We start from the raw sequence: 449,940 nt of genomic DNA, 5'->3' as shown, positions 1-449,940 counted from the left end.
GCTCGAACACCTTGTCAGTGAAGTGCCGGAACTTGAACAGCGGCTGCACCGCCAGACACAGCGGGAATTGGCCGAGGCGCGTGAATGGATGCTGATGCTGGGGCGCAAATCCGCTACGGAACGGGTTGCCAGCTTCCTGCATTTCATCGCCTTGCACAGTGACCCGGAACACCCAGCCAGCGGGAAAGCCATGCAGTTTGAAATTCCGCTGAAGCGCAGCGACATCGCGGATTTTCTCGGCCTTACCATCGAGACGGTGAGCCGCCAGTTCACCAAGCTGCGGCAGATCGGCGCAATCCGGCTGATCACCAACCGCGTCGTGGAAGTGCCGGATCTCGAACGCCTGCGCGAGATTTCCGAAAGCGGCTGAAGACCTAGTGCTGGGGCTCGCTCATCTGCCGCACCAGCGGCATGATGTGTTCGCGCTCGAAAGCGATGTGCCGCCGCTGGCTTTCAAAGAACCCTCTCAGCATCCATGCGAGGGCTTCTGCCTGATGCCGGTCCCGCGTCGTCACATAGTTGCGCGTGGCATGATAAATGTCCTGCGCGAAGTCGCTGTCGCCCAGATGTTCCATCTCCAGCCGGCGAATCGATTGAACCAGTGATTCTGCGCCCCCGTGCGCGGCCAGAAGCGAGGGGAAAAGCACCTTCTCTTCAAAATCATGCGCCGCTTCGATGACGGAAAGAAGACGGCGCGTGGTCTCCAGGCTGGCGCTTGTGTGGGGCAGCAACGGCAGGGCGTCGGCAATATGTTCAAGCTCGTTGCAAATCGCCGTCTTGCGCTCGAGATGACAGGAAAAAACAACAGCCAGCGGTTGCCCGCCTGTTGACGGACAATGTAAATCGCCGGCTCCGGGTTTGCTTCGGGAATTGGTCATCGCGTGCTGTGTGTGTGGCGCATGGTGGCCCATTCAAAACCGCATCTTCCTGATCCAGGCCCCAAACGTCCTTGATCCTGATCAATGCCGCACCGCGTCAAAGCTGCGAATACGCCACAAGAAAGCCATGTGTTATGCATGGCGCACAGATCCGCTTGAGAGGGGTTTTCCATGAAAAACGGGGGCGCAGCGTTATCGGTTGCCGTAGGCGCCTTTCTGGCGCTGCTGGGCGCCGCGATGGGCGAAGACGCGCTCTTCCGCGCGCATATGCTCATCGCCACGATTGTGCTGGCGATTGCGGCGGTGATCCTGCTGCGGCGCGTCAAGTTTGCACCGGCAGGCGGTGTACTTGCCGAGCCCGATACGTCGGGCTACATGGACGAAGTTGTCCGCTACGGCGTGATCGCCACGGTGTTCTGGGGTGTCGTCGGCTTCCTCGTGGGCGTGGTCATCGCCTGCCAGCTTGCCTGGCCTCTCCTCAACATCGAGCCATGGTTCAATTTCGGCCGTCTCCGCCCGCTTCATACGTCGGCGGTGATTTTTGCGTTCGGCGGCAACGCGCTGCTCTGTACCTCCTTTTATGTCGTGCAACGGACAACGCGCGCCAGGCTGTGGGGCGGAAACCTCGCGTGGTTCGTGTTCTGGGGCTATCAGTTCTTCATCGTCATGGCGGCGACCGGCTATCTGCTGGGCATCACCCAGGGCCGTGAATATGCCGAGCCGGAATGGTACGTCGACCTCTGGCTGACGATCGTCTGGGTCTGCTACCTCTTGGTGTTTCTCGGCACGCTGGTGAAGCGCAAGGAACCCCACATTTATGTGGCCAACTGGTTCTACCTGTCCTTCATCGTCACCATCGCCATGCTGCATGTGGTGAACAATCTGGCGGTGCCGGTGTCGTTCCTGGGCTCCAAGAGCTACTCGGTGTTCTCGGGCGTGCAGGACGCGCTGACCCAGTGGTGGTACGGCCACAACGCGGTGGGCTTCTTCCTCACTGCGGGCTTCCTCGGCATGATGTATTACTTCGTCCCAAAGCAGGCCAACCGCCCGGTCTATTCCTACCGGCTGTCGATCATCCACTTCTGGGCACTGATCTTTCTCTATATCTGGGCAGGACCGCATCACCTTCACTACACCGCTCTGCCCGACTGGGCGCAGACACTCGGCATGGTGTTCTCGATCATGCTGTGGATGCCCTCATGGGGCGGCATGATCAACGGCGTCATGACGCTTTCGGGAGCGTGGGACAAGCTCCGCACCGATCCCATTCTCCGCATGATGGTGATGTCGCTCGCCTTCTATGGCATGTCGACCTTCGAAGGCCCGATGATGTCTGTGAAGTCGGTCAACGCGCTTAGTCACTATACCGACTGGACCATCGGCCACGTGCACTCCGGCGCCCTTGGCTGGGTTGGCATGATCAGCTTCGGCGCGGTCTACCATCTCACCCCCAAGCTGTGGAACCGCGAGCGGCTCTATAGCCTCAGGCTGGTCAACTGGCACTTCTGGCTCGCCACCATCGGCATCGTGATCTACGCGTCTGTGATGTGGGTGTCGGGCATCATGCAGGGCCTGATGTGGCGGGAATACAATGACCAGGGCTTCCTTGTGTATTCCTTCGCCGAAACCGTTGGCGCCATGCATCCCTATTATGTGGGCCGCATGTTTGGCGGGCTTCTCTACCTTCTGGGCGGGCTGGTGATGGCCTACAATATCTACCGCACCATCCGCGGCGACATCCGTGAGGAAATCCCCATGGGCGCCGAAGCCCCGACCCTGCAACCGGCTGAATAAGGGACCACGGCAATGGCTTCCGAATCCATTCTCACAGGCCACCAGAAGATCGAGCGCAACGTCTCGCTGCTTCTCGTCTTCTCCCTGCTCGTCGTCACGGTGGGCGGCCTGGTGGAAATCGCCCCGCTGTTCTGGCTGCAGAACACTATCGAGACCGTGAAAGGCATGCGCCCCTACACGCCGCTCGAACTGGCGGGCCGCAACATCTACATCCGCGAGGGCTGCTATCTCTGCCACTCGCAGATGATCCGCCCGTTCCGCGATGAAGTGCAGCGTTACGGCCATTATTCGCTGGCGGCCGAGTCGATGTACGACCATCCGTTCCAGTGGGGCTCCAAGCGCACCGGGCCTGATCTGGCCCGCGTGGGTGCGCGCTATTCCAACGAATGGCACGTGCAGCACCTTACCGATCCGCGCTCGGTGGTCCCTGAGTCGGTGATGCCTCCCTATGGCTTCCTCGCCCAGAATGATCTCGACGCCAATGACATCGCACTCCATCTCAAAGCCAACGAGGACGTCGGTGTTCCGTATACGGATGATGACGTGAAGAACGCGCTCGCCGATCTCAAGGCGCAGGCCGATCCCAACGCCGACACCACCGATCTCCTCAAGCGCTATCCCAAGGCGGTGACGGGTGACTTCGACGGCAATCCCGAACGGCTTACCGAAATGGATGCCCTCATTGCCTATCTGCAGATGCTGGGCACGCTGGTTGACTTCTCGACCTATCAACCCACGCAGGATGACCGGTGATGGACCTCGATTATCACACGATGCGCGCTTTCGCGGACAGCTGGGGGCTTCTGGCCATGGCGCTGTTCTTTGTTGCCGTCCTTTTGTGGGTGATCCGGCCGGGCGCCGGGGCATCCGCCAGGGACGCTTCCGAAATTCCCTTCAGGGAGGAGTGAGCGATGTCTGACGCTCAGAAAGTTGACCCCGTTTCGGGGATCGAAACCACCGGCCACAGCTGGGATGGCATCGAGGAACTGAACAACCCGCTTCCACGGTGGTGGCTGTGGACCTTTTATGCGACGATCCTGTTCGCGATCGGCTATACCATTCTTTATCCGGCCTGGCCCGGGATTCACGGCGCGACCAAGGGCCTGTTTGGCTGGTCGAGCCGCGCCGACCTGCGCTCCGAGATGACGGCGGCCGACGCCGCCAACGCGGCGCTCGTCGAGAAGATCAAGTCGTCCGATATCAAGACCATTCTTGGCGACGACAATCTTCGCACTTTCGCGGTGGCGGCCGGCGGCTCTATTTTCAAGGTGCGTTGCGTGACCTGCCATGGTTCTGGCGCGCAAGGCGGCCCCGGCTATCCCAACCTGAATGACAATTCCTGGCTCTGGGGTGGCACGCCGGAAGACATTCTCCAAACCATTACCCATGGCGTGCGTTTTGCGTCGGATGCCGATACGCGCAGCCCGCCGCCGATGCCGGCCTTCGGCAAGGACGGCATGCTGGATCAGACGAAGATCGTGCAGGTGGCGAATTTCGTGCGCAAGATTTCCGGACAGACGTTCGATGAAGCGCAGGCAACGCCGGGGGCTGAAGTGTTCGCGCAGAATTGCGCCTCCTGCCATGGCGACAAGGGCGAGGGCAAGGCCGAGTTCGGCGCGCCGCAGCTCAATGACGCGATCTGGCTCTATGGCGGCACGCTCGCCGACATCGAACACCAGGTCAACAATCCCCGGCTTGGCGTCATGCCGGCGTGGGGACCGCAGCTTGGTGACGTCGCCGTGAAGGAGCTGGCTGCCTATGTGCACTCGTTGGGCGGGGGCCAGTAGCCTCCGGAGGTGAAGAGCGTAATGTCTGTCGAACAGGTTGAGCAACAGGATGTGAAGGCCGTGAACCGGGGCGCGAAAGCCTCCGGTCCGGCGCTTTACAAGAGGCGCGAGAAGATTTTCCCGCGCAAGGTTTCGGGCCATTTCCGAAATCTCAAGTGGCTCATCATGGCGGTGACGCTGGCGATCTACTACATCACGCCATGGCTGCGCTGGGGTCGCGGGCCTTTTGCGCCCGATCAGGCGGTTCTCGTCGACATCGCGCGCCGTCGCTTCTATGCCTTTTCCATCGAAATCTGGCCGCAGGAATTTTTCTATGTGGCGGGCCTTCTCGTCATGGCGGGCATCGGCCTCTTCCTCGTCACCTCGGTGGTGGGCCGCGCCTGGTGCGGTTATACCTGCCCGCAAACGGTGTGGACCGATCTGTTCATCGCGGTTGAAAGCTTTTTTGAAGGCGACCGCAACGCCCGCATCAAACTCGACAAGGCGCCGTGGACATTGCACAAGATCGCCGTCCGGGTTGCCAAGCACCTGACCTGGCTTGTGATCGCGGTGGCGACGGGCGGCGCATGGATTTTCTATTTCACCGACGCGCCGACGCTGCTCAAGGAGTTCGTGACGGGGCAGGCGCCGTTCATCGCCTATGCGACCGTCGGCATCCTGACGGCGACGACCTACATTTTCGGTGGGCTGATGCGCGAACAGGTGTGCATCTATATGTGCCCCTGGCCGCGCATCCAGGCGGCGATGCTGGATGAGGACTCGCTCGTCGTCACCTATAATGACTGGCGCGGCGAACCCAGAAGCCATGGCTCCAAGAAAACGCTGGCGCAGGGCATCGCTGCAGGTGACTGCGTGGATTGCAACGCCTGCGTGGCCGTCTGCCCGACCGGCATCGACATCCGCGAGGGACAGCAGCTTGAATGCATCACCTGTGCGCTGTGCATCGACGCCTGCAACCAGGTGATGGACAAGCTCGACAGGCCGCGCGGGCTCATTTCCTATTCCACGCTGCGTGACTACAACCACAACATGGCGCTGGCCCGCGATCCGGCCAGCAAGGCCATCGTTCCTTCGCGCGTGCGGGACGCCGCCGGCGCCTTCGTGTCGGGCGTGCGCCATTTCAACTGGCATATTTTCTTTCGCCCCCGCACGCTGATCTATGTGGGCTTGTGGAGCCTGATCGGCATCGGCATGCTGTTCATGCTGCTGACGCGCGACCGCCTGCAGCTCAACGTGCTGCATGACCGCAATCCGCTTTCCGTACTTATGTCCGATGGCTCGATCCGCAACGGCTATACCGTCAAGCTCCTCAACATGATGCCCGAACCGCGCGTCATCACCCTGTCGCTGGAAGGCCTGCCGGGCGGCACGATGACGGTGGCGGAAATGCCGGAGATCCAGGGAAAGAGCGCCGACATCAACGTCGATCCCGACAAGCTGAAGGCCATGCATCTCTTCGTCACCCAGCCAAAGCAGCTTCAGCTTCCCGGGCAGACGCCGTTCCGCATTGTGGTGCGTGACAGGCAATCGGGAGAGAGCGATAATTACAATGCCCAGTTTGAAGTTCCGGGAGGTTCGCCATGAGTGACTCACTGCAAGCGACGCCGCTGACCGGCCGGAAAGTGGCGGCGATCTTCGTGGCATTCTTCGGCGTAGTCATCGCCGTCAACACCGTGCTGGCCGTGATGGCGGAGCGCAGCTGGACGGGCCTCGTGGTCGAGAACTCCTATGTGGCGAGCCAGACCTTCGACAAGGATACGGCGGAGCTTCAGAAGTCCCTCGACATGAAGATCGCCCATATGCTGCATTTTGATGGCAGCGCGCTTGATCTTAAGCTCACACAGCCGGATGGAACGCCCTTCGCGGTCGAGAATGTCAAACTGTCGCTCGGCCGCCCTGCCGACAATGAAGATGATCAGGTGATTTCGCTCACCCGCATCGATCCCGGCCAGTATCAGGGCAAGGCCAGCCTCAAGCGGGGCGTGTGGGAAGGTGAGATATCGGCCAGCATGGCGGATGGCGACACCTGGCGGAAGCCCGTACGGCTGATCGTGGGCGGCCCATAAATGAGCTGCTGCGTCGGATCGGCGGTTGGAGAAACTGCGGCCGGTGCAGCGCAGGTGCAGCCGCTGCAGCGTCTCAATGATCTCAAGGCCGGTTCGCGCGCGCTGGCTGATGGCGCCACGCTCTACACACTTACAGTTCCGGCCATTCACTGCGGCCAGTGCATCACCACCATCGAGAGCGCGCTGGCGGATGTGCCGGGCGTCGTCTCGGCCCGGGCCAATCTCTCGCTACGGCGCGTGCTGGTGAAACTTGGCGCCAGCGCCGAATCCCCCGAGGCCGTGGTGGAGGCTCTCGATGAGCTGGGTTATCCGCCGATGGCGGCCATCGAGGATGATGGCCGGGCGGATGCCGAATTCAAGTCACTGGTGCGGGCGCTGGCGGTGGCGGGTTTTGCCGCCGCCAATATCATGCTGCTGTCGGTTTCCGTCTGGTCGGGCAGCGATGGGGCGACGCGTGATGTCTTTCACTATCTCTCCGCACTGATCGCCATTCCGACGGTGGCCTATGCCGGCCGGCCCTTCTTCCGCTCCGCCGCCTCAGCCCTGGCGCACCGGCGCATGAACATGGATGTGCCGATTTCGCTGGGCGTGCTGCTCGCCACCGGCATGTCGCTCTATGAAACACTGAAAGGCGGCCATCACGCCTATTTCGATGCGGCGGTGTCCCTACTGTTTTTCCTGCTGATCGGCCGCACGCTGGATCAGCTTATGCGGGCCAAGGCGCGCGATGCGGTGGGGCGTTTGGCCCGCCTGGCCGCCAAGGGCGCCATGGTGATCGCCGATGACGGCACAACCGCCTATCAGCCCGTTGACCAGATCGCGCCCGGCATGATGGTGCGCGTGGCGGCTGGCGAGCGCCTGCCGGTCGATGGCATCGTCGCCGAGGGCGAAAGCGATGTGGACCGTTCGCTGGTCACCGGCGAAAGCGAGCCCGTCGCGGTGCGCGCGGGCGCCAGCCTCGAAGCGGGCACGCTCAATCTCAGCGGCGTTCTCGATCTCCGCGCCACGCGCAAATCGGATCAATCCTTCCTCGCCGAAGTGATGCAGATGATGCAGGCTGCGGAGACAGGCCGCAGCGCCTATGTGCGCATGGCCGATCGCATGGCCAGACTCTATGCGCCGATGGTGCATGTGATGGCGCTGGCCGCCTTCCTGTTCTGGATGGTCTGGACATGGGGTGACTGGCATGTGTCGCTCACCGTCGCCATTTCGGTGCTGATCATCACCTGCCCCTGCGCGCTGGGCCTTGCGGTTCCGGTGGCGCATGTGGTGGCGGCGTCACGGCTCTTCGCATCGGGCGTATTGATGAAAGATGGCTCGGCGCTGGAGCGGCTGGCGGACATCGACCACGCGGTGTTCGACAAGACGGGCACGCTCACGGGCCCGGTGGCGTCGATCCACACCAATACGATCCCCAAGGGCAGGCTGTCGGCCATTGCCAAGGCGCTGGCCCTGCGCAGCATTCATCCCGCCGCGCGCAGCCTCGCGGCCAGCCTTGATGGCGCTCCGGCTGAGGGGCTCGCCTATCTGCATGAAGTGCCGGGCCATGGCGTTGAAGCGGTGAGCGACGGGTCACGTGTCCGCCTGGGCCGCAAGGCCTGGGTTGCGGAGATTGTGTCGGGCGCTGTGGCAGATATAGGCTCGGGCCTGGGCTTCGCCATGGACGGCACGCCGCTGTTTTCCGTTGACCTTAAGGAGACGCTGCGGCCGGGCGTGCGCGAGACGGTGCAACGCTTCAGGGCAGCGGGGATCGAGAGTGAGATTTTGTCCGGCGATGCGCGTGAAGCGGTTTCCCGCGTGGCCGATGCGGCTGGCATCACCAGCTTCACGGCCGGCGTGAAGCCGGGTGAGAAGCTCCATCACCTGCAGGAGATTGCCACTGAAGGCCATCGCGCGCTGATGGTGGGTGATGGGCTGAATGATGCGCCAGCGCTTGCCGCCGCGCATGTCTCCATGGCGCCTGCGGGCGCTTCCGACATTGGCCGCATGGCCGCCGATTTCGTGTTCACGCGCGATGATCTCCTGCCGGTGTGGCATGCCCATGTGATCGCCACACGGGCCCGGCGCATCGTGAAGGAGAATTTCGCCCTCGCCATCGTCTATAACGCCATCGCTGTTCCGCTGGCGCTGGCGGGGTTGATGAGCCCGTTCATCGCGGCGCTGGCCATGTCATCCTCCTCCATTCTCGTGGTGGGAAACAGCCTCAGGCTCAGGCTGATCCGCAGCCCCGCCGCCGCCTCCGCACCTGCGCTGCCTGACGAAGCCGTGCAACAGCCGCTTAAGGCCGCCGCATGACCAGCCTCGTCGTTCTCATTCCCGTGGCGCTCGGCCTCGGCCTTCTGGGGCTGGGCGCGTTTTTCTGGAGCCTCAGGTCGGGCCAGTATGAAGATATGGATGGCGCGGCGGCGCGGATTCTCGAGGATGAGAAGCGCAAGGACTAGCCCTGCGGTTTCCGCACTGGAGTGCCGGGCCTGCTGAGGCTATGCCTGCGCCATGGCAGATACTTCTTTCGATTATATCGTGGTGGGCGCGGGCACGGCGGGATGCCTGCTCGCCAACCGCCTCAGCCGCGATCCCAAAACCCGCGTGCTGCTTCTGGAAGCGGGCAAACGCGACAATTATCCGTGGATTCACATTCCCGTCGGCTATCTCTATTGCATCGGCAATCCGCGCACCGACTGGATGTTCAACACCGAAGCCGAGAAGGGCCTCAATGGCCGGTCGCTCCGCTATCCCCGGGGCAAGACGCTGGGCGGTTGCTCCTCCATCAACGGCATGATCTATATGCGGGGGCAAGCGCGCGACTATGACGGCTGGGCCGGGATGACGGGCGACGAAAGCTGGTCATGGGCCAATGTGCTACCGCTCTTCAAGGCGCATGAGGATCATTACAAGCTCGATGGTGGCGCCGATCCGAAAACGGGAGACAATTCGCGCTTCTCCGACCTGCATGGCCATGGCGGGGAATGGCGGATCGAGAAGCAGCGCCTGTGCTGGGATATTCTGGAAGCCTTCTCGGCGGCAGCCGTGGAAGCCGGTGTTCCGCGTACGGATGATTTCAATACCGGCGACAATGAAGGTATCGGCTATTTCGAGGTGAACCAGCGGTCGGGCTGGCGCTGGAATACCGCCAAGGCTTTCCTCCGCCCCGCCAGTGGCAGGCCCAATCTCACAGTATGGACGGAAGCGCAGGCCGAGAAGCTGTTGTTTGAAACAGGCCCAGATGGCGTCTTGCGTTGTTCTGGCGTCGCCGTGCGCCGGGCGGGGCAGCGTGTGGAGGCCAAGGCTACGCGCGAGGTGGTCCTTTCGGCGGGCGCCATCGGTTCGCCGCAGCTTTTGCAGCTCTCGGGCATAGGGCCTGCTGCGCTGCTCCGGCAGCATGGCATCGGCGTGATGCGGGACATGCCGGTGGGCGAGAACCTTCAGGATCACCTGCAAATCCGCGCCGTGTTCAAGGTGACGGGCACCAAGACCCTCAATGCCATCGCCAATACGCTGTTCGGCAAGGCGTCGATCGGCCTTGAATATGCGCTGAAGCGCACCGGCCCGATGAGCATGTCGCCCTCGCAGCTCGGCGCGTTCACAAGGTCCGATGCGGGGAAGGCGCATGCCAATTTGCAATATCATGTGCAGCCGCTGAGCCTCGATGCCTTTGGCCAGCCGCTGCACAGCTTTCCCGCCTTCACGGCCAGCGTCTGCAATCTCAACCCCACGAGCCGGGGCAGCGTGCGCATCCGGTCGCCGCGGCCTGAAGATGCGCCGATGATCGCCCCCAATTATCTGTCCACGGAGGAAGACCGCAAGGTTGCCGCCGACAGCCTCAGGCAGGTGCGGCGCATCGTGGCGCAGCCGGCGCTGGCGCGCTTCAAGCCGGAGGAATGGAAACCCGGCGTTCAATATCAAAGCGACGATGAACTGGCGCGGCTGGCGGGCGACATCGCCAGCACCATCTTCCATCCCGTCGGCACGACGCGCATGGGGCGCGGCGATGATCCGGCGGCGGTGGTCGACAGCCGCTTGCGCGTGAAGGGCGTCAAGGGTTTGCGGGTGGCCGATGCTGGCGTCATGCCGCTCATCACCAGCGGCAACACCAATTCGCCCACGCTGATGATCGCCGAGAAGGCGGCGGCAATGATCCTGGCGGATGCGTCAGGTTGACAGGATCAGGCGGCGGAGGAGTGTGCCCGTGCTCGAGTCCGGCATGCCCAGATCGCGCATCGCGCTCATGTGGTTGAGGCCGGGCAACAGCACAGCCGCCACATCCACACCCTGTCCTGCCAGATGGGCGCGGAAGGCTGACGCCTGCGCGTGGAAAGGCGGCGTTTCGTGCGCGCCTGTGGCGATAATCACCTGACTCGCCACAGATTGTTTCAGCTTCAGGGGAGAAAGCGTTGCCGCCTCTTCATCGGTGATGCCGATAAGGGGCGCGAGAAATGACGCTTGCAGCGGCTTCAAGTCATAGAGTCCGCTGAGCAGGAAGGCGGCCTTGACCGGGCTTCCAACAGCGAGAGTGAAGCAGCCAAGATGGCCGCCAGCGGAATGGCCGCTGACCGAGAGGCGCGCAGGATCCCCGCCGTGCCGCGCGATGTTATGTGCCAGCCAGTCAACGGCGCGCCGGACCTGCACCACGATGGTGTCCATGCGCACGCCGGGCATCAGGTCATAGTCCATCACCGCCGCGATGGCGCCGCAGGCCGTGACAGTATCGGCCACGAAGGAAAAATCTTCCTTCGCGAACATGCGCCAGTAGCCGCCATGGATGAACAGGTGAACGGGCGCGCCATCCTCCATGCGGGACGGAATAAACAGGTCCAGCGTCTGGCTTCCTCCATCGCCATAGGCGATCCCGGCTTTCATCGGCAAAGTGCTCCGCGTGGCAGTGCTGCGCTGCCGGTATTCTTCCACCAGCGCATCGAACTCCGGCACGTGGTCGCGGGTGCGGAAAGGGTCTTTCATCATCGGGTGCCTAGATCGAGGTGGCGATATATTGCGCCTCAAGGAATTCATAGATCCCGTGCGTTCCGCCTTCGCGGCCAAGCCCGCTCTGCTTCACGCCGCCAAAAGGCGCGGCGGGATCGGAGACCAGGCCGCGGTTGAGCGCGATCATGCCAGACTCAAGCTGCCGCGCCACGCGGAAGCCGCGCGTGGCATCTTTCGTGAAAATATAGGCGGAGAGGCCGTATTCAGTGTCATTGGCGCGGGCGATCACCTCGTCTTCCGTCTCGAAGCGCGACAGCGCCGCCACCGGGCCAAAGATTTCCTCGCATGACATCTTAGCCTTGACGGGAACGTCGGAGAGAACGGTGGGAGGAAAAAAATAGCCTTTTCCCTCGGGCTTCTTGCCGCCGCACAGGAGTTTCGCGCCGGATTGAAGTGCATCCGCCACAAGGCGCTCGATCTTGGCCACCGCATTGGCGGTGATCATGGGGCCGCACTCGGTGTCCTGCGATGTGCCGGGGCCAACTTTCAACGCCTGCATGCGGCTGGTCAGCCGTTCGGTGAAGGCGTCATAGACGGCGCTGTGAACGTAGATGCGGTTGGCGGCGGTGCAGGCCTGGCCGGCATTGCGCATCTTGGCGATCATCGTTCCTTCGATCGCCACATCAATGTCGGCGTCATCGAAGACGATCACCGGCGCGTTGCCGCCCAGCTCCATTGAGCTGTTGATGACATTTTTGGCCGCTTCGGCGAGCAATGTGCGGCCAACGCCGGTCGAACCGGTGAAAGAAATCTTGCGTACGCGGGGATCGGCCAGCATCGCCGCCGTCACAGGCCCCGGCGTTGTGGTCGTCAGCACGTTGACGACGCCCGGCGGCACCCCCGCCTCTTCATAGAGGGCGGCGAGCGCATAGGCGGTGAGCGGCGTTTCGGTGGCAGGCTTCAGGATCACCGTGCAGCCAGCAGCAAGGGCCGGCCCGATCTTGCGCGTTGCCATGGCAGCCGGGAAATTCCACGGCGTGATGAGCACGCAGATGCCGATGGGCTGATAGTCCACAATGATGCGATTGGCGCCCGAGGGTGCTGTGAAGAAATCACCCTGGATGCGCACGGCTTCCTCGGCATTCCAGCGGAAAAATTCGGCGGCATAGGCCACTTCGCCGCGCGCGTCGCGAAGCGCCTTGCCGTTTTCCAGCGAGATCAGCCAGGCGAGGTCTTCGGCGCGCTCGGTCATCAGTTCAAAACAGCGGCGCAGGATTTCGGCGCGCTTGCGGGGCGCCGTCGCCGCCCAGGCGGGCGCTGCCTTGGCTGCGGCTTCAACGGCAGCCGCGGCATCTTCCAGCCCGGCATCGGGAACGCGGGCGATTTCCATTTCGGTTGAGGGATCGTTCACCGCCACTGTCTTGCCCGACGCGGCAGGCTGCCATTTGCCGCCGACATGGATGCCCGATGGCAAGGTTGAGGGATGATAGCGGCGCTTGGTGTGATCGTCAGCCATGTCCAATGTCTCCAAACTGAAGGTCAAAGTGCGGCGGCGGCGCGGTCGCCCCGCCAGGCGGCATCGAGAAGGGCCGTCATTGATGGCGCGTCGATGGCGCGCGGATTGTTCTTGATCAGGCGCCCGATGCCGATCGCCTGTTCCGCCGTCCATGCGATCTTGTCTTCGGCAAGGCCCAGTTCCTTGAGTGTGGAGGGAATGCCGATGACGTCAAACAGCGCGTCGATGCGGGCGATGGCAGCAGTCGCCAGTTCGCCCTGCGAAGGCGCGGCAAGGCCGAGTGCGGCTCCCACTTCGGCAATCTCTTTATCCGCCGCCTTGCGGTTATAGATCAGCGCATAGGGCAGCATGGCTGCTACACCCAGGCCATGCGGCGTATGGGTGAGTGCCCCAACCGGATATTGAACGGCGTGGGCCAGAGAGGTTCCGGCGGTGGCGAAGGCACATCCCGCCGCCAGTGCCCCCAGCATGAGATCGGAGCGCGCGGCAGGCGTGCCGCCGTCCTTGCAGGCGGCTTCCAGGCTGCGGCCGATCACCGTAATGGCTTTCAGCGCGAAGACATCGCTGAAGGTATTCTTGCCGACGAACACATGCTCCTGGGGCAGCTTCGCATCAGGCTCGCGGCGAAGCGCGGTGAAGGCTTCGATGGCGTGGGTCAGCGCGTCCGCGCCGGCGATAGCGGTCAGCATCGGCGGGCAGGTCCAGGTGAGTTCGGGGTCGCAAATCGAGGCTACGGGAACGATATGCGGGCTGGAAATGCCGACCTTCAGCACACGGTTCGAATCCGAAATCACCGCGACCGGCGTTGCTTCTGATCCGGTGCCCGCCGTCGTCGGCACAGCGATCACCGGCAAGACGGGCGAGGGCACTTTGAACTCGCCGTAATAATCTTCCAGCTTGCCGCCGTGGGTCAGAATAATGGCGGCGCATTTCGCCATGTCCATGCAGCTTCCACCGCCAAGGCCGATCACGATGTCGGGCTTGAAGGCGCGCGCATCATCGGCGCAGGCATAGACATTGGCGGTGGGCACATCGGGCTCCACCGCATCGAAGACATGAGCGGCAAGCCCTGCATCGGTGAGATTCTTGCGGATGGCCTCGAAGGCTGGCGTGCCGGCGAAGCGCGCATCGGTGCAGATGAGGGCCCGCTTGCCATGCTTGGCGGCAAGCTGGCCCAGCGCCTTGACCTGGCCTTCGCCGAACAGGATTTCGCGCGGCATGCGGAGGACGGAAAAAGTATCAGTGTTCATCATGAAGTCCGTTGTGATGACAGGGAAAGAAGTGTGGCGTGAAGGGCGGGATCAATGTCGAAACCATGGCGCCGCGCCATTTCGATGTTCCGGCGCGCGCCGTCGCCGGGCACCCGCACGGGCGACGATGGATCGTCGGGCGCCGTGGCGCGGATTGCATCGAGATAGGAGGCGAAGCGCGCCGCACCGCCGTTCTGCCTGGCGTCGATAACGATGAACATATCGCCCTTGGTGCAGGGGTTCTCGGCATCGAGGGTGCCGCGCACGTCCGGCGCCGGAACAGATCCGGCGATGACGCCGACAAGCAATTCCAGCGCGAGGCCCAGCGCATAGCCTTTTGAACCGCCGAAAGGGGCAAGCGATCCTGCCTTGGCGCGCACCGCATCCGTGGTGGGTTCGCCCTCCGCATCCTTTGCCCAACCGGGTTCCAGTGCTTTTCCGGTGGCGGCGTGGTGATGAACCTTGCCCATCGAGACGATGCTGGTGGCCAGATCCACGACAAAGGGCTGATCCTCCGTGGTGGGGAGCGCTATGGCGAGCGGATTGGTTCCCAGCATGGCTTTCCGGCCTCCATAGGGATGCACCAGCGCCTCGCTGGTGCCCATGGCAATGCCGATCAGCCCCTGTGCTGCAATGTCTTCCACATAATGCGCGAGCATACCCAGATGATTGGCATTGCGCACAGCCGCCAGTGCGATGCCCTCCTGGCGCGTCCTGGGAAGGATGGCGGAAATCGCCGCTTCCGCCACCACCGGCCCCAAGCCATTTTGTCCGTCTACGGATAAATAAGCGCCGGACTGCCAGTGCGCGTTGCCCTTGGTGCGCGGATCGGCAAGGCCGCGCTCGATGCGGGTGATCAGGCGCGGCAGCCGCTGCAGCCCGTGCGAGGGGTGACCTTTCAACTCCGCCCGCACCAGCACGCGCGCCTGCAACTCCGCATGCGCGGCGGGCGCGCCGCGCGAAGCCAGAAGGCCCGCCGCCAGCGTCATCGCATCGGCTTCGGTGATTTTCACCCTTGTTCCTTGAATCTTTAAATCGTATAGGATATATGATCTTATCCCAATCCTCCGCTTTGCTGTCAACCGGAAAACCATGCCGCCCGAACTGCCGCTACCGTCAACCGTCATTCCGCGTCCCAAGGGCCTGGCGGATGAAGCCTATGATGTGATCTTCGCCAAGCTGATGGCGCTGGAGATTGCGCCTGGCGCACGGGTGACGGTTGATGCGCTGGTGAAGGAACTGGGCGTGTCCCACACACCGATCCGCGAGGCGCTGGGGCGGCTGGAGGGTGAAGGGCTGGTGGTGAAGGCGCATCTGGCGGGCTATCGCGCCGCGCCGCAGATTTCACGCCGCCGGTTTGATGAGCTTTATGATCTCCGCCTGCTGCTTGAACCTTTCGCAGCCGATCACGCAGCTTCACGGATGAATGCGCATGCGCTCCATGAACTGGAGGACCTTGCGCAGCGCATGCAAAAACCCGGGCGCCGCAAGGAACGGCTTGATTATTCCGCCTTCGCACGGCTTGACGCTGAATTTCACGACCGCATTCTCGCGCTTTCGGGCAATGAGCTGATCCGCGATACGCTGGGCCGCCTGCATGTCCATTTCCATCTTTTCCGCCTGATGTTCCATGCGCGGGTGACGGAGGAAGCGCTCAACGAACATGAGGCGCTGCTGGCCGCCTTCCGCACCGGCGATGCAGGCGGGGCCGGACATGCCATGCATGATCACATCGCGAAATCGCGCCAGCGTCTGGTGTTGGCCTTTAGCTGAGCGTTTTGGCGACGGCTTCACCCACATTGCGGCCCTGCCGTGCCGCCGCACCGCTGGGCTTGAGCGGCGACCGCATGTTTCCGGCCGCATAAACGCCGATGAGATTTGTGCGGCCGTTCGCGTCTGTCACGATGCCGCGCGTTGCGGGATCAAGCGCCAGCGGGCCTCCCACAAGTGCGGCAGTTTCCGGAATCCAGCCTGCGGTAAAGACCACGCCATCGCACGGCAGTACGGATCTTGTGCCAGCCTTTTCGATCTCAATCCCCGACACGGCATTGCCGGTGCTGACGATGCGGGTGATCCGGCTGTTCAGATGAAGGGCGATGCCCGTCGCGCGTGCGCCCCAGCCCGCCGCCGCGAAGGACTTCACACGCGGGCCTTCCTCGATCATTGCGGCAATCTTCAATCCCGCCTTGCGCGCCGTCCAGATGGCGGAGAATGACACATGCTCGCTTCCAGCCACGATGAGCGATTTGATGTGGGGCGGAAACGCCACATGGCGCGCCACCATCTGCTGCAACAGGCCGGTGGTGAGGATGCCCGCCGCAGGCCGGTCACCGGGGATCACGCGATTGCCGCGGTTGGCCTCGCGCACGCCCGCCGCGAGGATCACCGCCCTGGGGCGGATCACGGCAAAGCCCGTCTCAGGCCCGGTCAGGGTCACGGCTGGCCCTTCGGCCAGCGCGATCATGGTGGTGCGGCAGAGAAGGCGCACGCCAGCCTGTTGCGCCGCGTTCACCATCAGCGCGGCAAAGCGGGGGCCGGAGCGCGGGATAGCATAGCCGATGCCAAAACCAGGATGGGCGCAGAAGCGTGGCAGGCCGCCTGCCGCATCATCGCGGTCGATGACGAGAACATTCCTGACGCCACGCTTCGCAAGTTCCGCCGCAGCGGCAAGGCCCGCAGGCCCCGCGCCAACGATCAGCACGTCCGGATTATCCATCGGTGCTGGCTTTCGCTTGCGCCGCGTCGAACATCGCCTGCACGCGGGCGCCGCAATAAAAGCCCTGGCAGCGGCCGAACATGGCGCGGGTGCGCCGCTTCAGCGCCTTGATGCTGGCGGGCGGCACGGGCGAGGCCAGCGCATCGCGCACTTCGCTCACGCTGATCCGCTCGCAGTGGCAGAGCATTTCGGCATAGGCGGGATCGGTGGCAATGCGCGCGGCGTCGGCCCATGGCCTCACGCTGGTCTCCGCCAGATCGGGCACGCGCACGCCGCGCACCGGCTTCGTGGGCTTCCTGTCAAACACGGCGGGGAAGACCAGCGACATAACATGTTCGGCAATGCCAAGGGCGCCGGAAAATCCGGTGGAGCGGATGCCGGCCACCGTCAGCCAATTGTCGGTGAAACGCGCGATGATCTGGTATTCGCTGTGATCGGTGGCGGGCCGCATCCCGGCATAAAGTGTGTTCACCGGCATATCGCGGAGAGCGGGAACCATCTCGTCAATGGTGCGCCTCAGCGCGGCGATGCCGTCCTCGGTCACCGCGCGGTCGTCACGGTCCTCTACCTCTTCCGCCGTTGGCCCCACCAGAACGTTGCCGAAGATCGTCGGCGCGATGAGGATGCCCCGGGTCACCGGCGTGGGTGTGGGATAGGCGATGATGTCGTGAATGGCGCGGGCCGGCTTGTCGAGCAGCAGGAACTGCCCGCGCCGGGGCTTCATGCGGAAATCATGGTAGCCGGCCAGGCCTTCAACGAGATCGGCGCGGATGCCGCCCGCATTGATGACAAGACGCGCCTTGATCGTTTCGGCGCGATCATTGGAAAGCCGCCAGCCGCCCGCCGTTTTTTGCGCATGGTTCACCCGCCACGGCCTGAGGAAGGTGACGCCATTGGTCACCGCATCAAGCACATAGGCGTAAGGGGTCGAGAGCGCGTCGGCGATCACCTCATCCGGCATATAGGCGGCAGCGAGAAGGCCGGAGCGGAATTGCGGCCAGCGGCGCAGCACATCCTGCCCATCCATCAGCGTCACACGCGGAAAGCCATCCGCATTGGCTTCCTTCACCACATGTTCGACGGTTGCGCGCTGCTCTTCCGTCCACGCCAGCATCAGCGCGCCGGTCTTGCGGAGTGCGATGCCAAGAGCCGGAGCTTCCTCCATGTAGCGCTGGTATCCCCGCACCACGCACTGGCGCTCCAGCGTGCCTGCCGGGGTGTCGTGACCTTCGGTCATCAGCGCCGAGTTGCCCTTGCTCAATTCATCGCCCGGATCTGGATTGGCCTCGATCAGCGCCACATTCAGATCATAGCGCGAGAGATCGCGCGCGATGGCGCTGCCAACGACGCCGGCGCCTACCACGGCAATGTCGAATTCCGCCGTCACGCGAATTCCTTCATCATCCGCGCCACGCAAAGCTCCGTATACGGAACGAGATCGCCGGAAGGCCCGCTATGGCGCATCTGCGTCAGGCACCACATGGCCTCGCGGATGACCAGCGCCACCCGCTGCCGCTCCACCATGTCCGAGTCATGCGGCCCGTAAGCCTCAAGAAGCAATGCGTTTTCGGATGGCGTCAGGTCGGCATTGGCGATCACCGAAGCCAGGTCGATTTCCGGTACGCCGCTGCCGCCATATTCCCAGTCGATGAGATAGAGCGCGTCCTTGGCGCGCATGAAATTTTCGGGGATGATGTCGCTGTGCACAAGGCAGTCGCCGCCTTGGCTGGACGGCCCCATGCGTGCGATGATCTTCTGCCGCGCCACCGGCAGGTCGCCATCGGGCAGCCCTTCGAGATAGTTCAGTGACACGCGGATGCCGCAGCGGGGGATGAGCGTCACGCCGCTCACCGGCTTCTCATGCAGCTTGCGGAGCAGGGAGGCGATGTCCCGCAGGATCGCCGCATCATGCATGCGCGGCGGTTTCAACGTTTCCCCTTCGATGAATTCGGTGATGAGGATGCCGTTTTCGGCATAATGGACGCGCGGCGCAACGCCCCGCTCGGCCGCCAGTTCGGCGCAGATTTTCTCATTGGCGCGGAAGACGCCATGGTGCGGAAGATCGATTCCCGCCCGGCCGAAATAGCGCCCGGCATCATCCTTGATGATGTAATTGTGGTTGGTGCGCCCCTCATGCAGCCGGGTCAGTTCGGGCTTTCCCCGCCAGATGGGCAGGGCGGCGAGAATGCCGTCGTCGGTCATGGGGTGAAACTCCGGAAGGGCAGGGCAAAAAGGCACTATATGCCACCCGGTAAAGCCCCGCCAATGGTCTCGCCCGATGCCGAAAATAGAGGCTTGCTCTTGCCGCCGGGCGCTGCCAGAAACGCGCCCAAACTGCCGGAGCAGCTTTTGATGCCATCCCTCCGGCGCTCACGTCCGGCACGGCGGATGCCTGCCCCCATGGAGATTTTATGAAGGGTTATGACGAAGAAAAGGTGCTGAGCGTGCATCACTGGACGGAGCGGCTGTTCAGCTTCCGCACCACGCGCTCGCCCTCGTTCCGGTTCGACAATGGCCAGTTCACGATGATCGGCCTCGCGGTCAACGGCAAGCCTTTGGTGCGCGCCTATAGTGTGGCCAGCCCCAATTACGAGGAACATCTCGAATTCCTGTCGATCAAGGTGCCGGATGGCCCGCTCACCTCGAAGCTGCAGAACATGCAGGTGGGCGACACGGTGCTGATCGGCCAGAAGCCCACCGGCACGCTGGTGCTCGATGCGCTGCTGCCGGGGCGCAATCTTTATCTGCTCGGCACCGGCACGGGCCTTGCGCCCTATATGAGCCTGGTGCGCGATCCTGATGTTTACGCGCGCTTCGAGAAAGTGGTGCTGGTGCATGGCTGCCGGTTCATCAAGGAACTGGCCTATCACGACTATCTCACGAAGGAGCTGCCAAACGACGAATTCCTCGGCGAGGATGTGCGCGCCAAGCTGCTTTATTATCCCACCGTCACGCGCGAGCCTTATGAGAACACCGGCCGCATCACCACCGCCATCACCTCGGGCGACCTCACCAAAAAGCTGGGCCTTCCGGCGATTGATCCCGCGCAGGACCGGGTGATGATCTGCGGCAGCCCGGCGTTTCTCGAAGACGTCAAGGCGCTGATGCTGTCGATGTCGTTTGAGGAAGGCGCCACCAACAAGCCCGGCAGCTTCGTGATCGAAAAGGCTTTCGTGCAGCGATGATGCTGCGGGCCGGGCGGGACAGGTGCTCGCCTGCCGTTTCGTTGGCCAGAAAGAGAAACCGGGAAAAATGTCTTCCTGTTCACTTTACCGCCGTGCCCGGTTGACGCGGCCCGCAGCGGTGAGACAAGCCGCGACTGCCGCGGATGTTCCCGCCTATCGCGCCTTGGCCTTGAAGGACTCGTAGCGGACTTTAGTTTCGGCATTCATGGGATAAAGCCCAGGCAGTGGCACGCCGCGCGCCACTTCTTCCATGATCCAGGCCTCCATCCGCTCCTGTTCCGGCGCTTCCGCCAGAACGTGATCCAGCAGCTTCAGCGGAATCACCACCGCGCCATCGCCATCGGCGGCGATCACATCGCCGGGAAAAACGGCGACGCCGCCGCAGCCGACCGGCTCCTGCCAGTTCACGAAGGTAAGCCCCGCGACGGAGGGTGGCGCTGCCACGCCATCGCACCACACGGGCAATCCGGTTGCCAGCACGCCCGCCAGATCGCGCATCACGCCATCGGTCACCAGTGCGGCAACATTCCGCTTCTTCATGCGGGCGGCGAGAATATCGCCGAATATCCCCGCCTCCGTCACGCCATTGGCATCGGCCACGGCGATACAGCCCTCGGGCATCGCCTCGATGGCGGCGCGCGTGGAGATGGGGGATGACCAGCTTTCCGGCGTGGCCAGGTCTTCGCGCGCCGGCACAAAGCGCAGCGTGAAGGCTTCACCCACCACGCGCGGCTGATCGCTGCGGAGCGGCTTCGGGCCTCTCAGCCACACGTTGCGCAAGCCTTTCTTCAGCAGCACGGTGGTGATCGTCGCCGTCGAGACGGCTTTCAGAGTTGAAACGGCAGAGGCATCAAGCGCCATGCTCAAATCCATCCGCCGTCAACGGTGAACATCTGCTTGGAGCACATGCGGCTGTCATCCGCCGCCAGCCACAGCGCCATGCGCGCGATGTCGGGCGGATAGAGCTTGCCGGGCAGCGCCTGCCGCTCGGCGATCTGGCGCTCGCCCGCCTCGTCCAGCCACAGCGCCACCTGGCGCTCGGTCATCACCCAGCCCGGTGCGATCGAGTTCACGCGGATATGGTCTGGCCCCAGTTCGGTGGCCAGCGCCCGCGTCATGCCGAACACGGCGGCCTTGGAGGTCACGTAACACACGCAATCGCCATCGCCGACCGACCAGGTGATCGAGGTGAAGTTGACGATCGACCCGCCGCCCGCCGCCTTCATCTGCGGATGCACGGCCTTGGCCGCGAAAAGCTGATGCTTCATGTTCACGGCGATCCGGTCATCGAAATAATCTGACGTGACATTTTCGAGCCTGTGGCGGTCGTCATTGGCGGCGTTGTTGACCAGCGCGGTGATGGGTCCACGCTTTTTTCCAAGATCTGCGATCAGCGCCTGCAGCGCGTCCACATCGTGAAGATCGAGGCGGTGGAATTCGGCTGGCGGATTGCCGCGCGCCGCAATGCCGTCGGCCACGGATTTCCCCGCCGCCTCGTTGATGTCCACGAAGGAGACGAGGCTACCCTGATCGGCGAAATGCTCAACCAGCGCCCGGCCAATGCCCGATGCGCCGCCGGTGATGAACACATGCTTGCCCTTGAGGCTCGGATAGGTGGCGCGGTTCGGCAGGAGATCATAATTCATGTGGGGTTCCAGGGATTGCAAAGAGAGTGTACGGCGCGATGCTAGCCCGTCCTGCTTTCCTGTATAAGGGGCAGGAATTTTCGGCTATCCCGCCCTCATGTCGCACACCAACAATCTCGAAATCTTCCTTATCGCCGTGCCGGGCCTCGAAGAGGCGCTGTGCGCGGAGGTGAAGGCCAACAGCTTCAAGTCTCCCAAGGCCGTCCATGGCGGTGTTCTCATGCGCGGCGGCTGGCCCGATGTATGGCGCGCCAATCTCGTGTTGCGGGGGGCGAGCCGGGTGTTGGTGCGGATCGGCGCATTCCGCGTGGCGCATCTGGCGCAGCTGGACAAACGGGCGCGGGCGTTTCCGTGGGCAGCGGTCTTGCGCCCTGATGTGCCCGTGCGCGTCGAGGCAAGCTGCTCGCGCTCGCGCATCTATCATTCAGGCGCTGCCGCTCAGCGCGTCGCAACGGCGCTCCGTGAAGAGCTTGGCGCGGCGATGGCTGATGATGCTGATGTCACCGTCATGGCGCGGATCGAGGACGATCTCTGCACGCTCAGCCTTGATACGTCCGGCGAACTTCTGCACAAGCGCGGCCACAAGCAGGCGGTGGGCAAGGCGCCGATGCGCGAGACCATGGCGTCGCTCTTTTTGCGCGAATGCGGCTATGACGGGAAGGAGCCGGTGGTTGATCCGATGTGCGGTTCCGGCACCTTCGTCATCGAGGCGGCGGAGATTGCGGCGCGGCTCGATCCCGGGCGGGGGCGCAGCTTCGCGTTTGAAAAACTGGCGACCTTCGATGCGGCGCGCTGGAATGCGCTCCGCGCCAGCCGCAAAACCATCGTTCCCGCATTCAGCTTCTACGGCAGTGACCGCGATCAGGGCGCAGTCCGCATGAGCATCGCCAATGCAAAGCGGGCGGGCGTAGAAAATTTCACGCAGTTCTGCAGCCATGGCGTCAGCGAATTGATGCCGTCCGAAGGCCCGCCGGGGCTGGTGATCGTCAATCCTCCCTATGGCGCGCGGATCGGTGACATGAAGCCGCTCTTCGCGCTTTATGGGGCGCTCGGCAAAGTGCTGCTGCAGCGCTTCACCGGCTGGCGCGTGGGGATCATCACCACCAATGCGGCGCTGGCAAAAGCGACGGAATTGCCGTTCCTGCCCCCCGGCAAGCCCGTGGCGCATGGCGGGCTGAAGGTGACACTGTATCGGACAGAGGAGCTTTGACCGTTTATACCTGTCTCCCCGGCGAAGGCCGGGGCCCAGACTTTCCGATTGGACACAGCTCGAAGGCTGGGTCCCGGCATGCGCCGGGATGACAGTTCGTAGAGGGCCGGATTTTTTACTCCGCCGCCACGCGCGACAGCTTGTGATGTTCCTTCACGTGATGGCAGGGGCCGCCGTCCAGCACGCGCAGGGTGCCGGATGCTACGTCGGGGATCACCGTGGAGAGCGTTTCATATTGTTCGCCAATGGGAATGGCGGGGTTGTGATGACAGCACACGGCGCCATCCTGCCCCACGTGACTCGCCATCACGCGGAGAATATCCTCCGTTGACGGATCATTCATCCGCGCCAGCGACCGCATGAGAATGTCGCGGCGCAGCAGCGTGTCGGGGAACAGTTTCGGCTCGGTGTCGCAGCGCGCAGGCTCGGGCGCGAGGAAATGATTGGTGTGGACGAGGACGCCATTGGCTTCGGGCAGCACGAAGCCGGGGCCGCCGGGATAAAGCTCGACCGTCATCGCCATTCCAGTTCCGCCCTCGAAGCTCATCAGGTTGATGGAGCTTGAGGCCGAGACAGCGGCGCGGACGAGGATTTGCGCCGCTGCGGCGAGCGTGCGGCCGCCATCCAGCGCGGCGCGGGCGGCAATATGCACGGGCACGCCGATGCGCTGTCCGTCCGCCTGATGATGGAGGATGGTGAACAGCAGGCCTAAGCCTTTGGTGTTCAGGCCCGCTTTGCCGACGATGCCATATTCAGTCATGGTTTTTGTGGTGCTGCCATCAGCGAGAGGAATTTCCCACACCAGCCATGAGTCGCGTGAGACATAGGCCCAGTCCCAGGTTTGCGCGGCGCGCGGCGGGCCGCCATCATGGGGAAGATAGATGACGGCCGAGCATTCGCCGCGCTGCGGTGCTTTCAGCATGGCCAGGATTTCGGTGCGGGCATTGAGCGCGCCAATGATCGCCGGTTCCACCGCTGCGCCCTCGGCAAGCCCCAGCATTTCGGCATGAAGCTCCGGCGCGAAATCCTGCGTGGCGGCCAGCGCCTGCTGGCCTGCCGGGATCACGTTGAAGCTGCCGCCCGCCAACGTGTCGAAGCGGGCGCGGTAAATGCCGATGTTGCGGGCAATCTGCTCCCGGTTGGCGGTGCCGAATTCAAGGCCGCGCTCGAACGGCGTCCCGGCGGTGGAACGGAATTCACGGGTCATGGCGTATCCATCTTCACGGTGTCGATTTCGAGAAACTCTTCAACCTCCGGCAGCCAGCGGTTTATCACGAAGGCCACATGGTCGGGGTGATCGTTGTAGAAAGTGTAGGCCGCCTGATCCTCGAAATCCATCGAGAGGCCATAGCTATAATTGTTCTTCGGGCTGGTTTCCCGGTGCATCTCGAAGTTCTGCACGGTCCTAATGCTCTTCAGCGCGGCGGCGGCCTTGAGAAAGCTCTTCTCGGCCTCCGAACCTTTGGGATGCTTCAGCCGGAAAACGACGCTGTGCCTGATCATTGGGGTGGTCCTGTTCCGGCAGACCATGCGCCGCCCCCGGGCCGCTTGCAAGGCGGGGTCGGTTTCACTAGAGCAGGCGCGAGAGATTTCAGGCAGGAGTTCGACATGAAGGCGAAGCTGGGAATTGCCCCCATCGCATGGTGGAACGACGATCTGGCGGAACTGAGCGATGACGTTTCGCTGGAGGAATGCCTCAGGCAGGCCAGCGTGGCGGGCTTCACCGGCATGGAAACGGGCCGCCGTTTTCCGCTGGACCCCAAGGTCCTAGGGCCGATCCTGGCACAATACGGCATCAGCGTCTGCGGCGGCTGGTTCTCAGGGCTTCTGCTCGATGGCGATCTGGCGAAGGAAAAGGATCGTATCGCGGCACAGATGGAGTTGTTCAAAGCGATGAAGGCGCCCTGCATCGTTTATGGCGAAACGGCGCGGAGCATCCAGGGCGACCGGTCGAAGCCGCTCGCCACCAAGCCCAGGCTCTCCGAAGACGAGATCAAGGTTTACGGGCGCAAGATGACGGCGTTCGGCGAATGGTGCGCGGAGCAGGGCATGCCGCTCGCCTATCATCATCACATGGCGGCGGCGATCGAGACGGAGCCTGAGCTTGACCTGCTGATGAAGCATTCGGGCGAGGGCCTGCCGCTTCTCTATGATGCAGGCCACATGGCCTTTGCGGGGGGCGATGTGCTGCGCGTCATCGACAAGCATCACAAGCGCATCAGCCACGTGCACACCAAGGATGTGCGGAAAGCTGTCATCGACAGGCTGGACCGCACAAAGGAAAGCTTCCTCGATGCCGTCGTGAAGGGCGCCTTCACGGTGCCGGGCGATGGCTCGCTCGATTTTGAGGCCATCGTGAAGAAGCTGGTATCTTATGGTTATGAGGGCTGGTTCGTGGTCGAGGCCGAGCAGGACCCGAAAAAAGCCCCGCCGCTCGAGATGGCGAAGATCGGCCATAAGGAATTGCTGCGGGTGATGGCGTCTGCGGGATATACCGTCGCCTGAATGGAAAAGGGCAGCCTTGCGGGCTGCCCTTTCTGTTTGCGGTGCGTGCCAGCCTATCCCGGCAGCACGAAGAACCAGTTGGCCCACAGCACCACGATGGCCCCGGCGATCAGGGTGAGATAGGGCCACATGCCGGCCTTCTTCTCGCCCATGTCGCCTTCCTTCAGGCCGAGATCGTCAAGCGCACCAATGGGAAATCTTCCCTTATCCTGAACATAGTGCCGGAATATGAACACCGGCAGGATCAGGGCAGCGAAGAAAAGCCCCGCCCACAAGGGATTTGGCGCATCCGCTTTGGCTCCGACGATCTGCCAAACCTTGGCGCCAGCGCCGAGGAACAGAATGTTCACAAAGGCCAGAATGGTGTTGAGGCCGATGAGCCACGATGGCGCTTTCCACGGCCGCTCGACATGGCCGGAGTCGACGCGGTGAATCCAGCCCGCGTTGAGGTTCAGGAAGTTGAAGATGATATAGCCCACGTTGGAAACCGCGAGGACGAAGAAATATCCCCCGGCGTCGGACGCGATGGCGAGCAGGATAAGATTGAACACGAGGTCCGTCGCCATCGCCCGCGTCGGCGCGCCATGAGAGTTGACATGGGTGAGATAGCGCGGCAGCCAGCCATCCTTCGATCCCTGATAGAGGGTGCGCGATGAGCCGGCCATCGCCGTCATGATGGCCAGGAACAGCGCGAGGATCATCAGGATCACGAAGATCTGGGTGACGATCCTGCCGCCGCCAATCATGTTGCCCAGCGCCTCGCCGATGCCGGAGCCGTCGACAATTGGCGTCGCCAGCATTCCGTCAAGCCCGAGAACGCCCTGGAAGGTGAATGGCACAAGGAAGAAGAACAGGCAGCACAGAAGGCCCGAGAAGAAGATGGCCTTGAAGGTGTCGACAGCCGGGTTCTTGAGTTCGCGCGTGTAGCAAACCGCGGTTTCAAACCCGTATGTTGACCATGCGGCGATGAACAGGGCCGAAAGCACAAGCGTCCAGCCGGGATTGTTCCATGTGCCATCCGTTGTCACATACACGTTCGATGGCGGAACGAGCGGCGAGAAGTTGGCGTAGTTCACGCTGCCCTCGAAGATCGGCACAAGTCCAACGAGCAGCAGCGGCACAAGCACGATAATCGCCAGCCATTTTTGCGCGTTGGCCGTGCCCAGAATGCCCCGATGCTGAATCGCGAAGATAATCAGCATCAGCACCGCGCCGATCACGAACGTCGAATTGATGTTGAACGAGGCGATGTGCGGAATGGAGAATCCGAAGACGCTCCATGTCCTGATCGCGGGCGTGAGCGCCGTGACGGCATCGGCGGTGGCCACAGCCGTGATCGCGTCGGCTGGGGCCGTTCCCGCGTGAGCGGCGATATAGTCGATCACCGATTGTGTGGTGGCGGTGTAGTCCGCCGTGTGCGCCGCCACCCAGGCCAGCACCGCCTGCGAATCAGCGGCGGGAATGGGCCAGAGCGAATTGAGGATATAGCTTGCGGCAATGGCGCAGCCCAGCGAAAGCACCGGGCTCCAGGCGAACCAGTTGCACCACACCGAGAGCGGCGCGATGAACTTGGAATAGCGCAGCCACGCCGTCGCGCCATAGACCGACGCGCCGCCCGACTTGTTGCCGAACATGCCGGCAATTTCGGCGTAGGTGAAGGATTGCAGGAATCCCATGATCATCGACACGATCCACACCACAAAGGCGAGCTTGCCCGCCACGCCCGCAATGCCGCCGATGGAAAACAGCACGAGCGGCGGCACGCCGGCCGCCACCCAGAAGGCGCCCTTCCAGTCCAATGCGCGGACGAGTTCGCCCGAGCCCTTTTCAGATGACATCGAAATTTCCTCCGTTGACCCCTAGCGCAAGCCGCCCGGCGCTGCCCGTTCTCCGCGGGTCAGGCTGTTCCGGCCAGCCAAGGCGATGAGTTTGCCGCGCATCCGGTCCGCGCCCGCCGGTTTTCCGGCCTGGGCCACGGGGATGGGCAGCGCTTCCCCCTCAACAACCTCAGGAAACAAATGTGACTGTCATTATATCGACGGTCAAGCGGAACTGTGAGATAGTGCCGGGATATTCCGCAATGAGGTGCCATGAACCTGATTTTGCCCGGCGCGCCGCGCGCCAGCCAGATTTTCCGCCCCGGGATCCGGGCGCTGCCGCCCGGCGTTGAACGCTACCTTGTGCCCGGCGGCGGATCGAGTGTGGTGCCCGTTCAGGCGGGTGACCGCTTTTCGGTGACCGACATCGAAGGCGGGCAGGCGTGTGAAATCGCCTTCTGCGATGCGCAAGGGCGATTCGTGACGTCGGCTCTCGGCGCGCGCGTCGCCACGCAGGGCGAAAGCCTGAAAACCATGCTGGCGCGCCCGCACCATTCGGCGCGGCGCACACGGCTGGCGCTGGAGCGGCGCGGCATTGATCTGGGCAAAGCCGAAACGCTGCGGCTGTTCGGTGAAAGCTCCATGCCCGGCGATCATGCGGAATTCACCGTTCCCGCCGATGGGCTGCTAATCGTCGCGGTGGCGGGCGGCGCCATGCTGCCCGGCGAACAGGATACGGCGACCGACATCGAACTGCGCATCACGCGACAGGCATCGAAAGCCTCTCCTGCCGATCTTCTGCCTGAACCATTGGCCGATCCGCTGCACGACATCCGCATCAGGGCCGCCACGGCGTCTGCCTATCTGGTCAGGGCTGGCGAATATATCCAGGTGATCGACGTGTCTGGCCGTCAGTGTACGGACTTTCAGGCGCTCTCCGCCCGCAAGGTGGAAAAGGGCCTCGATCTGGCGCTTGATTCCACCGTCACGCGCACGCTTCTGGGCCGCAGCTATCCCACGCCCGGCCTGCCGTCCAAAGCCTTTGACCGCGAGTTCGAGCCGCTGGTGGAGATCGTTCAGGACACGGTAGGGCGGCATGACGCGTTCGCCACCGCCTGCAACAGCCGCTACTACGACGACATGGGCTATCCCGGCCATGTGAACTGCACGGAGAATTTCAACCACGCCCTCAAGCCCTATGGCGTGGCGCCGCGAAAAGGCTGGGAAGCGCTCAATTATTTCTACAACACCAACATCAATCACCTGAACCAGCTCTATCTCGATGAGCCGTGGTCTCGTCCCGGCGACTATGTGCTGATGCGCGCGCTGACTGACATCGTCTGCGTGTCCTCATCCTGCCCGGATGATATTGACGCAGCGAATGGCTGGGACCCGACAGACATTCATGTCCGCACCTATGCCAAGACCGAAACCTTCCAGAGAGCCGTGGCCTATCGCATGACACCTGATGCCGACGCGCAGCTGACGCGCGAAACCGCCTTCCATTCCAGCTTCTCGAAGCTCACGCGGAATTTTGGAGAGTATCGCGGCTACTGGCTGCCGCAGCGCTTCAACAATGATGGGCCGGTGGAGGAATACTGGGCCTGCCGCGAGAAGGCAGTGGTGCTCGATCTCTCACCCCTGCGCAAATTCGAGGTGACGGGGCCCGATGCCGAAGCGCTGCTCAACTATTGCCTGACGCGCGATGTGCGCAAGCTCTCGGTAGGGCAGGTCGTCTATTCCGCCATGTGCTACGAGAACGGCGGCATGATCGATGACGGCACGCTGTTCCGCCTCGGCCACAATAATTTCCGCTGGATCGGCGGCGATGATTATTCCGGCATCTGGCTCCGCGAGCAGGCGGCGAAGATGGGTTACAAGGCGTGGGTGCGCTCCTCGACGGACCAGCTTCACAACATTGCCGTGCAGGGGCCGAACAGCCGCGAGATTCTGAAAGAGATCGTCTGGACGGCGCCCGCCCAGCCGTCGATCACGGAGCTTGAGTGGTTCCGTTTCGCCGTTGCGCGCATCGGGCATTTCGAGGGCGCGCCCATCGTCGTCTCGCGCACCGGCTATACGGGCGAACTGGGCTACGAAATCTTCTGCCATCCGAAGGACGCCGCGGCGGTTTTCGATGCCGTGTGGGCGGCGGGCCAGAAGCATGGCCTCAAGCCCATGGGCCTTGAAGCGCTGGACATGGTGCGGATCGAGGCCGGGCTGATTTTCGCCGGATATGAATTCACCTCCGAGACCGATCCCTTTGAGGCGGGCATCGCCTTCACCGTGCCGCTCAAGACCAAGACGGATGATTTCATCGGCAAGGCGGCGCTCATCGAGCGCAAGGCGCATCCCCGCCGCAAGCTCGTCGGCCTCGACATTCTGTCAAACGACAGCGTGGGCCATGGCGATTGCGTTCACATCGGCCGCGCGCAGGTTGGCGTCGTCACCAGCGGCATGCGCTCGCCCATCCTCGGCAAGACTATCGCGCTGGCCCGCATGGATGCGCTCAACGCGGAGGTTGGCACCGAAGTGGAAATCGGCAAGCTCGACGGGCTGCAGAAGCGCTTTCCCGCCCGCATCGTGCCGCTCTCGCATTATGATCCGGAGAAGACCCGCCCGCGCAGTTGACGCTCACGCGCCGATGACCACCCGTTCGCGGCGCACCGCGCGCTCCGCAGGTGCCAGCCCATAGTTCTCGCCATAGGCGTGGCCGTCATAGACGGCCTGGGCAATCAGGCCGGGGGCCTTGCAGTCGCCGATGCGCGAGAGGCTGGCAAGCCCTGCATCCTGCAAGTCATGCCAGAGCTCTTCTTCCGGCTGGCGCGAGGTGACGGAGACGAGGCCGCCACAGGGCAGGCCGCGCGATGCGCCGGAATAGAGGCAGGTGAGCGTCGCGGTCTCCGCGCCAAGGCCCGTGATGGCGTGGCTGACGATGATGGTGACGCCGAGGTCCAGCAGCGAGGCCTGGATGCGGGCCTGCTCCATGGTGTGCGAGGTCCAGGGCGCCACCATGCTGCCCGATGTCACGAAGGTCACTTCATGGCCTTCGCGCGCCAGAAGCTCGGCCAGGCAGCTTGCCATGTAATAGTGCTCATCGTCGAAGATCACCACAGGGCCGGACGGGCGTTCCCCCGTCATGATCCGGTCGGGCGTGAACACCCGGGCATCATTGAAGCTGGCAATCGGGGCAACGGAGCTGCGGCCCAGTCCGTCGCTTCGCCAGCGGCTGCCCGCCGCCAGCACCACGTGGCTGACCCCGGTGTCGATCACATCCTGCCGGGTCATCCGGCTGCCGCGGAAAATCTCGACAGCCGGCAGCTTCGACAACTGCTGCACGCGCCAGTCACGCACCCGCGCCCATTCGCTCAAGCCCGGCAGGCGCGCCTCGCGCGTCACACGGCCGCCCAGTTCATTCTCCGCTTCCGCCAGCAGCACAGGCACGCCGCGCTTGCCGAGCGTGATAGCCGCTTCAAGGCCCGCAGGCCCGCTTCCCACGATCAGCACCGGCTCGGGCGAGCGGCAGATGTTCACCCGTTCGGGATGCCAGCCGCGCCGCCATTCCTCGCCCATTGTGGGGTTTTGCGTGCAGCGGATCGGCACGCCAAGCCCATCCATGGCGTAGCAGACATTGCAGCCGATGCATTCGCGAATGTCATCAAACGCGCCGTGCCTGATCTTGGACGGCAGAAAAGGATCGGCGATCGAAGGCCTGGCCGCGCCGATGAAATCGAGAACGCCGCGCCTGATCTGTCCCAGCATGGTTTCCGGGCTGGTGAAGCGGCCCACCGACACCACGGGCTTTCCGGTCAGCGCCTTCACATGCGCAACATGAGTCTCGAGCGAGCCTTCCTTGACGAAGCGTGAGACGCCCATTTCCACCGCATAATCGGGGATCGTCACGTCGAACAGGTCCACCAGCGGGCTGAGGGATTGCAGAAGCTCCGAACGCTCGTCCCTGCCGCCGCCATCCTCGTTGAGAACCTCGATGCGGAGAGCCACGGCGCAGCTCTGGCCGATCTCTTCGCAGGTCTCTTCCAGCACCTCGCGCAGCAGGCGCGTGCGGTTGGCGAATGATCCGCCATAGTCATCGCTCCGCCGGTTGCCGGCGGGATCGAGGAACTGGCCGAGAAGATAGGTGTGGGCGGCATAGACATAAACGATGTCGAAGCCAGCCGTTCGGGCGCGCCGCGCGGCATCGCGGTGCCAGCCGCGATAGGTGCGGATATCGGCCAGGTCCATCCGCTGGGATTGCCATGGCGCTTGCGAAACCGGCATGCTGACGGGCGACAGCGTGGCAAGACGCGAGTGATTGTTGGACGAGCGCTGGCCGCCATACCACAATTCCACGCCCGCCAGTGCGCCATGGCGGTGAACGCCGTCGGCCATGGCGGCCATGTTGACGATGTCGCCATCGTCCCACAGGCTGCAGAAGGGGGCGGGCAAATCATCCGAGGACGGATGGATTGAACAATATTCGGTGTTCACCACGCCCCAGCCGCCCTCGGCCTTGATCTCCCGCATGGCCGCCAGCGTCATCGGATGGGAATAGCCCATGCCGGTGCAGTGCGGCACCTGGTAGAAGCGGTTGGGCGCCGTCACCGGCCCGATCTTCACAGGCTCGAACAGAACCCGGAAGCGCGGGTCGGCCACATCATCCATGATCCTGCGCCCGGTCAGCCGTTGCGCAGATAGGCTTCCATAGAATCGTCCAGCGCGTCCTTCCATGGCGTGTGATGCTTGGGGCTCACATTGCCGGTCATCAGCGAGCGGTAGGAGTTGTTGCGGAAGCCCATGATGTCATCCATCTTGTGGTGCTCCCACACCATGAAGGTCTTGTTCACGCCCTCGATGTCGAAGCTCGGATAATCGGTGGCGTCGATCAACTGCTTCACATAATCGCCCTGGAACCAGATCATCTGCTCGGCATTTTCAAGTTTCGTTTCGCGCTTCAGCCACTTCTTCCAATCCTTCTTCATGGCGTCGGGCTTCGGCAGCTTGATGCGGCCCATGATGATGTCGCGCACGTACCAGGCCTGCGCGTCGAACATGTTGAAGGTGTAGAACTGGTCCTGCATGCCGATATAGAAGAACTTCGGATTGTCCTGCCACACCACGCCCTTGTAGAGATTTTCCGGCCACAGGCGGTTGGCCGTCTTGAGGCGAAGGTCCTCCGGCAGGAACGGGAAATAGTGCTGGTATCCCGTGCAGAGGATGATGGCGTCCACCTCCTTGGTGGTGCCGTCCTTGAAAAAGGCGGTCTTTCCTTCAACCTTCTGCAGCAGCGGCCGCTCCTCGAAGTTGGACGGCCATTTGAAGCCCATGGGCTTTGAGCGATAGGTGGTGGTGACGGATTTGGCGCCGTATTTCCAGCATTGCGAGCCAATGTCCTCGGCGGAATAGCTGCGGCCGACGATCAGCACATCCTTGTCCTTGAACTCCAACGCATCGCGGAAGTCATGGGCATGCAGCACGCGGCCATTGAACTTGTCGAGGCCGGGGAAGAACGGCACATGCGGCGTCGAGAAATGGCCGCTGGCGCAGATGACGTTGTCGAATTCCTCCGTGTACATCTTGTCTTTCGGGCGGTCATGCGCCGTCACGAGGAACTTCTTTTTCTTCTTGTCCCAGGTAACCATGCGCACCGGCGTGTTGAAGCGCACCCATTTGCGCACCTTGGCCTTTTCCACCCGGCCCTTGATGTAGTCCCACAGCACGGCGCGCGGCGGGTAGGAGGCGATGGGCTTTCCGAAATGCTCCTCGAATGTGTAGTCGGCGAATTCCAGGCATTCCTTGGGCCCGTTGGACCACAGATAGCGGTACATCGAGCCATGCACGGGCTCGCCGAACTCATCAAGGCCGGTGCGCCAGGTGTAATTCCACAACCCGCCCCAGTCGCCCTGCTTCTCGAAACAGACAACCTCGGGAATCTTCGCCTTCTTCTTGGCGGCGGACTGGAACGCCCTGAGTGCGGCAAGGCCCGAAGGCCCGGCTCCGATGACGGCAACGCGTGTCATGTTCTCTCCCTGAATTATTTTGTTTTCATTCCGGATAGATGCCGGGGCTGGTGGGCTGGCCGTCATCATATTTCGACAGCCATTCGATCGTCGTGGGGCGGTAGCGCGTCAGACCCTTGTAATCGACGAGTTCGGGCGGCAGGTCGCGCAGCACGCGGTGGAAGCGGCGGCCCCATTTAGGAATGGTTACCAGCTCTTCCATCTTGAGGAGATAGCAGCGGATCACGAAAAGGATGGCGTTGGAGCGGGGCAGCCGCCACAGACTCTGCAGTTCGCAGCGCAGATGCACCTTGTTGCCCACGTTCTCGGGCGTCACGGTGGCGCGGTCCGGTCCCCATTTGTGATAGTTCTCGGGGCTGGTGTCGAGCCTGGGATTGATTGTCATTGTCCAGTTCAGGCGGCGCACCGGTTTGCCCAGTTGCAGGTTCAACAGGAATTTCAGCGCCCGGTCGAACACGCCCATGTTGTGGGCCAGCGGCACGGGCCCGTGCCATTCCATGAAATTCATGCCGATGTCGAAGTCGAGAGACCAGTCGGCCTGCGTCGTCACCATGCCGGCGTCGCACCACAGATTGCCGTCGCGCTGGTCGACGATCACGAAATCGCCCTGTGCCTGCCTCGTGATATATTCCAGCGGCTCCATCGGCAGGGTCGAGGCATCGCCGAAGGTGAAGGTCTGGTCGATCCCCATCGGGCGGTTGATCCAGCGCCAGCGGTCGCCGTCTTTCTCCAGCGAGAAATGTTCGGGGTATCCCGCCGCCTGCTGTTCCATCAGCAGTTCCAACGTGTCCCATTGCGCGGTCATCATGTGGGGCAGGGCCTGATAGCGCAGCGGATCCTGCTTCAGCACGATGTCGCGGTCGTGCATCTCGGATACGAAATGCTCGTCCACGTCGATCAGCTTGTTATAGGCGTGGTTGGGAGGGCCTGCCGGCACATGCGGTTCGATGTTCACCGCATACATGTATTTGTCCTCGTGGAACGGGAACGGAAACCGGCGGATGGTGTCCGGGCTGTTGCGGAACGTATAGTCGTCGCGGAAGCTCTCGTTTTTGAAGGTGATATTCATGAGCCTTCCTCCCTAGAGATCGAGCGCGATCTCGTTGCCCTTGATGCGCGAGACGCAGATCATGATCTTGAGGCCGGAGGCTTTTTCCTCAGGCTCCAGATAATGATCATTGTGCTCGATCTCGCCGTCGCAGGCGAGTACCTGGGTTTCGCATTGCCCGCAGGCGCCGCCGCGGCAAAGATAGGGCGCGTCAACGCCCGCCGCCTCCGCCGCCTCGAGAATGCTCTGATGCGGCGCCACCTCGATCACCTTGCCCGAGCGCCTTAAATTGGCGCGGAATTTCATGCCGGGCGGCGGCGCCAGGAATTCTTCCGAATGAAGATTCTGCGACGGCCAGCCGAGCTCCCGTGCCTTGCCCAGCACGCCATTGATCATGCCGGCGGGGCCGCAGACATAGAGATGCGTGCCAAGCGGCTGGTTGGCCAGAATCTCCTCCGCCGGGATGAACAGCTTCTCGGCATCGCAGTAAATCTTGATGCGGTGCGTGCCATAGCGCTCCTGCAAGTCCCGCCAATAGGCGCCGTGGGTGCGGGTGCGCACGGCATAGTGCAGTTCAAAGGCGCGGCCCTCGCGCTCCATCTGGTCCATCATGGCGATGAAGGGCGTGATGCCGATGCCACCCGCCATCATGATGTGTTTCTTGCCGCGATGGTCATAGGCAAAGAGATTGACGGGCTGGCTGAGGATGAGCGTATCGCCCTCTTTCAGTTTCTCGTGCAGGAAGGAAGAGCCGCCGCGCGATTTCTCCACGTGCAGCACGCTGATTTCATAGCCTTCCGAATCGGCGGGCGAAGACATCAGCGAATAGGGATTGCGCCTGAGCACATTCCCATCGCGCATCGACACAATCACATGCGCACCGCCGGAAAACACCGGCATCGGTTCGCCGTCCATCCGCTCGAAGCGGAAGCGCCGCACCTTGTCGGCCACTTGCGTGATCTTCGCCACACGCACCTGCATTTCGGTGTTGATCGTCACGGGAAAAGCTCCTCGGGCGGGGGCGCGGTGCCGGGCTCCTCGGCATCGATGTTCACGCCCTGAAAGGCGGCGAGGCGCCGCGAATAGTGATCGCGCACCAGCAGCGGCAATCCGCAATGCGAACAGATGAAGGGGCTCACCGTCACGTTCTCGGTGATGCCCTTGCAATGCACGCATTGCACGCGCCGGGCGGCGGAGCCCCGGTGTTCGGTGACCAGCGAGTTGAAATCAACGCCATGGTCCATCGCCACCTTCATGGCTTGGCCGATGAAACCTTCGGTGCCCGCGATATAGATGCGGAGCCCCATGTGCGCCGTCTGCAGCATCACGTTGAAGCGGTTCAGCAGCACGGGGATGGTAGGAGCCATCCACACATCCTTTGCGCCCAGCGCCATCAGCGCCTCTTCGCGGCCGTGGCCCTTGGAGGCCGAGGGCGCGTAGAGAACTTCGGTCTTCGCCAGAACATCGGCTGGCCCGCCCGAGAGCCTGTCGAGAAGGGCGAGCGCCCCTTCGCCTTCCAGCACGAAGAGATGCCGCCGCGCATGCGGATCGATCTCGAAGCCCTTATAGACGGGGCGGCTCTTGATTCCGGCAACCAGCATCAGACGAATTCCTATCCAACCGCCGTCCGCTTCTTCTTCTCGGGATCATCGAAGGTGATGGTATGGGCGATCGCCTTGGCCTTCAGGTTCTTGCCCTTCACCTCAAGCTTTGTGCCCTGCTTCGCGTAAGGCACATCGACGCGCATGATCGCCATGCTCTTCTTGGTCAGCTTGGAATAGCTGGGGCAGGTGATGACGCCCACCTTCTTGCCATCCGCCCACACCTCGTCGCCAAGGTCGGCGGGGCCGTCCGCATCGATCAGGAGCCCGAAAATCTTGAAGCGCTCCTTGCCCTTGAGACGTGCATGTTCCTCGGCACCCCGGAAGCCGGTCTTGCCGGGGCTCACGGTGAAGTCGAGGCCCAGTTCCCACAGGCTGTCGCCCGGCTGTTCGTTGGCGAAGGGATACATCTGCGAATTGTCATAAGGGTAGAACAGCAGATAGCTTTCCACGCGAAGCATATCGAGAACCGAGAAGCAGCAGGGGATGATGCCCATGTCCTTGCCTTCAGCGAGGATGGTATCCCAGATCTTGCCGGCATCCTGGCCGCGGCAGAAAATCTCATAGCCGCGCTCGCCGGTGTAGCCGGTGCGCGAGATCATTACCGGCGCGCCGAACAGCGTCGTCTGCATGTGGTGGAAATATTTGAGATCGCGGATGCCCGGCACATGCTTGGCGAGGAAATCAACGGCCAGCGGCCCCTGCAGCGAAAGATCGTGCAGGTCATCATCGAAGAGAACCGCCACGTTGCGGCCCGCCGCCTGCTTCACCACTTCCTCATGCGCCGAGCCCGAGCCGTGTACGAGCATCCAGGAATTGGGCCCGGTGCGGTAGACGATGCAGTCGTCAGTGAACATGCCGCGGTCGTTCAGCATGCAGGCATAGACGGATTTGCCGGGATAGACCTTCGTCATGTCGCGCGTGGTGATGTATTCGAGGATGGCGATGGCGTGCGGCCCGACGAGATGCACCTTCTTGAGGCCAGAGACATCCATCAGCCCCGCCTTGGTGCGCACCGCGATGTGCTCGGCGTAAATGTCCTTGTCATAGGTCCAGGCGGTGCCCATGCCGCTCCAGTCTTCCAGCTTCGAGCCGAGCGCCCGGTGACGGTCGCCAAGGGCAGAAAATCTCCAGCTCAGGGGCATGCGTTCCTCCGATTATATTTCATGAACGGAAACTATTGTTCCTGACTGTAACGGGAAATACTGGCGTTGCAAGAGACTTCATGGCAGATTTCCAACCGGCTGGCACCGCCAGCGTCTAATGATTATCTGCCGTTTTCATGCTGTTGAGGAAGGGCCTCTCCCCATGCGCGACGTCAAGCCGCAAGACCGCCGGATCGCCAATATTTTCGAGGCTGATTACAAGCCCTTCGTGTTCGACGACGGATTGCAGCTGGGCGATGAGGTGCTGCAACTGAACGATGACGCGCCGCTGGGCATCGGCTTCCACGTTTACCGCATGCCCCCCGGCATGACGACGCGCCCGCACCGCCACAATGGCCATGAGCAGTTCCTGATCCTCGAGGGCGAGCTGATCGAGAATGACGGCACGGTGTTCAGGAAGGGCGATCTCGTCTGGCTGCGTGACGGTACGGAGCATTGCTCCCACACCCCCAACGGCTGCCTCCTCGCCGTCCACATCGCAGCACCCGAGACGACAGTGGAGTGAGTTGATGTCCTCGCACCGCGATAGCGGGGAGAGGAAAGGGGCCTGTCGCAACGCGATGGGATAGGAGAGGGGCCAACGGATGTTCTCACAAAGAGACCGGGTGCCCCTCTTCTCCCCCATCGCAAGAGCGATGGGTCCCCTTCTTCTCCCCGCTCGCGCGGGGCGAAGACAAATTGTTACACCTGATCCCGCCTCAGCGGCGTGGTCGAGCAATGGATGCCGCCGCCGTTCTTGTGCATGGCGGCGTAGGGGATGGTGCTCCAGGTCACGCCGTGGCTTGCCAGCCGGTCGAGGGTGCGGTTGGTGGCGCCTTCGGGGATCAGCAATTTGCCGGGGGCGATGGCGAGGGAATTGTTGATCCACGGATCATCCGCCGGATCGAGTTCCACAAGCCTCACGCCCCGCGCCTTCAGCTCTTCCATGAAATCATAGGGAAGCCCGAAGGGGTTCACCAGCGCCAGATCCTTGTCGATCATCAGGAAGGCGCAGTCGATGTGGATGTCATAGCCGGTGAGCGGAATGATGAGCAGTTCCACGCCCTGCCGCTTCAGCACCTCGCCCACCTGTTCCGCGCCCTCGCGGTTCACGCGCACGCCCACGCCGATCACGGCGGTGGTTGAATTGATCCACGCGAAGCTGCCGCCTTCCATGATGCCGGTGCCGGAAATGGTGCGGAGGATCGGCACGCCGATCTTCGCCAGCGTGCGGGTGATCGCCAGTTCCTCGCCCCGCCTTATGCGCGCCCCCATGCGGCAGACGATGGCGCCGCCCTTCACCATGATCAGCGGATCGCGGGTGTAGCAGGATTTGAGCCTGGTGCTGTCGACACCCTCGACGTGATGCACGTCGATGCCTGCGGCTTCCAGCGCCTTCACCATGGCGTCGTGCTGGGCTTGCATCTTGGGAATATCGGGCGGCGTATCGGACTGGAAATACCATCCGGCTTTGAGGTCGCCGTAAGACCCGATCTCGGCGATGCGCTTGGCCGGATCGACGATTTTCATTTCAGGGCCGGGCCGGTGCACGAGAATGCTGCGGATCTGCCCCACATCATTGTCGATGCCCCACACCTTGCCCCAGTGCTGCGTCAGCTCGCCGTCATCCTCGAAGGGTGGGGAGGCTTCGGCGGCGAACATCTTGATGGTCTGGTTGTAGATCCAGTGGGGATTGGCGTCGTTCGGCATCATGGCTCCTTGTGATCGATTGAGTGTTGCACAGGCGCAGGACGATTGCCAATGCAGGGCTGGCGCTCACCGGCAACATGGCGGACAATGTGCGTGAGCGTTGGGAGGCGCTAAAGTTTTGAGCCGGTTTGAACTGGTCATCTTCGATTGCGATGGCGTTCTGGTGGACAGCGAAATGCTGAGCGCCTCGGTCCTCATGGGCATGATGCAGGAGGAGGGGCTTCCCGTCACCACGGAAACCTTCCAGCGCGATTTCCTTGGCCGCAGCTTTGCCTCCGCTGCCACGCGCGTGCTCGAACGCTTCGGCCGCCCGCTGCCGGATGATTTCCAGATGCGCTACCGCGCCCGGCTGCTCGCCAAGATGGAGAAGGAACTGAAACCCATGGCGGGGGTGAAAGAGGTGCTGGACAACATGACGGCTCCCTATTGCCTCGCCACCAGCAGCAGCATCGAGCGGCTTACCGTGTCGCTCGCGGCCACGGGCCTTGCGCCTTATTTCGAAGGTCGGTGCTTCACCGCCGCGCAGGTGAAGAACGGCAAGCCCGCGCCCGATCTCTTTCTTCACGCCGCGGCGCGGATGGGCGCTGATCCTTCGGCCTGTCTTGCAATCGAGGACAGCGAAATGGGCATCCGCGCCGCGCAAGCCGCAGGGATCGCCGTCTGGCATTTCGCGGGCGGAGCCCATATCCATGCCGGATACCGCCTGCCGAATGAGCTTCATCCCGATGAGGTGATCCATGGCATGGATCAGCTTGGTAAGTATTTTTCCAAATTGGGCCTTTGCCGCGCCGCGCCCGGCGGATAAGACAGGCCGCACTTCAAGGATAACTGGCCGTGGCCCGCAGGACAGACATCGAAAGCGACAGGCTTGATGACGCGGCGCGCGCCGGCTGGCTCTATTACATTGCAGGCAACACGCAGGACGAGATCGCCCGCAAGCTTGGCGTGTCGCGGCAGACGGCGCAGCGCCTCGTGTCGCTAGCGGTGAGTGAAAAGCTCATCAAGGTCAGGCTCGATCATCCCATCGGGCGCTGCATCGAATTGTCGGAGCGGCTGAAACAGGCCTACTCTCTCGGCTTCTGCGAAGTGGTGCCCGCCGATCCGGAATCGACCTCTGAAACCGTGGGCGTGGCGCAGGCAGCGGCGGCGGAGCTTGAGCGTTATCTCGTCTCCCGCCATCCCGTCATCGTCGCCATGGGCACGGGGCGCATGCTGCGCGCCATGGCCGAGCAGGTGAGCCCCATGGATTGCCCGCAGCACAAGGTGGTGTCGCTGGTCGGCAATATCGCGCCCGACGGATCGGCCTCGCAATTCGACGTGGTGAGCCGCGTCGGCGAGCGCGTGAAGGCACCGCATTATCCCATGCCGCTGCCGGTCATCGCCAATACCGTGCACGAAAAATCGCTGCTGCTGGCGCAGAAGACGCTGCGCAACGTCATCGAGCTTGCGCATCAGGCGGATGTCACCTTCGTCGGCATTGGCACGGTCGATGAAAGTGCCGCCCTTCTGCGCGATGGCTTCGTGCGCCCGGATGAGGTGCGGGCTTTGGTGCGCGGCGGGGCGGTGGGCGAAATCGTCGGCTGGGCGTTTGATTCCGAAGGCCGGCTGATCGAGGGCCTCACCAATGATCGCGTGCTGTCGGTGCCGCTGGAGCAGCCGGTGACGCGGCAGGTGATCGGGCTGGGCATGGCGATCCCAAGGTTTCAGGCCATTCGCGGCGCGCTGCGCGGCAAGCTGATTAACGGCTTGATCACCAACGAGCGAATGGCCGGGCTTTTGCTATCTGACTGAGCAAAAAGCTCATTTCTCAATGCTCTTGTGTCCCGTGCCGAGAATGATATGTTATGTTATAACGTATCATATTGGATTGCTTCCATGCCCGACTCCCGCCTTCCTGTCACCGTGCTGTCCGGTTTTCTCGGGGCCGGAACAACCACGCTTCTCAATCATGTTCTCAACAACCGCGAGGGACGCCGAGTCGCGGTCATTGTGAATGATATGTCGGAAGTGAATATCGACGCGGACTTGGTGCGTGAGGGCGCTGAACTTTCGCGATCGGAGGAAAAGCTGGTCGAGATGTCCAACGGCTGCATTTGCTGCACGCTGCGTGATGATCTGCTGAAGGAAGTCCGCCGCCTCGCCACCGAAAAGCGCTTCGACTACTTGCTGATTGAATCGACCGGAATTGCCGAACCCCTGCCGGTCGCCGCAACCTTCGACTTCCGCGACGAAAACGGCGTCAGCCTTTCCGATGTCGCCCGGCTCGACACAATGGTGACCGTTGTTGACGGCGTGAATTTGTTGCGCGACTTCTCAAGCCACGATTTTCTTTCCGACCGCGGCGAAAGCCTGGGTGAGCAGGACAATCGCACCCTTGTCAACCTGCTGACCGACCAGATCGAATTTGCCGATGTAATTGTGCTGAACAAGGTCTCGGACAGCACCCCGGCGCAGGCCGATGCGGCGCGCAAGATTATCCGTGCGTTGAATCCCGATGCGCGCCTTATTGAGGCTGACCGCTGCAAAGTGGCGGCGGAAGCCATCTTCGACACCGGACTTTTTAACTTCGCCACGGCCCACGAGCATCCGCTTTGGGCGAAAGAGCTCTATGGGTTTGCGAACCACACGCCGGAAACCGAAGAGTACGGCATATCGTCCTTCGTGTATCATGAGCGCAGGCCTTTCGATCCGTCGAAGGTCTACAAGGTGCTGAACAGCGCCCTGCCTGGCGTCATTCGCGCAAAGGGCCACTTTTGGATCGCCACGCGGCCGGACTGGGTTGCCGAATTTAGCCTTGCCGGGGCTTTGTCGTCTGTGACGCCGCTTGGCCGCTGGTGGTCTTCTGTTCCTGCCGAACGCCTGCCGCAACATCCGGATGCGCAGGCTGAAATCGCGAGTCACTGGGCAGAGCCCTGGGGCGACCGGCGCCAGGAAATTGTCTTCATCGGGGCGGGCCTGGATCGTGAAGCAATCAGCGCCGCGTTGAATTCTGCTCTCGTCAACGCAGAGGATTTTGTGCCCCAGGCTTGGGCAAAAATGCCTGATCCCTTTCCACCATGGGGCCAACAGCCCGGGTAAACCACGCAGATTTCTGTCTTGAGGCCGGCGGCGTCATAAAACGATCCGTCTTTTCAGATAGCTGCTGAATTTCTCGCATCTGCGCTGGGGTTCGCGCGCGCAATAGGTGCGCCGCAGCGACGAATCTGCATTGACTTTAGGCAATCTCGATTCGAGTATCTGCCCGCGAAGTTGGCAAAAGCCCAACTCCAATGCCCAATGGGAGGACTTCATGAAATCAGCCGTCACGGGCGTGTTTGGCGCCCTGCTGTTCGCAACCTTGGCCACCACTGCCCTGGCCGATACCACCCTCACCATCGCCACCGTGAACAATGGCGACATGATCCGCATGCAGAAGCTCACGGATGACTTCACCAAGTCCAATCCGGACATCAAGCTGCAGTGGGTGACGCTCGAAGAAAACGTGCTGCGCGAGAAGGTCACGACAGATATCGCCACCAAGGGCGGCCAGTTCGACGTGCTGACCATCGGTACCTATGAAGTTCCGATCTGGGGCAAGAAGGGCTGGCTCCTGCCGCTCACCCAGATTGACGACCCCGATGATCTTCTGCCCGCCATCGCCGGCGGCCTGACGGTCGATGGCAAGCTGATGGCGTCGCCCTTCTACGGCGAAAGCTCGATGGTCATGTACCGCACCGACCTCATGGACAAGGCCGGGCTCAAGATGCCCGACGCGCCGACCTGGGATTTCATCCGCCAGGCCGCCGACAAGATGACAGACAAGGCCAATGGCATTTACGGCGTTTGCTTGCGTGGCAAGGCTGGCTGGGGCGAGAACATGGCCTTCCTCACCGCCATGTCCAACTCCTTCGGCGCGCGCTGGTTTGACGAGAAGTGGACGCCGCAGTTCGATCAGCCGGAATGGAAGAACACGCTCAAGTTCTATCTCGACCTGATGAATGCCGATGGCCCTCCGGGGGCGTCCTCCAACGGCTTCAATGAAAACCTGGCGCTGTTCAACTCCGGCAAGTGCGGCATGTGGATCGACGCCACGGTGGCGGCCTCCTTCGTGACCGGCAAGGATTCGACGGTGGCCGACAAGGTTGGCTTCGCGCTGGCGCCTGACAATGGCCTCGGCAAGCGCGGCAACTGGCTGTGGGCATGGTCGCTCGCCATTCCCGCCGGTTCGCAGAAGGAAGAGGCGGCGCAGAAGTTCGTCTCCTGGGCGACCAGCAAGCACTACACGGAAATCGTGGCGGCGGCGGAAGGCTGGGCCAATGTTCCTCCGGGCACCCGCAAGTCGCTCTACGCGAATCCGGAATATGCCAAGGTGCCCTTCGCCAAGATGACGCTCGACTCGATCAACTCGGCTGACCCAAACCATCCCACCGTCAAGCCGGTGCCCTATGTCGGCGTGCAGTTCGTGGCGATCCCCGAGTTCGCCGGCATTGCCACCAATGTGGGGCAGATCTTCTCGGCAGCCTTGGCTGGCGACAAGTCGCTGGATGACGCTCTTGCGGAAGCGCAGGATGTGACAACCCGCGAAATGACGAAGGCTGGTTACATCAAGTAGCCATCTCCCATGGTAACTGGGCTGCCCGGCCCTCGAAGCCGGGCAGTCATTTCGGCCCATCGTCCACGGCGTCCAGACGAGGTTTTCCATGGCCACGCAGCAAACCCGCACACTCGGCAAGATTGCCGTCGCTCCCTCGGTCATCGTGCTGTTCCTGTGGATGATCGTGCCGCTGGCGATGACCGTCTACTTCTCATTCCTGCGCTATAATCTGCTCGAGCCCGACAACACGGGCTCCGCCGGCTTCAGCAACTACTATTACTTCCTCACCGATCCCGCCTTCTTCAAGGCGATGTTCAATTCGCTGAAACTCGTCGGCTGGGTGCTGGCGGTCAGCGTGGCCGGCGGAACGCTGCTGGCGCTTCTGCTCGATCAGGCGATCGTCGGGCGCAATTTCGTGCGCCTCATGTTCATCGCGCCCTTCTTCGTCATGCCCACCGTCAGCGCGCTGGTGTGGAAGAACATGATGATGCACCCGGTCTCGGGCTTCCTCGCCTGGCTCATGTCCTTGTTCGGCCTGCCGCCCATCGACTGGTTCGCGCATTATCCGATGACCGCCATCGTCATCATGGTCACCTGGCAGTGGCTTCCCTTCGCCACGCTGATTTTACTCACGGCGCTGCAATCGCTCGATGAAGAGCAGAAGGAAGCCGCCGAGCTTGACGGCACGCCGCCGCACAAATTCTTCTGGTACATCGTGCTGCCGCATCTCGCGCGCCCGATGACGGTGGTGGTGCTGATCGAGACGATCTTCCTGCTCAACGTCTTCGCGGAAATTTATGTCTCGGGCTCGGGCGGCCGGGCAGGCAATCTCCCCTACATCGTCTATCAGTACGGCCGCATCTCGAACGACATCGGCGGCGCTTCCGCCGGCGGCATTATCGCGGTCATCCTCGCCAACATCGTCGCATTCTTCCTGATGCGGATGATTGGCAAGAACCTGGAGGCCTGAACCATGGCGCGCGCAATCTCCACCCGCCGCAAGGTGTTCTTCAGCGTGCTGGCCTGGGCCACGGGCTTCATCATGTTCTTTCCGATCCTGTGGACCATCCTCACCAGCTTCAAGACCGAGGGTGACGCCATCACGCTGCCGCCCAAGTTCCTGTTCTTCAACTGGACGCTGGAAAACTATGGCGTCGTGCAGGAACGCTCCGACTATCTGCTCTTCGCCTTCAACTCCATAGTGCTGGCGCTGGGCTCAACACTCTTCGCGCTGATCCTCGCCGTTCCCGCCGCCTGGGCCATGGCCTTTGCGCCGGGCAAGCGCACCAAGGATCTGCTGATGTGGATGCTCTCCACCAAGATGATGCCGCCAGTGGGCGCGCTCATCCCCATCTATCTCATCTTCCTCAACCTGCATCTTCTCGACTCGCGCGGCGGCATCATCACCGTGCTGATGCTGCTCAACCTGCCGATCGTCATCTGGATGCTCTACACCTATTTCAAGGAAATCCCGGGAGAGATACTCGAAGCCTCGCGCATGGACGGCGCGTCGATCGGCAAGGAACTGCTCTATGTTCTGGCTCCCATGGCCATCCCCGGCATCGCGTCAACGCTGCTGCTCAACATCATCCTGGCCTGGAATGAAGCATTCTGGACGTTGAACCTCACCACCAAGGATGCAGCACCCCTCACGCAGTTCATCGCCTCATACTCTTCGCCCGAGGGCCTGTTCTGGGCCAAGCTCTCGGCGGCCTCCACCATGGCGATCGCGCCCATTCTGGTGCTCGGCTGGTTTGCGCAGAAGCAACTCGTACGCGGCCTCACATTCGGAGCGGTGAAATAATGGGCACAATCTCACTCAAGAATGTCCGCAAGGCGTTTGGCGACGTCGTCATCATTCCCGGCGCCAATCTTGATATTGGCAGCGGCGAGTTCGTGGTGTTCGTCGGCCCCTCGGGCTGCGGCAAGTCCACGCTGCTGCGGCTGATCGCCGGGCTTGAAGACCTCACATCCGGCCAGGTCTTCATCGACGGCAAGGACATGACGAATGCCGCGCCTTCGGAGCGCGGGCTCTCGATGGTGTTCCAGTCCTACGCGCTTTATCCGCACATGAGTGTCCGCAACAACATCGCCTTCGGCCTCAAGATGGCGGGCGCGCCCAAGGCCGAGATCGATGCGAAAGTGGCGAAGGCCGCCCAGAGTCTGAACCTCACGGATTACCTCGACCGCAAGCCCCGCCAGCTTTCGGGCGGGCAGCGGCAGCGCGTCGCCATCGGCCGCGCCATCGTGCGCCAGCCAAAGGCCTTCCTGTTCGACGAGCCCCTGTCGAACCTCGATGCGGCGCTGCGCGTCAACATGCGGCTGGAGATCATGCAGCTTCACCAGCAATTGGGCGCGACCATGATCTATGTCACGCATGACCAGGTGGAGGCCATGACCATGGCCGACCGCATCGTAGTGCTGAACCGCGGCAATATCGAGCAGGTGGGCTCGCCGCTTGAACTCTATAACAAGCCGGACTCACTGTTCGTCGCAGGCTTCATCGGCTCTCCGAAAATGAATTTCATCACCGGTGACGAGGCGGGCAAATACAAGGCGGCCACCATCGGCATCAGGCCGGAACATATCGCGCTGTCGCCCAAGCAGGGCACATGGGCCGGCAAGATCGAGCTTGCCGAACATCTCGGCGCCGACACCTTCCTGCATGTGGATGGCGGCAAGCTGGGCCGCCTCACCGTGCGCGCGGCCGGCGAATATCCCGATGGCCCCGGTTCCGCCGTGTGGATGACGCCCGACACCAGCCGCATCCACCGCTTCGGCGCGGACGGCAAGGCAATCCGGTGATCTGACATGACAAAGCTTTCGCTCGCCAACCTGCCGAAGATCGCGGCCAAGGCCCAGGTGCCAAAATACAAGCGCGCGGCGCAGAAAGCCGGCATTCAGCACATCGGCGTGGGCAATTTTCATCGCGCGCATCTGGGCGTCTATCTCGACGACCTCTTCAACACCGGGCTTGATCTCGACTGGTCGATCATTGGCGCCGGCGTCATGCCCAGCGATGCGGTGATGCGCGAGAAGCTGAAGGAGCAGGACTATCTCACCACCATCGTCGAACAGGACAATGAGGTGAGCCACGCCCGCGTCACGGGGCCGATGGTGGATTTCATTCCGCCCGGCGCCCGCGAAGCGCTGATCGCCGCGATGACCGATCCCGCCATTCGCATCGTCTCGCTCACGGTCACGGAAGGCGGCTACATGATCGACCCCGCCACGGGCAAGTTCGACCCCAACCATCCCGCCATCCGCAAGGACGCCGCCAATCCGCAGGCGCCGGAAAGTGTGTTCGGCCTCATCCTCCTGGGCCTCGCGCGGCGGAAGGCGAAGGGCCTTGCCCCCTTCACGGTGATGTCCTGCGATAATGTTCCGCACAATGGCGTCGTCACGCGCAATGCCATCGCCGGGCTGGCAAGGCTCTACGATCCGGCGCTGGCCGATTGGGTCATGGCGAGCGTTGCCTTTCCCAATGGCATGGTGGACCGCATTACGCCTGCCACCTCCGACCGCGAGCGCGAGATGACGCGCAGCATGTTTGGCATCGAGGATAACTGGCCGGTGTTCTGCGAGGAGTTCAAGCAATGGGTGGTGGAGGACCGTTTCTCCATGGGCCGCCCCCAGCTTGAAAAAGTTGGTGTCACCTTCGTGGATGACGTCACGCCTTATGAGCACATGAAGATCCGCATTCTCAATGGCGGCCACGCCATCATCGCCTATGCCGGCGGGCTGATGGACATTCACTTCGTGCATGAGGCGATGGAAAATCCGCTGATCCGCGCTTTCCTCGACAAGGTGGAGAAGGAAGAAGTCATCCCCACCGTGCCGCCGGTGCCAAACACGGATTTGGGCGATTATTACAAGCTCATCGTGCGGCGCTTCTCGAACCCGAAGATCGGCGACACCATCCGCCGCCTCTGCCTTGACGGGTCGAACCGCCAGCCCAAATTCATCGTGCCGCCGATTGCCGAGCAGTTGAAATCAGGCGGTAGCATCGCCGGGCTGGCGCTCGAGTCGGCACTCTGGTGCCGCTACTGCGCGGGCACGACCGATAGCGGCAAGGTGATCGAGCCCAACGATCCCAACTGGGCCAAGCTGCAGGAACTGGCGAAAGCCGCCAGGGGCAATCCCGATGTCTGGCTGGGCATGCAGGATATCTACGGCCATGTCGGCAAGGACCCGCGCTTCCGCGATGCCTTCCACAAGGCGCTCAGTGCCGTGTGGAAGAACGGCGCTGCGGCCACGATTGAGGCTTATCTGAAGGGGTAGCTTTCTTCTTCTCCCGCAGGGAGAGAAGCTTTTTACACCGTCAGGAATGCCTTAACCTCTTGGCCTTCCAGTGCCACGCGTTCGCCTTCCAGCACGGTCTTGCCGCGGTTGAGAATGATGAAGTTGTCGGCCAGCCGTTTGGCGAATTCGAAATATTGCTCGACCAGCACGATGGCCATGGTGCCGCGGTCGCGCAGCAGGGCGATGATGCGCTCGATGTCCTTGATGATCGAAGGCTGGATGCCTTCGGTCGGCTCATCCAGCAGCAATACGCGCGGGCGCGTCACCAGCGCGCGGCCGATTGCCAATTGCTGCTGCTGCCCGCCGGAGAGGTCGCCGCCGCGCCGGTGCAGCATGTCCTTCAGCACCGGAAACAGCTCATAGATTTCGAGTGGAATGCTGCGGTGTTCGCGCGGCAGGCAGGCGAAACCCGTCTTGAGATTTTCTTCCACCGTCAATTGCGTGAAAATCTCGCGGCCCTGCGGCACCAGCGCGATGCCGCTCCGCGCGCGTTCGGCGGAGGGCAGCTTCGTGATGTCCTTGCCGTCGAAGGTGAGCGTGCCCTTCCGCACCGGCGTGAGCCCGGCAATGGCGCGGATGAGGCTGGTCTTGCCCACCCCGTTGCGGCCCAAGATGCAGGTGACCTTTCCGGCTTCAGCCACAAGGCTCACGTCCGAGAGTGCGCGGCTGGCGCCGTAGTAGAGATCGATCGCATCAACCTTCAGCATCTCAGCGCCCCAGATAGACTTCGATGACGCGCTGGTTGTTCTGCACGCTGTCGAGGCTGCCTTCGGCCAGCACAGAACCCTCATGCAGAACTGTCACGCGCACACCGAGCGCCCGCACGAATTCCATGTCGTGTTCCACAACGACCACCGAGCGTGTCTGTGCGATGTCGCGCAGCAGCATGGCGGTTTTTTCCGTTTCGGCATCGGTCATGCCGGCCACGGGTTCATCCACCAGCAGAAGATCGGGCTCCTGCATCAGCAGCATGCCGATTTCCAGCCATTGCTTCTGGCCGTGGGAGAGGCTGCCCGCCAGCGTGGCGAAGGCGGGCTTGAGGTTGATGCGCTCCAGCGTGGCGATGATGCGGTCGCGTTCTTCGGAGGTCATCTTCCAGGTGAGAGTGGCCAGCGGCGAGCGGTTGGCCTTCAGCGCCAGTTCGAGGTTGTCCCATGCCGTGTGGCTTTCAAACACCGTTGGCTTCTGGAACTTGCGGCCAATGCCGAGATTGGCGATCGCCGCCTCGTCATAGCGCGTGAGATCAAGATTGCGGAACACCACGCGGCCCGTATCAGGCTTGGTCTTGCCGGTGATGACATCCATCATCGTCGTCTTGCCCGCGCCATTGGGGCCGATGATGGCGCGCATTTCGCCCGCCCCCACGTCGAGGCTCAGATTGTTCAGCGCCTTGAAGCCATCGAATGACACCGTCACGTCGCCCAGATAGAGCAGCGTCTCGGCATGCTGGGGTTTTGCGCCGGCGCTCATTCCGCGGCCTCCGGTTCAGGAATGGCAGGCGTTTCCTTCTTCAGGCGGCTCCAGCCGGCGAAGACTCCGGCCAGCCCCTTCGGCATGAACAGCGTCACGAAGATGAAAAGCCCGCCGAGCAGGAACAACCAGGCATCGGGCAGAACGCCGGTGAACCAGCTCTTGGCGGCGTTCACAACAACGGCGCCCAAGGCCGCGCCCCACAGCGTTCCCCGCCCGCCGAAGGCCGTCCAGATCACCGTTTCGATAGAGTTTTCCGGCGAGAACTCGGACGGGTTGATGATGCCCACCTGCGGCACGTAAAGCGCGCCCGCAATGCCCGCCATGATGGCCGAAACGGTGAAGACGAAAAGCTTGTAGTGCTCGACGCGGTAGCCGAGGAAGCGGGTGCGCGATTCCGCATCGCGGATGCCGATCAGCACGCGGCCCAGCTTCGAGGCCACGATTATCCGTGCAAGGATGAAACATACGCCCAGCGCCAGTGCCGAGAGCGCGAAGAGCGCGGCGCGGGTTTCGGTGGCGGAGACGGGATAGCCGAGAATGTCCTTGAAATCGGTCAGGCCGTTGTTGCCGCCGAAGCCCATGTCATTGCGGAAAAAGGCGAGCAGCAGCGCGAAGGTCATGGCCTGGGTGATGATCGAGAGATAGACGCCGGTCACACGCGCCCGGAAGGCGAACCAGCCGAACACGAAAGCGAGGATGCCGGGCGCCAGAATAACCATCAGCACCGCGAAGGGAAAATGCGCGAAGCCATACCAGTACCACGGCAGCTCCTGCCAGTTCAGGAACACCATGAAATCCGGCAGGTCGGGGTTGCCATAGACGCCGCGGTCGCCGATCTGCCGCATCAGATACATGCCCATGGCATAGCCGCCGAGGGCGAAGAAGGCGCCATGCCCAAGGCTCAGGATGCCCGCAAATCCCCAGACGAGATCGACTGCCAGCGCCAGCAGCGCATAGCAGAGATATTTGCCGAGCAGGGTGACGAGATAGTTCGGCACGTAGAAGGGCGAGCTTTCGGGCACCAGCAGGTTCAGCGCCGGCACGGCGATCATGATGATGGCCAGCACGGCGAGGAAGATGCGCCCGGCCGGGGTGAGAAGCGGCGAAACCGGCGGCGAAATCATGCGTCGACCCAGCGGCCCTTGAGGGCGAAGAGGCCGCGCGGGCGTTTCTGGATGAAGAGGATGACGCAGATCAGAATAATGATCTTGCCCAGCACCGCGCCGGCGACGGGTTCAAGGAATTTGTTGGCGACGCCCAGCGTCATGGCGCCCGCCAGCGTGCCCCAGAGATTGCCGACGCCGCCGAACACCACGACGAGGAAGCTGTCGATGATATAGCCACGCCCAAGGTTCGGGCTCACATTGTCGATCTGCGACAGCGCCACGCCCGCCAGCCCGGCGATGCCGGAGCCGAGGCCGAAGGTCAGCGCGTCCACCATGTTGGAGCGGATGCCCATGGCATTGGCCATCTGGCGGTTCTGCGTCACGGCACGCATCTGCAGGCCGATCGGCGACTTGCGCATCAGCAGCATCAGCCCGGCGAATACGGCAAGCGAAAACAGGAGAATGACAAGGCGGTTGAGCGTCAGCGACAGGCCATCAACGATTTCAATGGAGCCGCTCATCCATGACGGCGTGCTCACTTCCTGATTGGTGGGGCCGAAGATGGTGCGCACCGCCTGTTGCAGGATCAGCGAAATGCCCCAGGTGGCGAGCAGCGTTTCCAGAGGCCTGCCATAGAGAAAGCGGATGATGCCGCGTTCGATGGCAACGCCCACGCCGCCTGAGATCAGGAAGGCCATGGGCAGCGCCATCAGAAGTGACCAGTCCATCAGGCCGGGGAAGGATGTGCGGCAGATGTCCTGGATCACATAGGTCGTATAGGCGCCCAGCATCACCATCTCGCCATGCGCCATGTTGATGACGCCCATCACGCCGAAGGTGACGGCAAGTCCGATGGCCGCAAGCAGCAGCACGGACCCCAGCGAAAGCCCGTACCAGACGTTCTGGATCACGGCGAACACCGCGAGGCTTTTCTCGATCGACGCCACGGCGGCGAGGGCGGCTGATTTCAGGGGCTCCGGCGCGGTACTTGCGAAATTCGAGAGCAGCGCCACGGTGTCCTGATCGCCGTGCTTGGAGAGCCGTTCGATGGCTGCCAGCTTGTCGGCATCGGGAAGCGCGCTGCCAAGCGTGGCGGCGGCCGCTGCATCGCGCATCAGTTCGGCGATGGCCGGATCGCTCTCGCGTTCAATCGCTTTGGTGAGCGCGGGGAGCGCTGAAGGGTCGCCGGATTTCAGGATGGTGAGCGCCGCGTCTCGCCGCACCTTGGGATCGGATGAAAATAGCGTGAGACCGCCCAGCGCATTGCTGATCTTTTCACGCAGCGCATTGTTGACCTTGATCTTCTCGAGATCGGTCTTGGCCGCCTGGCCTTCCTCGGCTTGCGTCAGCGGATTGAGCAGGATCAGCACATCGCCCGAAGGCTTGCCGATGAAAACCTTCTGGTCGGCCTTCCGCGCATAGAGATTGCCGTCGGAGAGCGCCTGAAGCACGGGCACCACGGCTGGATCGCCGGTTGCGGCCAGCGAAACGATCACCGCCTCGCGGTCCTTGAACTGGCCCTTGGGCAGTTGATCCACGAGCGCCGCCAGATCCTCTGCGGCCACGGCGATCGCGGGCAGGATCAACAGGGCAAGGAGAGTGACGAGCGAAGCCAGAAGCTGCCGCAGGCGCATGAACCATCCTGTTTGTGGAGGATGGGAAGCGGCACATGCCGCCTCCCTGTTATGTCAGCGTCAGCCCTTGCCGCCGCACTTTCCTGTCTTGACGTTGAAGTTGCCGCAGCTCAGCGGCTTCCGCCAGTCGGAGATCAGGTCCTTCGAGTCGGGCAGATAGTCGGACCATTCGTCGCCCATCACCAGGCCCGGCGTCTGCCACACCACGTCGAACTGGCCGTCGGCCTGGATTTCGCCAATGAACACCGGCTTGGTGATGTGGTGGTTCGGCATCATGGTGGCATAGCCGCCCGTCAGGTTCGGCACCGAGACGCCGATGATGGCGTCGGACATGGCGTCGGTATCGGTGGTGCCCGCCTTGGTCACCGCCTCGACCCACATGTTGAAGCCGATGAAATGAGCTTCCATCGGATCGTTGGTGACGCGCTTGTCGTTCTTGATGAAGGTCTTCCAGTCCTTGATGAAGGCCGCGTTGACGGGCGTATCGATGGACATGAAATAGTTCCAGGCGGCGAGATGGCCCACCAGCGGGGCGGTGTCGATGCCGGCCAGTTCTTCCTCGCCCACCGAGAAGGCGACGACGGGAATGTCGGTGGCCTTGATGCCCTGGTTGGCCAGCTCCTTGTAGAAGGGCACGTTGGCGTCGCCGTTGATGGTCGAGACCACGGCGGTCTTCTTGCCGGCGGAGCCGAATTTCTTGATGTCGGCGACGATCGACTGCCAGTCGGAATGGCCGAAGGGCGTGTAGTTGATCATGATGTCGTCGGCGGCGACGCCCAGCTTGTCCTTGAGGTACGTCTCGAGGATCTTGTTGGTGGTGCGCGGATAGACATAGTCGGTGCCCGCCAGCACCCAGCGCTTCACGCCGCCATCGGCCAGATAGTCGACGGCCGGAATGGCCTGCTGGTTCGGCGCGGCGCCGGTGTAGAACACGTTTTTCGAGCTTTCCTCGCCCTCATATTGCACGGGGTAGAAGAGCACGCCGTTCAGCTCCTCGAACACCGGCAGCACGGATTTGCGCGACACGGATGTCCAGCAGCCGAACACGGCGGCGCATTTGTCGGCGGAGATCAGCTGGCGGGCCTTTTCGGCGAAGAGCGGCCAGTTGGAGGCAGGGTCCACGACCACGGCTTCCAGCTTCTTGCCAAGCAGGCCGCCCTTGGCGTTCTGCTGTTCGATGAGCATCAGCATCACGTCTTTCAGCGTCGTTTCGCTGATTGCCATGGTGCCGGACAGTGAGTGAAGAATGCCGACCTTGATCGTCTCGCCCTCGGCAAAGGCGAATTGCGGATGGCCGCCCACCGCCGCCACCGCGGCCAGCGCCACGGCTGATTTCAAAAGTCCCCGCCTGCTTATCATTGGATCGTCCCTCTCCTGCGCTTTTGTTTTCTCGTGCTTTGTGCACCGGGGAAGAGAGGGAGCAAGACACATGCCAGTCACAATTAAATCTAAAGCGTTGAATCAATGCGCGGAATTACCTGCACATAAATAGTGCAATTGAGTTTTGCTTGAATCTTGGGCGGGATATGCGGGAACAGTCTGATTTTTGTGCGCTGCGGAAAATGGACGACATTGCAGCGTCACGCAGGCCGCCCTACTGTGCGCATCGCCCAATCCAGGAGTGACCCGACCGATGCGCCGCATTGCCAAACTCGAAACCTTTACAGACCCTTACGTGTGCTTCGTGCGGCTCACGGCAGACGATGGCAAGGTGGGATGGGGGCAGACCTCCACCTATTGCGCCGATATCACCGCGCAGGTGTTTCACCGCCAGGTGGCGCCGTGGGTTCTGGGGCAGGACACGGCGGATGTGCTGGCGCTCGTCCATCGCGTCGAGGAGAAGGAACATAAATTTCCCGGCTCCTATCGCTGCCGCGCGCTGGCGGGGCTCGATACGGCGCTGTGGGACATGAAGGGCAAGGCCGAGGGCAAGCCGGTGGTTGAATTGCTGGGCGGCAAGCCCGGCAAACTCCGCGCCTACGCCTCCTCCATGAAGCGCGATATCACGCCCGAGGATGAAGCGGCCCGCATGGTGCGCCTGCGCGATGAAAAGGGCTTCGATGCCTTCAAGTGGCGCGTGGGGGCCGAATGCGGGCACGATATCGACGAATGGCCGGGCCGCACTGAGGCGGTCATCCCAACTGTCTCGCGCGCGCTGGGCGATGGCGTGGCGAAGCTGGTTGACGGCAACAGCGGCTTTTCGCCGAAGAAGGCGATTGAAGTGGGCAAGCTGCTCGAGGCCAATGGCATCGGCCATTTCGAGGAGCCATGCCCCTATTGGCATCTCGATCAGACGAAGCAGGTGACCGACGCGCTTGACCTTGAGGTGACGGGCGGCGAGCAGGATTGCGAATTGCAGATCTGGCAGCAGATGATCGATGTGCGCGCCGTCGATGTGGTGCAGCCCGATGTCATGTATATGGGCGGCATGGCGCGCACGCTCGAGGTGGCAAGGATGGCGGCGAAGGCGGGCCTTCCCTGCACGCCGCACAGCGCCAACCTGTCACTCGTCACCATCTGCACCATGCATCTGCTGGCGGCCATTCCCAATGCCGGGAAATATCTGGAATTCTCCATCGAGGGGCTGGACTATTATCCGTGGCAGGATGGCCTGTTCCTCGGCGATCCCTTCGCCATCACCGACGGCAAGGCCACAATATCTGCCGAACCCGGCTGGGGTGTTGAGATCAACCCGCAATGGCTGGACCGTGCCACCTATCAGGTGAGCGAGCTCGTGTAAGGCTGTGACAGACTCCATCGAAACGCTGGTCATCGGCGCGGGCGCGGTGGGGCTTGCCATCGCGCGCGAACTTGCGTCGCATGGCCAGGAGGTGCTGGTGGCCGAGCGCAATCACGCCATCGGGCTTGAAACCTCGGCCCGCAATTCGGAGGTGATCCACGCCGGGCTTTATTATCCGCCGGGCAGCCTCAAGGCCGAACTCTGCGTGAAGGGCCGCCAGATGCTCTATGCCTTCTGCCGCGCGGCGTGGGTAGAGGCGCGTGCCATCGGCAAGCTGGTGGTGGCCGTAACGCCAGATGAAATTCCGAAGCTCCATGCCATCCGCGATACGGCGCGCGCCAATGGCGTGACGGATCTCGAATTGCTCTCCGCGTCAGAAGCCATGGCGCTGGAGCCCGCGCTCTCCTGCGTGGCGGCGCTGCTGTCGCCCTCCACCGGCATTGTCGATAGCAGCGCCTACATGCTGGCTCTGCAGGGGATGATCGAGGCGCAGGGCGGCGCTGTGGTGTTGCACACGTCCTTCGTCGGCGCGGAGGCGGAGGAAGAAGGCTTTCGCGCCGTCTTGCGGGATGCGGAAGGCGGAGAGACGGAGCTTCTTTGCCGCCGCCTCATCAATGCGGCGGGTCACGGGGCGCATCAGGCGGCGTTATCCGTCAAAGGCTATGACACGAAATTTCTACCGCCGCGCTTTCTCGCCAGGGGAAATTATTGCAGCGTCTCCGGCGCCTCGCCGTTCACCCGGCTCATCTATCCCGTGCCGGTGCCGGGCGGGCTTGGCATTCACCTGACTCTCGATCTCGGCGGTGCGGCGCGGCTGGGGCCGGATGTCGAATGGGTGGAGACGCTGGACTACACCGTCTCTCCCGATATTGCGCCGCGTTTCAAGGCGGCCTGTGCCAGCTATTGGCCGGGCATCGCCACCCGCGAACTCTCGCCCAGTTCCTGCGGCATCAGGCCCAAGGTGCATGGGCCAGACCGGGCCTCGGCGGATTTCATCATTCAGGGGCCAGACACGCACGGGCTTCCCGGACTCGTCAACCTGTTCGGCATCGAGTTGCCGGGGCTCACGTCATCATTGGCTCTGGCTGAGCGGGTTGCGGAACTGGCCGCGTGAGCGTCCATGCCAGATGGGTCAGCGCCGCGCCGATGATGATGGCGCCGCCGATCAGCGTCGCCGTGGGCGGCACTTCGCCCAGGAACAGGAACACCCAAAGCGGTGCGAAACCGGCATTGAGAATGCCCAGCAGTCCCGATTGCGCGGCGGGGATGCGCGGCACGGCATTGAAGATCAGCATGTTGCCCAGCGCCAATTGGAACGCGCCGAATACCGCGAAGCCGCCCCATGCGCCAAGCGTCAATTGCCCGAAATCGGCGAAGGGCAGGCCGATCAGGCAACTCGCCAGCGTGGTGGCGCAGATCATCGGCAGCACGTCGATGTTTCCACGCTTGCGGATGATGAGGACGATCGCCGCATAGCAGGCCACCGCCGCGCAGGCGAAGAGATCGCCCGGGAGCCCTCCGGCGCGGGCGCCCGAAAACATCATCACCGCGATGCCGATGAATCCTGCAAGCGCCGCCAGCAGCGTCGCACTGTCGAGCTTTTCACCCAGGATCAGCCACGCTGCCACCGCCGCCGCGAAGGGTGCGGTGGCGAAGATCATGAAGAAATTGGCCACCGCCGTATATTTGAGCGACAGCATGTTCAGCACCATGCCCGCCGCGTTGATGCCAACCACCGAAAAGCCCCACAGGCCAATCGCGGCGATGCTCGCGAAGGCGGAGCGCCTGTCGCGCCACAGGAGCACCAGGAAAAGCGTGAGAAATGCAAACAGCCCGCGTGCCGAGGCGGTGGTGAAGCCATCGGCGGCGATCAACCTTGTGAACAGGCCCGAAGTTGAATCGACAGCCGAGCCTGCGATGAGGAGAAGAAGGCCGGTGCGCTGCGCCTGCTGAGTGGACATGGCGCGCCGTTTAGCGTGACGTTCCCTGAGCCGCAACGGGGCTCAGGCGATGGTCACCCATGCGCCGTCCCTGGCCGAGCGGGCAAAGCCATGGATCACCTTCTCGATCTCAAGGCCCCGTTTGAAATCCACGGACTGCGACGGCTTGCCCTCAATGGCATAAAGCAGTTCCGCCAGCTCGATCACCTTCAGCTCATTGAAGCCAAGGCCATGGCCGGGGGCAGGGCAGAGCTTTCCATAGGCGGGATGCAGGGGGCCTGAAAGAATGCGGCGGAAGCCGCGCGCCGCCGGCTCACCCTCGGCAATATAAAGGTTCAGCTCATTCATCCGCTCATTGTCGAGCCAAAGTATGCCCTTTGATCCATGCACCTCGATCTTCAGGCCGTTCTTGCGGCCATGGGCAATGCGGCTGGAGGAGAGAACGCCGCGCGCGCCGGAGGCGAAGCGCACCAGCGCATGGGCAATGTCGTCGTTCTCCACCCGCGCCGTCTTGCCGGGCTGGCCGGGCAGCGGCCTCTCACCATGCACCACATCCACCATGGCGGAGAGGCTGGCGATATTTCCCATCAGCTCCTGCGCCAGCGACACCAGATGCACGGTCAGATCGCCCAGCGTTCCCAGCCCCGCATCTTTGGCCGTCAGCCGCCATGACCATGGCAGCGCCGGATCGGCCATATAGTCTTCATCCACACTGCCCCGGAAGTCGAACACCTCGCCGATGGCCCCGTTCCGGATAAGCTGCTTCGCATGCTGAAGCGCCGGGTTGCGCAGATAGCCATAGCCAAGCGCGGTGGCCTGACCTTTTGCTTTCGCCGCAGCCGCCGTCATCGCCTCGGCGTCGGCCAATGACAGCGCCATGGGCTTCTCGCACCACACATGCTTTCCCGCCTCGAGCGCCGCCACCGCCATCTCGCGGTGAAGGCCATTGGGCGAGGTGATGGAGATCAGCTGCACCGCAGGGTCTGTGAGCAGGCTTTTCCAGTCGGTGGTGTGGCGCGCGAAGCCGAATTCATCGGCGCATTTTTTCGTATGTGCGGCGTCCATGTCGCACAGCGTCACGCGGTCCACATGCGGCACGTCGCCGAAGACCGCCTTCACCGCGCCATAGGCCATGGCGTGGCACTTGCCCATGAAGCCGGTGCCGATCAGGGCAACGCCGATCCTGTCCATCCTCTATTCTCCCTGACGGCTCACGGGCTCGAAATGCCTGCCGCTTCCAGCGCCTTCAGCTCACGGCGGCCCGCCATGATGTCCAGCACTTCCATTTCGCTGATCTCGCCCTTGCGGAACGTGCCGACCGACCGGCCGCGGTTCAGCAGTGTGAACTTGTCGCCCACCGGATAGGCATGGTGGATGTTATGGGTGATGAAGATCACGCCCAGTCCGCTGGCCCGCGCCTGCGCCACATAGCGCAGCACGATTGAGGCCTGATGCACGCCCAATGCCGAGGTCGGTTCGTCGAGGATCAGCACCCGCGCGCCATGATAGACGGCGCGGGCAATCGCCACGCATTGCCGCTCGCCGCCCGAGAGCGTGCCCACCGCCTGCTGCGGGTCGCGCACATTGATGCCGATCTTCGCCAGCTCCTGCATCACCACGGCGTCGGCCTTGCGCATGTCGATGCGCTGGGTCAGCCATTTTCCCTTCACGGGCTCGCGCCCAAGGAAGAAATTGCGGGTGATGCTCATCAGCGGGATCATCGCCAGATCCTGGAACACCGTGGCGATGCCGCGGTCCAGCGCATCGCGGGGCGATGCCAGCACCACGCGCGTGCCATCCACCAGCACCTCGCCCACCGTCGGCTGATGCACGCCGGAGAGGATCTTGATCAGCGTCGATTTGCCGGCACCATTGTCGCCCAGCAGGCAATGCACTTCGCCCGGCTCCACGGCAATGTTGATATCGCCCAGCGCGTTGACCGAGCCGAAGCTCTTGCTGACGTTCCGCAGTTCAATGATCGGAGCGGCCATCAGCGCGCCTCCGTGGCCTTGCGGCGCACGAAATTGTTCACCAGCACGGCGATCAGCACCATGATGCCGAGAAAGACGTTGAACCAGTCGGAATCGATGCCGGTGAAGAAAATGCCCATTTCCACCGTGCCGAAAATCAGCGCGCCGAACACGGCGCCAATCGCCGAGCCATAGCCGCCGGTCAGCAGGCAGCCGCCGATCACCGCGCCGATGATCGCCTGGAATTCCTTCTGCGTGCCGCGCAGCGTATCAGCCGATCCGGTTTCAAGCACCTGGATGGTGGCCAGCAGCGTGCCCGCGCAGGCGGTGAAGATGAACAGGATGATCTTCACCCGGTTCACCGGCACGCCCACATTGCGCGCCGCATTGGCATCACCGCCCGAGGCGAAGATCCAGTTGCCGAAGCGTGTCTTGATCAACAGCCATGTGGCGAGAACGGCCAGCAGCATCCACCAGGCGACCGACATGGAAAGCCCCGGCACGACGGATGTTCCATCCGCCTTGGCTTCGACAAGGCCCATGCCCGCCATCCAGTTGTAGAAGCCGGTGAGGAATTTGCCGCCGAACAGCTGGACGATGAAGGAGTCCTCCATGCCGTCGGTGATATAGGGAATCTGCGTGCGGCCGGTGATCGACCGCGTCACGGCCAGCGTCAGGCCGCGCAGCACAAAAAGCCCGGCAAGCGTCACGATGAAGGACGGCAAGCCCGTGCGCACCACCAGAATGCCGTTTGCCGCGCCGACGATGATCGCGAAGCCAAAGGCGATCAGCACGGCGAGCCAGATCGGCAGGCCGAACTGCGCCACGCACAGGCCGATGGTCACGCTGGCGAAGCCGATCATCGAGCCGAGCGAGAGATCGAATTCGCCGCCGATCATCAGCAGCGCCACGGGAATGGCGAGGATGCCAATCTCCGCCGAGACCTGCATGAAATTGGCGACGCCCAGAGATGAAAAAAGTCCCGATCCGTTCGCGAAAATGCCGAAGATGGCGAAGACCAGAATGGTCCCGCTCAGGGCCCCCAGTTCAGGGCGGCGCAGGGCGCGCAGCAGCATCCGCCGCATGCGCCCTGCGGGCGGTTGTGTGAGGGGAGCATTCGGACTTCCAGTCCCCGTTGCTTGTGGCACGCTCATGAATGTTCCCCTCCAGCAAAATCAGCGGAAGCCGGCTTTGCTCAGGTCGCGCACGGAGGCGGCATCATCCTTGGTGATGAAGGCCGGGCCGGTGCGCACCGTGGCGGTGGGGAAGGTCTTGAACTGCGCCTTCGACGCCAGGAACACCACGGGCAGATAGCCCATGAGGAACTGCTGGTTGTCGATGCCGAACATCATCTTGCCCTTGTCAACCGCATCCAGAACTTCGGCCGAAAGGTCGAAGGTGCCCATCTTCACCTTGTCGATCATGCCATTGTCGGTCAGCATCTTGAGGATCGGCGAGGCCACCGTGGGTCCGAGGGTGAGAATGCCCGTGGTGTCCGGATTGGCCTTCAGGAAGGCTTCGAGACGGCGGGTGGCGTCGGTCGGGTCCATGGTGATGGTGAGCACCTGCGACTTGCCGCCGGTTTCGCCCAAGCCCTTGGCATAGCCTTCGCAGCGCTGGTCGAGGCTGACATTGCCCACTTCATGGTTGAGGCACACGCCGGCCTTGACGCCAGCCTTGCCCATCAACTCGCCGGCGTGAACGCCATTGTCATATTCCGAGCCGCCGCCGACATAGAGATCAAGTCCCCAAGGCGCCACTTGGTCTTCGCCGCTGTCGATCACCACCACCGGAATGCCCGCCGCCTTGGCGGCTTTCACCGGCGCTTCGAGAGCTGCGGCGTCGGGAATGGAAATCACTAGGCCATCGGGCTTGGAGGCAATCGCCGCTTCCATCATCTGGCGCATGCGCACCACGTCCCAGGTTTCCGGCGCCTGATAGTGCACCGTCACGCCCAATTGCTTAGCGGCGGCGAGCATGCCGTTCTTCACCACGGTCCAGTACACGTCATTGGCCTGACCGTGAGTCACGAACTCGATGCGGATGTCCTTCAGTTCCTTCACCTGCGCCTGGGCCTGGGGAACGGTTCCCAGAGCGAAGGCCGCCGCAGCGAAGGCAAAACCGGCGAGACTCCGCCGGGTAAAACTCATGAGAGACGTCATGGTCGTTTCCTTTCCTCCGAAGTAAGGCGGATTGTTTCCGCCGATTGTTGTCCGGTGTTTCAGGCGGGCACAGTCGTCCGCTTGAACTCTTGCCTATCCAGCCAATGCCCGAACTCATCACTGGCCAAGAACTGCAATTCCTGAATCCGCACCTGCGCTGATGTTTCGATGAACTCGATCTCGCCCGGCGCGTTGGCATGGAGCGCGAAGAAATTGAAGCCGGGGCCGATCTCGGAGAACAGCTTGGTGTAGCGCTCCTTCGCCGTGCCGTTGAGATGAAAGGGCGTTTCGAGAACCCGGTCGGCGGGTGTCTTGCCCTGTTCCCTCAGGCGCGCCGCGCGGCTCGTGTAAAATGCGTTGTCGACCGTGCCGAGATTGTGCCTCGGTCCATAGCTTTCGATCGAGGCCGGATAGAGCGCGGGAATTTTGTATTCGGCGGCCAGCTTCAGATAGATGTCATAGAATTCGGGCGACAGGATCGCGCCCATATGCCCATCCATGTGCATGGGCTTCAGGCCTGTGTCCTTGAAGGCATCGATCTGGGCGCGAAGCTCCGCCTCCACAGCCTCCGGCACGGCGTTCTTGCGCAGTTCCGGAACGCTCCGCCACATGAAGCCGTCATCGTCGATGAGGCCCGAAGCGCGGCTCGCCTTGGTGAGCGGGCGCCAGCGGTAATAGGTCTTCTCGGCATTGAGCGTGAGATGCACGCCGATCTTCAAATCCGGATTCTTGAGGCCGAGATCAACCATCTCGAGCATCCACGGGCACGGCATCATCAGCGAACCTGAATCAACGCGCCCCGCCTTGGCCAGCGACACAAAGGCCGTATTCGCCCCGTGGCACATGCCGATGTCGTCGATGTTGATGCAAACTGAACTTGCCATGACTCAAGCCTTTCCGGTGTTGACCGTGAATCCCGCCTCTTCCGCCATGCGCTTCAGATTGTTGAAGCCCATGGTGGCGTAAGTGAGGGGATGCGCCTTCTTGGGGTCCTGCTCGGCCTCGACGACAAGCCAGCCGGTGTAGTTGTTGTCGGCCAGCACGCGGAGGATCGACGGGTAATCGATGAAGCCGTCGCCCGGCACGGTGAAGATGCCTTCCATCACCGCGCCCATGAAGCTCATGTCCTCGCGCCGCGCCTTTTCCAGAATGGGCTTGCGCGCGTCCTTGCAATGCACATGCACGATGCGCTTCACATGGTCCTTGACGAGTTGCAGCGGATTGCCGCCGGAAAAAATCGAGTGGCCAGTGTCGTAGAGAAGCCCCACGGCTTCGCCGGTGTGCTTCATCATCAGCCCCACCTCGGTGTCGGTCTCGACGATGGTGCCCATGTGATGATGGAAGGCCATGCGCACGCCGAAATCGGCCATCTTCTCGGCGAGCTTTGTGAGCTTCTTGCCGTAAGCGGGCCATTCCCCGGCGGTCAGTGCCGGGCGCTGCGAGATCGGCCCCCAGATGGCGCCATGGCGGCCGCGCGATGTGTCGGCATAGACGACATGCCTGGCACCCATGTCCTTCAGAAGCTGGAGATGCGGCCCGATGGCCTCCATCTCGGCCTCCACCTCTTTCTCGTCGCAGCGGCCATCATACCAGCCGGAGATGACGGCCAGGCCATAGCTGTCCATGATCGGCTTCAGCACGGCGGACTGGCGCGGGAATTTCCCGCCAAGCTCGGTGCCCGCATAGCCTGCCTGTTTTGTTTCGGCGAGGCAGGTTTCGAGCGGCGTGTCGCCGCCCAGTTCCGGCACGTCGTCGTTGGTCCAGGTGATGGGGTTGATGCCGATGCGGACAGTGCTCAAGCGGATGCTCCGGAAACAATGGGTTCGGGGGAATGGGTGGCGTGCCAGCGCGTCAGCCCGGCCAGGAGCGCCATGTCGCGGCGCGCCTGCTCCGGCGTGTTGCGCACGGAAGCGCCTCTGGTGACCGCGGCGTGAAAGCCTTTCAGCTCCTCGATGAAAGCCTCTTCGTAGCCAGCCGTGATATCATCCGTGTGCAGATGATGCTTGTCGCCTTTTCGAATGGTCAGGCGCGTCGGCTGGTGGTTGAGGTAGGGCGAGGGGAATTCGAGTTCGAGCGACGCATCGTCGAAATAAAGCGTGATCCTCTCGCGGTAATGCGGCAGCTCCGGCACCGCCAGATGCGTCATGGTCCACAGCGCCTGCCCGTCGAGAAGGCTCACCACGCCATGGCCGCCATTCCCGCCGGCATAGATTTGCGCCCCGGCGATCCGCCCGTCCGGCACATGCAGCGCATCGAGAAGGCCATGCACGGCGTTCACATCATGGACGATGGATGAGCTATAGGCATTGCAGAAGCCCTTCAATGCCAGTTCATCCAGCGGCATTCCCACGGCCCGCGCCACCTGCTGCTTCTGCTTTTTCGTCACATCGGCGATCAATGCTTTGGGAACATCCCCGGCCTTCTTCCATGTGTGGTGGCGGATGAAGGGCCAGGCATCGGGATCATTCACCTCCACCGAGACATGGCGCAGCGTCTTGGCCGTGCCGGGCAGCTTTGCGAGCGCTGTTTCATAGGCGGGATCAAAGCGCTTCATGTAGCCCGCCTGCACGAGGCGGCCTTTGGCATCGCGGGCGGCGATCACCTCATCGATGTCGGCCACCGCATAGCACAGCGGCTTTTCGCAAAAGACATGTAGCCCGGCGTTCAGGCCCGCCAGAATGTGTTCCTTGTGCAGCGCATCGGGCGAGGCGATCAGCAGCGCGTCCAGCGGCAGCGAGAGAAGCTCGTCCAGGCTTTCACAGGCATTGACGCCGAAATGGTCGGAGACGAAGGCGCGGGTGGTGGCGGAGGGATCGCAGACGCATTGCAGCTGGAACAGATGGCGCAGCGCCAGCAGGTTCGGAATATGCTCGACCTGGGCCACGCCGCCCGCGCCGATCACGCCGATCCGCAACCGTTCCGTCATGCCATCGTCCTCCCTGTTGCCAAGGCTATCCCGATGGTGGTTCTATTCCAGAACCAGATTGCACCGATTTTAAGGAACCACCATGACGGCCCAGGTTGCGATCGAAAATCTCCTGCTCGACCGCGCCAGCGGCGAGGCGCTGAGCCGCCAGCTTTATCAGCAGCTTCGCGGGCTGGTGGATACGCGCGTGCTGCTTTCCGGCCAGGCGCTTCCCTCCACCCGCGCGCTGGCCAGCGATCTCGGCCTTGGCCGCAACACGGTGATCTCGGCTTATGAGCAACTGGCGCTCGAAGGCTATGTGAATCTCAGGCGTGGCGCTGCACCCGTGGTGAGCGATCTTCCGCATCGCCCCGCCATCGCGCCCAAGCGCGCCAAGGGCGGCGACAGCGATGTGTCGGCGCGCGGCCGCGTCATGATCGCCCAGCCCTATCATCATGGCAGCCCCGGCATGGTGAGTTTTCATCCCGGCCTGCCGGACCCCGGCAATTTTCCCTTCAACACATGGTCCAAACTCCTGACGCGCCGCGCCAAGCAGGCGAAGCGCGATCTCTTCGGCACCTATCACGTGACGGGCTATCCCGATCTCCGCGAGGCCATCGCACGCTATCTCGGCGCATCGCGCGGCGTCACCTGCACGGCGGAGCAGATCGTCGTCACCAACGGCGCGCAATCGGCCTTCGATGTGCTGGCCCGCCTGCTGCTCGATCCGGGCGATGCGCTATGGATGGAAGAGCCCGGCTATTATGGCGCCTGCGCCGCCTTTCTCTCGGCGGGCGCAAAATTATTGCCGCTGCATGTCGATGAAACGGGCTGGCGCATCGAGCCGCCGCCTGAGCGCCCGCGCGCCATCTTCGTTACGCCGTCCTGCCATCATCCGCTGGGCGTCACCATGCCGATGGAGCAGCGCCTCAATCTCCTGCGCCTTGCGGGCGAGTGGAACGCGTGGATCATCGAGGATGATTACGACAGCGAATACCGCTTTCATGGCCAGCCCATTCCGGCTTTGCAAAGCATCAGCACGGGCGGCCATGTTGTGTGCGTCGGCACCTTCGCCAAGATGCTGTTTCCGGCCATGCGGCTGGGCTTCATGGTGGTGCCGGATTCCTTGCGCGATGGCATTGCCGCGGCGCTCAGCACCACCGGGCAGTTCGCGCCGCTGCTTACGCAGGCCGCGCTCGCCGATTTCATCACCGAAGGCTATCTGTCGCGCCACCTCCGCCGCATGCGAAGGCTTTATACGGCAAGGCGTTCCCTGTTCATGGCGCTGTGCGAGGAGCATCTCTCGCCCTGGCTGTCGCTCAGGCCAACAGGCTCCGGCATCCAGCTCGTCGGGCATTTCCATGATGATCTCGATGACCGCGCCATCGCCGCCGCCGCCAAGGCGAAAGGCGTCAATGTCTCGCCGCTCTCCATTCAATACCGCCACGCCGGCGGCCATCGCGGCCTGCTCATGGGCTTCGCGGCGTCGGATGAAAGGATGATGGTTCAGGCAATGATCAAATTGCAGCAGGTCCTGAAGGATGTCGCAGGGCGCCAGCCTGCCCTTACCTGACTACCAAATAGCTGCTTTTACTAAAGAGCGATTTGGCCGGAGCGGAGGTTGTCATGACGCTTGCCGAATGGGCGTGGATTGCCTTGGCCGCCTATGCGATCCATATGCTCGAAGAATTCATGCTGAACTGGCGGGACTGGGCGCGCGCGGTGATCGGCCTGCCGGTCAGCTGGGCCGATTTCTACGTGACCAATGGCATCGTCGTCGTGCTGGGCATTGCGCAGGCGAATCTTGCGCCGTCACTTCCGTTCTTTCCGCTCGCTTTCGCGTCGCTGATGCTCGTCAACGCGGTGTTCTTCCACGTTTTGCCGGTCATCAGGATGCGCGGGCGCTACTCCCCCGGCGTGACGACGGCAATCCTGCTGTTCCTTCCGGTTGGGATTTCCGTGTTTTGCTCCGCCCATACCGCCGGGGGGCTCTCGTGGGCGACCGGGCTAGGTGCGTCTGCCGCCGGAGTGCTGCTGATGGCGACGCCGATCGTCTTCCTGAAAATCAGGGACAAGCCGTATTTCCGGCAGGCGGAAGGACCGCCCGCGGACGGCTAGGCGTTCACCGGAAAATGGCAGGCCACGGTGCGGTTGGCGCCGTGCGGCTTCAGCAGCGGGCGTTCAGCTTTGCAGATATCCTGCGCGATGGGGCAGCGGGGATGGAAGCGGCAGCCGGAGGGCGGATTGACGGGGGTCGGCACGTCACCCGTCAGCACGATCCGGTCACGAGAGCCCTGTTTGTCGACGTCGGGCACCGGCACGGCGGAGATCAGCGCCTCAGTGTAGGGATGCGCGGGCCGCTCGAAAATATCATCGGCCCGGCCAAGTTCCACGATCGAGCCCAGATACATGACGGCAATGCGCGACGACACCTGCCGCACCACGCTCAGATCATGGGCGATGAACACATAGGTGAGCGACAGGCGCTCCTGCAGATCGGCCAGCAGGTTCACGATCTGCGCCTGCACCGAAACATCGAGCGCGGAGACGGGCTCATCGAGCACGATCAGCTTGGGCTCAAGGGCAATGGCGCGGGCAATGCCGATGCGCTGGCGCTGCCCGCCGGAAAACTCATGCGGATAGCGCGTGGCGTGTTCGGCGTTGAGGCCGACGAGTTCGAGAAGTTCGATCACCCGCGCGGTGATCTGGCTGTTCGACAGCTTGGTGTGAACGCGCAGCGGCTCGGCGATCAGGTCGCGCACCCGGCGGCGCGGATTGAGCGAGGCATAGGGGTCCTGAAACACCATCTGCAATTCGCGGCGGATCGGCCGCATCCCGGGCTTCGAGAGATGCGAAATGTCCCGCCCGTGAAAATGGATCGACCCGTCGCTGATGTCGTAAAGCCTCACGATGGAGCGCCCGAGGGTGGATTTGCCGCAGCCCGATTCTCCAACGAGACCCACCGTTTCGCCGGTCATCACGGTGAGCGACACCTGATCGACAGCATGAACCGTGAGCAGCCCGCGTGCCGAGAAGCGGCTGCCCACGGTGAAGCGCTTGCTCACCTTGTCGAGTTCGAGAAGCGGCACCTCGCTCATGGTGCATTCACCCGGAAGCAGGCGGTGGCATGGGGATCGCCCACCAGCGGCGGCTGCTGGCTGCATGCCTCAAAGCGTTGCGGGCAGCGGGGGCCGAAGGCGCAGCCCTGCGGCCGGTTGCCGAGGCTCGGCGGCGCGCCCGGAATGGCGCGCAGGCGCTTCGGCCTTGCACCTTCGAGCGGCGGAATGGAATCAAGAAGGGCCCGCGTATAGGGATGGCGCGGGTCGAGAAACAGATCGCGCTTGCCGCCGCTTTCGACGATGCGGCCCGAATACATCACCATCACGCGATGGGCGATCTCGGCGATCACCCCCATGTCATGGGTGATGAAGACGACCGCCGATTTGTGATTGCGCTGCAGCTTGCGCACCAGATCGAGAATCTGCGCCTGCACCGTCACGTCGAGCGCCGTCGTCGGTTCGTCGGCGACCAGCAGTGTGGGATTGCAGGACAGCGCCATGGCGATCACCGCGCGCTGGCGCATGCCGCCGGAGAGTTGATGAGGATAGCGGTCCACGGCTTCCGCGGGATTGGGAATGTTCACTTCGGCCAGGAGATCGATGGCCCGCTGGCGCGCCGCCGCCTTGCCGATCTTTTCATGCGCCATGATCTGTTCGGCGATCTGCCAGCCGATGGTGTAGACAGGCGTCAGCGCCGTCATCGGGTCCTGAAAGATCATGGCGATCTCGCGCCCGCGCAGCTTCCGCATTTCGCGCGAGGGCAGGCCCACGAGTTCGCGGCCCTTGTATTTGATCGATCCTTCGATCACCGCATTGGGATCGGTGATGAGGCCCATGACAGCCAGCAGCGACACCGTCTTGCCGGAGCCCGATTCCCCCACCACGCCCAGGATTTCGCCTTCCGCCACGTCGAAGCTCACGCCGTCGATGGCTTTCAGCGTGCCCTGTTCGGTGCGGAAGGAGACGTTCAGATCGCGCACGCTCAGCATCAGGCCGTCCTCACGCGCGGGTCGAGCAGGATATAGACGACATCGACCAGCGCATTGGCGATGACGACGAAGAAGGAGGCATACATCACCGTCGCCATGATGATCGGCAGGTCAATGTTCTGGAGCGCATCATAGGTGAGCTTGCCCACGCCCTGCAGGCCGAACACCACTTCGGTGAGCAAAGCTGAACCGCCCACAAGGGCGCCGAAGTCGAGGCCGAACAGCGTCACGAAGGCAATGAGCGAGGTGCGGAGCGCGTGGCGCAGCATGATCCGCGTTTCCGACAGCCCCTTGGCGCGCGCCGTGCGGATATAATCCTCCTGCATCGCCTCGATCAGGCTGGCGCGCAGCACGCGGCCATAAAGCCCGATATAGAGAATGGAGAGGGTGATCCACGGGATCACAAGTGTCAGGAACCAGCCCTTGGGATCGTCGCTGAAATTCTTGTAGCCGAGTGGCGGCACCCAGCTGAACAGCCAGCTGTCGTGATAGCGGCTCTGGGTGATCAGGTTCATCACCTCGCCCAGCCAGTAGACGGGCATGGAAATGCCGATCAGCCCCAAAATCATCAGCACACGGTCAAGCAGCCGCCCGCGCGTCGCCGCCGCGAGGAGGCCGATAATCAGGCCGAAGATCACCCACAGGATTGCAGCGCCGATCACCAGCGACAGCGTCACGGGGATAGTGTCGATCACCGCCGGCACCACTTTCCAGCCGCGGTTGACGAAGGATTCGAGATCGCCGGTGATGAAGAGCTTCTTCATCATCAGGTAATATTGAACATAGAGCGGCCGGTCGAAGCCGAAGCTCTTGCGCACGGCTTCAAGCACCTCGGGCGATGCGTTGCGGCCGGCGATGCGGGCGGCGGGATCGACGCCGGGCGTTCCGAAGAAGATCAGGAACACCAGCACGCTGATGCCGAACATCACGAAGATCATCTGGCCGAGGCGGCGGAGCAGGGCGAGGAGCATCAGCCGCGTCCCAGCCTGATCTTGGAGCGGGGATCAAGCGCATCGCGCAAGCCATCGCCCAGCACATTCAGCGCCAGCACGGTGATGACGATGGCGATGCCGGGGGCCAGCGCCACCATGGGGCGCGTGTAGAGAAGGTTGAGGCCGTCCTGAATGATGGTGCCCCAGCTTGCATCGGGCGGCTGCACGCCGATCGACAGGAAGGAGAGCGCTGACTCGGTCAGCATGTTCAGCGCCATCATCAGCGGCACGAAGACGATGAGCGTGGTCGAGACATTGGGAAAAATATCGCGCAACAGAATGCGGTGGCTCGGCACGCCCAGCCCCACGGCGGCCATCACGAATTCGCTTTCGCGCAGCGCCAGCACCTGCCCGCGGATGGGCCTTGCCACGTAAGGCACATAAACGATGCCGATGATGAAGACGGGAAGCCACAGGCTGCCCGATTCAATGGTGATGGGACCGATGCTCAACCCCTGCTGGATCAGCACGATCGAAAGCGAGATGGCGAGGAGATAGACCGGGAAGGCCCACAGCACGTCGAGGATGCGCGACAAAACCGTATCGAGAATGCCGCCGAAAAACCCGGCGGCTAGGCCAATGATGGTGGCCAGCGCCAGCGTCAGGATGGTTGCGCCACTGGCGATCAGCAGCGAATTCAGGCCGCCATAGAGCAGGCGGGCCATCACGTCGCGGCCCTGGTTGTCGGCGCCGAGGAAGTAATTGTTGATGCGCCAGGTGGGGCCGATGGGCGTATAGCCAAGCCCCAGCCCTTCGGTTGACTGCTCCATCACCGGCACGTCTTGCCCGTCGATGCTCAACACCTTGTCGAGCGTCGAGGCGAAGGGATCGACATTGCACCAGCGCGCATAGGCGGGCGCCAGCAGGCAGGCGATGACGATGAGGATCAGCACGGCCAGCGCCAGCATGGCGGCATTGTCGCGCATCAGGCGGCGCATCGCCGTGGCCCAGGGGCCACGGCTTTTCCGCGTTGCAGTCAGTGCAGCATCAGTCACGTGGGTGTTACTTCACCCAGGACTGCGAGACCATCCAGTAATACTGGCTGTTGAACTGGAAGTTGCCGAGACGCTTAGACACGAAGTCGACATGCTTCGGCGTGAACAGCGGCACGGCGGCCGCCGAATCCACCACCGCCTTGTCGATCTCCGCCCACATCTTGTTGGCGCCATCGGGATCGGTCACGGCGAGAGCCAGCGCCGCATCCATCTTGGCCTGAATGCCCTTGTCGCAGAAGCCCGAGATATTGATCGAGGAATCCGAGCCCGGCGTGAAGGACGCGCAGCCGAAGAGGATGTTCAGGAAGTCCGACGCGGCCGGATAATCCTGATACCACTGGCTGATCGACATCTGCACCTTGTTGTTGGTGTTCTGGATGTAAGTAAACTGGATGTTCGGCGAGATGGGCTTCACTTCCGCATCATAGCCGATTTCCTTGAGCACGCTCTGCAGATAGACGCCGATCGCCTTCGACACGGCAGTGTCCTCGGCAATGATCGTCACCTTCTGGCCTTTGGTGCCGGACTCTTCGACAAGCTGCTTGGCCTTCTCCATGTCGGGGGCCGACCATTTGGTGCCCGGATTCTTCGTGTACGGACAATAATCTTCATGCCCGGGGAATCCCGGCGGCAGCACCTGGCACACCGGAGAAGCGAGAACCGGGCCGCCGAACAGGTTCACCAGCGTCTTGCGGTCAACGGCATAGTTTACCGCCTGCCTGGCCTTCAGATTGTCGAAGGGCGCAAGATTGGTGTTGAGCGGCGCATACCACCACGCCGTCAGCGTGTTGATATAGACTTGATCCTTGAACTTGGTTCCGATCTCGCCAAGGCGGTCGGTCGGCGGCTGGTCGAACATCCAGTCGGCCTCGCCGTTCTGCACGGCGGTCACCTCGGCCTCATCCGTCAGGCCGAAATCATACTGGATCACATCCGGATAGCCGTCGGGCTGCGCATCCTCGCTCCATACCTTGAAGTTGGGATTGCGGCTCATGGTCATGCCCTTGTTGGGGTCATAGGCCGAAATCATGTAGGGGCCGGTGCCGGGCAGGGGATTGGTGCCCGCATCCGCCATCGGCGAATCGGCAGGCAGTACCACCGCATGGGGCAGCGCCAGCTTCTGGAAGAGTTCGGGATCGGGCGCCTTCAGGTTGATGGTGATGGTGCCCGCCGCCTCATCGCCCACCACGCCGCCATCCAGCGTGCAGGTCTTGGCGTCTTTCAGGCAGGCGTCAGCGCCCACGAACACCGAATAGAAGCCGCCCGCTGTCGGGCTCGACACCTTGAAGATGCGCTGGAAGGAAGAGACGACATCCTTCACCGTTACGTCCTTGCCGTTCGAGAACTTGATGCCCTTGCGCAGCTTGAACACATAGGTCTTGCCGTCATTGGCGGGCGCGGGGATCGCTTCCGCCAGATCGGGAACCACGGTGAAGCCTTCAGCACCCGCCGCCTTCTTGAAGGTCACGAGGCCATCATAGAGGCCCTGATAGATCTGCCAGTATTGCAGCGTATAGTTGATCTGCGGGTCAACCGTGCCGCCGGCCGAGCGCGCCACGAGGCGCATGGTGCCGCCGCGATGTTCCGCCTTGTATGCGGCGGAGGCGGGGGCAACGGCCGCCGCCGAAAGCAGGGCCGCTGCGGCGCTTGCCAAAAGCCATTTCTTCATGAACGTCCACTCCTGTCTGTCATTTATTTATCGTTGGCGTCGAGGAAGTCCCCGACGGTCTTCATGCACTTTTCCTGTTCCTCCACATGCGGCATGTGGCTGGAATGCTCGAAGATCTCCCAGCGCGAGCCCTTGATATTGTCCTTGAAGGGCTGGACGCAGGCGGGCGTCGCCTCATCGTGGCGGCCCGAGATGATGAGGGTGGGCACGTTGATCTTGTGAAGCTCGGGGATGATGTTCCAGTTCTTCAGCGTGCCGACGACGAAGAACTCATTGGGCCCATTCATGGTGTGATAGACGGTCGGGTTGCGCGCCACCTGCTCGAAGGTCGCCGTCACTTCCGGCGGGAAGGGCACCACGCGGCACACGTGGCGCTCATACACCCACATGGTCGCCTTCTGGTATTCCTCGTTGGCGTAGTCGCCCAGCGCTTCATATTTGTTCAGCGTGTCCTGAATGTCCTTCGGCATTTCGCTCCGCTGGCGCATCGCTTCCGATGTCCACAGCGCCATCGAGGCCGGCGAATTGGCGATGGTGAGCGACTTCACGCCCTTCGGATTCCTCACCCCATATTCCGCCGCCAGCATGCCGCCCCAGGACTGGCCCAGCACGTGGAAGGCCTTGCGCTGGCCCAGATGGTCGACGAGGTTTTCAAGTTCATCCACGAAAAGCTGCGGCGTCCAAAAGCCCTTGCCCTTGTCTGGCAGCAGGGTGGAATTGCCGCAACCCAATTGATCGTAATGAATGACGGCGCGGCCCTGCAGCGCGATCAGCTTGTAGGCATCGACGTAATTATGCGCGGCGCCCGGGCCGCCGTGGAGAATGAAGAGAGGCTTCTTGGAGGAGGAGAGATCGCCGGAGATGCGATACCATGTTTCGTATGGGCCGAATTTTGCCCGGCCCTCGGTTTGTCTGATCGCCGCCACGAAACGCTCCCTCACCCCTTGAAGCGGTGAACGCTAGCGCCGCTTTCTCGCAGGTGCAACAGGGGAAGGGGCGTTGACAGGCTGCGATGTGGCGTCGCAACCTGATCGTCCCATGACATGCACGCACACCATTCATTCCCGGCATTGCCATCACGGCTGGGACAATAAAAACACGCCCGCGCTCAGGATCGCGCCCGGCGAAAGCATCTCGTTCGACACGGTCGATTCCTCCGGCGGCCAGCTCTCGGCGCGCTCCACCCTTGCGGATTTGGCGGTGCTCGACTTCAGCAAGGTCAATCCGGTCACCGGCCCGGTTTATATTGACGGCGCGGAACCGGGCGATGCGGTCAAGGTCACGCTGCTGGAATTCGGCCCCTCGGGCTGGGGCTGGACGGCGAATATTCCGGGCTTCGGATTGCTGGCCGACCAGTTCAAGGAGCCTGCGCTTCATATCTGGAGCTATGATGCCAAGGCGTTGACGCCCGCTCTCTATGGCCCGGGAGGCCGTGTGCCGCTCAAGCCCTTCTGCGGCACCATCGGGCTCGCCCCTGCGGAGCCCGGCCTTCATTCGGTGGTGCCGCCGCGCCGCATGGGCGGCAATCTCGACATCCGCGATCTCGCCGCAGGCGCTGAACTCTATCTCCCCGTTGAAGTGAAGGGTGCGTTGTTCAGCGTCGGCGATACGCACGCGGCGCAGGGCGATGGCGAGGTGTGCGGCACGGCGATCGAAAGCCCCTGCACGGTGGCAGCGAAATTCGATCTCATCAAGGGCGCCAATCTCGCTTTCCCGCGCTTCACCACGCCCGGCCCCGTCACGCGCCATCTCGATATGAAAGGCTATGAGGTGACGACCGGCGTGGGGCCAGACCTGATGGCCGGCGCCAGGGCCGCCGTCTCGGGCATGATCGAAGTGCTCGGAAAACGCTACAACATGGCGGCGGTTGACGCCTATATGCTCTGCTCGGTGTGCGGCGACCTGCGCATCAGCGAAATCGTCGACATGCCCAACTGGGTGGTGTCGTTCTACTTCCCCCGCATCGTTCTGGAATAGGTTTCATGTCCACCATCAAGCTGCCTGAAAACCCGGAAGCGAATCCGCGCGTGAAAGCGGTGTTCGACGATATCCGCGCCACCCGCAAAAGCGACTTCATCAATAATTTCTGGCTCTATCTCGCCTTCGATCCGGCGCTCCTGGAAGAGACATGGCAGGGCGTGAAATCCGTGATGGCCGTCCCTTCGGCGCTCGATCCGCTCACCAAGGAGCTTCTCTATATCGCCGTGTCGATCACCAATTCCTGCCGCTACTGTGTGCACTCCCACACAGCGGCGGCGCGCGCCAAGGGCATGACGGATGAAATCTATGCCGATCTCCTGCGGGTGGTTTCAACCGCAGGGCGCACCAACCAGATCCTGAACGCCATCCAGATTCCGGTCGATGAGAAATTTGAGGCCGACACTTGACGTAGCGCCGGGTTGACGCGCCCCCGTCCGGGGTTGCACAGTCGCCGCAACAAAAAATGCAGGAGCAGGGGATGGCGGGGAAGACCGGGCAATTTGCCTGGACGCAGGAGCGCATTGTTCTGGCGCTCGCCGTGCTGGTGTTCGCCGTTTCGGCCATCATGCTCCGGGGCTTTCTCGAGCCCAACAATCTGATCTCCATCGTGCGCAGCGTGTCGGTGCTGGGCATCCTCGCGGTGGGCATGTCCATCGTCATCATCGGCCGCGGAATCGATCTCGCCGCCGTCGCCATCATGGCCATGTCGGCGGCGTGGTATCTGCAGATGCTCAGCGATGGCTGGAGCGATGGCGCGGCGCTCGCCATCACCATCGGCGGCGTGCTGCTGATCGGTTTGGTGAATGGTTTTCTCATCGCCTATGCCGATGTGCCGGCGATTTTCGCCACGCTGGCCAGCGGCGCTTTCGTGTTCGGCTATGTGCGCTCGCAGCTGATCGCCCAGGACGCGGTGCCAGTGCCCAATGGCCACTGGCTGGAAAGCATTGGCCGCGCCCGCTTCCTCGACATTCCGGCGGAGGTTTTCATCTTCGCCGGCATCGTGTTCGCCGCCTATCTGTTCCTGCGCTTCTCGAAATGGGGGCGCTACGTCTATTACATGGGCGATAATTTTCTCGCCGCCCGCAACATGGGCATTCCGGTGCGGCCGATGATCATGCTGCGCTATGTGATCTCGGCGCTGATCGCACTCGCGGCGGGGCTTCTCACCGCATCGAGCCTGCACTCCATCAACACCCGCGTCGTCAATTCCACGCTGCTCTACGACATCATCCTCGTGGTGGTGATCGGCGGCATCGGGCTTTCGGGCGGCAAGGGCGGCATGCGCAATGTGGTGGTGGGGGCGCTGCTCATCGGCATCATGCTCAATGCCATGACCATTCTCGATATTCCCAATATCTACCAGAACCTCATCAAGGCGACGATTTTGCTCATCGCGATCATCGTCGACAGCCTCTTGAATCCGCGCGATGAACAAACGGCCCAGCAGGGCGATATCTAGACAGGGAGAACAACCATGAACTGGAAGACCATTCTGGCCTCGGCCGCCGCCGCTTCGTTGCTCGCTTTCGCAACGCCAGCCTTCGCGGAAGACTATGACGTGGGCGCAGGCCCCGCCACCTATGCCAAGGCGATGGCGGGCAAGCGCGTGGTGCTGATCCCCATGGCCATGGGCTTCGACCTGGCGCAGGGCTGGGCCGCCATCCTCAAGCGCGAGGTCACGGCCTTCGGCGGCACCTTTGAAACCCGCGATCCCAACTGGAGCATCGAGGCGGGCGCCCAGGCGATCACCGACGTGATTTCTTCCGACCAGAAGCCCGATGTGCTGGTCGTCATGTCCTTCGATCTCAACTCCTACACCAAGCTTCTGAAGAAGGCGCAGGAGCAGGGCATCTATGTCATCCTCATCGACAATCCGTCGAACTTCGCGGCGGATGCCTATGTGGGCGGCGACTGGTCGCGCCTTGGCCAGATGGAGGCGGAAGCCGTCATCAAGGGCTGCGGCGCCAATTCGTCCAAGAAGATCGGCCTCGTTCAGGGTGACGAGGTGAACGCCACCAGCCTCTATCAATATGCGGGCATTATGCAGGTGCTCGACAAGAACCCGGACTTCAAGGTCGTCGCCAAGCCCGACTCGAACTGGGATCCGAACACGGCGCGCAATGTCACCACCACCATGCTGCAGCAGAACCCCGACCTCTGCGGCATCATCGATTTCTGGGATGGTGACGCAACGGGCACCGCAGCGGCCATCGCTGACGCGGGCAAGAAGGACCAGATCTATCTCGTCACCACCGGCGGCGGCGAGGAAACCACGGATTGCAAGCTGCTCTCCGACGGCACCTTCGACGCCGTTGTTTCGACCGAGCTTTACAATGAAAGCGAGGCCATGGTGGCGATGATCAAGTATCTCCTTCAGAGCGGCCAGAAGCCCGGCACTTCTTCGCCTTACATCTACTCCCTGATGACGACCATCACCAAGGACACGATGAACCCGCGGAGCTGCTGGAACCTCAAGGCGCTGCAGGCCGCGGCGGAAGCCAAGTAAGCAAACCCCGCACACGCTCCATGGCCGGGCGCAACCGTCCGGCCATGGCTCATTTCAGGATTGCCGATGACGACCCGCGAAGACATCCAGCGCTGGCGCTATAATTTCATTCCCGATCATCTGATCGGTGAACTCCTCAGCAAGCGCTGGGCCGACAATGCCATTCCTTTCCTCGCCATGGTGGCGACGGTGGTGGGGTTCGGCATCGCCATTCCCGGCTTCTTCAAGCCGGAAGCGCTGGTTGGCTCGACGCGGCAGCTCGGTGAATTTTCCATCGTCGTCACCGGCCTCACGGTGGTCATGCTGGCGGGCGGCATCGATCTCTCCGTCAGTTCGATCTTCGCGCTCGCCGCCTTTTCGTCGGTGGCGTCGCTGTTCATCTTCGGTCTGCCGGTGTGGGTGGCGCTTCTGGCGGCGCTGGCGACGGGTGCGCTGTTTGGCGCGGTGAACGGCTATCTCATCGGTTTCCTGCGCCTGCGCGCCTTCCTCACCACGCTGGTCACGCTGGTCATCGGCCGCGCGGTCTATGACATCATGATCGTCAACTTCGCGTCCAAGGTGCAGCTCTCGGACGTCACCTCGGACATCTGGGATTACATTGGCGACGGCACCTTCCTGCATCTACCGATCAGTCTCATCACCGCCATCGTCATCGCCGTCATCGCCCATATTGCGCTCACACGCTCGCGTCCGGGCTGGCACATCCTGGCGGTCGGCGGGTCCAGGCGTTCCGCGCATAACAGCGGCATCCGCGTGCGCGAGACGGTGTTCATCTCCTATGTGATCTCCGGCATCTGCGCCGGTCTTGCGGGCTTCCTCATCGCCTGCCGCCTCAGCGGCGCGGGGCCGGGCACCGGGCAAAATCTTGAAATTCTCGCTCTCACCGCCGCCGTGGTGGGCGGCAACAGTCTGGGCGGCGGGCGCGGCTCCATCGTCAAGGCCATCATGGGCGCCATCATCGTGCTGGTGATGACCAATGGCCTGATCCGCCTTGGCTATGGCACCGGCACCAACCAGATGGTGCTGGGCCTCATGCTGGCCGCCGCCGTCACGCTCGACATCCGCTGGCTCAAAAACCGCCACAAGGTGCTGGACGAAGTCTATGTCGCGCCCATCTATCACCGCATGGGCGAAACGCAATCGGCGGTGCCGGGCTCGGGCTCGCCCTATGCGCTCAACAACAAGATCGCCAAGACGGATTACATCGGCCTTGGCGAACTTGAAGGCCCCGAGGACGTGATCCTCGACCGCGACGATCATCTCTATTGCGGCACAAGGCATGGCGAGATCGTCCGCTTCTTCGCGCCAGACTACACCCGTTCGGAAATCTTCGCCCATACCGGCGGCTTTCCCTTGGGCCTCGCCTTCGACAAGGAGGGCACGCTTCTCTCCTGCGTCGGAGCCATGGGGCTTTACGGCATTTCCAGAGCGGGCGAGGTGAAGCAGCTTTCGGCGGAAACCAACCGCTCCTATACGTCCATCGTCGATGATGCGCGGCTGCGCGATCCCAACGACCTTGACGTGGCGCCCGACGGCAAGATCTATTTCACCGATTCAACCACACGCTATGACGCCCATGACTGGGCGCTGGATTCAATCGAGAGCCGCCCCACCGCGCGGCTTCTGGTGTTCGATCCAAAAACCGGCGAAACCAAAACGCTGCTCGATGACTACCGCTATGCCAATGGCGTGTGCATGGCGCATGACGGAAAATCGCTGTTCTTCGCCGAAAGCTGGGCCTGCCGCGTGCACCGCTACTGGCTTGAAGGCCCCAAGGCCGGCACCGCCGAATGCGTCATCAAAGACATGCCCGGCTATCCCGACAACATCAATAGGGCGAGCGACGGCACTTACTGGATGGCGTGGCTCGGCATGCGCACGCCCAGCTTCGATCTGGCGCTCCGCCATCCCGGCTTCCGCAAGCGCATGACGCGCCGCCTGCCGCAGGATGAATGGCTGTTCCCCAACATCAACACTGGCGGCGTGGTGAAGTTCAACGAAGCCGGCCAGATCGTCGAGACGATGGGCGACATGACGGGGGTGAGCCATCCGATGGTCACCTCGATGCGCGAGCATAAAGGCTATCTCTATATCGGCGGCATCCTCAACAACCGCATCGGCCGCTATAAAATTCCGGGTGCCGATCCCAACTGGACGAGCAACGACTCCTATTGGGGGCCACGCCCATGATCCTCGATCCGCTGCTTGACCTCTTTCGCGGGCGTGCCATCACCATTCCGCCCATGGATGGGGCGCTCAAGCCCAACACGCTGCTCGATGAAGCCGATGCGCTGCGCGCCGCCGAAGCGCCAGACTCGCTGGCCGTGCGCGGCGATCAGGTGCTTTATTGCAGCGGCAACGAGGTGCGCTCGCTGGCCACTGGTGCCGTCATCGCGTCCTTCCCTGCCGCCATCACGGCGCTTGCCGTTTCGGCCTCCGGCGCTTTGGCGGCGGGGCTTGAATCGGGCGCGGTGCTGCTCGATGGCACTGAGGTGCAAGGTTTCAATTGCCCCGTCGCCATGGCCTTCGGCGGCGATGGCGCGCTTTATGTCTGCAATGGATCGGCCGATCTCGCGCCATCGCAATGGGCCACCGATCTCATGCGCCGCAACGCAGGCGGTTCCGTCTGGCGCGTCGATCCCAAGACGCGCGCGCGCAGTTCTCTCGCCACCGGCCTCGCTTTTCCCTTCGGCATCGCGGTTGACGAGGCGCAGCAGCGCCTCATCGTCAGCGAAAGCTGGCATTACCGCATCATCGCCATTCCGCTGGGCGGCGGAAAGCCGCAGGCCCTTCTCAGCACGCTCCCCGGCTATCCCGCCCGCCTCATGCCGTCAGGCGATGGCTATGTGCTGGCGCTCTTCGCGCCGCGCAACCGCCTCATCGAATTCGTGTTGCGCGAGGATCACTACCGTATGGACATGATGGCCGAAATCGACAGCCGCTACTGGATCGCGCCATCGCTTTCCGCCAGCCACAGCTTTCTCGAGCCGTTGCAGAATGGCGGCGTGCGCACCATGGGCATCCACAAGCCATGGTCGCCGTCGCGCTCCTACGGGCTGGTGGTGGAACTCGACAGCGCGCTGCAACCCCTTGCCAGCTATCACAGCCGCGCCAATGGCACGCGCCATGGCGTCACGAGCGCCATCCGCCATGAGGGGCGCATCATCGCGGCGTCGCGCGGCGGCAATGTCATTCTGGGCCTTGAGCCCCAGGGCGGAGGCGCGTGATGGCCCCGATCATCGAAATGCGGAAGATCACCAAATCCTATCGCGGCGTTCCCGCCGTGAAGGAGGTTGATTTCACGCTGGAGAAGGGCGAAATCCACGCGCTGCTGGGCGAAAACGGCGCGGGAAAATCCACCCTCACCAAGATAATGGCGGGCGTGGTGGAGGCGAGTTCCGGCGAGATGCTCTACCGCGGCAAGCCCGTCGCCTATGCCTCGCCCCATGCGGCGCTCGAAGACGGCATCGCCATGGTGTTTCAGGAGACGAGCCTCGTCCCCTCGATGACGGTGGCGCAGAACATCTATCTGGGCGAGGAAAAATTCCTCAACCGCCTGCGCGGCATCTACATTTCGGCCCAGCAGTTCCTGCAATCCCTCAACTTCACCGTCGATCCTTCAGCCACTGTCGCCACGCTGGGCGCCGCCAAGCGGCAGATGGTGGAGATCGCCCGCGCCGTCCATCACAAGGCCGAGGTCATCATCTTCGATGAGCCGACCGCCACCCTCACGCCGGAGGAGAAGCGGCATTTCTTCGCGCTCATGAAGCGGCTCAAGAAAAGCGGCGTTTCCATCATCTTCATCACCCACGCGCTGGAAGAGGCGCTGGCCCAGGCCGACCGCATCACCATCCTCCGCGATGGCGAGCGCGTGGCGAGCGGGCCTGTCGCCGAATTCGACCGCGACAAGGTGGTGCGCGCCATGGTGGGCCGCGCTTTGTCCAACGAGATTTATAATTCCGTGCGGGGGCCGGAGCAGATCCGGCGGCGCGGCAAGAAGGTCCTGTCGGTGCAGGACATTTCCATGGGCAACATGGTGCGCAACAATTCCTTCTCGATCTTCGAAGGCCAGATCACCGGCATTTTCGGGCTCATCGGTTCGGGCCGCACCGAGACGTTCAAGATCGTGTCGGGCATCGCCAAGCGCGATTTCCTGCGCGGCGGCGACATCGAACTCGAAGGCCGGCGCGTGCGCTACAATGTGCCGGTCGAGGCGGTGAGGGACGGCATCGTCTACGTCACCGAGGACCGCAAGCTCGAAGGCTTCTTTGAAACCATGTCGATCGCCGAGAATTTCTACTCCGGCCTTCTGGCGGCGGGGCTGGAAAAATCCGCCATCATCAACTTCGCCGAAATGCGCGCGCTGTCGGCGGAATGGTCGAAGACGCTGAACGTCAAGGCCATCAACGACAATGCGCGCGTGGTGGAGCTGTCGGGCGGCAACCAGCAGAAGGTGGTGATTGGCAAGGGCCTCATCCAGAAGCCGCGCATCGTCATCTTCGACGAGCCGACGCGCGGTGTCGACGTGGGCGCCATCGCCGAAATTCACCAGATCATCAACCGCCTCGCCGACCAGGGCCTCGCGGTGGTGGTGATCTCTTCCTACCTGCCCGAAATCATGAACCTGTCAGACCGCATTCTGGTCTTCCGGCAAGGCCGCGTGGTGGAGGAAATCTCGCCCCTCGACGCGACGCAGGAAAAGATCATGTACGCCGCGGTGCATTGAGGGGTTTGACCGTGATGTCCTCGCCCCTCGATAGAGGGGAGAGGAAAGGGGCCCGCCGCGAAGCGGTGGGAGAGGAGAGGGGCCAACGGATGTTCTGGCAAAGAGACCGGGTGCCCCTCATCTCCCCCATCGCTAACGCGATGGGTCCCCTTCTTCTCCCCGCTCACGCGGGGCGAAGACGAAGTCCTCAAACCTCCGCCGCCGGCTCCAGCTCCTTCACCAGCCGCCGCACCTCATCCGGATAGGCCACGGTCGTCCCGCTCTTCTGGTCGAACAGCACCAGCACAAGTTCGGCCTCGAACGCCTGCTTGCCCTTGGTCCACACGCCATATTGCACGGTGGCGCTGGTGCGGCCGATGCGCAGCGTGCGGCAGCACACCAGCACATGATCGGCGAAGGAAATCTGGCCCAAATAGCGCGCGGTGATCTGGGCGATCATCGTGCTCGGCCTGTCATAGGAGGGCGTGCCAAGGCCGATCGCCTCGCAATAATGCACGCGCAATGTCTCGCACCACAGAAGCGAGGCGGTGTGGTTGGCGTGACCCAGCATGTCGCAGTCGCGCCATTCCACCACGCGTTCCTCGCCGAAGTTCCAGCCTTCGGGCGCGCCGTAACGCTGGCGCATCGCATCCGATATCCGCATCAGGGAACCTTCCGCACGGCGCCGGTGGCGGCGCTGGTGGCAAAGGCGGCATAGGCGCGAAGGGCGGTGGTCACCTTGCGTGGGCGCTTTTCATGCGGCGTCCAGGCATCCTTGCCGCGCGCCTCCTCGGCCTTGCGGCGCTTGGCGATCTCGGCGTCATCGACGGCCAGATGAATGGTGCGGTTGGGAATGTCGATGTCGATGCGGTCGCCCGCCTGCACGAGGCCGATCAATCCGCCTTCCTCTGCCTCGGGCGAGGCATGGCCGATCGAGAGGCCCGAGGTTCCGCCCGAGAAGCGGCCATCGGTGACGAGCGCGCAGGCCTTGCCCAGCCCTTTCGATTTCAGATAGCTGGTGGGATAAAGCATCTCCTGCATGCCGGGCCCGCCGCGCGGGCCTTCATAGCGGATCACCACCACGTCGCCCGCCTTCACCTTCCCCGTCAGGATGCCGCTCACCGCCGCGTCCTGGCTTTCAAACACCACGGCGGGGCCGGAGAATTTGAGGATCGATTCATCGACGCCCGCCGTCTTCACGATGCAGCCGTCGAGCGCCAGATTGCCCTTCAGCACGGCAAGTCCGCCATCCTTCGAGAACGGCGTCTTGGCGCTGCGGATCACGCCCTTCTCGCGGTCAAGATCAAGCTCGTCCCAGCGGCGAGACTGGCTAAAGGCCACCTGCGAGGGCACGCCGCCCGGTGCGGCGAGGAAGAAGTCGCGCACGCTCTGCGAATTGCTGCGCGAAATATCCCAGCGGTTGATCGCCTCTCCCAGCGTCGGCGTGTGGACGGTCGGCACATCGGTTTCGAGCAGCCCGGCGCGCTCAAGCTGGCCCAGGATCGCCATGATGCCGCCGGCCCGGTGCACGTCTTCCATGTGCACGTTGGATTTGGCGGGCGCCACCTTGCACAGCACCGGCACGCGGCGCGACAGCTTGTCGATATGTTCCAGCGTGAAATCGATTTCGCCTTCATGGGCAGCGGCGAGGATGTGTAGCACCGTATTGGTGGAGCCGCCCATGGCGATGTCGAGCGCCATGGCATTGTGAAACGCCTTCACGCCCGCCACGTTGCGCGGCAGCACGCTCTCGTCATTCTGCTCGTAATAGCGCCGCGCCAGATCGACGATCAGGTGTCCCGCCTCGAGGAACAGGCGCTTCCTGTCGGAATGGGTGGCCAGCGTGGAACCATTGCCGGGCAGCGAAAGGCCCAGCGCCTCGGTCAGGCAGTTCATGGAATTGGCGGTGAACATGCCGGAGCACGATCCGCAGGTGGGGCAGGCCGAGCGTTCGATGGTCTTCACGTCCTCGTCCGACACGCGGTCGTCGGCGGCGGCCACCATGGCGTCAATCAGGTCGAGCGTTTTCACCTCGCCGGTCGGGGCCAGGTATTTTCCCGCCTCCATCGGCCCGCCCGAGACGAACACGGCGGGAATGTTGAGGCGCAAGGCCGCCATCAGCATGCCGGGGGTGATCTTGTCGCAATTGGAGATGCACACCATCGCATCGGCGCAATGGGCGTTGACCATATATTCCACGCTGTCGGCGATCACCTCGCGCGAGGGCAGCGAATAGAGCATGCCGTCATGGCCCATGGCGATGCCGTCATCCACCGCGATGGTGTTGAACTCCTTGGCGACGCCGCCCGCCGCCTCGATCTCGCGGGCCACCATTTGGCCCAGATCCTTCAGGTGCACATGGCCCGGCACGAATTGCGTGAAGGAGTTGACGACGGCGATGATCGGCTTGCCGAAGTCGCCGTCCTTCATGCCGGTGGCGCGCCACAGGCCGCGGGCGCCGGCCATGTTGCGGCCATGGGTGGTGGTGCGTGAACGATAGGCGGGCATGTCTGGCCTCTTGGGAGACGGGGTTGCTGGCCGGGGTTTTAGCGAAAGCGGCGGGGCTGGCCAAGGAAAAGCGGCGCGGGGCTCGATTGAGCGGAATGCAGGCTCAGGCCGTGCTTCGCCGCGAAAGCCAGCTGTAATAGAGCGCCTTGGCGATCTCGGTGGTCAGCACATAGGCCACGGCGATCAGCACCAGAACGCCCAGCACCGAGAGGGGCAGGGGCACGAAGCCAAACAATCGCGCCACCAGCGGAATATAGGGAAGCCCCAGGGCCAGGCCCGCGACGGCGGCGGAGAGAAGCAGCAGCGCATTGCCTGGACGGCTTTGCCAGGCAGGCTTGCGGGTCCTGAGCACCAGCACGATCACCACCTCCGTCAAGAGCGATACGGTGAACCAGGCCGTCTGGAATTCGGCTTCGCGCGCGGTGAAGCCATAGAGCAGAACGGCAAAAGTGATCAAATCGAAGACCGAGCTCAACGGTCCGAACACCAGCATGAAGCGCTGCACGTCCCTGATGCTCCAGCGCTGCACGCCGGAAATGCGTTCGGCATCCACATTATCGCCGGCAATCGCCATGGAGGGCAGATCGGAGAGAAAATTGTTGAGCAGGATCTGTTTGGCAAGGAGCGGCAGGAAGGGCAGCAGGGGGGTTGCCAGCGCCATGCTCAGCATGTTGCCGAAATTGGCGCTGGTGGTCATGGAAATATATTTCATCGTGTTGGCGAAGGTGCGCCTGCCGCTTTCAACGCCCATGCGCAGCACGTTCAGATCGCGCTTCAAGAGAATGATATCAGCGGTCTGCCGCGCCACATCCACCGCCGTATCGACGGAAATGCCGATGTCGGCGGCGCGGAGCGCCGGCGCGTCATTGATGCCGTCGCCCATATAGCCCACCGCGTGCCCGCGCTTTTGAAGCGCGGTGATGATGCGCTCCTTCTGCTGCGGGTCGATCTCGGCAAAGAGCGTCGCCTTCTCCACCATCACCGGCAGCGCGTCGGGCGGGGCGGCGGCGATTTCGGGGCCGGTCAGCAACTGGCCGGAGGGAATGCCCAGCGCGTCCGCCACATGGCGCGTCACCGGCGCATTGTCGCCGCTGATCACTTTCAGCGAAATGCCAAGCGCAGCGAGGGACGCGATGGCGGCGCGGGCTTCCGCCTTGGGCGGATCGGCGAAGAGCAGGAAGCCCTCCAGCACCATATCATTTTCATCGGCCAGCGTGTAATCGGGCTTGATCTCTGCTTCTTTGGTGGCCAGCGCCAGCAGGCGGAAGCCTTGCCCGCATTGCTGGTCGAGATAGGCTGAAAGCGCGGCGCGCCCGGCCTTATCGAGTGGCACCACGGTCTTGCCATCGCGCCATGATCCGCATACGGCGAGAATGGTGGCGAAGGAGCCCTTGGTGATCATCAGCGCCTTGCCCGGTGTGGCTGGGCTTTCGATCACGATCGTCAGCCGCTTGCGAGTAAAGTCATAGGGGATTTCATCCAGCTTTTTTGCGCCTTCGCCGCTGATGCCGCGCGCCTTGCCCGCCTCCAGCAGAGCCTGATCCATGGGATTGTCGATGCCGGTTTCGAGCGCCGCGTTGGTCACCGCCAGCCTCAGCACCGCGTCATCGGCAGCGCCCCGGCAATCGACGGCGGCGTCCACGCGCACCGCGCCTTCGGTCAGCGTGCCGGTTTTATCCGTACACAGAATATTTATGCTACCCAGATTCTCCAGCGCCTCGAGGCGGCGCACGATCACGCCTTCCTTCGCCATGGCGCGGGCGCCGGTCGAAAGCGTTACCGTTACGATGGCGGGCAGCAGTTCGGGCGTCATGCCGATCGCCAGCGCCACGGCGAAGAGCAGGGATTCGATCAGCGGCCGGTGCAGCAGCTGGCTGGTGATCAGCACGAACAGCACCATGACGATCATCACGCGGATCAGCAGATAGCCGAAATGCTTTATGCCGCGCGCGAACTCGGTTTCACCCTCGGCGCCGGTGATCATGCGGGCGACGTTGCCCACTTCCGTGGCCCTGCCCGTCGCCGTTATCAGCACCGAGGCCGTGCCGCTCCGCACCGAGGTGCCGCCGAACACGCAATTCAGCCGCTTGGCCAGCGGCGCTTCGGGCGCGGATGTGCCGGGGCGCTTTTCCACCGGCATGGATTCGCCCGTCAGCGTGGCCTCGCTCACCAGAAAATCGCTGGCCTTCAGCACCACGCCGTCGGCAGGCACCAGGTTTCCCGCCGCCAGCTCCACGATGTCGCCCTTGACGATGGTGACGGCGGGCACCGTTTCAACCGCGCCGCCGCGCCGCACCTTTGCCGAAAGCGCCAGCCGCTTCTTGAGTTCAAGCAGCGCCGTCGAGGCCTTGTATTCCTGGCTGAAGCCCAAAAGAGCGCTCGCCGCCACAACCGTCACGATGATGATCGCGTCCGACCATTCGCGGAGCGTCATGGCAAGGCCTGCGCCAAACAGCAGCACCAGTACCATCGGGCTTTCCACCTGCCGGAGCAGCAGCCGCAGCGCCCGGTGGCGGTTTTCGTCTTCGAGGCTGTTCGGCCCGTCCGCCGCCAGCCGCGATGCCGCCTCCGCATCGGACAATCCGTTTTCGGAACTGCCGAACGCCTTCAGCAGCGCCGGTTGGTCCAGCGCCCAGACGGGGGATGAAACAGGTTCAGCCATGCCTCATGTTAGGACGAAGGCCCGGCGCTGGGTCAATTCTTTATCCTGTCACAGCCCTCACTTGACGATGACGGGGCCTCCGGCTGAAATGGCGGCATGACCATCGCCTTCCGCACCGCCGATAATCTTGCCGCCCATGCCGTGTGCGCCGCCGCAGGGCTCCGTGACAGCCTGCGCGCCGCGCAGTTCTATGTCCGCGACCTTGCCCACGCCGATGGGCAAACGGCGGGCCAGCAGACCAGCGCCACGTTTCTCTCGCGCAGCGTGGCGGGCTTGGCGCGGCTGGCCGACCGCTTCATGACCTGGGGCGCCAACACCTCGATCCGGCTCATCCTGCCGTCGTGGCGGAAGCTCCCGTCGCCCTTCACGCCGGGGCTGATGGATGAAGTGTCATCTGCCGTGCGCGAGAACAGCCTGCTGCACAATCCGCTGTTCAATTCCTATTTCTTCCGCGCCGCCATCCATATTGTCGAGCATTATTCGAAGCCGCCCTATCTGGTGCTGGAGCATCGCGTCGATGCGGCGCGGCGGCAACTCGCGCAGGATGCCCAGCCGAAGCAGTCGGAGACGGAATTCCTGGCGCGTGTGCTCTTGGCGCTGTCGGAGGCGCATCTGATCGCCAAGACCGGCCCGTCGCGGCTGGGGCGCAGGCTGTTCGAGACGGTTGATCCCAATGTGGCGGTGCCGGCCATCGCCTGCGTCAGCCTGCTCTTCGCGGGCGAGGGCCAGCCCATCGAGCAGCTCGACGACGACCAGTTCTTCGCCATCGTCGGCGCGCTGATCCTGCCAAGGCTTGAAACGCTCGCCGCCCTCATCGACACCCGCGACACACAAGCCATCGCCCAAGAGCTGGCCGCCATCAAGGCGATTTATTGAAAAAGGTCCTCGCCCCTCGTGAGAGGGGAGAGGGCGAGCCCTCGCGAGCGCCGCGCAGCGGCAGGGACGGGACCCGTTGCGAAGCAACGGGGAGGAGAGGGGCCAACGGATGTTTTAACAGAATCCGGGTGCCCATCATCTCCCCCATCGCTCGCGCGATGGGTCCCCTTCTTCTCCCCGCTCGCGCGAAGCGAAGACGAAGAGCTACTTCCCCACAAACTTTTCCACCGCCTTGCGCTCGGCCGCTGTCAGGTGCAGGCCGTGCTTGGTGCGGCGGTCGAGGATGTCGGCCGAGGTCTCGGCCCATTCGGCGCGCTTCAGGTAATCGATCTCGGCTTCATGGAGCGTTGCGCCGAAGTGCTGGCCCAGATCGGCAAGCCCCGTCGCCGGGCCGATCAGCTCCTGCGCTTTCGACCCATAAAGCCTCGCATAGTGATGGCGCACATCGGCGGGTAGCCACGGGTACTGGTTGGCGAGCGTTTTCACCAGCCCGTCGAAGCCTTGGGGCATGTCGCCGCCGGGCAGCTTGGCCTTGGCCGTCCAGTCGCCCTTCATGGCGGGGAAGAAGGGTTTCAGCTTCTGCAGCGCGTGTTCGGCGAGCTTGCGGTATGTCGTGATCTTGCCGCCGAACACCGAGAGCAGCGGCGGCGTGCCCGTCACGTCGAACACATAGTCGCGCGTCACGGCGGAAGGGTTTTCGGCATTGTCGTCGGAGAGCGGGCGCACGCCTGAAAAGCTGTAGCGCACGTCGGCTGGCGTCAGGGCCGTCTTCATATAGCGGTTCACGGCGGCGAGCAGGTAATCCACCTCCCCGCCGTCGATCGCCACATCCTCGGCGCGGCCGCCATAGGGAATGTCGGTGGTGCCGATCAGCGCCATGTCCCGTTCGTAAGGGTTGACGAAGATCACCCGCTTGTCGTGGTTCTGCAGCAGATAGGCCTGCGGGCCCTCCCAGAACTTCTTCACGACGATATGGCTGCCCTTCACCAGCCTCACCTTGCGCGCCGAGTTCGCCCCTACCACGCCGGTGATGACGTTCTCGACCCATGGCCCAGCGGCGTTCACCAGCGCCTTCGCGCGCGCCTTGCTGTTCACGCCGTCGGCCGAGGTGAAGACGATCTCCCAGTGATCGCCGGTGCGGCGGGCGGAGGTTGCTGCCGTGCGGGTGAGGATGGAGGCGCCCAGGTCGCGGGCGGCGATGGCGTTCAGCACCACGAGGCGGGCGTCATCGACCCAGCAGTCGGAATATTCAAAGGCGCGCCTGAACTCCGGCTTGATGGGCTTTCCCTCCGGGTCGCGCGCGAGGTCGAGTGTGCGGCAGCCGGGCAATTGCTCGCGGCCGCCCAGATGGTCGTAGAGAAAGAGACCCAGACGCACCAGCCAGGCCGGGCGCTGCTCGGGCGAATGCGGCAACACGAAGCGCATCGGCCACACGATATGGGGCGCGGCGCGCAGCAGCACCTCGCGCTCGATCAGCGCCTCGCGCACCAGCCGGAATTCATAATATTCGAGATAGCGGAGGCCGCCATGGATCAGCTTGCCGGAGCGCGAGGAGGTGCCTTCCGCCAGATCGCCCTTCTCGCAGAGGATCACCGACAGCCCGCGCCCCGCCGCATCGCGCGCGATGCCTGCGCCATTCACGCCGCCGCCGATGACGGCGAGGTCGACGGAGCCCAGGTCCTTCATCGCCTCCTCCCTCAGCAGCGGTTCAGCGCCGGTTCGCCGTCGAGATAGCGGCGCACTTCCTCCGCCGCGAGGCCGGCGGCGTATTTCACCGTCCGCACGGAGGCGCCGGCGATATGCGGCGTCAGCGTCACGTTGGGCAATTTCAGGAAGCGGGAATCGGCGGGCGCCGGCTCCACGTCGAAGGTCTCGAGCATGGCGCCCCGCAGATGCCCGCTCACCATCGCCTCATAGAGCGCATCGTAATCGACAAGAGGCCCGCGCGCCGTGTTGATGAAATAGGCGCCCTTCTTCATCTGCGCGAAGGTGTCCCTGTTCATCATCTTCGTCGTCTCGGCCGTCACGCGCGGATGCAGCGATACCACATCCGACTCCACCAGCACGCGTTCCAGCGACACCTGCTGCACGCCGTCACGCAGATCGTCGACGCTGAGCTGCACATAGGGATCGCTGACGAGGATGCGGCAGCCAAAGGCTTTGAGGAATTTCACGACGCGGCGGCCCACCTCGCCATAGCCGATCAGGCCCACCGTCATCTCGCACAATTCCTCGCCCGCCAGATCGGCGCGGTAAAGATCGCCCCGCCATTCGCCGCGCTTGAGCGCATCGTGGCCGCGCGTGATGTTGCGCGTCTCGGCGAGAATGGCGCCGATGGTGAACTCGGCCACAGCACTGGCATTGCGCCCCGGCGTGTTGACGACGGTGACGCCCCGCTCGCGCGCCGCCTTCATGTCGATGTTGACGGGCCCGCCGCGCGACACGGCCACGAATTTGAGCTTCGGCAGCCGGTCGAGAATGCCTGCCGAAAGCGGCGCCAGATGGGTCACCAGGATCTCGGAATTTCCAACAAGTTCAACGACTTGATCGGGTTTCCCCATATATTCCTTCAAGCCGTCCATGCCCTTCACGGCATAGCCGTGCTCCATCGGTTCGTCCGGCCACGGAAGATCGTATGCGCGGATGTTTAACTCATGCAGGCGGCAGCGTTCGCGCAGCGCCTCCTCGAACATTTTCGACAGCATGAACAGGTCGCCGATGACGGCGATATTATGCACCATTGCTGGCCTCTCTGCGGTGTTCTGCGAGCTTGCGCCACACCGGGCGCATCACCTCGCGGGTTTCCTTGTAGATGGGGAAAGCTGAATCATAGACGCGCGCCAGATGCGGGTCGGGCTCCGTCACGCCGCCAAGCTGCGGGTCCACCCATTGGGCGGCGCAAAACTCCATGTCGGGATAAAGCTTCTGCTGGATCGCCGCCATCATCGCCGCACCGGCAGCGCCTGCCTCTTCGCGGTTCACGCTCCTCACCCGCGCCTTCAGGGTGGAGGCCAGCATCAGGCGCAGCGCCTTCGAGCGCGCAGCACCTCCCGTCACGCGCACTTCGGCGGGAATGCTGCCCATCGCCGCATAGCAATCGCGCGAGGCGAAGCACAGGCCCTCGAACACGGCGCGCATCATGTGATCGGCGCCATGGCCCATCTCGAGGCCGGTGAACATGGCGCGGGCGGAAGGCTCCATCACCGGCCCGCGTTCGCCCGCCTTCGAGATATAGGGGTGATAGAGAATTTCGGCGGGCGCGCAGGCGAGCAGCCGCTCGTCCATGCCTTTCAGAAGATCGGCGCGCGTTCTCTCCACGCCTTGCTGCTCCAGAACGCCGCGCATCACATCCAGCAGCCAGTCGATGTTGAGGGTGGACGCCATGTTGGACTGGATCTGCACATACATGCCGGGCACCGGAAAGGCCATCGTATAGCCGGAGCGTTCGGCATTGAGCTTCACATCCGAGGCCGATGGTGAAATCCGCATGTGCATGCCGGTCGAGCCGACGATGGTGCAGCCGGTCTGGCCTTGAGGGTCAAACAGCCCGCCGCCCAGCCCGGTGCACACCACATCCACATAGCCCATCACGATGGGCGTTCCGGCTTTCAGGCCGGTGAGCGCCGCAGCTTCGCCGGTGAGCTTTCCCGCGCGCTCCGTTCCCTCGACGATGGGCGGCAGCAGGCGCTTTGAGTCGCTGGCGCCAAGCAGGTCGAGAATGGCCGGCGCATAGCTTCGCGATTTATACTGGCCGAAGGTGAAATTGGCTTCGGAAGGATCGGCGGCGCGGTCGCCCGTCAGCTTGAAATAGAGCCAGTCCTTGCAGTGAAAGGCCGTCGTGGCGCGGGCCAGCACTTCGGGGCGGTGGCGCGTCATCCATGCGAGTTGCATGCTCATCTGGCAGGCGTTCACGCCGGTGCCGGTGCGCTGGTAGTGTTCGGCATAGGCGGGGCTGGCGATGAAATCCTCGGCGATCGGCGCAGCGCGCGCGTCAAGCCACAGCCAGGCGGGGGCCACGGGATCTCCCGCCTTGTCCACCAGCCACATGCCGTCACCTTGCCCCGTCACCGCGATGGCGATGAGCTTCTCCGCAAGGCCGGGGATTTTCTCGGAAAGCTGTTTCAGCGTCTTTGCCGTGTCGGCCCAGGTGCGGGCCATGTCCTGTTCGGAACCGCCATCGGCCAGCATCTCGTAGGAATTCGGAATGGCCGCGCTGGCAATCTGCTCGCCCGCGGCGGTAAAGGCCACGGACTTGATGACAGAGGTGCCGGCGTCAATGCCGATCAGAATCCCGTCCGTCATGCGGGCTCGCTTCCATGGGCAAGGGCGTTTCCGGATTTGGGATCGAACACATGCAGGTCAGCCGCCGCCACGTCGAGTGACACATCGCTGCCTGGCTTCGCCGTCACGCGGTCCTGCGCCACCGAAACGGCGGTGCGGCCGGAAACGTCAATCGCCACATGCGTCTGGTCGCCCAGCCATTGCACCGTCACCACGCGGCCCTTGAGCGGCCCCTTGCCCACATGCAGCGCATGCGGGCGGATGCCCAGCGAAACATCAGGCGTGCTGGAGAGAATCTTGCGGACGGCAGGCGACATGGCGGAGGCGGGATAGGAGAGTTCAGCCCCGCCCTGAAGCGCGAAGGTGATGTGCTTGTCCGTCACCTTCGCCGAGGCGGGAAACACATTCATCGGCGGCTCGCCAATGAAGGTGCCGGTGAAGAGATTGGCGGGGCGGGCTTTGAGTTCCGCAGGCGTTGCATATTGCTGCAAGACGCCTCCTTCCATCACGGCGATGCGGTCGGCCAGCGCGTTGGCCTCCGTCTGGTCGTGCGTCACCAAAATGGTGGTGCAATTGTGCTCGCGCAGATAATGCTTGATGCGGCCCCGCAGCACGGCGCGCAGCTGCGGCTCAAGCTGGCCCATCGGTTCGTCGAGAAGATAGAGCCCGGCATTCCTCACCAGCGCGCGGCCAAGGCTGGCGCGCTGCTGCTGGCCGCCCGAGACGGAGCTTGGGTATTTGTCGAGGATGTCGGAAATCTCCAGCATCTCGGCCATCGCCTTCACGCGCTGATCGGTTTCGGCGGCGGAGAGCTTCTGCGCCTTCAATGCAAAGGCCATGTTCTCGCGGATGGTGAGCGGCGGATAGAGCGAATAGGCCTCGAACGCCATGGCGACGCCGCGCTGGGCGGGGGGAAGGGTGTGGATGGGCCTGCCGTCCAGCGTGATCGCCCCACGGCTCACATCCTCGAATCCTGCGATCATCCGCAGCGTTGAGGTCTTGCCGCAGCCGGAGGAGCCCAGCAGCGCCACGATCTCGCCGGGCTTCACGTTGAGGTCGATGTCGCGCACCGCATGCACCGGCGCCTTGCGCCGCGACTGGTAGATCTTGTCGACGTGGGAGAGAACGAGTTCAGCCATGGAGACGCTCACCGGTGGTCTTGTCGAAGAGATGCGTGCCCGAGGCGGCGAAATGCGCCTTCACCTTGTCGCCGGGCGCGGGGATTTTCTCGGCGGTCGAAGGGAGCGATGCGAGGAATTCCCATCCGCCCGGCGATTGCAGCAGCAGCACCGTACGCTCGTTGAGCGGCGTCACCGCCATCACCTCGGCGGGAATGCCGGTTGCCCCAAGCTCAACCGCTTCCGGCCTCACGCCCAGCGTCACCTCGCGGCCCGCGAAGGCCTTGAAGGCCGATGGCAGCGGCACGGCATTGCCGGAGATCGGCGCCGTCACGGCCGTGCCGCTCACCGTTACCGTGGTGTCCACCGTGTTGATGGCGGGATCGCCGAACAGCCGCGCCACGCCCAGCGTCGCGGGGGTCATGTAGATATCCTCGGGCGTCGCCGTCTGGATGAATTTTCCGCCCGCCAGCACGGCGATGCGGTCGGCCAGCGCCATGGCTTCCTTGTAGTCCTGCGTTACGTAGAGAACCGTGGCGCCGGACTGGCGGAGCAGGCGCGGCAGTTCCAGCCGCATTTCAAAGCGCAGCTTGGCGTCCACGTTGCGCAACGGGTCATCGAGCAGCAGAATGCGCGGCTCGGCGGCCAGCGCCCTTGCCAATGCGGTTCTCTGCTTCTGGCCGTTCGACAATTCGCGCGGCGCATGGCCCAGCACATGATCGATCTTGAGCAGTTTCGCCACCCGCGCCACGCCGGACTTGATGTTTTCAGGCGAGGCATTCTGGGCCTTCAGCGGCGTTGCGATATTTTCCTCCGCCGACATGTGCGGGAACAGTGCAAAGTTCTGGAAGGCCATGCCGATGTGGCGATGCTCGGGCGGAATATCCGCCACGTCCCGCCCCTCCAGCGCGATGGTGCCGGAGGTCGGCTCTTCTACACCGGCGATCAGCCGCAGCAGGATCGTCTTGCCGGTGCCGGAACCGCCGAAGATCACCACGATCTCGCCGGGATCGGCGGCAAGGTTCAGCCCGTCGAAAACCTTGAAGGCGCCATAGCTCTTGGCGAGCGATTTCAGTTCAAGCTGGCTCATCCCTTCACCGCTCCCATGGACAGGCCTTCAACCAGATAGCGTTGCGCATAAAGGGCCAGCGCCAGCGTGGGCGTCACCGACAGCACGATGGCGGCGGCGATCTGTCCGTACTGGATGCCCGATGCCGTCACGAAGGCGAGCGCGCCCACCGTCACCGGCTGCTTGTCGGCGGAGGCGAGGATCAGCGCGAAGACGAAATTGTTCCAGGCGAAGATGAAGGCCAGAAGCCCCGCCGCGGCGATGCCGGGCTTGGCCAGCGGCACGGCGATCTTCGTGAAGGTTTTCCACCAGCTATTCCCGGCAATGCGATAGGCATGTTCGATGTCGGGGCTGATGTCCTCGAAATAGCCGCGCACGATCCACAGGATGAGCGGCAGGCAGATCAGCTGATAGACCCAGATCAAGCCGATGTAGGTGTTGGTGAGCCCCATGGACTTGAAATAGAGGCTCAAGGGCAGCAGCACGAGCAGCGGCGGCGCGAAGCGGAAGGACAGCAGCGTGAAGGCAATATCCTCCCCCAGCCTGAACTTGAAGCGCGCGAAGGCGTAAGCCGCGGGGATGCCCAAGATCAGCGACAGGATCACCGAGGTGACCGAGAGCAGGATCGAGTTCCACAGGTTCTGCATGAAGTTCAGCTGCAGGCTGCCCGCCGCGGTGCGCAATTGCCCGGTGATGAGGGCGGTATAATTGTCGAAGATCGGTGTGAAGACGATCGACGGCGGAATGCGCAGGATCGTTTCATTCGTCTGGAACGACATCAGGAAGATCCAGAAGATCGGAAACAGGAAGAAGATCAGCACCAGCGTGATCAGTGCCGCGCGGATGACGCGCTCGAGTGTGGAGGTGTGGTCCATGGTTCAGCCCGCCCCATGCGCGCGTTCGCGCAGTTTCAGCCATTGCTTGATGAAGATGTTGGAGAGCGTGTAGGTGATGGCCCACAGGATCACCATCAGCGCCGCCGAGCGCCCGACATTGGTGGACTGGAAGAAGTCCAGATAGGCCTGCACCTGGAACACCAGCAGCTTGTCGCCGGGCCCCCCTTGCGTCATCGCGTAGATGATGTCGAACTGCTGGATCGAATCCAGCATGCGGAACAGCGTGGCGGTGATGATATAGGGCATCAGCATCGGCAGCGTGATGCGGAAGAACACGAAGCTCCGTGGCACGCCGTCAAGGGCAGCCGCTTCGAAGGGCGCTTTCGGCAGCGAGCGCAGGCCCGCCAGCAGCAAAATCATGATGAAGGGCGTGTAGACCCACACATCAACGAGCACCACGGTGAACAGCGCCGTTCCGGGATCGGAAGCCCATTTGAAATCCTGAATGCCCAGCAGGCTCACGAAGTAACTTAAAATGCCGAAATTCGGATTGGTCATCAGCTTCCACATGAGGGCCGCCAGTGCCGGCGCCGTCATCAGGGGAAGCAGGAGAAGGATCGAGGCGATGTTGTTGAAGCGCGTCTGCTTTTGCAGCAGGAGGGCGATGGCGAGGCCCAGCACCAGCTCCACGCCCACCGTCAGCACGGCATAGACGATCGAGATATAGGCGGTGTTCCAGAAGGCGGGGTCGGTGAAGAAGTTGATGTAGTTCTGGAACCAGATGAAGCCTTTCATTTGTGGCAGGTTCAGCCGGTAGCGCAGCAGCGAATAATAAACCGCCGTGAAAAAGGGAATGAGGATGCCGATGCACACGAGGAGCGCCGGGAGGCTCAGCAGATAGGGAAGGGCGCGGCGCATGAAGCGGCTCTGCTTCACCTGCGGTGACGTCTCGGCTGCGGTCATCGGTTCAGGCTCTCTGGTTGTGGAGAGGAAGCGGGGCCGGACAGGGAGTGGCCGGCCCCGCGCTTTATGTCCTAGCCCAAACCGGCTTCGGACAGCTTCTTGTCGATTTCGGCGGCCATCTTGTCGAGGCCCTCGTCAACCGGGATTTCCTTCGCCACCATCTTCTGCAGGTTTTCGGCCCACAGCGTGGTCAGGTCGAAGAACAGCGGCTGGGCGGTGAAGTAGATCTTGGCGCCCGCCGCCGATGTTTCATACTGGTTGAGATAGCCCGGATAGCTGGAGTCGATGCGCTTGCGGAAGATTTCATCCTTCCACACGGAGGCGCGCACCGGGTTCACGAAGTCCATCTTCTGGGCGCCGAACAGGTCATGCTCGGTCGAGGTCGCCCACTGCATGAAATACCAGGTGGCGTCCTTCTGGGTGCCGGCATTGTTCATGGCCAGCGACCAGATCCAGACGTTGGGGGTCGGCGCCTTGGCGGCGGGGTTGGCGGCGAAGGGCGCATAGGCGAGGTTGCCCTTCTCCTTGTTGTCGCCGCCGTTCATGAAGTAGCCGAGAATGTCGGCGTCGTAGATCATGGCGGAGGCGCCGGCGCCCAGATCGGTGCCGACCTGATACCAGGTATAGGTCGACCAGTTCTTGGGGCCGGAATCCTGGATCATCTGCACCCAGGACTTGTGGAAGGACTTGGAGCCCGCGGTGTTCATCGCCGCCTTCAGCTTGCCGCCGTCGACGGTGAAGTCCTTTTCGCCGAAGTTGGAATAGCCCGACAGGAAGCCCGGGTGGATCGTCGCCCAGGAGCGCGAGCCGCGGACGCCGATGCCATAAGGCCCGCCCAGATCCTTGGTGAGCTTGGCGGAGACGGCAAGAAGCTCGTCAAGGTTCTTCGGCACTTCGACCTTGGCCTTGTCGAACATCTTCTGGTTATAGCTCAAGTTGTTCTGCTCGAAGCCCCAGGGGATGCACCACTGCTTGGCGTCGGCGGAGCCCAGTTCGCCGCCCGGCACGCCGTTCCAGGCGGTGGAGGCGCGAAGGCCCGGCAGCACGTCTTCCCAATTGTAGTTGGGGTTCGTCTTAGCCGGATCCTTGATGTACTCGTTGAGGTCGGTGATCCAGCCGGCGGGGCCATAGGTCCAAGTCATATAGGCGCCGGTCATGAAGGCATCATATTCGGTCGAGCCCGAGGAGAGCGCCGCCGTCACCTTGTCGAAATAGACGTCCTCCGGGAAAATATCCCAGGTCACGTCCATGCCGGTCATGGTCTTGAAGGCCTCGATGTCGGCGATCATCGCGTCGGCATAGGGGTGCTTGTTGAGCAGAAGCTTCAGCTTCGAGCCCTTGTATTTCATCCAGTCGAAGTCGGCGGCCATCGCCTTGGTCTGCGCCTGGTTCAGCAGCACGCCGGTGGCGGCGGCACCCAGGCCCAGCTTGCCGGTCGCGGCAATCAGTTCGCGGCGGTTCATCTTGCCTTTGACGAAAGCCTCGAAAAGTCCTTTTTCCTTATCGTACATATTCCCATTCCTCCATTTGATTGGGGTTCGGCACTTTCTGTTAGCCCGGTGCGGTTTTCCCGTTCTTCTTGCCGGGCACGCGACCCGGGGTTTTGGCGATGAGGCGGCGGGCGGTCGCCTCATCGGTAATCAGTCCAAAGAGCAATCCGCTCTCGAGAATGGCGCGCACCGCCTCGGTCTTGGACGAGCCTCCGGCCAGCGCCATGATGCGGTGCGATTTCAGATCCTCGAGCCTTGGCGCCATGGCGCGCTCGGAGACGGGGTTGGAGAGATGCCGCCCCTCGCCATTGAAGAAATGGCCGAGGATTTCGGCACTCGCCCCCGTCTTCATGGCCTCCGCCACGTCCTCGTCGTCGAGCATGCCTTCGGAAGCGATGAAGCTCTTGCGGTCCACTTCGCCGATCCCTGCGATATAAAGCTCGGCCTCGCGCGACATGGCGATCACGTCGGAAACGCCGAACTGCGCCTCCAGCACGCGGCGGTCTTTCGCCGAATTGGCGAAGAAGGGCACCGGCATGATATAGGCCTCGGCCCCCGTGCGCTCGGCCAGGCGGTGGATCACGTCAAAGGGGCTGGCGGCGAAGCGCCGCGTCAGGCCGCCCAGCAGGGACACGAATTTGGTTCCGCCCGCCGGCACGCCGGGCATCATGTCGATGGCGGCGGCAAGAGTCCGGCCATGGCCAATGCCGATCAGTTCGTGCTTGCCGCTTTCGATGAGGTTGCGGATATAGCGCGCGCCCGCCATGCCCAGCGTGCGCAGCGGCAGCGCGCCGTCATCGATATTGGGCACCACCTCGCACTGGATCAGGCCGAAGGCCTGCTTCATGCGCTCTTCAAGTTCGATGCAGCCGGCAATCGGGCCTTCGACGAAAACCTTGATCAGCCCTTCGCTCCTCGCCCTGGCGATCAGGCGGTGCGCCTTGGTGCTTTGCACGCCCAGAAGTTCCGCCACTTCGCCTTGCGTCTTGCCGCCGGCGAAATGCAGCCACGCGGCGCGGGCCGCAAGGGCCTGCTCCTCGTCAACCTGCGATATGGCAGAGGCGCGATCCAAATCCCATGTCCACCCTGAAAGGCGTCTTTGAATTTTTTTTCTTGTGATGCAATATTTTTCAAATATGCTCGATGAGTCAAACAAAATCGATGCTGCACTGCAGCGGCACGGGTGACGGCATGGGATTTTCCTTATCGATCAACACCAATCCGCTGGTGAACCGGTTCGCGGAGCCCGAGGACGTGATCGCCGTCCTCACCGATGAGATCGGAATCGGCCACATCCAGCTCGTGCATGAATTCATCAATCCGTCCTGGGCCGCCTCCACGGTGAAGCGGCTCACGGATCGCATGGCCAAGGCCTGTGCTGAGAAAAAAGCGCGCATCACCTCGATCATGACCGGCCCCTATGGCCGCCTCAATCATTTCACGCATCCCGACAAGGATGTGCGCGATTATTATGTGCAATGGTTCAAGGGCATGGCCGATATCGCAGCCGATCTTGGCGCCCCGGCAATCGGCACGCAGTTCGGCATCTTCACCTATCGCGATTATGATGATCCGAAGCGCCGCGCGGCGCTGATGGAGATTGCGCTCGCCTGCTGGCGCGATGTTGGCGAACATGCGCACAAGCGCGGCCTCACCTGGATGTTCTGGGAGCCGATGTCGGTGGGCCGCGAGCTCGGCCACACGCTGAAGGATACGCAGAACCTGCAGGACTGGATCAATGCGGCTGAGCTTCCGATACCACTCAAGCCGATGGTCGATATTGACCATGGCGATGTCTCCTCGCCAGACCCTGCGGATGTTAATCCCTTTCAGTGGGCGTCGCGCTTCGCCACCCAGTCGCCGATCATCCACATCAAGCAATCGACCATGAACAAGGGCGGCCACTGGCCGTTCACCGCGCAATACAATGAGAATGGCCGCATCACGCCGGATAATCTCCTGTCAGCCGTGCGCTCCGGCGGCGGTGTTGACAATGAGCTCTGCCTTGAGCTTGCCTTCCGCGAGCGTGAGCCAACAGACCGCAATGTGGTTTCGGCGCTGCGCGAGTCGGTGGCCTATTGGGCGCCTTATGCGGATACGGGGTTAGGCTGATGACGCTGTGGATCGGCACAAGCTGGAAGATGAACAAGCTCCGTGCCGATGCGCGGAGCTTCGCTGAATCACTCAAGACCTCGCCTGCCATCACGTCAGCCAAAGTGCAGCCCTTCGTCATTCCGCCCTTTCCTTACATTGCCGAAGTGGCGCACCTCCTCTCCGGCACGCGCGTCAAAATCGGCGCGCAGAACATGCACTGGGCAGAGCAGGGGGCGTGGACAGGCGAAGTCTCGCCACTGATGGTCAGGGATTGCGGGGCAACTCTCGTCGAACTCGGCCACAGCGAGCGCCGCACTTTTTTTGGCGAAACGGATGAGACGGTGGCGCTCAAGGTGGCAGCCGCCTTGAAGCACGGCCTCACGGCGCTGGTCTGCATCGGCGACACGCGGGCTGAATATGAAGCGGGCGCCACGGCGGATGTGCTGGCGAAGCAGACGCGCTATGCGCTGCGTGACGTGGGCAAAAAAGCAAAAGGCAATGTCATCATCGCCTATGAGCCGGTGTGGTCGATCGGCGAAGGCGGCATTCCGGCTGACCCTGATTTCGCCAACGCCCAGCAGGAAAAGCTGAAAATGCTCACCGCCGATCTCGTGGGCGAGGCGCTGCCGATCCTCTATGGCGGCAGCGTCAACCCGCAGAATTGCGTGGCGCTGTCGCGGCAATCGGCCATTGACGGGCTGTTCATTGGCCGTTCCGCCTGGGACGCGAAAGGCTATATAGGGATCATCGAATCCGTTCTGAGAGACATGGGAGAGAAGTCATGAAAATCGCCATCGGCGGCGACAGCGCCGGCAAGCCCCTCGTGGATGTGATCGAGGCGCATCTGAAAGCCAAGGGGCAGCACGCCGTCACCAATTTGAGCGAGGCCGGCTTCTATGCCGATCTTTCCGGCAATGTGGCGTCCAAGGTGATGGCCGGCGAATATGACCGCGCCATCCTGTGCTGCGGCACCGGCATCGGCGTGTGCATCGCCGCCAACAAGGTGCCGGGCATCCGCGCCGCGCTCACGCATGATACCTATTCCGCCGAGCGCGCCGCCCTTTCCAACAACGCGCAGATCATCACCATGGGCGCCCGCGTCATCGGCCCCGAACTCGCCAAAGCCATCACCGACGCGTGGCTCGCAAAAGAGTTCGACCCCAAAGGCTCCTCCGCCGCCAATGTGGACGCCATCAACAAACTCGACGCCGCGCATTCGAAATAGGCCTTCGTCCGCATATCCTCTTTCGTCTTTCCCGCGCAGGCGGGAACCCCGCTTTGCATGAAAGTTTTAGTGGAACCCTCGCCTTCGCGAGGGTGACGTGTGTTGGGGTTATGGAGCGCTTCATGGATGATTTTGAAAACCGGCTCGGCCAGCTTCTTGATCGTATCGATCTGAGTGACTGGAACTCCGTGCTGGCGCTTGCTGGCATTCAGCCCGACGGTGCGGAGCTGCGGAATTTTGAAACAAAAAAAGCAAGGGTCATCGAATCCCCTGCGACTCTCATGAACACGAAAGGCTCGATCGTCCTTTCCCAGGAGCTGGATGACACAAGCTGCAATGAACTTCTGTTTTTCATTTCCCCGGAAGATCAGCCACGCTTTGATCTGGGCAAGGCCTCCGGCGTGCTGCGGGACACTAAATTCATGAAGTCGAAAAAAGGCGGCGTCTCCTTTTCGGGGACGATCAGGCAAGTGGATTTTTCCGTCCTTTCGGATTCCGATGAGCAAGCCCCCTTCTTCAAAATATCCGGCATCATCGTGCGGTAGGCTGCATCCAAAAAATAGAAGCCGGTTCCTTCTTTCGTCCTTCCCGCGCAGACGGGAGAGCGGCTTCTCGCCTTCATCGTCCTCTCCCGCTTCGCAGAGGAAGACGAATGAACGCGCCCCCGCCTTCCTTTGGCTCGTCCAAAAGCCCGTGCCAGCGCCTGCCGCCTGTGTTTTACTGAATTTCTCACATCGTGGAGGAAGACATGGGACGTGCCGCGCTTCCACAGCAGGCCGGTCATCTGATGACCACCGCCGGTGGCTTTGAAACCTGGATGCAATATGTCGATGGCTTCAAGCTGCGGCATTTCTGCGGGTTTGAACTGCTGAACGATCCGCGCGGCGTCACCCGTCTCAGGGACTATCACCGCAAGGTGGTCGAGGCCGCGGTGGCCAACGGGTTCGGCGTCATCAACGAGGGCCTGCATTACCGCGCCAGCCGCGACTGGGGCGACCTCACCGGCTTCTCGCGCGAAGGGCTGGCGGAGATCAACATGCGCGGCATCGACTTATACAGGGATTTCGCGCGCGAATATCAGAGCCCCCAAACGCCGATGCTGGTGGGCGGCGTCATCGGCCCGCGCGGCGATGCCTATAATGTCGGGCGCACGCCCGATGCGGCGGAGTCGGAGGATTATCATTCCGAACAGATCCTCACCTTCCGCAAGGCGGGGGCCGATCATGTCACGGCCATGACCTTCTCGAGCGTCGAGGAGGCGATCGGCCTCGCGCGCGCCGCCAAGGCTCTCGATATGCCGGTGGTGATTTCCTTCTTCGTGGCCCCAGGCGGAAAGCTCAAGGGCGGCGAAACGCTGGACGAGGCGATCAGCCGCGTCGACGCGGCCACCGGCACTGCGCCGGCCTATTTCATGATCAATTGCACCCATCCCACCGAATTCACGCCGGGCCTGACGCCCGGGCCATGGAACAGCCGGCTCGGCGGTTTCATGCCCAATGCCGTCGCCATGGAAACGCTGGACCTGTGCAAGCTCGGGCATCTCGAAGACGGCGACCCGCAGGAACTCGGCGGCCAGATGGCGGAACTCGCCCAAAGGTTTCCGCATGTCAATGTGTGGGGCGGCTGCTGCGGCACCGACGGCCGCCACATCGGCCAGATCACCCGGCAGGTGGGCGAGGTGCGAAAGGGGCGGTAAAGACATTTCTCCCTCCTCGCGTTGCGGGGAGGGCCGGGGTGGGGCGGCGGGGTGTGAGATCATTCTGCCGGCAGCCCACCGAGACAAAGCCATCCCTCTTACGTCACCCTGATATCAATCAGGGTCCCCCTTGCTGGCGTCTGAAGCGGGATTCTGGCGTGCGCCAGAATGACGGATAGAAACGGCGCGCTACGCGATGGCGGAAATATTCCTTCCCTGTCATCCCGGCGTAACGCCGGGACCCAGACTTTCAACCGGTATACCGCTTGCCAAGTCTGGGCACCGGCGTTCGCCGGTGTGACAAGTCAGAGAGGTTTCTAAAGTTTCTCCCTCCCTACTCGCGCGGGGCGAGGACGAAGAGGAAATTGACAGAGTCAATCCAGGCACCTCCCTAACAGCTACGTTTTGGCAACCCAAATGCAACGCGGCAGCATCTATTTTCACGCCCGCGGCATCAAAAAGCATCGAAAATACAACGCCCCTTGCCGTCTTAGGAATATGTTCCACGTGAAACACCTCCTTAAAAATTCGGCATGCCGCATCGGCGATTATTGACCCCGGAAAGGCTTGACGGCAGGCCCCCATCCCGCAAAGAGACGGGCTGACGCTGACATTCCGGAGCCTTGCTGCCATGCCCTTTCCGAAGCGCCTGCTCGACGGCTATGCCAATTTCCGCGCCGGACGTTATGCCGCCGAGGCCAACCGTTATCAGGCGCTGGGCGAGGGGCAGCAGAAGCCCTCCGTGATGATGATCGCCTGCTGCGACTCGCGCGCCGCACCCGAGACGATCTTCGACGCGGGGCCAGGCGAAATCTTCTCCGTCCGCAATGTCGCCAACCTCGTGCCGCCCTATACGCCCGATGGCGGCCACCATTCGACGAGTGCGGCGCTGGAGTTCGCGGTGCTGTCATTGGGCGTGAAGCATATCGTCGTGATGGGCCATGGCCGCTGCGGTGGCATCCGCGCCATCATCAATCCGCAAGGCCCGCTCACGCATACGGATTTCATCGGCAGCTGGATGCGCGCCATCAATGACGTGGCGCGCGTGGTGCCGCACCAGCCGGGCCATGACGATCACATGCATGAGCGCGAGATCGAGCGCGCCTCGGTTGAACATTCACTCGCCAATCTCCGAACCTTCCCGTGGATCCGCATGAAGGAAAACCGCGGCGAGCTTTCCATCCACGGCGCATGGTTCGACATCGCCATGGGCGAACTGCACGTCTATGACGAGGACGGCGCGCGCTGGGCGCAGGTTTCGGCATAGCCCTTCACCCTTGATCGAAGCGGCGGTTCCCGTCCACAATGCCGCCTCACGAGGAGAGCGCTCAATGAACGTCGATGGAAAGCATCTGCGTACGATCTGGCTTGCGGAGGATGGATGGTCGGTGGTCATCATCGACCAGACGCGTTTTCCGCATGTGCTGGAGACCGTTACGCTCAAGACAGCGGCGGAAGCGGCGCATGCCATCCGCGAGATGCTGGTGCGCGGCGCGCCGCTGATCGGCGCCACCGCCGCCTATGGCATGGCGCTGGCCGCCCATCACGCCGTTGACGATACCAGCCTCAAGCGCGCTTACGAGCTGCTCGCCGCCACGCGCCCCACCGCCATCAATCTCCGCTGGGCGCTGGATCGCATGATGGCAAGGCTCCTGCCGCTGCCCGAAATGACGCGCATGGCCATCGCCTATCAGGAAGCCTCTGAAATCGCCGAAGAAGACGTGGCGATCAACCAAGCGATCGGCGAGTCCGGCCTGGCGCTCATCGAGTCCATTGCCGAAGCGAAACCGGGCCAGCCCGTCAACATCCTCACCCATTGCAATGCCGGCTGGCTCGCCACGGTGGATTGGGGCACCGCCACGGCCCCCATCTACAAGGCCTTCGACAAGGGCATCCCCGTCCATGTGTGGGTGGATGAAACGCGGCCGCGCAATCAGGGGGCCTCACTCACCGCCTGGGAACTGGGCAAGCATGGCGTGCCGCATACGGTGATCGCCGACAATGTCGGCGGCCATCTCATGCAGCACGGCATGGTGGATCTGTGCATCGTCGGCACCGACCGCACCACGGCCAGGGGTGACGTGTGCAACAAGATCGGCACCTATCTGAAAGCGCTGGCCGCGCACGACAATGGCGTGCCCTTCTACGTGGCGCTGCCGTCGCCCACCATCGATTTCACGCTCAAGGATGGGGTTGCGGAAATTCCCATCGAGCAGCGCAATGCCCGTGAGCTCACGCACATGACGGGCCGCACCGAAGATGGCCGCATCGAAACGGTGGAAATCGTGGCGCCGTGCTCCCCCGCCGCCAATTACGGCTTTGACGTCACCCCGGCCCGGCTGGTCACTGGCCTCATCACCGAGCGGGGCGTCATCGCCGCCAACAGCGAAGCGATCGCCGCCGCCTTCCCGGAGCGCGTGGCGTCATGAGCTATGTAGTTGGCGTCGATGGCGGCACCGAGAGCCTCCGCGCCTTCGTGTTCGATCTCGATGGCCGCATCGTCGCGTCCCATGCCACGCCCTACAAGACCGAGTTTCCGCAGCCCTCCTGGGCAGAGCAGAACCCGGAAGACTGGTGGCAGGCCATGGGCGCATCGGTCAGAGGCGCGGTGGCCAAGGCCGCCATCGATCCCAAGGCCATCATCGGCATGAGCGTCGACACCACCTGCTGCTCGGTGGTGGCGCTCCAGGCCGACGGCACGCCGCTTCGTCCCTGCATGATCTGGATGGATGTGCGCTCCTCGCGCGAAGCCAATGACGTGGCGGTGACGAAGGACCCGGCTCTCCGCGTCAATGGCGCGGGCGCTGGCCCTGTCTCTGCGGAATGGATGATCCCCAAGGCCTTGTGGATCAAGCGCCACCAGCCGGAGATTTTCGCCAGGGCCGCGAAGATCGGCGAATATCAGGACTATATCAACCTGCGCCTCACCGGCGAATGGGTGGGCTCGCTCGGCAATGTGTGCATCCGCTGGCATTACCAGACGCTGCATGGCGGCGTGCCGCGCTCGCTGCTGAAGGCGCTCGATCTTTCGGACCTTGAAGCCAAATGGCCGCAGAAGATGCTGGCGCCCGGCACGCCCATCGGTCCGCTCACCAAATCGGCCGCCGCCCATCTGGGCCTGCCCGAGGGGCTGCTGGTCGTTCAGGGTGGCTCCGATGCCTTCATCGGCGTGATTGGTCTTGGCGTGACCGAGCCCGGCGAGATGGCGCTCATCACCGGTTCCTCGCATCTCCACATCGGCATCGCCAATGGCACGGTGCACAAGCCCGGCGTCTGGGGCACCTATATGGATGGCGTCTATCCCGGAAAGCCCATTATCGAAGGGGGCCAGACCTCGACGGGCTCCGTCATCGCGTGGTTCAAGCGCCATTTTGCCGAGCACACCAGTTTCGAGACCTTGAATGAAGGTGCCGCCGCGCTGCCGCCAGGGGCGGAGGGGCTTCTGGTGCTGGATCATTTCCAGGGCAACCGCACACCCTATACAGATGCACTGTCGCGCGGCGCCATTACCGGGCTCACCCTCAAGCACACGCCGGCGCATGTGTTCCGCGCCATCATCGAAGGTATCTGCCTCGGCACACGGCTTATCGTCGATAATTTCGGCGATGCCTTTTCCGCCCGCCGCATCGTGCTGGCGGGAGGCGCCACCAATTCGCCGCTGTGGCTGCAAATCCACGCCGATACGCTGGGCGCGCCGATCGAACTCACGGAAGTGGCCGACGCCCCCGCATTGGGCTGTGCCATTCTCGCCGCTTATGGCGCGGGCAGGTTCTCCTCCATCGAGGACGGCTGCCGCGCCATGGTACGGCGGAAAAGCGTGATCGAGCCTGATCTGACGAAGACGCGCTTCTATGAGACTGACATGCTGGAGCGCTATGGCAGGCTTTACGGCGCGCTGAAATCGGTCAGGCCGTCAGAGGTTTGAGGCCCTTTTCGATCTGCTCCCGGCGGCCTTCCAGAAATGGTGGCAGGGACAGGGTTTTGCCGAGATTTTCCATGCTCTCGTCAGTGGCGAAGCCCGGCGCATCTGTGGCGATTTCGAACAGGATGCCGTTGGGCTCGCGGAAATAGAGGCTCTTGAACCAGAAGCGGTCCACGGGGCCTGAGTTCGGCACGCGCGTGGCCTGCAGGCGCTCCGCCCAGGCATCATAATCGGCATAGAGAATGTTGAAGGCCACATGATGCACTGCGCCCGCACCCTGCTGGGCGGCGGGGAGTTTCGGTTCCACCTTCACATGCAGTTCCGCCACTGTGCCGTCACCCGCCATCTTGTAAACATGGGTATCTCCGAACTGCCGCACCGGCTCCATGCCCATGAGGCGTGTGAGGATGATGTCGGTGTTCTTGATGTCGGGCACGCTGATGGTGATGGGGCCGAGCCCGCGAATCTGGTGCGCGGCATCGACGGGGCTTTCCGCATAGGGGTGGGCTTCACCGCTCCCATCCACCACAAGGCTCAGGCGCTGACCTTCCGGGTCTTCGAAATCCAGGGTGATCCGGCCATCACGCTCCACCGCCGCATCATGCTTCACTTTAAGATCGGCAAAGCGCTTTTCCCAGAAGGCCAAGGCCTTTTCATCGGCGATGCGAAAACCGGTGCGGCAGATCGAATGGGTCCCCCGCCGTTCACGCCCCACTGGCCAGTCGAAAAAGGTAATGTCGGTTCCCGGTGACCCCACGCCATCGGCATAGAAAAGATGATAGGCCGATGTATCGTCCTGATTTACGGTTTTCTTAACCATGCGAAGGCCGAGTGCCTGTGTGTAGAATTTGTAATTTACCGGCGCGTCGGCGGTGATGGCGGTCAGATGGTGGAAACCTTTGAGCTGCATGGCGCTATTCCTTGCGGTTCAGGAAACGGGTCGCGAGGGCGAGATCGGCCTGCGTCAAGTTATGGCCGGCGGGCAGGCCTTCGTGATCGACGCGCGCACCTCCTTGTGAGAGCTGATCAGCGAGGAGCTTTGCATTTGCGAGCGGCAGGATCGGGTCATGTTCGCCCGAAACCAACAAAACAGGCGTTCCCGAAAGACGGAACTCCGGAGGCGTTTTGAAGGGCGTCATGGCGCGCAGCAGCACGGCCCCGGAGAGAACATCCGGCCGCAGCATCAACAGCGCCGCAGCTATATTGGCCCCGTTGGAAAAGCCAAGCGCCACGGGCTTTTCGACGTTTTGCGCTCCGATGAAATCCGCCAGTTCATGGGTGCGAAACATGAGGTCTTGTTCGTCGAATACGCCCTCGGCCAACCGGCGGAAAAAGCGAGGCATGCCATTCTCAAGAACTTGCCCACGCGGCGACAGGACGGTGCGCCCCGGCGCCACCGCCTGCGCCAGCGGAATTAGATCATCTTCGTTGCCGCCTGTGCCGTGGAGGAGCAGCAACGGCGCTGCACCGGACGATCCTTCAAGGAAGCGGTAATGGAATGACTGCGGATCGGTGCTCATGCGCCAGATATGGCATGGTAAAGAAAAACTTCAACAGCGACCCCCCGCGTGAACCGTTCGGAGTTTCCTATCCCGCTTAACCAATCGGAAGGCCCATCATGCCATGGTTTGCCCCGTTTTGTTGGGGAACGCCGATACCATGGATATGCCTGCGTCTGTTGCTGTTGGCCAAGCCGCCAAGCCTGCTCGCCGCTTTATGCCTTTGCTGCGCAAAAGCATTTCGGCACATGGCATCTTTCTCGCCCTGATCACGGCCTATTATTCGGGCTTCGTGGTGTTGCTGCATCTGCGGCCAGATTTCCAGCCGTCCGACTTCCTGGTCATGGCCCTGGGCTTCACCGCCTTCTCGGTGCCTATCATGTTTGTTGGCCTCCTTTTCATGCGATTTCACTATGTCGCGACGGTGCTGAAACCGGAAAAGCCTATCAAGGCGCTAAAGAATGACCTGAAGGCCTATCTCACAAATCCCGGGCGGCTGGCTCACGGCTTGCCAATGGTTTTCATCATGGTCATGTTCATGTACGTGTTCGTGGAATTGAAAGCCAATATCCCGCTGCTCAATCCGTTTTCGTGGGACACAACGCTGTCCCATCTCGATTCCGCCCTCCATTTTGGCCGCCAACCCTGGGAATGGCTGCAGCCCGTCCTCGGCTATCCGCCCGTCACTTTCCTGCTGAATCTCAACTATAATTTCTGGTTTGCGGTGATGTGGATCGTCTGGGTTTACTTCGCATTCTCGGATGCAACCAGCATCACCCGGACTCGCTTTTTCCTGACCTTCTTCATCGCCTGGATTATTGGTGGCGGCGTGATGGCCATCTACTTTTCTTCCGTGGGGCCTGCCTTTTATGGCCGGCTCGGCCTTTCTCCAGACCCGTATGCGGGTTTGATGGCATATCTCCATAATATCAGCGGGACATGGTCAATCTGGGCTGTGCCGGTGCAGGATGAGTTGTGGAAAGGCTACCAGGGCCAATCGCTCATCGATGGAATCTCGGCCATGCCGTCGATGCACAATGGCACGGCCCTGCTGTTTGCCCTGGCGGTGTCAAAGGTGAACCGCACGGCGGGCTTGGCCCTGTTCGGCCATGCCTTTTTCATCTTCATCGGTTCGATCATGCTGGCCTGGCACTATGCCATCGATACTTACGCCGCATGGGCCCTCGTGCTGACCATTTGGTATCTGATGGAGCCCGTTTCGCGCTGGTGGCATTCGACGGCACAGCAGCGCCGTTTCGCGGCTGCACTGGAAGCGGCGCCTCTGCCTTAACGCGCCGCCACCGTTACTGTGGTTTGAAAGCGTCGGCGCGGAGTTTCGCTTCGGCCTGTTGCTGGGGCGTCAAGGAGGCGAGCTGACTATCAAGTTCAGCATCGTTTCTGCCGCCGCGCTTGGCCAGCATGTTCCACATCATCGCTGATACTGGATCAGGCGTGATGCCTCCGCCGCCAAACGCATAAATCCGCGCAATGCGGTTTTGCGCGACTGGATTTCCCTTTTGGGCGGCAACCAGAAGCCATTGGGTGCCAATTTTTTCATCCTTCTTCACGCCAACGCCCTGGAAAACCAACACACCGTAATCGAGAGCGGCATCGCTATTGCCTTGAGCAGCGGCTTTGCCAATCCAGCTTGCGGCTGTAACCGGATTTTTCTCAACGCCATTCCCCTGCATGTAAAGCAAGCCCAGGTAATACATGCCATCCCGGTTGCCTTGATTGGCCGAGGCGGTGAACCACTTGACCGCTTCGTCCCAGTTCGGCGGATTGTTGAAGGCGCCTGAATTGAGTACACCCAAATTGAACTGTGCGGCGGCATTTCCCTTTTCGGCCGCTTCGCGCACGAGCTTTTCGCCCGCCGGATAGTTGACGCCACCCATCGATCCATCAAGCTGCGCCACGCCGAGTTGAAGGATCGAATCCGTGTCACCGGCGGCCGCTCCTTTGGTGAACCAGTCCATCGCGATATCAAAATCCGGGAGCTGGCCCAGGCCCTTGCGGAAAATCATGCCCATCATAGTCATGGCCTTGGCATCGCCCGCATTGGCGAGAGGCTCGGCCAGTTTCTTTGCAGTGTCGTAATCCTGCTTGTCGTAAGCCGCCTGTGCATCGGCGAAGCCATCAGCAAAGGCCGGGGTGGCGGTGAGCAGGAAGGCGAGAAGGGCAAGGGTGCGTTTCATGGCTTGTTCAGGCGCTCGGTTAGGGCCGCGATGATCTGTTTCGCCAATGCTGGGCTTTCCCACATGCCATCGGCGGGGCGGATAAAGTCCGGATTCTGCGGCAGCAATGTGTCCAGCGCAATGGCATCGACGGGATTCCAGGCGACGCAGGGAATTTCAAAGAATTCGACCCACCATTTTACCAAGGGTTCACCGCCGACCGGTGCAGCCGCCTGGGACAACGCCACATAATCAGCGCCTGCCTCCGTAGCCTCCATGGCGGCATGGCGGGATTCACCCGCAAAAGCCCCGACAATGCCGGTTTTGCCGGTGATTTTCCGTGCATCGGCAATCACCCGCGCTTCGCCTGCAACCTGTGCGCCATCGGCGCCTGCAGACATGGCTTTGCGAGCGTCACCAAACAGGACGGCGACACCCAGCGATTGCGCGAAAGCAACCTGCTCATTGCTCAGGCCTTGAGGCACAAGAAGGCTCGCCACATCACCTGCATCACAGGCTGCCGTGAGGCAGTCTGTGAAATGAGGCGGCAGCGGGTCCGGAGCGACGAGGAACAGACGCGGGATCAGGCGGCCTTCTCCAAGCCTTGCGCCCATTTGCCGTTGGCGGCGAGAGCATTCATATGGGCGCGATGGGCGAAGGCCTTGCGTCCCGCATCCACATTCGCCGCCTTGCCGCCCCATGCCTTCAGCGCATCGGCCTGAAGAGCTCGGCCGTAAGAATAAGTGAGCTTCCAGGGCAGCGGGCCAGCGGCATTCATGAGGCTCAGATGGGCGGTTGCATCCTCGCTCGATTGTCCTCCAGAGAGGAAGGCGATGCCCGGAACAGCGGCCGGCACGCAGCGCTTCAGCACCATCAACGTCTTCTCAGCCACTTCCTCGCGGCTCGCCTGCTTCGGGCATTTCTTGCCGGAGATCACCATGTTGGGCTTGAGGATGATGCCCTCGAGCTTCACGCCCGCATAGTAAAGCTGCTGGAACTGCTCTTTCAGCGCCCATTCGGTGACTTCGGCGCATTTGTCGATGTCATGGTCGCCGTCCATCAGCACTTCCGGCTCGACCATCGGCACGATGCCGCCAACCTGGCAGATGGCAGCATAGCGCGCCAAGGCCTGCGCATTGGCGTTGATCGCATTGTAGGAGGTGCGGCCATTCACGATGTCGATCACGGCGCGCCATTTGGCGAATTCAGCGCCGAGCTTCGCATATTCAGCCACGCGGTCAGCCAGCCCGTCGAGGCCTTCGGTCACCGTCTCGCCGGGGAAGAAGGGCAGAGGCTTCGGGCCCTTGTCGAGCTTGATGCCGGGAACGGCCCCTGTGGCCTTGATCATGTCGACGAGCGGCGTGCCGTTCTTTGCCTTCTGGCGGATCGTCTCGTCAAACAGGATGACGCCGGAGATATAAGCCTTCATCGCATCGGTCGCTCCGAACAGCATCTCGCGATAGTCGCGCCGGTTGTCCTCGGTCGAATCCAGCTTGATCGATTCAAAACGCTTGGTGATCGAACCTGTGCTTTCATCCGCAGCGAGAATGCCCTTGCCGGGGGCGACCATGCGGTTGGCAATCCCATTCAGTTTGTCGATGTTCATTTTTCTGTCTCCTCCAGAGCCTTCACACCTGGCAGCGTCTTGCCCTCCAGCCATTCGAGGAAGGCTCCGCCTGCGGTTGAAACGTAAGTAAAATCATGCGCCACCTTGGCGTGATTGAGGGCGGCCACCGTATCGCCGCCGCCCGCCACGGAAATCAGTTTTTTCGCCTTGGTCCGCTCGGCGGCGTGAGCGGCCGCCGCGACGGTCGCGGCATCGAAAGGCTCCATTTCGAACGCGCCCAGCGGCCCGTTCCACACCAGCGTATGGGCATCATCGATGGCCGAGCGGATGCGGTCAATCGAGAGAGGGCCGAGATCGAGGATCATGCCATTGGCCGGTATGGCATCCACGCCATAGTCATGGCTTTGCGCATGGGCCTTGAATTCGTTTGCCACGATGGCATCAACCGGCAGGATAACGGCGCAGCCTGACTCTTCGGCGGTTTTCATAATGCTGCGTGCCGTGTCCGCCATATCTGTTTCGGCCAGCGATTTCCCAACGCCATGGCCCTGCGCATAGAGAAATGTATTCGCCATGGCCCCGCCGATGACCAGCGCATCTACCTTTTTCACAAGATTGCCAAGGAGATCGAGCTTGGTGGACACTTTCGCGCCGCCGACGATGGCGATCACCGGGCGCTTGGGTGCTTCAAGCGCTGCGCCGAGTGCTTTCAGTTCTGCTTCCATGGCGCGGCCGGCATAGGCGGGAATGAGTTTTGCAACGCCTTCCGTTGACGAATGGGCGCGGTGGGCGGCGGAGAAGGCATCATTCACATAGATGTCGCCCAAGCCCGCGAGCATCTTTGAAAATGCGGCATCGTTCTTTTCCTCGCCAGCGTGATAGCGGGTGTTTTCCATCAGCACGCATTCGCCGGGTTTCACGTCCACCTTGGGCTGTGACTGCCAGTCGGTGAAGACGAAGCGTACGGGATGGCCAAGTGCCTTTTCCAGTGCCGATGCGATTGGCTTCAGCGACATTTCCGGAATGACTTTGCCCTTGGGCCTATCGAAATGCGCGATGACGATGAGTGCTCCACCCTTGTTCAGGATTTCGCGCATGGTCGGCGCCACACGGTCGATGCGCGTCGTGTCCGTCACCACGCTATTGGCCACCGGCACATTGAGATCGACGCGGCAGACGACGCGTTTGCCCTTCAGGTTCACATCATCGAGTGTGCGGAAGGAGGCCATGGCCGTCTCCTATTTCAGTGCAGCGGCAACTGCGGCTTGGGCGGTGATGCCGAATTCCTTGTAGAGGATTTCCGCCGGGGCCGAGGCGCCAAAGCCCGTCATGCCGATGAACGTCCCGTCCACGCCGATGAACTGATCCCAACCGGTGCGCACGCCCGCCTCGATGGCGATGCGCGTCTTTTCGGTTCCAAGGATTTTGGCCTGATAGGCGTTGTCCTGCGCATGGAAACGCTCCATCGACGGCACGGAGACGACGCGCGTGGGCTTGCCCTTGGCGTCGAGCTGCTCTTTCGCCGCGATGGCGATTTCCACTTCCGAACCTGTGGCGAAAATCACCACTTCGGACTTCTTGTTGGACGGCGCGATGTCATAGGCGCCCAGCCCACAGAGATTTTCTGCAATATAGATGAGCCGCGCGGGTTTCAGTTTCTGGCGGGTGAGAACCAGAATGCTCGGGTGCGTAGTGTCTTTCAGTGCAAGCTGCCAGCACTCCGCCGCTTCCACAGCATCGCATGGGCGGTAGGTGATGAGATTGGGGATCACCCGCAGCGCCGCCAGATGCTCCACGGGCTGGTGCGTCGGGCCGTCTTCGCCAAGACCGATCGAGTCATGCGTCATCACATAGATCACGCGCTGGTGCATGAGAGCGGAAAGGCGGATCGAGGGACGGCAGTAGTCCGTGAAGCACAGGAAGGTGCCGCCATAGGGGATCACGCCGCCATGCAGCGCCATGCCGTTCATGGCCGCCGCCATGCCATGTTCGCGGATGCCGTAATAGATATAGCGCCCACCGTAGTCAGCGGCGTTGAGCGGCTTCAGATCTTTGGATTTGGTGTTGTTGGAGCCGGTGAGGTCGGCGGACCCGCCGATGGTTTCGGGAACGATAGGGTTGATGACGTCCAGCGCATTCTGCGAGGAATTGCGCGTGGCGATCCACGGCGGGTTCTTCGCCAGTTCCTGCTTGTAGCTGGCTATAACCTGATCGAAGTTGGCGGGCAGTTCGTCGTTATAAAGCCTTGTGAACTCGTCCTTGTGGCCGGATGCGGCGAGGCGCTTTTCCCATGCAGCGCGGTCTGCTCCGCCGCGTGAGCCTGCGGCCCGCCAGGGGTCCATCACGCTGTTCGGCACGACGAAGGGTGGATATTCCCAGCCCAGCGCCTTGCGCGCCACAGCGATTTCATCCGGTCCCAGCGGCGAACCATGCACGGCCGATGTGCCCTGCTTGTTGATGGCGCCGAAGCCGATGATGGTCTTGCAGGCGATGAGGGTAGGCTTGTCCGATGTCTGCGCCTTGGCCAAAGCCGCCGCGATCTCGGCGGCGTTCAGACCATCTACCATCATGGTGTTCCAGTTGGCGGAAGCGAAGCGGGCAAGCTGGTCCGTCGAATCGGACATCGAGAGCTTGCCGTCGATCGAGATGTTGTTGTCGTCCCACAAGACGATCAGGTTTTTGAGCTTGAGATGGCCCGCCAGGGTGATCGCTTCCTGCGAGATGCCCTCCATCAGGCAGCCGTCACCGGCCAGCACATAAGTCTTGTGGTTGACGAGATCGTCGCCGAACTTGGCGTTGAGGTGCCGTTCGGCAATGGCGAAGCCCACCGAATTCGCGATCCCCTGTCCGAGGGGGCCTGTCGTGGTTTCGATCCCTGAGGCATGGCCATATTCGGGATGGCCCGCCGTCTTTGATCCCCATTGCCGGAAATGCTCGATCTGGTCGATGGTCATGTCCTCGTAGCCGAGGAGATAAAGCAGCGAATAGAGCAGCATGGAGCCGTGGCCGGCGGAGAGGATGAAACGGTCACGGTCCGGCCATTTCGGATCGGCGGCGTCGAATTTGAGGAACTGGGTGAACAGGACGGTCGCCACGTCGGCGCAGCCCATGGGCAGGCCGGGATGGCCCGAATTGGCCTTCTGGACCGCATCCATCGACAGGGCGCGGATGGCATTGGCCATGGTACGGGTCTGTTCGGGTGAAATGCTGCTCATAATGGCTCGGTCCTCGGGACAGCGGTTCTGGGGTTGGCACCTGATAACACCCGCTGCCCGAGAGTCAATTGCAGACGGTGCAAAAGCCCGCCCCGCAATCCCCATGCCCTTGCTCCAGGATGCACATGTGTTATCAACGGCAAGACATGAGAGATTCTCGTGTTTTGCCAGGGGCATTGATGGCAGACACTGATAAACTGGTTGAAGCACTGCGGCGGTTCGATACGGCGTTGCAAAGGTTTGAGGCAGCGGCAGGCCGCCGCCACGATTCCGAGCAGCGTGCGGCCGCTCTGGCGGGCGAGGCGGATGCGCTCCGTCGCGACCGCTCCAAGCTTGCCAATGAACTTGACCTCGTGCGCCACAAGGCTTCGGAACTGGTGGATACCAGCAAGCAGGCAGCGGGCAAGATCGACGCCGCCATGTCGCGCATCCGCGCTGTTCTTCATTCGAACAGCGGAGACTGACGCATGGCCCATGTGATCGTCGAAGTGAATGGCCGCCCCTATACAATGCAGTGCCCGGACGGGGAGGAAGATCATCTCCGCGAGTTGGCCCGCCTGCTCGACAGCGAGGTGACCCGCATCAAGCAGAGCGTCGGCTCGGTGGGCGATATCCGCATCCTGGTGATGTCGGGCCTCATGGTCGCCGACCGGCTTTCGGAAGCCATCCGCCGCATCGAGGTTCTGGAAGAGGAAGCGCAGGCGCTGCGCGATGCCCACGCCGCGCTCGAGGACCAGGTGACCGACAAGCTCACCTCCGCCGCCATCCGTCTGGAAGCTGTGGCGCGGGATTTGGGCTAACCCCGGCAAGACTGGATTTCAGGCGGCAGAACCCTTAAGTAGATAAGTGGCGGGCTGCCCGGTTCGTTTGGGGATTTTATTCCCTGGGGCCTATGCGATTCTGATTGGGAGCTGTCCCTGTGCTTGGCTGTGGCCTCGCGTATACGGCGCCCACCTACGTAAGTAGGGACCCGGGATTGCACTTTCCCGACGGCCCATGGTGGCTCGCCGCTTTCATGTCCGGACGGTTCCATGGATATTGCAGAGATCAAGCGGAAGGCGCGGGGCGAGGCGTCGCGGCGCCGTGCGGTGGCCCATGAGGCGCAGCATGAGGTGGCCAAGCGTGTGCTCGCCGAGCGCGGGCTGCCGTTTCCCCGCCAGCCGCATCACAAGGTCGTTTCGGGGTTTTTCCCCTACAAGAGCGAGATTTCCACCCTGCCGCTGCTCAAGCGGTTGCAGGGCGAGGGGTGGCAGGTTGCCATGCCGGTGGTGATGGGCGAGGGACTGCCTCTTACTTTCCGCGCCTGGTCACCCGGTGAACCCACCGTGCCCGGCATGTGGAACATTCCCGTTCCGGCGGAAACCTCTCCTGAAGTTTTCCCTGATGTGCTGCTGGTGCCAATGCTGGCCTTTGACACGGAGGGCTACCGGCTTGGCTATGGCGGCGGCTTTTATGACCGCACGCTGGTGAAGCTGCGCGCACTCAAGCCTGTCACTGCCGTGGGCGTTGCCTATGCGGACCAGCAAGTGGATCGCGTGCCGCGCGCCCATTATGATCAGCCGCTAGACCACGTGATGACCGAGAAAGACTCGTTCTCGTGCGGTTGATCTTTCTGGGCGACATTGTCGGTAAGGCGGGACGGGACGCGGTACTGCGCGAACTGCCGCTGCTGCGGGAGCGCTATTCGCCTGACCTCGTGGTGGTGAATGGTGAAAACGCCGCGCACGGCTTTGGCATCAGCGAGGATATTTTTCTGAAGCTAATGGCCGCCGGGGCGGATGTGGTGACGCTCGGCAACCACGCTTTCGACCAGCGCGACACGCTGATCTATATTGAGCGCCATCCCGCCTTGCTGCGCCCTGCTAACTGGCCTGCCGGATGCCCGGGCCGGGGCAGTGCATTGGTCGACACGGCTTCGGGCCGCCGCGCGCTCGTCATCAACGCCATGGGGCGGGTGATGATCGATCCCATGCTGGACGACCCGTTCCCGGTGATCGCGCGTGAACTCGATGCCTGCCCGTTGAGGCAGGCGTGCGATGCCGTGTTGCTCGACTTCCATGCCGAGGTTTCATCGGAAAAAATGGCGATGGGGCACTTTTGTGATGGCCGCGCCAGCCTGGTCGTCGGCACCCATACGCATACGCCCTCCGCCGACCATCAGATCCTTCCCGGTGGCACGGCCTACATGACCGATGCCGGCATGTGCGGCGACTATGACTCGGTGATCGGCATGGACAAGCAGGAGCCGCTGACCCGCTTCCTGCGCAAGCTACCGATTGAGCGTTTCCGTCCCGCCGAAGGCCCTGCCACCGTCTGCGGGGTTGCCGTTGAAACGGACGATACATCCGGGTTTGCACTCAAGGTTGCGCCGATCCGGATCGGCGGCCGTCTTTCACAGGCCGAAGTTCCCTTTTGGTAAGGGATGATATTAATTCCTCTCATGAGATAGAAATTCTCAAGTGACAGCCTCTTCCAAGCCGCTAGTATATTGTGCAGCGCTTATAAAATAGGCCGCATGCGGTTTTGCCCACAGGGTTGAGGCGGAACTGACAGGGCAGACAAGCGTGAAAGGGGAGGACGTCCATCTTGTTGTGTACGCTGCTTTGCAGCATGCGCCGTCTGTCGATGTCCTCCAGAAATGAACATGGCCGGATGGTCCGGCTCATCAGGAGGACGTCTCAGGTATGAAGAAACTTTCAATCGTGCTCGGCGCAGCTTTGCTGGCGGGCACTGCACTTGCGGCCACCGCGCGGGCCGGTGATGACATCACCATCACCTCTTGGGGCGGCGCCTATCAGGAAAGCCAGCGCAAGGCGTTTTTCGATCCCTATACCACCGCTGGCAACAAGATCACCGAAGCCGAGTATAACGGCGAGATCGCCAAGCTGCGCGCCATGGTGGAAGCCAAGAACGTGACATGGGATGTGGTCGACGTCGACACGCAGACCGCTCTCGCCGCCTGCGCTGAAGGCACGCTCGAAACCATCGACTGGAACAAGCTGGGCCTTGACCGCTCGAAGTATATTGGCGCCGACATTCAGGATTGCGCCATTCCGAACATCATCTATTCGACGGTGATCGCCTACGACACCACGAAGCTCAATCCCGCCCCCACCAAGATGGAAGATCTCTTCGATCTCCAGAAGTTCCCGGGTAAGCGCGCGCTGCAGAAGAATCCCTTCGTCAATCTGGAATGGGCGCTGATCGCCGACGGCGTTGCCCCCGCCGACGTCTATAAAGTACTGGGCACGCCGGAAGGCGTGGACCGCGCCTTCAAGAAACTCGACACCATCAAGAAGGATGTCGTCTGGTGGGAATCGGGTGCCCAGCCGCCGCAGCTCCTCGCCGATGGCCAGGTCGCGATGGCGTCGGACTGGAACGGCCGCTTCTACGCGGCTGTCAAGACCGACAAGAAGCCTTTCAAGATCATCTGGGACCGTCAGGCTCCGGATTGGGACTGGTGGGCGATCCCGAAGGGCACGCCCAAGCTTGAGGCCTCCTATGCCTTCCTGAAATACGCCTCTGATGCGCAGCGCATGGCGGATCAGACCAAGTATATTTCCTATGGCCCGTCGAACAAGGATTCGAGCCCGCTGGTGGATGCCGCCATCCTTCCCGATCTGCCGACCGCGCCAGATAACATGAAGACGGTGCTGGCCGTCGACCCGCAGTTCTGGGCCGACCATGGCGACGAGCTGCGCGAGCGCTTCAACGCCTGGCTTGCCCAGTAATCAGAGACCTTGAGAGGAGACGGCCTTGGCCGTCTCCTCTTCTCGATTTGCGGTTTGTGAGGGAAAAACCGGATGACCATGGTGGCTGGCGCCGTTGCAAACGACGGCATCATGCGGGCGGCAGACGGCACGCCGCTCAAGACCAGATTGCGGCGCGCCGAGCGCCGGGAAAAAGTGAAAGCACTGGGCCTCGTGGCTCCGCTTTTCCTGTTTATCGTGTTGACCTTTCTCACCCCCATCGTGGTGATGCTCTATAATGCGATTTACGATCCCGACATTGCCGAAAATCTCCCGCAGACCGTCAGTATACTGAAGGACTGGGACGGCAAGGAACTGCCTGAGGAACCGGCGTTTGCCGCGCTCGCCTCCGATCTCAAGGCAGCGCAGAAAGACAAGACGGTTGCGTTGGTCGGCAAGCGCCTGAACTATGAAATTTCCGGCATACGGTCGAAAATCCTCACATCCGGCCGCAAGGCGGCCACTCTGGAAGCAGGGCCTTACAAGGACGCCATGATCGCCATCGACCCGATCTGGGGCGAAGTGGATACATGGTCCACCATCAAGCGCAGCGGCAGTTCATACACGCCGTTTTACATTCTGAGCATGCTGGACATGCGGCAGGGCGCAGATGGTTCGCTCGAGCATGTGCCGGCTGATCGCGCGATTTATGTGGACGTATTGTTGCGGACGCTTGGTATCGCGTTGCTGGTAACCATATGCACGCTGGTGCTCGGCTACCCCGTGGCTTACATGCTGGCGACCACGCCGCAGAAGACGGCCAGCATCCTGATGATCTTTGTGCTGCTGCCGTTCTGGACATCGCTGCTTGTGCGCACAACGGCGTGGACCATTCTGATGCAGGATGGCGGCGTCTTCGCGCAGATGCTGAACTTCACCGGTATCACCTGGCTTCTCGATACGCTGGGGCTCGCCGACGGCACGCCGCAATTGTTCAAGACCCGCTTCGCGACGGTGATCGCGATGACGCACATCCAGTTGCCGTTTACGCTTCTGCCGATCTACAGCGTGATGAAAACAATTTCGCCGACCTACATGCGCGCGGCGAAATCATTGGGCGGCACGCCGTTCTATTCCTTCATGCGTGTGTATGTGCCGCAAACGCTTCCGGGCGTGGCGGCCGGCTGCCTTCTCACCTTCATCCTGTGCCTGGGATATTACATCACGCCGGCACTGGTGGGCGGCCCTACGGACCAGATGGTATCCGGCTTCATCGCCGATGCCATCAATCGCGAAAACAACTGGGGCAAAGCGTCGGCCCTGGGCGTCATCCTGCTCATCGCCACGCTGATCCTCTATTACATCTACAACAAGCTGGTCGGCATCGACCGGATGAAGCTGGGATAATCGCCATGGCCGTTCCCTCCTATTTCACCACCGGCGAAAAAGTCGCTCATTACAGTGTGCGTGTTTACGTGGGCCTCGTCCTGCTGTTCTTGATCGCGCCGATCATTGCCATCATGCCGCTGTCGTTCAATTCGGAAAGTTTCTTCAGCTATCCGATGCCTGGCTATTCGCTGAAGTGGTACAACGACTTCTTTTTCAACGAGCGCTGGATCAGTGCCGTGAAGCTGAGCGTGATCGTGGCATTTGCCACGACCGTGCTGGCCACCACTTTAGGAACGCTGGCGGCGCTTGGTCTGTCGCGCGCTAACTTCCCGGCCCGCGCCTCTGTAATGGCAGTGCTGATTTCGCCGATGATCGTGCCCGTGATCATTTCCGCGGTGGGCATGTTCAAGTTCTATTCGAGCGTCGGCGTTGCCGGATCGTTGCCGGGAATCATTCTCGCTCATACCGCGCTGGCGACGCCCTTCGTGGTCATCACCGTGACCGCCACGCTGATGGGATTCGACCGCACCTTGATGCGGGCCGGAGCAAGTCTTGGCGCCGCGCCTCACACGGTGTTCTTCAAAGTTGTTCTGCCGCTCATCCTGCCGGGCATGATTTCGGGCGCGCTGTTTGCCTTTGCCACGTCTTTTGATGAAGTCGTGGTGGTGCTGTTTCTCGCCAGCCCCGAACAGCGCACGCTGCCGCTGCAAATGTTCTCCGGCATCCGCGAACAGATCAGCCCGACGATCACGGCGGCGGCGACCGTCCTCGTGCTGTTCTCGACAGCCCTGCTGGTGACGGTTGAATTGCTGCGCCGCCGGTCAGAGCGGTTGCGCGGTATTCGGAGCTGACATCAGCCGGCGGTTTTGCGGGCGAGCTGGGTGCTTGTCTTGCCCGGCCCCGCGACGACCGCCAACCGATCCATCGCCGAAAGGGCCTGCGTGAGGGCATTGGCGGCGTGAGCCTCCTTTCCCGCTCGCAGAGCGTCCGCACCTGCGGCCAGATTGCGCTCGGCTGACCGGGACAGGTCGCTCAATGTGCTGATGGCCCCAAACAGGCGTCCCGATGGCGCCGTATCGGCGAGGCTTCGGACACGCCGCAGTGCTGAAGATGCGGCGGTGCCCGCCATTCCTTCCGCTGTACAGGAAAGTTCTGTCACCAGACCGTGCCGAAACGTCATACGCATACTCCCAAACCAGATGCCCCGAAGCTTGAACCCGCCCGGCTTAAGGAGGGGTTAAGCGGCTTGTTTTGCAGGAGGCGCCCCGTCTATAAGGCCCAAAATCCGAACATCCCGAGGACGACATGGCAGGCCATTCGCAATTCAAGAACATCATGCACCGCAAGGGCAAGCAGGACAAAATGCGGTCCAAGATCTTCTCGAAGCTGGCGCGCGAAATCACTGTTGCCGCCAAGGCCGGGATCCCAGACCCGTCCGCCAATGCCCGCCTTCGCCTCGCCATCCAGAACGCACGCGCTGAAAACCTGCCCAAGGACAATATCGAGCGCGCCATCAAGAAAGCGCAAGGCGGTGACGCCGAGAATTATGACACGGTGCGCTATGAGGGTTACGGCCCGGGCGGTGTGGCGGTGATCGTTGAAGCCTTGACCGACAACCGGAACCGCACGGCCTCCAATGTGCGCGCGCAGTTCACCAAGTTCGGCGGCAATCTGGGCGAGTCAGGCTCAGTGGCGTTTATGTTTTCGCGCGCCGGAGAAATCGTCTATCCTGCCGCCAAGGCTTCCGCCGACGCCATGCTCGAGGCGGCGATCGACGCGGGCGCCGATGACGTCGAGTCCGATGAGGAAGGCCACACGATCACCTGCGCCTTTGAATCGATCGGCGACGTCTCCTCCGCCCTGGCCGCGAAGTTCGGCGATGCGGACAGCGTGAAAGCTGTGTGGAAGCCGCAGACCATGACACCCGTCGATCAGGAAAAGGCCGAAAGCCTCATGAAACTCGTCGACGCTCTGGATGAGGACGATGACGTGCAGGTGGTGTTCTCCAACGCCGATATCCCCGACGATGTGATGGCGAAGCTCAACGCCGCCTGATCTGTTACTCTTCGGCCATGGTGCGAATCATCGGCATCGATCCGGGCTTGCGCAACACCGGCTGGGGCATCATCGAGCAGGATGGCCAGCGGCTGTCTTATATTGCCGATGGCGCTTTGCATTCTGACCCCGCCGCAGATTTGGCCCAGCGCCTTCACCAGATTCATAGCCAGCTTCTGGCGATCCTCCGGGATTTCGCGCCTGATGAGGCGGCGGTTGAGGAAACCTTCGTCAACAAGGACGCGCGCGCCACGCTGAAGCTGGGGCAGGCGCGAGGCGTGGTGTTACTGGCGCCGGCCATCATCGGGATTGCCGTTGCCGAATATGCGCCGAACATGATCAAGAAATCCGTTGTCGGCGTCGGTCACGCTGAAAAAGACCAGGTGAAACACATGGTGCGCCTGCTGCTGCCACGCGCGCAGTTGAACACCGCCGATTCCACCGATGCACTGGCCATTGCCATTTGCCATGCCCATCACCGGCGTTCCTCTGCACTGGCTGCCGTCCTCGCGCGTTCTTGACTTGTTCACGTTTTGCGGATAGGTAATACCCAAGAGGTATTACCATGCGAATTACCAGCAAGGGCCAGGTGACCATCCCGAAAGAGGTGCGCGATCAGGCCGGAATTGACCAGAAATCTGATCTGGAAATCGCCTTTCGAAATGGAGAGGTGGTGATCCGCAAGCGGCCAGATGATGATAATGAGCGGGACAGGCGGAAGCGGCAATTTCGCGACTGGCTGGCGGGCGCTGCAGGTGTCGCCGACGGCGAGATGACCGCGGATGAAATTCTCGAGGACACGCGGGGACCTTTCAATGACCTCGACCCTCGTTGACTCGAATGTGCTCATTGATGTGTTTGAACGTGATCCCGTCTGGTTTGACTGGTCGGCGCGGATGCTCGAGACCGTTCGGGAGGATGGCCCGCTGATTGTCAATGTCGTCGTGGCGTCAGAAGTGGCGCGGGCCTTCAAATCGGAAAAGCTGTTTGAGGGGATTTTCTCGCAGCCAATGTTTACGCGCGAAGAGATGCCTTGGGATGTGGCGTTCCGTTCGAGTGTCGCCTATGCGGAATACAAGCGCAGGGGCGGCATGCGGGAGCGGACGTTGCCAGATTTTCTGATCGGCAGTCACGCTGCAACACGCGGGCATCGGCTGCTGACGCGCGATGCGGCGCGCTATCGCACATATTTTCCGGAAGTCGATGTTTTGGCGCCGGATACGCACCCATGATCGGAAAGCTCAAGGGCCGGATCGATTCCGCCGGCGTGGACTGGGTGATCGTCGATGTGGGCGGGGTGGGATATCATGTCTTCTGTTCCGCCAAGACGCTGGCCGCGCTGCCGCCGGGTGAATTTGCCGAGGTTCACACCGAAATGTTGGTGAGCCAGGACCTGATCCGCCTCATTGGGTTTGCGACGTTGCACGAGCGTGAATGGTTCAGGCTGCTGCTGTCCGTCCAGGGCGTGGGCACCAAGGTGGCGCTGGCCATTCTTTCCACGCTATCTGCCAGCGAAATCGGCAATGCCATCGCACTTCAGGACAAGGCGATGATCGGCCGCGCCAATGGCGTGGGCAAAAAGCTGGCGGAACGGATCGTGCTGGAATTGAAAGACAAGGTGCCCAGTTTCGCATCTTCCGATCCGGGTCTGGCGCGCGTGGCTGCTGATCTCGATTCGCCGAAATCATCAGCTGTCAGCGATACGATTTCCGCGCTCGTCAATCTGGGCTATGGTCAGGCGCAGGCGTCTGTCGCCGTTGCCTCGGCAATGCGGAAACTCGGCGATGATCAACCTGCAGAAAAACTGATCCGCGCCGCGCTGCGTGAACTGGCGGTGTCATGACGGCGCGGCTGATTGATCGCGAGAAGCGCGGCGAGGATGCGGCGGATGCGGCGATCCGCCCGCAGCGGCTTGATGAATTCATTGGGCAGTCCAAGGCCAAGCAGAATCTCCGCGTCTTCATTCAGGCGGCGAAGGCGCGCGGCGAAGCGCTGGACCATGTGCTGTTCGCAGGGCCTCCCGGCCTTGGCAAGACGACGTTGGCGCAGATCATGGCGCGGGAACTGGGCGTCAATTTCCGCGCCACGTCCGGCCCCGTCATCGCCAAGGCGGGCGATCTTGCGGCGCTGCTCACCAATCTGGAAGAGCGCGACGTGCTGTTCATTGACGAGATTCACCGCCTCAGCCCGGCGGTGGAAGAGGTGCTTTATCCGGCGATGGAGGATTTCCAGCTTGATCTCATCATCGGCGAGGGGCCAGCGGCTCGCTCGGTGCGGATCGATCTGGCGAAGTTCACGCTGGTGGGCGCCACCACGCGCACGGGGCTTCTGACGACGCCGTTGCGCGACCGTTTCGGCATTCCGGTGCGGCTTGATTTTTATTCCGATGACGAGTTGCTGGAGATCGTGAAGCGTGGCTCGCGGGTGATGCAGGTGGCAATCGCCGAAGAAGGAGCCGCCGAAATTGCCCGGCGCTCCCGCGGCACGCCCCGCATTGCCGGGCGGCTGTTGCGCCGCGTGCGCGACTTTGCCGAGGTGGCGGGGATCACGACCATCAACCGCAACGCAGCGGACAAGGCCCTGCGCAATCTCGATGTGGACGCGCGGGGGCTTGATGCGCTGGATCACCGCTATCTCACCTGCATTGCCGTCAACTTCGGCGGCGGGCCGGTGGGCATCGACACGATTGCCGCCTCTCTCTCCGAGGCGCGTGACGCGATTGAGGATATTGTTGAACCCTATCTGCTCCAGCAGGGTTTCCTCAATCGCACGCCGCGTGGGCGGCTTTTGACGCCGCATGCCTTCCGCCATCTGGGCCTCGCCGTGCCGCAGCGGCCGGATATCACCCAGGGCGTGCTGCCGCTGGGCGAAAATGATGACTGAGCGGTTGGCGGGTGAATTCCGCGATGGCGCGCACTGGCTGCCGCTCCGTGTTTATTACGAAGACACGGATGCGGGCGGCATCGTCTATCATTCCAACTATCTCAAATATTGCGAGCGGGGCCGCACCGATTGCCTGCGGCTGCGGGGCATCCATCACAGCCGTCTCGATGGACTGGCCTTCGTGGTGCGGCGGATGGCGTGCGATTTTCTTAAGCCCGCACGGCTAGACGATCTGCTGGATGTCGAAACCCGCATGATCGAGGTGGGCGGCGCGCGCGTCGTTCTGGCGCAGCGTGTGCTGAAGGGACTGGAGGCGCTGTTCACCGCTGAGGTGACGGTTGCGCTCGTCGATGGCGCGGGGCGGCCGCGCCGGCTGCCTAAAGAGATGGCAGGCCATCTCAAATTGCCCCTCTGAATCAGAGATTTAACCCCAGCTTAACCATAAACCGCGCAAACAGGGATGGCATGGGCTGAATGTGGCCCGGCATTGCGTCGATCGCGGGCCAAAAGGCCCGAATCGCCGCAGTTTCGACAGATTTGCCCTGTTTCTCGGCCCCTTCTCCTCGGGATGGGTGCCGCGACTGACGCCGAAGGCTTCGGCACAGGCTTCGGCGTGGAGTAAGGAAAGCATGGATCCGGTTACAACAGACACCGTCGCGCAAGGCGGCCATATCTCCATCTGGCATTTGGTGTGGCAGGCGAGTTTTCCGGTTCAGCTGGTGATGCTGGGGCTGGCGCTGGCCTCCATCTGGGGCTGGGCAATCATCATCGAAAAGTTTTTCGCCTTCCGCCGCATGAACGCGGCCAATGACCGGTTTGAGCAGAGCTTCTGGTCGGGGCAGTCGCTGGAAGATCTCTATCTGGCGCTCGGCAACCGCACCAACATTGGCCTCGCGGCGATCTTCATGGCGGCGATGCGTGAATGGAAGCGCAGCCAGGATGCGGCGATGCGAGCCGGCTTCCAAGGCGTGCAGAAGCGCATCGAGAAAGTCATGGACGTGCAGATCCAGAAGGAGATGCACGATGTGGAATCGCGGCTGCTGTTCCTCGCCACGACCGGTTCGGCGGCGCCCTTCATCGGCCTGTTCGGCACGGTGTGGGGCATCATGACGTCCTTCCAGGCCATCGCCAATTCGCAGAATACCAATCTGGCCGTCGTGGCGCCGGGCATCGCGGAGGCGCTTTTCGCCACCGCCATCGGCCTTGTTGCCGCCATACCGGCGACAATCTTCTACAATATGTACACCGCCGATGCAGGGCGGATCGGGGCGCGGCTGGAAAACTTCGCCGATGAATTTTCCGCGATTATTTCGCGCCAGCTTGATGAGCGGGTCTGAGGATGGGTGCAGCAGCAGGGGGAGCGAAGGGCGGTTATACCGGGCGCAATTCGCGCCGCAGGTCCGGCGGCCGGGTGATGAGCGATATCAACGTCACTCCGATGGTGGACGTGATGCTGGTGCTGCTGATCGTCTTCATGGTGGCCGCGCCTTTGATGACGGTGGGTGTTCCCATCGAACTTCCCAAGACGCAGGCCAAGCAACTCGACAGCCATGACGAGCCGATCGCCATTACGGTGAAGGCCGACCGCACGCTGTTCCTGCAGGAAAGCCCGATCACCCTCGATGCGCTGTCTCCCAAGCTTCTGGCCATCGCCAAGCAGGGCTATGATGAACAGATCCTGGTGCGCGCCGACACCAACGTGCCCTATGGTGCGGTGATGGAAGTGATGGGCGTTCTCAATTCCGCCGGCTATCACAAGATCGGCCTCGTCACCGGCAATGGCCAGGACAAGCCCAAGACAACGGACGGGGCAAGCGGCAACTGACGATGCGCTGGAGCCTCACGACATCTTTTCTTCTGCATGCGGCGATTCTGATTGCCGCGCTTGTCGTTTTGCCCAGCCCCAATAATTTCGTCACCAACACCCAGCCGGTGCAGGTGGATATCAGCAAGATTGGCGACGTTTCGAAGACCATGGCGACCGCCAAGGATGCGCCGGTGCCGAAGGACAAGCCTGCGGCCAAGAAGGCTGACCAGGTTGTGAAGGCCGCGCCCGCCGACAAGGTGGCGCCCAAGGAAGTGAAGGCGGTGAAGGAAGCGGCAGCGGAGCCTCCGCCGCCGCCCGAGGTGAAGAAGCCCGATCCCGCGCCGCCCAAGCCTGCGAAGACGGAACCTCCGCCTCCCGATGCGGCGGCGCTGAAAGATTTGATCAAGGACACGGTGGACGACACGCCGGCGCCCAAGCCGCCTGATACCAAGCCGCCGGAAAAGAAGCCCGATCCGAAACCTGTCGAGAAGCCGAAGAAGGTGGCGGACAAGGCCAACAAGAAAAAGGCGGAGTTCAATACGGATGAGATTGAGAACCTTCTGAACAAGGTGCCTGATTCAAAAGCCCCGGATGCGACCTCCGCCATTGACTCGAGCGCCGCGAAAGGCACGAAGACAGCGGATGGCTCGGACAACGAAATCTCGGCCACCATTCTTGATGCCTTCATCCAGAAGGTGAAGAGCTGCTGGGCCGTGCCGCCGGGCGCCATCGAGGCCAATGTCTCGGTGCAGATTCATTTTCAATTGAATCTCGATGGCAGCATCAATGGCGTGCCTGAGATTGCCAGTGCGGGTTCCGATGGCCTGAGCCAGGCCACGGCGCGCTCGGCGATTGCGGCGCTGATGGATTGCCAGAACTACGACTTCCTTCCCAAGGACCGCTATGAGTTGTGGAAGGACAACACCCTCACCTTCAATCCGAACATGATGGCGAATGGCTGATATGGCCCCAACGATGATTTCCAATTTGATCCGTACAAAGGCTCTTCTCGCGATGGTCTGCGCGCTGTTTTGCGCGGTCTCATTCTCAATTCCGGCATACGCCATTCAGGGCGTGATTGATGGCGGAAAAGTCAGCCCTATGCCGATTGCAATTTCCCCGTTCATTGCGGGCGGGGGGGCGGAGGATGCGGCCAACACAATTACCAGTGTTGTCACCAATGATCTTGGGCATTCCGGCTATTTCAACCCAATCGATCCCGCCTCTTTCATCGAACAGATTCGCAATTTCGATCAGGAGCCCCGCTTTGCGGATTGGCGGCAAATTCAGGCAAAGGCGCTTGTGACAGGTCAGGTCTTCATCGATGGCGGCAAGGTGCGCGCAGAGTTCCGCTTGTGGGACGTGAACGGCCAAGGGCAGCTTGAGGCACAGCAATTTACCGCTTCAGCCAAAAGTACGCGCCGCATCGGCCATCTCATCGCAGATGTGATCTACAAGAAACTTACAGGCATCGACGGCTATTTTGATACGCGCGTGGTGTTTGTCGATGAGTCCGGCCCCAAGAACCAGCGCGTGAAGCGGTTGATGATCATGGATCAGGATGGCTTCAATCCGAGGCCCTTGACCGATGGCCGCGACCTGGTGCTGACGCCGCGCTTCTCGCCCAACTCTCAGGAAATCACCTACATGTCGTTCGGCAACAATTCGCCGCGCGTCTATCTCATGAACATCGACACCAAGCAGCGCGAGATTGTGGGCGAGTTTTCCAACATGAGCTTCGCGCCGCGCTTTTCGCCCGACGGGCAGAAGGTGATCATGAGCCTTCAGGATGGCGGCAATGCCAATATCTTCGAGCTCGACCTGCGCTCCAAGAGCACGCGCCAACTCACCAATGTGCCCGCCATCAACACCGCGCCCAGCTATTCGCCGGATGGCAGCCAGATCACGTTTGAATCGGATCGCGGCGGCACGCAGCAGGTCTATGTGATGAATGCCGATGGCTCCAACCAGACGCGCATCAGCTTTGGCGATGGCCGCTATTCAACGCCGGTATGGTCGCCTGCCGGAGACTATATCGCCTTCACCAAGCAGACAGCGACGGGCTTTGGCATCGGCGTGATGAAGCCCGATGGTTCGGGCGAACGCATCCTCACCGAAGGCTTCCACAATGAGGGGCCGACATGGGCACCTAACGGCCGCGTGGTGATGTTCTTCCGCGATACGCAAGGCGAGAACGGCGGCCCGCAACTCTGGTCCGTCGATATCACCGGCTACAACGAACAGAAAATTCCGACGCCGGAGTTCGCATCCGATCCGGCGTGGTCGCCGAAACTGAACTGAGAGTTTGAAATGGGCCGGGGGGCCCGCCGCCGGATGGACGCGGGGATGCGTCAGCCGGTCAAGACAATGACCAAAGGGGATAAGTAAATGAAGAGTTCCGTGAGTTTCAAGATTGCCGTTGCTTTCTGCTGCGCTCTGTCGCTTGCAGCCTGCTCCAAGAAGACCACCGCCAATCTCGATGATCCGTCGAGCCATAGCAGCGTCATTCCGGGTTCGGCGCAGGACCTGGCGCTGAACGCTGGTGACCGTGTGTTCTTTGCGCAGGATCAGACGACGCTGTCGCCGGACGCGCAGGAGACGCTGCGCAAGCAGGCGGCGTGGCTTTCGAAATATTCAGATGTGGCCATCCAGATCGAGGGTCATGCCGATGAGCGCGGAACGCGCGAGTACAATATTTCCCTTTCGGCCAGGCGGGCCACGGTAACGCGTGATTTCCTGATCGCCCAAGGCATCGATGCGAAGCGCATTTCGTCCATCGCCTATGGCAAGGAACGTCCGGTGGCCTTGTGTGATGCCGAACAGTGCTGGTCACAAAATCGCCGCGCTGTCACCGTTATCACCTCCGGCGCCAGGACGAGCTGAGTCTGGCGCACGGTCCTTTCCCGCGAGGGAGAGGAATTGTTAACCCTGTTTCAGCAAAATATGGCAGGGCCAGATTTCGTTCTCCGGCCGCCGCTGACCTTTGCGGCGGTTGGGGCGGGATCATTCAATTTTAAGACCGGGCGGGGGTCCGGGATGAGGAGTGGGTTGCCATGATGTCACGTTTGGCCAGCTACAAGCTGGCAGCTGTCTGCTGCTGTTTTCTGGCGCTGGCGGCGTGTTCCAAGAAAACGACGCCGGATTTGAACGACGGCGGCACGGTTGGCAATGCCCGCCCCGGTTCACAGCAGGATTTCACGCTCAACGTCGGAGACCGTGTCTATTTCCAGCAGGACCAGTCGACCCTCACGCCCGAGGCGCAGGAGACGCTGCGCAAGCAGGCATCCTGGCTGCAGCAATATGGTTCGGTGACCGTTCAGGTCGAGGGCCATGCCGACGAGCGCGGCACACGCGAATACAATATCGCTCTTTCGGCCCGCCGCGCCACGGCCACACGCGAATTCCTGATTGCCCAGGGCGTTCAGGGCAATCGCATCTCCTCGATCGCCTATGGCAAGGAACGCCCGGTGGCGCTGTGCGATGCCGAGCAATGCTGGTCGCAGAACCGCCGCGCCGTGACGGTGATCACCGGCGGCGCCAAGTGATGATCGGGCTGGGCGGGTGCGGCATTTGCCGTCCCGCCCAGCCTCATTTTCACCCTCTTTACGGTTCATCTGCGGGAGACTTGGACTGGCTGCCGTTGGCCGTCCAGCCTGATGGTGTCGGACATGCTGAAATCCCTGCGCTCCTCGGCCGCCGTGGCCGTTCTTCTCTGTTTCGGCCTGTCCGGCCAGAGTTTTGCGCAGTCCGCTTCCGACAATGAAGTCCGCCTCCAGCAGCTTGAAGAGCAGATGCGCTCGCTCGTGGGGCAGGTGGAGCAACTTACCTTCGAGGTGAAGCAGCTCAAGGCGCAGATCGCCAAGACCAACACCGGCGAAGCTGCCCCGATGCCGGCCGTTCCGAAGCCCGCTTCCAAGCTTGCTGCCACCCAAAATTCCGGTTCGAGCAGCGAGGGGATCGAACAGATTGATGGTGGTTCTCTCTCCGATTCCGTTGTGTCCAATTCTCCGGACGGTAACGACACCGGGCAAACCGGCCAGCCCGGCGTTCTGAAAGCCCCTGGCCCCAAGGTGCTCGGCGCGCTGGGCAACGGCTCAGCGGCGCAGGTGGGGGATGGCGGTTTTCAGGGGCAGGTTCTCGTCGCCCCCGCGCAACAGGATGTGGGTGACGACTCCGGGGTTCTGCAGGGCAATGTCCAGCAACCGGATGCCAATGGCAATGGCGGCGATTCGGTCCAGAATGTTGCGCTCGCGCCGGATTCACCCGAGTCGCTCTATGAGCGCTCCAACGAAAGTCTGCTGCGCCGCCAGTTCGGCGATGCCGAATCGGGTTTCCGCACCTTCCTGCAGAAATACCCCGACCACAGCCTTGCCGGCAGCGCGCAATACTGGCTGGGCGAGACTTATTATGCACAGCGTGACTACAAGCAGGCCGCGCAGGCGTTCCTCGCCGGATACAAGCAATATCCGAACAGCCGCCGGGCGCCTGACAGCCTGGTAAAACTTGGCATTTCACTCGGCCAGCTTGGGCAGACGCAGCAAGCCTGTGCCGCCTATGGCGCTGTCGACACCGAATTCCCGAAGGCTGTTGAAGCGCGCAAACGCGCGCAGGCGGAAGCGAAGCGTGCCGGCTGCTCCGGCTGATCTTTTTCAGGCGATCAAGGGCGAGCCCCATGCCGCGCTCGCTGTCTCCGGCGGGTCGGACTCCATGGCGATGCTGCGTCTGGCGCAGGCGTGGAGCGGAACGGCTTTCACTGTCCTGACTGTTGATCATGGCTTGAGAGCAACTTCGGCTGATGAGGCCTTGAAGGTTGCGGCGTGTTGCAGGGCGATTGGACTTTCTCACGTGACGCTTCGCTGGCATGGGCTTCATCCGATTACGGGCATTCAGGCCAAGGCGCGGCAGGCGCGATATGATCTCATGGGCCAATGGTGCCGCGATAATGGCGCCACCGTGCTGCTGACCGCGCACACAATGGACGATCAGGCCGAGACGGTGCTGATGCGCATGGCCCGCACCTCAAGCATCGATAGTCTGGCCGGCATTTTGCGGGAGAGTCAATGGAAGGGTCTCCGCGTGTTCCGCCCCTTGCTGGGCGAGCGGCGGCAGGCGTTGCGGGATTATTTGACGGCACTGGGCCAACCTTGGATCGACGATCCCAGCAATGACGATGAACGGTTCGAGCGTGTTCGAATTCGGAAAGCCATGGCGGGGGTGAACGCCGCCGGTATCCCGCCTGAGCGGCTGGCCGATTTGGCGGCGGAGTTTCAAGCCCTCGTCAGCTGGCAGGACGAACAGGCGGCGGCCTTCATCGGCAATTCGGTGTGGAGCCGCGCGGAAGGCTATGCGCAGATTCGTTCGTATGGCCGTTCAGAGCTGTCCCGGCCCGTGTGGCTGCGAGTTTTGCGCAAGGTGGTCCAGCATGTTGGCGTTGGCTCTGACCCCGAGCGGGCCGAGATCGAGCGGATGGCAGATGCCATTGCCACACGCGGCGTGCGCCGGACATTGGGGGGCACGATCTTCTGGAACCGGGGCCGTGAAATCCTGGTGTGCCGGGAGCCTGCGCGGGTTCCGGCTTTGCCTGTTACCGTTCCTGACAGCGGGTCGGTGCGCTGGGACGATCGTTTTCTTATCGGGGCTCCGCCCGGATCGGTGGTTCAGGGGGCCCGGCATGTTCCCGGCATCATGCATGACCGGGGCGGCCCCAAGATCGTTCTGGAAAGCCAGCCGGTGGTGCGTCTTCCCGATGCCGGCTGGGTTTGGCCCGGATATGATCCCGCAATCACGCCGTTTCTGGATTTCCGCCCCCGTTATGACCTATAGGGCGCGTTAACATTGATGTTGAGCTTGGAAATGGGTTGGTCTCCCCTTATGTTAGGCTGAAATCTCGGGAATTGGGCGGGCCCCTGAGCGGTTCGCCCGGAGTTGAGGAAAAACAGGGTGAATCAGTTCCGTAATTTTGCCGTCTGGATCGTCATCGCGCTGCTTCTGTTCGCGCTGTTCAGCCTGTTCCAAGGACAGGTGGGCCGCAGCAGCAGTTCGGACATTGCCTATTCGGATTTTCTCAATCAGGCGAACAACGGGTCGATCAAGTCGATCATGATCTCAGGCGAATCCATCGTCGCCAAGAAGACCGACGACACTGTGGTTCAGACCACCGGGCCGCTTTATCTTTCGGAAAACCAGATCAACGACCTGCGCGCCAAGAATGTGCAGATTTCGTTCCGTCCCGCCCAGAGCGACAGTTTCCTGAGCAATGCGCTGGTCTATTGGCTGCCCATGGTGCTGCTGGTGGGGGTGTGGATTTTCTTCATCCGCCAAATGCAGCAGGGCTCCGGCAAGGCCATGGGGTTCGGCAAGTCCAAGGCGAAGCTGCTCACCGAGCGGCAGGGCCGCGTGACCTTTGAAGATGTGGCGGGTGTTGACGAAGCCAAGGATGATCTTGTCGAGATCGTCGACTTCCTGAAAGACCCGCACAAGTTCCAGCGCCTTGGCGGCAAAATTCCCAAGGGCGCTTTGCTCGTTGGCCCTCCGGGTACCGGCAAGACGCTTCTGGCGCGCGCCATCGCGGGCGAGGCCAATGTGCCTTTCTTCACGATTTCCGGTTCCGACTTCGTGGAAATGTTCGTGGGTGTCGGCGCATCGCGCGTGCGCGACATGTTCGAGCAGGCGAAGAAGAATGCCCCCTGCATCATCTTCATCGATGAAATCGATGCCGTGGGCCGCCATCGTGGCGCGGGCCTTGGCGGCGGCAACGACGAACGCGAGCAGACGCTGAACCAGCTTCTCGTAGAGATGGATGGATTCGAGGCCAATGAGGGCGTGATCCTCGTGGCCGCCACCAACCGCCCTGACGTGCTGGATCCGGCTCTGCTGCGTCCCGGCCGTTTCGACCGGCAGATCGTGGTGCCCAACCCGGATGTGGCGGGCCGTGAGAAGATTCTGAAAGTGCACATGAAGAACGTGCCGCTGGCGCCGGACATTGACGCAAAAACGCTGGCGCGCGGAACGCCGGGATTTTCTGGCGCCGATCTTGCCAACCTCGTCAATGAAGCTGCCCTTCTCGCCGCGCGCCGCAACAAGCGCATGGTGACGCAGCATGATTTCGAGGAGGCCAAGGACAAGGTGATGATGGGCGCCGAGCGCCGCTCCCTCGCCATGAGCGAGGACGAGAAGAAGCTCACCGCCTATCACGAAGCAGGCCATGCGCTTCTGGCGCTGAACGTGCCGAAGGCCGATCCCGTGCACAAGGCCACCATCATCCCGCGCGGACGTGCGCTGGGCATGGTGATGCAACTGCCAGAAGGTGACCGGCTGTCGATGAGCTTCACGCAGATGACCTCTCGCCTTGCCATCATGATGGGTGGGCGCATCGCGGAGGAACTGACCTTCGGCCGCGATAATGTGACCTCGGGCGCGCAATCCGACATCGAGCAGGCGACGCGCCTTGCCCGGGCGATGGTAACGCGCTGGGGTTATTCCGATGAGCTTGGTACGGTTGCCTATGGCGAAAACCAGGAAGAGGTGTTCCTCGGCCATTCCGTCTCGCGGACGCAAAACATCTCGGAAATGACGGCGCAGAAGATCGATGACGAGGTGAAGCGCCTAGTCAGCGAAGGCTTCGAAACGGCGCGCCGTATCCTGACCAAGAAGAAGAAGGACCTTGAGACCCTCGCCAAGGGCTTGCTGGAATATGAAACCCTGAGCGGCGAGGAAATCACCGACCTGCTGAAAGGCATTCCGCCCAAGCGAGACGACGGCGGCAATGGCAGGCCCTCGGGCCGCGCGACCTCCTCCGTTCCGTCTTCAGGCCCGGCGCGCGGTGCGGATGGCATGGAGCCGCAGACACAGTCGTAACGGCAGATGTCCAAGGTCTATTACCGGCCCATCGGATTGAGCCATGGCGCGGCGGCTGTCCGCGCCATGAGCCGGGGGCAGGCAGGCCGGCTTGGCGGCCATATGACCATCGCCTTTCATGCGGTGGAGCTGATCGAGCGGCGCGAGGGAACTGTCTATCGCGAGATCATTCCCTACACTGACCTTCCCAAATCCGATCTTCTGGGCCGCATCGAAGAGAAGCGTTATCTCGGCAATCTGCCGATTGGGGGATCGCCGTTCATCATGGGCATCGTGAATGTGACGCCCGACAGTTTTTCGGATGGCGGAAAACATGATCAGGCGGCCACGGCCATTGCTCATGGCCTGACGCTGGCCGAAGATGGCGCACAAATCCTTGATGTCGGCGGGGAGTCGACGCGGCCGGGATCGGATGCGGTTCCAGATGACGTGGAACGGGATCGGATCGTTCCGGTGATCCGGGCCTTGGCGGGGAAGGGCCACTGCATTTCCTGTGACACCCGCAAGGCTTCGGTAATGCGTGAAGCCGTCACGGCTGGAGCTGCCGTCATCAACGATGTCTCGGCGTTGAATTTTGATCCGGGAGCCCTCGCGGTGGCGGGGGAATTGGATCGGCCTGTGGTGCTGATGCATGCGCAGGGCGACCCCAAGACCATGCAGCTGGCGCCCAAGTATGATGATGTGGCGCTGGATGTTTACGATTACCTCGAAGCCCGGATCGCCGCTGCGCGGGAGGCCGGGGTTTCGATGATCGCCGCCGACCCCGGCTTGGGATTTGGCAAGACCTTCGCCCACAACATCGAGATCATGAGCCAGTTGACGCTGTTTCACGGGTTGGGTGTGCCGTTGCTGGTGGGGCTTTCCCGCAAGGGTTTCGTGGGGGCGCTGACGGGCGTGAAAGCGGCAGGCGAGCGCGTTCATGGTTCGGTTGGCGGTGCAGTCCAGGCGGCGCTTAACGGAGCGCAAATCATCCGCGTGCATGATGTGAAGGCAACCCATGACGCGCTGGCCGTGGCGCTGGCCGCGGCTGACCCCGCGCACAGCGGTCTCTAGACCGGGAGAAGACGATGTCTCGCAAGTATTTCGGCACCGATGGCGTACGCGGCACGGCGAATACCGGGGCCATGACAGCCGACATGGTGCTGAAGATCGGGCAGGCGGCGGGAAATCTCTACCGGCGCGGCGCGCACCGGCACCGCGTGGTGATCGGCAAGGACACCCGGCTTTCCGGCTATATGATCGAGCAGGCGCTGACGGCGGGGCTGCTCTCGGCCGGCATGGACGTGTTTCTGTTTGGGCCGGTGCCGACACCGGCGGTGGCCATGCTGACCCGCTCCATGCGGGCCGATCTGGGGGTGATGATTTCCGCCTCGCACAATCCCTTCGCGGACAATGGCATCAAGATTTTTGGGCCGGATGGCTACAAGCTTTCGGACGATCAGGAAAGCGAGATCGAGCGGCTGCTGGACAATCCTTCGCTTCTTGAAGTGGCGGCGCCTGCCGAAATCGGCCGGGCCAAACGGATTGAAGATGCGCAGGCCCGCTACATCGAATTCGCCAAGCACGCATTCCCGCGTGACTTGAGGCTCGAAGGCCTGCGCGTGGTAATCGATACCGCGAATGGCGCGGCTTACAAGGTTGCGCCGACCGCTCTTTGGGAACTTGGAGCCGAGATCATCCAGATCGGAAATACGCCGGATGGCCTCAACATCAATGAGAAGTGCGGCTCGACCGCACCCGACGCGATGCGCGAGAAGGTGCGCGAAACACGGGCCGACATCGGCATCGCACTTGATGGTGATGCCGACCGGGTGATCATCGTCGACGAGCGCGGCAATGTCATCGATGGCGACCAGGTGATGGCGCTGATCGCCACATCCTGGGCGGCGCGCGGTGAGTTGAAGGGCGGCGGGCTTGTGGCCACCGTCATGTCCAACCTTGGCCTTGAGCGCCATCTTGCGGAAAAGAAGCTGACGCTCACGCGCACCAAGGTGGGTGACCGCTATGTGGTGGAGCACATGCGCGCGCATGGCTTCAATGTGGGCGGCGAACAATCCGGCCATATCGTTCTTTCGGATTTTTCGACCACGGGCGATGGGCTGCTGGCGGCGTTTCAGGTGTTGGCGGAAGTGAAGCGTCAGGGGAAGCCGGTAAGCGAGGTGTGCCGGCAGTTCGTGCCGCTGCCGCAAGTCCTGAAGAACGTGAAATTCAAGCAGGGCAAGCCGCTGGAAGAACCTCAGGTGAAGTCCGCCGTTGCCGATGCGGAGGCCATGCTGGGCAATTCAGGCCGCCTCGTCATCCGCCCCTCGGGCACCGAGCCCTTGATCCGCGTGATGGCGGAAGGCGATGATGAGGGGCTGGTACGGCGGATCGTCGATGATCTCTGCGGGGTGATCGCCAAGGCTGCCGCCTGATCAGCGCGCGAGACCCTTGGTGAACTCGGCGATATCCTTGCTGCCGAGGAAGATGGCGCGGGCTTCCGCCGCCGCCTTGGGATAGGCGTCCGGATCGACCACGCTCCATTGCGGGTCGGCCATGTAGAGCTTGCCGCCGCAGAAGAAGTAATAATCCGTAGCCTGACGAATATTGGCGAAGGGGCCTTCACCATAGACATGGCGGATATAATCCGTCTGCATGCGGGCGATGCCATAGGTTTCACGGTTGACGATGCTGAGCCGCGTATCCACCCGGCCCCCTTCGCCGCCATCAATGCGGATGATGGTGTTCACGCGCCCATCCTTCTCGCGATAGATGGTCCATGTTCCGCCTTCGGTTGACTGCGCCTCGGAGGCGTCACGGTCAAGTTTCCGCAAGCCCTCAAGGGGAGCCTTGAGTGCCGTTTCGATCTTCCCCAACGCGCACTCCGCAGCTTCCGCGGACGATGAGATAAAAAACAGTGCGAGGAATGCGATTGAACGCTTCATGTGTTCTCCACGGAACATTGCCGGTTTGTCACTATCGGCATGGTTTGCGCGCCGTCAATCCGTCATCCCGTTTTGGCGCAAAACGCTGTGGCATTGCAGCAACATGCGGGAACCGTCACGGGTTTGCCGCATTCATGCCTGTGTTGGGCCATTTGGCCCTCCTAAGTTCAGACTCAGGGATGAGCTTGTGTGGAGGTAAGTATGAAAGCGTTGAAACTCTCTCTTCTGGCTGGGGCGTTCGCGATGATCGCAGGCAGTGTGGCGCAGGCCGCCGATGCCACGCCGCCGGTGACGGCTGATGAATATGCGGCCCTGGGCTTCTATCTGCGCGCCGACGCGGGCTGGAGCTTCCTGAACTGGAATGGCGGAAAAGACGATAGCAACTGGGCGATTGGCGGCGGCGCCGGCTATCGTTTCAATGACAATCTGCGCACCGATTTGCGCGTTGATTATTCCGGCAAGTATTCCATCGCGCCGGGCTCGGACATGAGCCTGACAACGGTGTTGGGGAACATGTATTTCGACATTCCCACCGGCACTGTCTTTACGCCCTACCTGGGCGCTGGCGCGGGTTATGGCTGGGGCAATGTGAAGAACGGACGCGATAAAAACGGCTTCACCTATGCTCTCATGGCCGGCACGACGGTGGATCTGACGCAGAATGTCGCGCTCGACGTTGGCTACCGCTTCCGTGAAGTGATGGCGAAGGGCGCCGATCCGATGGATCATTCCATCCTGGCTGGCGTACAGTTCAAGTTCTGAGACTCGATCGAGAGTTCTCGGTGTGTGAGGAGTGGCGGCAGAGTGATCCGCCGCCGCTTCATTTTGTAAGTTGCTCTTTCCTCCGGATTGCGGCATATGCGTCGCCGGGCTAGCCCTCCCCACCGAGGGCCAGTCCATCTGCAAGGATGGAGCACAAGATGACGACTGAAAAACCGGCATTGCGGCCGGTCAATCCGCAATTCTCTTCCGGCCCCTGCGCGAAATTTCCGGGCTGGTCCCCTGAACTCCTCATTGGCGCACTGGTTGGCCGCTCGCATCGGTCCGGCCCCGGCAAGGCGCGGCTGAAGAAGGCCATCACGCTGACGCGCGAGGTGCTTGAGGTGCCCGCCACTCACCTGATCGGCATCGTGCCCGCTTCGGATACGGGCGCGGTTGAAATGGCGCTATGGTCGATGCTCGGCCAGCGCGGCGTGGATATGGTTGCGTGGGAAAGCTTTGGCGAAGGCTGGGTGACTGACGTCATCAAGCAGCTCAAGCTCAAGGATACGCGCACGATCAAGGCGCCTTATGGCGAATTGCCCGATCTCACGCAGATCGATTTCACCCGCGATGTAGTCTTCACGTGGAATGGCACGACCTCGGGCGTGCGCGTACCGGATGCAAGCTGGATCCCGGCGGAGCGCGAGGGCCTGACGATTTGCGATGCCACGTCCGCCGCCTTCGCGCAAAATCTCGATTTCGCAAAGCTCGATGTCGTGACCTTCTCCTGGCAGAAGGTGTTGGGCGGCGAGGGCGCGCATGGCGTGATCGTGCTGGGCCCCCGCGCGGTTGCACGGCTGGAAAGCTACGCTCCGGCCTGGCCGCTGCCGAAAATTTTCCGCATGACCAGCGGCGGCAAGCTGAGTGCTGGTATTTTCGAGGGCGAGACGATCAACACGCCCTCCATGTTGTGCGTCGAGGATTATATCCTGGCGCTGGAATGGGCGCAGAAGCTGGGCGGTCTCTCCGCGCTGCGCGCGCGGGCCGATGCCAATGCGGCGGCGATTGAAGCGTGGGTCAAGAAAACGCCATGGGCGCACAATCTGGCCAAGGTTCCGGCGACGCAGTCTAATACATCGGTATGCCTGACGCTCGATGCCGATGAAGCCGTCTCCAAGAAAATGGTGAAGCTGCTGGAGGCGGAGGGCGTGGCTCTGGATATCGGCGCTTATCGCGATGCGCCGCCGGGGCTTCGGATCTGGTGCGGCGCCACCGTCGAGACTTCCGACGTGAAGGCGCTGCTGCCATGGCTGGACTGGGCTCATGCCCAGGCCGCAGCCTGATTCATCCGCCGTCTGATCATTTCTTTCAAGGAGGCCCATGATGGCTCCCCGCGTACTCGTTTCCGACAAGCTCTCCGAAACCGCCGTACAGATTTTCCGCGACCGTGGCGTGGACGTCGATTACCAGCCCGATCTCGGCAAGGACAAGGATGCGCTGCTGGCCGCCATCCCGAACTATGATGGCCTGGCGATCCGCTCGGCCAGCAAGGTGACGCCGAAGATCATCGCTGCCGCATCGAAACTGAAAGTGATCGGCCGCGCCGGAATCGGCGTCGACAATGTGGATATTCCCGCCTCCACGGCGCGCGGCATCGTGGTGATGAACACGCCTTTCGGCAACGCCATTACAACTGCCGAACATGCGATCTCGATGATGATGGCGCTAGCGCGGCAAATCCCCGAAGCCAACGCCTCCACCCATGCGGGCAAGTGGGAGAAAAACCGCTTCATGGGTGTGGAACTGTTCAACAAGACGCTGGGCGTGATCGGCTGCGGGAACATCGGCTCCATCGTGGCGGACCGCGGGCTCGGCCTTAAAATGAAGGTGATCGCCTTCGATCCCTTCCTTTCGCCCGAGCGTGCCATCGAGATTGGCGTGGAAAAAGTTGAACTGGACGAGATTTTCCGCCGCTCCGATTTCATCACGCTGCATACGCCGCTGACCGACAAGACGCGCGGCATCATCGACGCGGCGGCGCTGGCAAAATGCCGGAAAGGTGTTCGCATCATCAATTGCGCGCGCGGCGGGCTTGTGGCCGAGGATGCACTTTATGATGCGCTGAAATCCGGGCACGTTGCCGGTGCGGCGCTTGATGTGTTCGAAGTGGAGCCGGCGACCAGCCACAAGCTGTTCGAGCTTGAGAATGTCGTCGCCACGCCGCATCTCGGCGCGTCAACCGGTGAGGCGCAGGAGAACGTGGCGCTGCAGGTGGCGGAGCAAATGTCGGACTATCTCTTGACCGGCGCTGTCTCGAATGCGCTCAACATGCCGTCCATCACTGCGGATGAAGCGCCGCGCCTCAAGCCTTTCGTGGCGCTGGCGGAGAAGCTGGGGTCCTTCGCAGGCCAGCTCACCGATACGCCGATCAAGGGCGTGGTGATCGAATATGCGGGCGAGGTGGGCGAGATGAACACCCGCGCGCTTACCTCCGCCGCGTTATCGGGCGTGCTGCAGCCGATGCTTGGCACCGTCAACATGGTGTCGGCGCCAGTTGTCGCGAAAGAGCGCGGCATCAAGGTGGATGAGGTGCGGCAGAGCCAGCGCGGTGCTTACGAGACCTATATCCGCCTGACTGTGAAAGCCGAGGGGTTGGAGCGTTCAGTGGCCGGCACCACCTTCTCGGATGGCAAGCCGCGCATCATCCAGATCAAGGGCATCGATTTCGAAGCCGATTTCGGCCACGACATGCTCTATGTGACCAATCTCGACAAGCCGGGCTTTGTGGGTTCGCTGGGCATGCTGCTGGGCAATTCCGGCATCAACATCGCTACCTTCAACATGGGCCGCAAGGCGCAAGGCGATGAGGCGATCTGCATCGTGCAGCTTGACGAGCCGCTGCCGGACAACGTGCTCGAAAAGGTGCGCGGCCTCACCCATGTGAAACAGGCGAAGCCGCTGAAGTTCTGAAGCAGAAGCATTTCAGGCGGCGGCCCGGTTCACGGCAGGACGCGCGAAGGGCTCGTTCCAATCCGTCTGGCGCGACCATCGCTCCCACGCTAAGATCGCCGATCATCAGGAGCGCGGCGATGGACGGCACGGAGCAGCAATCCGGTATCTGGGAAGAGAGTTCTTGAGGTGATCAAGGCCAATGGCTGGATGGCGCTCGTCTATGCGCTGGTCATCACCGGCTTCGCGCTGCTGTCGGAACTCTGGAAGGGCAGCAGCGGCTCGGGCGTGGCGCAATTGTTCGCCGCCGTCTATCTCGCCATCCCCGCCCATCTCACGGTCTTGCGCAACATCAGTGGCAAGCAGGCGATGGAAGTGCTGGGCAAACGCTCGTCAGGAACCGGCAACATCATGAGTCCGTTTCTCTGGCGCGCCTTCGGCATGAGCTTGTTATCGATTCTGATCGCGGCCCCCTTTTTCATTATCGCCCTGATGTTTGGCGCACCGGAATATGTGGCCTACGGATGCGGCGGCATTGGCCTTCTCGCCGGATCGGTCTTCGCCTTCGCCAAATGGGGCACCATGTTTCCGGCCATCGTCGCGGGCGATAATCCCTCAATGGCCGCCGCCTCCGGACGCGGCAAACAGATTTTCGGTTACGCCGCGCCCCGCCTGCTGCTTTGCTTTGGATTGCTCTCGGTGTTGATTTTCATCATTGCTTATACGGGCGCGCTTCTGTCAGATGGCAAAGGCGAATTTTTTTGCGCTGATGGGCGTTTTAATTTCATTTTCTTGATTGGCATGTTTCTCGCCGGCCTCATCAACGCCTATCAGGTGGTGACGACGGCGGTGATCCTGTCGCGCGCCTATCTCAAGGCAGGCGGCTCTGTGGCCGCCATCGCATGAAAAAAGGCGGCGGCCCTGCAGCCACCGCCTTTCCATTCCGGTGTAATTTTACTTAGTGCAGGCTCACCACCTTGGGGTCAACGGGTTCGCCGCCCACCGCCAGGCCATTGAAGGTCAGCACGCCGCCCTTGGTGTCGATCTCCACAGTCTCGCCGTCCTTGATGCGGCCGGCGAGGATTTCCTCGGCCAGCGGATCCTGCACGTTCTTCTGGATCACGCGCTTCAAGGGCCTCGCGCCATAGGCGGGATCATAGCCCTTCTCGGCCAGCCAGTTGCGCGCCGCGTCGGAGACGCTGATCTCGATCTTGCGGTCGGCCAAGAGCTTCCTGAGGCGTCCCAGCTGGATGTCGACGATCGAGCCCATGTTGGCGCGCTTGAGCCTGTGGAACAGCACGATCTCGTCGAGGCGGTTCAGGAACTCGGGGCGGAAATGCCCGCGCACCACCTTCATCACCTCATCCTCGACCTCGTCCACATCCTGCGTCTCGCCGAGGTTCACGAGATATTCGGAGCCTAAGTTCGACGTCATGATGATCAGCGTGTTCTTGAAGTCCACGGTGCGGCCCTGGCCATCGGTCAGGCGGCCGTCATCCAGCACCTGCAAAAGCACGTTGAAGACATCGGGGTGCGCCTTCTCGATCTCGTCGAACAGCACGACCTGATAGGGTCTGCGCCGCACGGCTTCGGTCAGCGCACCGCCCTCATCATAGCCGACATAGCCCGGAGGGGCGCCGATCAGCCGCGAGACGGAGTGCTTCTCCATATATTCCGACATGTCGAGGCGAACCATGGCGTGCTCGTCATCGAAGAGATAGCTCGCCAGCGCCTTGGTTAGTTCGGTCTTGCCGACGCCCGTCGGCCCTAAGAACATGAACGAGCCGATGGGCCGGTTCGGGTCCTGAAGGCCCGCGCGCGCACGGCGCACGGCGGTTGAAACGGCCAGCACGGCGGGCGACTGGCCGACGACGCGCTTCGCCAGTTCCTTCTCCATCTGGAGAAGTTTCTCGCGCTCGCCTTCCAGCATCTTGTCGACGGGAATGCCGGTCCAGCGCGAGACGACCTGGGCCACGTGCGAATCGGTCACCGCCTCCTCGAGCATGCGCGAGTTGCCGGCCTCCTCCGCCTCCTTGAGCCTCTTCTCAAGCCCCGGGATGGTGGAATAGGTGAGTTCACCGGCCTTGGCGAAATCGCCCTTCCGCTGCGCCTGGTCGAGCTGCAGCTTCGCCTTCTCCAATTCCTCCTTCACCTTGGAGGCGGATGCGAGCTTTTCCTTCTCATCCTGCCAGCGCCTCGTAAGCGTTGCGGATTTCTCCTCCACGTCGGCCAGCTCTTTCTCAAGCTTGCCGAGGCGGTCCTTGGACGCGCTATCGGTTTCCTTCTTCAGCGCCTCGCGCTCGATCTGGAGCTGCATCACGCGGCGGTCCAGTTCGTCGAGCTCCTCGGGCTTCGAATCGACCTGCATGCGCAGGCGCGAGGCCGCCTCGTCCATCAGGTCGATGGCCTTGTCGGGCAGGAAGCGGTCGGAGATATAGCGGTTGGAGAGCACCGCCGCGGCGACGAGCGCCGAATCGGTGATCCTCACGCCATGGTGAAGCTCATACTTCTCCTTGATGCCGCGCAGGATCGAGATCGAATCCTCAACCGTGGGCTCGGGCACGAAGATGGGCTGGAAGCGCCGCGCCAGCGCCGCGTCCTTCTCCACATGCTTCCTGTATTCATCAAGGGTCGTTGCGCCCACGCAGTGCAGTTCGCCGCGCGCCAAGGCGGGCTTCAGCAGGTTGGAGGCGTCCATGGCGCCATCGGCCTTGCCGGCGCCGATCAGCGTGTGCATCTCGTCGATGAACAGGATGACGCCGCCCTCGGCACTCGTCACTTCCGAGAGCACCGCCTTCAGGCGCTCCTCGAACTCGCCGCGATATTTCGCACCGGCGATCAGCGCGCCCATATCGAGGGCCAGAAGCTTCTTGTCCTTCAGGCTCTCGGGCACGTCGCCCTTGACGATGCGCAGCGCCAGGCCTTCGGCAATGGCCGTCTTGCCCACGCCCGGTTCGCCGATCAGCACCGGATTGTTCTTGGTACGCCGCGACAGCACCTGGATGGTGCGGCGGATTTCCTCGTCGCGGCCGATCACCGGATCGAGCTTGCCCTCGCGCGCCGCTTCCGTCAGGTCGCGGGCATATTTCTTCAGTGCGTCATAGCCCTGCTCGGCCGACGCCGTATCGGCGGTGCGGCCCTTGCGGATGGCATTGATCGCCTCGTTCAGCCCCTGCGCCGTAACACCCCCCGCCTTCAGCGCCTTTGCGGCTTCCGAAGGTTCGATGGCCAGCGCCTGCAACAGGCGCTCGGCGGTCACATAGCTGTCCTTGGTCTTCTCGGCCATCTTCTCGGCCGCCTCGAAGACGCGGGCCAATTCCGGCGACAGGTACACCTGCCCGGCACCGCCGCCCGACACTTTCGGCAATTTCTTGAGCGCCGCCTCGACATCCCTCAGCGCCACGCGCGAATCGCCGCCTGCCGCCTTGATCAAGCCAGCGGCGAGGCCCTCCTCGTCGTCGAGCAAAACCTTCAACAGATGTTCGGGGGTGAAACGCTGATGCCCTTCACGAAGGGCGAGGGACTGGGCGGACTGGATAAAGCCGCGCGACCGCTCGGTATATTTCTCGAGATCCATGTATTTACTCCTCCTGCGCGCTTTCGGAATCCCATGCGGGCCTTCCCAAAACGCCTCTCAACGCCTGATTGACCTTACCCGTTCCTCCTGGACCCTCAAAGGCATCCGGACCGGCCAAGGCCTCGCGTTGAAAAGGATATGGGAATGCGGAGAAGGGAACACAAGGCGGAGTCCTCGCCCCGATTTATCGGGGAGAGGAAAGGGGCCTATCGCAACGCGATGGGATAGGAGAGGGGCCAACGGATGTTCTCACAACGCCCGGGTGCCCCTCATCTCCCCCATCGCTTACGCGATGGGTCCCCTTCTTCTCCCCGCTGACGCTGGGCGAAGACGAGAAAGAATCAATCCGCCGCCGTCTCGGGTGCGGGTGTCTCGGCCGGAGCTTTTTCCTTGCGGGTGCGGCGGGGCTTCTTTTCCTCGGCCGGGGCTTCGCTCACGGCTTCCGCAACGGGTGCGGCTTCAGCGACCGGCAAGGGCGCGGGGCGGCGGAGGAAGGACGGGGCCTCCCACTGGGTGTCGGGCTGCTCGTCGCGCTGCGCCACCGGGGCCGGGGCCTGCTCGCGCGGCTGCTCGTCCATCCGCGGCTGGGCCTGGTTGCCGCGATTGTCGTCCTGGAAATTCTGCTGCTCGCCGCGGCGGTCCTGCCAGCGGTTGCGGTTCCTGTCGCGGTTGCTGTTGTAGCTCCGCTCGCCCTGCTGCTCGCCGTTGCGGTCATTGCGGTTATAGGTGTCGTTGCGCTGGTAGCGGTCCTCGCGCGGGCGGAAATTCTGCTGCCTGGGCTCGCCCTCATAGGGCTGCTCGCCATCGGGCTGCGGCTGCTCAGGCCCCCGCGCCTCTGCCTGGCCCTCCTGCACCGGCTGGCCGTCGCCCTCCTCGTCGTCCATGTCGTCGGGGCGGCGATACTGCTGCGGCTGCATCTGCTGCTGATAGGCCTGCGCCGCCGCGACGATCCTGAGATAATGCTCGGCATACTGGAAATAGCTCTCCGCCATCACGCTGTCGCCCGAGGACTGGGCATCGCGGCCAAGCTGGAGATATTTGTCGGCCACCGTCTGGGCGGTGCCGCGCACCTTTACGTCCGGGCCGTTGCTGTCATAGACCCTCGTCAGCGGATTGCCGTTGTTGTTATTATTGCCGCCGCCGCCGCCGCCGCTCCGGTGGCGGTTGCGGTTGCGCTTGTTGTTGTTGTGCTGGTTGGGTCTCATATGCTGTCCATCTGAAGGGGCTGCCGGAGCGCGTGCCAAAGGCGCCGCAGACTGGTCTGCGGTTGCACGAAGGGACTCAAGCCGTGAGCCGTTTCAATCAATTACCCGTTGGTTCCGATCGCCATCTTCCACCACCGGCCTGAACCCAAAGGGCCAAGCCGACCCTGAACTGCGCCGGGCCTGAAATGGGCTTTCTGCCATCACGGCAAGCCCGGCGCCCCGGCGCCATCGCAAAGGGTGGAAGGAAATCTCTGCCCCCGTATCTAGCGGAGCGGCGGCTGATTTCCAACGCTTATTTTGGGAGGCTGTGCACAGGGTTGATAAATGGCGCATATCTGGTGGAAGCATCAAGACGTGCTTCGCCCTACGGCCCGTTTTCCGCCCGATGTGTACTCACCAGTGCCTTCGTCTACATTTTTGAAGGGTCAATGCCGTTGATCGTGACGCCCGCAGGCAGCTTGGACTCGATTTTCCAGGTCAGCAAATCTCCCTCTGGCTTTGCCATGCCCTTGGCGGCGATCAGCATGGCGACTCCTTGCTGAAGCCCCATCTCGGGGGGTGCCGATTGAATGGCCTGCATCAAAGCGTCAAAGCCCTTCAGCTTGACCAAAGCAGAACCCATTGGCGGTGACATGGGACCAGCGGTCATGCTGCCATCCGCCGAAAGCACGGCGGCATCGCTGGTGATGTCGCTGGGGCCGAGGGTTACTGTCACTGTGCCCTTGGGCAGAAGCGCTTGCAGAAGCGGCTGCTGAAGATCGGGTGAGAGCGGCTTGTCTTTCGTGAGGTCCATCTTGTCGATAATCATGCGCGCGGGCGCTTCGAGATTGAAGTCCGTGACCTTTGCATCGATCGTAAAGGATTTCGGCGTGATGGAGGTTGCAAAGGGCGGCACGATACCGGGGGGGAGCTGCAGGCCCGAGAAACTCAGCTTCTCGCGCAGCAGGCCCTCGGCAACGATGCCGTTCATGTCAACGTCCGCTTTGATTTCGGCGAAGGACACCGGGCCGATTGGGGTTGCCACATTCACATTGCTGACCGTGGCATTGCCCGTCAGTGAGGTGAAGATGGGCATCGCTGCCGTTAGGAGCGGTTTCAATTCGGCCTGATTTGCTTTCATTGCCTCGGGATCAGGATGCGCTACGGCCCAGGCAAGCAAGTCCAGCATCGGCTTGGTCAACAGGCCCTTGCCTGCCGTCACCTGAGTTGCACTGTCAGCTGTGATCTTGACATCAGCAGGCGGCATGCCTTCCTGCGGCGGGATACTGATCGTTTCGGTGATGCCGCTCGCGGTGTATTTTGAATCGACGTCAACCCCCGCAGCACCCGCCACAGATGTGGCTTCGGCGTGAAGTGTCTTGATCTCATAGGCAACATGGCCCGGCGGCTTTCCCGGCTCGGTGACCGTTTGCTGCATCGTCAAGCCGGAGGTATCGGATGTCGAGGATATGAAAGCCTGCAAGGCCTCATCATAGATGCCCGAGCCTTTCATTTTTTCCGCCTTCACGGCGAGTTGAAAGGCGCCGGGAACATCCATATTGAAGTTGAACGGCTGGTCCTGTTCCACCAGCCACTTCCCACCGCCCTGATCGGTCAGCTTCATGTTCATCGGAGAAATTTCGATCTTTCCGTCTTTCTGCGGAATTTTCGAGATCAGCGGGCCGACATCCAATTTCACCGCGTAAGCGTCGCCTGATGGCATTACCGACACCACGCCGGGCGTTTTGCCGAGATAAGACTGGAACACATCCGTCAGATGTTTCGCGCCATCGGGGGTTGCCTCTGCGGCCAAGGCGAGCGGGCTCGATGAGGCGAGAAGCAGGCAGGCAAGGGCGGCGCGCAGGTTCATGGGGAGACCTCTTTCTGGTTGAGGGCGGAGGCAAGCATTGCGGGCGCGCCCGGTCAATAGTTTCGGCGCAGTTCGGCCCTGAATTTGCCGTGACACGGTTTCTCTATTGGGTGGGGCCGGGGGGCATAACCGGAGGAACCATCCATGCGTTTGCGTCTCGCCGTGGTGCTGCTGGCAGCCACCGCCATCAATCCCGCTTTTGCCGGGGATATCGCCGCCAATTCCCATATCGATGCCGTGACTATCTATCCGTTCGGCGCGGAGGTTGAACGGGTAGCAGATGCCACCCTTTCGGCTGGAGAAACGACGCTGATTTTCGATGGGTTGCCCGGCGAACTCGATCCGGCCACCTTGCGGGTCGAGGGCGTAGGCGGCGCGGGGATCGAGATCGGCTCGGTCGATTCGAAGCTCGTGGCCGTGCCTTCGACCGCGACAGAGGCGGACCGCAAGGCCGTTGAAGATAAGATCGAGGCGCTTCGTGATGAGCGCGGCCGGCTGGATCAAGTCATTACCGACGCTGAATATCAGAGGACGCTGCTGCAACAATTGGCCGGCAATGCCTTCGCCCCGCCGTCGAAGCCCGCCGATGCGCGGCCCTTCAACCCACAGGACCTCACAAATCTCGTCGACCTTGTGGGAGGCAAGCTGCAGGACGTGTCAAAGTTGACGTTTGAGTCAAAAATCCGCCAGCGGTCGATCGACAAGCAGATCGCCGATGTTCAGGCCCAGCTTGACCAGATGGCGCCGCGCGACGAGCAGCGTTTTCGGGTAAGCGTGCACCTGGCGTCTTCTGCCACTGCCTCCGGCTCGTTCCATCTCAAATACCGGATCGCCAATGCACGGTGGCAGCCTGTCTATGACGCCCGCCTTACATCGCCAGCCATGGATGGCAAGGCGCGGATCGATCTGGTGCAGCGCGCCGAGGTGATGCAGTCGACAACCGAAAGCTGGGACGGGGTGAAGCTCACTCTCTCGACCGCACGGCCGCTGGGAGCCACCACCGCTCCCGATCTCAACCCATATGCGATCATTGCCTATGGCGGCGGCGATGCCGAAAGCAGCACGGCAGCCCGCGACGTGGCCGGCATGCTGGCCAAAAAATCAGCGGCCCCCGTGGCGTCTCCACCCTCGCTTTCTGAGAGCGGCGGGGAAGCCGATGCCCCGGCGCCCGAACAGCAAGCGATTGCCGGGATGGCAGGTTTTCAGGCGCTCTATGCCATTCCCGGTGCGGTGACGGTTGATAACACCGGCACGGCCAAGGCGGTGCAGATCGGCAAGGTCACCCTGGACGCTGCGCTTTCTGCCAAAGCCGTGCCGAAGCTCGATCCATCCGCCTATCTCACCGCCAGTTTCACGCTTGGCGGCGATACGCCATTGCTGCCGGGGCAGGTGATGCTTTATCGCGATGGCGTGTTCATGGGGCAGGGCGTGTTGCCGCTGCTGGCGCCGGGCGAAGACACGAAACTCGGTTTCGGCGTGGATGACCTGATCAAGGTGAAGCGCGCCGAGGTGAAGCGCCTGGCTGGGGAGGAGGGGTTCCTCACCACCTCCAACGTTGAAACGCGGGCCTATGACATCACGGTCAAGAATCTCCATGACTTCGCCGTGCCGGTGACGATCCTCGACCAGATGCCGTTCTCGACGGATGAAAAGGTGACCGTGGACATTCTCCCGGGCATGACGCCCGCCAGCGAAACAGATTTCGAAAAGAAGCGTGGCGTTCTTGCCTGGAACATCGCCCTGCCGCCCACGGGCGAGGACACCGTGAAGCACGGCTTCAAGGTGACGTGGCCCAAGGAGGCCACCATGTCGCCGCTTGTGAACTAATTCCACGCTGCGTTTGCAGCGCCGGATCGAACCGTGTATGGACTGCCAACGGCTTCGGGGCTTTGCGGCTCCGGAGCCGTTTTCCTGTTCGAGAGGGATCGGCGATGGCGAATGTGGCAGTGGTCGGCGCCCAGTGGGGCGACGAAGGCAAGGGCAAGCTGGTGGACTGGCTGTCGGAGCGCGCCGATGTGGTGGTGCGCTTCCAGGGCGGACACAATGCCGGCCACACGCTGGTGATCGACGGCGTCACCTACAAGCTTTCGCTTCTGCCATCGGGCATTGTCAGGCCGGGCAAGCTGTCGGTGATCGGCAATGGCGTGGTGATCGATCCTTGGGCGCTGATTGCCGAGATCGACAAGCTGTCATCACAGGGCGTGACCATTTCGCGCGAAAACCTGCGCATCGCCGGCAATGCCACGCTGATTCTGCCGCTGCACCGCGAGCTTGACCAGTTGCGCGAGGCGGCCGCGGGATCGAACAAGATCGGCACCACGGGGCGCGGCATTGGCCCTGCCTATGAAGACAAGGTAGGCCGCCGCTCCATCCGCGTGAACGATCTGAATGACATCTCAACGCTTGGCCCCAAGATCGAGCGGCTGCTGGCGCATCACAATGCGCTGCGGCGCGGCCTTGCACAGCCGGAAGTGAAAGCCAGCGATCTGCTTGAACAGCTTGCCGAAGTGGCGCCCAAGGTGCTGCTCTATTCCGATGCCGTGTGGTCGCTACTGGACGACATGAAGCGCGAGGGCAAGCGCATCCTGTTTGAGGGCGCACAGGGGATATTGCTTGATATCGACCATGGCACCTATCCCTATGTGACGTCATCCAACACGGTGGCGGGACAGGCGGCCTCTGGCTCGGGACTTGGGCCTTCCTCGATCGGCTATGTGCTGGGAATTGCCAAGGCCTATACGACGCGCGTGGGTTCTGGTCCGTTTCCCACTGAACAGGACAATGAGGTGGGCGAATATATCGGCCAGCGCGGACGGGAGTTCGGCACCGTCACAGGCCGCAAGCGGCGCTGCGGCTGGTTTGACGCGGTGCTGGTGCGGCAAGCCATCAAGACTTCCGGCATCCACGGCATCGCACTGACCAAGCTCGACGTGCTGGATGGGCTCAAGGAAATCAAGGTGGGCGTTGGCTATATGCTCGACGGCAAGCGCATGGACCGCTTTCCGGCGGCGGAAGAGGCGCAGAAGCGCGTCGTTCCCATTTATGAAAGCTTCGAGGGCTGGGACGATACGACGGCGGGCGCGCGCTCCTGGGCACAGCTTCCCGCGCAGGCTATCAAATATGTAAAGTATCTCGAAGAGCTGATCGAATGCCCGGTGGCTTTGCTTTCCACATCGCCCGAGCGTGACGATACAATTCTCATGCGGGATCCGTTCGAGGATTGACGCCTGTCAGGCGGCGATCCAGCGGGAAGGATTGCTGGTTGGCGATCGCGAGCTGGCTGATTTCCGGGTGAACCGGGTTGATCAGCATATTCCAGGCCTCAGGCAGGATGACGGATGGCACGCGTAGCAGCAGGCTTGAGCGCGCCGCCAGCCATGCATCGCCAAGCCTGCGTGTGAAAGCCTCATCGCTGCTCCAGCCCGGGCGAAGCAGATCCTCAGAGATCGTCTGTATGCTGATCGTTTCGGGTGCCTCAATGGTGATGAGCTGGCATTGATCGGGCAGCAGGTCGCGGTCGAGATGCACGAGAATTTCGACAAGCGCGCCGGTGGGGTGTTCCGCCGCATAGATGATGGGCCGCCCGCGGCTATGCCAGCGGCCTGCGGCGCGCCTGCCGCCCTCGCCGCTGAGATCGGCATGGTTCGAGATGCGCCAGAGCTTCATGGGCAGATGTCAGGCGAAGATGCCGTGATCGATCTGGGCCAGCAGTTCTTCAACCGCCTTCGCGCCGGTTTCCGTTTTCAGCAGTTCGATGGGTGCGCGTCCGGCCAGCGCCGTGGTGGGCCGCCTCAGCCAGCGGCCGGATTTTTCGGGATTTCCGAAAACCCGCTCGGCTTCCACCGTGATGCGCGCCACACGCAGCGCCTTGTCGGATTCATCGACGGTGAGATTTTTCTTTCCCGCCGTGCGGCGCGCCAGCGTGCGCTTGGGAATGATGAGATCGTTGAGTTCGGCCACACTGTAGAATTGCTGGAGCACCTTAAACTGGGCCGGCTTCATCTCGACAGGGGCACCGTTCAGCGCATGTTGCAAGGCATCCTGCAGTATGCCGTCCAGCCGTTCGACTGCGTCCAAGGGTTGCGCGGACTGTTCGGCGAAGCCCGCATACTCCTGTTCTGGTGCGACAGGCAATTTGATATCACTTTTCATTTTGTGCCACTTTGTATATTTCTCGAGCAATATGGCACCGATTGGGTCAAAAGTCCAGCCCCACCGGAAACCGACGGGGCTGGAGAATTCAGTGGCAGGTAATGAAGGTAAACCCGTCGCAGAAGGGCCCGTTGCAGACCTGGCCTGTGCCCATCACCTTGGTCGAGGTGAAATTGCCGATGTCCTGGGCCTCACCGAACGACATAGCGCTGCTGAACCCACGATACTGGCAATAGGCATTGGCTGCCGGGGCGCCACACTGGTTGCCCCAGACAAAACACCAGTCCAGGCGCATGCCCTGGTATTTGGGGTCTGTGAAGGTTTGCTGCGCGGGCGGGCCACCGCCGCCCGAATCGCCCGTGCAGGAGGCGAGCTGGTTGACGCGCGCCTGGGTTTCCGCATCGGCCACAGCGGGCGGCACCCCAAGGCACCACGCGAAATGCGCGTCATAATTCATCTGCCAGCGCGGACCATGGAAGCCGCAATCCATATTGATGTTTTTCTTCTGCTGTTTCACGGCTTTCTGGGCATAAAGGGCACAAAAGGCGGGATTGGCGCTCAAAGCGGGCTGAGCAAGCAGAGTTATTCCCACGCCAGCCAAGGCGGCTGCGCTGAAGAGCATTCGAAACATTGGTTCCTCCGAAGTCTGGCCCGCCTCTCAAGGCGATGCTACGCGAACGCCGGTCAAACGCAATGGGGCGTCAGCCTTGCGCCAAATCCTTTGCCGCGCTCACGGCCGACTTTGGTTGGCGGCGTGTCAATCCATTGGCGAAATTGCGCAGGATGATGGCGGCCAGATCGGTGACGCGCGCCGGCCGGTCCAGGAGGAAGCCCTGCGCCAGATCACAGCCCAGTTCGCGGAGCGTCGACATCTGCTTCGTGGTCTCGATGCCTTCGGCTGTTACCGAAAGCCCCAGACCATGGCCGAGCTTGATAATCGACCGCAGGATTCCGCGCGCGCTTGAGCTTTCATCGAGTGCGGAAATGAAGCTCCGGTCGATCTTCAATTTCGAGAACGGGAATTTCCAGAGATAGCTGAGGCTGGAGAAGCCAGTACCGAAGTCGTCGAGTGCCACTGCCACGCCCATGTCGCGCAGGGCGCGGAGCTGGTGAAGGACGAGCTCGGAATCCTTGAGCAGCGTTCCTTCAGTGATCTCAACTTCGAGACGATATGAGGGAAAGCGGCTCTGTTCCAGCGCCTGACGCACATCGCCAATGAGGGTGCCGGAATAGAACTGATATGGAGAAAGGTTCACGGCCACGATGATATGGGCGGGCCATTGCGAGGCAATCCGGCAGGCCTCCGACAGACACCAGCCGCCCATACGGTTGATGATTCCCATCTGTTCGGCAACAGGGATGAATTCGGCTGGTGAAATGTTTCCGAGCTCCGGATCGTGCAGGCGAAGCAACGCCTCAAAGCCGCTGAGTTCTCCCGTGCGAATGGCATAGACGGGCTGGAAATCAAGACGGAATGTTTCATTCGCGAGGGCTTCAGTCAGGGCGCGCTGGACGGCGCTCCGGCGGCGGGCGGTTTGGGCAATGTCCGGGTTGAAGAACCCGTAACCCGGTGTTTCCTGTTCTTCTGCCGCTTGCAAGGCGAGTTCACCGCTCCGCAGCAGTTCGGCGGCCGTATGCCCGTCGGACGCCGACAGGGCGATGCCTGCATAGACCGGCGCTGTGACAGGGCTGCCCAGTGATTGCTGCGCTTCGCCGATTTTCACCGTCAGATCACGTGCGGAGACTCAGAACGGTCATGGGATCGTTCACCTCTTTCAAGAACAGGGCAAAGCGTCCCTGTCCGAGATAGGCGGCATAACTTTCAGCAGGCTGAAGGACGTGCAAAATCCGGGATGCGTTCAGCACAACACTGTCGGAATCAAGCCGCCCGTTGGCGCTGAGCTCCGCAATTTCACAAACGACCAGGGCGCACTGGCTTCTGGCGGCTTCGGAGGCTGCAAAAGTCTTTTCAATATGATCCAGCATGCTGGACATATTGGGAAGACCGGTCAGCTGGTCGTGGGCGGAAAAGGTTTCGATCTGCTTCTCAACAAAAGCACGCTGACGGGCGCGGTACCAAAAGCCGAAGCCCGATGCGATCATCAGCAAACATCCAACGCCCAGTGAAATATGGAGCGCCATGTCGAAGAATAGGGCTTCGCGGGTGGTCTGATCGATATTGGCGGCCAGCCAACCCGTGACTTTTCCATCATTGGCTGTGATCGGGATAATGCTGATCGCGTAATAGGCCGGTTCTTCGGGCCGAACGCCAGTGTGAACGAATGTTTCAGGTTCCCCTGATGCCAACGCATCCGCAACTGCGGTGTCGAGCTGATCCCGTGCGGGGCCGCGGTCGAGCGGGCGGTCGCGCGGGTCTGAGCGCAGCATGGCATTGCCAGCATTGTCATAGATGCGGAAGGAATAGAGCCGTCCAGCGTCACGCGCCTGGGCGATAAAGCGCAATGTCTGTTCCGATGGGGCCGAACCGTTGGCAACAGCGGAGATATCGCTGATGTTGCGCGAGAGGTATGCGGCCCAGCGTTCGGCTTCGAGACGGGCTTCATTTTCGAGAAGCTTCCCCGTTACCTTCTGCACAAAGGCGGCGCCAGCCACGCCAATCAGGAGGGTGAGCAGCAGAAATGCAGCTACTGGCAGATAGCGCCACCCCCTGAATTTTTCCAATGTGCCGGCCACCGGTCGTGCCTTGTTCACAAATTTCCCCAAATCAGAAGTTTAAAGCGCCGTTAGGGAAATAAGAGTAAATCTTCCTGTCCCGGGACTGGATTACGCTAGGTTTGGTTGATTTTTGATGACTATCAAGGAGGTGACATGACGCAAGGGCACTCGCGCCGCGGGTTCATATATTTCGGAGGTTGTGCTGCTGCATCATTTCTCGTTCCGCGGCTTGCAGAAGCAGGTACTTATCTGAGTTTTGCAAAGTCACTGGCGGCCAATCCGCCTGCGGGATCGCGCTACCGGCCCGACCTCGAGACGGAGTTGTTCGGACTCGCCAATGGCTATCGCGCCCAGAAAGGGAAGGGGCCGCTTACAGCCTCACAGGATTTCCTGATCCCCGCCCGGGCGCATGCCGCCGACATGATGCTGCATAATTTTATCGGGCACCGGGCGAGCACGGGACAAGACTTCGACAGCCGCATGCGGGCCTTTGTAGGTGATATAACGAAATACCCGTCAATGGCGGAAAACGCGGCCCACGATACGCTTGGCGGGCCGGCTGACCAGGCAAAAGGGCAACGGCTTTTCCAGCAATGGGTGAACAGCCCAGGCCACGCAAAGACCTTACGCAGCCTGGACTATTTCTTTGTATCGACCGGTGTCATCGAACGTCAGGGCAATATCTGGGCGGTGCAGATTTTCTGGGGGAAGCCCCGCGCGAAAGGCCTGTACGGGACGTGGGGATTACAGGGCGGGTGATGCCGAGATTTGCGCAGTGCGCGGCGCCAGAGCCTTCTGAGCCGCGTTTTTCACAGCTTTCTGTACCTTCTCGAAAGCCCTGACCTCGATCTGCCGGATGCGCTCGCGCGACACGCTGAACTCCTGCGACAGGTCTTCCAGCGTCGCGGGATCGTCCTGCAGCCTGCGGGCTTCGAACACCCGGCGCTCGCGGTCGGTGAGCTTGTCCAGCGCCTCGGTCAAAAGACCGTGGCGGAGGCTTGCTTCCTCGTTGTTGGCCAGCATCTGCTCCTGGTTGTCGCTTTCATCGACAAGCCAATCCTGCCATTCGCCTTCACCATCCTCGCGGACATGGGCATTGAGTGACGTATCGCCCGACAGGCGGCGGTTCATCGACACCACGTCTTCCTCGGTAACGCCGAGGCGATGGGCGATGGTCTTCACCTGATCGGGCCTGAGATCGCCGTCCTCCAGCGCCTGAATCTGGCTCTTCACCTTGCGCAGGTTGAAGAACAGCTTCTTCTGGTTGGCGGTGGTGCCCATTTTCACAAGCGACCATGAGCGAAGAACAAACTCCTGAATGGAGGCCTTGATCCACCACATGGCATAGGTCGCGAGTTCGAAACCCTTTGTCCGGCTCGAATTTCTTGACTGCCTGCATCAGGCCGACGTTGCCTTCGGAAATGACTTCGCCAATGGGAAGGCCATAGCCGCGGTAGCCCATGGCGATCTTCGCCACGAGGCGCAAATGGCTGGTGATGAGCTTGTGCGCGGCTTCGGCGTCGCCGTGCTCTTTCCAGCGTTTGCCCAACATGAATTCTTCTTCCGGCTGCAACATCGGGAATTGCCGGATTTCCTGCAGATAACGATTCAGCCCGCCTTCACCCGAAGCAAGCGCGGGAAGCGATGTGGTTTTTGCCATGTCTTATCCTCTCCCTGTCCTAGGGCACCTATATATGTGGGGATAACGCCGAAAATAAGACACTGGTTCGGTTACAGATAATCACGACCGCGTGAGGGGGATGCCAAAGCCGAAATGAGCTGGCTCAGATCATCTGGGGGGGCACTTTCAAAATGCAAGGGCTTATCCGTCCGGGGATGTTCAAATCCCAGCACCGCAGCATGAAGAGCCTGCCGGTTCAATGATTTAAGCGCCTCCTGCGCCAGCTTTGGCAATTTGTGCAGTCCAGTCTTGAAGCCGCCGCCATAGGTTCCGTCGCCCAGCAGGGGATGGCCGATATGCGCCATGTGCACGCGGATCTGGTGGGTGCGCCCGGTTTCCAACTCGCACCTGACCAAACTGGCAACTGGAGGATCGCCAAACCGCTCAAGCACCTCATAATGGGTTACCGCTTCCCGCGCGAGGGCAGAGCGAGACACGGCCATTTTCTGCCGGTTGGCGGAACTGCGGTCGATTGCGGCTGAAATGGTGCCCTGGTTCCGTTCTGGCGAACCCCAGACCACGGCGAGATAGGCGCGCTCAAGCCTGCCATCCCGTCCGTGGGCCGCAAATTGCTCCGAAAGCCCCTTATGGGCGGCGTCATTCTTGGCCACCACCAGAAGGCCGCTGGTGTCCTTATCGAGCCGGTGAACGATGCCTGGCCGCTTGACGCCGCCGATGCCGGAAAGGCTCTCACCGCAATGGGCGATCAGAGCGTTGACCAGCGTGCCGGTTTCATTGCCGGCACCGGGGTGGACGACCAAACCCGCGGGCTTATCGAGCACGATCAGGTCGGCATCCTCGTAAACGATGGCGAGCGGAATGTTTTCGGCTTGAGGGTCTGCCGGGGTGGCTTCCGGGATCATGACGGAGACGGCCGCTCCGCCTTTCAGTTTCAGGCGGCCCTCGGTTGCGACGCGGCCCTCGACACGCACAAGGCCTTCCGCAATAAGGCTCTGAAAGCGGGAACGGCTGATTTCGGGAAAAGCCTGGGCGAGAAAGCGGTCTAGCCGTTCGCCCGCGCTGGCGGTGGCTTCAAGGGTTCGGGAAGGTGAGGCGGACATGACGGAGACAGATAACCCTCAGACGGCCGGACTTCCGCCCGGCGCGCGCATGCTGTTGCGGGCCGTCTATATCATGGGCGTGATCCTCGTGCTGCTGGTTCTGGCGCTTATCATCGGCATTGTGTGGAAAGCCTCGCATGTCAGCGAGAAAGCCCCTACGCCAGCGGAAGCGGCGATCAACCTCGGGCTGCCAGCAGGCGAAAGTGTTTCTCAGGTGGCCCTGGATGGTGACAGGCTGGCGGTGACAACGTCAAACCAGATCATCATCGTCGATATACGCAAGAACCAGATCATCTCGCGCCTCAAGCTGAAGACGCCATGACGGCTTGCGCCGCCGGAACAGGCCCGCTATAGACGCGGGCCTCCGGCGCGGCTCCCTTCGTCTATCGGTTAGGACGGCAGCCTCTCACGTTGCAAAGGCGGGTTCGATTCCCGCAGGGAGCGCCAAAATTGAGCCTTTTCAATGGCTTACGTGCTGGTGTGGCAATCTCAAGCGTCATAGTATTTCAATGGCTTGCACAGAGCCCTGCCACACCTATTTGCAAACCAAATTTTCGTCGCGCTCGACTCCACTTCGGAGTGATGGGTTGTCTCGCCACACTGTCACGTGGGAGATTCCTGATGAGCCGCCACCCAGAAAAATTGCCACACCTAGAAAATTATATAGTTATATCAGTATGTTAAGAGAGAAATTTATTCCCAATGGATTCCGCAGGGAGCGCCACTTTGTGGGCGTTGAAAAGGCACCACGTTTTGCTTGATTCAACGCCATAGAAAATGGGCGGTGGTCATTTTGACCTAGTCAGCCGAACCAACTATATGCAAGTAAAATCCGGCAAGGCGGGCAAAGCTTGGCGCGCATCAATCGCTAGCTGGCTGGCTGGAGTGCCGCCGCCCGTAGCGAAAGGAGAACGGCCAAGGCGGCATCGGCGCGGATTCTGAGCTGCTGCATAAGCGTTTCCGGATCGGTGTCGAGAATGAGCGCCTGAAGATGCAATTGTCCGAGGGTAGCGCCAAGAAATATGTCGACGATCAGTTTCCGGGCGTCCTCTTGGGCATGTAGCGGAAACAGATCCACCGACTGCAGCCGCTCGGCCACCAGCGTCTGTGCCCGGTCGATGCACTCGCGATAAAAGAGATCGGCAAGTTCAGGTGATTTTCGCGCTTCCGATATCACAAGGCGTGTCAGAGTGACTTGCCGGCGCGACAGAATGAACGAGGCGAGGCCGAACAGAAGGCTTCGCAATTTTTCATGTGAACCTGCCGTGTTGTCGGCGTGCTCCAGCCAACCCTCGACTGAGTCGTAACTTTGGATCAAGGCGCGGAACAGCGCCGATTTGTCGGGAAAGAGCCGGTAGACTGACTTCTTGGCCATGCCGCAGGCCCGGGCGACCTCCTCCATGGTCGCATCGCCGTAGCCCATTGATGCGAAAACATTCTCCGCAGCCTTCAGGATCAGATCCATGCGCGCGGCTTTTTCCAAAACCGGAGGGCGGCCGGGGGGTGAGGGAGTGCTTTTCGGCATTTTTCGCCACTTTCCCATTGACAAATGGAAACGAATACGTTTCCTTTCCTTTTTAGGAAACGTATTCGTTTCTTATGCCTGTCAGCTGACGAAGGAAATACCCCATGGAAAAAGGCTCGACCCGGATGGGTATTGCGCTCGGCATACTGTGCGGCGTCGGCCCCATGGCGACGGACATGTATCTCGGTGCGATGCCCGGCATCGCCGCTTCGCTGAACGGTTCAGCCGCGGCAGTGCAACTCAGCGTCATGGCGTTCTTCCTGGGCTTCACGATTGGCCAGTTGTTCTACGGTCCGATTTCGGACCGGGTGGGGCGCAAGCCGATGATCTATCTGGCGCTGATGATTTTCACCGCCGCCTCGATCGGCTGCGCCTTCGCTGGCGATGCCTGGCAATTGCTGGCATGGCGGCTGCTGCAGGGCATTGGCGGCTCGATCGGCATGGTGATGGCCACCGCCGTGATCCGGGATCTCTACACAGGCATGCAGGCAACGGCGCTGATGTCGATTGTCGTGCTTGTCAATGGTGCCGCTCCAATCATCGCCCCGCTCATTGGAAGCATCCTGCTCGGAGCCGGGTCTTGGCGCTTGATTTTCGGGGCTCTCGCGATCCTCGGTCTTGGGGCTGCAGCAGTGACATGGATACTTCTCCCGGAAACGCGGATGCGGGAGCTGCGCGAGATCAGCAGGCCGCGCGAAGCGTTCAAATGGTACAGACATCTGCTGCTGCGCGCCGACTTCATTCCCTATGCCGGCACCCTCGCTCTCGCCCAAGGCGGTTTCTTTGCCTATATCGCGGGATCGTCGTTCATCTTCATCGATCTCTATGGTCTTTCGCCGCTTGCCTACTCGCTCGTCTTCAGCCTGAATGCGATCGGACTGGGGATAGGCTCGCAGATCGCTACGCGCCAGGTGCCTCACCACGGTCTGCGGGCGGTCGCCCGTGTCTCCACTGCAGTGTACGCAGCCGCCGCTCTGCTCCTGCTCGTCATCCAGATCGCGGGCGCCGGCGGGGTTATTCCGACATCGGTGCTGCTGTTCCTGATGGTTTCGTCGCTCGGCGGCATCATGCCGACCTGCAGCGTGCTTAGCGTCGAAGGTCACGGCGCCATCTCGGGCGTAGCGGCCGCGCTGATGGGAGCGCTGGGTTTCGGCGCGGGAGCGTTGACCAGCTTTTTGCTCGGCGCTTTCGAGAACGGAACCGCGACTCCGATGATCACGATCACGGCGATCTGCGCGGTTGCCGCCGCCATGACCAGCCATCTGACGTTTCCACGCATCAACGAGCAATCGCGAGCGGCCCTTCAAGGCCATTGAGATACACCCAACGACGGTTCGACGTTTTCGCATACCGGAAAATCTATGATAAAATCAGGAAAGGCATGGAATTTTGAAACATCCCTTCAATGAAACGAGACGCATGATCATAACTGCACTCGCCGCTTTGCCATTCGCACTGGCCACCAGCGAGTCTCAAGCGGAAGGACAAACAAAGCCCACGACAGCCGAGAAGACGGCAACCGTCAAGACCTATGTCGAATCCTTCAATAGGGGTGATGCCGAAGGCATGATTTCCCTCTTCGCCACAGATGGCAGCATCGAGGATCCCGCCGGGAGCCAGCCTCGAAAGGGGAGGCAGGCATTGGAGGAGTTTTACGCGTCCTCCTTCAAGGTTGGCGTGAAGATCGGACTCGATGGAGATATCCGCAGCAGCGGCGACTACGTCGCCTTTCCGCTATAGGTGAAGCTGGCGGAAAACGGCAAAGACATTGTCAACCATGTCATCGACACGCTCCGCTTCGACGAGGACGGCAAGATCAAGGAGATGCGGGCGTTCTGGGGACCGGAGAACATAACGCCAGCCGAGTAAAGAACCATCGTCAAAAGCCAGTGCTGGTGGTGAATCCACCACAGCCTCCTTACGGCACGTCATTTTCCGATGCCATGAACTGTGTCCAATAAACGGTTATGAAGCCGGCAGGCATCACGGACAGATTGCTGCCACAGACCAGGAGTGGCTCGGGCGGAATGATGGCGTCCTTTTTGGCGTTTGCAGCGGCGCCCCAGGCCGAACAGTCTCGCAATGCATGGAAAACTTGCCGGGCGAAGCGCACATAATCGTTCCGCGCGATTTGCCGGCCCTATAGCGGCTGATACCGCGCGGCGGGCGGAAGTGCGTGCGGGCCCATATTGGTGTCGACGATCACCGGCTGCGAGGAGTCGACCTCTCCGCTCCAGCCGCCGCCGAGCGCCTTGTTGAGGGCGATGTAATCCGTTGCGATCGATACCTGGCTCTGGATGAGCGCTTCTTCGGCCGTATAGAGGGAGCGCTGCGCCTCGAGCAGGTCGAGGAAGCTTTGCGTTCCCGTGCGGTAGAGGGACTGGGCCAGCGATGCGGCATCGCGATAGTGCTTTGCGGACTGCGCGAGCTTTGCCGCGCGGATGCGTTCCTGCGACAGCGAGACGATGGCATTCTCCACATCTTCAAGCGCCGTCAGCACCGCGGACCTGTAGGCAATGAAGTACTGGTCACGCTCGGCCTGCGCCACCTCGACGGCCGCCTTGAGCTGACCGCCGTTGAAAATCGGGATCGTCAGGGAAGGGCCAAAAGACCAGCTGATGGTGGATGATTTGCCAAGATCGCCGAGCCTGGTGCCAGAGGTGTATATATCCCCCGTTAGGCTGATGCTGGGATAGCGCGCCGCTTCCGCCTGGCCGATGCGCGCGGTGGACTGCGCATAGTCCCATTCGGCGACGCGCACATCGGGGCGCGACAGGAGGATATTGGCGGGAACGCCCACGGCCACCGGCCAGCCGGGACGGGGAATGGGCGCTGGCCGGTCCAGCCTTGCGGCAAGATCGCCAGGCGCACGGCCCAGCAGGATGGAAAGGCGGTGAACGGCTGCGGCGCGTTCGGCTTCGAGCTGTGGAATATCGGCTTCGGTGCTGGCGGCCTGGCCCGACGCGTTCGCGACGTCGACGGCGGAAGAAGCGCCGGCCTTGAACTTGTTGTTTGTCAGGGCCGCCGTCTCGCGCTGGGAAGAGGCGGTGCGCCGGGCCAATGCAAGTTGCGCCTGATAGCCCCGCAGCTCGACATAATTGGCCGCGACATCGCCCACCAGCGTCAGGAGGGTCGAGCGCAGTTCCTGATCGGCCGCCTTCACCCCATAGCGCGCCGCTTCAACGGAGCGGCGGTTGGCGCCGAAGAGATCAAGCTCCCAGCTTGCGTCGAGGCCCGACTGAAACTGTGAATTGGTATTTGCGTCGCTGCCATTGGTCGCGCCGGTCCTGACGCGCGCGCCCGTTCCCGATCCGCTGACCGAGGGAAGAAGCGCGCCGCCGGCCTGCTTGTAGCTGGCGCGGGCCTCGCGGATCTTGGCCTTGGCCGCGGCAACATCGAGGTTTCCCGCCACGGCCTCTTCGATCAGATCGTTCAGTAGCGGATCATTGAGCCTTCGCCACCACTGCGCCAGCTGCGGCTGCTGCGCGGGATTTTGCTTTCCGGCGCTGCTCCACGTGGATGGCACTGCGGCAAATGGCTTCTCATAATCCGGCCCGACAGCGCAGCCCGTCAGCACGCCCGATGCAAGGAGAAGGGTCACGAAGGACGCGATTGGCCCTGAAGGTTTACTGTGCCGTATGTGCTGCGCCATCTGACCCCTCCTGTGGCGAAGCGGGATGCTCCGCCCCGGGCGGCGCTGCCACCCGGCTTTTCCCCTTGAATATTTTTCTCACTGTCACGAACAGCAGCGGCACGAAGAAGATGCCCAACATGGTCGCCGCGATCATGCCGCCCATCACGCCTACGCCAATAGCATTCTGGGCGCCGGAGCCCGCGCCGCTGGCGATGGCGAGCGGCGTTACGCCGAGGATGAAAGCAAAGGACGTCATCAGGATCGGCCGCAGGCGCTGCTTGGCCGCTTCCAGCGTGGCTTCGATGAGCCCCATGCCGCGTTCCTGCCGTTCCAGCGCAAACTCGACAATCAGAATGGCGTTCTTCGCGGCGAGGCCGATGGTGGTCAGCAATCCCACCTTGAAATAGACGTCGTTGGACTGGCCGAACAGAAGCGCCGCCAGCAGCGCGCCGAACACACCGATCGGCACCGACAGCATGACGGCCAGCGGAATGGACCAGCTCTCATAGAGTGCCACCAGGCACAGGAACACTACCAGCACCGAGATGGCATAGAGCGAGGCTGCCTGATTGCCGGAAAGCTTTTCCTGATAGGAGAGCCCCGTCCATTCATGCGCGTAGCCCTGCGGCAGCTGCGCCATGAGCTTGTCGATTTCATCCATGGCGGTGCCGGAACTGACGCCTGAAGCCGCTTCGCCCTGAATTTCGACAGCCGACGACCCGTTATAGCGTTCAAGGCGCGGTGAGCCGAAGGTCCAGCGGTTGGATGCGAAGGACGAGAACGGCACCATCGTGCCGGAGGCATTGCGCACCTGCCACTTCCACAAATCTTCGGGCTGCATGCGGAACTGTGCATCGGACTGCAGATAGACCGGCTTGACGCGGCCGCGGTCGATGAAATCGTTGACGTAGTCGCTTCCCCACGCCGTCGAGAGCGTGGTGTTGATATCGCCAAGCCCGACGCCCAGGGCGCTTGCCTTTTCTTCATCGATATCGATGGTGAATTGCGGCGTGTCCTCCTGGCCGTTGGGGCGCGTGTTGGCCAGTTGCTTACTCTGCGCGGCGAGCGCCAGAAGCTTGTTGCGCGTCTCGATCAGCTTCGCATGGCCCGCGCCATTTACATCCTGAAGATAGAAGTCAAAGCCGCTCGAACTTCCCATGCCCTGAATGGCGGGCGGGGCCAGGGCAAACACCTGTCCGTCACTGATCTTGCTAAAGGCGCCCATGGCCCGGCGCGCCACCGCACTGGCCGAAAGGTTTTCGTCCTTCCGCAGCGAAAAATCCTTCAGTCGCACGAAGGCGAGGCCGACGTTCTGGCCTTGTCCGCCGAAGCCGAAGCCCGCGACCGCCATCACGCCTTCAACTGCGTCCTTCTCGTCATTCAGATAATGATCGGTGACCTGCTTCAGAACCCTGAGCGTCCTGTCCTGCGTGGCGCCCACCGGAAGCTGCACGCTGGTGAGAAGAATGCCCTGATCCTCCTGCGGCAGGAAGGAACTGGGCAGCCGATAGAACATCCACCCCACCGCGACAGCAATAAGTGCAAATATTACCAGGAACCGCATGCTCCGGCGCAGAATGCCCTGCGTGCCATTGCGATAGGCGGACGCGGTCCGGTCGAAGCCGCGGTTAAACCAGCCGGACAGGCCGCGCGATGCGCCGTGATTTTTCGGCGCGCGGAGAATGGTGGCGCACAGAGCCGGCGTGAGGATCAGTGCGACCATCACGGACAGTATCATGGCGGACACAATGGTGACCGAGAACTGCCGGTAGATCACGCCCACGGACCCGCCGAAAAAGGCCATGGGAATGAAAACCGCAGAAAGCACCGTGGCGATGCCCACCAGCGCGCCGGTGATTTCCGACATGGACTTGAGGGTGGCCTCCTTGGGAGGAAGGCCTTCCTCCTGCATCACGCGTTCGACGTTTTCCACCACCACGATGGCGTCGTCGACAAGAAGGCCGATGGCCAGCACCATGGCGAACATGGTGAGGGTGTTGACCGAATAGCCGAAGACGGCGAGCACGCCGAAAGTGCCCAGCAGCACGACGGGAACGGCAAGGGTTGGAATGAACGTGGCGCGGATGTTCTGCAGGAACACCAGCATCACGATGAACACAAGGACGATGGCCTCGCCCAGCGTTTTCACCACATCCTCGATCGAGAGCTTGACGAAGGGCGTGGTGTCATAGGGATAGACCACCTCGACGCCTTCCGGAAATGTGCCCGACAGGCCTGCAATGGCCTTCTGCACGGCTTCCGCCGTATTGATGGCGTTGGCGCCCGTCGCCAGATTGATGGCCAGGCCCGCTGCGGGCTTGCCGTTGTAGGTCGAACTGTTGGTGTAGCTTTCCGAGCCGAGTTCAACGCGCGCCACGTCGTTGATGCGCACGAGCGATCCATCGGTTGTGCTTTTTAGGATGATGTTGCGGAACTGCTCGGCCGTTTGCAGCCGGCTTCGCGCCGTGACGGTGGCATTCAGCTGCTGGCCGGGCCGAGCGGGAAGCGCGCCAAGCTGGCCGGCGGAGACCTGCGTATTTTGCGCCTCGATGGCCGTCGAGACGTCGCTGGGCATCAGCGCATATTTCGCCAGCTTGTCGGGATCGAGCCAGATGCGCATGGCGTAGCTCGAGCCGAAGAGTTGCGTGCCGCCGACGCCATCGACGCGCTTGATGGTGTCATTGAGCGAACTGTCGATATAGTCTGCGAGGTCGGTGGCGCTCAGCTTGCCGTCGCTCGACACGAAGCCGATCACCATCAGGAAACTGTCCGATGATTTGTTGACGGTGATGCCGGTTGACTGCACGATCTGCGGCAATTGCGAGGTGACGAGTTGCAGTTTGTTCTGCACCTGCATCTGCGCCACATCGGGATCGGCGGCGCTGGTGAAGGTGATGCTGATGGAGGCGGCGCCTGTCGAGGTGGACGTGGCCGTCATGTAGTCGAGATTGTCGATCCCCGTCAGACCCTGCTCGATGATCTTCGTCACAGAATTCTCAACCGTGTCGGCGTCGGCACCCGGATAGGTGGCGCTGATCCGGATGGTGGTGGGGGCGATCTGTGGATATTGCGAGATCGACAGCTGATTGAGCGCCAGAAGTCCTCCCAGCATGGTGACGATGGCGATGACCCATGCGAAGTTTGGCCGGTTTATGAAGAACCGCGACATTCCGCCCTCAGCCATGCCCGCCAGTGGCGGCCGGAATGTTTGAAGGCAAGCCGAGCGCGGCGAAATCACGCTGCCGCTTTTCTGGCAGCAGGAAACCCTGTTTCCGCTCTTTCACCTCGCCGGTCGTGTCGTCGATCGTTGCTTCGACAGCTTCAACCTCTTGGCCTGCGCGCACGAACTGCGAGCCTTCGATGACCACGCGGTCCCCATCGGCAACGCCTGCGCTCACCAGCCAGTTGTTGCCGACGCTTTGCCCCACGGTGAGCGTTCGCTGCTCAATCTTGTTGTCCTTGTCAACGAACAGCGCCACCGGCTCGCCCTTGGCGTTGCGCGTCACCGCCCGCTGCGGCACGAGGAAACTGTTGGGCGCCACACCTTCTTCCACCAATGCGCGCACATACATTCCGGGCAGCAGAAGCCTTTCAGGGTTGGGAAACTCCGCCCGAACCGAAAAGGTACCGGTGGTTTCGCTCACCGCTGAATCCGCAAATTCAAGTTTGCCGTTCTGGGTATAGAGCGCGCCATTTTCCAGTTTCAGCTTGACGCTGATATTGCCGCCGGAAATGCGGATGCGCCCATCCGCCACCGCCTGCCTGAAATTGAGAAGGTTGGTGCTTGACTGCGTGACGTCCACATTGATGGGGTCGAGCGTGCGGATGGTGGTGAGGGCCGTATCCTGATTGGCGGTGACCAGTGCGCCCTCCGTCAGGGTGGACTTGTCCACCCGCCCGGCGATCGGCGCGCGGATCATCGTGAAATCGAGATTGATCCTGGCGCTTTCAAGCGCGGCCTGGGCCGAAGCTACGTCGGCTTTCGCCTGCGCCAGCGAAGCCAGCGCATCATCGAGATCCTGCTTGCTCACGGCATTCTGCTTGATGAGGTCCTGATAGCGGTCGACCTTGGCCTGGGCCGAAGGCAGGACTGCCTGCGCCTTCTGCAAGTCGGCGGCGGCGCTGTCATAGGCGGCACGATAGGTGGCGGGATCGATCTGATAGAGGCTGTCTCCCGCATTCACTTCGCTGCCCTCGCGGAACAACCGCTTCTGGATAATGCCGCCCACCTGCGGCCTCACTTCCGCAACAAGCGAAGCAACGGTCCGGCCCGGCAATTCGGCGGTGATCGCCACGGATTGAGGATGCAGTGTCATCACGCTCACCTGCGGCTTCTGCGCTGGTCCCGCAGCGGGCGTCTGCTGCTGCTCGTTACAGGACATCAGCAGGCAACTGAGGATAACCGCCGCGAATATCTTTGAGCCGGAGGACGGAACACGCATCATAGGCTTCCTGTGATTCCATCGGGCGAGCCATTGCGGCAAAATCTCACGATGGGGAATATTTACAGTACTGTTGAGTTCGTATATTCATCCCGGCCAATCTCTGTCAATCGGCAAATCCTTCACGCGCAAAATGTCTGGGGAATATACGGAAGTAGTTGCGACGGACCGCCGGGGGCCAGGCCGGCCAAAGCGGGTTCCGGACAAGGAATTGGCCGCCTTCATTGTCCGGCAAGCCCGTGCGCTCTTTCTTGAGCGGGGTTATGCCCGCACGACGATGGACGATCTTGCTGCGTACTGCCGCATGTCAAAAAGTACGCTCTATCGATTGTTTGATCGTAAAGCCGATGTTTTTGCCGCCATCGTCGAGGATCATCGCCACAGCATGCTGGCGCTGCCAGGAAACTATAAGGGCATGCCGCTGGAAGAGGCGTTGGCGCGCATCTTTTATGTCGGGATCAGCGACGAGGATGACCGCAAGCGGCTTGCACTGATCCGTCTGGTGGTGGTGGAAGCGCGCGAACTGCCCGAACTCCACGATATTCTGGTGCAGCATGGCGTCGAACGGGATCGCCATGACCTTGCGCAGTGGCTGGAAGGGAGAATAGCGGCTGGCGAGATCACCGCCTGCGACACCGCCGACTGCGCCAAGGCGCTGATGGACCTGATGTTCGGCGCAGTGGTCATGAAACCTCATGAGCCGCCGAAATGGCCGGACCGGCAGGAGCGCATCCGCTATCAGCTGAGCTGCCTGCGGATGTTCGTGTCGGGCCTTCTGCCGCGCTGACCGCAGGAAGCAGATGGGGTTCAGACCGCGTTGCGCGGTCCGTTTTCATGTCAGAACTTCAATCACATGGAAGTTCTCATCTTTATCCCCTATGGCGCGCTAAAATTAAACGATGTCAGTAATTTATACTGAGTTGTAGCAGTCTCGGCAATGTCCGCGGTTTACGTCTTGGCAATGTGAGGCTTGAGTTTCTTGATGCGTTTGGCGAGCGAGACAACATTGGCCGTGCCCGGCTTTGCGGGAGAGCCGCTAGCGGACAGCTCCGACAATTTCTCGTTCCATGCAGCATCGAGTCTTGCGAGTTCGCGCTGAATGTCTTCGGTTTCACGCTCTGCCGCAGCGAGCGGATCAAGCGGATCAGGCGGGATTTCTTCCGAGGGAGCAGGTGCGGGCTGTTCGTAAGATTCGAGCCGGGACGGGATCACGTCGAGCAGGCGGGGCGGGGACGCGAATGGCGCATCGCCGATTTCGATTGGGCCAGACGCTTCGCGGAGGCGCTGCTCGAGCCTGGTGATCAGCGAGGCCTGTTCCGAGGTCTCTTTCCGAAGGCTGGTGACCTCCGCCTCGGCTGATGCCGTTTTTTCGACCAACGCGTCTTTCTCGGACTGGAGCGCCGCGAGCGCTGCATCCCTCGCGTTCAATTCCACCGTCATTGCTTCGATGCGATTGCGGGTGCGGGACACTTCGGCCATCTGCTCCGCCATGTGACCCTTGACGCTTTCGAGGCGCGCACCGAGTTTTTGCGAAATCAGCGCATATTCGGCCCGTAACCTGTCACGCTCGGTATGGAGTTCGGCCATCGTTGTGGGGGCCTGCCGCTGCATCCGGCGAGCGCCGATACGCACAGCCCATTTCCAAAGATAACGGCCCGCGAACAGCGCGATCAGGGCTGCAAGGGAAAAGCCGAGAACGACGAGAAGCAGCGTTTCGGTTTGAGACATGAAACCTCCGGAGATGCGCCGATCTTAACGCAATCTTGCCCGGCCTTGCAAAAGGGCAGCCATAGGTTTGGCCGCCCGCGCTAGTTTATTTTCGCGAAAACATTGGTTTTGCAAAGGAACCCCGCAACGCAGCCCTTCACCTTCATCACATTGCCGTCCATCGTTACGGTGGCGTTGTAGGTGTTTCCGTCATCGGGGTTATAGATCGTGCCTTTCCACTGGCCATCACCCGTGGGTTTCATGCCGCCCAAAACGGGAAGGCCCATGAGAGGACGGGCACGCTTTGACGGGTCCGGGTTCTCGCGATCCACCTTGGGCTTGCCGTCGATCTTGCTGATCGGCTCCTTGAGGCCGGCGATGCTCCCGCAAATGGTGCCGCCGCAATCGGTCACCCGCACGGTAACCTTGCCATTCTGCATGCGCCACAATCCTGCTGCGTCAGAAGCGAGGGCGGGGGAAAGCGCAGAACCTGCCACAACCACTGACATTGCGATGGCGGTAATGGACATTCTGATCATGGGCCTTCCTTTCAGCAGACAGCGTTTGTCCCGCGTCTTGCAGCGACATTCAGGCCATATCAAGGCTTCAGATCAGAATGGGTTCCATGTGGAACGGCCGGAATATTTGAGGTAGCCAACATTGGCGCCGAGCCGTGCGCCAACGCCAGTGCGGATGGGGGCCAGCACGATATCGCCGCGCTTCTGGAAATTCACGCCAAGGCCGCCAATGAAATAGGCCGATCCTTCAACGCCGCCGAAGCGGGCATAGAGATCGCTGGGCGATTCCGAATTATAGACCAGCACCATGGAGCGCGAGCCGTTACCGCCGAAGTCAAAGCCAACCGAAGGGCCCTGCCAGAAGATATGCTGCTTTTCGCCGTTCTTGTAATAGATCGTGCCTTCGCCATAGCGCAGGCCGCCGACGAAAGCGCCTGAGCCTTCCTCACCTATAATATAGGCAGTTGGCTCTCCCTGACTTTGGAAAACATACTCCACCGCCTCTGCCAGCCCGCGCGTGGTCTTGCCGAAGAATTGATGGCCGGCGGTCATGATTTCTTCTGTCGTGTATGTCGAATGTTTTGGCTTTGTCGAACTGGAAATGGAGCCCGTCTGCTGGGCGGCGGCGGGCAGTGCAAGCGCCAGCGCGAGACCCAGCGATGCTGCGGCGAGAAGCTTCTTCATCATTGACATCACCTCGTCAGTTCATGGGCCTGGGCCAATAAATGGCGCAAGCCTGTGGCGGCCCCAAGGCAGCCCTCCGTCCTGCCAGAACCCTAACAAAGGGGGCTTACGGGATGGTTAATGGTTTCTCAAAGCCGCTCAGGCGCTGGCGATGAAGCCCGGATTGTCATAGCCCCTGGCGCGCTTGCCATAGGCCAACGGGTCGCCCTCGGTGGTGAGCACCTTGCCGCCCGCTGCAAGAAGCACAGCGTGGCCTGCTGCCGTGTCCCACTCCATGGTGCGACCGAAACGGGGATAAAGGTCTGCCTCACCCGCCGCGATCAGGCAGAATTTGAGCGATGAGCCTGCCGAACACAGCGATTTGACCTGAACCTTCTTCAGGAAATCATCGGTTGCGGCATCGCGATGCGACCGGCTGGCGACAACAGTCGCGCCATCGGATGGGCAGGGCCTGACATGCATGGCCTGCCATTTGCCGGGCTGGTCATTGTCTACCCGGCCCTCGGCCGCGCCTGTGCCGCATTCGCCCCAGAACAGGCGGCCAAGGGCAGGCGCGAACACCACGCCCGCGACCGGCACGCCGTTTTCCACCCGCGCGATGTTCACGGTGAACTCGCCATTCCGGGAAATGAATTCCTTGGTGCCATCAAGCGGATCGACGAGGAAGAACCTTTCCGCCACCTCCGGAATACGGCCTGCGGAGGCGGCCTCCTCGGAAATCACCGGGGTGGCGGGATCCATTTTGGCAAGCCCGGCCAGGATGACCTTTTCAGCCGCTTCGTCGGCTTCCGTGACGGGCGTTAGATCGCTCTTGGCCTTGGCCGAAAAATCGCCGGCATAGATTGCCATGATTTCACGGCCGGCGGAGATTGAAAGGCGGATCAGGCCGCTCATGGCAGCGGAAGGCGAGGGGGTCATCGGCACTACCCGGTTGGTGAAAATCAGGCGCTCTATGGGCGGCATGCCTGCTTCCGTCAATGCGGAAAATCATGGCGTCAGATGCTAGAAGGAAAGTTCCGAATCACTTGCCGGAGTTGCCATGAGCGAGCCCCGCCTTTCCGATCTTGACCTTGCCGCGCTGCTGTGCAGCCGCGTGTGCCACGACATCATTTCGCCGGTGGGCGCGATTGCCAATGGCCTGGAGCTTTATGACGACCCGGAGGTGGATGCCGAAACGCGGGCTACGGCGCTGGACATGGTGCGCACCTCCGCCCGCACGGCGGCGGCAAAACTCAAGTTCTGCCGCATCGCCTTTGGCGCGGCGGGATCGGCTGGCGCCATCATCGACATGGGCGAGGCGGGTGAAATGGCGAAAGGTTTCGTCGCTTCGGAAAAGGTGAAACTCGACTGGCAGATGCCGCGCGAGAACCGCCCCAAGCAGGAAGTGAAACTCGCTCTCAACATGCTGCTGATGGCGATGGCGGGCGTGCCGCGCGGCGGCACCGTGACGATGGCCCTGGATGGAGGCACATTTACAGCCCGCGCCCAGGGCGATCGTGCCAAGGTGCCGGAGGCGATCTCGCAGGTGGTAACCGGCACGGCTGATCTGGCAACGCTCGATGCGCGTCTTGTCCAGCCCTACTATGCCCGCCTGCTGGCGCAATCGGCGGGTCTCAAGCTTTCCATGGATATGGATGGGGCCGACGTTCTGGTAAAAGCCGAGCCTTCGCTCTCATAGAAAATTAACCCTGCCATGATGGACTGCCGCCGATTGGACGGCAAAACATCATGACTCGCCGCGTGCTGGCATTGGGCTATGGAGCAATCGCGGCAACCGCCGCGGCGGCTTTGCTTGCCGCACAGCATGGACTGGCGAGTGTTGTCCAAAAACTCTCCGCTTTGCCTGCACTTACCCTGCAGATGGGTTTTGGCGGCTGTGTGCTGGCGCTTGCTCTTGCTGCGGGACTGGCGTGGTTCTTCATCGCCCGCGGCGTGCAACGCGCAGAATTGGCCAAACTTGCGCTTCTGAAGGCGCGCGACGATGCCATTCGCGCCGAATCCGAAGCCAATGAGATGGCCATTCTTTTTCGTGATCTCAATGATGACGTGACGCGGCTCAACATCGAACTGGCCGGAAAGATGCGCCAGCTTGGCGAGGCGCAAGAGGATATTCTGCGCAAAGGCAAGATGGCGCAGCTGGGCGCGCTGATCACCACCGTCGGACACGAGCTGCGCAATCCCATGGCTGGCGTGCGCACAACGCTGTTCGCCATGCGGCGCAAGTTCAAATCCACATCCCTCGATCTCGACTCCTATCTCAACCGGATCGATGGCGGCATTACCCGCTGCGACCTGATCATCACGAAACTGCTGGATTTTGCCTACGAAAAAGAGCCGGATCTGGCGCCTGGCGATGTCGACGGTTGGCTCGCCGGGGTCATCGAAGAGGAAGCCAAGAGCCTTCCGGAACAGATCTGCATCGAATGCGAGCTTGGCCTTGATGGCCTGGTGACGGGATTTGACCGCGCGCGGATGCGGCGGGTAATCCACAATCTGTTGAGCAATGCCGCGGATGCGCTGTGGGGATTGCATGCGCCGGTGCGCGATGATCCCTGTATCCGTGTCACGACCAGCCTCGCGGCGCGCGGGGTCGAAATTTCCATTGCCGACAATGGGCCGGGTATCAGCGCCGAAGTGATGGTGAAGGTCAGGGAGCCATTGTTCACCACCAAGGAATTCGCGACCGGGCTTGGTATTCCGTCTACGGAGAAAATTCTCGCGCTGCATGGCGGCGGACTCGATATCGAGTCGGCTCCCAACAAGGGGGCAACATTCACGGCGTGGTTTCCGCTCTCCCGCGCCGTTTTACAGGCTGCCTGACGGCTCTGCCGGAATCGAAAGGATGGCGCGGATGCCGCCTCCGGCCCGATTTTCCAGCCTGAGACTTCCCTTGTGCGCGCGGGCAATCGTTTCCGCAATCGTGAGGCCAAGCCCCGTGCCACCGAAAGCCTGATTCCGCGACGCATCAAGGCGGTTAAACGGTTTCAGCACATTGGTGAGTTCGCTCTCCGGAATGCCGGGTCCCTGGTCTTCGATCCAGATGTCGATCATGGGGCCCTTGTCATGCACGGACCCAACGGCTGAGCCACCGTAACGAACGGCGTTGCCGACCAGATTTGTGATGCAGCGCCCCAACGCCACAGGCTGCGCCACCACGACGCGACGGCCGAGTGCCTCGGTTTCCGGCGCCACCTTCGCCTTGCGATAGTTGGAACATACGGTTTGCAACAGGGAGATTACGTCGACTTTCGACATCGCTTCCGCTTCGTGTGTCATGCTGGCGAAGTCGATGACGGAGGCGATGATGTTTTCCAAATCCTGCACGTCCGCCTGCAGCTGATTCTTCTGGCGGCCATCCTTCATCAACTCACAGCGCAGTTTCAGGCGGGTGAGGGGCGTTCGCAGATCGTGCGCCAATGCCGCGGCCAGATGTTCGCGGTCGGCCACGTAATCCTGCAGGCGCTCCTGCATGGCGTTTATGGCACGGATGGCGGCGCGCGCTTCGCTGCTGCCCTTCTCGGAAATCGGCGGCGCGTTCAGGTCATCGCCGATTTTGGCCGCCGCGCGTTCCATCTGACGGTAGGGCGCCACCAGCGCCAGGACTCCCCAGATGCACAGGGCGATGATGGCGGCCAAAAGCCCCAGAAATAAGGGAAGGCTGCTGACATTGATGATCGAAGGTTCGGGCGTTGTCGGCACCGAGACATTGAGCCACGCACCGTCCGCCAATTGCATCGACACGAGATGGCGGCTTGATGCTGCGAATTTTGAATTCACTTCCGAGAGTTCCTGTTCCACCACGCCATCGCCTGATGCCGGAGCCGTGCGGGCTTCGGGCGGCAAGGTGCCGGGGCTCAGTTCGTCAAGCCTCAGATCGAGAATTCCTTCCTTCGACAGGCGCGCCATCAGAAGATCTTCGAGTTCGGCCAATTCGTCGTCGGGCGCCACCACCGCGCTCACAGCCGGTTCGCGGCTGATGTTGGCCCGCAGGCCGACGCCGTCGATGTTCTCAAGAAACGCGTTGCGCTGGGCAGTTGGCGTGTCGGCGATTTCGCGTGCAATCACCATCATGCGCTCGCCGAGGCGGAAAAGATCCTGCATACGGTTGGTGCGGGTGATTTCGCGCGACACGGTGATCAAGGTCAAAGCCTGCGTTGCTGCAAGCGTCAGCACCAGCAGAATCAGAATCCAGCTTGGCAGCGAACGGGGCCAGAAGCGCATCATGCCTTTTGAACCGAGGCTGAAAAGAAATAGCCGGTGCCGCGAATGGTCTGGATGGGGGAAGGAGCGGTTGCGTTGCGCTCCAGCTTTTTTCGCAAGCGGCTTACCAGAATATCGATGCTGCGGTCGAAGGCCAGAACCTCGCGGCCGGTTGTGAGTTCCAGAAGCTGGTCGCGGGTGAGCGTGCGGCGTGGATTTTGCACGAAGGCTGCGAGCAAATCGAATTCCGCGGCTGTCAGGGGAACGACCACGCCATCGGGCGCCTTGACCTCACGCGTGGCGAGGCTGATCGAAAAGCCATCGAAGGTGAAGCCGCGCAACTCTTCATCCGGCCTGGCGGCCATGGCCCCGGACTTGCGGCGGATCACGGCGCGCGCACGCGCCAGAAGTTCGCGCGGCTCAAACGGTTTGGGCACATAATCGTCAGCGCCGATTTCCAGGCCCACCACGCGATCCGTCAGATCATTGACGGCCGTGAGCATGATGACGGGCACATCGGAGGCAGCGCGGATGTCGCGGCAGAGATCAAAGCCATTCTTGCCCGGAAGCATCACATCCAGAATGACCAGCGCGGGCTTGGCGCGCTCCAGTTCGCGCATCAGCCCCTGGCCGTCATGTGCGACTGAAACTGCGAAGTCATGACGCTCGAAATACTGGCGCACCAATGCGCAAGTTTCGCGGTCATCATCGACGATCAGAATCGGTGTGTGCGTGCCGTGCATGAGAGCTTGAGTTGCCTGCGGTAACTGCGTCCGTCAACGGGCGGGGCGGGTGGAAACACTTTGTTACAGAAACCGGGTGCGCCAGACAAACGGCAGAAAAACGGCGGGGCTAGAACGGTACACGGTTGATTTGGAGACGATCCATGAAACGCAAGGCAGCTCCGGTGATCCTATCCGGCCTCTGCCTGCTCCTCACGGTGTGTACCGCCGTTGCGGCGCCGGTGGCGCAGCAGGCGGTTCCCCGGCCCACAAAGCCGGTGGAGCGCTGTCAGGCCCTGGAAACCCAGGCCTCTGCCCTTCTCAAGGCCCATCCGGACCTTGGGGGAGACAGAGCCCAGGCCGATCTTGGCAAAGCCAGAAGCCTCTGCGCTTCCGGCAAGCCGGCTCAGGGACTGCGCTACTACGTGAAGGGCCTGCATCTCATGGGCGCCCAGCCGAACCTGCCGAAACCCTGACCGGCTTCGCCGGCAAACCCTTGAAAGGAACGACCATGACCAAGCTCTCCGCTCTCGCTCTCGCCGCTTCGCTGGCTCTCGCTCCGATGGTTGGCTATGCCTCTGCCGCCACGACTCCCGCCAAGCCCGCGACCACGACCCATCACGTTGTGAAGAAGCCCACCAAGACCGCCCAGTCCTGCAAGATGGAAAAGGGCAAGGATGGCAAGAGCCACAAGGTGTGCACCCCGGTGAAGCCGGTTGCCCACAAGACCACGACCAAGAAGCCGGTCAAGAAGGTCTAATGCCAAACGCCTGAGGGGGCGTTGAGAGCGGGGCGGTTCCTGGAGAAATCCGGGTGCCGCCCTCTCCTTTTTCTGGATGCACATATAAAAAGCCGGCCCCCTGCGAGGCCGGCTTCTATCAATCCGTATACGGAGAAATTACGCGCTTTCGCGGATGTCCTCGTCGTCGTGCATCGGCGGCGCGCCCTCGCGCAGCACGTAGCCGCGGCCCCAAACCGTTTCGATGAAATTCTTGCCGCCCGCCGCGCTGGCGAGCTTCTTGCGCAACTTGCAGATGAACACGTCGATGATCTTGAGTTCGGGCTCGTCCATGCCGCCATAGAGGTGGTTGAGGAACATTTCCTTGGTGAGCGTTGTGCCCTTGCGGAGCGAGAGAAGCTCCAGCATCTGATATTCCTTGCCGGTGAGATGCACGCGCTGGCCGCCCACTTCCACCGTCTTGGTGTCGAGATTGACCAGCAGCTCTCCGGTGTGGATGACCGACTGCGCGTGGCCCTTGGAGCGGCGGACCACGGCGTGGATGCGCGCCACCAGCTCATCCTTGTGGAAGGGCTTGGTCATGTAATCGTCGGCGCCGAAGCCCAGGCCCCGCACCTTGTCTTCAATGCCGGCCAGGCCGGAGAGAATGAGAATCGGCGTGTTCACCTTGGCAACACGCAGCGTTTTCAGAACTTCATAACCCGACATGTCGGGCAGGTTGAGGTCGAGAAGAATGATATCGTAGTCGTAGAGCTTGCCGAGATCGACGCCTTCTTCACCCAGATCGGTGGTGTAGACGTTGAACCCTTCCGACTTCAGCATCAACTCGATGCTTTGGGCCGTCGCGGTATCGTCCTCGATCAGCAGTACCCTCATCTCGAATCCCCTATCCGTCCCGGACCCCGCCCGGAGTTCCATCTGTCTTGTCCGGCGCCGAAGAGTTGCCGTCCCCGCCGCCAGGAACCGTTAATCGTAATGCTTAAGATACGCCGGGAAAGGTTAACAAAACCTAATCCCCTTACCGCCAATTCTTACGACGGAACCACAAGATGCAGGGGCTGTTTCACCAAACATACCAAATGCAGTATGCTCTGGTGGCATCTCTGCAATAAGTCGCCTCATCCCGCCGCTTTGCTCCGGTTTACCCCACTTTAAGCTTACCCGTTCATCATGTCTCTGCGACGACCGGAATCTTCTGCGTAGTTGATTCGGAGAATTGTGAAAAGGGGAGGCGTATTCTCCCCGCAGTTCGTTTGTATGAGTGAGGATACCATGCGTTCACGCGATACGCTGCTCAGGCTTCATCGCTTCCGCACCCAGGAAAAACGCCGCCAGGCGGCCGATATCGACAGCATGATTCAGGATTTCATGCGCAAATATGACGATCTGGATGCCCAGGTGAAGCTCGAAGAAGGACGCAACGGCGTGTCCGACCCCAATCATTTCAACTATTCGCTCTCCGCCAAGGCGGCGCGTGGCCGCCGTGACAATCTCATGCGTTCGATCGCCGAATTGCGCGATCAATTGGCCGATGCGCAGGGGCAGCTTGCCGAGGAAGAGCAGGAATTGCGCCGCGTCGAGCTTCTGGTCGAAAAAGAAACGGGAACCGCTGCGCTCCCGCCGCAATCCGTGCAACCCGCAACGGGCGCGCACGCGCGCTGATCTTTTTCAGACAATCCGGTGCGGCCGCATCTTCTCATAATAGGGAAGGGCCGCATCGGCGATTTTTTGTAAATGCGCCGGAAGGTCCACCGTGGCAGCCGGCGGCTTCGCAAAACCCGTCGACGTCCAGACCGCATTGTACCAATGGGGCGCCCATACGCCATCAAAAGGTTTCGGGCCCTGGGGCCATGACAGCATCGCGTCATCGAAGGGAATGCCGCAGGCGGCGCAGAGTTTTTCCAGCACGCCGCGCGGATCATTGAGAACGTCATCACCGTCGATCACAGGCGGCGGGCTTCCGCGCTTCTGCGCCACCATGTCGAAAATTTCCGCCTGTTCGACAAAACCGATATCGCGCAGGGAAACATCCGACCATTTCTTGGTATAGCTTGCGAGCACGCGCACAGGATCGCGGATCAGGAATGCGTTAACGAGTTTGAGGATCCAGGAGCGGTCATATCCCCCCAGCATGTGGTGGGTCATGTGCTTCTGGTAGAAGACCGGCTTTGCGGCGGGCGACGTGCAGCGCGCGACGAGATCGCTCCAGTCGCTGGAATTCGCCGCGATGATGTCGTCCCGCATCGGATGGTCGTTGCCGTGATGGATCAGCGAGAAGGCATAGAAGGGTTCATCCCACGCCACGCAGTCGGCCCGGTTGCCGAAGGAGTACATCATGGCGGTGGAGATGTTGCGTGGGCCGGACCACATGGCGATGTTGGTCATGCGAGCGCTCTCCGCGCATCGGCGGCAGCGAGGCTCTTGTAAAGCGCCGACAACCGAAGTGAGATTGGCCCGGCGCCCTGCCATTCCTCCGTGGACAGAGGATTTCGCACCGGCCTTCCGTCGATGACGCGCACCGGGATCAGCCCTGCGAAGGTTCCGGTGACGAAGGCTTCATCGGCGCCATAGACATCATAGAGCGAGAAGGGCTTTTCATAGACGGGAATGCCGTTCTCTTTCGCCAGCCGGATCATGTTGCCGCGCGTGATGCCGGGAATGCAGTATTGACCGGTGGAGGTCCAGAGCTCGCCGCGCCTGACGATGAAAAAATGGGTGGAATTACAGGTGGCGACGAAGCCGTGCGGATCGAGCATCAGGGCCTCATCCGCACCGGAATTTGCAGCCTGAATACAAGCGGTTATGCAATTAAGCTTGGAATGTGAATTAAGCTTCTGGTCCTGCACATCGGGATAGCCACGGCGGACATTGACGGTGAACAGCGACAGGCCGCGCTCGAACTTTTCCGGCGACGCCATCTTGTATTCGGGAATAATGACGATGGTGGGCGGCGAGACGGTGACACGCGGATCCTGATAGGGCGTGGCCTTGACACCACGCGTGACCATCAGGCGCACATGCACGCCGTCGGTCATGCCGTTGGCGTCGATGCAGGCGATGAGACGCGACACCAGTTCATCCGGCGTCAGGCCGATGTCCATGAAAATCGCCTTGGCGCCTTCATAGAGGCGTTCGATGTGTTCACGCAGGAAAGGCACGCCGCCATTCACGACGCGGAGGCCTTCCCATACGCCGTCTCCCAAAATGAAGCCGGAATCGAATACCGAGACCATCGCTCTGGCGCGCGGCACCAGTTCACCGTTGACGGAAATCAGGATGTCGAGATTGCGCGGATCGATCTTGATGTCGTGGCTGGAATTGCTCATGCGTTTTTCCGTGAGGTTATTCAGAGGGCGTTTCGCCGCTTGAGTCGGCTTGCAGCACGTTGCTGATTTCAGCGCGCGCCGTCCGGGCGATGTCGATCAGCCTGTCAACGTCGTCGGCGTGCTTGGCAGATTTCAGAACCATCTTTTCATCGTGTTTTTTGAATAGTGCGGCGGTCCGTTCGGCATCGTGGGCGCTGCGCCCGAGGAGCTCCAGCACCTTTTCGCCCATGTCGATGGAGGAGGCGAAGACCTCGCGGAAAACATGGGGCACGCCGGCGTTCAATAGCCGGTAAGCGTGCATGCGGTCAAAGGCGCGGGCGAGAATCTTGAGTTGCGGGAAGTGAAGCTTCGCGGCCTCGACGATTTCCAGCGCCTTGTCCGGGTTATCGATGGCGATCACCAGAATTTCTGCTTCACGCGCGCCCGCTGCTTCCAGAAGATCAACCCGCGTTGCGTCACCGTAATAAACTTTGAAGCCGAATTTGCGCAGCGCGTCGATCTGCTCGGCATCATGGTCCAGCACCACGGCGCGGCAGCCGCTGGCGGCGAGCAGGCGGCCCACCGTCATGCCATAGCGGCCATGGCCCGCGATAATCACACGCACGCCATCCTCGCGTTCAATCTGGTCGGCTTCGCGTTCGTCTCCACCTTCAAAGCGCGGCTGCACCAGTTTTTCGTCTGCAATCATCAACAGCGGCGCGAGCGCCATGGAAATGGCGACAACCGCCACCAGGAGGGATGATTGCTGCGCCGCCAGCAGACCCAATCCGGCGGCGAAGGAAATCAGCACGAAGGCAAATTCGCCGCCCTGCGCCAATGACAAGCCAAAGCGCCATGAATCGGGAAGCGACATGCGAAACAGTTTTGCCACCCCGAATAGGGTGGCAAATTTCAGCAGCATGAATCCGGCGACCAGGCTGAACAACAGGGCTGGCTGGCTGGCGACCAGTCTGAAATCAATGCCGGCGCCGACAGCGATGAAGAAGACCGCCAGCAACAGGCCCCTGAAGGGATCGAGATCCATTTCGAGTTCGTGGCGGTATTCGCTTTCCGCCAGCATCACGCCGGCAAGAAAGGTTCCGAGTGCCGCGGAAAGCCCGACGAACTGCATGAGAAGCGTGATGCCAATCACCAGCACGAGGGCAAGCCCGACAAAGATTTCGCGGATGCCACTCTTCGCCACGAACCGGAAGAGTGGCCGCATCAGATATCGCCCGGCGAGCATGATGGCGGCCACGGCCGCAAAGACGGCCAGCGCCTGGCCCCAGGCGGGCAAGGTGGCGATGAGGGTGGCGGTTTCCCCCTCATGTGCCGTTGCAGCGGCAGAGGTTGCGGCGAGCGGCAGCAGGGCGAGGATCGGGATGATCGAGACGTCCTGAAACAGCAGCACGGAGAAGCAGGCCTGCCCGGCGGTCGATTTCAGCAATCCGCGTTCACCCAGGCTTTGGAGGACGATGGCTGTGGAGGACATGGCAAGAATCAAGCCCGCCGCCAGCGCCGCGCGCCAATCCGCACCCAACGCATAGGCCGCAAAGCCAACCACCAGGGCGGTTCCAGCCACCTGCAGCCCGCCCATGCCCAGGATGGGCTTTCGCAGCGACCAAAGCTTCGAGGGCTGAAGTTCGAGCCCCACGAGGAACAGCATGACGATGACGCCGAATTCGGCGAAATGCATCACGTCCTGACCCTCGCTTCCCACCAGCCCCAGAACGGCAGGGCCGATCATGATGCCAGCGATCAGATAGCCCAGAACAGAGCCCAGCCCCGCCCGGGCGGCCAGCGGTGCAGCAATAACAGCGGCGGCGAGATAGACAAAAGCGCCAACGAGGAGGTCTTCAAGATGCATTCGCATACTGTGGCGGAAGGCTTGGGGGAGGTAAAGCCGATCCTCGCATCCGCACAACGCAAAAGGCCGGACATTTCGCCCGGCCTTTCGGAATTCGATGAACGCAACGCCTACTGACGGTATTTCTGGATTCGCGTGGTGCGGAGGCCAGCAAGGCCGTGACGGTCGATGGAGCGCTGCCAGCTCAGATATTCCTCAACGGACAGCACATAGCGCTCGCAGGCCTCTTCAAGGCTCAACAGGCCGCCGCGCACGGCCGCCACGACTTCAGCCTTGCGGCGGATCACCCATCGGTGACTGCCGGGCGGGGGAAGATCGGCGATCGTAAGGGGGCTGCCATCGGGCCCGATGACGTAATTTACGCGGGGACGCAACTGACCGTTCATTGACTGAACCAACCTAATACGCAGGTACTCACTGACACCGACCCTAACCCGCCGGGTTTAAAATTCGGATAAGCCGATGTGAAGGATTGGCAAATTTGCCCATGGGGCCTGCCTCATTTCAGGACAAGTTGGCCTGCAAAAGCGGTTTACTTCCCGGTTCCGCTGTCCCATCTAGTCTCCCCATGACCATCAATTCCGCCATTCTTGATCGTGTGCGCGAGAGCGTGGGGTTGCCCGGAGACCCCGCGCAGCACCGGATCGTCTGCGCCATGTCGGGCGGGGTAGACAGTTCGGTCGTGGCGGGCCTTCTTAAGGCGGCGGGCTATGACGTCGTGGGGATTACCCTTCAGCTTTACGATCACGGCGCGGCTGTGGCGCGCAAGGGAGCCTGCTGCGCGGGGCAGGATATTCACGATGCACGGCGCGTGGCGGCAGCGCTCGGCATTCCGCATTATGTGCTCGATTTCGAATCGCGGTTTCGCGAGGCCGTGATCGATGAGTTCGTCGGCAGCTATCTCGCCGGTGAGACGCCCGTGCCCTGCATCACCTGCAATCGCACGGTGAAGTTTGCCGACCTGTTGGCAAGGGCGCGGGACCTTGATGCGATGGCGCTGGCGACAGGGCATTACATCGAAAGCAGGCCGCGCGGTGATGGCTCTCCTCGCCGTGATCTCTTCACCCCCGCCGACATGGCGCGTGACCAGAGTTATTTCCTGTTCGCCACCACGCAGACGCAAGTCGACTATCTGCGTTTTCCGCTGGGGTCGCTGTCCAAGGCCGAAACCCGCGTCATCGCGGCGGAGATGGGCCTAGGCGTGGCGCAGAAGCCCGATAGCCAGGACATCTGTTTCGTGCCCGAAGGCCGCTATGCCGATTTGATCCTCAAGCTCAGGCCCGATGCGGCGGAGCAGGGCGACATCGTCCATGTCGATGGCCGGGTGCTGGGGCGGCATGACGGCATCATTCATTACACTATCGGCCAGCGCCGGGGCCTGGGCGTTTCGGGCGGCGAACCGCTTTATGTGGTGCGGCTTGATGCGGCGGGAAAGCGGGTGATCGTTGGCCCGCGCGAGGCGCTCTTGCAGCATGATGTGCCTTTGACCGGGCTGAACTGGCTTGGCGACCAGCCGCTCACAGCATTACCGCTGGCCGTTCATGCCAAAATCAGGTCGGCACGGCAGCCGCTCCCGGCATCCATCCGCACGGTTTCAGGGCAGCCGGTCGTGACGATCTCAGCGGGCGAATATGGCGTTTCTCCGGGGCAGGCGTGCGTGCTTTACGAAGAGAGCGGAAGCGGGGCAAAGGTTCTGGGTGGTGGCTTCATCGCGCGCCGACCCGTTGCGGCGGGAGAAGCGGCATGAGCGCGGTCGCCCCACATCTCGCGCCGATGGATGCGCCCGCCGTCACGCGCGCCTATCGCCGGCTGGCGCCTTTCTATGACAAGACATTTGGCAAGGTGGCCGATGCGGCGCTGAAACAGACGATGGCGCGGGCCAATGATTTCAGCGGCAATCTGCTGGAAGTGGGTGTGGGCACCGGCCTGGCGCTGCCGCATTACGGCCCGCAGCTTTCAGTGACGGGCATTGACCTATCGCCCGACATGCTGGAGCGGGCGCGTGAGCGCATGGAGAAACTGGGACTGCCCAATATCGCTGCCCTTGCGCAGATGGATGCTTCGCACACGAATTTCGCCGACGCTTCTTTCGACGTGGTCGTGGCACTCTATGTGATGACCGTGGTGCCCGATCCCGCGGCGGTCATTCACGAAATCGCCCGCGTGGTGAAGCCCGGCGGCCGTGTGCTGATCTGCAATCATTTCAGTGTGGAGAAAGGCATACGATCCCATCTGGAGCGGCGGCTTTCGCCTTATGCAGACGTTCTGGGATTTCGCTCAGAATTCCCGCCACGCACGCTGATGGTGAGCCCGCATCTGAAATTGCAGCAAACCCGGCCTTTGAAGCCCTTTGGCTTTTTTACCCTCATGGAATTCAAGCGGGCACCCTGACGGCGATTTGCCCTTATGCTTCAGGTTTCCTATAGTCGGCAAAAACAACGACATGGGAACCGCTCCGCCGTGGCCAAGCTAAATCTTCACCCGAACATCGACCGCGACGTGAAGCGGGGCATCGCCTGGGCCGTCCACGCTTTCACCACCTGTGGGATCGTTCTTGGTTTCCTGGCCGTTGTGGCGGTTCTGAAACATGACCCGGTGGCCGCCTTCATGTGGCTGGGCTTGGCACTGTTCGTGGATGGTATCGACGGCACGCTGGCGCGCAAGGCCAGGGTTCTTGAATACACCCCTAATGTGGATGGCCGCACGCTGGACAACGTCATCGACTTCTTCACCTATGTCGCCGTTCCGGCCTTGATGGTCTACTGGTTCAACATGGTGCCGCTGCCGTGGCTCTTGCCCACCGAGACATGGAGCCTGATCGCCGCCGCCGCCATCATGGCGGTATCCTGCTACACCTTCGCAAATACCGGCATGAAATCCGACGATTATTATTTCGTCGGCTTTCCGGCGATCTGGAACGTGGTGGTGCTGTATTTCTTCGTGCTGGGATCAGGACCCGCCGCCAATGCGATCACCATCGTGATCCTGTCGGTGATGACGTTTATCCCCATCAAGTTCGTTCATCCGCTGCGGGTGACCGACTGGCGCGAGGTGACGATCCTGATGACGGTGCTGTGGGCGGCCATGTCGCTTGCCCTCGTGCTCAGCGCCAAGGACCGCAGCGAATGGGGCGTTGTGGAGCGGGTGGAACTGGCTGCCTGGATCGTGACATCGGTTTATTTCTGCGCCATTTCCCTGTGGCGCACCTTTTTCAAGCATCCCGAGGACGAGGACGGCGGCGAGCCCCACGCGGCTTGACTTTATCGCCACCCATTCCCTATAAGCGCGCCCACATGGCGGGGTAGCTCAGTTGGTTAGAGCACGGGAATCATAATCCTGGGGTCGGGGGTTCAACTCCCTCCCCCGCTACCATCCAAACTGCTGGAACTAAACAGCTCGAGGCTCTGCTTATGGGGGCTGGATGGTGTGCTTGCGCCGGTGCTGCTTTGCCGCAAGAGTAGCCATAGCACGAAACCGGTCATCGTGAGTACGATGAGAAGCGATAGCAAACTTGGCAGATGATGGGGCACATCCGCCCAATGCGGGCGGATCACCTCTCCAGTGCTGAACTTTTCGCCGCTGAACTGGCAGAGCACCCACGCGGCATTGTTGCGATACATGTCATCATTGATGACGGCCATCAGGCGGTTGGCATCGGCAGTGGCGGCGGGCATTGTGCGCATATGGTCCAGCAAGGCCTTGAGGGCGGCCAGATAGGCATGGCTGCATTCATTGAACGGGCTTGCCTCGTCCGTGATGCTGCCCGGCACTGCTCCCCAGAGGCAATAGGTGAACTGAATGCGCTCGTAATTCAGGATGCGGCGGAAAGTGAGATCGGTCCGGAACTGCCGGTCTGCGAGATCGAGGATGTCTGACCTGTATCTGGCGATCACCGCCATCTGGCCATGGGTGAGTCCGGGAATTTCGATGCCAGGAGGCAAGGGGCCAATGCGGGCGCTGTGGGCAAAGGCCGGGATCATGCTCACGAAAAGCATCACGCAGGGCAGCAGCATCCGAAGTGGAAGTCGAACCATTTTATCTCCGGCGATCGTGCGTTCCCTACCCTTCCGGACTTTAGGCCTAGGGCGGGGGCGAAACTGTGTCAAACCCGCCCTATCATCGTGATGCGACGCCATGTATCATCGTGCTGGGACAGGAAGCGTGATCATTTCCGGCCATGAAGGGTAGTTCATCACCGCATGTCTCGGCTTGGCGGCGCGCCATGGCGCGGTTGCTTGCGGTTGCCCTTTTGCTGCCCACGCTGCTGGGTGTGCTGCCCCAGACGCTACTGTCGCCCGAAGAGGCGCTGGCGCAGGCGGCGCTGCAATCGCTTTGCACCGAATCCGGCCTCCGCGAACCGGGAAAAGTGCCAGCACAGCATGACCAGAGCTGCGTGCTGTGCACCGTGGGATGCTGCCTTTCCCACATGGGCGATCTGCCGAAGCCGCACGCGATGATCGCATGGCGGGCGGCGGCGTCCGCCGTGCTCTCTATTGACCGTACCGTTGCAAAAGTCCGCGCGCCCAATTGGCGCTCGGCCAATATTCCCCGCGCGCCACCCCAGGCTTGAGTTTCTGAACTGCTGATTGCCGGCAAGCAGGCTGTCCGCCCGCTGCCGGAGGCAACTCAATTCTGGAGATTCAAGATGTCTGTATCCGCACTTGGCGCGGAGAGGGCTGCAAGCGCAGCCTCATCATCCCGCCTCTACCGCGCCGTCTGGCGATGGCATTTCTATGCAGGGCTCTATGTGGCGCCATTCCTGTTCATGCTGGCGCTTTCGGGCCTCATCATGGTCTATGGCAATTCGATCGAGACGTTTCTGGGCAAGAAGTATTACGTAACGCCCGGCGGCGAACGCGCATTGATCACGGACCAGGCCAGCCTGGCCGAACAATCCGTTCCCGGCGGCAAGCTGACCCTGTTCGTCAATCCGGCCACCGATGACCGCGCCAATATCTTCATCGTGACGGGTGAGGATGGCAAGGAAAGGGTGGTCGCCGTCGATCCCCATGGCCCAAAGGTCATGGGTTCCATCGTCAAGGATGATACGTGGTTCTATTGGGCCGACCGGCTGCATGGCAGCCTGTTCATCGCCCCCACAACCAATGGGCTGGGTGACCGGCTGATCGAGGTGGCGGCAGGGCTTGGCATCCTTCTCATCCTCACCGGCCTTTATATGTGGTGGCCCGGCAGCGCACAGGAATGGCGCGCGACGCTGCTGCCCAACCTGTCTCTGCGTGGCCGGGCATTGTGGAAGGAACTGCACGGATCGATCGGGTTCTACATCTCAATCGTGCTGCTGTTCTTCTTCATTTCCGGGCTCTCCTGGGCTGGAATATGGGGCGGAAAATATGTGCAGGCGTGGAGCACCTTCCCGGCCGAGAAGTGGGACAATGTTCCGCTGGCGGAACTCGAAGCACGCCGGCATGAACCATGGCGCGCTGAAGGAAGTGCCCTGGACGCTTGAACAGACGCCAATGCCGGAATCGGGTTCGCCGGCGGGCGTGACCGGACTCCCCGCGGGCTCTCCCGTCAATCTCGATACGGTGGCGGCCTTTGCCCGGAGCTTCGGCTTCACCGAGCAGTTCCGCATCAATGTCCCGCAGGATGACAAGGGCGTCTACACCGTTTCGGCCGACTCGATGGATGCGGACACCACGTCTCCCACCGGAGATCACACCGTTCACATCGACCGGTATACTGGCAAGATCCTCGCCGATGTCCGCTTCGCGGATTATCCGCTGGCCGGCAAGGCGATGGCTGTGGGCATTGCGCTTCACGAAGCGACAATGGGCTGGTGGAACACGCTGCTCAACACTCTGATGTGCCTGAGCGTGATGTTCATCAGCATCTCCGGCATCGTCATGTGGTGGAAGCGGAGGCCCGCTGGCTCGCTCGGCGCTCCGCTTTACCCGCGCGATTACCGGGTTCCGGTGGCGATCATGGTGCTGGGCCTGGCGCTCATCATCCTGTTCCCGCTGTCGGGCGCGGTGATCGCCCTCTTTGCAATCATCGACTTCCTCTTGCCGAAACGGCTGAAGGAAGCCGGATTCCAGTCAGCCTGAACGAAAGGAGAATAAGATGAACATGTGGAAAGAAGTCGCCTTCGCCGCGTCGCTCACGGCAGCATCGCTGCTGAGTATCGGCAAGGGATATGCGCATGAAATCAAAATTGGCGAGATCGTGATCGAGCATCCATGGGCGCGCGAAGCGCCCATGGCCGCAGGCGTGATGGCCGGCTTCATGAAGATCAAAAATGAAGGCAAGACCGACGACCGCCTGATCAAGGCGACACTCGAGCTTGCGCCCAAAGTGCAGCTTCACGACATGAAGATGGAAGGTGACGTGATGAAGATGTTCGAGCTTCCGGGTGGGATAGCCATTCCCGCCGGAAAGACGGTGGAGCTCAAGCCCAAATCGCTGCACGTCATGTTCATGGACATGACGGAGCATCCGAAGCAGGGCGCAGAGATCAAGGGCACCCTGGTCTTTGAAAAGGCAGGCACCGTGTCCATCGACTATGAGGTCAAGGCGCCTGATGCCGGCATGAACATGAACTGACGTCAAAGGGAGGGCGCTATCGCGCCCTCCCGATCCAGGAGACCATCATGGCAACTCTCTCCCGCATGTCACTCGTCCGCATCCTGATGATTGTCACGGCTTCGGCCCTGATCACCGGCCTCGTCCTCTTTCTGCAATTGGCGGGAAACCGGCCTGACGGCGCCGGGATTGCCGATATTGGCGGCCCTTTCCGCCTTGCCTCGTCAAGAGGCGGTGACGTCGACAGCAAGGATTTGCACGGCAAGCCCTATGGAATTTTCTTTGGCTTTACCCACTGTCCGGAAGTGTGCCCCACCACGCTCTATGAGATGAGCCATGTGCTGGGCGTCCTCGGCAGTGACGCGAAGGACTTCCGCCTGTTCTTTGTGACCGTCGATCCGGAGCGCGACACCGCGCCGATTCTCAAGGATTATCTTTCAAATTTCGATCCGCGCATCGAGGCGCTTGTGCCGACGCCCGAACAATTGCCCAGGATTGCCAGGGATTTTCGCATTTTCTACCAGAAAGTTCCTGACAGCGATGGCGGATACACCATGGACCACACGGCGACCCTGTTCCTGATGGGGCGGGATGGCAAGCTGGTCTCCACGATTGCCTACGGCGAGGAAGAACAGAGCCGTATTACCAAGATCAGAAAATTGATGGCGGGTTCCTGAGGAACGGGCGGCGGAACAAGCCAGCAACGGCGGCGGCGGGGCGCCCTCCCTGCAGCCTCCATCAGCAACAGGGCAGCACCGAGGTGCAAAAGGAGAACGACATGACATCCAGGACTTTCTTGAAACTTGCCTGCGCAGCAGCGCTCGCTCTCTCGCCGCTCGCCGCGGGCGGCGCAATGGCCCATGCGAAACTGACCCACTCGACGCCTGCCGATGGGGCGACTGTCAAGAGTGGCCTCAAATCCATTGCCATGACATTCGCCGAGGCGCTTTCGGCTGATCTGTCAAAGTTCGAGCTCGACGACGCGGCCGGCAAGGCCGTCGTTTCGACAACGGGCAAGGACATTTGCGCCAAGACAAAGTGCAAGCTCGCGGTGCCCGCACTGGCAGACGGAAAATACACGCTGAAATATCATTCCGTATCGTCCGATGACGGGCACGTCATGGATGGCGCTTTCAGCTTCACCATCAAGAGCTGATCTATTGGGAGCAGGGCCTACGCTCTGCTCCCCCCAGCTTTAATCCCAGCTCAGCGCGCCGCCATTCTGATATTCGATGACGCGGGTTTCGAAGAAGTTCTTTTCCTTCTTCAGATCCATCGCTTCGCTCATCCAGGGGAAGGGATTTTCGGTTTCCGGATAAACCGGCTGAAGCCCCAACTGCGCGCAGCGGCGATTGGCGATGAAGCGCATGTATTGTTCGCACAGCGCCGCGTTTAGGCCCAGGAAGCCGCGCGGCATGGTATCGCGGCCATAGGCGGATTCGAGTTCCGCCGCTTCGGCCAGCATGCTGCGAGCCTCTTCCTGAAATGCCTTCGTCCAGAGATGCGGATTTTCCAGCTTGATCTGATTGATGACGTCGATGCCGAAATTCAGGTGAATGCTCTCGTCGCGCAGGATGTATTGATACTGCTCGGCGATGCCCACCATTTTGTTGCGCCGCCCCAGCGAGAGAATCTGCGCAAAGCCGGTGTAGAACCACATGCCTTCGAATACGACATAGAAGGCGATGAGATCGCGCAGGAAATCCTGGTCGGCCTCTGGCGTTCCGGTGCGGAATGAGCCGTCATCGAGGCTGCGGGTATGGCGCAGCGCCCACGCCGCCTTGTCGGTGATCGACGGCACCTCGCGATACATGTTGAAGAGCTCGCCCTCGTTCAGCCCCAGGCTTTCCACAATATATTGGAAAGTGTGGGTATGAACGGCCTCTTCGAAGGCCTGCCGCAGGAGATATTGGCGGCATTCGGGATTACTGAGGTGACGGTAGATCGCCAGCACGATGTTGTTGGCGACGAGGCTTTCGGAAGCGGCGAAAAAGCCGAGATTGCGCTTCAGCATCCGCCGCTCGTCTTCCGTCAGCCCGCCGGGTGATTTCCACAGCGCGATATCCGCCTGCATGGAGACTTCGGTGGGCATCCAGTGATTGTTGCAGGCGGAGAGATATTTCTCCCACGCCCATTTGTATTTGAGCGGCAGGATCTGGTTCACATCGGCGCGCGCATTGATCATGCGCTTGTCGTCGACGGTAACGCGGGCGCCGCCGCGCTTGATGACGCCGAGGCCAGTCGCGTCGTGGGTTTCCGGGAGAGGCATGGTGAAACCGGGTGTGAGGGTATTGAGCTGTGTCATGGTCATCTTCTGTTACTGGCAGGCTTCGCAGGTGGGGTCATTGATGGCGCAGGCCTTGCCCCAGGAGTCGGCACTCTCTCCCGACACTGGAACGGCGTTCAGCTTGCCATCGGTGCCGATGAGCGTGGATTTTTCCACATGCGTGGCGGAACGGGCACGGAGATAGTAGGTGGTCTTGAGGCCAAGTTTCCACGCCAGCCTGTAGGTTTCATCGAGCTTGCGGCCGGACGGATTGGCGACATAGAGATTGAGCGATTGCGACTGGTCGATCCATTTCTGCCGCCGTGCCGCCGCTTCGATCAGCCAGCGTGGCTCGATTTCGAAGGCTGTGGCGTAGAGCGCCTTGAGATCATCAGGCACGCGGTCGATCGAGCCAACGCTGCCGTCGAAATATTTGAGATCGGAGATCATCACCTCGTCCCACAGGCGGCGATCCTTGAGGTCTCGGACCAGCGCGGCGTTGAGAACGGTGAAATCTCCCGACATGTTCGATTTGACGTAGAGGTTCTGATAGGCAGGCTCCACGGATTGCGACACGCCGCAGATGTTGGAGATGGTCGCCGTGGGGGCAATCGCCATGCAGTTGGAATTGCGCATGCCGTGCTTTGTAACGCGCTGTCGGAGGCTTTCCCAGTCAAGCGTGACGGACTGCTCGAAGTCCGCACCGCTGCGTTCTTCGGAGAGCAACTTAATGCTATCCGCCGGGAGAACGCCTTTTGACCACAGTGAGCCCTTGAAGCTCGGATAACTCCCGCGTTCGATCGCGAGATCGCTCGATGCGGAAATCGCCTCGAAGCTAACGGCCTCCATGCTTTCGTCGGCAAAGCGCACGGCGCCGTCTGAAGCATAGGCTATCCGCTGCGCATGCAGCGCATCCTGAAAGCCCATGATTCCCAGCCCCACTGGACGGTGCTGGAAATTGGAGCGCCTTGCCTCCGGGATCGTGTAGAAATTGATGTCGATTACATTGTCGAGCATGCGCATCGCCGTCTTGACGGTGCGGGCCAGATGGGCGCGGTCCAGGCCGTCAGCCGTTACATGGGCGGCGAGATTGACGGAACCGAGATTGCAAACGGCCACCTCATCATCGGAGGTGTTCAGCGTGATTTCGGTGCAGAGATTCGATGAATGCACCACACCCATGTGCCGCTGCGGCGAGCGGATGTTGCAGGGATCCTTGAAGGTGATCCACGGATGGCCGGTTTCGAACAGCATGGTCAGCATGCGGCGCCAGAGATCGAGAGCCCGCACGCTGCGGAACACTTTCATCTCGCCGCGAGCGGCTTTCTGTTCGTAGGCTTCGTAGGCGATCTTGAAGGCGCGGCCATAGAGATCGTGAAGATCAGGCGTTTCATCCGGGGAGAAGAGCGTCCATGCACCGTTTGCCTCCACCCGCTCCATGAAAAGATCGGGAATCCAGTTGGCGGTGTTCATGTCATGGGTGCGGCGGCGGTCGTCTCCCGTGTTCTTGCGGAGATCGAGGAACTCCTCGATGTCGATGTGCCATGTTTCGAGATAGGCGCACACCGCTCCCTTGCGCTTGCCGCCTTGGTTCACCGCGATGGCCGTGTCATTGGCGACTTTCAGGAAAGGCACCACGCCCTGGCTTTCGCCGTTGGTGCCTTTGATGTGAGCGCCGAGGCCGCGCACCCGCGTCCAGTCATTGCCGAGGCCGCCTGAGTATTTGGCCAGCAGGGCATTGTCGCGCACCGATTTGAAGATGCCGTCCAGATCGTCTGGCACGCTGGTGAGAAAGCAAGAAGACAGCTGCGGGCGCAGCGTTCCCGAATTGAACAGCGTCGGCGTTGAAGCCATGAAATCGAAAGACGAGAGCAGGTTGTAGAATTCGATGGCGCGCGCCTCGCGGTCCACTTCGCGGAGGGCAAGGCCCATAGCCACGCGCATGAAGAAGGCTTGCGGCAGTTCAAACCGCGTGCCCCGCTCCTGCAAGAAGTAGCGGTCGTAAAGCGTCTGCAAGCCGAGATAATCGAATTGCAAGTCGCGGTCCGGCAGCAGGGCAGCGGAAATCCGGGTGATGTCGAAGCGGCCGAGCTCCGGATCGATCAATTCCGCCGCAATGCCTGCTTTGAGATAGTTTCGGAAATAGTCTGCATAGAGGTCAGCCATTTCGCCGTGCGTGGCTTGCGCGCCGTGTCCTGCGAGATGGGTGAGGGCTTCGGCGCGCAGCTTGTCGAGCAGCAGGCGGGCGCTGACTTTCGCATAGTTGGGTTCGGTCTCAATCAGGGTGCGCGCGGCGAGGATCGGCGTCTGCGCCAGTTCGTCCACCGAGATTCCATCATAGAGGTTGCGCCTGGACTCTTCGAGCACGGCCACGGCGGAAACGCCTTCCAGTCCATGAACAGCTTCGTGCACAAGCCTTTCGAGGCGCGCGACATCGAGCGGCACGCGCGTCCCATCGGATTGCGTCATGTACAATTCGGGCTTAGCGGGCGCGGCTGTGCGCGTTTCGCTCCGTTCCCTGGCGCGGGCTTCGCGATAGAGCACATAGGCGCGCGCCACCTTGTGGTGCTCGCCGCGCATCAGCGCCAGTTCCACCTGATCCTGGATATCCTCGATATGGAAGGTGCGGCCGGTGTCACTCCGCCGCTTGAGACTCGTCACCACCTGCTGAGTGAGATCGGCCACGATGTCATGAATGCGGCGTGAGGCGGCGGCGGTGCCGCCTTCGACAGCGAGAAAGGCCTTGGTGAGCGCAATGGCAATCTTGGCTGGATCGAACGGCGTGACTAACCCGTTGCGGCGGATCACCTGGTAGAGCGGTTCTGCCGGGATGCGCTCCTCAGCGTGCAAGGAGGACGGTGTGGCTATGCTTTCCGCACGGCCGGTTTCGATCAGCAAGGACATTGGCTCCAACCCCAGATGTTGAGGGCAAAGGCCAAGCGGACGCATGGAGGAGGTCAGCGCGAAGGCTGAAGACCCGGCAACCAAGCAGACCACCGGGACACCCCGCCCGAGGACGATTCACTTCCTGTCACGGCAGGTCTCCTGGCTCGCGGGTCGCTGTCTTTCCCAACCTTCCCGAAGTTTCCTTCAGTGGTTTTTCTGGGGAGACTTGCCGCTCACAGTTGCGGGGGCAGCTCCGGCATTTGATCCGGATTCCCTATTATCTCCAAATCTTGCGATTCGAGAGACCGTGACTACTAGATAAAGTATGGAAGGATTATGACACCGTCAATTGGCGTGATGAAATATCAAAAACATAATCACATATAGATTTCGTTATATAGATATTGACAGCGGCGGACGCTTGCCGCAAAAGAGTCGGGCCATGGTTTTCAGACACCGCAAGGCGCGCTGAAACCAAAGAGGGAAGCCGGTGAAAGACCGGCGCTGCCCCCGCAACTGTCAGCGGAAAGCCGCGTCCACCCATGCCACTGGAGGGTTCATCTCCGGGAAGGCGGACAAGGCGATGACCCGCGAGCCAGGAGACCTGCCATGGCAACAACACGTCCACGGGCGGGGTGTCCCGGTGTGGCGCGGCAACCGGCCGTGTCCCGCGGCTGGGTATTGCAGGCGTCCGCTCGCACCATGCCCCCAACATTTGGGGTATGTCATGACTTCACCGAAAATTCCGACAGCAACGCTTGGCGTGCCGCGCATCGGCCCGCACCGCGAGTTGAAGACCGCGCTCGAATCCTTCTGGAGCGGCAAGACGGCCGAAGCGCAATTGCAGGATAGCGCCAAGGCCCTGCGCGCGGCGGCCTGGAAGGACCAGCAGGCCCGGGGGATCACGAAGATTCCATCCAACACCTTCTCGCTCTACGATCATGTGCTCGACACCGCCGTGATGGTGGGAGCGATTCCTGAAACCTATGCCTGGACTGGTGGTGGAACGGTGCCGCTCGATACCTATTTCGCCATGGCGCGCGGCACGCAAGGGACGGCGCGGTCTGGCTGCGGTCATTCCCATGAGGAAGGTAACGGCCTCCCGGCTCTTGAGATGACCAAGTGGTTCGACACCAACTATCACTACATGGTGCCGGAATTTTCCGGGGAGCAGTCCTTCTCACTCGCCTCGCTGAAACCGGTGGAGGAGTTTCTTGAAGCCAAGGCACTTGGCATTCACACGCGGCCCGTCATCCTTGGGCCTGTTACCTTTCTCAAGCTCGGCAAGCCCCACCGGGTTTACACCGACACGCTTTCGCTCCTGCCAAAGCTGTTGCCGGTTTATGCCGAACTGCTATCGCGGCTCAAATCCGCCGGCGCCGACTGGGTGCAGATCGATGAGCCCGCATTGGCGCTCGACCTTTCGCCGCTTGAAAAGGCGGCATTCCGCACTGCCTATGCTGAACTCGCGAAAGCGGCTCCGGGATTGCAAATGATGCTGGCCAGTTATTTTGGCGGTCTTGGCGACAATCTGGAGACGGCGCTGTCGCTTCCTGTGGCGGGCCTTCACCTCGATCTCGTGCGCGCTCCGGAACAGCTCAGGGACGTGGTCACGAAGGCGCGCAAAGACCTTGTTCTCTCTGTTGGCGTGATTGATGGCCGGAACGTCTGGCGGGCCGATCTGAAGGCCATTTGTGATCGCCTGACCGGTGACCTTGGGGATTGGCCGCGCGCGCAGATCGAACTTGCGCCATCATGCTCGCTTCTCCATGTGCCGGTCGATCTTGACCTCGAAACGGCACTCGATCCGGAGGTAAAGCCCTGGCTCGCTTTCGCGGCGCAGAAGATGGATGAACTTGTGGCGCTGGCCGATGCGCTGTCCGGTGGAAGCAGATTTTCGGAAAAGCTGGTCGCGCAATCCTCTGCCGCCATCGCGGCACGGAAGGCTTCCACCAAAGTGCATGACACAAACGTGGCGGAGCGCCTGCGGGGTGTCACGCCATGGATGGCGGCGCGCGCCAATAGCTTTGCCGACCGTCAGAAAGCCCAGCACAAGCGATTTGATTTGCCACTGTTTCCCACCACCACGATTGGTTCCTTTCCGCAGACCGCCGATGTGCGCAAGGCGCGCGCCGCCTTGGCAAAGGGCGAAATGACGAAAGAAGCCTATGAGGCGTTCCTGCGCCAGCAGACAGCGGATGCCGTGCGGTGGCAAGAGGAGATTGGCCTCGATGTGCTTGTGCATGGCGAGTTCGAGCGCAATGACATGGTGCAGTATTTTGGCGAACAGCTGGCGGGTTTCGCCTTCACCCACAATGGATGGGTGCAAAGCTATGGCTCCCGCTGCGTGAGGCCGCCGATCATTTATGGGGACGTATCGCGGCCCCATCCGATGACGGTTTCGACCTGGGCCTATGCGCAGTCGCTGACGGCCAAGCCCATGAAAGGCATGCTGACGGGGCCGGTGACCATCCTCAACTGGTCTTTCGTGCGGGACGACATTCCGCGCGCGGATGTCTGCCGCCAGATCGCCCTGGCGATCCGGGACGAAGTTGGCGATCTGGAAAAGGCAGGTGCTGCCATGATCCAGATTGACGAGGCGGCTCTGCGCGAGGGCCTGCCGCTGCGCAGGTCTGACTGGAAAGTCTATCTGGACTGGGCGGTCGAGTGCTTCCGGCTGGCGTCTTCGCCGGTCACGGATCAAACCCAGATTCACACCCATATGTGCTATTCCGAGTTTAACGATATCTTCGAGGCGATCACGGCCATGGATGCCGATGTGATCTCCATTGAAACGTCGCGCTCGCGGATGGAGCTTCTCGATGTCTTCGAGGACAACAGCTATCCCAATGAAATCGGGCCGGGTGTCTATGACATCCACTCACCGCGTGTTCCTGACGTTGCGCAGATCGTCGAACTGGTGAAGCTGGCGCAGCAGCACCTGTCTGACAGCCAGATCTGGATCAACCCGGATTGCGGTCTCAAGACCCGGAGATGGGAAGAGGTGCGCCCGGCGCTTGTGAATATGGTGGCTGCCGCGCGGCAGCTCCGTCAATCACCGGTGCGCCGCAGGGCGTGATGTGGAAACTGCCGGCAAACATGCCGGCAGTTCATTCTTCAGGGGCGCGCGAGCTCGGCGAGATACCAATTGATGTAGCGAAGCTCGTTCTGCTCCATCGGCGCGATGGGGCCGGGTTCGTAGAAATGCGAGCGGACACCGCGTGAGGTGTGCTCGATAATTTTCTTGTCTTCATCGGTTGTCACGCGCCAGAGCCAGGTCAGGCATTCGAGATCATAATCCCGGCCTTCGACGGCATCGCCCTTGACCAGCCACAGCAACTCCATTTCGCAGCTATCGGCCGTTTTGGGGATGAAGCGGTAGACCATGCCGTGATCAGGGTAGCACACGAGGAAGCTGGTGCCGCCGAGATGAACGGACGTGACGCCGCCATCATAATCGGTGAAACGGCCCATCAGCGGCGCGACAGGTGAGCCATCCTGGCTGCCGGTCCGCACGCCCTCATAAAGCGCATAACGGAACACGTGGATGGCCTCCTGGCCGTTCTCCGACGTTTGCCAGCGGTCACCGCTTCCAACCTCAATGCCAAGCGCGCAGGTGCGCGCTTCCATGGACTGGTTGAGTTCCTCGATCATGTGGAGCGGCTGCTCCAGCGCATGGGTCTGCGAATATTCGGGATGCGCCGGCCCGCAGTGATAGCACTCGACATAGTTCTCGACAGCGAGTTTCCAGTTGGCGTCGATCGCATAGGTCTCGCGGTGCGCGATCTTGGCATTGCCCCAGCCATATTGGCCGCAGCTTGCCTGCAGCGCACGGTCCACCGGATCGAAATCGAGCGGCGTATCCGCGAAACTCACGAAAACGAGGCCAGCGGACATGCGTAGCTTTACCTGTTTCAGGCCATAGAGAGAGCGGTCAAATTCCTTGGGCATCAGGCGCGCGGCCCGGAGGGCGCCATCATTGCCATAGGTCCATGCGTGATAGGGGCAAACAAACGCCTTCGCGTTGCCTTTCTGCCGTGTGCAGACTTCCGCACCACGATGGCGGCACACGTTCAAAAGAGCATGAAGATTTCCATCGGCGCCGCGTGTGAGGATAATCTGCTCGTCACCCAGTTTGAAGAGTTCGAAATCGCCTGCATTCGGGACCGCACTTTCATGCGTGAGGCAATGCCAGTGGCGGCGGAACACGCGCTCCATGTCACGCGTGAAAATGTCCGGCGCGGTATAGAATGGCCTCGTTAGTGCGAAACCCGGGCGCTGCTGTGCAATCAACGCATCGATTGCATCCAGCGGCTGGGTCGTGGCTGACAGGTCATGGGCCAGCGCGGTTCCGGCGTGAAGCTTTGTCATGGTGTTTGTCCGTGAATCTCTAGAGATTGCCCTGGCGGACAGGCCGGGCCTGTTCTCCCGCCATGGCGCAGAGGAGCGTGCGCAGCACCTCCACATCGGGATGCTGCACGTCTTTCCTGTCGATCATGGCGATCTGCGCGCGGGCGGCGCTCTCGACATCGGCTTCGGGCGGCAGCGCCAACAGCCATTGGGCGAGCACATCTTCCGGGCGCGGCAGTTCCGATTTTGCCTGATCCACTTCTTCAAGAGCAGGGCGGACTTCGAGGATAAGATGGGGAACAGAATTGGTCATGCGTCGATCTCCAGATCAGATTGCGGTTTGGAGCAGCAGGCGAGGATGAAGCCTTCGGCAATCTCGTCATCGAGAATGCCGCCGTTGTGATCCATCAGCACATCGCCCGAGCGTTTGGTGATCTTGCAGGTGCCGCACAGGCCTGCCTCGCAGGCGGCGGGAATGCGCACACGAGCCTTCCTTGCAGTTTCCAGAATGGTCTTGCCCGGCGCGCATTGCGCTTCGATGCCGGATTTGAGGAAGCGGATGGTGTGGCTGACGTCCGGCTGTATGGACGGCACCGCGGCGGCAGGCTCTTCCTGTTTCGGGGCTGTGCCAAAGCTCTCCTGATGGTAATGCGCCATGGCGAAGCCGTTCTGCTCCAGAATGGTCCGCACGGACGACATGAAGGGATCAGGACCGCAGCAGAAGACTTCACGGCCCCGGAAATCGGGGGCCAGCATGGTGAGCCGCGCCGAATCGATACGGCCTGAAGCACCCGCCCAGCCATGGAGCGGTGGCCGCTCTTCAACCAGAAGCCCCAGCGAGAGCCCTGGCATGCGCGAGGCCAGAAATTCCAGTTCACGCCGGAAGATCAGCTCGTCTGGCCGCCGCGCGCAGTTCAGGAACATGACATCAGCATTTGGTTCGCAGTCGGCCATCCAGCGCAGCATCGACATCATTGGTGTGATGCCAGAACCTGCCGAGATGAAGAGGTATCTGGATGCGATATGGCGGTGATGGGTGAAGTCGCCAGCCGGCCCATAGGCACGCAGATGGCTTCCAGGCTTCAGATTGTTGAACATCCAGCGCGTGCCGAGGCTATCCTTCTGTGCCTTAACAGTGACTGAAATGGCGTGCGGGCGAGAAGGCGAAGACGATAGCGTATAGGTCCGCATCAGGGGTTCTCCCGGGACGGGAAGTTCCAGCGTGATGAACTGACCCGGCAGATAGCGGAACCATCCCGGCCGTTCCGGGCGGAAAGTAAATGTCTTTACATCCGGCGCTTCATCCATGATGCCCGTCACTACGAGACGCTGCGTTGCCGCGTCCCAATGGGCTGTTGCATCGAAGGGCTGAAACGCATCCGCCCGGGCCATTGTGTTCATCACGTCCTCAGGCGACGCTTTTCAGGGAGGTTGTGGCACCGCCCGCCAGGCGCGGCTCGATGAAGCCGGCATACCAGTCGACAAACTGGATCACGCCATCTTCATGCACAGCAGAATAGGGGCCGGGCTCATAGGCTGGCGAGTGAATGCCGCGCGCATTTTCTTCCACGATGCGGCGGTCCTGGTCGTTTGTCTCCGTCCACACATGGATGAGCTCCTGCAGATCGTAATCGACCCCCTCGACCGCATCCTTGTGCACTAGCCATTTGGTGGTGACCGCCGTTTCGGTGGCGCTGATGGGAAACACGCGGAAAGTGACCGCATGATCGCCCAGCACATGGTTCCAGATTGTCGGATAGTGATAGAGAAGCAGCGAGCCGATCTCGGGCGTTATCACAACGTCTGACAGGCCGCGCTTCACAGCCGGTTGCCCCGATATCGTATAGCTCGACATGCCTGGAAGGAGCGGCGTGCGTGTCACGCGGAATTGGCCGGCCTCGTCGATGCGGAAGGCGGAAGGCAATCCTGCGGCTTCGCACTTCTTCCAGTGATCCTGCATTTCCGCGTCATCACCCACCTGATCCACACCGGTCACAACGGGCTTTTCCGGGAAGGTTATGCAGAGTTCGGGATGGTTTCCGGCGCAGTGGTAGCACTCGCGGTTGTTCTCCCACACCAGCTTCCAGTTACCCTTCTCGATGATGGTGCTTTCATAGGCGACTTTCGCTTCCGTCATGCGGTGCGGCGCGAAATAAGGCTCCATCATGGCGCGGAATGGCGCGAAATCAGCGGGATGGTCAGCGAGGCAAATGAAGATGTAACCGGCAACGCTTTCGCAGGCGACGGGCTTGAGCCCAAAGCTGCTCTTGTCAAAGCCCTCCGCCATCTGGCGCGCGAACAGGAGTTTGCCGTCGAGGTCATAGGTCCATTGATGGTAGGGACAAACCAGCCGGGCGGAGGTGCCTTTTTCAGCGGCGCAGACACGGCTGCCGCGATGGCGGCAGGAATTATGGAAGGCGCGGATGTTGCCTTGCTTGTCTCGCAGGATGATGACGGCATAGTCCGCGACCTGCACTGTCATGTAACTGCCGGGCTTCGGCAGTTCGCAATCATGCCCGGCAAAGAGCCAGTCGCGATACCAGATCAATTCGAGATCGAGCTTGAAGAAATCAGGGTCGAGATAGAAGGGTTGCTCAAGCGAAAAGCCGCTTTTGCGGTTCCGGATGAGCTTCAGCATTTTCGCGCGCGTGTCCATGTCCAATCCTCGCAATGTCATCGCATCAGGATCAGCTGGAAGCGGGAGAGGAGGGCAAACGCGGCGGCTCGTCTATCAAGCCGGCGATACACCTCTTGACCGCCCGCCGCGATCAGCCGAGTCCATCATTCAGGGCTGGTTTCCGGACTTCGAAGCCGTCCCTTTCAGGACCATTCCGGCACCTTCCCAGATCTGTGGATCCAGTGGTCGCTGGCCGGAATTCAAGCTCCGCTACCGTTGCGGGGGCAGTGCCGGTTTTCGACCGGCTTCCCAATTATCCGTCCGCTGGTTTTTGTGCGGACGGCACCTTGAATGTTTCTAAAATGCACTCTCTCCGCAAATCTTGCCGGATGTTTGCGACATCGCACCGTTGAAACACGACCGGCGAAATGGGGCCGCTGATGTCCGCGCCGTTGCCGTGAGTGTCGCTTTTTCTCACCTCCCGCGAGGGACGTTGTGTTAATGATGAACGCGCAGGGTGCCGCCGATAAGGCGGAGAATTGGGAAGCTGGTTCAAATCCAGCGCTGCCCCCGCAACGGTCAGTGAGTTCTGAACTGCGGCATGTGCCACCGGGCTTTTTGCTTTGGGAAGGCGCCGCAGCGGCCCGAAAAGGGCAGCTCACAAGCCCGGAAACCAGCCTTGCAGGATGGAACGCGCTGCGGTGGGCGGCGAAGCGACTGGCATTCAATGAACGCCTCCGCTCTCTCACCGTAGCCTCAATGAAGCCTGTGCGGGGACGCGCGGGGATGTGAGGATATATGCGGCAAGTAGCGGCACTGAAGGCAGCAGCGGATGGCTTTCCGCCGTCACCCATTGCACTGGAGAATTATATGCTCTTGCAGGAGGCATTGGCTGATCGGCGATCAGGCTGGAGCATGGGATCGTTCGGTGCAATCGCCGAATTTCACTTTGTCGAAGGCGATGCGTTGCCTGAAACTGCCGGGGAGCTGGGTGTCGCAACACCGCGCGGGGCGATCGCCTTCAATACGGCCAGTTTGAACATGTTGACACCCGTTGCCTATGAAGGGCTGTCGTCCAATCCCCGCCGCTGGACCCACACCATCGCTCTCTGTCAGGAGCGTGACGCGGCATGCCGCAGCGCCCGGACGGTGTTGACCGAACTTGGCAGCGACGAGGACGCGGTGCTGACCAAACACCGCGGCGGTCTTCTCTTCGACCTCGGGCTGGGATTGCCGCAGGCTGATTTCTGCATCCGCACCGATGATGGCGAATTGATCGACATCCTCTGCGCACATGAAGGCCTATCGATTTTCGATCCTGCAAATCCGGCCATCGGAGAGGTGCTAAGCCGCCATCCTCATCGCGTCGTCGTCACCAATATCGGACGCATCGAGGTGTTCCAGAAGATTGGCGGACCGGAAACCGGCGGCGTCTCCCCAGAGGGACCACATACGCATCTGCTGCCGAAACTGCTGCGCAGCGGGCGAACCCATGCAGCGACGGCTCCCATTCCTCCGGGACTTACGCCATGCGGCTATCTGCACCCACCCCTCCCTTTTTCCGGGAGCGATGAAAAAGACATGCTGGATGAGGACGCGGAAACAGCGTTTCAATCCAATCTCGCTGCATTCGGCATCGAGGGGCTTGCCGAAGCCAAGGCGCATCTGAGAGCCAGGATCGAAGATGGCACGCCACCGAGCGCTTCAGCGTTCAGCGGGGGACGGCACGCACGGATGGCATGCCGGGTGTTGCTGCGGCAGCTTCGCTGGAAATTCGAGCGAAAGAACGATGTTCAGGCACTCGCGCGGCTGGCGGAATGGGAGGCGACCGCTGGCGCTCACAGCACGGATCAGCCGGAGGAGGCCGAACAGGCGGGTTGAAATAAATGCATGCTGCTCCAGCCGTGAATGATGTGGACAAGTACCGCGAGGCCGTCAGTAAGGGCCGCCGGACCCGGCTGAAGGATCAACGGGGATTTCACCTCATGGATCGCGTTTGTCCGGAGAGCAGGCAGATTCTCAAATCCCGGACGCGCTTTCAACTTCTCTGGCCGGAACTTCTTGCCACACCATGATGCGATGATGATATCGGGGGCTGCTGCAATCACATCACCCAGTGTCACAATCCTGTCTGTGGCGGATTGACAAATCGCCTTGTGGGCGAACACGTCGATGCCACCCGCGATTGCGATCAACTCCGAGACCCAGCCAATGCCGCTGATCATCGGATCGTCTCACTCTTCGAAATAGACCTTCGGGCGATGCAGCGGTGCCCGGGCTGCAGTATCGTCCAGCGCACGGAGATAGCTGTCAATCAGCCGTTGTGCCTGGCCAGGCGTGCCAGTGAACGCACCCAACGCCGCGATCATGTCCATGATCCCGGAAATGCTGCGCTGATTGAAAATATGCACCGCAATGCCGCGCCGGATCAGATCCGCCGCAATCTCTGCCTGCAAGTCGGAAAAGGCCAGCACGAGATCCGGCTTCAGCTTGAGGATTTTCTCCGTGTCGGCGGAGGTGAAGGCCGAAACGCGTGGCTTTTCGCGCCTCGCCTCGGGCGGCCTTACGGTATATCCCGAAATTCCAACGATGCGATCCTGCTGGCCGAGAAGATAAAGCGTTTCGACAGTTTCTTCCGTGAGGCAGACAATGCGCTCAGGCGGGAACATGCCGTGCTGTCACCGCGTGGTGATCTGCGGACGAGGCGCCAATATGCCGCCAAAGTTCATCGCGAGGTGCTGGGCAGCAAGCAGGCCCACGTAGGCAACGGCATTCACAATCAGTATCCGGCTCACTGTCTGAATGGAAAATGCGTCGCTTCCACTCGGCAAAGCAAAAGCCGCTGCAAACAGCACCAACTCATAAGTCACAAAGGCTGCGGCGAAGGGCGCCAGCCAGCGGATGACAATCATGGTTTTGCTCAGAAAGAATGTCTTTGCCGCACCATAGCCCGCCAGTGCCGCGATGCCGATTGCCGCTCCCCAACCGAAACTGTCCCAAGCCATCGGATAGCCGAGCAGCCCAAATCCGACGGCTTGATTGATCAGCCAAACGCCCAGCACGAGCACGGCGCCTTCTGCCCGCCGGAAATACGTTGCTGCCAGTGCAGCGAAGGCCGCAAAGGGCGTGGCGCAGGCGAAGGCCAAGCTGAACACGAGGCTGGCCGGAATCAGGAGCGCGATCCAGACCCATCGCGCGGATGTAGCGGAATTACCCATAGAGTGCCTCCGAAAGAAGACCACCATGATCATAGCCTTCAGGACGGCACTTGTGAATGAGGGTCAAATTCGTTTTGCCGCTCGTCCTCCAGGCTGCGGAACCTGAGCAGAGCGCCGCCGTCCAAGGGATCGACGATCTTTCTCACGCCAACCTGAAACACGGTTTCCAGCCGTTCGGGTGTCAAAACGTCGTCAGGTCGCCCGCAGGCCGCAAGCCGGCCATCCGCCATAACTCCCAATCGATCGCAGCCCATCGCCTGGTTGAGGTCATGGATCGCCATCACCACGGTGATCGGCAACCGGCTGATCAGCCGCATGAGCGCAAGCTGGTGATGAATATCGAGGTGGTTGGTTGGCTCGTCCAGCAGCAGGAGGCTGGGGCTTTGCGCCAGCGCGCGGGCAATGTGAACCCGCTGCCGTTCGCCGGCTGAGAGCGTGGCCCAGTTGCGCTCCGCCATCGCCGTCATGCCGACCAGCCGCAAAGCCTCATCGACGGCTTCAGCATCGGCATGTGATGAAACAGAGAATGCCGAAAGCCACGGCGTGCGGCCCAGTTCCACAGCGTCTCTCACCGTGAGTGCCTCGGCGGGTTCAGCCTGCTGCTCGACGAGTGCGATGCGCCGGGCGATGTCACGGCGCGGAAGGCTGGCCAAGGGGGTTCCATCCAACTCCACGGTTCCTTGCGGATGGGGCAGCAGCCCCGCGAGCAGGCGGAGCAGCGTGGATTTGCCGGAGCCATTGGGTCCGACAATGCCGAATGTTTCACCGGATTCAACTGCCAATGTGACGCCCAAAACGATGGACTTGCCCTTGACCGACCAACCCGCCTTGTCCGCCAAGAGCTTCATCTGCTTTTCCGGCTGTGGATGAGGATCATGGCAAAGCCCGGCGCACCAACGAGGGCTGTTACGACTCCGATGGGAACGACTTGCCCCTTGATGAGGAGGCGGGACACCACATCCGCCGCGACCATGAACAGTGCACCTGCCAGTGCGGAAGCGGGAATGAGCCGCAGCTGCCTGACACCAACCATGAATCGCATGGCATGAGGAATGACGAGACCGACAAATCCGATCGAGCCCACAAGGCTCACCATGATCGAGGTCATCAACGTCACCGCCGCAATGAGCGCCGCCTGCACGCGCCGGACAGGAATGCCCAGGGCGGCGGCGGAATCAGCGCCGAACGTGAACGCATCCAGAGCGCGCGCATGGAACAGGCAAACACTGAATCCCAGCACTGCGGCTGGAATCGCGAGCATCACATCCGGCCAGCGCACGCCAGAAAGATTGCCCAACAGCCAGAACATGATACCGCGTGCCTGCTCCGCATTGGCGGATTTGGCGATGAAGAAGGATGTGAGCGCGTTGAACAGCTGCGATCCGGCAATACCCGCAAGGACGAGTTGCGTCGGGCCTCCGCCTGCGGCCTTCGCCAGGAGAGCCACCAGAAGAAACGCCAGAGCCGCGCCCGCGAAAGCGCCGGTTGAAATGCCGATCAGCCCTCCGCCCAGCCCGAGCAGGGCAACTGCAACCGCACCCGTCGAGGCACCGGCCGATACGCCGAGGAGGTAGGGATCGGCAAGGGCATTACGCACGAGGGATTGCAGCACCACCCCCGATAGCGCCAGCCCTGCGCCGCAGGATGCCGCAACCACGGTGCGCGGCAGCCGGTAATTCCAGATAATGCCGGCGTCGATGGGATCGAGGTTGTTTCCGGCATTCCAGAAATGATTGGCAAAGACGGCGATGACTGTCCGCAAAGACAGCGGTGTTTCCCCGATTACCACCCCTGCAAATATCGCGATCAAAAGAAGGGCAAGCCCCGGCAGCCCAAAGGCCAAAACAGGCCGGGACAAAGTGCCGAGACCCGCCCTTGCTGTCATTTCAGCCCAAACGCGGGAAGTGCGTTGGCCAGGGTTTCAAGCGCCATGACATTGCGGATCGATGGATCCATGGCATGAGCATCCATGATGACGATGCGGTTGTTCTTCACCGCGTCCATCTGGCTGGCAACCGGATCGGTTTTCAGGAACTCGAGCTTTTTCTGGTAGTCATCCGCCGGGAAGCGGCGGCGCTCCATCTTGGCGATGACGATTACCGATGGATTGGCGCGGGCAATTGTCTCCCAACTCACCTGCGGCCATTCCTCGTTGCTGTCGACAATATTCTTCAGGCCCAGCGTGTCCATCATGTAGCCCGGTGCGCCCTGACGGCCGGCGACGAACGGGTCGGCCTTCATGTCGGGCGATGAGAACCAGAAGACAGCCGACGCATCGTGCAGGTTGAGCGCTTTCGCCTTAGCGACAGCCTGTGCTTCGCGTACCTTTAAATCCGCGACAAGTTTTTCACCGCGATCCTGCACGTCGAAAATCTCGGCCAGTCCCGTCACGCCGGCATAGACGCTGTCCATGGTGAAGAGCGCCGAGCGGGTTCCATCGGAGCCCGTGGCATTGTCCTTGTTCCAGCAATCCGCAGGCAGGATGTAGGTGGGAATGCCGACATCACGGAACTGCTCGCGCGTGCCGACAATGCCTTTCGGCCCCACATGCCATTCATATTCCACCGCCACCACGCCGGGTCTTTTGGCAACGACGCTTTCAAAGCTGGGGTCGTTATCTGCAAGCCGCTCAATCTTGGCATTGATATCCTTGTATTCTGGCAGGACTTCGGTGAACCACACGGAGGTGCCTTTCACCTTGTCAGCCAGGCCGAGGGCATAGAGAATTTCCGTGGCTGCCTGGCCAACGGTCACCACGCTTTCCGGCGCCTTGCCGAAGGTGACATCCACGCCGCAATTCTTGACCGTGAGCGGATATTGGGTGGGGTGGGCATGAGCTACGGAGGAGAGCGCAAAGAGCGCCAATGTGGCCGCGAACGACGTTCGCATGATTGCTGTCTTGATCATCTGATTTCCTTGCTGTTGGGGAAGATGGACGGCATCGCGCAGGCTTTTGCGAGTAGGCCTGTGGGGTTGCATTGCGTCTCGAGACTAACGCCCGCGCGGGCAATTCATCCGATGCAAGGGAAATGTAGATCGTTCAGCACAGGAGAAGACGTGCGTCATAACCGTTTCCTTCCGGGCAACCCCGCCCGTTCAATGGACTGCGATGATGACGGCAGGTCTCCTGGCTCGCGGATCATTGTGGACCATCTGCCTTCCCGGGCTGCCGTTTCAGGCTTCCCAGTGGCCTGCTGCCCGAAAGCAGCAGACGATGATCCACGATCCGCATACAGTTGCGGGGGCAGCCACGGATTCGGCCCCTGTTGGGTCGTCCTTACCGTGTTCCCTATTATCCTTCCGGGCCTTTTCGGCCCGGATGGACCGTCTGAGGCGAACATATAGACTTACGGTTGAGGGTCAATACAGTGTCTTGAATTCCGAACTCCCTCGACCATCGTGCCGGATGATGTTGTGGGATTTTGCGATCAAAGTTTCACCCCCGAAATGGGGCACGGCTCGAGTCTTAGGGATTGGCCGAATGCGGGCTATGTATAGAAGTCCTAAAAGGCTTCGATGTCTCTCAGGGGAATGCCGCCTGTATGAACACTATCTGGTGCCTCCTCCTTCAACCACACAACCGCAAGACATTCGGCTTGACCAGGTTACTCCATGATGCTGTGGAGTTCTCATAGTCTAGACAAAAGGGCGAATTTACTAGTCTTCGAGTTGCGATCTAGACATTCTGAAACTCTATAAGCTATTGAACATGTTTGAGTAATACAGATATCATAATCCTGGGGTCGGGGGTTCAACTCCCTCTCCCGCTACCATATCAAATACGCAAGAACCTCCCGTCTTTTGGATCGATTTTTTCCGTAGCGCCGCGTCGGTCTCGGGCGGAATTGACTTGATCATCTGTTCCACAAGAAACTGTCTGCAAGGTGATTCCGGCGGGAGGCGCATATGGCGCGTATTGCGAAGAAAAAGGCTCCAGCGAAGCCCAGGCCAAAGAAAAAGACTATTGCACTGTTTCCCGAGGCGGCCTTCGGCCCGGCGCTGAACTCCGTTGGAATCGGACAGGCACTGAAGAAGCTGGGACACAAGGTAGTGTTCCTGTCCGATCCGGGCTTTGCCGATGTCTATCGCGGATATGGCTTCGAGGTTCATCCCGTCAATCTTTCGGAGCCCTTGCCGCCGGAAGACATGGCGAAATTCTGGGGCGAATTCATCAACGGCCATATCGCCAACTTCCGCAAGACGCCCTACGAGCAGATCGACAATTATGTGAAAGACTGCTGGGGCATGATCGTTGAGACTGCCAAGTGGGCGGAAAAGGATCTCCCCGCCGTTCTCGCCAAGATCAGGCCGGACGTGGTGTGCGTCGACAATGTGATCCTGTTTCCAGCCATCAAGCGTTACGCCAAGGAAAACAAAAAGCCGTGGATTCGCATCATCTCGTGTTCAGAGAATGAGATCGAAGATCCTGATATTCCGCCGCATCTTTCAGGCGCAGGCGCCAATGACAAGAAGGCCCAGGCGCGTTACCGCAAGCATTTCAAAGAGGTCATCAGGCCAATCCATGACGGATTCAACGAATTCCTGAAATCCGTTGGCGAAAAGAAATATCCTCTCGGCCAGTTCTTTGAATCTTCGCCGCACATGAATATCCTGCTTTATCCGAGCGCCGTGAAATTCAAGCGCCGCCACAAGTTGCCGGCCAGCCAGTATCAATATCTTGAAGGCTGCGTGCGCAAGGAAAAGCCCTATGTGGTCCCGGCATTTTTCAATCAGAAAGACCCGCTGCTCTATGTCTCGTTCGGCTCGCTTGGCTCGGGCGATACGGATCTTCTCAAGCGGTTGATCTCTGCCTTCGGCAAGATGCCTGTGCGCGCCATCGTCAATGTCGGTGACTATCTCGATCAGTACACGGATATTCCGCCGAACGTCGTGATCGATAGATGGTTTCCGCAGCCTTCCGTGATTCCGAAAGTGGATGGCGTGATCCATCATGGCGGCAACAATTCCTTCACCGAATGCCTCTATTTCGGCAAGCCCGCTATCGTCATGCCCTATGTCTGGGACGGGCACGACAATGCGACGCGCGTTGAAGAGACGGGCCACGGGTTTAAGCTTGACCGCTACAACTGGACGGATGCAGAACTTGCGGCGAAGATCATGCACATGGTCAGCGACAGGAAGATGAAGGCAAAACTGAAAAAGACTTCAAAAGCCATGCACGCCAAGCACGGGCCGACCAAAGCAGCCACCGTAATTGACAAGGTCAGCCGCCGGAAAATTGCCTGATGCCAAACAATCTCAACTCAACCGCGCCTCACATCGAGGCCCCTGCTACCTATGCAGGTCCGCTGAAGGACTGGGGCCATCAGCCCGATCCCATCTCCGGCAACTCAAAAAGCGATGGCGTTCTGCTGTGGAAAGGGCCCGGCGGGCAGCCGGAATCCGGCCTCTGGCAATGTACGCCGGGAACGTGGCCGCTCTCGATTCCTCGCGATGAACTCTGTCACTTCGTCTCCGGCCATGCCACTTACACCCACGAGAGCGGCGAGGTGATCGAAGTAACGGCCGGCACAGTGGTGCTCTTTCCGTCGGGATGGACAGGCATCTGCACCGTTCACGAAACCATGCGCAACGTCTATATGCTGGCCTGATCATGACATCATCAGCCCCGCATCTGCGCAATCCCGCCGCCTATCCTGGCCCCTTCAAGGACTGGGGTGTCATCCCCACCATGATCGAAGGCCAGTCCCACACATCCGGAATCCTGCTCTCCAAGGGACCGAATGGCGAAAGTGAAACCGGCATCTGGATCTGCACGCCGGGCTACTGGAATTGCCACGTCACCCGTGACGAATTCTGTCATTTCCTGCTTGGCCGTTCGACCTATACGCATGAAAGCGGCGAGGTGATCGAGATCGTGCCCGATACGGTCGCCTTTTTTCCTAAGGACTGGCGCGGCACTTGTAAGGTGCACGAAACGATCCGCAAGGTGTATATGATCCGTTGAAGGAACATTTTTCCGATGGAGAAAACCATGCTGAACCGCCGCGCTATCCTGGCCGGGCTGGGGAGTTGCCTGATCGCCCGCCCCGCATTTGCCGATGCTGCGGATGATCCCTATCCGTTGCCGCCGTTCGACTATAGCAAATTAAAACCCCAGTTCCGGCCCTCTGTCGTGCAATACACGGGCCGGCAATTTCCGGGCACGGTGATTGTCGATACTGCAGCGCGGCAGATTTATCTGGTGGTGGAAGGTGGCAGCGCCATCCGCTGGGGCTGCGCCGTGGGCAAGGATGGTTTCCGCTGGGCGGGGCAGGCCGATGTCGGCCGCAAGGTAATGTGGCCGCGCTGGACGCCGCCCAAGGAAATGATCGAGCGTCATCCCGAAAAGGCGAAATGGGCCAATGGCATGCCCGGCGGCTACGACAATCCTCTCGGCGCCCGGGCGCTTTATCTGTTCCAGAACGGTAATGACACGCTTTATCGCATCCATGGCACCACGGAGCCAATGTCGATCGGCACCAATGCGTCTTCAGGCTGCATCCGCATGATCAGTCAGGATGTGATTGAACTCTACCGGCGCGTGCCGGTGGGATCAAAGGTGATCGTGCTGGCAGAGGGAACCTGACGGGCTCAGCCCGGCAAAACCACCACGCGCGTGCCGATCTGCACCCGGTCATAGAGATAGATCACGTCGACATTGATGAGGCTGATGCAGCCGGCAGTGGCGTATTTGCCGATAAAGGACAAATCGCTGGTGCCGTGAATGCGGAACACCGTGTCCACGTCGCCCTGATAGAGATACATGGCGCGTGCGCCCATGGGGTTTTGCGGGCCGCCGGGCATGCCGTGAATCCATTTGGCGAGCGCGGGGTGCGCCGCCAGATGTTCCGGCGTGGGCACCCAAACCGGCCACTTCACCATCTTCTTGATCACCGCCTCGCCGGACCACGCCTTGCCTTCCTTGCCCACCGAAACGCCAAAGCGCGTGGCCTTGCCATTGCCGAGGATCAGATAGAGGAAGCGGTCCTTGGGATCGACGACTATGGTTCCAGCCGGTTCGCTGCTGGGATAATCCACATCGCGGCGCCGGTATTTGTAGGGGATTTTCTGCTCGTCGGAATCAAAGACGGGGAAAGGTTCGCCCGTGAGCGCCATGGCGCGCGATGGCAGAGATGCCAGAGCAACCAGAGATGCGACCAACCCGCGACGTGAGAGCAACATGAAGTCCCCCGATTCCTGCAACGGCAGCTTTCCTACCGCCGCTGTGGACGCTGATCAATGGGGGCGTAGCAGTGTGCTCAGATCAATTCCATGAGCGCCATGGCAGCGGCGGGATTCTTTTCCTTGTGGCCGCTGATGACATACAAAAACACGTCGCGGCCTTCCGGGCTTGCGGAATGAGGGCTCACGGTCTTGAGCGGCGTTTCACCTTTTGCCCATTCCGTTGCTCTGGCGGCCCATGTTTTCAGTGCTGCGCCTGAATAGCCTTTCGGCTCGCTTTCCGTTGTTCCCATGATGCGCACATAGACGAAGGGCGCAGTGACATCGGCGATCTGCGGATAGTCTGAATCCGCAGCGATGATGATGGCAGCGCCATAGTGCTTTGCCATGGCGACGAATTCGGGATTGCGGAAACTTTCGTGGCGCACTTCGACGGCGTGGCGGAGTTTCTGGCCTTCAACCGATTTCGGCAGCAGCTTGAGAAACTTCTCGAAATCGGCGGCGTCGAATTTTTTCGTGCCCATGAACTGCCAGTTGATAGGCCCCAGCTTTTCTTTCAGGTTCATCACGCCGCTGGAAAAGAAACGTTCGATGGAGGAACCGGCCTCGCCCAAATCCTTTCGGTTGGTGGCAAAGCGCGGGCCCTTGACGGCGAAGATGAAACCCTCCGGTGTTTCGGCATGCCATTTGGCGAAGCTCTCGGGCTTCTGAGAGCCGTAATAAGTGCCATTGATCTCGATCGAGGTGAGCTTGCGGCTGGCATATTCAAGCTCGCGCTTCTGGGCCAGGCCTTCCGGGTAGAAGGGGCCGCGCCATGGCTCGAAGGTCCATCCGCCGATGCCGATATGAATGCGGGAGGCAACATCATTCGCCATGGCGGACTCCGGTTTCAGGCTTTGGCGGGGAGCTTCGTCAGGCGCGATTGCAGGATGACGACGATCAGCAGGAATAGCCCGCGCACCACAGACTGCCAATAGGCGGAGAGCGAAATCCATCCCATCCCATTTTCAAAGTTGAGGATGGTGAAGATGAGCCCGAGCAGCAACGCACCGGCCAGTGTGCCCCCAATCGAGCCGCGGCCACCCGCCAGCAGCGTTCCGCCCACCACCACGGAGGCGATGGCGAAGAGTTCCCAGCCGATGCCCTCAATGGGTTGCCCGGCGCCGAATTGCGAGGCGAGGATGACGCCCGCCATGCCGGCGCAGGCGCCTGATATGACGTAGACCGAGAAGATGGTGCGGTCGACGGGCAGGCCCATCAGGCGCGAGGCTTCCGTGCCGCCGCCAACGGCCAGAACGTGACGGCCGAAGGATGTGTGGTTCAGCACTACACCGCCGGCGATGTAAGCGGCGAGTGCGATCCAAGCCGGGGTTGGGAAGCCAAGGAAGAAGCCCCAAGCTTGCGCCAGAATCCCCGCATCGTCGGCGTCGACCCAGTCCGGGCGCATGAAGCTCAGCAGTTCGCCTTGCCCTAGCGTGGTGAAGGCTGTGTCATAAGACACTGACACCGACTGGTTGTTGGCGAGCAGAAGCCCGGTGCCCGACGCTGCCAGCATGGTGGCGAGGGTGGCGATGAAGGGAAGGATTTTCAGCCGGGTGATCAGTGTGGCGTTGAGGATGCCGGCCAGCATGCCTGCGCCCAACCCGCCCAAAACGCCGGGGATCAGGCCATAGGGACTCAAGAGGGCCGCGACAACGCTCGACATGGCCGAGACCGAACCCACCGAAAGATCAATGCCGCCCGTCATGATCACGAAGCACATGCCCAGTGCGACGAGCGCGAACATGGAATTATAGCGCAGCACCGTCTGCACATTATAGGCGCCGAGGAAACCATCGTAGCGGAATGCACCGAAGGCAACGAGAAGCAGCAGCACGAGAACGACAGCCAGCGTTGGCGTGATGTGGAGGCGTTTCAGCATCAGGCCTGCTCCTGCCGTTGTAGCCAGACGGCGAGAACGATCAGGCCCGCCTTCACGACCAGGGCCGCTGCATCCGGAACGCCGTTGGCCAGAAGCGAATAACGCACGAGTTGGATGACGAGCGCGCCAAGCAATGTGCCGATGATGGTGGCGCGGCCGCCGGTTAGGAGCGTGCCACCTACGACGACGGCGGCGATGGCATCAAGCTCCATGCCCTGTCCGACGAGATTGGCGTCCGCCGCCGAATTCATGGCAATTACGATAAGCCCTGCGATGCCGCTGAGCAGGCCGCAGATGCCATAGACAAAATATTTGACGCGAGCGACGGGAACGCCCGTGAGGCGGGCCGCCACCTCGTTGCCACCCACCGCCAAAATCTGACGGCCCAGCACGGTGCGCCGCAAGACAAAGGCTGCGACAATCACCACCGCCAGCATGATCCACACCTGGAAGGGGATTCCCAAGACCCGGCCCAGCGCCACGGCCTGGAACTGTGGGACGACAAACACCTGCAAATTTCCGTTGGTTGACACCTGCGCGATGCCGCGCCCGGCGATGAAAAGAACGAGCGTCGCCACGATGGGCTGGATCGAGAATCGAGTGATGAGCCAGGCGTTGAACAGGCCGAAGATGCCCGCCACCACAATGGGAATGGCAATGCCCAATGCCACCGCGAGATAAATGTTTGAGATGGGGAACAGCGTACTCATGAAAATCATCGGCGACAGGGCACCGGCGATCGCCATCAGCGATCCGACGGAGAGATCAATGCCGCCAGTGGCGATCACCAGCGTCATACCAGTACCGACGATGACGATGGTGCAGACCTGCGTGAGGTTCACCGAAAGCGTCTGCAGCGTGGCGAAGTTCGGCGTCACGATGAGATTGAAGATGATGAGAAGAATGAGGGCGGCCAGAACGCCGTAGCGCTGGAGCAATTTCGTCCGGTCAGGCATGGGGCGCTGTTTCTCCGCCATGCGCCATGGCATGCATCACATTCGCCTCGCTGATCCGGTCTTTCGGCAATTCGGCAACGCTCCGGCCATCGCGCAGCACGAAGACGCGGTCGGCGCCTTCGATGATTTCCTCAAGTTCGGAAGAAATCATCAGAACGCCCAGCCCCTGATTGGCCAGCCTGCGGATCAGCGACTGGATTTCCGCCTTGGCGCCGACGTCGATACCGCGCGTCGGCTCGTCGAGAATGAGAAGGCGGGGATTCATGCAAATCCAGCGGGCCAGAAGCACCTTCTGCTGATTGCCGCCGGAGAGTTCGCGGATGCGCTGGTCTGGGCCTGAACATTTGATACCCAGTTCCTTGATGAAGCGCAGCACCACCTCACGCTGGCGCTGTTCGTTGACGATGCCCGAGCGGGCAAGCGCCGGCATCAGCGCCATGGTGAGATTGTCGCCCACCGACATTTCCGGGATGATGCCCTGAAGCTTCCGGTCTTCCGTGCACAGGCCGATGCCGGCTTCTATTGCGTCTGGCGGCGTGTGGAAATGTTCCTTGGCGCCTGCCATTTTCACTGTACCGCCGGTCTTGCGATCCGCGGCAAAAATCAGCCGCGCGGCTTCGGTGCGGCCAGATCCCAGCAATCCCGCGAGGCCGACGATTTCACCGGTTTTGACGGAAAGCGAAACGTCCCGCACGCGGCGGCCTTCGGCGAGGTGCGCGGCTTCCAGCAAGGTATTGCCGATCTTGCCGTGTTCATCCGTGAAGGCTGTGGCGCCAGACGCCCGCACTTCCGCGAGATCGCGGCCCAGCATGGCGGCGACGAGTTGTAGCTTGGTCATGTCCTTCATGGCGGCGACAGCAACGGTGCGGCCATCGCGCATGACCGTCACACGGTCGCAGATTTCATAAAGCTCGTCGAGCTTGTGGCTGACATAGATCACCGCCACGCCATCCGCCTTGAGTTGGCGGATGGTGCGAAGCAGGATTTCCACTTCCGCTTCATCGAGCGAAGAGGTCGGCTCGTCCATGATGACGAGGCGGGCGTCGAACGAGAGGGCCCGGGCGATGGCCACCATCTGCTGGATGGCCGTTGAATAATTGCCAAGCGGCGCGCTGACGTCGATCTCCACATCGAAGCGCTTCAGAAGGGTGGCGGCGCCCTGGTTCATCTTGTGCCAGTCGAGAAAGCCCCCAGCCTTTTTGATCTCGCGGCCGAGATAGATATTCTCCGCCACTGAGCGGAGGTGGATGAGGTTGATCTCCTGAAAGATCGTGCTGATGCCGTGACGCTGCGCCTGTTGCGGCGAGCGCGCATTCCATGGAGCGCCCGCGAAGGTGATTGTGCCGGAATCCTTCTGATACGCGCCGTTGAGGATCTTGATCATGGTAGATTTGCCGGCACCGTTTTGGCCGATCAGCCCCATGACTTCGGCGGGCTGCACCACCAGTGAAGCCTCAATCAGCGCTGGCATGCCGCCGAAGCTTTTCGAAATCCTGTCCATTGCGAGGAGGGGAGCAGTTTCCGTCATCACGTCATCCTTAGATGAAACTGGCGGGGCACAGAAGGCCCCGCCAGCCAAGAGAACTATGCAAAAGCCTCAGAAGGCTTCCGGCAGATAGGCTGCCACGTTTTCCTTGGTGAACACGCGATCGGTGTTCACGAGGCGCGGGGCAAGCTTCTCGCCGTCTGCCATTTTCGCGATGGCAGCGAAGGCGGCGGGGCCGAACTTCGGGTTACACTCAACGCACACCAGCACTTTGCCATCGAGAATGGCCTGGGCGGCGTCCTTCGTGCCGTCGATGGTGGCGATGATGAGATCCTTGCCCGGCACCTTGCCCGCCGCTTCCATGGCGGCGATGGCGCCCATGGTCATCTCGTCGTTGTGCGAATAGAGCGCGGTGGCTTCGGGATGCGCCTGATAGAGTGTCTCGAAGACCTGGCGGCCCTTGTCGCGCGCGAAGTCGCCGGACTGCGAGGCGATGATCTCCATGCCGGGATAGGCCTTGATGTAGTCCATGAAGCCTGTCTTGCGGTCATTGGCGGGAGAAGACCCCGTGGTGCCCTGCAGTTCGATGAGCTTGGCCTTTCCGCCCATGGCCTTGGTCAGAACCTCCGCCGCCATGTTGCCTTCCTTGATGAAGTCCGAGCCGATGAAGGCAGCGTAGTCTTCGCCAGCCTTGGCGAGGGACTGGTCGACGTTGCGGTCGACGAGGATCATCGGGATGCCAGCCTTCTTGGCCTCCATGACCGCCGGGATGAGGGGCTTTTCCTCGCGCGGAGAGAGGAGAATCACGTCCACCTTCTGGGCGATCATCGAGCGCACGTCGGCAACCTGCTTGGCGGCAGAACCGGCGGCGTCGGTGTAGACGAGCTGCCAGCCGCGCTTGGCCGCTTCATCTTTCATGCTCTGCGTCTGTGCCAGGCGCCACGGGTTGTTGCTTTCCGTCTGCGCGAAGCCAACCTTGTAGCTATCCTTCTTCTTCAGCGTGGGAAGGGCGGCATAGGCAGCCCGGAAACCGAATCCGCCGATCAGGGCCGCGCCGGCGCCGATCTGCAGGATGTTGCGGCGTGAATAGGTCATTCTGTCCTCCACATTCTCATTTGTATGACAAAAGTTTTTGGGGCGTTCAGCGCCGTTGCGGCCCGGACGCAAAGTGCCTCTTGCCGGGCGCTTCTGCCCGCCAATAAGCACGTGGGCATTATTGTCCGTCAAGCGATAATGATATTTGCGCCGCAGCATTCCGATGCTGCATTTGCACAATCGGCTCTTCGCGCAGGCATGGCCAGCTTGCAATACCAGGCTCCTTTGCATCTGCGGTTTCCGCATCTGGGAAAATGGCGCATAGTACAATCCGCGGAGTCGCTGTAATCCGGCGAAACGTCCGTCCGGCATGATGCGCGCCGGTAATGGCTGAACACCGAGGAGGAATGGAATGGCATTGAAAGCAGCACGGAAGCCAGGCGCGAAACGCCCGGGCAAAAAGGGTCCTGCAAAAAAAGGCCCGGCAGCAAGAAAAGCTGCTGGTGCCCGAAAGGGCCCGGCGAAGAAAGGCCCCGCCGCACGCAAGGCCGCACTGGCGCGCCGGGCTGGCAGCCCGCCCGTTTCGCTGCATCCGATGATTGACCGCGGCGTGTTCCGCCGCGCTGCGCCGAATTTTGCCGGCGGCACGCTTGCCTGCCATTGCGCGGAAGACAAGGTTATCGTCTCCATCGCGGCGCAATCCGCTCACAATCACGCCTGCGGCTGCACCAAATGCTGGAAGCCCGCCGGCGCGGTGTTCTCCGTGGTGGCGGTCGTGCCACGCGACAAGCTTGAAGTGACGGCAAATGGCCACAAGCTGCAGATTGTGGACTCCAACGCGACGATCCAGCGCCATGCCTGCTCCGGCTGCGGCACGCATATGTATGGCCGCGTGGAGAAGGTGGGTCATCCGTTCCATGGGCTTGATTTTGTCCATACGGAGTTGTCCGAGGATAAAGGCTGGTCGCCGCCCACATTCGCGGCTTTCGTGTCATCGATCATCGAGGGTGGGTTTGATCCCGCCAAGATGGGCGCCGTTCGTGCGAGGCTGAGGCAGGTCGGATTGCCGCCCTTCGATTGCCTGTCGCCGCCATTGATGGATTATCTAGCGACCGCGGCGGCCAAGGCTTCGGGCGTCATCAAGGAATAGGCAGCAGAGTGCCGGCGCGCGGTGTCGCGCGCCGGACCTTCGAGCGGTAGCAAGATGGCCGATTCAGCAAAGCTCAGCATTCGCATCGATTTCGGGCCGGACTCGCGGGTGGGGCCGGGCAAGATCCAACTTCTCGAACAGATCGCTGCGCTGGGTTCGATTTCGGCTGGCGGCCGGGCGCTTGATATGTCCTACCGGCGGGCATGGGAACTGATTGAAGAGCTCAACGGTATTTTTGGCCAGCCGGTGGTAATTTCCAAGACCGGCGGCGCAAAGGGTGGCGGCGCTACACTGACGCCCTTTGGCTTAGGCCTCGTCACGCGCTATCGCGCCATGGAGCGGGCGGCGGCGCAGGCGGTCGAAACCCATCTCAGCGCCCTGAGCCGGGAAGTGCCGCGCCCCTAGACGCGCGTGGCTGAGGCCACGGAAACGGCTTTGACAATCGCATAGGCTTTGCACCCCATCGCCAGTTTCAACGCCGCCGCAGAGGCGCGGGTGATGCGGGAGAGGATGATATCGCCGCCACAATCGATTTTTACGGCGACACCAGAGGTTCCGACATTGTCCATCCCGGCGACGGTGCCGGAAAAGATGTTCAGTGCACTGATGTGTTTCGGCTTTTCGGTTGCCAGCATGACATCGCGTGACCGGATGCGGATGCGCACCGAGTCGCCGGATTTTCCAATGTGGCCAGGCACGCGCGCGGAACCATTGGCGGATTTCAGTTCGGTCATGTCAAATTCGGCATCGTAAGATACAACCTGCATGGTGAGCAGGGTGCCGCCCTCATCGCCGTCTTCCGATTGCAAGAGGTCAAGACGCTGCGCCACTTCCGCTGCGGGGCCGAACGCCACGAGCTTCCCGGCATTCAGCACTGCCACCGTATTGGCAAGCCGCATCACTTCATTGATGGAGTGGCTGACATAGAGGATCGGAATGTGCAATTCATCGCGAAGGCGTTCGATGAAGGGCATGATCTCGGCCTTGCGCGGCTGGTCGAGTGAGGCCAGTGGCTCATCCATGAGCAAAAGGCGCGGTGAGGCGAGAAGTGCGCGGCCGATGGCCACGCGCTGTTTCTCGCCACCCGACAGGCGGGCGGGCTTGCGCTGAAGAAGGCTGCCGATCCCCAGCAGGTCAATCACCTGATCGCGCTTGGCATAGCGCCCGGCCTCGGGGCTGAACCAGCGGCCAAAAGCCAGGTTCTGCGCCACCGTGAGATGCGGAAACAGCCGGGCTTCCTGAAACACATAACCAATGCGGCGCTTGTGAACGGGAATCGATATGTTCCTTTCGGTATCCTCCAGCACCAGATCATCCATCACGATGCGGGCAAAGCCGGGGTAAATCAACCCGGCGATGACATTGATGACGGAGGTTTTGCCTGAACCCGATGATCCGAAGATGGCGGTCAGGCCGCCTTCGCTCTCAAACGCCACGTCCATCGCCAAAGCGCCGAGCTGGTGCCTGATGGCGACCGAGAGCGTCATGCCGGCGAAATCTGGCTGCTCACGCGGCGCGCAAAAATTTCAGACGCAATCAGTGCCAGCAATGAAATCGCCACCGAGATGGCCGTCAGCCGAAGCGCACCGGCATCGCCGCCCGGCACCTGCGTATAGGTATAGATGGCGGAGGGCAGCGTTTGCGTTTCACCGGGAATGTTTGATACGAAGGTGATGGTGGCGCCAAACTCTCCCATGGCCTTGGCGAAACAAAGGATCATGCCCGCCACAACGCCCGGCAGCGCCAGTGGCAGGGTGATGGTGATGAACACCCAGAGAGGATTTGCGCCCAGGGTCGCCGCCGCCGATTCAAGCCGCATGTCGACCGCCTCAATCGAAAGCCGGATGGCGCGCACCATGAGCGGAAAGCCCATCACCGCGCAGGCCAATGCAGCGCCCGTCCAGCGGAAAGAAAAGACAAGGCCGAACGTATGTTCAAGGAACTGGCCGAGCGGGGCGCGGCGGCCGAGGGACAGCAGCAGGAGATAGCCCGTGACCACGGGCGGCAGGACGAGCGGCAAATGCACAATGCCGTTCAGTGCGCTTTTGCCCCAGAAATTGCCCCGCGCCAGCAGCAACGCCACGGCAATGCCGAAGGGCAGGCTGGCCGCCATGGCGACCAGTGCAACCCTCACGCTCAGCTCGACGGCATTCCATTCGTCGGGGCTGAGCGTGAACCAGGTCATGCCTTAGTTGCTAGCAGCGGGCACCAGAATGGTGAAGCCCTGATCTTTGAAAAGGGCTTGCGCCTTGGCGCCCTGCAGGTATTTCACGAACTCCGCCGCATCGGGATTCTTGGAGGCGGCAATCACCGCAACGGGATAGACGATGGGGGGATGTGAATCCTCGGGGAAGGTGCCGATGATCTTCACGCCTTTTTCGGCATGCGCATCCGTCGTGTAGACGATGCCGAGTGCCGCTTCACCCGTGGCGACGAGCTTCAGCGCGGCGCGTACGTTTTCGGCCATGGCCACGTCCTTTTCGACGGAACCCCAGACGCCCAGATATTCCAGCGCGGCCTTGCCATATTTCCCGGCGGGAACGGCCTTCACATCGCCCATGGCGAGCTTGCCGCCGTTCAGCAGCTTGGCGAGGTCAAAGCCCTTATCGATCTTGGCTTCGGCGGTTGAATCCTTCGGCGCGACGAGAACGATCTGGTTGCCGAGCAATTTGATCTCGGTGCCCGGCGTGACAAGATTCTTGTCGGTCAAATACTTCATCCAGTCGAGGTCGGCGGAGATGAACACATCAGCCGGGGCGCCGCTTTCCACCTGCTTGGCCAGTGCGGAGCTTGCGGCGTAGGAGATTGCGGTTTCCTTCGAGGTGTCGGCTTTCCACTGGGCGCTGATCGCATCGAGCGCGTTCTTCAGGCTGGCGGCGGCGAAAACTGTTACCTTGTCTGCCGCGCTGGCGGTGGAGAAGGTGAGGGCAAGGGCGGTGATGGCGCCTGCCAGTTTCAATCCAAAATGCCTGCGGTTCATGATGTCCGTCCTCTCCCATTTTCCTGTTCGCTATATCCAATCAGCTATAGCAGAGTGGGACGGAACTCAAGGGGGCGGCTTAGCGCATCACGAAGGGGTCGGGGATCGGATCGTCAGAGGTGCGCAGCCAGACGGATTTGGTGCGAGTATAGTCCAGCACTGACTCCAGCCCTCCTTCGCGGCCCGTGCCCGACATGCCGAAGCCGCCAAAAGGAACGATGGGCGATACGGCGCGATAGGTGTTCACCCACACGATGCCGGCATGAATATCGCGCACCATGCGATGGGCGCGCGACAGGTTGGAGGTAAATACGCCAGAGGCCAGGCCGAAGGGCGTATCATTGGCGATGCGGATGGCTTCCTGCTCACCGTCGAAGCTCAGCACGGACAGAACAGGGCCGAATAATTCCTTCTCGGCGGAAGGCGAATTCACGCCGTCGCAATCGAGAATGGTGGGGGAATAGTAAAAGCCTTTGGCGAAGCCTTCGGGCCGCGCGCCGCCGCAGACGAGCTTTGCCCCCGCGCTCAGGCTTTGTGCGACAACCGCTTCAATGTGATCGCGCTGGCGGGCGGTTGCGAGGGGGCCGACTTCGGTAGCGCGGTCCTGCGGATCGCCGATGCGGATGGCCTTCGCCTTGGCGGCGAGCTTCTGCACCATCTGGTCCTTCACGCGCCGTTCGACGATGAGGCGCGATCCCGCCACGCAGGATTGCCCGGTGGCGGCGAAGATGCCGGCCACCACGGCGTTGGCGGTGCTGTCGAGATCGGCATCACCGAAGACGACGACCGGCGATTTGCCGCCCAGTTCCAGCGTGACATGGGCGAGATTATTGGCCGCGTTGCGCATGACATGGCGCGCCGTTTCAGGCCCGCCGGTGAAAGCGATGCGCGACACGAGAGGATGCGACGTCAGCACCGATCCGCAATCCGGGCCGAAGCCGGTGATGATGTTCACAACGCCTGGCGGAAAGCCAGCCTCCTGTACGAGTTTCGCGAAGGCGAGCAGCGGAGCGGGGCCATCTTCGCTTGCTTTCAGAACCACGCTGCACCCCGCCGCGAGCGCAGGTCCGAGCTTTACGGCGGCGAGGAACAACTGCGAATTCCACGGCACGATGGCTGCCACGACGCCGATCGGTTCGCGCCTGAGCCAAACCTCCATGTCCGGCTTGTCGATGGGAAGGTGCGCGCCCTGCAGCTTGTCGGCAAGGCCTGCATAGTAGCGGTAGTATTCCGCCACATAGGCAATCTGCGCCGAGGTTTCGCGGATGATCTTGCCTGTGTCGGCTGTTTCGAGTTCCGCGAGCGTCTGAGCATTGGCGGCAACAAGGTCGGCCAGCTTGTAGAGAAGCTTGCCGCGCTGTGTTGCGGTCAGGTTGCGCCACGCGGGGTCGGAGAGCGCCCGGTGTGCTGCCTTCACGGTGCGGTCCACATCTTCGGCTCCGGCACGCGGCATCAGCGCCCAGGTCTCGCCCGTTGCTGGGTTCACGCTTTCAAACTGCTGCGTGCCCGCGCTGAATGTTCCATCGATATAATGTTCGAAGCTGCGCATGACTCAGGCAAAGGCCGGCATGACATGATCGATGAAGCGGCGAAGAGAGGCTTTCTTGCGCTCCGTGGTCATGCCGGAGTCGATCCACAAAGAAAACTCGTCATAGCCCATGGCCTCATAGGTCTTCAGCCTGCGGATCACCTCTTCCGGTGTTCCGGTTACGGTGTTCTCCAGCATCTTGTCCGCAGCGTAGTGCGGCATGGCCGCCATGTCGGCATCCGAAAGCTCCTGAATGAGCGCCTGCTTCACCGGCAGCTCATTCTTGAACCACGCCGCGAAGTAGCAATAGAAACGCCGCAGGTCTTCCGCGGCTTTGCGGCAGTCCGCGGCATCGGCGCCGACAAATCCATGCATCAGCAGCATGATCTTGCGCTTTTCGATTTCCGGATGGGCGGCAGAGGCCGTCTTGAAGCGCTCCATCAGCACCGCCACTTCCGGGTCGCCCAGATGCAGCGGCGTCACCTGCACGTGGCAATTGTTGGAGATGGCGAAATCATGCGACATGGGATCGCGCGCCGCCACCCAGATGGGGATGCCGCCATGCTGCAAAGGCTTGGGCGAGGAGGTGGTGGAGGGGAAGTTCCAGTGCTTTCCTTCATGCGCGTAGTCACCGGCCCAGAGTTTCGGCAGGATGGGCACCATTTCGCGCAGATGCGAGCCCGCCGTCATCGCATCCATGTTGTTGGCGAGGCGCTGGTATTCATAATTATAGGCGCCCCGCGCGATGCCAATGTCCAGCCTGCCGCCGGTGATGATGTCGGTCATCGCCGCTTCGCCGGCGAGCTTGATCGGGTTCCAGAACGGTGCCACCACCGTGCCGGTCCCCAGCCTCGCATGTTTCACGCGGTGGGCCAGATCGGCGATGGTGATGAAGGGGTTGGGGGCAATGGTGAAGTCCATGCCGTGATGCTCGCCCGTCCAGATGGCGTGCATGCCGCCCTTGTCCGCCATTTCGCAGAGATCGATCATCTCGTGATAAAGTTCGAGATGCGATTGCTGCGCGTTCAGCCGTTCCATGTGAACGAAGAGCGAGAATTTCATTGTTCGACGTGCCTCACCTGTCCGCGCTCGTGGCTGCCGGAATAGATTTTGAAACGGCCCTGCAGGCGCTCGTCGGCATAGCGTTTCAGCATGATGCGCGTCGCCTCGTCGGGAAGCTGCTCCCACGGAATGCGATCGAAGGGCACCAGCGCGCAGCTGTGATCGCCGCGCAGCGTGGCATCGCCCCGGTAGTAGATGGATTGCACCTTGGTCTGCGGGTTCTCGAAGACGGCGAAGAGGAATCCCAGATCGGTGTCGATGCCGTTGCGGCGCAGATATTCATGGAGCAGCGAGGCGCTGCCGGAGTGGCCGGTGCGCCCCACTTCGGGAAGCCTCAGCGTTTTACCATCCTGATCGCGCGTGAGGATGAGCTGGCCTTCGCTTTCAAGGATCGCGCCGACGATGGTGTGGCCGCCGGTGGCCGCATTCACAGCCGCCTGTTCAAGGCCTAGCGCCACATAACCGCCGCGTGCGTAGCCCAGCGGATTGGCGTCGGAATGCGAGAAGGCGCGGACCGCGCCCAGCACGATGATGTGATCGCCTGCATCCACCACCTCATGCCGGGTGCAGTCGAACCACGCCACGCTGCCGTCGATCAGCGGATTGCCGGAGGGCGCCTGCCGCCATGCGACATCGGCGAATTTGTCAGGGCGCTTGGAGGCGAAGATGCCGGAGGTGATCTTCTGCTTTTCCGACAGGATGTTTACCACAAAGCCGGGAGAGGCAGAAAATGTGTCGCGGCTGGCGGCGTTCTTGCCAATGCAGATCAGCAGTAGCGGCGGATTAAGTGAAACGGAGGTAAAGGAGTTGGCGGTGAAGCCTCTGGGGTTACCGTTCTGGTCGATGGTCGTCACGATGGTGACGCCGGTCATGAAAGAGCCGAAAGCGGAACGAAGCTCGCGAGTATCAAAGGGTTTCAGCGGCTCGGCGAGAAGATTGCGCAGCGCATGGTTGACGGCGCCGGGCGCCGTCATCGGCATCATGTGGCGCTCGCCGTCGATCACCAGCCATTTGCCGCGTGGCGCTAATGTTGCCATCGCTTCCGCCATGGCGGGTGACGAGTTCTGGTCACCCGATGCAGTGGCGAAGAGGGCGGGCATGGCGAGGCCATCGAGCTTGCTGGAAAATACGCGGTCGCTGCTGGCGAAGACGCGATAGGCAGCGGCGTAGCCTTGCGGATCGACCGTTTTCAGCCAATGCCGCACCTTGCGTCTGGCTTCAGTCTCGTCCTCGCCGAACCAGCGGGTGAGCGGATTTTCCACATCGGCGGCCATCGTGCCCAGAGATGCGGCGCGCGCTTCAACCGCCGCGCGCGCTTCGCCGCCCCGTTCGTAAACGGAGTTCAACACGCCCAGGCGCAGCACCATGGCGGGATGTTTCAGCGCCAGTCCGATAGCCACAAGCCCGCCCATGGAATGGCCGATGACATTCGCTGCCGGAATGTTCAGCTCGCGGAGCAATTGCGCGGCCTGGTCGACATAGTCGTCAAGGCTGGCATTGGGCGGGGGAGGCGCGCTGCCGCCATGCCCCAGCATGTTCATCGCAATCACCCGGTTGGTGTCGGAGAGCGCCGCGATCTGCGCCTCCCAGGCTTCGGCGCGAAGCCCCACGCCATGGATCAGCAGGATTGATTCGCCCGCTCCTTTCTCGATCCAGGTGGTGCGACCGGGCGCGTCAGACATTGTTGGTGTCGCCCAGCTCTTTCAGATCCTCGTAGCGGTTGCCGATCCGGTGATGCGGCCTGCCGCCGATCGAGGCGCCGAGCGCCACCACGATCTCATCGGGCGCTGGTGCATCGGGGATCGCGAAATGCACGGTCAGATAGTGCGAGCGCATGCCCTCATCCATCTTGTGCATGAGAGGGATCATGATGGGCGTGTTGGCGGGCCCCCTCACATTGGTGAAGGCGAGATAGCTCTTGGCGCCCACGGCTTTGCGGTAGTGATTGCCGAAGCGCAGCGTGTGAATCAGCGCCGAGGCGTGTTCCACCTCGCCGCCGGTGCCCACAATCGCCGCCTTGCCATAGCCCTCAATGGCTTCGCCGGAGCCTGCCATCCCGATCATCATCTTCGTCAGCATCTCGCCGAGGACAGGGGCGATGGCGCGGATTTCCGGCTTCAAATCCTCCACAAAACCTTTGCCGGCCCACGGGTTTTTCAGCACTGCCGCAGCGGCGAAGAGTTTAAGCGGAGTGGGGGCGGCCTTGCCGCCTTCAATATAGGCGGTTTCGGTGAAGGTCACGGTCTTGCGCAGGGAAGGGAGCATCAGTAATTTCCTTGATTGTCTTCTGGTATACCATAAGACAATTTGAGTTCAAGAGGGAATATCAGCCAAGAGGCGCGCGGCGATGGCGGCGGCGCTTTCTACATGTTCGCGGCAGGCGAGGGCAGCGGCTTGGGAATCGCGGGCGCGGATGGCGTCGACGATCTTGCGCATCTGGGCAGGGCCGGAGCGGTTGCGCTCACGCGATGAAATGGTCATGGCGCGAAGCTGGCTGATCCGACCGTTGAGGCGCTGCACCATGTCCCACGCCACCGTCTTGCCGCCGGAGAGAAACATGGCTTCGTAGAATCGCGTCGTGGCGGCCAGAACGCCGCGATGGTCGCCCGTGGCATAGGCCGCGGAAATGTCGGCCAGTGCCCTGTCCATGCGTGCAATGTCGAGATCACTGGCTTTTTCAGCGGCAGCGAAAGCAGCGGCAAACTCCAGCGCGGCGCGGATTTCATAAATCTGCGCGGCCGTGGCGGCATCGAGCGTCGCCACCACCGGACCCTGGTGCGGCACACTGTAGACCAGTCCTTCTGACTCCAGATGGCGGATCACCTCGCGCACCACCGAGCGGCTGACGCCCAGTTTCTGGCCGACATCGCGCTCCACCAGCCGGGTGCCCGGCGGGAAATGCAGATCGAGAATGGCGGCGCGCATTTTTTCCAGCGCCAGTTCGCGCAGGGTGCGCGGCGGTTCGCTGATACGGAGATCGGGTGCAGCAGTCATGCTGCGCTCATATCGCATCCGGCTCTAAGGCGCAAGAAGATGGTATACCAAAACCATCTAGGGTTCCTTGGGTTCAGCAGGCTTGAACATCTGCTGCCAGTAATTGCGCTGCATATCGAGGCCCTGCATGGCCGGGCCGAACCAGGCTTTCATCGCCGTCTCGGGATCGGTAGACATTTGCTGGCGCAGCTGGTCCTGAACCTGCGAGACAAATTGCTGCTGGATGGCGCTGAAATCAGGAAGTCCCAGAAAGGCGCGCGCTTCCTCAGGGGTACAGTCCACAGTCATGGTGATCTTCATCGGCGGTCCTCCGGCTGATGCTGAAACCATAGACCATTGGCGGCGGGCTTACCAAATCACCCTGCCGCCCGGTTGCGGCCCTGCCGCTTGGCCTCATAGAGGCGCTCATCGGTGCGGGTTAGCAGGGCCTCAATGTTCTCGCCATCCTGCAATTCCGCAACTCCGAACGAAGCCGTCAGCTTCAGGATGGCGGCGCCGGTGCCAGCCGCCTTCCAGGACGTCTGTTCGATCTGGGCGCGGATTTGCCCGGCCAGCGTCACCGCGTCCGCCAGCCTGGTTTGCGGCAGGATGATCGCGAACTCCTCGCCGCCATAACGCGCCACGGTATCGCGGCCTTTCATATTGGAGGCGAGGATGCGGGCGAAACCTTTGAGCACTTCATCTCCGGCGAGATGGCCAAACCTGTCATTCACCGCCTTGAAGTGATCAATATCACCCATCACGAGGCTCAGCGGCTTGCTACCATGCCGTGCTTCGCTCACGGCGCTGGCCAATGCGAAATCGAAGGCGCGGCGGTTGCGCAAGCCTGTGAGACTGTCGCTCAGCACTTCTGCCTTGGTGACGGCAAGGCTCGAGCGCAGGTGTTCGACTTGCCTGCGCGACTGTTCGAGATTTACTTGAAGCGCGCTGGCCTTGGCCCGCATGTTTTCATTTTCGACCATCAGGTAGCTGACGATGACTTTCAGCTGTTCGGGCGTGGTGGCGGTGGGCAGCTGCGTATTGGCCTTTGACAGGACGGTTGCATAAAGCCCGTTGGCTTCAAGATGGCTGCGCAACTGGTTGGCCACCTTGGCGATCTCCGCGGTCACCACTTCATCCGCGACGATCACTGGCGGTGCAGGAGGGGACGCAGCCATTTCCGGCATCAGAATGCTGAGAAAGGTCGAGAACAGGGTGAGCGCCAGCAGAACCGTCACAAGCCCCAGCAGCAACGGTGGGGCGGATGCGGAGCCAAGGGTTTCAGTCCCGGCGGGGTGGATGATGACGGCAAATGCCAGCGCCGCCGACCCGCAGGCAAAAACGGCGATCACCAATCTCAACGTGTGTCTCATGCCGGCGCGATTCGCTCCCGTTTGAAGTTTCCGCGCCGGGGCTTGCGGCAGGCTGATCGGGGCCGCTAACGTCTGCCGGCCTTCAGGAGTGAATCATGCGGAAGAAGTCGAAAGCTATCATCACCTGCGCCATCACCGGGTCGATCCACACGCCGTCCATGTCGCCCTATCTGCCGGTGACGCCGGATGAGATCGCCACGCAGGCGGTCGATGCGGCAAAGGCTGGCGCTTCCATCCTGCATCTCCACGCGCGCAATCCGGAAACGGGAAAGCCTGAAGCCTCCCCCGACGTCTACAATGCATTCCTGCCACGTATCAAACAGGCCTGTGACGCCATCATCAATATCACCACCGGCGGCGGGCAGGGGATGAGCATCGACGACCGCATCGCAGCGGCGGAAAAATTCTCTCCCGAGATGACATCCCTCAACATGGGAACCATGAATTTCGGCCTGTTCCCGATGCTGAACCGCTACAGCGACTTCAAGCATGAATGGGAACGCCAGCATCTTGAGTTCTCAAAGGATTTTATCTTCCGCAACACCTTTGGCGACATCGAGAAGATTCTCGAGAGGCTGGGCAAGGGCCACGGCGTCCGTTTCGAATTCGAATGCTATGACGTGGGGCACCTCTACACGCTGGCGCATTTTCTTGACCGCAAGCTGGTGACGCCTCCGCTCTTCGTGCAGACCATCTTCGGCATCCTCGGCGGCATCGGTCCTGATCCGCAGAATGTCATGGTCATGCGCGAAACGGCTGAACGGCTATTTGGCGACCAGTATCACTGGTCGGTGCTTGCCGCCGGGCGTTTCCAGCTTCCGTTCTGCACCATGGCTGCCACCATGGGCGCCAACGTGCGCGTGGGGCTTGAAGACAACCTCTACATCGGCAAAGGCAAGCTGGCGGAATCCAATGCGGCGCTGGTCGCCAAGATCAAACACATTCTGGAAGAGCTTTCGATCGATGTCGCCAACGCCGAGGAAGCCCGCGCAATGCTGGGAACGAAAGGCGCGGACAAGGTCGGCTTTTAGCCGCTAATGGTCTGACAGCGATTCCATATTCTTGTCGGCACGGCGGATGGCGGCCTCCATCCGCGCTTCCGCTGTTTCGAGGTTACGCTTCGGCTCCTGGTAGAACGCCGTGAATTTCATGGCGCGCAGGAAGGCGTTGTTCAGGGTGCGGCCCCAGAAATTCATGGGTCGGTCGAAGTCGAACAGCAGGATCACCCGCTCCTCGTCCGTGTTGTTGTAGACCTCGTGCTCATAGGTATCGTCGAACACGAAGATTTCACCGGGACGCCAGACGTTGATCGTGTTGTCAACGCGCAACCAGCATTTCTCCGCCTCGCGCGGAATGATGAGGCCGAGATGGGCGCGCAGGATGCCTTTGGTTACGCCGCGATGCGCGGGAATATGATAGCCGGGGCTGAGGATCGAGAACCACGCGGTCTGAAGGTTCGGCACCTGCTCCAGAAGTTTCGTGGTGACGGGCGCTAGCCGGCAGTTCTTCTCCATCTTCAGCCCGAAGCCGTAGAGGATGTACGTGCGCCAGTTCTTGCCGGTGGCGATCCGGTATTGGTCAGGCGAAATTTCCTGAAAAGTCGGAATATCGTCGCGGTGCTTCAGTATTTCTTTCGTCTCGCCGAGGATGACTTGCCAGTTGTCGGTGAACGGTTTGAGGAAAGGAAAATTTGCGTTGTCGAGAACTGGCGTGTCACCCACCAGAGACTGACGCCCGAGAAAATTTGCCAATGACCGGCTGAGCTTTTTGCCCCGTGTCTTGATGAAACGGCGGCGTGCCTTCTTGAGTTTTTGCGTCCAGCTTTCTGTTTCAGATGCTGATGTCATTGGACCGCCCCTTACGTAAAATACAGGTTTCAAAGGTCTGTCGTCCGAAACTCTGTCAAGAACGTGGCGGCCTTGCTAAGAGGTGCGGCGATTTGAAAGGTGAGACATTGGCGAAGCGTGTGATTGTGGCCGGTTCGGGGGTGATTGGCGCCTCCATTGCCTATCGTCTGGCCTCGCGCGGTGCCACTGTGACCGTTCTTGACGCGGCGGCTGAGGCCGGTGGCCTAGCGACGCGGGCCTCATGGGGCTGGATCAATGCAAGTTGGGGAAATCCTGAGCCTTATTACAGGTTGCGCGTCCGCTCCATGGTGGAATGGGACAGACTGGCACGCGACATTTCCGGCATTCCCTTTCAGCGTTGTGGCGGACTGATCTGGGATCTGGAGCCTGAAGCGCTCGATGCTTTCGCGCGCGAACAGGCAAGTTGGGGTTATGATCTCTCGCCCCTCGCGCGTGAAGCCATCCTGAAGTACGAACCCAATCTTAAGGTGGTGCCGGATCGCGCCTATTTCGCGCCGTCCGAGGGGGTTGCGGAACCCTTGGGCACAGCGAAAGCCCTGTTGGCCGCCGCTTGCGACCTTGGCGCCACGGTAGTTTGCAACACTCCTGTTGCGGATTTGCTGATCGAGAGCGGGCGCGTTGCCGGCGTCATTCTGGCTGGCGGGGGGATTGCCCGGTCTGATGAGGTGGTGGTTGCAGCCGGGGTAAAATCACCAGACATTCTCAAACGCGCCGGCATTTCCCTGAAAATAACCGCGCCTGCCGGTCTTCTCGCCCATTCCAAGCCCTTGCCGAAGCTGTTGAACGGTCTGGTCATGACGCCGGGGTTGCATGTGCGGCAAACCGGCGAGGGCCGCCTGGTGGCCGGTACCGATTTTGCGGGAGCCGAGCCGGAAGACCGTCCGGTCGATATGGCTCATGCACTGATTGCCGGCATGCGCGCGCTGGTGCGCGGGGCCGAAGGTGTGGAGCTTGATTTTCATACCATCGGATACAGGCCCACGCCCGCGGACGGGTTTTCCGCAATCGGGCGCCCCAGGCAAACCCAGGGGCTTTATGCCGCCGTTACCCATTCGGGGATCACCCTTGCGCCCGCGATAGGCCTGTTTGCCGCGCAGGAAATTCTCGACGGGCGGCGTGATCCGTTGCTCCTTCCTTTTTCACCCGACCGTCCGGAGATTACATGAGCCTTCTTCCCCTTTCTCACGCGCCGCGCGAAACCCTTGCTGGCTTTACCGCCGTTCTCAGCGATATCGACGACACGCTGACGCTGCATGGCCGCCTGCCTGCGGTGGCATACGGCGCGCTGGAGCGTTTGCACCGCGCCGGGCTCAAGATCATTGCGGTGACAGGCCGCCCTGCGGGGTGGTGTGATCTCATTGCGCGGCAATGGCCGGTGGATGGCGTTGTCGGCGAGAATGGCGCATTTTATTTCCGCTACGACGATCAGGCGAAGAAGATGTTCCGCGTTTATTCTCAAAGCGCAGAGGTGAGGGCCGCGAATGCGCAACGCCTCAAGGCCATATCACTCCGTATACTGAAGGAATTTCCCGGCACCGCCATAGCATCGGATCAGGCTTACCGCGAGATCGATGTGGCGATCGATTTCTGCGAAGACGTGCCGCCTTTGCCGCTCGCCACGGCGCAAAAAATCGCTGACGCGTTTGCGGAGGAGGGCGCCACGGCAAAGGTCAGTTCAATTCATGTGAATGCCTGGTTTGGCGACCATGACAAGCTCTCAATGTCGAAGAAGTTATTGTCGGAAGCCTTTGATATCAGAGTCGAAGACGACATTGAAAAGATCGCCTATTGCGGCGACTCCCCCAATGATTCCCCAATGTTCGGCTTTTTCCCCAATGGCATCGGAATGGCGAACGTCATGCCCCTGATCAAGCTGATGCCGCATCTGCCGCGTTATGTGACGCAAGCCGAGGGCGGCACGGGCTTTGCTGAATTTGCGGACGCCGTGCTTCACGCCAGAGGATGATCGTTTGTCTCCACTGGCATTGCTCCTGCAGGGATTGCGAGCAGAAGAATCTTTGTGGAGCGTTCTGTGCCTATTTGGCACAGGCATTCCCTGTTGGGCGCAGTTGATTGGGACAGGCACTGACCAGCGAGAGTGATGGATTTGCGGCGGCGCTGGAGCAGGCGCGGGTGCTGGAAGCCGCACACCGTGATTCTATCTATGCGTTTGCCGATGCAAAGACGCTGCGGCTCGGCATTCTGAAGGACGAGATTGAGGCCGTCATTGCAGGCAATGACGATGCACGCCGGGCGTTTGATATTGCTGCTTACAAAGGGCCGCCGCCCCGTCTGTTTCTCGATCTGACGGCATCCGTGGTGATGGAGCCTGATCCCAAGACGTATCGCCTTCTCTCCGACACCGCGCAGGGATCACAAATTCTGTTGGAAACGGAAGACTGTGCAGCCATGGTCAAAAAGGTCCAGGAAATTCTGGCGATATCGCTCATCGAGAAGCGGCGAAACTCCGCCTTTCTCCCGCCCGTAAACTCGCAGGGCGGCAATGCTTCACCGGCCGCGTTAACCATGGCATGGTTAACGGGTGCCGTCATCGGTGCGCTGGCGCTGGCGAGCGCCGTCATCTATTTGAATATGCTAAGATTTTAACTGACCGGCTGGACGTTACAATCTGAAACAGGTTTTGATTTAAGTTCAGTGCTTTGGCCTGTTACCCAATCGTCATGGCGTCACCACATGTCCACTCGTGTTGATGAAACAGGAAGCGCTAGGAATGGCATTCGAAATGACGGGAATTGCGAAGCGTGGCCACGCCGGTGAACATGAATTGGCCCGCACTCCGCGCGCGAACCGCAGCCTTGCCCAGCGGCTGGGCGATTTTGCGACGCTCGCCGATGCCCTCGATTATGCGGCGCGCGGACAGACCGGCTTCAATTTCTATTCCGCACGCGGCGCTCTTGCTTCGGTTATGACTTATGCGCAACTCCGCCGCGAGGCGCTGGTGGCGGCCCGCAAGCTGTTGTCGCTTGGCCTCAAGCGGGGCGACCGCGTGGCCGTTGTTGCGGAAACCGGCCCCGAATTCATGGTGGTGTTCTTCGCCTGCCAGTATGCCGGCCTACTGCCCTGCCCGATGCCCTACACGATGTATATCGGCGGCAAGGAGTCCTATGTCGAGCGTGTGGCCGGGATGCTGCGCGCCGCCAGCGCGTGTGCCGTGATCACCTCGGATGATCTTTTGGGCCACATGCAGGAAGGCGCGGCGCGGGCTGGCAATGTGCGCGTGTTGACGCATGCCGATTTGCAGTCTCAGCCGGAGGCTGCCGCCAAACTTGAACCATTTCGAGCGGAAGAAGACTCCTATATCCAGTATTCTTCGGGTTCGACCTCAAATCCCAAGGGCGTACTGATCAGCCAGAAGGCAATCACGGCGAACACACGCGGCATCTTGTGTGACGGAATGGCGATCCGCCCCGGTGACCGCGGATTTTCCTGGCTACCGCTTTATCACGATATGGGCCTCGTCGGTTTCTGCCTGGCGCCGATGATGGGGCAAGTGACCGTTGACTATCTTCCCACATCGGCATTCGCGCGGCGGCCCGCGCTGTGGCTGAAGCTGATGTCTGAAAACGGCTCGACCGTCACATTCGCTCCGAGTTTTGGCTATGATCTCGCAGCACGCCGCATCAACGGCGATGCCGCCAGTCTCGATCTGTCGGCTCTCCGCATTGCCGGCATTGGCGGCGACATGGTGCGGGCCGATGTGCTGACCCAATTTGCCGGGACGCTTGCGGTTGCGGGTTTTGATCCACGGTCATTCACGCCTTGCTATGGCATGGCGGAGACGACGCTGGCGATTTCCTTCACCCAGCCGGGCAAGCCTATTCGCGTCGATACCGTGGACCGGCATGCGCTGAAGGTCGAAGGCCGGGCCGTTGCCGCCGAAGCCTCGCCTGCCGCTCGCAGTTTCGTGGTGTGCGGAAAGCCCATGGCGGGCACGGCGGTGGAAATCCGCGATGAACAGGGAAACCCTCTTGGCGCGCGCGCCGTTGGACGGCTGTTCGTCCATACGCCCAGCCTGATGACTGGCTATTTCCGCAATCTTGAGGCGACCGATGCGGTGGTTGGGACCGATGGCTTCCTCGACACGGGCGACATGGGATACTGGCTCGATGGCGAGATCGTCATCACCGGCCGCGCCAAGGACCTGATCCTGCACAATGGCCGTAATATCTGGCCGCAGGACATCGAGTGGGCTGCCGAGCAGGTTGAGCCTTTGCGTGGCGATGACGTGGCCGCCTTTGCCGTTGAAGGCGATGATGGCGATGATGACGTGGTGGTGCTCGTGCAGTGCCGCCTTCAGGACGCCGATGAGATCGATAAACTGCGGCGGAACGTGGCGGCGGTGGTTCACCGCAGCGCTGGCATCGAATGCCGCGTGGTGATGGTGCCGCCGAAGAGTTTGCCTTTCACCTCGTCGGGAAAATTGTCGCGTGCGGGCGCCAAGCAGAAATTCCTTTCCGGTGAGATCGGAGAAGTGGCGCCGGTGCGCTTTCTTGAGGCTGCGCAGTAACCATCTGCTCTCGTTCAACTGGATTTTTGCCCCGTGTTGACCGCCATGACGGGCGCCACCGGCTTTGCCGGGCGCCATGCCGTTTCCGAATTTCTGTCGCGCGAACATTCGCTGCGGGTGCTGGTGCGTGATCCGGCACGGGCGGATTTGCCTGCTGCCGTTCAGGTGGTGCCGGGAGGCCTGGAATCTGCGGAAGCGTTGCGCAGTCTGGTGGCCGGTGCGGATGCCGTAGTGCATCTGGCGGGATCAATTTCTGCCGTGCGGCGGGAAGATTATTTCCGCGTGAATGAAGCAGGCACCGCAGCCGTGGCAGAGGCAGCGCGCGATGCGGGCATGAAGCGCTTCGTCCACATTTCCTCTCTGGCGGCGCGGGAACCTGAACTCTCGGATTATGGCGCGAGCAAGTGGGCGGGTGAGGAGGCCGTGAAGCGTGCAGCTTCGCAAATGCCTCTGCTGATCATCCGGCCGCCGGCGGTTTATGGGCCCGGCGACCGTGCCACGCTGCCGCTTCTGAAATCCCTGATCAGCAATCCGGCCATCATTCCATCCTCTCCCCACTCGCGCTTTTCCCTGATCCATGTGCATGACCTGGCGCGGCTGATTGCCGATGCGGCTGAAAGCCCGGTTACCGGCCTTGCCGAGCTGAGCGATGGCACGGTTGGCGGCTATACCTGGAGCGATCTCATCAGAATTTCCTCGGAAGTCGAGGGCCGCGCGATCCAGCCTCTCTTCCTGCCGCGCGGTTTTGTGCAGATGGTGGCATTGGCTGCGGATGGCGTGGCGCGGATTACCGGCAAGCCCGGCATGGTGAGCCGCAGCAAGGTAGGCGAACTCTATCATCACGATTGGGTTTCAGCGCCCGGGCCACTGGCACTTTCGGATCCCATCACCTTCGCCAGAGGATTTCCGGAAACGCTCAAATGGTACCGCGACGCGGGGTGGTTGCCTCGCCGTGCCGCTGCCGATAGAAGCAGGCCAAAACCCCGCTCCGAGGCGTCCCCATGACCGATACTGTTACCCAGATCATCAAGCTGCTGGCCCCCTTCAACACGGCAGGCATTCCGCTTTCAGCCGACACGGACATTTCCTCAGACCTCAATATCGACTCGGTGACGGTCATGGATTTCGTGATGGAGGTGGAAGATCACTTCGACATCGAAATCCCGCTCAACGTGCTCTCGGAAACCCGCACCGTTGCCGACCTTGCAAAGGTTGTCGAGGCGCGCAGCAAGAAGGCGTAGCCATGATCGATCTGTTCGACAAGCACCGGCCCATTCTCGAGAGGCTTTCGCGCGTCGGGCCGGATGACGTCAACCCGGTTGGCGTGACGAATGAGCGGATGCTGTCGCCGACGCGCGCCATCATCAATGGGCGCGAGACCATTCTCGCCGGAACCAACAACTACATGGGCATTACCTTCGATCCCGATTGCATCGCGGCGGGTGAGGAGGCAATGGCGAAATTCGGCACCGGCACCACGGGATCGCGCGTGGCGAATGGCACCTATTCGCTCCATACGGCGCTGGAAACCGAACTGGCGCATTTCCTCAACCGCCGCCACTGTATTGTTTTCACCACCGGTTATCAGGCCAATCTGGGCATGATGTCGGGCCTTGCGGGTCCGCGCGACACGATCTTCCTCGATGCCGATTCCCATTCCTCGATCTATGATGGCTGCACACTGTCTGGCGCCAAGCTCGTCCGCTTCCGGCATAATGACGCCACCGATCTCGACAAGCGCCTTGCCCGCTCGGAGGGCGAGGAGGGCGGCAAGCTGGTGGTGCTTGAGGGCATCTATTCCATGCTGGGCGATCGCGCGCCGCTGGCCGATTTCGTGGAGGTGAAGAAGAAGCGCGGCTTCCAGCTGCTGGCTGACGAAGCGCATTCTTTCGGCGTGCTGGGGCCGCATGGCCGTGGGCTGGCCGATGAAGCGGGCCTTGAAGACGAGGTTGATTTCGTTGTCGGCACGTTCTCGAAAAGCGTCGGCGCCATCGGTGGTTTTGGCGCCGGCAATCATCCGATGTTTGAAGTGCTGCGCTACGCGATGCGGCCCTACATGTTCACGGCGTCGTCTTCGCCGGCCTCGATTGCCACATCTCTTGCGGCGGTCAAGAAACTCGCCGCCGAGCCATGGCGGCGCGACCGGCTGCGGGAAAATTCCACGCGGCTGTTCAACGGTTTCAAAGGCCTTGGCCTTGACATGGGGTGCGATGCCGTCAGCCCGGTCATTGCCGTGAAATGCCCGGATGAGGCCAGCACCATCCGCATGTGGAATGCGCTTCTGGCTGCGGGTGTGTACGTGAACATCGCCCTGCCTCCGGGCACGCCCAACAAGCTGTGCCTGCTGCGCTGCTCGGTTTCCGCCGCTCATAGCAATGAAGAGATCGACCGCATTATCGAACTGTTCGGCCAGGTGGTTGCGGCGCATCACGGCAAGAAGGCCGTGAACGCCTGATCAGCGGATTGCCCCGCGTTTCAGGAGTTGCGGCAGCAGCGTGAGGCTGGCGACGATGGGGTGTCGGCGCTGAAAGGCAGTGAGGGTGATTTTCTGCCCGGAATGGCGCTCGATTTTCCACGCAAGATAATCCGCGCCGCCCGTGAAGGTGAAAGCGGCCTTCAGCAAACGGGCGGCAGACCAGAGTTTTCCGGCGGCCCGGCGCAGCGGCCAATTGGCCATTACGGGCGCGAGACCGCGCAATCCTCCGCCGATGTGCTCGTAATAATCGCTGTTACTTTCGACAACATGGCGCGCGCGGTCCTTGCCGCTTTCGGCGCGGAGTTCGGTGCCATAAGTCATGGCAAAGATGCGCGTGCAGACATCGAGCGGTTCGGGGCTGCCGGGAAGCCCCAGCCCCAGCCCATACATTGTTTTTGCCGCGGTTGTAATCGCCTCGATGACGGATGCCTTCGCCTGCTGGCTTGCAGAGAATAAAAGGGCCGACGGTTGTGAAAAACGCGCCCAGAAATAGGGGTTGCGCGCGGTCATCCAGGTTTGGAACGCAGTACGCGGCATCACCGCATATTTGGCACGGTAGCGGCGTCCGCCGAAATCCATTTCTGTGTAATAGACATTGGGCGGCGCGATCCAGCAGCCAAGGCGGCTGATGGGATTTTTGCTGACGCCTGAATAGTCCGCCGTCAAGACATAGAGATCAATCAGGGAGTCTGAGGTCGAGACGCCGCGCAGGCATGAGCCATAGGCCAATACCGCCTGCACGTCCTGATGCTGTTTGCGCGCATGATCCGCCATCGCCGAAATCTCCGGCGGCACGCTCTTTGAAACAGTTTCGGCGATCAGCTTATCGAGGGTAGTCATTCACCCGCGAACATAGGTGAAGACGGGGCCGGTTTCGACCCTCAAGGGCTCGCCTTCCGGCGCGTCGAAAAATTCACCGTCAATGACATAGCTTACCGGGCTGGAGATGCTGAGCGCGCTGGCGGCGACACTGGCGGAGCCCGGCGGGCCTTTGCGTGTTTCGCTGCCATACATGATCGGAATGAGCCAGCGGGGGATCGATGGCACGGGATAGGGGATGACCGTGGTGCGGATCGCCCCGCCCGTGCCGCCCCAGAACGGCTTTGTGCCGAGGATCAGTTTTTCCAGCGTGGTGGCGAGCATCAACAACTGCTGACCCTGCGATATGAGGCGGCCATCAGCCTCGATGCCGATGGAAAACGGGCGGTCGAAGCGGGTGGTGTCAGCAGGGTTGGCTGGCGTGAACAGCGATCGGCCGACGGCGCCTGCAAGGGTGGAAAATGTGGCCCAGCTCCCCTTCACGCCCTTGGCATTGAAGGCGCGCTGACAGAAGAGGGTCGCTTCCGATACGGCGCCCGTGCCCAGGAACATCCCATGGCGGGGATTGCCGTCTTTCGGGTTCACGGCGCGGAGGGTCGGGCGGGCCTGCAAGTCTTCCGGATCGAGCGTAGAGATAAACCGTGCCTGAGCGTCAATACTGCGGTGGCGGAAGCCCAGATCGGCGGCGGTCATGTTGGTGGTGCCATGCGGCAGTAGCGACAGGCGCGGAAGCTTGGCAAAGGGGCGTTTCTCCGCCAGTTCCGTCTGGATGGCCTGAACGGTGCCATCGCCGGAACTGATGAACAGATCGGTCACGCCGTCTTTCGCCATGTCGGCGATGAAGTGCGGCAGCTGATCGAAGCGCTCCAGCACTTTCACAGAGACCGAGCTCGAATTGCGGAGCTTGTCCGCCAGCGCCAATCCCTTGCCGGAAGATTGGCCTGAGCGGGGGTTGACCAGCAGGCCGGCGCGCATCAGGCTTTTGTCATCCACGAACTGAGGGGTCCAGCGCGGCGCGCGGCCAGCGCCTGCATCAGCTGAATCCCATGCAGCACGAGGCAAACCACCGTCCAGATGGCGACCGCCAGCAGACCCCAGTCGGGCCTGCCGATGATCGCCCCACACGTAAGCAAGATGAGATTGGGATTGCGCCTCGCCGTCACCTGCCGGAACAGCGTGTCGACCTTCCGCCAGATATGTATCTCGAGACCAAGCCATGCGATGGAGACGCCTTCCATAAGCCGCTGAACGACATAGCCGCCGAGAATAGCAAGGATCACCCACCAGAAGGTTACCGGAGACAGTGCAAGTCCAACTGTTTTGAGCCCGAGCGCCCAGGCCACATACCAGAACGGAGGATGCACGAGATCGATCCCGTGATCGAAGATATCGCCCCATTTGCTGGAGGTGAGCGTGGTACGGGCCAGCTTGCCATCCACCGTGTCGAGAAAGGTCATGGCCCAGGCAGCGATGAGGCCGGTGATGAAATGGCCTTCCAGAAACAGCCAGAAGGCCAGAGCCGTCAGGATGGCGGCCACCGTGGTGACCATATTCGGCGTGACGCCGCGCGCCGCCAGCCAGCGGGTGGCATGAAAGGCGGGCACCGGCCAGAGATGCTTGGTGACAATATCCGTGGCGCCCTTGTAGGTGCCCATGAACATCCGCCATTCAACGGCAGCGAGGTTCTGGCCCGACACGGCATAGGCATAGGGTGTCTCGCGCTTGCGGAGCGCCTTCCAGAATGTGACATCGAGCTGCGCGGGGGTCCGCCCGTCGAGATTAAGGGCAGGCGCCGCTTCTCCAGACAGCAGCCGTGCTGCGTCTTCCGCCTGGGAGGCTGGCACATTGGCAGCCAAGGGCACGGGATGAGATGCGCTTTCTCCCATCAGCAGAAGACCTGGCGTGGCGATCAACACTGGGATCAGCGGCTGATCGAGAGCCGCATCTCCACGCACGACCACCACATTGCCATCGGTACCGGCGCTTTGCACTGAGACTTCAGCCGTTACGCCGGCGCGCGCAAACTGCCGCCGCGTGCGTTCGGACGTGCTGCGGCCGAACAGAACCGGTCCATTTTCGCCGGTGATGCAGAGCACGGTGGCGGTAGGGTGAGTTTGGTTTTTCACGGTGACGCTTCTATGGGGAGCCGGTGGGCGAAGGTCAACCTCAGACGGTTTCTGCCCGGAATGACATGGCGGCGGCGATCATTCCGAAGGCAACCACGGGGAGCCAGGCGGCGATCCATGGCGTGACGAAGCCCAGTTCGCCCATGGTCATGGAGATTCCATCGACGATGAAATAGCTGAAGCCCAGCCCGATCCCCAAAACGAACAATACGCCCAGGCCGCCGCCCCGGCGGAAGCGCGTGGCCAACGGCAGGCAAAGGGCGATCATCACAAGGCCTGAGAAAAATAGGGACAGCCGCTTGTGCCACCAGGTTTCATAAACCCACACAGGCCGGATACCGAAGCCGCCGTTCTGGATGAAATAGGACAAATCCGAGATGGACATGCTTTCCGGGTTGCCGGACCGGACACCTGCTTCTGCCGGCTTAAGGCCACCGGAATAAACCATTGTCGAGAGCTTGTTGGGCTCCTGGTTGCCGCGGTAGTAAATGATGACATTTGAAAGCGTCCACCGGGCGTCCTCAAGTTTTGCGGACTGGGCAAAGATTTGCTCGCGCAGCAGGCCGTCGGGATCACGGCGGAAGATAATGAGGTTTTTCAATTCCGTCGAATTGGCATTGGCTGTTTCGGCGCGCAGAATATCGGTACCAGCGCGCATCCAGAGCGGATCGTTCTCATTCACCTTAAGCTTGGCCTTGCTGTAGTCACCGATTGCCCATTCCCTGAGCGTGGGATCAGCCGCGGGAACGGCCATGTTGTTCAACAGGAAATTGGCGCCGCCGACGATGAACGCCAGCGGCAGCAGAAGAACCAGCACGCGGAAGGGTGAAAGCCCGGCGGACCACAGGGCGGGTATTTCGTTGCGATAACTCAGCTCCGTCAAGGCCAGGAGCATGGCGATCAGCATGCTGATGGGCAGGAAGGTCGCAAGCACTTGCGGCGAGCGATACATCACATAGCGCAGCAGGATCGAGGGATGGCCGGGATCGAGTTTCAGAATATCGGGCGCATAACTCACAGCTTCCAGCGACAGGACAAACAGCGAGATGCCGATGAGCACCGCCAGAAAGCGCGTGGCAATCATCTGGATCAGCATCCACGAGACGATTTTCAAGGCTGCGCTCCGAGGCCTGCACGCCTGAGGAGGTGATCGCGGATGTTGCTGAGCGCATCCCCTGCATTGTCGATGGCGGCGTCGATGACATCGCGATTCACGGTGAAGCAGGCCGCGTAGTAGCGCCAGGCCGTGAAAAGCACGAGGAGGGCGAAAGGTGCCCACATGGCCACCCATGGAGAGGCTTTCCCGTCGCCTGCCATGACGCTGCCCCGTTCCACCACCTCATGATAGACCAGCACGAGAACGAGCGCTGTGGCAAAGCGGTAGGCGCGCCTGGAGCGGCGGCTTCCGATGGTGAAAGGAAGCGCCAGAAACGGAAGGATCAGCGGATTTATGGAACTGACGATGCGGTGATGGATTTCCGCCACCATGCTGTTGACGGTCGTGCCCTGCGGAGGCGTTTTCCACTGCGCGAAGAGTTCGGGCAGCGTGAGTTCCCGCTCGTCCTCGCCCCGCGGCCGGAACGCGTCCTTTGAGAGTCTGCCCAGCGGCGTGTCCGCAACCTCGAATTCGGACGCCTGGGGGTGAATTGTCGCTGGCGAATTGTAGTCCGGCTGCGTGTCAAAGATGAAGCGATGCCCATGTTCAAGATGCAGAACAGGCCTTGGCTGCCCCGCCACATCGACCAAGGTTCCCTTTGTCGCGGTTACGGTTTCGGAGCCCTTGCCGTCCTTGCCGGCGCTTTGGTCATAGACAAACACGTGATCAAAGGCGTTCGTGCTGCGGTTGAGCGTATCGAGAATGAAGGTGCGGTTGTTTGACTGCATGAAAACGCCTTCTTCGGCGAGATAGAAGAATTCGACATTCTGCACTTCAAAAACCACCGACCTGTAAGCATAGCGCGTATAGGGCTGGGCCCAGCCGAAGACGAAGAACGATGCCGCGCTCAGCAGGATCGACACCACGATCACCGGGCGCGCCAGCCGGTTGAGGCCAACGCCCGCCGCCATGAATGCATCCGTCTCGGAATTGGCGGCCATGCGGCTGAAGCCGAACAGAAGCCCGAGGAACAACGCTGCCGGGATTGCGGTGCCGAGATAATTCGGCACCAGATAGGCCAGCATCTCAAAGACCACGGCGAAGGAGTTCTTCTTTCCCAGCGTGGTATCGAGCAGACGCACCATGCGTTCGGCCAGCAGCATGAGCAGGCCGATGCTGAACGCCGCGATCAGCGGCGTGGCAATCTGCTTCAGCACATGGCGGTCAACAATGGGGAGCAAGGGGCCTCAGGCTTTCGGCCAGGCCTGCTGCAGGGCCTGCAGCATCCGGGCGCGCGTGTCTTCCGGGACCGCCGTGGCAAATTTGAGATCGGGAACGCCGGGCCAGCCGGGGTCAACAAAGCTCACGCCCTGGAAATCCTGCGGTTCTGCATAGCGCGGCAGAACGTGAAAGTGAACATGGGGGTCGACCATCATCAGCATGAGGTAGTTGATGCGCTGGTAGGTGCGCAAGGCAGACAGGCCGGCTTCGATATCCTTGGTCACAAGGGCAAGTTCGGCAAACGCTTCCGGAGGAAGGCTCGAAAAGGCTGTGACTTGACTCTTGGCGCCAAGGATCAGGGCGCCGAGCGTCGCCTGCGCCGGGCGCAGCAGGACGCTCCAATGCGCATAATCCCGCACCAGCGTTGCGGGATAGCCGAATTTCACGAGGGTTGCATTCATCGCCGGCACTCTACCCGGAGAGTGTTTCAGGTGGAAAGGCTGAACTGTGTCTTTGTGAAGATTGTGCGGGTTTCGGGATCGAAGCTCCTCACCGTCACATCGGTCAGCCAGCGGCCGTCCTGCCGGGTGATGCTGTAGAGATTCCAGCCCGCCGGGGTATGCGGGCTTCCAGCCTGCATGGAGGCCGAGGGGACACCGAAAACATGGCTGCGGCCAAAGCGCGTCTCGAGGAGGGTGAGCATTTCCAGATGGTTGTGGCCGTGCAGCACGAGTTCTGCCCCTTCCGCCACGAGAACATCCTGCAACTGAGCGGCATCGGTCAATTCCTTGCGGAGATGCGCCAGGCCCGGCAGCGGCGGATGATGGATCATCACCACGCGCGCGTAGCCCCGCTCGCGAAGATCGCGCAACACGCGGGCGAGGCTTTCAAGCTGCTCTTCCCCCACTGTTCCACCGGCCTTGCGCAGTGATTGCGGAACGCCGGAGTTGACACCGATCAGCGCCACACTCTTCCGCAGGCGGACGAACGGAAAAGGTGCGGCGACGCGGTCATCCGTAACGACCTGCCGGACTCGCATTTCGCCTTCCATCCAGGGCGCGAAATGGCGCAGGCCCTCATCCCAGGCGAAGGGCACATAGGTGTCGTGATTGCCGGGCACGAAGCTCATGTGCTCAGGGCCTGAGAGGCGCTCCATCCAGCGGGCGCCGCGCGGAAATTCCGCCGGGCTCGCGATGTTCACCAAGTCACCGGTGAGCGCGATATGATCGGGGTTCTGCGCCACAATATCGCGGGCAATCAGACCGGCCACGGCTGGGTCGTGCAGGCGCTTGCGGCGAAGCTCCCAGGACAGCCAGCCGATGATCCGCTTGGTGGCGAAATCCGTCCACAGCGCGCCCTTGGGCATGGGGCCCAGATGGACGTCGGAAAGATGCGCGAGGGTGAAGGGAGCGGCCATGCCAGACGTCGTTGACTTCAAGGGATTCGGGTGCAATGGAGTGCGTTCCTTACGTTCCCAGCCATTGAGGTTCAAGTATCGTGCGCGTCATCATCCTTGCGGCGGGGCAGGGCAAGCGCCTGTTGCCGCTCACGGCGGAAGTTCCCAAGGCCTTGCTCGATATTGGCGGCCGCTCGCTGATCGGGCGGCAGATCGATGCCTTTGCCGCCTGCGGTCTCAAGGATTTCGTGGTCGTCACGGGCTATAACGCGAACCGCATGGACGAGGCGCTGGCGGTGATCGCCAGGCAGCGCGGCGTCAACATCGGGACAGTCTATAACCCCTTCTATGCCGTGGCAGACAATCTGGCGAGCTGCTGGATGGCGCGCGGCGAAATGACTTCCGATTTCATCCAGGTGAACGGCGACAATGTGTTCCGCGCCGATCTCGTGGAGAAGTTGCTCAAGGGGCCGGATGTGCCGGTGGCGGTCGCGGTGAACCTCAAGGACAGCTATGACCCCGACGACATGAAAGTGATGCTCGACGGCGGCCGCCTGACGGAGATCGGCAAGACGTTGCCGGTTGATACGGTGGATGCGGAAGCCATCGGCTTCTATGTTTTCAAGCGTGAAGGCGTTTCGGCTTACGTGAGAATTCTTGAAAAGGCGATGCGCGAGCCTTCCGGCCTGAAACAATGGTTCCCGGCTGCCATCGGCATGCTGGCCAAGACCATGGACATCGCCACCATTCCGGTAACGGGCACGCGCTGGGGCGAGGTGGATTTTCCGGTGGACCTGCAGCAGGCCCGGCAGCTCGCGGCCAGTTGGGGCTGATCAGCCGCGCCTGGCCAGGATTTCTTCCGCTAACTCCTTGTCGGCGGGCTTGTCGACGTCAATGGCCGCTTCGGCAAAGGGCATGAGGATCGCCTGCACCTTGCAGCCCAGCCGCTTTGAGAGAAGCCGCATGGCGGTTGCAAGGTCGAGCGTGCCGGTGAGGTAGCGCAGCAGCGGCGGCAGCCCGAAAGCGGCCACCAGCCGCCATGGCTTTTTGCGCACCTGTTCGAGATATTGCCAGCGTTCAAGAAGCTTCAGCCCTGCGGCATTGCGCAGGATGAAGAGATTGCAGCCCGACACGCGATCCTTTCCCAATCGAAAGAAGGTCCGCACTGATTGCGGATAGGCGGCGAGAATGGTTTCGGCGGTGGCGAGGCCCACGGCGAAATCGGCGCCGGTTTTCTCCGTGGACTGACAAAAATAACGCACCATGTCCGGCGTCAGCAGCGCGTGATCTCCGGTGGTGATGAGAAGCGGATAGGGAAGGCCGTCCTGCACCGCCTTTATGACCGAGGCGGGCGCGCTTCCGGCGGGCACGAGCGTCGTGGCGTGTGCCCCTACGACTCCTTTTGCAAGCTCTGGCCGCTCGATGGAGATCGCGATGCTGCGGGCGCATCCCGAATCTTCAAGCGCCGTCACCACGCGCTTCAGCATGGGGATGCCACCCACCGGGATTGTCGATTTATTGGCAACACCATAGGCCTTGGCCATTGGATCGTCAGGCCCACGGCCTGCCGCAAGCACCAATGCGCTATAGGCCGCCATCAGGCGATGGCTTTCTCATAGATGCGATAGGTCTTGTAAGGCTTGCCGCCGAGCTGCTCGATGAGGCGGCGCATCGGCATGTTGTCCTCAAGGATCCATGACAGTTCGCCATGCGCGGTGCCACGGCCCTGGTGGAATTTCTTGACCGTGTCGATGACGCCGATGGCCAGCGCCGATCCCACCAGCGTGCCGTGATATTCCTTGCGCACGCCCATCAGCGGCATGCGCACGGATTTGGGCGGCTTAGCGAGAAGGCCCCATGCCAGTTGGGCCCAACCGAAAGGCAAGAGGCGGCCATTCAGCCCGGTGATCCAGTCATTGAGATTGGGCAATGACACCGCCATGGCGGCGGGCGCGCCCTTCCACGTGGCGATGGCAATGTAGTTGTTGGAGACCAGCATCTTCAGGTCATTGCCGAGCTTGGTCAGCTCCTCGCGAGTAAAGGGCACGAAGCCCCAGTTGTCCGACCAGGCGTCGTTGAAGATCGAGATCACGATGTCGAGATCGCGCGCCATGTGCTTCTTCTCGAAGGGGCGGATCACCAGATCGGAGGAGTCGAGCGCCTTTTCATACATCGCCTGCATGGCGCGCGGCAGCGGTTTGGCGATCTCATAGTCATAGGCGATGACATCCTTCGCCTTCACAAAGCCCAGCGCATCCATGCGGGCGGGATAATAGCGGCGGCCATGGCCCATCAGCATATTGGGCGGCGTATCGAAGCCATCGATGAGCATGCCCATCTCGTCATTGATCGAGAAATTGAAAGGCCCCTGCAGGCGCGTGTAACCGCGCGTCTTCAGCCAGGCCGCAGCAGCTTCGAGAAGCGCCCTGAACACCTCCGGATCATCGGGTGCTTCGAGAAATCCGAACTGGCCCACGCCGTCATTGTATCGCTCCTTGCGCAGGCGGCAGGCCTGCGCGGTGATGCGCCCCACGGGCTTCCCATCGCGCTCGGCAATGAACATCTGCACATCGGCGTGCAGAAAGTAGGGATTCTTCTTCGGATTGAAATGATCGAAACGCTCGAGGTAGAGCGGCGCCACCCAGTTTGGATCATCGCGGTAAATCGGGAACGGTACATCAAGGAAGGCCCGCACATCGGGCTTCTCGAAAGAAATGGAGCGGATGGTGACGGGGCTGGCCATGGGCTGTGCTTATCAAGCTTGGCGTGCGCGCCGCAAGCCATTAACAGGAGCCATGGCGCGTTCGCTTCTCACTTCTTCGCTGGCATTCATCCTCAGGCCCTATCACCGGCAGATGCGGGGCATGACGCTTGGCACGCGGACGGCGGCGATCCGTGATGACAAATTTGTCATGCTGGTGCGCCATGGCTATGCGCCGGGCTGGATGCTGCCGGGCGGTGGCGTCGAGCGCGGCGAAACGCTTTCAGAAGCGGCGGTGCGCGAGTTGCGCGAGGAAACGGGGATCGAAGCGCAGGAGGAGCTCCGCCTGCACGGGATATTCCTCAATCCGCAGTTTCCGGGCGACCATGTGGCCGTGTTCGTGATGCGGCGGATGACGATGAGCGACTTCAAACCATCGCTGGAAATCCGCGAGGCCCGCTTCTTTCCGCTCGATGCGCTGCCCGAGGGCACAACGGCGGGCACGCGGCGGCGGCTTGCCGAAATCACCAGTGGGTCTGTGCCCGACCGGCACTGGTAAGAGACTTGACGTTAAGATTTTCTCCCTATAATGCGCGGCTCATGACCGGATTGAACAGCCTCAGCCTGCGACGACGCGCCCGCGACATGCGCGTGATGACGCGCGCCTGAGCCTGCCCGGTCTTTTTCGCTCCCGCTGTTTGTGCGTGCCCGAGGCCGGGCTTTCCCGCCCCGCCTGAAACGAGACGCGCCATGAACGACACCCTTGCCATCACAGAAGCCCGGCCCGGCGATCATTATCTGGTCGAAGGCCTGCTGGACCTGAGCTTCGGGACGGACCGCCGCACCAAAAGCTCATACCGTCTGCGTGAGGGAAACCGCGCCATTTCAGGCCTGTCCCTTGTGGTGCGGGACGAGAAGGTGGGGCTGGCTGGCACCATCAGTTTCTGGCCGGTGAAGATCGGCGCGGATGGGCAAGACGCGCTGCTGCTTGGGCCGCTGGCGGTGCATCCCCGGCGGCAGGGGCTGGGCATCGGCCTCGCCCTCATGCATGCAGGCCTCGCCCGGGCGAAGGCGGAAGGGCATCCGCTCATCATTCTGGTGGGTGATGCGCCCTATTATGCCAAGGTCGGCTTCCAGAAGGTGCCGCATGGCCGGATCATCATGCCCGGCCCAACCGATCCTGACCGTATTCTCTTTCTTGAACTGACGCCGCATGCCTTTGATGGCGTGGCGGGCGAGGTGAGGTCGCCGCAGCAGTTCGCAAGCCTACCGGCTTTCGCGCCGCCACATGGCGCCGAGGCCCAGGAGCAGCACGCCCAGGCTTAGCAGCGTGGCAAAGAGCGGATATTCCGCCACCGATGTCACGCGGTAAGCGCCATTGGCGCGCAGGCCAAGCCAGCTTCCGCCCGCCATGCTGCGGCCTTTCTCGATCTTGATGAGGCGGGGCATGCCATCGGCCATCCAGGCAATGCCGCCGCCGGTGGCTTCAGTGACGGGCGCCAGGATCTTGTCCGTCGCCAGCAAGTCCGCGGCCTCGCGGGCGTCGGCGTTGCCCGCGGCAGCCACGGCCTCCAGCTTGCCGTCGTTCAGCCGGTGAAGCCCCGCCTCGGTGATGGGCAGCAGGCCCGTCCACAGGCCGGGCGCGCTTTCAGCGAGGGTGACGGTTTCCGTCTTGCCCGAGGGAAGCGTGACGGTCACGGGATCGGTCTTGTCCGCCATGGTGCGGCGTTCAATCACCAGATTGCCGCCCTGTTGCGCAGCCTTGAGAGCTTCCTCTTCAAGGTCGGGCTCCTTCATCAGCCAGTGGGCGATGCGGCGCAGCAGTTCGGTCTGGGGCCCGCCGCCATCATAGCCTCTGGCCCACAGCCAGCCCTGATCGGACAGCATCTGCGCCACGCGGCCCTGTCCTTCATGGGCCAGCACCAGCAACGGCCGGTCATCCCTGCCTGCCATCACCACGGTGCCCTGGCCTGCATCCGTATCGACCATGCGGAACCAGCGGCCCCATGTGGGGGGATCGGTTTCCCCGCCCGAGAGATCGCGCGTCACCGGATGCTTGCGGCCATCGGCGGTGATCGCCGGGCGGAACGCGCCTTCCAGAACCCGGCCCGTGGGGGCGGCGGGGATCACCGCGTCGAGCGGCGTATCATAGAGTCCGTCCTCTCCGGTGAAATCCGGGCCTGACGAAATCAGCAGCGCGCCGCCCTTCTCGACATATTGGGCGATGTTGTCGAGATAGGCCATCGGCAGCACCGTCTGGCGCTGGTAGCGGTCGAAGATGATGAGATCGAACTGGTCGAGCTTGTCGACGAAGAGTTCGCGCGTCGGGAAGGCGATGAGCGCCAGTTCCTTGATCGGCGTGCCGTCCTGCTTCTCTGGCGGGCGGAGAATGGTGAAGTGAACGAGGTCCACCGAGGCATCTGCCTTGAGCAGATTGCGCCAGCTCCGTTCGCCGGGATGGGGCGAGCCGGACACGAGCAGCACGCGCAGCCGGTCGCGGATGCCTTCGATCACCGTGATGGCGCGATTGTTGGCGGCGGACACTTCGCCCTGCATCGGTGGCACAGTGAGCTCGGCAATGTTCTGCCCGGCATGGTCGATCATCACAGGAAGGTCGACAGGTTCGCCGGGCGTGGCCTGGATGATGGTTGGGTCCTTACCCTGCAGCGTTACGGTCACATCGACAGGTGCGCCGTCGCCATTCGCTTCCTCGACGTGGAAACGGATCACCTGTTCCTTGCCGACGATGCCGAAGCGCGGGGCCTTGTCGATCACAACCTTGCGGTCGCGCTCGCTGCGCGAGCCGGTGATGATGCCGTGCACGGGGCCCGGCAGATTGGCTTTCGCGGAATCGGCTGGCGCATCGTGGATTTCGCCATCGGTGATCATCACGGCGCCGGCGAAGCGGTCCGGCGGTATATCTGACATGGCGCGGTTCAGCGCCTCGAAGGCCCGCGTGCCGAAAGTGTCCTTACCGGTGCCGGAGTGAACATCGATGACGCGCAATTCGGTGTTGGGAAGGGCTGTGGTCTGTGCCTTTAAGTCACGTTCGGCGGCTTCCACCTGCGGCATGCGCCCGGCGGATTCCTGGCTCAATGTGCGGTCGATTACCGCGACGGCGATATCGGGCAGCGGCTGGCGCCCTTCCTGACGCAGCGAGGGATCAAGCAGCGAGAAGAACAGAAGAGCGAGGGCAAGGCTCCTTAGCAGCGCGCCGCGTGCACGCGCGTAGGCTTGCAAGGCAATCAGCAAAAGCCCGATGACGCCCAGCGTGATCAGCACCGGCCACGGCAGCAGCGGATTGAAGGCGAGATCGAAGCCCGTCATTGCCCCAGCCTTTCCAGGAGCGCCGGGACATGCACCTGATCGGCCTTGTAGTTGCCGGTCAGCGCATACATCACGATGTTGATGCCGGTGCGGAACGCCATTTCGCGCTGCCGGTCGCCGCCGGGGATCGTGGCATAGATGCCATCGCCATTGTCATCGAGCGCCCAGGCGGCGGCATAATCATTGGAACCGATGATGATCGAACTCACACCATCGAATGTGCTGACGGCTGCATCGGCATCCGACCGCTCCACCCACAATTGCCCCTGATCGTAGCGGCCCGGGAAATTTTGCAGGAGATAGAATGATTTCGTGAGAACATGCTCGGGCGGCACGGGCTCCAGCGGCGGAATGTCGAGCTTGGCCAGCATGCGGCGGAGCGCGGCGCTGGCCGGTGACACGCCGCCCGCCAGCGCATCGGCGCCATCCTCGCGCAGGTCGAAGAAAATGGTGCCGCCATTCTTCATGTAGGTTGAGACCTTGGCCAGCGTGGCATCGGAGAGGTCGGGCGCGTCGGGGCGTATGGGCCAGTAGAGAAGCGGGAAGAACACCAGCTCATCGCTATCGACGTTGACGCCGATGGGGTCGGCTGCATCGACCGAGGTTCGGTCGCGCAAAATGGCGCTCAAGCCTTTCAGCCCCTGTTCGCTGACCTGATCGATCGCGCTGTCGCCGGTGACGACATAGGCGAGATGCGTGTCGAGCACACTCTTGAGCGCGAAATCCTCCGCCGGATCGGCATGGGCGGGTGGCGGCAGATTGGTCAGTGCAAGGAGCATTATGGCGGGAAGCGCGTGCCGGGCGCGGAGCCGGGTAAGGCCGTTGCTCACCCACAGTGCCGCGAGGCAATCGAGCAGGAAGAGGATGAAGGCGGCGGCGAAGAGATAGGGTGCCAGCGGCATGGGCCGGTCAGGCGTCAGGCCGTGGACGGTGACGCCTTGCGGCCATTCGGTGATTGCCGTCAGGGCATTGCCCGATTGCGAGATATTCAACGCGCGTTCGGCGCCGCCACGGCGATAGAGACCGGGCGGCGTTTCCGGCGTGGCGGTTGCCGTATCAATGGCGGCGGCGGAAATGGGCTGGATGTCGGGCGGAGGATCGGCAAGTTCGCCCGCGCCATTCAAGAGGCGGGAAGGCACGAAGGCCTGGCCTTCACCGCCCGCCAGCGCTGCGTTGCCGCCGCCTGCGGCAGGGGCAAGGTCAAGCACGCGCCTGAGCATTTCCACGAAGAGACCAGAGAGCGGCAAATTCGACCAGTCGGCATTGGCGGTGACGTGAAAGAGGACGATCAGACCCTTGCCTTCATGCTTCGCGGTGACGAGCGGCGTGCCATCGGCCAGCGCCGCCCACACGCGGTCGGGCAAATCCACATCGGGCTCGGCCAGCACTTGGCGCGAAATCCTTACCGTGGGATCAAGCGCAAGCCCGGTGAAGGGGCTTTTTACCGCGAAGTCCTGCATGGGCTGCGGCTCTTCCCATGAGAGGGCACTGTCAAGCGAGCGGCCGCCTTCGCGCAGCGTCACCGGCAAGAGCGTATCGTCGCCCGTGGCAGCACCGGCAAGGCGGGGGCCTGCAAAGCGCAGGAGCAGCCCGCCGCGATCCACCCAGTCTTTCACCATCGCCTGCGTTTCGGTCGGCAGCACGCCGATATCGGCCAGAACCAGCATGGACAGGCCCTGATCGAGGGACTGTTTCAGTGCTGCCGGATCGGCTGGCTGCGACTGCTCCACGAAGGGTTCGATGGCGCGCGAGACATAGTAAAGCGGTGAGAGGAGCGGCTGGGCGCTGTCCAGCGTGGCGCCCGTCTGCAGCGCCACGGATTTGCGCCGCCAGCGGTCGTCGAGCAGGAACACGGCGGCGGCATTATGCTGGCGCTCTAGCGCGATGCTCTGGATCTCGTTGCGCAACTCCACTGGCATGTCGAAGGCGGCTTCGGCCTTGCCTTGTCCGGGCGCAAAGGTGAGCGCCGCTTCGCCCAATGTCCGGCCATTGGCGGCGCGCGCCACGGCGGTGACGGTTTCAGCCGAGGCTTCAGGAACACGCAATGCCGTAACGGTGATGCGGCCGGAGGTGATGGCAGGCCGCGCCAGCCTCACCGGGAAATCCTCCGCAGGCGGAACAATGGCTTCGACCGAAGCCTTGCCCTTCGCCAGCGTCTGGAGCCCTTCCGCGAAGGCCTTGGCGTCGCCCGTGTCGAGGCCGTCGGTGATCCACACCACGTGAAGCTCCGGGGCATCCGCGAACTGCGTTTTCAACCGCGCCAGCAGCGCCGTTCTGTCGGGCGCCAGGGCTCTGGGTTCCAGCGCCACGGCGCGGGTGGCGGCGCTGGCCGCATCACGGGCGACAAGATCGGGTGCATGGAGCGCCGGAGCGGTGGTGGCGAGTGTCACGGGCGCACCGGCGCTGCGGGCTGTGTCGATCACATCCAGCATCATGGCGCGGCGGGTATCCCAGCGATCCGCGGAGGCCCACCCATCATCGGTGATCAACAAGAGCGGCGTCTTGCCGAAGTTTTGCAAATGGGCCGGCGCATAGAATGGATGCGCCACGGCGACGGTCACCAGCGCCGCCAAAGCGAGGCGCAGCAACAAGAGCCACCACGGCGTTCGTTCCGGCTGTTCCTCGCGGTTGACGAGTTTGAGCAGCAGGCGCAGCGGCGGAAACTTCACCGTCTGCGGGCGGGGCGGCGTGGCGCGCAGCAGCCACCAGATGACAGGCAGCAGCAGAAGTGCCGCCAGCGCCCATGGCGTGGTGAAGCCGATGTTGGCGAGCCAGCTCATTTTGCCCGCACCCGCAAGGCTCCGCCGGCGAGGCTGTGCATCTGCATCAGCAGCGGCGCCACCGCATCGCTGGTGCGGTGAATGGTGAAGCTCCAGCCCAGCTTGCGGCAGAGATCGCGCAGCGCCGCGCGGTGCAGCGCCAGTTGCTCCTGATAGGGCGTGCGCAGCCTTTCGCTGCGGCTGGCCAGAAATTTGAGCGGCCCTGCCACATCCTGAAATTCAACCCGGCCCTGCCAGGGGAGCGTTTCTTCGGCGGGATCGGCTATCTGCACCAAATGACCGTTCACACCCGCCTCGGCGATGGGCGTCAAAGCGGCGGCGATCTCCTCGACGGGTTCAAAAAAATCGCCTGCCAGCACGGCGCTGGACAGCCGTGTCACCCGGCCCTGCGGCGGCAGGGACGGGCCTTCCGGCGTCATCAGCCGTTCGGCGATGCGGATGAGAATGGCGCGCGAATGGCCGGGCGGCTGGTCGCTCCCCAAAAGCCCCACGCGTTCATCGGCACGGATGGCGAGGCTGCCCAATGCCAGGGTCAGCAGATTGGCGCGCTCGCGCTTGCTGACGGAAGAAAGATGCGAGCGGAAATCCATGCCCGGGCCGGGCGAGGCCCAGAGCCACAGCGTGTTCGCCGCCTCCCATTCATTCTCACGGATGAAGATGCGGTCCGAGCGCGCCGATTTATGCCAGTCCACGCGCGCCGTTGAATCGCCCGGCGAATAGGGGCGGTATTGCCAGAAGCTTTCGCCGGGGCCGGCACGTTTTCGCCCATGTTCACCGAGGATCACGGTCGCGGCAATGCGATCCGCCTCCACCAGCAGCGGCGGCAGGGCCCGCGCGGCCTGTTCGGCGCGGTCGTTCAGTGCATAGGCTGACGTGTTGGCCATCAATCAGGCCAGCATGTCCCGGAAGCGGGCAATCACGCTGCTGACGGTATGCCCATCGGCACGGGCCGTGAAATTCAGCGCCATGCGGTGGCGGAACACCGGCTCGACAAGCGCTGATACGTCATCGATCGAGGGAGAGAGGCGGCCGTGCAGGAGTGCCCGCGCGCGTGCGCAGAGCATCAGGGCCTGGCTGGCGCGCGGCGATGGGCCCCAGGCGATGTTACGATTCACGAATTCGTCCGCATCGGGACCGGGGCGGGCGGCGCGCACGATCTTCAAGATGGCCTCTGCCACCTGTTCGCCCACCGGGATCAGCCGAGTGAGGCGCTGGGCGTTCATCAATTCGGTGGTGGAGAGCACCGGCTCGGCCTCGACTTCTTCCGTTCCGGTGGTTGAAAACAGCATCCGCCGCTCGGCTTCGAGCGAAGGATAGGCGACATCGATCTCGACGAGGAAACGGTCGAGCTGCGCCTCGGGAAGCGGATAGGTGCCTTCCTGTTCGATGGGGTTCTGCGTCGCCAGCACATGGAAAGGGCGGGGCAGGTCATGGCGCACGCCCGCTATCGTCACATGATGCTCCTGCATAGCCTGCAGAAGGGCGGACTGGGTGCGCGGGCTGGCGCGGTTGATCTCGTCCGCCATCATGAGCTGGCAGAATACGGGGCCTGGCACGAAGCGGAACTGGCGCTTGCCGGTTTCGCTTTCCTCCAGCACTTCGGAGCCCAGAATGTCGGCGGGCATCAGGTCGGGCGTGAACTGCACCCGCTTTTCATTGAGGCCCAGCACACGGCCCAAGGTCGTCGCCAGTTTCGTCTTGGCAAGGCCGGGGGCGCCCACCAAAAGCGCATGGCCGCCGCCCAGGATCGCCGTCAGCGCCAGTTCCACCACATCGGACTGGCCGAAGATCACCCGCCCGATGGACTGGCGGACTTTCTCCAGCCGTGCGCTCACCGCCTCGAGGTCGTTGACGATCTGCCGGTCCGCTTCATTGATGCTTGCCATGTCTCTCACTATAGTTTGGGAGGAGCTTCCGGGGGCAGCCCTGAAAGCCCGAATGTTTAACGGCATCCTCGGGAAGGAGCGTGGCCCAAAAAAGGCGGGGCCAACTCATTCCGAAAGGTGTCCAAGGGTTCATGATGACGGCAGATCAAAGGGATGCAAGCAATCCGTTGCGCGGCCTTAGCGCTGTGCAAAAGCAGGCCAGGGGCCTGCCGCCGGTGCATCTGTGGAATCCGCCCTTTTGCGGCGACATCGACATGCGGATCGCCCGCGACGGCACCTGGTACTACATGAACTCGCCCATCGGACGGAAGCCGCTGATGCAGCTTTTTGCCTCCGTGCTGCGTTATGACGACGACGGGAAATATTATCTCGTCACGCCGGTGGAGAAATGTGGCATCCGGGTGGAGGACGCGCCCTTCACCGCCATCCGCATGCGCGTGGAAGGGGCTGGCGACGCGCAATCCATCAGTTTCGAGACAAACACCGATGATGCCGTGACAGTGGATGCCGCGCACCCCTTGCGCTTTGCGGTGGAAGAGGGGACGGATGGCCTCAAGCCCTATGTGCTGGTGCGCGCCAATCTCGAGGCGCTGGTGTCCCGCGCGCTGTTCTATGATCTGGTGGCAGCGGGCGCGGTGAAGGACGGCTGGTTCGGCGTGTGGTCGGGCGGGCAGTTCTGGCCGATGCAGAAGGCGGATGAGATCGGCTTTTCCGCATGAGTTTCCGTTATGACGAACGGGAAGTGCGCGCGCTGTGCGCCGAACGCCTGCATCACGCGCCGCCCGATGTGGCGCGCTTCAGCGACGATGACTTGAACCCGGAGGCGCGGGTGATCCCCGAAGGTGTGACGCCCAAGCCCGCCGCCGTGCTGGTGCCGCTTATTGCCGATCCCGATGGCATCAAGGTGCTGCTCACCCAGCGCACCGCTCATCTTTCACGCCATGCGGGGCAGGTGGCGTTTCCCGGCGGGCGGATGGATGCGGAGGACGACGGGCCGGTTTCGGCCGCCCTGCGCGAAACGGAAGAAGAGACCGGCATCGCCCGCAGCTTCGTGGAGCCGTTGGGCTTTCTCGACACCTATCTGACGGGAACCTCCTACCGCGTGGTGCCGGTGGTGGGGCTGGTGCGGCGCGGTTTTGATCTTGTGCCGCATGCGGGCGAGGTAGCGGAGATTTTCGAGGTGCCGCTCGCCTTCCTGATGAATCCGGCGCATCATCTCAAGCATTCGCGGGAATGGCAGGGGCGGGAGCGTTTCTATTATGCCATGCCATTTGGCGAGCGTTACATCTGGGGAGCGACGGCGGGGATGATCCGCAATCTCTACAGCCTGCTCTACGCGCCGCGATGAAGAAGCTGCCTTCCCTCGCGCGCGCCCGCTGGCTGAAGGAGCCGGGTCTGCAACGCATCTTCGCGGTCATTGCCGAAGCGGGCGGCGAGGCGCGCGTGGCGGGTGGTGCGGTTCGGAACGCGCTGCTCGGCGTTCCCATTGCCGATATCGACGTGGCGGTGACGCTGCCACCGGAACGCGTGGCGGAGGTGTGCGGGGCGGCAGGCTTCGCTGTTCACCCTACGGGGATCGATCACGGCACGGTCACGGTGGTGGCGCTGCACAAACCATACGAGGTGACGACGCTTCGCCATGATGTGGAGACCGATGGACGCCGGGCGCGCGTTGAATTCCATGACGACTGGGAGAAAGACGCGCTCCGCCGCGACTTCACGATGAATGCGCTTTATTGCGATGCGCGTGGAAAAATAACAGACTTTACAGATGGTTATCGGGATATTCTGCGAAAGAGAATCATCTTCGTGGGAGACCCTTCGCAGCGCATCCACGAAGACTATCTGCGCATCCTCCGGTTCTTCCGCTTTCATGCGCGCTTCGGCAAAGGCGCACCTGACAAGGCTGGACTCGCCGCATGCCGCCGCCTCGCCAAGGGCATTGACGGGCTTTCGGCGGAGCGCATCCGGCAAGAGATGCTAAAACTTCTCGAAGCGCCGCGCGCCATTCCCACCCTCAAGGTGATGGCGCGGGAGAAAATCCTCAAGTGTATTCTTCCGTACACGGAGGAGTGGCGCGTGCTGGAGCGTTTGCCGGCCGATGGCGTGCTGCGCCTCGCGATGCTGGCTGAAGAGCCGCGTGCCCTCGCGCATCGCCTGCGCCTCTCTAATGCGGAAGCGAAACGCATTGCCCGGCTGCTCTCCGCCACGCCGCCAACGCCCTCTCTCCGTCCACGCGAGCAGCGGATGATCCTCTATCATCTCGGGCCTGAGACCTGGCGCGATGCCGTGCATCTTGCCTGGGCCAGATCGCGCGCGCCGCTGACTGATCCCGGCTGGAAGCGGCTGTTGCGGCTTCCACATCGCTGGCCCATTCCGCAGCTTCCGGTCGACGGGCGTGACCTGATCGCCCATGGCCTTGCGCCGGGGCCGCTGATCGGGGAAACCCTGAAGCGGCTCGAAGACTGGTGGATCGCCTCCGATTTCAAGCCAACCCGCAGCGAACTTCTCGCCCGCATCTGAAGGACACTCCATGACCGATCTCATCGTGATGAAGACCACCGGCAAAAGCGCGCCGAAGATGGAGGAGGGATCGCCCGATCCCGCTAAGCTCATAAAGGGCAAATACAAGACCAAGACGTGGAATCATTTCACCGGCGAGGATGACCGGCTTTATTGCGGTATCTGGGAATCGACACCCGGCAAGGTGCCTGTTGCCTATGCGGAATGGGAGTTCTGCCACTTCATCTCCGGCAGGGCGGTGCTGACCAATGAGGACGGCAAGAAATGGACGCTCAAGGACGGTGACGCCTTTATCATCCCCGCGGGCTTCAAGGGCACTTGGGAAACGGTTGAAAAGGTGCGCAAGCACTACGTGATCCTGATGCCCAAGGCATGAGCGGCGGGCCAAAATCGGTTTTGGTGACGGGCTCGGCGCGGCGGATCGGGCGGCAGATCGCGCTCGATCTCGCGGCATCGGGCTGGGATGTCGCGGTTCACTGCAACACCTCGATTGGCGCGGCGGAGGAGGTGGCGGCGCTGGTGCGCAAGGCGGGCCGAAAAGCCGCCATCGTGCGCGGCGATCTTGCCGACCCGCAGGTGCCCGGACGGCTGATTGCCGAAGCTTCGGCGGCGCTGGGCGGGCTTACCTGCCTTGTCAACAATGCCTCGGTCTTCGATCCCGACGAGGTGGGTTCGATCACTCAGGAAAGCTGGGCGCAGCATCTCGATACCAATCTCCGGGCGCCGGTGTTCCTCTCGCAAGGTTTCGCGCAGCAATTGCCGGATGGAGCGCAAGGCAACATTGTGAGCATCATCGACCAGCGGGTGTGGAAGCTGAACCCGAAGTTCTTTTCCTATACCGCTTCCAAGGCGGCGCTGTGGAATGTCACGCGCACGCTGGCGCAGGCGCTGGCGCCGCGCATCCGCGTCAATGCCATCGGCCCCGGGCCTGCGCTTCCCAGCGTGCGGATGGATGAGGAAGAATTCGCCAAACAGTCGCGGCTGACGCTTCTGGGCCGCGGCACGTCGCCGGCGGAAATATCCGCCGCGCTCAAATTCATACTCTCCGCCCCGGCGCTCACCGGCCAGATGATTGCGCTGGATGGCGGCCAGCATCTGGTCTGGCAAACCCCCGATGTGGTGGAGGTCCGGGAATGAGCAAGAAGCCGATGATTTCCCATCACGTCGCCAGCGGAGCGGCGGGATTGCGGCATGTGTTCGTGCGCGATCTGGAGCTTCAGGCGCTGATCGGGATTTACGATCATGAGAAGGTTCAGCCGCAGCGCATCATCGTCAACATCGACCTGTCGGTGAATGAGGGCGCAGGCCCCAAGGACGACGACATCGGCCATGTCGTGTCCTATGAAATCGTGGTGAAGAAGGTCGAGGCGATCATCGCCGCGGGGCACATCAATCTCGTGGAAACGCTGTGCGAGAAAATCGCCGCCTCCTGCCTCACCGACAGGCGCGTGGCGGCGGCGCGCGTGCGGGTGGAGAAGCCCGACATCATCCCCAATGCGCGCAGCGTGGGCGTGGAGATCGAGCGGCTGCGGTGATTACCCACCCTGTATCCTCGGCAGCAGATAAATCTCCGCGCCTTCGGGCAGCTTCTCGCTCCAGCTGTCACGGAAAATCTTGCCGTTGATTGACACGGCGATGCCGCGCGCGATGTGCGGCGACATGCCGGGATAGCGCTCTTCGAGCTTGCGGAACAGTTCGCGGATGGTATCGGCTTCGACCTGAATGACATGCGCCCCGTCCGCAGCCGGACGGAGCGCACCCCAGAGATGGATATCCGCCATTAGCGGCCGATCTTGTCGCCCTCCAGCGCCTTGAGGATGCGCGGCGGCGAGATGGGAATGTGCGTCATGCGCACGCCCACCGCGTTCGACACCGCGTTGGCGATGGCGGCGAGCGGCGGCACGATCGAGGTTTCGCCCACGCCGCGCACGCCGTAGGGGTGGTTGGGGTTGGGGATTTCCAGGATCTGCGTATCGATCATCGGCAGGTCGGAGCAGACGGGAATGCGGTAATCGAGGAAACCCGCATTCTGCAGGCGTCCGTCCTTGCCGTAGATATATTCCTCGTTCAGCGCCCAGCCGATGCCCTGCGCGGCGCCGCCCTGATACTGGCCTTCCACATAGGTGGGATGGACGGCCTTGCCGGCATCCTGGATCACCGTGTAGCGGATCACCTTGGTCTTGCCGGTTTCGGGATCGACTTCCACGTCGCAGATATGGGTGGCGAAGGACACGCCCGCGCCATCGGCGACGATCTCATTGTGACCGGCGATGGGGCCGCCGGTATTGGCCGCGCCCGCCGCGATCTCCTTGATGGAAAGCGGCGCGAGGTTGCCATGGCTTTCGCCGGTGGCCTTGGCGTGGCCGTCTTCCCACACGACATCGGCGAGCGGGACATCCCACATCTTGGCGGCACGTTCCTTCAGCACGCGGATGGCGTTGCGGGCCGCGAAGACCGTGGCCATCGAGGAAGAGAAGGTGCCGCGGCTGCCGTCGGTCATGTCGTTGTGGCCGAGAGATGACGTATCCGCCACGATGACGCGCACCTGGTCGTAGGAGATGCCCAACTCTTCCGCCGCGCAGAGCGCCAGGGAGGCACGGGAACCGCCCACGTCCACCGTCCCGACCGCGACGTTCACCGAGCCATCGGGCTGCACGTTGAGGTCCACGCAGGTCTGGCCGCCGAAGTTGAACCAGAAGCCGCAGGCCATGCCGCGCCCCTGATTTTTCTCAAGCGGTGCGGACATATGCGGATGCTTCATCGACGCCTTCAGCGTGGGGCCGATGCCGATCGGGCCATAAACCGGGCCATAGGAAGACTTGGTGCCTTCCTTGGCCGCGTTCTTGATGCGGAACTCCACCGTATTCATGCCGATCTTCGCGGCGAGTTCGTCGACCACGCTCTCGACAGCAAAGGCCGCCATGGGAGCGGAGGGGGCGCGATAGGCCGCCGTCTTTGGCCGGTTTACCGCCACCTCATAGCCCACGGTGCGGACGTTCTTGAGGTCGTAGCAGGCGAAGGCCGTCATGCAGCCCAGTTCCGCCCACATGCCGTAGAAAGGGCCGCCGGAATAGCGGAGCTTCGCATCGGCGGCGACGATGGTGCCGTCGTTCTTGATGCCGATCTTGACATCAATCGAGGTGGCGCTGGTGGGGCCGGAGGCGCGGAACACTTCGTCACGCGTCATCACCAGCTTCACCGGTCGGTTGGCCTTGCGCGACAGGGCGAGCGCAACAGGCTCGGCCCACACATGGGTCTTGCCGCCGAAACCGCCGCCGATCTCCGATGACGTGACGCGCAGCTTCGACACATCCATGCCGAGAAGCTGGGCGCACTGGTTGCGGTAAACGAAGTGGCCCTGCGTACAGACCCAGAGTTCACCTTGCCCATCGGGGCCGACATTGGCGAGGCAGGCATGGGGCTCGATATAGCCCTGGTGCGTCTGCTCGGTCTTGAAGCTGCGCTCGATCACATGGTCGGCTTCGGCAAAACCGGCGTCCACGTCGCCATGGCCATATTCAACGCGCTTGAACACGTTGGAGGGCTTTGTGGGCTTGGGCTCGATGCCATCGGTGAACACGTCATCGCGGATGACGGGCGCGCCGGGCTTCATCGCCTCATCCACATCGGTCACGTGGGGCAGGATTTCGTAATCGACCTTGATGAGCTTCAAGGCCTCGCGTGCCGTCTTGGCATCGACGGCGGCGACGGCCGCCACGGCATGGCCGTCATAAAAGACCTTCTCGCGCGCCATGCAGTTGACGAGAATGTCATACATGCCGGAATCGCCGTTGGTCTTGTCCGGCAGATCGGCGGAGGTGATGACCGCCTTCACACCTTTGAGCTTTTCGGCCTTTGAGGTGTCGATCTTCTTGATCTTCGCATGAGCATGCGGGCTGCGGAGAATGCGGCCCACAAGCTGGCCGGGCGCAAAGGCGTCAGCGCCGTATTTCGCGCGGCCCGTCACCTTGTCGATGCCGTCAGGGCGCAGCACACGCTTGCCGACGGACTTGAATTCCCTGTTCACCAGCAGCGGGCTGTGGTGATGGCTCTCGCTTGTGGTGGGAGGGGCAGCTTCGGTGGCGTTATAATCGTCGTTGGCCATGGCTCAAGCTCCTCTCATTTCTTTCGCGGCGGACTGCACGGCCCGCACGATCTTGTCATAGCCGGTGCACCGGCACAGGTTCCCGGCGAGGCCGAAACGGATTTCTTCCTCATCCGGATCGGGGTTCTTGGCCAGCAGCGCCTTGGCAGCGATCAGGAAGCCCGGCGTGCAGATGCCGCATTGAAGGGCGGCATTCTCGAGGAAGTGGCGCTGCAGCGGATGCAGCACATCGCCATCGGCCATGCCTTCCACGGTCTCAATGGTGCGGCCTTCGGCTTCCGCGCCCAGCACGAGGCAGGAGCAGACGAGGCGGCCATCCACGGTCACGCTGCAGGCCCCGCAATCGCCGGTGCCGCAGCCTTCCTTGGCGCCGGTGAGGCCCAACCGATTGCGCAGCACGTCGAGCAGCGGTTCATCGGCCTCGCAGGCGAAGCTCACGGCATCGCCGTTGATGGTGGTGTTGACGAGTACGGACATTATTTTTTCCCTCCCGCGCGGGCATAGGCAATTTCCGCCGCGCGCTTGCCGAGAACGGCAGCGACCTTGGTTCTGAATTCGATGGTGCCGCGCTTGTCGTCGATGGGACGGCAGGCGGCGGAGCAGGCAGCGCCCAGTTTTTCCAGTGCCTGATCATCAAGCTTCGAGCCGATGATGGCCTTGGCGGCATCGGCCACCAGAAGCACGGTGGGGGCCACTGCACCCAGCGATACGCGGGCATCCTTCACCACGCCCTTGGCGTCGAGCGTCAGGTTCACGCCCGCGCTCACCACCGCGATATCCATTTCGGTGCGGGGAATGAAGCGCAGATAGGCATCGCCAGACTTGGGCGGGCGCTTGGGCAGCATGATCGCTTCCACCAGCTCGCCCTTCTTGAGCGAGTTCCTGCCGGGGCCAACGGGAATCTGTTCCACCGGAATGGTGCGCTTGCCCTTGGGACCCTGGATTACCGCCTTGGCGCCGGCGGCCACCATGGCGGGCACGCTGTCGGCGGCGGGGCCGGCGTTGCAGAGATTGCCGGTCACGGTGCAGCGGCCCTGCACCTGCTTCGAGCCGATGAGGTTTGCCGCTTCCACGACGCCGGGCCAGGCTTTCTTCAGCGCGGCATTCTCGCCCATGGCGGCGCAGGAGACGGCAGCGCCAATCGAGAAGCCGCCGCCTGCGAGTTTCTTCACTTCCCGCATTGGCTTGATGCGCTTGATATCGACCACGAGGTCGGGTTCGATGAAGCCGCCTTTCATGCGCACCAGAAGGTCGGATCCTCCGGCGAGGACGTAGGCGCTCCCCTTGGCCTTTGCGAGCAAAGCCACAGCAGCCCGGGTTGAGTCGGGGGCTTGGTATTCCATTATGATGTCACCTTGTCACCAGTGTTGGAGTTCACGGGCTGTCATGTCGGGCCCGCGTTGAATTCCACTGGCTACTTTGGGCCACGAGGCCCCATCTGGTCAACCCGCCCGCCCATGCCATCTCAGCGCAGGCGGTTGCGCGCTATGCGATGTCGATTGCAGCGCCACCGGATGCCAGCGCCGCAGCGAGGGCGGGCGGCGGCGGGGCCTCGCAGACAAGCCGGTCAATCTCCTCGAAACCGCAGACGCGGATCAGAGCGGTGCGGCCGAATTTGCTGGAGTCAGAGAGAATCAGCCGCCGCTCGCCGCGCGACAGAACCATGCGGGCAAATTCCGCCTCCGCCAGATCGTGGTCGCTGGCGCCGAAGGCCGCATCGAGTGCGGCAATCGAGATGACCGCATGTTTCACACGGAAGCTCGCCGCGAAGGCAATGGCCGAAGGGCCGTAGGCGCCGCCATTGCTGCCGTTCAATTCGCCGCCCGCCATATACACGCGGTTGCCGTTCACAGTGGCGAGCGTGCGGGCGATGTCGGAGGAGTTGGTCACCACGGTCAGGTTGCGCTTCTTCAAAAGTTCGCGCGCGAAGATCGAGGTGGTGGCGCCATTGTCGATCATCAGGCTGTCGCCATCACTCACGGATTTGGCGGCGTGCCGTGCGATGGCCCGCTTGGCCTCGGCATTCTAGCGCATGCGGCGTTCCATTGGCGCTTCGCCAAGTTCATAGGGCATGGACACGGAGCCATGGCGCTTCAGGATTTCGCGTGACGCCGCCAGCGGTTTCAGATCACGCCGGATGGTTTCAAAGGAGACGTTCAGCGTGTCGGCCAGGGTGGCGACAGTGCAGGAGCCCTGTTCGCGGACGAGGCGGAGGATATCGGACTGGCGGGGCGACAATTGCGCCATGTGGGAATGTCCTGCGATTGGGCGTTTATTGCCGTTAAACTTTGGTATAAGTCACAAAATGCAACAGATCATTGCATTATTTCCAACATAAAACAACATTCCGCTTTGAAATCATCCTGTTATGCCCCATGCTCCGGCCATGCCGAAAGCCATGTCCGACCCTGAAACCCGTGTGCGCAGCCTGCCGATCTGGCGCGGTCTGAAAGCGGTCACGCCGCTGAAAGGCGGGGTGAGCAATGCCAGCTTCACGGTGGAAGATGCGGGCGGGAAATATGTGGCCCGGGTAGGAGAGGATTATCCCTTCCATCAGGTGTCACGGGCGCGCGAGGCGATTGCCAGCCGCGCCGCCTTCGAGGCAGGGCTTTCGCCGGAGGTCGTGCATCTCGAGCCGGGCCTGATGGTGGTGCGCCATCTCGATGCCCGGACGTATGCGGAAGCCGATGTGCGCGCCAATGCGCAGCGCTGCGTGGAGATCGTGCAGCGCTGCCATCGCGAGATGGGCAAGCGCGTTTCAGGGCAGGGCGCCATCTTCTGGGTGTTCCAGATCATCCGCGACTATGGCTTCACGCTCAAGGCGGGCAAGCACGCCCATGTGAAAGACCTGCCGCGCTGGATGGCGATTGTCGATGAACTTGAAGCCTCGCAAGCGCCGCTGCCCATCATCTTCGGCCACCACGATCTGCTGCCCTCGAATTTTATGGACGATGGCAAGCGCCTGTGGCTGATCGACTGGGAATATGGCGCCTTCGGCACCGCCATGTTCGATCTCGCCAACATCGCCGCCAACAATTCCTTCGATGCAGCGGGCGAGGCGCTGATCCTCGATACCTATTTCGGCAAGACGCCCCCCGAAGCCATCGTCCGCGCCTTCCACGCCATGAAGGCGGCCAGCGCGCTGCGCGAGGCGACATGGGGCATGGTGTCGGAACTTCATCTCAACGCGCCGGGCGTCGATTACGTCGCCTATGCCGCCGAATATCTCGGCCGCTTCGAGCGCGTCTATGCGGATTACAAGAAGGCGTTTGGGTAATGAGATATCCCGCGTACCTGCTTTCCGCAGTTTTGGTGTTACTCGCGATGGTGCCGACTGCGCTGGGCATCGTTGCCTACAACGATTGGGGTTTTCGCGATTGCCCGCATGCCGATGGCCAGTGTGACGACGCGATGATGTCGATGCTGCTCTATGGATTGATCGCTCTGGGCCTTCTCGTGGTCGCGATCTTTTGGCCTGCAATTCTGGCGCGCAAACGGTGATGCCGATCTGTTTGTCTTTTCACCACACCCGTCATCCCCGCGCAGGCGGGGATCCCGCTTTTTCGACAGCATCGGGACGCCAGCCTTCCCTGGCATGACGCGCTTATGGAGCATTCCTGAATGAACCTTCCCATGCAGGCGCAATTCGTCGTCATTGGCGGCGGCATTATCGGCTGTTCGACAGCCTATCATCTGGCGCGTGACCACAAGGCCGATGTCATTCTGCTGGAGCAGAACAAGCTCACCTCCGGCTCCACCTGGCATGCGGCGGGGCTGGTGGGGCAGTTGCGCTCCTCCGCCTCGATCACCCAGGTGCTCAAATACTCCGTCGAGCTTTACAAGAACCTCGACAAGGAAACCGGCCTCGAGACCGGCTGGAAGATGACGGGCTGCCTGAGGCTCGCCACCAACCAAGACCGCTGGACGGAATACAAGCGCCTCGCCACCACGGCGCAGAGCTTCGGCATGGAGATGCATCTGATCTCTCCGACCGAGGTGAAAAAGATGTGGCCGCTGATGGACGTGAATGATCTCGTCGGCGCGTCGTGGCTTCCCACCGACGGGCAGGCCTCGCCCTCCGACATCACGCAGTCGCTCGCCAAGGGTGCGCGGATGCACGGCGCTAAAATCATCGAAGGCTGCCGCGTCGAAGGCTTCGACATGAAGGATGGCCGAGTCACGGCGGTGCGCACCAATCTCGGCGTCATCGCCTGCGAAACAGTGATCAACTGCGGCGGCCAATGGGCACGGCAGATCGGCGCCATGGCGGGCGTCTCCGTGCCGCTGCAGCCGGTGAAGCACCAATATATCATCACCGAGAAGGTGGACGGGCTGGCGGCGGATGCCGCGACGCTCCGCGATCCGGACCGGCGCACCTATTTCAAGGAGGAAGTGGGCGGACTCGTGTTCGGCGGTTATGAGCCAAATCCGATTCCCTGGACGCAAGGCGATGTGCCGGGCAATTTCGAGTTCCAGCTGTTTGAGGATGACTGGGATCATTTCGAGCAGCACATGACGCAGGCGCTGGCCCGCGTGCCCGCGCTTGAGAAGACCGGCATCAAGAAGATGATCAACGGGCCGGAGAGCTTCACGCCCGATGGCAACTTTATTCTGGGTGCTACACCCGAACTCAAGAATTTCTATGTCGGTGCGGGGTTCAATGCTTTCGGCATCGCCTCGGGCGGCGGCGCGGGTTGGGTGCTGGCGGAGTGGGCGGCGAAGGGCGAAGCGCCGATGGATTTGTGGGTGGTGGATATCCGCCGCTTCTCCGATCTTCACAAGGACCGGCAATGGACCTCCGACCGCACGCTTGAAGCCTATGGCAAGCATTACACCATCGGTTTTCCGCATGAAGAATATCAGAGCGGGCGGCCGCGCATCGTGTCGCCGCTCTATGAGCGGCTGAAGCAGCGCAACGCCTGTTTCGGCTCAAAGCTCGGCTGGGAAAGGCCCAACTGGTTCGCGCCTCAAGGCGTTGAGCCCAAAGACATCTATTCCATGGGGCGGCAGAACTGGTTCAGCGCCGTGGGCGAGGAACATAAGGCGGTGCGCGAGCGGGTGGGCGTGTTCGACCAGTCGTCCTTCGCCAAATATGACTTGAGGGGCCGTGACGCGGCAGAAGCACTGTCGTGGATCATGGCCAACCGTGTGCCGCAAGTCGGAAAGCTCGCGTATACACAAATGCTCAATTCGCGCGGCGGCATCGAATGCGATCTCACCGTGGCGCGCCCGGCGGAAGATCATTTCTACATCGTCACCGGCACGGGCTTCCGCACGCATGATTTTGCGTGGATCAGCGATCACATCTGGCCCGGCCTCGATGCGCGGCTCACCGACATCACGGAACAGTGGGGCACGCTGTCGGTCATGGGGCCGCAGGCGCGGGCGGTGATCCAGAAGGTGGCGGATCAGGATTTCTCCCATGCCGCCTTCCCCTTCGGCGCGGCGCGCGAAGTGAAGATCGCCGGGCACAAGACAATCGCCCTCCGCGTCACCTATGTTGGCGAACTCGGCTGGGAATTGCATATCTCCATCGCGGCCATCGGCGAAGTGTTCGATGCGCTGATGAAGGCGGGTGCGCCGGACGGAATCGTGCCCGCCGGTTACCGCGCCATTGAATCGCTGCGTCTCGAAAAAGGCTACCGCGCCTGGGGCAGCGACATCACGCCGAATGACACGCCGTTCCATGCCGGGCTCGGCTGGGCCGTGAAGCTCAAATCCAATCAGCCCTTCCTTGGCCGTGACGCATGCGAGGCCGTCTCATCCAAACCGCTTGTCAAAATGCTGGCGGGCTTCACAACCGCGCGCGAGGACATCGTTCTCGTCGGCCGTGAGACGATCCTGCGCGACGGCAAATTCGCGGGCTATCTGGCGAGCGGCGGCTATGGCTACACGGTGGGCCTGCCGATTGGTTATGGCTATGTGCGGAATGCCGAGGGCGTTTCCGAAGACTACGTGCGGAGCGGCACGTATGAATTGGTGGTGGCGAAGGACATTGTGAAAGCCAAGGTCCATCTCGAACCGCTCTATGATCCCACGAATGCGAAGGTGAAGTCATGAGTTTCCGCGCCGACCGGCACGTCCATATTCTCATCATCGGCGGCGGCGCCATCGGCACGTCGCTGGCCTATCATCTGGCGCGCGATGGGGCGAAAGATGTGCTGCTGGTGGAGAAGGCGCTGCTCACCCATGGCTGCACCTGGCACGCTGCGGGCCTTGTCGGCCAGCTTCGGGGCAAGAAGAACCTCACGCGACTCATGCAGAATTCCGTCGCTGTGTTCGACCGGCTGGAACAGGAGACGGAGCAGGCGATCTCGTGGAAGAAGGTCGGTTCGCTGCGTCTTGCGTCCAGCAAGGACCGGTGGAGCGAAATCCGCCGTTCGATGACGCAGGCCAAGAGCTTCGGCGTCGAATGCCATTCGCTTTCCGCCAATGAGGCGAAGACGCGCTTTCCCTATATCGCCACGGATGGCATCGAGGGCGCGACCTTCATTCCCGGCGACGGCTATATCGATCCCTATTCGCTTACCATAGCCTATGCCAAGGGCGCGCGCATGCATGGCGCCAGGATCGAGGAGGGCGTGTGCGTCGAGGAGATCGCACTTGAGGGCCGGCGCGCGCTGGGCGTCGTCACCAATGCGGGGAATATTTCCTGCGACATTCTTGTGAACTGCGCGGGTCTGTGGGCCAAGCGGGTGGGCAACATGGCGGGTGTGCCGCTGGCCGCAGGCATCGTCGAGCATCAGTATTTCCTCACGGAGAAAACGCTTTCCTTCGATCCCGGCCTCACCACGCTGCGCGATCCCGACAATAATTTCTATCTGAAGCCCGATACCGGCTCCTTCGCGATCGGCGGCTGGGAAGATGGATCACGCGGCTTCCATCGCGGCCTGCCACCGTTTTCCTTTGGCCGAGAATTGTTCCCGCCCAACATGGAGCGGCTGGAACTCTTTGCCCTGCCTGCCGCCACGCGGCTTCCCGTGCTCAACGACGTCGGCATCCAGACGGTGATCAACGGCCCCATTCCGGTCTCTGCCGATGGTGAGCCGATCATGGGGCTGGCGCCGGAACTCGATAATTTCTATGTCGCCTGTGGCTTCACGGCGGGCATTGCGGCCTCGGGCGGTGCTGGACTCGCCATGTCGAACATGATCCTGCATGGCGATGCCGGCATGGATCTCTGGCCGTTTGACGTCAGGCGTTTCTCGAAGGTCCACGCCCAGCCGCGCTACCTCGAGGACAGGGCGATCGAGGCCTATGGCGCCTATTACAAAATCCACTGGCCGGCGGAGGAAAGCTACGCAGGCCGCGGACTCAGGCGCTCCGGCGTCTATGATCAGCTGAAGACGGCAGGCGCGGTGTTCGGCTCGCGCGGGGGATGGGAGCGCGCCAACTGGTTCGCGCCTCCGGGCGTTTCCGACGTCTCGTCTTTTGAAGGCAAGCCCAACTGGTTTGACGCCGTGGGCGCGGAACACCGCGCCATCCGCGAACGGGCGGCGCTGATCGACCAGACATCCTTCTCGAAGTTTGAGATTTCAGGCGAGGGTGCGGAAAAGGCATTGCAGCATATCGCCGCCAATGATCTGTCAGGCCCGCCCGGCAAGGCCGTCTATACGCAGCTTTGCAACGAGAAGGGCGGCATCGAAGCGGATGTGACCTTCGTGCATCTGACCAATGACAGGTTCCTGATGGTCACCGGCTCGGCCTTCGGCCTGCATGATTCAGGCTGGGTGGCGAAACATCTGCCCAAGAGTGTTTCGATCCGTGATGTGACCAACACTTATGCGGTGCTAAACATCGTCGGGCCGCGCTCGCGCGAGATTCTGGCCAGCGTCACGGATGATGATGTGTCAGACGGGGCGTTGCCGTTCTTCGGCGCGAAAGAGATCGCGCTCGGCCATGCCACGGTGCTGGCAGTGCGTGTGGGGTATGTGGGTGAACTGGGCTTTGAACTTTATATCCCGCAAGAATTTGCCGCCCATGCGTATGAAACGCTGTGGGCGGCAGGCCAGCCCTTCGGCATCGCCAATGCCGGTTATCGCGCCATCGAGGCCTGCCGGCTCGAGAAGGGCTATCTCTATTGGTCGGGCGACATCACGCCGGACTATAATCCCTATGAAGCGGGCCTCGGCTTCTGCGTGGCGCTGGAGAAGGGCGACTTCATCGGGCGTGAGGCGCTGAAAGCAATCAAGGCCAAAGGTGTTGAGCGGAAGCTCTGCGCCTTCACTGTGGAAGGTTTCGCGCCCTTCCTGGGGGGCGAGGCCATCTTTCACAATGGCAAGGTGGCCGGCTCCACCTCCAGCACGGGCTATGGCTATTCCCTCGGCAAGACCATTGCCTTTGGCTATCTTCCGGCGGACATTGCGGGCGAAAAGGAATTCGGCATCGAGGCCTTCGGGAAAAACTATCGCGCCACGCGCGGCCCCCGCTGCCTCTATGACGCGAAGATGGAGCGCCTGAAAGGATGAATGTCCGCGCCGAGCCTGACATGGCGCCGCTCGTGCCGGAACTTCTCGTGCGCGACTTTCAAGCGAGCCTTGCCTTTTATACCAGTGTGCTTGGGTTTTCGGTTCTCTATTCGCGGCCGGAAGAGCACTTTGCCTTTCTGGATCTCGGTGGCGCCCAGTTGATGCTGGATCAACGCCACCCCGGCGGCTCGCGCGATTGGGTGGCGGCTGAAACCGAGTATCCCTATGGAAGAGGCATCAATTTTGAAATTGCCGTTTCTGATATCTCGCCTCTCTTCAAGAGCTGCGTCGCCGCCAATGCAAAGATTTTTCTCCAACCGGAAGAGAAATGGTACCGGCGCGGCGGCACTGAACTTGGCGTGAGGCAATTCATTGTTCTCGATCCCGATGGCTATATGTTGCGTCTTTCGCAATCCATCGGAGAACGCCCCTTTAAGGAGAATCCGGCATGAAAGAGGGTGATGATATCGCGCAGGCCCGCAAGGTTCTCGAGGGGCTGGAAATGTTCTGGTGCCTCGAAGAGCATGACCTTAAGATTCATCGTCTTGGCGGCCTTACCAATCTCGTCTTCCGCGTCGACATGAACGGCGAGCAATATGTGTTGCGCATTCCCGGCAAGGGTACCGAGGAATATATTAACCGCGCCAATGAAATCCAGGCGGCGCAGGAGGCGGCCAAGGCTGGCGTCAGCCCGGATGTCGTCTATGCCGATGCCAAAACCGGCGTGATGGTGACGCGGCTTGTGGATGATGCCGTCACCATGTCGCCTGAGAATTTCAAGTCGATCAAGGGCACGCCGGGCCGTGCGGGCGCTGTGCTGAAGAAGCTGCACAGCTCCGGCGCCAAGTTCAATTTCCGTTTTGAACTCTTCGCCATGATCGATGAATACCTGAAGGTGCTTTCCACCAAGGATGTGGAGTTGCCCGAGGGCTATCACGACGTGCTGAAGCAGGCGGAAACGGTGCGCAAGGCGCTTGCCGCGCACAGGCTGCCGCTGGTGGCCTGCCATTGCGATCCGCTGTGCGAGAATTTCCTCGATACGGGAAAGCGCATGTGGGTGGTGGACTGGGAATATTCCGGCATGAATGACCCGATGTGGGATCTGGGCGATCTGTCGGTGGAGGGCCAGTTCACCCCTGCGCAGGAAGAGGAAATGATCCAGGCCTATTTCGGCGGCGAGCCCACGCCCGCCGAGCGGGGCCGCATCGTCATCTACAAGGCGATGTGCGATTTGTTGTGGACGCTGTGGGGCCTGATCCAGCACGCCAACAAGAATCCGGTGGATGATTTCTGGGCCTATGCCACCAACCGCTTTTCCCGCTGCAAGGCGCTGATGGCGACGGCGGAGTTTCCCACCCATGTGGTGGCGGTCAAGAAAGGCTGAGCTACTTCACCGCCATGCAGGCGTTGTAGCGGCGCGTCACGCGCTCGGCGAAATCGCGCGTCGTCATCTTGTGGCTGATCTTGGCGCTCTTCAGCGTGATCTCGGGGATCATCGCGAAGGCGGGGGGCTTGCCGGTTTTGGCCTGCCAGGCCGCGCGGAGGGATATGAAGGTTTGCGTCGAGGTGAAGTCCGGCGATTTTTCTTTGAGAAGATCGCTGCGGATTTGTTCCTTCGTGAAAGTCAGTTTCGCTTTCTCCACAGCATGCCGCACAGCCTTTTCGCTGGCTGTCACGGTGGAGGCCGCCTTGCCATCTTTTCCATAGGACAGGAAATCGCCGTCGAAGGCCAGCGTCTCGCCGCTCAAATCGCTCACGGCTTTCTGCAGCGCGGCGTTGCGGCTGGCATAGCGTCCGGCATTGTAATCGGCGAAGCGGAACACCTTGCGGTCATAGCCGGTCTCAAAGCCCAGAAGCTGGCCCACGCCATAATGAAGCCCGCCGGGCCGCGTATAGAGGCGGTCGCGCACCGCATAGACATCGGCCAGCGACATGGGGAGGATGCGGCCGCGCCGTTCCTCCTTCAGCGCATAGGCCACCGATACCTGCATGGAGCCGATGGTCGTCACCTCATTGCGGTCCTCGATGAAGCCATTCACCAGCCCTGCGTTAACGAGGGTGCCGAGGCCGCTCTCCGCGCTCACCGCCGCCACCATGGCGCGGTAGGTGAGATCGAGATCGCGCTCCGTCTTTGCGGCGCGGATGCGGGCCATGAAAGTAGGGCCGGGGGAGGGGATTCGTGTCCAGCCATTCCGCCACCTTGGCGCCGATGACGGGATAGCCCGCGAGCTTATCCCGTAGAGCTTTTTCAGACAGCCGACCGAGACCCGGCACGGCAGGATTTGCAACGAAGCTTGATTCCTGATCGATCACCGCGATGGCCGCGCAGGCGTTTTCGCGCGTCACGGCAAGATCATTGGATTGCAGCGCCACGGAGAGGTCAACCGCCCAGCCATTGGCGTCCTTCCGTCCAGGCTCGGCAGCATGAATCAGCCGCGTGATGGTGGCCGTGCTCACATCATCGGCATGCGATGGCGCGGCAGTGGCGAGACCTATTAGGGAAAAGACGGCGAGGCGCTTCCACATCGTGCGGGTGGTTCCTGTGAGAAGTGACTTGGGGAACAAATCTGGCGGGACTTTGGCGCGAGGTCCAGCGCCGGAGACGACGTCGCAAGCACGATTTTTAATAGAATGACGTTCCAGAAACTGGCGTATCGTATCCGACGAGGTGAATGCATGGTCAAGCAGAGCGGCCGGTCAATTTCTGAACTTATCGAACTGGCACTGGAAGAATTGGCGGATCAAGAGGATCAGCCCCTTAATGCGGTGGTCGAGTTACAGGAACGCGGTGACGTTTCTGTCCTCGACGCGGCGCGCCGTCTCGCGCAAGAAGATGATCCTGCACGGCGGGCATTGGCTGCCCGAGTGCTGGGTGAGCTTGGAAGTCCCGGCCGTACTTTCCCCGAGGAATGCGGCTCCATACTGTCACGTCTTGCGCTGAGTGACACCGACCTTTCAGTAAAGCGAAGTGCGCTATTTGCACTGGGTCATCTCGGCTATCGGAAAAATGAATCCGGCCTCCTCTCGCTCGAAACGCATTCCGACGAAGGAATCAGATATGGACTGGCCTTTGCGCTTAATGGCTCAACCGATCCTTCAACTGTTGCCGTTCAACTCCGATTGATGGACGACAGCTATGAAATGGTGCGGGATTGGGCGACAACAAGTATTGGATGCACGCTTGCGCTTGATGGCGATTCAATACGCGATGCGTTATTAAAACGGATCGATGACGAAGACGAAATCGTACGGGCAGAGGCTTTGCATGGGCTTGCCCGGCGTACTGACCGGCGAGCCATTCCAGCTCTCATTAATGAGATCGGAATGGAAGGCGAGCGTTCTCACCCCGATCTTTTTATGGACGCCGCGCGTTGTCTGCTGCAGATCCCGGAACAAGATAACCTGACAAAAAGCGAGATTTTGTCCAGGTTGGCTGCGCTTGGCCGGGTGAACTAGCTTAGGCGACTACGGCATCAGCTTGCGTCTTGGCCATAGTCGTCGCGCGCCGCTGTTTCGGTGACGAGGCCTGCGGCGATGTCGGCGGCAAGAAGATCGCGCGCGCGTTTCGATGGATCGCCGAAGCCGCCGCCGCCCGGCAGTTCCACCACAAGGCTGTCGCCCGGCGGGATCACATGGATGCCCTTGTCGGGAATGGCCTTGCCGGAGCCCAGCCGCGCTACCCCTTTCGCGCCGGGCTTGCCGCCGTCGCGGCCCTGGGCGGGGTTGTGAATGCGGTCGAAGGTGGCGGCTGAAATGGTGAAGGGCGCGTCCTCGCGGTTGGCAATCTCGATCACCTGCGAAAGGCCGCCGCGCCATTCGCCTGCGCCGCCAGAATTCGCGAGATAGTGCTTGCGCCTGAACCACAGCGGGCACTGGGTTTCCGTCACCTCGACGGGAATGGTGCCAATGCCTGATGGGAAGGCCGTGGTGGCAAGTCCGTCCTTGCCGGGCCTGCCGCCGATGCCGCCCAGGCCAATGTTGATGACGCCGAACATCTTCGCGTTTGCCGTCTGCTCCGGCGGCACGCGGCCATGGGCGCTGTTGAGGCCGAGAATCCAGATCGAGCCCGCACTTTCCGCCTGCACCTTTCCGGGCAGCGCCTGCGCCAGGCAGCCGAACACGCAATCGGCCAGCATCTGGCCGATGACATGGCGCGCCGTGACGGGCGAGGGGCGGATCGGATCGACGCAGGTGTGCGGCTCCGTCACCAGATCGAAGCAGGAGAGGGAACCGATGTTGTTCGGCACATGGGGCGCAATCACCGCCTTCAGGCCGAACACCGAATAGGCGTGGGTATAGGTGCGCGGCGAATTGATGCCGTGGATCGAGGCGGGAGACGATCCCGAAAAATCGATGGTGATCTTGCCCTTCCTGATCGTCAGCCTGGACTTGATGGTGATCGGCCGCTCATAGCCATCGAGCGGCATTTCGTAACTCCACTCGCCTTCGGGCAGCGCCCTGATTGCCTCGCGTGCGCCCTTCTCCGACTGGGTAAGGATGTGTTTCGCCAGAGGCTCGATGGAGGCGAGTTTGAATTCCTCCATCATCTCCATCAGGCGGCGCGCGCCTGTGTCATTGGCGCTGATCAGCGACAAAAGATCGCCACGCACTTCAACGGGGTTGCGCGAATTGGCGAGGATGACGGCCAACAGCTCCTCGTTCAGGACGCCTTCCTTGCGGATGCGCGAATGCGGAATGAGCGTTCCTTCCTCGAAGGAGGAATTGGCCTTGGCCGACATGCCCACGCCGCCCACGTCGATGACGTGGCAGGTGGACGCGAAGAAGGCGACGAGCTTCTTCTTCAGGAACACCGGCGTCATCATCACATAGTCGAACAGGTGCCCGGTGCCGAGCCAAGGGTCATTGGTGATGAACACATCTCCCGGCTTCATGGCGGCCTGGGGAAAGTGCCTGAAGAAATGCGCAACCGCCGTGGCCATGGTGTTCACATGGCCGGGCGTGCCGGTCATCGCCTGGGCGATCATGTTGCCATGCGGGTCATAGACGCCGGCGGAAAGATCTCCCGCCTCGCGGGTGATGGTGCCGAAGGCGGTGCGCAGCAGCGATTGCGCCTGTTCCTCGACAACGGCGATCAGCCTGTTCCACATCACCTGCGTGCGGATGGCGGCGAGGGCGTCCTTGCTCATGACACGCGCTCCAGAACGATATAGCCAAGGCTGTTGATCGAGGCCGAGAAATTTGCCCCCACGATGGTCGAGGTTTCATCCTCGGCGATGATGGCAGGCCCCTTGATGCGGCTGCCCGGCGTCATGTCGAAGCGCCAGTAGACGGGGGCCGACACCTGCTTGCCGAGTGCCGGATCATAGATCGTGCGTCTGGAGCGCGACTTCGGCGCTAATTTGGCAGCCAGTTTGCGGGCGGGATGCGCTTTCACCGGCCTTGACGACACGGTGACCGACCAGGTGATCGCTTCCGCCTCCTGATTGGGAATGCGGAGGCCATAGACCTGTTCATAAAGCCGCTCGAACTCGGCCTTCACCTTCACGCCATCCCGGTTCGTCAGTGTACGGAGGGGAACGGCGACACGGATTTCATGGCCCTGGCCGACATAGCGGCAATCGGCGATGATGTGGATCAGAGGCTTGGCGCCGCCCAGCGCGGGCTCGACAACCGCGCGCGCATCCCGCGTCATGCCTTCAAGCAGCGTGTTGACGCGCGCCGCATCGAAAGTTTCGAGCGAGACGACGGCGCTTTTGGTGATTTCATAGGCGACGGGCGCGCGCAGGAAGCCGATGGCCGAGCCCACGCCGGCACCCCTTGGCACGATGATGCGCGAGACGCCCACTTTTTCCGCCAGGCGGCAGGCATGCAGCGGCGCGCCGCCGCCGAAGGCGATCATGGTGCAGGCGGCAATGTCGCGGCCACGCTCGATGGCGTGCACGCGCGCCGCATTGGCCATATTCTCCTCGACGATTTCGGTGACGCCCGCGGCGGGCCAGAAGTCCTTGAGGCCCAGCCTGTCGCCGATATTCTTTTGCAGCGCCGCCTTGGCGCCTGCTTCATCCAGCGCAATCTTGCCGCCCGCGAAATAAGCGGGATCAATTTTCCCTAGCGCCAGATTGGCGTCGGTCACGGCGGGTTCAACACCGCCACGCCCATAGCATACAGGGCCGGGCGTCGAGCCCGCACTGTCCGGCCCCACGGTGATGCGGGACAATCTGTCGACGCGGGCGATCGAGCCGCCGCCTGCGCCGATTTCCACCATCTCGATCACCGGAATGCGCACCGGGATGCCCGAGCCCTTCATGTCACGGTAGGCGCGGGCAATCTCGAATTTGCGCGAGCGTTCGGGTTCGCCATCGGTGAGCAGGCAAATCTTTGCCGTGGTGCCGCCCATGTCGAAAGACAAAACTTCGGGCAGCGCGCATTCCCCGGCGATCTCGCTGGCGAGAATTGCGCCACCGGCCGGGCCTGATTCCACAAGACGAATGGGGAAGCGCGCGGCGGTTTCCAGCGTCGTCAGCCCGCCGCCCGACATCATGAGGAAAAGAGGAGCCGAGAGCTTCATCGCCTTCAGCTCATCGCGCAGGCGGTGCAGATAACCCGCCATCAATGGCCGCACATAGGCATTGGCGGCGGTCGTTGAGAAACGCTCGAACTCGCGGATTTCCGGCGCCACCTCGCTGGAGATGCAGATGGTGACGTCCTTGGGCAGCGCTGCCTCAAGCACTTCGCGCACCCGGCGTTCATGCGCGTCATGGGCATAGGCATGGAGAAAGCCAATGGCCACGGCCTTCACATTCTCGGCGATCAGCCTTTCCGCCAGCCCGGCAAGTGCGAACTCATCAAGCGGCACCAGTACATCACCATCGGCGGAGAGACGTTCCTTCACCTCATAACGCCTGGTGCGGGGGACAAGCGGCAGGGAGCGGTCGATCATCAGGTCATAATGGTCGAAGCGTTTTTCGTAGCCCTGCTCGAGAATGTCACGGAAGCCTTCGGTGGTGATGAAGGCCGTCACCGCGCCCTTGCGCTCGATCAGCGCATTGGTGGCAAGCGTGGTGCCGTGGATGAAAACATCGACGTCTTCCGGTCTGATACCCGATTGGCCGAGCACCAGCCTGATCCCTTCGATCACGCCCAGTTCGGGTGCTGCGGTGGTGGTGAGTACCTTGCCGCTCCAGCGTTTCTCGCCGGATTCGAGCACGATGTCGGTGAAGGTGCCGCCAATATCGGCGGCCAGTTTGATGCGCTTGGCCATGGGGCGAGTATCACCAACGCTGGGGCAGTTGCAAGCGCCGTGCGGCGTTGAAACAGCGGCCCAGCCGTGGTTAGCTGGCGGGAGAAAATCCAATGGGGAGCGTGGCTTGGCCAAGGTGACGATTCAGGACGTGGCGCGCACGGCGGGGGTGAGCGTCGCCACGGTCGACAGGGTGCTGAATCATCGGCCCGGCGTGCGCGGCGTCACCGTCAACAAAGTCGAATCGGCGATCCGGGAACTCAATTATCAGCCGGACCGCATTGCCGCGCGGCTGGCGCGCTCGCGGGAATACCGCTTCTGTTTCGTGCTGCCCGAGCGCAGCGGCGATTTCTTCCAGCGCATCGCGGAAGAGGTGCGCCTCATCGCCGACCGCATGGCGGGCGAACGGGTGGCGATCTCCGCCAGGCAGGCGGATGTGTTCGATGGCGAGGCGCTGGCCAGATGCCTTGATGCCATCGGCGATGTCTATGACGGTGTGGCCGTGGTGGCGCTGGATCACCCGGCGGTGCGTGAGGCGATCAATGCGCTGCAGGCGCGCGGCGTCACGGTGGTCACGCTGGTGTCGGATGTGCCGGGATCAAAGCGGGTTCATTATGCGGGGATCGATAATTCCTCGGCGGGGCGCACGGCGGCGAGCCTGATGGGCCGCTTCCTGCGCGGAGTTACCGGCAAGGTGGGGCTGATCGCCGGGTCACTGGCGCTGCGCGATCATATCGAGCGGCAGTTCGGTTTTGAGCAAGTGATGGCGCATGAGTTTCCGCATCTCGAAGTGCTGCCGGTGCGCGAATCCCGCGACGATTGGCGGAAGCTCGAGGAAATGACGGCGCAGCTCGTGGCCGAACACAGCGATCTGGTGGGCATTTACAACGTGGGCGGCGGCACGCGCGGCGTTGTTTCGGGACTTGAAGCCTGCGGCAAAGGGCGGGACATCACCTTCATCGCCCATGAACTGACAGATCCCACGCGCCGGGCGCTGATCCGCGGCACCATTGACGCGATCATCAATCAGGATCCCGGCCACGAGGTGCGGAGCGCCGTGCGCGTGCTGATGGCCAAGGCCGACAATGTGCCGCTGATCGAATCGCAGGAGCGGATCAGGATCGACATTTTCCTGAGGGACAACCTGCCCTGATCAGTTCGTCTTGGGCTCCGGCTGGCCGAGGACGAAGCCGGTGCCGTCAAGGCCATAGACATCGGGACGGAAGTTCACCGCGCCATCTTCGGTGGCCCAGGCGGTCAGATACATGAAGCGCACGCCGATGGGCGCGTCGACCTTCACCACGGAATTTTCGTGGCTGGCGATGTTTGCGTCATAGGTGGCGCTGTCGAAGCCGTTCTGGCCGTCCAGTACCCAATCCACCACCGTCTTCACCTGATCGATGCGCACGCAGCCCGAGCTTTCCAGCCGCGCATTGCCGCCGAACAATTCGCGGTGCGGCGTGTCGTGCATGTAGACCATGAACTCGTTGGGGAAGTTGATCTTGACGAGGCCCAGCGAATTGAAATCGCCAGGGTCCTGCCGGAAGAAATAGCGCTCGGGCGGCGTCGATGACCAATCGATGGTGGAAGGGTCGATTTCAGGGCCGTCCACGCCGTCAAAGACTCGAATGTGCATCTGCGCGAGATAGCTGGAATCGGCCAGATATTTCGGAACAATATCTTTCTCGACGATGGAGGCCGGAATTTTCCAGTAGGGATTGAAGTTGACGTCGCTCACCTTGCTCATCAGGGCGGGCGAGGGGCGGTCGAGCTTTCCGACCACCACATTGTGGCGGCTGTAGACGCGGTCGAGATGCGAAGTCTCGAGTTGCATCGAGGGGATGTTCACAAGAATCATCCGCTCCATGATGCCCTTGGAATAAATCTGTACACGGATCAGATTTTCCTGAAGCGCCGCAAGCCGCGCTTCGGCTGGTACGTTCAGTTCCGCAAGGGTCTTGTCGCCCACGGTTCCGGTTTGCGCCACGCCATGATTGATCTGGAAGGCGGTGATGGCCTGGCTCATTTCGTCGTCAAAGACTTCGGGCGTGGCGACGGTCAGCGCGTCGAAGGGCAGATAGCCTTCGGCGACGAGGCGCTGGCGCAGCAGCACGATCTGCGGGCCCTTCGTGGTCTTGCCGACCTTCTTGTTCGGCAGGGTGGGCCAGCCGCCGCCCGCCACGATTTCCTGATAATGGGCGATGGCGCCGGTCAGCGCTTCCTCGGAACCCAGCGTGAGCATGGCCGCCTCGCCCTTGTCGGCAACGATGCCGGTGTGGGTGGCAAGCGTTGAATTGAGCTTCGGCTTGGGCGCGGGCGTTGAAATGGACGAGGTCGTTTCCGTGGTCTGCGCGTGGGCCTGAGATGCAAGGCCTGCCGCCCAGGCGGCTCCCAGAAGGAGGATCGAACGGCGGTGCAACTTCAACTCGGACACGGCAAACCCCTGGCGCAAAAACCCGATTGTCTCCGGGCGTGGTAAAATCTGTCTTAATTCAGGCCGCTGTAACAGGGGTCCGCGTCATCATTGCGGCAAATTCCGCTGCAGCGCCGTGAATTCCCGGCCGAAATAGGCTTCCGTGGTGTCCGGCGCAAGGTCTCCAAAGGTTTCGGCAAACAGCCGCCCCGCGTAGGTAGCGGCGGCGATGGTGGAGGGGGACAGGCAATCTCCGGCGCGGGTGGCGGCGATTCCGCGATCGGCGAGTGCCTGATACAGGCTGTCCTCGGGGCTGCGCGCCGTCACCAGCACCACGCTACCTGCGGCGATCCGGCTTTCGCGGCCGGTGAACACGCAGGCTGCCGTCACGCCGTCCGGGCCGATGGCAGAGACGGACTGGTGCGGCACGATGGCGATGCCGAGATTGAGCAAGTGGGCCTGAATGCGCTCCTGCTCCAGCGTCCACTTCGTATAGGCGGAGGCGATGGCGGCTGGGGTCACCAGTGTGACCGCGAAACCATCCTTCACAAGGCGCTCGGCCAGAACGCCGCCCATGTAATAATGGTCGTCATCGAACAGCACGACGTTGCGATCCTTCGGGCGCAGCCCGGCCATCAGGTCGTCTGGGGTCAGAACATCGGCTGCGGCATCAATGGCGATGGGGCGAAGGTGATAGGCGCCGGTGCCATCGCGCCGCCAGCGGGCGCCGGTTGCCACCAGCACATGATTGGCCCCCAGTTCGGCGATGCTGTCCGGCGTCATATCGCTTTCGAGATAGAGTGAGACGTTGGTCATCTTGTTGATCTGGCCCATGCGCCAGTCGCGCACGCGGCCCCAGGCGGCAAGGCCGGGCAGGCGGCATTCCCGCGCCACGCGGCCACCCGGTTCCCGCGCCCTGTCGGCAATCGTTACCTGATAACCGCGCTTGCCCAGTGCCCGCCCGGCTTCAAGCCCGGCAGGGCCCGCGCCAATGATCAGCACATGCGCATCGGAAGATTTTGAACGGATGTTCTCGGGGTGCCAGCCGCGCCGCCATTCCTCACCCATCGACGTGTTCTGCGTGCAGCGAAGCGGCGACATGGCGAAATCGCCGGTGATGCAGATGTTGCAGCCGATGCATTCGCGGATGTCGTCGAGACGTCCTTCCTCAATCTTCTTCGGCAGGAAGGGATCGGCAATCGAAGGCCGCGCCGCGCCGATCATGTCGAGAATGCCGGACTTGATGGCCCGCACCATCGCATCGGGCGAGGTATAGCGGCCCACGCCCACCACCGGCTTGGTGGTGAGCTTTTTCACGCCCTTGATATAGGGCTCCTGAAAGCCCTCCTCGGAAAAACGCGAGGTCTGTGAATCGTTTTTCCATTCGGAAAGGGAAAGGTCCCAGAGGTCGGGCAGTTCGGCCATCATGGCAATGGCGTCCTCCACCTCGGCGGGTTCAAGCCCGGCATCGCCCAGAAACTCGTTCATGGCGATGCGCACCGGCACGGCGCAAGTGTCGCCCACCGCGTCCTTTGTGTCCTCGATCGCCTCGCGCAGAAGTCTCGCGCGGTTTTCCAGCGAACCGCCATATTCATCGCTCCGCACATTGGTGGCGCGCGACAGGAAGTGCTGGAAAATTCCCAGCCCGTGCCCGGCATAGACATAGACCAGATCATAGCCCGCCGCCTTGGCGCGCAGCGCTGCCTTGCGGTGCATGCGGCGGAGTTCGCGGATGTCCGACAGGTCCATGGCGCGGGCCTGCACGGGATCATAGTAGCCGCTGGCGACCGGCGTGGCGCTCGGCCCCATCGGCACAGCGCGCGACCAGCGGTTGGGCGCGGTATAGCTGGAATGGCAAAGTTCCAGCCCTGCCAGAGACCCATGCTCGTGAAATCTTCTCGGCGATGCGGGCGAGTCCGGGAATATCCCGGTCATCCCAGATGCGGAGTTCGACATAAGGCCCGACATCCGCCGTGGGGTGGATTTCCGTCATCTCGGTGCAGACAACGGCCCAGCCGCCTTCCGCCTTCATGCCGCGCATGTTGGCCAGCATCTCGATGTCGCGGTGGCCCATGCCGTTGCAATGCGGCACCTGGAAGAACCGGTTGCGCGCCGTGACGGGGCCGATGCGCACGGGTTCGAACAGGATATCGTAACGGGGATCGCGGGACATGGGTGGCACCTTTGCTGATGGCGGTTCCTGTAGCAGACGCAGGGGCTTGGGGGCTATGGTGGAAGCGGCAAGGAGTTTTTCATGAGCGTCGGGATCAGGGATATCGAGCAGGCGGCGGAACGGCTGAAGGGCATGGCGGTAAAAACGCCGGTGCTGGAGTCGCCGCGCCTCAACCAGCGACTGGGCGGCCGGGTGCTGTTCAAGGCGGAAGGATTGCAGCGCACCGGCTCCTTCAAGTTCCGCGGCGCCTGGAACATGATCTCGCAGATCGACCCCGCAAAGACGCCGGGCGGCGTGGTGGCTTTTTCCTCCGGCAACCATGCGCAGGGTGTGGCGGCGGCTGCGCAGATCCGGGGCCTCAGGGCAGTGATCGTGATGCCCGCCGATACGCCCACGATCAAGCAGGAGAATACCAAAGGCTACGGTGCAGAAGTCGTCACCTATGACCGCGCCACCCAGGACCGCGAGGCGATTGCGGGTGCACTGGTGAAGGAGCGCGGTGCGGTGCTGGTTCCGCCGTTCGAGCATGAGCATATCATTGCAGGCCAGGGCACGGCGGGGCTGGAACTGGCGGAAGAGGCGGCACAGCGTGGCGTGGTGCTGGATGATGTGCTGGTGAATTGTTCCGGCGGCGGGCTGGTGGCCGGGGTTGCCACGGCCTTCGCGGCGCGCTCGCCATCAACGAAGGTCTATGCCGTTGAACCAGAAGGCTTCGATGACACCGCGCGGAGTCTCAGGAGCGGGGCGCGCGAAAAGAATGCCCGCGCTTCGGGCTCTCTTCTCGATGCGCTGATGTCGGTGTCACCGGGCGAACTGACCTTTGCCATCAACAAGAAGCTTTTGGCGGGAGCCTTTGCGGTGAGCGATGCGGAGGCCTGCGCGGCGATGCGCTTTGCCTTTGATGATCTCAAGCTGGTTGTGGAGCCTGGCGGTGCGGCAGGGCTGGCGGCGCTGCTTCACGGGCGTCTGCCGGTTGAGGGCCGCGCCATCGGCGTAATACTATCAGGCGGCAATGTGGATGCGGCGCTTTATGCCCGCATCCTGCGCGGCGAGCTTTAGGCGCTTTCGCGCAACTCGTCCTGCAGCGGCACGTCAATCTCCTCGCCTGCCTTGTGGCGGATGATGACGATGCGGTTCTTGGGCTGCGCCTCGGTGATGGATTCGGCGTCAGGGCTTGCAGCGGAGGGGGCTGCCTCAGATGGCTGTTCCCCTTCGTTGCGGCGGCGGATGACGAGGGTGGCGCCCTTTGACGTTTCGATTTTCGGTTCAGCCCGGGCTGGCGCGGGCACGGCGGGCAGCGGCTCGAACAATTCCTCGTCCTGCTCAAAATAATTCGCATGCTGCGGTTGCGCGTCGGCAGCCGGCCTTGCCTGCGGCGGGGCGCCGGGCGTCTGCACCATCTTGGCGTCCATGGTGGTGATGAGGCCCATGGCCTTGGTCAGGCGCTCGGCAATCATGTCTTGATTGCTTTTGACGGCGGCTTCGAGGCGCGACAGGGCAGAGAGGAGCGCCTGCGTCTCCTGGGCGCGCTGCCGCTTCGCATATTCTTGCAGAAACCAGCGGCCGCGCTCGGATTCCATCACCGCTTCCTCGATTTCCTCAAAGGTCGCCGATGAGGGACCGCTTCCGCGGGCCAATTCCGAACCGGACATACGCAACTCCAACACACAAGCCCCGTGATGACGCACGGGCGCGTTCATTCCCGATTATCGGCGGGAAGGGTGAAGGTTTGGTTTAGAGAGACGCTCTAACCCCACAGGTCCGGCGGGGCGGGATACATCACGCTGCCGTCGAAACGGATGCCGGGGTTGCGGTCTTCTTTCAGCAGTAGGGGGCCATCGAGATCGACGACCGAGGCAAACTGCGCCACCAGCAAGGCAGGGGCCATGGCCAGAGACGTGGCCAGCATGCAGCCGGTCATCACTTTCAAACCCTTTGATTGCGCGGCGCGCGCCAGGGCCAGCGCCTCGGTCAGGCCGCCGGTCTTGTCGAGCTTGATGTTGATGGCGTCATATTTGCCGACCAGCGCATCAAGGCCGGCGCGGTCATGCGCCGATTCATCAGCGCAGATCGTCACGGCGCGCTGAAGGCCTTTCAGAGCATCGTCGTTTCCGGCAGGCAGCGGCTGCTCCACCAGTTCCACGCCCACCTCGGCGCAAACGGCGAACAGGGGGGTAAGCTGATCGGGCTGCCAGCCTTCATTGGCATCGACGATCAGGCGGCTCTTGGGCGCTGCCTTGCGGATCAGCCGAAGCCGTTCCGCATCGCCATCACGGCCCAGCTTGAGTTTGAGCAATGGGCGGTGGGCGGATTTGGCTGCGGCTTCGGCCATCGCTTCGGGCGTGTCGAGGCTCAGCGTGAAGGCGGTGACCAGCGGGCGAGGCTCCGACAGCCCCGCCAATTGCCATGTCGGCTGGCCGCTGCGCTTGGCTTCGAGATCCCACAGCGCGCAGTCGAGCGCATTCTGCGCCGCGTGGGGCGCAGCGAGGTTCGGCACTTGCTCGCGCGTGCAGCCTGCTTCAATAGCGGCGCGCGCGGCTTCCAGTGCTTCCGCCACCTGCGGCACGGTTTCATTATAGCGCGGATAGGGCACGCATTCGCCGCGCCCCACATGCGCGCCATCGCGCAGCGTGACAACCACGACATCGGCGGAGGTTTTGCTGCCGCGTGAAATGGTGAAGCTGCCGGCGATGGGCCAGCTCTCGCGGGCGATTTCAAGCTGCAACGGCATCAGGCCCCGAAGCGCTGCACCAGCGCATCGACGATGGGGCCAACGCCGGTGCGGATCGGATCGACGCAGGGCAGGCCATGCGACTTCGCGGTTTCCTCCAGCGTCTTCAGCGCCACCGCTTCCGAAAGATGTTCGGTGTTGATGGCGATGCCCACGCACTGGATGGCTGGATTGGTGAGGCGGCCCTCGACGATGGTGCGGTCGATCACCTGCTGGATTGACGGCAGGGGATGCTGAACGCCGCGCATCGTGGTGCGTGTCGGCTCATGGCAGACGACGAAGGCATCGGGCTGCGCGCCATGCAGAAGGCCCAGCGTCACGCCCGAGAAGGACGGGTGAAAGAGCGAACCCTGGCCCTCGATCACGTCCCAATGGTCGGGATCATTGGCGGGTGAAATCCATTCTGCGGCGCCGGAAATGAAATCCGCCACCACGGCATCAATGGCAACGCCCCGGCCAGAGATCAGCACGCCGGTTTGGCCGGTGGCGCGGAAATCGGATTTCATGCCGCGCGCCCGCATCTCCTTGTCGAGGGCGAGGGCGGTGTATTTCTTGCCCACCGAACAATCGGTGCCAACCGCCAGCAGCCGCAATCCCGGCCTCTTGTTGCCCTTGCCGGTGGCGAAGGCCACATCGGAAAAGCGCACGTCATGCAGCTTGCGGCCGTTCTTCTTCGCCGCCTCGGCGATTTCGGGAATCGAAGAGAGGCGCTTGTGCAGGCCTGTTGCCACGTCAAGCCCGGCATTGAGCGCGGCGACGATTTCCTTCACCCAGTGCGGCGGCAGCACGCCGCCGGCATTGGCGACGCCGACGATCATTGTCCTGGCGCCCTTGGCCTTCGCCTGTTCCAGCGTCAGGTCGGCAAGGCCTGTATCGGCCTTGCAGCCGGGCAGGCGCATCTGGCCAACACACCATTCCGGCCGCCAGTCGACGACGCCTTGCGCCGTCTTGGCCGCCAACTGGTCATGCACGTCACCTAGAAAAAGAAGGTAGGGCTTTTCGATATCCATGTCTGTCCATCACTGCGGGGGAATGCGGCCGGTGCTTTCTCCCAAGAGGACATAAAGGCGGCCCTGTTCCGAGGCAAGCGAGGCATCCACCATCGCATCGCCGCCCGGCGTTGCGCTCAGCGCATCGAGCAGGCGCTCGAACAGGCGGAGATAGGCGTCGGTGCGGCCGCGCAGCAGCCGTTCCTTCGCGTAGCGATCTGCCACCTGCTTGCCCAGCTTCTTGCGGCCTTCATAAAGCCGGTGCGTGAACACGCCGCGGTCACCCGCCGCATAGGCCTTTTCGAGATCGCGCGGCAGGCTTCCGTCAAGCGCCTCGACGAGATCGCGGGACGCCACGTTCAACTTGTCGGCCAGCGTCTCCATCTCGCGCGACAGGCTCTCGCGGGAAGCCGCCTTGGCCTTCGGCTTGTCGGTGATCTTCTCCGAGCTCTTGGCGAGTTCGGCCAGAAGCCTATCGCGAAGCGCGGCGGTTTCCTCGGTCTGCGAGGGGGTAGAGCTCCGGGGGCTGGTTTTTTCCGGGGCGCTCACGGTTCCGAACGTCGGAGCCTGGACCGTGGCGCCCTCAGATTTTCCCGGCGGCGACTCCCTCAATCCGCGTTGCAGCGTGATGCCGGGGCCCGCCATGTCGAGCGAGCCGGTCTGGCGGCGCACCACTTCGGCCAGCGCGTTGAGCGCCGAGATCTGGTCGGCCACCACGCGGCGCATGGCGTCGGCGTTGCTTCTGGTTTCCTCCGGCAGTTCGAGGATGGAGCGCTTCAGTTCGGCGCGCGCCACATCGATGTCCTTCACCACCTGCTGGGCGGTGACGCGCATGTCCTGCGCCGTCTGCTGGAAGTCGCTGGCGGTCGACGCCAGCATCTCGTTCATGGCCGACATCGCGCGCTCATGCTGGTCGCGCAGGATGCGCGAGGCCTGGGTGATCTGGCCGCCCGAATTGGTTTCAAGCTTGCGCAATTCGCTGTCGAGGAGCGACATCGCCTGCGCCGTCTGGTCGGCGATGATGCGGCTCATCTCTTTCGAACGCGCTTCCGATGCCGCGAGCGAATCCTCGATGAGGTTCATGTAGCTGGTCATCACCGCGTCGATCTCGGTGGCGCGCTTGGCGGCGTCGGAGACGAGGCCGTCCAACGCCTCGCGGCGGTTGACCAGCACGCGCTCCATCTCGCCGTTGAACTTCTCGAGCGAGCGCTCGACCAGTTCGGTCACGTCATCAAGACGCTCGGAGACGCGGGTGCCCGTCACTTCGAGCTTGCCGGTGAGGTTCATCGAAATGCCCTCAAGCCGCTCGTCGATGGCGCCCGCCGCAGCGGAGAGCTGATCGGCCAGATAGGTGTTGGCGGTTTCTACATGCTTGGAGAACTTGCGGTGCGCCTCGTCCAGCTTGCCGGAGGTCAGGGCCGAGGCCTGGTCCAGTTCCTTCGACGCGCGGTCGATGCGGTTCACCACCAGGCCCGTCACATTGTCGAGCTTGCCAGTGATGGCGAGCGATGTCGTGTCGAGGCCCGAACTGAAGGCATCCGACACCTTGTCGAGGCTGGTGTAGATGTGATCGGTGGCGGTGTTGACGATATCGGCAAAGCGCGAGGAGCTTCCCGCCAGCTTGCTGGTCGCCTCGCCGCTTACGCGCTCCAGAAGGCCGGTCGCCACTTCGAAGCGGTTGCCCAAGTCGCGCGCCGTCTGGTCGATCTTGGTGAACATGCTGACGCCAGCCTGTTCAAGCTGCGCCGTGATGGTGGCGGAGGTGCGCTCCATCCGCGTGCCGAGATCGCGCGCGGTATGGTCGATGCGCGCGAACATGCTGCTGCCCGCCGTGTCGAGCTGCTGGGTGACTTCGGCGGAGGTCTGCTCCAGCCGTTCCGCCATGCCGGTGTTGGCGTCGATCACCTGGCGCGTCACGCGCTCCGCCGTATCGGTGAAGGCGTTGGTCACGTCGCCTGCCGTTGCATCGAGCTGTTCGATCATCATCCGCGTGTTGGCGGTGAAGAGGGCGTTCAGGTCGTTCGAGGTCTTGTCGAGGGTTGCGCCGATGGTCTTCGACGATTCCTCGAGCTGGGTGGACAGGCTGCTGGTGATGGTCATCACCTTGCCCGCTACATTGCCCGTGGTGGCGGTGATGTGGCTGGTGATGCGCGAGGCCGTCTGCTCGAGTTCGTCGGACATCATGGCCGAGGTTTCGTCGAGGCGGCTGTAGAGTTTCTGCGCCGTCTCCTCGAGCTGGCCGGTCATGCCGCTCGCCGTATCCTCGAGGCGGGCGTGAACCTGCAGCGTCGTGTCCTGCAGGCGCGTCGTCACCTCTTCCGCCGATTTGTTGAGAATGGCGATCAGTTCCTCGCGCGCCGTGCCGACGTTCTGCACGAAGCTGCCGGAGACCGAGATCAGCTTGTCGGTGACGATGCCGCCGGTGCTCTCGATATTGCCGGCGAGAGCCAAGCCAGAATCCTGCATCTGGCGGTTGACGATTTCGGCGGTTTCCTTGAGGTGGGCGGTGATCGTTCCGCTGGTCGTCACCATCATGTCGTTGACGGCGCTGGAGGCCTCCTTCAACTGGCTGGTGATGCCGGAAGAGGTCTGTTCCAAACGGCCATAGACATTGCCGGTCACGTCATCGATCTTGCCGGTGACGGCGTTGATCGTCGCATTCATGTGGCCATAGAGGCGTTCCGCCGCGCCATCGATGCGGGCTTCCAGATCCTCGGACGATCCGCCGATCATCGCATTGAAGCGGCTGTGCGTGTCGTCAAACTTGGCGGCGGCAAGGCTCACCGCGCTGTCCAACTGGCCTATGACGCTGGCCGATGTGGTGTCGATGCGGCTGACCAGGGCCTCGGCAACATCGCCAATCGTTTGATGCGCGCGATCCGCTGCACCGCCGATCGCCTGTTCGGCGCGCATCGCCTGATCGGCAAGGCGCTGGGCTGAGGAATCGTTCTGCCGGTCGATGGCATCGAGCACGCCATTGGCCGTGGCGTCGAGCAGGCCGGTGGCCTGGGTGACGACGCCCTCCAGGCGGGCCACGAGATCTCCGGAAGTTTCGTTGATGTGCAGGGTGAGCAGATTGCTCGCCTCGCCGATCGCCTGCTGCATCTTCTGGGCGCTGTCGGTGATGCGGGCGGAGGAGGTGGCCCCCTGCCGTTCCAGCGCGCCCAGCAGGCGGTTGGAGGTTTCATCCATGGTTGCGCTGGCCGAGGTGACAGCGCCTTCGAGGCGGCCCATCAGCGTATGCGCGGTTTCACCAAGATGGTTGGTGAGGATGCCGGTCGCTTCGCCGATCACATCCTGAACCTTGGTGGTGGAGGTGGTGATCTGCGCCGCCGCATCTTCATTGTGGCGGGCCATGCGGGCCAGCATCTGGGTGGTGGTTTCGTCGAGAAGGCCCGCCGCCGCGTTCACAGCACCTTCAAGCCGCGCGGTGACGAGGGCCGAGGTTTCATCGAAACGGACGGTCAGAAGATTTGAGGTATCGCCGATCAGCGAATGCATCTGGGCAGCGGTATCGCCAATGCGCTGAGCGGCGGTTATGTTCTGCTCCTCAAGGGCGGCCAGAACTTCCGTGGCCGTATCGCTCACCTTGCTGGCGGCGGAGGAGGTGCGGTCCTCGATCGAATTGAGAATGCGGTTGGCGGCTTCTTCCACGCGGTTGGAGACGAGGCCCGCCTGATCGTCGAGGCGGCCGAACACCAGCCCTGCGGAATCATCGAGCTTGTTGATGATGTGCTCGGCGCGGCTACCGATTTCGGTGAAGAGCTTGCTGGTGGTCTGGTCCACGCGGCCGGCAAGGCCGGAGCCTGTTGAGTTCAACTGCTGCAGCAGGCCATTGGCCGTCTGGTCAAAGCCGGCGATGAACTGCACGCTGGCAGCATTGATCTGCTCGGCGATCTGCTCGATGGCGCTGTTGATGTTGCCGGAAATGGCATCGGAGGAATTGTCGAGATAGCCCACGAGCTCGGCGCGCGACTTCGCCACCTTGTCGAGGAAATCGCCGGCCACCACCTGAAGGCCTTGCGTGACGAGCACGCGGCTCTGCTCCACCTGCTGGGCGGCATCCATGCCGGCGCGCTCGATGTTCGCCGTCACATCATTGCTGGTGGCCTTGAGGTGATAGGTAATGTTGGTGCCGGATTGGCCGATCAGCTCGGTGAGGTCGGAGGAGGCCTGCTTCATTTGGTCGGCGGCGGTGACGGAGGCGCGCTCGACGGTGCGCGAAATGTCCTGATGGATCGTCGTCAGGTGATCGACGCTGTCGCGGATCGCCTGCACCACATTGGATTCAAGCCCCTGCACATTGCGGCCGAAATCGGCGGACTCATGGCCCAGCACGGAGGTGGTCTGCGAGAGCTGGTCGATCTGCTGGGCGAGAGCACGGGAAAAGTCCTGCAGCTCGCTGACGATCAGTCCCGTCATGCGCTCCATCTGCGAAGTCTGGTTGCCGATTTCCTGCCCGGCGGCGCTGGCGCGGTCGGACACTTCCTCGATGCTGCGGGCGAGGCTTACGGAGGTTTCACGCAGGCCCTGTTCAAGCCTCGCGAGTGTGGCATGAGCATTGCCAACCACGGAATCGAGATTCTGCGTATTGGCCTCTAGGCGGGTGAGCAGGGGATTGGCGTCGTTGTTGATGATGAGGCCCGCCTGATGAAGGGCGTTGCGCTGGTTCTCGATGCCGCTCACCAGCGTGCGGATGCGGTCTTCATTGCCGCCGAAAGCGCGCTCGATGGCGGCGATTTCCTTGTGGACGATTTCTTCCAGAACCGAGGCGCGCTGAACGGCGTGTTCAACGCCGCCCACCAGCAGGTCGACTTCCGAGCGCACCGCCTGGGCGATGGTGGTGAGGCCTTCCGTAGCGATATCCTGCGGGCGGATCAGGCGCATGGCGGATTGCATCAGCACTTCCGAAACATGGCGCATTTGGGCGGCGCGCCACAGGAAGAAGGCGGCCACGAACACCAGCATGACGGGCAGAATGAGAAGGGCCAGCGCCTTTACTGTTTCGCCAGCCCCCTGAGCGCCAGAACCAGCGCTGAAGAGGGAATTGGAATAGATGAAGAACCAGCCGGCGATCCACGGCAGCAGGAGACCGAAGGCGGCGCCGAAATAGGGCGCGAAACCGGGCTGGCGGCGGAGCCTCGCCAGCATTTGCGAAGTGCCGGGATCGTTTTCATTGGCCGGGCGGCCGCGCAAGGGGCCATCGAGGCGCGGCGCCTGATCCCTGCGCTGGGCTTCCGGTTCCGCCCCGCGCTTGTCCTGGCGACGCTGCTCTGTGGTGTTGCTTGCCATGTCTTTACCCGCACCCCTTTTACGCGAGGGTTCCTTCGCAGCCATTCCCCCTGGCCTTGAGGCAGAACCCCTTGATTTACCATACCCTATCGGGAGTCCGGCTTGAACCCACCGATTGGCGAACCCGGCCGTCTAATTTAATATTTGGTTAAAATTATGGATCGGATTGAAATGATTCAGGAAAGGCTCTGTTGGCGGTGTTTCTTTAGGACTTTCTAGGCCGCAGCCCCTAGGCTTGGCCAGTGTGAGCGTGATTTTTTGACGTTGAGGAAGCGACCCTATGGCAACCCGGGATAGAGGCTCGCGGAAGGCAGCCAGCGCTGGAGATGCCGAGGTGCTGAACCGCGCCCATCTCGCCCATTACACCCTCGACAATGCCGAGCTGGAGCGGGAAATCGTGGCGCTGTTCCTGGAACAGTTGCCGGTGACCATTGCCGCCATGGAGAACGCCAAGACGGCGACGGACTGGAAAATGGCCGCCCATACGGTCAAGGGATCGGCGGCAGCTGTCGGCGCTACGCGGATCAATGCCATTGCCGATGAACTCGAAGCCCATGCCGCCAATCGCCGCTCTAGTACCGCCCAGGCCCTCATGATGGACATGCAGGAGGCTGCGGAACAATTCAGGGCTGTGGCAAAGCGCATCTTCGGCTGAAAAGCCCCGGCGATTGAATTCAGCCATCCAATCCCCTAGAAGGCGCGTTCGGCAAAACCCAGAGTTCGGATCGGACGCCCCCATGCCCAAGATTACCTTCATCCAGCACAATGGCACCGAGCAGACCGTGAACGGGCTGCCCGGCATGTCGGTCATGGAGGTGGCGGTCAAGAACCTTGTGCCGGGGATCGATGCTGATTGCGGCGGCGCCTGCGCCTGCGCGACGTGCCATGTCTATATTGAGCCCGAATGGCGAGAGAAGGTAGGCAAGCGCAATCCGATGGAAGAAGACATGCTGGACTTCGCCTTCGACGTGAAGGAGGAAAGCCGCCTCTCCTGCCAGATCAAGGTGAACGACACGCTGGACGGCCTCCGCGTGCGGGTTCCGGAAAAGCAGTTCTAGCTTTGCCGCCGGGCATGCGCTGGCTTGAGCCTCCGTATACGGAGGAATTGTCCGGGAAGCTGCTCGCTTTGAATAACGCCCATGCCGAGGAACTTTCCTTCAAGACGGCGGAGGGCTTCGCCAAATTGATCGTGTCCGCTTCCTTTGTCCGCGCGGCGGCGGACGGATTGGCCTTCCTGATCGGCTTTCACGAGGGGTGCCATTACGACAGCCCGAATTTCCAGTGGCTGAAACGGCGGTTTCCCCGTTTCAACTACATTGACCGCGTGGCGGTGAGCGCCGAAGCGCGTGGCCGGGGGCTGGCGCGGGCGCTCTACGGCGAGTTTGAGAAAGATACGCGGGCGCAAGGGCGCGAGCGGCTGGTGTGCGAGATCAACAGCGTTCCGCCCAATCCGCAATCGGATGCCTTTCACCGCGCGCTGGGATTTTCGCCGGTGGGCGAGCAGCATCTTGGCGACAGGGACAAGACAGTCCGCTACTGGGCGAAAGAACTTTAGCTCATCGTCTGCTTGCGGCGTAGGCGCTTGCGCTCGATTTCCAGCGTCTCGCGCCGGTTGGGCCTGCCCAGCAGTTTGCGGAAGCCGTCGCGCCGCTCATGCACTGAGGCGATGGCGAGGCCCATGGGAACGCCGGTTTCCACCAGCAGCGCCTCGCCCAGTTGGAGGCTCGACTCGATGGTTTCGGGCACCGCTTCGGTGACGCCCAGCGTATAAAGCTTCATGGCATGTTTTTCATCACGCGCGCGGGCGATGATCTTGAGGTCCTCGCGCTCGGCGCGCGCGGTGCGCGTTACATCGTCCACACGGACCGGGGAATCCATGGTGATGGCCAGCGCAGGGGCTTCCGCCAGCCCGCATTTCTTGAGAAACTCCGGATTGGCGGCGTCGCCGTAATAGACGGGAAGACCACTCCGCCGTTCACGCGACACCAGTTCGGCGTCATTGTCGATGGCGAGATAGGGAATCTTGTGTTCATCCAGCATGGCGGCCACGAGATGGCCCACGCGGCCAAAGCCCGCGACGATCACACGCGGCTGATTGTACTCAGGCACAGGGTCTGCCGCCGCAAGCGCCACGTTGGATTTCTTGCGCAGCGTGCCGGCGATGCGGCTGCCGATCTTGGCGAGGAAGGGCAGCGCAACCATTGTGAGCGTCACGATCAGCAGCGCATCGTGGTTGGCATCATCCGGCATCAGCTTGAGGGCGAGTGCCTGGCCCAGAATTACAAAGGCAAATTCGCCGCAGGGCGACAGCAGGAAGGCGCTTTCGATGGAGGCGCCGCGGCTCAGGCGGAAAACGCGAGCCAGCACGTAGACGATGATCCATTTGATCAGCAGGAGGCCTGCGGCGATGCCCAGAATATGCGCCGGGCTCATCACCAGGCCGTGCAGGTCGATGCCGAGGCCGACCACGAGGAAGAACGCGCCGAGCAGCAGGCCCTTGAACGGCTCGATGATCGCTTCGATGGCGCGGCGGTATTCGGTTTCGGCCAGCATCAATCCGGCAATGAAAGCGCCGAGCGCCATAGAGAGTCCGGCCAGATTGGCCAAAACGCCGGTGCCCACGGCGATCAGCAGCGTGGCCGCCATGAAGAGATCGGAACTGTTGGTTCCCGCGACGAGGCGCAGCAGCGGGCGCAGCGCGAAGCGGCCCACCAGCACGATCAGCACAATCGCCAGCCCGGCCTGCAGCAGCGCGTAGAAAATCCCTTGAAGCACCGGGCCATCGTCATCGTGCCCCAGGATGCCGACGAGCAGCAGCATGGGGATGACAGCGAGGTCCTGAAACAGCAGCACGGAGAAACTGGCGCGGCCGGTTTGCGAGCCCATGCGCTTGGCATCGGACAGAAGCTGCACCACGATGGCCGTGGAAGAGAGCGACAGGGCGGCACCCGCGATCAGTGCCGTATTGACGGGAAAGCCCATCAGCCGTGCGCCGAGGAAAATCGCCGCTGTGGTGAGAACCACCTGCAACCCGCCGAAGCCAAATACCAGGCGGCGCATGGTGTTGAGGCGCTCGAAGGAAAGCTCGAGTCCGATCAGGAACAGTAGGAAGACGACACCCAGTTCGCCCAGCGATTCCAGATTGTGCGGATCGGCGATCGAGAGAAACCGGAAGGCCGGAAATTGCTCCGCCGCCTTGCCCAGAATGTCGTGGCTGAGGATCACGCCGACGACGAGAAAACTCAGCACGGCATTCAGGCCAACGCGGATGAACAGCGGCACCACGAGGCCCGCCGTGCCCAGCACGATCAGAAATTCCTTGTATTCCGTGAATCCTTCCGCCGCCATGGCGCCAGTGTGTGGGATGGGCGGATGAAATGGAAGGTTTAATTTCGGGTCTTCATGGGCTGGCAGCCATTACGAGAAAGATGACGAAGATCGCCAGATGCACGTAGCCCTGCAGGATTGTGGTGCGGCCGGTGCCCAGCGTCGTGATGCTCACGAAAAGCGCCAGTGCCAGCAGGGAGGTTTTCATCGGCGAAACGCCAAGCGCCAGTTGCTGGCCGGAGAAAGCGGTGAAAAGTGTTACGATGGGAATGGTGAGGCCGATGCTGGCGATGGTTGAGCCGAGCGCCAGATTGATGCTCACCTGCGGGCGGTTGCTGAGCGAGGCGCGCACCGCCGCGATGCTTTCCGGCGCAAGCACCAATCCGGCGATGATCACGCCCGCGAATTCATAGGGAAGATGCGCGGCAGAGATCAGCGTGTTCAATTGCGGCGACAGGGTTTTTGCCAGCAACACGACGCCGGTGAGGGCGATCAGCAGCAGAATCATGCTGGCGCCCGCCATCTGTTTCGTCACTGTGGCATGGCCATCGGACGCCTCATCGCCGGATGCAAGAAAGTAATCGCGGTGCCGCACGGTCTGCACGAACAGGAAGGCGCAATAAAGCGCCAGAGACACCAGCGCCACGGCGGTCAATTGCACCTTGCTGTAGAAAGGGCCTTCCGCCGCCACGGTGTAATTGGGAAGGATCAGCGAGATCGCCGCCAGCGTGCCCAGCACCGAAAGATAGGACGTTGCACCGCTCACGGTGATGGTTTGCTCATAATGTTTCTGCCCGCCCGCGAGGAGGCAGAGGCCAATCAGTCCGGTGAGGACGATCATCACGGCGGAATAAACCGTATCGCGGGCGATGGTGGGGCCGCCATCGGGGGCGGAGAGCATCAGCGCCACGATCAGCCCCACCTCGATCACCGTCACCGCCACGGCGAGAACGATCGAGCCAAAAGGTTCACCCACCAGCGCCGCCACGATTTCAGCGTGATGAACCGACGAAAAGACGGCGCCGATCAGCAAGATGATTGAAATGACGACCACCGCCCAATGCGCGGAGGGAACGAACTCGCCCAGCTTGACGGCCACCATGATCACCGCGAGAACGGGAAAGATCACCGTCCAGAGGGGATTGCCCGCGCCGTGATGGTCCGCCGATGCCATTGTCCGTTCTCCGCTGTTGCTTCAGAAGCTATGGCAAGCCGGTTGGCGATTCCAACCGAAAACGAAGAGGGTACCCATGACACTCATCCGCGGGCGTGATCTGAGCCTGCCATTTCCGGGCGAGACCGGCCCTTTCAACGCCATCACCGATGTGGCGGGGGTGGAGGTGGGCGTCACCACGCTGATTTCCGGCGATGGGCCCCTGATCGTGGGGCAAGGGCCGGTGCGAACGGGCGTGACGGCCATCCTGCCGCGCGGGCGGGCGGGTGCGGGCACGCCCTGTGCGGCGGGCTACCACTCCTTCAACGGCAATGGCGAGATGACGGGCACCATCTGGATCGAGGAAGCGGGTGAACTCCAGTCGCCCATCACCATTACCAACACGCATTCCTGCGGCGTGACGCGCGATGCGACCATTCAGTGGCAGGTGAAAAACCGTTTCGGTACGGGCCAGGACTGGGGCCTTCCCGTGGCCGCTGAAACCTATGATGGCGAATTGAACGACCTCAACGGGTTTCACGTCAAACCCGAACATGTCTTCGCGGCGCTCGATGGCGCGCGGAGTGGGCCGGTGCCGCTGGGCAGCCAGGGCGGCGGCACGGGCATGATCTGTTATGATTTCAAGGGCGGCAACGGCTCATCGTCGCGCAAGGCGATGGGCTATACCGTGGGCGTGTTCGTGCAATCGAATTTCGGCCAACGCGAACAGTTGATGGTGCTGGGCGTGCCGGTGGGCCGCGCTGTCACCCATGACAAGCTGCGCTGGAAGGACCAAGGCTCGATCATTGTGATCGTGGCGACGGACGCGCCGCTGCTGCCGCATCAGTTGAAGCGCATTGCCCGCCGCGTACCCATGGGCATGGCGCGCACCGGTGCCGTGGGATCGAACGGTTCCGGCGATATTTTCCTCGCCTTCTCCACCGCCAATGCGGGCGCTTTCGGCATGAGCAAGGATAAGCGGGCGATGGAATTCCTGCCCAATGGCGCGCTGGACCCGCTGTTCTCGGCCACGGTTGAGGCGGTGGAAGAAGCGATCATCGACAGCATGATCTGTAACCAAACGATGGTGGGCCGCGACGGCAATACGTCGATTGCCCTGCCGCATGATTTGCTTCTGGAACAGATGCACCGCTATGGCAGGGCCGTGTGAAGTTGCCTGGCCAGATCGGCCAGTGTTTCAATGTGAGTTCAGCAGGCTCGCTTTATCCATCGCGCGCTGCATGCGGGTTGTGTAGCCGTAGCTGGCTATCAGGGCATCGCAGTAGGCTAGGTCTTCCGGGTTCAGCTCGTCGGTGTTGCCCGCCACGGAGCCCCGCCTGACGATCCTCTGGTCATCGCCTGCGGCGGTTTTGGTGAACCTGTCGCCAAACCGCGCGTGCAGTTCGCCGCTTTGCTCCTGCCGCTTCATCGCATCGAATGTGTGGCCGGCAACAGCCTGGGCGATCTGCGCGCTGTCCGCGCGGCCACATCCGAAGAACCTGATGATCGCCGCAAGGTGTTCTTCAGGCGCCTGCCGCATGTCATCGTAGCGAACGGCCTTGAAATTCCGGAACTTCGGATAGGATTCAATCCAGCCCAGATTGAATGCGAGGATGCGTTCCAATCCGGTTGCCGGCGCCCGCAGGAAGGAAGAAATCCCCCCCGGGAACGCGCCACCGTGTTTGTGGAGAACATGATGGTAGTAGGAAACCAACGTGTCCTTGGGATCGCGAAACAGGAACAGCACCCGGCGGGAATAATATCTCTCAATGCCGTTGCACATCCGCTCGGGGGGCGAGGCAAGGCGGGGTCTCGCCTTGACATGGACAAATTTCGGATCGAGCGCCAGCTCATGCAACATCATGCGCAGCCAGGTGCGGCCGGACCGCGGAAAGGACACAATGCGTGCGCGGCGCACCGTCAGCCGCAACTGATTGAGCGTCCGCTCCGGGCTGGGGTCTACAAGCCAGATTATCCTGTTGCCCCGGCTATCCTTCATGGCAAGGATTTTCCCGTTTTGCGCGATGAAGACCTGCTGGAAACGAGTTTCGCACGCCCATGCGAAATTTCGTATAGCGTGTCTGCGATCTCTGTCCACGCGGGCCTGTGCGTAATGGCGACGATCGTGTATTTCCCGCGAAGATCGGCGATATTGCGGACGATTTCCTGCTCCGTAGCGGGATCGAGCGCGCTGGTTACCTCGTCAAGAATGAGGACCTCCGGCTTCATGACCAAGGCTCTTGCCAATGAAATGCGCTGCCGCTGGCCGCCTGAAAGCTTGCCGCCCATCTCGCCTACGCTGGTGTCGAGGCCGGCGGGCAGGGTAGGCAAAAGGGAATCGGCACCGGCGAGGCGCAGCGCTTCGAGCACATCGGCGTCGGGGATCGAGGTGTCTCCCATGGTGATGTTCTCGCGCACCGTCGAGTGAAGCAGGCTGAGTTCCTGCGGAACATAGCCGATTTTCTTGCGCCAGGCATGAATATCAATCTGGTCCAGCGGCACGCCGTCGAGCGTTATCCTTCCTTTGTCCGGCACATGCAGGCCGATCAGCATATCGATGATGGTGGTTTTTCCCGCGCCGGAAGGCCCCATCAATACATTGATGCCATTCGCCGCGAGGACGAGATCGACAGCCTGCAACACCCTGATTTTCCCGTGCGCAAAACTGACCTTTTCAAACTGGCAGGCCTTCGCCAGGCGAGGCTGCTGTTTGCCTGCATGGACCTCGCGGTGCGCTTCCGCCTGAGCGATCAGATCCTGCGTGCGGAGATAGGCGCTTTCCACCTGGACCGATTGCTGAAGGTTCTTCTGCAGTTTGGACATTATGTCGATGATCTTGAAAAAGATCACGCCGCTGACCACAAGTTCCGCCAGCGGCACCTGCCACCATGTGTAGGCAAAATAGACAGCCGCCGTCACCAGCACGGCCACAATGCCATCGCTGCCCTGATTGAGACCCTGTTTGGCGAATTCCCGCGTGACGAGCGACCGGCGCAGCCGTTTCAGCGTTTGATCCAGATGCTTCTGCATCGGAGCATAGCGGTTCATGCTTTTCAGCGCCTTGATATTGGCGAGCATGTCGACGACGAAGACGGTCAGTTCGGATGTCCGGTCGGTTTGCTTGTATCCGGATGTCTTCGTGATGCGGATCAGCCGCCGCATGCTGAACGACAGAACGATGCCGGCGATTAGACCCATGGTGGCAAGGCGCCAGTTCATGATAAGGCCAATCGCGACATAGCAGATTGCCTGCACAACGAACGACACGGTTTGCGCAGCGAGAAGATAGGCTTCCCCGGCCCTTGTGGCATCGTTGCTCACCGCATTGGCGAAGCGGCCGCCGTGCTGGTCCGCATAGAATTGCCATTGCGCCCCGAAGACGGCCGCCAGCAGGCGCTGGCGGAGGCGCACCGACACTTTTGCCGCGGAGATACCGGCATATGACAGCACGGCGAAGCCGATTAGGGATTTCAGAAACAGGGTTACGGCAATCACTAGCAGCAATGGGCCAAGGGTGGGCTGCACGCCGAATTTCTCGAACAGGGTATGGATCCAGGTCGTCAGTACCGAAGGCTTTCCTTCCGTTCCGGCGATCAGCGTCGTGGCCGGGAGAAGCGTGCTGATGCCGATCGCCTCTATCAGCGCGGCGATCAGGAGGCTGGCAAGAACAAGAAGCGGCCGCGTGCCTTCCGCGCGCCAGAACACCTGGAAAACCTGTTTCATCAAAAAATGTCTAAAGCCTGCTGGCGGATTGAACGGGCACGTTCAATACAGGGGATGGAAAAGCTACTCAAGGTCGGCTCATTCCATGGGCTCATATGTCCGCGATCGATAATGCAGCCGGAACGGGAATGAGAGCTGTCCCATCACGCGCTGTAAGGATGGCGCAAGCTCGATCCGCCAGCGCTCGGCGGTGGAAATCCTCAAATCCTGGACCCAGTTTCCAGCCACCTGATGTTGCACGAAGCCCGGGGGAGGGCCGTTTTCAAGTATTTGCAAGACCCGCTGCGCACCAGCTTCCCCCAGCAGGGCTTCGAGATACCAGTGTTGCGAGCGGGTGAAATCTTCGTACAGCAGCCGCGTTCCACCCAGCCGTTTCATCGCACGGGCGGCCAGCGCATTCCGCATCGCCCATTTTATCAGGATACGGAAGATGCGCGGCCTGCCATAACCCCTTGCCTCTGGCTTCAAACTGCCATCTCGATAGCGGGCGCGCTGCATGCGCGAGAACATGATGCCGCGCGGGTCGCGGATCAGATTGGTGAGGCGGACGCTGACGCCGGGTGCGGACGCAAGCAGCGCCGCGTAGCGCATGGTCTTCGAACTGTCGACGATGACGCGGGCACCTGATACGTCGCGGATTGCCTGATACAGGCTGATAAGCGGCGCGGCATAGGCTCCGTCTAGTCTTTTCCGGGTGGGAAAGAAAAATGCGGTTGGAAGAAGACGCAGCATTTCCCGCCGGTGATCGAGACGTGAAAAAGTTTGCGCTGCCTGCTTTGCAGGCTCGGTATCGAACCCGCCGAAGGCACGCTGGAAAACCTGTGTCCAGAAGGGGCAATCGCGAAAGGGCTGGCCGCACCCGCAATTCTCATTACGAAGCAGACCGTCGCGCCACACGTCCCGCACCTCTCCCACATAAACATGACCATCGGCCAGCCCGAGGACGGAACCGACGAGGGTCGATCCCGAGCGGGGATGACTGACGATGTAAAGAATGGGAATGGCTGCTTCTGTCATCTCCGGCGGCCTCCGTTCAGGTGGCCAGTCCCTTCTCGACCAGGAAATTGGCCCAGAGAATATCGAGTTCGGTGTCGATGTTGGGAAGATTGCCTTCGACGATCACCGCGCCAGGATTGGCGCCCATGATGGATTTCTGCTCCACCAGGCATTGCCGGGTGATGGCGTAGGCAATGCCGTTGCGGTGATAGACGGGCTTCAACTGCTGGCGGGCGATGATGTGCGCGCCGGCGGGGTCGTAATAGGCAAGCGCGCCATCGCCGCCCACGGTGAGCTGCTTCAGGGGATGCGCCTTGGAATCGGTTTCGCTCACCGTCCACACGGCGTCGAAGCCGCCTTTCGCGAGATGTTCCATCGTGGCGGTCACATGCTCAGGCTTGCGGCCCGGCGAAGTGGGCTGGAGCATGAGGATCACATCATAGGCCACGCCGTCCCGCGCTTCCATTTCGGTGAGCGCGTGGATGAGCACCTGCCAGTCGCTGATGATCGAGCCTGAAATATCTTCGGGGCGGCGGAAGGGCGCTGCGAGCCCCGCCTGTTCCGCCACCGTGGCGATGCCGTCATGATCGGTGGAGACGATGGCGCGGTCGATCCAGGGCAGGGCCTTCGTCACGCGCCCCGCCAGCGCCACCAGTGGCACGCCGCCGACCTCCCGCAAGTTCTTGAGCTTCACGCCCTTGGAGCCGCCGCGCGCGGGAACCACAGCCAAAACCCTTCGGCCTTCAAACATGCCGTTCTCCCGCGATGATGCGCCCTGCTGTTTCGAGATCCTCCGGAGCGCGGATGGGAATGAAAATGGCGGCGTTGGCGCTTGCCGCAAGCTCATCCGAAATGCCGTCGCCTACCACCACGACGCGCGCCGGATCATGGCGGCCATCGCGAATGATCTCCGCAACCTTGGCGGTTTTTTCGGTGGGATATCCATCGACGCTTTTGAAAAAGGCTCTCCATCCGCGCCGTGCAATTTGCGCGCGCACGGCATCTTCCGGCGTATTGGAGCAGAGATGCAGCGGAATCTGTTTTGACAGTGCCTCAAGAAGCCGCGACGCGCCCGGCAGTTCGGGCGCTGCCGCAACGGCCGCCGCCGATACTTCGCCATAACGCGCGACAAGCGCGTCATCCGAAAAACCGCCGGTGCCGATCTTCTCGTCCCGCATGCGCCGCGCCATTTCCGGGATCACGCGATGGCGCGAGCCGTCAGGATCTTCCAGCAATACATTTCCCACGATGGCGCGGTGCGCGGCGTCATCGGGGAAGATGGCGAAAAATGAGTCGCGTTTGGCTCCCGCGGAGTCGACCAGCGTGCCGTCGAAATCGAAGACCGCCGCGTCAAATCGCATGCTTGGAGCGGAAATAGGCGAGCCAGTTGTCCACCTTCGTCTTGCGTTCGTCGCGCGGCATGCTGGCGATTGACGGATCCTCGTAGAAGGAATCGTTCTGATAGGCGGTGGTGGACACTTCCTCGAAGATACAGCCGTCGAGCGTGGCGAATTTGTGCCACTGGTTGGGCTCGACAAGGAACGTGTCGCCGGGGCTCATCCTGATCTTGGCTCCTTCCTTCACGATCTCAAGATCGCCGTCGAGAAGCTGGAACGTCTCTTCCTTCAGCTTGTGAAAATGATAGGGGTGTTTCTGGCGGGGAAGCTGGATCACCAGCTTCTTGGCATAGCTGCGGTTGATGCAGGTGATGAGCACCGCGCCGAACTCGCGGAAGCGCCTCAGCCCATAATGGTGGGAAATCTCGATCGATGCGTCTTCGTTGATGTGGATGTTCGCCTTGCTCAGCATGCCGCGCACCTGCAGCATGATCTGGTAGACCAGCGTTTCATCGCTCACACCCTGGCCGCTGAGATTGGCGTCGAGCGGCGCGTTGGCGGCATAGTCCTTGTCGGCGGTGAGGCCCTGGCGCCAGTGGCCGGAGACCAGTTGCCCATCTTGCACGGGCATGGCGAAGAACACATCCTGCCGCTTGATCGTCTCGCCCTTGGCGATGGCGCGTTTCGCATAGGTTCCACGCTTCAACTCCACCAGCGTCTGGCGTTCGGCGGGCGAGGTGGGCGGGCGCTCCTCATTGCCCAGCATGGCGCGCGCCTGATGGAAGGCGGCAATCCATTTCTCAAGCTGTTCGGGCGTCGAGGAATAGGCGTTGAGCTTGTGCTTGTCGGTGTTGAGGCCGACGTGGCGCTCGAACATGCGGGCGCCCAGCGCATAGGCGATCTGCACGGGCGCCGTGGCGTTCTGGTCTTCGTGAGTAGACCAGCCGATGGTGGTATCGCGATAGCGCTCGCGCATGGCGGTGATCTGGTTGAGTTGCAGCTTGTCGTCGGGCGTCGGGTAAAGCGCCACGCAATGCATCAGCGCGAATTCGGCCCGCTCGCTCTCGAAGAAGTTCACCAGCCAGTCGATTTCATCGGTGCGGAGCCCTGCGGTAGACACCACAACGGGCTTGTTGACGCGCGCCACTTTCTCCAGCAGCGGCCGGTCATCGGCGGAACAGCTGGCGATCTTGATGATGTCGAGGCCCATGTCGCAGATGATGTCCACCGACTCCTCGTCGAAGGGCGTGCACATGGTGAGCAGCCCTTCAGCGCGCACATGTTCCGCGAGCTTGGCGAAGGCATCCATCTCGAGGCGCGTCTCGGAGAAGCGCTTCACATATTTATGGTCGCTCTTGCCTTTAAAATCCGGGTGGATGAAGCTGTCGAGCTGGCGGAACTGGAACTTCAGCGCACCCTTCACTTTGCCGGCGCGATTCACCCGGCCCACTTCGGTGACGATGTTGCGGGCATGCGCGATGTCGCCCTGATGATTGTTGGCAAGATCGTAAACGAAGAGATTTTCAAAATCGAAAGTCTTGGACATGGAAACTCCGGGTTACTGCAGGGCCTCGGGCGTATAGCCCTTGCTCCAGTCGATGCGGACACGGCGGCCAGAGGCGTGGGATTTGAACGCGGCGGCAATCACCATCATGGTGTCGAGGCCGCATTCGAGCGCGATGGGGGAGGCTTTCACCTTGCCCGCCATCACCTGTTCGAGATGGGCGATCTCGGCCTTGAAATCATCGGCGCGGGTCTTGGCGATCAGCGTTTCCTCCGCCTGATCGCCGATGCCGCTGATGATGCCGTCATGGCCGGGCTTGGCGCCGACCAGCCAGTTCACATAGCCGTCGCGGCCCTGTATGCGGCATGATTTTTCGGCCGGCTGCGTCACCACGTCCTGGATGACGTCGCCGACGAGGCCCTGATCCGTCTTGAGGGAAATGTAGCAGAGGCGGTCATAGTCGGTGCCATTCTCCTGCACCATGTCGAGCATCGCCTGCACCTCGGCCACGCGGCCGCCGCCGATGAGATTGGCGAAATGCTGCCAGATGTTGATGCCGTGGGAATGTTCGCCTGCCGAGCCGCCGCCGCGTGACGAAAATCCCAAGTAAGATGCGGCAGGTCCCGGAAGCCAGGGATGCGCCTTGAAGATGCCGCCCCAATGCTCGCGCGTGCGGGCGGAGATGGTTGCGATGGGGCCGAGTTTGCCACTGGCGATCACCGCTTCGGCCGCCACCGTATTCTTGCCCAGCGTGTGATTATAGCCCACGGCGCCAAAGACGCCCGCCTTCTTCAGGCGGTCATTGAGGGCGGCGCAGCCTGCGAGGTCAGGCCCGGCCAGCGGCTTTTCGATGAGCAGCACCTTGGGCGTCACCCGGTCGAGGACAGCATTGGCCAGCGCGATGTGGCTGTCGGGCGGCGTGCCCACAAACACCACGTCGGCCTCGTCTCCCATGGCGTCGCGCGAATCCTTGAGCACGATCTCCTTGTCCCATGCGCCATAGCGCTGGGGATAGATGCTGGTCTTCGTGCGCTCGAGCGCAGCCGGGTCGATATCGGTCAGCGTCACCCGCCAGCCGTGGGCACGGGCGGCGTTGGCGAGATGATTGCCGATGGAGCCTGCGCCGATAATCCTGATAGAATGCATAAACGTCCTGATCCTGAAACCGGGGGCCTTCTAGCGCGAAAAACCTGGCGATGGAATGACCGGTTTACAACCCGCTGGCGGGGCCGATTTCGTAGATATCCCGATGGATTTGCCGCCAGCGCACATCGGGCAGGGCCGGAACGGCGGCGCGCAGGCGGGCAACGGTTTCAGACATCAGGGCGTCGCCGATGCCGGGGAACTTGTGCGCCGTGTAGCGGCGGCTGCTCGGGGAACCGGGCAGGCGGGTGGTGATGGCGCGCAGGGCGTGGCGCTTGTAGTGGCCGTACAAACCCTTCATCCGGTTTGACAGGCCGAAGGCACTGGGCGCCAGCCGGGCCGCGTGATCATCCAGGGCCGACAGGATGCGCTCACAGCTCAAGGGGCCGTCCACAGAGGCGATATGGTGCCTCAAAATCTCCCGTTGCGTGCCGTCGAGCGAAGCCGCCGCCTCCGTTGGCCTCGCAAGGAACCTGCGCGCCGTGGCGATGACATCCTCAACCGTCCTGCAATCGGTGCTGACCGCGTCCGAAAGCTCGACCTCGAACAGGTTTGACACGACTGGATGATAGGCGAGGGCAGGTGTTCCGATTACAGCGGCTTCCACAGCGCTGGTGCAGCCATTCTGAACAAGGCCGCGTGCCGCGATGAGCCATGGCGCCATGGGGCCTTCATGGATCACCTGCACATTCTTGAGGCCTTGCGCGGCGGCTTGCCATGCTGCTGCATTTTCGGAAGGATGCGGGCGCACAATCAGCGTTGCAGGGGCAATGGCCTGCGCCAATTCCGGCACCATGAGGCGAAAGGCGTCGAACACCACCTGCTTGTGATCGATGAGGCCCTGTTTCAACGCATCGCGGCGCACTGTGTCGGCGGTTTCGGAGGTGCGGAAGCGCACATGGTCGGCGATATAGTGATTGACCATGCTGAAATTGCTCGAGAGCAGGATGAAATCGCCAAAGCGCTGGCGGATGATGTCCGCCGCTGGGCGATAAAAGTCACGCAATTCCGGCCGCAGCAGGTCCATGCGCGGGTTGCCGACCGGCAGGATGGGGGCATCCTGATAGCCCTCAAAGCTCCGCCACACTTCGGCATTGTTCTCTCCCCATGCGAAGAGCAGGCGTGGGCGGTTGAAGGTTTCGGCATCGAGCATCATCAGATGCGCCTCATCGGATTGCCGGATGAGCGATTCCTCATCCAGCGCCACGATCACATGGCCAAGCTGCTCCAGCAGCCTGAGAATGCGGCGATTGCCGATCCGCACGCCTTTCGACAAATAGATGCTCTGGGGGATGCGCGGCAGGTTCTGATGAATGGCGGTGCGGCCGCCGAAGATCACCCGCCAGCCGCGGCCCGCGGCGCGCAAGGCAAGATGCAGCTTGGCGTCGAACTCGCGGTTCAGCGTCTCGACGGGAATGGTCAGTGTCTGCGGGCGCTGGGGGTGAAGGGCGGTGGGGTTCGCCATGACGGCGGCGGTGGTAGCACCCGTCAATTCCCCTTGCAAGGCTGGCGGCACTGGCAATCAGGCGCTCTCCATCCTATTATCCATGGGGTATTGAAAAGAGAGATTGTCATGAAGAACACCGTGTTCATCCATACCAATGGCAAGCAGATTGCGGGGGCGATCGCGTCGGCCCATTCGCTCAAGCGGAATTCCAAAAATCCGGATGCCTTCGACGTGAAGATCATCCGCCAGGAGGACTTTCCCTTCTTCAAGGAATTCGAGGGCAAGCAGTTTCTGCGCGCGGGCGGCTGGCGCACCTGGAAGAATGACGACCTGCAATCCTTCACGCCCACCCGCTTCATGCCGCCGGAGCTCATGGGCTATCAGGGCCGCGCCGTGGTGATCGATCCGGATGTGTTCGCGGTGGGCGATGTGAACGAACTTCTCACGCGCGACATGGGCGGCAAGGCCATCATGGCCAAGCGCCGCGCGGGCCACAATGGCCGCGATGATTATATCGCCTCCAGCGTGATGCTGCTCGATTGCGCAAAGCTCACGCACTGGAATGTGAAAAAGCAATTCGAGGACATGTTCGCGGGCAAGCTCGATTATGAGAACTGGATCATCCTCGCCAACGAGCCGCGCGAGAATATCGGTTATCTCGAATCCTATTGGAATGATTTCGATCGCCTGGCGCCGGATACCAAGCTGATTCATAACACCAAGCGGCGTACCCAGCCCTGGAAAACGGGACTGCCCATCGATTTCACCAACCGCGTGCCGCTGATCGGGCGTTTCCTGCCGGAAAACGGCATCAAGCTGTGGGGCAAATACAAGAAGCATCCCGATCCGCGGCAGGAGGCATTCTTCTTCGGTTTGCTCAAGGAATGCCTGGACAGTGGCGAGATCACCCGGGCGCAGATCGAAGCGGAGATGCGCGACAATCATGTCCGCCATGACGCCTTCGAGGTGATGAAGCGGGTGCCGCCGCTGGATGAGCTTCTGGGCGAGGTGCGGATGGCGGCCTGAGCCGCCGTCTGTGGGGGAACCGGCGAAAGTCTGGGTGCTGCACGGCCCGCGCACTGGCGACAATGCGCAGACGCGCCATCTCGCCGATGCGCTGGGACTGCCTTACGAGATCAAGCAGCTTGGCTATAATGCGCTGCACCATCTGCCATCGGCCTTGCGTGGGGCAAGCCTTGCCAGTCTTGATGATGCCTCGCGCGCACTGATCGTTCCGCCATGGCCCCGGCTGGTGATTGCGGTGGGCAAACGCTCGGTGCCGGTGGCGCGCTTCATCAAGAAGGCTTCGGGCGGAGCGGCGAAACTCGTTCACATCGGGCGCCCGCGCGCACCGCTTGATCTCTTCGATCTGGTCGTCACCACGCCGCAATATCAATTGCCGCGCGCGCCCAATGTGGTGGAACTGGCGTTGCCGTTTTCGGCCATGTCACCGGTTTCAGATGCCGAGCGTGAGCGCTGGTCCGCGGAATGGAAAGATTTGCCGCGCCCGTTGTTTGCGGTGTCTCTCGGGGCCGGCCGCTTTCCGCAACGGCTGGGCGCGATGGAGGTATTGGAACTGTCGGAGCAGTTGAAAATGCTGGCTAGGACAGGGCATATCCTGTTGCTGGCGTCGCCCCGCACGAAACCAGAGGTCCTGAAAAATCTGGCGGAGCGTCTGGGGCCGGGGGCCTCTGCCTATCCTTTCAACCGCCAGGACAATCCCTATCGCGCGGCGCTTGATCTGGCTGATCGCGTGGTCGTCACCTCCGACAGCATGTCGATGCTGGGCGAGGCGATTGCATCGGGAAAGCCGGTCAGCATTTTTGAACTGCCGGAATCGCGCGCGGCTCTCTCGTGGTCGGCGACCCATGGCCCCATGGCCTTCGTGGCGCGGAAGGGTTTACTCACGCCACCGCGCAGCATGGGGGCGGTGGCGCGGCGCTTGATCGCCGAAGGCGTTGCCGACCGGCTGGGCGAGGAGACGCATCGCCGCGTTCCCTTCTCCGTCGACTATGAGAGCGTTCTCGCCCGCATACGCGCGCTGGTCGGCTGATCCTCACGCGTCCTTCATGAAGCGCAACCCATCATAGATGGCGGCGTGCACATTGCGGCTGGCCACCGCATCGCCAATGCGGAACAGGCGGAATGTACCATCCTTGTTGGTGTTCACCGTTTGCGGCTCTCCTGCCACCAACGCCTCGTAATCGACAGCGCCCAGATTCACCGACTGCGGCTTCAACGCGAAATAAAGATCGTCCAGCGGCGCGGTGCCGTGTTCCAGCACCACCTGATCGACAAGACGTTCGCCGCAATCGGCCATCGTATAAGGGCTCCACAGCGTAGCCTTGATCTTGTTGCCCTCGCGTTTCAAGGCGCGCACGCGCGTCATGGTGGTGATGGCAACATTGTGCTTCGTGAAGTGGCGCATGTAGGGCACGAGGTTAAGGCCGCCCATGTCTGCCGCGAAATTGCGCTCCGGGCTGATGATTTCCAGCCTGGAACCTTGGGCGGAAATCAGCTCTGCCGCCGCCATGCCAGGGTGGTTTCCGTTGTCGTCGAACAGCAGCACATCCTCGGCCGGCTTCACGTCACCCGACACGATATCCCATGACGAGACCGCAAGATCAGCACCCTCGGCGATGGCTTGCGACTGCGGCAGGCCGCCGGTGGCGATCACCACCAGATCGGGCTCAAGCGCCGTCACATCGTCCGCTTCCGCCATGGTATTGTAGTTTACCGTCACGCCCAGGCGCTCGAGCTGTGACAGCCGCCAGTCGATGATGCCGATCAGTTCCTTGCGGCGGGCGATCTGCGTAGCAAGGCGAAGCTGCCCGCCAGCCTGAGGCGCTGCTTCCAGCACCGTTACCTTGTGTCCGCGCTCTCCCGCCACGCGCGCCGCCTCAAGCCCACCAGGCCCAGCGCCAACAATAACGATGTTCTTCTTCGCCTTTGCCTTGCCGATTACATGCGGCATGGTGGCTTCGCGGCTGGTGGCGGGATTGTGGATGCACAGCGTATCCTGCCCCTCGTAGAGCCGGTCGAGGCAATAGGTGGCGCCCACGCAGGGGCGGATGTCGTCCTCGCGCCCTTCCATGATCTTCTTCACGATATGCGGATCGGCGATGTGGGCGCGCGTCATGCCCACCATGTCGAGCTTGCCCTCGGCGATGGCGTGACGGGCGGTTGCCACGTCATTGATGCGCGCGGCGTGGAAGACCGGGAATTTTGTGGCGGCGCGCACTTCGCCCGCGAAATCAAGATGGGGAGCGGACTTTGCGCCCGCCACCGGAATCACATCCTGCAGCGGCGCGTCGTGGTCGATATGGCCCTTGATGATGTTGAGGAAGTCGACGAGGCCGGAATTTTTCAGGCGCTGGCAGATTTCAATGCCATCGGTCTTCGACAATCCGATGTCCCAGTCCTCATCCGCCGTGAGACGGCAGCCGACGAGGAAATCCTGCCCCACCGCTTTTCGCACCGCTTCAAGCACGCGCATGGTGAAGCGCAGGCGGTTGTCGATCGAGCCGTTATATTCATCCGTACGCAGATTGGTTGCGGGCGACCAGAAGTTGTCCATCAAATGGCCGTAGCATTCGAACTCGAAGCCATCGAGGCCCGCCTCCTTCATGCGCTGTGCGCCCGCCGCATAGTCGGCCACGATGCGGTCGATGTCCCAGTCTTCAATCACCTTGGGGAACGCGCGGTGTGCTGGTTCACGTACGCAGGAGGGGGCAAGGACGGGCAGCCAGTCTGCCTTGTTCCACACCGAGCGGCGGCCCAGATGCGTCAACTGGATCATCACGGCCGTGCCATGTTCGTGGCACTCATCCGCGAGCTTGCGCATCCACGGCACGATCTCGTCCTTATAAGCGAGGAGATTGCCGAAGACCGGTGGCGAGTCACGCGAGACAACGGCGGAGCCCGCCGTCATGGTCATGGCGATGCCGCCCTTCGCCTTCTCCACATGATAGAGGCGGTAGCGCTCGGTCGGCATGCCGTCTTCGGAATAGTTCGGCTCATGCGAGGTCGACATGAGGCGGTTTTTGAGCGTGAGATGCTTGAGCTGATAGGGCTGCAGCAGCGGATCGGAAGAACGGAGAACAGTGGCCATGGGCTGACGTTAACAGACCCGCTCCGCCTGTCACCGCGACATTGTTGCAGGGTTCGATGGCGTTTGAGGAAAGCTCAGTGGCCGGTAAAAGGCTTGAGGCGGCGCAGCCATTCCGCGGGCAAGCGGTAATAGGTGTCGCGGAGCAGGGGACGCAGGGTTTCGAGATAGACCGTACCATAGAGCCAGCCACGGGCGCTCAGTGGAAGATGATAGTCTCGCGTTTCGGTGGCGGCGCTGCTCCATGATTCCTTATGGGGATCATGCGGCACCATCAGGTCGAACACCGTCATGCCGTCGGCCAGGGCCCGGCGCTGGGAAAAATCCATGTGCAGGCGGGCGGGGGAATAGTCGGTCAGTTCATTGATGTGCGAGGTGATGAAGCCGAAATGGCTGGCGCCGAAGCGCAGGCCGATTTCCCATGACAGAGTTTTGCTGCCCGCCTTCATCTGGCTGGTGATGAGCCGTACATTGCCGGAATTGTTGCGCGAGAAATCCTTGAGGAACTCCAGCAGCGCCGCATCATTCAGGATCTGGTTCTGGCGGCCACGCTCGTCGATCCAGCGGCATTTCTCGGCCACGGCCTGCGCCATGGCCGCATCGTTCGCGGGGCTGTTTTCAAGCACCTCGAAGACAACCGGCCCGAATTCATCCTCAAGCGCTTTCCTGATCTTCTTGCGGCGGCGGCGCTGGTTGGAATTATAGCGGGCGTCATAGGCCGCGTCATCGGCGTAGGCGGACAGGTCCAGCCACGGCGCCTGTTCAACCAGCCGCGCATCGCGGAAGGCTTCCTGGAGGAAAGGCTGACAATTGGCATCCTGCCGCACATGTCGGAGGCGGATTGAGTGCAGGCCCGCCGTGTGGCGGATGAAATCCGTGGCAGCGGCCATCCAGCTTTTGGCACACTCGCCCCGCGCCAGCAGGATGTCACCATATTGGGACAGGGGTTCGGCAGCCCAGCGCAGCACGGTGACCGGCCCAACCCGGGTTTTCATGAGCGGCCAGAGAAATTTCAGCTCATCGCCCTGATAGCCGCTGATGATGAAGGGTTCATCGCCGGATTTGCCGCCGCAGAATGTCTTGGCCCAGCTCGCGACCCAGTCATAAGTCTGGAAAACACCATGCGATTTGATGCCGGTGCACTCGAGCATACGCCAGTCAGCCTTCAGAAGTTCAAGGCCATGGACGGTTGATGCAAGCCCGAAATGGGCGTCTCTTGGGGGCACGTAAGCGCCGGTATTGAGACGCGCCGCGGCGGTGCGGCGCGTCAGAGTGACAGGAGAAATGTCCAATCCGGCACTGGTCATGGCAGCGATGATCCAAAAGTCATGCCACTGTGTCAGCCCAGCCGCTTTGCCGCGGTTAACGCCGCCGGATTGGTTAAATTTCCGCGCGGTGTGGTTACTGAGCCGTGCCGCCGTCCTCACCAGAGCCACCGCCCTGATCCATGTTGTGCTTCCAGCGCCTGCCCGGCCCGCCGGGTCCGCCCGGCCCGCGCATGTCGTCGCGGCTCAGCGCCCCGTCGCCATTCCGGTCGCGGTCGGCAACGATCTGGGCGAGGGGGGCTTCATATTCCTGCAGCGTCACCTGCGCGTTGCCATCCGTGTCGAAGAACTGGAACTCGCGCACCATGCGTTCCTGATTGGCCTTCATCCACAGGTTCTTGAACTCGTCCAGGGACAGTGAACCGTCCTTGTTTGTGTCGAATTCGGCCAGCCAGTCCGCCCGGTTCTTGGTGATTTCGTCCTGGGTGATCTTGCCGTCATGGTTTGTATCATAACGCTCCAGCAGAGCGCGAAGGCCCATGCCGCCGTGCATCATGCCGAAGTGGCGGCCCCAGCCGCCGCCCATGCCGCCCATTCCGGCCTGGGCGAGACCCCCAGCCACCAGAACCGCCGCAAGGCCCGCGCCAATCGTCACAATCCATTTCCGTTGCATCGTCGTCTCCTCTTGAGATGCCGCTCCGGTTCTCAAGACGGGCAACTCCAGCCATTCCGTCGCCGCGAAAAGTTAAGATTGCGGCGGTTCGCCCTTGTCCATTGACACGAGTTCGCGGAGAAGGCTGCCCAGCGTTTCCCTGGCCTTGGGCTCCTGCGGGAATGGGCGGCAGACATCGCGCGCCGCAATGCCGATGCGGGCCGTCATGATGCCGTTCACCGCGCCTTCGCCGAACCGCGCAGAGAGCCGTCCCAGCACGCCCTTGCCGACAACGTGCTGCAGGAGATTGTCCGACAGCGCGAGGCCGCCCGTCACCGCGAGGTGGCCCAACACCATGCGGGCGAGGCGGAAAGTCGAGAGCGTTGAAGGCCTGCCGCCATAGAGGGTGGCGATTTCGCGCATCATGCGCAGGTTCTGCGAGGCGACGATCAACATGTCGAGCGCCGCCGTGGGCGTCACGGTGGTGATGAGAGTGACGCGCCGCGCCGTGCGGGCGATCAGGCGGTGCGCTTCCTCATCGCGCGGCGTCACCAGATAGCGCTCCGCCAGGCGGATGCGGTCACGCGCATCCATCACATCGCCGTCATGCTGTTTCAGCGATTGCAGGCCCCACAGGCTATCGGCACGGCTGCCCAGCACGGCGGAAAGGTTGGCGATGGCGCGCGTGGCGGAGGCCGGGTCGTCGTGGTTCAAGGCCTTCGCGGCATCGTCCTGAATGTGCTCGATGCGGGCGAGGCGGGCAAGCGACCAGATTTCACGCACAATGATGGCGGCCAGCGCGAACGCGGCCAGTCCCGCCGCCACGGCGGCAAGCCAGCCGAGTGTTTCGGAATGCGCGAAGGACTGCTCGATCAACTGCGTGATGGACAACCCCGCCCAGAGCGCGGCGAGGCTGGCGAGCGAGCCTGCGAGCAGCGCCCCCCAATGCCAGCCGCGTCTGCGGCGCGGCAACGCAGGCGGCAGCACCAGAAGCTCGCCCTGCGAATCCTCCGGCGGAAATTCGATATCGGTGATGGCGCGCGGCTTGCGGCGCGTTGGCGGCTTGGCCTCTTCCTCTTCCGCAATCACGAAGGCTTTGGGGCTGCGGCTGTGGTCGCTCATGCCAGGCGGTCTCCGATCAGGAATTCGGCGGCGCGGTCCATGCGGATATGGGGGAAGGTTTCAAGCCGTTTGAGCGGCGGCCGGAAGCGCACGAATTTCAAATGGCCTTCAAGGCTGCCATCCAGCGCGGCACGGGGATTTTCGGGCAGGTCACCTGGAAAGATCGCGGCTTCGGTGTTGCCGTCAAAAACCTGATTGCCGATGGCTTCGCCCTTCTCCGGTGTTCCGGCGATGCAATCCAGCGTCTCGCCCTTCTGGGTCACGCGAGCCTCGCGCGTGGCGCGGATGGCGGCCAGCGCCACCACGTCAATCACAGCGCCCGAATATTCCGCCCGGTTTGCCGCATCATTCACGATAAGGCGCAGGATGTTTTCCAGCCGGTCATGGCTTGTCTGGTGCAGCAGGTCTGCTTTTGTCGCCGCAAAGAGAATGCGATCGATGCGGCGGCCGAACAGCGAAGAAACGATGGAGTTCGATCCTTGCCGGAAACAGGCGAGGATTCCCGCCAGCGCCGTTTGAAGATCGCTCACCGCTGCCGCCCCGGCATTGAGCGCGGAGAGTGCATCGACCAGCACGATCTGCCTATCGAGCCTGGCGAAGTGGCCAAAGAAAAACGGCTTCACGATGCGCGCGACATAGGAGTCATAGCGCCGCTCCATCAGTGCACCGAGAGAACCCGAGGAAAATACCGCGTCCTCGTTCACATCCAGCGGCGCGAAGGCGAGGAGAGGGGAACCAGCAAAATCGCCGGGCATCAGGAAGCGCCCCGGCGGCAGGGCGGAAAGCGAGGCATCATCATCGCGGCAGCTTGCGAGATAGGCGGTGAAAAGCTGCGCCGCGCGGATGGCTTTCGTTTCATCCGCGCTGGCCATGGCGTCCAGCGTAGCGAGATGGGCGTGCCAGTCCCCGGCGCGGGAAAGGCGGGGCCCCGAGCGGCTGGCGGCGATGGTGAGCGCCGACCAGCGGGCGTAGCTCATGCCCATCAGCGGCAGGTCCAGAAGCCATTCACCGGGATAATCCACGATGTCGAGATGCAGCTTGCCGCTGCCGACGGTGCGCGCCACCAGCCCGCGCGGCTCATATTCAATGGTGAGCCTGAGCTGGCTGATTTGCCGCGTGCCTTCCGGCCAATGACGGGTTTCGCCCTGCGAGAGGGCTTCCAGATGATCCTCATAGGGAAATCGCGGCAAGCCATCATCGGGTTGCGGCTCGAGATAGACGCGGGAAATGCGCCCGCCCGCATAGGCTTCAAAAGCTGGAAACCTGCCGCCTTTCAGCAAGGCCTGGATCAGCGAAGTGATGAACACCGTCTTTCCCGCCCGCGAGAGGCCGGTGACGCCAAGACGAAGCGAGGGGTGCGCAAGGCCCACCGCAAAATCCTTGAGGCCTCCTGCCGCCAGCCGCCCGCCATCGATGAGATCGGAAAATTTCACAGCGAATGCCAGCCTCCGCGCGCGCGCCCCGCAATCTGGGGGCGAAGTGTGGCAAACACAAGCTGTCAGTCTTCCTCGCCGTCAAGAATATCCCGTGGCCGGACAAAGGCTTCCAGCACCCCAGTGTGGTCGATCACGTGCTCCCATGAGGACAAGGTGAAGGTGATGACGGCGAGGGCGGCGGTTGGGTATTTCTTTTCGATCCGCTGGCGGAGCTTCTCATCGCCCCTGTCGATCAGCCGCTGCGCCAATTCCTCAAGTGAAGGATTGTGGCCGACCAGCAGGAGCCGCCTAGCCTTGCGCCCGTTGCGCTGGATGAGGGTGAGAAGGGCGGAACCATCGCCGAAATCATAGGCGGCGTTTTCGATGCTGCATTCTGGCGGTTTGGTAAACGCGCTCTGAGCTGTTGCCCATGTCTCCCTGGCCCTGCGGGCGGGCGAACACAGAACGGCATCCGGAACCCATCCTTGCGCCTGCATATGTTCACCCATCGCCTTCGCGGCGCGCTTTCCACGCCCATTCAGCGGACGTTCGAGATCGGTCAACCCCTTTTCCGACCAGCTCGATTTGGCGTGGCGGAGCAGCATGAGTGTGAGCATCGTGAATCATCCAATAGCGTGGCGTTTCAAAGCCATGGCCGCATGACGGATGCATGACAGCTCATGGATTCCCTTCAATTTTAGAGGATTTTGAAAAGGTCTGGAAATCGCCTTCATCTATAAAACTTTCCAAACATTTGCAGGAAATGGTCATGCGCTTCAGCCTTCGGGGCTTTCGGGCCGCCCGCTATCTTTCGAATACGGCAGGCAACATGGGCGTGATATTCGCGCTGTCCGTTTTGCCGGTGCTTGTCGCCTCGGGAAGCGCCATCGATTATGTTCGCGCTTCACGCGCGCAGACGCAGTTACAAGCGGCTGTCGACGCCGCGGCGCTCGCGGTGGCCACGGCGATGTCAACCACCAACTCGACCAATGCCCAACTCAGGACGATTGGTCTCAACTATTTCCACGACAATCTCCGCGATGCCGCCCTGGCTGATCTCCAGCCTGTCTTCAGTATTGGCAAGGCGTCGCTCAGCGGCTCGGTGGAGTATGACTATCCCACCTCTTTCATGGCGCTGGTCGGCATCAACTCCATGCACATCGGCGCGAGCGCGCAGGTGGAAGGCGGCAAGGGCAGCAACGCCGAGGTGGCGCTTGTTCTTGACTATTCCCTTTCGATGGTCACCAACAACAAATACATCCGCATGCGCGATGCCGTCACGAAAATGATCGACGATCTCGACGCCAACGCCAAGTCCAGCGACGGCGGCGGCACACTGAAAGTCGGGCTGGCGCCATTTTCCGCCATGGTCCGCACGACGATGCCAGCGTCCTATGTCACCCAGGCTGCCGCCGGACCGACCTGGACGGGGTGTACCCAGGACCGCAAGAACCCGTGGAATGTAGGCGTCGCAACCCCTGACGGCAGCAATGATTCGAAGTGGGGCTTCATTGACAGCGGGAACGGCAAAGAGAACGCCGCCCCCAGATACGACTGCGCCAAATATAGCACCAACAAGCTGGATGTTGTCCCGCTTACGGACGATCTCGATGGCTTAAAGTCCGCCATTGCGGCGATGTATCCTGTTGGGAACACCAACATTCCGCTGGGTTTCGAGTTCGGGTGGAACCTGCTTGATCCAGCCGCGCCTTATACGGAAGGCGCTCCCTATACCGACGCAGATACGAAAAAATTCATCGTGCTTTTGACCGACGGTGCTCAGACGTCAGGCGAGTTCGACGTGGATGGAAACCGCAGCAAATATATTGGAAACGACAACCTCAAAACACTTTGCAAGGCGGCAGCGGCAAAAAACATCACCATTTTCACGATTGCCTATGACATCACCGATCCCGCCATTACCACTCTCTTGAAAGCTTGTGCGCCCGCAAATTATTTCGAGGCGAGCGTGAGTGGTGGCGAAATCGACGCCGTGTTCACCGCGATCACCACCCGTATCAAGAAGTCGACGCTGCGCATCTCGCGCTGATCACCGGCCGATATCCGCGAGGTCGAACGGCGTCGTCTGGTAGACCTGGTTGATCCAGTTGCCGAACAGCAGATGCGCGTGGCTGCGCCATCGGTTCTCGGGCGGCGCCTTGGGATTGTTGCCGGGGAAATAATTGGCCGGCATGGCAATGGGTTTTCCCGCCGAGACGTCGCGCGTGTATTCCTCGCCGAGCGAGCTCGTCTCGTATTCGATGTGGTTGAACATGTAGAGCGCGCGGTGCTTTTCGTCGTCGATCATGCACAGGCCCGCCTCATCGGATTCCATGAGGACTTCAAGACCCTTTCCCGATGGAAGATCGGCGCGGCGGTTTTCCGTCCAGCGTGAAACGGGAATTGAGAAATCATCGGAGAAGCCGCGGAGATAGGGCGAGGCGGGGCTCAGGTTCCGGTGCGTGTAGACACCGAAGGCCTTGTTCGGCAGCGCGTGCTTGGGAACGCCGTGGAAATGATAAAGCGCCGCCTGCGCTCCCCAGCAGATGTTCATCGACGAATGCACGTTGGTCTGCGTCCAGTCGAAGATGCGGGAAAGCTCCTGCCAGTAGGTGACCTTCTCGAAATCGAGCAGTTCCACCGGCGCGCCAGTGACGATGAAGCCATCGAACTTCTGCGCTGCCACGTCTTCCCAGTTTTCATAGAAGGCGAGCATGTGTTCGGCGGAGGTGTTCTTCGGCGTGTGGCTGGTGATCTTCACCAGCGTCAGCTCCACCTGCAGCGGGGTTGCGCCCAGAAGCCGGGCAAATTGCGTTTCCGTCCTGATCTTGTTCGGCATCAGGTTGAGAAGGCCGATGCGCAGGGGGCGGATGTCCTGGCGGAGGGCTGTGTCCTCGGTCATCACCATCACGCCTTCTTTTTCAAGCGTGCGGCGGGCGGGCAGATCGTTGGGGATACGGATGGGCATGAAACTGTCTACTGTTCGATGGTGCGGGCGAGGAGGCTTACGAAATTGGCCTCGGTGGCAATCGAGGGAATGTCCCGCATTCGGACGGTATAGCCGTAGGTCTTGGCAATCTTTTCATAAAGCGGAATGCGATGCAGCAGAAGCTGCTCGAAGCCCCAGACGGCAAAGCCATCGGGATCGACGTCATCATCGGCGGCGATGCCGTTCAGCTTTTTATACTCAGCCCATTTCGCATCGAGAAAGGCGGGCTGATAATACATGGGCTTGGGGTTCTTGCGGAACCTGTCCACCAGCATCTTCGTGTGCTCGGGCGTGCCTTCGATGTAGAGCATGAGCGTGTTGGCGACGAGAGTCTTCAGTACCTCGTCATTGGGATCATCGGGGTTCACCACCTCGCAGAGGCTGCCTCCGGAATCGCAGACGAAATGCGTGTACTGATAAATCTCATGCGCCCGGCCAATGAATTCCGGCACGTCCATCAGCGCGTGAATCTCCGCCTCGCGGTGCTGGTTCTGGCGGCGCTTGTATTCGGCGAAGGAAATGCCGCCCCTGGCCGGATTGCCGGGCTTGCCGAGATAGGTGGAAAGCGGGCTCAGATTCTCGAAGGTGATGTTCGAGCAGATATAGATTGAATCCGACAGCAGCAGGTCGCGCAGGAAGGGAACGTTCATCGCCTCGCGCTTGAAATTATCGACGATATGCTCGCCCATGTAGCGCGTGCCGATGCGGTAATCGACGGAATACTGGAACCAGCCGGAATGATAGAGCAGCTTGGCCAGCGTGGTCTTGCCCACGCCGGACATGCCGAATATGGTCACGGCCTTCGAGGGCCAGTCACGGAATTCTTTGCCTGATGAGAAGCGCATGGCGCTCCTTAGCGCGGCGGCGGGGGCGACGGCAACTGGGCCTCTTTTCGCCGGAGTGATGATGCCGTCCGCCCATGACAAGACCTGGTATGAAGCAACCGCGGATCGCGGGCCTGTAAGGCCGGCACTTTCGGGCACTGAGGAGGCCGAGGCTTGCGTGATCGGCGGCGGCCTCGCGGGCCTCACCGCGGCGCTGGAACTGGCGCGGCGCGGCAAGAAAGTTATCCTTCTGGAGTCGCAGCGGGTGGCCTGGGCGGCGTCGGGGCGCAATGGCGGCTTCGTGTCAAACGGCTTTGCCGAGGGGTTGGATGAAATCACAAAGAAGGTGGGGCTGGAGGCGGCGCGGCATCTCTATCGCCTCTCCTGCTTCGGCACGGAATTCGTGCGGCGCGAAATTGCCGAAACCGACCCCACGATCAAGATGGGCGAGGGATGGATCGGCGCGCGGCGCTTCAACGATGCCGATGGCCTCAAGGCCTATCGCGATCATCTGGCCCGCGACTTTGGCGAAGAGCGGCAGTTCTGGACGACGGAAGAGACGCGCGCGAAGCTCGCCAGCACGCGCTATTATCAAAGTCTCGTCGACGCTACCGCCTTTCACATGCATCCGCTTCGTTATGCGTTGATGATCGCCGCGAAGGCGGAAAAGTCCGGCGCGGTGCTGCATGAGGAGGCCCCTGCCGTCAGCGTTGCTGGCGGCAAGGGAAGGTGGGAGGTGCGCACGGCCAAAGGCGCGGTGCGAACGCCCCATGTGATCTATACCGTCTCATCACTTGACCGCGCGCTTCATCCCGTAACGGCGCGCGCGGTGCTGCCGGTGGCCACCTATGTCGCCGTCACCGAACCGCTGCAGCAAGAACTCGATCCGTACACGGAGCGCCGCGTCGGACCAGCGGCGGGCCGGAAATTATTATCGGCTTGTGGACGAAGGCCGCATCCTGTGGGGCGGGGCCATCACCACGCGCGTGTCGGAGCCTTCGCGCCTCGCCGAACGCATGAAGCGCGACATGCTCTCGGTCTATCCCCGGCTCGGAAACCCCCGCATCGATTATGCCTGGGCGGGCCTCATGGGCTATGCGCGGCACTTCATGCCGCTGATCGGCGGCGACGGGCAGGGGCAATGGTGGGCCACGGCCTTCGGCGGCCATGGCATGAACACAACCGCCATGGGCGGCCTTCTTCTGGCGCGCGCCATTGCGGCGGGCGATGACGAATACCGGCGGTTTGAACCTTATGCGCCGGTGTGGGCGGGCGGGCCGTTCGGCCGCGTTGGCGTTCAGGCCGGCTATTGGTGGATGCAGGCGCGCGACCTGATCGATGAAACGAAATCACGGAGGGCGGCATGACGCCGGACAAACTCGACACGGTGGCGGTGATTGGCAATGGCATCATCGGCCATGGCATCGCGCAGATTTTCGCCAGCGCGGGAAAGCGCGTCATCATGGTGGGCCGCAATGAGGCGTCGCTTGCCGCGGCGATGGAGAAGATCAGGGCCAGCCTCGGCGATTTTGCGCAACATGGGCTGGTGAAGGAGGCTGATATTCCCACTATCGCCGCCCGCATCACGCCGACCACGCGGCTCGAAGATGCAGCGCCCGCGCAACTGGTGATCGAGGCTGTGACTGAGGATCTGGCGCTCAAGCATGAGCTGTTCGGGAAGCTCGATGCCATCTGCCCGCCGCCTGCGGTGCTGGGCTCGTCCAGCGGCCAGCCGGCAAGCGTGCTGGTGCAGAACGTGAAGCACCGCGCGCGGGTGATCGCCACGCATTTCTGGTATCCGCCGCAGCTCATTCCGCTGGTAGAAGTATGTGCCGGGCCGGAAACCTCGCCCGATGTTACGCGCTGGGTGTGCGATCAGTTGAAAGCGGCGGGGAAAGCGCCAGCGGTGATCGACCGCGAAATTCCGGGCTTCATCGGCAACCGCCTGCAATTCGCCATGCTGCGCGAGGCGTGGGCGCTCTGGGCTTCAGGCGCCGCCAGCGCCGAGGCCATCGACACGGTGGTGAAGAACAGCTTCGGCCGCCGGGTGGGCATCACCGGCCCACTCGAGTCAGCGGACGCCGGTGGCCTCTTCACCATGTATCACTTCGGCGCCTCGCTGATGCCGCATCTTGATCGCGAGCCGCTGCCTTCACCGGCCATCAGGACAATGGTGGAGGAGGGGGCCAATGGCCTCGCCAGCGGGCGTGGCGTCTATGACTGGTCGAAACGCGACGGCAAGGCACTGATCGCCGAACGCATGGACGAATTGTTCCGCTGGCTGAAGGCCGACAGGGCGAAAGGTGAGATGTGATGGCGTTCGGCAGTTCCATTCTTTCACCAGATTGCTCCTTCGATCCCTTCTGGTGGCGCGCCGCGCCGCATGAGACATCGTCTTCGGTTCAGGCTCCGCCGAAGAGCGATGTGGCGATCGTCGGTTCCGGCATCACCGGACTGGTGGCGGCGATCGAATTGGCGCGGGCCGGGCGCAGCGTCACGGTGTTTGACGCGCAGGAGCCGGGGCACGGTGCTTCGACGCGCAATGCCGGATATGTGGGCCGCACGCTGAAGCACGGCTTCGGTGAATTGATCGACAGCCACGGGCTGGATTTTGCCAAGGCCATCTACAGCGAATTGATGGAGGCCTTTCTCGCGGTGAAGGACACGGTGGCGCGCGAGAACATCCAATGTGATTTCCGCCAGCAGGGCCGCTTTCTCATGGCCACCGGCCCCGCCATGTATGAGGCGATGGCGCGCGAGTTTTCATTGCGTGAAAAACATCTGGGCGAACCCTTCGCCACGGTGAGCCGCGCTGAACAGAAGAACGAAATTGCCACGGCGCATTATTTCGGCGGCGTGCGGATTGACGATCATGCGGGGCTGCATCCCGGCCTCTATCACAAGGGGCTGCTCGATGCGGCGCGCGCGGCAGGCGTCACCATCGCGGGCTTCACGCCGGTGAGCCGCGTGGGGAAGACGGAAAACGGATTTGCGCTTCTCACCCCCAAGGGAAAAGCCGAGGCGCGCGACCTGATCTTCGCCACCAATGGCTATTCCGGCGATGCGCTGCCGTGGCTGAAGCGCCGGGTCATGCCCTTCGATGCCTACCAGACGGTATCAGCCCCCATGGATGCGGCGCGGCTCAGATCATTGCTGCCGGGTGACCGCACCTTCATCGACTGGAACTTCAACGTCGACTGGATGCGGATCGCGCCGACGGACCCCACGCGGCTGATCTTCGGCGGGCTGACGGGGGCCAGGAATGCCGATCTCCGCATCATGGCGGAGCGGCTGCATGCGCGCATCCTCCGCATCTTTCCGGAATTGTCCGATCTCCGCTTCGACAATGTGTGGACGGGCAAATGCGGCGGCACCTTCGATCTTTATCCGCATATCGGCCAGCATGAGGGGCTGCATTATGCGGTGGGCTATTGCTTCGCCGGGGTGCCGATGGGCACGCTGTTCGGCCGCAAGCTGGCGCGCCGCATCCTCGGGCAACCCGGCGGCGAGAGCGCCTTCGACCGGCCCATGCCCTCCACGCCGCTCTACTGGGGCAACCCGTGGTTCGTGCCCTACGCCATTAACTGGATGAGCCGGAAGGACAGGTAGGCGTTGTCAATGCCCGCCACCATCATGTCCTCCACCATCATGCCCGCCGCCGAAATGGCCGGATGAGAAGTTTCCGCTACTTGCCCCATCGCGAACGGGCGGGTCATCGCCATGAGGATCTGGCGGGCTCCTGAATATCCGATGGACGACATAGGATGCCACTGCGGAAGCCAAAATCAGAACGGCGAATCTGGCGGCGAGACTCATGGATTACCTCTGCCTTATTCCCGCAGGATATTTGCCGGGTGTTCACAGTTCCCTGCTAGCAGTCGGAAAATTCAATCCGAATCAAGCCGCTAGCGGCTGTTCATAAGCCCTGGCAGCGGCTTTGATGGGCTATTGCGGCAGTGCATCAGCGCCGCTATAAGCCCGCGCCACGAGAGAGGGTGAATTGAGAGTTCGAGATGGCTGTTGAAGTCGACGAAGACTACAAACCCCAAGACGACGAGCCGTTCATGAATGAGCGGCAGCGGGTTTATTTCCGTGCCAAGCTTTTGGCCTGGAAGGATGACATTCTCAAGGAAAGCAAGGAAACCATCCTGCACCTGCAGGATGAGAACCACGTGCTTCCCGATCTGGCCGACCGGGCTTCCTCCGAAACCGACCGGTCGCTGGAACTGCGCACCCGCGACCGCCAGCGCAAGCTGATCTCCAAGATCGAGGCGGCGCTGAAGCGGCTGGATGACGGGTCCTATGGCTATTGCGAGGAAACCGGCGATCCCATCAGCCTGAAGCGGCTGGATGCCCGCCCCATCGCCACGCTGTCCATCGAGGCGCAGGAACGCCACGAACGGCGCGAAAGAGTCTACCGGGACGATTGATCTCCGCGCCAAGGCTCCCTACATGCTCCCGGAGGTTTAACATAAAGCGGGAGCGGGGATGTTCGAGTGGCTGTTTACGGTGGAAGGCTGGCTGAGCCTTGCCACGCTGACATTGCTTGAAATCGTCCTCGGCATCGACAACCTCGTCTTTCTCTCGATCGTCACCCAGAAGCTGCCTGCGAAGCAGCGGCCTCTTGCGCAGCGGATCGGCCTCGGCGGCGCGCTGGTGCTGCGCATCCTCATGCTGTCCATGCTGGTTTGGCTTACCAAGCTGACCACGCCGGTGTTCAGCGCCATGGGCCTCGATTTTTCGTGGCGCGATATCATCCTCATCCTCGGCGGCGTCTTCCTGCTCTACAAAGGCACGATGGAAATCCACAATGAGGTGGAGGGCGCCCATGACGGCCCGCGCGCAAGCAAGGCCGCGAGTTTCTTCGGCGTGATCGTCATGGTGATGGTGATCGATTTCGTGTTCGCGCTCGAACTCGATCATCACCGCCGTCGGCATGACCACGCATCTTCCGGTGATGATCGCCGCCAATGTGGTGGCCATCGTGCTGATGATGGTTGCGGCACAGCCGATCAGCAAATTCATCGACGCGCATCCCACGGTAAAGATGCTGGCGCTGGCCTTCATCATCCTCATCGGCGTGGCGCTGGTGGCCGATGGTTTCCACCAGCACATTCCGCGCGAATATATCTATTTTGCCATCGCCTTCTCGGTGGGCGTGGAGGCGCTGAACATGGTGACGCGCACCAGAAGGCTGAAGCGGCACCCCCCGGAACTCAGCGGCAAAGACTGAGTCTCATCAAACGGATAGGGTGCGCTGTTCAAGCGCTTCCTCAAGCAGCTTGTGCGAGCTGGCGGTGAGGATGTTGCCGCCCTTCACTGGGTCCTTGCCGGTCCACTCGCAGGTGGCGCCGCCGGCCCCTGTGATGATCGGCAGCAGCGCTGCGATGTCATAGGCCTGAAGGCCTGCATCCATGGCGATGTCGACATGGCCCGCGGCGAGAAGCGCGAAGAAATAGGAATCGCCGCCATAGCGCGTTAGCGTTGCCTTAGCACGCAGGCGCTGGAAGAAGGCCTGGTCTTCGCCCTTGTAAAGTTCGGGTGCCGTGGTGCCGATGGTGGCGGCGGCAAGGGCGATGCCTTTTCGTGTGGCGAGTTTCTCCGTGTGGCTGCCGCGCCGGTGCCATGCGCCTTCCGGGTTGCCGTAGAACATCTCACCCACGAAGGGCTGGTTCATCAGCCCAAGCACGGGCTTGCCTTCGAAGGTGAGGCCGATGAGCGTGGCCCAGGTGGGCAGGCCGCACACGAAAGCCCGCGTGCCGTCCACGGGATCCAGAATCCAGGTGAAGGGCGAGCGGCCTTCCTTGATGCCATATTCCTCGCCGTGGATGCCATGGTCTGGAAAACGCTTCTCGATCACCGCGCGGATGGCGCGTTCGCCGGATTTGTCGCCTTCCGTCACCGGGTCCCACACCGCCCCGGCCTTCACCTCGATCGCCGCGTTGCGCCGGAACCAGGGAAGGATCGCATCGGCGGAAGCTTCGGCGAGCAGGAACGCGAAGCGGGTGAGGTCTTGCCAGTCTGGTGTCATGGGCGGGCTCTAAAGCGGTTTTTCGGGCGGCTCAAGTGCTGCCATTTCATGTTGCGATGCAAAAATATTGCGCATGCACGGGACGCATAGCGGCATGAGGAGGGCATGGTTGTTTTACGGGGCTCTTGAAAATTACTTGTTTTCCAATGTCTTAGAAAGACCAAGTCAGGCTTGGGCGGGTGAAAAATTTTACCGGACAGACAAAACTGTTCAATTTGCACTTGAAATAGCCATGTTGCGCTGCCAATTAGAGCGCGCACGGCAGCGATGCCGCGCAGCCCTTCCTGGGCGTTTCCTCCCTAGACTTGGGCCGGTCCACCTTGGTGCATCGGCCCTTTTTCTTGCGCGCTATTCAGCCGCCAGCCGCTTGGGCACCAGGCGATTTTCGATCTCGGCCAGCAGTTCGGCGATGACGCCCGTCAACACCGCCTTGAGAGGCCCGAAATTGGCGGTCTTTTCCAACGTCGCTTCATTCAGATAGAGCGCGCGGTTCACCTCGATCTGCAGCGCGTGGCGGCCGCGCAGCGGCGCGCCATGGCTGTGGGTGATGAAGCCGCCCGCATAGGGCTTGTTGCGGGTGACGCGCAGGCCCTTCGCCTGCAGCAGCCCTTCCACCAGTTCCATCAGCTCCTCGCCGCAGGATGAGCCGAAGCGGTCACCCAGCACCACATCCACATGGCGGGGCTGCTGCGGCGGCAAATGGCCCAAGGCGGAGGAGGGCATGGAATGGCAATCGATCAGCAGCACCTCGCCGTTCTTGCGGTAGACCTCATCCACCAGCGCGGTGAGCGTCCGGTGATAGGGGAGATACACGCCGTCGATCCGTGCCTGCGCTTCGGCGAAGCTCAGGCGGCCGCGATAGATTTCCTCGCCCTCCGCCACCACGCGGGGAATGGTGCCAAGGCCGCCCGCCACGCGGGGGCTCGCCGAGTTCACATGGCCCGGCAGGTCGCCCATGAACATGCGGGGATCAAGCTCGTAGGGTTCGCGGTTCAGGTCAATGAAGCTGCGGGGCACATGGGCGCGCAGCATGGGCGCGCCATGATCGAGGCAGGCCATGAACAGTTCATCGACATAGCAATCCTCGGATTTCCGCAGGCACAGCGGCGCCAGGCGTGACTGCTTCAAAAACTGCTCATCGAACATCCGGCCGGAATGGGGGGAATTGAACACCACCGGCGCCGACCACTGGGCCGGGGCGAGAATCTCGAAGGCGCGGTTTTGCGGGCTCGTCATCATGCTCCGGTGGGCGGCGGATCAGGTGCTTCGCCAGTATCATCCATGGGATATCCTGTGTCCAGAGTCCCTCAGCCTTCATATCCTGTTTACGCTCGGCCCCGTAACTGTGCGAATCCTTGCAGCGCCGGGGTTCACAAGCCCCGCAAAACGCGATTATGATCATGCCCACAGCCATGGCCAGAATACTCCTCGCAGAAGATGATGAAGACATGCGGCGCTTTCTCGTGAAGGCGCTGGAGAAGGCTGGCCATCAGGTGACGTCGTTCGGCGAAGGCCTCTCCGCCTTCGAGGAGATCAAGCAGACGGCCTTCGACCTGCTGCTCACCGACATCGTGATGCCCGAGATGGACGGCATCGAGCTGGCCCGCCGCGCGGCGGAACTCGATCCGGCGCTGAAGATCATGTTCATCACCGGCTTTGCCGCCGTGGCGCTGCATCCCGATTCGAAGGCCCCCAAGGATGCGAAAGTGCTGTCCAAGCCCTTCCACCTCCGCGATCTCGTGGCTGAGGTGGACCGCATGATGGCGGCCTGACGCTCAAGGGCATTGAGGGCTTGCGCGCCCCGCCAGCCCCCGCTATAGGGGCGCTCGTCTTGTCAGGTGTGGGCGGTTAGCTCAGCGGTAGAGCACTACCTTGACATGGTAGGGGTCACAGGTTCGATCCCTGTACCGCCCACCATTTTCTTCCTGATTTTTCAGTCGCAGGCTCGTCTCGCTGTAATCCGTTCCGGATACCCGCCCATGATTGCCCATGTTATAGCGCCTTGTGGAAGCCAACATGCGTAGCACCATTGGGCGAGCGGGACAGGCATCGACAAGCAAGATCATTTTTGGCTTGATGATCTTGTTCTGTCCCATCGTCTTCTCAAGTGCCGTATCCCAAGCCCGTGCCAGTGACAGCCTTGTTGTGGCTGATCAGGGTGCCGAGATAAATTTTTGCGGCACTATTCTAGACGAGATGTTCTGGGGGCCTCCGGGCTTTGGTGAAACGCCTGCCGTTGATATCAAGTGGCGCGCGTGGATGCTTGCTCTCGACAAGCCGCTGAAAGTCCAATTTACAAATGCCTATAAAAAGACTGTGGCGGGCGAGTTTGTAAAAATTCAGGTGAGGCCGGATGACCTCTTGGACCGGAAAGCCGCTCAGCTTTTGCATCATCGGGTGCACATCATCGGAAAACTATGGTCGGCGAGCGTCGCAAGTGACGAAACACCGGTCACGCTCTGGCCCCGGCAGATTGATCAGTCATCGCAAGGCTGTGACCGCTAGACATTCGACTGCAACTTATTGGCTGCGAAGGGAAAGTGCGTGACCATACCCGGGCGTTTTGGACTTGTGGTGATCGTGTTACTTGCCTGTGGAGTTCCAGCCTTTGGCGCTTCCATACCGAATGAATGGACCGAGTATATTCAAGATGTGCAAAGTCGTGAAAGTCCGATGTTTGTTTCCCGGTGCAGGCTCGGAAGCAGAGACCTTGCAATTATGGTTTTCTCTTCAGGCAGCAAAGGCGGGCGGTTCTTCGAGTTGCAAACCGATGGACGCGGGCAAGCATTTGTTCTGAATTTTGCTCCTGTCAGCTTTTCTCACGGAAAGCTCGAGCCGCCGCAGATCGCATTTGGCGGGGAATATGTTCTGGGCCATCTTGATCGGGTGGTCCGCTTTTTGGTGAAGTCGGAATTCAGATTGCTCATGCCAGCAGAGATGAAAGCTGGCTTGGACGCTGATGGCGCCGGCCATTGCCCGCCTTGAAAGGCGGCGCGCCTCACGAGGGAAAATCCACGATGCGCAAAATTGCTCTGGTCATCGGTGCGGTGATATTCACGGCAAGTCTGGAGATCATGTCCAGAACCTCATTCGCGGCGCAATGCCTTGACGGGCGCGAGGCCGCACTCAGGGCAGGCGGCTTTTCCGGCCTTATATCCTGCGATGAAAACGCTTCATTCAACCCGATAGGCACCATTCACACTGGAATGCAGGATTTTCTCGTCTGCGATTACACTTATCGCTTCATGCCTGAAGACGGAAGCGTCATGCATGGGCAGCAGCGGGTGGTGATCTTCAATATGCAAGGCGGCTATGTGGGCCAATATTCTTTAACGCCACCGCCGAAACGGGATGTTCGTATCGACGGTGCGACCCTCATTATCAGTGCCGATGGAAATACTCTCGGTGTGATCGATTTCCGCACTGGCCCATCGCCGTCCGCATTGGTGGATGGTGAGGTCATTTCATTTTTCAGATGAGCGCGAACGGGGGGAATTGGCCTGCCGCGCCAGCACTTTTTTTGCCCTCTCAAGCACGGGGAGATCGATCATTTCGCCCGCCACGCGCTGGGCGCTGCCTTGGCTGGCGGCGGCGATGATTTTTTGGGCCCAGGCGATTTCTTTTTCCGAAGGCGCGAAAGCGGCACGGATGGGGGCGATCTGCTTGGGATGAATGGCCAGCTTGCCGCCGAAGCCCAGGTCCGCGGCGTGGCGCGCTTCGCTTTCGATCCGCGCGGCGTCATCGAGAGACGTTGAAACGCCATCGAGCGGCGCTGGCCTGCTTGCGGCGCGGCAGCGCCAGACGATTTCGCTCCGGGCATGAAGCAGGGCGCGGTCATTTTCCGCGCAGCCCAAATCAAGCGCGTAGTCGACAGAGCCGAACGCCGCCGTCCATGCGCCGCCATCCAGAACGCGGGGAAGTCCGGCGAGGCCTTTTGCCGTTTCGATCAGCGGCAGGATATGGACCTTGCCGGAAAACCGTTCAATCAGTGAGCGGACGATCTCCGCGTCATCCGCCTTGGGCAGCATGAGGGCGGAGGGATTGATTTTCTCGCAGGCACGAAGATCGTCTTCAAACCACGGCGTTCCGGCGGCGTTGACGCGGATGAAGAGCGGCGACGAAAACGCGCCATGGTTCACCAGCGCGGCGCGCGCGGCGTCTTTGTCCTGCGGCGCAACGGCGTCTTCGAGATCGGCGATCACCGCATCGGCGCCCGCGCCATCCGCCTTGGAAAACCGCTCGGGCCGCGAGGCGGGCACGAAGAGCGGAACCTGTGGAACGTCTGTGATCATGCGATTTTCTCCGCGCCGCTCCATTTTCCGCGCGCCACCAGATCCAGCAATGTCTCGCGCGCAAGGTCATGGATCGCCGTCACCGCATTGCCGCGCGGCCGGTCCGATGCGTGCACGAGATGGATGGAGCGCTTGAGTTCGGGCCGCGAGATGCGCCAGGTGAGAAGCCGCCCCGCCTTCACCTCGCGGGCGATGGAATTGAAGGGCAGGGTGGAGAAGCCCAACCCCGCCTCCACCAGTTCCTTGATGCTGCCATAGGAGTCGATCTCGATGACCGGCTTGAGCGCAAGGCTGTGCTTTTCCGCCTGCTCCTCCAGCATGCTGCGGAGCCCGTGGTTGGCGCTCGGCAGGATGAGCGGCAGGGCGGCGACCGTCTTGAAGGTGATGGACCGGCCGGTGGGAAGCTCCACACCCTCCACCGGCTTGGCAGGCCCCAGCAGCCACAGTTCCTCATCGAGCACCGGCACCGAAACAAGCGAGCGGTCGGGCGGCGGATTATAGAGAACCGCGACATCCACGCGGGACTCGCGGATCCATTCCAGCACAAAGCCGCTCATCGCCTCGGCGATGCGGAGGTTGATTTTGGGATAGCGCGTGCGGGCGGCGATGATGAGCGGCACCGAGAGGTTCTGGCTGATGGTGCCGGGAAGACCGAGCCTCACATCTCCCGAAGGTTCTGATTCATGGCCGCGGATTTCTTCCTCCGCCACCGCGAACTGGCCGATGATGAGCCTGGCATTGCGCAGCAGGATTTCACCGGCTTCCGTTGGCACCACACCGCGCGCGGTGCGGAACAGCAGCGCCGCACCCAGATCGGCTTCCATGTTGCGCACATGCAGGCTCAGCGCGGGCTGGGCGACATTCAAAACCTCCGCCGCGCCGGAGAAGGAACCCTGCTCGGCGATCGCCACGAAATACCGGAGTTGCCGGAGATCCATCCGCCACCTTGGATTATGCCTTGCCGCAAGGCGATCTCATTTTTCTATGGGAGGATGAAACCGCCTTCAAGCCCCGTCCGCGAATTCCGTGCGCAGCCTCGCCGTGTCAGCGCCCAATGCCGGCACGGGGCCGAGATCGGGAAACTCGCCATCCACCATGAAACCAGGCGCGATCATGCGCACGGGACCCGAGGGCGCATCGACAACCACATATTTGTTCTGTGGATGTTTCGCGACATCCTGCATGCTGCTCACCCGCCCAAACGCAATGCCCGCCGCATCCAGTTTTTCGCAAGCCTCCTCGCGGGTGAAGCCCAGCAGGATCGGCACGATCACCGCATCCAGCGCCTCGCGGTTCTCAACGCGTTTGGAATTGCTGGCAAAGCGCGGATCGGCGGCGAGATCGGCTTTGCGGAACACTTCGCCGCACAGGGCTTTCCATTCCCGCTCGTTCTGGATGGCGAAGAGGAGCGACTGCCCGCCCGCGCAGGCATAGGCGCCATAGGGCGCGATGGTGGGATGGTTGAGCCCCATGCGCTGCGGCGATTTTCCGCCGTAGGCGAATTGCAGATAGGGCACGTTCATCCAGTCGGACAGCGCTTGGAAGAGAGAGACGGAGATATGCCGCCCCTTGCCGGTTCTTTCGCGCGCGTAGAGCGCCTGCATCACCGCCTGCGCCGCCGTGATGCCCGCCGCGATATCGCAGACCGAAACGCCAACGCGCGACGGCCCGCCATCCGTGCCGGTGATGGCGGACAGCCCGCTCTCCGCCTGCACCAGCATGTCATAGGCTTTCTGCTCGCGCAGCGGCCCGTCCTCGCCATAGCCGGAGATGGCGCAGGTGATGAGGGCGGGATATTTCTTGCGCAGCTGCTTCATGTCGAAGCCGAGGCGGGACAGGGCGCCGGGCGCCAGGTTCTGGATGAACACATCGGCCTGCGCCAGCATGGCGTGCAGCACGGCCTGATCGTCCTTCTTCTTCAGGTCGAGGCAGATCGATTCCTTGCCGCGGTTCAGCCACACGAAATAGGCGCTCTCGCCGTGCACGAGATGATCATATTCGCGGGCGAAATCGCCTTCGGGCCGTTCCACCTTGATGACCCGCGCCCCGGCATCGGCCAGTTTGCAGGAGACAAAGGGGGCCGCCACGGCCTGCTCGATCGACACCACGAGAATGCCGTCCAGATCCGCGTCCTTGCGCCTTGCCATGCCGGGCCTCCGTTTGCGGGATCAATTTTGCTGATTTCGCGCCGCCCGCCAAATAACAGTCTCCTGTGGTTGCCATAACGGATTGATATGCCGTTCTAGCCGCCATAGGCTGCCTGTATATGCGGCGAAATAAAACGCTATTGGCGAAGCGCCGCCGCTCCGGTGCAATCTGCGCATCACTTGAAGGACGAATGCAATGGCCAACGAAACCCTGACCCTTGCCGGATATGTGGCAGGCCTTGATGCGCGCGATATTCCGTCAGAGGTTTTGTTGCGCGCCCGCGATCTCGCGACCGACCTGATCGGCTCAATCGTGCGGGCCTCCCGGGAAAGCGAATCCACGCCCTCCATTCTGGCAGCGCTTCATGATCTCGCGCTGGATGGCGAAGGCGGCTGCACAGTGTTCGGCCTTTCGCGGGGCTATGGCCCGGCGGCTGCGGCGCTGCTCAATGGCGCCTTCGGACACTCCCTTGATTTTGACGATACCCATGCCGACTCGTCGCTGCATCCGAGCGCCCCCGTGGTTCCGGCGGCGCTTGCGGCGGCGGAGATGACGGGCGCTTCCGGCCGCGACCTGCTGCTGGCGATTGTGGCTGGATATGAAGTCTGCTGCCGGCTGGGCAATGCGCTTGATCCCACCTCGCATTATGCGCGGGGCTTTCATCCCACCGCCACGGCGGGCACCTTCGGGGCGGCGGCGGCGGCGGGAAAGCTGTTCGGCCTCAGCACGGAAAGCATTGCCTCGGCGTTTGGCGTGGCGGCCAGCCAGGCGGCGGGCTCGCTGCAGTTCCTCGTCAACGGCGGGTGGAACAAGCGCTGGCAGGTGGGGCAGGCGGCGATGAATGGCCTGATGGCCGCGAGCCTGGCGAGTAACGGCTTTCGCGGCGCATCCGAGGCACTGGAAGGCAAGCATGGATTTCTTCACGGCTACAGCGACAAGGCGCGGGTTGAGTTTGCGGTTGCCGGTCTGGGCCGCGTCTACGAAACCATGAAGATCGCCGTGAAGCCATTTCCAAGCTGCCGCTACACCCATGCGGCGATTGACGGCATTCTGGCGCTGAGGCGGGAGAAAAACTGGAGCGCCGCCGATGTTCTTGAAGCAAGGATCGGCCTGCACAAGAACGGCATCGTGCTGACCGGCGATCCGCTGGAGGAAAAACGCCATCCCAAAAGCATCGTGGACGGCCAGTTCTCCATGCCGTTCACGGCGGCGGTGGCGCTTTCCCAGGGGCGCTTCGGCTGGGATGATTACAGCCTGCTGGGCAACGCCGGTATCGAGGCGATTGCGGCCCGCGTGGATGTGCAGCGCGACCCGCGGCTGGAGGGCCTTCGCCATCCCTTTGGCGCGCATATCGCACTTCGCACGAAAGCCGGATGGGTGGAGCGCAGCATTCCTGATCCCTCGGGCGAACCCGAAACATTCCCCGATGCCCGGCAGCGCGGCGAGAAGTTCATGACGCTTGCCACGCCGGTTCTTCACAACGGTGCGGCTTCGCTTCTGTCGCGGCTCGAGTTCGGTCATGGACATTGAGAATTTGCACAGCACGCCGCTGCAGGCGGCCTGACATTCAAGGGATATTCACGTGACGCAGCAGGACTATGCCGAGATACGCCAGGAAGTGGCGAAGCTGTGCGCCAATTTTCCCGGCTCATACTGGCAGGAGATGGACCGCGACGGCGCTTATCCTGAAGCGTTTGTGAAAGCCCTCACCGAAGCGGGCTATCTCGCTGCCCTCGTTCCCGAAGAATATGGCGGCGCGGGCCTGCCGCTTTCCGCCGCCGCGGCGATCCTTGAGGAAATCCAGCGTGCCGGGTGCAATGGCGGGGCGTGCCATGCGCAAATGTATATCATGGGTGCCATCCTCCGCCACGGGAACGCGGAGCAGAAGCAGCGTTATCTCCCGGGCATCGCCAATGGCACGCTGAGGCTTCAGGCCTTCGGCGTGACGGAGCCCGGCAGCGGCACCGACACAACATCGATCAAGACCTTCGCCACCCGAGACGGCGATCACTATGTCATCAAGGGCCAGAAGATCTGGACCTCGCGGGCGCTCTATTCCGATCTCATGCTGCTGCTTGCCCGCACCACGCCCAAGGACCAGGCGGCCAAGCGCACCGATGGAATGTCGGTGTTCATCGTCGACATGCGCGAGGCGCTGAAAGGCGGCATGACCATCCGCCCCATCCGCACCATGATGAACCATTCCACCACGGAAGTGTTCTTCGACAATGTGCGCGTGCCCGCTGAAAATCTCGTGGGCGAGGAGGGCAAGGGCTTCCGCTACATTCTCTCGGGCATGAATGCCGAACGCATCCTCATTGCTGCGGAATGCGTCGGCGATGCCAAGTGGTTCATCGCCAAATCCAGCCATTACGCGAATGAGCGCGTGGTGTTCGGCCGCCCAATCGGGCAGAATCAGGGCGTGCAGTTCCCGATCGCCCGCGCTCATGTGCAGATGCGCGCTGCCGATCTCATGGTGAAGGAAGCCGCGCGCCGCTATGAGGCGGGCGAGAATTGCGGCGAGGAAGCCAATATGGCGAAGATGCTGGCGGCTGAAGCCTCTTGGGCGGCGGGCGAGGCCTGCATCCAGACGCATGGCGGCTTCGGCTTCGCGGCGGAATATGACATCGAGCGCAAATTCCGCGAGACGCGGCTTTATCAGGTGGCGCCCATCTCCACCAATTTGATCCTGAGCTTCATTGCCGAGCATGTGCTTGGCATGCCGCGCTCTTATTAATACCCACATGAGCGATCTCAGGGACTGGATCGGGCGGGAACGGGAGGCGGGAGACGAAATTTCGCCGCGTCTTGCCGAATGTTTTGCATCGATCTTCGGCGGCGAAGGCGATCTGTCACTTGGAGCACCCGCACCGCTCGGCATTCACTGGTGCCTGGCGCCTGACATTGTGCCGATCTCCGAAACGGGGCCTGACGGGCATCCGGCACGCGGCGGGTTTCTGCCGCCCGTGCCACTGCCGCGCCGCATGTGGGCGGGCGGGCAGCTTGCCTTCCACGGCGGTCTCCGCGTGGGCGACAGGGTGCGCCGCCACTCGCGCATCGACGATGTGGTGATGAAGGAAGGGCGGAGCGGGCGTTTGTGCTTTGTCACCGTCACGCATCGCTATCTCACCGCGCGGGGAGAGGCCCTCAGCGAGCGGCACGATATTGTCTATCGCGGGCTCGACGCTGCCGCTTCTCCCGCTCCTGCCGCACAGGATGTTCCCGAGGTGAGCGAGACGATTGCCGCCACGCCGCTGCTGCTGTTCCGCTATTCCGCCGTCACTTTCAACAGCCACCGCATTCACTATGACCGGCCCTATTGCCTGAACGAGGAACATTATCCCGGGCTTCTGGTGCATGGGCCGTTGCAGGCCACCTGCCTGCTGCGGCTGGCGGCGCGGCGCAACACTGGCGAAGCGCCGCGGCTCTTCACCTATCGCGGCGTCTCGCCCCTGTTCGATGGCGGAGCTTTCAGCGTGAATGCGCGCGGTAGCGATTACTGGATTTCCGGGCCAGAAGGCAACGTCACCATGAAGGCCAGCACGGCTCAGGCTTAAGCGGCGCGCGCCGTGTTGGCGCGGGTGGCATAGGCGAAGGCAAGCTGGGCGATGACACTGGCAGCGGCCAACACCAAGGCTGCGGCAAAGGCGGGATCGGACCCAAATCCCGCCAGAGCGGTGCAGAGCGCACCAACCGCCATCTGGATCGCTCCATAGAGGCCCGAGGCCGAACCTGCCACGCGCGGGTTGACGCTGATCGCCTCGGTGAGCGCCGCCGGTGCCGCGGTGCCGACGCCCACCGTGAAAATAAACATGGTGATGACCGCCAGCGCCACCGACAATTGCCCCAGCAGAACGGCGCCCAGCAGGGCAAAGGAGGCGAGTGCCCCCGCCGCATTGGAGACAACCAGCAGCCTCCGCATCGACACCCGCCCAATGAGACGGCTGGCCAGCATGCTGCCGCACCACACGCCGAGGATTAGGATGGCGAGATAGATGCCGACCTCGAAGGCAGGCCTGTGAAGTTCGTTGGTGAAGATGAACGGAGCGGCAGCGACAAAGGCATACATCGAGGTGGTGGCGCAGCCGCCGCCAATGGCATAGCACCAGAACACCGGCGAGCGGATGAGCGCGCCGTAATTTTCAATCAGCCCGGCAAGTCCCTCTTCGGATTTGCCGCCGGTTTCCGGCAGCAGCCGCCAGGTGAAAAACAGGTTGGCGATGCCAAGCGCCACCAGCAGCAGGAAGATCGAGCGCCAGCCCGCCCAATCGGCCAGGGCGCCGCCGATGATCGGCGCAACGCCAGGGCCAACAGTGATCATCAGGTTCATCAGCGCCAGGCGGCGCGCCGTATCGGCGGGGGCGGATGTATCGCGCACGATGGCGCGGGCCAGCGCCAGCCCCGCGCAGCCGCCCAGCGCCTGGAACAGCCGTGCGGCAATCAGCGCATGAACGGAAGGCGCGAGGAGCGCTGCGATCCCCGCAGCGGTATAGAGCGCCAATCCGCCCATCAACGTGGGCCTGCGCCCGAAGCGGTCGGCCAGCGGGCCATAGACCAACTGGCCGCCCGCCAAACCCAGAATATAGAGGCTGATGGTCATCTGCATGGCGGGAATGCCCGCCTGCAAATCTTTCGCCGCGACAGGAAGGGCCGGCACGAAAATATGCATGGCCAGCGTGCCGCTGAAGGCCAGCAAGGCCAGCAGCCACAAGGGCACGAAGATCGAGGACGCGGTCTCGCCGTCGCCTGTTTTTCTGTCTGAAATCATCACCGTGACGGATAGTCCTCGAGCTAAAGCCCGGCAAGCCGCGGCTAACTCAGAGAGTATTCCGCACGCTGCATATCTCGGGCGAGGTCACCGCCAGAACCCAAGAGCATATGTGCAATATGGAACATTCCGGCGGGTTTTCCGTTTTTCCTTCATCGTGCATGGGGTGAGGAACCGCTGAACAATAAATCTTGAAGCAGGGCGGCGTTTTTTCGCAGGCATTGTTCCCAAGCCCCAAAGCCGGGATGTGTCGGCGGATTGGGCGGTCCGCTCGGAAAAATTCAATTCATACCGCCTTGCCGGTCATGCGCGGGCGCTGGCGGAAGCCCAGGTTCCGGCGCCACGCGATTTTCCGGCACGCAGCATCGCGGCGCGCCTCACAGAAGAGTGGACGTCGCTGTTGCAAAGCCAGGCGGCGTTAAGGAACGCGGCGGAGGATGGCGAGCAGCTCGTGCCCGCTGCGGAATGGCTGATCGACAATTTTCATGTTCTTGAACAGCAGTACCGCCAGATCCAGGCCGACCTGCCGCCCAGCTATTATCGCCAGCTGCCCAAGATCGGGCCGAACCTTCATCTCAGCGGCTATCCGCTCGTGTTCGGCATGGCATGGGCCTATGTGGCACATACGGACTCGCTGTTTGACACCGCGACATTCATCGAATTCGTGAACGCCTATCAGGAGGTGAGGCCGCTGGCGATCGGCGAGCTATGGGCGCTGCCTATTCACCTTCGCATCACATTGCTGGAAAACGCGGCGCGGGTGGCCCGCCGCACGGTGATTTCGCGTCAGGCGCGCGCAGCGGCGGATGCGCTGGTGGGCGAGGTGACGGAAGATGAATCCGCGCTCACGCGCTTCGCCGCCATCATGCGGCCCTTTCCCGAGCATGCCCGGCTGTCGTTTCTGGTGCAGGTCATCCGCAGGCTTCGCGATGACCGCGGCGTGAGTGCGCCCGCGCTCGCTCTCATCAACCGGCATGTGCATCAGATGGGGCATGATTTCGACAGCGCCATTCACGATGAACACGCCCGCCTCGCCGCCAACAACGTGACGATGCAAAACCTGTTCACCAGCCTGAAGAGCATCGGCGACCAGGATTGGGAGCAGTGGTTCCGCGCCGTAAGCCATGTGGATCACATTCTTGGCGGGGAAGCCGAATATGCGGCACTCGATCCCGCCACGCGCTCATCCTACCGGCGGCAGGTGGAAGACCTCGCGCGCCATTCGCGCATGAGCGAAGAGGATATTGCCAAGGCCAGCCTGTCGATCGCCGGGACATCTGCCGGAGACGCGCTGATGGGTTCGGCGCGCCGCGATCTCGAGCGGCGCGCCGGATATCACGCGCCGACCAGCCGCAAGCTGCGGGATGCCGTGCGGGCGTCAGGTGTCGCGGGATATGGCGGCGCGATCATCCTGCTGGCGCTGGCGGCAACGGTACTCGGCCTTTCCGCGGTGCTACCATTCAGCCATTCCGCGGCGGCGATCATCATTCTGGCTGTTCTCACCTTCGTGCCTGCCTGTGAAGCGGCGGCGGCCATGGTGAACTACGCCATCACGCGGCTGATGAAGCCGGTGACGCTTCCGGCGCTGTCCTTCGAGACGGGCATACCGGAGGCCTTCCGCACCATGATCGCGGTGCCGGTTCTGCTCGACAGCTTTCATGCTGTCGACGGGCTGGTGCAGAAGATCGAAAGCCACGCGCTGTCCAATCCGGACGATCAGCTTTTTTATGCGCTGGTCAGCGACTGGAAAGACGCCGGCCTTGCCGAAAGCGAGGATGACCGGCGCTTGCTGCGCGCCGCTGTCGATGGCATCGCCGCTCTGAACGCGAAGCACGGCCATCGGCGCTTCATGCTGTTCCACCGGGCCAGGCGGTGGAACCCCGGCCAGCGCAAATGGATGGGATGGGAGCGCAAGCGCGGCAAGCTGCATGAACTCAATACGCTGCTGCGCGGAAACAAAGACACAAGTTTCATCCACACGCCGGAGCACGTTCCGGATGATGTCCGCCTTATCATCGTGCTGGACGCCGATACCGTTCTGCCGCGCGGCGCGGCGCGCAAGCTGGTGGGCAAGATGGCGCATCCGCTCAATCGCCCGGTGTTGGACGAAGCGAAACAGCGGGTCGTCAGCGGCTATGGAATCATGCAGCCGCGCGTGACCATCTCGGTTCCCGAGCGCGGGCCTGGCACGATCTTCCAGCGCATCTTTTCCAGCCGCCCTGGCATTGATCCTTACGTGTTTGCCGTCTCCGATGTGTATCAGGACCTGTTCGGCGAAGGCACTTTCACGGGCAAGGGCATCTACGACATCGACGCCTTCGAGGCGGCGATCAGGGGCCGTGTTCCAGACAACACAATGCTGAGCCATGATCTCTTCGAGGGCAGCTTTGCCCGCGCCGCGCTGGTGAGCGACGTTGAGGTGGTGGAAGATTTCCCTGAACGCTATCTCGCGGATGCGGCCCGCCATCACCGGTGGGCGCGCGGGGACTGGCAGCTTTTGCCGTGGATGTGGGCGTCGCTGTTCAAGCGTGACGGGCTTTCGGCATTGGGATTGTGGAAGACGGCTGACAATCTGCGGCGCAGCCTCACGCCGCCCTTCACGCTGGCGGCGCTGGTGGCGGGATGTATCACTCTTCCTCCGTCAACCGCCGTTGGCTTCACGCTGTTTCTGATGGCCGTGATGCTGGTGCCGTCGTTCCTGCCCATCCTCGCTAGCGGCAGCTTCCGGTCGGAGGCGATCACCGTGGAAAGCCAGGCGCTGACGCTTCTTGACGATCTTGGCAGCGCCCTGCGCCTCACGGGCGCGCGGCTGCTGCTTCTGGCGCATCAGGCGTGGCTCATGGCCGATGCGGCGGTGCGCACGCTGTTCCGCCTGTTCATCTCGCGCCGAAATTTGCTGGAATGGACCACGGCAGCGCAGGCGGGCGCCGGCCCTTCGCCAAGCCTCGCTGCCACCTACAGGCGCATGGCCGCTGCGCCTGTCACAGGCGTGCTGATCCTGTTGGCTTATACATCACACATTGTTCCGGTGGCGCCGGTGGCAATTCCATTTGCCATCGCGTGGATGTTGTCACCCGCTTTCGCGTGGTGGATCAGCCAACCGCCCGAGCCTTTCGCGGAGGCGACAGCCACGGCATCAGACATTGCCATGCTGCGGCAGATTGCGCGGCGCACCTGGCGCTATTTTGAAATCTTTGTCACGCCGGGCGAAAACATGCTGCCGCCCGATAATTTTCAGGAAGACCCCAATCCTGTCGTGGCGCATCGCACGTCACCTACCAACATCGGGCTTTATCTCATCTCCACCGTGTCAGCCCATGAGATGGGCTGGATTGGCCGGGACGAGGCGGTCTACCGCATCTCCGCCACGCTCGACACCATGAAGCGGATGGAGATGCACCGGGGGCACCTGTTCAACTGGTATGACACGCGCACGCTCGCGCCGCTTGAGCCGCGCTATGTGTCAACGGTCGACAGCGGCAACCTCTCCGGCCATCTGATCGCCCTCGCCAATGCCTGCGCGCAATGGCAGGGGCGGACTGCCGTTTCCGCCAGCCGCATAGATGGCATTGCCGATGCCGCGCGGATCGTCGCGGAGGAGTGGCGGCATCTGGCAAAAACGCATCGCCGCATTGAGGAGGAATGCAAGGCGGCGATCGGCCTTGCCGATGGCCTTCTTGCGAGCCTGGCGGAGCTGCGCGGCGCGCCTGATCTCATCGCCATGCGGCTGGTCATGGCGTCGGTGCAGATCACCGGCATTGAACAGGCGGCGGGCCGCGCCGCCACTGCGCTGACGCCGGCGGACATGGAAGACCTGCTGTTCTGGACACAGCGCCTCAGGGCGTCATCCGAAGCCATGTCACGCGATGCCACGGCTTCAGTCGACGACATCACGAAAATGAATGCGCGCCTTGGCGAGGCCGCCGCCACGGCGCGGGTGCTCGCCTATGGCATGGATTTCGCATTCCTGATGAACACGCAGCGCGAGCTCCTGTCGATCGGCTATCAGGTGCGTGAGGAGTCGCTCGACCAGAGCTGTTACGATCTTCTCGCATCGGAAGCGGCACTCACCAGTTTTCTCGCCGTGGCCAAGGGCGATGCGCGGCTGCAGCACTGGTTCAGGCTAGGGCGGCCGGTGGTGGCCATCGATCACGCGGCGGCACTCGTCTCATGGTCGGGCTCGATGTTCGAATATCTGATGCCCAACCTGGTTCTCAACTATCCGCATGGCACCTTGCTCAGGCAGACCCTCAAGCTGATTGTGCGAAAGCAGATCGCCTATGGGCGGCGCAAGAAAACGCCGTGGGGCATATCGGAAGCCGGCTATGCGGCGCGTGACCTGCAATTCACCTATCAGTACCTGAATTTCGGCGTGCCGGGCCTCGGCCTCAAGCGCGGGCTGGAAGACAATCACGTGATCGCGCCCTATGCCACTGGTCTTGCCAGCATGGTGTTGCCCGCCGAGGCGGCGGAAAACTATGCGGCGCTCGAGAAGCTTGGCGCACGCGGACGCTTCGGCTTCTACGAGTTCGGTCGACTTCACGCCGTCGCGGCTGCGCGAGGGCGAGCTCTATGTCATCGTACGCGCCTTTTTCGCCCATCATCAGGGCATGACGATCACCGCGATCTTCAACGCGGTGACGGATGGCGCGCTGAGAGAGCTGTTTCACGCTGAAAATACTGTCCGTGCGACAGAACTGGTGTTGCAGGAGCGGACGCCCCATCACGTGCCGTCCAAGACGCTGAACCTCACCGATGGCGCACCGCGCGGCGGGCAGGCGAAAATCATCGGCGCTGCGGCGCGTCTGGTTGATCCGCGCAAGCTCGATGCGCCCGTCACCCATCTTCTGTCAAACGGACGCTACAGCGTCATGCTTACCGGCACGGGCGGCGGCTACAGCCGGTGGAACGGCATCGCCATCAACCGCTGGCGCGAAGACCCGGTTCTCGATGACTGGGGCATGCATATTTTCCTGCGTGATACCGGGTCGCATGAGCGCTGGACGCTTGGGCTTGCCGCTGACAAGGGTGCGCCATCCAGCTATCTCGCCATCTTCAGCCAGGAGAAGGCCGAGATTCACAGGACGGACGGAGACATCCGCACCGAGTTCGAGTGCATCGTCTCGACGGAAGAAAATGCCGAGGCGCGCGTGCTGGGGCTCGTCAACATGGCGGGTGAGGCGCGCAGCATCGAAATTACCACCTACATGGAACTGGCGCTGGCGGAGCCTGCGGCGGACGATGCGCATCCCGCCTTTTCCAAGATGTTCATCGCTACGGAACATTTGCCGGAGTTCAATGCGATCATCGCCACGCGGCGGAAGCGCGCTGAAAACGATCCGGACATCTGGGCGGCGCAGTTCATCGTGGCGGATGAGGAAGCTTCGCCGTCGGGCCGTGAATTCGAGACATCGCGCCTGGCTTTTCTTGGGCGCAGCACGGCACTGTCAGATGCGCAGGCGCTGCAGCCCGGCGTGCAACTTCCGGGCAACGTTGGATATACGCTCGACCCCGTGTTTGCGTTGCGGCTCAGGCTCACGCTTCCCGCCCATCGCAAGGTCCGTTGCGTTCTTTGGACGATTGCAGCGGCAACCCGCGACGCGCTCATCGAAGCGATTTCGGCTCATCATCAGATGGCCGCCATTGACCGCATACAGGTTCTGGCCTGGACGCAATCACGCGTGCTGCTGCGTCATCTCTCCTGCGATGTGACCAAAGCCAATGCCTTTCAGGACATTGCCTCGAACCTTGTCTATTCCAGCCCCTCCTATCGCCCCGATGCGCGGGCGGTGGCGGCTGGCATGCAAAAGCAGTCTACGCTCTGGCCGCTGTCGATTTCCGGCACAAGGCCCATTCTTCTCATGCACATCCGCAATGCCGAGGACATCGGGGCTGTGGAAGATGCGTTGCTGGGCCGCCGCTACTGGCAGGAGAAGGGGCTCTTCGTTGACATCGTCATCATCAATGAGCGCCCGGTTTCCTATCTCGAGGAGTTGCAGGAACGGCTGGATGCGCTGGCGGCGCGTGAACGCGCTCATGGCTCGCCCCAGTCCTGGCAGGGCGAAATCTTCGTGCTGCGCGCCGACCGTCTCACCACCGAGCAGGCTGATGCGCTTGCCGCCGCGGCGCGCGTCATCCTCTGGGCCGCCAAAGGCCGCATCGAAGACCAGCTCGTGGAATCCGCCTCCCGGCCGGACGCAGCTCTGGTTGCGCGAAAACCTTCGCCGGCGCTTCCCGGCGCGCCGCGGGAGGGCGGCCATCTCGCCTTTTTCAACGGCTTCGGCGGATTTGATCCAGACACCAATGAGTATGTGATCCTGCACGACCCGCAGAAATCGCTTCCCGCACCGTGGGTGAATGTGATCGCCAACCCGCGCTTCGGTACGCAGCGCGGCGCGGAGGGGGGCGGCTACACATGGTATGGCAACAGCCGGGAGTTCCAGATCACCTCCTGGTCCAATGATCCGGTCGCCGATCGGCCGGGAGAGGCCTTCTATATCATGGACAGTGACAGCGGGCGTCTGCTGTCGCCCACGATCCAGCCCTTGGGAAAGCGGCCCGGCACCTTCACCACCCGGCACGGCTTCGGCTTAACGCGCCAGATTGCGGAGCAGCAGGGGCTGGGCATGGAGTTGGTGGAGATCGTGGACCCCGATGATCCGGTGAAGCGCATGCGGCTGACGCTCACCAATCATCGCACGCAAGACCGCGCGCTGGCTGTTACTTTCTACGCCGATCTGGTGATGGGCCAGCGCCGCAGCATTGCCGCGCATTACGTCACAACCGATACCGACCGGCAGACCAATGCCTGCTTCGCACAGAACCGGTGGAACAATGATTTCGGCCATGTCACCGTCTTCGCGGACATGAACGGCCGCCAGACGAGCATGACCGGAAATCGCCGCTCCGTGCTGGAAGGCCCGGATGGGCTGATGTGGCCGCACGGCTTGGCGGAATCGAAGCCGCTCTCCGGTGAGTTCGGCGGTGGCCTTGATCCATGCCTCGCGTTGCAGCAGCTTGTGCGCCTTCCGGCCAATGGCTCCGCTGATGTCATTCTCACCTTCGGCGCGGCGGAGTCGGTGCAGCAGGCGCGCGAGCTGGTGGCAAAATACCGCGCCATTCCATTTGAAGACACGCTGAACCGCGTGCGCATGTCATGGGACAGTATGCTGGGCGCCATTCGCGTAAAAACGCCTGATCCCGCCTTCGATGTGATGATGAATGGCTGGCTGCTCTATCAGACGATCGGCTGCCGCCTTTTCGCCCGGGCCGGCTTTTATCAGGCGAGCGGCGCATTCGGATTCCGCGACCAGTTGCAGGATGGCATGACGGCCGCGCATGTGCGGCCAGATCTGACGCGCGCCCATCTGCTGAATGCCGCATCGCGCCAGTTCACCGAAGGCGATGTGCAGCACTGGTGGCTGCCAAGGACAGGCGCGGGCATCCGCACGCGCATCAGCGACGATACGGCGTGGCTTGCCTATTGCACGGCCTATTATGTGACGCTCACCGGCGATGATGGCGTGCTGGATGAGCGTGTTTCGTTCCTGGAGGCGCCGCCACTTGCCGCGGATCAGCACGATGCCTTCACGACGCCGGCGCGCGCCCCCGAAGATGCAACGCTTTATGAGCATTGCGTGAGGGCGCTTGCCCGCAGCATGGCCAATGGCGCGCATGGCCTGCCGTTGATGGGCACAGGTGACTGGAACGACGGCATGAACAAGGTGGGCGAGCATGGCAAAGGCGAAAGCATCTGGCTGGGTTGGTTCGTGTGCGCGACGTTCAGCATGTTCGAGAAAATTGCCGCCGCGCGCGGCGACAGGGCCAATGCGGCGAAATGGTCCGCGCACAGAGCATCTCTCGCGAAGGCGCTGGATCACAGCGGATGGGACGGCGCATGGTATCGCCGTGCCTATTTCGATGACGGCACGCCGCTCGGCACGGCCGGGGCCAGGGAATGCCAGATCGATGCCATCGCGCAATCATGGGCGGTGCTGTCGGGTGTTGCCGATCCTGAGAAAGCGCGTTCGGCCATGGCGCAACTGGAACAGCGCCTTATCGATCCAAAAGTGAAAATAGCCATGCTGTTCACGCCGCCGTTCCAGTCCACCGTTCCGGATCCCGGCTATATTCAAAGCTATCCGCCGGGAATCCGCGAGAACGGCGGGCAATATACGCATGGCGCGCTGTGGGCCATCTATGCCTTTGCGAAACTGCGAGAGGCGGACAAGGCCAATGCGCTGATGGCGTTGATCAACCCGGTCAATCACGCGCGGACGCGGGAAGATGCATCGCATTACCGGATCGAACCCTATGTCATCGCGGGCGATGTCTATTCCGGCGAACGCGCAGGACAGGGCGGGTGGAGCTGGTACACGGGCGCGGCGGGCTGGATGTACCGCGCCGGGCTCGAAGCCATTCTCGGTTTCAGGCGGGAAGGCAGCATGCTGTTCATCGAGCCCTGCATTCCAGAAGCGTGGAACGGCAGCACCGTGTCTTATCGTTTTGAGAACAAGAGCCTGACCTTCCGCCTGAACAGTGTCAACGGCGCAACATCGCGGCCTGTGTTCAGTTTTGATCTTTCAAAATTGAAAGATGGCGAAACAGTCGACGTGAATTGAATAAAAAACGCGCGGGCCGAAAGGTCCGCGCGCTTTTTAAAGCGATGTTCCGCCGTCAGGTCATGGCGCGCTTGATTTCCGCGGCAAGCGAAACCGCGCCTGCAAAGCCGCCCACCAGTGCCGCCAAAGCGGCAACCGCAATGAAACTCGTGCCTGCGGCAATGATGACGGCGGCAGCCGACACCAGCATGAATACCAATAATCCAATGGCTCTGATCATGAAAAACTCCGGGATGATGCCGGAGACAACGCAGAACCGCCATATTTGTTCCGCCGCTGCTACGTCAGCAGATATTCCACGGGATGAAGCTGAGGCGGCGCGGTTTCGCCAATCATGTCGCAGAGGTTGATCTCGATGGTGCGGGTGATGGCGGCGAGTGGCAGGGCGTTGTCGCCGGTTCCAAAGGGCTGCGAAAGCTGGTCGCCCAGCGCATCAAGCCCGAAAAATGTATAGGCGAGGATGGCGGAAAGAAGAGGCGTCCACAGACCCGTCGTTTCGGCAAGGCCAAAGGGTAGCAGCAGGCAGAACATATAGGCCGTGCGATGAAGCAGGAGGGAATAGGCATAGGGAAGCGGCGTGAACTTGATGCGTTCGGCGCCTGCCAGAACGCCGGACAGGCTGACGATGCGCTCTTCCATCACCTGCGCGATGGGGGCAGTGACCTTTCCGCTCTGCAGCGCATCCGCCACCTCCTTGCTCATCAGGCCAAGCAGGCGGTCGGGCACATGTGATGTGGCGGGCGGCATGGCGCAGCCGGCGTTTTCAACATATTGCGCCACATCCGCACCCTGCGGATTGCCGCGCAGATGATCGCGGAGCGCCGCGACGAAGGCGATGGTGAGCAAGACGAGGCGCCGCGCGGCTGCTTCATCGAGATAGGAGGCTGCCTCGCGCGCCAGGCTTCGCGCATCGATCACATGCTGGCCGAGAAGTTTGCGCGCCTCCCACCAACGCTCATAGCTGGCGGAATTGCGGAAGCCCGAAAAAATCGACAGCGCAATGCCGATCAGCGAGAAAGGCAAAGCTGCAATCGGCTGGATGTGCAGGATGCCGGAGAGATCGAGAAAGGTCGTGAGCGCCGAGATGGCGACGACAACAGCGACCTGCGGCCAGATATCGGGAACGATGGAGCCGCGCATGATGAACAGCAGTTCCCACGGCCTCGGGCTTTCACGGACGATCATGGCGTGAGAGTGAACGCCCCGCGCGCCAGCGTCAATTGCCGCCTTCCAGTTCGTTCACCTCGTCATCGGTGAACACGCGGCTGCGGGTAAGGAAGCGGATGCCTTCGGGCGATTCCAGCGAGAAGCCGGCCCCGCGCCCCGGCACGGCATCGATGATCAGTTGCGTGTGCTTCCAGTAATCGAACTGCGCCGCGCCCATGTAGAAGGGCGCGCCGCCGATCGATCCCAGAAGCACATCGCTTGCTCCGGTGCGGAATTCGTTTCGCGGATAGCACATGGGGGCCGAGCCATCGCAGCAGCCGCCCGACTGGTGGAACATCAATGGGCCATGTTTGGCGTTGAGCTTTTCAATCCAGCCCAGCGCCACATCAGTGGCCGTGACGCGGTCAACCATATTTGACCCACACCGTCTTGAGGTTGGTGTATTTGTCGAAAGCGTGCAGCGACAGGTCGCGCCCGATGCCGGACTGCTTGAAGCCGCCGAAGGGCACCGTGTTGCCGCCCGCGTCCACGCAATTCACCGACACGGTGCCCGCCTGGATCACGTCGGTGAGGCGGTGCACGCGCTTCAGGTTGTTTGACCAGATCGATGCGGCGAGGCCATAGATCGTGTCATTGGCGATCTTCACCGCCTCTTCTTCCGTCTTGAAGGAAATGACGGACAGCACGGGCCCGAAGATTTCTTCCTGGGCGATCACCATGTTGTTCTTCACATTGTCGAAGATCGTCGGCGTCACGAAATTGTCGGAGCCGTTGAGGGTGAGGCGCTTGCCGCCTTCCACCAGCGAGGCGATGGCCTTGCCCTTCTCGATATAGCTCATGATCTTCTCGGTCTGCCGCGCCTCGACAATCGAGCCCATGTTGGTCGCGGGATCGAGCGGATCGCCGGGCTGGAAGCCTTTGGCGCGCTCGCGCAGCAGGGCAATGAACTTGTCCTTGATGCTTTCCTCGACGAGGAGGCGCGAATTGGCGGAGCACACCTCGCCCTGGTTGCCCCAGATCCCGAAGGCCGAGGCATCAGCCGCCGCTTCGAGGTCGTCGCAATCGGCGAAGATGAGGTTGGGGCTTTTTCCGCCGCACTCCAGCCACACCTGCTTCATGTTGCTTTCCGCGGAATAGCGCAGGAAATATTTGCCCACTTCCGTCGAACCGGTGAAACCCACGCAATCGACATCCATGTGGCGGCCAATCAACTCGCCCGCCGTTTCGCCAAAGCCCGGCAGCACGTTGAACACGCCTGCGGGAATGCCCGCTTCCGCCGCGAGTTCGGCGAGCTTCAGCGCCGAGAGCGGCGACTGTTCGGCGGGCTTGAGGATGACGGAGTTGCCACACGCCAGGGCGGGGGCGATCTTCCACACCGCCATCTGGAAGGGATAATTCCACGGCACCACGCAGCCGATAACGCCCAGCGCCTCGCGGCGGATCATCGCCAGATTGCCGTGGCCAGCGGGGGCGATCTCGTCATAGACCTTGTCGATGGCTTCCGCATACCAGCGGATGGTATCGGAAGAGCCGGGAATGTCGCCGGTCGTGGTCAGCGTGATGGGCTTGCCCATGTCGAGCGTATCGGTGAGCGCCAGTTCATCCTGATGCTCAAGGATGAGATCGGCGAGCTTCGAGAGGATCGCCTTGCGTTCGCCCGGCGGGCGCTTCGACCAGACGCCGGAATTGAAGGCTTTGCGGGCGGCTTTCACCGCGCGGTCCACGTCTTCCTTGTCACAGGCCGCAACCTTGGCCAGCACCTTGTTGGTGGCCGGGTTGATCACGTCGAAGGTCTTGCCCGAGGCCGCATCCGCCCATTTGCCATCGATGAAGGCCTGCGTGTGGAACTTCAGCTTCTTGGCCTGTTCCGCCCAGGACGTGACTGCGCCGCGATCCATGTAAACACCTGCTGTTTGATGTATTTTCAGAAAAGTAAAGAGTGGCGGGAAGGCGGGGTGACGGCCGCCTTCCCGCATGCCGGCGGTTAGAAGAAGCCCAAAGCCTTGGGGCTATAGCTCACCAGCATATTCTTGGTCTGTTGATAGTGATCGAGCATCATCTTGTGCGTCTCGCGCCCGATGCCCGACTGCTTGTAGCCACCGAATGCCGCGTGAGCGGGATAGAGGTGGTAGCAGTTGGTCCACACACGGCCCGCCTGGATGGAACGGCCGAAGTTGTAGGCGCGGTTGATGTCGCGCGTCCAAACGCCGGCGCCCAGGCCATAGAGCGTGTCATTGGCGATGGCGAGCGCTTCCTCGGGCGTGTCGAAGGTGGTGACAGACACCACGGGCCCGAAGATTTCTTCCTGGAAGATGCGCATCTTGTTGTTGCCTTCCAGCACCGTCGGATGAACGTAGTAGCCATCCTTCAGTTCGCCTTCGAGCATGTTGCGTGAGCCGCCGGCCAGCACCTTCGCCCCTTCCTTCCTGCCGATGTCGAAGTAGGAGAGGATCTTCTCGAGCTGGTCGTTGGAAGCCTGGGCGCCGATCATCGTCGAAGGATCGAGCGGATGGCCCTGCTTGATCTTCTTCACGCGCGCCAGCGCCTTCTCCATGAACTTGTCATAGATCGACTTCTGCACCAATGCTCGGCTGGGGCAGGTGCACACCTCGCCCTGGTTCAGCGCGAACATGGTGAAGCCTTCCAGCGCCTTGTCGAAGAAGTCATCGTTCTCCGCCATCACGTCGGCGAAGAAGATGTTGGGCGATTTGCCACCGAGTTCCAGCGTCAGCGGAATGATGTTCTCCGACGCATATTGCATGATCAGGCGGCCGGTCGTGGTTTCGCCTGTGAAAGCGATCTTGGCGATGCGCTTGTTCTGGGCGAGAGGCTTGCCGGCCTCGATGCCGAAGCCGTTGACGACGTTGATGACGCCGGGCGGCAGCAGGTCGCCGATCAGTTCCATCAGTACCATGATGGCCATGGGGGTCTGCTCGGCGGGCTTCAGCACCACGCAGTTGCCGGCGGCAAGGGCAGGGGCCAGCTTCCACACCGCCATCAGCAGCGGGAAGTTCCACGGGATGATCTGGCCGACGACGCCCAGCGGCTCATGGAAGTGATAGGCGATGGTGGTGTGGTCGACTTCCGAGAGCGAGCCTTCCTGGGCGCGGATGCAGGAGGCGAAATAGCGGAAGTGATCGACGGCAAGCGGCAGGTCGGCGGCGGTCGTCTCGCAAATCGGCTTGCCGTTGTCGATGGTCTCGACGAGGGCGAGAAGGCTCAGGCGCTTTTCGATCACGTCGGCGATTTTGAGAAGCACGGCGGCGCGTTCGGCGGCCGGCGTCTTGCCCCAGGCGTCTTTGGCCTTGTGGGCGGCGTCGATGGCCAGATCGATGTCTTCGGCGGTGGAGCGGGCGACTTCGCAGAATTTCTGGCCGGTGATCGGGCTGATATTATCGAAATACTGGCCCTTTACGGGGGCCACCCATTTGCCGCCGATGAAATTGTCATAGCGGGGGCGGATGGCGACGGATTTCTTGATCTCTTCAATGGCTTTGGACAGCATGGTGATCCTCCCAGGTTCAACGCCATCGCTATATCCCTAACAGCATATCGAATCCAGCAAAGAGTCTGAAACCCTGAGTTTAGAACTGGAATAAGAATAATTCTAAGCCATTCGCCGCTTGATCCGGTTCTTTCGATATGCTTTTATGAAGATAACGAAATGCACGACAGGGGCGATCCTCTTTCGCACCTCCCTGAACAGAACCTCCGAGCATTCGTCTTCGCCAAAGCCGAGCTCGACGGTGGGGGTCCGCACCATGTGCGGACCCCTCATTTCTGATTGAGAATGGCTGATGAAGAAGGAACTTCTCCACCTGCGTGCGCTGATTGACGATGTCGACCGGCAGTTGCTGGCGCTTCTGGCGCGCCGCTACGAGATCGTCGAGAAGGTGGCGGCGCACAAGGTGGAAAACGGCCTGCCCGCCCGCATTCCCGGCCGCATCAAGACGGTCATCCAGCGGCGCGAGGCTGCCGCGCAAAGGCTGGGGTTGCCCCGCCGCGCCGCCGCCCATATCTGGGAAACCATCGTCGAGGAGACCTGCCGCTACGAAGAGCGGCTGATGGACAATCTGCTCAAGGACAACCGGCTCTAAACATCAACGGGAGAACTGACCATGAAGAACGCTCTGAAATTTTATATTGACGGCAAGTGGGTGGAACCTTCCACTACGGCCACCGTCGATGTCATCAACCCCTCCAATGAAGAGCCCTGCGCAAAGATCGCCATGGGCACGGCGGCGGACGTGGACAAAGCCGTCAAGGCGGCGCGCAAGGCGTTCCCCGGCTTCATGGCGATGAGCAAGAAAGACCGGCTCGACCTTCTCAACGCCGTCATCGCGCAATATGAAAAGCGCATCGACGATCTGGCGGATGCCATCTCGCAGGAAATGGGAGCGCCGCTGCCTTTCGCGAAGGACTCGCAGGTTGGCATCGGCATGGCGCATCTGAAGAAGATGGCCGAAACGCTGAAGAACTTTGAATTCGAGAAGGCCAAGGGCACGGCAATGATCCGCCGCGAGCCGATCGGCGTCGTGGGCCTCATCACGCCGTGGAACTGGCCGCTCAACCAGATCACCTGCAAGGTGGCTCCCGCCCTTGCCGCTGGCTGCACCATGGTGCTGAAGCCCAGCGAAGTGGCACCGCTCAACGCCATCATCTTCGCCGAGATCATGGACGCGGCGGGCGTTCCGGCCGGCGTCTTCAATCTCGTCAACGGCGATGGCCCGACGGTGGGGCAGGCGATGTCGAGCCATCCGGACATCGACATGATGTCCTTCACCGGTTCGACGCGGGCCGGCATTCTCGTTGCGAAAGCTGCCGCCGATACGGTGAAGCGCGTGTGCCAGGAGCTGGGCGGCAAATCCGCCAACATCCTGTTCCCGGATGTCGACCTTGAAATGGCCGTCACCAAGGGTGTCGCTGGCTGCTATGGCAACAGCGGCCAGTCCTGCAACGCACCCACACGCATGTTCGTGCCGCGCGAGCACATGAGTGCGGCCGCCAAATACGCCAAGGCGGCGGCGGAGAAGTTCGTCGTGGGCGCTGCCGATGCAAAAGGCACGATGCTTGGGCCGGTGGTCAGCCAGGTGCAGTTCGACAAGATCCAGAACCTGATCGAGAGCGGCATCAAGGAAGGCGCCGATCTGGTGACAGGCGGGCCGGGCCGTCCGTCCGGCCTCAACCGCGGCTATTATGTAAAGCCCACGGTGTTCGCCAATGTGCAGCCGCACATGCGCATTGCCCAGGAAGAGATCTTCGGCCCCGTGCTGTCGATCATCGGCTATGACGCGCTGGATGACGCTATCTCGGAAGCCAACAACACCGTCTATGGCCTTGCGTCCTATCTGCAGGCCAAGGACCGAGCCAAGGCGCGCGAGGTGGCGAAGCTGATGCGCTCCGGCAACGTCTACATCAACTATCCCACCTGGGATGCGGGGCTGCCCTTCGGCGGCTACAAGCAATCCGGCAACGGGCGCGAATATGCCGAATATGGCCTTGAGGACTTCACGGAAATCAAGGGAATCGCCGGCTACGAAGCTGCCTGAGCAAGGGCTTTCTCGGATGCGCCGGTTCCTTTATAGGGCTGGCGCATCTGCAACCCTTAACGCTGGAGCAATCCCATGAAGATCAGTGCGCGCAATGTGCTCAAAGGCAAGATCGTCGAACTCGTGAAGGGCGCCACCACCGCCCATGTGCGGATCGATGTCGGCAATGCCGTGGTTACATCCTCCATCACCAATCAGGCGGTGGATGATCTCAAGCTCGAAGTGGGCAAGACCGCCTATGCGGTCATCAAGGCGTCGGACGTGATGGTCGGCGTCGACTGAGATTATGGTGCGGGAGAACGAGGTTCGCCGCAACGAAGTGATGGTCAAGCGCGCATCGGCTGAACATGCCGATGCGCAGCTTGAATTTATCGGTGTCATTCATACGCCATGGACGTCCAGGCTTGAATGCCCGCGCCAGGGCCGCGCCGATGGCCCGGTTTGCGAGATCGAGATTTTTGAACCGTGGATTCCCGCGCTCGCGGGTATCGAAAAATACGCGCGCTATGAAGTGCTGTATTGGCTGCATCAGTCGCGGCGCGATCTGGTGCTGCAAAGCCCCGCCAATGACGGCCAGGTGCGCGGCACCTTTGCGCTGAGAAGTCCGGTGCGTCCCAATCCCATCGGCACGTCGATTGCGGAGCTGGTGTCCGCGACGGGCGGCATTTTGAAAGTGCGCGGCCTTGATTGCCTCGATGGCACGCCGCTCGTTGACCTCAAGCCAGACCGCACGATTTTCGTGCCCATCGCCCCGCCGCAGAAGGGCGATTTCCAGACGGGCTAAGGTTTCTCACAAAAAATGACGTTTACGTTAGAGTCGTCCAAATTGCATGATATTCGCCAAAAACAAGCCGCTATTTGAATGGTTAACACTTGATTAAATTTTAGAAAATCTTTAGACGCATTTTTGGGGCTTCTCAACGCGGGCGTGCGGCTCACGTTCAATTTGGAACAGGGAGTTACGAAATGCGTTTGAAATCCACGTTGCTTGGATTGCTGGCCTTGGCCGCCATCAGCGGCACGGCTCACGCAGAATCTGATCTCGAACGGCAGCTTTGAGGATGTGGGCGGCACGCCGCTGGCGCCGGGTGCCTGGGGTCTGTTTGATTCAATCCCGTCCTGGGTGTCGGATCCCAAGCTGCGGGACATCGAAGTGCAAAGCAGCACCATCATTGCGGCGCAGGATGGCGCAAATTATATCGAGCTCGAAAGCGACCCCGGCAATTCAAGCTACAGCGTCGTGGCGCAAAGCTTCACGGTTGCGGCGGCTGGCGATTATCTGCTGAGCTTCTTCTATGCGCCGCGCACCGGCGTAGAAGGCGACAATCTGGTCAATGCCTCGATTGACGGTATCGTCCTGACATCCCCCAGCGGCGTCACGCCCGCCGGATGGACGATGATCACCGCCATTGTCACGCTGAGCGCCGGCGACCACATCCTGGCCTTCGATGCCTTCGGTTCAATCGACAACACGCTGGGCGGCTTCGTGGACAATGTGGATATATCAGCCGTTCCGCTGCCGCCGGGCCTGATTCTGCTCGGAACCGGCGTGGCTGGCATCGGCTACATGGGCCGCCGCCGCGCGAAGAAGGCCAAGGCCTGATCCCATCCATCTTCTTGAGATTGCAAATCCCGGGTCGTTCATGCGATCCGGGATTTTCGTTGTGATAGAGAGCATCGTTCATGCCCAGGCGCACCATTTCCTCAAACAAGATTCACAAGGTTGACTTGCCCTTCGCGCAGGCGACGATCGCCGGCGATTTCATGTTCGTGTGCTGCATGGGGATGGACCGCGCAGGCAAATTCGCGCTGGGTAACGCGCGGGCGCAGACGCAACAGGCCATCGACAACATCAAGGCGCTGCTGGCTGAGGCGGGGGCGACGCTTGAGGACGTGGTGAAATGCACCGTCTATGTCACCGACCGCGCCTATTGGCAGCCGATGAACGATGTCTATTTCGCCAATTTCGACAAGAGCCCGCCGCATCGCGTCTCCTGTATCGTCAGCGGCCTCGGCTCTCCCGATGGCATCGTCGAGATCGACGCGACGGCCTATCTGGGCAAGGATTGAAGACGGAAACACAAAGGCCGTTGCGTTTGCCTCATTTTGTACGTACAATACGGACAATAAACCATCCGCATTGAAATCATGGGAGAATCCAGCATGGCCAACCGCTATTCCACCAATTACCGCATGAACCGCGTGCTAAGGGACGACCGCGCAGCGCTGATCGTGCCGATTGACCACGGGCTGGTGTGGGGGCGGGTGAAAGCGCTGGAAGCGCCGGTTGAGGTGATGCGCCGCTTCATCCCGGAAGATATCACCGGCTTTATGGTGTCGACCGGCATCGTCAAGCAGTCGGAGGTGGAACTTGCCAAGGCCTCCACGCTCGCCCGTGTGCTGGCCATCGACGCGTTCTGGCCCACCAGTGCGGCGGACAAGGGCACCGGCACGCTGGTCGCCAGCGTCGAAGATGCGGCGCGGATGGGCGTTGACTGCGTGAAGCTGCTCTTGCCGTGGAACGTGAACGATGAAGAGAAGGTGCTCTATTGCAAGCGCATCGGCACGGTGGTGTCGGAGGCATCGAAGTGGCACATTCCGGTGATGGTGGAGCCGGTGTTCCTGGCAGCGCCCCGCAGCAAGGAGATCATCGAGGCCGAAATGGAAGTGGCGCGCGTCGGCTATGACCTCGGCGCCGACATCATCAAGATCACCTTCCCGGGCCCTGATGCCACGGCCAAGCTGTGTGCCGAACTCGATATTCCCATCGTGGTGGCGGGCGGCCCCTTGAGCGGCGACAAGGCCTCCACCATCAAGGACATCCACGATGCCATTCAGGCGGGTGCGCAGGGTGTGGTGGTGGGCCGCAAGATCTGGCAGCGGCCGCCGCAGGAGGCGCACGAGATGATGCAGGAGATCGCCGCCATCACCCGCACGCACTTCACCCGGCGCTGGTAAGCGCGTCCACCCATGGCAGGGCTCGACTGCGGCATCGATATCGGCAGCACAAATCTGAAAGTCGTGCTGGCGGGTGACGATGGCCGCGCGCGCGCGACCCACACCGTGCCCACGCCGCGCGTGAGCGATGGCGTGGCGTCCGCCTCGGACGCCATGGCGCTGGTGCGCCTGCTCGAAGACATGATCATCGCAAGCTGGCGCGACGCGGGGCAGGGCGTTCCGCTGCGCAGCATCGCGGTGGCGGGCATCGGCGAGGATGGGATTGGCGTAACAGCCGATCTCACGCCCACCGGACTGGCGATCCCGTGGTTCGACAAGCGCGCCGCGGAGGACGCGAAGGCGCTGGCGGCGTCGTCCGATGCCGTGGAGCGCACCGGCATGGCGATCACCGCCGACACCACCGCCGCCAAATGGGCGTGGATTCATGCGCATCGCCCGCACGAACTTGGCACGGCGAAATGGTGGATCGCGCTCACCGATTTTCCTTCCGTGTGGTGGACGGGCCAGCCTTTCATGAGCGCCAGCCTCGCGGCGCGCACGGGATGCTTCGATCTTCTGCAGCGCCATTGGGCGGATGACTTTTTGCAGGCCGTGCATGCACCGCCTTTGCCGCCGCTGAAAGGTGCCGGAACCGTGATCGGCACGGTGCGCGGCGGGCCGTTGCGCTCATCTGGTGCCGTATCCGCCCGCACCATCGTGGCAGCGGGCGGCCATGATCATCCGGTGGCGGCGGCAATCATCCGGCGTTTCGATGGCTTGGCCATTGTCGATTCCCTCGGCACCGCCAATCTGCTCTATGGCGAGATGGCTTGTCCGCCAACGCTTCCGCGCGAGGCATCTCTCGCCTTTTCCCTGCCACCCGGAGGGGAAGAGAAAGTCTCATGCCTCGGCGTTCTGGAATTCAGCGCCGCGCTGGACTCGGCGCAGCAGGACCGTGACGGCTTCATGCAGTTTCTCGCGCAGAAAGCATTGCCCGGTGCTCCGGCGCTCGCTCCCGCTGATCTGCAAGGCGGTGACACGCGGCGGCTCCTCGAGCGCGAAAGCCTCAAGGCCCGCCACGCGATCATCCGTATGCAGAGCATCGGCGTCAGGCCGGGGCCAGTCTATACCAATGGCGGCTGGTCGCGCTCGCCGGGCTTCATGCAGTTGCGCGCCAGCGTCTTCGGACAGCCGCTGCATGTGATCGGCGACATGGAGGTGACGGCGCTGGGGGCCGCCATGTTTGGCGCGGATGCCGCCACGGGACACAAGGCATCGCCGCTCAAGGCGGAAGACATCACGATGGTGCATCCCGTTCCCGAATGGGCGGCGCAATATGATGCGCTGTATCGTCAGTGGGCTTCCGCATGAGCACGCCGCGCCACGCCATCGACCGCAATTCGCCGGAACCTTTCTATCTCCAGCTTGCGGCGCTCATCGAAGCGGGCATCGACAACGGCACTTACCGCGAGGGAACACGGCTTCCCGGCGAAAGCGAATTGTGCCGCACCCATGATCTGGCGCGCTCCACGGTGCGTGAAACGCTGCGCACGCTGGAAGAGCGCAGGCGTATCCGCCTGGTGCCGCGCCGGGGGGCTTTCGTCACCGGGCCGGGCGAGGGCGGCTGGGGCCTGCAAGTCGCCGCAGGCTTTTTCGAGGGCGAGGTGGATCACAACCAGCGGCAGGTTGAAACCCGCGTGCTGGAAGCCGCACTCGCCCCCGCATCACCCGAGGCCGCGCAGGCGCTGGGCCTGAAACCGGATGAACCCGCTTTCGTGTTCCGGCGTCTGCGGCGGCTGGATGGGCGTATCGCTGTCTATTCGATCAATCACCTGCCTGCGGCGCTGGAGCCTGTCATCTTGAACAGCAGAGCCATGGCATCGGATGGCTCACTGAACCTCGTTTTGCAGTCTGCGGGCTATGCCATCCATGGCGCCAGGCGCAGTGTCGAGGCGGTGGCCGCACCCCCCGAAATCGCGGCGATGCTCGAGGTCGCGCCGCAATCGCCCCTGCTTCTCATCACGTCCGTCTCGTGGGCCCGGGGCGGGCAGGCCTTCGATTATTATACCTCCTGGGTCAGGACCGATGTGGTCAAGGTGACAGTGGAAGCCAGCGCCGGACCGGAGTAGGAAGCGCCTGAAAATTGGGCATTCGGGGCGCTGGGCGTGGCTGGTTTCAAATTCTTCTCTCCCATTCTGAGCGGCGCGACATTCGGCGAGCGCCTGCTGGCCTGCCTCGGCGCGCTGATCGGCATTGGCCTCACGGGGCTGATCTGCGGGCTGTCCTTCGGCAATCACGCGCAACTGCCGCTGATCGTGGCACCGATGGGGGCATCCGCCGTGCTGCTGTTCGCCGTGCCCGCCAGCCCGCTGGCGCAGCCCTGGCCGGTCATCGGCGGCAACACCATTTCAGCGTTGGTGGGCGTGAGCGTGCTGCATCTGGTGAAGGATCCGCTTTATGCGGCGGGCCTCGCGGTCGGGCTTGCCATTCTCATCATGTCGCTCACCCGTTCGCTGCATCCGCCGGGGGGTGCGGCGGCGCTCACCGCCGTCGTGGGAGGCGCCGTGGTGAAGGATGCGGGCTTCTGGTTTCCCTTCGTGCCGGTGGCCATCAACTCCATCGTGCTGGTGATTTTCGGCATGCTGTTTCACCGCGCGATGCGAAGGCCCTATCCGCACCGCCCGCAGGCGCAGCCTGTCAATGTTCACAAAACAGCCGACGCGGCGCCGGTGATGCGCGCGGGCTTTCAGGCAGCGGACATTGATGCGGCGCTGGCCGGCATGCACGAAACCTTCGACATCGACCGCGCCGATCTCGACGCGCTGTTGCGCGGCGTCGAGCAGAAGGCGCTGGAGCGCGCCCATGGCAGTGTCACCTGCGGCGATATCATGTCGCGGGACATCATTTCAGCGCCGTCCTCAACGAGTCCTGACGCCGCGCGGACGCTGCTGCTGGCGCATGATATCCGTACCTTGCCGGTGACCGGCGGGAACGGCGAACTGCTCGGCACCGTGGGTCTGCGTGAACTCGCGGGCCTGCCCGACAGCGCCACGCTGCCCATGTCGCGCGCCCGCACGGCCCGCGCGGATGATCCCGCCATCAGCCTGCTTCCCGCGCTCACCGATGGCCTGTCGCACGCCGTGGTCATCACCGACGCGGCGGGCGCGGTTGAAGGCATCGTCTCGCAAACCGATCTCCTCGCCGCGCTGGGCAAGAGCCTGCTGCGCAAGTAAGAACATAGGGAGGCAAGAAAATTTAAGTGTCACGCACGTTGACGATCAATTTCGATCCCGATCAGGCTGAAATTTACACGCTTATTCACAGTGTGCGGAATTTCGGCGAGAGCGTCTGGCGCAATTTAAAGACAACAGGACTCGGCGAAATGAACTTGGGTGATGTTGACGCCGCGACGACGCAGTTGACGGTTTATCGCATCAAGGCAAGAAACGTGCGCCGCTTACAAAGCTGGATCGAGGATGAGATGAAGCTTCATCATCTGACGGGAACGCTATCCATTGAATCGCAGCCGGAATGAGAATTGGGAGCCGATGCAATGCTTTTGGAGAGCGTCGAGATTTATTCGGGCAAGACGAACATTGCCGTGATGCGGCATCCCGGGCGCAAATTTCCCGGCTTTGCGGAAGCCAACAGCCTCCGTAACGCGCTTCAAGCCTTTGAGGGGTGAGCAGACATGCCATATTTTGTGGGAACGAGAGATCCGGATGAGGTCTCCTATGGTTACACGTTCCTGGACGGCGACTACTCAAAGGTTACGACGCTCGACCCGGACATGGCAAAGCGGCCTCCACCCGATAGCGGCCTGTTTTTTTCTTACAATCGGGCATCGGGCTTTGCGATTGATAGCACTTACCTGAGCAAGCGGTTGCAGAAGAATGGCCCCCGAAGAGCCGTTCCGGACGTGACGATGGCGAAACTCCTGCTGGTCAGCGAGGCATTCAAGGAGGTCATCGAGCGTTTCGATCCCGGCCTACATCAGTTCTTCCCAGTCGACGTGCTCTGGGAGGATGGGCAACTCGCTGCCCGGCAATATTTCTTTAATGTCTGCACCAGGCTGGACACAGTCGACCGCACCGCCACCACAGCGAGGTTCGAGCATATCTGGCGGACTTGGGAAGCGGGTGCGAAACTTGTCTTCAACTTGGCGGCTATCGGCCCGCATCACGTGTGGTGCGACAAATTCCTGTCGGCGAACCCCTTCGTCTCCGATGCATTGGGCCAAGCGCTCATCGAAAGGAACTTCAGCGGACTCGGATTGCCGCACTTCGAAGCAGTTTAGGCTTCACGATCCACTCCTGCCGAGGCCGCTTGACGAACCAGTCCCTGCCGCGCCAAGGTTCCGCAAAACGATAAAACAGTCTGGAAATACTCGGGAGGGAGTATGACCGCGATCAGGCTCTTCAAGGGCGGGTTCGGCCATGTGTCGCTGCTCCGCGCGGCGGGCGATCTGGTGACGCATGCGCATCCGGAATGCCACATCATCCTGTGGCTCGCCGGCAATCCCGGCGCCATTCAGGTGGGACCGGAGCGGGTGGTGCCCGATTCCAATATCGCGGTGGGCGTCAATTCGCTCCAGCCGCACGGCCATTGCTTCGCGAATGATGGCGCGCCCGGAAACTTCCTCGCCTTCTATATCGATCCGCGCTGGATCGAGACGCATCTGGGGATCGAGGCGGGTACGCCTGTCTTCCCATCCGCCGCCATTCCGCTCACCGATGAGTTGCGCGGCATGATCCGCAGCATCATCGATCACGTGTTCCGGGGCGAGGGGCATCAGGTGCTGCGCGAGGCCGACATCGAATATCTGATCGAGACGATCGTGCGCGGCTCCGCCGGTGAAACACCGTCGCGCGCCATGCGGCCGGTGGTGGACTGGCGCATCCGCAAGGCCATCGCCTTCATGTCCGCGCATGTGGAAGACCGCGTGTGCTTCGACGCGCTGGCGCAATCGGTGGGCCTGTCGCGGCCGCATTTCTTCGCGCTGTTCAAGGAACAGACGAACCTCACGCCCAATCTCTACTGGAATACGCTTCGCATGGAGGAGGCGCTCCGGCAGGTGGAGGAACATTCGCTGCCGCTCACGGCGGTGGCCTGCAACCTCGGCTTCACGTCCCAGGGCAATTTCACCCGCTTCTTCCGCGACCATACCGGTGTTCCGCCGACCCTCTACCGCGACGCCACGCGCCCCGCCGCCTGATTTTCAGACGCTGTGATAAGCCCGCCAGACCGGGTGATAAGCGCGGCGTGCCGGACGCGGCCATGGTGATGGCCTGACAGGTTCAAGGAGACACCATGCCGACGATCACCATTTCCAGCGTCATCGACGCGCCGATTGATGCCGTGTGGGCGCGCATCCGCGATTTCAACGGTCTGCCCTCCTGGCACCCGCGCATGGTGGAAAGCCGCATCGAGGACGGCAAGGCGGCAAGCGACATCGGCTGCGTGCGCAATTTCAAGGTGGTGAGCGGCGCCACCATCCGCGAGAAGCTGCTGGCCTTTTCCGACACCGATCATCTCGTCTCCTATTCGATCATCGAGACGCCGCAGCCGATCAGCAACCACACGGCGACGCTTCAGCTTCGCCCGGTAACCGACGGCAACAAGACCTTCGCGGAATGGACAGCCACCTTCGATTCGCCCGCCGACCAGGCGGAGGCGGTGGCCAAAGGCATGGGCGAGAATGTGTTTCAGGGCGGCTTCACGGCGCTCAAGAAACATTTCGCGGGCTGAGCGGAGCTGATCATGCCGGTGGCCGTCAAAACCGTTCGGAATGCAAGCGAAGCAAAGGCGGCGCTCTCGTCGCCGGACAGCGTCTATCTCGGTGGCGGCACCCTGGTGCTGCGCAATTTCAACGACGGTGACGTGTCGAAGTCGCTGATCGTGCGTCTCGCCGATGGGCTGTCCGACATCATTATCGCCGATGGCGCTGTCACGCTCGGCGCGTCGGTGACGATGGCGGAGGTCATCGCACGGCATGAGCTTCACGATCTCGCCGCCGCTGCGAAAGCGGTGGGCGGCCCTGCCGTGCGCAACATGGCGACGGTGGGCGGCAATCTGTTCGCGCCAGTCCCTTACGGTGATTTCGCGGCGGCGCTGCTGGCGCTCGATGCCGTGGTTGTCATGTGCGACGGCGAATTGCCGATCGGCGATTTTCTGGCACGGCGCGCCACGCTCCGCGATGTGGTGACGGCGGTGCGTTTTCACCTTCCGCCTGCGGGTGCATTCAAATTCCTCAAGGTCACGCGCGTCAAGCCGAAGGGCACATCGGTCATCACCATCGCTGCCGTAGCGCCGCGCGATGCGAAGAACATCGTACGCGGGGCGCGCATCGCGCTCACCTGCATGGGCGATGCGCCGATGCGCGCTATCGCGGCGGAGGCGGCGTTTGAAGGCCAGCTTCTGAGTTCGGCCACCGTCGGCAAGGCAGCGGAGGCGATTGGCGATGGCACGTCGCCCATCACCGATCCTGTCGCTTCCGCCTGGTACCGCAAGGAAGTGCTGCCGGTGCATTTCCGCCGCCTGATGACAAGCTATCTCTGAGAGGCACACACAATGGCCAAGAAGGTTCCTCTCGAGATCATCCTCAATGGCGAGGAGCGCGCCGAATTCATCGAGTCCGGCGCGTCGCTCCTCAAGGTGCTTAGGCAGGAGTTTGGCGATACCTCGCCCAAGGAAGGCTGCTCGCAGGGCACCTGCGGCGGCTGCTCCGTCATCATCGACGGGAAGCTCAAGCTCTCCTGCCTCACGCTGGCGGAAAGCTGCAATGGCGCGGAGATCGAAACCGTGGCCGGCCTCCGCTCCCCGGACGGGCTGCATCCCATTCAGGAGGCTTTCCTCAACGGTTTCGCCGCGCAATGCGGCTTCTGCACGCCGGGCATGATCATAGCCGCCAAGGCGCTGCTCGACGCCAATCCCACGCCAACGCGCGAGGAGATCGTCGAGGCGGTGGGGGGCAATGTTTGCCGCTGCACCGGCTATGCGCCGATCATCGATGCCGTGATGGCGGCCTCGGGGCAGGCAGGCAAGATCCGCTCGGGGAGCGCATCATGATCCGCCTCGCCAAAAGCTATTTCGCCGACGAGCGCGACGACAACCTGCACCAGATCGGGCAGGGGCTGCAGCGCTCCGATGTGCCGGGCCATGTGAGCGGCAAGACGGCCTATTTCGCCGACCGCAATTTTCCCGGCATGCTGCATCTCAAGATGGTGCGGAGCCCGCATCATCACGCGCGCATCAAAAGCATCGACACCTCCGCCGCGGACAAATATCCGGGCGTCATCCGCACACTCACCCACAAGGATGTGCCGCACAATGTCTATACCATTCTCATCCTCATTCAGGTGGGGCCGGAGGATGAGCAGGTGCTGGCTGCCGACAAGGTGCGCTGGAAGGGCGAGGCCGTCGTGGCCGTGCTCGCCACCTCCGAGCGCGCCGCGCATGAGGCGGCGGAACTGGTGAAGATCGATTACGAGGTGCTGCCGCCCGTCCTCACCATCGAGGAGGCGCTGGCGCCCGGCGCTCCCATCGTCAACGAATATCACGGGCAGAACTATTACAAGTATGACAGCGGCGCATCGCGCAAGGTGCGCTTCGGCGACGTTGAAAAGGGCTTTGCCCAATCCGATCACATTCTCGAACAGACCTACTGGTCATCGCCCATCGAGCAGGCGCCGCTCGAAACCACGGGCTGCATCGTCAATCCGGAAGGCAATGACCGCTTCACCTGCTACACCAACACACAGGCGATGTTCTTCACGCTCGATAACACCTCGATCATTCTGCAGATGCCCGGCCACAAGCTGCATTTCGTCGGCGGCACGGTGGGCGGCGGGTTCGGCGGCAAGGTTGACGTGACGCTAGAGCCCATCGCCATTCTCGCCGCCAAGCTCACCGGCAGGCCGGTGCGTTTCGTCTATTCGCGCGAGGAGGAAATGCAGATTTCCTCGCCGCGCGCGGCGGAGAAGATCGTGCTCAAGGACGGCGTCACCAAAGATGGCCGCATCCTCGCCCGGCAGGTCACGGGCTATACCGATGCTGGCGCCTATTCGCGCCATTCGCCGTATGGCGCGCAGAAGGGTGCGGCGCATTATCCGGGGCCTTACACCATTCCCAACGTGTCGGTTGATACCTACTGCGTTTACACCACGCGCACGCCGTCCTCCGCCATGCGCGGCTTCGGCGTGACCATCGCCGATTTCGCGCTGGAAGTGCAGATGGACAAGCTGGCGCGGCTCATCGGCATGGATCCGCTGGAATTCCGCTTCATCAACGCCTACCGCGACGGCGACATGAAAGCCCATCGCCAGAAGACGGAAGGCGCGGCCTTGATCGAATGCATGCAGGAGGCGGCGCGCGCCACCAATTGGCCCGTCGCCGAGCGTTTCTTCAAGATGTCCTCTTACAAGAAGGAGGCCTGAGCCATGGCCATCCGGCGCGGGCGGGGCGTGGCCGCCGTCAATTATCCAACCGGCATGAATCTGGGTGGCGATCCCAGCCAGGCGCTGGTGCATGCCACGCCCACCGGCAATTTCATGGTCACGCTGTCCTCCGTCGATCTGGGGCAGGGGCTGAAGCAGGTGATGGCGCAGATCTGCGCCGAGACGCTGGGCGTTCTCGCCGAGCAGGTGACGATCGACACTGCCGACACCGACACCGGCCCCCATTGCATGGGCACCTTCGCCTCGCGCGGCACGCACCGCATCGGCAATGCCGTGCTGCGCGCCGCCACGGAGGCGCGGCAGGTGATGCTGGAAGCGGCGGCGCAGGAACTCGAGGTCAACGCCTCAGATCTCGAGACGGATGGCAAGGGCAATATCCAGGTGAAAGGCGCGCCCTCCAAATCCATCTCGATCTTTGACACGGCGCTGGCGGCGCATTTCAAGCAGGGCCGCTCCATTTCGGGGCGCGGCATTTTTCTGGTGCCCCGCTCCTATCCGGAAGTCGAAACCGGCGCCATGAAGCCGGCCACCTGCTATGCCCACGCCTGCACGGTCGCGGATGTGGATGTGGATGACGAGACGGGCGAGGTCACGGTCGTTGCGGTCAAGAACGTGTTCGAGATTGGCCGGGCGCTCAACCCCCGCATGGTGGAGCAGCAGCTCGTCGGCGGCTCATGGATGGGCATCAGCCACGCGCTTTATGAAACGACTGAGCCCTATTATCCCAACCGCGAGCATGGCGGGCGCGACTTCAACGAATATCTGATGCCGGGGCCGGGTGACATCGCCGAAACCGAGATCATCGTGCTGGAGCGCCCGGCGGCGGATGGCCCCTATGGCGCAAAAGGCCCCGGCGAAATGTGCGCCAATCCGCAAATCCCGGCCATCGCCAACGCCATCTATGACGCGGTGGGCGTCCGCATCGACCACATGCCGATCACGCCGGAGCGTATCCTCCGTGCACTGAAGGAAAAAGCTGCGTGACGGAGATCGCATCCTCGCCCGAGGCCGTCACTGCGGCGATGCTGCGGCATGACTATCTCTGCGACGATGACCTTGCGGCGGCGGTGTTCCTGGCGCTCAGGATGGGAAAGCCGCTGCTGCTCGAAGGGGCGCCCGGCGTCGGCAAGACGGAAGCCGCGAAAGTCATCTCAGCCATGCTGGGCAGCCGCCTTGTGAGGCTGCAATGCTATGAGGGCATCGACGCCGCGCATGCGCTTTATGAGTGGAATTACCAGCGGCAGCTTCTCGCCATCCGCCGCGCCGGGGAAGCCGAGGTTGATATCTATGGCGATCAATTCCTGATCCCGCGCCCTTTGTTGCAGGTGCTGCGCGAGCCCGGCGATTGCGTGCTGCTGATCGACGAGGTGGACCGCAGCGACCACGAGTTCGAGGCGCTGCTGCTGGAGTTTCTCTCCGATTTCCAGATCACCATTCCGGAGCGCGGCACGCTCAAGGCCGCGAAGCCGCCGGTCGTCGTGCTCACCTCAAACCGTACGCGCGAACTCGCGGAAGCGCTCCGGCGGCGCTGCATCTATCACTGGATCGACTATCCCGATCCCGAGCGCGAGGCGGAGGCGATCCGGCTGCGCGCGCCGCATGTGGTGAAGCAAACGGCGGAGGCTATCGCGCGCGCCGTGCAGGCGGTCAGGGCGCTTCCCATCGCCAAGCCGCCGGGCATTGCCGAAACGCTGGAATGGGCCAATGCGGCGATGATGCTGGAGAAGACCGGCAGCCCATGGCCCGAGGCATTGCGGCGTTCCGTTGGCGCGCTGGTGAAGGATGCCGATGACCTGGCATTCGTCTCGCCAAAACTGCCCGCCATCATCGAAGAGGCCGCGCGGTGAACGCGGTGCCGCCCGCTGTCACGCTGTTCATCGGCTTTGCCGATGTGCTGCGGCAGGCGGGCTTCGCGGTGGCGCAGGAGCAGGTGGTGTCCTTCCTCGATGCCGTGCGGCTGCTCGGCCCCCGCTCCATGAAGGACATCGAGCAGGCGGCGGCGGCCACGCTGGCCCCGCCCCGCGACCGACGGGGTGAATTCAACGCGCTGTTCCGCCAGTGGTTCTGGGGCGATCTGGCCGATGCGGCGGGCGCTGCTCAGAATGATGAAACGCAGATCCGCGATGCGGGTGGCGCGGTGCCATCGCTGCAGGAGGAAAACCCCGAAGAGTTCTCCAAGCGGCGAAGAGGCGACGGACGCCGAAATTCTCCACGTCAGGCATTTCCAGAACCGCAAGCCGCCGCTCCGCGCCTTTGCCGATGCGCTGAATAATACTGTGCCGAAGCGTCTCTCGTTCCGCAGCCTGCGCACGCGGCATGGCGGCGCGCCCGATCTCCGGCGGTCGCTCCGCGCTACGGTGGCAGCAGATGGCGATGTGCCGCGCCCTTCCTTTGCCAAACGCCAACCGCTTCTCCGCCCGGTGCTGATCCTCATCGACATTTCGGGATCGATGAAGGCGCACACGGCGGACTATCTCAAGGCCGCGCACACCGCCGTGCAGACGCTGGAGCGCGTCGAAGCCTTCACGCTTGGCACGCGGCTCACACGCATCACTACGGCGCTCAAACCCGCCCGCCTCGATCAGGCGCTGGCGCGCGTGGCTGAAGCCGTTGACGACTGGGACGGCGGCACGCGCATCGGCCCCACGCTGCTGGCGCTGCTCGCCGTGCCGCGCTTTCTCACCTTCGCGCGCGGCGCCGTGACGCTGCTGTTGAGCGACGGGCTTGAGACGGGCCCCCCCGATGATTTCGTGAAGGCCATGCGGCGGCTCTCCGCGCTGTCGCATCGCCTGTCGCTGCTGACGCCGCTGGCTGCCGATCCGCGCTTCGCGCCGCGCACCGAGGCGCTGCAAGCCGTGCTGCCGCATCTCGATGATCTGGCCGATGGCTCCTCCCTCGCGCGCCTCACGGATTTCATCACGGGCTTGAAACACAACGCGCCGGCCGCGCACCACATCTGGAACAGGATGGCATCATGACAGGCATCGTCGACGCGCATTTCCATGTCTGGCGGCAGGCGGACCAGCCCTGGCTGGTGGGGCCGATGGTGCCGCGCATCTTCGGCCCTTACGAGGCGATCCGCCGGGATTATCCGATCGAGGAATATCTCGCCGACAATGCGGGGTTGGGCGTCAGCAAGGGCGTCTATGTGCAGACCAACTGGGCGAAGGAAAATTTCGAGGTCGAGGCGCGCTTCGTGAGCGAGATCGCCGCCCGCACGGGTTGGCCCAAGGCCATCGTCGCCTATGCCGATGTCTCGGTTGACGACGTGCGCCCGCAGCTTGACCGGCTGAAGACATATCCGCTGGTGTGCGGCGTGCGCATGCAGCTTCACTGGCACGAAAACGCCACCTTCCGCTTCGCACCCTCGGCGCAGCAGGTGATCGATCCCAAGGTGCGCAAGAATGTGCAGCGCCTCAACGACTATGGCTATTCCTTCGATCTCCAGCTTTTTCCCTCGCAGATGGAAGATGGTTTGCAACTCGTGGGCGAAAACCCGGACACCGATTTCATCCTCACCCATTGCGGCATGCTGACGTCGATGGATCAGCGCGCCGTGGAGGAGTGGCAGCAGGGCCTCCGCACGCTGGCGAAAGCGACGAATTTATACGCCAAGCTCTCGGGCCTCGGCACCTTCGAGCACCGCAATGATCCCAAGGTGATCGCCTTCATCTACGACGCGGCGATCAGAATTCTTGGCAGCGACAGGCTGATGTTCGGATCGAACTTTCCCATCGAAAAGCTGTGGTCCAGCTATGCGGATGTGCTGGCCGCCCACCGCGCCGCTGCTGCCACTCACGGCAAGGAAGCAGAAGACAATATCTTCCGCCGCACGGCGGAGCGTGTCTATCGCGTCTAAGGCTGCGTCACGATGGGAATGCGCGGATCGTGGGCGCGCTGGAGTTTGGAGGCGAGCGCCAGCGTTAGCGCCTGGGCGAGGCACATGGGCGCGGCGAGCGAGCGCGAGAAGCTGTATTGCCGCTCCGGCACCGAAAAGAGTGCGGCGGCATTCTTGGCCAGCGGGGAGAGCGTTGAATCGGTAATGGCGATCACCGGCACCTGCCGCGCGCCCGCCTGTTCCACGATGTTCACCACCTCATTGGCATAGAAGCGGAAAGCCACCGCGAGCAGCGCGTCATTCGCGCGGATGGTCTTCGCCATATGGGTGGCAAGACCGCCGCCCGCATCCAGCAACACGGCGCGCTTTCCCAGCATGGTCAGCACATAGCGCAGGAACTCCACGATGGGGCCGGAGCGCAACTGGCCGATCAGATACACCGTGTCGGCCTTCTCGAGAATATTCACCGCCGCATCGAGCGATGCCGCATCAATGTCGCTCAGCAATTCCTGCAGCGAGGCGATGTCCTTCAGCACGAGATCATGCAGGAAGCCCTTGCTGCCCTGCTGGCCATGCGCGCTCAGCTCCGACTCCAGCGCCTTCACGCGCGCCTCGAAGCCGGGGGCGGCGGTCGAGAGCCGCTTCTGGAACAGGCTCTGCATCTCCTTGAAGCCGTCATAGCCAAGGCTTTGCGCAAAGCGCACGAAGCTCGAGGCGTGGATGCCGCAGGCCTCGGCAATCGCATTCAGCGGTTTCACCGCCACGTCATTGGGGTTCTGCGTAATGAAGAGCGCGATCTGCTGATGCGCCTTGCTCATGCCGCCATATTGATCGTGGACGGTGCGGATCAGCTCCTCATAGTCCTGTGGCGCCAAGCCCATGCCTATTCGGCCCACACCATGGGGGCTGAGGGCGTTGGCGGTCCCGACTGATAAGCACCCCACACGGACTGATCGTAGTTGACGACCGATCCCGTCATCAGGCCTGAATCGGTGGAGGCAAGGAAGGCCACGGCGCGCGCCACTTCCTCCGGTGAAATCAGCCTGCCGAACGGCAGCTTGGCGGAAGCCTTGGACAGCCAGTCATCGGCTGCGCCATGATATTCGCGCTGGATGCGGTCCTCGCCGTCGGAGGCCATCCAGCCGATGTCGAGCTGGTTCACGCGGATGCGGTTGCGCATCAGCGAGAAGGCGGCGTTGCGGGTGAGGGTGGCAAGCGCCCCCTTCGACGCGCAATAGGCGGCGATGAAAGGCTGCCCGGCGCGCTCCGACATCGAGCCGATGTTGACGACCGCGCCTTCGATGCCGTCGCGGATCATGATCTTTGCCGCGTCCTGAATAAGGAAGAAGGGTGCCCGCACATTCACGGCGAACATCGCGTCAAACAATTCGGGCGAGGTGTCGAGCAGATTGCCGCGATCGGTCTTTCCTGCTGCATTTACCAGTATGTCAACGCGGCCAAACGTCTTGTCGGTTTCCGCCACGATGGAACGGCATTCATCCACATCACCCAGATCGGCGGAGATGAACAGTACCTTCGCCTTGGATGATTTTTCGATCTCCGCCGCCACGGCCTTGCCCCTGGCCTCATTGCGCCCGCAGATGACGAGGCCCTTTGCCCCGGCCTCCGCGAAGTTCCGCGCGATGGCGGCGCCCAGCCCTTGCGTGCCGCCGGTGATGATGGCGATTTTTCCAGTGAGACTGTTCATTGCGTGCTCCCATAAAGGCCCGGTCTTTTTTCCGGCGTGATTGCTTTACTCTTCCGTTCAGTGAAGGACTGGCAAGCCGTCTCGGCGATGAAAGTCGCGAGATAGCCGTCCCAGGCGCTGGCTCCCGTATGTGTTGCGCCCGCAATCGCGCGCACCCAGCTTTGCAGTTCGATGCGATAGGCATCGGCAAAACGGCCGCGCCAGTCCGGCGGATAGCTGTGGCTTGCGGCGAGTGCCGCCTTGCGCGCGATGAGGGCGTGCTGCGCCAGTTCGAGCGTGCCGTGCTCGCACACCGCCTCGCCCTTCACCTCATAGCCATAGGCGGCATTGTTGGTGACCTCGACGGTGACAAGCGTGCCCTTCGCCGTGTCGAAGGTGAGGAAGACCGGCGCGCCTTCGGGCGTTGCGCTCAACTTCGGCATGCGGGCATCCACGGTGATAAGTTCATCGTCCAGCAGCCAGCGCGCAATATCCATTTCATGCACGGCGGAATTGCTGATCGCCATGTCAGCGGTGAACCATGAAGGCGCCGCAACATTGCGGTGATGGCAATGCAGCATCAGCGTCCGGCCCAGCGCGCCGCTTGAGAGAACGCCTTTCATCTCCACATAGGCCGGGTCGAACCGGCGCTGATAGCCTACGGTCACCAGCCGCTGTCCCGCCTTTGCTTCGGCCTCCACGATGTCAAGACATGCGGCGCTGGTGGTGGCGAGGGGCTTTTCGCACAGCACGGGCTTTCCCGCTTTCACGGCGGCCAGCACGAAGCCATGATGCGTGGCGTCGGGCGAGGCGACGATCACCGCGTCAATCCTGGGCGACGCGATCACCGCCAGCGGATCGGCGGATGACTCCGCCGCGTCAAGTTCCTGCGCCAGTGCTTTGGCGCGCGCCGGGTCGGCATCGGCGATCACGGCAAGGGTTGCGCCCGGCACATTGCCTGCAAAGGTGCGGGCGTGGTCGCCGCCCATCACGCCGCAGCCGATCACTGCGATGTTCAGCGTCATGCGTTCACCACCAACCGCCTGTCGAGCGTGCCCGCGAAATGATCGAGAATGTTCTGCGCGGATGAAATCGCCATGCGGGCCGCGCATTCTTCGGTGAGCCCGGCGTTGTGCGGGCTGATGGTCACGTTGGCGTTGGCGAGCAGGGGATGATCGGCAGGCGGCGGCTCCTGCGCCAGCACGTCGAGCGCTGCATGGCGCAAATGGCCATCGCGCAAGGCCACGTCGAGCGCCTTTTCGTCAACCAGTTCGCCGCGCGCCGCATTCACCAGAATGGCGGTGGGCTTCATGGCGGCCAGTTCTTTCGCACCGATCACCGGCGCCCTGGTGGCGGGGAGATGCAGCGACACATAATCGGCCTGCGCAAGCGCGCTCAACAGATCAACCGCAGGCGTGCAGTTCAACGCCGTTACCGTTTCCGCCGCGACGAAGGGATCATAGACCGCAACCGTCATACCGAAGGCCTGCGCCAGTTCAGCCACGCGGCGGCCGATGCGCCCGAAGCCGAGGATCAGCAGCGTCTTGCCGTCCAGTTCCCCGGCATTGAACTGATTGCGTTCGTTCCAGTTGCCGCAGCGCGCCGCGTGGTCATGCGCCACGGTGCGCCGCGCGGCGGCCAGCATCAGCATCAGCGTATGTTCGGCCACGGCGCGCGAGTTCACATCGCCAACGATACAGAGCGGAATCTTGCGCGCAGTCAGCGCCGCCACATCCACCGCATCATAGCCCACGCCATGGCGCGAGACGATCTGCAAGCGCGGGGCCGAGGCGATCACCTCCGCCGTCATCGGCTGGGTGCGGATCAGGATGGCATCGGCCTTGGGGGCCAGCGGCGCGTAGGAGGCAAGCGACACCTCGGGCACCATCTCCCACGTCAGGCCCTGCGCATGGTCCAGCACGTCAAGCCCGGCCTGATGGATTTTCCCGGCAATCAGCACATGCGGCATGCTCAGTATCCTGACTTTGCAGGGGCGGGAGCTACGGCAGCCTGTTCGCCCAGCAGCGCCCGCACGGCTGAAACGCTCTGCTGCGCCGCCCCCGCCAGCAGGCGCACATCGTTCGAGATCGTCACGAAGTCGAAGCCCCAGCCGATGGCTTTCGCGGCATAGGCTGGCGTTCCGCAATGGATCGCCGCCTTGATGCCTGCGTTGTGCGCCTCCTTCAGGATGGTCTTGATGGCGCCCACCATCTCTGGCTCCTCGCGGTCGAAGCCGGTTGGATATTTGCGGCCCGTCAGTCCCAGCGTCAGATCGGCGGGGCCGATATAGACGCCGTCGATGCCGGGCGTCTTCACGATGCTCTTGAGATTCTTCATCGCCTCCGCCGTCTCGATCATGGCGAGGCCGAAGACCTGTTCATTGGCCGTCTTGCCATAATCCGCACCCGCCGCAATCGACACGCGCGTCGGCCCGAAGGAACGAACACCTTGCGGGGGATAGCGAAGATACGAAGCGAAGCGCGCCGCTTCCTCCGCATTGTTGATCATCGGGCAGATGATGCCGAAGGCGCCGGCGTCCAACGCCTTCATGATGTCGGCGGGGTCGAGCCATGGCACGCGCACCATCGGCGTCACATTGCTGGCCCGCATCGCCTGCAGCATGGCGGTGGCCTGCTCATAGCCCACGAAGCCATGCTGCAGGTCAATCGTCACGCTGTCATAGCCCTGCGCTGCCATGATCTCGGCCACAAAGCTCGACGAGGTTGAAAGCCAGCCATTGATGACCGGCTTGCCGGAACTCCAAAGTTCACGCACGCGCTGAAACTGCATGATCACACCGCCATCTGTGCGAGTTTGACGTTGAGATAATCATGGATGCCTTCACTGCCGCCCTCGCGCCCCATGCCGGAGGCCTTGATGCCGCCGAAGGGTGCTTCCGCTGCGGCGAGCGCGAAGCTGTTGATGCCCACCATGCCCGCTTCGAGCCGTGCCGAGGCTTCGCGCATGCGCTTCGCATCCTTTGTGAAGGCGTAAGCCGCAAGGCCCATCTCGGTCGCGTTGGCGCGGGTGAAGGCTTCTTCATCCGTCGTGAAAGGCGTGATAGCGGCGATGGGGCCGAAGTTTTCCTCGGCGATCGCTCTCGCATCATCGGGCAGGCCGGTGATCACTGTCGGCGCGAAGAAGAAACCTGTGTTCTGCCCCTTGGGCCGCCCGCCGCCGGTGAGGATATTACCGCCCCGCGCTTTCGCATCGGCCACGATGCCTTCGATGGCGTCAACACGGCGCTGGTTGATGAGGGGCCCCATCTGGCTAGTCTCATCCAGTCCGTGGCCCAGCTTCAATGCAGCGGCGCGGGCCGCGAAGCCCCTGGCGAAGTCATCATGCAGGCGCTCATGCACATAGAAGCGGTCGGCGGTGACGCAGACCTGCCCGGCATTGGCGAATTTCACCGGCACGCAGAGGTCCAGCGTCTTCTCAAGATCGGCGTCATCGAAGACCAGCACCGGCGCATTGCCGCCCAGTTCCATCGACACGCGCTTCATGGTCGCGGCGGAATCGCGGATCATCTGCTGGCCCACGGCGGTGGAGCCGGTGAGCGAGATCTTGCGCACGATCTTCGAATCCATGATCGGCCGGTAGGTGGTTTCGGTGGAACCTGTCACGAGGTTCACAACGCCCGCCGGAAGCCCTGCCTCGCGCAAGCAGTCGATCAGAAGCATGGAGATGCCCGGCACCTCGCGCGAGGGGCGCACGATGGCGGTGCAGCCGGCGGCAAGGGCAGGGGCCACCTTTCGGGCAATCAGGAAGGCGGGGAAGTTCCAAGCCGTGAAGGCGGCGATCACCCCCACCGGCTCGTGATGCACCTCGATCCGCCCGCCGGGCGCCCGGCTTTCGACGATGCGGCCATAGATGCGGCGCGCCTCCTCGGCCTGCCAACGGAACTGATCGTAAGAGAGGCCCCATTCGCGCTTCGCCTGCGCCAGGGGCTTTCCGGTTTCCAGCGTCATCACCCACGCGGCTTCCTCGGTGCGGGCGATCATCACATCCGCCGCCTTGTGCAGAAGCTCGGCCCGCGTCCAGGCGGGCACATGCCGCCAGCTGGTGAAGGCCCGGGCGGCGGAGGCGATGGCGCGGTTCACATCCTCAACGGTTGCGGCAGGGGCCTCGCCCAGCTTCTCGCCGGTGGCCGGGTCATGCACCGCCAGAACGCTTCCCGATCCTTTTTCCCATTTCCCGTCGATAAACAGGCCGTATCTGTCGTATTGCATTCTTCTGTCCTTGCGTGTCTTGCAATTTTTATTGCAGGAATTTCAAAAATGCAATAGACGATGCGCAAACGAAGGCATTGAGTTCAGGGAGGATCGCAAATGTCCACGATACGGCTGACCATGGCGCAGGCGCTGGTGCGCTATCTCATCAACCAGTTCACGGTGGTGGATGGCAAGGAAGTGCCGCTGTTTCCGGGCATGTTCGCCATCTTCGGGCATGGCAATGTCACCTGCCTCTCGGAAGCGCTGGAGGCGGTGAAGGACACGTTCCCCACCTGGCGCGGCCAGAACGAGCAGTCGATGGCACTGGCGGCCATCGCCTTCACAAAAGCGAAGAAGCGCCGCCAGATCATGGTGTGCACCTCCTCCATCGGGCCGGGCGCGCTCAACATGGTGACAGCCGCAGGTGCCGCGCATGCCAACCGTCTGCCCATCCTCATTCTCTCCGGCGATACGTTCGTGAACCGCAGGCCCGATCCCGTCATGCAACAGGTCGAGCATTTCAACAACCCGACCATCAATGTGAACGACGCCTTCAAGGCGGTGACGCGCTATTGGGACAGGATCGTTCATCCCGAGCAGATCATCTCCTCGCTGCCGCAGGCGGTGGCTGTGATGCTCGATCCCGCCGATTGCGGCCCCGCTTTCATCGCGCTGCCGCAGGATATTCAGGAAGTGGCGTGGGATTACCCGGCCAAATTCTTCGAGAAGACGGTGCATAATATTCCGCGCGCCAGGCCAGACCGCACGCGCGTCGCCGAGGCGATCACGCTGCTCAAATCCGCCAAGCGCCCGCTCATCATCGCGGGCGGCGGTACGCGCTATTCGGGCGCGGAGGAGGCGGTGGCACAGTTCGCGCTCGAGCATGGCATTCCGTTGACAGAGACCATCGCCGGCAAAAGCACCGTGCCGCATGATCATCCAGCTTACGCGGGGCCGCTCGGCATCGTCGGCTCAACCTCCGCCAATGCGCTGGCGGCGGAAGCGGATGTGATTGTCGCCATCGGCACGCGTCTCATGGATTTCACCACCGGGTCGTGGACGGTGTTCGCCCCCGATTCCAAATTCATCTCCCTCAATGCGGCGCGCTGGGATGCCACCAAGCACCGCGCTCTCGCCGTGGTCGGCGATGCGAAGGAGTCGATTGAGGAACTCGAGGCCGCGTTGAAAGGCTGGAAGGCCGATCAGACGTGGACGAAAAAGGCCAGGACGCTGATGGCCGAATGGAACAAGGCGCTCGATGGCTATCAGAAGCCCACCAATGCGCCCGTTCCCACCTATGCGCAGGTGGTCGGCGTCGTGAACAAAAAGGCCGCGCCCCGCGATTACATGATCACCGCGGCGGGCGGCCTTCCCGGCGAGACGATGAAGAACTGGCGCTGCCAGACCACCAATTCCTACGATCTCGAATTCGGCTTCTCCTGCATGGGCTATGAGATCGCCGGCGGCTGGGGCGCCAAGATGGCAGACCCGTCGCGCGACGTGATCGTCATGGTGGGTGACGGCAGCTACATGCTGATGAACTCCGACATTTATTCAACCGTCCTCACCGGCCACAAGCTCATCATCGTGGTGTGCGACAATGGCGGCTTCGCCGTCATCAACCGCTTGCAGAATTTCAAGGGCACGCCCGGCTTCAACAATCTCCTCAAGGATTGCAAGACGGCGATTGCGCCCTTCAGCGTCGATTTCGTGAAACACGCCGAAGCCATGGGGGCAAAGGCCCGCAAGGTGGAAAGCCTGGCCGAACTCGAGCAGGCGATGGACTGGGCCAAGGCGCAGGACCGCACCGCCGTGATCTCGATTGTCTCCGATGCGTTTGAATGGACGCCGGGTGACGCGCTGTGGGATGTCGGCGTGCCGCAAGTCTCCACCCGTGATGCGGTGAAGGAGCAGGTGAAGTATCAGGCGGATGTGCGCGCCAAGCAGCGCGTGGGCGTGTGATGCAGAAGCGCGAGCTTGGCATCGGCCTCATCGGCACCGGCTTCATGGGCAAGGCCCATGCCTTTGCCTATCGCATGGCGCTGGCGGCCTTTCCGGATATCCCGACGCCCCGCCTCGTCGCTATCGCGGACGTGAATGCCACATCCGCCGCCGAAGCGGCCCACCAGTATGGCTTTGAATCCTCCTCCGGCAACTGGCGCGACCTGATCGCCAATCCGGCCATCGACGTCATCTCGATCACCACGCCCAATTCCTTCCACAAGGAGATGACGCTTGCCGCGCTTTCCGCCGGCAAGCATGTGCATTGCGAGAAGCCGCTGTCGCCGTCGCTTGCGGACTCGCTGGAGATGGTCGAAGCGGCGGAGGCCAAGGGCCTCATCACGCAGGTGGGCTTCAACTACATCAAGAACCCGATGCTGAAGCTGGCGCGCGAGATGATCGAGGCGGGCGAGCTTGGCGAGATCACCGGCTTTCGCGGCATTCACGCCGAAGACTACATGCACGATCCGGCGTCGCCGTGGACGTGGCGCATCGATCCCAAGGGCGGCCCCGGCGTGGTGGCCGATCTCGGCTCGCACATCATCTGCATGGCGCGCTATCTCCTGGGCGGCATCGCGGAGATAAATGCCGATCTCCGCACCATCGTGAAACAGCGCCCGATTGCCGTGGGCTCATCGGACATGAAGCCCGTCGAGGTGGATGACATGGCGCGCATGCTCGTCACCTTTGAACGCGGCTGCGCGGGCACGCTCGAGGCGACATGGGTGAACACGGGGCGCAAGATGCATCTGGCCTTCGAGGTCACGGGAGTCAAAGGCAGCCTGGTGTTCAATCAGGAACATCTCAACGAACTGCATTTCTACAAGGCCGGCGGCGATCCGCGCACGTCGGGCTTCGCAAAGATCGAGTCAGGCCCTGTGCATCCGCCCTATGGCCAGTTCTGCGTGGCGAGCGGCCATCAGCTTGGCTTCAATGACCTCAAGACCATCGAGATGGGCGAATTCCTGCGCGGCATCGCTCTGGGCAAGGCAACGGGGCCGGATTTCCGCGAGGCCTATAACATCCAGAAGGTGGTCGAAGCGGCAGTCGCGTCGTCCAAAACCCGCGCGTGGGAGCGTGTGGGCAAATAAAAAACACCTGTCACCCCAGCGAAAGCCGGGGCCCATGGTTCAACCGCACCGCAAGTGGAAAGTCTGGGTTCCGGCGTGCGCCGGAATGACAGAGAGAGCTTTCACCCACCCCGCGATTTGAAACTGGATTGCACAGCGAACTGGCCCTGCGGAGGGCCGGGCACATCGTTCCACACGGCGCTTAGCGTCCGGCCATAGACGCAGCCGCTGTCGGCATTGCACCGTGTACGGAGCAGTTCTAGCCCCCAAGGCGAATGGCCGTGATAGAGATAGACGCCGGGATAGTCCTGCTCGCCGCCTTTGTGGTAGCGCTTCCACATCAGCGTCTCGGGGCCTTGCTGTGAAAGTGGTGCGCGCTCGTCTAGCCCCGCATGGGCATAGGCCGCGCCGCCCTCCACAAAAAGCAGCCGCGTCCGCTCCAGCCAGTCCAGAACGCCAAGCGGAATGTGCCCGCCGAAGCTCCTGATCGTCTCGCCCGCGAAGCTCAGTTCGCCGTCGAGGATCATCTGGTCGTGATTGCCGCGGATGAGCACAAGACGTTCGCCCATCGCCTTGCCCTGCGCGCGCAGAAACTCATAGACGCCTTTGGAATCCGGCCCGCGATCAAAATAGTCGCCCAGCATCACCACGCGAAACATGCGCTCCCCGGCGTGATCGCGGATCATGCCGAAGAGATGCCTCAACTCATCGGCACAGCCATGCACATCGCCGACGGCATAGGTTCTCACCCGAGCAGCGCTTCCGTTTCGGCGCGGGTGGGCATGGCGGGGGCGGTGCCGGGGCGCGTCACGGAAATCCCCGCCGCCGCCGAGCCATAGCGCGCCGCCGCCAGCGGTTCGAGGCCGCGCGCCAGGGCGGCGGCAAACGCGCCGACGAAGGCATCGCCCGCGCCTGCCGTCTCCACCACCGGCCCCGCCTTGAAGGGCGGGATCAGTTCGGATCTGGATTTGGTGTGAAACAGCGCGCCTTTATCCCCAAGCGTGATCAGCGCCGTGCGCGCACCCTTGGCCAGCAACGCATCGCCCGCTTTGCGCGCCTCATCGGCAGTAGTGACGGGAAGCCCGGTCAGGCCGGCCGCCTCGCTCTCATTGGGTATCACGTAATCGCAGAGCGGATAGATCGCTTCGTCAAGCGGCGCTGCAGGCGCGGGGTTGAACAGCGTCGTCACGCCTGCTTTGTGCGCGATCTCAAGGCCCCGCCGCGCGGCGGCGATCGGCTGCTCCAATTGCGTGACGAAGACCTTGGCCGAGGTGATCGCGTCCACCGCGGCCTCCACATCCGCCGCACTGATGTTGCCTGCCGCACCCGGCACCACGATGATGGCGTTTTCGCCGGTGCGGTCATTCACGAAGATATAGGCGGCGCCGGTTGGCGCATCCGCCGTCTGCACGACGCGCGGCGTGATGCCTTCTTTTGCCCAGGCGGCCAGCGCGATGTCGCCGAAGGCATCCTTGCCGAGCCTTGAGATGAAGCTCACCGGCGCACCGGCGCGCGCCGCCGCCACCGCCTGGTTCGAGCCCTTGCCGCCCGGCCCCATGGCGAAGCCCGAGCCGATCAGCGTTTCGCCGATGGCCGGCGGCCTGCTGGCGCGGAAGGCAAGGTCGGCCACGAAGATGCCGAGGATGGCGACGCCCGATGTCATCTTTACTTGGCCTTGGGCGGGATCACGCCCTTCTTCAGCACGAAGCAGCCATAGAAGCGCGGCTCGCCCGTCACGATCACCGCATAGGCCTTTTTGGCGCGCTCATAAAAGGCGAAGCGCTCGATCGACCCCATGGGCCATGATTTGCCTTCCGCCTTGTCGATGGCCTTCTGCACTTCCGCCTGAACGGCGGGAATTTCCTTCGGGCTGCCCGAGACTTCCATGCGCTCGGCGGGATGATCCACGAAGCTGTCGAGCGGCATGACAGACAGCACCGCCTCCACCACCTCGGCGGCGGAGAGATTGTCCATCCGCAACAGCTTGCCCAGCACCGTTTGCCTGGCCACCGAATCAGAGGGGAAATTGAGATCGGAAATGATCAGGTCATCGCCATGGCCCATGGCGCGCAGCGCATGGATCACATCGGCATTGAGGCGGTTGTCAAAATTCCTGAGCATTCAAGGTCCTCCCAAAACGTCACATTTTTCTGTGAGGCGGACCTTGGAGGAGTGATGATGGAAAAGTCAAGTTTGCCCAAGCCTTCAATAATTGCCGCCGTACGAAAGGTAAATCGCAATCCATAATCCAGTCATGACAACGATCATCGCAACAGTGAGCATTGCTGCCCAATATCCAATATTTGATGTGTAATGCTCTCTTTTGGTTTCGAACGTGCGCCACCGTGCCCGGAAGTAATCTCCAACGGTTCCGCTGAAGAAAAGAAACGCCAGGCATTCCGACACGACGCTGATTGTGAGGCAAGCAATCCAGAGTGCGATGAGAATTGTGGTCATCACTGCCGCCCAGTATGAATCCCCTCAAGGTTCAGAAGATGCACCAGCGCCAGCAGGGCGATGACCGCGCCGATGAACAGGAAGGGCGTGGTCGGGAACATCCGGGGCGAAAAATCCTTGCGGGGGCGGCGTTCCAGCCAGGCCATCAGGGCGGTCAGCGCCGCGCCGAATCCCAGGGCGGAAAGGGTGAGCCAGAGTTCGGTTGGATCGAGGTTGGCGGGCATGGCAAGGTCTGGTTGACAGGGCAGGGCTGGCCCCCTATAGACCGGCCTTCAAATCTCCGGGCGGCTGCGGGGCTTCGCACCCATCTGCCTGAAATAACAGGTGAAGTCCATGAAAGTCCGCAATTCGCTCAAGGCGCTGATCAAGCGGCACCGCGACAACAAGCTGGTGCGCCGCAAGGGCCGCGTCTACATCATCAACAAGACAAATCCGCGCTTCAAGGCGCGGCAGGGCTAAGCTTTACCTTTTGACAAGGTTTTGAACGCCGTGAGCGGGCGCCGCGCACGGCGCTCATTTTGTTGCCATGGTCATTGGTGTAGTCTCACGCCATGCGCCATGTGCTTCTCGCCGGATTGATCCTTCTTGCCGTTCCCGCGGCGGCGTTCGCCGATGATGCGAAGCCCGCACCCACGCCTTCCGAAGTGCGCGCCGACCGGCTCGATTCCCTGTTCGCAAGGCTTCACGTCTCCACCGATGCGCAAAGCGCGCAGAAGATCGAAGCCGATATCTGGGCGATCTGGGCGTCCTCCGATTCGCCCACGGCGGAGGTGCTGCTGCGCCAGGCCTCGCGCGCCATGGGCGACGGCGCGCCGGAACAGGCGCTCGATATCCTTAACACGCTGATCGGCGCCTATCCGGATTTCGCCGAAGCCTGGAACCGCCGCGCCACGCTCTATTACGAAATGAAGCGCGACGATCTGGCGCTGAAGGACATCGACAAGGTGCTGGAACTCGAGCCCCGCCATTTCGGCGCGCTGGCGGGCCGGGGCCTCATCTACCAGCGCGAAAAGAACTACAGCGCCGCACTCTCAGCCTTCAACGAGGCGCTGGCCATCAACCCCGGCATGGACGCGATCAGGGACGCGGTGAAGGCGATCATGAAACAGGAACGGGCGATCTGACCGGATCGCCGCGTGACTGTTTGAATCTACAACCCCAACATCCCGTCACCTCCGCGAAGGCGGAGGCCCCGCTTCATGCTGAAAAATGCGCAGTGTAGCAGCGGGTTTCCCGCCGCCGCGGGAATGACGGATTTTGGGATCCGGGCGCAATTGGGATGTAAGCTATCATTCGCGTTTTTCTGGGTCCGGCGGAACAGGCCTTCTGCCGACAATCGAATACCAAATCGGCATGAATACCAGAAAGAACCACGCCCAAAACAGCAACCCCAAAAGCATTCCGGAAACAAACCCCGTTCCCGCAAGCAAGGCCAGGGATAGCAGGAGAATGGCGATTTGCCTGACGCGCGGCATTTTCCCGATCACACTGTGCTTCTCCCTGCGGTTTGAGGCGTAGTCTAATTCCCCGCAGCACCATTCTTGCCCACATAGGCGATGCGCATCATGTTGGTGGCGCCGGGGGTGCCTAGGGGAACGCCGGCGGTGATGATGATGCGCTGGCCCGCCTGCGCGAAGCCTTCCTGGAAGGCGATGCCGGTGGCCTTGGCCACCATGTCGTCGAGATCGCGGGCGTCGTCGCTCAGCACGCAATGCAGGCCCCAGGCCAGCGCCAGCCGCCTGGCGGTCGAGGGAATGGGCGTCAGGCAGATCACCGGCGTGTCGGGCCGCTCGCGCGAGACGCGAAGGCCGGTCGAGCCCGAGCCCGTATAGCAGACGATGGCCGCCAGTTTGAGCGTTTCGGAAATGGTGCGGGCGGCGGCGGAGATGGCATCGGCGCTGGTCGCCTGCGGCTCGTAACGCTGGGCGGTGATGATGCCGCGATAGAAGGTGTCACGCTCCACCGACTGGGCGATGTGGTCCATGGTCGCCACGGCACGCTCGGGCCAGGCGCCGCTGGCGCTTTCGGCGGAGAGCATCACGGCGTCCGCACCTTCATAGACGGCGGTGGCGACGTCGGAGACTTCGGCGCGTGTCGGCACCGGCTCGACGATCATCGATTCCAGCATCTGGGTGGCGACGATCACCGGCTTTCCGGCTTTGCGCGCCGCGCGGGTGATCTGCTTCTGCTTGGCGGGCACGGTTTCGAGCGGCAGTTCGACGCCAAGATCGCCGCGCGCCACCATGATGCCATCGGCCAACTCAAGAATTTCCTCAAGGCAGCCGAGTGCCGAAGGCTTTTCAATCTTGGCCATCACCCCGGCGCGGCCCGCCACGAGCTTCCGCGCTTCGGCCACGTCATCGGGGCGCTGCACGAAGGAGAGGGCAATCCAGTCCACCCCCAGCGTCGCCGCCGCTTCGAGATCGGCGCGGTCCTTGTCGGTGAGGGCCGGAATGGGGATCACCGTGTCGGGCAGGTTCACGCCCTTGCGGTTGGAGAGCACGCCGCCGAAGATCACGCGGGTTTCAAGGCGCGTGGGTTCGGCGCGGGTGATCTCGACACGCAGCCGCCCGTCGTTCAGCAGCAGATTGTCGCCCTCGCGTGCCGAGGCAAAGATCTCCGGATGCGGCAGGAACACGCGCGTGGCATCGCCCGGCGTCTGGTCGGTGTCGAAAACAAAGGTATCGCCTGCTTTGATCTTCGCCTCTTTTTCCGCGAAGGTGCCGATGCGGATCTTGGGGCCCTGCAGATCGGCGAGAATGCCGATGGGGCGGCCGAGCTTTGCTTCAACGCCACGGATCGCCCCATGCAGCTCGTTCAGGAGCTGATGGTTGGTGTGGCTCATGTTGATGCGGAACACATCGACGCCGGCGAGAAACAGCTTCTCGATCATCTCCGCCGTCGATGAGGCAGGGCCGAGTGTTGCGACGATTTTGACGTTGCGATTGCGCCGCACGATTACTGACCCTGCTGGCCCTGTGTCGTCTTCTCGCCGGAGAGCGAAACGGTCCAGTCAGTTTCCTCGTTGGTGTCGACCTCGAAGAAGCCGACCTTCTGATAGCCGCGGCCGGCGCAATCCTCGATGCCGCGGATGGTGAACACTTTTTCGCGGATGCACATCATGGATTTGCCGCCCCATGAGCCGCCCTTCTCGAAGTCCACCGCATAGACGTAATAATAGCGGGCGATCAGGTTGCCCTTGAGGAGGGCGGTGCATTTCTGCGCGTCGATGGTCCACCAGCCTTCGCTCGCCCAGCCATCCTTGTCCTTGTAGCCGATGGCCACGCCCACGCGGCTGGCCGTGTTGTTGCACATCTTGAGATCGGCGCGGGCCGGCATGGACATCGCGGCAAAGCCCGCGCACAGTGCCGCGGCGAACGCCAGTTTCCGCACCATTCGGCCATCTCCCCCATGCGTCTGCGAATCGGTCATAAACATTCCTCTTGTGCTTCGTGCCGTCAACTGCCCCCGGCCCCGCTGCAATCCCGCCGCGCAATGGTGGCGGCAGGATGGCGCAGGCTTTAGCGGCATCCGGGAGACCCGTCCATGGCGAAGATTGTAACGAATGAGGCGTTTGAGCATGTGGCGGGCGAGGGGCCGCTGCTCCTGATCTGCGACCATGCCAGCAATCATGTGCCGCCCGAATATGGCCGGCTTGGCCTCCCCGAGGCTGAGTTCCAGCGCCACATCGCCTATGACATCGGCGCCAGGGACGTGACGCTGGGGCTGGCCGACAGGCTCACGTCGGAGGCCCTGCTGACCCGCCATTCCCGCCTGCTGATCGACCCCAACCGGGGGATGGATGATCCCACCCTCATCATGAAGCTCTCGGATGGCGCTGTGGTGCCGGGCAACCGCCATGTGGACGAGGCGGAGCGTGACAGGCGGATCGCTCGCTACTTCACGCCCTACCACCAGGCCATCACGGCGGCGCTTGATGCGAAGGTGGCCCAAGGCCTCACCCCCATCATCTTCTCCATGCACAGTTTCACGCCTTTCTGGCGGGGCTGGCCAAGGCCCTGGCATGTGGGCGTCTTGTGGGACAGGGATGCCAGGCTCGCCGTCCCGATGATCCACGCGCTGGCAAAAGAACCGGGCATGATCGTGGGCGACAATGAGCCTTATTCCGGCGCTCTGGAGGGCGACACGCTCTGGCAGCATGGCACCGAGCGCGGCATCGCCCATGTGCTGATCGAGGTCCGGCAAGACCTTATTGCCGCCAAATCAGGTGTGGATGAATGGGTGGAACGGCTGGCGCGGGTGCTTGAACCCTTTATGTAGGAGGGTCCGGCAGGGCGGGCCGGAGCATTCGAGGACGCCATGGACATGGACGACAGGACCAGGACAGAGCTTGAGGCCTCGGTGTTCCGCCGCCTCGTGGCGCATCTGCGCCAGCGCACGGATGTTCAGAACATCGACCTCATGAACCTCGCAGGCTTCTGCCGCAACTGTCTCTCCAACTGGTTTGAAGAGGCGGCGAAGGACAAGGGCGAGCCGGTGAGCCGCGCCGAAGCGCGCGAGATGGTCTACGGCATGCCCTATGAAGACTGGAAGGCGCTCCACCAGAAAGACGCCACGCCCGCCCAGCAGCAGGCGTTCGAGAAATCCCACAAACACTAAGGACGATCATCATGGCGGACACCAAGACCACTTTCGCGCAGGGCCAGCTTCGCTCCCTCGTCGAGCGCATCGAGCGGCTCGAGGAGGAAAAGAAGACTATCGCGGGCGACATCAAGGAAGTCTATGCCGAGGCCAAGGCCAACGGCTTCGACACCAAGATCCTCCGCAAGGTGATTTCGCTCCGCAAGAAGGAAGCCAACGAACGCGAGGAAGAACAATCGATGCTCGATCTCTACATGGAAGCCTTGGGGATGATCCCGGCGGAGCGGGACGCGGCGTAACATCCTTTTTACTTCCGTCATTCCCGCGACGGCGGGAATCCCGCTTTGAACATTGGGAGTGGGGTAAAAAATTGAGGGCCGGAAATTCTGTCCGGCCCTCTTGCGTTCAATTCGCATCACACCAGAATATTGAAATCTCCCGCTGCCATGGAGTTCACGCCGGTGAAGGTGGCCACGGCGATCCCGGAGAAGGCGCTGCCGCTGCCGTCCTGATCGTAATAGAGCTTGTGATCGGCGGCGTTGAAATAGAAGGCGGGGCCTCCCAGCGTCGAGTGATTGTTGTTCTCGAATCGCACCACGCCGTCCTGGCCCTCCAGCCCTTCAAAATCCAGAATGTCGGTGCCTGACTTGAAGTTGGTCACGGTGTCGCCGAATTCGTTGATCAAATCCCACTCGAACGTATCCACGCCTGCGCCGCCGCTCAGCGTGTCGGCGCCGAGGCCCGCCCACACATAGCCGCCCACGCCGGAAAGCCGGATGGTATCCGCAAACATCGTGCCTTGCACGCTTTCAAAATTGGTTGCCGTTTCGGTGTTGCCATAGCCATCGTCGATGATCTGCGCGCTGGCCTTGTTGAGATTGACATTCACGCCATTCAGGCCGCCGTGCCCGTCATTGGCGGAAAAGTTCAGCACATCGTTGCCGCCGCCGCCGTTGAAACTGTCGACGCCATCAAGGCCCATGAACTGGTTGTTTGCGGCGTCGCCGGTGAACTTGTCGTTATACATGGTGCCGATGACGCGCTGGATGTTGGAGACGTGATCGGTCTGGCCGAAACCGTCGCGGATCGTCCCGGCCGGCAGGTTGGCGATGATGCCTCTGATGCCGCCATACTCCGCATCCCGGTCATAGGCGGCGATTTCCTTGCCGCCGCCGCCGCCGTTGATGGTGTCTGCGCCGCGCAGGCCGTAAAATCTTTCGCGCGCCGCATCGCTGCCTGTCATCACGTCGGCAAAGCGCGAGCCTTCATAGGCTTCGAACCCGCTGATCGTATCGGTGCCGCCCCAGCAATCCTGAACGGTGCCGGCCGCCACATCCAGGTTGATGCCCTTGTAGGCGTAAGGGTCGTAAAAGCTCTCTGTATAGCTCAGCGTGTCAAAGTCGGCGCCGCCATTCAGCGTGTCATTGCCCGCATCACCCTTGATATAATCGTCGCCGCCATTGCCGTTGATGGTGTCATTGCCGGGATTGCGCCCTGCAACAAGGTCGTCGGAATTGGCGGACCCGTTGATGGTGTCGTTGCCATGCAGCAGCCAGGTGAACATGCTGCTCAAATCCGGCGTGGCGCTGCTGCTGGTATTGAAGAGATTGAAATAGAGTTCCGTCAGATCTGGCCGGTCGCCGGCGGCAAAGCCGTTGATGGTCAGAACCGCGTGGCCCGCGGCATCCTTGATGATGATGGAGGTGATGTTGCCTGCTGTCGGTTCAAGCACCGAGCCGTTGGTGAGATAGGTGAAGCCGGTTCCGGTAACATTGAAAGTCCAGTTTGCGAAATCCCCGCTGGTGGTCATCGTAAACCGGAACGCTGTCGCGGTTCGCGTTGTGATCAGGCTCGGGTCTCCGAAATCGGAACCCTGGATATGACCCCAATAGAGCCAGTCGGGCGCAAAATTGCTGACAGTCACGTTTGCCATGAGAAATCCTCAAGTTGCTGAATTGGATGCTGGCCGCAGGGTTCTGGGCAAAGCGGGAAGGCCGCAAGCCTTGAAGCCAGGCTTGGCGCAGCAATGGGTTGCAGAGTTTTTGCCTTCCCGCGAAGAAGGCGGCTGCAGTTAGAATTCAATTATTACAAATCGTCAATAGTCGGCTAAACGCGCTTCTCCGGGGAAAAGCGCGTTTGCTGTTTTCAAAGCTGCCTTAATTGCTCTCGAGCGTTCCCACCGTCTGGCGGCGGAAGATCGGCACGGTGGCATCGGCGGGGAGGCTGCCCTTGCCGGTGCGGTCGACGACCTGCAGGTCGCCCTTGCCGGAGGCGGAAATGGTGGCCACTGCCAGTTTCGGCATGGTGGAGACGTCCGCCGCTTCGGCGTTGCCGCCCGGCAGGATGCCCGCGAGGCCCTGCGCCGCCGTATTCTTGCCCGCAGGCTTGGTGGCCTGCTGCGGCCACCAGAACAGGTCGCTGCCGCTGGCCGAAGCCGTGGTGATGGTCTTGGGCGCGGGCGCCTTCTTGCCGCCAAAAATATCGTCGGTCAGGCTGCCCTTGCCGGAGAGGTTTGAGACGGGCGGCTGCTCGTCATCAGCCGATGCCACGACCACAGCGGCGTTCTTGAGCGGCGCGTTCTGCTTGATGATGACGGGAGGCAGCGCCGAGGCCGGCTCAATCTTCATGTCATAGGCAGCGGCGACGGCGGCGGCCATCAGCACGGAATCAGGCTTGGGGCGGGGCTTCGGAACAACCGGGGCCGCATCGGCCACCTGGTCGCTCAGGGCCGCCAGCTTGCCCGAAATCGGCGTCGGCGATGGCGGCATCAGCGGGCTGTTCCTTGGCGCGCGGCTTGGGCGGCGTCTTGCTGGCTTCGGCGCTCAGGCTGGCCATGGCGGCGCCGTTCGCATTCTCATCATCAGCGGAATCATCGCCATCATCCACTGGCGCTTTCTTGGCCTTGGCGGCGATCTGCTTGTCCTGCTGGGAGGGCGAGTTGGAGCTTAAATCGGCCACCATGATCTGGTCGCCGTGGTTCAGGCGGGCGCCCACCGTCTTGCGATAGTCGCGGAAGATCTGCGCCATTTCGCGCGCGCTGATGCCCGGGCCCCAATGGCGCACGTGACCGGAGTCGACATGCAGGAAGCCCGTCGGGCCGCCGGCGCTGCGATAATAACCCACGCCGCCCACCTGGCGGACGAGGGCGCTGTTGCGCATCTTGATCGTTGGAACGTCGGGGAAATAGATGTCGATGGCCTTGCCGAGAATATGCTGGCTCTGCTTCGCCACATTGCGGCCGATCGACTTCAGGAAGGAATTGGTGCGGGCGGAGCGGTAGCCGCAGACGATATGCACGGGAGCCTTGGAACCAAGGTCGGCGTGCAGTTCCCACACGAGGTCGATGGTCTTGGGATCGATGGTGATCACTTCGTTGCGGCGCCAGTCGCGCAGCAGATAGTTGATCTTCTTCATGGCGGAGGGAACATAGCGCCCGTTCACCATGTAGGTGACGGTCAGGCTTTCACCCGTGTGCACATGATAGAGCGAAATTGTCCGGGTTTCGCCGCCCGACATGGCTGTGGACACGGGAATCAGGAAGGTACCGGCGACAATGGCACCAGCGATCGCTGTTGTAGCGAGTGCTTTCCTGAAACGCGACATCAATGACGACTGTTCGGCTTCCCTGCAGACCAAACTCATTACCCCACACACAACCGGCGGTGTTACCCCGATCCCCTCTGGCTTCCCCGCCATGGGAACCTGGCAGCCCCTCGGGCCCCGGTTACACCAATTGCGGGTTTCGAACAAGAATATGGCGTCCGTGAGGCATTGCTCACGTGACGCCAGAGTGAAGGATTATGTTTAACGGCGCCTTAACCCAGATCAATTGCTGGGAAATTTCATCTTAACCGGCGTTAACGCTGTGCCACGGTTGTGGCGTTCAGGGCCTTCAGCATGGTGTCGTCGCGGCCATAGATGTCGCCATAATAGTGCACCGCACCAGAATCGTCGGGCCACGCCGTGAAGTAGGTAATGTAGATCGGCACCTTCTTCGGCAGCTTGACGGTGTGGCTCTCGCGGCTGTCGGTGTTGGCATCCACCTTCTCGCGGTTCCAGCCCAGAAGCACGCTGGCGAAGTCGCGCGGGTTCTGCACGCGCACGCAGCCGTGGCTGAAGGCCCTGGAATCGGCGTCAAACAGTTCCCGGTTGGGCGTGTCGTGCATGTAGATGTTGTGCGAATTGGGGAACAGGAACTTGAGTTCGCCCAGTGAATTCTTGGCCCCCGGCGGCTGCTGCACGTTGAGCGGCTGACGGCTGCTGTAGGCGGCCCAGTTCACGTCGCTCGAGGCGATCTGCTGGCCCTTGGCATTGGTCACCTTGAAGCCGATGCGGTCGAGATAGGAGGGGTCGCGGCGCAGCTTCGGCAGGTATTCGTTGGTGATGATCGACTGCGGAATGCCCCAGGAGGGGTTGAACACCACGAGCTGGATATCGTTGTTGAACACCACCGTCTGGGTCATCGGCTTGCCGACGATCACCCGGCTCTGCCAGATTTGCTTGCCCTGGTCGCGCACCGTCACTTCAAAGGCTGCCTGGTTCACGAACACGTTGCGGCTGCCCATGTCCTTCGGCAGCCAGCGGATGCGCTCGAGGTTGATCACCAGCCGGTCGAGGTCGCGCTGGCCGCTGTGGCTGTTCAGCGCCTTGACGGTTGCATCGTCGAGGCCGCCCGTGGCCTTCAGCTTGGACGTCTTCTGGAAGGCCTTGAGGGCTTTCGATAAATCGGCGTCGAGCACATATTCGTCAGCCGCCTCGGCCACCGGGCTTCCCAGTTCTTCCAGCCGGTCACGCACGGCGGGCAGGCGGTCATCGGTTGCGCCCGGCTTCACGCGGGGGCCAGTGGCAATGGGCGCGAAGGTTTTTCCCGCCATTTCCTTGCGCACGTCGGCCAGCGCTTTTTTCAAAACGGCATAGGCGGGATGCTTCGGCTCAAGGCTTTTCAGATAGGCGTCGGGGTAGGGGGAATAGGCCAGCACCTTCAGCGCCGTCTCGGGTTTCACCCACTCAGGCGTGATGTCGTAATATTTCGACAGGCGGCGCGGATCGAACTGTCCGCCTGAAATATCATGCGCATAGTTCACCGCACCTGCGGTCAGCGCCAGATCCCGCACGGCGGGATCAAGCCCCGCTTCGGGCACATAGGCTGCGGGCTTCAGGCCGTCCTCGTCTGCTGCCTGCAACAGCTTGAGCATGGCTTCGGCGCGCGGCGTCAGCGCGTCCTTGTCCGTCCACAGCGGCTTGAAGCCTTGCGCCTGATAGGCGGCGATGATCGCCTGCTTCACCTCCGGCCTCACGCGCAGATCGAGGTCGGCATTGGAGAGCGCGTCATAAACAGCCGCCGCAGCCGGATCGGCGGGGCGGTCACCGGTCAGCTTGCCGCCGCCCAGGCTCACCAGCTTGTCCGGCACATAGGTGAGATTGCCCATGCCATAGCCCTGGTCGCCGTCGCCCAAATCGGCGCCGCCGCTGGCCATCAGCGATTTGCTGGGTTTCTTTCCCTGATCCGGCTGGCCGGTTCCATAGATGATGCGGACGGTGCTGTCGGGCTCCTTGCGGCCAAACAGGGTGGGGCGGCGCGGCCTGTCGCCGTTTGAGGAAAAGAGGCTCTCGAAAAACCCGAGCTTTTTCTTCTTCACCGTGGCGAAATCATCAGCGGCGGCGATGCCTGCTGCAAGTCCCAGAGCCAGCGCGGCCACGCTGATACGCATAACAAACGTTTTCATCATCCACCAATCTTCCGCCACGCCCGGCGCAGAGTCTAAAGGGGCGATTGTGGCAATTCAACTGCGGGTTGGCGAAAGACCGGGCAAATTCACGGGGGTGTTACCCGATTGCCTCGTCCAGCCCCAAATCCTTCATCTTGCGATAGAGCGTCGAGCGGCCGATGCCCAGCTTGCGCGCCACTTCCGACATCTGGCCGCGATAGCGGTTCAACGCCAGGCGGATCATGTCGGCTTCCACTTCCTCGAGCTTGCGGATATGCCCGCCGTCGGTCACCACGGGAATGCCCAGCGCCATGCCATCGCTCACCGCTGCTCCGGTGGACCGCGGCATTGGCGAATAGCCCGATATCGCCGCCTGGCCCTGCGGCAGCGCGGGCTTGGGCGGCAGCGCGGGGGCCGCCGGAATCTTCACCTCATAGCCTTCGACCAGCGAGGCGATCTGCGGGAAATCCTGAATTTCCAGCGTATCACCCTCACACAGCACGATGGCGCGGAACACGGTGTTCTCAAGCTGGCGCACATTGCCCGGCCAGCCGTAGGCGCGCAGCAGGTTCAGCGCATTGGGGTCGATGCCGCGCACCTTGCGGCCTTCTTCCGCCGCGAAGCGGGTTATGAAATGATCGACGAGTGCCGGAATGTCCTCCTTGCGGTCGCGCAGGGGCGGCACCATGATCGGAAACACGTTCAGGCGGTAATAGAGGTCCTCGCGGAACTGCCCCGCCTTCACCATCTCGATCATGTTGCGGTTGGTGGCCGAGACGAGGCGGATGTTCACTTTCACGGGCTTCCGCGCTCCCACCGGGTCCACTTCGCCTTCCTGGATGGCGCGCAGCAGCTTCACCTGGATGTCGAGCGGCAGTTCCGCCACCTCATCGAGGAACAGCGTGCCGCCATCGGCCTCCTGGAACTTGCCAATGTGCTTGCCGGTGGCGCCGGTAAAGGCGCCCTTCTCGTGGCCGAACAGAATCGACTCGACAAGGTTCTCGGGGATCGCCCCGCAGTTCACCGCCACGAAGGGCTTGCCCACCCGCTCGCTCTCGCCCTGGATGGCGCGGGCGATCATTTCCTTGCCCACGCCCAATTCGCCTTCGATCAGGATCGGGATGTTCGACTGCGCGCCGCGGCGGCCAAGGCGCATCACATTGGCCATGGCGGGGGATGAGGCGATCAGGTCGCCAAACGTCAGCGCGCCGCCCACCTTCTTGTTCAGCCGCTTCACCTCCTCGGTGAGGGCGTTCACTTTCAGAAGGTTCTGAATCGATACTTTCAGGCGCTCCGGCGAAACCGGCTTCACTACGAAATCATCGGCCCCGGCGCGCATGGCCTTGATGACGGTTTCAATCGAGCCCTGAGCCGTTTGCACGATGACCGGCAGATCGCCACGCACGCCCTGCATGCGTTCGAGGAATTCAAGCCCGTCCATGCCGGGCATGTTGAGGTCGAGAATCACCAGTTCGATGGTGCCGCCGGAGGCCGCCTTCAGCGTATCCAGCGCCCGCTGGCCGCCATCCACGGCCACGGGATCGAAGCCGAAGCGTTTGACCAGTTCTTCAAGAATGCGGCGCTGCGCCGGATCGTCTTCGACAATGAGAACGCGGGAAGCCATGCTGGACTGACAACTCTCAGAATTTCGAAAAACCCGGGCATGAGGCCCGGTCTGGTGTTGCCCGGCAGTCTCGCAGGCAAGGGTAAAGGGGGGCTTAACCGGATGGCGGGTTTGGAGACAGGCATTGCATGAGTTGTTGGCGATGTGTATATTATACACATCAAAGGAATTGCGCTTTGAACGCCACACGGAAAACCGAGACAGCCCGGGAGGTCATGAAGCGTCTCGAGGCTGACGGATGGACAGTTCGCGGCGGCAAGGGCGATCATGTGAACTATACCAAACCGGGTGTGCGGGAGCTCATTACCATCGACACAGGCCGCCGGGAGATCGGGTTTGGCATTCTCAGGCGCATTTACAAAATCGCCGGGTGGAAATGGTAACCGATACAAGGAAAACAGTCATGGCCGTAATGCGCTATCTGGTTCTCGTCGAGCGTGACGACACCGGTTTCTCGGTGATTTTCCCGGATTTTCCGGGAGCGGGAACAAGCGGCGATACGGTGGAGGAAGCGCTTGCCCGCGCCGAGGACAATCTTGCGGTTCACATTGAGGGATTGATGGCCGAAAATCTGGCCGTGCCTGAACCGCGCGCGCTCGAAGCTCTTAAAGCCGACGCGGAGCTTGCCGAAGACTGGGCTGCCGATCCACTGGTTGCTGTCATTCCGGCTGTCCTTCCAGAGAAGGCCGAACGCATCAACATCACCATCGACAGCGGCCTGCTTCGCCGCGTTGACAGGGCGGCGGAAATCTCGGGCGAAACCCGCTCCGGTTATGTCGCGCAGGCGCTTCGGGAGCGGCTGGCGCATTGAGGGTGTTACAAGTCTTGTAAAGACCAAACAATAGAGCTATTTCTAGCCCTCATTCGAGGGCTATTCATGGCACACCAAATCCACGCATCGGTCAGCGCTAGCATTACCGAACTGAAGAAAAACCCGATGCGCACCATCGCGGCGGGGGAGGGGTTTCCGGTCGCCATCCTCAACCACAATGAGCCGGCATTCTATTGCGTCCCGGCCAAGGCCTATGAGGCGATGCTGGAGCGGCTGGAAGATTTGGAGCTCAATGCCATCGCCGATGGGCGGGAAGGGCAGGCCATCCATAAAGTGAAGCTGGATGAGCTATGAACTCGCCTTTCTCGACGAAGCGCTGAAAGAGTGGCGCAAGCTCAATTCCGTCACGCGCGAGCAGTTCAAGGTAAAGCTCGCTGAGAGGCTGCTAAATCCCAAAATTCCCGCCGCGCGCCTTCATGGCGCAAAGGAGCGCTACAAGATCAAGTTGCGCAACGCTGGCTACAGGCTGGTCTATGAGGTGAGAGACCGGCAGTTGCTGGTGCTCGTCGTCGCGGTCGGCAAGCGCGAGCGGAATGAAGTCTACAAAGCTGCCGCGCGCCGCTGATGACAGCTTTGTCAGGAAGGCCTCCCTGCCATTGCCGCTGCGCGGGCGATCCGCCATATGAAGCCATCATTGCAAAGGACCCGATATGACCGCTGCCGCGCTGAAAAACCTGCCCGAATGGAATCTCGCCGATCTCTATGCCTCGCCCGAGGATCCGAAATTCGCCGCTGACATGGCGAAAGGCGAGGCCGAGGCAAAGACCTTCGCGGAAAAATATAAGGGCAAGCTCTCAGGGCTTTCCGGCGCCGAACTGGCGGATGCGCTCAAGGCCTATGAGGCGATGTCCGATCTGCTGGGCCGCGCCGGCTCCTATGCGCAGCTTTATTATGTCGGCGACACCACCGATCCCAAGCGCGGCAAGTTCTATGGCGATGCTTCCGCCAAGCTCACCGAAATTTCCACGCTGCTGCTGTTCTTCGAGCTTGAGCTGAACCGCATCGACGATGCCGCGCTGGCGGAAAAAATGAAGGTCCCGGCGCTCGCCCACTACAGGCCGTGGATCGACAATCTGCGCATGGAGAAGCCCTATCAGCTTGACGACAGGATCGAAGAACTGTTCCTCGAAAAATCGCAGACCGGGGCCGCCGCCTTCAACCGCCTCTTCGATGAAACCATGGCGGGCTTGCGCTTCAGTGTGAACGGCGAGCAGCTCACGCTTGAGCCGACGCTGAACCTCATGCAGGACCCGGACCGCGCCAGGCGCAAGGCGGCAGCGGAGGCGCTGTCAAAAACCTTCGGCGAAAACAGCAAGCTCTTCGCCCTCATCACCAACACGCTCGCCAAGGACAAGGAGATTTCCGACCGCTGGCACGGCTTCAAGGACATTGCCGACGCGCGCCATCTCTCCAACCGCGTCGAGCCGGAAGTGGTGGGCGCTCTCGTTGAAGCGGCGCGCGCCGCTTACCCTAAGCTTTCGCATCGCTATTATAAAATGAAAGCAAAATGGCTCGGCCTCGAAAAGCTGGAGCATTACGACCGCAATGCGCCGCTCCCCAATGAAGACACGCGCGAAGTCCCGTGGAGCGATGCCGAGAAGATCGTGCTCAAGGCCTATGGCGATTTCGCGCCGGAGATGGCCTCAATCGCCAGGACCTTCTTTGACCAGCGGTGGATCGATGCGCCGTCGCGGCCCGGCAAGGCGCCCGGCGCCTTCGCGCATCCCACCGTTCCCTCGGCGCATCCTTATGTGCTGCTCAACTATCTCGGCAAGACGCGCGATGTGATGACGCTGGCCCATGAGCTGGGCCACGGCGTGCATCAGGTGCTGGCGGCCAAGCAGGGCGCGCTCATGGCCTCAACGCCCCTGACGCTTGCCGAGACGGCCAGCGTGTTCGGCGAAATGCTCACCTTCCAGGCGCTGCTGAAAGAGACGACCGATCCCAAAAAGCGCAAGGCGCTGCTCGCCTCCAAGGTGGAGGATATGATCAACACCGTGGTGCGGCAGATCGCCTTCTACACCTTCGAGCGCAAGGTGCATGCGGCGCGGAAAGAGGGCGAACTCACGCCCGACCAGATCAATGCCATCTGGATGGATGTGCAGCATGAAAGCCTGGGCGACGGCATCACGCTGGGCGAAGGCTATGAAACCTACTGGATGTATATTCCGCATTTCATCCACTCGCCCTTCTATGTCTATGCCTATGCCTTCGGCGATTGCCTGGTGAACTCGCTCTATGCGCGCTACCGCGAGAGCGAGAAGGGCTTCCAGGATAAATATTTCACCATGCTCAAAGCCGGCGGCACCAAGCATCACAAGGAGCTGCTGCAGCCCTTCGGCCTCGACGCCAGCGATCCCAAATTCTGGGACAAGGGCCTGTCGGTGATCTCCGGCATGATCGACGAGTTGGAGGCGATGTGACGATCCTCTTCCGCACGCCGCAATTCGCGGAGGCGGAGGAGATGGCGCGGCTGCATATCGCCTGCTGGCGCGAGGCCTATCGGGGCATCGTGCCTGAAGATGCGCTCGAGAAAGCGAATGTGTCTGAACGAACATCCATGTGGTTGCAGCGGCTTGCCGATAGCGCCGTCTTTGTATTGGCGGCTTACGATGATGACATTCCTGTTGGCTTTATCATGGCGGGGCCGAACCGCGATCCCGCCGTGCCGCTGGCGGATGGACAGATTGGTGTTCTCTACATTCTCAAAAGCCATTACCGGCTGGGTCTGGGCCGCGCGCTGATGGGCAAGGCGGCAGGCTGGTGGCTGGGGCAGGGCGGCACATCGCTGGGCCTTGGCGTCTTGTCGGAGAATGCCCGCGCCATGGCCTTCTACACCCGCATGGGCGGCAGGATCATCAGGACCGGGACCTTCAATTGGGACGGGCACGCGCTGTCAGATGCCATCTTCCTGTTCGATGATCTCGAAGCGCTCACATCCAGTTCCCCATCAAAATGAAGGCCGCCCAGTAATAGGGATGCCTCGCCGTCACCTGCGGCAGGGCGGGCTCGGTGGACGCCTCATCGATTGCCGTCACGCCGCGTTCGCCACGCGCCGTTGCCACCTGAATGGCCGGAACGCCCCGCAGCATGGCAATCTGCGCGCGCTGCAGGGCGGTGGCCTTGTCCAATCCCTCGCGCACCCGGCCTTCGTAAAAATCGCTCATCAGTTTCGCAGTTGATTCATCGGCGATCTGCCACAGCGTCGCCATCACGGCGGAGGCGCCGTTCGCCTGCGCCAGCGCGCCGAAGCTTTCGACCTCCTCGCCTTCCGCCCCACCGCCCCGCGCCGTTTCGCAAGCCGAAAGCGTGAGCAGGTCGACGCCGCGGAATTGCAGGCCCTTGTCCTTGCGCAGCGCCGTCATCGAAAGCCCGTCGCCATTGCCCAGCAGCAGGAAGGAATTGTTTTCGCGCCCCGGCACGAATTTGAAATGGCTGGCGATGTGCACGTAACGCGGATGCGCCTTCAGCGCATCGCGCAGGGATTGCTCGGTGAAGGCCTGATCGGTTTCGGACGTACCCTCCAGCGTGCCACCGCCGCTGGCGAAGATCGCCGACAGTTCATGCCCCACGCCGGGGAGTGCGGGAAAATCGCCATGTGCCTCTGTCACACCGAAGCCTGCGGCGGTGGGCGGTTCAGAACCGGGGTTCACAAATCTGGTTTTCGCGGCGGGCGTATAAAGCGCCAGCGCATAGTCCTCAATGAGATAACGGCCATCATGGCGCAGCGCGGCATAGGGCACGTAGCGCAGGAAACCCGAGAGATCGAGCATCACCACGCCCGGTGTTGCCTGTTTCAGATCAGCAGCCACAGGCGTGATCAGCGTGGCGTAGAGATCAGTCAGCTTCTGATCGGCGTCAGGGGAGCGCTGCTCCACGGCATTGGTGGCGTCGAACACCTTGCGCGCCAGATCGGCGCGGGCGATCTTCACTTCCCGATGCACGGTCTCGCGGCCTGCGGCGCTGATGAAGAGATGCAGCGTGTCGTCGGTAGCAATCGCCTGATAGAGCGCCACGCGCGGGCCCAATACAGCAAGCTGCTTCTGCATCTGGGCCGCCTGCTGCTGGTTTTGCGTTACAAGTTCCGCCTGCCATTTGCCGTGATCGGCTTCCGCCTCCGTGAACAGTTGAGCGAGCGTCGCGGCCAGTTTTTCCGCTGCGCCGTCATAGGCTGCGGTGGCATCGGCTGGCAGCACCTGGCCTTCGCCCTTCACGGCGGCGAACTGCTGGCGCAGCGCTTCAGCCAGTTTGCGAACTGGCTGCACAGACGTATTGATATCGCTCAGTAATTTCTGTTCGATTTTGGTCAATGGAACGGCGGGGCCGCTGCCGCCCGCCGCTGCTGCAATCTCGCTGCTCTTGATCAGCGTGCCGACATATTGGGATTGTGAGAAGGCGCCATCGGCGATCTGCTGGTCGACGAGAAGATCGTAAGCTGGCGCCAGGCTCACCGCGAGGGATTTGCCGAGGTCGGAGGAGAGCGCGGCATTGCGGCTGCGCAAATCCTCATGCGCGTTGATGGCGAGTTTTGCGAACAGCACCGCCGCATGGGGCTTGGCCGTCTTGTTCAAAAGCTCCGCCATGTTGAAATAGAGCTTGCGGATGGTGTCGTCATTGCCCTGGCCACTGGTGGCGTAAACCGGCAGCGCGCGTGCCAGCAAGACCAGCGCCGCATCGGTGCGGCCCTGCTTGACCATCGAGGACGCGCTGTTCACATAGCCGCTTGCCACCTGAATGCTGGCCGGGCCATAGACCGCCGCCGAAATCTTGAGCGACTTCTGCTGCGCGGCGAGCGCGTTGTCATAGTCTTTCAAAATCCCATAGGCGAAGGCGAGGTTGTTGAGGAGGATCGCCACGCGGTCGGAATTTTGCCCCAGCCCCTGTTCCATCACCGGCAGCGCCGCGTTGAAATCCTCAATCGCCTCACGCTCGCGCCCCTGCACCAGCGCCTTGGCGCCCGCCATGTCGGCGCGCACCGTGGCAACGGTCAGTGAATCCGCGCCATAGATCGCACTGAAGCCGGCAATCGCCTGCTCATATTCGGGGATCGCCTCGGCGCTCTTCTCCAGCCCGTTCAGGATATTGCCGATGGCATAATGCGCGCCTGCGATGTAGCTGCCATTGGGCGTTTTCTGTTTTTCGAGAATGGCCAGGGCGGTGCGTTCGGCCGCCAGTGCCTCGGCATATTTCCCCGTCGAGACGAGCACGGTTCCCATGTCGCCCAGATTGTGGGCGTAAAGCTCGGACCCGGTTCCCTCGGAAGCGCCAATCGCCGCCACCGCCTCGCGGTAGAGTTTTTCGGCTTCGTCCGAATGGCCCGCACGATCAAGTACCGAGGCGAGATTGGCCTTCTGGAGCGCCACCTCCGTCTCGCTGTCCCTGTGGCTGCGCCGGGCCAGCGCCAGCGCCTTGCGATAGGCATCCGCCGCGTCCCCGAAGCGCGACATCTCCTCATAGGCCATGCCGAGATTGTTGTAGATATTGAGAACGCGCGGATCATTGCCGCCATGCACGCGTTTGAAAATCGCCAGCGCGTCCAGCAATTGCCGCGCCGCCTCATCCGCCCGGTCCAGCCGCATGAGGGTGATCGCCATGTTGGATTTGACGAAAGCCACCGTGGCCGAGCGCGGATCGAAATACTGGTCCGCATGATCGAGGCTTTCCTGATCCAGCGCCAGCGCTTCCCTGTATTTCTCGACGCCCCGCGCCGCCCGCGCATAGAGCATCAGATAATTGCCCATCGCCACGCCATCGCCCTGCGTTGCAACCTCGAAAGCCGGGCGGGATTGCTTCAGAAGGTCATAGGCCGCCTGCGGGTCGGTATCGGCTTCGATCAGCGCCACCTTGTAGGCAGCGCGGATCACGCCCAGCGTCAGCGCCCGCTGGTAGAAGGCCAGCGCCTTCGCAGGATCATAAGGGCGGAGCTTTCCCTCGTTGTAGACCTCGCCCAGCACATAGGCGGCATTGCCGTCCCCGGCATTGGCGCGGGCGATCAACTGTTCTTCAGTCAGAGGCTCCTGCGCGAAAGCCGGGGCAAAGAGGGCGAGAAAAGCCAGCAAAGCCCAGACCGAAAGTCTTGAACCGAACTTCATGGAATGCCGTCCCGTCTTGCCGGAAGCCCAGTTGAAGCGGCCAGTATGGCAGAGTTTTGGCTCCGCCGTGACGGATCGCCGCGCATCCGGGGGCTTCTTGCGGGCGGCTCCGGGCTTGGCTAAAACGGCTCCTGACTCACGGGGTTTGGGAAGAGGCGCTTCATGGCCGATCACGGCGGTTCAGGTTCATATTCGGGCGATATCCAGTCGCATGAAGCCACCTATGAGGGCTTCATCAAGGGCTCGATTTCCGTTGCCATCATGTGCGGCTTCGTCCTCGTGGCGCTCTGTTCCTTCGCCTTCGGCCATGCGTGGGCGGTGTTCCTGGGCTTCGCCGGCCTGATCGTCGGCGCCGCGGCTCTCGTGGTCGAAGCCAAAGCCAGCGGCAAGTTTTACGCCTCGGTGGCGCTTCTCGTCCTCTTCGGGCTCATCACGGCCATCAACGTTTCCTAGCAGGTTCATTCCATGAAACTCGCGATCCCCACGGAAAGCCAGCCGGGGGAGTCGCGCGTTGCGGCCAGCCCCGATACGGTCAAGGGCTATGTGAAGAAGGGGCTTGAGGTCGCCGTCGAGGCAGGGGCCGGAGCCGGGGCCTTCATTTCCGATGATGCCTTCTCGGCCGCGGGCGCCAAGGTCGGCAAGGCAGTCCTGAAAGACGCCGACATCATTCTGGGCGTCAGGCGCCCGTCCGTCGCACAGATCAAGCAGATGAAATCGGGCGCGGTTCTGGCGGCGGGTCTTGATCCCTATGGCGACAGGCCGGGGCTTGAGGCGCTGGCGAAACAGGGCGTCACCGCCTTCGCCATGGAACTGATGCCGCGCATCACCCGCGCGCAGTCGATGGACATTCTCTCCTCGCAGGCCAATCTGGCGGGCTACAAGGCGGTGATCGATGCCGCCGCCCAGTTCAGCCGTGCCTTCCCGATGATGATGACGGCGGCGGGCACGGTGCCCCCCGCCAAAGTGTTCGTGATGGGCGTGGGCGTCGCTGGCCTTCAGGCCATCGCCACCGCCAGGCGTCTGGGCGCCATCGTCTCGGCCACCGATGTGCGCAAGGCCACCGAAGAACAGGTGAAAAGCCTCGGCGCGAAATTCGTGTTCGCCGATGTGGCCGATGCCGCAACCTCGGGCGGCTATGCCAAGGAACTGTCGGCGGAAGACAAGGCCAAGCAGGCGGCATTGGTCGCCGAGCATGTGAAGGGGCAGGATGTGGTGATCACCACCGCGCTCATTCCCGGCAGGCCCGCGCCGGTCCTCATCACCAAAGAGATGGTCGAGACCATGAAACCCGGCTCGGTCATCGTCGATCTCGCGGTGGAGCGCGGCGGCAACTGCCCGCTGTCGAAGCCCGATGAAATCGTCATGCACAAGGGCGTCACGATCATCGGCACGCTGAACCTTGCGGGCAAGCTCGCCGGCAATACCTCGCCGCTGTTCGCGAAAAACCTTGCCAATTTCCTCGACCTCATGGTGCAAAAGGACGGCAGCCTGAAGATCGATTTCGACGATGACGTCATCAAGGGCACGCTGGTCGCCCGCGACGGCGCGCTGGTGCATCCGATGTTCCAGGGGGCGAAGTGATGCTTGGTTCATTGTCTTCGCCCCGCGCCAGCGGGGAGAAGAAGGGGCCCCATCGCGAAGCGATGGGGGAGATGAGGGGCACCCGGACCCTGTCTCAGGCAATATCCGGGTGCCCCTCACCTTTCCCAAGCTGCGCTTGGGCCCCTGTCCTCTCCCCTCTGCCGAGGGGCGAGGACATTCACGGAGCTCTGTGATGGAAACGGTCGATCCCTTTGTCCTGCTGTTCGGCATTTTCGTGCTGGCGGTGTTCGTGGGCTATTATGTGGTGTGGAATGTCACGCCCGCGCTGCACACGCCGCTGATGTCGGTCACCAATGCGATTTCGTCCGTCATCATCGTCGGCGCGCTGCTGGCGGTGGGGGCGGGGGTGATGGAAACGGCGGGGTCGATCACCGCCATGATCTTCGGCTTCCTCGCGGTGATCCTGGCGAGCGTCAATATCTTCGGCGGCTTCATGGTCACCAGCCGCATGCTGGCGATGTACAAGAAGAAGGACAAGTGAGGCGATGAGCGTCAATCTCGCGGCCCTTCTCTATCTCGTCGCCGGCGCTTTGTTCATCATGGCGCTGCGCGGCCTCTCTTCGCCCGCCACATCGCGGCAGGGCAATCTCTACGGCATGACCGGCATGACGATCGCCGTCCTGACGACGCTGGCCCTCATGCCGCTGTCGCCGCTCGTCCTTGTGCTGATCATCGTGGGCATCGCCATCGGCGGCGGCATCGGCGCCTATGCGGCGAAGAACATCGCCATGACGGCCATGCCGCAGCTCGTCGCCGCCTTCCATTCGCTCGTCGGCCTTGCCGCCGTGTTCGTGGCAGCCGCCGCCTTCTATGCGCCGGATGCCTTCGGCATCGCCACCAGCGGCCTCATCCATTCGCAGAGCCGCATTGAAATGTCGCTGGGCGCGGCCATCGGCGCCATCACCTTCACCGGCTCGATCATTGCCTTCCTGAAGCTTGATGGCCGCATGTCGGGCGCGCCGATCATGCTTCCCGGACGGCACATCATCAACATCGCCCTGGCGCTGGCGCTCGTCTTCTTCATCTATGGCTTCTTCGACAGCCAGAGCCCCATCGATTTCTGGCTGATCATCGCCATCAGCCTGGCGCTCGGATTTTTGCTCATCATCCCCATCGGCGGCGCTGATATGCCGGTCGTCGTGTCGATGCTCAACTCCTATTCGGGCTGGGCCGCGGCGGGCATCGGCTTCACGCTTCACAATATGGCGCTCATCATCACCGGCGCGCTGGTGGGCTCGTCGGGCGCCATCCTCTCCTACATCATGTGCAAGGGCATGAACCGCAGTTTCATCTCGGTGATCCTCGGCGGCTTCGGCGGCGAGTCCGCGGGGCCAGCGGCAAAAGGCGAGGCCAAGCCTGTAAAACAGGGCTCGGCCGAGGATGCGGCCTTCATCATGAAGAACGCCGGGTCGGTCATCATCGTGCCGGGCTATGGCATGGCGGTGGCGCAGGCCCAGCACGCGCTCCGCGAAATGGCTGATCATCTCAAGAAAGAGGGCGTCTCGGTCAAATATGCCATCCACCCGGTGGCGGGCCGCATGCCCGGCCACATGAACGTGCTGCTTGCCGAAGCGAACGTGCCCTATGACGAGGTGTTCGAGCTCGAGGACATCAACTCGGAATTCGGCCAGACCGATGTCGCTTTCGTGATCGGCGCCAATGACGTGACCAACCCCTCCGCCAAAGACGATCCCAAATCGCCGATCTACGGCATGCCGGTGCTCGAGGTGTGGAAGGCCAAGACGGTGATGTTCATCAAGCGCGGCATGTCGTCGGGCTACGCCGGCGTCGACAACCCGCTGTTCTGGCGCGACAACACGATGATGCTGTTCGGCGACGCCAAGAAAATGACGGAAGAAATCAACAAGGCGCTGGGGTAGTGGGATTAGGCAGCGCGCTTTACCGAGGGCCGGATCAGGATTTCGGCGGGAATGCCGAGTTGCGCATGCAGGCGGCGGATCATCGCGATTGAAAGCGCACGCTTGCGGTCAAGCACTTCAGCGATCCTGGCGCGCGTGCCGATGATCCCTTCCAGATCCTTGCGTGTCAGCCCCTGCTGCTCCATGCGGAATTTGATGGCTTCGACCGGATCAGGAGGGTCCATCGGATACTGTGCCGCTTCCCACGCATCAACAAGCGTCGCCAGCACGTCGAGACGGTCTCCTTCAACCGTACCTGAGGCGCTTCCCCAAAGCGTTTCGATTTCCGCCATGGCCTTCTCGTAATCAGCCTCGCTGCGGATCGGTTTCACATCATCTTTCATGTTCGATGCTCCTGGCATTGATGCGGTCGTAGTCCTTGTGTGTTCCAATCCATTTGATCCACACGATTTGCTTTTCGATGTCGACGGAAGTGATGAGCCTGAAATCATTTCCCTTGATGTTGAATACGATGCGATCGGATGACACGATGCTGGCGGTCGCATAAAGGCGTTTTACATCAGCCATGCTGCGCCAGCTTGAGTGCGAGACTTCTGAAAACCACGCATCAAGCGCGGCCTTCAATGCGGAATGGTCTTTCCGGCCTTGGTGCTGTCCAACGAATTCGCGCAATGTTCGTCGGGCAATGATCCGCATCAAAGCATAATAACACGCTCCCGTTTTGGGAGCAATAGTTTTGAGCGCGTAGAGGTCGTCTTTGAAAATCTACAAGCCAACCCCCGCCACCGATCCTCTCGATTCCGGCCTTTCATTCGTCTAGATTTCACGCCACACAGCCTCACGTCCCGGAGCGACAGGACCCTATGGCCGACAGCAGCACGTCACCCGCGCTTGAACCGCCGCGCGTTTATCTCGTTCACATGATGGTGTTCACCCTGGCGGTGGCCGTGCTGGCGGCGGTGCTGCTGCCGGGGCTGCAGAAAGCCTTCATGGCCAATGTGGGCCTCAATTCGGTGATCGTCGTGGCGCTGGTCATCGGCATGCTGCAGTCCTACCGTATGGTGTGGCGGCTGTTCCCGGAAATCCGCTGGGTGAACCGTTTCCGCGAATCCGAAGCCGCCGCCGACATGGTGAAGCCGCCGCGCCTCCTCGCTCCCATGGCGTCCATGCTGCGCAACCGGCAGAGCACCACGCTGTCGCCCGTCTCGATGCGCTCGCTGCTCGATTCACTCGCCTCCCGCCTTGATGAGGCGCGCGACCTGTCGCGCTATCTCGTCGGGTTGCTGATCTTCTTAGGCTTGCTCGGCACTTTCTGGGGCCTGCTCACTACGGTGAGTTCGATCGGTGACGCCATCAACGCGCTGGATGTGGGTTCGGCGCAATCCTCGACCGTGTTCGAGAGCCTGAAAGAGGGGCTGAAAGGCCCGCTGGCCGGCATGGGGCTTTCCTTCTCGTCCTCGATGTTCGGCCTCGCGGGCTCGCTGATCCTGGGGTTTCTCGATCTTCGCGCCTCTGCCGCGCAGAACCGCTTTTACAACGATCTTGAAGACTGGCTCTCCACCATCACCGACATTGCAGGTGCGGATGGCGTTGCGGCCAGTGCGCCGCCCGCACCGCAATTCGTGAGGCTGGAAATGCAGGCCTTGCAGCGGAGTGTTGAGCGTCTCACCCAGGCCATCGAGCAAGGCAAGGGCCTGCCCGCCCGTGGCGCAGCGGCCGCGCCCAACAATGCCAATGCGGAATCGATCGAGCAGCTGGCCGATGCGGTGGGCAGCCTCGTCAGCCAGATGCGCGATGAGCAGAAGGTGATGCGCCAGTGGGCGCAATCGCAGCAGGTGCAGCAGAACGAAATCCAGCGCCTTCTCCTGCGCGGCTCTGGCAGCACCACGCCATCGCGAGGGCCGGCGCGCGCGCGGGCGGATGAGGAATAGGAATGGCGGGCTCGCTCTCACGCCGCCGCCGCGCCGAAGAAGCGCCCTATTGGCCGGGCTTCGTCGATGCCATGGGCCAGCTGCTGCTGGTCATCACCTTTCTTTTGTCTGTCTTCATGGTGGCGCAGTTCCTGTTGGCCCGGCAGATCTCGGGTCAGGATTCGGCATTGGGCCAACTCCGCTCGCAGATCGCCGAACTCACGCAGCTTCTGGCGCTGGAAAAGGGCGCCAAGGCCGATGCCGATTCGATGCTTTCAGCCCTTCAGGACGATCTCGCCACCGAAAAGGCCAAGAGCGCCAGCCTCTCCGCCGAGCTTGATGCGGCGGGGCTGAAAGGCACCTCCGCCAGCACCGCCATCACGGGCCTGCAGACCGAACTCGACAAGCAGAAATCGCTCTCCAGCGATGCGCTGGCGAAAGTGGAATTGCTGAACCAGCAGATCGCCGCCATGCGCCGGCAGTTGGCGCAGCTCAACCAGCTTCTCTCGGATTCCGAGGCGCGCAACACGGCGTCCGACGCGCAGATCGCCGATCTCGGCAAGCGCCTCAATTCGGCGCTGGCGCAAAAGGTGCAGGAGCTCACGCGCTACCGCTCGGAATTCTTTGGCAGGCTGCGGCAGATCCTCGCCCAACGCTCCGACATTCTGGTGGTGGGCGACCGCTTCGTGTTCCAGGCGGAAGTGCTGTTCCCCAAGGGCCAGGCTGACCTCAACCCCGAAGGCCAGTCGGAAATGCTGAAACTGGCGGATGCGCTGAAGCAGCTTGAGGCCGAAATCCCGCCCGACATCGCCTGGGTCATGCGCGTCGACGGCCACACCGATTCCGATCCCATGCAGTCGGCGCAGTTCAAGTCGAACTGGGAATTGTCATCGGCGCGCGCCATCGCGGTGGTCAAGTTTCTGATCGCCAACGGCGTCCAGCCGCAGCATCTGGTGGCGGCGGGCTTCGGCGAGTTCCAGCCCATCGACCCCGGCTCCACCGAAGAAGCCAAATCCCGCAACCGCCGCATCGAGCTGAAGCTGACGGAGCGCTGAAACCACCTGTCACCCCGGCGGAAGCCGGCGCCCAGTCTTGGCCAGCGGCCTGCGGGTTGAAAGCCTGGGTTCCGGCGTTCGCCGGAATGACAAGTAAAAATAGAGATTGCAAAGTAAATTTGCTTTTCCCTCATCCTTCTCCCGCACGGGGAGAAGGCGGCAACCTCAATAGCCCGGCGTCGTGCAGATCACCCGCCACTTGTCATATTCAACGCGATAGACATTCGAGGTCGCGCCATACTTCTTGACGCAGATCTTGCGTGCATCTGCGAGGATTTTTTCCCGCTGGGCAGGGGTAAAATCGCTCCGGCTCTTGGACACTTTTTTCTTCACCGGGCATTTGCCATGCGGTTGGCCCGGGCAAGAGCCTGAAGCCTCAACCGCCGGTGCCATCACCAACCCAGCAAGCACAAGGCTTGCCGCCACTGCAATCGATGTAAATCTCATTCTGCTGTCCTCTCTGACTTGCCGCCTAAAGTGGCAGATTATGGCGTTTGGTCAAGTTGGGCCGAGAGGCACCGAAAATTGCAGCTTGGCCAGCCGTGCATAGAGTGGGCTGGTGGTCATCAGCGCCTCATGCGTTCCCTGCGCCACGAGCTTGCCGTCCTCCAGCACCAGAATGCGGTCGGCGTTGCGCACGGTCGCAAGCCGGTGGGCGATCACCAGCGTGGTGCGGTTGGCGGTCAGGCCTTCGATGGCCTCCTGGATGAAGGCCTCGCTCTCGGCGTCAAGGGCGCTTGTGGCTTCATCGAGCAGCAGGATCGGCGCATTCCTTAAAATGGCGCGGGCGATGGCGATCCGCTGGCGCTGGCCGCCCGAGAGCGTCACGCCGCGCTCGCCCACTTCGGTTCCATAGCCCGAGGGCAGCTTCCCGGCGAATTCATCGACGCGCGCCGCTTTTGCCGCCGCCAGCACCTGCGCCTCCGCCGCATCGGGCTTGCCGAAGCGGATATTGTCCAGAACGGAGCCCGAGAAGATCACCGTTTCCTGCGGCACCACGGCGATGCGGCTTCTCACCACCTGCGGATCGGCCTGGCGGATGTCCACGCCATCCACCGTCACGCTGCCCGCCTGCGGGTCGAAGAAGCGCTGGATCAGCGTGAAGACGGTGCTCTTGCCCGCCCCCGAAGGGCCGACGATGGCCACCGTCTCGCCGGGCTTCACCTGAAAGCTCAAGCCGTGCAAAGCCGGGGCATCGGGCCGCGTGGGATAGGTGAAGCTCACCTCCGCCAGCGCCACCTCGCCTCTGGGCGGCGAGGGAAGGGCGATGGGTGCGGCGGGCGCGGCGATTTCCGGCGTCTCGTTCATCAGTTCGGAAATGCGTTCGGCGGCGCCTGCGGCAAGCTGGATTTCGCCCCACACCTCCGAAAGTTGCCCCAGCGAGCTGGCGGCGAGGATGGCGTAGATCAGGAACTGGCTCAGCGTGCCCGCCGTCATGCCCTGCGTCATCACCTCGCGCGCGCCATACCAGAGCAGGCAGACGATGGCGCCGGTGGCGGCGAAGATGATCGCCGCCGTCATGATGGCGCGGGCGGTGGTGCGTTTGGCGGCGGCATCGAAGGCCACTTCCGTCACATCGCGGAAGGCGTGTTCGGTATAGGCCTCCTGCACATTGGCCTGGACTGCGGGCATGGCGGAAAGCCGCTCCTGCGCGAAGGCGGCGGAGGAGGCGAGCTTGTCCTGCGCGAGCCGCGAGAGGGCGCGCACCTTCCGCCCCACCGTCACCAAGGGCAGCACGACAAGCGGAATGGCCAGCAGCGACAGCCCCGCCAGCTTGGGGCTGGTATAGATCATCAGCGCCGCGGCGCCGATCAGCATCACGAGGTTCCTGAGCAGGATCGAGGCGGTGCTGGAAAAGGCGGATTTGATCTGCGTCGTATCGGCGGTGAGGCGCGAGACCACTTCACCGGTGCGCTGCGTCTCATAGAAGCCGGGGCTGAGTTTCAGCAAATGGGCGAAGAGGGCGTTCCGCACATCGGCCACCACCCGCTCGCCCAGCCATGTCACATAGTAGAAGCGGAATGCCGAGCCTGCGGCAAGCGCCGCCACCACCGCCAGCATGGCGAAGAAATACTGGTTCACGAGGGCGGCGTTGGCCTCGTTGAAACCATTGTCAATGACGCGCCGCACGGCGATCGGCACGACCAGCGTGGCACCTGCGGCAACCAGCAATGCGATGGTCGCCAGCACCACCCGGCCCCGGTAGCGGAAGAGGTAGGGCAGGAGGCCCGCCAGCGGTCTCAGGTTGCTGCTTTTGGGCCTGCGGCGGGCTTCCGCCTCGTAGGAATTGCTCATGGGCTGGCTACTTGCCTCCTCGGAACCCTTCCTGTATAGACGCCGCCGAACCCAGACAACCCCGTGATCCACCCGCGCGGCATTTCGCGCCATGACAAGAGTTTAACGATGAAGAACGGCATCCATCCCGACTATCACATGATCAATGTGGTCATGACCGACGGCACCAAGTTCCAGACGCGCTCCACCTATGGCAAGTCCGGCGATACGCTGTCGCTCGACATCGATCCGCGCACCCATCCCGCGTGGACGGGCGGCCAGCAGACCCTCCTCGACCGCGGCGGCCGCGTGTCGAAGTTCAATCAGAAGTTCGGCTTCCTCAAGAAGTAAGTTTCATCCCCCGGCGGATGCAAAAGCCCGGCCCCGAGGCCGGGCTTTTTGTTTGTGTCACAGCAGCGTGCCGGTCAGGATCGCGGCGGCCACGGCGAAGTAGATCACCAGCCCCGTCACGTCCACCAGCGTGGCCACGAAGGGGGCGGAGGCGCTGGCCGGGTCGAAGCCCAGCCGCTGCAGGATGAAGGGCAGCATCGATCCCGCCATCGAGCCGAAGGTGACGATGCCCACCAGCGCCGCCCCAACCGTCAGGGCGATCAGCATCCAGTGTTCGCCGTAGTCGTAGAATCCGAGATGCTGCCACAGGAAAATGCGGCACATGCCGATCACGCCCAATATGGCGCCCAGCATCAGGCCGGTTGGAAGTTCGCGCAGCGCCACGCGCCACCAGTCGCGCAATTGCACCTCGCCCAGCGCCAGGGCGCGGATCAGGAGCGATGTCGCCTGCGATCCCGAATTGCCGCCCGAGCTCATGATGAGCGGAATGAACAGCGTCAGCACGATCGCCTTTTCCAGCTCCGCCTCGAAATACTGCATGGCGCTGGCGGTCAGCATCTCGCTGAGGAACAGCACCGACAGCCAGCCGGCGCGCTTGCGGATCATCTCGCCGAAGCCGGTGCGCAGATAGGGCTCCTCGAGCGCCTCGACGCCGCCGAAGCGCTGCGCGTCCTCGGTGCCGGATTTGACGATCTCGTCGATCACGTCGTCCACCGTGACGATGCCCAGCACATGGCCGGACCGGCTCACCACCGGAATGGCGAGCAGATCATATTTGGAAATGAGCCGCGCCGCCTCCTCGCGGCTGGCCAGCGGCGAGATGGTGATAGGCGTGCGCCGCGCCGCCACACTGAGGATCGGGGCCCCGGGATCGCCGGCGATCAGCCTGCGGAGCGTCACGGCCTGCTGCAGCGTCTTGCGGACGGGGTGAAGAACATAGATCGAATAGACGGTTTCCCGCGTGCTCTCCACCTTGCGGATGTGATCCAGCGTCTGCCCGACTGTCCAGTTCCCCGGCACGCTCACGAACTCAACCGTCATGATGCTGCCCGCGCTCTGCTCGGGATAGGAGAGAAGGCGGTTCAGCGAGTCGCGCGTGTCGGCGTCCAGCCGGTCGATCAGGCTGTCGCGTGCCGAAGCATCGAGATCGTGAAAAATGTCCGTCAGCCGGTCCGCCGAAAGGCCTTGCAGCAGCGTCACGGCCTTGGCGGGCGGAAGATGCTGGACGATGTCCGCCGCATCATCGAGCCCCGGCAGGTCAAGCACCTCGATTGCCCGTTCGGCCGTGAAGCCATCCAGGATTCCGGCGGCCTTTTCGGCCGGGAGCGTGTTCAGGGTTTCGACGATGTCGGCCGGGCGTTCATCGACCGGAAACGCGATGCCGGCCTGCGCCAGCGCCTCGTCGGGATGAAGAAGAGTGTTTTCCATGGTTCACCTGTGCATGATCAGCCGTCGCGGCTGATGGCGGTGAACCGGTGTCCCGGTTGTCAGGCCATGGCCCGCGGCGGCATTGTTCTGGGACTGCTACTGTCGCTGGGCATGAGGGGTCTCTGTGATGCGAAGGCCATGATGCCTTCCCCTGCTGCAATGGCCCCGGACCTGAGCCCGGTCAACCAAATTCGCCGGGGCTTACGACGAATTCATCGTGAACGCCGGTGCAGAATCCCGATTCAAATGCGGGCGGTCACGTCCGGCCGTTAAGACCTACGCCCGTGCCGCCTTGAACTCGGCGGCGATGCGGTCGAGGTGCTGGCTGATGGGGCTCAAGCCCTTGGCCTGCACGTTCAGCATCGCGCCGAGCTACTGGAGGTGGAGGCGCTGCATGACGCGGCGCTTGGTTCCCCGGAGCAACAGTTTAAAGATACATTCAATGCCTCGCGGTGCCTTGGCTTGCAAACCGCAGGGCGTGGCGCGAGTGATATCCAAACTGCTGTGGGTTCGGCCCGGACCGAACGGACATCGAAGATGCGCATCGCCTCATCCGGGCGACCCACCTCGAATGTCATCCGCGATGCCATGTCCAGTTCAAGCATTGAGGCGGCCTTTGCCAAAATCGCTTTGAACCGGCGCGCCGTCATTGGGCGGCCGGATGCTTCGAGCGGTAAATCCTCGACCTGCAGGACTGTTTCGTTCCAGCCATCAGGAGCGCCACCGCAATCGAGGGTAACGAACGATCCGGCTTTGACTTCTGTCACGTGATAGCCGGGCTGGATGGTCCTTCCCGCATACTCGATCAGCAATGGCCTCTCACCATCATGGCCAAGCGTGTCAAGAACCGCGGCCACCGACGCGCCGCCGCGAAAATCCACTGAGACAGGACTTGCAGTCTCAAACACGATGCGATACCTCATTATCTCAATAAGTCTTTAGATATTGAGGCAAGAATGGACGAAAAGCAAGCCCTCGGCGTGTTTGCCGCTCTCGCGCAGGAGACGCGGCTACGGATTGTGCGCCTTCTGGTTCAGGCGGGGCCGGATGGCCTGGCGGCCGGCGCCATCGGCGAGGCAATGAATGGTGCATCCTCGTCCCTTATGTCGTTTCATCTTGGCCATCTTGAACAGGCGGGGCTTATCGCGTCGCGTCGCACTGGCCGGTCCATTCTTTACACGGCTGATTATGCCGCGCTCTCGGATGTCATCGCATTCTTGATGCGGGATTGCTGCCAGGGCCATCCGGAGGTCTGTGCGCCCGCGCTGGCGGCCATTTCTTGTTGCGGGCCTGGCGGAAAAGGCATGCGCCATGCAAAATGCTGACGTTGGCCTCACCATCTACCATAACCCCGGCTGCGGTACTTCGCGCAACACGCTGGCGCTGATCCGAAGCACCGGCGCTGCGCCGCGTGTTGTCGAGTATCTCAAGACGCCTCCGCCGCGCGGTGCAGTGCTGGGCCTTGCGGAACGCATCGGCGTGCCCTTGCGCGGCATCATGCGCAGAAAGGGAACGCCTTATGAAGAGTTGGGGCTGGATGATCCGTCGGTGACGGAAAGCGAATTGCTCGATGCGATTGAATCCCACCCCATTCTGCTCAACCGTCCCATCGTAACCGGCCCAGTGGGCGCTCAACTCTGCCGTCCGTCCGACGCCGTGCTTGATCTTCTGCCCGTCCGCCCGAAAGAGCGCGTGATGAAAGAGGAGGGCGCGCCGTTTCTTGAGGATGTTGCCATATCCGGCGGCCATGAACCGTTCCGCGCCGCGCTTGAGGAAGCGGGCCTGCCCGTCGACGATTTGCAGGAACCGGGGAGAGTCTTTTTTCTTTATCGCGCGCTGGACGGTGAAGTTCTCGGCTATGGCGGATATGAGCTCCACGGCAGCGATGTTCTTCTCCGGTCCATCCTCGTCATGCCCCGGCACCGCAAATCGGGAATCGGGCGCAACATCCTGCCGCTTCTGCTGTTCCGCACCTTGAAGGCGGGCGCGCACCGGGCCTATCTCCTCACCCAATCCGCCGTGCGGTTCTTTGAACACGCGGGTTTCCGGCCGCTCGCCCGGGATATGGCTCCGCCCGCTATTCGTGAAACGCGGCAAGCCGCCGCCCTGTGCCCCGCGTCCGCCGTGCTCATGGCGCGCAAAATCGAGTTCTGATTCATGTCCATTTTTGAACGATATCTGACTCTGTGGGTGCTCCTTTGCATTGCCGCTGGCATTGCGCTTGGCCATGCGATGCCCGGCCTTTTTCAGGCTGTTGCGTCTCTTGAGATCGCGCGGGTGAACCTCGTGGTGGCCGTGATGATTTGGCTTATGATCGTGCCCATGTTGCTCAGGATCGATTTCGCGGCCCTTGGAGAAGTGGGCCGTCACTGGCGGGGAATTGGCGTGACGCTCTTGGTCAATTGGGCCATTAAGCCGTTCTCTATGGCGCTGCTCGGATGGTTTTTCATTGGCTGGCTGTTTCGCGCTCTCCTGCCGCCGGATCAGATCGACGGCTATATCGCGGGCCTCATTATTCTCGCTGCCGCGCCCTGCACGGCGATGGTGTTCGTGTGGTCCAATCTCACAAAGGGTGAGCCGCATTTCACCTTGAGCCAGGTGGCGCTCAACGATGTCATCATGATCGTGGCTTTCGCGCCAATTGTCGGTCTACTTCTCGGACTGTCCGCCATCACCGTGCCGTGGGAAACGCTGGCGCTTTCGGTTGTCCTCTATATCGTGGTCCCGGTGATCGCCGCGCAGATCGTCCGCCGTTGGGCCCTTTCCAAAGGCGGCCCGGCAGCTCTCGCAGCGCTTCTGGAGAAACTGGGGCGCGTGTCGCTCGTGGCACTGCTGGCAACGCTTGTCCTGCTGTTCGGCTTTCAGGGTGAACAGATCATCGCACAGCCGCTCGTTATCGCGTTGCTGGCGGTACCGATCCTCATTCAGGTTTATTTCAACGCGGGCGCCGCCTATCTGCTCAACCGGCTTTCCGGCGAACAGCATTGTGTCGCGGGCCCCTCGGCGCTGATAGGCGCGTCGAACTTTTTTGAGCTTGCCGTTGCCGCGGCGATCAGCCTGTTCGGCTTTCACTCTGGCGCAGCACTTGCCACCGTTGTCGGCGTCCTGATTGAAGTGCCGGTGATGCTGTCGATTGTATGGATCGTGAACCGGTCGAAAGCCTGGTACGAATCCGCTACGCCCGCGCCGCCTTGAACTCGGTGGCGATGCGGTCGAGGTGCTGGCTGATGGGGCTCGCGGCGGGGCTCAAGGCCTTGGCCTGCACGTTCAGCATCACGTCCAGCTTCTGGACGCGGGTGTGGAGCTTGAGGGAGCGTTCGATGAGCTTGAGCAGGTCTTCCGGCAACTGGTTGCCGCCCTGCAGCGGATTGCCGCGGCCGATGTCGGAGAGGCTGATTCGGTGCTTTTCCTTGCGGGCATCCTCATGGCTCAATTCACCGGCGCCGATGGCGCGCTGGAGCAGCAGCCAGGAGGCAAGCTGCATGAGCCTGGTCGTCAGCCGCATGCTTTCGGTGGCATAGGCCACGGCGCCGTGGCGGTCGAGGGCGCGGGCATCCTGGCGGCCGGGGCCATCGAGGTAATTGGCCGTCTCCTCGACCAGCCCCATGCCTTCCTTGAACACTTTCTCGAACTGTTCGGACGCGGTGAAGCGCTGCAGGAAATCGACGGTGGAGGCCAAGGCTTCGGTTCCGGACATACTTAACAACCCTCTACTGTCTTACCTTAAATTGCGCGGACCCGATAGCCGGATGATGAGACGTGGCCCATTTCCGGTCAATGACTTCCCCGCAGTCATGCACAGCAATCTTGGTAGCAAGAGCGGGGCCAAAGCAAAAAAAGCCGCGCAACGGGGCGCGGCTTTAAGTTCAAACAGGGAGGCGTCAAACAGAGTGGACAGGAGCCACTCGGAGAACCCAGAAGGTCTGGATTACAGTTAACACGGTAACCGAGAATACTTACCTAAAAGTTAACGCCATAGGTCTTAACTGCGGAAAAATACGTCAGCGGCGCTCTTGCTGGCCCGTTTTGCCGCAAGAACGGCCTTAACCCGGGCGATCTCGGAGTCCAAAACCTCAAGCCGCTGTTCCAGTTCGGCAACCGAATGGTTCTCCAGCGGCTCGCCAACCATAACGGAACGTGTCGTTTTTTGGGGCAGGTCATCGGGGTCCATGGGGGTGCTCCGCGTTTTGCGGGTGCAGTTTGTCATTGCGGCCGCTCCTTCCGCAACCCATTCTGCGCCCAAAACGGAGAATGCCATGGGAGAGATGACCGCAATCGCCATCACCGCAGCCGGGGGGCCGGAGGTGCTGGTGCCCGCCCGCATGGCCGTGCCAGTGCCGGGGCAGGGTGAAATCCTCGTCAAGGTAAAGGCGGCAGGCGTGAACCGGCCCGATCTCATGCAGCGGCAGGGGCTTTACCCGCCGCCGCCGGGTGCTCCCCTGACTCCCGGTCTTGAGATCGCGGGCGAGGTGGCGGCACTGGGGACCGGTGTCCAGCGGTACGAGACCGGCGATCGCGTCTGTGCGCTGGTGCAGGGCGGGGGCTATGCCGAATATGCGGTTGTGCATGAAGACAACGCGCTCCCCATCCCGCCGGGCTTTTCCTTCGAGGAGGCGGCGGCGATCCCCGAAACCTTCTTCACCGTCTGGACCAATGTGTTTGACCGCGGCGGCTTGCAGGAGGGTCAGACGCTTCTGGTGCACGGCGGCTCCAGCGGCATCGGCACCACCGCCATCATGCTGGCCAAGGCGCTGGGCAGCACGGTTGTTGTCACCGCCGGGTCGGACGAGAAGTGCCAGGCCTGCCGCGATCTCGGCGCCGATCTCGCCATCAACTACCGCACGCAGGATTTCGTGGCGGTGATGAAGGAGGCCAAGCTCGAAGCCCATGTCATCCTCGACATGGTGGGCGGAGACTATGTGGCGCGCAATTTCCGCGTGGCGGCAATGAATGCGCGTATCGTGCAGATCGCTTTCCAGAAGGGCTCGAAGATCGACATCGATCTCATGCCCCTCATGCTCAAGCGGCTCTATCTCACCGGCTCGACGCTCCGCCCACGGAGCGTTGCCGAGAAGGCCGAGATCGCCCGCGCGCTGGAAGACACAGTGTGGCCGCTGTTCGCCGGCGGACAGATCAGGCCCAAGATCTTCCGCACCTTCCCCCTCGCCAAAGCCTGTGACGCACACGCGCTGCTGGAGCAGAGCGAGCATATCGGCAAGGTGGTGCTGAAGGTGTAAGAAGTCTTCCTTCTCCCGCAGGGGAGAAAGCGAAAATTCAGGGAGTCCCACCATGCGTGACGATGTCCTGATTGCGGGAGCAGGCCCCACGGGCCTCGTGCTGGCGCTCTGGCTGGTGAAGCAGGGTGTCAAGATCCGCATCATCGACAAGGCTCCGGGGCCGGGCACGGCGTCGCGGGCCATGGCGGTGCAGGCGCGCACGCTCGAACTCTACCGCCAGCTTGATCTGGCCGAAGCGGTTGTCGCGGCCGGGCACAAGACGCCCGCCGTCAATCTGTGGGTCAAGGGCAAGCGGCAGGCCCATGTGCCGTTGAGCGATGCGGGCAAGGACTTGACGCCCTATCCCTTCCTCCTCGCCTATCCGCAGGACGTGCATGAGCGGCTGCTGGTTGAAAAACTCGCATCACTGGGCGTCATGGTGGAGCGCAACACCGAACTCACGGGCTTCACAGACAAGGGCGATCACATCGAAGCGCGCCTCCGCGATGCGCGCGGGCAGGAGACAGTCGCCGAAGCTTCTTATCTCGCGGGCTGCGATGGCGCGCGCTCGGCAGTCCGGCATTTGCTGGGCTCGGGCTTTCCCGGCGACACCTACAGCAAGATTTTCTATGTCGCCGATACCGAGATCGCCGGGCCATCGGCGGATGGCGAGGTGCATATCGCGCTCGACACCTCGGACTTTCTTGCCGTCATGGCCTATAATGACCACGGCAATGTGCGCCTCATCGGCACCGTCAACGAGGATCACGATGATGCCGCGGGCAAACTCACCTTCGAGGATGTCTCGCACCGCGCCATTGACGGGCTTGGCGTTCAGGTAAAGTCGGTCAAGTGGTTCTCAACCTACCGCGTGCATCACCGCGTCACCGATCATTACCGCATGGGCCGCGCTTTTCTACTGGGCGATGCCGCGCATGTGCACAGCCCGGCGGGCGGGCAGGGCATGAACACCGGCATCGGCGACGCCATCAACCTGGCGTGGAAGCTCGCCGCCGTGCTGAAGGCGCGCGCGCCCGATGCGCTTCTCGACAGCTACGAGGCGGAGCGCAAGGCGTTTGCGGAAAAGCTCGTTCACACCACCGACCGGGTGTTCAGCTTCGTCACGGCGGAAGGATCCTTCGCCGATTTCGTCCGCACACGGATCGCCCCGCTCTTCATGCCCTTCGCCTACCGCGCCGAGACCGTGCGGGAGTTCATGTTCCGCATCATTTCGCAGACGATGATCAGCTATCACGGCAGCGCCGTCAGCGAGGGATTGGCGGGTGAGGTGAGGGGCGGCGACCGCCTGCCGTGGGTCCCCACGCGAAGCTGCGACAATTATGCGCCGCTGTCGGTCATCGGCTGGCAGGCGCATGTCTACGGCGCGGCGCATGAGGATGTCGTGGACTGGTGCAGCGCCCGGGGCGTTCCGCTTTACGCCTTCACGTGGACGAAGGCCCACGGCAAGGCAGGCCTCGCCCGCAACGCCCTCTATCTCATCCGCCCCGACAGCTACGTGGCCTTCGCCTCAGCCGAACCCCGCGCCCGGGCGCTGGAACACTATACGCAGAGCAGGGGGATGTCGTTTTCCTAGACTTCCTTCTCCCCTTGCGGGAGAAGGATCACTAATGCGTCAGCACCGGCGCCGGTGGTTCCGCTCCCAGCGCGTCATCCAGTTTCACGAAGCGGAAGCCCCTGGCCTTGAGGGCGAGGATGCCTTGCACGACTCCCGCGCCTGCAGGGCGCTTGGGCTGGTTCACATGGGCGATGATCACGTCGCCGTCCTTGGCGGCGGCGATGTGTTTCTCAGTCACGGCGGTGCTAAAGGCCGCGCCGCCGTCGCCGATCACCGAATAGCCGGCGGTGCGGTAGCCCATGGACTGGATCAGCGCCAGCGCGGACGAATTATAAAGCCCCGTGGCGCCGCGATACCAGCGCGGCTTCACGCCAAACGTTTTTTCCACCGCCGAAGCGCCGCCGCTGATCTCGGCGCGCAGCGCCTCTGGGGATCCCGCCGTGGCGATGCCATAGACCTTGGCCGGAACATCGATTGCAGGCAGGTGCTTCGCGCCATGGTTCTCGATCTCGAAGAGGTCGGGATGCGCCTTCAGTTCGGCGATGGCGGCGGGGTTTTTCGCCAGCCAGCGCGCCGTCACGAAGATGGTGGCGGGTACGCGGTTGCTGATCAGGGTTGAGAGAATGCGCTCATCCGCCTGGCCCGTGCAGGCATCGAAGGTCAGCGCCACGCGGGGGCCATGATGCGTGCCCGGCGGAATGGTGAGCTTCGGCTCGATGAACGCCGAGGCGTGAGCGGAGGAGATGGCGAACAGGGCGGCGAGGCAGGCGAGGGAGAGGCGCATGGTGAGAGAATCCGGCACGTGACTGGGCGCACTCATACCCCAATTGCGGTGGAATTGGGATTGAAGCTGCTGGAAGCCGTTCTGTGTGTCGCTATATGATCGCGCGGCTTGGCCCACACACCCTGAGAATTTTTTCTGTATGACACACGATCATTGGCATTGCCGCTGTAACATCACCCGCTGGGTTGATGATCATTTTCCCGGCGTGGTCGAGTGCCGATTGAGCGACAGGTTTGGCCGTGAATGGATATTCGTCGAAAAGGTCGCCGTGGTGACAACGGCACCGATCGATCCCGACGGAGCCTTTCCTCAACCCGCATTCATCGCCTGCGAGGTTATCAGTTGGGGACATGACGAATCGGGACGGCGCACCGCCCGGATCAACACAGAAAAACCTTGGGATATTAAATCATTGGACGAAGTTTCTGAGTTTCAGGTGTATGCGGAGCAATTGATCCATCCGCGCGGCATTGAAGACTCAAATTCCGGCTGACGTTGTTACTGACCTTGGGCAATTCCGGCGATTCCCAACCCCGTTGCACTTGGCTCCGGACCCCTCTATATAGCCCCCATCCCCAACATTTTGTTGAGATAGCCGAGAGCCTGAGCCGGTTCTCAAGGAGCGAAAAAACCATGTCCCGCGCACCATTGATGCCCAAGGCCACCGCCGTGTGGCTGGTCGAGAACACCGCCCTGTCGTTCAAGCAGATCGCCGATTTCTGCAATCTGCATGAGCTGGAGATCAAGGGCATCGCCGATGGCGACGTGGCGGCGGGCATCAAGGGGCTTGATCCCGTCACCGGCGGCCAGCTCACGCGCAGCGAAATCGAAAAAGGCGAGGCCGATCCGGACTACCGCCTCAAGGTGTTCGAATCGAAAGTGAACATTCCCGTCCAGCGTTCGACGGCAGGCCCCCGCTACACGCCGGTGTCGCGCCGGGGCGACCGGCCGGATGCCATCGTCTGGCTGCTCCGCTATCATCCCGAACTCCCCGAATCGGCCATCATGAAGCTGGTCGGCACCACAAAGTCGACGATCGCCGCCATCCGCGACCGTACGCACTGGAACGCCGCCAACATCAAGCCGGTCGATCCCGTGTCGCTCGGGCTCTGCTCGCAGCTTGATCTTGATTTCGCCGTGCAGAAGGCAGCGCGCAAGGCCGGCAAGCCGCAGGCGCCTGACGCGGAACCGGCGCGCACGCTCATCCCCGCCGCCGAAGTCGCAGGCACCGCCGCCTATCAGGCCGCCGCTGCCGCCGCCGAACAGGCCGCGCCCGCGTCGGATGTGCGCGACAATGACAAGGAATATGACGCCGACTCGGTCTTCGCCAAGCTGAAGACGCTGAAGCGCGACGACGATCAGGAGTAACCCCATGCGCATCCTGCTGATTGGCGCTGAAGGCACGGTGGGCAAGGCTGCCATGGGTGAGCTTGGCTCCCGCCACGAAATCATCAAGGCCGGGCGTTCCTCGGGCGACGTGCGCGTCGACGTGATGGACGAGGCGTCGATCCGCGCCATGTTCGCGCAGGTGGGCAAGGTCGATGCCATCGTCACCACCGTGGGCCACACGCATTTCGGCCCCGTCGCCGCGATGACGGCCAAGGATTTCCGCAAGGGCCTTGATGACAAGCTGATGGGCCAGATCAATGTGGCGCTGATCGGCCAGACCTTCCTCAATGACGGCGGCTCGATCACGCTCACCTCCGGCGTGCTCAACCGCGATCCCATCCGCCAGGGGGCCAATGCGGCGGCGGTCAATGGCGCGCTCGATGGCTTCGTCAAGTCGGCGGCGGTGGAATTGCCGCGCGGCCTCCGCATCAATGTGGTGAGCCCCGGCCTGCTCGAAGAATCGGCCAAGAAATACGAAGGCTTTTTCCCCGGCCATGAGCCCGTCTCCTCGGCCCGCGTCGGCCTCGCCTATGCGAAGGCGGTGGAAGGAGCACTCACCGGCCAGGTCATCATCGTCGGCTGATGCGCATCCTGCTCATTGGCGCGGAAGGGCCGGTGGGCCGCGCGGCGGCCTCCGCGCTCGCCGCGCATGAGATCGTCACGGCGGGGCGGAAAAGCGGTGACCTGCGGGTGGATATTTCCGACAGCGCCTCGATTGAAGCGCTGTATCAGCAGGCAGGCCAGCTTGACGCGGTCATCTGCTGCGCCGGTTCCGCCCGCTTCGCACCCATCAGCGAAATGACGGAAGAGGCCTTCGCGGCGGGCCTTGCCAACAAGCTCATGGGGCAGGTGAACCTTGTGCTGAAAGGTTTGGCCCATGTGGCGGAGGGCGGCTCCTTCACCCTCACCAGCGGCAGCCTCGACCGGTATCCGATCCGGAAAGGCAGCAATGCCGCCACCATCAATGCGGCACTTTCGGGCTTTGTGCGCGGCGCGGCGCTCGACATGCCGCGCGGCATCCGCATCAATGTGGTGAGCCCGACATTGCTTGAGGAATCCGCCGAAAAACTCCGCCCGATGATCCCCGGCCACGTCCCCGTCTCCGCCCACCGCGTCGGCCTCGCCTATGTCAAAGCCGTCGAAGGTGCCGTGAACGGCGAGACGATACTGGTGGGTTAGTGTCCTCGCCCCTCGACAGAGGGGAGAGGAAGCAACGGGGAGGAGAGGGGCCAACGGATGTTCTGGCAATATCCGGGTGCCCCTCTTCTCCCCCATAGCTTGCGCGATGGGTCCCCTTCTTCCCCCCGCTCGCGCAGGGGGAAGACGCAAGGCATCCGCGCGCTTTGCAACTTTCCCAACTCTCTCATAAGCTGCCCCGATGAAGCGCTCTGATATTCTCCCAGAAGCCAAACTCCCCGATGCAGCGGAACTGATCGCCACAGGCCGGGCGCGGGCGAAGATCATCAGGGTTGGCGGGTGCGCCTTTCTGTCTCACTACGCCATGCCCAGCGAAGCGGCCTACAAGCGCGAGGCGGCATCTGCCCGCCGCATCATGCAGCATGCGCAGATCGGCTACCGCGACTTGGCCAAATCCCGCCGCGCCTGGTTCGAAATCTGGAACGACTGCCAGCAGAAGAACGCCCGCGTCGACCGCTATGGCATCTGCCTTGACTGGACGATGGGCCTGCCGCGCGATCTCAGGTCCAAGGCCCCGGCAGGCACCGGCCTCATTCTTCAGCGCACGGAGGATTTTGCTGAACTCGCATCGGAAGCGCCGGTTGCTCCGCATTTCGGCGATTTCATCTTAGGGTTCCCGGCCTCGCTGGAAAACACGGAAGCCGCGCTCCTCGCGGGCGCGACGTCGATCGGCAATCTCGGGCAGTTCTTCATGTTCCGCCTGCCCCATTGGGATGATGACGTCGCCTCCACCGCCGCCACGCTCACCTCGCTGGCGCTCATCGCCGCGCAGGAGCGGGAGGTATTGATCCATTCCAACCTCGATGACGGCTTCGCGGCGATCTTCACCGATCTCTCGAGCGTCCTCGGCATGGTGCTGGTCGAGCAGCAGGTGATCGAGAGGCTTCTGGGCGGCAGGCTCTCGCATTGCTGGGGCCATCACTTCTCCGATCCGCTCACCAGGCTTGCCTTCCATCTGGCGCTCACGCGCGTGTCGCGCAATCCCGGCACCATGGTCTATGGCAACACGGTGCAATATCAGGGCACGGAGGCCGAGAACTACGCCAGCCTCGCCAGCTATCTCCTGACTGACATTCAGGGCCAGCACATCGCGCCCTCGGGCCACGCCATCAATCCGGTGCCGGTCACCGAGAACAGCCGCATCCCGGATATTGACGAGGTGATCGCGGCGCAATTGTTCGCGGGCCGCCTCGTGCATCATGGCGAAGGCCATGCCGCGCTGCTCGATCCCACGCGCGCGTCCACCATCGCCGATGAGATCATCGCGGGCGGGCAGCAGTTCCGCGACAATCTGCTCTCGGGCTTCACGGCGGCGGGCATTGATACGAACAACGCCTTCGAGATGCTGCTCACGCTCCGCCGCCTGGGGCCGAAGCGGTTGGAGCAGCTTTACGGCGCGGGCGCGCCCGATATATCGGCCCCGCGCGGGCGGCGGCCCAAGGTTGCCGCCTCGCTCACGGCGGAACTCGCCGAAGTGTCGAAGAAAGCCATGGCCCGTGCCGGGGCGGAGCAGGTGAAGACGCTGAGGGGCCGCCGCCCGCGCATCATCGTCGCCTCCACCGATGTGCATGAGCACGGCAAGCTGGCGCTGGAACAGGCGCTCAAGGACATGGGGGCGGACATCGTGGACGGCGGCATTTCCGTCGACGCCGATGATCTCGCCTCTGCCGCGCTGGCACAAGGCGCGGAAGCCGTGATGGTCTCGACCTACAATGGCATCGCGCTCGATTTCTTCCGTGCCCTGAAGATGCACCTCGCGGATGGCGGCCAGCCTCTCCCCATCCTCATCGGCGGGCGTCTCAACCAGGTGCCGGAAAATTCCAACTCCTCGCTCCCCGTCGATGTCACGGCGGAACTGAAAGCCGAGGGCGCCATCGTCTGCGCCTCCATCGAAGCGGCGGTGCCTGTACTGGCGAAGCTTGAGCGGCGCGCATGAGCATCGGCGTCATCGGCACCGGCCATCTGATCGCCCATTGCTTGCCCGCGCTGGTCAAAAGCGGCGAACATTTCATCCTGTCGAAGCGCAATGCCGAAACATCGGCCCGCCTCGCCGCGCAGTTCGGCTGCGCGGTTGAAGAGAACACGGCGAAGATCGTTGCCGCCTGCGATATGGTGATCCTCGCCGTCCGCCCTTATGATGCGAAGGCGGTGGCGGGGGCACTCAGATGGCGCGACGGCCAGACGGTGATCTCCTTCGTGGCCGGCGTTGGCCTCGCGGAACTTGCACCGCTCGTCGCCCCGGCGAAGCTCATCATGGCCATGCCGATCATCGCGGGCGAATGGGGCGAAAGCCCCACCTGCATCTATCCCCGCGATGAAGGTGCGGAGAAGCTGCTCGCAACGCTCGGGCCTCTGGTGATCCTTCCCCGCGAAGAGGATTTCGCAGCAGCTTCCGTCTATGCCTGCCTCTTCACCTCGCTGCATGCGATCGCGGGCGAGCTTGCGTCATGGGGCGAGGCGGCAGGCCTGCCGCCCACTCTCGCGCGCCTGCTGGCCTCGCAATCTCTGCGCGCGGCGGGCACCGAGGTGCGCGAGCGCAATTCACAAAGTGTCAGTGATCTCGTGAACAGCCTCGCCACGCCGCGCAGCTTCTCGCTCTTGGGCCTGCAATCGCTCGAAGCGGACAATGCCTTCGCGCCCTGGGCGAAAGCGGCGGAGAAAATCCTCGCCGCCCTCAAAGCCCCGCGCTGAGCTATTCCTTCACCGGCACGGTGTAGTTCAGCGGCATGCGGCCGCCGTCCACATAGATCGTCTCGCCCGTCACATAGCTCGCGTCATCGGAGGCGAGAAAGGCGGCGATCGAGGCTACTTCCTCGGGCTCTCCCGGACGGCCAATCGGGGTGCGCGACATGGTGCGGGCATAGGCCTGCTTGTCGGCCACCACGGATTTCAGCATGTCCGTCATGATCGAGCCGGGGCCGATGGCGTTCACGCGGATGCCGAAGGGCGCCAGATAGAGCGAGGTCGAGCGCGTCAATTGCGAGACGCCGCCTTTCGACACGCAGTAGGAGACGATCGAGGGGATGGCCAGCGTGTCGTTCACCGACGACATGTTGACGATGGCTCCCGGTTTCCGCCCCGCCTTCGCCTGCTTCACCATCTCGCGCGCGCAAGCTTGCGACATGAGGAAGGAGCCTTTCAGGTTGATGTTCAGCACACGGTCGAAATCGCCTTCCGTCATCTCGAGGAAATCGCCGGGCAGCGCGATGCCGGCATTATTCATCAGAATGTCCACGGCCCCATGCTGCTTCACCACGGCTGAGACGAGCGCATTCACGTCAGCAGCTTTCGCCACGTCGCAATGGATGTAAGCCGCGCCGATGGATTTTGCCGAAGCCTCGCCCGCCTTGTCCTCGATGTCGGACATGACGACGGTTGCGCCTTCGGCAGCGAAGCGCGTGGCGATGGAAAAGCCAATGCCGCGCGCGGCCCCGGTCACGATGGCGATGCGGTTTGCAAGTCTCAACGGACGTCTCCTGTTCAAATCAGTTTATTTACCTGTCACCCCGGCGAAGTCCAGGGCCCAGACTTTCTGCATGTGTTATGTTGAAACACTGGGTCCCGGTTTTCGCCGGGATGACAGGTGGTGAACTGTCATACTCTAATCCGCGAAGATCCCGCCCTGATCGGAATCCATCACGATCGAGGCCAGCGTCACATGGCGCGGGCGGGAGAGCGCGAAGAGCGAGGCTTCCACTACATCGCGACTGGTGGTGCGCGATCCCTGATCGCGCCCGGCATGCCACGCCACATCGTCGAAGGGCGAGACATCATCAAGCCATGGCGGATAGACGCCGATCACCCGCACCGGGTTGCCGCGCAATTCCTGCCTGAGGCCATCGGTGATCCCCGCCTGCGCATGCTTGGCGGCGGAGAAGGCAATCGCCGCATTGCCCAGCCGCGCGTTGGGAAGCCCGGTGATCGACACGATGTTGAGAATGTCGCCCGCACCCGATTTTTCCAGCAGCGGCAGCAGCCCCCGCGTGAACAGCAGCGTGCCCGTCACCCCGCTGGTGATGGTGGAGGCGATCGCCAGTGCGTCATTGTCGTTGAGGCCGCCCGAAAGCCATTGCGCGCCGTTGTTGATCAGGATGTCGAGCGGTGTTCCCTCGTCGCGCATCTTCTTGGCGGTGAGCGTCACCTGGCTCACGTCGGCCAGATCCAGCACCAGCGTTTCGGGGCGCACGCCGGTGCGGAGCCTGATCGACTCGGCGGTGGCGTTGAGGTTTTCAGGGTTGCGCGCCGCCATGATGACATGCGCGCCTTCGCCTGCCAGCACAGCCGCGAAGGCCGCCCCCAATCCCCGGCCCGCGCCGGTGATCATCACCCGTTTGCCCCTGAAGCTCATGGAGGCGATGTATTCAGAAGGTGTCGGCGGCGTCAACCGTCCTCGCGAAGCCTGCGATGATCAGGCAGGCGATCACGGTGAGGCTCAACCCCACGCCCAGCCCGCCGATTTCCGCCGTGAAGCCGATCAGCGGCGGTCCGGCCATGAAGCCTGCATAGCCGAGCGTCGTGACAGCCGCGATGCCGCGCCCGGGGGCCGATGGCTCCAGCCTGCCGCCTCCCGCAAACAGCACCGGTGCGATATTGCCGATCCCCAGGCCTGCGAAGATGAAGGCCAGGATGGCGAGGGTGGGCGAGGGGGCGACCAGCGCCGCTGTGGTGCCCGCCGCCGCGAGCACGGCGCTCACCGTCACCAGCCGCACCGCGCCGAATTTTTGCCGCAGCCAATCGCCCGTGAAGCGCGCCACCGCCATGCCGCCCTGATAGGTGCCGAAGGCCAAGGCCGCGGTCGAAGCCTCGATCAGGAATTTGGCGCGCATGAAGATCGCCCCCCAGTCGAGGATCGAGCCTTCCACCATCAGCGCCAGGAAGCCCAGCAGGCCCAGCCCCAGCGTGGCGCGCGTCGGCCAGGCGAAATGGCTGCCGGACAATCCCTTGTCGGCGGAGGCGGGCAGCAGGAAAGGCAGCGAGACGGAGAGCAGCAGCAGTCCGCCCACCGCGAAGATCAGCGATTGCGCCATCTCGCCCGCTTCCCGCAGCAGATAGGCGCCGATGAAGGCGCCGGCCATGCCCCCTAAGCTGAACGCCCCATGGAAACTTGACATGACGGGCCGCTTCACCGCCTTCTCCACCGCGATGCCATGGGCATTCATCGCCACGTCGAGGCTGCCGATCGCCGCGCCGAACACCAGCCCCGCCGCCACGAAGGCCCAGAAATCCGGCGCATGGATGGGGCCGAGAAAAGCCACGCAGAGCAGCACGCCGATAAAGGCCATCAGCCGTGCCGAGCCGAAGCGGTTGATCAACACCCCCGCCAGCGGCATCGACAGCACGGCCCCTGCGGCCAGCGACAGCAGCGCCAGCCCGAACACGCCCGCCCCCACATCCAGCCGCTCCTTGGCCAGCGGAATATGCGGCACCCACGCGCCGGTGATCAGGCCAAGCACAAGGAAAACCAAAAACACCGCGTGGCGCGCGGCGGAAGGAGAAGACTGCATCGGGACTCACGGCTGGTTGCTGCGGGAGGCGTGATAGCGGGCCAGGCCGGGAAATGCCACCTTTCGTCTTCCCCTGCGAAGCGGGGGAAGACGGGACCCGCTGCAAAGCAGCGGGGAGATGAGGGCCCTTCGCTGCCGGCGTCCGCCCTCACCTCCCCATCGCTGCGCGACGGGTCCCTTCCTCTCCCGTCGCGCGGGAGAGGACCGTCAAGCCAGATCTCTCGTATTGACATCGTATATACACTCCTCCACAATGCCCTGCATGTCAAAAGCCCTCGCATCCCCCCCTCCGGCAGCCGATCCGAAAGGCAGCATCAACCTCCGCATTGAAACGGCCACTCGCCAGCTCATCGACGATGCGGCGGCGGTGCTGGGGAAGACGCGCACGGAATTCATGGTCGAAAGCGCCCGGCGGCAGGCCATAGATGTGCTGCTCGACCAGAAGCTCTTCGTGCTGGAGCCGAAGCGTTACGATGCCTTCCTGCGGGCGCTCGATCATCCTCCCGCGCCGGGGCCGAAGCTCAAGTCGCTGCTGCGCCGCGTGCCGGCATGGCGGAAATAGGCAGGAGGCCGAAGCGCACCGGCAGCGGCCTTTCGGCGCCCGTTCCGCTTGCCGCCGGTCATAACGTGTCGGGTTTCGATTGCGGTGATCCGGCGCTGAACGATTGGCTCCGCCACCGGGCGCTCAAGAACGAAAGCCGCTTCTCGCGCAGCTATCCGGTGTGCGCGGGCAATAGGGTTGTGGGATTTTTCTGCATTTCCGCCGGAGCCGTCGAGCGCGGCGCGGCCCCGTCCAAACTCCGGCGAAACGCGCCCGATACGATTCCGGTTTCGGTGATCGGACGCCTCGCGGTTGACCGCCAATATGCGGGGCAGGGCCTGGGCGCCGACCTCCTGTCGGATGCGCTCAGACGCATCGCCATTGCCTCGCAAAGCATCGGCATCGGCGCGGTGCTTGTCCACGCCAAGAATGACGCCGCCAAACGCTTCTATCTCCGCTCAGCGGAATTCATCGAATACCCCCAAGACAGCCGCATGCTATTCCTCCCCATGGAAACGGTGATCGCGGCGTTTGGGTGATGTTGCTATGAGCAAGAGAATGAAACCGGTGCATCGGTGTTCATGTCCCAGCTTCGATGCCGTTCAATTTTGAATTCGCCACGGATCACATAGCCTTGGGGCCCATTGGGAAGAGCGATGTGCGGGATAATGAGCGGCTTGGTGTCCACGCAATCCAGAACCGGAACCTTGTCGCCCGGAATCAGGGTTGCGATTTTTTCCATGCCTTCAATATCCGCAAACACATCGATCTGCTTTTCGGCAACAAGAATGATTCGGTTGCCCAGGTAAAGAAACGCGGACAGGCCTGCCAGCAAGACGGCGGCGACGGCAGATTTCCGGCCGGAGATTTTTCTGCTCATGGAATGAACCCACTTCCTTTGCATGAAATATAGCTCGGCCAAGACTCGCCAGTCATGATCTTGTTCGCTGCTTCCGGCAAAACTTTATCTGTCACTCCGACGGTAAGCCGGAGCCCAGACTGTCCGTATTTCGGCTATTGAAAGTCTGGTTCCCGGCATCCGCCGGGATGACAGGTGAGGGGAGGAGAAGCACCACCCACACGTCACCCCGGTGAAGGCCGGGGCCCCGCTTACTGGCGGGTGAAGCGGGATTCTGGCGTGTTCCAGAAAGACGGAAAGGGGTGGTGGAAACTCACGCGCGCGGTGGCTCAGGTGCAGTTGTCCATAACCCGCATGGCCCGTTCATGCGCTGCAGTGAGTGCCTCATATGGCGTGTTCAGAATGCGCTCGATATGCTCGAATTGTTCCATGCCGCGCACGATGAAGGGATGATCGCCCGGCCCATCTTCATCGCCCATGAGCCATGGGTAATCGGCGAAAAGATTTGCAATGAAGGTGTTGTATGGGATTTTGGCAAGCGTGTTGGCAGGAAGCCAGAATTCCAGCGGGTAAACGGCATCATCGGCAATCTTGGTTGTCAGTACACAGACGTTTGCCCCGTCAGGACTTACCCACCCAAGGTGATCTTTGCGCCCGAAATCGAAGGGAGTGTTTCGGTCGAAATACACGACCATTCCGTATTTGCCGCCATAATCCTGCAAGCCCCTGAAATCGGGATCGCTCCAATAATGTTCGGGAATGCTGCCGAGGATCACGAGATCGAGTGGCTGGAGCAGCCTGCCGTTCCGGTCCAGAGGCCGGAGTGTGGTATGAAAGTGCTTATTGAAGTCGGTCATCTCAATCCTGCTTCCGGTCTCATCTGATGTCTCGGAGGTTAGACCAGTTTCGCGTCCCGGCCATGGGCTTTCCGCCCACCCTCACCTCCCATCGCTGTGCGACGGGTCCCTTCCTTTCCCGCTCTGCGTGAGAGGACTTTGCGTTATCCCTCACACGTCACCCCGGCAAAGGCCGGGGCCCCGCTTGCGGGCGGGTGAAGCGGGATTCTGACTTTCGTCAGAATGACGGAGCGGAGGTGGCCGCTTCGCTGTCTTCCCCTGCGAAGCGGGGGAAGAAGGGACCCGCTGCAAAGCAGCGGGGAGATGAGGGCTTGTCGCGTCCGACGCCAAACCCTCACCATGCGCTCAATCCGCATTTTCTTTTTCCCGCCTGGCCCACCATTCGACAGATGTGTTCCCGTAATCTAAAAGGCCCACATGCCAAACGGCGTAACCACACACGGAATGGACTGGAAGCGGTTCTTCAGGCTTCTCGTTTCCCCTGCCAGCGATGGCAACCGGCGGGCGCACTATGCTCTCGCCACGTTCCTGACAGTTTTTATCGCGGTATTCCTGCTTTTCGTCATGGACAGGCAGTGGCAGTTTTGGCGCCAAGTATTGTTTTTCCTGTTTTGCGGAGGCCTATTTTTTTGCTGGAGAACGCGGTCACCGCTTTCCAAAGGGCTGACCTTCGGCTTGGTGCTGTGGATTTTCGTGCCTCTCTTTTTTCCGTCGGCGTTCACCTATCCCGACGAGCGGACATTCGCTGAACGCCTTGCAACCAAGCCCTTTGAGTGGTTTTTGGAATTCGTCGATTTTCGAGACCGCTGATCCCCCTCCCGTTCCGCCGCCGGGCGTCCTAAATATCTCCCATGTCCGACTCGACCGAGCCCCTGTCCGGCGCTGATGTCATCCGGGATGCGGTGAAGCGCCTTCCGGGGAAGCCCGGCGTCTATCGCATGTATGATGCGAAGGGCGATGTGATCTATGTCGGCAAGGCGCGCAATCTGCGGAACCGCGTCTCGAACTACACGCGCCTTGGCGGCCACACCAACCGCATCGCCACGATGATCCAGCTCACCTCGGCCATGGAATTCGTGACCACCGCCACGGAAGCGGAAGCCCTGCTGCTCGAAGCCAATCTCATCAAGAAGCTGAAGCCGCGCTTCAACGTCACGCTCAGGGACGACAAGTCCTTCCCCTATATCCTGATCGCCCGCGATCACCCGATCGCCCAGCTTGCCAAGCATCGCGGCAGCCGCAGCCGGAAGGGCAATTACTACGGGCCTTTCGCATCGGCGGGCGCGGTGAACCGCGCCATCAACACGCTGCAGAAGGCCTTCCTGCTGCGCTCCTGCACCGACAGCTATTATGAGAACCGCACCAGGCCGTGCCTGCTCTACCAGATCAAGCGCTGCTCGGCGCCCTGCGTGGGCTATATCGCGCCCGGGGCTTATGAAGAGCTGGCGCTTGAGGCGGAAGCCTTTCTCGACGGCAAGAGCCAGACGGTGAAGGCCGAACTCGCGAAGCAGATGGAAGACGCGTCGGAGCGGCTCGACTTCGAGCAGGCGGCGCGCATCCGCGACCGCATCCAGGCCATGAGCTTCGTCACCGCCCAGCAGGGCATCAACCCCGAAACGGTGGAAGAGGCGGACGTGTTCGCCATCGCGCAGGAGGGCGGGCAGACCTGCATCCAGGTATTCTTCTTCCGCTCCAGCCAGAACTGGGGCACCCGCGCCTATTTCCCGCGCGCCGACAGATCGCTGGAAAAGGCTGAGATTCTCGGCCTCCTTCCTGGCCCAGTTCTATGATGACAAGCCGGTGCCGAAGCTGGTTCTTCTCTCGCAGGAAATCGAGGACCGCGAGGTTCTGGAAGAGGCGCTCTCCACGCTGGCCGGCCATCGCATCGAGGTGGCGGTGCCGCAGCGGGGCGAGAAAAAGATGCTGGTCGATCATGCGGAGACCAATGCGCGGGAAGCCCTGGGCCGCAAGCTTGCGGAGTCTTCCTCGCAGGCGAAACTGCTGGAAGGGGTGGCCAAGGTGTTCGGCCTCGCCGAACCGCCGCGCCGCATCGAGGTTTATGACAACTCGCACATCCAGGGCACAAACCCGGTGGGCGGCATGATCGTCGCCGGGCCGGACGGATTCATCAAGCCGCAATACCGCAAGTTCAACATCCGCTCGGAAGAACTTGCGGGGGATGATTTCGGCATGATGCGCGAGGTGCTGACGCGCCGCTTCTCGCGGCTCCTCAAGGAGGAGTTGCAGCGGCCGGAGGATGAGGAAACCGATTCCTCCTGGCCCGATCTGGTGCTGATCGACGGCGGCCAGGGCCAGCTCACCGCCGCCAAGGCCGTGCTGGATGAGCTGGGCCTGTCCGATCTTCCCGTGGCGGGCGTTGCCAAGGGGCCGGACCGTGACGCGGGGCGCGAGCATTTCTACATGACCGGCAAGTCCTCCTTCATGCTGGAGGGGCGCGATCCGGTGCTCTATTATATCCAGCGGCTGCGTGACGAAGCGCACCGCTTCGCCATCGGCTCGCACCGGGCCAGGCGGTCGAAGGCCATCGGCGTCAACCCGCTGGACGAGATTGCCGGCATCGGCCCCACCCGCAAGAAGGCCTTGCTCATGGCCTTCGGATCGGCGAAATCGGTGTCGCGGGCAAGCGTGACTGATTTGCAGGCGGTCGATGGCGTGAGCCGGGCCATGGCGCAGGCCATATACGATCATTTCCACGAAGGTGCAGAATGAGCATCGCAGGAGCGCCGAAAGTGGCGGGTTATTCAAAGGTCTGGAACGTCCCCAATCTTCTCACCTACGGGCGCATCGTGGCGGTGCCCGTGGTGGCGGGCCTCATCATGTATGGCGGCACCAATGCGCGCTGGGCGGCGCTGATCATCTATGTGGTGGCGGCCATCACCGATTTCTTCGACGGCTATCTGGCCCGGCGCTGGCAGCAGCAGTCCTCGCTTGGCCGCATGCTCGATCCCATTGCCGACAAGGTGCTGGTGGCCGTCGTACTTTTGGTGCTGTCGGCCGATGGCATCATGAACGGCGGGCATATCTGGGCCGCCATCATCATCCTGTCCCGCGAGGTGCTGGTGTCGGGCCTCCGCGAATATCTGGGCGAACTGCAGGTGTCGGTGCCGGTCACCAAGATCGCCAAGTGGAAGACCACCGTGCAGTTGCTGGCCATCGGCTTCCTCATCGCCGGCCCCGCAGGCGAGCAGCTTGTGCCGCATTTCACCGGCTTCGGCCTGTTCCTGCTGTGGATCGCCGCAGCCCTCACGCTCTACACCGGCTATGATTATTTCCGCGCCGGACTCCGGCATGTGGTGGATTGATGAAGGTGCTTTACTTCGCCCGCATCCGGCAAATCGTCGGGCGGAGTTCCGATGACATTCAGCCGCCGGAAAGCGTCAAGACCGTCAGCGCCCTCATCGACTATCTTGCCGCCCGCGATCCCGGCTGCGCCGCCGCTTTCGCTGATCGCCGCACGCTGAAGGCGGCGGTGAACAAGTCGCACGTCTCCCTCGATGCGCCGCTGGGCGGGGCGGATGAGGTGGCCTTCTTTCCCCCTGTCACGGGCGGCTAGCGCCATGCGCCTCAATGTGTTCCTGCAGCGCGCCGGGGTTGGCAGCCGCCGCGAGGCCGAGCGGCTGGTGGCGGAAGGCCGGGTCAGCGTCAATGGCATGAAGGCAGAGGCCACCACGCCGGTAGAGGAGGGCGACAACGTCACCCTCAATGGCAAGCCGGTGGCGCCCGCCATGCGGCCGCTGCCGCGCCTGTTCCTGCTGCACAAGCCTGTTGATTTCCTGGTCACTCACCGCGACCCGCAGGGGCGGCCTACGGTCTTCGATCTCGATGCGCTGAAGCCGCCGCGCTATCCCTCCACCATGCCGCGCCTGATGACGGTGGGCCGGCTCGACGTGAACAGCGAGGGATTGCTGGTTCTTTCAAGCGACGGCCCGCTGGCGCAGGCGATGATGAGCCCGGCCATGGCGCTCTCGCGTGTCTATCGCGTCCGTCTCTATGGCCGCCTGTCGGATGAGAACATCACCGCTCTGGCCGAGGGGGCGACGGTGGACGGCGTTCACTACCGCGGCGCTGAATTCGTGCGCGAACTGGAAAAGGGCGGGCGCACCAACACCTGGTACCGTGTGCGCCTCACCGAAGGCAAGAACCGCGAAATCCGCAAGCTGGTGGAGCATTTTGGCGGCCGGGTGAACCGGCTCATCCGCGAGCAATATGGCCCCTTCACGCTCGACGGGCTCAACACCGGCGACATGAAGGAAGTGGCCCCCGCAAAAGTGCGGGAGCTGATGGCGTTTCTGAAAAAGAAGGGCGCGAAGCTTTAAGCCGCCTTCTTCTTGGGCCGCACGGCGCTGGAATAGGCATCCATCAGCACGCGCGACATGTTGCCGGGCGTGAAGCGGTAGGGGCCGACCTCGGCCACCGGCGTCACTTCCGCAGCGCTGCCAACGATGAAGCATTCGTTGAAGCTCGACAGCTCCTCCGGCATGATCCGGCGTTCGATCACTTCAATGCCTTCCTTTTTCGCGATCTCCAGCACCGACTGGCGCGTCAGGCCGTTCAGGAAGCAATCGGCGATCGGCGTATGCAGCACGCCATCTTTGATGAAGAAGATGTTGGCGCCCGTGCATTCCGCCACGCGGCCCTGCCAGTCCAGCATCATGGCATCGGCATAGCCCTTCTTCTCCGCGCGGTGCTTGGAGATGGTGCAGATCATGTAAAGGCCTGCGGCCTTGGCATGAACCGGCGCGCACACGGGATCGGGGCGGCGGTAATCGGCGATGTCGAGCTTGATGCCCTTCATCTTGGTTTCGGGATCGAACATCGATGGCCAGCCCCAGGTGGCAATCGCCACGTGAATGGTGCTGTGCTGTGCCGCCACCGCCATCATTTCCGAGCCGCGCCACGCCACCGGGCGCACATACTGGTCACCGCCGCCGTTCAATTCCACGACCTTGGCCTTGGCGGCATCCAGCTCATCGAGAGAGTAGGGGATTGTGAAGTCCATGATCTCCGCCGATTTGTGAAGGCGGATGGAATGCTCGCGGGACTTGAAGATCACGCCATCATAGGCGCGCTCACCCTCGAACACGCAGGAGCCATAATGGAGGCCGTGCGTGAGGACGTGAATCTTGGCATCCTTCCAGTTGACGATCTTGCCATCGAACCAGATCACGCCATCGCGCTGGTCGAACGGGATAAGGGCTGCCATGGGAAGAACTCCTTCGGGGTCAAGTCAGGTTTTTTGCAACACGCGCGTGCTTCGTCTTATATGTCATTGGAGAACAGGCGTTTGCAGCGTCTGCGCAACAACATGTCGTGTTGGCGGGTTTGAACGTAACAAAATCGGAAAAATATGTCAATATGGCTGACATAATTTCTGCCCAAGATTTGGGCGAGACTGACACTCTGGCGCTCATCGAGTTGTTATTCTTCGCCTATCGCGATTTTGTGTCCGATCCGGATGAGATTCTGGAGGAGATCGGATTTGGCCGGGCGCATCACCGCGTCATCCATTTCGTTGGGCGCGATCCCGGCATGACGGTGGCCAGCCTGCTCGACACCCTGCGCATCACCAAGCAGAGCCTGGGCCGGGTTCTCAAGGATCTGATCGATCAGGGATTCGTATTCCAGAAGGAAGGCGAGACAGACCGGCGGCAAAGACTGCTCTATCTGACAGAGCATGGCGAAGCCCTCCGGCAGCGGCTGCTGGCCCCGCAGCTTCTGCGTTTCAGGCGGGCCATCGCCGAGTGTCCGAAGGGATCGGGACATAATTACCGCGCCATGCTGTATCATCTCGTCAGCCCGGAAAACCGCGAAAGCGTGCGCGACTGGATCGAGAAGGCGAGCGAGATCGGAGGCTCTGGCGAATCCCGTGAGTGAGCAACCGCATATCCTGGTGGTCGATGACGATCGGCGCATCCGCCAGTTGCTGCAGTCCTTTCTTGCGGACAATGGCTATCGCGTCACGGTTGCAGCTTCGGCGCAGGAGGCGCGCGAGCGCCGCCGCGGCATCACCTTCGATCTGATCGTGCTCGACATCATGATGCCCGGCGAAAGCGGCCTCGATCTCACGCGCGCGTTGCGTCAGGGCAGCGATGATATTCCTGTGCTGATGCTCTCGGCGCTGGCTGAAACCGGCGACAGGATTGCAGGCCTTGCAACTGGCAGCGACGATTATCTGAGCAAGCCGTTTGAACCGCAGGAGCTCTTGCTGCGCATCGGCAATCTGCTCCGGCGCTCTGCGCGGCCGCAGGCCGTTGCAAGCGAAGCGCGCTTCGGCCCCTACAGTTTCAACATCGGCAAGGGCGAATTGAAGCGCGAGGGCGATATCGTCCGGCTCACCTCGCGGGAGAAGGATTTTCTCCGCGCGCTTTCGGCAAGCGCCGGCGTGCCCGTCCCACGCTCCGCGCTGGCGCAGCCCGGCTCGGAAGACAGTGCGCGGAGCGTCGATGTGCAAATCAACCGGCTCCGGCAAAAGATCGAGATCGATCCGTCCAATCCCATCTACCTGCAGACGGTGCGTGGCTCAGGCTATGTGCTGCATCTCGACTGAGGTGCGAGGATGAATTCGCTTTATTTCACCTTCAGCCGTTTCCTCGAGCGGCATCTGCCGGCGGGCCTGTTCCAGCGCGCGCTCATCATTCTGGTGGCGCCGGTCGTACTGATCCAGACCATCATGACGGGTCTGATCCTCGACCGGCACTGGGACAACGTCACCAAGGTTCTGGCGCGCTCGCTGTCACGCGACATTGCGGCGCTCATCGAAATCTATGAGGAATCGGACAAGACGGACGCCGATCTCCAGAGCATCGAAAACCTTGCGAACCGGCAATTGTCCCTGGGCCTTGAAATCCAGCGTGGCGCGGCGCTGCCGGCGCCGGTGCAGCCGCCGCTCTTCTCCGCCGTGGATCGCCGCCTGACCACCTATCTGACCCGCTTCACCGGCAGGCCCTTCTGGATCGACAGTACCAGCCAGCCGGACTCGGTGGACATCCGCGTCGAAGTCGAGCGCGGGCTGATCTTCCGCCTCCTGACCAGCAATGACCGCGCCTATGCGGCCGGAACCGACACGCTGCTTTACTGGATGCTGTTTTCCTCACTCATTCTCATGGGCATCGCGGGTGTTTTCCTGCGCAAGCAGATCAGCCCCATTCTGGATCTCGCCAAGGCGGCCAAGAGTTTCGGCACGGGCCGCGACACCGGAGATTTCCGCCCGCGCGGCGCCACGGAAGTGAGGCAGGCCGGCGAGGCGTTTCTCGACATGCGTGACCGCATCGCCCGGCAGGTGGAGCAAAGAACGGTGATGCTGGCCGGCGTCAGCCATGATCTTCGCACCGTGCTCACGCGGTTCCGGCTCGGGCTCGCTGTCCTCGGCAATGGGCCGAAAGTGCAGCCGCTGAAAGAAGACGTGGCGGAGATGCAGCGCATGCTCGAGGCCTATATCGCTTTCGTGCGGGGAGATGGCGGTGAAACGCCAGAATCCGTGTCGCTGTTTGATGTGGTCGGCTCGGCCGCGCGGGCCGCCGAGCGGAGCGGCGCGCAGGTGACGATGGATGTTGCGCCGGACCTTCGTGCGCGCGTCAAGCCTGATGCCTTTTCGCGGCTTCTCGCCAATGTCATCGGCAATGCGGCGCGTTATGCCGCCAAGGTGAAGGTGAGTGCCGAGTCCGAACCTGAGCAGGTTACCATTATCGTTGATGATGACGGCCCCGGCATTCCGCCGGACAAGCGCGCCGATGCCTTCCGGCCTTTCGTCAGGCTGGATGATGCCCGCAATCTCGATGAAACGGGCACCGGCCTTGGCCTTGCCATTGCGATGGACATTGCCCGCGCGCATGGCGGCGACATCGTGATGGGCGACAGCCCGATGGGCGGCTTGCGCGTGAAGATCATCCTGCCTGTGTGAGTTCACACCGGCTCAAAATCGGTGACGCCGCGCACATAGTCATTGAGGCCAGCCGGGCGGGTTGCGGACGGGGCCGTGCGCCGGGCGCAATGGCGCACTTCGCAGAGCCGGCACCCCGAACCTACCGGGCGGGGTGTCAGCCGTTGTGCATAAATCGTTGCCTCGAAATCGCCTTGCGGGAGGAAAAGACAAACGGAAGCGTTCGCCGTTTTGAAGGCAATCGCCGCGAATGATTTTCCATCCGATGGCTTCAGCGCGGCAACGTGAAACCCGCTGCCCTCATCAAAAACCGGAAGCTGGCCACAGGGAAAATCGTCATTCGTGAGATAGAAGGGCAGCACGCCAGTCCGTACCGCAACGGCGCCCGTCGGATAAAAGGCGATCGCCGAGGTGCTGTCTTTCAAAGATGCAATCCGCAGCATGATGTTTGCGGCTGACAACGAAAAACGGCTCGAGAGCAAATTGATATCGAGTTTCGAATCGTCCGCCGCCGCCGTGAATTTTCCGCGCGGTGCCAGGATTGCGTGAGCGAGATGATCCACAAGGCAGGCCCGGGCCCCGCGCAAAACATCGGGTCTGTTGGCGAAGGAGCTCGCGGCAAGCGCCGCATCGATGACCGGCTTTCCGTCCAGCCGCGCCAGCAGATGCGCGGTTTCCCGGATGCGGTCTTCAAAGCCCAGAACTTCGGAAAGAAAAAGCCTCTGTGAATGGCGGTCATAGCGCGAGCGGTCATGGTCCATGATCTCGCGCGGCAGGATGCGCACATCGATGCCGAAGCCCGAGCGCAGCCTTGCCTTCAATCCTGCGAAGATATCGTCCTTGGGCGATAACTCGCTCCAGATCTCTTCAGCCAGATTTTCGAGATCGTCATTGTTGCGCGACTGGAACCAGTCCGCAGCCCCGGGTTCTGAGGAGGCGACGGGGAAACCCCGCGCGGCATGGGCAAGCCGCTTCTGCATTTCGCGATAGGCGCCGTAAAGTTTCAATGCGGCGGCGGCAAAATTGGGCGCTGCCTGCGCCGCCTCGCTCAACTCCCCGCCCGGCGGCACTTCGCCTGCCAGCAGGGGGTCGGCCAGCATTTCGCGCAAGGGCGGCAGCAGCGCGTGGGCGGTTTCGCCTGCCGCCAGTTCGGAGACATCCACGCCCTCCATGCCCGACAGCTTCAACACCACTTGGGCGGTCAGCGGGCGCTGGTCGCGTTCCATGAGGTTGAGATAGCTGGCTGACAGCCCGAGGGTTTGCGCCATGGCTGCCTGGGTAAGCCCAAGCTTCATCCGCAGGCGGCGGAGCCGGGGCCCTGCGAAAATCTTGGCATTGGCGGTTGTGTTCACATGATTTACAATCGTGTAGGTGAATATTTACAAGATATAACACAATTACCGGAAATCCGGCCCTCGCACCAGCGAAATCGCGCTCCAATGTTGTATGAATTTGTCATCAACCTTGGAGAATTGCCGTGACCAGCTTTGAAAGCCTCGTTCCCTCCGCGCCCCGCCGTTTTGACGGCATCGAACGTCCCTACACGCCTGCCGAGGTGGAAAAGCTGCGCGGCTCCGTCACCCAGCGCCATACGCTGGCGGAAATGGGGTCGAAGCGGCTGTGGGAGATGCTGCACGGCGAACCCTTCGTGAATGCCCTGGGCGCGCTCTCCGGCAACCAGGCCATGCAGATGGTGCGCGCCGGCCTCAAGGCGATCTATCTTTCCGGCTGGCAGGTGGCGGCCGATGCCAATGTGGCGGGCGCCATGTATCCCGACCAGTCGCTCTATCCCGCCAACTCCGGGCCGGAGCTTGCGCGGAAGATCAACAAGACGCTGCAACGTGCTGATCAGATTGAACATTGCGAAGGCCGCAAGACCGTCCAGAACTGGTATGCCCCGATCGTCGCGGACGCGGAAGCGGGCTTTGGTGGGCCACTCAATGCCTTCGAGATCATGAAGGCCTATATCGAGGCGGGCGTCGCCGGCGTTCACTTCGAGGATCAGCTGGCATCGGAAAAGAAATGCGGCCACCTCGGCGGCAAGGTGCTGATCCCTACCTCGGCCCATATCCGCAACCTCATTGCGGCGCGGCTGGCGGCGGACGTGATGGGAGTTCCCACCCTCATCGTGGCGCGCACCGATGCGGAAGCTGCAAAGCTCATCACCTCCGACATTGACGAGCGCGACAAGCCCTTTGTTCTCTCGCAGGAGCGCACGCCGGAAGGCTTCTATCATGTGCGGAACGGCATGGAGCCCTGCATCGCCCGCGCCATTGCCTATGCGCCCTATTGCGACCTGATCTGGATGGAAACATCCACGCCCGATCTCGGGCAGGCGCGGAAGTTCGCCGAGGCCGTCCACAAGGCGCATCCCGGCAAGATGCTCGCCTATAACTGCTCGCCCAGCTTCAACTGGAAAAAGAAGCTCGACGAAACGACCATCGCGCGCTTCCAGAAGGAGCTGGGGGCGATGGGTTACAAGTTCCAGTTCATCACGCTCGCGGGCTTCCATCAGCTCAACCACGGCATGTTCGAACTGGCGCGCGGCTATGCCGCCACGCAGATGGCCGCCTATTCGAAGCTGCAGGAGGCGGAGTTCGCATCGGAAGCCCATGGCTACACCGCCACGCGCCACCAGCGCGAAGTGGGCACGGGCTATTTCGATCTCGTTTCCACCACCATCACCGGGGGCAAGTCGTCAACAACGGCCATGAACGACTCAACAGAACACCATCAATTCCAGGCCGCGGAATAGGGAGGACCCACCATGCTGCAAACTCATGTGAGAGACCGGGCGGAAGCCCAGACGTCATCGATGACCGACAAGCAGGCCGAGGCCATCCGCCGCCTGGCGAATGATCTTCACCGCCTCAACACGGCGATGATCGCCGCGGTGGAAAGCGGGCTGTCGGTCGAATTGCAAAGGGGCGCGCGTCATCACGCCAATGGCGGCTGGGGCGATCTGATGATCCCGGTGGTCGTGAAAACCGCTTAAAACAGCCGGCCGCCGTTGGGTACCTTGCGCTCGATGGCGGCCAGCACCACGTCGCCCTGTTCGTCGGGGAAACCCAACGTCAGCACTTCCGACATGAAGGGGCCGATCTGGCGCGGCGGGAAATTCACCACTGCCGCCACCTGCCGTCCCATCAGCGTCTCCGGCGTATAATATTTGGTGATCTGGGCGGATGATTTCTTGACGCCGATCGAGCCGCCGAAATCGATCTTCAATTTGAAGGCGGGCTTGCGCGCTTCGGGAAACGGATCGACGCCCACAATGGTGCCGACGCGGATGTCGACCTTCTGAAAATCATCATAGCTGATGGTCATGGTTCTCTACTTTGCAAGTTCGCGGGCGCGCAGGGTGGCGGCTTCGATGGCCTTGTCGAACAAGGGCTGCATGCCGTTTTCCGCCATCAGGATTTGAAGCGCCGCGTAAGTGGTGCCCTTGGGCGAGGTTACATTCTGCCGCAAGGTGGCGGCAGGCTGACCCGAGACGCGCATCAGTTCACCGGAGCCCGCCACGGTGGCGCGCGCCAGTTGCATCGCGAGATCGGATGGCAAGCCCATTTTCTCGCCAGCCGAAGCCAGGCATTCGGTGAGATAGAACACGTAAGCGGGGCCCGAACCCGAGACGGCCGTCACGGCATCGATCATTGCCTCGTCATCCACGGTGACGACCTCTCCGATCGAGGAGAGCAGGGCGCGGGCCAGTTCAAGCTGCGCCGGTTTCACATTCGGATTGGCCGCCATGGCGGTAATGCCACGTCCCACGGCGGCGGGCGTATTGGGAATGGTGCGGATCACGGCGGCATCACCGCCGAAAAATTTCTGGAAGGTGGCGATGGTTTTTCCCGCCACCACCGAGAGGATCAGCGGTTTTGAGCGCCCAACCGGCACGACATCCGGCAGCACCTCTTCCATCACCTGCGGCTTCACCGCCACCAGCACGACCTCAGCGTCAGTAATCGAGGAGACGGGCGGATTGAGGCGCACGCCATGGCGGTCCAGCAACGCCTTCACTTCCTCCGGCGGGCCCGGATCGAAGGCGGCAATCTTCTTCGGATCAGCACCGCCCTTCAACCAGCCTTCCAGCATGGCGCCGCCCATCTTGCCGGCACCCACGAGCACCAATGTGCCCTTCAGTGAAATCGTCATGCTTCGCCCATGGTTTCAAACAAACTCGATTCCAGCGCATCCTCAGCCGAGCGGCCCGCCCAGAGAACGAACTGGAAGGCCGGAAAATAGCGCTGGCAGTTCTCCACCGCCAGACGGATCAGCATTTCGCACTGGGCGTCATTGGCTTCGGCACCGCCGCTCAACAGCAGGCTGTTGCGGAACATCAGGCTGCCGTCCACCGCCCACATGTCGAAGTGGCCGCTCAGCATCTGCTCGTTGATGAGGCCGACGAGCCTCGCGGTTTCGCCGCGCTTGGCCTGCGTCACCTTCACGTCGAAGGTGCAGGCGACGTGCAGGGTCTCGACATCGTCGCGCCAGTTCATCGCCACGTGGAGATCGCTCCACGGCGCTTCGATGCGCATCGTCACTTCATGCGGATTGGTGCGGTCGAAATGCCATTGCAGGCTCTCGGCCACCCGTTCCACCCGGTCAAGGGGGTTGGGCAGTTCCGCCTCGTATGCCTGCGCCAAAGCCATCCGAAAATTCCTCCGCTGGCTGACGAATCAAACATCAGCCGCAGAGGACCATGCCCAAGGCTTTAAGTCGCAACAAGTGCAGTAGCGGAAGCGGAGGTGATTCCCCCACAGCTTAATCAGCGCGGCTGTCCGATGATGATTCGGGCGCAGCCTTAAATTCGAGGGCGGAAATGCGCGCCGCCAGCGCGTCGTTTTCCTCGCGCGCTTTCGCCGCCATGGCCTTCACGGCCTCGAACTCCTCGCGCTTCACGATGTCGAGGCGGTTCATGATCCGCTCGACCTGTGCTTGCACCAGCGTGTCGATTTCGCGGCGGAGGCCCTGTGCCGCACCCGCGGCGTTGGTCATCAGCTTGGCCACTTCGTCAAAGAAGCGGGTGGAGGTGGTGGTCATGTGCGAACCCTCGTTTGCTTCTAGATATTGCGTCGCGCCGCCGCATTCAAGCCAAGGGTCATTTGCCACCTGAACGCGAGGCGCGTAGACACTCGCCCAGCATGTTCGCCGTCATTCCCTATCCGCAGATTGATCCCGTCCTGTTTTCGGTGGGGCCATTTTCCGTGCGCTGGTATGCGCTGGCCTATATCGCCGGGCTGCTCTTCGCGCAGTGGTACATGAAGCGGCTGGTCAGCAACCCGGCACTCTGGGGCGGATCAAGGCCTTCGATGACGCCGGAGCAGGTGGACAGCTTTTTCATCTGGTCGCTATTGGGCGTGGTGCTGGGCGGGCGGATCGGTTATGTGCTGTTCTACAATCCCTTGCACTATCTCTCGCATCCCCTTGATATCGTTAAGATGTGGGATGGCGGCATGTCGTTCCACGGCGGCTTTCTGGGGGTGGTCGTGGCGTGCCTTCTGTATGGGCGCAGTATCGGCACCGGGCTTGACCGCATGCTGGATCTGGGTGCTGCGTCAGTGCCCGTTGGCCTCGGGCTGGGGCGGCTGGCGAACTTCATCAATGGCGAACTTTACGGACGGCCCAGCGATGTGCCGTGGGCGATGATTTTCCCGAATGATCCGCAGCAGGTGCCGCGCCATCCCAGCCAGCTTTATGAAGCCGCACTCGAAGGTCTGGTGCTGTTTCTTGCCGTGCGGATCGCCACGCACCGCTTTCAGGCGCTGGCGCATCCGGGCCGCGCGTCGGGCATTTTCGCATTAGGCTATGGGCTGTCGCGCATCCTCGTTGAAACGGCGCGGGAGCCCGATGTGCAGTTGGGCTATTTCGCGGGCCTCCTCACCATGGGTATGATCCTGTCGCTGCCCCTCTGCGCCATCGGCATCTGGCTTTTGTGGCGGTCCAGCCGTGACGCCGCTTGAAACGCTGATCCGTGAACTGATCGTTCAGGAAGGCCCGATGCGGCTCGACCGCTACATGGAGCTGTGCCTGGGCCATCCGCAGCACGGTTATTACATGGCGCAACAGCCGTTCGGCGCGGATGGCGATTTCATCACCGCGCCGGAAGTCTCGCAATTCTTCGGCGAATTGATCGGCATCTGGTGCATCGGCGCGTGGCAGGCGATGGGAAGCCCCAATGAGTTTGTCCTCGCAGAACTGGGGCCGGGCAGGGGCACGCTGATGGCCGATGTGCTGCGCGCGGCGCGCGTGGTGCCCGCTTTCACGCAGGCGGCCCGCGTTCATCTGGTCGAAACATCGCCGCGCCTCACCGCCATCCAGCGCAACACCCTTGCCGGAGACGTGCACTGGCATGCGCGGATCGAGGAGTTGCCGCAAGCGCCGATGATTCTTCTCGCCAATGAATTCTTCGATGCTCTGCCCATTCGGCAATTCGAGCGCCGAGAGGGTCAGTGGTTCGAGCGCACCATCGGCTTTGAAAACGATGCGCTGTCCTTGGGTCTCGTGCCCAGCGATGCGCGTTTTCAAGGAAACGATGGCGATGTCATCGAAGCGTCACCCGCGCGTGCCGAGATTGCTGCGCTCATCGGGAAAAGACTCAAGGCGAATCACGGCGCGGCGCTCATCATTGATTACGGGCATCTGCGCTCCGCCCCTGGCGACACGCTGCAGGCGCTGCGCAAGCACAAGTTTGTGCCCGTCACCAAATCACCCGGCGCATGCGATGTCACTTCGCATGTTGATTTTTCATCGCTTGAAAAGAGTTTCGCGCAAGAGGGTGCGCAAGTTTTTCCACCGCTCACGCAAAGAAACTTCCTGCTCGCCATGGGGCTTGAGCAGCGCATGGCTGCGTTGAGCGCAAAATCATTGCCTGCCCAGCAAAGCCTGTTGAAACGTGGGGCATCGAGGCTTGTGGACGAGGACCAGATGGGTAACCTGTTCAAGGTTCTGGCCGTGGTGAGTCCCGGCCTTGATGTGCCCTATCCGTTTGGCGGGTGATGATCACGTCTGATGCCCTGTCTCTGCCCGGCATATCCCACGGCTTCTTCACGCGGGAAGGCGGGCGCTCGGGCGGCATTTTCGCGTCGCTCAACTGCGGCATGGGATCGGGCGACGACAAGGAGACCGTGCGCGAGAACCGCACCATCGCCGCCGGAAAACTTGGCGTCAGCGAAAATCATCTGCTCACGGCCTGGCAAATTCATTCGCCCAACGTGCATGTGGCGACGGGGCCTTGGGCTCAAGGTCCGGAGCGGCCGCGCGCCGATGCCATGGTCACGCGCGAAAAGGGCCTCGCCATCGGTATCCTCACGGCGGATTGCGGGCCGGTGCTGTTCGCCGACAGCAAGGCGGGCGTCGTCGGTTGCGCCCATGCGGGATGGAAGGGCGCGCTCGGCGGCGTCACCGATGCCACCCTTGAAGCGATGGAAAGGCTGGGCGCAAGCCGTGCCGATACGGTCGCTGTCATCGGCCCGATGATTTCCGGTGCGGCTTACGAGGTCGGGCCGGAGTTTCCCGCCCATTTCCTCGCGCAGGACGAACGCAATCAGCGCTATTTCACACCATCCGCAAGGCCCGGCCACGCGATGTTCGATCTCCCCGCCTATCTCAAAAGCCGGTTGTATCGGGAAGGCGTTGGCACGGTCATCAATCTCGGCCTCTGCACCTTTGCGGATGAAGCACGATTTTACAGCTACCGCCGCGCCACGCATCGCGGCGAGAGCGATTATGGCCGCCAGATTTCGGCCATCGCACTGAAAGAGGAATGACGCATGGCGCTTCACTTCAAGCGGTCCGAATATGATCAGCGCATCGCCCGCGTCACGGCGGAGATGGCGGCGCGCGGCCTTGATGGCCTGCTGATGTTCCAGCAGGAGAGCATGTATTATCTCACCGGCTACGACACCTTCGGCTTCTGCTTCTTCCAGTGCCTTTATCTGGGGGCCGACGGCAAGCTGGCGCTGCTCACCCGCTCCGCCGATCTCCGGCAGGCGCAGCACACCTCGATCATCGAAGACATCCGCATCTGGACCGATGCCGCGGGTGCAAAGCCCGCCGCGCAGTTGAAGGACATGCTGGAAAGCCTCGGCTGCCGGGGAAAGCGCCTTGGCATCGAAACCGAGAGCTATGGCCTCACCCATTTCAACGGCAAGGCGGTTGATGCGGCGCTCGACGGGTTCTGCGCGCTGGTGGAAGCCAATGACCTTGTGAACCGCGTCCGCGTGGTGAAGTCGAAGGCCGAGCTCAAATATGTGCGGAAAGCCGGTGAACTCGGCGATGCGGCGCTGAAGGCCGCCATCCGCAAGACAAAGGCAGGTGCTGACGAGGGCGATATCCTTGCCGCCCAGCAGGGCGCCATTTTTGCGGGCGGCGGCGATTATCCGGCCAACGAGTTCATCATCGGCTCGGGCCGCGATGCGTTGCTGTGCCGCTACAAGTCAGGCCGCCGCGTGCTAAAGGCGCGCGACCAGCTCACCCTCGAATGGGCGGGCGTCTACCGGCACTATCACGCCGCTTTCATGCGTACACTGATCATCGGCAAGCCGTCGAAGCAGCATCTCGCCATGGACAGGGCGGCGCGGGAGGCGCTGGCCGCCGTCGAGGAACAGCTCCGCCCCGGCCACACGGCGGGCGATGTGTTCGCCGCCCACGCGCGGGTGATGGATGATCACGGCATGCAGAAGCACCGGCTCAATGCCTGCGGCTATTCGCTGGGGGCGAAGTTCACGCCCAGCTGGATGGATTCTCCCATGTTCTATGCCAACAACCCGCACCCCATCGGGCCGGGCATGGTGTTTTTCTGCCACATGATCCTGATGAATTCGGATGCAGGCGCTGCCTTCTGCCTGGGCCGCACCTATATCATCGGCGACAAGAAGCCCGAGCCCGTCTCAACCCATTCGCTGGATATGATCACGCGATAAGCCATGCTGCCCGCCCCCCTCAAAGCGCTGCTCTCCGTCCTGCTCCTGCTGGTTCTCGCGGGCTGCGCCAGCACGGCGAAAATCGGCGATGCGGGCAATACCAATCCCAAGGGCAAGACGCCGCCGCCGGTTGTGCTGCAGGTGTTCACCGGAATTCCACCCGACAAGGCCAAGTCCTTCACGGCGGCGCTGGCGGCTTCGGGCGGCCAGCATGATATCGGCATCCTGCAGGGCCAGGCGCTGGCGGGCAGCTATTCGCTGGGCGGCACGTTCAGGTCGGCCTCGGGCGCCATTTCCTACAGCTTTGAATTCCGCGATGCCGATGGCGTGCTGGTCGACACGATCACCGGCAGCGCGCCCTCCAGCGGCGCGGACTGGAGCGGCGTCACGCCGGATACGCTTCAGCAGATTGCCTCCGATACCACGCAGCGCATGGCGGCAACGCTGGGGCGCATGGGCTTTGCCACCCGGCAGGCCTCGCTCATCATGCCGCCGGCCAATGTGTTCATGGCGGCGCAGCCAGGCACTCACTATGAAGTCGATCTTGAAACGCTGAATGGCCCCAATGCCATCGAGGCGGCGGGCATCCCGTCTGAGATTGCCGCCGCCGAACCTCCCGTGCCGGAGCCTGAGGTTCCGCCGCCGCCCAAGGCCAGCGACATCATTCCCGGCCATGCGGTCATCAAGGTGGTGGCCGTGGTGCCGGTGGAAGGTTCGCCCGGAAAAGGCAATGGCGAACTCACCGAAGCCATGCGGCGCACCCTCAAGGCGGCGGGCTGGCCGGTGGTGGAGGAGCCGCGCGCCGATGCGCTGGTGGTGCGGGGCAAGGTCGATCTCGCCAAGGCGCAGGGCGGCAACCAGAAGGTCGCCGTCCACTGGGTGGTGGAAACGCCGCAGGGGAAATCGCTGGGCGACGTGAAGCAGGACAACAGCGTGCCCGCCGGGTCGCTGGACCAGGGCTGGGGACCTGCCGCCACGGCGGTGGCGGATGCCGCATCTTCAGGCATTTTCGATATCATCAAGGCCTACCGCTAACCCGATTTGGGCCATTCCGCCGCGCCCCTCAGACTCACTTTGCACCGTCACGAAAGCGTTGTTATAGACGCCGGGCAGCAGGGCTTCCGGGGATCGAAATGATGAAGATGGTGTGCGGCAACAGCAATCGCCCGCTGGCGGAAGCGATCTGCTCCTACCTCAACATGCCGATGACGAAGGCCGTGGTCCGGCGCTTCAACGACATGGAAATCTTCGTCGAGATTCAGGAGAACGTGCGCGGGCAGGACATGTTCGTGATCCAGTCCACCTCATTCCCCGCCAACGACCATCTGATGGAACTGCTCATCATCATCGACGCGCTGAAACGCGCCTCGGCGCGGCGCGTCACGGCGGTGCTCCCTTACTTCGGTTATGCCCGGCAGGACAGGAAACCTGGCCCCCGCACGCCCATCTCCGCCAAGCTGGTGGCCAACCTCATCACCCGAGCGGGCGCTGACCGCGTGCTGACGCTCGATCTCCATGCCGGGCAGATCCAGGGCTTCTTCGACATTCCCACCGACAATCTCTTCGCAGGCCCCGTGATGGTGCGGGACATCAAGCAGCATGGCGATGTGGCGAACACCGTCGTCGTGTCGCCGGACGTGGGCGGCGTGGTGCGCGCCCGCGCCCTGGCCAAGCGCCTCGGTTCCCCGCTGGCCATCGTCGACAAGCGCCGCGACAGGCCGGGCGAATCGGAGGTCATGAACATCATTGGCGATGTTCAGGGCAAATCCTGCATCCTCATTGACGACATCGTCGATTCGGGCGGCACGCTTGTGAACGCCGCCGAGGCGCTTCTTGAAACCGGTGCGCGGGACGTGACGGCCTATATCACCCATGGCGTTCTCTCAGGGGGTGCCGTGTCGCGCATCACCTCGTCCAAGCTGAAAGAATTGGTGATCACCGATTCGATCCAGCCCACGGAAGCGGTGAAAATCGCCCGCAACATCCGCGTCATCCCCATCGCCGCGCTGCTGGGCGAAGCCATCGGCCGCACCAGCCGCGAGGAAAGCGTCTCCAGCCTGTTCGAATAGCTCACGCAGCCGTCATTTCCGTTCTTCAGGCTTTCCTCTATAGAGGCCCGCCATGGCCTCCATCATTTCCATCAAGAACGTCTCCAAGACCTACAAGGGCGGGTTCACCGCCCTCAAGAATGTGAACCTCGAGATCGAACAGGGCGAAATCCTGGCGTTGCTCGGCCCCAATGGTGCCGGCAAGACCACGCTTATCAGCATCATCTGCGGCATCGTCACCAAAAGCTCCGGCGCCATTCTGGTGGACGGGCATGACTCGGTGACGGAGTTTCGCAAGGCCCGCGCGCTGATCGGGCTGGTGCCGCAGGAATTGACGCTCAGCATCTTTGAAACCGTGTGGGACACGGTGAGCTTCAGCCGCAAGCTCTACGGCAAGCCGGCAAATCCTCAATATGTCGAAACGCTGCTCAAGCGCCTCATGCTGTGGGACAAAGCGCGCAACAAGATCGTCACGCTGTCGGGCGGCATGAAGCGGCGCGTGCTGATCGCCAAGGCGCTGGCGCATGAGCCGCGCATTCTCTTCCTCGATGAGCCGACGGCGGGCGTTGACGTCGAACTCCGCAAGGAAATGTGGAACGTGGTGCGCGACCTGCGCGACACCGGCGTCACCATCATCCTCACCACGCACTATATCGACGAGGCCGAGGAGATGGCCGACCGCGTGGGCGTCATCAACAAGGGCCAGCTTGTGCTGGTGGAGGAAAAGGCGTCCCTCATGCGGAAGCTCGGCCAGAAGAGCCTCACGCTGCAGCTTGCCAAACCCATGAAGACTATTCCGAAAACCCTGGCACGCCCCGGCCTTTCGCTCGCCCAGGATGGCCTGTCGCTATCCTATGCCTATGGCGCTACGGGCGAGAAGGGTGTTGTGCCGCAACTGCTTTACGATCTGGCGGCGAAGAAGATCGCCTTCACCGATCTTTCAACCGAGCAGAAATCGCTGGAAGACATTTTCATCGGCCTGGTGCACGCATGAACCCGCAATCCGTTCTCGCCATCTATATTTTCGAGATGAAGCGGTTTTTCCGCACGCTGTTCCAGAGCCTCATTTCCCCGGTCATCTCGACGGTTCTCTATTTCGTGGTGTTCGGCGCGGCCATCGGCTCACGTATCCAGAACATCGAAGGCGTGAGCTATGGCGCGTTCATCGTGCCGGGGCTCATCATGCTGTCGCTGCTCACCCAGTCGATCTCCAATGCGTCGATCGCCATCTATTTCCCGCGCTTCACCGGCACGATCTATGAATATCTGGCCGCCCCGATTTCGGCGGTTGAAATGGTGATCGGCTTCGTGGGGGCCGCATCAACCAAATCGGTCATTATCGGGCTGGTGATCCTTGCCACCTCGGCCTTCTTTGTGCCGCTGTCGATTGCCCACCCGTTCTGGATGGTGCTGTTCCTGCTGCTCACCGCCATCACTTTCAGCCTGTTCGGCTTTATCATCGGCATGTGGGCCGACAGTTTCGAGAAGCTGCAGCTCATACCGCTCCTGGTCATCACGCCGCTGACCTTTCTGGGCGGCAGCTTCTATTCGATCAAGGTGCTGCCGCCGGTCTGGCACACCATCTCGCTGTTCAACCCGGTCGTCTACCTGATCTCGGGCTTCCGCTGGAGCTTCAACGAGGTGGCGGACGTGAATGTCGGGGTCAGCCTCGGCATGACCTTCGTGTTCCTGCTGCTCTGCCTCGCGGTGATCGGCTGGATGTTCAAGACGGGCTACCGGCTCAAGAGCTGATCTGCCAAATTGACAGAGTCAATTTGCCTGGCATCCCGGCAGCAACTTTACAGTATGTAAAATGCTATGATTTTGCACGTTGCAGCGGGCAAAATTACGCGAAAAGCATCGTAAATGCTGCGTTTTTCGACGCCTAGGAATATGTTCCACGTGAAACATCTCGTTGCAAAAAACGAGTGGGGCAGGGGAGCGATTTCTGGACAAAACGCAACCGCCCGCCGTTGAAGGCGGCGGGCGGTTTCGAGATCTGCCTTTCCCGGTGAGGGGTTAGGCGCGGTTCTTGGAAATGATGCCCCAGACGAAGAGCAGGATCACCGCGCCGACGATGGCGCCGATGAAGCCGGCACCCTGTCCCGCCTGATACCAGCCGATGGCCTGGCCCAGATAGGTTGCCACGAAAGCGCCGACGATGCCGAGAATGGTCGTCAGGATGAAGCCCTGCGGCTCATTCTTGCCGGGCATCAGGAACTTGGCGATCAGACCCGCCACGAACCCGATGATGATGGTCCAGATAATGCCCATGAGGTTTCCTCCCTTTGAATGGTCCCTCAAGGCGGGATGATAGCCGGGAGAGGCATGTTCAACAATCGGGAACATTTCATCTTGCCGCATATTCCACAACGGCATGGGGCGCACTATGTTAGGTGCCCCGAAACCGGAGGTATCCTCATGAGCAAGAACACCATGCCGTCTCTCGCAGCTCTTCTCGGCCTTCTGGCCATTGCGGGCTATCAGAATCGCGACAAGATCGGAGAACTCCTCAAGGGCGCGACAGGCGGCGCCCAGCCGGGCGGTTCTGAAGGCGGCCTTCTGGGAAGTGCTGTGAAAAGCGTCACCGACATGTTCGGCGGCCAGGCCCCGGACGTTAAAGGCGGCATTTCGGATGTGGTGGACAAGTTCCGCAACGCCGGCCACGGCAGCGCCGCCGACAGCTGGGTCGGCACCGGCGCCAATGCGGATGTCACCCCCGACCAGACCGCTTCGGCACTCGGCCCCGACATCATCGACGCGCTCGTCAAGCAGACGGGCCTGACCCGCGATGAGCTGCTGAAGCGCCTGTCGCAGATCCTGCCGCAGGCCGTCGACACCATGACGCCGGGCGGAAAATTCGCCAGCTAGAATACCGGAGCGCCGGATCCGTCCGGCGCTCCGCTTTTCCAATCCGGACTTGGCAATTTGAATCCGGAACAAACTCTAAAATATTGAAGTCAGAAGATTATTCTGGCGCGGCTTCGGCTTTGCTTGCCTTTTCACCCCAAATCTCCTAAGAGCCGCCCGCCCGTTCCGGCATCGTTCACCCCTGGAGGAAGGCCGGGCAGGCTCACACTAACAGGAGACTATCATGTCCAAGATCGTTCAGCTCAAGGCCGCGTCGCGCGCCCGGGCAGGCAAGGGGGCCTCTCGCGCAGTCCGCCGTGAAGGCCTCATTCCCGGCGTCGTTTATGGCGACAAGAAAGACCCGCAGCTCGTGTCGCTCAAATATGGCGACGTGCTTCCCCATTTGCAGACCGGCCGCTTCATGTCGACCCTGATCGACCTTGAGGTCGAGGGCCAGACCATCCGCGCCATTCCGCGTGACGTGCAGTTCGAGCCGGTGCGCGATTTCATCGTGCATGTCGATTTCCTGCGCCTCGGCAAGGATGCCCGCGTGGCGGTGGACGTGCCGGTTCATTTCAAGAACCAGGAAGCCTCGCCCGGCATCAAAGCCGGTGGCGCGCTCAATATTGTCTCGCACGACGTGGCGCTCTACTGCTCCGCCGATTTCATCCCCGACGAGATCGTGGTTGACCTCGCGGGCATGCAGATCGGCCAGTCCGTCCACCTGTCCAGTATCGAGCTGCCGAAGGGCGTGGTGCCGGTCAGCCGTGATGACGTGACATTGTGCGCCATCACCGCGCAGGCCAAGGAAGAGGCTCCGGCGGAAGCTGCTGTCTCGGCTGAAGTTCCGGCTACGGCGCAGAAGGCTCCGGCGGCTGGTGCTGCCGCTCCCGCTGCGGGCGGCAAGGCTGCTCCCGCTGCCAAGGGCGCTGCCCCGGCCAAGGGTGCCGCGCCCGCTGCCGCGGCTCCTGCACCCAAGAAGAAGTAACCGGGCTTCCCCTCCCGGCCTTTGGAGGGCGGCATGAAACTTCTCGTGGGGCTTGGCAATCCGGGCCCCAAATATGCGGGCAACCGGCACAACATCGGTTTCATGGCGGTGGACGAGATTGTCCGCCGCCATGGCTTTTCGCCGTGGCGCAAGCGCTTTCAGGGCGAAACCGCCGAAGTCACGCTTGGCGGCGAAAAGGTGTTGGCGCTGAAGCCCATGATCTACATGAACGAAAGTGGGCGCTCCGTCGGCGAGGCAATGCGTTTCTTCGGCATCGATCCGGCTGACGTAATCGTGCTCTATGACGAACTCGATCTGGAGCCTGCCAAGGTGCGGGTCAGGCTCGGGGGCGGAGCAGCGGGCCATAATGGCATCCGCTCGATCATCGCCCATGCCGGGCCGCATTTCCAGCGTGTGCGTCTGGGGATCGGCCATCCCGGTGACAGGGCGCTGGTGCATCCTCATGTGCTGAGCGATTTCGCCAACGCCGAGAAGGCGTGGCTCGACCCGCTGATCGACGCCGTGGCCGAGCATATCCCGCTGATGATCCGGGGCGAAGACGGATCATTCCAGAACAAGGTGCACCTCGCACTCAATCCCCCGCCGGAAAAACCGGCGAAGAAGGCAGAAAACTGATGGGTTTCAAATGTGGCATCGTCGGGCTTCCGAATGTCGGCAAGTCCACGCTCTTCAACGCGCTCACGCAGACGGCGGCGGCGCAGGCGGCGAATTATCCCTTCTGCACCATTGAGCCCAATGTGGGCGACGTAGGCGTGCCTGATCCGCGCCTTGCGGTGCTGGCCGGCATTGCTGGCTCGCAGCAGATTATCCCCACGCGCTTGACCTTCGTGGACATCGCTGGGCTGGTGCGCGGCGCATCGAAGGGCGAAGGGCTGGGCAACCAGTTCCTCGCCAATATCCGCGAGGTGGATGCCATTGCCCATGTGGTGCGCTGCTTCGAGGATGGCGACATTACCCATGTCGAAGGCAAGATCGATCCCATCGCCGACATCGAAACCATCGAGACGGAATTGATGCTGGCCGATCTCGACTCACTGGAAAAGCGCATCGTCGGACTCGAGAAAAAAGCCAAGACTGGCGACAAGGAAGCCAAGGAACTCGTTGACCTGATGGGCCGCGCGCTTGTCCTGCTGCGCGAAGGAAAGCCTGCCCGCCTCGTCGAACGCACGGCGGAAGAGGAAAAGGCCTTCCGCGGCCTTGGCCTTCTCTCGTCCAAGCCCGTGCTTTACGTGTGTAATGTGGAAGAAAGCGCCGCTGACAAGGGCAATGATTTTTCGGCGCGGGTTTTCGCGCGCGCCAGGGAAGAGGATGCGGTGGCCTGCGTCGTCTCGGCCAAGATCGAGAGCGAGATCGCCGTTCTGCCCGAGGCCGACCAGAAGGATTATCTGGAAGCCGTGGGGCTTTCGGAGCCGGGCCTCAACCGGGTGATCCGCGCGGGATATGATCTTCTGCATCTCGTCACCTATTTCACCGTTGGGCCTAAGGAAGCCCGCGCCTGGACCATCACCAAAGGCACCCGGGGGCCTGCGGCTGCAGGCGTGATCCATACGGATTTTGAAAAGGGCTTCATCCGCGCCGAAACCATTGCCTATGACGATTATGTTGCGGGCAAGGGCGAAGCAGGCGCCCGTGAGGCGGGCAAGTTCCGTCTGGAAGGCAAGGAGTATGTGGTGCAGGATGGCGACGTCATGCACTTCCGCTTTGCCAATTGATGTCCGGTCTCCTCCATTTTGAGGATTTTCCGGTTGGCCGCATTTTTGAACTGGGGCCTTATCCCGTCACCCGCGAAGAGGTGATTGCCTTCGCGCGGGAATTCGATCCGCAGCCGTTTCATCTCGATGAGGATGCTGCGAATTCGTCCGTGCTTGGCGGTTTGAGCGCCTCAGGCTGGCACAATTGCGCCATGCTGATGCGGATGATGTGCGACGGCTTCCTCAACCGGTCCGCCGGCATGGGCTCGAACGGGCTGTCCGAGGTCAAATGGCTCAAGCCTGTCTATGTGGGTGAAACCCTGCGCGGCGCGATGACGGTTCTCGGCGCGCGCATATCATCGAAGCGCCCGGAAATGGGCATTCTCGAATGCCGCTGGGATTTGCGGAACGAGGCGGGCGAATTGAAAGTCGAGGAAACCGGCGTTCTCTTCATGCGGGTGCGGGCGCCGTGATCGGGCTGTGGCTGGACGAGATTGAAGACGGCCATGTGGTGGAACTCGGCAGTTTCACCTTCACGCGCGAGACTGTGCTCGACTATGCGCGCAAGTTCGATCCGCAGCCGTTTCATGTCGATGATGAGGCGGCGGCAAAAGGTCCATTTGGCAAGCTGGCGGCCAGCGGTTGGCACACGGCGGCGGCATGGATGAAATGCTATGTCGCCACCAACCAGCGCGAAGCGGCGGCGCGTGACAATCCAGCCCCTTCCGGCCCATCGCCCGGCTTCACCAATCTCAAATGGCTGAAGCCGGTGTTTCCCGGCGACACCATCCACTATCGCTCAACAGTGACGGGCAAGCGCGAACTGGCGTCACGCCCAGAATGGGGCCTCGTATTCTCGCGGAACGAAGGCTTCAATCAGCAGGGCGAACTGGTTTTCAGCTTTGACGGCAAAGTGCTGACGGCGCGGCGTCCGGCGCAATGAAACAACCTTGGTCCAAGAGTGAAATTGAAGCACTGCTGGCGCGCGAAACCTATTCCTATCAGCGCATAGAATTGCCGCATGGGCTCATCACGCCGGGCAAGGAGCGCGCTTCTTCGGCCGGCTTGATTTTTCCGGCCGACCTCACGGGAAAGTCGGTTCTCGATCTTGGCTGCAATCATGGAGCGCTCTGTTTCGAGGCGGTGAAGCGTGGGGCTGTGCGTGTTGTCGGGCTTGATAACAGCCCCGACATTATCCGACGGGCTCGTCTGCTCGCCGACGCCATGGGAGTGTCCGTCGAGTTCGAGGTGCGTGATCTCAACGCGCGGCATGTCGATGAGGCGTTCGACTATGTTCTCTGCCTCAATCTTCTTCATCATCTTGACGATCCCCTGTTGCAGCTTGAGACGATGAGGAAGGCCGCGCGCGAGCGGCTGGTGATCGAGGCTGCGGGGTTGAGTCTCCTCGACTACCTTCGGCGGCTCGACGTGGTGCCGCTCTATGCATTTCTTCTCTCGATTTTTCCGGTGATTTTCGTGGCGCGGACACCGGCGCGCAAGAAGGTGCCCGCCAAGCTCAAGTATTATTTCACTCGCGGTGCGCTGAAACGCATTTTAGGGAACCGGGAGGGGCTCTTCAGAACCATCCGCACAATCTCCTCGCCACACAAGGGCCGTTTTCTGCTTATTGCGGACAAACCATGAAGAGCAAGCTTCTTCCTGACCTGTTCGAACGAGGGAAGCAAAATCAATGCCCCTCGAAGCTCACCAGCGTGTGGACCTTCACACCCTTGTCCTTGAGCTTTTGCGCGCCGCCCAGGTCGGGGAGGTCGATGACGAAGGCGGCGGAGACGACCTCGCCGCCTGACTTGCGGATGAGATCGATGGCAGCGCCTGCCGTACCGCCTGTGGCGATCAGGTCATCAATCAGCAGGATGCGATCGCGCGGCTTGATGGCATCGGCATGCATCTCGATGGTGTCCACGCCATATTCCAGCGCATAGTCCTGGCCGATCACCTTGTGGGGCAGCTTGCCTTTCTTGCGGATGGGAATGAAGCCGCGGCCCAGTGTGTGTGCCACCGCTCCACCCAGAATGAATCCCCGCGCTTCTATCCCCGCCACGTAATCAATGCGGCCTTTGAGGAAAGGCCACGCCAGTTCATCCACGGTGGCGCGGAAGCCATGCAGATCAGCCAAGAGCGTGGTGATATCGCGGAACAGGATGCCGGGCTTGGGATAATCCGGAATGGTGCGGATATAGCGCTTGATGTCAAAGCCGTTGCGAAGGTCCATTGCCTGTCCTGCTGTCAGGGCCATTTCACCAGTGGCGGCATGGAGGAGAGGATGGACTCCACGTTGCCCCCGGTTTTCAGGCCGAACAAAGTGCCGCGATCATAGAGAAGATTGTATTCTACGTAACGCCCGCGACGCACCAGTTGCTCTTCGCGGTCTGCCTCCGTCCACGGTTCATCCATGTTGCGGCGGACGAGGGCGGGATAAGTCTTCAGGAAAGCTCGGCCCACATCCTGAGTGAAGGCGAAATCGGCCTCCCAGTCGCCCGAATTGTGGTGGTCATAGAAAATGCCGCCGATGCCGCGCGGCTCGTTTCGATGCGGCAGGAAAAAATACTCGTCGCACCAGGCTTTGAATTTCCGGTAGTCGGCAACGGCATGGGCATCACAGGCCGCTTGCATCGCAGCGTGAAAGTCTTGCGTGTCGGGATGCTGCTGGATGCGCCTGCGATCCAGCACTGGTGTTAAATCCGCGCCGCCGCCGAACCACCATTTCGACGTGACAATGAAGCGGGTGTTCATGTGCACGGCCGGCACATGCGGGTTCAGCGGATGAATGATGAGCGAGATGCCTGAAGCCCAGAAGCGCGGATCATCCTCCGCCCCCGGAATCTGCTTGCGAAACTCCGGCGTGAATTCGCCATGCACGGTGGAACAATGAACGCCCGCCTTCTCGAACACCTTGCCGTGCAGCATGGACATGACGCCGCCGCCCCCTTGCGGGCGCTCCCACGCCTTGCGCTCGAAGCGGGCGCCGCCTTCGATCGCTTCCAGTTCGGCGCAAATCCGGTCGCGCAGGGTTTCAAACCATTGGCTGGCGCGGGCCTTGCGGGAGTCGAGATCGGTCATTGTGGAAACATCCTGAGCTGCCGCAATGCCTCACCCGTCACCATCGCGCAAGCCATGGCGACATTGAGCGAGCGCAGGCCTTTGCGCATGGGGATCAGCAGGCGGGCATCCGCAGCATCATGCACATGATCCGGCACCCCGGCACTTTCCCGGCCCATGAGGATGATGTCGTCAGGGGCGAATGCGAAATCGGTAAAGGGCAGGGCGGCCCTGGTGCTCATCAGCACCAGCCTGCGGCCTGCCGTGGCGGTGCGGAAAGCCTCCCACGAGGCATCGCGGATCACCTCGGCCTGCGCCAGATAGTCCATTCCGGCCCGCCGAAGCATAGAATCATTCCAGGTGAAGCCCGCCGGTTCGATCACCCTGACCTTCAGCCCGAAACAGGCGCACATGCGCATGACGGTTGCCGCATTGGGCGCGATGTCCGGCTGGAAGAGGGCAATTTCAATCATGTTTGCAGAGGCTTAGGCCAAGGGATGAAGCAGCCGGTTTTCAACATGGCTGCGACACTTCATAGCTAGACTTCCTTTCGCCGCAATGTCAAAAACGCCAGCATTTAGCGCCGGATGGGAAAATACATGCCCTCACCCGGTGCCGGGGCTGCAGTACAAGGGGAAAAAGACGTGTCCACAGCGGAACATGCGGAAGTCAACCGGCGTGATTTTCTCTATATCGCGACCGGCGCCGTCGGCGCGGTGGGCGCTGCCCTCGCGGCGTGGCCCTTTATCAGCCAGATGAATCCTGATGCCTCGGTGCTGGCTTTGGCCACCATCGAAGTTGACCTGTCGCCCATCGCCGAGGGCCAGGCGGTGACGCTGAAGTGGCAGGGCAACCCGGTGTTCGTGCGCCACCGCACGGCGCCCGAGATCGAGGCTGCGAAATCCGTCAAGCTCGAAGACCTGAAAGACCCGATTTCGCGCAACGCCAACCTCAAGGATGGCTCGCCCGCGACGGATGAAAACCGCGTGGTGGGCGGCAAGGAAGCCTATCTCGTGCAGATGGGCGTGTGCACGCACCTCGGCTGCGTTCCCATTGGGGATGAAGGCGAGTTCGCGGTGGTCGAAGGCAACAACAAGGTGGGCGGCTGGTTCTGCCCCTGCCATGGCTCAATGTATGATACGGCTGGGCGCATCCGCAAAGGTCCCGCGCCGGAGAACCTGCATATTCCCAAGTATGCCTATCTCTCCGACACCAAGATCCGCATCGGCTAATTCAGGGACAGTTTCATGAGCGGACATTCTTCCTACGAACCCAAAACGGCCTTTGGAAAGTGGTTCCATGAGCGCCTGCCGGTAATGGACCTCGTCAAGGGCCAGGCCCTTGATTTCCCCACGCCGAAAAACCTCAATTACTGGTGGACCTTCGGCGGCATCCTCGCGGTGATGCTGGTGGTGCAGATCGTCACCGGCGTCGTGCTGGTCATGCACTATACCCCCAACACCGATCTCGCCTTCTCCTCCGTCGAGCACATCATGCGCGACGTGAACTACGGCTGGCTGCTGCGCTACATGCACGCCAACGGCGCGTCGATGTTCTTCATTGCTGTCTATATCCACATCTTCCGCGGCATGTATTACGGCTCCTACAAGGCGCCGCGTGAAATCCTCTGGATGATCGGCGTCATCATCTATCTCATCATGATGGCCACGGCCTTCATGGGCTATGTGCTGCCATGGGGCCAGATGAGTTTCTGGGGCGCCAAGGTCATCACCAACCTGTTCTCGGCCATTCCGTTCTTCGGCGATGCCATCACGCACTGGCTGTGGGGCGG

The 449,940-nt window shown here is 62.0% G+C and carries 446 protein-coding genes, 3 tRNA genes, 1 other RNA gene, 8 pseudogenes and 5 riboswitches (2 of these 463 only partly in view); of the genes and pseudogenes, 240 read left to right on the top strand and 218 right to left on the bottom strand.

Going from position 1 to position 449,940, the window contains the following annotated elements:
• Positions 1 to 370, top strand: the end of a protein-coding gene (locus QM694_RS09610) for a Crp/Fnr family transcriptional regulator (protein WP_415006717.1). The gene continues 395 nt to the left of window position 1, outside the view; the window shows 370 of its 765 coding nt (coding positions 396-765); its start codon lies off the left edge, out of view; it ends in the stop codon at positions 368 to 370.
• A 4-nt stretch (positions 371 to 374) separates the two neighbouring features.
• Here QM694_RS09610 and QM694_RS09605 read toward each other — a convergent pair whose 3' ends face one another.
• A complete protein-coding gene (locus QM694_RS09605) occupies positions 375 to 878 on the bottom strand; it encodes a hemerythrin domain-containing protein (protein ID WP_415006716.1) in 504 nt (167 codons plus the stop codon).
• Positions 879 to 1,049: 171 nt separating this feature from the next.
• Here QM694_RS09605 and ccoN point away from each other — a divergent pair, with 171 nt between their 5' ends.
• The 9 genes from ccoN to QM694_RS09560 are packed head-to-tail and all read left to right on the top strand — an operon-like array spanning position 1,050 to position 10,683.
• Positions 1,050 to 2,672, top strand: a complete 1,623-nt coding sequence (gene ccoN, locus QM694_RS09600) for a cytochrome-c oxidase, cbb3-type subunit I (RefSeq protein WP_415006715.1) — start codon at positions 1,050 to 1,052, stop codon at positions 2,670 to 2,672.
• Positions 2,673 to 2,684: 12 nt separating this feature from the next.
• On the top strand, positions 2,685 to 3,425 hold the full coding sequence (gene ccoO / locus QM694_RS09595) for a cytochrome-c oxidase, cbb3-type subunit II (protein WP_415006714.1): 741 nt from the start codon (positions 2,685 to 2,687) through the stop codon (positions 3,423 to 3,425).
• Positions 3,425 to 3,580 (top strand): cbb3-type cytochrome c oxidase subunit 3, encoded by a 156-nt coding sequence (locus QM694_RS09590; RefSeq protein ID WP_415006713.1) that lies wholly within the window; start codon positions 3,425 to 3,427, stop codon positions 3,578 to 3,580. The genes ccoO and QM694_RS09590 overlap by 1 nt, the downstream gene beginning before the upstream one ends.
• A 3-nt stretch (positions 3,581 to 3,583) precedes the next feature.
• Positions 3,584 to 4,459 carry a cytochrome-c oxidase, cbb3-type subunit III gene (gene ccoP / locus QM694_RS09585; RefSeq protein WP_415006712.1) on the top strand — a complete coding sequence of 292 codons (876 nt, stop codon included), beginning with the start codon at positions 3,584 to 3,586 and terminating at the stop codon, positions 4,457 to 4,459.
• 21 nt (positions 4,460 to 4,480) lie between these two features.
• Complete coding sequence (ccoG, locus tag QM694_RS09580) at positions 4,481 to 6,043, top strand: cytochrome c oxidase accessory protein CcoG (protein WP_415006711.1); 1,563 nt, start codon at positions 4,481 to 4,483, stop codon at positions 6,041 to 6,043.
• Positions 6,040 to 6,525, top strand: coding sequence for a FixH family protein (locus tag QM694_RS09575; RefSeq protein ID WP_415006710.1), 486 nt, complete (start codon positions 6,040 to 6,042; stop codon positions 6,523 to 6,525). The genes ccoG and QM694_RS09575 overlap by 4 nt, the downstream gene beginning before the upstream one ends.
• Positions 6,526 to 8,820 (top strand): heavy metal translocating P-type ATPase, encoded by a 2,295-nt coding sequence (locus QM694_RS09570; RefSeq protein WP_415006709.1) that lies wholly within the window; start codon positions 6,526 to 6,528, stop codon positions 8,818 to 8,820.
• Positions 8,817 to 8,966, top strand: a complete 150-nt coding sequence (gene ccoS / locus QM694_RS09565) for a cbb3-type cytochrome oxidase assembly protein CcoS (protein WP_415006708.1) — start codon at positions 8,817 to 8,819, stop codon at positions 8,964 to 8,966. Before QM694_RS09570 ends, ccoS begins: the two co-directional genes overlap by 4 nt.
• Before the next feature lie 52 nt (positions 8,967 to 9,018).
• On the top strand, positions 9,019 to 10,683 hold the full coding sequence (locus QM694_RS09560; RefSeq protein ID WP_415006707.1) for a GMC family oxidoreductase: 1,665 nt from the start codon (positions 9,019 to 9,021) through the stop codon (positions 10,681 to 10,683).
• Here the strand turns inward: QM694_RS09560 and QM694_RS09555 are convergent.
• Genes QM694_RS09555 through QM694_RS09540 form a run of 4 tightly spaced genes read right to left on the bottom strand, consistent with a single transcriptional unit; the run spans position 10,675 to position 15,224 of the window.
• The gene (locus QM694_RS09555) at positions 10,675 to 11,484 is read right to left on the bottom strand and encodes an alpha/beta hydrolase (protein WP_415006706.1); all 810 of its coding nucleotides are present in this window, start codon (positions 11,482 to 11,484) and stop codon (positions 10,675 to 10,677) included. The genes QM694_RS09560 and QM694_RS09555 overlap by 9 nt on opposite strands.
• Positions 11,485 to 11,491: 7 nt before the next feature.
• A complete protein-coding gene (locus tag QM694_RS09550) occupies positions 11,492 to 12,961 on the bottom strand; it encodes an NAD-dependent succinate-semialdehyde dehydrogenase (protein ID WP_415006705.1) in 1,470 nt (489 codons plus the stop codon).
• A 23-nt stretch (positions 12,962 to 12,984) separates the two neighbouring features.
• Positions 12,985 to 14,211 (bottom strand): iron-containing alcohol dehydrogenase, encoded by a 1,227-nt coding sequence (locus QM694_RS09545; protein ID WP_415006704.1) that lies wholly within the window; start codon positions 14,209 to 14,211, stop codon positions 12,985 to 12,987.
• Entirely contained in the window at positions 14,211 to 15,224 is a 1,014-nt protein-coding gene (locus tag QM694_RS09540) for an Ldh family oxidoreductase (protein WP_415006703.1), read from the bottom strand. Before QM694_RS09540 ends, QM694_RS09545 begins: the two co-directional genes overlap by 1 nt.
• 79 nt (positions 15,225 to 15,303) lie before the next feature.
• On the opposite strand from QM694_RS09540, the gene QM694_RS09535 reads away from it, so the two are divergent.
• Positions 15,304 to 15,984 carry a GntR family transcriptional regulator gene (locus tag QM694_RS09535; protein ID WP_415006702.1) on the top strand — a complete coding sequence of 227 codons (681 nt, stop codon included), beginning with the start codon at positions 15,304 to 15,306 and terminating at the stop codon, positions 15,982 to 15,984.
• Here the strand turns inward: QM694_RS09535 and QM694_RS09530 are convergent.
• Genes QM694_RS09530 through QM694_RS09520 form a run of 3 tightly spaced genes read right to left on the bottom strand, consistent with a single transcriptional unit; the run spans position 15,977 to position 19,129 of the window.
• Positions 15,977 to 16,927 (bottom strand): FAD-dependent oxidoreductase, encoded by a 951-nt coding sequence (locus QM694_RS09530; protein ID WP_415006701.1) that lies wholly within the window; start codon positions 16,925 to 16,927, stop codon positions 15,977 to 15,979. The two genes, QM694_RS09535 and QM694_RS09530, sit on opposite strands and share 8 nt — an antisense overlap.
• Entirely contained in the window at positions 16,920 to 18,314 is a 1,395-nt protein-coding gene (locus QM694_RS09525) for an NAD(P)/FAD-dependent oxidoreductase (protein WP_415006700.1), read from the bottom strand. Before QM694_RS09525 ends, QM694_RS09530 begins: the two co-directional genes overlap by 8 nt.
• Positions 18,311 to 19,129, bottom strand: a complete 819-nt coding sequence (locus tag QM694_RS09520; RefSeq protein ID WP_415006699.1) for a choline/ethanolamine kinase family protein — start codon at positions 19,127 to 19,129, stop codon at positions 18,311 to 18,313. Before QM694_RS09520 ends, QM694_RS09525 begins: the two co-directional genes overlap by 4 nt.
• Positions 19,130 to 19,338: 209 nt before the next feature.
• Between QM694_RS09520 and QM694_RS09515 the strand changes: the two genes are divergently transcribed.
• Entirely contained in the window at positions 19,339 to 20,112 is a 774-nt protein-coding gene (locus QM694_RS09515) for a ferredoxin--NADP reductase (RefSeq protein ID WP_415006698.1), read from the top strand.
• 153 nt (positions 20,113 to 20,265) lie between these two features.
• On the opposite strand, the gene QM694_RS09510 is transcribed toward QM694_RS09515, so the two are convergent.
• Positions 20,266 to 20,973, bottom strand: coding sequence for a ribonuclease activity regulator RraA (locus tag QM694_RS09510; RefSeq protein ID WP_415006697.1), 708 nt, complete (start codon positions 20,971 to 20,973; stop codon positions 20,266 to 20,268).
• A 2-nt stretch (positions 20,974 to 20,975) separates the two neighbouring features.
• Positions 20,976 to 21,758, bottom strand: a complete 783-nt coding sequence (locus tag QM694_RS09505; RefSeq protein WP_415006696.1) for an SDR family NAD(P)-dependent oxidoreductase — start codon at positions 21,756 to 21,758, stop codon at positions 20,976 to 20,978.
• 97 nt (positions 21,759 to 21,855) lie between these two features.
• Here QM694_RS09505 and QM694_RS09500 point away from each other — a divergent pair, with 97 nt between their 5' ends.
• Complete coding sequence (locus QM694_RS09500; RefSeq protein WP_415006695.1) at positions 21,856 to 22,968, top strand: THUMP domain-containing class I SAM-dependent RNA methyltransferase; 1,113 nt, start codon at positions 21,856 to 21,858, stop codon at positions 22,966 to 22,968.
• A 115-nt stretch (positions 22,969 to 23,083) separates the two neighbouring features.
• On the opposite strand, the gene QM694_RS09495 is transcribed toward QM694_RS09500, so the two are convergent.
• Positions 23,084 to 24,175 carry a C45 family autoproteolytic acyltransferase/hydolase gene (locus QM694_RS09495; RefSeq protein ID WP_415006694.1) on the bottom strand — a complete coding sequence of 364 codons (1,092 nt, stop codon included), beginning with the start codon at positions 24,173 to 24,175 and terminating at the stop codon, positions 23,084 to 23,086.
• Positions 24,172 to 24,471: a Dabb family protein gene (locus QM694_RS09490; RefSeq protein WP_415006693.1), complete on the bottom strand. Its 300-nt coding sequence runs from the start codon at positions 24,469 to 24,471 to the stop codon at positions 24,172 to 24,174. The genes QM694_RS09495 and QM694_RS09490 overlap by 4 nt, the downstream gene beginning before the upstream one ends.
• 105 nt (positions 24,472 to 24,576) lie before the next feature.
• Here QM694_RS09490 and iolE (QM694_RS09485) point away from each other — a divergent pair, with 105 nt between their 5' ends.
• Positions 24,577 to 25,473: a myo-inosose-2 dehydratase gene (gene iolE / locus QM694_RS09485; protein WP_415006692.1), complete on the top strand. Its 897-nt coding sequence runs from the start codon at positions 24,577 to 24,579 to the stop codon at positions 25,471 to 25,473.
• A 53-nt stretch (positions 25,474 to 25,526) separates the two neighbouring features.
• Here the strand turns inward: iolE (QM694_RS09485) and QM694_RS09480 are convergent, their stop codons facing one another.
• On the bottom strand, positions 25,527 to 27,311 hold the full coding sequence (locus tag QM694_RS09480) for an APC family permease (RefSeq protein WP_415006691.1): 1,785 nt from the start codon (positions 27,309 to 27,311) through the stop codon (positions 25,527 to 25,529).
• A gap of 252 nt (positions 27,312 to 27,563) precedes the next feature.
• Between QM694_RS09480 and QM694_RS09475 the strand changes: the two genes are divergently transcribed.
• On the top strand, positions 27,564 to 29,918 hold the full coding sequence (locus QM694_RS09475) for a DUF1989 domain-containing protein (protein WP_415006690.1): 2,355 nt from the start codon (positions 27,564 to 27,566) through the stop codon (positions 29,916 to 29,918).
• A gap of 3 nt (positions 29,919 to 29,921) precedes the next feature.
• Here QM694_RS09475 and QM694_RS09470 read toward each other — a convergent pair whose 3' ends face one another.
• From QM694_RS09470 to QM694_RS09445, 6 genes are read right to left on the bottom strand one after another with little or no spacing between them, the layout of a single operon-like run.
• On the bottom strand, positions 29,922 to 31,949 hold the full coding sequence (locus tag QM694_RS09470; RefSeq protein ID WP_415006689.1) for an FAD-dependent oxidoreductase: 2,028 nt from the start codon (positions 31,947 to 31,949) through the stop codon (positions 29,922 to 29,924).
• A 14-nt stretch (positions 31,950 to 31,963) separates the two neighbouring features.
• A complete protein-coding gene (locus QM694_RS09465) occupies positions 31,964 to 33,304 on the bottom strand; it encodes an NAD(P)-binding domain-containing protein (RefSeq protein ID WP_415006688.1) in 1,341 nt (446 codons plus the stop codon).
• Between the two features lie 25 nt (positions 33,305 to 33,329).
• Positions 33,330 to 34,373, bottom strand: a complete 1,044-nt coding sequence (locus tag QM694_RS09460; RefSeq protein WP_415006687.1) for a heme-dependent oxidative N-demethylase family protein — start codon at positions 34,371 to 34,373, stop codon at positions 33,330 to 33,332.
• A 12-nt stretch (positions 34,374 to 34,385) separates the two neighbouring features.
• Positions 34,386 to 35,351, bottom strand: coding sequence for a PDR/VanB family oxidoreductase (locus QM694_RS09455; protein WP_415006686.1), 966 nt, complete (start codon positions 35,349 to 35,351; stop codon positions 34,386 to 34,388).
• Positions 35,348 to 35,953 carry a dimethylamine monooxygenase subunit DmmA family protein gene (locus tag QM694_RS09450; RefSeq protein WP_415006685.1) on the bottom strand — a complete coding sequence of 202 codons (606 nt, stop codon included), beginning with the start codon at positions 35,951 to 35,953 and terminating at the stop codon, positions 35,348 to 35,350. The genes QM694_RS09455 and QM694_RS09450 overlap by 4 nt, the downstream gene beginning before the upstream one ends.
• Positions 35,954 to 35,964: 11 nt before the next feature.
• Positions 35,965 to 37,098 carry an aminomethyltransferase family protein gene (locus QM694_RS09445; RefSeq protein WP_415006684.1) on the bottom strand — a complete coding sequence of 378 codons (1,134 nt, stop codon included), beginning with the start codon at positions 37,096 to 37,098 and terminating at the stop codon, positions 35,965 to 35,967.
• A 163-nt stretch (positions 37,099 to 37,261) separates the two neighbouring features.
• Between QM694_RS09445 and QM694_RS09440 the strand changes: the two genes are divergently transcribed.
• Positions 37,262 to 37,624 (top strand): cupin domain-containing protein, encoded by a 363-nt coding sequence (locus QM694_RS09440; protein ID WP_415006683.1) that lies wholly within the window; start codon positions 37,262 to 37,264, stop codon positions 37,622 to 37,624.
• Between the two features lie 176 nt (positions 37,625 to 37,800).
• Here the strand turns inward: QM694_RS09440 and QM694_RS09435 are convergent, their stop codons facing one another.
• Positions 37,801 to 38,811, bottom strand: coding sequence for a dimethylarginine dimethylaminohydrolase family protein (locus QM694_RS09435; RefSeq protein ID WP_415006682.1), 1,011 nt, complete (start codon positions 38,809 to 38,811; stop codon positions 37,801 to 37,803).
• 115 nt (positions 38,812 to 38,926) lie between these two features.
• On the opposite strand from QM694_RS09435, the gene QM694_RS09430 reads away from it, so the two are divergent.
• From QM694_RS09430 to QM694_RS09395, 8 genes are all read left to right on the top strand, one after another.
• A complete protein-coding gene (locus tag QM694_RS09430) occupies positions 38,927 to 39,613 on the top strand; it encodes an HAD family hydrolase (RefSeq protein WP_415006681.1) in 687 nt (228 codons plus the stop codon).
• A 29-nt stretch (positions 39,614 to 39,642) separates the two neighbouring features.
• Positions 39,643 to 40,599, top strand: a complete 957-nt coding sequence (locus QM694_RS09425; protein WP_415006680.1) for a sugar-binding transcriptional regulator — start codon at positions 39,643 to 39,645, stop codon at positions 40,597 to 40,599.
• Positions 40,600 to 40,683: 84 nt separating this feature from the next.
• On the top strand, positions 40,684 to 41,886 hold the full coding sequence (locus QM694_RS09420; protein ID WP_415006679.1) for a GTP-binding protein: 1,203 nt from the start codon (positions 40,684 to 40,686) through the stop codon (positions 41,884 to 41,886).
• Positions 41,887 to 42,097: 211 nt separating this feature from the next.
• The gene (locus QM694_RS09415; RefSeq protein WP_415006678.1) at positions 42,098 to 43,399 is read left to right on the top strand and encodes an ABC transporter substrate-binding protein; all 1,302 of its coding nucleotides are present in this window, start codon (positions 42,098 to 42,100) and stop codon (positions 43,397 to 43,399) included.
• An 88-nt stretch (positions 43,400 to 43,487) separates the two neighbouring features.
• Positions 43,488 to 44,351: a carbohydrate ABC transporter permease gene (locus QM694_RS09410; RefSeq protein ID WP_415006677.1), complete on the top strand. Its 864-nt coding sequence runs from the start codon at positions 43,488 to 43,490 to the stop codon at positions 44,349 to 44,351.
• Positions 44,352 to 44,354: 3 nt separating this feature from the next.
• Positions 44,355 to 45,185: a carbohydrate ABC transporter permease gene (locus QM694_RS09405; protein ID WP_415006676.1), complete on the top strand. Its 831-nt coding sequence runs from the start codon at positions 44,355 to 44,357 to the stop codon at positions 45,183 to 45,185.
• Entirely contained in the window at positions 45,185 to 46,186 is a 1,002-nt protein-coding gene (locus QM694_RS09400) for an ABC transporter ATP-binding protein (RefSeq protein ID WP_415006675.1), read from the top strand. Before QM694_RS09405 ends, QM694_RS09400 begins: the two co-directional genes overlap by 1 nt.
• A gap of 6 nt (positions 46,187 to 46,192) precedes the next feature.
• Entirely contained in the window at positions 46,193 to 47,662 is a 1,470-nt protein-coding gene (locus QM694_RS09395) for a mannitol dehydrogenase family protein (protein WP_415006674.1), read from the top strand.
• Between the two features lie 32 nt (positions 47,663 to 47,694).
• Here QM694_RS09395 and urtE read toward each other — a convergent pair whose 3' ends face one another.
• The 5 genes from urtE to urtA are packed head-to-tail and all read right to left on the bottom strand — an operon-like array spanning position 47,695 to position 53,255.
• Positions 47,695 to 48,390, bottom strand: a complete 696-nt coding sequence (urtE, locus tag QM694_RS09390) for an urea ABC transporter ATP-binding subunit UrtE (RefSeq protein WP_415006673.1) — start codon at positions 48,388 to 48,390, stop codon at positions 47,695 to 47,697.
• Position 48,391: 1 nt separating this feature from the next.
• Complete coding sequence (urtD, locus tag QM694_RS09385; RefSeq protein WP_415006672.1) at positions 48,392 to 49,153, bottom strand: urea ABC transporter ATP-binding protein UrtD; 762 nt, start codon at positions 49,151 to 49,153, stop codon at positions 48,392 to 48,394.
• Positions 49,150 to 50,280 carry an urea ABC transporter permease subunit UrtC gene (gene urtC / locus QM694_RS09380; protein WP_415006671.1) on the bottom strand — a complete coding sequence of 377 codons (1,131 nt, stop codon included), beginning with the start codon at positions 50,278 to 50,280 and terminating at the stop codon, positions 49,150 to 49,152. Before urtC ends, urtD begins: the two co-directional genes overlap by 4 nt.
• Entirely contained in the window at positions 50,277 to 51,896 is a 1,620-nt protein-coding gene (gene urtB / locus QM694_RS09375) for an urea ABC transporter permease subunit UrtB (protein ID WP_415006670.1), read from the bottom strand. The genes urtC and urtB overlap by 4 nt, the downstream gene beginning before the upstream one ends.
• A gap of 60 nt (positions 51,897 to 51,956) precedes the next feature.
• Entirely contained in the window at positions 51,957 to 53,255 is a 1,299-nt protein-coding gene (urtA, locus tag QM694_RS09370) for an urea ABC transporter substrate-binding protein (protein WP_415006669.1), read from the bottom strand.
• Between the two features lie 274 nt (positions 53,256 to 53,529).
• Between urtA and QM694_RS09365 the strand changes: the two genes are divergently transcribed.
• On the top strand, positions 53,530 to 54,636 hold the full coding sequence (locus tag QM694_RS09365) for a mandelate racemase/muconate lactonizing enzyme family protein (RefSeq protein ID WP_415006668.1): 1,107 nt from the start codon (positions 53,530 to 53,532) through the stop codon (positions 54,634 to 54,636).
• Positions 54,637 to 54,640: 4 nt separating this feature from the next.
• On the top strand, positions 54,641 to 55,750 hold the full coding sequence (locus tag QM694_RS09360; RefSeq protein WP_415006667.1) for an NAD(P)/FAD-dependent oxidoreductase: 1,110 nt from the start codon (positions 54,641 to 54,643) through the stop codon (positions 55,748 to 55,750).
• Here QM694_RS09360 and QM694_RS09355 read toward each other — a convergent pair.
• The 8 genes from QM694_RS09355 to QM694_RS09320 form a co-directional block, all read right to left on the bottom strand.
• Positions 55,701 to 56,597: a DMT family transporter gene (locus QM694_RS09355; protein WP_415006666.1), complete on the bottom strand. Its 897-nt coding sequence runs from the start codon at positions 56,595 to 56,597 to the stop codon at positions 55,701 to 55,703. The two genes, QM694_RS09360 and QM694_RS09355, sit on opposite strands and share 50 nt — an antisense overlap.
• Before the next feature lie 42 nt (positions 56,598 to 56,639).
• Positions 56,640 to 57,767 carry a Gfo/Idh/MocA family protein gene (locus QM694_RS09350; protein ID WP_415006665.1) on the bottom strand — a complete coding sequence of 376 codons (1,128 nt, stop codon included), beginning with the start codon at positions 57,765 to 57,767 and terminating at the stop codon, positions 56,640 to 56,642.
• 20 nt (positions 57,768 to 57,787) lie between these two features.
• Positions 57,788 to 58,567 carry an ATP-binding cassette domain-containing protein gene (locus QM694_RS09345; RefSeq protein WP_415006664.1) on the bottom strand — a complete coding sequence of 260 codons (780 nt, stop codon included), beginning with the start codon at positions 58,565 to 58,567 and terminating at the stop codon, positions 57,788 to 57,790.
• Positions 58,567 to 59,631, bottom strand: coding sequence for an ABC transporter permease (locus QM694_RS09340; protein WP_415006663.1), 1,065 nt, complete (start codon positions 59,629 to 59,631; stop codon positions 58,567 to 58,569). The genes QM694_RS09345 and QM694_RS09340 overlap by 1 nt, the downstream gene beginning before the upstream one ends.
• Before the next feature lie 90 nt (positions 59,632 to 59,721).
• The gene (locus QM694_RS09335) at positions 59,722 to 60,696 is read right to left on the bottom strand and encodes a sugar ABC transporter substrate-binding protein (protein WP_415008601.1); all 975 of its coding nucleotides are present in this window, start codon (positions 60,694 to 60,696) and stop codon (positions 59,722 to 59,724) included.
• Positions 60,697 to 60,767: 71 nt separating this feature from the next.
• Positions 60,768 to 61,592, bottom strand: a complete 825-nt coding sequence (locus QM694_RS09330; RefSeq protein ID WP_415006662.1) for a polysaccharide deacetylase family protein — start codon at positions 61,590 to 61,592, stop codon at positions 60,768 to 60,770.
• A 3-nt stretch (positions 61,593 to 61,595) separates the two neighbouring features.
• Positions 61,596 to 62,507 (bottom strand): myo-inosose-2 dehydratase, encoded by a 912-nt coding sequence (iolE, locus tag QM694_RS09325; RefSeq protein ID WP_415006661.1) that lies wholly within the window; start codon positions 62,505 to 62,507, stop codon positions 61,596 to 61,598.
• Positions 62,504 to 63,634, bottom strand: coding sequence for a Gfo/Idh/MocA family protein (locus tag QM694_RS09320; protein WP_415006660.1), 1,131 nt, complete (start codon positions 63,632 to 63,634; stop codon positions 62,504 to 62,506). The genes iolE (QM694_RS09325) and QM694_RS09320 overlap by 4 nt, the downstream gene beginning before the upstream one ends.
• An 82-nt stretch (positions 63,635 to 63,716) precedes the next feature.
• On the opposite strand from QM694_RS09320, the gene QM694_RS09315 reads away from it, so the two are divergent.
• Together QM694_RS09315 and QM694_RS09310 are read left to right on the top strand one after the other, a co-directional pair.
• Positions 63,717 to 65,186, top strand: coding sequence for a PLP-dependent aminotransferase family protein (locus tag QM694_RS09315; protein WP_415006659.1), 1,470 nt, complete (start codon positions 63,717 to 63,719; stop codon positions 65,184 to 65,186).
• Between the two features lie 53 nt (positions 65,187 to 65,239).
• Positions 65,240 to 65,731: an HXXEE domain-containing protein gene (locus QM694_RS09310; RefSeq protein WP_415006658.1), complete on the top strand. Its 492-nt coding sequence runs from the start codon at positions 65,240 to 65,242 to the stop codon at positions 65,729 to 65,731.
• Here the strand turns inward: QM694_RS09310 and QM694_RS09305 are convergent.
• Genes QM694_RS09305 through QM694_RS09280 form a run of 6 tightly spaced genes read right to left on the bottom strand, consistent with a single transcriptional unit; the run spans position 65,728 to position 72,243 of the window.
• Complete coding sequence (locus tag QM694_RS09305) at positions 65,728 to 66,711, bottom strand: ABC transporter ATP-binding protein (RefSeq protein WP_415006657.1); 984 nt, start codon at positions 66,709 to 66,711, stop codon at positions 65,728 to 65,730. The genes QM694_RS09310 and QM694_RS09305 overlap by 4 nt on opposite strands.
• Positions 66,708 to 67,664: an ABC transporter ATP-binding protein gene (locus QM694_RS09300; RefSeq protein WP_415008600.1), complete on the bottom strand. Its 957-nt coding sequence runs from the start codon at positions 67,662 to 67,664 to the stop codon at positions 66,708 to 66,710. The genes QM694_RS09305 and QM694_RS09300 overlap by 4 nt, the downstream gene beginning before the upstream one ends.
• Positions 67,661 to 68,632 carry an ABC transporter permease gene (locus tag QM694_RS09295; protein ID WP_415006656.1) on the bottom strand — a complete coding sequence of 324 codons (972 nt, stop codon included), beginning with the start codon at positions 68,630 to 68,632 and terminating at the stop codon, positions 67,661 to 67,663. Before QM694_RS09295 ends, QM694_RS09300 begins: the two co-directional genes overlap by 4 nt.
• Positions 68,632 to 69,648: an ABC transporter permease gene (locus QM694_RS09290; RefSeq protein WP_415006655.1), complete on the bottom strand. Its 1,017-nt coding sequence runs from the start codon at positions 69,646 to 69,648 to the stop codon at positions 68,632 to 68,634. Before QM694_RS09290 ends, QM694_RS09295 begins: the two co-directional genes overlap by 1 nt.
• Positions 69,649 to 69,655: 7 nt before the next feature.
• Positions 69,656 to 71,317: an ABC transporter substrate-binding protein gene (locus QM694_RS09285; protein ID WP_415006654.1), complete on the bottom strand. Its 1,662-nt coding sequence runs from the start codon at positions 71,315 to 71,317 to the stop codon at positions 69,656 to 69,658.
• A gap of 23 nt (positions 71,318 to 71,340) precedes the next feature.
• On the bottom strand, positions 71,341 to 72,243 hold the full coding sequence (locus QM694_RS09280) for a proline iminopeptidase-family hydrolase (RefSeq protein WP_415006653.1): 903 nt from the start codon (positions 72,241 to 72,243) through the stop codon (positions 71,341 to 71,343).
• Between the two features lie 112 nt (positions 72,244 to 72,355).
• Here QM694_RS09280 and QM694_RS09275 point away from each other — a divergent pair, with 112 nt between their 5' ends.
• The 7 genes from QM694_RS09275 to QM694_RS09245 all read left to right on the top strand — a co-directional run bounded on the left by QM694_RS09275 (position 72,356) and on the right by QM694_RS09245 (position 80,529).
• Complete coding sequence (locus QM694_RS09275; RefSeq protein WP_415006652.1) at positions 72,356 to 73,294, top strand: acetamidase/formamidase family protein; 939 nt, start codon at positions 72,356 to 72,358, stop codon at positions 73,292 to 73,294.
• 5 nt (positions 73,295 to 73,299) lie between these two features.
• Entirely contained in the window at positions 73,300 to 73,704 is a 405-nt protein-coding gene (locus tag QM694_RS09270; RefSeq protein WP_415006651.1) for a carboxymuconolactone decarboxylase family protein, read from the top strand.
• A 71-nt stretch (positions 73,705 to 73,775) separates the two neighbouring features.
• Complete coding sequence (locus QM694_RS09265) at positions 73,776 to 74,756, top strand: ABC transporter permease (protein WP_415006650.1); 981 nt, start codon at positions 73,776 to 73,778, stop codon at positions 74,754 to 74,756.
• A gap of 15 nt (positions 74,757 to 74,771) precedes the next feature.
• Positions 74,772 to 75,803, top strand: coding sequence for a sugar ABC transporter substrate-binding protein (locus tag QM694_RS09260; RefSeq protein WP_415006649.1), 1,032 nt, complete (start codon positions 74,772 to 74,774; stop codon positions 75,801 to 75,803).
• A 66-nt stretch (positions 75,804 to 75,869) separates the two neighbouring features.
• Positions 75,870 to 77,993: an ABC transporter permease gene (locus QM694_RS09255; RefSeq protein WP_415006648.1), complete on the top strand. Its 2,124-nt coding sequence runs from the start codon at positions 75,870 to 75,872 to the stop codon at positions 77,991 to 77,993.
• Positions 77,990 to 79,030: a hypothetical protein gene (locus tag QM694_RS09250; RefSeq protein WP_415006647.1), complete on the top strand. Its 1,041-nt coding sequence runs from the start codon at positions 77,990 to 77,992 to the stop codon at positions 79,028 to 79,030. The genes QM694_RS09255 and QM694_RS09250 overlap by 4 nt, the downstream gene beginning before the upstream one ends.
• On the top strand, positions 79,030 to 80,529 hold the full coding sequence (locus tag QM694_RS09245) for a sugar ABC transporter ATP-binding protein (RefSeq protein WP_415006646.1): 1,500 nt from the start codon (positions 79,030 to 79,032) through the stop codon (positions 80,527 to 80,529). The genes QM694_RS09250 and QM694_RS09245 overlap by 1 nt, the downstream gene beginning before the upstream one ends.
• A 187-nt stretch (positions 80,530 to 80,716) precedes the next feature.
• Here the strand turns inward: QM694_RS09245 and QM694_RS09240 are convergent, their stop codons facing one another.
• The 3 genes from QM694_RS09240 to mgtA form a co-directional block, all read right to left on the bottom strand.
• Positions 80,717 to 81,172: an acyl-CoA thioesterase gene (locus tag QM694_RS09240; RefSeq protein WP_415006645.1), complete on the bottom strand. Its 456-nt coding sequence runs from the start codon at positions 81,170 to 81,172 to the stop codon at positions 80,717 to 80,719.
• Positions 81,172 to 83,016 (bottom strand): dihydroxy-acid dehydratase, encoded by a 1,845-nt coding sequence (gene ilvD / locus QM694_RS09235; RefSeq protein WP_415006644.1) that lies wholly within the window; start codon positions 83,014 to 83,016, stop codon positions 81,172 to 81,174. Before ilvD ends, QM694_RS09240 begins: the two co-directional genes overlap by 1 nt.
• A gap of 103 nt (positions 83,017 to 83,119) precedes the next feature.
• The gene (gene mgtA, locus QM694_RS09230; protein ID WP_415006643.1) at positions 83,120 to 85,678 is read right to left on the bottom strand and encodes a magnesium-translocating P-type ATPase; all 2,559 of its coding nucleotides are present in this window, start codon (positions 85,676 to 85,678) and stop codon (positions 83,120 to 83,122) included.
• A 96-nt stretch (positions 85,679 to 85,774) separates the two neighbouring features.
• On the opposite strand from mgtA, the gene QM694_RS09225 reads away from it, so the two are divergent.
• On the top strand, positions 85,775 to 86,554 hold the full coding sequence (locus QM694_RS09225; RefSeq protein WP_415006642.1) for a hypothetical protein: 780 nt from the start codon (positions 85,775 to 85,777) through the stop codon (positions 86,552 to 86,554).
• 204 nt (positions 86,555 to 86,758) lie between these two features.
• Here QM694_RS09225 and QM694_RS09220 read toward each other — a convergent pair whose 3' ends face one another.
• From QM694_RS09220 to QM694_RS09180, 9 genes are all read right to left on the bottom strand, one after another.
• Entirely contained in the window at positions 86,759 to 88,240 is a 1,482-nt protein-coding gene (locus QM694_RS09220) for a glycerol-3-phosphate dehydrogenase (protein ID WP_415006641.1), read from the bottom strand.
• An 11-nt stretch (positions 88,241 to 88,251) separates the two neighbouring features.
• Positions 88,252 to 89,295: a 2-hydroxyacid dehydrogenase gene (locus QM694_RS09215; protein ID WP_415006640.1), complete on the bottom strand. Its 1,044-nt coding sequence runs from the start codon at positions 89,293 to 89,295 to the stop codon at positions 88,252 to 88,254.
• Positions 89,285 to 90,856 (bottom strand): FGGY family carbohydrate kinase, encoded by a 1,572-nt coding sequence (locus QM694_RS09210; RefSeq protein WP_415006639.1) that lies wholly within the window; start codon positions 90,854 to 90,856, stop codon positions 89,285 to 89,287. Before QM694_RS09210 ends, QM694_RS09215 begins: the two co-directional genes overlap by 11 nt.
• Complete coding sequence (locus QM694_RS09205) at positions 90,853 to 91,974, bottom strand: ABC transporter ATP-binding protein (protein WP_415006638.1); 1,122 nt, start codon at positions 91,972 to 91,974, stop codon at positions 90,853 to 90,855. The genes QM694_RS09210 and QM694_RS09205 overlap by 4 nt, the downstream gene beginning before the upstream one ends.
• Complete coding sequence (locus tag QM694_RS09200) at positions 91,967 to 93,043, bottom strand: ABC transporter ATP-binding protein (protein ID WP_415006637.1); 1,077 nt, start codon at positions 93,041 to 93,043, stop codon at positions 91,967 to 91,969. The genes QM694_RS09205 and QM694_RS09200 overlap by 8 nt, the downstream gene beginning before the upstream one ends.
• Entirely contained in the window at positions 93,040 to 93,897 is an 858-nt protein-coding gene (locus QM694_RS09195) for a carbohydrate ABC transporter permease (protein WP_415006636.1), read from the bottom strand. The genes QM694_RS09200 and QM694_RS09195 overlap by 4 nt, the downstream gene beginning before the upstream one ends.
• A 3-nt stretch (positions 93,898 to 93,900) precedes the next feature.
• On the bottom strand, positions 93,901 to 94,821 hold the full coding sequence (locus QM694_RS09190) for a carbohydrate ABC transporter permease (protein WP_415006635.1): 921 nt from the start codon (positions 94,819 to 94,821) through the stop codon (positions 93,901 to 93,903).
• A gap of 71 nt (positions 94,822 to 94,892) precedes the next feature.
• Positions 94,893 to 96,332, bottom strand: coding sequence for an extracellular solute-binding protein (locus tag QM694_RS09185; protein WP_415006634.1), 1,440 nt, complete (start codon positions 96,330 to 96,332; stop codon positions 94,893 to 94,895).
• Positions 96,333 to 96,372: 40 nt separating this feature from the next.
• The gene (locus tag QM694_RS09180) at positions 96,373 to 97,383 is read right to left on the bottom strand and encodes a sugar-binding transcriptional regulator (RefSeq protein ID WP_415006633.1); all 1,011 of its coding nucleotides are present in this window, start codon (positions 97,381 to 97,383) and stop codon (positions 96,373 to 96,375) included.
• 119 nt (positions 97,384 to 97,502) lie between these two features.
• On the opposite strand from QM694_RS09180, the gene QM694_RS09175 reads away from it, so the two are divergent.
• The 8 genes from QM694_RS09175 to QM694_RS09140 all read left to right on the top strand — a co-directional run bounded on the left by QM694_RS09175 (position 97,503) and on the right by QM694_RS09140 (position 105,251).
• The gene (locus QM694_RS09175; protein ID WP_415006632.1) at positions 97,503 to 98,423 is read left to right on the top strand and encodes a sugar phosphate isomerase/epimerase family protein; all 921 of its coding nucleotides are present in this window, start codon (positions 97,503 to 97,505) and stop codon (positions 98,421 to 98,423) included.
• On the top strand, positions 98,423 to 99,190 hold the full coding sequence (locus QM694_RS09170) for a triose-phosphate isomerase (RefSeq protein WP_415006631.1): 768 nt from the start codon (positions 98,423 to 98,425) through the stop codon (positions 99,188 to 99,190). Before QM694_RS09175 ends, QM694_RS09170 begins: the two co-directional genes overlap by 1 nt.
• On the top strand, positions 99,187 to 99,630 hold the full coding sequence (locus tag QM694_RS09165; protein WP_415006630.1) for an RpiB/LacA/LacB family sugar-phosphate isomerase: 444 nt from the start codon (positions 99,187 to 99,189) through the stop codon (positions 99,628 to 99,630). Before QM694_RS09170 ends, QM694_RS09165 begins: the two co-directional genes overlap by 4 nt.
• Positions 99,631 to 99,752: 122 nt before the next feature.
• The gene (locus QM694_RS09160) at positions 99,753 to 100,175 is read left to right on the top strand and encodes a hypothetical protein (RefSeq protein ID WP_415006629.1); all 423 of its coding nucleotides are present in this window, start codon (positions 99,753 to 99,755) and stop codon (positions 100,173 to 100,175) included.
• A 203-nt stretch (positions 100,176 to 100,378) separates the two neighbouring features.
• Complete coding sequence (locus QM694_RS09155) at positions 100,379 to 101,326, top strand: homocysteine S-methyltransferase family protein (protein ID WP_415006628.1); 948 nt, start codon at positions 100,379 to 100,381, stop codon at positions 101,324 to 101,326.
• Positions 101,327 to 101,957: 631 nt separating this feature from the next.
• Positions 101,958 to 102,593, top strand: coding sequence for a carbonic anhydrase (locus QM694_RS09150; protein WP_415006627.1), 636 nt, complete (start codon positions 101,958 to 101,960; stop codon positions 102,591 to 102,593).
• Positions 102,594 to 102,657: 64 nt separating this feature from the next.
• Positions 102,658 to 103,755 carry an S-methyl-5-thioribose-1-phosphate isomerase gene (gene mtnA / locus QM694_RS09145; RefSeq protein WP_415006626.1) on the top strand — a complete coding sequence of 366 codons (1,098 nt, stop codon included), beginning with the start codon at positions 102,658 to 102,660 and terminating at the stop codon, positions 103,753 to 103,755.
• A complete protein-coding gene (locus QM694_RS09140; protein WP_415006625.1) occupies positions 103,752 to 105,251 on the top strand; it encodes an FGGY-family carbohydrate kinase in 1,500 nt (499 codons plus the stop codon). Before mtnA ends, QM694_RS09140 begins: the two co-directional genes overlap by 4 nt.
• On the opposite strand, the gene QM694_RS09135 is transcribed toward QM694_RS09140, so the two are convergent.
• Both QM694_RS09135 and QM694_RS09130 read right to left on the bottom strand, forming a co-directional pair.
• Complete coding sequence (locus QM694_RS09135; RefSeq protein WP_415006624.1) at positions 105,232 to 106,158, bottom strand: ring-cleaving dioxygenase; 927 nt, start codon at positions 106,156 to 106,158, stop codon at positions 105,232 to 105,234. The two genes, QM694_RS09140 and QM694_RS09135, sit on opposite strands and share 20 nt — an antisense overlap.
• A gap of 4 nt (positions 106,159 to 106,162) precedes the next feature.
• The gene (locus QM694_RS09130; RefSeq protein ID WP_415006623.1) at positions 106,163 to 106,768 is read right to left on the bottom strand and encodes an alpha/beta hydrolase; all 606 of its coding nucleotides are present in this window, start codon (positions 106,766 to 106,768) and stop codon (positions 106,163 to 106,165) included.
• Positions 106,769 to 106,907: 139 nt separating this feature from the next.
• Here QM694_RS09130 and QM694_RS09125 point away from each other — a divergent pair, with 139 nt between their 5' ends.
• A complete protein-coding gene (locus tag QM694_RS09125; protein WP_415006622.1) occupies positions 106,908 to 108,038 on the top strand; it encodes a phosphatase PAP2 family protein in 1,131 nt (376 codons plus the stop codon).
• A gap of 13 nt (positions 108,039 to 108,051) precedes the next feature.
• Here QM694_RS09125 and QM694_RS09120 read toward each other — a convergent pair whose 3' ends face one another.
• Genes QM694_RS09120 through tkt form a run of 5 tightly spaced genes read right to left on the bottom strand, consistent with a single transcriptional unit; the run spans position 108,052 to position 113,703 of the window.
• Positions 108,052 to 109,005, bottom strand: coding sequence for a tetratricopeptide repeat protein (locus QM694_RS09120; protein ID WP_415006621.1), 954 nt, complete (start codon positions 109,003 to 109,005; stop codon positions 108,052 to 108,054).
• Positions 108,939 to 109,535 carry a thiamine phosphate synthase gene (locus QM694_RS09115; RefSeq protein ID WP_415006620.1) on the bottom strand — a complete coding sequence of 199 codons (597 nt, stop codon included), beginning with the start codon at positions 109,533 to 109,535 and terminating at the stop codon, positions 108,939 to 108,941. Before QM694_RS09115 ends, QM694_RS09120 begins: the two co-directional genes overlap by 67 nt.
• Positions 109,505 to 110,527: a class I fructose-bisphosphate aldolase gene (locus QM694_RS09110; protein WP_415006619.1), complete on the bottom strand. Its 1,023-nt coding sequence runs from the start codon at positions 110,525 to 110,527 to the stop codon at positions 109,505 to 109,507. Before QM694_RS09110 ends, QM694_RS09115 begins: the two co-directional genes overlap by 31 nt.
• Positions 110,524 to 111,717: a phosphoglycerate kinase gene (locus tag QM694_RS09105; protein ID WP_415006618.1), complete on the bottom strand. Its 1,194-nt coding sequence runs from the start codon at positions 111,715 to 111,717 to the stop codon at positions 110,524 to 110,526. Before QM694_RS09105 ends, QM694_RS09110 begins: the two co-directional genes overlap by 4 nt.
• Positions 111,718 to 111,726: 9 nt before the next feature.
• Positions 111,727 to 113,703 (bottom strand): transketolase, encoded by a 1,977-nt coding sequence (gene tkt, locus QM694_RS09100; protein ID WP_415006617.1) that lies wholly within the window; start codon positions 113,701 to 113,703, stop codon positions 111,727 to 111,729.
• 179 nt (positions 113,704 to 113,882) lie between these two features.
• Here tkt and QM694_RS09095 point away from each other — a divergent pair, with 179 nt between their 5' ends.
• The 8 genes from QM694_RS09095 (at position 113,883) to QM694_RS09060 (ending at position 119,632) form a co-directional block, all read left to right on the top strand.
• Complete coding sequence (locus tag QM694_RS09095; RefSeq protein ID WP_415006616.1) at positions 113,883 to 114,167, top strand: DUF4164 family protein; 285 nt, start codon at positions 113,883 to 113,885, stop codon at positions 114,165 to 114,167.
• Between the two features lie 3 nt (positions 114,168 to 114,170).
• Positions 114,171 to 114,503, top strand: a complete 333-nt coding sequence (locus QM694_RS09090; RefSeq protein WP_415006615.1) for a cell division protein ZapA — start codon at positions 114,171 to 114,173, stop codon at positions 114,501 to 114,503.
• A 48-nt stretch (positions 114,504 to 114,551) separates the two neighbouring features.
• Positions 114,552 to 114,713: non-coding RNA, 6S RNA (gene ssrS / locus QM694_RS09085), on the top strand.
• A 21-nt stretch (positions 114,714 to 114,734) separates the two neighbouring features.
• A complete protein-coding gene (locus tag QM694_RS09080) occupies positions 114,735 to 115,310 on the top strand; it encodes a 5-formyltetrahydrofolate cyclo-ligase (protein WP_415006614.1) in 576 nt (191 codons plus the stop codon).
• Positions 115,301 to 116,122 (top strand): TIGR00282 family metallophosphoesterase, encoded by an 822-nt coding sequence (locus tag QM694_RS09075; protein WP_415006613.1) that lies wholly within the window; start codon positions 115,301 to 115,303, stop codon positions 116,120 to 116,122. The genes QM694_RS09080 and QM694_RS09075 overlap by 10 nt, the downstream gene beginning before the upstream one ends.
• A 265-nt stretch (positions 116,123 to 116,387) precedes the next feature.
• Positions 116,388 to 117,434 carry an ABC transporter substrate-binding protein gene (locus QM694_RS09070; RefSeq protein ID WP_415006612.1) on the top strand — a complete coding sequence of 349 codons (1,047 nt, stop codon included), beginning with the start codon at positions 116,388 to 116,390 and terminating at the stop codon, positions 117,432 to 117,434.
• Between the two features lie 78 nt (positions 117,435 to 117,512).
• Positions 117,513 to 118,799, top strand: coding sequence for an ABC transporter permease (locus QM694_RS09065; protein WP_415008599.1), 1,287 nt, complete (start codon positions 117,513 to 117,515; stop codon positions 118,797 to 118,799).
• Positions 118,800 to 118,804: 5 nt separating this feature from the next.
• Positions 118,805 to 119,632, top strand: a complete 828-nt coding sequence (locus tag QM694_RS09060) for an ABC transporter permease (RefSeq protein WP_415006611.1) — start codon at positions 118,805 to 118,807, stop codon at positions 119,630 to 119,632.
• Between the two features lie 2 nt (positions 119,633 to 119,634).
• On the opposite strand, the gene QM694_RS09055 is transcribed toward QM694_RS09060, so the two are convergent.
• Positions 119,635 to 119,961, bottom strand: coding sequence for a hypothetical protein (locus tag QM694_RS09055; protein WP_415006610.1), 327 nt, complete (start codon positions 119,959 to 119,961; stop codon positions 119,635 to 119,637).
• A gap of 125 nt (positions 119,962 to 120,086) precedes the next feature.
• On the opposite strand from QM694_RS09055, the gene QM694_RS09050 reads away from it, so the two are divergent.
• From QM694_RS09050 to glmM, 18 genes are all read left to right on the top strand, one after another.
• The gene (locus QM694_RS09050) at positions 120,087 to 120,836 is read left to right on the top strand and encodes a YebC/PmpR family DNA-binding transcriptional regulator (RefSeq protein ID WP_415006609.1); all 750 of its coding nucleotides are present in this window, start codon (positions 120,087 to 120,089) and stop codon (positions 120,834 to 120,836) included.
• Between the two features lie 17 nt (positions 120,837 to 120,853).
• A complete protein-coding gene (gene ruvC / locus QM694_RS09045) occupies positions 120,854 to 121,357 on the top strand; it encodes a crossover junction endodeoxyribonuclease RuvC (protein ID WP_415006608.1) in 504 nt (167 codons plus the stop codon).
• A gap of 44 nt (positions 121,358 to 121,401) precedes the next feature.
• Positions 121,402 to 121,671: an AbrB/MazE/SpoVT family DNA-binding domain-containing protein gene (locus tag QM694_RS09040; RefSeq protein ID WP_415006607.1), complete on the top strand. Its 270-nt coding sequence runs from the start codon at positions 121,402 to 121,404 to the stop codon at positions 121,669 to 121,671.
• Positions 121,672 to 121,678: 7 nt separating this feature from the next.
• Complete coding sequence (locus tag QM694_RS09035; protein WP_415006606.1) at positions 121,679 to 122,068, top strand: type II toxin-antitoxin system VapC family toxin; 390 nt, start codon at positions 121,679 to 121,681, stop codon at positions 122,066 to 122,068.
• Complete coding sequence (ruvA, locus tag QM694_RS09030) at positions 122,065 to 122,679, top strand: Holliday junction branch migration protein RuvA (protein WP_415006605.1); 615 nt, start codon at positions 122,065 to 122,067, stop codon at positions 122,677 to 122,679. The genes QM694_RS09035 and ruvA overlap by 4 nt, the downstream gene beginning before the upstream one ends.
• Positions 122,676 to 123,719: a Holliday junction branch migration DNA helicase RuvB gene (gene ruvB, locus QM694_RS09025; protein ID WP_415006604.1), complete on the top strand. Its 1,044-nt coding sequence runs from the start codon at positions 122,676 to 122,678 to the stop codon at positions 123,717 to 123,719. Before ruvA ends, ruvB begins: the two co-directional genes overlap by 4 nt.
• A complete protein-coding gene (gene ybgC, locus QM694_RS09020; protein WP_415006603.1) occupies positions 123,712 to 124,134 on the top strand; it encodes a tol-pal system-associated acyl-CoA thioesterase in 423 nt (140 codons plus the stop codon). The genes ruvB and ybgC overlap by 8 nt, the downstream gene beginning before the upstream one ends.
• A 214-nt stretch (positions 124,135 to 124,348) precedes the next feature.
• The gene (gene tolQ, locus QM694_RS09015; RefSeq protein WP_415006602.1) at positions 124,349 to 125,056 is read left to right on the top strand and encodes a protein TolQ; all 708 of its coding nucleotides are present in this window, start codon (positions 124,349 to 124,351) and stop codon (positions 125,054 to 125,056) included.
• A gap of 2 nt (positions 125,057 to 125,058) precedes the next feature.
• Positions 125,059 to 125,544 carry a protein TolR gene (tolR, locus tag QM694_RS09010; RefSeq protein ID WP_415006601.1) on the top strand — a complete coding sequence of 162 codons (486 nt, stop codon included), beginning with the start codon at positions 125,059 to 125,061 and terminating at the stop codon, positions 125,542 to 125,544.
• A gap of 2 nt (positions 125,545 to 125,546) precedes the next feature.
• Positions 125,547 to 126,488, top strand: coding sequence for a hypothetical protein (locus QM694_RS09005; protein ID WP_415006600.1), 942 nt, complete (start codon positions 125,547 to 125,549; stop codon positions 126,486 to 126,488).
• Positions 126,489 to 126,501: 13 nt separating this feature from the next.
• Entirely contained in the window at positions 126,502 to 127,827 is a 1,326-nt protein-coding gene (gene tolB, locus QM694_RS09000; protein WP_415008598.1) for a Tol-Pal system beta propeller repeat protein TolB, read from the top strand.
• Between the two features lie 87 nt (positions 127,828 to 127,914).
• The gene (gene pal, locus QM694_RS08995) at positions 127,915 to 128,409 is read left to right on the top strand and encodes a peptidoglycan-associated lipoprotein Pal (RefSeq protein ID WP_415006599.1); all 495 of its coding nucleotides are present in this window, start codon (positions 127,915 to 127,917) and stop codon (positions 128,407 to 128,409) included.
• Between the two features lie 170 nt (positions 128,410 to 128,579).
• On the top strand, positions 128,580 to 129,071 hold the full coding sequence (pal, locus tag QM694_RS08990; protein WP_415006598.1) for a peptidoglycan-associated lipoprotein Pal: 492 nt from the start codon (positions 128,580 to 128,582) through the stop codon (positions 129,069 to 129,071).
• A gap of 123 nt (positions 129,072 to 129,194) precedes the next feature.
• Complete coding sequence (gene ybgF / locus QM694_RS08985) at positions 129,195 to 130,169, top strand: tol-pal system protein YbgF (RefSeq protein ID WP_415006597.1); 975 nt, start codon at positions 129,195 to 129,197, stop codon at positions 130,167 to 130,169.
• Complete coding sequence (gene tilS, locus QM694_RS08980; protein WP_415006596.1) at positions 130,150 to 131,349, top strand: tRNA lysidine(34) synthetase TilS; 1,200 nt, start codon at positions 130,150 to 130,152, stop codon at positions 131,347 to 131,349. Before ybgF ends, tilS begins: the two co-directional genes overlap by 20 nt.
• Before the next feature lie 117 nt (positions 131,350 to 131,466).
• Entirely contained in the window at positions 131,467 to 133,383 is a 1,917-nt protein-coding gene (gene ftsH, locus QM694_RS08975) for an ATP-dependent zinc metalloprotease FtsH (protein ID WP_415006595.1), read from the top strand.
• Between the two features lie 6 nt (positions 133,384 to 133,389).
• Entirely contained in the window at positions 133,390 to 134,436 is a 1,047-nt protein-coding gene (gene folP, locus QM694_RS08970; protein WP_415006594.1) for a dihydropteroate synthase, read from the top strand.
• Between the two features lie 14 nt (positions 134,437 to 134,450).
• Positions 134,451 to 135,797 (top strand): phosphoglucosamine mutase, encoded by a 1,347-nt coding sequence (gene glmM / locus QM694_RS08965; protein ID WP_415006593.1) that lies wholly within the window; start codon positions 134,451 to 134,453, stop codon positions 135,795 to 135,797.
• Here the strand turns inward: glmM and QM694_RS08960 are convergent, their stop codons facing one another.
• The gene (locus tag QM694_RS08960) at positions 135,798 to 136,307 is read right to left on the bottom strand and encodes a hypothetical protein (RefSeq protein WP_415006592.1); all 510 of its coding nucleotides are present in this window, start codon (positions 136,305 to 136,307) and stop codon (positions 135,798 to 135,800) included.
• 201 nt (positions 136,308 to 136,508) lie between these two features.
• Between QM694_RS08960 and QM694_RS08955 the strand changes: the two genes are divergently transcribed.
• From QM694_RS08955 to QM694_RS08940, 4 genes are all read left to right on the top strand, one after another.
• A complete protein-coding gene (locus tag QM694_RS08955) occupies positions 136,509 to 137,069 on the top strand; it encodes a porin family protein (protein WP_415006591.1) in 561 nt (186 codons plus the stop codon).
• 158 nt (positions 137,070 to 137,227) lie between these two features.
• The gene (locus QM694_RS08950) at positions 137,228 to 138,352 is read left to right on the top strand and encodes a phosphoserine transaminase (protein ID WP_415006590.1); all 1,125 of its coding nucleotides are present in this window, start codon (positions 137,228 to 137,230) and stop codon (positions 138,350 to 138,352) included.
• Between the two features lie 40 nt (positions 138,353 to 138,392).
• Positions 138,393 to 139,979 (top strand): phosphoglycerate dehydrogenase, encoded by a 1,587-nt coding sequence (gene serA / locus QM694_RS08945; protein WP_415008597.1) that lies wholly within the window; start codon positions 138,393 to 138,395, stop codon positions 139,977 to 139,979.
• 168 nt (positions 139,980 to 140,147) lie between these two features.
• A complete protein-coding gene (locus QM694_RS08940) occupies positions 140,148 to 140,864 on the top strand; it encodes a hypothetical protein (RefSeq protein WP_415006589.1) in 717 nt (238 codons plus the stop codon).
• Positions 140,865 to 140,916: 52 nt separating this feature from the next.
• On the opposite strand, the gene clpB is transcribed toward QM694_RS08940, so the two are convergent.
• The 3 genes from clpB to QM694_RS08925 all read right to left on the bottom strand — a co-directional run bounded on the left by clpB (position 140,917) and on the right by QM694_RS08925 (position 146,589).
• Entirely contained in the window at positions 140,917 to 143,535 is a 2,619-nt protein-coding gene (gene clpB / locus QM694_RS08935) for an ATP-dependent chaperone ClpB (RefSeq protein WP_415006588.1), read from the bottom strand.
• Positions 143,536 to 143,876: 341 nt separating this feature from the next.
• Positions 143,877 to 144,740: a DUF4167 domain-containing protein gene (locus tag QM694_RS08930; protein WP_415006587.1), complete on the bottom strand. Its 864-nt coding sequence runs from the start codon at positions 144,738 to 144,740 to the stop codon at positions 143,877 to 143,879.
• Positions 144,741 to 145,149: 409 nt separating this feature from the next.
• Positions 145,150 to 146,589 carry a hypothetical protein gene (locus QM694_RS08925; protein WP_415006586.1) on the bottom strand — a complete coding sequence of 480 codons (1,440 nt, stop codon included), beginning with the start codon at positions 146,587 to 146,589 and terminating at the stop codon, positions 145,150 to 145,152.
• Positions 146,590 to 146,733: 144 nt separating this feature from the next.
• Between QM694_RS08925 and QM694_RS08920 the strand changes: the two genes are divergently transcribed.
• Both QM694_RS08920 and QM694_RS08915 read left to right on the top strand, forming a co-directional pair.
• A complete protein-coding gene (locus QM694_RS08920; protein ID WP_415006585.1) occupies positions 146,734 to 148,416 on the top strand; it encodes a mucoidy inhibitor MuiA family protein in 1,683 nt (560 codons plus the stop codon).
• Positions 148,417 to 148,520: 104 nt separating this feature from the next.
• Positions 148,521 to 149,813, top strand: a complete 1,293-nt coding sequence (locus QM694_RS08915; protein WP_415006584.1) for an adenylosuccinate synthase — start codon at positions 148,521 to 148,523, stop codon at positions 149,811 to 149,813.
• Here the strand turns inward: QM694_RS08915 and QM694_RS08910 are convergent.
• The 5 genes from QM694_RS08910 to QM694_RS08890 form a co-directional block, all read right to left on the bottom strand.
• Positions 149,788 to 150,255, bottom strand: coding sequence for an RES family NAD+ phosphorylase (locus QM694_RS08910; RefSeq protein ID WP_415006583.1), 468 nt, complete (start codon positions 150,253 to 150,255; stop codon positions 149,788 to 149,790). The genes QM694_RS08915 and QM694_RS08910 overlap by 26 nt on opposite strands.
• A gap of 9 nt (positions 150,256 to 150,264) precedes the next feature.
• Complete coding sequence (locus QM694_RS08905) at positions 150,265 to 150,741, bottom strand: antitoxin Xre/MbcA/ParS toxin-binding domain-containing protein (RefSeq protein ID WP_415006582.1); 477 nt, start codon at positions 150,739 to 150,741, stop codon at positions 150,265 to 150,267.
• A gap of 88 nt (positions 150,742 to 150,829) precedes the next feature.
• Positions 150,830 to 151,363: a hypothetical protein gene (locus QM694_RS08900; RefSeq protein WP_415006581.1), complete on the bottom strand. Its 534-nt coding sequence runs from the start codon at positions 151,361 to 151,363 to the stop codon at positions 150,830 to 150,832.
• 79 nt (positions 151,364 to 151,442) lie between these two features.
• Positions 151,443 to 152,465, bottom strand: coding sequence for a putative bifunctional diguanylate cyclase/phosphodiesterase (locus QM694_RS08895; protein ID WP_415006580.1), 1,023 nt, complete (start codon positions 152,463 to 152,465; stop codon positions 151,443 to 151,445).
• A 7-nt stretch (positions 152,466 to 152,472) separates the two neighbouring features.
• Positions 152,473 to 153,453 (bottom strand): PAS domain-containing protein, encoded by a 981-nt coding sequence (locus QM694_RS08890; RefSeq protein ID WP_415006579.1) that lies wholly within the window; start codon positions 153,451 to 153,453, stop codon positions 152,473 to 152,475.
• 117 nt (positions 153,454 to 153,570) lie between these two features.
• On the opposite strand from QM694_RS08890, the gene QM694_RS08885 reads away from it, so the two are divergent.
• Positions 153,571 to 154,176 carry a CAP domain-containing protein gene (locus tag QM694_RS08885; protein ID WP_415006578.1) on the top strand — a complete coding sequence of 202 codons (606 nt, stop codon included), beginning with the start codon at positions 153,571 to 153,573 and terminating at the stop codon, positions 154,174 to 154,176.
• Here the strand turns inward: QM694_RS08885 and rpoH are convergent.
• Both rpoH and QM694_RS08875 read right to left on the bottom strand, forming a co-directional pair.
• A pseudogene (rpoH, locus tag QM694_RS08880) lies at positions 154,162 to 155,077 on the bottom strand (RNA polymerase sigma factor RpoH). The gene QM694_RS08885 and the pseudogene rpoH sit on opposite strands and share 15 nt — an antisense overlap.
• A gap of 71 nt (positions 155,078 to 155,148) precedes the next feature.
• Positions 155,149 to 156,159 (bottom strand): RluA family pseudouridine synthase, encoded by a 1,011-nt coding sequence (locus tag QM694_RS08875; RefSeq protein ID WP_415006577.1) that lies wholly within the window; start codon positions 156,157 to 156,159, stop codon positions 155,149 to 155,151.
• On the opposite strand from QM694_RS08875, the gene QM694_RS08870 reads away from it, so the two are divergent.
• Both QM694_RS08870 and QM694_RS08865 read left to right on the top strand, forming a co-directional pair.
• Positions 156,158 to 156,481 carry a DUF6476 family protein gene (locus tag QM694_RS08870; protein WP_415006576.1) on the top strand — a complete coding sequence of 108 codons (324 nt, stop codon included), beginning with the start codon at positions 156,158 to 156,160 and terminating at the stop codon, positions 156,479 to 156,481. The two genes, QM694_RS08875 and QM694_RS08870, sit on opposite strands and share 2 nt — an antisense overlap.
• Positions 156,482 to 156,531: 50 nt before the next feature.
• Positions 156,532 to 156,606 (top strand) — tRNA-Glu (locus QM694_RS08865).
• A gap of 421 nt (positions 156,607 to 157,027) precedes the next feature.
• Here QM694_RS08865 and QM694_RS08860 read toward each other — a convergent pair.
• A complete protein-coding gene (locus tag QM694_RS08860) occupies positions 157,028 to 157,624 on the bottom strand; it encodes a TetR/AcrR family transcriptional regulator (RefSeq protein ID WP_415006575.1) in 597 nt (198 codons plus the stop codon).
• A 164-nt stretch (positions 157,625 to 157,788) separates the two neighbouring features.
• Between QM694_RS08860 and QM694_RS08855 the strand changes: the two genes are divergently transcribed.
• Both QM694_RS08855 and QM694_RS08850 read left to right on the top strand, forming a co-directional pair.
• Entirely contained in the window at positions 157,789 to 159,000 is a 1,212-nt protein-coding gene (locus QM694_RS08855) for a multidrug effflux MFS transporter (RefSeq protein ID WP_415006574.1), read from the top strand.
• A 103-nt stretch (positions 159,001 to 159,103) separates the two neighbouring features.
• Positions 159,104 to 159,424, top strand: coding sequence for a nuclear transport factor 2 family protein (locus tag QM694_RS08850; protein ID WP_415006573.1), 321 nt, complete (start codon positions 159,104 to 159,106; stop codon positions 159,422 to 159,424).
• Here QM694_RS08850 and QM694_RS08845 read toward each other — a convergent pair.
• From QM694_RS08845 to QM694_RS08830, 4 genes are all read right to left on the bottom strand, one after another.
• Positions 159,419 to 159,592, bottom strand: coding sequence for a hypothetical protein (locus QM694_RS08845; RefSeq protein ID WP_415006572.1), 174 nt, complete (start codon positions 159,590 to 159,592; stop codon positions 159,419 to 159,421). The two genes, QM694_RS08850 and QM694_RS08845, sit on opposite strands and share 6 nt — an antisense overlap.
• Positions 159,593 to 159,824: 232 nt before the next feature.
• Positions 159,825 to 161,336: an efflux transporter outer membrane subunit gene (locus QM694_RS08840; RefSeq protein WP_415006571.1), complete on the bottom strand. Its 1,512-nt coding sequence runs from the start codon at positions 161,334 to 161,336 to the stop codon at positions 159,825 to 159,827.
• Complete coding sequence (locus QM694_RS08835; protein WP_415006570.1) at positions 161,311 to 164,487, bottom strand: efflux RND transporter permease subunit; 3,177 nt, start codon at positions 164,485 to 164,487, stop codon at positions 161,311 to 161,313. Before QM694_RS08835 ends, QM694_RS08840 begins: the two co-directional genes overlap by 26 nt.
• A 7-nt stretch (positions 164,488 to 164,494) precedes the next feature.
• Positions 164,495 to 165,763, bottom strand: coding sequence for an efflux RND transporter periplasmic adaptor subunit (locus QM694_RS08830; RefSeq protein WP_415006569.1), 1,269 nt, complete (start codon positions 165,761 to 165,763; stop codon positions 164,495 to 164,497).
• Between the two features lie 208 nt (positions 165,764 to 165,971).
• On the opposite strand from QM694_RS08830, the gene QM694_RS08825 reads away from it, so the two are divergent.
• Positions 165,972 to 166,547, top strand: coding sequence for a TetR/AcrR family transcriptional regulator (locus tag QM694_RS08825; RefSeq protein ID WP_415006568.1), 576 nt, complete (start codon positions 165,972 to 165,974; stop codon positions 166,545 to 166,547).
• A gap of 161 nt (positions 166,548 to 166,708) precedes the next feature.
• Here the strand turns inward: QM694_RS08825 and QM694_RS08820 are convergent, their stop codons facing one another.
• The 4 genes from QM694_RS08820 to cysQ form a co-directional block, all read right to left on the bottom strand.
• Positions 166,709 to 167,488, bottom strand: a complete 780-nt coding sequence (locus QM694_RS08820; RefSeq protein ID WP_415006567.1) for a hypothetical protein — start codon at positions 167,486 to 167,488, stop codon at positions 166,709 to 166,711.
• Between the two features lie 80 nt (positions 167,489 to 167,568).
• Positions 167,569 to 168,006 carry a DUF2147 domain-containing protein gene (locus QM694_RS08815; RefSeq protein ID WP_415006566.1) on the bottom strand — a complete coding sequence of 146 codons (438 nt, stop codon included), beginning with the start codon at positions 168,004 to 168,006 and terminating at the stop codon, positions 167,569 to 167,571.
• A gap of 72 nt (positions 168,007 to 168,078) precedes the next feature.
• A complete protein-coding gene (locus QM694_RS08810; protein WP_415006565.1) occupies positions 168,079 to 168,678 on the bottom strand; it encodes a DUF1134 domain-containing protein in 600 nt (199 codons plus the stop codon).
• A 129-nt stretch (positions 168,679 to 168,807) separates the two neighbouring features.
• Complete coding sequence (gene cysQ, locus QM694_RS08805) at positions 168,808 to 169,632, bottom strand: 3'(2'),5'-bisphosphate nucleotidase CysQ (protein WP_415006564.1); 825 nt, start codon at positions 169,630 to 169,632, stop codon at positions 168,808 to 168,810.
• Between the two features lie 76 nt (positions 169,633 to 169,708).
• Here cysQ and chpT point away from each other — a divergent pair, with 76 nt between their 5' ends.
• Both chpT and QM694_RS08795 read left to right on the top strand, forming a co-directional pair.
• Positions 169,709 to 170,347 (top strand): histidine phosphotransferase ChpT, encoded by a 639-nt coding sequence (gene chpT / locus QM694_RS08800; RefSeq protein WP_415006563.1) that lies wholly within the window; start codon positions 169,709 to 169,711, stop codon positions 170,345 to 170,347.
• Positions 170,348 to 170,397: 50 nt separating this feature from the next.
• Positions 170,398 to 171,489: a sensor histidine kinase gene (locus tag QM694_RS08795; RefSeq protein WP_415006562.1), complete on the top strand. Its 1,092-nt coding sequence runs from the start codon at positions 170,398 to 170,400 to the stop codon at positions 171,487 to 171,489.
• On the opposite strand, the gene QM694_RS08790 is transcribed toward QM694_RS08795, so the two are convergent.
• Both QM694_RS08790 and QM694_RS08785 read right to left on the bottom strand, forming a co-directional pair.
• Positions 171,475 to 172,893 (bottom strand): ATP-binding protein, encoded by a 1,419-nt coding sequence (locus QM694_RS08790; protein WP_415006561.1) that lies wholly within the window; start codon positions 172,891 to 172,893, stop codon positions 171,475 to 171,477. The genes QM694_RS08795 and QM694_RS08790 overlap by 15 nt on opposite strands.
• On the bottom strand, positions 172,890 to 173,612 hold the full coding sequence (locus QM694_RS08785; protein ID WP_415006560.1) for a response regulator: 723 nt from the start codon (positions 173,610 to 173,612) through the stop codon (positions 172,890 to 172,892). The genes QM694_RS08790 and QM694_RS08785 overlap by 4 nt, the downstream gene beginning before the upstream one ends.
• 143 nt (positions 173,613 to 173,755) lie before the next feature.
• On the opposite strand from QM694_RS08785, the gene QM694_RS08780 reads away from it, so the two are divergent.
• Together QM694_RS08780 and QM694_RS08775 are read left to right on the top strand one after the other, a co-directional pair.
• On the top strand, positions 173,756 to 174,067 hold the full coding sequence (locus tag QM694_RS08780) for a hypothetical protein (protein ID WP_415006559.1): 312 nt from the start codon (positions 173,756 to 173,758) through the stop codon (positions 174,065 to 174,067).
• A gap of 35 nt (positions 174,068 to 174,102) precedes the next feature.
• Positions 174,103 to 174,351: a hypothetical protein gene (locus QM694_RS08775; RefSeq protein WP_415006558.1), complete on the top strand. Its 249-nt coding sequence runs from the start codon at positions 174,103 to 174,105 to the stop codon at positions 174,349 to 174,351.
• A 138-nt stretch (positions 174,352 to 174,489) separates the two neighbouring features.
• On the opposite strand, the gene ctrA is transcribed toward QM694_RS08775, so the two are convergent.
• Complete coding sequence (gene ctrA / locus QM694_RS08770; protein WP_415006557.1) at positions 174,490 to 175,206, bottom strand: response regulator transcription factor CtrA; 717 nt, start codon at positions 175,204 to 175,206, stop codon at positions 174,490 to 174,492.
• Positions 175,207 to 175,602: 396 nt separating this feature from the next.
• Here ctrA and QM694_RS08765 point away from each other — a divergent pair, with 396 nt between their 5' ends.
• Positions 175,603 to 175,992 (top strand): flagellar export protein FliJ, encoded by a 390-nt coding sequence (locus QM694_RS08765; RefSeq protein WP_415006556.1) that lies wholly within the window; start codon positions 175,603 to 175,605, stop codon positions 175,990 to 175,992.
• A gap of 6 nt (positions 175,993 to 175,998) precedes the next feature.
• Here the strand turns inward: QM694_RS08765 and QM694_RS08760 are convergent, their stop codons facing one another.
• Genes QM694_RS08760 through QM694_RS08750 form a run of 3 tightly spaced genes read right to left on the bottom strand, consistent with a single transcriptional unit; the run spans position 175,999 to position 179,502 of the window.
• Entirely contained in the window at positions 175,999 to 176,715 is a 717-nt protein-coding gene (locus tag QM694_RS08760; protein ID WP_415006555.1) for a hypothetical protein, read from the bottom strand.
• Positions 176,712 to 177,656: an aminotransferase class IV gene (locus tag QM694_RS08755; RefSeq protein ID WP_415006554.1), complete on the bottom strand. Its 945-nt coding sequence runs from the start codon at positions 177,654 to 177,656 to the stop codon at positions 176,712 to 176,714. The genes QM694_RS08760 and QM694_RS08755 overlap by 4 nt, the downstream gene beginning before the upstream one ends.
• A 16-nt stretch (positions 177,657 to 177,672) precedes the next feature.
• The gene (locus tag QM694_RS08750; RefSeq protein WP_415006553.1) at positions 177,673 to 179,502 is read right to left on the bottom strand and encodes a monovalent cation:proton antiporter-2 (CPA2) family protein; all 1,830 of its coding nucleotides are present in this window, start codon (positions 179,500 to 179,502) and stop codon (positions 177,673 to 177,675) included.
• Between QM694_RS08750 and QM694_RS08745 the strand changes: the two genes are divergently transcribed.
• Positions 179,497 to 179,619, top strand: coding sequence for a hypothetical protein (locus QM694_RS08745; RefSeq protein WP_415006552.1), 123 nt, complete (start codon positions 179,497 to 179,499; stop codon positions 179,617 to 179,619). The two genes, QM694_RS08750 and QM694_RS08745, sit on opposite strands and share 6 nt — an antisense overlap.
• Here QM694_RS08745 and QM694_RS08740 read toward each other — a convergent pair.
• Positions 179,613 to 179,888, bottom strand: coding sequence for a DUF1153 domain-containing protein (locus tag QM694_RS08740; RefSeq protein WP_415006551.1), 276 nt, complete (start codon positions 179,886 to 179,888; stop codon positions 179,613 to 179,615). The two genes, QM694_RS08745 and QM694_RS08740, sit on opposite strands and share 7 nt — an antisense overlap.
• 182 nt (positions 179,889 to 180,070) lie before the next feature.
• Between QM694_RS08740 and mnmA the strand changes: the two genes are divergently transcribed.
• From mnmA to QM694_RS08720, 4 genes are all read left to right on the top strand, one after another.
• Entirely contained in the window at positions 180,071 to 181,249 is a 1,179-nt protein-coding gene (gene mnmA / locus QM694_RS08735; RefSeq protein ID WP_415006550.1) for a tRNA 2-thiouridine(34) synthase MnmA, read from the top strand.
• Positions 181,246 to 181,893, top strand: a complete 648-nt coding sequence (locus QM694_RS08730; RefSeq protein ID WP_415006549.1) for a class I SAM-dependent methyltransferase — start codon at positions 181,246 to 181,248, stop codon at positions 181,891 to 181,893. The genes mnmA and QM694_RS08730 overlap by 4 nt, the downstream gene beginning before the upstream one ends.
• A gap of 69 nt (positions 181,894 to 181,962) precedes the next feature.
• The gene (locus tag QM694_RS08725; RefSeq protein WP_415006548.1) at positions 181,963 to 182,760 is read left to right on the top strand and encodes a CDP-alcohol phosphatidyltransferase family protein; all 798 of its coding nucleotides are present in this window, start codon (positions 181,963 to 181,965) and stop codon (positions 182,758 to 182,760) included.
• A 37-nt stretch (positions 182,761 to 182,797) separates the two neighbouring features.
• Positions 182,798 to 182,874, top strand: a tRNA-Met gene (locus QM694_RS08720).
• On the opposite strand, the gene QM694_RS08715 is transcribed toward QM694_RS08720, so the two are convergent.
• Positions 182,853 to 183,488 (bottom strand): hypothetical protein, encoded by a 636-nt coding sequence (locus tag QM694_RS08715; protein WP_415006547.1) that lies wholly within the window; start codon positions 183,486 to 183,488, stop codon positions 182,853 to 182,855. The two genes, QM694_RS08720 and QM694_RS08715, sit on opposite strands and share 22 nt — an antisense overlap.
• A gap of 236 nt (positions 183,489 to 183,724) precedes the next feature.
• Between QM694_RS08715 and QM694_RS08710 the strand changes: the two genes are divergently transcribed.
• From QM694_RS08710 to QM694_RS08685, 6 genes are all read left to right on the top strand, one after another.
• Positions 183,725 to 184,072, top strand: coding sequence for a hypothetical protein (locus QM694_RS08710; RefSeq protein WP_415006546.1), 348 nt, complete (start codon positions 183,725 to 183,727; stop codon positions 184,070 to 184,072).
• A gap of 75 nt (positions 184,073 to 184,147) precedes the next feature.
• Positions 184,148 to 184,969 carry a PepSY-associated TM helix domain-containing protein gene (locus QM694_RS08705; protein ID WP_415006545.1) on the top strand — a complete coding sequence of 274 codons (822 nt, stop codon included), beginning with the start codon at positions 184,148 to 184,150 and terminating at the stop codon, positions 184,967 to 184,969.
• Entirely contained in the window at positions 184,929 to 185,567 is a 639-nt protein-coding gene (locus QM694_RS08700) for a PepSY domain-containing protein (protein ID WP_415006544.1), read from the top strand. The genes QM694_RS08705 and QM694_RS08700 overlap by 41 nt, the downstream gene beginning before the upstream one ends.
• Before the next feature lie 16 nt (positions 185,568 to 185,583).
• Positions 185,584 to 186,063 carry a copper chaperone PCu(A)C gene (locus QM694_RS08695; protein ID WP_415006543.1) on the top strand — a complete coding sequence of 160 codons (480 nt, stop codon included), beginning with the start codon at positions 185,584 to 185,586 and terminating at the stop codon, positions 186,061 to 186,063.
• Positions 186,064 to 186,110: 47 nt separating this feature from the next.
• Positions 186,111 to 186,719 (top strand): SCO family protein, encoded by a 609-nt coding sequence (locus tag QM694_RS08690; RefSeq protein ID WP_415006542.1) that lies wholly within the window; start codon positions 186,111 to 186,113, stop codon positions 186,717 to 186,719.
• Between the two features lie 101 nt (positions 186,720 to 186,820).
• The gene (locus tag QM694_RS08685; RefSeq protein WP_415006541.1) at positions 186,821 to 187,198 is read left to right on the top strand and encodes a copper resistance CopC family protein; all 378 of its coding nucleotides are present in this window, start codon (positions 186,821 to 186,823) and stop codon (positions 187,196 to 187,198) included.
• Between the two features lie 39 nt (positions 187,199 to 187,237).
• Here the strand turns inward: QM694_RS08685 and QM694_RS08680 are convergent, their stop codons facing one another.
• Together QM694_RS08680 and QM694_RS08675 are read right to left on the bottom strand one after the other, a co-directional pair.
• Positions 187,238 to 188,347 carry a ribonucleotide-diphosphate reductase subunit beta gene (locus QM694_RS08680; RefSeq protein WP_415006540.1) on the bottom strand — a complete coding sequence of 370 codons (1,110 nt, stop codon included), beginning with the start codon at positions 188,345 to 188,347 and terminating at the stop codon, positions 187,238 to 187,240.
• 12 nt (positions 188,348 to 188,359) lie between these two features.
• Complete coding sequence (locus QM694_RS08675; RefSeq protein WP_415006539.1) at positions 188,360 to 191,212, bottom strand: ribonucleoside-diphosphate reductase subunit alpha; 2,853 nt, start codon at positions 191,210 to 191,212, stop codon at positions 188,360 to 188,362.
• A gap of 113 nt (positions 191,213 to 191,325) precedes the next feature.
• A riboswitch (cobalamin riboswitch) is annotated at positions 191,326 to 191,519 on the bottom strand.
• 101 nt (positions 191,520 to 191,620) lie between these two features.
• Positions 191,621 to 191,821: riboswitch (cobalamin riboswitch) on the top strand.
• 100 nt (positions 191,822 to 191,921) lie between these two features.
• On the opposite strand from QM694_RS08675, the gene metE reads away from it, so the two are divergent.
• A complete protein-coding gene (gene metE / locus QM694_RS08670) occupies positions 191,922 to 194,273 on the top strand; it encodes a 5-methyltetrahydropteroyltriglutamate--homocysteine S-methyltransferase (RefSeq protein WP_415006538.1) in 2,352 nt (783 codons plus the stop codon).
• Positions 194,274 to 194,311: 38 nt separating this feature from the next.
• Here metE and QM694_RS08665 read toward each other — a convergent pair whose 3' ends face one another.
• From QM694_RS08665 to QM694_RS08650, 4 genes are read right to left on the bottom strand one after another with little or no spacing between them, the layout of a single operon-like run.
• Entirely contained in the window at positions 194,312 to 195,565 is a 1,254-nt protein-coding gene (locus QM694_RS08665; protein ID WP_415006537.1) for an aromatic ring-hydroxylating oxygenase subunit alpha, read from the bottom strand.
• Between the two features lie 19 nt (positions 195,566 to 195,584).
• Positions 195,585 to 195,857: a hypothetical protein gene (locus QM694_RS08660; protein WP_415006536.1), complete on the bottom strand. Its 273-nt coding sequence runs from the start codon at positions 195,855 to 195,857 to the stop codon at positions 195,585 to 195,587.
• Positions 195,854 to 196,945, bottom strand: coding sequence for a 2Fe-2S iron-sulfur cluster-binding protein (locus tag QM694_RS08655; protein ID WP_415006535.1), 1,092 nt, complete (start codon positions 196,943 to 196,945; stop codon positions 195,854 to 195,856). The genes QM694_RS08660 and QM694_RS08655 overlap by 4 nt, the downstream gene beginning before the upstream one ends.
• A gap of 7 nt (positions 196,946 to 196,952) precedes the next feature.
• Positions 196,953 to 198,200 carry an aromatic ring-hydroxylating oxygenase subunit alpha gene (locus tag QM694_RS08650; protein WP_415006534.1) on the bottom strand — a complete coding sequence of 416 codons (1,248 nt, stop codon included), beginning with the start codon at positions 198,198 to 198,200 and terminating at the stop codon, positions 196,953 to 196,955.
• A 115-nt stretch (positions 198,201 to 198,315) separates the two neighbouring features.
• A riboswitch (cobalamin riboswitch) is annotated at positions 198,316 to 198,526 on the bottom strand.
• Between the two features lie 133 nt (positions 198,527 to 198,659).
• Positions 198,660 to 198,858: riboswitch (cobalamin riboswitch) on the top strand.
• Between the two features lie 101 nt (positions 198,859 to 198,959).
• On the opposite strand from QM694_RS08650, the gene QM694_RS08645 reads away from it, so the two are divergent.
• Positions 198,960 to 200,042, top strand: a complete 1,083-nt coding sequence (locus QM694_RS08645) for a DUF6925 family protein (RefSeq protein ID WP_415006533.1) — start codon at positions 198,960 to 198,962, stop codon at positions 200,040 to 200,042.
• Here QM694_RS08645 and QM694_RS08640 read toward each other — a convergent pair.
• From QM694_RS08640 to QM694_RS08620, 5 genes and pseudogenes are all read right to left on the bottom strand, one after another.
• Positions 200,012 to 200,830 (bottom strand): annotated as a pseudogene (locus tag QM694_RS08640) (cobalamin-binding protein). The gene QM694_RS08645 and the pseudogene QM694_RS08640 sit on opposite strands and share 31 nt — an antisense overlap.
• Before the next feature lie 9 nt (positions 200,831 to 200,839).
• Positions 200,840 to 201,379, bottom strand: coding sequence for a hypothetical protein (locus QM694_RS08635; RefSeq protein ID WP_415006532.1), 540 nt, complete (start codon positions 201,377 to 201,379; stop codon positions 200,840 to 200,842).
• Positions 201,380 to 201,417: 38 nt separating this feature from the next.
• Positions 201,418 to 202,227, bottom strand: coding sequence for an ABC transporter ATP-binding protein (locus QM694_RS08630; protein ID WP_415006531.1), 810 nt, complete (start codon positions 202,225 to 202,227; stop codon positions 201,418 to 201,420).
• Entirely contained in the window at positions 202,224 to 203,264 is a 1,041-nt protein-coding gene (locus tag QM694_RS08625) for a FecCD family ABC transporter permease (protein ID WP_415006530.1), read from the bottom strand. Before QM694_RS08625 ends, QM694_RS08630 begins: the two co-directional genes overlap by 4 nt.
• Positions 203,261 to 204,286, bottom strand: a complete 1,026-nt coding sequence (locus tag QM694_RS08620; RefSeq protein WP_415006529.1) for an ABC transporter substrate-binding protein — start codon at positions 204,284 to 204,286, stop codon at positions 203,261 to 203,263. Before QM694_RS08620 ends, QM694_RS08625 begins: the two co-directional genes overlap by 4 nt.
• A 192-nt stretch (positions 204,287 to 204,478) precedes the next feature.
• Positions 204,479 to 204,723, bottom strand: a riboswitch (cobalamin riboswitch).
• 562 nt (positions 204,724 to 205,285) lie between these two features.
• Here QM694_RS08620 and QM694_RS08615 point away from each other — a divergent pair.
• Genes QM694_RS08615 through QM694_RS08600 form a run of 4 tightly spaced genes read left to right on the top strand, consistent with a single transcriptional unit; the run spans position 205,286 to position 207,968 of the window.
• The gene (locus QM694_RS08615; protein ID WP_415006528.1) at positions 205,286 to 206,626 is read left to right on the top strand and encodes a glycosyltransferase; all 1,341 of its coding nucleotides are present in this window, start codon (positions 205,286 to 205,288) and stop codon (positions 206,624 to 206,626) included.
• Positions 206,626 to 206,991 carry a cupin domain-containing protein gene (locus QM694_RS08610; RefSeq protein ID WP_415006527.1) on the top strand — a complete coding sequence of 122 codons (366 nt, stop codon included), beginning with the start codon at positions 206,626 to 206,628 and terminating at the stop codon, positions 206,989 to 206,991. The genes QM694_RS08615 and QM694_RS08610 overlap by 1 nt, the downstream gene beginning before the upstream one ends.
• A 2-nt stretch (positions 206,992 to 206,993) precedes the next feature.
• Positions 206,994 to 207,347, top strand: a complete 354-nt coding sequence (locus tag QM694_RS08605) for a cupin domain-containing protein (protein ID WP_415006526.1) — start codon at positions 206,994 to 206,996, stop codon at positions 207,345 to 207,347.
• A gap of 27 nt (positions 207,348 to 207,374) precedes the next feature.
• Complete coding sequence (locus QM694_RS08600) at positions 207,375 to 207,968, top strand: L,D-transpeptidase (RefSeq protein ID WP_415006525.1); 594 nt, start codon at positions 207,375 to 207,377, stop codon at positions 207,966 to 207,968.
• 5 nt (positions 207,969 to 207,973) lie between these two features.
• On the opposite strand, the gene QM694_RS08595 is transcribed toward QM694_RS08600, so the two are convergent.
• The 6 genes from QM694_RS08595 to QM694_RS08570 form a co-directional block, all read right to left on the bottom strand.
• The gene (locus QM694_RS08595) at positions 207,974 to 208,564 is read right to left on the bottom strand and encodes a L,D-transpeptidase (protein WP_415006524.1); all 591 of its coding nucleotides are present in this window, start codon (positions 208,562 to 208,564) and stop codon (positions 207,974 to 207,976) included.
• A gap of 77 nt (positions 208,565 to 208,641) precedes the next feature.
• A complete protein-coding gene (locus QM694_RS08590; protein WP_415006523.1) occupies positions 208,642 to 209,439 on the bottom strand; it encodes a DUF72 domain-containing protein in 798 nt (265 codons plus the stop codon).
• 14 nt (positions 209,440 to 209,453) lie between these two features.
• On the bottom strand, positions 209,454 to 210,485 hold the full coding sequence (locus QM694_RS08585; protein ID WP_415006522.1) for an ABC transporter permease: 1,032 nt from the start codon (positions 210,483 to 210,485) through the stop codon (positions 209,454 to 209,456).
• Positions 210,485 to 211,441: an ABC transporter permease gene (locus QM694_RS08580; RefSeq protein ID WP_415006521.1), complete on the bottom strand. Its 957-nt coding sequence runs from the start codon at positions 211,439 to 211,441 to the stop codon at positions 210,485 to 210,487. The genes QM694_RS08585 and QM694_RS08580 overlap by 1 nt, the downstream gene beginning before the upstream one ends.
• Positions 211,434 to 212,969 carry a sugar ABC transporter ATP-binding protein gene (locus QM694_RS08575; RefSeq protein WP_415006520.1) on the bottom strand — a complete coding sequence of 512 codons (1,536 nt, stop codon included), beginning with the start codon at positions 212,967 to 212,969 and terminating at the stop codon, positions 211,434 to 211,436. The genes QM694_RS08580 and QM694_RS08575 overlap by 8 nt, the downstream gene beginning before the upstream one ends.
• A 69-nt stretch (positions 212,970 to 213,038) precedes the next feature.
• Positions 213,039 to 214,022, bottom strand: coding sequence for an ABC transporter substrate-binding protein (locus QM694_RS08570; RefSeq protein ID WP_415006519.1), 984 nt, complete (start codon positions 214,020 to 214,022; stop codon positions 213,039 to 213,041).
• Between the two features lie 493 nt (positions 214,023 to 214,515).
• Here QM694_RS08570 and gfa point away from each other — a divergent pair, with 493 nt between their 5' ends.
• On the top strand, positions 214,516 to 215,112 hold the full coding sequence (gene gfa / locus QM694_RS08565; protein ID WP_415008596.1) for an S-(hydroxymethyl)glutathione synthase: 597 nt from the start codon (positions 214,516 to 214,518) through the stop codon (positions 215,110 to 215,112).
• A gap of 54 nt (positions 215,113 to 215,166) precedes the next feature.
• Positions 215,167 to 215,517, top strand: a complete 351-nt coding sequence (locus QM694_RS08560) for a winged helix-turn-helix domain-containing protein (RefSeq protein WP_415006518.1) — start codon at positions 215,167 to 215,169, stop codon at positions 215,515 to 215,517.
• Here QM694_RS08560 and modC read toward each other — a convergent pair.
• The 10 genes from modC to QM694_RS08510 form a co-directional block, all read right to left on the bottom strand.
• The gene (gene modC, locus QM694_RS08555) at positions 215,514 to 216,599 is read right to left on the bottom strand and encodes a molybdenum ABC transporter ATP-binding protein (protein WP_415006517.1); all 1,086 of its coding nucleotides are present in this window, start codon (positions 216,597 to 216,599) and stop codon (positions 215,514 to 215,516) included. The two genes, QM694_RS08560 and modC, sit on opposite strands and share 4 nt — an antisense overlap.
• Positions 216,596 to 217,297 carry a molybdate ABC transporter permease subunit gene (gene modB, locus QM694_RS08550; RefSeq protein ID WP_415006516.1) on the bottom strand — a complete coding sequence of 234 codons (702 nt, stop codon included), beginning with the start codon at positions 217,295 to 217,297 and terminating at the stop codon, positions 216,596 to 216,598. The genes modC and modB overlap by 4 nt, the downstream gene beginning before the upstream one ends.
• A 3-nt stretch (positions 217,298 to 217,300) precedes the next feature.
• Positions 217,301 to 218,092, bottom strand: coding sequence for a molybdate ABC transporter substrate-binding protein (modA, locus tag QM694_RS08545; RefSeq protein ID WP_415006515.1), 792 nt, complete (start codon positions 218,090 to 218,092; stop codon positions 217,301 to 217,303).
• A gap of 79 nt (positions 218,093 to 218,171) precedes the next feature.
• Positions 218,172 to 219,641 carry an aldehyde dehydrogenase gene (locus tag QM694_RS08540; protein ID WP_415006514.1) on the bottom strand — a complete coding sequence of 490 codons (1,470 nt, stop codon included), beginning with the start codon at positions 219,639 to 219,641 and terminating at the stop codon, positions 218,172 to 218,174.
• Positions 219,642 to 219,644: 3 nt separating this feature from the next.
• Positions 219,645 to 220,682 carry an LLM class flavin-dependent oxidoreductase gene (locus tag QM694_RS08535; protein ID WP_415006513.1) on the bottom strand — a complete coding sequence of 346 codons (1,038 nt, stop codon included), beginning with the start codon at positions 220,680 to 220,682 and terminating at the stop codon, positions 219,645 to 219,647.
• Complete coding sequence (locus QM694_RS08530; RefSeq protein ID WP_415006512.1) at positions 220,679 to 222,364, bottom strand: alpha/beta fold hydrolase; 1,686 nt, start codon at positions 222,362 to 222,364, stop codon at positions 220,679 to 220,681. The genes QM694_RS08535 and QM694_RS08530 overlap by 4 nt, the downstream gene beginning before the upstream one ends.
• A complete protein-coding gene (locus QM694_RS08525; protein WP_415006511.1) occupies positions 222,357 to 222,947 on the bottom strand; it encodes an amino acid synthesis family protein in 591 nt (196 codons plus the stop codon). The genes QM694_RS08530 and QM694_RS08525 overlap by 8 nt, the downstream gene beginning before the upstream one ends.
• Positions 222,948 to 222,995: 48 nt before the next feature.
• On the bottom strand, positions 222,996 to 223,676 hold the full coding sequence (locus tag QM694_RS08520) for a GntR family transcriptional regulator (RefSeq protein ID WP_415006510.1): 681 nt from the start codon (positions 223,674 to 223,676) through the stop codon (positions 222,996 to 222,998).
• A gap of 57 nt (positions 223,677 to 223,733) precedes the next feature.
• Positions 223,734 to 223,976 carry a DUF6489 family protein gene (locus tag QM694_RS08515; RefSeq protein ID WP_415006509.1) on the bottom strand — a complete coding sequence of 81 codons (243 nt, stop codon included), beginning with the start codon at positions 223,974 to 223,976 and terminating at the stop codon, positions 223,734 to 223,736.
• A gap of 56 nt (positions 223,977 to 224,032) precedes the next feature.
• A complete protein-coding gene (locus QM694_RS08510) occupies positions 224,033 to 225,028 on the bottom strand; it encodes a GGDEF domain-containing protein (RefSeq protein ID WP_415006508.1) in 996 nt (331 codons plus the stop codon).
• Between the two features lie 95 nt (positions 225,029 to 225,123).
• Here QM694_RS08510 and QM694_RS08505 point away from each other — a divergent pair, with 95 nt between their 5' ends.
• On the top strand, positions 225,124 to 226,059 hold the full coding sequence (locus tag QM694_RS08505; RefSeq protein WP_415006507.1) for a 3-keto-5-aminohexanoate cleavage protein: 936 nt from the start codon (positions 225,124 to 225,126) through the stop codon (positions 226,057 to 226,059).
• Positions 226,060 to 226,062: 3 nt separating this feature from the next.
• On the opposite strand, the gene QM694_RS08500 is transcribed toward QM694_RS08505, so the two are convergent.
• Entirely contained in the window at positions 226,063 to 226,875 is an 813-nt protein-coding gene (locus tag QM694_RS08500; RefSeq protein WP_415006506.1) for an aspartyl/asparaginyl beta-hydroxylase domain-containing protein, read from the bottom strand.
• Here QM694_RS08500 and QM694_RS08495 point away from each other — a divergent pair.
• The 7 genes from QM694_RS08495 (at position 226,869) to spt (ending at position 233,879) form a co-directional block, all read left to right on the top strand.
• A complete protein-coding gene (locus QM694_RS08495) occupies positions 226,869 to 228,062 on the top strand; it encodes an NAD(P)/FAD-dependent oxidoreductase (protein ID WP_415006505.1) in 1,194 nt (397 codons plus the stop codon). The two genes, QM694_RS08500 and QM694_RS08495, sit on opposite strands and share 7 nt — an antisense overlap.
• On the top strand, positions 228,059 to 228,862 hold the full coding sequence (locus QM694_RS08490; RefSeq protein WP_415006504.1) for an HAD-IIB family hydrolase: 804 nt from the start codon (positions 228,059 to 228,061) through the stop codon (positions 228,860 to 228,862). The genes QM694_RS08495 and QM694_RS08490 overlap by 4 nt, the downstream gene beginning before the upstream one ends.
• A gap of 107 nt (positions 228,863 to 228,969) precedes the next feature.
• Positions 228,970 to 229,503, top strand: a complete 534-nt coding sequence (locus QM694_RS08485) for a hypothetical protein (protein ID WP_415006503.1) — start codon at positions 228,970 to 228,972, stop codon at positions 229,501 to 229,503.
• Positions 229,504 to 229,627: 124 nt separating this feature from the next.
• Entirely contained in the window at positions 229,628 to 231,424 is a 1,797-nt protein-coding gene (locus tag QM694_RS08480) for a fatty acyl-AMP ligase (protein WP_415006502.1), read from the top strand.
• A gap of 33 nt (positions 231,425 to 231,457) precedes the next feature.
• On the top strand, positions 231,458 to 232,429 hold the full coding sequence (locus QM694_RS08475; protein WP_415006501.1) for an NAD-dependent epimerase/dehydratase family protein: 972 nt from the start codon (positions 231,458 to 231,460) through the stop codon (positions 232,427 to 232,429).
• Positions 232,426 to 232,665, top strand: coding sequence for an acyl carrier protein (locus QM694_RS08470; RefSeq protein ID WP_415006500.1), 240 nt, complete (start codon positions 232,426 to 232,428; stop codon positions 232,663 to 232,665). The genes QM694_RS08475 and QM694_RS08470 overlap by 4 nt, the downstream gene beginning before the upstream one ends.
• Positions 232,666 to 232,667: 2 nt before the next feature.
• Positions 232,668 to 233,879, top strand: coding sequence for a serine palmitoyltransferase (gene spt / locus QM694_RS08465; protein WP_415006499.1), 1,212 nt, complete (start codon positions 232,668 to 232,670; stop codon positions 233,877 to 233,879).
• Here spt and QM694_RS08460 read toward each other — a convergent pair whose 3' ends face one another.
• Genes QM694_RS08460 through QM694_RS08430 form a run of 7 tightly spaced genes read right to left on the bottom strand, consistent with a single transcriptional unit; the run spans position 233,880 to position 240,579 of the window.
• On the bottom strand, positions 233,880 to 234,740 hold the full coding sequence (locus QM694_RS08460) for a hypothetical protein (protein WP_415006498.1): 861 nt from the start codon (positions 234,738 to 234,740) through the stop codon (positions 233,880 to 233,882).
• Entirely contained in the window at positions 234,741 to 235,712 is a 972-nt protein-coding gene (locus QM694_RS08455) for a diacylglycerol kinase family protein (protein WP_415006497.1), read from the bottom strand.
• Positions 235,694 to 236,845 carry a CDP-alcohol phosphatidyltransferase family protein gene (locus QM694_RS08450; RefSeq protein WP_415006496.1) on the bottom strand — a complete coding sequence of 384 codons (1,152 nt, stop codon included), beginning with the start codon at positions 236,843 to 236,845 and terminating at the stop codon, positions 235,694 to 235,696. The genes QM694_RS08455 and QM694_RS08450 overlap by 19 nt, the downstream gene beginning before the upstream one ends.
• 40 nt (positions 236,846 to 236,885) lie before the next feature.
• The gene (locus QM694_RS08445; RefSeq protein WP_415006495.1) at positions 236,886 to 237,959 is read right to left on the bottom strand and encodes an LptF/LptG family permease; all 1,074 of its coding nucleotides are present in this window, start codon (positions 237,957 to 237,959) and stop codon (positions 236,886 to 236,888) included.
• Positions 237,956 to 239,182: an LptF/LptG family permease gene (locus QM694_RS08440; RefSeq protein ID WP_415006494.1), complete on the bottom strand. Its 1,227-nt coding sequence runs from the start codon at positions 239,180 to 239,182 to the stop codon at positions 237,956 to 237,958. Before QM694_RS08440 ends, QM694_RS08445 begins: the two co-directional genes overlap by 4 nt.
• 6 nt (positions 239,183 to 239,188) lie before the next feature.
• Positions 239,189 to 239,623: an HIT family protein gene (locus QM694_RS08435; RefSeq protein WP_415006493.1), complete on the bottom strand. Its 435-nt coding sequence runs from the start codon at positions 239,621 to 239,623 to the stop codon at positions 239,189 to 239,191.
• A gap of 26 nt (positions 239,624 to 239,649) precedes the next feature.
• Positions 239,650 to 240,579, bottom strand: coding sequence for a metallophosphoesterase family protein (locus QM694_RS08430; RefSeq protein ID WP_415006492.1), 930 nt, complete (start codon positions 240,577 to 240,579; stop codon positions 239,650 to 239,652).
• A gap of 80 nt (positions 240,580 to 240,659) precedes the next feature.
• Between QM694_RS08430 and QM694_RS08425 the strand changes: the two genes are divergently transcribed.
• The gene (locus QM694_RS08425) at positions 240,660 to 241,391 is read left to right on the top strand and encodes an NTP transferase domain-containing protein (protein WP_415006491.1); all 732 of its coding nucleotides are present in this window, start codon (positions 240,660 to 240,662) and stop codon (positions 241,389 to 241,391) included.
• Here the strand turns inward: QM694_RS08425 and QM694_RS08420 are convergent, their stop codons facing one another.
• Complete coding sequence (locus QM694_RS08420; protein WP_415006490.1) at positions 241,392 to 242,156, bottom strand: nucleotidyltransferase family protein; 765 nt, start codon at positions 242,154 to 242,156, stop codon at positions 241,392 to 241,394.
• Positions 242,156 to 243,301: a dATP pyrophosphohydrolase gene (locus tag QM694_RS08415; protein WP_415006489.1), complete on the bottom strand. Its 1,146-nt coding sequence runs from the start codon at positions 243,299 to 243,301 to the stop codon at positions 242,156 to 242,158. Before QM694_RS08415 ends, QM694_RS08420 begins: the two co-directional genes overlap by 1 nt.
• Positions 243,302 to 243,353: 52 nt before the next feature.
• Between QM694_RS08415 and QM694_RS08410 the strand changes: the two genes are divergently transcribed.
• Positions 243,354 to 243,818 carry an NUDIX domain-containing protein gene (locus tag QM694_RS08410; protein ID WP_415006488.1) on the top strand — a complete coding sequence of 155 codons (465 nt, stop codon included), beginning with the start codon at positions 243,354 to 243,356 and terminating at the stop codon, positions 243,816 to 243,818.
• 191 nt (positions 243,819 to 244,009) lie between these two features.
• Positions 244,010 to 244,585: a GNAT family N-acetyltransferase gene (locus QM694_RS08405; protein ID WP_415006487.1), complete on the top strand. Its 576-nt coding sequence runs from the start codon at positions 244,010 to 244,012 to the stop codon at positions 244,583 to 244,585.
• Here QM694_RS08405 and QM694_RS08400 read toward each other — a convergent pair.
• The 4 genes from QM694_RS08400 to QM694_RS08385 are packed head-to-tail and all read right to left on the bottom strand — an operon-like array spanning position 244,526 to position 251,252.
• Positions 244,526 to 246,586 (bottom strand): hypothetical protein, encoded by a 2,061-nt coding sequence (locus QM694_RS08400; protein ID WP_415006486.1) that lies wholly within the window; start codon positions 246,584 to 246,586, stop codon positions 244,526 to 244,528. The two genes, QM694_RS08405 and QM694_RS08400, sit on opposite strands and share 60 nt — an antisense overlap.
• A complete protein-coding gene (locus tag QM694_RS08395) occupies positions 246,583 to 249,366 on the bottom strand; it encodes a DUF4159 domain-containing protein (protein ID WP_415006485.1) in 2,784 nt (927 codons plus the stop codon). Before QM694_RS08395 ends, QM694_RS08400 begins: the two co-directional genes overlap by 4 nt.
• Positions 249,363 to 250,250 (bottom strand): DUF58 domain-containing protein, encoded by an 888-nt coding sequence (locus tag QM694_RS08390; RefSeq protein WP_415006484.1) that lies wholly within the window; start codon positions 250,248 to 250,250, stop codon positions 249,363 to 249,365. The genes QM694_RS08395 and QM694_RS08390 overlap by 4 nt, the downstream gene beginning before the upstream one ends.
• Before the next feature lie 3 nt (positions 250,251 to 250,253).
• Entirely contained in the window at positions 250,254 to 251,252 is a 999-nt protein-coding gene (locus tag QM694_RS08385) for an AAA family ATPase (protein ID WP_415006483.1), read from the bottom strand.
• 134 nt (positions 251,253 to 251,386) lie between these two features.
• Between QM694_RS08385 and QM694_RS08380 the strand changes: the two genes are divergently transcribed.
• The 6 genes from QM694_RS08380 to folB are packed head-to-tail and all read left to right on the top strand — an operon-like array spanning position 251,387 to position 255,310.
• Positions 251,387 to 251,971 carry a DUF1285 domain-containing protein gene (locus QM694_RS08380; protein WP_415008595.1) on the top strand — a complete coding sequence of 195 codons (585 nt, stop codon included), beginning with the start codon at positions 251,387 to 251,389 and terminating at the stop codon, positions 251,969 to 251,971.
• Positions 251,968 to 252,600 carry a CoA pyrophosphatase gene (locus QM694_RS08375; protein ID WP_415006482.1) on the top strand — a complete coding sequence of 211 codons (633 nt, stop codon included), beginning with the start codon at positions 251,968 to 251,970 and terminating at the stop codon, positions 252,598 to 252,600. Before QM694_RS08380 ends, QM694_RS08375 begins: the two co-directional genes overlap by 4 nt.
• Positions 252,597 to 253,775: a CCA tRNA nucleotidyltransferase gene (locus QM694_RS08370; protein WP_415006481.1), complete on the top strand. Its 1,179-nt coding sequence runs from the start codon at positions 252,597 to 252,599 to the stop codon at positions 253,773 to 253,775. Before QM694_RS08375 ends, QM694_RS08370 begins: the two co-directional genes overlap by 4 nt.
• Positions 253,776 to 253,785: 10 nt before the next feature.
• Positions 253,786 to 254,151 (top strand): cupin domain-containing protein, encoded by a 366-nt coding sequence (locus tag QM694_RS08365; RefSeq protein ID WP_415006480.1) that lies wholly within the window; start codon positions 253,786 to 253,788, stop codon positions 254,149 to 254,151.
• Entirely contained in the window at positions 254,148 to 254,912 is a 765-nt protein-coding gene (locus QM694_RS08360; protein WP_415006479.1) for an SDR family oxidoreductase, read from the top strand. The genes QM694_RS08365 and QM694_RS08360 overlap by 4 nt, the downstream gene beginning before the upstream one ends.
• Positions 254,909 to 255,310: a dihydroneopterin aldolase gene (folB, locus tag QM694_RS08355; RefSeq protein WP_415006478.1), complete on the top strand. Its 402-nt coding sequence runs from the start codon at positions 254,909 to 254,911 to the stop codon at positions 255,308 to 255,310. The genes QM694_RS08360 and folB overlap by 4 nt, the downstream gene beginning before the upstream one ends.
• On the opposite strand, the gene QM694_RS08350 is transcribed toward folB, so the two are convergent.
• The 6 genes and pseudogenes from QM694_RS08350 to QM694_RS08325 form a co-directional block, all read right to left on the bottom strand.
• Positions 255,311 to 255,556 (bottom strand): MoaD/ThiS family protein, encoded by a 246-nt coding sequence (locus QM694_RS08350; protein ID WP_415006477.1) that lies wholly within the window; start codon positions 255,554 to 255,556, stop codon positions 255,311 to 255,313.
• Positions 255,556 to 257,880, bottom strand: coding sequence for a xanthine dehydrogenase family protein molybdopterin-binding subunit (locus QM694_RS08345; protein WP_415006476.1), 2,325 nt, complete (start codon positions 257,878 to 257,880; stop codon positions 255,556 to 255,558). The genes QM694_RS08350 and QM694_RS08345 overlap by 1 nt, the downstream gene beginning before the upstream one ends.
• A 3-nt stretch (positions 257,881 to 257,883) precedes the next feature.
• Complete coding sequence (locus tag QM694_RS08340; RefSeq protein ID WP_415006475.1) at positions 257,884 to 258,357, bottom strand: (2Fe-2S)-binding protein; 474 nt, start codon at positions 258,355 to 258,357, stop codon at positions 257,884 to 257,886.
• Positions 258,357 to 259,223: an FAD binding domain-containing protein gene (locus tag QM694_RS08335; RefSeq protein WP_415006474.1), complete on the bottom strand. Its 867-nt coding sequence runs from the start codon at positions 259,221 to 259,223 to the stop codon at positions 258,357 to 258,359. Before QM694_RS08335 ends, QM694_RS08340 begins: the two co-directional genes overlap by 1 nt.
• Before the next feature lie 142 nt (positions 259,224 to 259,365).
• Positions 259,366 to 259,893: pseudogene (locus QM694_RS08330) on the bottom strand (DeoR/GlpR family DNA-binding transcription regulator); the annotation flags it as partial.
• Between the two features lie 12 nt (positions 259,894 to 259,905).
• Positions 259,906 to 260,127 (bottom strand): DeoR family transcriptional regulator, encoded by a 222-nt coding sequence (locus QM694_RS08325; protein WP_415006473.1) that lies wholly within the window; start codon positions 260,125 to 260,127, stop codon positions 259,906 to 259,908.
• 139 nt (positions 260,128 to 260,266) lie between these two features.
• Between QM694_RS08325 and QM694_RS08320 the strand changes: the two genes are divergently transcribed.
• The 6 genes from QM694_RS08320 to QM694_RS08295 all read left to right on the top strand — a co-directional run bounded on the left by QM694_RS08320 (position 260,267) and on the right by QM694_RS08295 (position 267,732).
• Positions 260,267 to 261,157 carry a phosphotransferase gene (locus QM694_RS08320; protein ID WP_415006472.1) on the top strand — a complete coding sequence of 297 codons (891 nt, stop codon included), beginning with the start codon at positions 260,267 to 260,269 and terminating at the stop codon, positions 261,155 to 261,157.
• Positions 261,157 to 261,381: a hypothetical protein gene (locus QM694_RS08315; RefSeq protein ID WP_415006471.1), complete on the top strand. Its 225-nt coding sequence runs from the start codon at positions 261,157 to 261,159 to the stop codon at positions 261,379 to 261,381. The genes QM694_RS08320 and QM694_RS08315 overlap by 1 nt, the downstream gene beginning before the upstream one ends.
• Positions 261,382 to 261,501: 120 nt before the next feature.
• On the top strand, positions 261,502 to 263,940 hold the full coding sequence (locus QM694_RS08310) for a GcvT family protein (RefSeq protein ID WP_415006470.1): 2,439 nt from the start codon (positions 261,502 to 261,504) through the stop codon (positions 263,938 to 263,940).
• Positions 263,937 to 266,348, top strand: coding sequence for a GcvT family protein (locus tag QM694_RS08305; RefSeq protein WP_415006469.1), 2,412 nt, complete (start codon positions 263,937 to 263,939; stop codon positions 266,346 to 266,348). The genes QM694_RS08310 and QM694_RS08305 overlap by 4 nt, the downstream gene beginning before the upstream one ends.
• A gap of 20 nt (positions 266,349 to 266,368) precedes the next feature.
• Positions 266,369 to 266,800: a bleomycin resistance protein gene (locus QM694_RS08300; protein ID WP_415006468.1), complete on the top strand. Its 432-nt coding sequence runs from the start codon at positions 266,369 to 266,371 to the stop codon at positions 266,798 to 266,800.
• Positions 266,801 to 266,850: 50 nt separating this feature from the next.
• Positions 266,851 to 267,732: a phosphotransferase gene (locus QM694_RS08295; RefSeq protein ID WP_415008594.1), complete on the top strand. Its 882-nt coding sequence runs from the start codon at positions 266,851 to 266,853 to the stop codon at positions 267,730 to 267,732.
• 1 nt (position 267,733) lies between these two features.
• Here the strand turns inward: QM694_RS08295 and QM694_RS08290 are convergent, their stop codons facing one another.
• Both QM694_RS08290 and QM694_RS08285 read right to left on the bottom strand, forming a co-directional pair.
• Positions 267,734 to 268,501, bottom strand: a complete 768-nt coding sequence (locus QM694_RS08290; RefSeq protein ID WP_415006467.1) for a DUF1615 family protein — start codon at positions 268,499 to 268,501, stop codon at positions 267,734 to 267,736.
• The gene (locus tag QM694_RS08285) at positions 268,398 to 268,874 is read right to left on the bottom strand and encodes a DUF1615 family protein (RefSeq protein ID WP_415006466.1); all 477 of its coding nucleotides are present in this window, start codon (positions 268,872 to 268,874) and stop codon (positions 268,398 to 268,400) included. Before QM694_RS08285 ends, QM694_RS08290 begins: the two co-directional genes overlap by 104 nt.
• A gap of 150 nt (positions 268,875 to 269,024) precedes the next feature.
• On the opposite strand from QM694_RS08285, the gene QM694_RS08280 reads away from it, so the two are divergent.
• Positions 269,025 to 269,804, top strand: coding sequence for a HEAT repeat domain-containing protein (locus QM694_RS08280; protein WP_415006465.1), 780 nt, complete (start codon positions 269,025 to 269,027; stop codon positions 269,802 to 269,804).
• 17 nt (positions 269,805 to 269,821) lie between these two features.
• Here QM694_RS08280 and QM694_RS08275 read toward each other — a convergent pair whose 3' ends face one another.
• Both QM694_RS08275 and QM694_RS08270 read right to left on the bottom strand, forming a co-directional pair.
• The gene (locus tag QM694_RS08275; protein WP_415006464.1) at positions 269,822 to 271,495 is read right to left on the bottom strand and encodes a hydantoinase B/oxoprolinase family protein; all 1,674 of its coding nucleotides are present in this window, start codon (positions 271,493 to 271,495) and stop codon (positions 269,822 to 269,824) included.
• A complete protein-coding gene (locus tag QM694_RS08270; protein WP_415006463.1) occupies positions 271,492 to 273,570 on the bottom strand; it encodes a hydantoinase/oxoprolinase family protein in 2,079 nt (692 codons plus the stop codon). The genes QM694_RS08275 and QM694_RS08270 overlap by 4 nt, the downstream gene beginning before the upstream one ends.
• A 106-nt stretch (positions 273,571 to 273,676) precedes the next feature.
• Here QM694_RS08270 and QM694_RS08265 point away from each other — a divergent pair, with 106 nt between their 5' ends.
• Positions 273,677 to 274,702 carry a LacI family DNA-binding transcriptional regulator gene (locus QM694_RS08265; protein WP_415006462.1) on the top strand — a complete coding sequence of 342 codons (1,026 nt, stop codon included), beginning with the start codon at positions 273,677 to 273,679 and terminating at the stop codon, positions 274,700 to 274,702.
• On the opposite strand, the gene QM694_RS08260 is transcribed toward QM694_RS08265, so the two are convergent.
• Both QM694_RS08260 and QM694_RS08255 read right to left on the bottom strand, forming a co-directional pair.
• Positions 274,703 to 275,983, bottom strand: coding sequence for a L,D-transpeptidase family protein (locus QM694_RS08260; RefSeq protein WP_415006461.1), 1,281 nt, complete (start codon positions 275,981 to 275,983; stop codon positions 274,703 to 274,705).
• Between the two features lie 87 nt (positions 275,984 to 276,070).
• Positions 276,071 to 278,135 (bottom strand): annotated as a pseudogene (locus QM694_RS08255) (FAD-dependent oxidoreductase).
• 81 nt (positions 278,136 to 278,216) lie between these two features.
• On the opposite strand from QM694_RS08255, the gene QM694_RS08250 reads away from it, so the two are divergent.
• A complete protein-coding gene (locus QM694_RS08250) occupies positions 278,217 to 279,194 on the top strand; it encodes a threonine/serine dehydratase (protein WP_415006460.1) in 978 nt (325 codons plus the stop codon).
• Here QM694_RS08250 and QM694_RS08245 read toward each other — a convergent pair.
• From QM694_RS08245 to QM694_RS08230, 4 genes are all read right to left on the bottom strand, one after another.
• Positions 279,191 to 279,715: a hypothetical protein gene (locus tag QM694_RS08245; protein WP_415006459.1), complete on the bottom strand. Its 525-nt coding sequence runs from the start codon at positions 279,713 to 279,715 to the stop codon at positions 279,191 to 279,193. The genes QM694_RS08250 and QM694_RS08245 overlap by 4 nt on opposite strands.
• Before the next feature lie 167 nt (positions 279,716 to 279,882).
• The gene (gene dgcA, locus QM694_RS08240; RefSeq protein WP_415006458.1) at positions 279,883 to 280,866 is read right to left on the bottom strand and encodes an N-acetyl-D-Glu racemase DgcA; all 984 of its coding nucleotides are present in this window, start codon (positions 280,864 to 280,866) and stop codon (positions 279,883 to 279,885) included.
• Positions 280,866 to 281,876, bottom strand: a complete 1,011-nt coding sequence (gene dgcN, locus QM694_RS08235; protein WP_415006457.1) for an N-acetyltransferase DgcN — start codon at positions 281,874 to 281,876, stop codon at positions 280,866 to 280,868. Before dgcN ends, dgcA begins: the two co-directional genes overlap by 1 nt.
• 9 nt (positions 281,877 to 281,885) lie before the next feature.
• Positions 281,886 to 287,147: a hypothetical protein gene (locus QM694_RS08230; RefSeq protein ID WP_415006456.1), complete on the bottom strand. Its 5,262-nt coding sequence runs from the start codon at positions 287,145 to 287,147 to the stop codon at positions 281,886 to 281,888.
• Positions 287,148 to 287,427: 280 nt separating this feature from the next.
• On the opposite strand from QM694_RS08230, the gene QM694_RS08225 reads away from it, so the two are divergent.
• The 3 genes from QM694_RS08225 to QM694_RS08215 all read left to right on the top strand — a co-directional run bounded on the left by QM694_RS08225 (position 287,428) and on the right by QM694_RS08215 (position 288,702).
• A complete protein-coding gene (locus QM694_RS08225; RefSeq protein WP_415006455.1) occupies positions 287,428 to 287,802 on the top strand; it encodes an Hpt domain-containing protein in 375 nt (124 codons plus the stop codon).
• A gap of 82 nt (positions 287,803 to 287,884) precedes the next feature.
• Positions 287,885 to 288,205: a 2Fe-2S iron-sulfur cluster-binding protein gene (locus tag QM694_RS08220; RefSeq protein ID WP_415006454.1), complete on the top strand. Its 321-nt coding sequence runs from the start codon at positions 287,885 to 287,887 to the stop codon at positions 288,203 to 288,205.
• Between the two features lie 14 nt (positions 288,206 to 288,219).
• Positions 288,220 to 288,702 carry a GNAT family N-acetyltransferase gene (locus tag QM694_RS08215; RefSeq protein ID WP_415006453.1) on the top strand — a complete coding sequence of 161 codons (483 nt, stop codon included), beginning with the start codon at positions 288,220 to 288,222 and terminating at the stop codon, positions 288,700 to 288,702.
• Here QM694_RS08215 and QM694_RS08210 read toward each other — a convergent pair.
• Both QM694_RS08210 and QM694_RS08205 read right to left on the bottom strand, forming a co-directional pair.
• Positions 288,699 to 290,495, bottom strand: a complete 1,797-nt coding sequence (locus QM694_RS08210; protein ID WP_415006452.1) for a cation:proton antiporter — start codon at positions 290,493 to 290,495, stop codon at positions 288,699 to 288,701. The two genes, QM694_RS08215 and QM694_RS08210, sit on opposite strands and share 4 nt — an antisense overlap.
• 52 nt (positions 290,496 to 290,547) lie before the next feature.
• Positions 290,548 to 291,648, bottom strand: coding sequence for a calcium:proton antiporter (locus tag QM694_RS08205; protein ID WP_415006451.1), 1,101 nt, complete (start codon positions 291,646 to 291,648; stop codon positions 290,548 to 290,550).
• A 76-nt stretch (positions 291,649 to 291,724) separates the two neighbouring features.
• Here QM694_RS08205 and QM694_RS08200 point away from each other — a divergent pair, with 76 nt between their 5' ends.
• The gene (locus QM694_RS08200) at positions 291,725 to 292,798 is read left to right on the top strand and encodes a P1 family peptidase (protein WP_415006450.1); all 1,074 of its coding nucleotides are present in this window, start codon (positions 291,725 to 291,727) and stop codon (positions 292,796 to 292,798) included.
• 27 nt (positions 292,799 to 292,825) lie between these two features.
• On the opposite strand, the gene QM694_RS08195 is transcribed toward QM694_RS08200, so the two are convergent.
• The 8 genes from QM694_RS08195 to QM694_RS08160 form a co-directional block, all read right to left on the bottom strand.
• Positions 292,826 to 293,626: a sulfotransferase domain-containing protein gene (locus tag QM694_RS08195; RefSeq protein WP_415006449.1), complete on the bottom strand. Its 801-nt coding sequence runs from the start codon at positions 293,624 to 293,626 to the stop codon at positions 292,826 to 292,828.
• Positions 293,623 to 295,350: an ABC transporter ATP-binding protein gene (locus QM694_RS08190; RefSeq protein WP_415006448.1), complete on the bottom strand. Its 1,728-nt coding sequence runs from the start codon at positions 295,348 to 295,350 to the stop codon at positions 293,623 to 293,625. Before QM694_RS08190 ends, QM694_RS08195 begins: the two co-directional genes overlap by 4 nt.
• Before the next feature lie 78 nt (positions 295,351 to 295,428).
• The gene (locus QM694_RS08185) at positions 295,429 to 296,367 is read right to left on the bottom strand and encodes a hypothetical protein (protein WP_415006447.1); all 939 of its coding nucleotides are present in this window, start codon (positions 296,365 to 296,367) and stop codon (positions 295,429 to 295,431) included.
• 16 nt (positions 296,368 to 296,383) lie between these two features.
• Positions 296,384 to 297,097: a cytidylyltransferase domain-containing protein gene (locus tag QM694_RS08180; protein ID WP_415006446.1), complete on the bottom strand. Its 714-nt coding sequence runs from the start codon at positions 297,095 to 297,097 to the stop codon at positions 296,384 to 296,386.
• Complete coding sequence (locus tag QM694_RS08175; RefSeq protein ID WP_415006445.1) at positions 297,090 to 297,707, bottom strand: HAD family hydrolase; 618 nt, start codon at positions 297,705 to 297,707, stop codon at positions 297,090 to 297,092. The genes QM694_RS08180 and QM694_RS08175 overlap by 8 nt, the downstream gene beginning before the upstream one ends.
• Complete coding sequence (locus QM694_RS08170) at positions 297,697 to 299,229, bottom strand: D-lyxose/D-mannose family sugar isomerase (RefSeq protein WP_415006444.1); 1,533 nt, start codon at positions 299,227 to 299,229, stop codon at positions 297,697 to 297,699. The genes QM694_RS08175 and QM694_RS08170 overlap by 11 nt, the downstream gene beginning before the upstream one ends.
• Positions 299,230 to 299,241: 12 nt before the next feature.
• On the bottom strand, positions 299,242 to 300,333 hold the full coding sequence (locus QM694_RS08165) for a Gfo/Idh/MocA family protein (RefSeq protein ID WP_415006443.1): 1,092 nt from the start codon (positions 300,331 to 300,333) through the stop codon (positions 299,242 to 299,244).
• A 64-nt stretch (positions 300,334 to 300,397) separates the two neighbouring features.
• Complete coding sequence (locus tag QM694_RS08160) at positions 300,398 to 301,846, bottom strand: surface carbohydrate biosynthesis protein (protein ID WP_415008593.1); 1,449 nt, start codon at positions 301,844 to 301,846, stop codon at positions 300,398 to 300,400.
• A gap of 57 nt (positions 301,847 to 301,903) precedes the next feature.
• On the opposite strand from QM694_RS08160, the gene QM694_RS08155 reads away from it, so the two are divergent.
• Together QM694_RS08155 and QM694_RS08150 are read left to right on the top strand one after the other, a co-directional pair.
• On the top strand, positions 301,904 to 302,803 hold the full coding sequence (locus QM694_RS08155) for a hypothetical protein (RefSeq protein WP_415006442.1): 900 nt from the start codon (positions 301,904 to 301,906) through the stop codon (positions 302,801 to 302,803).
• A 34-nt stretch (positions 302,804 to 302,837) separates the two neighbouring features.
• Positions 302,838 to 303,830 carry an ELM1/GtrOC1 family putative glycosyltransferase gene (locus tag QM694_RS08150; RefSeq protein ID WP_415006441.1) on the top strand — a complete coding sequence of 331 codons (993 nt, stop codon included), beginning with the start codon at positions 302,838 to 302,840 and terminating at the stop codon, positions 303,828 to 303,830.
• 3 nt (positions 303,831 to 303,833) lie between these two features.
• On the opposite strand, the gene QM694_RS08145 is transcribed toward QM694_RS08150, so the two are convergent.
• The 6 genes from QM694_RS08145 to QM694_RS08120 all read right to left on the bottom strand — a co-directional run bounded on the left by QM694_RS08145 (position 303,834) and on the right by QM694_RS08120 (position 310,956).
• Complete coding sequence (locus QM694_RS08145) at positions 303,834 to 305,888, bottom strand: FAD-dependent oxidoreductase (protein ID WP_415006440.1); 2,055 nt, start codon at positions 305,886 to 305,888, stop codon at positions 303,834 to 303,836.
• A gap of 74 nt (positions 305,889 to 305,962) precedes the next feature.
• A complete protein-coding gene (locus QM694_RS08140; protein ID WP_415006439.1) occupies positions 305,963 to 307,192 on the bottom strand; it encodes a GNAT family N-acetyltransferase in 1,230 nt (409 codons plus the stop codon).
• Positions 307,193 to 307,286: 94 nt separating this feature from the next.
• The gene (locus tag QM694_RS08135; protein WP_415006438.1) at positions 307,287 to 307,823 is read right to left on the bottom strand and encodes an EF-hand domain-containing protein; all 537 of its coding nucleotides are present in this window, start codon (positions 307,821 to 307,823) and stop codon (positions 307,287 to 307,289) included.
• A 72-nt stretch (positions 307,824 to 307,895) separates the two neighbouring features.
• Entirely contained in the window at positions 307,896 to 308,924 is a 1,029-nt protein-coding gene (locus QM694_RS08130) for a YcjF family protein (protein ID WP_415006437.1), read from the bottom strand.
• Positions 308,921 to 310,357 (bottom strand): YcjX family protein, encoded by a 1,437-nt coding sequence (locus QM694_RS08125; protein ID WP_415006436.1) that lies wholly within the window; start codon positions 310,355 to 310,357, stop codon positions 308,921 to 308,923. Before QM694_RS08125 ends, QM694_RS08130 begins: the two co-directional genes overlap by 4 nt.
• 65 nt (positions 310,358 to 310,422) lie before the next feature.
• The gene (locus QM694_RS08120; protein ID WP_415006435.1) at positions 310,423 to 310,956 is read right to left on the bottom strand and encodes a SixA phosphatase family protein; all 534 of its coding nucleotides are present in this window, start codon (positions 310,954 to 310,956) and stop codon (positions 310,423 to 310,425) included.
• Positions 310,957 to 311,108: 152 nt separating this feature from the next.
• On the opposite strand from QM694_RS08120, the gene QM694_RS08115 reads away from it, so the two are divergent.
• Positions 311,109 to 312,389: a vWA domain-containing protein gene (locus QM694_RS08115; protein WP_415006434.1), complete on the top strand. Its 1,281-nt coding sequence runs from the start codon at positions 311,109 to 311,111 to the stop codon at positions 312,387 to 312,389.
• Here QM694_RS08115 and metA read toward each other — a convergent pair whose 3' ends face one another.
• Positions 312,390 to 313,307: a homoserine O-acetyltransferase MetA gene (gene metA / locus QM694_RS08110; RefSeq protein WP_415006433.1), complete on the bottom strand. Its 918-nt coding sequence runs from the start codon at positions 313,305 to 313,307 to the stop codon at positions 312,390 to 312,392.
• Between the two features lie 8 nt (positions 313,308 to 313,315).
• Positions 313,316 to 314,173 (bottom strand): ATPase, encoded by an 858-nt coding sequence (locus QM694_RS08105; RefSeq protein WP_415006432.1) that lies wholly within the window; start codon positions 314,171 to 314,173, stop codon positions 313,316 to 313,318.
• On the opposite strand from QM694_RS08105, the pseudogene QM694_RS08100 reads away from it, so the two are divergent.
• From QM694_RS08100 to QM694_RS08080, 5 genes and pseudogenes are all read left to right on the top strand, one after another.
• Positions 314,109 to 315,029 (top strand): annotated as a pseudogene (locus tag QM694_RS08100) (NAD(P)/FAD-dependent oxidoreductase); the annotation flags it as partial. The gene QM694_RS08105 and the pseudogene QM694_RS08100 sit on opposite strands and share 65 nt — an antisense overlap.
• A pseudogene (locus QM694_RS08095) lies at positions 315,001 to 315,303 on the top strand (FAD-dependent oxidoreductase); the annotation flags it as partial. The pseudogenes QM694_RS08100 and QM694_RS08095, both read left to right, overlap by 29 nt.
• A gap of 21 nt (positions 315,304 to 315,324) precedes the next feature.
• A complete protein-coding gene (locus QM694_RS08090; RefSeq protein ID WP_415008670.1) occupies positions 315,325 to 315,519 on the top strand; it encodes a hypothetical protein in 195 nt (64 codons plus the stop codon).
• On the top strand, positions 315,516 to 316,466 hold the full coding sequence (locus tag QM694_RS08085; RefSeq protein WP_415006431.1) for a 3-hydroxyacyl-CoA dehydrogenase family protein: 951 nt from the start codon (positions 315,516 to 315,518) through the stop codon (positions 316,464 to 316,466). Before QM694_RS08090 ends, QM694_RS08085 begins: the two co-directional genes overlap by 4 nt.
• Complete coding sequence (locus QM694_RS08080) at positions 316,466 to 317,761, top strand: NAD(P)/FAD-dependent oxidoreductase (protein WP_415006430.1); 1,296 nt, start codon at positions 316,466 to 316,468, stop codon at positions 317,759 to 317,761. Before QM694_RS08085 ends, QM694_RS08080 begins: the two co-directional genes overlap by 1 nt.
• Here the strand turns inward: QM694_RS08080 and QM694_RS08075 are convergent.
• Positions 317,725 to 317,874, bottom strand: a complete 150-nt coding sequence (locus tag QM694_RS08075) for a hypothetical protein (RefSeq protein WP_415006429.1) — start codon at positions 317,872 to 317,874, stop codon at positions 317,725 to 317,727. The genes QM694_RS08080 and QM694_RS08075 overlap by 37 nt on opposite strands.
• Before the next feature lie 291 nt (positions 317,875 to 318,165).
• On the opposite strand from QM694_RS08075, the gene dksA reads away from it, so the two are divergent.
• Positions 318,166 to 318,582, top strand: coding sequence for an RNA polymerase-binding protein DksA (gene dksA / locus QM694_RS08070; protein ID WP_415006428.1), 417 nt, complete (start codon positions 318,166 to 318,168; stop codon positions 318,580 to 318,582).
• 58 nt (positions 318,583 to 318,640) lie between these two features.
• A pseudogene (locus QM694_RS08065) lies at positions 318,641 to 319,385 on the top strand (TerC family protein).
• Between the two features lie 6 nt (positions 319,386 to 319,391).
• Here QM694_RS08065 and hisN read toward each other — a convergent pair.
• Together hisN and QM694_RS08055 are read right to left on the bottom strand one after the other, a co-directional pair.
• Positions 319,392 to 320,183: a histidinol-phosphatase gene (gene hisN, locus QM694_RS08060; protein WP_415006427.1), complete on the bottom strand. Its 792-nt coding sequence runs from the start codon at positions 320,181 to 320,183 to the stop codon at positions 319,392 to 319,394.
• A 348-nt stretch (positions 320,184 to 320,531) separates the two neighbouring features.
• Positions 320,532 to 321,419 (bottom strand): N-formylglutamate amidohydrolase, encoded by an 888-nt coding sequence (locus QM694_RS08055; RefSeq protein ID WP_415006426.1) that lies wholly within the window; start codon positions 321,417 to 321,419, stop codon positions 320,532 to 320,534.
• 176 nt (positions 321,420 to 321,595) lie between these two features.
• Between QM694_RS08055 and cpdR the strand changes: the two genes are divergently transcribed.
• The 5 genes from cpdR to QM694_RS08030 all read left to right on the top strand — a co-directional run bounded on the left by cpdR (position 321,596) and on the right by QM694_RS08030 (position 323,662).
• Positions 321,596 to 321,955, top strand: a complete 360-nt coding sequence (cpdR, locus tag QM694_RS08050) for a cell cycle two-component system response regulator CpdR (protein WP_415008592.1) — start codon at positions 321,596 to 321,598, stop codon at positions 321,953 to 321,955.
• A 70-nt stretch (positions 321,956 to 322,025) separates the two neighbouring features.
• Positions 322,026 to 322,100, top strand: a tRNA-Val gene (locus QM694_RS08045).
• Between the two features lie 99 nt (positions 322,101 to 322,199).
• The gene (locus tag QM694_RS08040) at positions 322,200 to 322,688 is read left to right on the top strand and encodes a hypothetical protein (RefSeq protein ID WP_415006425.1); all 489 of its coding nucleotides are present in this window, start codon (positions 322,200 to 322,202) and stop codon (positions 322,686 to 322,688) included.
• A 39-nt stretch (positions 322,689 to 322,727) separates the two neighbouring features.
• Positions 322,728 to 323,168, top strand: coding sequence for a hypothetical protein (locus QM694_RS08035; RefSeq protein ID WP_415006424.1), 441 nt, complete (start codon positions 322,728 to 322,730; stop codon positions 323,166 to 323,168).
• Between the two features lie 32 nt (positions 323,169 to 323,200).
• Complete coding sequence (locus tag QM694_RS08030; protein WP_415006423.1) at positions 323,201 to 323,662, top strand: hypothetical protein; 462 nt, start codon at positions 323,201 to 323,203, stop codon at positions 323,660 to 323,662.
• Here the strand turns inward: QM694_RS08030 and QM694_RS08025 are convergent.
• From QM694_RS08025 to QM694_RS08015, 3 genes are all read right to left on the bottom strand, one after another.
• The gene (locus QM694_RS08025; protein ID WP_415006422.1) at positions 323,648 to 324,475 is read right to left on the bottom strand and encodes an HpcH/HpaI aldolase/citrate lyase family protein; all 828 of its coding nucleotides are present in this window, start codon (positions 324,473 to 324,475) and stop codon (positions 323,648 to 323,650) included. The two genes, QM694_RS08030 and QM694_RS08025, sit on opposite strands and share 15 nt — an antisense overlap.
• A complete protein-coding gene (locus QM694_RS08020) occupies positions 324,472 to 325,413 on the bottom strand; it encodes a LysR substrate-binding domain-containing protein (protein WP_415006421.1) in 942 nt (313 codons plus the stop codon). Before QM694_RS08020 ends, QM694_RS08025 begins: the two co-directional genes overlap by 4 nt.
• Positions 325,414 to 325,479: 66 nt before the next feature.
• Positions 325,480 to 326,622, bottom strand: coding sequence for a CaiB/BaiF CoA transferase family protein (locus tag QM694_RS08015; RefSeq protein ID WP_415006420.1), 1,143 nt, complete (start codon positions 326,620 to 326,622; stop codon positions 325,480 to 325,482).
• Positions 326,623 to 326,818: 196 nt separating this feature from the next.
• Here QM694_RS08015 and QM694_RS08010 point away from each other — a divergent pair, with 196 nt between their 5' ends.
• The 3 genes from QM694_RS08010 to QM694_RS08000 are packed head-to-tail and all read left to right on the top strand — an operon-like array spanning position 326,819 to position 330,180.
• Entirely contained in the window at positions 326,819 to 328,153 is a 1,335-nt protein-coding gene (locus QM694_RS08010; protein ID WP_415006419.1) for an MmgE/PrpD family protein, read from the top strand.
• Between the two features lie 52 nt (positions 328,154 to 328,205).
• The gene (locus tag QM694_RS08005; protein WP_415006418.1) at positions 328,206 to 329,360 is read left to right on the top strand and encodes an acyl-CoA dehydrogenase family protein; all 1,155 of its coding nucleotides are present in this window, start codon (positions 328,206 to 328,208) and stop codon (positions 329,358 to 329,360) included.
• Positions 329,361 to 329,367: 7 nt separating this feature from the next.
• The gene (locus QM694_RS08000; protein ID WP_415006417.1) at positions 329,368 to 330,180 is read left to right on the top strand and encodes a MaoC family dehydratase N-terminal domain-containing protein; all 813 of its coding nucleotides are present in this window, start codon (positions 329,368 to 329,370) and stop codon (positions 330,178 to 330,180) included.
• Here the strand turns inward: QM694_RS08000 and QM694_RS07995 are convergent.
• Positions 330,177 to 331,391, bottom strand: coding sequence for a multidrug effflux MFS transporter (locus tag QM694_RS07995; RefSeq protein WP_415006416.1), 1,215 nt, complete (start codon positions 331,389 to 331,391; stop codon positions 330,177 to 330,179). The genes QM694_RS08000 and QM694_RS07995 overlap by 4 nt on opposite strands.
• Before the next feature lie 247 nt (positions 331,392 to 331,638).
• Here QM694_RS07995 and QM694_RS07990 point away from each other — a divergent pair, with 247 nt between their 5' ends.
• Positions 331,639 to 336,066 carry a glucoamylase family protein gene (locus tag QM694_RS07990; RefSeq protein WP_415006415.1) on the top strand — a complete coding sequence of 1,476 codons (4,428 nt, stop codon included), beginning with the start codon at positions 331,639 to 331,641 and terminating at the stop codon, positions 336,064 to 336,066.
• The gene (locus QM694_RS07985) at positions 336,002 to 340,012 is read left to right on the top strand and encodes a GH36-type glycosyl hydrolase domain-containing protein (RefSeq protein ID WP_415008591.1); all 4,011 of its coding nucleotides are present in this window, start codon (positions 336,002 to 336,004) and stop codon (positions 340,010 to 340,012) included. Before QM694_RS07990 ends, QM694_RS07985 begins: the two co-directional genes overlap by 65 nt.
• 55 nt (positions 340,013 to 340,067) lie before the next feature.
• On the opposite strand, the gene QM694_RS07980 is transcribed toward QM694_RS07985, so the two are convergent.
• The 5 genes from QM694_RS07980 to adh form a co-directional block, all read right to left on the bottom strand.
• On the bottom strand, positions 340,068 to 340,232 hold the full coding sequence (locus tag QM694_RS07980) for a hypothetical protein (RefSeq protein ID WP_415006414.1): 165 nt from the start codon (positions 340,230 to 340,232) through the stop codon (positions 340,068 to 340,070).
• A gap of 59 nt (positions 340,233 to 340,291) precedes the next feature.
• Positions 340,292 to 341,197, bottom strand: a complete 906-nt coding sequence (locus QM694_RS07975; protein WP_415006413.1) for a bestrophin family protein — start codon at positions 341,195 to 341,197, stop codon at positions 340,292 to 340,294.
• A 31-nt stretch (positions 341,198 to 341,228) separates the two neighbouring features.
• Positions 341,229 to 341,591, bottom strand: a complete 363-nt coding sequence (locus QM694_RS07970) for a DUF779 domain-containing protein (protein ID WP_415006412.1) — start codon at positions 341,589 to 341,591, stop codon at positions 341,229 to 341,231.
• Positions 341,584 to 343,077, bottom strand: a complete 1,494-nt coding sequence (locus tag QM694_RS07965; protein ID WP_415006411.1) for an aldehyde dehydrogenase — start codon at positions 343,075 to 343,077, stop codon at positions 341,584 to 341,586. Before QM694_RS07965 ends, QM694_RS07970 begins: the two co-directional genes overlap by 8 nt.
• An 86-nt stretch (positions 343,078 to 343,163) precedes the next feature.
• The gene (gene adh, locus QM694_RS07960) at positions 343,164 to 344,684 is read right to left on the bottom strand and encodes an aldehyde dehydrogenase (RefSeq protein WP_415006410.1); all 1,521 of its coding nucleotides are present in this window, start codon (positions 344,682 to 344,684) and stop codon (positions 343,164 to 343,166) included.
• A 292-nt stretch (positions 344,685 to 344,976) separates the two neighbouring features.
• Between adh and QM694_RS07955 the strand changes: the two genes are divergently transcribed.
• From QM694_RS07955 to QM694_RS07845, 23 genes are all read left to right on the top strand, one after another.
• Positions 344,977 to 345,276: a chorismate mutase gene (locus QM694_RS07955; RefSeq protein ID WP_415006409.1), complete on the top strand. Its 300-nt coding sequence runs from the start codon at positions 344,977 to 344,979 to the stop codon at positions 345,274 to 345,276.
• 21 nt (positions 345,277 to 345,297) lie between these two features.
• The gene (locus QM694_RS07950) at positions 345,298 to 346,728 is read left to right on the top strand and encodes an aldehyde dehydrogenase family protein (RefSeq protein WP_415006408.1); all 1,431 of its coding nucleotides are present in this window, start codon (positions 345,298 to 345,300) and stop codon (positions 346,726 to 346,728) included.
• A 75-nt stretch (positions 346,729 to 346,803) separates the two neighbouring features.
• Entirely contained in the window at positions 346,804 to 347,010 is a 207-nt protein-coding gene (locus QM694_RS07945) for a TOBE domain-containing protein (RefSeq protein ID WP_415006407.1), read from the top strand.
• Between the two features lie 4 nt (positions 347,011 to 347,014).
• Positions 347,015 to 347,512 carry a tRNA (N6-threonylcarbamoyladenosine(37)-N6)-methyltransferase TrmO gene (gene tsaA, locus QM694_RS07940; RefSeq protein ID WP_415006406.1) on the top strand — a complete coding sequence of 166 codons (498 nt, stop codon included), beginning with the start codon at positions 347,015 to 347,017 and terminating at the stop codon, positions 347,510 to 347,512.
• 204 nt (positions 347,513 to 347,716) lie between these two features.
• Positions 347,717 to 348,331, top strand: coding sequence for a VPLPA-CTERM sorting domain-containing protein (locus QM694_RS07935; protein WP_415006405.1), 615 nt, complete (start codon positions 347,717 to 347,719; stop codon positions 348,329 to 348,331).
• An 80-nt stretch (positions 348,332 to 348,411) separates the two neighbouring features.
• The gene (locus QM694_RS07930) at positions 348,412 to 348,798 is read left to right on the top strand and encodes a RidA family protein (RefSeq protein ID WP_415006404.1); all 387 of its coding nucleotides are present in this window, start codon (positions 348,412 to 348,414) and stop codon (positions 348,796 to 348,798) included.
• 93 nt (positions 348,799 to 348,891) lie between these two features.
• Entirely contained in the window at positions 348,892 to 349,686 is a 795-nt protein-coding gene (locus tag QM694_RS07925; RefSeq protein WP_415006403.1) for a class I fructose-bisphosphate aldolase, read from the top strand.
• Positions 349,687 to 349,698: 12 nt separating this feature from the next.
• Positions 349,699 to 351,036 (top strand): FGGY family carbohydrate kinase, encoded by a 1,338-nt coding sequence (locus QM694_RS07920; protein ID WP_415006402.1) that lies wholly within the window; start codon positions 349,699 to 349,701, stop codon positions 351,034 to 351,036.
• Positions 351,033 to 351,794 carry a GntR family transcriptional regulator gene (locus QM694_RS07915; RefSeq protein ID WP_415006401.1) on the top strand — a complete coding sequence of 254 codons (762 nt, stop codon included), beginning with the start codon at positions 351,033 to 351,035 and terminating at the stop codon, positions 351,792 to 351,794. The genes QM694_RS07920 and QM694_RS07915 overlap by 4 nt, the downstream gene beginning before the upstream one ends.
• 36 nt (positions 351,795 to 351,830) lie before the next feature.
• Complete coding sequence (locus QM694_RS07910; protein WP_415006400.1) at positions 351,831 to 352,898, top strand: HPP family protein; 1,068 nt, start codon at positions 351,831 to 351,833, stop codon at positions 352,896 to 352,898.
• A gap of 26 nt (positions 352,899 to 352,924) precedes the next feature.
• Positions 352,925 to 353,200 (top strand): hypothetical protein, encoded by a 276-nt coding sequence (locus QM694_RS07905; protein ID WP_415006399.1) that lies wholly within the window; start codon positions 352,925 to 352,927, stop codon positions 353,198 to 353,200.
• Positions 353,201 to 353,218: 18 nt separating this feature from the next.
• A complete protein-coding gene (locus QM694_RS07900; RefSeq protein WP_415006398.1) occupies positions 353,219 to 353,350 on the top strand; it encodes a DUF6959 family protein in 132 nt (43 codons plus the stop codon).
• Positions 353,351 to 353,356: 6 nt separating this feature from the next.
• Positions 353,357 to 353,962 carry an imm11 family protein gene (locus QM694_RS07895; protein ID WP_415006397.1) on the top strand — a complete coding sequence of 202 codons (606 nt, stop codon included), beginning with the start codon at positions 353,357 to 353,359 and terminating at the stop codon, positions 353,960 to 353,962.
• A 102-nt stretch (positions 353,963 to 354,064) separates the two neighbouring features.
• A complete protein-coding gene (locus tag QM694_RS07890; protein WP_415006396.1) occupies positions 354,065 to 354,880 on the top strand; it encodes a helix-turn-helix domain-containing protein in 816 nt (271 codons plus the stop codon).
• A 95-nt stretch (positions 354,881 to 354,975) separates the two neighbouring features.
• Positions 354,976 to 355,413 carry an SRPBCC family protein gene (locus QM694_RS07885; RefSeq protein WP_415006395.1) on the top strand — a complete coding sequence of 146 codons (438 nt, stop codon included), beginning with the start codon at positions 354,976 to 354,978 and terminating at the stop codon, positions 355,411 to 355,413.
• Between the two features lie 12 nt (positions 355,414 to 355,425).
• Positions 355,426 to 356,223 carry an FAD binding domain-containing protein gene (locus QM694_RS07880; RefSeq protein WP_415006394.1) on the top strand — a complete coding sequence of 266 codons (798 nt, stop codon included), beginning with the start codon at positions 355,426 to 355,428 and terminating at the stop codon, positions 356,221 to 356,223.
• A gap of 12 nt (positions 356,224 to 356,235) precedes the next feature.
• Complete coding sequence (locus QM694_RS07875; protein WP_415006393.1) at positions 356,236 to 356,733, top strand: (2Fe-2S)-binding protein; 498 nt, start codon at positions 356,236 to 356,238, stop codon at positions 356,731 to 356,733.
• Positions 356,733 to 358,100 carry a xanthine dehydrogenase family protein molybdopterin-binding subunit gene (locus QM694_RS07870; protein WP_415008590.1) on the top strand — a complete coding sequence of 456 codons (1,368 nt, stop codon included), beginning with the start codon at positions 356,733 to 356,735 and terminating at the stop codon, positions 358,098 to 358,100. Before QM694_RS07875 ends, QM694_RS07870 begins: the two co-directional genes overlap by 1 nt.
• 3 nt (positions 358,101 to 358,103) lie before the next feature.
• The gene (locus QM694_RS07865) at positions 358,104 to 359,105 is read left to right on the top strand and encodes a xanthine dehydrogenase family protein molybdopterin-binding subunit (protein WP_415006392.1); all 1,002 of its coding nucleotides are present in this window, start codon (positions 358,104 to 358,106) and stop codon (positions 359,103 to 359,105) included.
• A 38-nt stretch (positions 359,106 to 359,143) separates the two neighbouring features.
• Positions 359,144 to 359,968 carry an AAA family ATPase gene (locus QM694_RS07860; RefSeq protein WP_415008589.1) on the top strand — a complete coding sequence of 275 codons (825 nt, stop codon included), beginning with the start codon at positions 359,144 to 359,146 and terminating at the stop codon, positions 359,966 to 359,968.
• Positions 359,965 to 360,393 carry a hypothetical protein gene (locus QM694_RS07855; RefSeq protein WP_415006391.1) on the top strand — a complete coding sequence of 143 codons (429 nt, stop codon included), beginning with the start codon at positions 359,965 to 359,967 and terminating at the stop codon, positions 360,391 to 360,393. Before QM694_RS07860 ends, QM694_RS07855 begins: the two co-directional genes overlap by 4 nt.
• A gap of 4 nt (positions 360,394 to 360,397) precedes the next feature.
• A complete protein-coding gene (locus QM694_RS07850; RefSeq protein WP_415006390.1) occupies positions 360,398 to 361,099 on the top strand; it encodes a VWA domain-containing protein in 702 nt (233 codons plus the stop codon).
• Positions 361,096 to 361,980, top strand: coding sequence for an amidohydrolase family protein (locus QM694_RS07845; RefSeq protein WP_415006389.1), 885 nt, complete (start codon positions 361,096 to 361,098; stop codon positions 361,978 to 361,980). The genes QM694_RS07850 and QM694_RS07845 overlap by 4 nt, the downstream gene beginning before the upstream one ends.
• On the opposite strand, the gene QM694_RS07840 is transcribed toward QM694_RS07845, so the two are convergent.
• From QM694_RS07840 to QM694_RS07815, 6 genes are read right to left on the bottom strand one after another with little or no spacing between them, the layout of a single operon-like run.
• Positions 361,977 to 362,840, bottom strand: coding sequence for a MurR/RpiR family transcriptional regulator (locus tag QM694_RS07840; RefSeq protein WP_415006388.1), 864 nt, complete (start codon positions 362,838 to 362,840; stop codon positions 361,977 to 361,979). The two genes, QM694_RS07845 and QM694_RS07840, sit on opposite strands and share 4 nt — an antisense overlap.
• Positions 362,841 to 362,842: 2 nt before the next feature.
• A complete protein-coding gene (locus tag QM694_RS07835) occupies positions 362,843 to 363,667 on the bottom strand; it encodes an SDR family oxidoreductase (protein WP_415006387.1) in 825 nt (274 codons plus the stop codon).
• Positions 363,664 to 364,671 carry a Gfo/Idh/MocA family protein gene (locus QM694_RS07830; protein WP_415006386.1) on the bottom strand — a complete coding sequence of 336 codons (1,008 nt, stop codon included), beginning with the start codon at positions 364,669 to 364,671 and terminating at the stop codon, positions 363,664 to 363,666. Before QM694_RS07830 ends, QM694_RS07835 begins: the two co-directional genes overlap by 4 nt.
• Positions 364,668 to 365,615 (bottom strand): hydroxyacid dehydrogenase, encoded by a 948-nt coding sequence (locus tag QM694_RS07825; RefSeq protein WP_415006385.1) that lies wholly within the window; start codon positions 365,613 to 365,615, stop codon positions 364,668 to 364,670. Before QM694_RS07825 ends, QM694_RS07830 begins: the two co-directional genes overlap by 4 nt.
• Before the next feature lie 2 nt (positions 365,616 to 365,617).
• The gene (locus QM694_RS07820; RefSeq protein ID WP_415006384.1) at positions 365,618 to 366,436 is read right to left on the bottom strand and encodes an HpcH/HpaI aldolase family protein; all 819 of its coding nucleotides are present in this window, start codon (positions 366,434 to 366,436) and stop codon (positions 365,618 to 365,620) included.
• A 2-nt stretch (positions 366,437 to 366,438) separates the two neighbouring features.
• Positions 366,439 to 367,875: an NAD-dependent succinate-semialdehyde dehydrogenase gene (locus QM694_RS07815; protein WP_415006383.1), complete on the bottom strand. Its 1,437-nt coding sequence runs from the start codon at positions 367,873 to 367,875 to the stop codon at positions 366,439 to 366,441.
• 99 nt (positions 367,876 to 367,974) lie between these two features.
• Between QM694_RS07815 and iolD the strand changes: the two genes are divergently transcribed.
• Together iolD and QM694_RS07805 are read left to right on the top strand one after the other, a co-directional pair.
• Complete coding sequence (iolD, locus tag QM694_RS07810; protein WP_415006382.1) at positions 367,975 to 369,819, top strand: 3D-(3,5/4)-trihydroxycyclohexane-1,2-dione acylhydrolase (decyclizing); 1,845 nt, start codon at positions 367,975 to 367,977, stop codon at positions 369,817 to 369,819.
• Positions 369,819 to 370,949, top strand: coding sequence for a Gfo/Idh/MocA family protein (locus QM694_RS07805; protein ID WP_415006381.1), 1,131 nt, complete (start codon positions 369,819 to 369,821; stop codon positions 370,947 to 370,949). Before iolD ends, QM694_RS07805 begins: the two co-directional genes overlap by 1 nt.
• Before the next feature lie 101 nt (positions 370,950 to 371,050).
• On the opposite strand, the gene QM694_RS07800 is transcribed toward QM694_RS07805, so the two are convergent.
• From QM694_RS07800 to QM694_RS07780, 5 genes are all read right to left on the bottom strand, one after another.
• Complete coding sequence (locus QM694_RS07800; RefSeq protein ID WP_415006380.1) at positions 371,051 to 371,677, bottom strand: metallophosphoesterase; 627 nt, start codon at positions 371,675 to 371,677, stop codon at positions 371,051 to 371,053.
• Positions 371,674 to 372,591 (bottom strand): ribokinase, encoded by a 918-nt coding sequence (gene rbsK, locus QM694_RS07795; protein WP_415006379.1) that lies wholly within the window; start codon positions 372,589 to 372,591, stop codon positions 371,674 to 371,676. The genes QM694_RS07800 and rbsK overlap by 4 nt, the downstream gene beginning before the upstream one ends.
• Positions 372,592 to 372,593: 2 nt before the next feature.
• The gene (locus QM694_RS07790) at positions 372,594 to 373,049 is read right to left on the bottom strand and encodes an RbsD/FucU family protein (RefSeq protein ID WP_415006378.1); all 456 of its coding nucleotides are present in this window, start codon (positions 373,047 to 373,049) and stop codon (positions 372,594 to 372,596) included.
• Between the two features lie 84 nt (positions 373,050 to 373,133).
• Complete coding sequence (locus tag QM694_RS07785; protein WP_415006377.1) at positions 373,134 to 373,385, bottom strand: hypothetical protein; 252 nt, start codon at positions 373,383 to 373,385, stop codon at positions 373,134 to 373,136.
• Positions 373,385 to 373,609, bottom strand: a complete 225-nt coding sequence (locus QM694_RS07780) for a hypothetical protein (protein ID WP_415006376.1) — start codon at positions 373,607 to 373,609, stop codon at positions 373,385 to 373,387. Before QM694_RS07780 ends, QM694_RS07785 begins: the two co-directional genes overlap by 1 nt.
• Positions 373,610 to 373,718: 109 nt before the next feature.
• On the opposite strand from QM694_RS07780, the gene ykgO reads away from it, so the two are divergent.
• Together ykgO and QM694_RS07770 are read left to right on the top strand one after the other, a co-directional pair.
• On the top strand, positions 373,719 to 373,844 hold the full coding sequence (ykgO, locus tag QM694_RS07775) for a type B 50S ribosomal protein L36 (RefSeq protein ID WP_415006375.1): 126 nt from the start codon (positions 373,719 to 373,721) through the stop codon (positions 373,842 to 373,844).
• 92 nt (positions 373,845 to 373,936) lie between these two features.
• Positions 373,937 to 374,509 (top strand): tetratricopeptide repeat protein, encoded by a 573-nt coding sequence (locus tag QM694_RS07770; RefSeq protein WP_415006374.1) that lies wholly within the window; start codon positions 373,937 to 373,939, stop codon positions 374,507 to 374,509.
• Between the two features lie 165 nt (positions 374,510 to 374,674).
• Here the strand turns inward: QM694_RS07770 and QM694_RS07765 are convergent, their stop codons facing one another.
• Genes QM694_RS07765 through QM694_RS07755 form a run of 3 tightly spaced genes read right to left on the bottom strand, consistent with a single transcriptional unit; the run spans position 374,675 to position 376,817 of the window.
• Positions 374,675 to 374,872 (bottom strand): hypothetical protein, encoded by a 198-nt coding sequence (locus tag QM694_RS07765; protein WP_415006373.1) that lies wholly within the window; start codon positions 374,870 to 374,872, stop codon positions 374,675 to 374,677.
• A gap of 32 nt (positions 374,873 to 374,904) precedes the next feature.
• Positions 374,905 to 376,341, bottom strand: coding sequence for a pyruvate kinase (pyk, locus tag QM694_RS07760; RefSeq protein WP_415006372.1), 1,437 nt, complete (start codon positions 376,339 to 376,341; stop codon positions 374,905 to 374,907).
• A gap of 2 nt (positions 376,342 to 376,343) precedes the next feature.
• Entirely contained in the window at positions 376,344 to 376,817 is a 474-nt protein-coding gene (locus tag QM694_RS07755) for a DUF1036 domain-containing protein (protein WP_415006371.1), read from the bottom strand.
• Positions 376,818 to 376,931: 114 nt separating this feature from the next.
• Between QM694_RS07755 and QM694_RS07750 the strand changes: the two genes are divergently transcribed.
• Genes QM694_RS07750 through QM694_RS07740 form a run of 3 tightly spaced genes read left to right on the top strand, consistent with a single transcriptional unit; the run spans position 376,932 to position 378,286 of the window.
• Positions 376,932 to 377,666: an N-formylglutamate amidohydrolase gene (locus tag QM694_RS07750; RefSeq protein ID WP_415006370.1), complete on the top strand. Its 735-nt coding sequence runs from the start codon at positions 376,932 to 376,934 to the stop codon at positions 377,664 to 377,666.
• A 45-nt stretch (positions 377,667 to 377,711) separates the two neighbouring features.
• Positions 377,712 to 378,005 carry a DUF1244 domain-containing protein gene (locus QM694_RS07745; protein WP_415006369.1) on the top strand — a complete coding sequence of 98 codons (294 nt, stop codon included), beginning with the start codon at positions 377,712 to 377,714 and terminating at the stop codon, positions 378,003 to 378,005.
• An 11-nt stretch (positions 378,006 to 378,016) separates the two neighbouring features.
• Positions 378,017 to 378,286, top strand: a complete 270-nt coding sequence (locus tag QM694_RS07740; RefSeq protein ID WP_415006368.1) for a DUF2312 domain-containing protein — start codon at positions 378,017 to 378,019, stop codon at positions 378,284 to 378,286.
• A gap of 116 nt (positions 378,287 to 378,402) precedes the next feature.
• Here the strand turns inward: QM694_RS07740 and QM694_RS07735 are convergent, their stop codons facing one another.
• The 5 genes from QM694_RS07735 to QM694_RS07715 all read right to left on the bottom strand — a co-directional run bounded on the left by QM694_RS07735 (position 378,403) and on the right by QM694_RS07715 (position 385,319).
• The gene (locus tag QM694_RS07735) at positions 378,403 to 379,920 is read right to left on the bottom strand and encodes a hypothetical protein (RefSeq protein WP_415006367.1); all 1,518 of its coding nucleotides are present in this window, start codon (positions 379,918 to 379,920) and stop codon (positions 378,403 to 378,405) included.
• A gap of 223 nt (positions 379,921 to 380,143) precedes the next feature.
• Positions 380,144 to 380,755, bottom strand: a complete 612-nt coding sequence (locus tag QM694_RS07730) for a hypothetical protein (protein WP_415006366.1) — start codon at positions 380,753 to 380,755, stop codon at positions 380,144 to 380,146.
• Entirely contained in the window at positions 380,655 to 381,590 is a 936-nt protein-coding gene (locus QM694_RS07725) for a DUF882 domain-containing protein (RefSeq protein WP_415006365.1), read from the bottom strand. Before QM694_RS07725 ends, QM694_RS07730 begins: the two co-directional genes overlap by 101 nt.
• Positions 381,591 to 381,844: 254 nt before the next feature.
• Positions 381,845 to 383,713: a L,D-transpeptidase family protein gene (locus tag QM694_RS07720; protein ID WP_415006364.1), complete on the bottom strand. Its 1,869-nt coding sequence runs from the start codon at positions 383,711 to 383,713 to the stop codon at positions 381,845 to 381,847.
• Positions 383,714 to 383,813: 100 nt separating this feature from the next.
• Positions 383,814 to 385,319, bottom strand: a complete 1,506-nt coding sequence (locus QM694_RS07715; RefSeq protein WP_415006363.1) for a sigma-54-dependent transcriptional regulator — start codon at positions 385,317 to 385,319, stop codon at positions 383,814 to 383,816.
• 215 nt (positions 385,320 to 385,534) lie between these two features.
• Here QM694_RS07715 and QM694_RS07710 point away from each other — a divergent pair, with 215 nt between their 5' ends.
• The 6 genes from QM694_RS07710 (at position 385,535) to QM694_RS07685 (ending at position 389,110) form a co-directional block, all read left to right on the top strand.
• Entirely contained in the window at positions 385,535 to 385,702 is a 168-nt protein-coding gene (locus tag QM694_RS07710; protein ID WP_415006362.1) for a type II toxin-antitoxin system HicA family toxin, read from the top strand.
• A gap of 20 nt (positions 385,703 to 385,722) precedes the next feature.
• Positions 385,723 to 386,130, top strand: coding sequence for a type II toxin-antitoxin system HicB family antitoxin (locus QM694_RS07705; protein WP_415006361.1), 408 nt, complete (start codon positions 385,723 to 385,725; stop codon positions 386,128 to 386,130).
• Positions 386,131 to 386,196: 66 nt separating this feature from the next.
• Positions 386,197 to 386,445, top strand: a complete 249-nt coding sequence (locus QM694_RS07700) for a type II toxin-antitoxin system Phd/YefM family antitoxin (RefSeq protein ID WP_415006360.1) — start codon at positions 386,197 to 386,199, stop codon at positions 386,443 to 386,445.
• On the top strand, positions 386,435 to 386,716 hold the full coding sequence (locus QM694_RS07695; protein WP_415006359.1) for a type II toxin-antitoxin system RelE family toxin: 282 nt from the start codon (positions 386,435 to 386,437) through the stop codon (positions 386,714 to 386,716). The genes QM694_RS07700 and QM694_RS07695 overlap by 11 nt, the downstream gene beginning before the upstream one ends.
• 85 nt (positions 386,717 to 386,801) lie before the next feature.
• A complete protein-coding gene (locus QM694_RS07690; RefSeq protein ID WP_415006358.1) occupies positions 386,802 to 388,574 on the top strand; it encodes a M3 family oligoendopeptidase in 1,773 nt (590 codons plus the stop codon).
• Complete coding sequence (locus QM694_RS07685) at positions 388,571 to 389,110, top strand: GNAT family N-acetyltransferase (RefSeq protein WP_415006357.1); 540 nt, start codon at positions 388,571 to 388,573, stop codon at positions 389,108 to 389,110. The genes QM694_RS07690 and QM694_RS07685 overlap by 4 nt, the downstream gene beginning before the upstream one ends.
• On the opposite strand, the gene QM694_RS07680 is transcribed toward QM694_RS07685, so the two are convergent.
• Entirely contained in the window at positions 389,085 to 392,243 is a 3,159-nt protein-coding gene (locus tag QM694_RS07680) for a CHAT domain-containing protein (RefSeq protein ID WP_415006356.1), read from the bottom strand. The genes QM694_RS07685 and QM694_RS07680 overlap by 26 nt on opposite strands.
• A gap of 162 nt (positions 392,244 to 392,405) precedes the next feature.
• Here QM694_RS07680 and QM694_RS07675 point away from each other — a divergent pair, with 162 nt between their 5' ends.
• The 4 genes from QM694_RS07675 (at position 392,406) to QM694_RS07660 (ending at position 395,725) form a co-directional block, all read left to right on the top strand.
• The gene (locus QM694_RS07675) at positions 392,406 to 392,696 is read left to right on the top strand and encodes an aa3-type cytochrome c oxidase subunit IV (protein WP_415006355.1); all 291 of its coding nucleotides are present in this window, start codon (positions 392,406 to 392,408) and stop codon (positions 392,694 to 392,696) included.
• Positions 392,697 to 392,708: 12 nt separating this feature from the next.
• Entirely contained in the window at positions 392,709 to 393,824 is a 1,116-nt protein-coding gene (locus QM694_RS07670; RefSeq protein WP_415006354.1) for a Re/Si-specific NAD(P)(+) transhydrogenase subunit alpha, read from the top strand.
• 103 nt (positions 393,825 to 393,927) lie between these two features.
• Positions 393,928 to 394,326, top strand: coding sequence for a proton-translocating transhydrogenase family protein (locus QM694_RS07665; protein ID WP_415008588.1), 399 nt, complete (start codon positions 393,928 to 393,930; stop codon positions 394,324 to 394,326).
• 4 nt (positions 394,327 to 394,330) lie between these two features.
• Positions 394,331 to 395,725 (top strand): NAD(P)(+) transhydrogenase (Re/Si-specific) subunit beta, encoded by a 1,395-nt coding sequence (locus QM694_RS07660; RefSeq protein WP_415006353.1) that lies wholly within the window; start codon positions 394,331 to 394,333, stop codon positions 395,723 to 395,725.
• Between the two features lie 5 nt (positions 395,726 to 395,730).
• Here the strand turns inward: QM694_RS07660 and QM694_RS07655 are convergent, their stop codons facing one another.
• Together QM694_RS07655 and QM694_RS07650 are read right to left on the bottom strand one after the other, a co-directional pair.
• Positions 395,731 to 396,108 (bottom strand): helix-turn-helix domain-containing protein, encoded by a 378-nt coding sequence (locus QM694_RS07655; protein WP_415006352.1) that lies wholly within the window; start codon positions 396,106 to 396,108, stop codon positions 395,731 to 395,733.
• Complete coding sequence (locus tag QM694_RS07650) at positions 396,098 to 396,421, bottom strand: type II toxin-antitoxin system HigB family toxin (RefSeq protein ID WP_415006351.1); 324 nt, start codon at positions 396,419 to 396,421, stop codon at positions 396,098 to 396,100. Before QM694_RS07650 ends, QM694_RS07655 begins: the two co-directional genes overlap by 11 nt.
• A gap of 167 nt (positions 396,422 to 396,588) precedes the next feature.
• On the opposite strand from QM694_RS07650, the gene QM694_RS07645 reads away from it, so the two are divergent.
• Both QM694_RS07645 and QM694_RS07640 read left to right on the top strand, forming a co-directional pair.
• Positions 396,589 to 397,656 carry a flagellar motor protein MotA gene (locus tag QM694_RS07645; RefSeq protein ID WP_415006350.1) on the top strand — a complete coding sequence of 356 codons (1,068 nt, stop codon included), beginning with the start codon at positions 396,589 to 396,591 and terminating at the stop codon, positions 397,654 to 397,656.
• A gap of 2 nt (positions 397,657 to 397,658) precedes the next feature.
• Positions 397,659 to 398,690 (top strand): peptidoglycan -binding protein, encoded by a 1,032-nt coding sequence (locus tag QM694_RS07640; RefSeq protein WP_415006349.1) that lies wholly within the window; start codon positions 397,659 to 397,661, stop codon positions 398,688 to 398,690.
• A 165-nt stretch (positions 398,691 to 398,855) separates the two neighbouring features.
• On the opposite strand, the gene QM694_RS07635 is transcribed toward QM694_RS07640, so the two are convergent.
• Positions 398,856 to 399,137: a hypothetical protein gene (locus QM694_RS07635; protein WP_415006348.1), complete on the bottom strand. Its 282-nt coding sequence runs from the start codon at positions 399,135 to 399,137 to the stop codon at positions 398,856 to 398,858.
• A gap of 51 nt (positions 399,138 to 399,188) precedes the next feature.
• Positions 399,189 to 400,985: an ABC transporter transmembrane domain-containing protein gene (locus QM694_RS07630; protein ID WP_415006347.1), complete on the bottom strand. Its 1,797-nt coding sequence runs from the start codon at positions 400,983 to 400,985 to the stop codon at positions 399,189 to 399,191.
• A 108-nt stretch (positions 400,986 to 401,093) separates the two neighbouring features.
• Between QM694_RS07630 and rpmE the strand changes: the two genes are divergently transcribed.
• The gene (gene rpmE / locus QM694_RS07625; RefSeq protein WP_415006346.1) at positions 401,094 to 401,315 is read left to right on the top strand and encodes a 50S ribosomal protein L31; all 222 of its coding nucleotides are present in this window, start codon (positions 401,094 to 401,096) and stop codon (positions 401,313 to 401,315) included.
• A gap of 57 nt (positions 401,316 to 401,372) precedes the next feature.
• On the opposite strand, the gene mgtE is transcribed toward rpmE, so the two are convergent.
• Together mgtE and QM694_RS07615 are read right to left on the bottom strand one after the other, a co-directional pair.
• Positions 401,373 to 402,743: a magnesium transporter gene (gene mgtE, locus QM694_RS07620; RefSeq protein WP_415006345.1), complete on the bottom strand. Its 1,371-nt coding sequence runs from the start codon at positions 402,741 to 402,743 to the stop codon at positions 401,373 to 401,375.
• A 356-nt stretch (positions 402,744 to 403,099) separates the two neighbouring features.
• The gene (locus QM694_RS07615; protein ID WP_415006344.1) at positions 403,100 to 403,651 is read right to left on the bottom strand and encodes a DUF6428 family protein; all 552 of its coding nucleotides are present in this window, start codon (positions 403,649 to 403,651) and stop codon (positions 403,100 to 403,102) included.
• A 48-nt stretch (positions 403,652 to 403,699) separates the two neighbouring features.
• Between QM694_RS07615 and QM694_RS07610 the strand changes: the two genes are divergently transcribed.
• From QM694_RS07610 to arsB, 3 genes are read left to right on the top strand one after another with little or no spacing between them, the layout of a single operon-like run.
• Positions 403,700 to 404,068, top strand: coding sequence for an ArsR/SmtB family transcription factor (locus QM694_RS07610; RefSeq protein ID WP_415006343.1), 369 nt, complete (start codon positions 403,700 to 403,702; stop codon positions 404,066 to 404,068).
• Positions 404,055 to 404,897, top strand: coding sequence for an arsenic resistance N-acetyltransferase ArsN2 (arsN2, locus tag QM694_RS07605; RefSeq protein ID WP_415006342.1), 843 nt, complete (start codon positions 404,055 to 404,057; stop codon positions 404,895 to 404,897). The genes QM694_RS07610 and arsN2 overlap by 14 nt, the downstream gene beginning before the upstream one ends.
• Positions 404,898 to 404,900: 3 nt before the next feature.
• The gene (gene arsB / locus QM694_RS07600; RefSeq protein ID WP_415006341.1) at positions 404,901 to 405,938 is read left to right on the top strand and encodes an ACR3 family arsenite efflux transporter; all 1,038 of its coding nucleotides are present in this window, start codon (positions 404,901 to 404,903) and stop codon (positions 405,936 to 405,938) included.
• On the opposite strand, the gene QM694_RS07595 is transcribed toward arsB, so the two are convergent.
• Together QM694_RS07595 and QM694_RS07590 are read right to left on the bottom strand one after the other, a co-directional pair.
• The gene (locus tag QM694_RS07595; RefSeq protein ID WP_415006340.1) at positions 405,919 to 406,440 is read right to left on the bottom strand and encodes a DUF1465 family protein; all 522 of its coding nucleotides are present in this window, start codon (positions 406,438 to 406,440) and stop codon (positions 405,919 to 405,921) included. The genes arsB and QM694_RS07595 overlap by 20 nt on opposite strands.
• Positions 406,441 to 406,725: 285 nt before the next feature.
• Entirely contained in the window at positions 406,726 to 406,914 is a 189-nt protein-coding gene (locus tag QM694_RS07590; protein ID WP_415006339.1) for a DUF1192 family protein, read from the bottom strand.
• Positions 406,915 to 407,008: 94 nt separating this feature from the next.
• Between QM694_RS07590 and QM694_RS07585 the strand changes: the two genes are divergently transcribed.
• Both QM694_RS07585 and QM694_RS07580 read left to right on the top strand, forming a co-directional pair.
• Complete coding sequence (locus QM694_RS07585; protein WP_415008587.1) at positions 407,009 to 407,980, top strand: NAD(P)H-quinone oxidoreductase; 972 nt, start codon at positions 407,009 to 407,011, stop codon at positions 407,978 to 407,980.
• 52 nt (positions 407,981 to 408,032) lie between these two features.
• Positions 408,033 to 409,553 (top strand): FAD-dependent monooxygenase, encoded by a 1,521-nt coding sequence (locus QM694_RS07580; RefSeq protein ID WP_415006338.1) that lies wholly within the window; start codon positions 408,033 to 408,035, stop codon positions 409,551 to 409,553.
• A gap of 31 nt (positions 409,554 to 409,584) precedes the next feature.
• On the opposite strand, the gene QM694_RS07575 is transcribed toward QM694_RS07580, so the two are convergent.
• Complete coding sequence (locus QM694_RS07575) at positions 409,585 to 410,319, bottom strand: polysaccharide deacetylase family protein (protein ID WP_415006337.1); 735 nt, start codon at positions 410,317 to 410,319, stop codon at positions 409,585 to 409,587.
• 139 nt (positions 410,320 to 410,458) lie between these two features.
• On the opposite strand from QM694_RS07575, the gene QM694_RS07570 reads away from it, so the two are divergent.
• The 6 genes from QM694_RS07570 (at position 410,459) to QM694_RS07545 (ending at position 415,596) form a co-directional block, all read left to right on the top strand.
• Positions 410,459 to 410,812 (top strand): hypothetical protein, encoded by a 354-nt coding sequence (locus QM694_RS07570; RefSeq protein ID WP_415006336.1) that lies wholly within the window; start codon positions 410,459 to 410,461, stop codon positions 410,810 to 410,812.
• Between the two features lie 140 nt (positions 410,813 to 410,952).
• Positions 410,953 to 411,687, top strand: a complete 735-nt coding sequence (locus QM694_RS07565; protein WP_415006335.1) for a DUF1013 domain-containing protein — start codon at positions 410,953 to 410,955, stop codon at positions 411,685 to 411,687.
• Positions 411,688 to 411,691: 4 nt separating this feature from the next.
• Complete coding sequence (locus tag QM694_RS07560; protein ID WP_415006334.1) at positions 411,692 to 412,291, top strand: short chain dehydrogenase; 600 nt, start codon at positions 411,692 to 411,694, stop codon at positions 412,289 to 412,291.
• On the top strand, positions 412,291 to 412,887 hold the full coding sequence (locus QM694_RS07555) for a short chain dehydrogenase (protein WP_415006333.1): 597 nt from the start codon (positions 412,291 to 412,293) through the stop codon (positions 412,885 to 412,887). The genes QM694_RS07560 and QM694_RS07555 overlap by 1 nt, the downstream gene beginning before the upstream one ends.
• Before the next feature lie 199 nt (positions 412,888 to 413,086).
• Positions 413,087 to 414,841: a cobalamin-dependent protein gene (locus tag QM694_RS07550; protein ID WP_415006332.1), complete on the top strand. Its 1,755-nt coding sequence runs from the start codon at positions 413,087 to 413,089 to the stop codon at positions 414,839 to 414,841.
• Positions 414,838 to 415,596, top strand: coding sequence for an NAD(P)-binding domain-containing protein (locus tag QM694_RS07545; protein WP_415006331.1), 759 nt, complete (start codon positions 414,838 to 414,840; stop codon positions 415,594 to 415,596). Before QM694_RS07550 ends, QM694_RS07545 begins: the two co-directional genes overlap by 4 nt.
• A gap of 1 nt (position 415,597) precedes the next feature.
• Here the strand turns inward: QM694_RS07545 and QM694_RS07540 are convergent, their stop codons facing one another.
• From QM694_RS07540 to QM694_RS07530, 3 genes are all read right to left on the bottom strand, one after another.
• The gene (locus QM694_RS07540) at positions 415,598 to 416,371 is read right to left on the bottom strand and encodes an SDR family NAD(P)-dependent oxidoreductase (protein ID WP_415006330.1); all 774 of its coding nucleotides are present in this window, start codon (positions 416,369 to 416,371) and stop codon (positions 415,598 to 415,600) included.
• 135 nt (positions 416,372 to 416,506) lie between these two features.
• Positions 416,507 to 417,253, bottom strand: a complete 747-nt coding sequence (locus QM694_RS07535) for an SDR family oxidoreductase (RefSeq protein WP_415006329.1) — start codon at positions 417,251 to 417,253, stop codon at positions 416,507 to 416,509.
• Between the two features lie 13 nt (positions 417,254 to 417,266).
• Positions 417,267 to 418,409, bottom strand: coding sequence for an MFS transporter (locus QM694_RS07530; protein WP_415006328.1), 1,143 nt, complete (start codon positions 418,407 to 418,409; stop codon positions 417,267 to 417,269).
• A 262-nt stretch (positions 418,410 to 418,671) separates the two neighbouring features.
• Between QM694_RS07530 and QM694_RS07525 the strand changes: the two genes are divergently transcribed.
• Together QM694_RS07525 and QM694_RS07520 are read left to right on the top strand one after the other, a co-directional pair.
• The gene (locus tag QM694_RS07525) at positions 418,672 to 418,971 is read left to right on the top strand and encodes a DUF1778 domain-containing protein (protein ID WP_415006327.1); all 300 of its coding nucleotides are present in this window, start codon (positions 418,672 to 418,674) and stop codon (positions 418,969 to 418,971) included.
• Positions 418,959 to 419,489: a GNAT family N-acetyltransferase gene (locus QM694_RS07520; RefSeq protein ID WP_415006326.1), complete on the top strand. Its 531-nt coding sequence runs from the start codon at positions 418,959 to 418,961 to the stop codon at positions 419,487 to 419,489. The genes QM694_RS07525 and QM694_RS07520 overlap by 13 nt, the downstream gene beginning before the upstream one ends.
• 5 nt (positions 419,490 to 419,494) lie before the next feature.
• On the opposite strand, the gene QM694_RS07515 is transcribed toward QM694_RS07520, so the two are convergent.
• Both QM694_RS07515 and QM694_RS07510 read right to left on the bottom strand, forming a co-directional pair.
• Positions 419,495 to 419,830, bottom strand: coding sequence for a hypothetical protein (locus QM694_RS07515; protein WP_415006325.1), 336 nt, complete (start codon positions 419,828 to 419,830; stop codon positions 419,495 to 419,497).
• A 308-nt stretch (positions 419,831 to 420,138) separates the two neighbouring features.
• Complete coding sequence (locus QM694_RS07510) at positions 420,139 to 420,666, bottom strand: hypothetical protein (RefSeq protein WP_415006324.1); 528 nt, start codon at positions 420,664 to 420,666, stop codon at positions 420,139 to 420,141.
• Between the two features lie 444 nt (positions 420,667 to 421,110).
• On the opposite strand from QM694_RS07510, the gene QM694_RS07505 reads away from it, so the two are divergent.
• The 5 genes and pseudogenes from QM694_RS07505 (at position 421,111) to QM694_RS07485 (ending at position 425,003) form a co-directional block, all read left to right on the top strand.
• On the top strand, positions 421,111 to 421,476 hold the full coding sequence (locus QM694_RS07505; protein ID WP_415006323.1) for a hypothetical protein: 366 nt from the start codon (positions 421,111 to 421,113) through the stop codon (positions 421,474 to 421,476).
• Between the two features lie 41 nt (positions 421,477 to 421,517).
• Positions 421,518 to 423,396, top strand: a pseudogene (uvrC, locus tag QM694_RS07500) (excinuclease ABC subunit UvrC).
• On the top strand, positions 423,393 to 423,989 hold the full coding sequence (gene pgsA / locus QM694_RS07495) for a CDP-diacylglycerol--glycerol-3-phosphate 3-phosphatidyltransferase (RefSeq protein ID WP_415006322.1): 597 nt from the start codon (positions 423,393 to 423,395) through the stop codon (positions 423,987 to 423,989). The pseudogene uvrC and the gene pgsA overlap by 4 nt, the downstream one beginning before the upstream one ends.
• A complete protein-coding gene (gene moaD / locus QM694_RS07490) occupies positions 423,989 to 424,240 on the top strand; it encodes a molybdopterin converting factor subunit 1 (RefSeq protein ID WP_415006321.1) in 252 nt (83 codons plus the stop codon). Before pgsA ends, moaD begins: the two co-directional genes overlap by 1 nt.
• 4 nt (positions 424,241 to 424,244) lie before the next feature.
• Positions 424,245 to 425,003 (top strand): pseudouridine synthase, encoded by a 759-nt coding sequence (locus tag QM694_RS07485; protein ID WP_415006320.1) that lies wholly within the window; start codon positions 424,245 to 424,247, stop codon positions 425,001 to 425,003.
• On the opposite strand, the gene QM694_RS07480 is transcribed toward QM694_RS07485, so the two are convergent.
• Positions 425,000 to 425,890, bottom strand: coding sequence for a branched-chain amino acid aminotransferase (locus QM694_RS07480; RefSeq protein WP_415006319.1), 891 nt, complete (start codon positions 425,888 to 425,890; stop codon positions 425,000 to 425,002). The two genes, QM694_RS07485 and QM694_RS07480, sit on opposite strands and share 4 nt — an antisense overlap.
• 152 nt (positions 425,891 to 426,042) lie before the next feature.
• Between QM694_RS07480 and QM694_RS07475 the strand changes: the two genes are divergently transcribed.
• The 3 genes from QM694_RS07475 to QM694_RS07465 are packed head-to-tail and all read left to right on the top strand — an operon-like array spanning position 426,043 to position 428,587.
• Positions 426,043 to 426,561: a MarR family winged helix-turn-helix transcriptional regulator gene (locus QM694_RS07475; protein WP_415006318.1), complete on the top strand. Its 519-nt coding sequence runs from the start codon at positions 426,043 to 426,045 to the stop codon at positions 426,559 to 426,561.
• Positions 426,554 to 427,234: a response regulator gene (locus QM694_RS07470; protein WP_415006317.1), complete on the top strand. Its 681-nt coding sequence runs from the start codon at positions 426,554 to 426,556 to the stop codon at positions 427,232 to 427,234. Before QM694_RS07475 ends, QM694_RS07470 begins: the two co-directional genes overlap by 8 nt.
• A 9-nt stretch (positions 427,235 to 427,243) precedes the next feature.
• A complete protein-coding gene (locus tag QM694_RS07465; protein ID WP_415006316.1) occupies positions 427,244 to 428,587 on the top strand; it encodes an ATP-binding protein in 1,344 nt (447 codons plus the stop codon).
• Between the two features lie 2 nt (positions 428,588 to 428,589).
• On the opposite strand, the gene QM694_RS07460 is transcribed toward QM694_RS07465, so the two are convergent.
• A complete protein-coding gene (locus QM694_RS07460; protein ID WP_415006315.1) occupies positions 428,590 to 429,918 on the bottom strand; it encodes a helix-turn-helix domain-containing protein in 1,329 nt (442 codons plus the stop codon).
• 125 nt (positions 429,919 to 430,043) lie between these two features.
• On the opposite strand from QM694_RS07460, the gene aceA reads away from it, so the two are divergent.
• Entirely contained in the window at positions 430,044 to 431,321 is a 1,278-nt protein-coding gene (gene aceA / locus QM694_RS07455; protein WP_415006314.1) for an isocitrate lyase, read from the top strand.
• A gap of 12 nt (positions 431,322 to 431,333) precedes the next feature.
• Positions 431,334 to 431,561, top strand: a complete 228-nt coding sequence (locus QM694_RS07450) for a hypothetical protein (RefSeq protein ID WP_415006313.1) — start codon at positions 431,334 to 431,336, stop codon at positions 431,559 to 431,561.
• Here the strand turns inward: QM694_RS07450 and QM694_RS07445 are convergent.
• From QM694_RS07445 to QM694_RS07430, 4 genes are all read right to left on the bottom strand, one after another.
• Entirely contained in the window at positions 431,558 to 431,893 is a 336-nt protein-coding gene (locus QM694_RS07445) for a tRNA-binding protein (protein WP_415006312.1), read from the bottom strand. The genes QM694_RS07450 and QM694_RS07445 overlap by 4 nt on opposite strands.
• Before the next feature lie 6 nt (positions 431,894 to 431,899).
• The gene (gene proC, locus QM694_RS07440; RefSeq protein ID WP_415006311.1) at positions 431,900 to 432,721 is read right to left on the bottom strand and encodes a pyrroline-5-carboxylate reductase; all 822 of its coding nucleotides are present in this window, start codon (positions 432,719 to 432,721) and stop codon (positions 431,900 to 431,902) included.
• Positions 432,718 to 433,218, bottom strand: a complete 501-nt coding sequence (locus tag QM694_RS07435; protein WP_415006310.1) for a YbjN domain-containing protein — start codon at positions 433,216 to 433,218, stop codon at positions 432,718 to 432,720. Before QM694_RS07435 ends, proC begins: the two co-directional genes overlap by 4 nt.
• A gap of 112 nt (positions 433,219 to 433,330) precedes the next feature.
• Positions 433,331 to 433,609 carry an accessory factor UbiK family protein gene (locus tag QM694_RS07430; protein WP_415006309.1) on the bottom strand — a complete coding sequence of 93 codons (279 nt, stop codon included), beginning with the start codon at positions 433,607 to 433,609 and terminating at the stop codon, positions 433,331 to 433,333.
• A gap of 101 nt (positions 433,610 to 433,710) precedes the next feature.
• Between QM694_RS07430 and lgt the strand changes: the two genes are divergently transcribed.
• The 8 genes from lgt (at position 433,711) to QM694_RS07390 (ending at position 441,290) form a co-directional block, all read left to right on the top strand.
• Positions 433,711 to 434,529: a prolipoprotein diacylglyceryl transferase gene (lgt, locus tag QM694_RS07425; protein ID WP_415006308.1), complete on the top strand. Its 819-nt coding sequence runs from the start codon at positions 433,711 to 433,713 to the stop codon at positions 434,527 to 434,529.
• Positions 434,516 to 435,565: a class I SAM-dependent methyltransferase gene (locus QM694_RS07420; protein ID WP_415006307.1), complete on the top strand. Its 1,050-nt coding sequence runs from the start codon at positions 434,516 to 434,518 to the stop codon at positions 435,563 to 435,565. Before lgt ends, QM694_RS07420 begins: the two co-directional genes overlap by 14 nt.
• Positions 435,565 to 436,335 carry a peptidoglycan editing factor PgeF gene (pgeF, locus tag QM694_RS07415; protein ID WP_415006306.1) on the top strand — a complete coding sequence of 257 codons (771 nt, stop codon included), beginning with the start codon at positions 435,565 to 435,567 and terminating at the stop codon, positions 436,333 to 436,335. The genes QM694_RS07420 and pgeF overlap by 1 nt, the downstream gene beginning before the upstream one ends.
• Before the next feature lie 3 nt (positions 436,336 to 436,338).
• On the top strand, positions 436,339 to 437,490 hold the full coding sequence (locus QM694_RS07410) for a M24 family metallopeptidase (RefSeq protein WP_415006305.1): 1,152 nt from the start codon (positions 436,339 to 436,341) through the stop codon (positions 437,488 to 437,490).
• Positions 437,491 to 437,493: 3 nt separating this feature from the next.
• Positions 437,494 to 438,525, top strand: a complete 1,032-nt coding sequence (locus tag QM694_RS07405) for a hypothetical protein (RefSeq protein WP_415006304.1) — start codon at positions 437,494 to 437,496, stop codon at positions 438,523 to 438,525.
• A gap of 101 nt (positions 438,526 to 438,626) precedes the next feature.
• The gene (locus tag QM694_RS07400) at positions 438,627 to 439,559 is read left to right on the top strand and encodes a ribose-phosphate pyrophosphokinase (protein WP_415008586.1); all 933 of its coding nucleotides are present in this window, start codon (positions 438,627 to 438,629) and stop codon (positions 439,557 to 439,559) included.
• A 52-nt stretch (positions 439,560 to 439,611) separates the two neighbouring features.
• Complete coding sequence (locus QM694_RS07395; RefSeq protein WP_415006303.1) at positions 439,612 to 440,532, top strand: ABC transporter ATP-binding protein; 921 nt, start codon at positions 439,612 to 439,614, stop codon at positions 440,530 to 440,532.
• A complete protein-coding gene (locus QM694_RS07390) occupies positions 440,529 to 441,290 on the top strand; it encodes an ABC transporter permease (protein ID WP_415006302.1) in 762 nt (253 codons plus the stop codon). The genes QM694_RS07395 and QM694_RS07390 overlap by 4 nt, the downstream gene beginning before the upstream one ends.
• Positions 441,291 to 441,557: 267 nt before the next feature.
• Here the strand turns inward: QM694_RS07390 and QM694_RS07385 are convergent, their stop codons facing one another.
• The gene (locus QM694_RS07385) at positions 441,558 to 441,812 is read right to left on the bottom strand and encodes a GlsB/YeaQ/YmgE family stress response membrane protein (protein WP_415006301.1); all 255 of its coding nucleotides are present in this window, start codon (positions 441,810 to 441,812) and stop codon (positions 441,558 to 441,560) included.
• A 147-nt stretch (positions 441,813 to 441,959) separates the two neighbouring features.
• On the opposite strand from QM694_RS07385, the gene QM694_RS07380 reads away from it, so the two are divergent.
• The 7 genes from QM694_RS07380 to QM694_RS07350 all read left to right on the top strand — a co-directional run bounded on the left by QM694_RS07380 (position 441,960) and on the right by QM694_RS07350 (position 446,732).
• Entirely contained in the window at positions 441,960 to 442,409 is a 450-nt protein-coding gene (locus QM694_RS07380) for a YidB family protein (RefSeq protein ID WP_415006300.1), read from the top strand.
• A gap of 223 nt (positions 442,410 to 442,632) precedes the next feature.
• Entirely contained in the window at positions 442,633 to 443,376 is a 744-nt protein-coding gene (locus tag QM694_RS07375; protein ID WP_415006299.1) for a 50S ribosomal protein L25/general stress protein Ctc, read from the top strand.
• 33 nt (positions 443,377 to 443,409) lie between these two features.
• The gene (pth, locus tag QM694_RS07370; RefSeq protein ID WP_415006298.1) at positions 443,410 to 444,012 is read left to right on the top strand and encodes an aminoacyl-tRNA hydrolase; all 603 of its coding nucleotides are present in this window, start codon (positions 443,410 to 443,412) and stop codon (positions 444,010 to 444,012) included.
• Positions 444,012 to 445,109 (top strand): redox-regulated ATPase YchF, encoded by a 1,098-nt coding sequence (gene ychF / locus QM694_RS07365; protein ID WP_415006297.1) that lies wholly within the window; start codon positions 444,012 to 444,014, stop codon positions 445,107 to 445,109. Before pth ends, ychF begins: the two co-directional genes overlap by 1 nt.
• Complete coding sequence (locus tag QM694_RS07360; protein WP_415006296.1) at positions 445,109 to 445,561, top strand: MaoC family dehydratase; 453 nt, start codon at positions 445,109 to 445,111, stop codon at positions 445,559 to 445,561. The genes ychF and QM694_RS07360 overlap by 1 nt, the downstream gene beginning before the upstream one ends.
• Positions 445,558 to 446,031, top strand: a complete 474-nt coding sequence (locus QM694_RS07355; RefSeq protein ID WP_415006295.1) for a MaoC family dehydratase — start codon at positions 445,558 to 445,560, stop codon at positions 446,029 to 446,031. Before QM694_RS07360 ends, QM694_RS07355 begins: the two co-directional genes overlap by 4 nt.
• Positions 446,028 to 446,732 carry a class I SAM-dependent methyltransferase gene (locus QM694_RS07350; protein ID WP_415006294.1) on the top strand — a complete coding sequence of 235 codons (705 nt, stop codon included), beginning with the start codon at positions 446,028 to 446,030 and terminating at the stop codon, positions 446,730 to 446,732. Before QM694_RS07355 ends, QM694_RS07350 begins: the two co-directional genes overlap by 4 nt.
• Positions 446,733 to 446,775: 43 nt before the next feature.
• Here QM694_RS07350 and QM694_RS07345 read toward each other — a convergent pair whose 3' ends face one another.
• From QM694_RS07345 to QM694_RS07335, 3 genes are read right to left on the bottom strand one after another with little or no spacing between them, the layout of a single operon-like run.
• Positions 446,776 to 447,321 (bottom strand): adenine phosphoribosyltransferase, encoded by a 546-nt coding sequence (locus tag QM694_RS07345; RefSeq protein WP_415006293.1) that lies wholly within the window; start codon positions 447,319 to 447,321, stop codon positions 446,776 to 446,778.
• A gap of 14 nt (positions 447,322 to 447,335) precedes the next feature.
• A complete protein-coding gene (gene hemF / locus QM694_RS07340; RefSeq protein WP_415006292.1) occupies positions 447,336 to 448,169 on the bottom strand; it encodes an oxygen-dependent coproporphyrinogen oxidase in 834 nt (277 codons plus the stop codon).
• Positions 448,166 to 448,621, bottom strand: coding sequence for a tRNA (cytidine(34)-2'-O)-methyltransferase (locus QM694_RS07335; RefSeq protein WP_415006291.1), 456 nt, complete (start codon positions 448,619 to 448,621; stop codon positions 448,166 to 448,168). The genes hemF and QM694_RS07335 overlap by 4 nt, the downstream gene beginning before the upstream one ends.
• 171 nt (positions 448,622 to 448,792) lie before the next feature.
• Here QM694_RS07335 and petA point away from each other — a divergent pair, with 171 nt between their 5' ends.
• A complete protein-coding gene (gene petA / locus QM694_RS07330; RefSeq protein ID WP_415006290.1) occupies positions 448,793 to 449,380 on the top strand; it encodes a ubiquinol-cytochrome c reductase iron-sulfur subunit in 588 nt (195 codons plus the stop codon).
• A gap of 15 nt (positions 449,381 to 449,395) precedes the next feature.
• On the top strand, positions 449,396 to 449,940 hold the beginning of the coding sequence (locus tag QM694_RS07325; RefSeq protein ID WP_415006289.1) for a cytochrome b. The gene runs 772 nt beyond the window's last position; 545 of the gene's 1,317 nt are visible here — the first part of the coding sequence; its start codon is at positions 449,396 to 449,398; its stop codon lies off the right edge, out of view.

Source organism: Aestuariivirga sp. (assembly GCF_047602625.1).
GTDB lineage: Bacteria > Pseudomonadota > Alphaproteobacteria > Rhizobiales > Aestuariivirgaceae > Aestuariivirga.
Note: the sequence above shows the minus strand (reverse complement) of the source record. Positions and strands in the feature narration are given on the sequence as shown.

Coding starts and splice junctions, on each gene's coding strand:
- ccoS (WP_415006708.1), top strand. CDS start 8,817: ATGACCAGCCTCGTCGTTCTCATTCCCGTGGCGCTCGGCCTCGGCCTT.
- QM694_RS07735 (WP_415006367.1), bottom strand. CDS start 379,920: ATGGCAAACGTGACTGTCAGCAATTTTGCGCCCGACTGGCTCTATTGG.
- QM694_RS09410 (WP_415006677.1), top strand. CDS start 43,488: ATGGCCACGCAGCAAACCCGCACACTCGGCAAGATTGCCGTCGCTCCC.
- QM694_RS08710 (WP_415006546.1), top strand. CDS start 183,725: ATGGCGCGGTTGCTTGCGGTTGCCCTTTTGCTGCCCACGCTGCTGGGT.
- QM694_RS09135 (WP_415006624.1), bottom strand. CDS start 106,158: ATGCAGCTCAAAGGTTTCCACCATCTGACCGCCATCACCGCCGACGCG.
- QM694_RS09470 (WP_415006689.1), bottom strand. CDS start 31,949: ATGGATGATGTGGCCGACCCGCGCTTCCGGGTTCTGTTCGAGCCTGTG.
- QM694_RS08205 (WP_415006451.1), bottom strand. CDS start 291,648: ATGGCATCGGCGGACCATCACGGCGCGGGCAATCCCCTCTGGACGGTG.
- QM694_RS09505 (WP_415006696.1), bottom strand. CDS start 21,758: ATGAATTATGATCTCCTGCCGAACCGCGCCACCTATCCGAGCCTCAAG.
- modC (WP_415006517.1), bottom strand. CDS start 216,599: ATGACGCTCTCGGTCGCCATCAGGCACCAGCTCGGCGCTTTGGCGATG.
- ccoO (WP_415006714.1), top strand. CDS start 2,685: ATGGCTTCCGAATCCATTCTCACAGGCCACCAGAAGATCGAGCGCAAC.
- QM694_RS08575 (WP_415006520.1), bottom strand. CDS start 212,969: ATGACGGAAACTGCTCCCCTCCTCGCAATGGACAGGATTTCGAAAAGC.
- QM694_RS07390 (WP_415006302.1), top strand. CDS start 440,529: ATGAACCCGCAATCCGTTCTCGCCATCTATATTTTCGAGATGAAGCGG.
- pal (WP_415006598.1), top strand. CDS start 128,580: ATGATGTCACGTTTGGCCAGCTACAAGCTGGCAGCTGTCTGCTGCTGT.
- QM694_RS08580 (WP_415006521.1), bottom strand. CDS start 211,441: ATGCCTGACCGGACGAAATTGCTCCAGCGCTACGGCGTTCTGGCCGCC.
- QM694_RS08700 (WP_415006544.1), top strand. CDS start 184,929: ATGAACCATGGCGCGCTGAAGGAAGTGCCCTGGACGCTTGAACAGACG.
- QM694_RS08120 (WP_415006435.1), bottom strand. CDS start 310,956: ATGCTCACACTCATGCTGCTCCGCCACGCCAAATCGAGCTGGTCGGAA.
- QM694_RS09445 (WP_415006684.1), bottom strand. CDS start 37,098: ATGCCCCTGAGCTGGAGATTTTCTGCCCTTGGCGACCGTCACCGGGCG.
- cysQ (WP_415006564.1), bottom strand. CDS start 169,632: ATGCCGCCCATAGAGCGCCTGATTTTCACCAACCGGGTAGTGCCGATG.
- QM694_RS08920 (WP_415006585.1), top strand. CDS start 146,734: ATGCGTTTGCGTCTCGCCGTGGTGCTGCTGGCAGCCACCGCCATCAAT.
- ccoG (WP_415006711.1), top strand. CDS start 4,481: ATGTCTGTCGAACAGGTTGAGCAACAGGATGTGAAGGCCGTGAACCGG.
- QM694_RS07930 (WP_415006404.1), top strand. CDS start 348,412: ATGCCCAGGCGCACCATTTCCTCAAACAAGATTCACAAGGTTGACTTG.
- QM694_RS08650 (WP_415006534.1), bottom strand. CDS start 198,200: ATGGACACGCGCGCGAAAATGCTGAAGCTCATCCGGAACCGCAAAAGC.
- QM694_RS08885 (WP_415006578.1), top strand. CDS start 153,571: ATGACGCAAGGGCACTCGCGCCGCGGGTTCATATATTTCGGAGGTTGT.
- QM694_RS08600 (WP_415006525.1), top strand. CDS start 207,375: ATGCTGAACCGCCGCGCTATCCTGGCCGGGCTGGGGAGTTGCCTGATC.
- QM694_RS09095 (WP_415006616.1), top strand. CDS start 113,883: ATGGCAGACACTGATAAACTGGTTGAAGCACTGCGGCGGTTCGATACG.
- clpB (WP_415006588.1), bottom strand. CDS start 143,535: ATGGATCTCGAGAAATATACCGAGCGGTCGCGCGGCTTTATCCAGTCC.
- QM694_RS08850 (WP_415006573.1), top strand. CDS start 159,104: ATGATCATAACTGCACTCGCCGCTTTGCCATTCGCACTGGCCACCAGC.
- tsaA (WP_415006406.1), top strand. CDS start 347,015: ATGGTGCGGGAGAACGAGGTTCGCCGCAACGAAGTGATGGTCAAGCGC.
- QM694_RS08075 (WP_415006429.1), bottom strand. CDS start 317,874: ATGGCGATGACCCGCCCGTTCGCGATGGGGCAAGTAGCGGAAACTTCT.
- QM694_RS08665 (WP_415006537.1), bottom strand. CDS start 195,565: ATGACAAAGCTTCACGCCGGAACCGCGCTGGCCCATGACCTGTCAGCC.
- tolB (WP_415008598.1), top strand. CDS start 126,502: ATGATTTCCAATTTGATCCGTACAAAGGCTCTTCTCGCGATGGTCTGC.
- QM694_RS08610 (WP_415006527.1), top strand. CDS start 206,626: ATGCCAAACAATCTCAACTCAACCGCGCCTCACATCGAGGCCCCTGCT.
- QM694_RS08405 (WP_415006487.1), top strand. CDS start 244,010: ATGAACGACACCCTTGCCATCACAGAAGCCCGGCCCGGCGATCATTAT.
- QM694_RS08685 (WP_415006541.1), top strand. CDS start 186,821: ATGACATCCAGGACTTTCTTGAAACTTGCCTGCGCAGCAGCGCTCGCT.
- QM694_RS08500 (WP_415006506.1), bottom strand. CDS start 226,875: ATGACATCAGCATCTGAAACAGAAAGCTGGACGCAAAAACTCAAGAAG.
- mtnA (WP_415006626.1), top strand. CDS start 102,658: ATGAACGTCGATGGAAAGCATCTGCGTACGATCTGGCTTGCGGAGGAT.
- QM694_RS08225 (WP_415006455.1), top strand. CDS start 287,428: ATGGCAACCCGGGATAGAGGCTCGCGGAAGGCAGCCAGCGCTGGAGAT.
- QM694_RS09165 (WP_415006630.1), top strand. CDS start 99,187: ATGAAAATCGCCATCGGCGGCGACAGCGCCGGCAAGCCCCTCGTGGAT.
- QM694_RS08325 (WP_415006473.1), bottom strand. CDS start 260,127: ATGGCGCAATTGTCGCCCCGCCAGTCCGATATCCTCCGCCTCGTCCGC.
- QM694_RS08200 (WP_415006450.1), top strand. CDS start 291,725: ATGACACTCATCCGCGGGCGTGATCTGAGCCTGCCATTTCCGGGCGAG.
- QM694_RS09080 (WP_415006614.1), top strand. CDS start 114,735: ATGGATATTGCAGAGATCAAGCGGAAGGCGCGGGGCGAGGCGTCGCGG.
- QM694_RS08925 (WP_415006586.1), bottom strand. CDS start 146,589: ATGAACCTGCGCGCCGCCCTTGCCTGCCTGCTTCTCGCCTCATCGAGC.
- QM694_RS07505 (WP_415006323.1), top strand. CDS start 421,111: ATGGACTGGAAGCGGTTCTTCAGGCTTCTCGTTTCCCCTGCCAGCGAT.
- QM694_RS07875 (WP_415006393.1), top strand. CDS start 356,236: ATGGCCAAGAAGGTTCCTCTCGAGATCATCCTCAATGGCGAGGAGCGC.
- QM694_RS08030 (WP_415006423.1), top strand. CDS start 323,201: ATGCGCAAAATTGCTCTGGTCATCGGTGCGGTGATATTCACGGCAAGT.
- QM694_RS07825 (WP_415006385.1), bottom strand. CDS start 365,615: ATGCCGCATGTGCTGATTGCCGGGAAAATCCATCAGGCCGGGCTTGAC.
- QM694_RS07720 (WP_415006364.1), bottom strand. CDS start 383,713: ATGAAAACGTTTGTTATGCGTATCAGCGTGGCCGCGCTGGCTCTGGGA.
- QM694_RS09405 (WP_415006676.1), top strand. CDS start 44,355: ATGGCGCGCGCAATCTCCACCCGCCGCAAGGTGTTCTTCAGCGTGCTG.
- rbsK (WP_415006379.1), bottom strand. CDS start 372,591: ATGACATCGGGCGTCGCCATCCTCGGCATCTTCGTGGCCGACCTTGCC.
- QM694_RS08400 (WP_415006486.1), bottom strand. CDS start 246,586: ATGACGGGCTTCGATCTCGCCTTCAATCCGCTGCTGCCGTGGCCGGTG.
- QM694_RS09105 (WP_415006618.1), bottom strand. CDS start 111,717: ATGGCCTCCTTCCGCACACTCGATGATGTGAACCTGAAGGGCAAACGC.
- QM694_RS07385 (WP_415006301.1), bottom strand. CDS start 441,812: ATGGGCATTATCTGGACCATCATCATCGGGTTCGTGGCGGGTCTGATC.
- QM694_RS08340 (WP_415006475.1), bottom strand. CDS start 258,357: ATGTCCGTACTCGTCAACACCACCATCAACGGCGATGCCGTGAGCTTC.
- QM694_RS08145 (WP_415006440.1), bottom strand. CDS start 305,888: ATGGCCACTGTTCTCCGTTCTTCCGATCCGCTGCTGCAGCCCTATCAG.
- QM694_RS08915 (WP_415006584.1), top strand. CDS start 148,521: ATGGCGAATGTGGCAGTGGTCGGCGCCCAGTGGGGCGACGAAGGCAAG.
- QM694_RS09155 (WP_415006628.1), top strand. CDS start 100,379: ATGGGACGTGCCGCGCTTCCACAGCAGGCCGGTCATCTGATGACCACC.
- QM694_RS07750 (WP_415006370.1), top strand. CDS start 376,932: ATGGCGAAGATTGTAACGAATGAGGCGTTTGAGCATGTGGCGGGCGAG.
- QM694_RS08505 (WP_415006507.1), top strand. CDS start 225,124: ATGCGGAAGAAGTCGAAAGCTATCATCACCTGCGCCATCACCGGGTCG.
- ruvB (WP_415006604.1), top strand. CDS start 122,676: ATGACGGCGCGGCTGATTGATCGCGAGAAGCGCGGCGAGGATGCGGCG.
- QM694_RS09060 (WP_415006611.1), top strand. CDS start 118,805: ATGGCCGTTCCCTCCTATTTCACCACCGGCGAAAAAGTCGCTCATTAC.
- QM694_RS09310 (WP_415006658.1), top strand. CDS start 65,240: ATGACGCTTGCCGAATGGGCGTGGATTGCCTTGGCCGCCTATGCGATC.
- QM694_RS08525 (WP_415006511.1), bottom strand. CDS start 222,947: ATGCTCCCTTCCCTGCGCAAGACCGTGACCTTCACCGAAACCGCCTAT.
- urtD (WP_415006672.1), bottom strand. CDS start 49,153: ATGAGCGCCGGCGCAAAACCCCAGCATGCCGAGACGCTGCTCTATCTG.
- QM694_RS09560 (WP_415006707.1), top strand. CDS start 9,019: ATGGCAGATACTTCTTTCGATTATATCGTGGTGGGCGCGGGCACGGCG.
- QM694_RS08910 (WP_415006583.1), bottom strand. CDS start 150,255: ATGAAGCTCTGGCGCATCTCGAACCATGCCGATCTCAGCGGCGAGGGC.
- pgeF (WP_415006306.1), top strand. CDS start 435,565: ATGATCACGTCTGATGCCCTGTCTCTGCCCGGCATATCCCACGGCTTC.
- QM694_RS07595 (WP_415006340.1), bottom strand. CDS start 406,440: ATGTCCGGAACCGAAGCCTTGGCCTCCACCGTCGATTTCCTGCAGCGC.
- QM694_RS09520 (WP_415006699.1), bottom strand. CDS start 19,129: ATGACCGACGACGGCATTCTCGCCGCCCTGCCCATCTGGCGGGGAAAG.
- QM694_RS07680 (WP_415006356.1), bottom strand. CDS start 392,243: ATGAAGTTCGGTTCAAGACTTTCGGTCTGGGCTTTGCTGGCTTTTCTC.
- QM694_RS07395 (WP_415006303.1), top strand. CDS start 439,612: ATGGCCTCCATCATTTCCATCAAGAACGTCTCCAAGACCTACAAGGGC.
- QM694_RS07785 (WP_415006377.1), bottom strand. CDS start 373,385: ATGACCACAATTCTCATCGCACTCTGGATTGCTTGCCTCACAATCAGC.
- QM694_RS08335 (WP_415006474.1), bottom strand. CDS start 259,223: ATGGAATACCAAGCCCCCGACTCAACCCGGGCTGCTGTGGCTTTGCTC.
- QM694_RS09465 (WP_415006688.1), bottom strand. CDS start 33,304: ATGACACGCGTTGCCGTCATCGGAGCCGGGCCTTCGGGCCTTGCCGCA.
- QM694_RS09270 (WP_415006651.1), top strand. CDS start 73,300: ATGTCCACCATCAAGCTGCCTGAAAACCCGGAAGCGAATCCGCGCGTG.
- QM694_RS08305 (WP_415006469.1), top strand. CDS start 263,937: ATGAGTTTCCGCGCCGACCGGCACGTCCATATTCTCATCATCGGCGGC.
- tolQ (WP_415006602.1), top strand. CDS start 124,349: ATGGATCCGGTTACAACAGACACCGTCGCGCAAGGCGGCCATATCTCC.
- QM694_RS08645 (WP_415006533.1), top strand. CDS start 198,960: ATGCGGCAAGTAGCGGCACTGAAGGCAGCAGCGGATGGCTTTCCGCCG.
- QM694_RS08415 (WP_415006489.1), bottom strand. CDS start 243,301: ATGGCCAGCCCCGTCACCATCCGCTCCATTTCTTTCGAGAAGCCCGAT.
- QM694_RS08520 (WP_415006510.1), bottom strand. CDS start 223,676: ATGACTGCTGCACCCGATCTCCGTATCAGCGAACCGCCGCGCACCCTG.
- QM694_RS07830 (WP_415006386.1), bottom strand. CDS start 364,671: ATGACGCTGAACATCGCAGTGATCGGCTGCGGCGTGATGGGCGGCGAC.
- tolR (WP_415006601.1), top strand. CDS start 125,059: ATGGGTGCAGCAGCAGGGGGAGCGAAGGGCGGTTATACCGGGCGCAAT.
- QM694_RS08055 (WP_415006426.1), bottom strand. CDS start 321,419: ATGACGAGCCCGCAAAACCGCGCCTTCGAGATTCTCGCCCCGGCCCAG.
- QM694_RS07380 (WP_415006300.1), top strand. CDS start 441,960: ATGAGCAAGAACACCATGCCGTCTCTCGCAGCTCTTCTCGGCCTTCTG.
- ruvA (WP_415006605.1), top strand. CDS start 122,065: ATGATCGGAAAGCTCAAGGGCCGGATCGATTCCGCCGGCGTGGACTGG.
- QM694_RS07970 (WP_415006412.1), bottom strand. CDS start 341,591: ATGGTTGACCGCGTCACGGCCACTGATGTGGCGCTGGGCTGGATTGAA.
- QM694_RS08510 (WP_415006508.1), bottom strand. CDS start 225,028: ATGAGACACACGTTGAGATTGGTGATCGCCGTTTTTGCCTGCGGGTCG.
- QM694_RS08695 (WP_415006543.1), top strand. CDS start 185,584: ATGAACATGTGGAAAGAAGTCGCCTTCGCCGCGTCGCTCACGGCAGCA.
- QM694_RS08105 (WP_415006432.1), bottom strand. CDS start 314,173: ATGCGCTTCTCATCAGGCAAAGAATTCCGTGACTGGCCCTCGAAGGCC.
- QM694_RS08370 (WP_415006481.1), top strand. CDS start 252,597: ATGAAGAAGCTGCCTTCCCTCGCGCGCGCCCGCTGGCTGAAGGAGCCG.
- QM694_RS07650 (WP_415006351.1), bottom strand. CDS start 396,421: ATGCGGATCATTGCCCGACGAACATTGCGCGAATTCGTTGGACAGCAC.
- QM694_RS08595 (WP_415006524.1), bottom strand. CDS start 208,564: ATGTTGCTCTCACGTCGCGGGTTGGTCGCATCTCTGGTTGCTCTGGCA.
- QM694_RS09575 (WP_415006710.1), top strand. CDS start 6,040: ATGAGTGACTCACTGCAAGCGACGCCGCTGACCGGCCGGAAAGTGGCG.
- QM694_RS08085 (WP_415006431.1), top strand. CDS start 315,516: ATGACGCCGGACAAACTCGACACGGTGGCGGTGATTGGCAATGGCATC.
- QM694_RS07700 (WP_415006360.1), top strand. CDS start 386,197: ATGGCACACCAAATCCACGCATCGGTCAGCGCTAGCATTACCGAACTG.
- QM694_RS09150 (WP_415006627.1), top strand. CDS start 101,958: ATGCCCTTTCCGAAGCGCCTGCTCGACGGCTATGCCAATTTCCGCGCC.
- QM694_RS07350 (WP_415006294.1), top strand. CDS start 446,028: ATGAAACAACCTTGGTCCAAGAGTGAAATTGAAGCACTGCTGGCGCGC.
- QM694_RS08630 (WP_415006531.1), bottom strand. CDS start 202,227: ATGAAGCTCTTGGCGGACAAGGCGGGTTGGTCGGTCAAGGGCAAGTCC.
- QM694_RS09570 (WP_415006709.1), top strand. CDS start 6,526: ATGAGCTGCTGCGTCGGATCGGCGGTTGGAGAAACTGCGGCCGGTGCA.
- QM694_RS07840 (WP_415006388.1), bottom strand. CDS start 362,840: ATGGGCTTGGCGCCACAGGACTATGAGGAGCTGATCCGCACCGTCCAC.
- QM694_RS08195 (WP_415006449.1), bottom strand. CDS start 293,626: ATGAAGGATAGCCGGGGCAACAGGATAATCTGGCTTGTAGACCCCAGC.
- QM694_RS08310 (WP_415006470.1), top strand. CDS start 261,502: ATGAACCTTCCCATGCAGGCGCAATTCGTCGTCATTGGCGGCGGCATT.
- QM694_RS08280 (WP_415006465.1), top strand. CDS start 269,025: ATGGTCAAGCAGAGCGGCCGGTCAATTTCTGAACTTATCGAACTGGCA.
- QM694_RS09245 (WP_415006646.1), top strand. CDS start 79,030: ATGGCCCCGATCATCGAAATGCGGAAGATCACCAAATCCTATCGCGGC.
- QM694_RS08625 (WP_415006530.1), bottom strand. CDS start 203,264: ATGACAGCAAGGGCGGGTCTCGGCACTTTGTCCCGGCCTGTTTTGGCC.
- lgt (WP_415006308.1), top strand. CDS start 433,711: ATGTTCGCCGTCATTCCCTATCCGCAGATTGATCCCGTCCTGTTTTCG.
- QM694_RS08165 (WP_415006443.1), bottom strand. CDS start 300,333: ATGCATTCTATCAGGATTATCGGCGCAGGCTCCATCGGCAATCATCTC.
- QM694_RS08680 (WP_415006540.1), bottom strand. CDS start 188,347: ATGACACAGCTCAATACCCTCACACCCGGTTTCACCATGCCTCTCCCG.
- modA (WP_415006515.1), bottom strand. CDS start 218,092: ATGAACCGCAGGCATTTTGGATTGAAACTGGCAGGCGCCATCACCGCC.
- urtC (WP_415006671.1), bottom strand. CDS start 50,280: ATGATTTCGCCGCCGGTTTCGCCGCTTCTCACCCCGGCCGGGCGCATC.
- QM694_RS07690 (WP_415006358.1), top strand. CDS start 386,802: ATGACCGCTGCCGCGCTGAAAAACCTGCCCGAATGGAATCTCGCCGAT.
- QM694_RS09110 (WP_415006619.1), bottom strand. CDS start 110,527: ATGAACATCGACAAACTGAATGGGATTGCCAACCGCATGGTCGCCCCC.
- ccoP (WP_415006712.1), top strand. CDS start 3,584: ATGTCTGACGCTCAGAAAGTTGACCCCGTTTCGGGGATCGAAACCACC.
- QM694_RS08835 (WP_415006570.1), bottom strand. CDS start 164,487: ATGTCGCGGTTCTTCATAAACCGGCCAAACTTCGCATGGGTCATCGCC.
- folB (WP_415006478.1), top strand. CDS start 254,909: ATGAGCAAGAAGCCGATGATTTCCCATCACGTCGCCAGCGGAGCGGCG.
- QM694_RS07730 (WP_415006366.1), bottom strand. CDS start 380,755: ATGCCGCCATCGCCGACGCCGATTTCGGGCAAGCTGGCGGCCCTGAGC.
- QM694_RS08190 (WP_415006448.1), bottom strand. CDS start 295,350: ATGAAACAGGTTTTCCAGGTGTTCTGGCGCGCGGAAGGCACGCGGCCG.
- QM694_RS08395 (WP_415006485.1), bottom strand. CDS start 249,366: ATGAGCTGGCTCGCCAACATCGGCTTCACCACGCCATGGGCGCTGGCG.
- QM694_RS08025 (WP_415006422.1), bottom strand. CDS start 324,475: ATGATCACAGACGTTCCACAGGTTCCGCTCTTCGTGCCCGCCTCGCGG.
- arsN2 (WP_415006342.1), top strand. CDS start 404,055: ATGCAAAATGCTGACGTTGGCCTCACCATCTACCATAACCCCGGCTGC.
- QM694_RS08590 (WP_415006523.1), bottom strand. CDS start 209,439: ATGGCGAATGATGTTGCCTCCCGCATTCATATCGGCATCGGCGGATGG.
- QM694_RS08585 (WP_415006522.1), bottom strand. CDS start 210,485: ATGCTGAAACGCCTCCACATCACGCCAACGCTGGCTGTCGTTCTCGTG.
- QM694_RS08175 (WP_415006445.1), bottom strand. CDS start 297,707: ATGCGATTTGACGCGGCGGTCTTCGATTTCGACGGCACGCTGGTCGAC.
- QM694_RS08775 (WP_415006558.1), top strand. CDS start 174,103: ATGACCAAGCTCTCCGCTCTCGCTCTCGCCGCTTCGCTGGCTCTCGCT.
- QM694_RS09530 (WP_415006701.1), bottom strand. CDS start 16,927: ATGGATAATCCGGACGTGCTGATCGTTGGCGCGGGGCCTGCGGGCCTT.
- QM694_RS08840 (WP_415006571.1), bottom strand. CDS start 161,336: ATGGCGCAGCACATACGGCACAGTAAACCTTCAGGGCCAATCGCGTCC.
- QM694_RS08130 (WP_415006437.1), bottom strand. CDS start 308,924: ATGAGCGACCACAGCCGCAGCCCCAAAGCCTTCGTGATTGCGGAAGAG.
- QM694_RS08655 (WP_415006535.1), bottom strand. CDS start 196,945: ATGAACACAATGGCCCGGGCGGATGCGTTTCAGCCCTTCGATGCAACA.
- QM694_RS08605 (WP_415006526.1), top strand. CDS start 206,994: ATGACATCATCAGCCCCGCATCTGCGCAATCCCGCCGCCTATCCTGGC.
- QM694_RS08115 (WP_415006434.1), top strand. CDS start 311,109: ATGCGCTTCAGCCTTCGGGGCTTTCGGGCCGCCCGCTATCTTTCGAAT.
- QM694_RS07890 (WP_415006396.1), top strand. CDS start 354,065: ATGACCGCGATCAGGCTCTTCAAGGGCGGGTTCGGCCATGTGTCGCTG.
- QM694_RS08955 (WP_415006591.1), top strand. CDS start 136,509: ATGAAAGCGTTGAAACTCTCTCTTCTGGCTGGGGCGTTCGCGATGATC.
- QM694_RS08155 (WP_415006442.1), top strand. CDS start 301,904: ATGAAGAACACCGTGTTCATCCATACCAATGGCAAGCAGATTGCGGGG.
- QM694_RS09225 (WP_415006642.1), top strand. CDS start 85,775: ATGACCATCGCCTTCCGCACCGCCGATAATCTTGCCGCCCATGCCGTG.
- dgcN (WP_415006457.1), bottom strand. CDS start 281,876: ATGGATATCGAAAAGCCCTACCTTCTTTTTCTAGGTGACGTGCATGAC.
- QM694_RS07980 (WP_415006414.1), bottom strand. CDS start 340,232: ATGATCAGAGCCATTGGATTATTGGTATTCATGCTGGTGTCGGCTGCC.
- QM694_RS08010 (WP_415006419.1), top strand. CDS start 326,819: ATGGCCAACGAAACCCTGACCCTTGCCGGATATGTGGCAGGCCTTGAT.
- QM694_RS07560 (WP_415006334.1), top strand. CDS start 411,692: ATGCGCATCCTGCTGATTGGCGCTGAAGGCACGGTGGGCAAGGCTGCC.
- QM694_RS07670 (WP_415006354.1), top strand. CDS start 392,709: ATGAAACTCGCGATCCCCACGGAAAGCCAGCCGGGGGAGTCGCGCGTT.
- QM694_RS08690 (WP_415006542.1), top strand. CDS start 186,111: ATGGCAACTCTCTCCCGCATGTCACTCGTCCGCATCCTGATGATTGTC.
- QM694_RS07885 (WP_415006395.1), top strand. CDS start 354,976: ATGCCGACGATCACCATTTCCAGCGTCATCGACGCGCCGATTGATGCC.
- QM694_RS08435 (WP_415006493.1), bottom strand. CDS start 239,623: ATGAATGCAACCCTCGTGAAATTCGGCTATCCCGCAACGCTGGTGCGG.
- QM694_RS08320 (WP_415006472.1), top strand. CDS start 260,267: ATGCCGAAAGCCATGTCCGACCCTGAAACCCGTGTGCGCAGCCTGCCG.
- QM694_RS08380 (WP_415008595.1), top strand. CDS start 251,387: ATGACGGCAGATCAAAGGGATGCAAGCAATCCGTTGCGCGGCCTTAGC.
- QM694_RS08275 (WP_415006464.1), bottom strand. CDS start 271,495: ATGAGCAAGGACGCCCTCGCCGCCATCCGCACGCAGGTGATGTGGAAC.
- QM694_RS07520 (WP_415006326.1), top strand. CDS start 418,959: ATGGCGGAAATAGGCAGGAGGCCGAAGCGCACCGGCAGCGGCCTTTCG.
- QM694_RS09365 (WP_415006668.1), top strand. CDS start 53,530: ATGCGCCGCATTGCCAAACTCGAAACCTTTACAGACCCTTACGTGTGC.
- QM694_RS09070 (WP_415006612.1), top strand. CDS start 116,388: ATGAAGAAACTTTCAATCGTGCTCGGCGCAGCTTTGCTGGCGGGCACT.
- QM694_RS07985 (WP_415008591.1), top strand. CDS start 336,002: ATGACGATCACCGCGATCTTCAACGCGGTGACGGATGGCGCGCTGAGA.
- urtE (WP_415006673.1), bottom strand. CDS start 48,390: ATGCTGAAGGTTGATGCGATCGATCTCTACTACGGCGCCAGCCGCGCA.
- spt (WP_415006499.1), top strand. CDS start 232,668: ATGATCGATCTGTTCGACAAGCACCGGCCCATTCTCGAGAGGCTTTCG.
- QM694_RS07920 (WP_415006402.1), top strand. CDS start 349,699: ATGGCAGGGCTCGACTGCGGCATCGATATCGGCAGCACAAATCTGAAA.
- QM694_RS09140 (WP_415006625.1), top strand. CDS start 103,752: ATGAGCTATGTAGTTGGCGTCGATGGCGGCACCGAGAGCCTCCGCGCC.
- QM694_RS09195 (WP_415006636.1), bottom strand. CDS start 93,897: ATGGACCACACCTCCACACTCGAGCGCGTCATCCGCGCGGCACTGATC.
- QM694_RS08290 (WP_415006467.1), bottom strand. CDS start 268,501: ATGGCCCGCATCCGCGCCGCAAAGACGGAGCGCGATCTCGATCTCACC.
- QM694_RS08515 (WP_415006509.1), bottom strand. CDS start 223,976: ATGAAGATCACCATGACTGTGGACTGTACCCCTGAGGAAGCGCGCGCC.
- QM694_RS07725 (WP_415006365.1), bottom strand. CDS start 381,590: ATGTCGCGTTTCAGGAAAGCACTCGCTACAACAGCGATCGCTGGTGCC.
- QM694_RS09450 (WP_415006685.1), bottom strand. CDS start 35,953: ATGCTGGTTGCCGGAATCAAGAGCCGCCCCGTCTATAAGGGCTTCGAG.
- QM694_RS07880 (WP_415006394.1), top strand. CDS start 355,426: ATGCCGGTGGCCGTCAAAACCGTTCGGAATGCAAGCGAAGCAAAGGCG.
- QM694_RS07405 (WP_415006304.1), top strand. CDS start 437,494: ATGCTGCCCGCCCCCCTCAAAGCGCTGCTCTCCGTCCTGCTCCTGCTG.
- QM694_RS09495 (WP_415006694.1), bottom strand. CDS start 24,175: ATGACCCGTGAATTCCGTTCCACCGCCGGGACGCCGTTCGAGCGCGGC.
- QM694_RS08345 (WP_415006476.1), bottom strand. CDS start 257,880: ATGGCCAACGACGATTATAACGCCACCGAAGCTGCCCCTCCCACCACA.
- ybgF (WP_415006597.1), top strand. CDS start 129,195: ATGCTGAAATCCCTGCGCTCCTCGGCCGCCGTGGCCGTTCTTCTCTGT.
- QM694_RS09050 (WP_415006609.1), top strand. CDS start 120,087: ATGGCAGGCCATTCGCAATTCAAGAACATCATGCACCGCAAGGGCAAG.
- QM694_RS08480 (WP_415006502.1), top strand. CDS start 229,628: ATGGCATTCGAAATGACGGGAATTGCGAAGCGTGGCCACGCCGGTGAA.
- QM694_RS08140 (WP_415006439.1), bottom strand. CDS start 307,192: ATGACCAGTGCCGGATTGGACATTTCTCCTGTCACTCTGACGCGCCGC.
- QM694_RS09215 (WP_415006640.1), bottom strand. CDS start 89,295: ATGGTGCATAATATCGCCGTCATCGGCGACCTGTTCATGCTGTCGAAA.
- QM694_RS09040 (WP_415006607.1), top strand. CDS start 121,402: ATGCGAATTACCAGCAAGGGCCAGGTGACCATCCCGAAAGAGGTGCGC.
- proC (WP_415006311.1), bottom strand. CDS start 432,721: ATGACGATTTCACTGAAGGGCACATTGGTGCTCGTGGGTGCCGGCAAG.
- QM694_RS07835 (WP_415006387.1), bottom strand. CDS start 363,667: ATGAACAGTCTCACTGGAAAAATCGCCATCATCACCGGCGGCACGCAA.
- ykgO (WP_415006375.1), top strand. CDS start 373,719: ATGAAAGTCCGCAATTCGCTCAAGGCGCTGATCAAGCGGCACCGCGAC.
- QM694_RS08015 (WP_415006420.1), bottom strand. CDS start 326,622: ATGGCAAGGCGCAAGGACGCGGATCTGGACGGCATTCTCGTGGTGTCG.
- QM694_RS09115 (WP_415006620.1), bottom strand. CDS start 109,535: ATGGGCGCAAGGCTTGGAGAAGGCCGCCTGATCCCGCGTCTGTTCCTC.
- QM694_RS08745 (WP_415006552.1), top strand. CDS start 179,497: ATGCATTCGCATACTGTGGCGGAAGGCTTGGGGGAGGTAAAGCCGATC.
- metA (WP_415006433.1), bottom strand. CDS start 313,307: ATGCCCATCCGTATCCCCAACGATCTGCCCGCCCGCCGCACGCTTGAA.
- QM694_RS08385 (WP_415006483.1), bottom strand. CDS start 251,252: ATGGCAAGCATCAATGAAGCGGACCGGCAGATCGTCAACGACCTCGAG.
- moaD (WP_415006321.1), top strand. CDS start 423,989: ATGAAGGTGCTTTACTTCGCCCGCATCCGGCAAATCGTCGGGCGGAGT.
- modB (WP_415006516.1), bottom strand. CDS start 217,297: ATGACCTGGTTCACGCTCAGCCCCGACGAATGGAATGCCGTCGAGCTG.
- QM694_RS09515 (WP_415006698.1), top strand. CDS start 19,339: ATGAAGGGTTATGACGAAGAAAAGGTGCTGAGCGTGCATCACTGGACG.
- QM694_RS08000 (WP_415006417.1), top strand. CDS start 329,368: ATGAGCGATCTCAGGGACTGGATCGGGCGGGAACGGGAGGCGGGAGAC.
- serA (WP_415008597.1), top strand. CDS start 138,393: ATGGCTCCCCGCGTACTCGTTTCCGACAAGCTCTCCGAAACCGCCGTA.
- QM694_RS09190 (WP_415006635.1), bottom strand. CDS start 94,821: ATGACCGCAGCCGAGACGTCACCGCAGGTGAAGCAGAGCCGCTTCATG.
- QM694_RS08410 (WP_415006488.1), top strand. CDS start 243,354: ATGGCGCGTTCGCTTCTCACTTCTTCGCTGGCATTCATCCTCAGGCCC.
- QM694_RS08950 (WP_415006590.1), top strand. CDS start 137,228: ATGACGACTGAAAAACCGGCATTGCGGCCGGTCAATCCGCAATTCTCT.
- QM694_RS08285 (WP_415006466.1), bottom strand. CDS start 268,874: ATGTGGAAGCGCCTCGCCGTCTTTTCCCTAATAGGTCTCGCCACTGCC.
- QM694_RS08535 (WP_415006513.1), bottom strand. CDS start 220,682: ATGAAATTCTCGCTCTTCGTTCACATGGAACGGCTGAACGCGCAGCAA.
- QM694_RS07965 (WP_415006411.1), bottom strand. CDS start 343,077: ATGGATCGCGGCGCAGTCACGTCCTGGGCGGAACAGGCCAAGAAGCTG.
- QM694_RS08020 (WP_415006421.1), bottom strand. CDS start 325,413: ATGGATCTCCGGCAACTCCGGTATTTCGTGGCGATCGCCGAGCAGGGT.
- QM694_RS07900 (WP_415006398.1), top strand. CDS start 353,219: ATGCTTTTGGAGAGCGTCGAGATTTATTCGGGCAAGACGAACATTGCC.
- QM694_RS08760 (WP_415006555.1), bottom strand. CDS start 176,715: ATGACCAACATCGCCATGTGGTCCGGCCCACGCAACATCTCCACCGCC.
- QM694_RS08490 (WP_415006504.1), top strand. CDS start 228,059: ATGAGCCTTCTTCCCCTTTCTCACGCGCCGCGCGAAACCCTTGCTGGC.
- QM694_RS07570 (WP_415006336.1), top strand. CDS start 410,459: ATGACACACGATCATTGGCATTGCCGCTGTAACATCACCCGCTGGGTT.
- QM694_RS07345 (WP_415006293.1), bottom strand. CDS start 447,321: ATGGACCTTCGCAACGGCTTTGACATCAAGCGCTATATCCGCACCATT.
- QM694_RS09005 (WP_415006600.1), top strand. CDS start 125,547: ATGCGCTGGAGCCTCACGACATCTTTTCTTCTGCATGCGGCGATTCTG.
- iolE (WP_415006692.1), top strand. CDS start 24,577: ATGAAGGCGAAGCTGGGAATTGCCCCCATCGCATGGTGGAACGACGAT.
- QM694_RS09130 (WP_415006623.1), bottom strand. CDS start 106,768: ATGAGCACCGATCCGCAGTCATTCCATTACCGCTTCCTTGAAGGATCG.
- QM694_RS08905 (WP_415006582.1), bottom strand. CDS start 150,741: ATGAAAAGTGATATCAAATTGCCTGTCGCACCAGAACAGGAGTATGCG.
- QM694_RS09200 (WP_415006637.1), bottom strand. CDS start 93,043: ATGAGCCAGCTTGAACTGAAATCGCTCGCCAAGAGCTATGGCGCCTTC.
- QM694_RS08870 (WP_415006576.1), top strand. CDS start 156,158: ATGACGGAGACAGATAACCCTCAGACGGCCGGACTTCCGCCCGGCGCG.
- QM694_RS07895 (WP_415006397.1), top strand. CDS start 353,357: ATGCCATATTTTGTGGGAACGAGAGATCCGGATGAGGTCTCCTATGGT.
- QM694_RS09355 (WP_415006666.1), bottom strand. CDS start 56,597: ATGTCCACTCAGCAGGCGCAGCGCACCGGCCTTCTTCTCCTCATCGCA.
- QM694_RS07755 (WP_415006371.1), bottom strand. CDS start 376,817: ATGACCGATTCGCAGACGCATGGGGGAGATGGCCGAATGGTGCGGAAA.
- QM694_RS08830 (WP_415006569.1), bottom strand. CDS start 165,763: ATGATGCGTGTTCCGTCCTCCGGCTCAAAGATATTCGCGGCGGTTATC.
- urtB (WP_415006670.1), bottom strand. CDS start 51,896: ATGCGCCTGCGGCAGCTTCTGGCTTCGCTCGTCACTCTCCTTGCCCTG.
- QM694_RS08375 (WP_415006482.1), top strand. CDS start 251,968: ATGAGTTTCCGTTATGACGAACGGGAAGTGCGCGCGCTGTGCGCCGAA.
- QM694_RS08210 (WP_415006452.1), bottom strand. CDS start 290,495: ATGGCGGCGGAAGGATTCACGGAATACAAGGAATTTCTGATCGTGCTG.
- QM694_RS08295 (WP_415008594.1), top strand. CDS start 266,851: ATGTTCTGGTGCCTCGAAGAGCATGACCTTAAGATTCATCGTCTTGGC.
- QM694_RS09435 (WP_415006682.1), bottom strand. CDS start 38,811: ATGATGCCGAACGACGCCAATCCCCACTGGATCTACAACCAGACCATC.
- QM694_RS08790 (WP_415006561.1), bottom strand. CDS start 172,893: ATGATGCGCTTCTGGCCCCGTTCGCTGCCAAGCTGGATTCTGATTCTG.
- QM694_RS08705 (WP_415006545.1), top strand. CDS start 184,148: ATGTCTGTATCCGCACTTGGCGCGGAGAGGGCTGCAAGCGCAGCCTCA.
- QM694_RS08170 (WP_415006444.1), bottom strand. CDS start 299,229: ATGTCCAAGACTTTCGATTTTGAAAATCTCTTCGTTTACGATCTTGCC.
- QM694_RS08740 (WP_415006551.1), bottom strand. CDS start 179,888: ATGAACGGTCAGTTGCGTCCCCGCGTAAATTACGTCATCGGGCCCGAT.
- QM694_RS09550 (WP_415006705.1), bottom strand. CDS start 12,961: ATGGCTGACGATCACACCAAGCGCCGCTATCATCCCTCAACCTTGCCA.
- cpdR (WP_415008592.1), top strand. CDS start 321,596: ATGGCCAGAATACTCCTCGCAGAAGATGATGAAGACATGCGGCGCTTT.
- tkt (WP_415006617.1), bottom strand. CDS start 113,703: ATGAGCAGCATTTCACCCGAACAGACCCGTACCATGGCCAATGCCATC.
- QM694_RS09510 (WP_415006697.1), bottom strand. CDS start 20,973: ATGGCGCTTGATGCCTCTGCCGTTTCAACTCTGAAAGCCGTCTCGACG.
- QM694_RS09345 (WP_415006664.1), bottom strand. CDS start 58,567: ATGGCCGCTCCGATCATTGAACTGCGGAACGTCAGCAAGAGCTTCGGC.
- QM694_RS07955 (WP_415006409.1), top strand. CDS start 344,977: ATGAAGAAGGAACTTCTCCACCTGCGTGCGCTGATTGACGATGTCGAC.
- QM694_RS08570 (WP_415006519.1), bottom strand. CDS start 214,022: ATGACCTATTCACGCCGCAACATCCTGCAGATCGGCGCCGGCGCGGCC.
- QM694_RS08675 (WP_415006539.1), bottom strand. CDS start 191,212: ATGTCCTTGCTGATCGAAACCGGCCGTGCGGAAAGCATAGCCACACCG.
- QM694_RS07950 (WP_415006408.1), top strand. CDS start 345,298: ATGAAGAACGCTCTGAAATTTTATATTGACGGCAAGTGGGTGGAACCT.
- metE (WP_415006538.1), top strand. CDS start 191,922: ATGACTTCACCGAAAATTCCGACAGCAACGCTTGGCGTGCCGCGCATC.
- QM694_RS09185 (WP_415006634.1), bottom strand. CDS start 96,332: ATGTACGATAAGGAAAAAGGACTTTTCGAGGCTTTCGTCAAAGGCAAG.
- QM694_RS09415 (WP_415006678.1), top strand. CDS start 42,098: ATGAAATCAGCCGTCACGGGCGTGTTTGGCGCCCTGCTGTTCGCAACC.
- QM694_RS08080 (WP_415006430.1), top strand. CDS start 316,466: ATGGCGTTCGGCAGTTCCATTCTTTCACCAGATTGCTCCTTCGATCCC.
- QM694_RS07475 (WP_415006318.1), top strand. CDS start 426,043: ATGGCTGACATAATTTCTGCCCAAGATTTGGGCGAGACTGACACTCTG.
- QM694_RS08180 (WP_415006446.1), bottom strand. CDS start 297,097: ATGTTTGAAGGCCGAAGGGTTTTGGCTGTGGTTCCCGCGCGCGGCGGC.
- QM694_RS09545 (WP_415006704.1), bottom strand. CDS start 14,211: ATGAACACTGATACTTTTTCCGTCCTCCGCATGCCGCGCGAAATCCTG.
- QM694_RS09275 (WP_415006652.1), top strand. CDS start 72,356: ATGACATGCACGCACACCATTCATTCCCGGCATTGCCATCACGGCTGG.
- QM694_RS08470 (WP_415006500.1), top strand. CDS start 232,426: ATGACCGATACTGTTACCCAGATCATCAAGCTGCTGGCCCCCTTCAAC.
- hisN (WP_415006427.1), bottom strand. CDS start 320,183: ATGACACCAGACTGGCAAGACCTCACCCGCTTCGCGTTCCTGCTCGCC.
- QM694_RS08350 (WP_415006477.1), bottom strand. CDS start 255,556: ATGGCGGATATCCATCTCTGGGGTGCGCTCCGTCCGGCTGCGGACGGG.
- QM694_RS09170 (WP_415006631.1), top strand. CDS start 98,423: ATGACGCTGTGGATCGGCACAAGCTGGAAGATGAACAAGCTCCGTGCC.
- ccoN (WP_415006715.1), top strand. CDS start 1,050: ATGAAAAACGGGGGCGCAGCGTTATCGGTTGCCGTAGGCGCCTTTCTG.
- QM694_RS09175 (WP_415006632.1), top strand. CDS start 97,503: ATGGGATTTTCCTTATCGATCAACACCAATCCGCTGGTGAACCGGTTC.
- dgcA (WP_415006458.1), bottom strand. CDS start 280,866: ATGCCGTTGCAGCTTGAAATCGCCCGCGAGAGCTGGCCCATCGCCGGC.
- QM694_RS08615 (WP_415006528.1), top strand. CDS start 205,286: ATGGCGCGTATTGCGAAGAAAAAGGCTCCAGCGAAGCCCAGGCCAAAG.
- QM694_RS08750 (WP_415006553.1), bottom strand. CDS start 179,502: ATGCATCTTGAAGACCTCCTCGTTGGCGCTTTTGTCTATCTCGCCGCC.
- QM694_RS08365 (WP_415006480.1), top strand. CDS start 253,786: ATGACCGATCTCATCGTGATGAAGACCACCGGCAAAAGCGCGCCGAAG.
- QM694_RS09350 (WP_415006665.1), bottom strand. CDS start 57,767: ATGGACAGGATCGGCGTTGCCCTGATCGGCACCGGCTTCATGGGCAAG.
- QM694_RS07770 (WP_415006374.1), top strand. CDS start 373,937: ATGCGCCATGTGCTTCTCGCCGGATTGATCCTTCTTGCCGTTCCCGCG.
- QM694_RS09260 (WP_415006649.1), top strand. CDS start 74,772: ATGAACTGGAAGACCATTCTGGCCTCGGCCGCCGCCGCTTCGTTGCTC.
- QM694_RS07575 (WP_415006337.1), bottom strand. CDS start 410,319: ATGCGCCTCTCCCTCGCCTGCCTCGCCGCCCTGTTCGCCATCTCCTCC.
- QM694_RS09440 (WP_415006683.1), top strand. CDS start 37,262: ATGCGCGACGTCAAGCCGCAAGACCGCCGGATCGCCAATATTTTCGAG.
- QM694_RS09240 (WP_415006645.1), bottom strand. CDS start 81,172: ATGCGGATATCGGATGCGATGCGCCAGCGTTACGGCGCGCCCGAAGGC.
- dksA (WP_415006428.1), top strand. CDS start 318,166: ATGGCTGTTGAAGTCGACGAAGACTACAAACCCCAAGACGACGAGCCG.
- QM694_RS07410 (WP_415006305.1), top strand. CDS start 436,339: ATGGCGCTTCACTTCAAGCGGTCCGAATATGATCAGCGCATCGCCCGC.
- QM694_RS09090 (WP_415006615.1), top strand. CDS start 114,171: ATGGCCCATGTGATCGTCGAAGTGAATGGCCGCCCCTATACAATGCAG.
- QM694_RS07995 (WP_415006416.1), bottom strand. CDS start 331,391: ATGATTTCAGACAGAAAAACAGGCGACGGCGAGACCGCGTCCTCGATC.
- QM694_RS08765 (WP_415006556.1), top strand. CDS start 175,603: ATGCGTTCACGCGATACGCTGCTCAGGCTTCATCGCTTCCGCACCCAG.
- QM694_RS08875 (WP_415006577.1), bottom strand. CDS start 156,159: ATGTCCGCCTCACCTTCCCGAACCCTTGAAGCCACCGCCAGCGCGGGC.
- QM694_RS09340 (WP_415006663.1), bottom strand. CDS start 59,631: ATGCGGCGGATGCTGCTGCGCGCCCTGCGCCGCCCTGAACTGGGGGCC.
- QM694_RS07675 (WP_415006355.1), top strand. CDS start 392,406: ATGGCCGATCACGGCGGTTCAGGTTCATATTCGGGCGATATCCAGTCG.
- QM694_RS07780 (WP_415006376.1), bottom strand. CDS start 373,609: ATGCCCGCCAACCTCGATCCAACCGAACTCTGGCTCACCCTTTCCGCC.
- QM694_RS07945 (WP_415006407.1), top strand. CDS start 346,804: ATGAAGATCAGTGCGCGCAATGTGCTCAAAGGCAAGATCGTCGAACTC.
- QM694_RS08860 (WP_415006575.1), bottom strand. CDS start 157,624: ATGGATCTGATCCTGAAGGCTGCGGAGAATGTTTTCGCATCAATGGGC.
- QM694_RS07655 (WP_415006352.1), bottom strand. CDS start 396,108: ATGAAAGATGATGTGAAACCGATCCGCAGCGAGGCTGATTACGAGAAG.
- QM694_RS09255 (WP_415006648.1), top strand. CDS start 75,870: ATGACGACCCGCGAAGACATCCAGCGCTGGCGCTATAATTTCATTCCC.
- QM694_RS07550 (WP_415006332.1), top strand. CDS start 413,087: ATGAAGCGCTCTGATATTCTCCCAGAAGCCAAACTCCCCGATGCAGCG.
- QM694_RS09335 (WP_415008601.1), bottom strand. CDS start 60,696: ATGAGTTTTACCCGGCGGAGTCTCGCCGGTTTTGCCTTCGCTGCGGCG.
- pth (WP_415006298.1), top strand. CDS start 443,410: ATGAAACTTCTCGTGGGGCTTGGCAATCCGGGCCCCAAATATGCGGGC.
- ilvD (WP_415006644.1), bottom strand. CDS start 83,016: ATGCCCGCCTATCGTTCACGCACCACCACCCATGGCCGCAACATGGCC.
- QM694_RS08540 (WP_415006514.1), bottom strand. CDS start 219,641: ATGCGCAGCTTCGAACATTATATCGATGGAACATTCAGCGCGGGCACG.
- QM694_RS07525 (WP_415006327.1), top strand. CDS start 418,672: ATGTCAAAAGCCCTCGCATCCCCCCCTCCGGCAGCCGATCCGAAAGGC.
- QM694_RS08900 (WP_415006581.1), bottom strand. CDS start 151,363: ATGCTCTTCAGCGCAGCCGCCTTGGCTGGCGTGGGAATAACTCTGCTT.
- QM694_RS07590 (WP_415006339.1), bottom strand. CDS start 406,914: ATGGACCCCGATGACCTGCCCCAAAAAACGACACGTTCCGTTATGGTT.
- QM694_RS07710 (WP_415006362.1), top strand. CDS start 385,535: ATGAAGCGTCTCGAGGCTGACGGATGGACAGTTCGCGGCGGCAAGGGC.
- QM694_RS07740 (WP_415006368.1), top strand. CDS start 378,017: ATGGCGGACACCAAGACCACTTTCGCGCAGGGCCAGCTTCGCTCCCTC.
- iolD (WP_415006382.1), top strand. CDS start 367,975: ATGTCCACGATACGGCTGACCATGGCGCAGGCGCTGGTGCGCTATCTC.
- QM694_RS07705 (WP_415006361.1), top strand. CDS start 385,723: ATGGCCGTAATGCGCTATCTGGTTCTCGTCGAGCGTGACGACACCGGT.
- QM694_RS09605 (WP_415006716.1), bottom strand. CDS start 878: ATGACCAATTCCCGAAGCAAACCCGGAGCCGGCGATTTACATTGTCCG.
- QM694_RS09395 (WP_415006674.1), top strand. CDS start 46,193: ATGACAAAGCTTTCGCTCGCCAACCTGCCGAAGATCGCGGCCAAGGCC.
- QM694_RS09250 (WP_415006647.1), top strand. CDS start 77,990: ATGATCCTCGATCCGCTGCTTGACCTCTTTCGCGGGCGTGCCATCACC.
- QM694_RS08620 (WP_415006529.1), bottom strand. CDS start 204,286: ATGATCAAGACAGCAATCATGCGAACGTCGTTCGCGGCCACATTGGCG.
- glmM (WP_415006593.1), top strand. CDS start 134,451: ATGTCTCGCAAGTATTTCGGCACCGATGGCGTACGCGGCACGGCGAAT.
- QM694_RS07580 (WP_415006338.1), top strand. CDS start 408,033: ATGCGTGACGATGTCCTGATTGCGGGAGCAGGCCCCACGGGCCTCGTG.
- QM694_RS08820 (WP_415006567.1), bottom strand. CDS start 167,488: ATGTCTCAAACCGAAACGCTGCTTCTCGTCGTTCTCGGCTTTTCCCTT.
- QM694_RS08495 (WP_415006505.1), top strand. CDS start 226,869: ATGTCATTGGACCGCCCCTTACGTAAAATACAGGTTTCAAAGGTCTGT.
- QM694_RS08270 (WP_415006463.1), bottom strand. CDS start 273,570: ATGGCCAAGCGCATCAAACTGGCCGCCGATATTGGCGGCACCTTCACC.
- arsB (WP_415006341.1), top strand. CDS start 404,901: ATGTCCATTTTTGAACGATATCTGACTCTGTGGGTGCTCCTTTGCATT.
- QM694_RS09160 (WP_415006629.1), top strand. CDS start 99,753: ATGGATGATTTTGAAAACCGGCTCGGCCAGCTTCTTGATCGTATCGAT.
- ctrA (WP_415006557.1), bottom strand. CDS start 175,206: ATGAGGGTACTGCTGATCGAGGACGATACCGCGACGGCCCAAAGCATC.
- QM694_RS07485 (WP_415006320.1), top strand. CDS start 424,245: ATGCGCCTCAATGTGTTCCTGCAGCGCGCCGGGGTTGGCAGCCGCCGC.
- hemF (WP_415006292.1), bottom strand. CDS start 448,169: ATGACCGATCTCGACTCCCGCAAGGCCCGCGCCAGCCAATGGTTTGAA.
- QM694_RS07790 (WP_415006378.1), bottom strand. CDS start 373,049: ATGCTCAGGAATTTTGACAACCGCCTCAATGCCGATGTGATCCATGCG.
- QM694_RS07660 (WP_415006353.1), top strand. CDS start 394,331: ATGAGCGTCAATCTCGCGGCCCTTCTCTATCTCGTCGCCGGCGCTTTG.
- QM694_RS08960 (WP_415006592.1), bottom strand. CDS start 136,307: ATGAAGCGTTCAATCGCATTCCTCGCACTGTTTTTTATCTCATCGTCC.
- mnmA (WP_415006550.1), top strand. CDS start 180,071: ATGACCATCAATTCCGCCATTCTTGATCGTGTGCGCGAGAGCGTGGGG.
- QM694_RS08250 (WP_415006460.1), top strand. CDS start 278,217: ATGAGCGTCGGGATCAGGGATATCGAGCAGGCGGCGGAACGGCTGAAG.
- QM694_RS08300 (WP_415006468.1), top strand. CDS start 266,369: ATGGCGCCGCTCGTGCCGGAACTTCTCGTGCGCGACTTTCAAGCGAGC.
- QM694_RS08430 (WP_415006492.1), bottom strand. CDS start 240,579: ATGGCCGCTCCCTTCACCCTCGCGCATCTTTCCGACGTCCATCTGGGC.
- QM694_RS09555 (WP_415006706.1), bottom strand. CDS start 11,484: ATGATGAAAGACCCTTTCCGCACCCGCGACCACGTGCCGGAGTTCGAT.
- QM694_RS07640 (WP_415006349.1), top strand. CDS start 397,659: ATGGCGGGCTCGCTCTCACGCCGCCGCCGCGCCGAAGAAGCGCCCTAT.
- QM694_RS09330 (WP_415006662.1), bottom strand. CDS start 61,592: ATGGCAAGTTCAGTTTGCATCAACATCGACGACATCGGCATGTGCCAC.
- folP (WP_415006594.1), top strand. CDS start 133,390: ATGTCCAAGGTCTATTACCGGCCCATCGGATTGAGCCATGGCGCGGCG.
- QM694_RS08810 (WP_415006565.1), bottom strand. CDS start 168,678: ATGTCAATGATGAAGAAGCTTCTCGCCGCAGCATCGCTGGGTCTCGCG.
- QM694_RS08755 (WP_415006554.1), bottom strand. CDS start 177,656: ATGAGCAATTCCAGCCACGACATCAAGATCGATCCGCGCAATCTCGAC.
- QM694_RS08460 (WP_415006498.1), bottom strand. CDS start 234,740: ATGACTACCCTCGATAAGCTGATCGCCGAAACTGTTTCAAAGAGCGTG.
- QM694_RS07975 (WP_415006413.1), bottom strand. CDS start 341,197: ATGATCGTCCGTGAAAGCCCGAGGCCGTGGGAACTGCTGTTCATCATG.
- QM694_RS07820 (WP_415006384.1), bottom strand. CDS start 366,436: ATGCAGTTTCAGCGCGTGCGTGAACTTTGGAGTTCCGGCAAGCCGGTC.
- QM694_RS07610 (WP_415006343.1), top strand. CDS start 403,700: ATGGACGAAAAGCAAGCCCTCGGCGTGTTTGCCGCTCTCGCGCAGGAG.
- QM694_RS08855 (WP_415006574.1), top strand. CDS start 157,789: ATGGAAAAAGGCTCGACCCGGATGGGTATTGCGCTCGGCATACTGTGC.
- QM694_RS08660 (WP_415006536.1), bottom strand. CDS start 195,857: ATGACCAATTCTGTTCCCCATCTTATCCTCGAAGTCCGCCCTGCTCTT.
- QM694_RS07510 (WP_415006324.1), bottom strand. CDS start 420,666: ATGACCGACTTCAATAAGCACTTTCATACCACACTCCGGCCTCTGGAC.
- QM694_RS08215 (WP_415006453.1), top strand. CDS start 288,220: ATGCGCTGGCTTGAGCCTCCGTATACGGAGGAATTGTCCGGGAAGCTG.
- QM694_RS09125 (WP_415006622.1), top strand. CDS start 106,908: ATGGATATGCCTGCGTCTGTTGCTGTTGGCCAAGCCGCCAAGCCTGCT.
- QM694_RS07555 (WP_415006333.1), top strand. CDS start 412,291: ATGCGCATCCTGCTCATTGGCGCGGAAGGGCCGGTGGGCCGCGCGGCG.
- QM694_RS07860 (WP_415008589.1), top strand. CDS start 359,144: ATGCTGCGGCATGACTATCTCTGCGACGATGACCTTGCGGCGGCGGTG.
- ybgC (WP_415006603.1), top strand. CDS start 123,712: ATGACTGAGCGGTTGGCGGGTGAATTCCGCGATGGCGCGCACTGGCTG.
- mgtA (WP_415006643.1), bottom strand. CDS start 85,678: ATGGCTGAACCTGTTTCATCCCCCGTCTGGGCGCTGGACCAACCGGCG.
- QM694_RS08530 (WP_415006512.1), bottom strand. CDS start 222,364: ATGTCTGACGCGCCCGGTCGCACCACCTGGATCGAGAAAGGAGCGGGC.
- QM694_RS08220 (WP_415006454.1), top strand. CDS start 287,885: ATGCCCAAGATTACCTTCATCCAGCACAATGGCACCGAGCAGACCGTG.
- pgsA (WP_415006322.1), top strand. CDS start 423,393: ATGAGCATCGCAGGAGCGCCGAAAGTGGCGGGTTATTCAAAGGTCTGG.
- QM694_RS07815 (WP_415006383.1), bottom strand. CDS start 367,875: ATGCAATACGACAGATACGGCCTGTTTATCGACGGGAAATGGGAAAAA.
- QM694_RS07845 (WP_415006389.1), top strand. CDS start 361,096: ATGACAGGCATCGTCGACGCGCATTTCCATGTCTGGCGGCAGGCGGAC.
- QM694_RS07450 (WP_415006313.1), top strand. CDS start 431,334: ATGCTGCAAACTCATGTGAGAGACCGGGCGGAAGCCCAGACGTCATCG.
- QM694_RS09480 (WP_415006691.1), bottom strand. CDS start 27,311: ATGTCATCTGAAAAGGGCTCGGGCGAACTCGTCCGCGCATTGGACTGG.
- QM694_RS07805 (WP_415006381.1), top strand. CDS start 369,819: ATGCAGAAGCGCGAGCTTGGCATCGGCCTCATCGGCACCGGCTTCATG.
- QM694_RS09475 (WP_415006690.1), top strand. CDS start 27,564: ATGAACCTGATTTTGCCCGGCGCGCCGCGCGCCAGCCAGATTTTCCGC.
- QM694_RS09065 (WP_415008599.1), top strand. CDS start 117,513: ATGGTGGCTGGCGCCGTTGCAAACGACGGCATCATGCGGGCGGCAGAC.
- QM694_RS08635 (WP_415006532.1), bottom strand. CDS start 201,379: ATGGGTAATTCCGCTACATCCGCGCGATGGGTCTGGATCGCGCTCCTG.
- QM694_RS08090 (WP_415008670.1), top strand. CDS start 315,325: ATGAACACAACCGCCATGGGCGGCCTTCTTCTGGCGCGCGCCATTGCG.
- QM694_RS08785 (WP_415006560.1), bottom strand. CDS start 173,612: ATGCACGGCACGCACACACCGATTCTGATCGTCGATGATGACCGCGAA.
- QM694_RS07585 (WP_415008587.1), top strand. CDS start 407,009: ATGACCGCAATCGCCATCACCGCAGCCGGGGGGCCGGAGGTGCTGGTG.
- QM694_RS08780 (WP_415006559.1), top strand. CDS start 173,756: ATGAAACGCAAGGCAGCTCCGGTGATCCTATCCGGCCTCTGCCTGCTC.
- chpT (WP_415006563.1), top strand. CDS start 169,709: ATGAGCGAGCCCCGCCTTTCCGATCTTGACCTTGCCGCGCTGCTGTGC.
- QM694_RS09400 (WP_415006675.1), top strand. CDS start 45,185: ATGGGCACAATCTCACTCAAGAATGTCCGCAAGGCGTTTGGCGACGTC.
- QM694_RS09210 (WP_415006639.1), bottom strand. CDS start 90,856: ATGACGGACGGGATTCTGATCGGCATTGACGCCGGCACCTCTGTCATC.
- QM694_RS09500 (WP_415006695.1), top strand. CDS start 21,856: ATGTCGCACACCAACAATCTCGAAATCTTCCTTATCGCCGTGCCGGGC.
- urtA (WP_415006669.1), bottom strand. CDS start 53,255: ATGATAAGCAGGCGGGGACTTTTGAAATCAGCCGTGGCGCTGGCCGCG.
- QM694_RS07530 (WP_415006328.1), bottom strand. CDS start 418,409: ATGCAGTCTTCTCCTTCCGCCGCGCGCCACGCGGTGTTTTTGGTTTTC.
- QM694_RS07695 (WP_415006359.1), top strand. CDS start 386,435: ATGAGCTATGAACTCGCCTTTCTCGACGAAGCGCTGAAAGAGTGGCGC.
- QM694_RS07535 (WP_415006329.1), bottom strand. CDS start 417,253: ATGAGCTTCAGGGGCAAACGGGTGATGATCACCGGCGCGGGCCGGGGA.
- QM694_RS09315 (WP_415006659.1), top strand. CDS start 63,717: ATGACGGCCCAGGTTGCGATCGAAAATCTCCTGCTCGACCGCGCCAGC.
- QM694_RS08245 (WP_415006459.1), bottom strand. CDS start 279,715: ATGGAATCCGAGCGCGGCCGCTGGTTTCTGCAAGAATATGCGAAGCGG.
- QM694_RS08390 (WP_415006484.1), bottom strand. CDS start 250,250: ATGGCCAACACGTCAGCCTATGCACTGAACGACCGCGCCGAACAGGCC.
- QM694_RS07480 (WP_415006319.1), bottom strand. CDS start 425,890: ATGGCAGCCCTTATCCCGTTCGACCAGCGCGATGGCGTGATCTGGTTC.
- adh (WP_415006410.1), bottom strand. CDS start 344,684: ATGCTGTCCAAAGCCATTGAAGAGATCAAGAAATCCGTCGCCATCCGC.
- QM694_RS09420 (WP_415006679.1), top strand. CDS start 40,684: ATGCCCGACTCCCGCCTTCCTGTCACCGTGCTGTCCGGTTTTCTCGGG.
- QM694_RS07435 (WP_415006310.1), bottom strand. CDS start 433,218: ATGGCTTTGGCGCAGGCATACGAGGCGGAACTGCCCAACCCCCTTGAC.
- QM694_RS09320 (WP_415006660.1), bottom strand. CDS start 63,634: ATGACGGAACGGTTGCGGATCGGCGTGATCGGCGCGGGCGGCGTGGCC.
- ychF (WP_415006297.1), top strand. CDS start 444,012: ATGGGTTTCAAATGTGGCATCGTCGGGCTTCCGAATGTCGGCAAGTCC.
- QM694_RS08420 (WP_415006490.1), bottom strand. CDS start 242,156: ATGGCGGCCTATAGCGCATTGGTGCTTGCGGCAGGCCGTGGGCCTGAC.
- QM694_RS07645 (WP_415006350.1), top strand. CDS start 396,589: ATGGCCGACAGCAGCACGTCACCCGCGCTTGAACCGCCGCGCGTTTAT.
- QM694_RS08815 (WP_415006566.1), bottom strand. CDS start 168,006: ATGATCAGAATGTCCATTACCGCCATCGCAATGTCAGTGGTTGTGGCA.
- QM694_RS09220 (WP_415006641.1), bottom strand. CDS start 88,240: ATGAAGGACCTGGGCTCCGTCGACCTCGCCGTCATCGGCGGCGGCGTG.
- QM694_RS09295 (WP_415006656.1), bottom strand. CDS start 68,632: ATGCTCCTCGCCCTGCTCCGCCGCCTCGGCCAGATGATCTTCGTGATG.
- QM694_RS07360 (WP_415006296.1), top strand. CDS start 445,109: ATGTCCGGTCTCCTCCATTTTGAGGATTTTCCGGTTGGCCGCATTTTT.
- mgtE (WP_415006345.1), bottom strand. CDS start 402,743: ATGGAAAACACTCTTCTTCATCCCGACGAGGCGCTGGCGCAGGCCGGC.
- QM694_RS09590 (WP_415006713.1), top strand. CDS start 3,425: ATGGACCTCGATTATCACACGATGCGCGCTTTCGCGGACAGCTGGGGG.
- QM694_RS07545 (WP_415006331.1), top strand. CDS start 414,838: ATGAGCATCGGCGTCATCGGCACCGGCCATCTGATCGCCCATTGCTTG.
- QM694_RS07565 (WP_415006335.1), top strand. CDS start 410,953: ATGTCCCGCGCACCATTGATGCCCAAGGCCACCGCCGTGTGGCTGGTC.
- QM694_RS09265 (WP_415006650.1), top strand. CDS start 73,776: ATGGCGGGGAAGACCGGGCAATTTGCCTGGACGCAGGAGCGCATTGTT.
- rpmE (WP_415006346.1), top strand. CDS start 401,094: ATGAAGAACGGCATCCATCCCGACTATCACATGATCAATGTGGTCATG.
- QM694_RS07335 (WP_415006291.1), bottom strand. CDS start 448,621: ATGATTGAAATTGCCCTCTTCCAGCCGGACATCGCGCCCAATGCGGCA.
- QM694_RS07635 (WP_415006348.1), bottom strand. CDS start 399,137: ATGAGATTTACATCGATTGCAGTGGCGGCAAGCCTTGTGCTTGCTGGG.
- QM694_RS08315 (WP_415006471.1), top strand. CDS start 261,157: ATGAGATATCCCGCGTACCTGCTTTCCGCAGTTTTGGTGTTACTCGCG.
- QM694_RS08930 (WP_415006587.1), bottom strand. CDS start 144,740: ATGAGACCCAACCAGCACAACAACAACAAGCGCAACCGCAACCGCCAC.
- QM694_RS07445 (WP_415006312.1), bottom strand. CDS start 431,893: ATGACCATCAGCTATGATGATTTTCAGAAGGTCGACATCCGCGTCGGC.
- QM694_RS09285 (WP_415006654.1), bottom strand. CDS start 71,317: ATGAAGAAATGGCTTTTGGCAAGCGCCGCAGCGGCCCTGCTTTCGGCG.
- QM694_RS09055 (WP_415006610.1), bottom strand. CDS start 119,961: ATGACGTTTCGGCACGGTCTGGTGACAGAACTTTCCTGTACAGCGGAA.
- QM694_RS08730 (WP_415006549.1), top strand. CDS start 181,246: ATGAGCGCGGTCGCCCCACATCTCGCGCCGATGGATGCGCCCGCCGTC.
- QM694_RS07715 (WP_415006363.1), bottom strand. CDS start 385,319: ATGGCTTCCCGCGTTCTCATTGTCGAAGACGATCCGGCGCAGCGCCGC.
- QM694_RS07430 (WP_415006309.1), bottom strand. CDS start 433,609: ATGACCACCACCTCCACCCGCTTCTTTGACGAAGTGGCCAAGCTGATG.
- QM694_RS08185 (WP_415006447.1), bottom strand. CDS start 296,367: ATGACAGAAGCAGCCATTCCCATTCTTTACATCGTCAGTCATCCCCGC.
- QM694_RS09460 (WP_415006687.1), bottom strand. CDS start 34,373: ATGAATATCACCTTCAAAAACGAGAGCTTCCGCGACGACTATACGTTC.
- QM694_RS07375 (WP_415006299.1), top strand. CDS start 442,633: ATGTCCAAGATCGTTCAGCTCAAGGCCGCGTCGCGCGCCCGGGCAGGC.
- QM694_RS07745 (WP_415006369.1), top strand. CDS start 377,712: ATGGACGACAGGACCAGGACAGAGCTTGAGGCCTCGGTGTTCCGCCGC.
- QM694_RS09535 (WP_415006702.1), top strand. CDS start 15,304: ATGCCGCCCGAACTGCCGCTACCGTCAACCGTCATTCCGCGTCCCAAG.
- QM694_RS08135 (WP_415006438.1), bottom strand. CDS start 307,823: ATGCAACGGAAATGGATTGTGACGATTGGCGCGGGCCTTGCGGCGGTT.
- QM694_RS08230 (WP_415006456.1), bottom strand. CDS start 287,147: ATGGCAAGCAACACCACAGAGCAGCGTCGCCAGGACAAGCGCGGGGCG.
- QM694_RS08040 (WP_415006425.1), top strand. CDS start 322,200: ATGCGTAGCACCATTGGGCGAGCGGGACAGGCATCGACAAGCAAGATC.
- QM694_RS09205 (WP_415006638.1), bottom strand. CDS start 91,974: ATGGCTGAACTCGTTCTCTCCCACGTCGACAAGATCTACCAGTCGCGG.
- pal (WP_415006599.1), top strand. CDS start 127,915: ATGAAGAGTTCCGTGAGTTTCAAGATTGCCGTTGCTTTCTGCTGCGCT.
- QM694_RS08795 (WP_415006562.1), top strand. CDS start 170,398: ATGACTCGCCGCGTGCTGGCATTGGGCTATGGAGCAATCGCGGCAACC.
- QM694_RS07465 (WP_415006316.1), top strand. CDS start 427,244: ATGAATTCGCTTTATTTCACCTTCAGCCGTTTCCTCGAGCGGCATCTG.
- QM694_RS09305 (WP_415006657.1), bottom strand. CDS start 66,711: ATGAGCGAGGTGCCGCTTCTCGAACTCGACAAGGTGAGCAAGCGCTTC.
- ruvC (WP_415006608.1), top strand. CDS start 120,854: ATGGTGCGAATCATCGGCATCGATCCGGGCTTGCGCAACACCGGCTGG.
- QM694_RS07400 (WP_415008586.1), top strand. CDS start 438,627: ATGAAGATGGTGTGCGGCAACAGCAATCGCCCGCTGGCGGAAGCGATC.
- QM694_RS08560 (WP_415006518.1), top strand. CDS start 215,167: ATGGCCGATTCAGCAAAGCTCAGCATTCGCATCGATTTCGGGCCGGAC.
- QM694_RS07865 (WP_415006392.1), top strand. CDS start 358,104: ATGGCCATCCGGCGCGGGCGGGGCGTGGCCGCCGTCAATTATCCAACC.
- QM694_RS07515 (WP_415006325.1), bottom strand. CDS start 419,830: ATGAGCAGAAAAATCTCCGGCCGGAAATCTGCCGTCGCCGCCGTCTTG.
- QM694_RS08360 (WP_415006479.1), top strand. CDS start 254,148: ATGAGCGGCGGGCCAAAATCGGTTTTGGTGACGGGCTCGGCGCGGCGG.
- QM694_RS07630 (WP_415006347.1), bottom strand. CDS start 400,985: ATGAGCAATTCCTACGAGGCGGAAGCCCGCCGCAGGCCCAAAAGCAGC.
- QM694_RS07915 (WP_415006401.1), top strand. CDS start 351,033: ATGAGCACGCCGCGCCACGCCATCGACCGCAATTCGCCGGAACCTTTC.
- QM694_RS09490 (WP_415006693.1), bottom strand. CDS start 24,471: ATGATCAGGCACAGCGTCGTTTTCCGGCTGAAGCATCCCAAAGGTTCG.
- QM694_RS07925 (WP_415006403.1), top strand. CDS start 348,892: ATGGCCAACCGCTATTCCACCAATTACCGCATGAACCGCGTGCTAAGG.